The organism is Parabacteroides sp. PH5-46, assembly GCF_029892785.1.
In the GTDB taxonomy this organism is placed as follows: domain Bacteria; phylum Bacteroidota; class Bacteroidia; order Bacteroidales; family Tannerellaceae; genus DFXE01.
In genome coordinates this window covers 1-344764 of the sequence record NZ_JARXXA010000004.1, presented here as the reverse complement: position 1 = coordinate 344764, position 344764 = coordinate 1, and the positions used below count along the sequence as shown (strand labels likewise).

Below are 344764 nucleotides of genomic sequence, written 5' to 3'. Positions count from 1 at the left end.
GCTAGCCCCCGCTGCCCCTCGACTTGCATGTGTTAAGCCTGTCGCTAGCGTTCATCCTGAGCCAGGATCAAACTCTTCGTTGTTAAAATTGTTTTCTATTTTTTTCCTTAGCTCATGAACCGTATTATTGTAGTTACATCTGATATAAAAATTAACGGTATAAGTCAATTAATACACTTGTTACATATTCTATAAAAAACATTAAGAAACTATCACTCTATATATACAATGTATATACACAATAAAAGCATCCTCAATGCTTCCCTTGTACTACTTTAGTCGTTATGTAAATCTTTCAAAGAACTCTTCTTTTCTAACGCTCGTTTTTCTCGAACGCGGGTGCAAAGGTAAAACAACACTTCGCATATTCCAAATATTATTGCAACTTTTTTCTGAAAAAATGCAACCGGAAAAATGTTGCGCGTACATATTATTATCTATAAGGAAAAATGAACTGCACTTCTTACGCAAACAATCAAAACAAACTTTTTTAAAAGCGGCTTACCCTCAAAAAAACATCGAATTTTATTTGTTGCCGATATATATGGGCAATATTGCCGATAACTATCAACAATTCTGCCGACAATTGTCAGCAGGCTTGCCGATATATATCGGCAACCAAAAATAAGCGTACAAAATAAGACGTTATTTGCTTAAAATCAGGCAGTAATCCTACTCTTTTTGTTGTTTCACCAAGTATTTCCAGCAACAATATAACTCTGATAGACAATCATTATAAGTTAAAATAGCTTAACACGCTTGGTTATTTAAAAAAACACCCTACATTTGTCGTGCACTATTAAACTAATACACTGATAAATTAAACTATATGATTCAATTAACGAATGTAAGTTTTGGATACCGCAGGCAGAAACCGGTATTACAGGAGATCAACCTGGAGATTAAACCGGGTAACATCTATGGATTGCTTGGCAAAAACGGAGAAGGGAAAACGACACTTCTTAATATAATGAGTGGTTTACTTTTTCCGGATAAGGGCGAGTGTTTGGTATTCAATGAGATGCCAGAGAAACGCAAGGCGCATTTTCTTCAAAATATATTCTTATTGCCGGAAGAAATCAACCTTCCGGATGTAACAGGACAGGAATATATTAAGATGTTTGCTCCCTTCTACCCCACGTTTAGCAATGAAATATTCGAAGCCTGCAAGGAGTCGTTTGATATAGACTTAACGGCCCCTTTGCGCAAAATGTCGCTCGGACAAAAGAAAAAGGCTGCTATTATGTTGGCGTTATCGGCCAATACCCCTCTCCTACTGATGGACGAGCCGACCAATGGGTTGGACATACCTTCTAAGAGTATCTTCCGCAAGCTTCTGGCAAGTCATATCTCAGAAGAACAGACTGTTATCATCTCAACCCATCAGGTGCGCGACTTGGAAAGCCTGATAGATTCAGTCATTATCCTGGACAGAAAAGAGATACTTTTCAATAAACCGCTGGATGAAATCAGCCGCAAACTAGACTTCCGCAAAGTGGAGACAGAAGAGGCTTCTTTCTACTCCGAGCCTTCGCCTTCAGGAACCGTTGGCGTAGTAGTTAATGACACAGCAGAAAAGAGTATCGTTTCGCTTGAATTGCTGTTCAATGCTGCCACCTCTTCTGCTTCCAGAAGTAAGATCAAGGATATTATCAATCACTAAACACACGAACATCATGGATACTAATTTCAGTTTACATAGAATCTTATTACTACTAAAAGCAGATTGGATTGAACATCGGAAAAACTATCTGTTCAGCATGGGTGCATTATTGCTGGTATGGTTGTTTATCATATTCATTTTAAAGCTAAAAACTACCGATGTAGGGCAGCAGGCCGCAGTTTTTGTGTTCGGAGGGCTTGTTACGTTTCTCTTTTATTGCCGCCACGTGGGAAATAAAGTACATAAATCGATTAGTCGTTACTACACACTGCCGGCCAGCACATTAGAGAAATATCTTACCTTATTGATAGAAGGCTGTATATTCTTTATTACTTACCTGGTGATCTTTTATAGTGGACTATTAGTCTGGAAGTTGATCACACCGGAGGCACCCATTATAACACTGAAAGACATCACTTTCAAGAATGGTAGCGAAAGTGGGATATTTTTTCTTACATCCCTTATCTTCCTGTCGTACATGACATTCAGAAAGCATGCTTTCCTGATCGCCATTGCCGGATTGGCTACCTATATCGCAGTTTTTGCCGGGTTTTATGTCAGGATTTTAAAAGCGATTCACGACAATAATCAAGGCTTTTTCAAATCTTCTTTCCTATTTGATTCATTCGAGTTTGGAGCCACGCTTTATACCCCTTTGATGATCCTATTCTCTGTTATCATGCTATGTATCGGATATTTAAAACTTAAAGAAAAGGAACTGCGATGAACTATAATACAAATCAATCCATTTTTATGCAGATCGCAGACCAGATTTGCGATCGGGTATTGAGCGGAGAATACCAGTCGGACAACCGTATCCCCTCTGTCAGGGAGCTGGCTGTAGAGATGGAAGTGAACCCCAATACCGTGATGCGTTCGTTTGAGAAATTGCAAGACAAAGAAATTATATACAACAAACGGGGCATCGGGTACTTTATCTCGCCTGCTGCAAAAGATAAAATCAGGGAAATGCGTCATAATCACTTTATTGACGAAGTGCTTCCTTCTGTCTTTAAAGAGATGATCCTTCTGGACGTCAGCATGCAGGAACTGACAAATGCCTATAACAACTATTTATCAACTTCTAATCAACTAAAATCATGAAACGTAGTAACCTCATATTCTTCATTTTCATTGGCATACTGTTTATCACACCTCTGGTGATAATGGGTATATTCTACCTTACGCCCAAAGAAACAAAACTGACCGGATTGGGAAGTAAACATCACATCTATATCATTGAAAACAATGAATTAAGTGCTGAAAATGTGAAAATTGAACAATTCGATGATACGACGGAGCCTTTTGAAATTAAAATCGACAATACCTCCATATTCAACAAATATACCTCTATCTATTACAAGGGGACGAAAAACTACCTTCCGAGCATTCGCGAAGAAGGTAAAACCCTGATTATCGGAAAACCGCAGAAGGAAACATCCAACGAAAAACTCACGCTACATATCAAAAGTAATTTAGTAAAAAAGGTGATACTGAACGGAACAGAGATATGGAATAATGGCGAAGAGGAGTCGGCTGACGGATACAGTTTCGTACCGGAACTCACGGAAAAGATAGACGCATTTGTTGAATATTACGCATCTTTACAGAAATAAACATAAAAAAATCACTATTTTCGTTCCCAAATGAATACTAACTCATCTGGGAATGAAAAAACGATTGATTCTCTTTTTGCTCTATACTTCCTTTACCTGCTTCGCGCAGCAGACTGAGCGAATGTATCTGTCTGGTACAGGAAGCGATAACACCGTGTTATGGGATTTCTTTTTACACCCGATAATCCCGTGAAGCGGAATAACGACAATACAATGGGTAAATCTCCGGACGGACAGTTGTCTATCTTGAATGCTATAAGCCCGGTAGGAACTAAATTCAAAGAAACAAAAGAAGTTGGCCCGCAAGGCCAGCCTAATTACTTCTTAAGTTCCGGACATGCCGAGCCGGTGAAAGGGACGTTTTATCTAAAATATATTCCTTAATTATCAAAAATTTATATGGAGTCTACATCGCTGATTGTATGGATTCTTTCTTCTGTTTACGCATTATTGATTATAGGTACGTTTTACGCCATCCTTACGGAAGACACTAATCCCACCAAAACAATGTCCTGGCTACTGGTATTGCTGGCTATACCAGCTTTGGGGCTTATTATCTATTACGCCTTCGGGTATAATCCACGAAAGAGAAGGCATTCGTCGTTCATTTACAACATCTTTCGGGATGAACTTGTGGCAAAAGCGCCCGACAAAATCCGCTTATCAGAGAATCCACACAGAGAAAAGATAGAGCCCTCTTACCGCAGACTGACCGACTTGCTCAGGCAAAGCAACGACTCAAACGTACTGTATGGCAGCAAGGTAGAGATACTAACGACCGGAAAGCAGAAGTTTGAAGCTCTGATAGACGACCTCAACAAAGCTACGCATCATATCCATATCGAGTATTTCTCGTTCAGGAAAGACAAAACCGGGTATATGATCCGCGACCTCTTGATGAAAAAAGCCCGGGAGGGGGTCATTGTACGTTTTATTTATGAGAATATCGCCAATATAGACGTCAGCCCCAGCTTCTTTTACAAGATGAAAGAGGCCGGAGTAGAAGTGCTGCCTTTCAGCAAAAGCTCGCTTCCCTTTATCAGGCGGAAACTGAACAACCGGGATCATCGCAAAATTGTGATTATTGACGGGAAAACAGGCTATACCGGCGGCATGAATATCGGCGACGAATATGCCTACGAATGGCGGGATACCCACCTGCGTATCAAAGGAAAAGGGGTATACGGCCTGCAATATAATTTCCTGCATATCTGGTATGAATCGGGAGGTGGCATCCCGGAGAAGGTAGAAGACTACTTCCCCGACTACGAGGAGTATTCAGCCAACCTGATGCAAGTAGTACCGGAAGCCCCCAACTCGCCCTGGCCTTATTTGCTGCTGGCTTCGAGCCACCTCGTAAGCGGAGCCAGAAAGTACATCTATATCCAAACCCCTTATTACCTGCCACCGGATTCGCTGATGCAAGCACTAAAGGCTGCGGCGCTCAGCGGTGTGGATGTGCGCGTAATGCTGCCCTCCAAAGCCGACCTCTTCTTCATGGACCCAGCCGTTCACTCCTATTACGAAGAATCCTTGCTGGCAGGCATAAAGATATACGAATACCAAGCCGCCTTCCTGCATGCCAAGACGATGGTAGTAGACGATTACCTCTCCGTAATCGGCTCAACCAATATGGACCTGCGCAGCCTGGAGATCAACTTCGAGGTAAACACCTACATGTACGACCCCGACATCGCCCGCCAAAACTACAACATATTCATGGAAGACCTTAAAAAATGCAAAGAAGTAACCCTCGAAGAATGGCTCCAACGCCCCTGGTGGAAAAAGATCGTCCAATCCATCATGCGCCTCTTCTCCCCTATTTTGTAGATTTCTTCTTCCGTAAGCCTTTGAAGAGCAAGGCTATTTTTCGTTTCAGGGGCAAGGGAGTTACTTGTATTTCTTTCTTGATAGCCTCCTGATGCTGATCTAAGTAAGTGGTAGAGGTTTCATAGCCTTTTTGGTAGATATAGGATACGTGTTTGAAATCGAAGATGGAATAGGTGGAGACTTCGTTTGATTCGATCAGGAAATCGCATAGGCTTCGTTCAGCCATTGTATTAGAGCCTACTACGTAATTCATGGTACGTTCGAGCATATACCTCAGGGAGTTATCGTACTTCATGGGGGTAACGGGACTGACATTGACTCCGATTAGCTTTTCGCAGTCCTGACGGATGACGGAAACCGGGAAGTTCATAAACAAGCCTCCGTCTACAAAATAGTGATTATCAATCTCCACGGGTGTAAAAACAATGGGGACGGAGCAGGAAGCGATCACTGCCGGGATCAGCTCTCCTTTGCTGAAAACCTGCTTGACCCCGTATTCGATATCTGATGCTACTACCCGCAAAGGGTATTTCAGCTCTTCAAACGTTCGGGCGTGAAGGTATTTTTCCAGAAAAGATTTGAATTTATTAGTTTTAAAAATGCCTCCTTGAGGAATGGAAGTATCCGCAAATTCCCTGAATTTCACTTTCTCAAAGATCGCATAGATCTCTTTGGGGCTGTAGCCATCGGCATAGAAAGCGCCGGCTAAAGCACCGGCGCTTGTTCCCGATAGGATATCAGGATAAATATTCCTTTCATTCATAGCCTGTAAGGCGGCTATATGTACAAATCCACGGACACCACCACCACTTAAGGTGAGGCCTAAGGTGTATTTCTCATTCGTTGCTTTATCCATTTATTTTTCACTAATCCGGTAAACCGTAAGGGAATAAGCAGGCAATACAGACGTCTGCATTTCCTCTATAGTGCATCCCGACGTTTGCGGTTTAGCGGTCTTATCATCCAGCGCTCCTTGCAAGACTGTTTTAGACACTTTCATGCCCGAAACAGGGATGCCTCCCAGATTGACAGACGGCTGAACAGCTACCGGCAAGCGGTTTACCAACTTGATAATCAGGTCGCCCGATGACATATCCCTGACTACAGAAGCAGCCACTCGCCTTTCTACGGCAGTATCCTTTACTGTCAAATCAATCCAGCTGGGAATATACTCATTTCCTGTATGTACGCCAAATAATTGCTGCACATAATAGCCTACCGTTGGTTTCACTTCCGCATTGGTAAAGTATATCAGATCCGGATTCCATTGAGTACGACCCTCTTTGGCCAGCAAGGGAGCATACGAGGCCATACTTACGATGTCGGCATTGCGCTCTAAAGAAGTCAGGTAAATAGCCTCTGCCAAAGCGGTTTCCATGTTGTTGTGCCTGCCTTCGATGTGGGCGGCATATTCGCCCAGGTACACCTTAGCACCTTGGCGGTTATACGAATCGTAAAAGTCTTGATTATTAATGAACCAGCCCGGCGATTGATAGTAATGTTCATCCATCACCGGAACGCCCAGTTTGTCAGCAATCGCCCAGCCTTCTTCATAGTCCGTTCCCTCGTTGAAAGGGCCTGCCGTACCGATGATCGTAATCTCGGGATGCTTCGCCTTTACGGCATTGTATAAGAGGGTAAAACGCTCTTCAAACACCTCAGAGATCAGGTCTTCGTTGCCGATGCCTACATATTTGAGGTTAAAGGGTTCGGGGTGGCCTGCTTCGACGCGTACCCTCCCCCACTTGCTATTTGCGGGGCCGTTTGCATATTCTATCAGGTCGAGTATCTCCTGCGCGTAATCGTGCATTTCACACATCGGGAGGCCTTTCTGCCCGTTATAGCTGGAGTTCTGGCAACACACGCCGGCAGGTACTACGGGGACAGGTTCTGCCCCTATGTCTTCACAAAACTGGAAGAACTCAAAGTATCCCAAACCAGCCGTTTGATGGTAGCGCCAGATGTTTCCTTGCGGAACGCGGGATTCCAGCGGGCCTACGGTATTCTTCCAGCGGTACATATTCCCCAGCCCATCGCCATGCGCCAGACAGCCGCCCGGGAAACGGACAAAGCGCGGTTTCAGGTCGGCAATGGTTTGTGCCAAGTCGGCTCGCAAGCCGTTCGGACGGTTCTTGAATGTCTTTTGCGGGAAAAGAGAGATCATATCCAATGATACACTCCCTTTTTTATAGATACGAACAGCCAGACGGGCATCGCTAACATCCTGGTTTGAAGTCAATACACCTGTATATTTCTTCCACTCAGCCGTCAGATTATCAATTTGAGCTTCGGCAAAGATTTCTCCGTTTTTACCCAGCAACTGAACGCTTAGCTTCCCTGTTTTCCCCTTGGCAAAGAGAGAGAAATTGTAAGATTCGCCAGCTTTAAGCACGATACCGTCAAAGCCTTCATTTACAAAGGCAATTCCTTTCCCGGCATGCTTTATGTCCAATACGGCATAGTGTGGATTGTTGGGGTGTATCGGCTGTACAGTGTCAATCGTAAACGTAGCTTTGCCTTTCGCTCCGGTCTGTAACTCCCAGCTTGTAAAGGCATTCCAGTTCTTGTTATTTCCGGCTACATCCTCCGGCGAATACTCAAAATCCCGGTTTTGCACCAGCTCGGCATACAAGCCTCCGTCGGCGGCATAGTTCAGGTCTTCATAGAAAATACCCATCAGATTGTCGCTTATTTTCTTGCTTTGTTCAGGGATCAAAGATATCTCAGCCCGAATTGTTTCTTTCAGTTTGCCTGTAAGAACCTCTTCCTTCATCCAATAGTGGCTTTCTCTTTCTTCTTTCCGGCCAACTTCCGCCCGTATATTATCGATAAAATCCAGGGATACATCCAAATAGGTGCCCCGCTCCAGATTGACTAATTTGGTCATCGGAGCAGCCTTTTCCTGATATAGTTCGTAGTATTTGTCGCCTTTGGAGGGGTATGCTTGTCTGGACCAATGTACAAAGTCTCTGGTACTTGCATGTCCTATGGCTTCGTTGCACTCATTGAGCATCCACAGGCAATGGTATAGGCCATCTTCTCCTTTGAAAGTCAAGGGGTTGATCAGCCGCTTTTCGGTGCCCCAGTTGCCATAATCCGAGCGCAGGAAACTAAATTCCGGACCTATCTTGTTCCATTCCTTTCCATCCTCGCTCCAGGAGAGGTGTAAACCGTTCTTATTGTTGTTCTCATCTGTGCTGTAGGCAAACAAACGACCCGGCAGCAAGTTGTATGTAAAGTTCTCAAAACGCACCTCGCCGCTACCTGCTGCCATCAGCCCCAGGCGCAAGGAATAGAAGCCTCCATGATTATTATGATGCAGGCCTGATACGTCTAACTGATCTTTTATTGTTTCCCATTCGGAGCCATCACGACTGATCTGTAACGAACAGACATTGCGACGATTAACGATCTTCAGATAAAAGTGATTCCCCAGCGAATTTGCCACCTTTGACTGCTTGTTCGCATCCTCATAAAGCGTAATACTTTTACCGTCAGACGATATCCCGGCAAAAGCTACTTCATTATAAAACAGCAATAAACCACCTACTGCCCCTCTACCGAGCGTTACCTCTACCTGAGCCTCATAATTCTTGTCCGGAACGATAGCCAATTGCAAGCTCGCATTCTTGGGAGAAGCCCCTTTCCCACGCATAGACAACTTACCATCTTTCCAGGCATATTGCGCATTATATTCCTTCCAGGAACTCCAGTAGAGACTGGGTTTTGCCTTATCTGCAAGGGAAGTATTGGGACGTACAGCCTCCATAATTTTGCGCGAGCGAAACCACCCATCATCCAGCCATTGCATAGGCTCAATCAGCGTTTGCCTACCCAAGGTATGATACCCCTTCTCGTATGCATGATACACCATCCACCAGTTCCCATCTACATCATCAATCAACGTACCATGCCCTTTAGACCACCAACGCTCACCGTCACTATATGTATGAACGATAGGGTTATAAGGAGAGTTCTCCCAAGGCCCCCGGACGCTTTTGGAGCGAGCAGCTACCACCATGTGGCTCGTAGCCGGTCCCGCCGTTCCACCTTCTGCGGAAATCATATAAAAATAGCCGTCTTTGCGGATCAGTTTAGGCGACTCCAGACACATACATTCCGTATCCCAATGTTCGGGATACACCCAGCCATCGTACAGCTTTTCGGGCTTCCCAACGATAGAGAGTCCATCGTCCGAAAGTTGCACCATGATCCCTTCATTCAGATACAAATAGCGCTTACCATCTTCCCCAACGACGTGGCCAGGATCTATTCCTTTTATCTTCAAATCAATGGGTTTGCTCCACTTGCCCCGGATATCGTCTGCCCAGACAACCCAGTTGGTCTCTCCTGCCGGAAAATAGATATAATACCTTCCGTTATGCTTCACCAGGTCGGGGGCAAAGACAGAGCCCACATTCGTAGTTATGGCATAGCCTATTGATTCCCAGTTGGTCAGATCCTGCGAATGCCAGATCTGCAAGCCGGGCAGATAGTAGAACGAAGAGTGCGTCATGTAATAATCCTTCCCATCACGAATGATCGACGGATCGGGGTAATCCCCTTTCATTATAACTTTAGGATATACTGCAGCCGAAAGGTAGCTAGACAAACCTAATAAAAGGATCAGAAATAGTATCTGCTGTTTCTTCATGGATGTATGAGGTTTTTATAAAAGTGAATGAAGTCCCACAATTGTAGAACACGTGTTCTACAGTTGTTGAATTCATGTTCAACAGTTGTAGAACTTATGTTCAACATATGTGGGACGATAATCTATCGTTTTAATGTGATAACTGTATAAGAGTATTTCGGGAATGTGTAGCGGGTACCTTTGCGAGAGATTGTAGCCCGCGAAGGCTTGAATACTACATTGTTCATATTCTCATACGTATTAAATTCCGTCAACTCGCAACCGCCTATGGTTTGCACCTCCGCGCGTGTATTGAAGCGGAAGTTGTCTATATTGAGGATGGCCTCCTGAGGTTGGTCGGACAGGTTGGCAATATAGATCGTCATTTCTGTCTTAGCCTCATTGATCTTGGCAGTTACGTCCAGGATGGTGTCATTGTCCGAAACAGCCTTAACTACATAGGGCTTCCAGGTCTTCATCATCATCTCGTCGATATGTGCCGAGGGCTGGAACCAGATGGTATCTGCCGTGTAGTGGATGCGTCCCTGATCCCACATATAGTGCATATTATGAGGCTGGAAGGTATTGGCTGTCCCTAGCATTTGGAAGCAATCTCCGTAGCGTTGCAAGGTATTCCAGTTGTGGGCATGAGCCAGTCCCCTGTCCCAGTCGCAGCGGCTGCCGTTTTCTTCCATCGGATGCAAATTGAGCTTGAACCCGGGATGATCTTTCGCCAGTTCGGCTTGCAAATTAATACCCATTTCGTTCAGGAAAGCATCCCCCCTATCAGCAAACAGAAGGGCTCCGGAATAATGCGGATCCCAAGCCAGTTTATCGCCTTTTCCTTTGCTGATAAACCAACCGGCCAGTTCGGAAGCCAGTTTGTAATCTTCTCCCAACTGCTGCTTAGCGTCTTCCAACTGCTGCTGCAATCTATCTAATTCCCAAGGGGATATACTTTGTTGTTTCGCTTCGGCAACTTGTTTTTCAAGCTGCTGTATACGTTGCTTTTGATATTCCGAACCTCCTCTTTTATAGCCACTTCCACCAATATTAAGAGAGGTCATGATAGACATATTCGAGTCGACTTCCCAAGCAGCTTCTGCAAACTTTTTCATGCACTCTACATATCCGCGCGTGATGGGGCGTTCGTTGTCCACCTGTATGTATTTCAAGTTGTAAGGCTCCGGATGTCCGTGTTTGGCACGCAAAGCTCCCCATTTAGATGAAGTAGAGCCATTTACATACTCCACGAAATCGCGGATATCTTCGTATGTTTCATCCATGCTCATACCGATAATAGCAATAGCATTGATGGACTCGGCAGCTTGCAGCATCTCTATAAAGCCAAAGCTATGAGTAGCATAGGGGTTGAAACCGCTACGGAAGGTGACTCTCCGTTCGTCAACCGGCCCAATCATCTTTTTCCAACGATAGAGATAGGTATCAGCCCCTACATCCACCATCGACCCATTGTAGCGAAAAGCGGTAATACCTTGTTTCTGAAGGGCATCTGTAAACATTTTCCGAATAGGGAAACCGTTTACCCTACCCCACTCTCCGGGCTGCAGGAAGGCAAATCCCAGGCTTACTTCTCCCGGGTTTTTCAAGGCAATGCCAAAGCTTCCGTTGATCGTATTTTTGTTTGGAATCAACTCAAAGTCAATCTTTTCATAGCTTCCATTCCCTTTCAGTTGATAAGGTTTTTCTGCCAGAACAGCTCCTTTTTCATCCCGCAGAGAAAGGTAGAGTGTAACAGCTTTTTCCGCTTTTACCCGAAGGATACCGTCATAAGGCTTCCCCGCATCAAAACGAATCCCCATCCGGTATAGGCCGTGATTGGTGATCCCTACTTCTCCGCTTCCGCCTGTAAAGCTGATTAGCTGAGACTGACGTCCTATATAGGCCTGTCCATCACGTCTCAGTTCGTATTTGTATTGAGGGCTTCCGCTTGTTAGCTTGCTCCAGTATTTGCTGATCTGCTCGTTTCCGTTGATGCGTTCCAACATCGTTTTCTGAATAGCCGGAGGCAGGGAATCATACACTAAGAAACGCCCTGGGAAGCTCCATCCCGAAATCACCCGGGGCTCGCGGAAAGGACGTGTATTATAGATGTCCTTGGAGTGGAAATCATACTTTTCCGAAAGATTGTTCCAGTTTACGCGCGAATAAATGTCGGTTTGCGTAATAAGGTGTGGTATTCTCCTTTCATCCAGCATAATGTAAATCTTGGAATAGTCGCTCTTATCCAGATTGAGGAAGTCTACATCTACGTTTTCTTCAAAGGCTTCGCCATGGATTAGTTGGCTGAACATTCCTCCGTTTGTCTGGTTGTTGAGGTCTTCGATATTAGTCCCGTTAAAGAGTTTGCTAACGGTTGCGATCTGTTCACCCGCGTCTATGTGTATACGGGTTTGCAATTTGTCCTGCCCGAAAAGACTACTTGTCAGAAGCAGGGAAATGATGATAAATACAGTGTTTCTCATGATAAGTGTAATTAAGCCCCGAAAAGTAATAAATATTATTGACAAAATTACACTTATCGATAAAAATATATGTTTTATCCCCTATTAATGTTTGATTTTCGAAAGACAGGAAAGCCTCTTTCTGCTAAATAGACACCAGCTAATATCAGCGCCGCCCCGACTAATGCTATAGGAGTTATTGTTTCGTCTATCATGATAGCCGATGTAATAAGCGTAACAACAGGTATAAAATAAATGTAAACAGAGGTACGGATAGCTCCTAAATGCTTGACAGCCATATTCCAAAAAATGAAACACAACATAGAGGCCACCACCCCTAGAAAAACCAGGTTACTAATCACAATCGGCTGAAAAAGAATAGCTCTATCTGTCGTAAGAGGCGAAAACCAAAAGACTGGTAACATGGTAAGAAGCCCGTAAAAGAAAACTTTCCGGGTAATAAACAGTATCGGATAACGGCTATCTAATTGCTTGAGAATAATATTATAAAAGGCCCACATAACAGCCGCAATAATAGTTAGGATATCTCCCAAAGGACTGATTTTCAAAATAAAATTACCATTAAACACCACAAAAGCAATCCCCGTCAACGCCAGCAGAGAACCATAAATCAAACGCTTCTTCAAACGCTCTCCCTTAATCAACAAATGAGACAAAAACCCGGTAATCAGAGGAGCCGTACAAATAATAAGAGATACGTTTGAAGCCAATGTAATCCCCAAAGCCGTATTCTCGGCAAGAAAATAAAGGGAACCTCCTGTTATCCCGGAACAGAAAAACAGCAACTCATCCCTTTTCGTATCTGCCCATAGCTTCTTCGGCGAAAAAAGCCATATCAGAAAATACGCCAATAAAAAACGATAGAAAAAAATACCGGCCGGAGTCAGCCCATGATTAATCAAAACCTTAGTAGAAACAAATGTCGTCCCCCAAACAATAGAGGTAAATAACGCCAACAAATGGTAGGATGTGTCGTTTTTCATTTAGTAAGAAGTCCGAACCCTCAACAGGTTCGGACTATCACTTTTAATTAAAGAATTCTTTCAGTTTTCCTTCGTCTATCAACTTGATAATCAATTCACCAAACAGAGTATTTGCCCAGGCAAACCATTTGCGGGTGAAGTTGGTTGGATCGTCTTTGTGGAATGATTCGTGCATAAAGCCTGTTCCGCCATCCGTATCACGAAGTGTCTGGATACAATAGCGTATTTCTTCTTCGCTAGTAGATGTAGTGGCACGCATGATGATGCTCATCGGCCAAATATAGTCGAAACCGATATGCGGGCCTCCGATACCTTCAGCAGCTTTCCCTTTGTAGAAGTATGGATTAGAGCTACTTAATACCAAACGACGGGTATTCTGATACACCGGATCGTTCACGTCTACACAGCCCAGGAAAGGCAGCGCCAGCAAGCTCGGCACATTAGCATCGTCCATGCAAACATAATTGCCAAAACCATCTACTTCAAAGGCATACACTTTTCCGAATCCTTCACGCTCTACAATTCCGTACTTTTTAATGGCAGCTTCTACTTCAGTAGCCAAAGCTTCACAGCGACCTGCTAAATCGGTATTGTTCTTTATCTTACGAAGCATTTCTGCCGCCTGGCGAAGCGAAGTAACAGCAAATAAGTTAGAGGGGATAAGGAAACCGAACAAAGTGGCGTCATCAGACGGACGGAACGAAGATACGATCAGCCCTACCGGATTAACCGGGCTTCCCCAACCGTCATTCAGCAAGGTATCACCCTGGCGATTGGTGGTACGAGAAAATCTATACGGACCTAAGCTATCTTTCCGCTGCTGCTCTTTAAACGTTTTCAGGATTGTTTCTATAGCCAATACCCATCTATTATCGAATACAGATGTATCACCTGTTTCTTTCCAATAATGATAAGCCAGGCGAACCGGATAGCACAGTGAGTCGATTTCCCACTTACGCTCATGCAGTTCTTTCTTCATGGCCGTATGATCGCTTTCCCACTCACTACCAAGAGGACCATCATTAAAGCCATTAGCATAGGGATCAATCAGAATACAATCGGTCTGGCGATTGATAACACCAGCCAACATATTTTGCAATGCTTTCTCCTTTTTTGCCAATACTACATACGGATACACTTGGGCAGAAGAGTCACGTAGCCACATGGCATGAATATCTCCTGTAATGATAAACGAGTCATGTCGTCCATTCTTAAGGGAATATTCACAAGTTGTATCTAAAGTATTCGGATAACAGTTTTCAAACATCCAGGCGAGTTTCGGATCTTTGATGCGTTTTTTGTATGCGGCAATCGTTTCTTCAACTATTTTTGAAGTAAACTTTCGCTCTCCCGGAGCCGGGCGTTTACTTACCAGATTGTTTGCTGCAGCAGCTACGGAGGCATATTCTTTGTTTCCTGATACTGAGTAAACATTTTCACCAACTAATAATCCCGCAAGGGATAGAGTTCCTGTTTTCAGGAAATTACGTCTTGTCGTCATAGTATATAATGGATAGTTTAATAATTTAGCAGCGAATTTAACTAAAATAGCTAACTCCACAAAATAATAAAGGCCCCGAATCATCTGATTGGAGCCTTGATTACCTCGTTTATAGAGATCAACCTAAATACGATTTGAGAAGCTTGCTACGCGTTCCTTGTCTTAATCTTCTGATAGCTTTTTCTTTGATCTGGCGGACACGTTCTCTTGTGAGACCAAATTTGTCGCCAATCTCTTCTAATGTCATTTCTTGACAGCCAATACCGAAAAACATTTTGATTATTTCACATTCTCTTTCGGTTAGTGTAGCAAGTGCTCGATCAATTTCTTTTGCCAATGACTCGTTCATTAACGACCGGTCTGCGATAGGAGCATCATCGTTAACAAGCACGTCCAACAGGTTGTTATCTTCGCCTTCTACGAACGGGGCATCCACTGAGATATGTCTTCCTGATACTTTCAACGTATCTGAAATCTTATCAACAGGGATATCCAATTCTTCTGCGAGCTCTTCCGGAGACGGCCGACGTTCGTTTTCCTGCTCGAACTTAGAGAAGGCTTTGCTGATTTTGTTCAGCGAACCTACCTGGTTCAACGGAAGACGTACAATTCTCGACTGCTCTGCCAAAGCCTGCAAAATAGACTGGCGAATCCACCATACAGCATACGAAATAAACTTAAAACCTCTGGTTTCATCAAATTTCTCAGCAGCTTTAATCAACCCCAGATTACCTTCATTGATTAAGTCGGGCAGACTTAAACCTTGGTTCTGATATTGCTTAGCTACAGATACAACGAAACGCAAATTTGCTCTAGTTAATTTCTCTAATGCTTTACGGTCACCTCTTTTGATTGCCTGTGCCAATTCTACTTCTTCTTCTACTGTAATAAGATCTTCACGACCAATTTCTTGAAGGTACTTATCCAGAGAAGCGCTTTCGCGATTGGTAATGGACTTTGTAATCTTTAATTGTCTCATCCAATGATTTTATATTGAGAATACGGGGTGCAAAGATAACATTTTTTTTATAAGTATTGGCTGCGTTGCACTCCACACGCAGCCAATTAAAAACCTTTAACAATCTTTCGACCTATATATGACTATATTACCTGATCTTATTGTGCAAGATCAATAGCATAGTACCGTGTACGCCCATTGGAGGAAATACCTTTAATAAACAACACTTTATCTTCGGAATTTGATTTAAGAACCTTGTCTACAACCTTCTCAAACTCATCTATTGAAGACATCTTCTGGTCGTTTACGATCATAATGATGTATCCTTTCTGGATACCGGCATCCCTGAATTTACCATTGGTTACGCCTGATACTTGTATACCATAGCTAATACCCAACTGCTGTTTCTGTTTAGCCGTAAGATCACTGAATGCTGCCCCTAATAACTCGGCAGAGTCTCCAACGCCTTTCACTACATCCGTATTTCCCTGCATGTTGCGCAGTTCCATAGTAAACGTTTTAGTTGAGCCGTTCCTGTCTACAGTTACTTTCACCTTATCACCCGGACGATATCTGTTTACTTGCTCTTGCAAAGCACTAACCGATCTCACCTTCACATCGTTAACTGCAGTAATAACATCACCGACTTCTACTCCTGCCTCTTTAGCAGAACTGCGGGTAGCAAAATCGGCTACATAAGCTCCTTCTAAGACTTTTACCTTCTCTTTTTGTTCATCCGTTAAATTTTTCACATCCAAAATGGAAACACCCAGGATTGCTCTCTGCACAGTTCCATATTGCTTTAAATCACTTGCCACTTTCCCTGCTATACTGATAGGTACAGCAAAAGAGTAACCGGCAAAATTACCTGTTTCCGAAAGGATCATCGTATTAATACCAATCAGCTCTCCTTTCGTGTTCACCAAGGCTCCTCCGCTATTACCCGGATTCACCGCTGCATCTGTTTGTATGTAAGATGATATTTTATTTATATCTCCGCTTCCTGCCATTACGCCACGGCCTTTTGCACTCACAATACCGGCTGTAACAGTTGATGTCAGGTTAAACGGGTTACCTACAGCCAATACCCACTCGCCTACTTTCAACTTATCCGAGTCTCCAAACGGAATGGTCGGAAAATCTTTCCCTTCTATTTTCAGCAAGGCAATATCGGTCATAGGGTCACTACCTATTAATTTGGCAGCAAATTTCCTACTGTCATTCAGCGTTACTTCCAATTCATCCGCTCCTTCTATCACATGATTATTGGTAATGATATATCCATCGGTAGAAATAATAACACCCGAACCGAAACCTACGCGAGGAGACGGCTGACGTTGATATCCACGATTACCAAAGCCAAAGAAGTACTCAAACGGATCAATATATTGCCGTCCTTCCTGACTGGCTTTTGTGGTAGATTTAATATGAACTACGGCATGAACAGTACTTTCTGCTGCTACAGTAAAATCTATGTTTTCCGCAGCCACAGTGTTATAATTTGCCAATCTAACCGGTTGTTTGAAGCCATACTCTGATTCTACAGCATAAGAAGCATCTTGCTGATTTTTATTAATCAGATACGTACTAGTTCCTATAGCAGCTCCTGCGCTGATTGCGGCTACAAGTGTAATTCCCAGTACATTTTTCCATACTTTCTTCATAACTTCATTTCTTTAATTAAACACTTAAATTTAACATTTTCTTTACTGGCAAATTAAACTCAAAAAACGTGCTGTTATTCTCTTTGCGTATCATTTTTTATCACTTTTAACGACTAAGTCACTCGCTTAACTGTGCTTAACAGTACTGTGCGTTACAAAGTAGCTATTTTAACATTCCGCATCTGCCAATTGGTCAGATTCCGTATGTATATAACAGTAAAAACGGCGGAAATGTTATCACGTTTTGTCAGTTTTATGCTTCATTTCCTTAAATGTGCTGTTTTATCCATATATTTGCAGTGTTGCAGTCTGCCGGTCTGTCGCTCATTACCTGGTAATGGGAGGAAAGTCCGGGCAACACAGAGCACCATATTTCCTAACGGGAAGCTGTCCGCGAGGGCAGAGTAGCGTAACAGAAAATAACCGTTCCGCCTGGCGGAATAAGGGTGAAAAGGTGAGGTAAGAGCTCACCGGGTCTCGTAGCAATACGGGATGCCGTACGCCTTATGGGTTGTAAGGTCATGTATACCGGCGCATGTAGGATAGCTCGTCCGATGCCGGGGGGTAGACCGCTAGATCGTACCGGTGACGGTAAGGCAAGATAAATGGCAGACACTTTCGCCCTCGGGCGGAAGAACAGAACCCGGCTTACAGGCAGACTGCATTTTATTTTTTTACAATGAAGAAAAAAGAAGACAAAAAATCGATCATTGAGCAAATCAGCTCTTTTATTAAAAAGACGATTTACTTTGTTACTTATGATATCTGGCGCATTACAGCCAATGAAGTAAGCGGACTGAAGAGTGTTTACATCAATGCGATCAAGACCATTATCCTGGCCATCCGTGGGTTTCAGACCGAAAACCTGCAAACAAAAGCTTCTGCCCTCACCTACAGCACTCTGCTGGCTATCATTCCCCTTTTGGCAGTAATCGTGGGAATAGCCAAAGGCTTCGGATTCCAGGGAGTTGTATACCAGGAACTGATGAACTATTTTCCCGGACATGAAGTAGAGATAAACAAGGCTCTCGAATTTGTAGAAAGTTACCTTTCACAGGCACAGGGAGGCGTATTTATTGGGGTGGGACTTATCCTGTTGTTCTATACTGTTATCAACCTGATTTCGTCTATCGAAGACGCTTTCAATGCCATCTGGCAGGTTCCCAAATCCCGTCCGTGGCGACGCAAAATAGTGAGTTATATGGCGCTATTCCTTATGCTGCCTATACTGATGACAGTTTCCGGTGGTTTTTCTATCCTGATCTCTACTTTGCAAAATACGTTTCTGAGCGAGTATGTGTTCTTTACACCTGTTGTAGAGTCTGTTATATCCTTCGTCCCCTTTATTATCGCTACCATCGTATTTACGATTATTTACATATTGCTTCCGAATACGAAAGTACATTTTCTGAATGCATTAGTACCGGGAGCAATCGCCGGATTCGCCTTTCAGATTTTTCAGATGATCTATATTACAGGGATGATATGGGTAAGTAAATACAACGCTATCTACGGGAGCTTTGCAGCCCTACCCTTATTGCTGCTCTGGCTACAATTATCATGGCTGATCTGTCTGTTTGGAGCCGAGTTGTCTTATTCGTCACAAAATGTAAAGAAATTCAGCTTTGAACGGGATAGCCACAACATCAGCCGCAGGTACAAAGACTTCCTTACTTTGCTGATTGCTTCCCTGATCGTTAAACGCTTTATGAAGGGGGAAAAGCCATATACAGCTGACGAACTGTCAGACTCTTACCAGATACCCCTCGGTATCACTTCACAGATTCTATACCTTCTGACAGAACTGGATATCATTATTGAAGTGAACTATGGCGACGATGACAGGATACGCTACTACCAGCCAGCCATCGACATCAATCAGATCAGCGTAGGCTATCTGTTCTCCAAAATGGACGAACATGGCTCCGAAAACTTCAAGATAGACACTGCCAGCCTATTTAACAAAGAATGGGAAGCCCTCTTGAAGACAAGAAAAGACATGCTCAGTACCAATGACAAAGTACTCCTAAAAGATTTATAAGTCAGTATTTATTATAACTGATTACCTGTTCCGTTTCTTTCCGCTTTTTGGGGCGATCCGCTTGTGTAGAATAACCAATAATGACATCAAGTAGAATCCGCTTGCCGGAAGGAATATCCAGTAACTTACGCATCTTATCTTCGTCAAACCAGCCCAGGATACAACTGCCCAGTCCCTCGTCTTCGGCAGCCAGGCAGATATGAGCTGCAGCGATACCTATATCTACCCAGGCGAAGTTCTTATCCTTCACCCATCCGCCAAAGCCGGAGGTAAGGTTTACTTTCTCTTCTACAATGACGATATGTACAGGAGCTTGCTTGGTAAAATGATTCAGCCCCAGCAGACGGGTAGAAGTAGCATCCGCCACCTTGTTTTTCAGTTCCAGTTCGTCTACTACAATAAAGTGCCAGGGCTGGGCATTACAGGCCGAAGGCGACATTCTTGCCGCTTCCAGAATCCGCTCCAGCTTTTCCCTTTCAACAGGCCTCGAAGCATCAAACGCCCGGTCACTCTGCCTCTGCAAAGCTAATGACAAGAAATCATCCATTTTTATTTGTTTAAACGTAGAATATTAACTGTTAATCGTTAAATGTTAACATCTTACTAATATACTTCCCTACAATATCAAACTCCAGATTTACAACTGTTCCTTTCTCTATCTGTCCAAAATTCGTCATGTCGTGTGTAAAAGGAATGATAGCCACCTGGAAGCTGTTGTTCTGCGAGTTAACGACCGTAAGGCTTACTCCGTTTACACAAACAGAGCCCTTTTCAACCGTCATATATCCCTGCTGAGCCATTTTCTTATTAAACTCGTATTCAAAGGTGTAATACCAGCTTCCGTCTGCCTCGTCTACCTTGGTGCAGACAGCCGTTTGGTCTACATGTCCCTGCACGATATGCCCGTCCAGGCGTCCGTTCATCAGCATACTACGCTCCAGGTTCACCCTATCCCCTACTTTCAATAAGCCCAGGTTTGAACGCTCCAGCGTTTCCTTGATAGCCGTCACCGTATACGTATCGCCTTCAATCCGCACAACTGTCAGACACACACCATTATGTGACACACTTTGATCAATCTTCAATTCATTCACAAACGAACAACTCATCATCAGATGAACATTCCCCTTATCCTGCTCTATAGCCACCACCCGGGCAGCTTCCTCTACTATACCTGAAAACATATTCTTGTTGTTTTAATTATTTTTCCGGATGTAAAGATACGGATTATTTGTCGTACTGTCCCGTACTATTGTCGCACTATTGTCGCACTATTATGATATATAAAAAATGTAGAGACAAGGAAATGCCTTGTCTCTACGATACGATAATTACAATATTACGAATGTAATTCTATTCTTTTATTTCTTAGCCTGTTCCAATTGCAACGTCTTGGTGGGTTCGTCGCATACGGAGGATGGGCCGAAATACTGGATGGGGCCTGGGTATACGTAATCGGTTTTTAGTGCCCAGGTGTCGCGGTTGGCAGCGAATTCTTTGAAGGGCGCACCGTTTAGTTTTACCAAAGCTTTTTGTATAACGGGTTTCATGTGTCCGTGACGTTTTTCCATGTTCAACATCATAGTAACAGGGATACCTCCGGCAATCCATTTGTCGGCAGAAGCTGTTGTATTGCGGACAGAAGAAATATAACCGGTTTTGCCGGCAGCAATCAGGCATGAAGCAGTATAACCCAATGAATAGCAATAGTCTGCGTCATAGTTTGACGGAGCTGCGCAACGACCTTCATAACCGAAGAAATGCACCTGGCTTGAGAAAGGTAGTTTCTTCTCGCCTGCTGCATATTTACCTGAAGCAAACCATTCTGTCAAGCGGGTTGTAACCATTTCTGCCAACAGTTTTTCTGTCTCAATCAGTGACACCTGTACGTTTCCGTGAGAGTCTCTGTCTAATGACAGCTGACGGGCGATTCCTTCAGGAAGGCTGGCATACAGATCCGAATTATCTTTCGTCAGCTTGGCAATGATATAGTTACGTTGTTCCGAACGTTTGATCAGTTTGAATTCGGCAGCATTTTTAGCCAGGAAGTCGTTCAGTTCGGCAATCAGACGTTTCATAGCCGGGATAAACTCTACCAAACCTTCTGGAATCAGTACAGTTCCGAAGTTCTGTCCTTGCTCAAAACGCTTGGCTACTACTTCGCAAATCTGGTTCACCACGTCGTCCAGAGTCATATTCATTTCCTCTACTTCTTCCGAAATGATACATACGTTGGGATGTGTCTGTAGAGCACATTCCAGGGCGATGTGAGAAGCCGAACGTCCCATCAGCTTGATAAAGTGCCAATATTTACGGGCAGAGTTACAGTCGCGCTGAATGTTACCAATCACTTCCGAATATACCTTACAAGCTGTGTCAAAGCCAAATGAGGTTTCGATCTGCTCGTTTTTCAAGTCGCCGTCAATGGTTTTCGGACAACCGATTACCTGTACTCCGGCATTTATTTCTTTGTAATATTCAGCTAATACGCAGGCATTTGTGTTTGAATCGTCACCACCAATGATAACTAAAGCTTTAATATCCAGCTGTTTCAATATTTCAAGACCTTTGTCGAACTGTTCCTTTGTTTCCAGTTTATCACGGCCTGATCCGATCATGTCAAAACCGCCTGTATTGCGGTATTCTTCAATGATATCGGCTGTCAGCTCCATATAGTTATGCTTGATCAAGCCTCCGGGACCCAGGATAAATCCGTACAAGCGGGAATCCTTATTTATAGCTTTGATACCGTCAAACAGACCGGCTATCACATTGTGTCCCCCCGGAGCCTGTCCACCAGACAGGATTACGCCCACATTCATAGCTGGTTGGCTTTTCTTTTCAGCCGACTTTTCAAATGTAATTACAGGCATTCCATAGGTATGCGGAAACAATTTTTTAATATCTTCCTGATCGGCCACAGACTGAGTATATTCACCATCAACGGCGTTTACAGAGCCCTTTAATGCAGCAGGTACTTTAGGTTTGTACTTTGCTCTTTCAATTTGTAATGCACTTTTAGTCATTTCAATTCAAATTTATATGATTATTGATCTAAATACCTCATAAAGTTTTTAGGCGGTGCAAATATCGCATTTTTTATTCAAAAATGAAAGACAATAATCAATATATATATGTGGTAAGGGGTATGGGGTTAGTTGTAAGAGGAATTACATTAAATTTGAAATCCCACAGTTGTTGAATATGAGTTCAACAACTGTGGGACGTTTAATATTCTATTTCTTACTAAATTTGTATATAGCAAACGTGTAAGGTTCCAATTCGGTATTGTACACGTTGCCTTCGATTGTTATAGTTGATTCTTGCGGTGCGATAGCCTGCGGATTTTCGAGGGTATTGTCGGCATTAATATCGGCTGCACGGAGTTTGATGCATGTACCACCGGTCAACACCTCTTTTTTATTCATTCCTGCAAAGTTCAGGGTGATAGGCTGAGCCTTGTCGGTTGTATTTACCACCTTTACGATATACGAGCTGTTGCTCGCTTCCCAAACTGCGCTGGCAAACAAACCGTTTTGTCCTTCGGCACCGGTTACGTTTTTCTTATCCATATCCATAGTGAGCGTAAGGGCATTGCTTCCTTTGTTGGTAGCAAAAAGCTGCTGTACAAGGTAGCTCGATGTGCGTACACTGTTTAGATTGTCGAACCAAATCATATCGGGACGCCACTGCCAGCCCTCTACGTGAGCAAACAACGGAGCATACGTAGCCATGTGTACGATATCGGCATTGCGTTCAAGTCCGGTCATAAAGGCCGCTTCAAGCAGCGCTGCGTGGAAATGATTCCATTTCTTACCCTTACCGTGACAAGCATATTCACCGGCAAATACCTTCGGGCCTTTGCGGTCGTAGTTGTCGTAGCGTGCGCCCTGACTCAAGAACCAGCTTTCGGGACGATAGAAATGTTCGTCTACCAAGTCGGCTTTCAGGCGTTTCATCTCCGGCCACAGGTAATCGAACTGATCGCCTTCGGAGTTCGGACCCGAGCTACCGATAATTTTCATATCGGGGTAGGCCTTACGGATAGCTTTGATAAAAGGTTCGAGATGTTCGGGATATTCGGGTCCCCACTGCTCGTTTCCAATACCGATAAACTTCAGGTTGAACGGAGCTGGATGTCCCATTTCGGCACGCACCTTACCCCAGGTGGTCGATGCATCGCCATTGGCAAATTCAATCAGGTCGAGCGCATCTTGCACGTAACTATCCAAGTCGCACAAGGCCACGTGAGCCGAAGCATCTTCGTTTTGGAACTGGCAAGCCAGTCCGCAGCTCAATACCGGCAGCGGTTCGGCACCAATCTCTTCAGAGAGCAAGAAGAACTCATAGAATCCCATGCCATAGCTTTGGAAATAGTCGGGATAGAAGCGATGCGGGAACGTGTAGTGCCAACGATTTTCGTTGAGCGGACGGTTCTCTACCGGTCCTACGGTTTTCTTCCAGTCGTAACGCGTTTCGAGGTCAGTACCCTCTACGATACACCCACCGGGGAATCGGAACACACCGGGTTTGATATCTGCCAAGTCCTGCGCCAAATCCTTACGCAATCCGTTTTCGTGTCCCTTCCAAGTATCTACAGGGAAAAGCGAAACATGTTCCAGGTCTACTGTTGTAGGCGAGTCTAAGAAGATACGCAAGATAGACTTCGGTTCGGTCTTTTCGGCTTTCAGGATCACTTGATATTTCTTCCACTCCTTCGAGTCGATCACCAAGTTTTGTGTAGCAAAAGCGTGCTGTTCGCCCATGCTGTTGGGTTTCACCAGCTCTACGCGTATTTTGGAAGCCGTGCCCCCTTCTGGAAGGCGTGCCCACACGGTAAAGCGATATGCTGCATTGTTTTTGATACCGATGCCAAAGAAGCCTTCGTTTTCGATACCCGTACGTTTGTGTTCGTGACCCGGATCGGCCAGGCGTACGTAGTGTGGATTGCGTTCGAAGGGTCCATCGTTCTGCAAGGATACCTTACCGAATGTTTTCCATCCCATAAGGTTTTGTGGAAATTCAAAGGAGCGGTTTTTAACGAGTTCGGCGTAGAGTCCGCCATCGGCTCCGTAGTTGATGTCTTCGAAGAACAGTCCGTACATGGTGGGCTGGATTTCAGCACCAAGCTTTTTGGTTTGAATAACTAATTCGTTGGTTTGGCCGTGGATCGACAGGGTGGTCGATAGGGCCAGGGCAGCGAATAGGGTTTTGTTGATTCTCATAATATTGATGTTGATATTGATGTTTAATGTGTTATTCTGTAGTGAAAATTATTTTACTCTTTTTCCCCATACGGAACGACCTTTCTTGTCCAGTCCGGTAAAGAGAATGGTTTCTTTCTCGTTTTCCCAATCTTGTCCTGCAAAGATAAGAAGTTCATCTATATCTTCTCCATTTAGAACCATTTTCAGGGTCTGATTTTCGGTCATAAAGGACCAAGATTCGTTTAAATTGGTTTTTCCATCGGCGGTAAGGGTGATACGTGAAGAGCGGTTCCACTCTTCCTCTAACAATTCGCCCTCGCCCCAAAGGATTTGTCCAGCTTCGAGGTTACGCTCATGAGGCGGTTCTAAGACACGGATTACCTCCCACTCGCCCGGCAAATCTTGCTCGCTAAAACGACGTTCGGGCGTACCCGCATAGCGTTCGGGCGATACTATCGGCCAGCCTTCGGAAGTGAAGAACATTTCGCGCAAGTGCAACACCATCATTAGGTTCTGTGGCGAAAGACGTGCCTGATGGAAAATGAAATAACGTCCGTCGTCTGTACGCAGGGCACCATTGTGTGCCGTACCTGCCCATCCGGGATGATTCTCGAACTGATAGGGCGCCGTAAGGATCGGGAAATTGTTTGTAGTATCCTTCAGATCCTGTCCGAAGAAGTCGGTAAACGGACCCTCGGGCGAGTTGGAACGTCCCACACGGATGTTGTAGGTCGTCATCAACGGATCGTAGGAGCCAAACAAGTAGTATTGTTTGAGTTCGGGGTTATAGATAATCTCGGGTGCTTCCAGGTTGTCCTTCTTATAATTGGCTCGGCGCGCTACCAGGTGTCCCTGATCGCCTGCCGTCATAGGCAAGCCTGTTTCGGGGTTGAGTTCCAAGCAGAAAAGTCCACCAAAATACGAACCATAGTGCATCCACCACTTTCCATTATCGGGGTCTACAATAACACTCGGGTCGATAGCGTTCATCACACTCTCGTTATTGGTCTTTACCACCGCTCCTTTCAGCTCCCACGGTCCTTCGGGAGAGGAAGATTCGGCCAGTCCGATATACGAGGTCTTGCGTCCGAAAGCCGATACACAGTAATAAAGGCGGTAGGTGTCTCCGTGATTAATAATATAAGGTGCCCAGATGTTTCCGGCTCCTCGCCCATCGGCATGTTCCTTTACCCACTGCACAGCCTCTTGTGGAATTTCGGGGAAGGCCCAGCCTACAAACTCCCAGTTCACGAGGTCTTTGGAGCGGCGCACTTGAATGTATCCCATAGGTACTCCCTTCTCTTCGGCTGCTTTCTTATTTTCTTTAAAAATGGCATCAGTAGAATACATATAGTAGTACTCGCCAAACTTTTTGCAGGCAGGATCGTGTACATTGTACGTTCCCCACTGTTTATAGTTTTCCATACCGGACAGGGAACTGTAATCGTCCTGCCAAGGGTTTGTTGAGGGTTGGGGGGTAAACGCTGCAGGCGGATTGCATGCGAGTAGCAGGCAAAGGGACAAGGCGGATGCAGCAAGCAATTTTCTATCCATGGTATTATATTTTTTCGCAAAAATACGCCCTAAGCCTGCCACATAGGTGGACGAAAGTGCAATTATGGTGGACAAAACGATTTGGCGAGAAAAAGTACAAGTGGATTTTTTGCGTAATATAAATTATGATATAACTTTGTTTTCATCTTAACCTAATGCGATGAATAGAAGAACCTACGTACTACTCTTTTTGCTGTGCCTCGTTTGGCAAGCCGGATATATCGCTGCGCAAGAATCCTTCTCCGGTCGATACAACATTACGTATGTAACGATGAATAATGGACTTCCACACAACTTTATTGACGATATTTACAAAGACTCCGAAGGTTTTTTATGGGTGTCGACAGCGGGGGGCGGACTGGCACGCTACGATGGGTATGAATTTCTGCTCTATAACACCAACACCACACGCGTGAAACTGAAGAGTAACTTTATTATAGCGGTGTGCGAAGATAATTTCGGAAGGCTCTGGGCCATTTCGGAAGGAGGAATAAACATTATCGACCTCAACACCCTGCAAGAAATTACACTACACGATACAAGTGAGGAGCTTTACTCCTTTATCGACCAATCGGCCTCTGCCATACTGAAAGATAGCCGGGGCGATATCTGGACCTGCTGCGGAAAGACCTTGCGCAAGATTACGTTCGATACCGAGGGAAATATAGACCGGATTTATGTGCTGCCACCTACTGAATCGGACTTTCAGTCGGTTGTACTACACGATATAGATCAAGACGGGAACATCTGGGCAAATATGGGACAAGATGTGTATAAGATTTACACCTCGGACAATAACACCCTACGCGCTACTGCTGCCATACAGGACTTTAAGTTTGAACCCGGCACCATCTGCTACACGTTCTGCATCAAAGAGAATGAGGTGTGGATGGGAACCAACAACGGACTCTTTCGGTATAGCAAGAACGAGAACATCATGAAACTGTACACGTATGATCCAAACAATAAACGGTCGATTTCGCAGAACTACATTACCAACCTGGCGATTACGAGCGACAAGCAATTAATTATCAGCACTCTTAGAGGACTAAATGTGTACAACCCCATATCGGACGATTTTGAACAAATAACCCAAGACGAAAAGATATCGAGCAATGGCAACCAACTGAACTCGAACTTTCTGAACTGCATATTGATAGATGGCGATGTGATTTGGCTGGGTAGCGAAACAGGAGGTATCAATAAGATGACTCCGCGCAGACTGCCTATTCGCAACTATACATATAATAAGGAGAACCCGTATAGTATTTCTAAGAATCCGGTGAATGCCGTTTACGAAGATGCACACGGTACCTTGTGGGTAGGAACGGTGGAGGGAGGACTCAATAGGAAGCTAAAGAATAGCGAACGGTTTACGCATTACATGGCCGACGGACCTACACGCATTAGTCACAATTCGGTAAGTGCGCTCACCTCGGACCACCTAAACCGACTTTGGGTAGGGAGCTGGGGGAGTGGAATTACGTTGCTCGATTTGCAGCATCCCGAACGACCCGCCATTAAATACCTATCTGCCAAAACACATCCGGATTTTACGATCGATTTTATCGGAGCACTCTGCTACGACCCCATAAACAAAGGGATTTGGATTGGTGCAAACCCGGGGTTATTCTTTTACGACTTGCAGACCGACAAGCTACACTCTCCCCTACCGAATGGTATCTCGGAGAAGATCTATGGAGCTATCGGAACACTGATTGACACGAAAGGACGACTCTGGATGGGGTCTATGGATGGGGCATATATTATTGATCTGCACTCGAACAACGACCATGCGTTTACGTATCGCTACCTGAAGTATAAACTCGACAAGCCAGAATCGCCATTGATCGAGAAGATTAGCTGCTTTTACCAATCGGCCGAAGGTACGATATGGGTGGGTAGCAACGGAAATGGTATGTATAAGTATATTGAGGAGGAAGGAAACGAACGGTTTGTGTCCTACACTATGGAGCAAGGGTTGATAAATAACAGTGTGCGGGGCATACTGGAAGATGGACAAGGACGCTTATGGATTAGTACCAACAACGGACTCTCTTGTTTCGACCTTTCGACGCAGCGTTTCATTAATTACACCCAAGAGGATGGTTTATTGAGCAATCAGTTCTACTGGAACGCACATTGCTGCTCGGCAAATGGGTTGCTCTATTTTGGTAGTCTGAATGGGTTGACTGCCGTAGATGCCAACAAGCAGCAATCGTCTACCGTGCAACCCAACGTTCGGCTCACCAAGCTATACGTAATGAACGAAGAGATCTATCCCGACGGGAAATATATTGATGATAACATCTCGTGCGCCAAGGTGCTACACCTACACGAAAAGGACAAATCGTTTTCGCTCGAATTTTCTGCACTGAACTATAGCACACAGGCGGCCATTTATAAATATCGCCTGCTGGGTTTCGACGATCAGTGGGTCGAGACTCCTGCCAATCGGCGCTTTGCCAACTATACCAATCTGAAGCATGGCAACTATGTATTTCAGGTGATGTACGTGGCCGAGGGGGAGACGATGGATACGTTGGTGACGGAGCTATCGGTTATCGTCAGCCCATTTTTTTACAAAAGGGCGTGGTTTGTACTGTTGATGATTACGTTGGTGATATGCAGTGCGTTGTACATTTACCACCGACGAATTCGCACACTGAAAGAGCAGAAGGAATTGTTGCACCGTACGGTGGAGGAACGGACGAAAGAGTTGGCAAGGCAGAATGAGATACTGACCGAGCAGAACGATAAAATAACCAAGCAAAAGGCGCAGCTTATTAAGATGTCGAAAAAGGTGCAGGAGCTAACGGTAGATAAGCTGTCGTTCTTTACCAACATCACCCACGAGTTCCGAACCCCGATTACGCTGATTATCGGCCCGATAGAACGAGCATTGAAGTTGAGCCACAACCCGCAAGTGATTGAACAATTGAACTTTGTGGAGCGAAATTCGAAATACCTCCTCTCGCTGGTGAATCAGTTGATGGACTTCCGCAAGGTGGAGTCGGGCAAATTGGAGATAAATAAGACGAAAAGTAACTTCCTGAAGTTTGTGGATTCGATTGTATCACCGTTTATTGTCTTTGCGCAGGAGCGAAATATCACCATCGAATCGTACCATAGACTAGGCGATCCAGAGATTTTGTTCGACCAAGATGCGATGCAGAAGGTGATTACAAACTTGCTCTCTAATGCGATTAAGTTTACGCCAGACGGTGGTAAAGTGCGGGTGTACATCGCCTCGCTAAGAGATAAAGCGCAGGAGAAGGAGCATTTGTATATCAGTATAAAGGATACGGGAACGGGCATTCCGGAGGAAGACCTGACGAAGATATTCAACCGCTTCTACCAATCGGCCAATGGCACGAAGTTTCCAATATACGGACAAAGTGGTACGGGCATCGGCTTGTACTTATCAAAGCGCATTGTACAGATGCACGGCGGAGCCATTAAAGCACAGAACAACCGTACGGTGGGGGCTTCGTTCTGTATGAGTTTGCCGCTATCGCGCGAAGAGAGCGCTCCACCTGTAAACACAGCCATTTCTCACCCGGTTGTTCTTCCGGAAACGCCAGACTTTGTCCCTTCTCACTTCTCGCCCAACCGGTTGACTATATTGATTGTGGAGGACAATCGAGATATGCGCAGTTATATACGCTCGATTTTGTCAGAACAGTACAACATACTGGAAGCAGAGAATGGTAGCGAAGCACTAAGCATTCTTTCTACTTGCAATGTAGATTTCATCATCAGCGACTTGATGATGCCGGTGATGGATGGTATTGAGCTGTCGCGTAGGGTAAAAGAAAACTTCGCCATTTCGCACATTCCTTTCCTAATGCTTACAGCCAAGACTTCGCAAGAGTCGCGCATGGAGAGTTATCGTACAGGGGTTGACGAGTATCTACTAAAACCATTCAACGAAGAGTTATTGCTTACACGCATATCGAATATCCTGGAGAACCGTAAACGGTATCAACGGCAGTTCGCACTCCAAATGGATGTTAGCGCGTTGAATATCGAAGAGGAATCGAGCGATAAGAAGTTCTTGGACAAAGCCGTTGAAATTATCAAAGCTAATTACAAGAACTCCGCCTACGAATCGGGCGACTTTATCGAAGCTATGGGGGTAAGTAAGAGTCTCCTGAATAAGAAAATGCAGAACCTAACGGGGCAATCCATCGGACAATTCATTCGCAACTACCGCCTGAACATTGCCCGCAAACTGATCGAGAAAAACAAAGTAAACCGCCAAATGAATATTTCGGAAATTGCTTACGAAGTAGGATTCAACGACCCTAAATACTTTACCCGCTGCTTCACCAAACGGTACAACGTTCCGCCAAGCAGCCTTCTTGAAGGGGAGGTAGAAGGAGGTAGAGAGAAGTAGAGGAATACACAAAGAAAAAAACGCCCTTGTACACATTTATCCACTATCAAAATACAATCGTCCACCTGCTATACACATAGTCAGGCTACATTTGCAGGCATAAAGTCATAATAACAAAAACACTTTAGTAATGTCTAATCTATTAAATTAATACCCTTAATATTTTTTAAGATGAGAAAACATTTATTTTTATCTGTAATGCTTAGTCTGTGTACCCTCGGCGGCATGGCGGTGTATCCTACACCTGCAATGGCTACCGTGACACAATCTCCGACTATCAAGGTTCGTGGTCAAGTAGTTGACGACCAAGGTGAACCCCTGCCAGGGGCTACGATCATAGTTAAAAGTGGACAAGGCGGAACCATTACCGACATGGACGGAAACTTCCAATTGGACGTTCCCGGAGACGCTATCCTTTTGATAAGCTATGTGGGATTCAAGGAACGTGAAGTGGCTGTTCGCAATCGTGCCATCATTGAAACCATCCAGTTACAATCAGACAATCTGATGCTTGATCAAGTGGTTGTCGTGGGCTACGGTACACAAAAGAAGTCCGACTTAACCGGTTCTGTTGCCGTAGTAGATGCAGAAGCCTTGAAACTGACATCAAACTCCAACATCTCCACCATGCTCGAAGGTAAGGTTCCCGGAGTGCAAGTAACCTCTGACGGACAGCCCGGTGCCGATCCTACCGTTCGCATCCGTGGTATCGGCTCTTTCGGCAACACCTCTCCTCTGTATGTTATCGACGGTATTCCTATGGGAACTTCTATCCGCGATTTCTCTTCAAACGATATTGAAACCATGCAGGTGTTGAAGGATGCTTCGGCTGCTGCCATCTACGGTTCACGTGCCGCTAATGGTGTGATTATCATCACTACCAAACGCGGACAAAAAGACCAACCGCTAAGAGTGAACTACAATGGATACTTCGGTGTGGATAACATTCCTAATAACGTCTATGATGTAATGAATGCTGACCAATACAGCCAGTACCTGGGTCAGGCGGCCGCAAACTCCAACACTCCGTTACCATCGGGATACGTGCTTGACAGCGGTACCGGAAAATATAAGTTCCAAGATGGCACCAATACGAACTGGTTTGAAGAAGTATTCAAGACGGGTATCCGTCAGAACCACAACGTGAACCTCGCCGGAGGTGGCGCCAATAACACCTATAATATATCATTAGACTATTTCAACCAAAAAGGGACGCTCGAAGGTGCCGGTCCTAACTATGAACGTTACACTGCGCGTGTCAACAACACCATGGATACTAAGTTTATAAAGTTCCAGACCGGCCTCGTTTACTCGCACTCCAACCAAGACAACATGGGCTTGTCGAATGCTTCTGAGTACGTTCAAGGTTTGTATGGCGACGTTACCAACGTGCTGCGCGGCACTTTGCTCATGCAGCCCACCATCAAGGCATATGATTCTGAGACATGGGTGCTTGATAACCTGGTAGGAATCGCCAACAACTATAATTATGACGCTTACGGCTATGGGGTTTACTACGATACCGTACATGGTGACATCTCCGCTTCCAACCCGTTGCTGGTAAATAACCTGCTGCAACGCAATACCCGTGTGGACCGCTTAGTGGCAACCGCATCGGCTGATGTGGATCTCCTCAAGATGATTAGCGTCGATAGCAAAAATCACAAGTTCAACTATAAAGCCAACCTCTCTTACAGCAAAACCCACGCTAAGGACTTCACTTGGATTCCCGCATGGGTGCAAAGTAACCGTGTGTACTTGTCCAAAAGCAACGAACGACTTACCAAAGGGTCACGCGATTATTCGGATGCGTTGATAGAGAACATACTTACTTACGATGGAACAATAGGCAAGCACCACATCAACGTAGTGGCAGGTCAGACTTACGAAGAAGAAAACACCGACCTGCTGACCGGATGGGGCATCAACTTCACTGAGCCTTACTTCCTACAGCTACAGAATGCCGCCGATACCTATTCGGAAAGCTACGAATACAAGCATTCTATCTTGTCTTACATTGGTCGTATCAACTACAATTACGACGACAGATACCTGCTCTCAGCAACTGTGCGCCGCGATGGTAGCTCCCGCCTGTCCAGAAACATCCGTTGGGGCACCTTCCCTTCCATCTCTGCGGGCTGGCGCTTCGACAAAGAGGAATTCTTCCCTTTCGATAGAAATACCGTGAATATGTTCAAACTTCGTGCCAGCTATGGTGAACTCGGTAACGAAAATATCGGTGAGTATATGTATCAGGCTGTTATGTCACGCAACAACATGACTTACAATTTCAATGGTAACGTAGTGAGCGGTTCTGCCGTTTCCACTTTCGTGGACAATAACTTGGCATGGGAGAAAAAGAAGACCTACAATGTGGGTATCGACCTCGCCTTGCTCAGCAACCGCTTAGAGTTTACGGCCGAGTGGTACAAGAATACCAGCGAAGACCTTTTGTATGCTGTTCCTGTTCCGGAACAGGCAGGTGTATCGAACACTACCGTTACGATGAATGCCGCTTCGATGAACAACTCCGGTTTTGAGTTTGCAGCTACCTACCGCAACCGCGACCGCGACTTTAAGTATGAAGTTTCGGCCAACCTCACCACCTTGCGCAACCGTGTGACTTCGTTAGGTTTTGGTACCGACTCTTACATCACCGGAGCTTACATTACCAATGTAGGTCAAGAAATAGGTCAGTTCTACGGCTGGGTTTATGATGGTATTGCCCGCACGCAGGCAGACTTAGACAACCACGCCACTCAAGAGGGTGCCCAGATTGGCGACTGCCTCTATCAGGACGTGAGCGGACCGGACGGTGTACCCGACGGTAAAGTAGACGCCTACGACCAAGTGGTGTTGGGCAGTGGTATGCCTAAGGTTCATTTCGGTCTTAGCGCCCGCTTTGAATACAAGCGTTTTGATTTGAGCATCGCTACTTTCGGCGCATTGAACTACCACGTTAGTGACGACATCTACAACTCGCTTAACTCTTGCTACGGCTGGGGAAACAAAGATGTGGCGATGCTTGATGCCAACCGCTGGAGCGAAGACGGTAGCACTTACCTCTCCAAAGTGCCACGTACTTATGTAACCAACAGCGCTAGCTTGGGTTGGAACGACCTCTTCAGTTCACGCAAGATTCAGAACGCAGCCTACTGGAAGATTGCCAATATAGAATTGGGCTACAATTTCCCTAACGAGTGGTTCGGTAATTATGTATCTGATGTACGTCTCTACGTGTCAGCACAGAATCTTCACACATTCACCGGCTATAAGGGTTATAATGTAGACTATGCGGGAGGAACTTTCACTCCGGGATATAACTTCTGTTCTTATCCTACTGCACGTACTTTCATGTGTGGCGTTCATTTTATATTCTAATCGTTACTATCTGGTACCTAAATATTAAAAACATATCTTATGAAACTATATAAATATTCACTTGCTCTCATTTTGGGACTTAGCACGCTGCTTTCTTGCAGTGACAAGTTGGATCTGTTGAATCCCAACCAGCAAACCTCAAGTACTTTCGGTTTTAATGCCGATGATTTGGAGGAATCCGTGATTGCCGCCTACAACCACATCCGTATGGAGGGTTCTTATGCCCGTGTAGGCTACACCATCGACGTGTGCCGTGGAGATGAAGCCTGGAACTCTTCACAAGTGTGGTATATGCCTTTCGATGACCTTAATGCAGAAGTCACTTCAGACATTACATGGTGGCCTTGGCGGGAATGGTACTACACCATCAACGTATGCAACTTCGCTATTTCCCGTTGTGACGAAGATAACAGCCAGCTTTCTGATAAGATGAAACGCATCAAAGGACAAATGCTTTTCATACGCGCACTGTCGTACTACAACCTGGTAGGTTATTATCAGAATCCACCTCTCATTACGGACTACGACACTTACTCCTCGCTCGAAGGACTTTATGGAAAAAACAGTACCTACGATGAGGTACTCGATCAGATAGAGAAAGATTTCAAGGAATCGATTGAACTACTTCCTTCCCGCGACGAAGGCGGCGAGTGGGCTGGCGGACGTGCCACCTGCGGTGCTGCGGCAGGCTATTATGCCCGCGCCCTCATGATGCGCCAGAAACACAGCGAAGCACTCTCGGTATTGAAAGACATCATCGGTAAGAAGTATGGTTCTTATAGACTGATGAACAACTATGGAGATAATTTCCGTGAAGGTTCGGCCTACGAGAACAACGACGAGAGCCTCTTTGAAGTGCAGTACCTCGACTATGGAGCGCAAGGCACCGACGACGAATGGACTCCGGTGAACACAAGCCCCAATGCCACACAAGGATCGGCCATTGAGAGTAACTTTGCTCCCGGAAACTATGGTGGTTGGGCTGACATCTCAGCTTCACCTTGGCTCTACCATCTTTTTAAAGCAGAACGCACCACGAAAGGAACACTCGACCCTCGTCTTTATTGGACCATCGGAACCTACGAACCCGATTGGTCGGATTTCGAATTTGGTAATGTGGCTTATACGCATACACTTACAGCCACCGACAATATAGTGACCAACAATATTTACGGCGGTCTGCCAATTGCCAAATACACGAATCTCCGTACTGGTCTGTACAGTACTGTCGTTACAGGCTTGCGCAATGGTATCAACCTACGCCTGATGCGTTATTCCGATATACTGCTACGTGCCGCTGAATGCGAAAACGAGGTCAATGGTCCCACGCAGCAGGCTATCGACTGGATCAACGAGGTGCGCAACCGTGCCAATCTGTCCAACTTAAAACTCAGTGATTTCAACAGCGCTGACAAACTCTTCGAACAGATAGCCAATGTGGAACGTCCTAAGGAGTTCGGTTGCGAATTCGGTCGAGGCTTCGACCTTATCCGTTGGGGCTTCTTCTACAGCAAGGACCGCTTGCAGCAACTCAAGGAACACGCCGTGGTACGCCGCTCTACAGAGGGAACAAAGAATCCTGTGAGCTACAGCAATATCTCAACCGATCCTGAACTGAAGAGTTCTTTCGACACCTACTTGCCGGGACACGAATTCCTGCCCATTGTACAGTCGTTGATGAATAACAACCCAAACTTGGAAGGTAATTCAGCTAACTATAGCACGGATAACTCCTCTTATTTCAGCAGCAATGGTTGGAAAGTGCGTCCGGTGGTAGATCTAAGCAAATAAACAAGAATCAATTTTCACTCTTTAAAATTAAAATAATGAGATTATTCAAAAAAATAGCATACGCTTGCTGTACAGTTACCTTCGGGTTGCTGGCATTGACAAGCTGTGAAGGCGGCGAACTTTACGACGTAAACGCTCCCGACTGGATTTCCGATAAGATACAGGAAATTGAAGATTCGAAAAAGGATCCGGAAGAAGAAGTGCTTGAAGGCATGCAGGAAGATATGTACACCTTCGGAAATACGGATTATACCTCTGGCTTTTGGTCTTCCTTCTCCAAGTATTATGTGATACCCGATGGCGAGAAGTGGAATGCTGTGATCAACCTCCACATCAATCCGGGTGACAATACGTATTACAAGAACTTCGCCCTTATCATCACCAACGATGTGGATCGTGGAGATGCAGGATACGCCGAATACGGAGCCATCCGCTTTGACGTGACAGGTAGCCCTGAAACGTACAATTCTCAGTGGGGCGATCATATCGACTTCAAATACATCTCGGGTACGTTGCTTCTCGATCCCGTTGATAATGCAGACCCTAACATACAGAACTTGGGTGGAAAGATCACAATCACCGTTGACCGCAGCAGTGGAAGTGCTTTCCTCGTAAAGATGAGCAACAGCGCAGCCACCAAGACTTACGAGCAACCCTACAAGGAAGTAAATCTGAACGCAAATGCGAGCAACACCAACATCCGCTGCTTCCTGGTTCCCGAAGGTTCTTACATCGACTTCCAGCAGACGAACATTGTTCCTATCGGTGGTCTGACTTCTGCTCAAGACAAAAATCCGGTATCCATGGAACTGCAGAATGTGCCCGATATGGTGAATGTAGGTACTTCGCTCGAAGACGCCATGGCTAATGTCTCTGCCATTGTAACCTTTGATGAGGGAGTGACTAAAACGGTAGAGGCTTCCGAACTCCATTTCTCTGCTATCCCCGATATGGAGCAACTGGGCGTGAAAACGCTTGTCGCCATCTACAACAAGACCTTCAAGGGTGAAAATTGCGAACAACCGATTGTGGCTAATGCTACTTTTGAAGTCGTGGAAAAAATTGTATCCATCGAGGTGACTACCCAGCCCTCGCATACGCAATACTATTATTATACTTCGGTTGCCACCGAGGCTTTGGCAGACCGGACGATGGCCTTCGACCCAACAGGCATGGTGGTTACAGCTACTTACGTAAGCGGAAGCACAAGAGTCGTTGACAACTCGAAACTCAGTTTCTCAGCCGTTCCTGCAAAGAGCGGTAATCAGACCGTTACCATCTCCGCCGGAGATGGAGCCACCGCAACAGTAAAGGTTAGCCTATCCGAGTCAAGATCTTCTAAAGTGACCAACTCAGCCAAGATAGTAGGAGCCGAAGACAACTCATCGGCATTCTGGGGAGCTCACTCAGACGATTTCAAGGTAGCTGTGGGCGAAACTAAATCCATCACCTTCACCAACTACAGCAGTTTGGCCGGAAACTGGAACAACTTCGTAGTGATTCTCCGTAAAGCCGACCTTGCCGAATACGCAGTGGTTCGCGCCGACAACTATGGATGGGGCAATGGATATGCTGCTTGTCTTCCTTACGGAACACAAGGCGACTGGGGAACTTGGCTTGCCGGGATGAATGGAGCCAAAGTAACGGTTTACGTAACCAACTGTGGAAATAGCACTGCCGACATTCACGCAGTGATGGAGGGTACTACAGGTACGACCTCTACCCAGTGCTATTTAGGGATCAATACTGTGGATACCAACGACTTGAACTTCGCGTTGACGGTTGACGGTTCTCATCTCGTTTTCGGTGAATAAGAATATCTAGAATTTCTATATCATCCATGCCGTTTCCTCTGATTTTTAGAAGAAACGGCATGGTTCTTTACATCAAACAAATGAAAAAGCTATTATTCCTCACATTACTCTTGCCGATTCTCTTCGTCTTCGCAGCTTGCTCCGATGGCGGCGACGAGATCGAAAACAACGATGTAACTGTAGAAACTCCGGCAATAACCGCAAGCACAGGCACCTCGCTGACTGTCACTTCGTCGGTCATCGGCAGTAGCAATCAGGTTGTCAAGAAGGGGTTCTGCTACAGTGTCAATACCCAGCATCCAACCATCAAAGACAACAATGTGGATGCCGACCAGAATTTCAGCGCCACGATATCCGGGTTAATGGCCAATACCTCTTACCATATCCGTGCGTATATCTACAATAACAGCCGTTATGCCTACTCGGATGTACTCACGGCAACCACAGAAAGACTAAACCTTGACGAACAGCTCGAAAACTACGTAGCACCCGCCTATGTGGACAACTACGTGGACATAGCCGGCTGGAACCGACGCAATGAATGGAACTTGGCAAACGTACACGATCCCTCGGTAATGAAAGCCGAAGATGGGTATTTCTACATGTATCAAACCGATGCATCGTATGGCAATGCACATACAGCCGGCGGACACTTCCATTGCAGACGTTCCAAAGATCTCGTGAACTGGGAATACTTAGGAGGAGTGATGCCATCACTGCCCACTTGGGTAATTCCGAAGCTGAATGAAATCCGCAGTGGAATGGGATTAAGCCCAGTTTCGCCTAAAAGCGAAGACTTCGGTTACTGGGCACCTTGCGTGCATAAAGTGAGAAACGGGCTTTACCGTATGTACTACTCTATTGTATGCCCCGGCCATTTAGACGGAGCGAACTCTTGGAGCGAACGCGCTTTCATCGGTCTATTGGAGAACTCAAACCCCGCCAACAATGACGGCTGGGAAGATAAGGGTTATGTCATCACCAATGCTTCGGACAAAGGGCTGAACTTCCACATCAAACCCGATAACTGGGCTAACTGTTACTACAAGTGGAACGCCATCGACCCAAGCTACCTGGTAGACAACAATGGGAAACATTACCTGATTTACGGTTCTTGGCACAGCGGTATAGCTGCCTTGGAGGTAAACGCCGAAACAGGGAAACCGCTGAATACACTGCCATCTCCCTGGGGAACCGGCGAAGAGATTGCCGCATATGGTTCATTGATTGCCACCCGAAAAATGGGGGACCGCTGGCAAGGCTCGGAAGGACCGGAGGTTATCTACAATGCCTCCACCGGCTACTATTATCTGTTTGTGGCTTATGACGCATTGGGTGTGCCTTACAACACCCGTGTCTGCCGCTCCAAAAACATCTATGGTCCCTACCTCGGCATAGACGGCACCAACCTGACCGAAACTGGAGGGGAGATGCTACCCGTTGTCACCCACCCCTACAAATTCAACAACAGTTATGGATGGGTAGGAATCTCGCATTGCGCTGTGTTCGACGACGGCAACGGCAACTGGTATTATGCTTCGCAAGGCAGATTCCCCGAAAACGTGGGAGGGAATGCCTATAGCAATGCCCTCATGATGGGACATGTACGTTCCATACGGTGGAACTCCCAAGGCTGGCCGGTTGTAATGCCCGAACGCTACGGAGCAGTTCCTCAAATAGCTATTACGGAAGATGAACTGGTAGGCAACTGGGAACATATCGACCTGTCTTATTCTTATGGAAAACAGAAGGAATCGAGTAATATGACCCTCGCAGCCGACCATACCATTACAGATGGAACCTGGAAAGGGGAAACCTGGAAGTATGATGCAGAAAAGCAAATACTGACAGCCAACGGAGTGGAATTGTGCCTGCAACGTGAAGTAGACTGGGAAGCCAATCCAAGAACACACACCATTGTATATGCCGGATATACTACGGCGAAAACATACTGGGGCAAGAAAAATAAATAAGCCATAACAGAAAACAGAGGCCGTCTTACATGCTGAGATGGCCTCTGTTTTTTTATGATAAGTGATTTCTATATAAGTTGAACGGATATAAAAACAAGCAATTTTCTGACATTTTTAATCGAATTGTCATTTTCTGCTAACAGCAAGTTTACACAAAACGAACAAATTTTATAGTCAATATCGAAACAATATGTTAAATAATTAGTCCATATTAAATATTTTCGTGCATTTTTTACCATAAATGACCGAATTCATTTGGATGTTTTACCACTTTTATTTGGACAATTTGCCGAAATGATCTAAACAAATGACCCTATTCATCCAAATGAAGTTCAAAAACACAAGAAAAAAGCCTCTAAAAAAGCCATTTTCGCCTCAAAATCATCAAAAATTATACTCAAAAACGAATTGACAAAAAGCAGCATTTTTGAATGAAGAATATAGAATAATGAATAAAAAATATACAGAAATCCGTTCTGCGTATTCCGTTCTGCGTGCTGCAAGTTTTCAAAATGTCAAACCCAAACCTCCAAATCCAGCCCATCCTTACAAACAGCCTCCAACACAGACCCGAATAAGCGCTACATTTGATAGCTAAAATATCAGATTGTCATTTACAACCTCTTACTTACAAAATGATATTTACATGCAAAATATTCGTTTATAGACGAAAAAAACGTATATTTACACAAAACATTCGGCTATGGACGAAAAAATTGCATTATTAGGGAAGTATAATTTATGGAACTCCAACCCCCTTGACTGGGGGTATAAACGGAGTGAGTATACCGATAAAATAACAGACTACGTCGGCAATAGGCTTATCAAAGTACTTGTAGGACAAAGGCGTTCCGGCAAAAGCTACATATTGAGACAGGTTGCCAAACAACTCGTAGACAACGGAGTTAAGCCTGAAAACACCTTATTCATTAACAGGGAATTTACCGATCTCGACTTTTTGAAGACCTATAAGGATCTGGATGAACTGATAAAATTGTACAAAAAAGAGCTCACCCCCTCAGGGAAGGTCTACATATTTATAGACGAAATACAGATTATAGAGGGCTGGGAAAAGGTAGTTAACTCCTACTCACAAGACTTTTCTGAGAGCTACGAATTGTTTATTAGCGGATCAAATTCAAAAATGCTCTCCGGAGAACTGGCAACCTTATTATCAGGGCGATATGTTTGTTTTGATGTATTTCCATTCAGCTACTCCGAATATGTAGGAATAACCGAGCAAGCAAAAGGGCGGCAAAGCTATCAGGAATACATGAACAGTGGCGGACTTCCTGAACTATTCATGTTGCAAAAACCAGAACTGAAGCGTAATTATATATCCGCGATTAAGGATACGGTATTGTTACGCGATATCATTCAACGCCATAGCGTACGTGACCCTAAATTGCTCGAAGATGTATTTATCTATCTGGTAAACAATGCCTCAAACCTTATATCTATAACCAACATAGTTAAATACTTCAAAGGACAGGGGCGCAAAACAAGCTACGATGCCATATCAACCTATATAGGATACATCGAAGACACCTTTCTTGTTCATCGTTGCGACAGGTATGACATTAAAGGTAAAGACACATTATCGGGAAATGCTAAATTCTACATAAACGACCTGTCATACAAAAACTATCTTTATCCGGGCTATGGATACGGCTTTGGTTATCTTGTCGAAAACCTGGTCTATCTGGAATTGCGCAGAGCAGAATTTGATGTCTATGTCGGAGCCTTGCGAAATAAGGAAGTAGATTTTGTTGCAAAAAAAGCAGACCGGATTATATATCTGCAAAGTACCTATATGCTTTCCGATGAAACAACTGTTGAAAGAGAGTATTCGTCACTCGAAACAATTGATGATCATTTCGAGAAAGTTGTCGTTTCCTTAGATGAACTCACCATGCCACTACGAAACGGAATCCGTCATATCCAAGCATGGAATTTGAAGGACATTCTTTAGCTTAAGGGTTAAAAAAAATGACACTAAAAAACTCTCATCTATTTGATAAAGAATATGATGATCCCATCCGGAAGCTAACAGAGTTTTAAACCTTATTGTATTTTTCTTTGTTATGTATCTATAGTAAATCTTTTTTTGAACAAACATTGCTTAAAAACAATTAAATCCAATAACTTCGCAGAATAATACAAAAACTAAATACTGACAAATAAAATGAAGAAAAATTTATTATTAGCCCTTTGTGCCATCCTGATTACTGCATGTAGCGAACAAGCAGGATACGTGATTAGTGGTAGTGTAGACAAAGCTGATCTGAACGGAAAAACAGTCTACTTGTACGAAGCTGGCGTACAAGATGCTGAGGCTATCAATAGCGCTGTTGTAGAGAATGGCTCTTTCACCATGAAGGGGGTACAGGATATACCGGCTTTATACACTTTGCGGTTTGACGAAGATGTGGTAGAGTACCAAAGCGCCGGAACGGGTGAAAACGCAGCTTATAGAGCGACTTTTGTGCTTGAAAACGGCAAATTGAAAGTTAATCTTTCCGAAAATCCGTCGGTTACAGGTACTCCTGAAAATGACGCCTTGACGGCTCTTCAGAAAGAACTGATACAACTGAGAACTCCGATGAAAGAGCTTATCGATGGCATGAAGTCTAAAGATCAGGCCATTGCAGAAGCTGCCGAAAAGAAATACGACGAGCTGGACGAAAAAACATCAGCTCTTGTTAAGAAATACATCCAGAAATACCCTAACAACCTGACTGCCGGAAAGTTGCTTAACGATTTCCGTTACAGTTTTGACGAAGATACCCGCCGCGACATCATTAGCAAAGCAGGCGATACATTCAAATCGGTTGCAGGTATAGACAAGATCATCAGCCATCTGGCTGTATTGGAAAAGGTAGCTATTGGCAAGAAATTCACCGATTTTGAGATGCTCGACCCCAAAGGAAAAGCTATCAAACTGTCTGATTATGTAGGAAAAGGAAAAGTAGTATTGATTGACTTCTGGGCATCCTGGTGTCCTCCTTGCCGCAGGGATATGCCTCACCTGGTAGAAGTTTACAAGCAGTATAAAGGTAAAAAATTCGAGATTGTAGGCGTTTCACTAGACCGTACCAACGATGCCTGGGTAAAAGGAATTGAAGAATTAAACATCACCTGGCCTCAGATGTCCGACTTAAAATACTGGCAAAGCGAAGGAGCTGCCCTATACGGCGTAAACAGCATCCCTCACACCGTATTGATAGACGGAGACGGTACCATCCTGGCCAAAAACCTACGCGCAGAAGCCCTGGACAATAAATTGGCAGAAATCATAAAATAAACCGATGACAAAATTACTTTCATATCTACTGATTGCCGTTGCACTTGTTTCGTGCAATGGTCAATCAGGATATGAAATAACCGGAACTGTCGCAAACCTCGACCTCAATGGGAAATATATTTTTATGTATCCTTATGGCATAAAAAATGCCTCACCGATAGACAGTGCACTGGTTGAAAACAGGACATTTACATTTAAAGGAATACAAGACTGTGCCGTATTCCGGGAATTATGCTTCGATATCTACGACGTGCCTTTACAAAGGGTACCGGCTGGCGAAGACTCTCCCTTTACTGTATTGTTTATCCTTGAAAACAGCAAGTTTAAAGCCACACTTGGTGAGTTATCTTTCGTTACCGGAACTCCGGAAAATGATGCCTGGACCGAACTAAGAAAAGAGATAAAAAGAATACGAAAATATAGAAAAACAATTATTGAAAACTCCTATTCAACCGACTCCTTGATAGCTGCTGAAGCAGAAAGACAACACGAGGAAATGGAAGGGCAAATAATCCGGTCTGTTGAAAAATATATTCTCCAAAATCCCAATAAGCTATCTACAGCTAAATTGCTGACAGCCTTCAACCTTAGTTTGTCTGACAGCGTAAAAGGAATTGCATTGACAAAAGGAGATGATCAATTCAGAGCCGTTCCCGGAATAGAGAATATGATCGAACGTCAGATGATATTAGATAAAGTAATGACTGGAAAGCCGTTCGCTGATTTTGAATTAAACGATCCGCAAGGTGTAAAGCACAACTTATCAGAGTATGCAGGAAAAGGCAAGGTTGTACTGATCGACTTCTGGGCTTCCTGGTGCGGGCCATGCCGTGCAGATATGCCACGTTTACAAGAAATCTACAACTCGTATAAAGACAAAGGACTCGAGATTGTAGGTGTTTCACTGGATAGATCGGAAAAGTTATGGATAGAAGGTATTCGGGAACTGAATATCACCTGGCCGCAATTATCAGACCTTCAACATTGGGACAACAAAGCTGCAACTCTCTATGGAGTAGAGGCTATACCCTTCACAGTATTAATAGATAAAGATGGAACAATTATAGCAAAGAATCTGCGAGGTAAAGCACTCGATGCTAAACTGGCAGAGATTCTTAACTAATCAAAAGAAAACAAACATTTAACGGTATGACAAAAGGATTGAAAAAAGCGCTTCTTGCAGTGGGAGCCGTATTAGCACTTATCATTGTTTTGATGGTAGCTATACCATTCTTATTCAAGGATAAAATTAAAACTGCAGTATTAGATGTTGTGAATGAACAACTGAATGCAAAAGTAGAAATTGGTGATTTCGGACTGAACCTATTCTCGAACTTTCCTCATGCAACGGTGTCTCTGTATGATGCTGTTATCTCCGGCACAGGAGCCTTCGAGGCAGATACTCTTCTGCAAGCTAAGTCGGCCAATGTAACGATCGACTTGTTCAGCCTCTTTGGCGACAAGTACGACATATCCAGTATCAATCTGGATAACATCCGCCTGCATGCCAAAGTATTAGCCGACGGACAGGCCAACTGGGATATTATGAAAGAAGACTCGTCTGCCCAAGCCGAAGAACCGGAAACAGAAAGCGCTTTTAACCTAAGCCTTAAAAAGGTAGCAATCAAAAACAGTGATGTTATCTACGAAGACAATACCTCTAAAATGAAGGCCATTCTGAGTAAATGGAACGGTAACATATCCGGAGACTTTTCGGCAGCAGAAACCACTTTGCAAATAGGTAGCAGTATAGACGAAGTAAGCTTTGTGATGGATAATATCCCTTACCTGAACAAAGTTGTGATAAAAGCAGATGCCGGGATAAATGCCGATCTGGAGAACATGAAGTTTACCTTTGCAGAAAGCCATTTGCAGCTGAATGAACTGAAAGCATCTGTCGAAGGTTCGTTTGCTATGCCGGACGATGAAAGCATGGATTTCGACCTGAAACTGAATGCTCCCAACACCCAGTTTAAAGAGATTCTATCTCTGATCCCAGCTATGTACACGGCAGACTTTAAAGACATTAAAACGTCAGGTGTAGCCTCACTCGACGGATATGTAAAAGGCACAATGAAAGGTGAAAGCTATCCGGCTTTCGACATGAAAGTTATCGTTAGCAACGCCATGTTCCAATATCCTTCATTGCCTAAAGCAGTAGACAATATCAACCTCAATATAGCTCTCCAAAGCAAGGGAGGATCCTTGAACAATACGGTTGTAGACATGAGTAAATTCAGCTTTGCATTGGGTGGCAATCCATTCAATGGAAACCTGCGTGTAACGACTCCTATGTCTGATCCGAACATCAAAATGCATGCAAATGGGATAATAGACCTGGGGATGATCAAAGATGTATATCCCCTGGAAACAGGCACAGAACTGAACGGTAAGATAACAGCAGACCTCACATTGGCTACCCGTATGTCGGACATAGAAAAAGAACGCTACGAGGATGTATCGGCCTCGGGCACCCTGAATGTAAACGACATGATTTACAAGTCAACAGAGATGCCGGATGTACTGATACAAAAGGCCGGACTGGAGTTTACCCCCCGCTACGTAAACCTGAACTCATTAGACATAAATATCGGCAAGAATGACCTGTCGGCCAACGGACGCCTGGAAAACTTCATCGCTTACGTGCTGAAAGACCAGACGATAAAAGGAAACCTGAATATCAAATCAAACTACCTGAATGCGAATGACTTTTTAGGTGAAAGTGATACAACGGAAACCGAAACAGCTGCTGCCGACAGTACGGCTACCGCTTCCGATAGTTTTATCATTCCAAAGAATATAGACTTTGCCCTGAATGCCTCTCTGAAAGAGATCAAATACGACAAACTAACGATCTCTAATATGGCAGGAAGTATGTCGGTGAAAGACGGTATCTTAAAACTCAATGATGTAGCAGCTAATACGCTGGGAGGCTCTTGTAAAGTAAGCGGTTCATACGACACGTCTAATCCGGAGAAACCCAAAGTGGATTTCGCTTTGAACCTGTCTAAGGTATCGTTTGCCGAGACCTTCAAGTCGGTTGAATCCATACAGAAGTTTGCTCCGATCTTTGAAAGTCTGCTTGGCTCCTATTCAATGAACCTGAATATCAACACCTCACTTGGAGAATCAATCTTGCAAACCCTAGCCAACCTAACCGGAAACGGGGCCTTGCAGACCAGTGAAGTAAAAGTAGAGAATGTAGCAGCGCTTACGGCTCTGTCGTCGGCTTTGAAGACAGATGCCCTCAACTCTTTCTCCGCGAAAGACCTGAATCTTCCCTTCTCTATTAACGAAGGCAAGATCAACACCAAGCCTTTCAGTCTCAATATAGGGAATGGAGGTGCTTTACTGCTGGAAGGTTCTACGGGGCTGGATCAAAGTATCAATTACAAGGGAACTGTCACCCTACCTAAAGCATTGGCTAACAACTTCATCAAAGATGTTCCCATCACGATAGGCGGTACTTTTACCAGCCCAAAGATAGGACTTGATGCCAAAGCAATAGCCTCGGAAGCCGTATCATCGGTTGCCGGAGAGGCTTTGGGTAAAATAACCGGAAGTGAAGAGCCCGTAGATTTGTCGGAAGAGAAAGCCAAACAGATCGAAAAGCTCAGAGCTGAAGCTGATAATGCCGCCACGAAATTGGTAGAAGAAGCTGAAAAACAAGCGAAAGCATTAGAGGAAAAAGCCGGAAGCAACCCGATAGCTAAAGCTGCTGCCAAAGCCGCCGGAAACAAACTGGTAGAAGAAGCTAAAAAGCAAGGGGAAAAGCTGAGAAACGAAGCCGAAGAGCAAACTAAAAAACTAGAATAATACAACGAAAGAAGAATATATGAGCAAGAAAAAGAAAATCATCATGTCGGTCATTATTGCGCTGATTATTATAGCTGTTGCAGGCAGCATCGCCGGATACTATATACTGCAACCTGACAAGCCCTGGATGGCATTGTACTTAGCCGGTAGTGGAGGCATTATAGCATTCAACTTGCTGGTGATACTCTTTTTTGTCAATAAGAATATGAGAAATTAATGAGCTGTAACGGAGGTAGAGTCCTGTTGCAAGACAGGGCTTGTACTATCCGGAATAGTAAGTAAGGGTTTTCTTCTTCGACGGAATAATTCCGAAAAAGAAGAAAAGTCTTTCTTGTACATAATCCCTATCCCCTGCGTCGTTAGACTCTGTTTGAGATAGCGATACATATCGTTGGCATGATTGTAGGCTTTCAGGCGTATCTCTCCGGTACGGGTCAGCAAGTACTCAATATCAAACTCACCCACAAAAACATTCTTTACGTTCGGGTTATTCTTATACCCGAAGTTTCCATTGATGAGCAGGCGGTTGTCCAGCAACTGGCTGGAAAGTAACATTTCAAACTCCGTCTCGTTAAAGCCTTCCTGGCTGGCACGGATATTTGTTCCGATCTGTACTTTGTCGGTTATACTGTTAAGGATACTCGAAATCTGGGAAGATATGGCAGCCGAGGTTACAGCACTAAACTCATTGTTACGTCCGGTACGATAGATATCTTCTGTATAAAACTTATTTAAAACCAGCAAATAAACGATTTGCCGCGTCATCATATCTTCGGTATTTACATAGCTTTTCACTTTTCGTTCCAGGTCTTCGTTAGAGCCCGGCAGTTCAATATCAAATGATATACCCGGGTTTTGAAGTATACCATCTATTTTAAGCACACAATTGACTGGTACATTGGTACGTGCCGTTTCGGAAAGCAAGCTCTGATCCAGATCACCAATATTAGCCGTCACATTATATACGGCATCGATATTGAGGTTCGCATCATACGGATCGCCCCGGAAGGTAACAGTACTACCCTCCCTTATTTTAAAGTTTTTATAAATAAGCTGTTGCAGGCTGAAGTTATAATTTCCATCCAGGATATTAAATAAGCCATACATTCGCAGGTCGCTCTTGGTTCCGTAATCAATCTGCAGACTACCTGTTCCGAATCCCTTGATTTTATCTCCGGCTGACGGATCCATAATTAACTCAATATTGGCATCAGGAGTAACATCCAGTAGGAAGGTCATTCTGATTTCGGTTCCTTCATCATTCAGGAAAAGCGGCCTGTTGCTCTTTTCTGCCGAATCCGGATTCTCTGCAACAGGCTTACTCTTATCTACAAATGTGATAAAATCATATTCTTCAGCCGAAGAGTTGCTCATAAAATCCAGGGTTACGGATGTTTTGGGCTCACTCCGCATGTTTATATCAAAATTCACAATCTGCTCCGTGCCACTGATACGGGATGTCCCACTTCCGAATACTGTTCCGTATATCAAGGGGTTCTGCTTCTCGCCGGCATCATACACCAGCATATTATTGGCCGAAACATCTGCCAGGAATTCCAACTCCTTAAAATGCTTATGTTTCAATGCCAGATTGACTCTTCCGGTATTGCCAAACTTATCGTAAACCGTAGCATTTTTCACATTGATAGAGCGGGTGTCCATCAGAATAGAATCGGAAAACGTATAATAGGTATTTAGAAAATCAATTCCCAGACCTCCCTCTCTGACATAGGCATCCCCTACTATATTCAACTCTTTGAAAGGCCCGTATAAGTGCACACTACCAAATCCCCTACCCTTAACTCCAGATGCTACATTTTCAAGGAAAGGATGTAGAAAAGCAACATCAATATTTTGGGCATCAAACTGCAACGAAAGCCCTTCCGATTTACCGACAGGAAAGATGTAACCATCCACATCCGTATAGGTAGTATCATCAGCATAGATACGTCCTTCCATCTTGATTCCCTGACGGGTATCATCCCAATAGCTATGTAGGTTCAAGTCGCCCAACTCTACCTGATTAAACGAAAATTGTTGGACATCAAAGTTTTTCGTATGAATAATACGGCTTCCGTACAAATCGCTGACATTAAACAAACCGGTAGCAATACCACCAAACTGAAGTACCGGAATATTCAATACGTCAAAGATATAACTCAGTTCTATTTCACTCAGGTCCAACTGCAATACATCCTCCGGATTCTTCGATATCGCACCATCCAGCATCAGGTGTTGCTCATTGTGTGAAACATAGAAGTTACTGATATTTACTGCTCCGTTCTGAATCGTAATGCCGGCTTCTCCTACATTCCAGATGCTGTCATTAATAATCAGAGAGCTGGCATCAATTCCCAACTCTGTACGAAGGCTCTTTTTCCCATTCTCCGCCACTTCGTCGACAAAGAGGGCGGAAGTAGCAAACATGGCTTCAAAGCGGCGTTCTTTATTATTAGACCAATTAAACAGAGCTGTAATTTTATTCTCCTGAGCATCGGCTTTCAAGTCAAAATGATTGCGTATCCCCTTCTTATTGTAGCTGGTAGCATTCAACAACAGATCGATCTTGTCCTGAGGATTTTCACAGATCAGGGAAGTAGACTCAAACATCATTCCGGCAACAGCGAAATTGGGCAGATCTACCTCAAACTTAAACTTATTCAACAGGTTATCATAATATCCTACAATATTTGTTCGATCTCGTATTGTAAAGGGCAACTTCAGGGTATTAGACAACGTTTCCGTATTTTCAACCGCCAGGGATAGGCGGAAATTATTTTCATGAGTAATCTGTTTCTTTGTAGTAGCGGCAATCAGAGAAGGCAAATAGCCACTGAATGTATTAAACAAACTGGGGATCAAGGTTGAAAAAGAATAAACCCCTGTTACTTCTCCATTCAGCAGATCGGAAGTAATCCGAAGGTTTCTGTCTGACGAATTACCGGAGGCTTCCACCTTTAGTTGTTTCAGGAAAAAGTCAGAGGGAGCGGTATTAATAGTCAGACTGTCAAGCGTTATACTTCCCTCTACGTTATCGATGTTGTCACCAGTAAAGTCAGCTTTCAAAGAGGCAGATATTTCCGGCGCTTCATACTTATCGGTCAGATTCAGGTTGTCGGGACGAAAATGCTGTAAATCTGCCGTAAAATTAAACTTAGAGTTTTTCCCTTCGTGCCGGAATAAGCCCTCTGCATACAAGGTACCGTTCGGGTCATTTATCTGCACAATGCCATCATATCCGTTCCGCTGGAAGTTTCCTGTTAATTGCAAGTTCTCATAGCGATAATTCTGATAGTCAAACTCACTGACCAAGGCATCTACTTTGCCTGTAAAATGGCCTCCGGTAGGCCTTTGCGCATCAATGGAGACATTAAAGCGTACAATACCATACGGATTATCCGGTTCAAAAAGATCGCTAATAAGCAGTTCCGACGAAGAAATAGTTCCTTTCAAATGAGCCGCTATATCCTGCTCTTTGTTGCTACCAAAGAGTATATCTGTTTCTATCGAGCCGATAGCAGTAGACAGCTTTCCATAAGCCACGAGGTTGTCGAAGAAGCCGGATATTTCGCCAGCAAAGTTTATCGTTCCCAGACGGTTGACAGGTTCAGGCAGTATAACAGGATCTTTGCTGAAATTATTCACTAACCCGCTCAGACCTTCATTGGTAATATACATTTTGTTTACTTCCCCAAACAGGTAAGCGTTCTCGGGATGGGTAATTCCTTTTAACGACATTTTCCCGATAAACAACATCTTATCACTATACTTGAGGGTTAGACGTTTCAGGTTAATATCATTTATAAACCCATCTGCCTCAGCGGATATTTCAACATGATCGGTAAAGTTCCTGAAAGCCGGAACAAACATAGAAAGCTCTTTCAGGTATATTTGAGAAGGTATGATATCAAGGGTAAGGGGCGCTTTATTCAGTAGTTCCTCCAGGTTATTTACTTCAGCAATATTAATATTGGCCCGGTTTATCTTCAGGTCGGTTTCCGGTAGTTTTATTTCAAAATTATGGATGTATGCACTATCCTGATTAGCAATTACATTTAAGGATAGTTTATCCAGTTCAAAACCGGAACTCTCTTCAAAGCTCAGTTTCTTGATATTCGCATTCAAGCTGTCCTGGTTAAAGGATTTAAGGGTTATTTTGGCACTGATATTCTTTATATCAACATGTTTGGGATTGAATCTGTCGGGGGTTCGGTTTTCACTTAACACATCATAGCTGAAATTCCCCTTTCGCAAAAGAATCGAATTAAACTGCAAATCAATATTCGGAGATTTTTTAGTCGTATCCCGGCTGGCAAAGGCATCTATCACAAATTGAAGGTTCAGAGTCGATTGCGGCGTCTCCTTTTCCAGATGCACCGTAAAGCCAAATAAGCGGACTGTAGTAAACAGAAGTTTACCCCGGAATAGTGGCAGCAGTTCAAAACCTGCAGTCACGTGATTTGCTTCGAATAGTACCTCTCCTTTCTCGTCTTCCAGATAAAGATCACTTAAAACCAGGCGATTCAACCATTCGATATCTACTTTCCCAACGCGTACAGGTACGTTCAGGCGGTTGGATAATTCTGTTGTTGCAGTATCTGCCACTTTTCGCTGAATGTAAGGAATATTCAGTAAGATGACAGGGATAGCGTAGAATATCCAGAAAAAAGTAAATAAAACAACGACTATGTATTTTAATCCTTTAATCTCTTTACGTTATTTTTATGCACAAAACTACAACAATATCAGCATAGATTTCGTTATTTTGCATTAAAAAAGAAATAAATGAGTATAACGATTTTAGGAATAGAATCATCTTGCGACGATACTTCGGCTGCCGTTATCCGTGATGGGGTCATGCTGTCTAACGTAATTGCCGGGCAGGCTGTGCATGAGGCATATGGTGGAGTAGTGCCGGAACTTGCATCCAGAGCCCACCAGCAAAACATTATTCCGGTAGTGTCCGAAGCCTTGAAAAAGGCAGGTATAGACAAGTCCGAATTAAGCGCTATTGCCTTTACCCGTGGCCCTGGCCTGATGGGATCATTGCTTGTTGGCACTTCTTTTGCCAAGGGTTTATCTGCCTCTTTACATATTCCGATGATAGAAGTCAACCACCTGCAAGCACACGTGCTGGCGCACTTTATCAAACAAACACCGGAGGATGTAGATCAACCCTCATTCCCTTTCCTGTGCTTACTGGTATCAGGAGGCAATTCGCAGATTATCAAAGTAAACAACTATGATGATATGGAGGTAATCGGACAAACCATCGATGATGCTGCCGGCGAAGCCTTCGACAAATGTGCCAAAGTGATGGGATTAGGTTATCCCGGAGGGCCTGTTGTCAACAAACTGGCCAACGAAGGAAACCCTAAGGCTTTTACGTTCAGCAAACCGCATATTCCCGAGTACAACTACAGTTTCAGCGGTTTGAAAACCTCCTTTCTGTACACCTTGCGCGACAAATTGAAAGAAGACCCCGACTTTATAGAGAAGAATAAACAAGACCTATGCGCGTCTTTACAAGCGACGGTTGTAGACATCCTGATGAACAAACTGCTTAAAGCTTCAAAGGATTTGAAGATAAAAGAAGTAGCCGTTGCTGGAGGTGTTTCGGCGAATACCGGACTGCGGGATGCGTTTCACGATTACGCCAAACGCTATGGCTGGAAGATACACATTCCTCCTTTCTCTTTTACAACAGACAATGCCGCAATGGTAGCCATATCAGGCTATTACAAATATATAAACAAAGAGTTCTGCCCGATGGATGCAGTACCATTTTCAAGAGTTACGATCTAACAAACCAAAGGATATGAATGTACAAATAATAACGATTGGCGACGAGTTGCTGATCGGACAAGTAGTGGATACCAACTCGGCCTGGATGGGTCAGGAGCTTAACAAAGAAGGCTTTCAGGTGATCTGGAGAACAGCTGTTGGAGATGTGGAGAAAGACATGCTGGAAGTGATTGATGCCGCCATGAATCGCGTACAGATCGTACTAATAACAGGCGGTATTGGCCCTACGAAAGATGATATCACGAAAAAGACCTTGTGTAAATATTTCGACTCCGGCCTACATTTCTCGGAAGAGGTATATCAGAACATCGAGCAACTATTCAACAAAACAGGGCGGGTTATCAACGAACTGACACGCGATCAGGCATTGGTTCCCGACAAATGTACCGTTATCCAGAATAAGGCGGGAACAGCTCCCTGCAGCTGGTTTGAACGAGACGGAAAGATACTCGTATCCATGCCCGGAGTACCATATGAGATGAAGTGGTTGATGACAAATGAAATCATCCCCCGCTTGAAAAAAAGATTCCATCAAGATGTCTTTATCCGCCACCAAACTACTTGGGTAAGTGGTTATTCGGAATCTGGGCTGGCGATTGAACTTACTCAGTTTGAGGAAGAATTGCCTACCTTCATCAAGTTAGCCTACCTGCCTCAACCAGGCTTGATCCGCCTGCGCCTGTCTGTTTATGCAGAGAGCAAAGAGCAAGCCGAATTGTCCATCAAAGAGCAAAACGAAAAACTTCACAAACTACTAAACGGACATATCCTGGCCGAAGAAGACACCCCCTTAGAAGAACTGATAGGAAAAGCACTTTTAGAGAAACAACTAACCATGGGAACAGCAGAAAGCTGCACCGGCGGACGCATTGCCAGTATGCTGACCTCCATACCCGGTAGCTCACGCTATTTTGTAGGAAGCATCGTTTCATACAGCAACGAAGTAAAACATAATGTGTTAGGAGTATCCAATGAAGACTTGGAGAAATACGGAGCCGTCAGCCAACCGGTAGTAGAACAAATGGCTCTGGGAGCCATCCGGGTATTAGGCTGTGATTGCGCAGTAGCTACTTCCGGAATCGCCGGACCCGACGGAGGAACTCCCGAAAAGCCCGTAGGAACCGTATGGATAGCCGCAGCCTACAAAAACAAAGTGGTATCCGAATGTTACCACTTTACCAATATCCGCGAAATGAACATCGCCCGCACTGCCAACACAGCGCTCCTAAAACTTCTTCTAACGATTAACGGTTAACTATTAACCGTTAATCATTAAAAATTATTCCTCCCCTTCTTTCATGTTGTGGAAGACGTTTTGGACGTCTTCGTCTTCTTCGAGTTTGTCGATCAGTTTTTCTACTGACTCGCGTTGTTCGGGGGTGAGTTCTTTTACGTCGTTGGGGATGCGGAGGAATTCGGCGCTATTGATCTCATAGCCATTTTCTTCCAGGTATTTCTGGATGGCTGAGTTTTGAGCAAATTCGCCGTATAATACGATTTCGTCCTCGTCTTCTTCTACCTCATCTACGCCATAATCAATCAGTTCCAGTTCGAGATCTTCCAACGATACTTCGTCTTTCTTTACGATATGGAATACGCACTTGTGGTCGAACAGGAATTCCAGGCTACCGGAGGTGCCCAGCGAGCCGCCATGCTTGTTGAAGTAGCTACGCACATTGGCTACCGTACGGGTCGTATTATCGGTTGCCGTTTCTACAAAAACAGCTATACCAAAGGGGCCGTAGCCTTCGTAATTCATCTCCTTATAGTCGGTATAGTCTTTTGATGTAGCTTTTTTAATGGCACGTTCTACATTTTCTTTCGGCATATTTTCCTTCTTCGCCTGTTGCATCAACACACGCAGACGGGGATTACTGTCAGGATCAGGCCCTCCGGCCTTGGTAGCGATTGTTATTTCCTTTCCTAACTTTGTAAATACGCGGGCCATATTACCCCAGCGTTTGAATTTCTTTGCTTTGCGGTATTCAAATGCTCTTCCCATCTTATTTGAATTGTTAATTGTAAATTATTAATTGTAAACAACCTCAATAATTAAGCATTAATAATTAATCATTATCGAAGTTGTGCTCCGAGTTTTTGTTCCAGATTGGTTTGCAACTTCTTCATGATAGCTTCAATCTGTTTATCGTTCAAAGTTTTATCTTCATCTTGTAAATAGAAGCTTACGGCGTATGACTTTTTGCCTGCAGGAAGGTTTTTGCCTTCATATACATCGAATAATGTAACGTCTTTCAGCAGTTTCCGTTCGCTTTCATTTGCTATTTTTTCTATCTCTTCAAAGCGGATATTCTTATCCAACAGTAAGGCCAGGTCGCGCTTCACTGCCGGGAATTTAGATATCTCAGAGAAAGAAACTTTACTCTTTCTGATCTCTTTCATCAGCAGTTCCCAGGAAAGTTCGGCATAGTACACTTCCTCGTCTATATCCAGGGCTTTGCATATTTTTTTGCTCACAATTCCCATCGTGCCTAACTGACGGCCTGCTTTGGTAGTGATACTCAAGCCTGCATCGTATATATCATTCGATAACTGACCCAGAATAACCGTATTTTTGCTGATACCCAAACGAGCCAAAATATTCTCTACATAAGCCTTTAGTTCATATATGGAAGATAGTTCATCCGGATGAGCCCAACTGTTCTCTACCCGCTTTCCGCATACCCACAAGGCTAAGCGATAGTCTTCTTTGTAGCTTGCCAGCACATTTTCGTCGCTTTTCTTATCTACATCATAGTCGTAGCAATTGCCAAACTCATAGAAACGGATATTTCCGTTCTTGCGTTTTTCGTTATGCTCAATGCTTTCCAAACCACCAAACAATAAGGTTTGACGCATCACGTTCAGATCTGAACTGATAGGGTTTTCCAGCATTACACAACGGGCTTCGGGATAGGTAGACAGCTCGGTATAATAGGCCGAACGGGTCTGCGAATTATTCATAATCTCGCTGAAACCGGCTCCGCATAACTGCTCGGAGATAAGGTTTTGCAGCTTATAGCTCCGGTCGGTAGGCGTTTGATAGCTCAGATTCGATTTTACGTCCTCCCCTATCTCAATATTATTGTAACCATAGATACGCAGGATATCTTCTATTACGTCTACATCGCGCTGTACATCTATGCGGTACAGGGGCACATGAAGGGTCATACCTTCAGCCGTTTCAGATACTATTTCTATCTCCAGACTCGAAAGAATACTCTTTATTGTATCCTTAGGTATTTCTTTACCTATCAGGGTATTTATCTTCTTATAGGTAATATCTACTGTATAAGGAACTGCCTGAACAGGATACACATCCTGCAACTCTCCACAAATCGTACCTCCGGCTATCTCTTTGATCATCAAAGCGGCACGTTTCAATACGTACATCGTATTATTGGGATCCAATCCGCGCTCAAATCGGAAGGAAGAATCGGTATTCAAACCAAAGCGGCGGGCTGTCTTGCGAACCCATGAAGCATTGAAATTGGCCGATTCGAGGAATACATTGGTAGTTCCCTCCGTTACGCCGGAATCCAACCCTCCGAATACCCCACCGATACACATCCCTTCTTCTGCATTGCAGATCATCAGGTCTTTATCTGTCAGGGTACGTTCTACTTCGTCAAGGGTGACAAACTTTGTTCCGGCAGGCAATGTCTTAACCACTACCTTTCTGCCTTTTATTTTATCTGCATCAAAAGCATGCAGCGGTTGTCCCAGTTCGTGCAATACATAATTGGTAATATCCACCACATTATTGATAGGACGTAAACCGATAATTTTCAGTATATTTTGCAACCATTCCGGACTCTCTTTTACCGTAACGCCTTTAATCGTAACACCTGAATAACGGGGACAGGCCTCCGTATTCTCTACCGATACAGTAATAGCCGGTGCCGGGTCATCTATCTTAAACGCATCTACAGAAGGGCGTTTCAGCTCCGAAGGCTTGCCGTTCTGTTTCAGATAGGCTGCCAAATCGCGAGCCACGCCAAAATGGGAAGTAGCATCTACGCGATTGGGTGTAATATCCACTTCCAATACATAGTCGCTTTTTATATTGTAATAATCTTTTGCCAAGGTTCCTACAACGGCATCAGCAGGAAGAACGATGATGCCATCATGGCTTTTTCCAATGCCTATCTCGTCTTCGGCACAAATCATCCCATTTGATTCTACGCCACGGATCTTCGACCGTTTAATCGTAAAACTTTCGTCTCCGCTATACAGTTTCGTACCATTTACGGCTACCACTACTTTCTGTCCGGCAGCTACGTTCGGAGCGCCACATACGATCTGTAAAGGCTCTTCTCCCCCTACATTAACAGTAGTAATATGCAGGTGGTCGGAGTTTGGGTGTTCAACACACGTCAACACTTCACCAATCACTAAACCTTCCAAACCTCCTTTGATCGTTTGCACCTCTTCTACTCCGCCTGTTTCCAGACCAATAGACGTCAACGCAGCCGATACTTCCTCAGGCTGTAAATCAAAATCAAGATAATTCTTAAGCCAATTGTAAGATATATTCATCGTATTATACGTTTTTTCAATTCCGCAAATTTCGGCACAAAGGTAACGATTTTATCTATAGCTACGATATTTCATTCTTTCTCTTTTTTCCTGTTGATCGTATGTTTTACTTTGAGTAGGGCGAAGTTTAGTTCTATACTTGTTTCTGTATCGGTAGTAGCCATGTCTTCCCCTAGCAGGTCGGCGATAATGTCACCGCTTTTCTGCATCAACGATTTCTGCTTGAACTCTTCCGGAGAAGCCGATAATTGGGCAACCGTACGGGATAGTTCACGTAACTTAGAAAACGTCTCAACAATAGCAATTGTCGTCTGAGTAGCCTGCGGACTTTTAAGAATAGTAGCAAGCATATAAAGGCCTTTTTCGCTGAAAGCTTTGGGTAGTACCCTTGACATATTCAGATTTGCGGTCGAAATTTTCGACCGCAAATTTTCCCACTCGATATTATTTAATGTAATAACATATCCTTCCGGAAACTTGTCTGGATTATTCTTTAATGCTTCATTGATTCGCTTTGTCTCCACCCCATACAGCATAGCTACATCACTGTCGAGGATCACATCCTGATCACGTAAACGGATGATTTTGTTTTTCACTTTATCGAAAGAAACGATTTGATTCATAAGTTATAAGTTTTGTTAATATGCGGCAAAGTTAAGGTTTTTTTCAGAGATTATTGCTGAACTGTTGACAAGCAAAACGGATGCCCTGCCGGATCGAGCATTACAGTAGAAGTATCGTAATATTGAACTTCTGCTTTTTTCGCACCACACAGCAAAGCGTATTCTACTGCCTTCTGCAAATTATCTACTTTAAAATCCATATGCGCCATTTGCTGTTGAGCGCCTTCTTTCCATGGCCATACCGGAGGAACATAATCCTCTACAGTCTGAAAAACCAACAGTATTCCCTGTGGAGTGCGCAACGCCGCAAAATCATCACCGGATATTTCCTTTTCCCAACCTGATAACTTCACGTAAAAATCAGCAAGTTCGTTCGCATTCAGACAATCAAACGCTATTCCTATTATAGATGATATCATTCCGTGTAAGATTTTTACATTGTCCAAAAGTAATTATTTGTTTTTGAAATCCCACAGTTGTTGAACATATGTTCTACAATTGTTGAACATGAGTTCTACATATGTTGAACACGTGTTCTACAGTTGTAGGATTATATCTCGTTTTGTAGAAGAATGTAAAAAAGATAAAATAATCCATAAGAGTTTAGGCATCTTTTGTATATAACGCTCATTTCTTTACTTTTGCCCATCAATATTATTACTGAAAATAGAATTATATGAAAAAACTACTTTGTCTCCTTTACCTCACGGCTCTATTTGCCGTATCTTGTGATGATGAAAAATTAAGTTCAGACAAACAAATTACCTCGTATAAACTGGAAGCCGAGAAAAACGGATTACCCAACGATATTGTCGCTACAATAGACCATTCAGATTATACGATAAACTTAGGTTGTATACCGGTCGGAAGAGAATTTGTTGCCACTTTTGAATCTCAGGGGATTGTATATGTTGGTACGAACCTTCAGTATAGTGGTGCTACGTTCAACTCGTACGACCGTCCCTTGGAATATACGGTTATTACCGAAGATGGCACACAGGCGGTTTATACCCTTGTCTGTAGTTTGGCGCCTCATGTGGAAATGAAATCATTCGAGGTAGAATTCCTGCAAAATGGCAAGAAAACTTCTACAAAGGGAGTCTTTTCCGACGATCTGTCTACAATCTTCATCACTCCGGAGTCGCAAAACTGGATAAGTAATCTGGAGAATGCCGTAGTCTCCTTTGAAGCAGAAGGTACTGTCTATGTAGAAAATAAAGAGCAAACCAGCGGAGAAACTCCAAACAACTTCCTCAAAGACTTGACCTATCAGGTAAGAAATGATTTTGAAGAGAGATCTTACCGGATCATGCTGATATCTACCCAAAATACCTGACTACCTATTGTAAAGATAGATACTGAAAACAAAGCAAAGATTACTGACAAGGAAAATTACGTAGCCTCTATGGTGCAGATCTTTTCACAGGATAATCCGGAGTACGAGGTAGAGGCAAGCGCCGGTGTACGCGGACGGGGAAACACCACCTGGCAATATATCAAAAAGCCATACCGCATCAAGTTTGACAAAAAAACATCCTTGTTCGGACTGGGAGCTGCCAAGAGTTGGGTACTATTGGCCAACTATCTGGATCCTACCTTTATGATGAACACAATAGCCTTTAAACTAGGACATCAGTTCGGCGTTGAATATACCAACCACTCCAACCACGTAGAACTCTTCCTGAACGAAGAATACCTGGGTAATTATGTATTAACAGAACAAGTACAGGTAAACGAACATCGCGTAAACATTGATGAGGAGACGGATTTTCTGGTAGAGTTTGACCGGTATTATGATGAAGATTTCAAGTTCAAATCGGCTCTTATCAACATGCCCGTTAATATCAAATCACCGGATCTGGAAGATGAATCAGGTATGGATTTTGTTAAAAAAGCGATCAATGCGCTAGACGAAGCCTTATATGGCGAAACATCGGGCTTCCCCAATAGTAATTGGCAGGAGTTGATTGATGTACCTACCCTGATCGACTATATCATGATAAATGAGATTGTACGCAACCGAGAATTGGTGATACCGGGAAGCGTTTACCTATACAAGAAAGGCGATGACAAGATAAAAATGGGGCCTCTTTGGGACTTTGACTGGGGCTTTGGCTATACGGAATCGGGGCATATTTATTATGACAATGCCAAGACCTGGCTCTATAAGAAATACGACAAACACTCTTCCGGACCCGGAGGCAGCTTCTTCTATCGCTTTTTCGATGATCCGACCTTCCGGCAAGCCTACAAAGCCCGCTGGAACGAGATGAAAGGCACATTAGAAAACCTGTATTCGTTTATAGACGACTTGCGGTACGAACTATATCAATCATCTGTTCAAAACAACAAAAGATGGAAGAAAAACCATGATATCTTCGACGAAACAGACAAGATGAAAGATTGGCTACAAGAGCGCATCGAGTTTTTAGACGAAAATATCAACTCTAGTTTTTAGATTATAGCTACATTTGTGGCTATTAATGACTAGTTGATCCTTTTCATGCGCATAGACATACTTACCGTACTTCCCGAAATGATAGAGGGGATGATTAATTGCTCGATTGTAAAACGGGCACAGGAGAAAGGCCTGGCCGAGATTTATTTGCATAATCTGCGGGATTATACCAGCAATAAATGGCGGCGGGTAGATGATTATCCCTTTGGTGGAGAGGCAGGTATGGTGATGCAGATTGAGCCGATAGACCGTGCCATCAGCGCTTTGAAGGAGGAGCGTTCGTATGACGAAGTGATTTATACCTCGCCGGACGGAGAAACCTTCAATCAGCCCATGGCAAACAGTATGTCATTGCTGAATAACTTTATCATTCTTTGCGGACATTACAAAGGAATCGATTACCGGATTCGTGAACACCTGATAACAAAAGAAATATCCGTAGGCGACTATGTGCTGACGGGAGGCGAACTGGCTGCTGCTATCATAACCGATGCCGTAGTGCGTTTGCTTCCCGGAGCTATTGGTGATGAGCAAAGCGCCCTCTCCGACTCTTTTCAGGACAATTTGCTGGCTCCTCCCGTTTATACTCGTCCCGCCGAGTATAAAGGCTGGAAAGTACCGGATGTTCTACTGTCCGGACATGAGCGCAAAATAGCCGAATGGAGGTTGGAACAAGCGCAGGAGCGAACCGCCCGCCTGCGCCCCGATTTACTGAAATAAAAGATGTTTATTTATAGCTATACTCCAGGGTATAGGTATATTGGTTGTTTTCGGCTGAAGTTCCGTTGACAGGATAGATTTCTTCAGCTATCGTCATACCGGTAATATATTCACCCGTTGTATTATACGAAAAAGTATATTTGGCATAGGGAGTATTTACATCCGGCAATACATACCAGGTGGCTGTCTCAATCAGGTTGCGGTTCAGATTGCCGAAATAGAAATTAAGCGGACTTACAGATGCCTGACCTGTGGGGCTGAATGTATTCACAATCCGCAACGGGAAGTTCTCAGGATGGAGATCACTTTTATACGTGAAAGCCATCTCTTTTGTGCCGTTTTTGTAATAGGTGAGATTGTTGTCTTCCCAGGTATAATAATTGGTTTCCATATCATTCCGGCTTTCGTATCCGGAACCGTCTGTCTTAGGCCAAACGGCTTTCACCCAGGGGCTACTCATCATATTGTTCTTGCTATACGTATAATTGTACAAATTGCTCAGATACTCTTCGTTATTACGATACGGATTGTTCTGATACTCACTGCAAGATACTATTCCGCCGCCAGACAGTCCGTATTCATACTTCTGATACAAAGAGGCAGAAGCAGTTACCGATGTGAAACGATTTACAACGAGCTGGTTATTGCTAAAGGAAAAGATATCAGTAAACTGATTATCCCAAGCTATATTAGCCACTTCTCCGGCCTGGTTGTAGGTAACAGACAACACAAATTCGGGAGAAGAAGCATTGTTTTTTGTACAAGTAATTTTTGTCAGTTTGTTTAATGGGATAACCTCTGTTTTATCATCATCACCACAAGACGTTAGTCCAAACATTATGGAAAGGAAAATAAAAAGATTCTTTTTCATAACATCTCTCATTTTATGCTTTTTAATAAGACAAAAGTAAAGTATTTACAAGATTATCCGGATTTGTAACGTTATTTAAGCTATTAAATTTGAGTAAAATTGTTAAACGACTTAGCTTTGCAAACTGTAAACAAACTGATTCAAAGTAAAATAAACAGTTAATTACAGTATCTTATATCGTAGCATATACAATAACTTAATTTTAATAATATGAGAATGAAGTATCTGTCGTTTATCTCCACTTGTATTGTCTGCCTTGCCACCGCATGCAGCAGTAAACAATATGAGTATCCTTTCCGAAATCCCAATCTTCCGCTGGAAGAACGAATGGAAGACCTGCTGGGACGTCTTACACTGGAAGAAAAAGTAGGACAAATGATGAATCAAACACCGGCTATCGAGCGCCTGGGTATCCCCGAGTATGACTGGTGGAACGAGGCACTGCATGGCGTAGCACGTGCCGGACAAGCCACTGTTTTTCCGCAATCTATCGCTATGGCAGCTACCTTTGATGATGAAGCGTTGCATAAGACATTCGATATGATAAGTGACGAAGCACGTGCCAAATACCATCAATATCAGAAAGATAAGGAGTACGACAGATACAAAGGATTGACATTCTGGACTCCCAATATCAATATATTCCGCGATCCGCGTTGGGGACGTGGAATGGAGACTTACGGCGAAGATCCTTACCTGACCGGACGCATGGGGGTAGCTGTTGTAAAAGGGCTTCAGGGCAACGATCCTAAATACTTCAAGACCCATGCATGCGCCAAGCATTATGCCGTGCATAGCGGACCGGAATGGAACCGCCATGAATATAATGCGGAAGCAACTCCCCGTGACCTGTGGACCACCTATCTGCCAGCCTTTGAAGAACTGGTAAAGGAGGCCGACGTACAGGAGGTAATGTGCGCATATAACCGTTTTGAGGGAACCCCTTGCTGCAGTAGTGACAAATTGCTGATTGACATTCTGCGCAACACTTGGGGATACGAAGATATCATCTTGTCGGACTGTGGAGCTATTGATGATTTCTGGAGAAAGGATCCCCGCACGCCCCGTCACGAGACACATCCGAGTGCAGAAGCTGCTTCTGCCGATGCCGTAAAAAACGGAACAGATCTGGAATGCGGAGGTAGCTACCAAGCCTTACTGAAAGCGGTTCAGGATGGTTTAATCACTGAAGAAGAGCTAAATGTATCACTTCGCCGTCTGTTCAAAGGCCGTTTTGAACTGGGTATGTTTGATCCGGATGAATTGGTACCTTATGCCAGCATCCCGTATAGTGTAGTTGAAAGCCCCGAACATGTGGCACAATCCCTGGATATGGCTCGCAAAAGTATGGTTTTATTGAAAAACAAAAATAACATATTGCCACTAAGCAAAAGCCTGAAAAAAATAGCTGTAGTAGGTCCTAATGCCAACGATTCCATTATGTTATGGGCTAACTATAACGGATTTCCTTCTAAAACAGTAACCATATTAGAAGGTATTAAGAATAAAGTTCCTGATGCAGAAGTAATTTATGAACTGGGCTGCAACCATACCGACAATTTTGTGATAACAGACTTTGGGAACCATATATTTTCTTCTGCCGGCATAGGATTTGCCTCTGAATTTTACAACAACAGAGACTTTGAGGGCGAACCGGTGCATAAGGGAATCGCTTCCGGATCAAGTATCCATTATACCACAGGGGGAAATACCCAGTTTGCACCAAACGTAAACCTAACCAACTTCTCCGCCCGTTTTACTGGTGAATTTGAATCGCCAATAAGCGGCCCGGTAGAGTTTACCATTTCAGGAAATGACGGATATCGCCTGTTCATTGGTGACGAGAAAGTGATAGACATTTGGGATAGGGAATATACAAGTGGACAACAATATATTCTGCATGCAGAAAAGGGCAAAAAATATCCGGTAAAGATAGAATACATGCAACGTATCGGCAATGCAGACCTTAACTTTCAGATAGGGGTTCGTACTCCGGTCGACTATCAGGCTACAGCTGCCAAAGTAAAAGAAGCAGATATTATTGTATATGTAGGTGGAATATCTCCCCGTCTGGAAGGCGAGGAAATGCCTGTAGATGCGGAAGGTTTCAGAAAAGGAGATCGTACCAATATCGAAGTCCCCAATGTACAGAAAGAAATGATCCGGGCGCTAAAAGCTACTGGTAAACCTGTTGTATATGTGGTTTGTACAGGTAGTGCTCTTGCTCTTAACTGGGAAGAGGCAAACCTGGATGCTATCCTGAATGCCTGGTATGGCGGACAAGAAGCCGGAACAGCTGTTGCCGACATTCTTTTCGGTGATTATAACCCTGCCGGACGTCTGCCTATTACCTTCTACAAGTCTGTAGATCAATTGGCCGACTTCCAGGATTACAACATGAAAGGACGTACCTACCGCTATATGACGGAAACACCCTTATACCCCTTTGGATATGGTTTGAGCTATACGACATTTGAGTATAAAAATGCCAAACTGTCACAAGACAAGATAAGCAAAACCCAGTCTGTAACACTTACACTGGACATCGCTAATACAGGCAAAGCAGACGGTGACGAAGTAGCCCAGGTATACATCAAGAATCCGAATGATCCGGAAGGGCCTATCAAAGCATTAAAAGCATTCAAACGGGTACACGTAAATGCAGGATCAAGTCAGCAGCTAAGTATTGAACTGCAACCCAAAGCATTCTGGTCTTTCAACGACCCAAAACAAATCATGGAAGTACGCTCCGGCAAATACCAAATCCTCTACGGAGGCTCATCTGCCGACAAAGCGCTACAAAGCATCGATCTAACGGTTGAATAAGATAGAAATGCGTAGAGACAGGGCACTGCCTTGTCTCTACATTACCCCTCTTTTTATTTGATGATAATTGGTGAATATTTTGGCACCAGAATTTTCATGACTACCCAGCCAATAAGGTAGGCTACAGCACAGACTGAAAAGATAATGAAATAGCCTGCTTCTTCTCCTTTAAAGTTGAATAAAGACATTTGAGTTTGCCCGGCATAGTCGAACAGCTTTCCGGCACTCTTCTGGATAATAAAGGAACCAATCCCTCCTGCCATTCCACCGATACCTGTGATAGTTGCGATAGCAGTTTTAGGGAACATATCCCCTACTGTTGAGAATATATTAGCCGACCATGCCTGATGAGCCGCTCCCGCTATACCAATAATGATAACCGGAAACCAGTAAGAAAAGCTACCCAAAGGTTGAGCAAAAAGAGCGAGTAAGGGGAAGAATGCAAATATCAACATCGCTTTCATACGCCCCGCATATGGATTCATACTCTTCTTTTCTACAAAATAAGTAGGCAACCAGCCACCAATAATAGACAGTAAAGTAATCAGATACAAGACAAAAATAGCAACCTGACTGCCAGTGTCAGAAGATTTCATACCATAAACAGAACTAAGGTAAGCCGGTGTCCAGAACAGGTAAAACCACCATACGCCATCTGTCATAAATTTACCAAAAGCAAAGGCCCAGGTTTGCCTGAATTTGAAACATTCCACAAAAGATAACTTCCGAGTCTGGGATGATTCTATTTTTTCCTCTACGGCATCTGTAGAGTTTTTATCCTGTTGTATATAGGCTAACTCTGCAGCATTCACCTTCGGATGCACCTCCGGTTTTTTATAGATAAATACCCAGAATCCCATCCACACAAAACCCAAGGCTCCTATCAGGATAAAAGCCATTTCCCAGCCCCAATACTTGGCTATAACCGGGATGGAGATCGGAGCAGCCAAAGCGCCTACCGTAGCTCCGGCATTGAATATACTGGTAGCATAGGCCCTGTCTTTTTTCGGAAAGTATTCAGCCGTAGCCTTGATCGCAGCTGGGAAGTTTCCTGCTTCTCCGATAGCCAGTATCAGACGGGCAAATATAAAGAGAGTAACACTTACCGATACTACCATACCTACGTCACCTACCGTAGCAATAGCATTCCGAGCTCCTTCAAAACCAACCAACCACTCACCGGCAGTGATCCCAGAAGTAGCTATTCCACAAAAAGCATGAATACAAGCTCCGAACGACCAGACACCAATAGCCCACAAGAAACCCTTCTTTGTATCCATCCAGTCTACAAAACGGCCTGCAAAAAGCATGCTGATAGCATAAAACAGAGAAAATAAAGAAGTGATATTCCCATAATCATCATTCGTCCAATGAAACTCCGGAGCGATGAAATCTTTCCATGTGAGCGATAACACCTGACGATCTAAATAATTAATTGTTGTTGCAAAGAAGAGCATTGCACAGATCATCCATCTGTAATTTGTCATCTTTGCAGTTCCGGTTTTTAGTGTATTCATGCGTATTTATTTTTTAAGATTCGGCGATAAAGTTAGTAAGTTTGCGCAAACACGCATGGAAAAGTTAATAAAATAACTATTTTTACGTCAAATTTTAAACCACTATTTATGAAAAATGTAATTCTATTTCTCTGTTATTGGATTTTCTTTTTAGGAGCAGTTACAAATTTACAGGCTCAGCCGTCACAGAAACTAGTCAATGTTATCGTCTCCCCCAATCATACCGATTGGAAGTATCAAACCAAAGAAGAGGCTTCTTTCTCCGTTAAGGTGTATAAGAATGAGAACCTGCTTCAAAACGTGACGATAGACTACGAACTGGGACCGGAGTATTTTCCAACTATTAAAAAGCAGGATGTCGTTTTAAAAGATGGGACTACAACTCTAAAATCCTCCATGAATATCCCGGGATTCTTACGTTGCAAAGTCACTGCCAAAGTAGATGGTAAAAACTACGAAGGCATGGCAACCGTTGCTTATAATGAAGAAAAGATCCAGCCGACAACTAATGATCCGAAAGATTTTGACAGCTTCTGGTCTGACGCTATCAACGAAGCCCGGAAAACACCCCTGGATGCTAAAATGGTATTACTCCCAGAAAAATGCACTGCTACCCAAAATGCCTACCAGGTAAATTTTCAGAACGACAGACCCGACTCACGGATATATGCCATATTGATGGTTCCAAAGAAAACAGGTAAATATCCGGCCATCCTTCAAGTGCCAGGTGCTGGAATCCGTCCGTACAACGGAGCAAACTATGGAGACGATGTCATCTCTCTGGAGATCGGGATTCACGGGATTCCTGTTACACTGAGTCCGGAAGTATACAGTAATCTGGCAGTAGGCGGTTTGCGCGACTACTGGAGTATTAACAGGAACAACAGAGATACCCACTATTACAAACGGGTATATCTGGGCTGCGTACGTGCTATAGACTTTATTTATTCCTTACCTGAGTTTGATGGTAATACCGTAGGGGTAACAGGCGGAAGCCAGGGAGGAGCCTTGTCTATTATCACGGCCGGACTTGATTCACGGATTAAATTTTTAGCAGCATATTACCCTGCCTTATGCGACTTTGCCGGATACCTCAACAAAAGAGCCGGAGGATGGCCACATTACTACAAAGATGCACAACCTGCAGCAAATGAAACAGAAACACTCCCCTACTTTGATGTCGTAAACTTTGCCCGTCGGGTAAAGGTACCAGGATGGTATAGTTGGGGATTTAATGATACGGTTTGCCCTCCTACTTCTATGCATGCTGCATATAATGTAATACCGGGAGCAAAAGAATTAGTTTTATTTCTTGAAACAGGTCACTGGACATACCCAGAACAACGGGCAATAGGTACTGGCTGGATGAAAAAACAATATAGCCGCTAATCTTCTCACAACAGGCCTTAATCCTTTCAGATAAAGGCCTGTCCTTTTTTAATTCAAGGTTAGTCTATACGTTGAATTAACATCTTATACTTAGTTGTCGTAACACATCACGTATTTTTTCAAATGTAGTAATGCGTGTAGGTACTAACGGAAGACGCAGTTTATTCTCAATATAGCCCATAGCATTAAGCATGCTCTTCACCCCTGCCGGATTACCATCTACAAAAAGCAGGTCGAAAAGTTCAGTAAAGCTATGATGAATAGTACGCGCGCTATCGTAATCACCGGCCAATGCCAGTCGTACCATACGGCTAAATTCACGCGGGAAAGCATTTCCGATAACAGAGATCACCCCTATTGCTCCCAAAGTAATTAACGGGAAAGTAATCCCGTCATCTCCCGAGATAACATTGAAATTTGCCGGTTTATTCTTTATAATATCATCCATTTGTGTGATGTTCCCCGAGGCTTCTTTTACAGCAATTACATTCTTGCACTCACGAGCAATGCGAAGGGTGGTAGCGGCTGTCATATTTACGCCTGTACGTCCAGGGACATTGTAAAGGACAATCGGTAAGCGGGTTGATTCCGAAATAGCTTTATAATGCTGATAGAGACCTTCTTGTGAAGGTTTATTATAGTAAGGGGTAACAGACAGGATAGCATCTACACCATCGAAACTGCCTTTTTTAAGTTTTTCGACGATAGATCGCGTACAGTTTCCTCCCACACCTAATACAATAGGAATACGTCCTCGTACTTTTGTTACAACAAGTTGCACGATTTTGTCTTTTTCCTCTTCTGTCAAAGTGGGGGTTTCAGCGGTAGTTCCTAATACGACCAAATAATCAGTACCATTCTGCAACTGGTAGTCAACCAATTTAGCCAACGTATCGTAGTCGACGCTATCATCGTCCTTAAAAGGAGTAATCATTGCTACTCCCATCCCTTTCAAATTTATGTCTATCATGGAAATTTATTCCGTTTTGTTATTTTAGTAATGCAAAAATAAGGAATTTATATCATTTGGAACGGATAGTCAACAAATAAAATAAAATATGTTCAAAGAAGTGATTAATATCGTCATTATCTGTCATTGTAATTGTCAGATCATACATTTCACGCAAAAAAGATTTATGCCCCAACTTAAAGGATGAAGGATGCTGTAACTGAAGGTATTGCATAGTATAATTGTTTGTACGCGTCAGATCTATCAGTATGTCTGCAGGAAGCGCATTAAATTTCTCACTCATTTCTGCCGTAGGCATCCCTTTGGAGTCCAGTTCTTCCTCCTTTATAAGGAGCCATGATTCGGCTATATCTTCTTTGTTTTTCTTAGGAATAAAGGCACAAAGACTGATATTTTCAGTGTGTTCTTCAAGCTTGGCTACACACTTCAGAACGTCTTTTTTGTCTTTAACATCAAAAACCACCAATATATTATTGGCATCATTTAACGAACAAAAACGCGGCGTTCTTGCCGGTGCATCCTTTACCAGGTCTTGCAGTTTCTTTTTTATAAAAAAATTAGAAAGTATCATTCAGCTAACATGTTTAAAAATTCTTCTTCATTGATAATTTTTACGCCAAGTTTCGCAGCTTTCTCTAGTTTAGTTGGCCCCATGTTATCTCCGGCCAGAATATAATGGGTTTTACTGGATACTGATCCGCTGTTTTTGCCTCCGTGTTGTTCTATCATAGTTTTGTATTCATCCCGCGAGTGCTTAGAGAAAGTTCCACTGATAACAATCGTCAGACCTTTTAGTTTTTCTGATCGTTCGGCCAGGACAGTCACATCTACAGCCATTTGCAAACCATATGTCTTTAAACGATCAATCAGATTGAGATTTCTATCATCTGAAAAATAAGATACAACACTTTGAGCGATACGCTCACCTATTTCATCAACCTCTGTTAGCGACTCCAGAGTGGCCTCTTTCAATTGATCTATATGCTGGAAAGCAAAGGCCAGACGTTTTGCAACCGTTTCTCCTACGTATCGGATACCAAGTCCAAACAATACACGCTCGAAGGAGACACTCTTGGATTGCTCCAGACTATCCATCAGGTTATTGGCACTTTTCTCCGCCCATCGCTCAAGCTGAAGCAGATCCGAAACTTTTAAGGTGTACAAATCAGCTGCATTTTTCACATAACCTGCTTCATACAAATCTTCTACCGTTTCGGGTCCCATGTTGATATTCATCGCCCGCCGGGTAACAAAATGTTCGATCTTCCCTTTTATCTGAGGCGGACAACCCGATTCGTTCGGACAATAATGAGCAGCTTCTCCTTCCGGGCGCATCAACAGAGTTCCACATTCCGGGCATGTTTTGATAAAACGTACCTTATCTCCTATCATCATGGAACGGGCATCTTTATCTACCCCTACTATTTTAGGGATGATCTCTCCTCCTTTTTCTACGAAAACCATATCACCGATATGCAGATCCAAGCCTTCGATAATATCCGCATTATGCAAAGAAGCCCGCTTTACTGTCGTGCCAGACAATAAAACAGGTTCCAGATTGGCTACAGGTGTAACAGCTCCAGTACGCCCTACCTGGAAAGAAACAGCATTCAGACGGGTTACAGCCTGTTCTGCCTGGAATTTATATGCAATTGCCCAACGGGGGCTTTTAGCTGTAAAACCTAAGTTTTTCTGCTGAAGCAATGAATTAACCTTCAACACAACGCCATCCGTTGCTACAGGCAGATTCTTTCGTTCTACATCCCAATATGAAAGATACTCGAAAACTTCCTCCAGATTATGGCATTTACGAATAACATCCGGAACTTTAAAGCCCCACGTACGTGCATATTCGAGGTTGGCATAATGGCTCTGAGCCGGCAGATCCTCGCCAAGCAAATAATAAAAATAGGCATCCAGTTTACGAGACGCTACAACAGCCGGATTTTGCTGTTTCAAAGTACCGGAAGCAGCATTGCGAGGATTAGCAAAAAGAGGTTCTTCTTGTTCTTCCCGCTCCTTATTCAAACGATCAAATTCTGCCCAAGGCAGTAGTATTTCACCTCTGATCTCAAATTCATCCGGATGGTTATCTCCTCTTAGTTTCAAAGGGATAGAGCGTATTGTTTTTACGTTTGCCGTTACATCATCACCGCGCGTACCATCGCCACGGGTAACAGCACGAGCCAAACGTCCTTTTTCATATATCAGGGAAATAGAGGTTCCATCATATTTTAGTTCTGCAACAATTTCAAACGGTTCGTTCAGAGAACGCATGGTCCGGTCATAGAAATCACGTACTTCTTCTTCTGAATAGGTATTACTCAATGACAACATCGGGTATTTATGCAAAACCTGTTCAAATTCTTTAGACAAGTCGCTCCCTACTCGCTGAGTAGGTGAATGAGGATCGGCATATTCAGGATGTGCTTCTTCCAGCAATTGTAATTCTTTCAGCTTTACATCAAAATCCCTGTCTGAAATTGTTGGCGAGGAAAGCACATAGTAATTATAATTATGCTGTTCCAGTTCCTCCCGAAGTGCTTTTATTTTCGATTCAATCTCGTTCATCAAAGGTATTATTAATAAACCAGGGCCACGTTATCAATCCAGAAAGTATTACCCGGTGATCCGATATAAGCCCCTCCATGACTGGAAGCGAATTGCAGGATAAGGTGCGTTGCTTGTTCATCCTTATCTGCCCATCCGATTTCTTGGATAGGAACACTCTTTCCTTTACTGTTTACTGTATAACGTTCTTCTACCTGTATTTTCATATAATCTTTGTAATCGGCATGGGATGTTATATCACCATATAAAATGGGATAGCTTGCTTCATTTACCCAGCCATCTGTCGATGAAACATAACGCTGAACCATTGTACCTACACGCTTGGCATACACGTTACCTTCTTTATCTTCCCATCGCTTTTGCAACATCATCACTACTGTAGCTTCATCGCGTCCTTCTACTTTCGATTTTTTGCTAAATCCTGTGCTGCGTATCCTATGATCTTCAGGAGCCAGCTTAATTTTATAATCGAAGCGAAGAGCAGCAGGTTTGCCGGTTATAGCGATACCGCTTTCCAACATACTTTGCGCGTTCTTTGTCCCTTTGATCGGTTCGTGCATCTTACCCAGGAAAATAGAACCGGCAGCAATTACTTCTATATCTACCAAACCCAGCACACGTACACTTTCGTAACGGGTTTCCATACGGGCACAATAGCCATCACCTCGCTTTTCAGGGAAAACAGATGTATTTGTCTTTACAACACCCGCTACTTTTGCCAATACATTTGAATTAGCCCAAGGCGATCCTCCTGTATTTGTATAGGCATCATTGCCAACAATCGTATCAATGGGGCCTAACTCATATAGAAGTTTGGTATTTCCGCCAATAACAGCCGACTCCTTAATCTCCCGCACCACCCATTGATCCATATCTCCATAAGCAAAGGGTTTTACGTTCTGCGTATAAGCTGTAGCAGACAGAGATGCAGCAATTATAGCGAATAAAATGCGAATATACGTAATATCTTTATATAAATATATCATTTCTTAATACCCCCATCCTTTTAAGGCCATATCCCAGTTTTCATTTACAATCTTGAGTGTACGATCATCATACGTATAGTTATTCTTCTTATATCCTTTTTTCTTGGACAAGTAAGCTTCTATATTGGCTTTTGATTCGTTAAACCCCGGCAGATCCAATTTGCTATAGATATCTTCTGTCATGGCAAAAGCATCCGCTTCAAAGTCTTCAAACTTAATCTCTACCAGATTTCCTAAGGGAATCATATGTTTCTCTTCTTCATACTTATAATAAAGCCGCTTGAATATTTCTACCGCATTCTGTTCTATTTCTTCGTTTGTGATATCCTGTAAACGAAGTGGCTGTATAGTATTGGTAAAGAAACTGCGCGTACTTTCAAATACAGTATAAGGGTTACGTTTCAGATAAAGGAATTTTGCATTAGGGAACATCTCTAACAAGGTTTTGATTCGCCCTGTATGCGGAGGGTTTTTACTTAAAAACTGCACGCCATTGGTATTCCAGAGGGCAATCTTTACCAGTTTCAGGAATGTTTCTTTGAAAATCTTACGTTCCGCCTCTGTAATGGTGTTAAATAACAGGAAGCGTTCGCAATACTCCATGGTATGCTTAGGCAAATACCAAAAGTTGTAGTAGGTATAAGGCATCATATTCGTGAGGGCAAACTCTTCTTCCTGAGGCAAATTAACTCCTAACTCCAGATTATCGGTCGGACGGGAAGTAGGCATAGCCATAGACAAACATTTTCTAAAAAAGGGCTGTCCGAAAAGCATTTGGTTTGGAAGTACCGTTTGATAAGTGGTATTATAACCGAAATGCTTATCACAAGCAAAAACATTATGTACAAAAGTCGTTCCGCAACGCCAATGCCCGATTATAAAGAAAGGATCCATCTCCAATGGTTTTCTTTCCAGTTTTCTATATTTTCTCCTTTCAAAAGGAAGATACATGCTAAGTACTCCTGAGCCGGCTCTCGTTAAGTGATACTTTTTTTTGAATCCCTTGTCAATAACTCTTCCCCTTACTATTTCATCAAATGTTTTTGGATCCGCACCAATAAGCGGAGTAACCGGTAATTTCTGAAAATCCATCCTTATCCCCTATTTTATTAGTTTTATCTCTAATCCCTGATGTCTTAATGCCTCTTGAATCTTATCTATTGCATCATAATGTTCTGCTCCTATACCTAACTCCGAAAGATTAATAACAGCCATAGCCTCGTCTTTCAACAGATCCTTTGCATCTACTCTGTTAATGATCATCCCTACAGCAGAAGTATTATTGGTAATCGGATCTATCAATATAAAAGCTCCTGTTTGTTTGATCTTTTTATACGGATCAAAGAACAACTCCTTTCCTGTTGTAAAGACCACATTACCTATTTCGTTCAGTATAAGATGGTCTGCCTGTGAACGTTCCATGGTATTAACATTCACCTTATACCGGATACTGTCGATACGGGCTCTCGTCGTATTAGTCGTTTGCTTTATATAGAATTGCTTGGAAACATCCATGGGTTCCTCATCCATCCACACAAGCATGGCTTTAAAGTTCCGGTCTGTCATTGGTAAATCGTTCGGATGTACCAACATCTCACCCCTTGAAACATCAATTTCGTCTTCCAGGGTAAGGGTTATACTTTGAGGAGGAAAAGCATAATCCAGCTCGCCGTCATAGGTCACAATACTTTTTACTTTAGATGTCTTTCCAGATGGCAAAGCCATAACTGTATCCCCTTTACGAACAATACCGGAAGCTACCTTTCCACTAAATCCCCTGAAGTTCTGATTCGGCCTTAAAACGTATTGAACCGGAAAGCGGAAATGCTCTACATTCCGGTCCAGATCAATCGAAACAGTCTCCAGATGCTCTAATAAAGACGGACCAACATACCAGGGAGTTCGTTTACTCCTTTCCACAACATTATCACCATCTAAGGCTGAAAGCGGAATACAGGTTATTTCAGGGATATCTAAAGGCTCCACAAAATGTTTATAATCGGCTACAATCTTATCAAAAATATCCTGGCTAAAATCCACCAAATCCATCTTGTTGACAGCTAGTACTACATGCTTGATTCCTAATAGGGAAACAAGAAAGGTGTGTCGGCGGGTTTGGGTTATCACTCCTGTTCGAACGTCAACCAATATAATTGCCAGGCTGGCTGTAGAACCACCGGTTACCATATTACGTGTGTACTGTTCATGTCCTGGGGTATCCGCAATAATGAACTTCCGGTTATTTGTACTGAAGTAACGATAAGCCACATCAATGGTAATACCTTGTTCACGTTCTGCTTTTAAGCCATCCAGCAAAAGGGCATAGTCTATATGATCTCCTGCATTCCCCATGCGTTTGCTATCACGTTCAAGGGCATCCAGCTGATCCTCATATATTTTCTTACTGTCAAACAATAGACGGCCAATCAGTGTAGATTTCCCATCATCAACAGAACCTGCGGTAAGAAACCTCAACAGGTCTTTCTTTTGATCCCTATCCAGATACTCCTCTATAGTTGACATATTTTTATCTCTCATTTTCAACTTTCAATTTTCAATTTTCAATTCAAAAGTATCCTTCCCGCTTTTTCTGCTCCATACTCCCTTCCTGGTCAAAGTCTATTACACGGGTCGTACGTTCGCTTTTCGTTGTAGTCATCATCTCTTCAACGATTTGCTCGATGGTTTCGGCATTGCTTTCCACGGCTCCTGTCAAAGGATAACAACCTAAGGTACGAAAGCGGACTTTCATCATCTTGGCCTGTTTGCTGTATTGCTCCGGCATCCGCTCGTCATCTACCATGATCAGGTTTCCATCCATATTCACAATCGGACGTTCCTTGGCAAAATACAGGGGTACAATAGGTATTTTTTCCAGCCGGATATATTGCCACACGTCCAGTTCCGTCCAGTTAGACAGAGGGAATACACGAATGCTTTCTCCTTTGTGGATACGGGCGTTGTATATATCCCACAATTCCGGCCGTTGGTTTTTAGGATCCCATTGGTGGAACTTATCCCGAAAGGAGAATATCCGTTCTTTTGCACGACTTTTTTCTTCATCCCGGCGGGCTCCTCCAAAGGCTGCATCGAATTTATGCTTGTCCAATGCATCCAATAAAGCTTTGGTTTTCATCAGATCCGTATGTACCTTACTGCCATGTGTAAAGGGACCTACTCCCGCATTATAGGCTTCCATATTTGATTCAACAATCAGGTTCCATCCATGCTTTTTTGCATAATCATCCCTGAAAGTGATCATCTCTTTAAATTTCCATTTAGAGTCAATGTGCATCAAAGGGAAAGGTACTTTACCCGGAGCAAAGGCCTTTTCCGCCAGGCGAACCATAACAGAGGAGTCTTTTCCAATGGAGTAAAGCATTACCGGATTCTCAAACTCAGCCGCCACCTCACGGATAATATGGATAGATTCTGCTTCCAACTCCTGAAGGTGGGTCAAGCTCATTGACAAATTATTTGATGTTTTCATTCGTTTTCAAATTTCAATATTCATTGTTTCACCTTTGGCAAAACAACATTCAATAACATGTTGACAGACTCCTCTATAGTAAGGAGTGATGTATCAAGCGTAAGGCTTGCATGAACAGGAGGCTCAAAGGGTGCCGACACTCCGGTAAATTCTTTAATTTCTCCTTTACGGGCTTTTGCATAAAGCCCCTTTACATCACGTCGTTCACACTCTTCTATAGGGGTACTGACATATATTTCTAAAAAGTCTTCTTTGCCTATTATCTCCGATGCCATCTCCCGCAAATCATTATTCGGGCTGATAAATGCCGCTATCGTTATGATACCCGTATCTACAAATAGCTTGCCTACTTCCGCAATACGTCGGATATTTTCTTTTCGGTCTTCGGGCGAAAAACCCAGATTATTGTTTATCCCCGTACGGATGTTGTCTCCATCCAGAATACGGCACAACAAGCCCCGGGATTGCAGTTCCTGCTCAAGCGCTATAGCCAGTGTACTCTTTCCTGAACCGCTTAAACCTGTAAACCAAACCATGACACCCCGTTGTTTCAAAAGTTTTTCTTTATCCTTTCTCGACAACATCATGTCAAATATCGGGGTTATATTCTTTTGTTCATTACTCATCATCATCTCTATTTAAAAAGGCCAGATTAAAGGGGTTAAAAATACGGCAAGCAAAAATACGATAATATTAAGAGGAAGGCCAAATTTTACAAAATCCATAAACGTATACCCCCCTATCCCCTGTACAATCATATTGGTCTGATAACTTACCGGTGATATAAAACTGGTAGAAGCAGCCACACATATCACAACAAAGAATGGCGTAGGGTTTACTCCTAATTGAGTGGCAACCGAAAGGGCAACCGGAAAACCTAATGCCGCCGCTGCATTATTCGTGATAAGCTGTGTGAATATATTCGTGATAAGGAATGTCATAGCCAGTAATACATACGGCCCGGTCGTTTCAGACAGGCTGATGATATAACGGGCTGCCACATCAGCCAGACCCGAATTGCCTATCGCCTTACTGATAGCAAAAGCACAGGCTATCGTGATTAAGATATCCCAGGAAATATATTTGGTGTATTTTTTAGCGGGAAACAGGTTCATCCAGGCCATAATAACAGTTGTAATACAGACAAAGAAGAACATATCCAGTTTCATATCCGGAAAGGCCTCCTGTACGATCGGCAGTTCGCCCAGGGTAGCACCGGTTATCATAAGTAAGAACAGTACCAAGGCAAACCACTTCTTCTTTTTCGATATCGGTTCCGGTTCGTCCTTGCCGTTGGCCAGCATAAGGAACACGCGGGATTCGCCCCAGGTAGGGATAAATGAATCGTCTGCCAGCAATACCAGCGTATCTCCTTCCTTCAGTACAATATCGTCCAGATTGCCCTTTACATATTGCCCTCCGGTTTTTACTTCCTTTACTGTTGCGCCATAGTGGCGATGAAAGTCAAACTCGCCCAATGTCTTATTGATACCCGGAAACCTGGGTCCCAAAACAGCCTCTACTTTGTGTAAGTCTCTGTTTTCTTCCTGAAATTCTTCAGACACATTCCGGGATTCTGGTAATAATTTTCCCGAACAGATCAGCATGTATATTATGCCCACTATCGCGATGGGAACACCTATTTTGCTCAGTTCAAACATGGAAAATCCATCATAGCCGGCTTCCAGCATCATGCCATGCACGACCAAGTTGGTAGAGGTACCGATCAGGGTACAGACTCCTCCTAAACTAGTGGCATAGGTCAATGGCAACAAGAATTTGGTAGAAGGCAATTTCACACTCTCTGCCCATCGTTTAATGATAGGAGCAAAAATTACAACTACCGGTGTATTGTTCAAAAAAGCGGAAATACCCGATATAGTAGGCAGAAGGCGTAATTGGGATTTGGTTATTGTCGTGTTCTCTTTGGGCAGGAACTTCTTAAACAGCTGAGCCAATGTTCCGCTTTGACGGATACCTTCACTAACCAAAAAAAGCATCGCTACAGTAATCATTCCCTTGTTACTGAATCCCTCCAGTACTTCCCTGGGATTTAGTATACCGACACATAAAAACAAGACGCTTACACTAAAGAGGATCATTCCGGGACGCATCCGGTCCTTTATTAATGCAACAACCATCCCGGCCAAAACCACCAACACAAATATGATTTTAAGATTCATGCCTTATGACTTCTTCTGATTTTGTTAGAGTAAAGCCACAAATGTAAGAAAGATTAATTAGTTGCGGAATTTCACATATCCGTTAATTTCAGAATATGTTTGAAACGAACCAAAAAAATCAACATTTGGGAGAAATCGGCTTAACAATAAACCATTGGTTTGTCAAATTCTCTTTGTTGTATCGTAAGGGTGTCTTTTCGTCTGCATGGTATATCTCGCAACCGGCTGCTTTGGCTATGGCATGGCCTGCCGCCGTATCCCACTCCATTGTAGGAGCAAAGCGGGGATAAATGTCGGCTGTTCCTTCCGCTACCAGGCAAATCTTCAGGCTGCTTCCGCTATTGATCGTCGTTACAGGTTGTCCCTGCTTCCGTAAGTTATCGATAAACTCTATTGTCTTCTCGCTTTGGTGTGAACGGGAAGAAACAACCACCAATCCCTGATGACCATAAGATAGCGGTAAGCGTATAGCATCCGTTTTCATCTCCTCAAAGGAAGGCTGATTCGTATAATCGATCCCTGCTAATTTATATGCTCCTATCGATTCTTCCGCAAAATATAATTCCTTCCGAACCGGAACATATATAACGCCCAGTACAGGTACACGATTATGAATAAGGGCTATATTGACGGTAAACTCGCCATTATGCTTGATAAACTCTTTGGTTCCGTCCAGTGGATCTACCATCCAGAATGTTTCCCACTTTTCACGCTCCGCATAGGGTATATTTTTACCCTCTTCGCTTAATATTGGATAGGGAGTAGCCGACAAAACATTCGTAATTAAATGATGGGCTACTTTATCTGCACGTGTCACAGGTGAGTGATCTGCTTTTTGTTCAATGTCTAAAGCTTCTTCCGGGTTCGTGTAAATATCCATGATAGACCGCCCTGCATCAACGGCAGCGCGGATAGCAATATATAAATAACTGATATTCGTCATACTTCATTCTTTAGGCTGATACAAATAACGCTTTATACTCCGCTTGGGAGTCTTTTCAAACTCTTCTTCATAAATCCTGAAACTGCTCAGTTTACTGTACGTAGGCAGTTCGGCATTTAACTCATCCATATTTTGCTGCATTATCCTATCCACTTCCTGCCGGTCATTAAGGCCCTCTTTTGAGAGCAATTCCCAGTCGGGATAAATCAAAGCAATCAGTTTATATCCTTCACTAATAACAAGCGATTCTGCAACAAAAGATTTGTTATTCAACAGGTCTTCTATTTCTTCGGGATAGATATTCTGCCCGTTCGAGCTTAATATCATCGTCTTGCTTCGTCCACGGATATACAGGAAGCCATCGTTATCCAAAAGACCCAGGTCTCCCGTATTCATCCATCCGTCTTCCAACATCACGGCTTTTGTAGCTTCTTCGTTTTTATAATAACCAAGCATATTATTGGCTCCTCTCACGAAGATTTCCCCTACATGGGTTTCCGGGTCGGGAGAATCAATCTTCACTTCCAGGCGGTCTACAATCCGGCCTACCGAACCTTTCTTAAAGGTATCCCATTGCTCATAAGCTACCAGCGGGCCACATTCTGTCAGCCCGTAACCTACCGTATAACGGAATTTAATCAGGCGAAGGAAGTTTTCCACTTCTTTATTCAGAGCGGCGCCACCAACAACAATCTCGCCATAGTTTTCACCAAAAGCAATATCCAGTTTCCGGGCTACTGTATTCAGTATTCTTTTATTTATTCCGGGGATTTTTAATAAAAACTTAATATGCGGCTTTTCCAGTTCCGGGAAAACACGGCTCTTTACTATTTTCTCTATAATCAGGGGCACAGCCAGTATCAGGCTCGGACGCAGCGTAGTAAAAGCATCCGCCACAATTTTAGGGCTGGGTGTACGCGTCAGGAAATGCACATGGCAACCTTTCCCTACAGAGTTCAGTATTTCAAAGGCAAGCCCATACATATGAGCCATGGGCAACATACACACGATATTATCTCCGGCATGTACAAACGGTACGTTTTCATTCGCATATTTGGTATTACTCCATATACTGCGATACGGCAACATCACCCCTTTGGAAAAACTGGTAGTTCCCGATGTATAGTTCAAAACAGCCAGTTCCTCCGGATCTTCCCGGTGGTAGGCTATCATGTCGGGAGAAAAACCGTTGGGGTATTTCTTATTCAAGTATTCATCTATCTGTTCCCGAACAGCAAACACTTCCGGTTCATCCGATTTGATGATAGAAAAGTCGTCCAGCAGCATGAACAGCTTTACATCAGGCATCATATTTTCATCCAGGTTTTCCCAATTATTCCCACCTACCAGTACGGCTTTTGCCTCGGAATGATTGACAATATGATGAATATTATCCGGCTTAAAGTCGTGCAAAATAGGTACAATTACGGCACCATAGGCTAATGTTCCGAAAAAGCTGACAGCCCAATTAGAGGAATTACGCCCTACCAATGCTACCTTATCACCCTTTTTGATACCTGCATGTTCAAACACAATATGCAGCTTTTCTATCCGGAGGGCAACATCCCTATAATAATAGGGTTCACCTTTATAATCCGAAAATGCCGGCAGATCCCAGTATTCTCTTATACTATTCTCTATTATACCTAAAAAACGACTTTCCATATCACTCTATTTTCTTTTAAACCCGGTAGTCCACCAATTGTTGCAAACTTACAAAAAAAGTCCATATTATTAAGTTAAGGATAAACAATTCTAATAAATCTTACTTACCCTTTACATAAGAAAGAATACTTGCGATAAGTCCGCCAAGAAGGAGGAATAGGCAAAGGGGTGTGTTTTTAGAGATACGCTTCTTCTCTAGCGATTGGCTTTCATCTTTGCTTTCTATCGATTGATGCAGCGACCTTTCTTTTTCCACCGTTTCCTCTCCCTGATATGTCTGTTCATCTACGGAGGCTATCTCTGTAATCGCTTGTACATACTGTTTGTTGGATGTATCCGGCGGACTCAGCCATACCTGCCGGATCGCCACCTTTTTATGCTGCAAGCCGCTATAGACATGTTGCCGAATAAAGGAGTCCGACAACATCACCTCTTCCCTCACGTCCCGCTGATAAGCAAGCCTACTCTCCCGCCCCACACTACAAGCAGAGAAAATGAAGAATACAAACCACACTACATTCTTCATTTAAAAAGGACTTTTTCCCGATTATTTTCCGGGCGAATGGATAAATGAAGAAAATTGCGTTTCCGGTATAAGATGGCCTGATCAAAAGGCAGTTTGTGTGCCAATACCAAACCCAGCAATTCGGAAGCATTCCCGCGTATCATACAATCGGCAGCCTGCCCTTTCACATGCTGGCTTGAAGGCACGCCACCCACCAGTTCATTCAGTTCGGCACAGCGATACCCGCTCGTAATCCGTATCGGCCCGCCATACGCCAAACGCAGAGGCTGCAACAGCCGCTTCACCAATTCTTCAATGGCCATCCGTTCTTCCCGTTCCGGCACATTCTTAATCCCATTCACCTTTGCCGTATCACTATACAGCATCTCTTCCCATGTAAAATCCTTTGAAATATTCATAGTTAAAAAATTCAATATTAAAGTTTATTAGATCCATTAAGTTTATTAGGTTTATTAAGTTTATTAGGTTTATTAAGTCCATTAAGCCTATTAAACCGATAAGAATAATCCACCCCAAACAAGGCGCCTGCAAACGTGCTGATCTCACCAAAAGCCACTAACACACTACTATCTATCTCTCCTTCCGGTTTTACCCAAAAGCCGCTGAACAGGAGGACAATCCCGCTCAAAGTGAGCAGGATTGCCGTCAGCAGTTGCAGATTAATCAAGGTGAGTCCTGTTACACTCCTTTTCCTTTTCATAAGGCTTCTCATGTTCAAAATACAGGGTATCCTTGGTTTCACGCAGGCTTTTTCCGGGCGAGAATACGATCTTCGCTTTCTTGATATTGGCAGCTGTAAAATCATCTTCCTTATCCGTACCTTGGGAGCTTATCGACAAGCGGAAATTTCCAAACTCTCCCAGCTGCACAATATTCCCCGCCTGAAGCTCTACATCCATCACCCAGTTCAACGAATCCAGTATCGCTTTCACGAATAGTGAATATATTTTGTGGTATTTAATTTTATATCTATTTTTGAAACATATCTATTAAAAATTTTGGTTATGGCTAAAGATGCAGTTATCTATTTAAGAGTATCAACAGAAGAACAGGATTATAATCGGCAACTTGAAGATTTAAGATCATTTGCTAAAAAAGAAAATTATGCTATCATAAAAACTTTCTCAGATAAAATGTCTGGTCTTAAGGATGAAAGATATAGAGAAGGTCTCTCTGAAATGAAAGAATATCTAATACAAAATGACATTAAAACTGTATTAGTATGGGAAATATCACGTTTAGGGAGGAAACAATCAACACTCAATTTATTAATTGAATTTTTTGAAGAACATAAAATCAATGTCTATTTCTATTCACAAAATATTTGGCTGTTGGATAATGGTAAAATATCTTTTAGTGCAGGTCTAATGTTGAATGTAATAGGGTATTATGCTGGCTATGAGCTAAAACTAATGAAGGATAGAATGATTTCTGCTAAAAAAATAAATGTTTCTTTAGGTAAGGTTGTAAGCGGAACAACCAGATTTGGATATAAAGCTGATGAAAATAAAATGATTGTCCCTGATACAGACATTATACCGGAATTAGGAAAATCTAAGGCGGATATTGTCCTTGAACTTTTTAAAACCTATGAAACAGGTGTTTCCACAAATGAGCTAAGACGTATATGTATGGCTAAAGGTTATCCTAAACATTTACTTGTTAATTCAAATATTGTACGTATTTTGCGTAATGAGGATTATAAGGGAGGAAGACAGGTGAAATTAGGCTTTAGACCTGTTCCTAAACTTGTAGAGCCATGGTTATGGGATAAATGTGCAGAACTACGAAAACAAAATAACACTAAAATAGATAAGAGCTATAAATACGTCAATTTGCTCAAAGATGTTTTAATTTGTAGTGTTTGCGGCTCAAAATGTACCACTTTAATAAGGAAAGGATATATTTGCACTAAAAATATTCATACTCAAAAGCAATGCTACGGAACATCATGTGAATGTCTTGCTTTTTCAGAAAGGGCACTTAATGGAATCATTTGGACATATTCCCAGCCCTTTATAAGCGATTTAAAGAACAAAGAAGCTCAAGAGGCTCAGGAGCAACAAACAAACGCTAAAATCAAAGCGATTGAACTCGAAATCGAACAATATGCTAAAGTCTTCTCCATATTAAATAAGGAGTTAGATAAAACTAAAGTAATGTTCAAAGCAGACACTATTGATAAAGATGAATTCCTAAGGGAAGCCAAAAGAATAAATACAGACAAAGATCAAAATCAAAAGAAAATAGATAAACTAAATTCAGAAATTGCTCTTTTGAAGAGACAAATAAATCAAAAGATTAAAATTAAAGAACTCCTAAGCAGTTATAAGGAAATAATAGACATACATCAAATTAAAACCTTAATCAATGCTGTTATTGAGGAAGTGAAAATATATACTATAACCCGATTTGATAAAATCGTTCGTGTTCAAAGAAAAGATGGTGTAATTGATTATCTCTATTATTATTCCCAACTCAAAAAAGAGTTTTATTTTCATATAAATCAGAGCGTTATATTTTTTGATAAAGAAAAGAAGCAATTGTATTTTAAAAATACTGTATCAACAAAATTATTATACTTACTTTATGGCATCACTATAAAAGACAATATAGTACCTTTGGATTTGATCCGTGATACAGCTAAAACAAACAATTCTCTGGGTATATCCTCTGTTGTAACAGTTGTACCTTATAATAGATTGGATGTTCGGAATATGAACAAAACTACAAACCTCACTAAATTCAAGCATCAATACATACTGAAAACAGAGAATTCCAGCAAATTAGGTGTAGTAGCTTTGTTACCATACAAACTGAAATCTATGATTGAAACTGTTTTTACACAAATAACAAAGCAGTACCCAGATATTCAAGCAAATACACTTTACAATTTCATAGAAAAAACATTTGGAAATGAAAAGCGGTTGACAGAATGTGATCCAGAAGAGCTGGAGGTTATCTTAAAGAAAACGATTATGTTTGCTAAGAAAGAACTGTGTATAACGATCCCAGAACTAGATAATATTTCAGAGGAGGACAAAGAGCCTTCAGAACCTTATGAAGGGGCGTATTATACGCAGTGGATAAGCTGGGCGGAAACATGTAATCAAAAATAATTTTTATATGAATCACTAACCCGTTCTTTCAAAAGCTGTATTGGCCATCTTTAAGGCTTTTTACCGACCTTCTCTCTTTTCGCATCCTCCCTTAGATTGGAATTTAACAGGTTCTTAAGGGCACTTTTAAACATTTTACATTTGAAATACTCTATTTATTAGTATACGGTATTTTTTACCAGAGTAGAATCGATAGCATCGATTTCAATATGCCAACCACCAGAAAAGGTACAAGTACGGTTTACATAAAGGCTTCGCATATTGACAATATAAGTCGGGAAAAGTCTCCAATATGATGATGTTTCCATATTGAATAGAGATACCAGAAGAACCCGCATTTGATATTGAAAGTTTGTAAGACAGATGTTAGTGTAAGTTCTTACAAGGTTATTAGATTCACTACTTTGAAGTCTTAGAATTATATATTCAAAAGACGACTTAGGGGGGTCTTCAAAGTAGCTCACTTATTATCCCAAACTCATATATATGTTTATGTATTTACTATAAACCTATATTTGGGGGAGGGGGGTCTTACACTCTTGCCTTTGGCAAGAACACAACACTTCTGTCCATGTTAGCTTTAGTAGGTAAATGAATAGACTATCACTTTAGATACTTTTCCTCTTCTTTGAGGAAAAATTGAAAATCAGGCATTTATAGATAGCAAATATAATCTATCACTCAGTTGATGTTAGTTCTTTGTATGATAAAGAAATCTTGTTTATTTTCTTTTGTTTACTGGCAGATACATCATCATTTAAATTGATAATAATAATATAATAGGTTTTCCCATTGAAAATAAATCTATTTGGCCATTTCTTATCTTGGGTATTATTTTCAATTTCAATTTCTACATTGTCGAGATTGAAAACAACGAGATAGCCTACGTCCTTATGATAATCATTCGAATACTTCACTATCTGCGCAAATCCACTTATAATCCTATTTTGCCTATAATCTTTGCTGGAATCGAATACTTTAATTTCCATGACCAAAGGGTCTTCCGTATCTATTAAACTAACAACATCTGCTCTCCCTGATGAAGATTGAGGAGTTGAAAACGGGTAGTCAATACCCTGATCAAACAAATAAAGTCTTATATTATCTTCAAAAACTTTTTCATACTGCTTGTTTGTTGGATTACTATATTTTTCTTTTAAATCATTTTTAGTGAACCATTCTGTCCTTAGCTTGTATTTTTCAAGTATATACAATAGAGAATTAACCTTATCAAGAGAATCATGCAAATAATTAACAATAGGAGTTATAATTCTATCAAGAAACTCTCTTACACTGTCTTCTCGTTTGCTATTATAAAATATCATATAATCAGCAGGGCTTTGACGTGATTTAGAAAAATAGAAGAACATGTGAATGAAGTAAGATAATCTATGTCTTTCATCTTGATATTGTACTTGATTATAATGTAGCTGCTCCATCCATTTATCAAGCTCATCATCATTTAATGGATGTTCTTCTATTATGTTATTTAACAATGACTCAAGTAAACTTTCTTTGCCTACCTTTATATAAAAAAAGCAAAGATCGTCTGCAAAATCATTAATATTTGATTTGTACAATTGATTTCTCCATTCCTGAAGGTTACTTCTAAGTTGATGATTATAATACATAAGAGGGCTTATTTGAATAGGTTATTTAGGCTTTTATTTAACTCTTGCAGTGCATTATTTATATCCTTGACCGAAGTATGGACAGACGCATCCTTGTCTTGAAGTTTGATTGTTATTTTACAATTAGGACAATAGACTTTTTTCTCCAATCTTGCATCTATCATTTGTATCTCAAATAGATAATTACATTTTGGACAATTAACATCTATCCATATTTCATCAAGGTCGAACATATCCTATGCTAAGTTACAAAATAAAAGCCGTTATCAAAATATTTAAGGATTATATTTTTCTCCCAGATTTCCTAAATCATCATAGACAAGCAAAGCCCCATTCTTAATAACATAGTATTCATAGCGCCTATCCTTGTCTTTATAATAATATCTGGAAGTTCCATTGATTTTTTTTACAATCAATTCATCTTCACCGCCACTACCGTCAGAGAAAGTTCTCTTTAAGAATAATTTGTTTCCTTTCTTATATATAATTAGCTCAACTCCATGCCCTATTAAATTGCCAGTCCATCTACCAATTTGTGTCGTATTGTCTTTTTCCAGTTCTGTTTTTGGGATTTTACTTCTGGAAACGCCATTGATCTGTGTCTCAAAGGTATTTGGAGCAATACGTGTCATTGCCCATGAGCCAAAACCAACTTCATGGGAAGGCATATAATAAGAGACAAATATATATTCATAGCCTATTGGAGATTTCTTCTTAATATCTTTTGCGATAAGCTCCAAATGCTCTTTTGTCAGTTCTTCAAATATTCTAACACTATATTCAACTTTCTTCACATAATCATCCGTTTTTGTTCTTTTGATGATTTCATACCGAGGAACTTCTGGGGTCTTTTTTCCCGGTTTAGTAGTTGGGGTATTAACTGTGCTTTTTTCTTTTTCAATTCTCAGCATTTCTTCACTTTGAGCTATCCTCTGTTTTCTATCGCGTTCTTCACAATCACTCAATAGCATCTGATATATAACAAAGCAAACAACTAAAACTATAATAACTTTTTTCATTGCAGTAAATTTATTCGATTATCATTGTTCCTGTTTTTGTTCCAAAGTCACCCAAGAATAAAGTTTTTTTCCCAACCCTATCAATAGCTATCATAGCTTCTTCTCTATTTCCTCTTTCACCACCGATACAAATAAGAGAATAATATGTCTCTCCGGCCTTTTTAGAGACTTTTACAGATGTTATTTCTAATTGACGGACATCCAGTCCTGCATAGACATAAAGTTTTCCAGAACTGCTATCGTCAATTCTGGTAAGTACACGGACTTTTGCATTTTCTTGATGAATTACTTGCCCATTGGCCATTAAAACAGATTTTGAACCTGTGAACTTTACATATTCTTGTGCATTGGTCATAAAAGAATAAAAGGATAGCAACAATACAATTGACAAAATCTTTCTCATATACATATAATATCTTCTGCCTCCCTGCTCCCTTCGTTCGGCATTAAAAATAAAAAGCGTGGGAACTGCTACTTTTCTCTGTCTCAAAGGCATCGGCAATGCCCACCATACAAATACTTAGCAACAGCCCACGCCATTTGCCATATATCTTTATCATAAGATTATAAGCAAAGACATGAGCATTAATTGCTATTACTCCAGTATGGTTGAAATTTTGCCGATTTCTGAGACAAGAATAATAGTTACGCTCAAATTAAAATGAATCTATCTCCATAGATTTGGTGTAAAGATAAGGCAAAGTATTAAAATATAACAATCAAGGGAAAGGTAAAAACTTCTTATTCGAGGAAGGATACTACTAAAATATTGCTCCACATTTCTGTATAGCGATTGATTTTCAAATATATACTCATTCTGAAATCAAGTGGTGGTAAGATTAATTGCTGTAATAGAAAGTGAATTATATGTTCTGAATCCCTACTTTAGATAGGGGTGTGCCTCTTTTTTTTATTTTCAATTAATACATACTTACTTAGCCTTTGCTTTATACCATAGATGTCATTAACCTTTCTTTCAATACTCTTTTTCAAATTTATTGCTTTATAGATAAATGTCATTTGCTAAACGTCCGTTTGGTTTATGACATTATTTCTTATCTTTGCATCAAATCAGGAAAGAGAGTAATAAATATGAAAACACAACAAAAATTTGTAGCCTACTATAGAACGAGCAAAAAAGGGCAAGATTTAGGTATTGATGCTCAAAAAAACACTGTAAAGGATTATACAAAAAGAATAGACGGAATTATTATTGATTCGTATGAAGAACAAGAAAGTGGTAAACACAATGAACGGATAGAACTTCATAAAGCATTAGAATCATGTAAGAGAAATAAAGCAACAATCATCATAGCTAAATTAGATCGTTTAAGTAGAAATGTGGAATTTCTGTTTAATGTGAGAAATTCAGGTATAGATATTTGTTGTGTCGATATGCCTCAGCTCAATACACTAACTCTTGGCATTTTTGCATCTTTAGCTCAGTATGAAAGGGAACTTATCAGCGAAAGAACCAAAAAAGCATTGCAAGCAAAAAAACAAAAAGGAGCATTATTGGGGAAACCTAATAATTTACGTGACAACTTAGACCAAGCTATTGAAAATAGTAAAGCTACAAGAAAAAATAAAGCTTATGATAATGAAAACAACAAGCGAGCCTATGCTTTCATCAAGTCATTAAAAGAACAAAATAAGACTTGGGCTGAAATTATGAGAGAGCTTAATAAAGCTGGTTTTTATACAAGCAAAGGGAAAACATTTACAATTAAAGCTATTCAAAGAGTTCATTTGCTTTTTGATTCTAAATGTTAAATAAACAAAACCTAACATCTTGACAAATCAAGATATATGACTGAATACAAGGGATTTAATAAATACCACTATATCTATACAAGTTTCACATCCGCACTCGACATAGCCGACCGAGCCGATATCAGCTTACACAACTTTTGCATATCGCAACGACCGGCTGATTTAGCCCTTGCATACGTTTTCATTTTTCCGGCATCTGCGCCACTCAACACTTTGTACTGTACTTTTCTAAATTTTAAAGACATATAAATAAATGATTAAAAATTATGTGCTCCACTATTGAAACACAGTGCAAAGCTACAGCTAGCGCAAAAGTTAAAACTGCCGCAATAGCGCACGCTTTAGCGCGCAATTATCAATTGAAAAGGGGAAACTAAAAAAGAATGGCACACAAAAGCGTGCGCTATCGCAGCAGTTTCAACAAAACTCAGAAAGCCCATAAACACAAAGAAGTCATATTTTCTTTTATGATTTATTCACTTTCCCCCTATCCAATTACACACTAATTTTGTATATTTGTAATGTACTATAAGATGTAGTTTGTATGACAACTGTAATTATCGACAATAAATCAAGAATAGGGCGAAAGCTATTGAAAGAAATAGAGAAACATCCCCGCGTGGCGCATATTGTAAGCGATGAAAGGGATAAAACCCCTTTACCAGTACCAGAAGAAGATCTTATTTCATTGGATGAATTTAAGAAGAATTTTGAAGATGCGATATTGGAAGATCTAGGTCTTAAAGTTCAATTATAGAATAAGATTATAAAATTATTTATGCCAAAACCAATTCTTTTTCTATGAAATACGTGATTAAATTTACGCCCCAAGCAAATAAAGACATCCGAAATATTACTACTTATATCAAAACCAAATTATATGCTCCTCTTACTGCAAAACGGTTTTTGCGAGGAATATATACTAAAATAACAGAACTGGAAACAACAGCCGATGCCTATGCCATATCCTCTTATAAAGAAGTACTTATTTATGGAAAAAATGCTCGCCACATCAACTATAAAAACTTCACAATCATATACACAATCCACAATCATATCGTTTTAGTCCATCGCATGATCCACGGAACACTAATCAAAAAATAAAAAGTCCGGAAGGACTTTGATTTGTATAAGCCCTTGCAAGCGCAGCGTAGCTCGGGGTGTAGTGGTACGTAGTACCGGAATGTCAATAGGCAGGCGGTGCAAACCCCTGTATTTAATGTGTGTGAAGGGAGGAAAATCAATTAAGGATATGGGCGTAGCCTAGGAGGAGTTTGAGTTCTTCGGGGTAGAAGGAGGTGGTGCGGATTTGGTCGCCTAATACGCTTATGTTGCGTTTGCGCTTGTTTTTTAGGTTGAGGTTGAAGCTTAGTAACAGAGAGAAGGCGAGGTGGTTGTAGGAGACCGGATGGTTTTTGGACTTGCGCTCGACCAGGTTGCACATTTTCTCAAACATGATGGGATTGTCTAATGAATAGCCCAGAACCCCCAAGACGGTTTCCTTGTGGATATAGTTCAGGCAGCTCTGCCAGTCATGTTTGATAAAGTTTCTGAAGAACTCCTGGTAACGCTTGGAACAGGAGCTCCATTTGCTCAGCGCCAAACGATAAATCCGGTGATAGTGTACTTGTTTCTCTTCGGCCGTACAGTTGGCCAATAATGCATTAAAGCGACGTACTGAAGGATGCCTCCCCAGCAGCTTACGTAAATCTTCCATTTTTTTCTTTCGTATTTTAGAGATTAATTACTGAGAAACTGAATAACTGAATCATTGAGTTACTGAGTTATTCAGTCATTCAACTTTCAGTTATCCAGTCATTCAATTATTGAATTATTATTGCGAGCCGTGCTAACATCCCTGTCCACACGACTCTAATTAACCAAAAACATTATTATGTATGAAAAAACATTTAATCTTGTACACAGCGAATAGAATGCCCACTCGAACGACTGACGGCATCTATTTGCAGATCCGACGTTCCGAAGTGTAATCTCGTGGCGTACACCTCATCACCAGGTTCAGACGACCAATAGGAGCCAAGCGTTTTGTTATCCTCGGAATTACCAGTATCACGGCGGCGGCGGCCTGCTGCAGGAATATACAGTATTTCTCCCGGATCCTCACCTTTGATCTTCAGGTAGTTGTCTGTAAAGGACACTGTACTGTTATAGGCATTGCCGTAAGCTGTTTTGATAAGTTCAAACTCATCCTTTGTAGGCACGCGCCAACCTTCCGGACAAGGACCCTGGGCGTTTGCTCCGCGCCAGAGATCGTGGTTCTGCTGGCTTAACCAGTCGAATGGTGCTGTGTTGGCATTTAAAATGAACTTGTCCTTATAGATACCCGTTGTGCCCTGATCATAGGTGACAGGGCCTGGCTGGGTATCGCCTGATGCACCATAGACGAAGCCCTTGTTACGTCCCCACTGGTAGTAGTAGCCGGTATGCTTCAGTTCTGCACTATTACCAATCTCCGTGGCACCCACATTCACAGGAGCCCAGGTAACACCTCCAAAGACGACTGGTTTGAGCCTTGTGTTGGGAAAATAATGGTCGCCAACGATATGGATCGTATCCCGTTGCTCAGGAGTGCTTTCATTCACGATTTCCACCTGTATATTTATATCCCCTTTTTTTACTTTTGGGATTGTGATGGTATGTGTCTGCTCGTAGCCTGCGCTGTAGGTCAGAATAGGTGTTGTACTTTCTACTTTGAAGCCAGGGAGGTCGGATTCGCCACATGCTATGTATGTTACATCCGCACGGGTACCTGACTTGTTGTAGGTCTTTACGGGGATGGTGAGAGTGGCGTTGGCTGTGGCATCGGTAATGTCGTAGGTTTTGCCTGTTACTTTGATACCAGTGTTGGGTGTCAGCTCAAAAGTACCTATTTCCATATCATCTTCTTCGGCTTCAGCTTCGTAGGTGCCGCCGGCATCCTCCCAGTCCGCTCTTGCTATGGTCAAGGAAGGGGTGTTCGGGGCTACTTTCTTCACCCTCAATATATAGCGCTTGTTGGCTTCTATCTCTGTGCCGCTTTTCAGGCTGTAGATGCGGCGTTCGCCCATAAACTCACCCTCAAAGGAAATTACGGTTTGCCCGTCTGCCAATTTGGTGGGGTAGAGGTAGAAGGCACTGGCTACCGGGGTACCGGTGTTGAAGTCTGCCGGGTCGTTGTTCTCGATCATTGGATGTTTTCCGGTGGCAAGGTTTTGGGCGGGAGTGCCTGTGGCATCTCCGAAGGCATAGCCTTGCTGCTTTACGTTCTCTACCAATATGTTGCCGATGGTAAAATTGGTATCGGAAGCGTCGTTTTCCACATCAAAACGAGCCACGCGGCGGTAGAGTTTTACCTTTTTCTCATCCGCTGTAGGGGTTTCAATATCCACAATTTCCTGGCGAGTTGTCATCAGTAGTGGCGACTTGATAAGGTCTGCTTGTATGTCCGTCAGCCGCTCGCGGAAGTCCTCTTCCGTAGTAGCCCCTACATTGATGTTTGCCAAAGACGAAGCATTGTCCTTGCCATTGGCTACGAAGTAAAAGATATGTTTACCCGTACGCCCGGTTACATCTATGGTAGTCTCCAGGTCTGCATTCGTTTGGTTCAGATCCGTACTACCTACGCGAAATACTTTTTGAAGCAAGTTGGGCTGGCTTTCTGCCGAGCGGTCGCTAAACATATAGATCTCCAGCGAGTCTACCACATTCTCTTGCTGCGTAGCTATTGTTGCATAGCTTACCGGTTGTCTTTTTCCCTGAAGACGGAAGGTGATAGAGCCACCCCTCTCCCCCTTAATGGGGGGATTAGAGAATTCTTCCTGATTGCAAGAGGATGCCAACATCAGCACCAGAGCAGCTAATAATATTGTTAGTTTTGTATGTTTTGTTTTCATCTTTTTTTTATGCGTTTATTGTTCCTTATTTCCCCTCTTGAGAGGGGAGATTTTGCAATCATTCGATTGCAAAACCTCTGTCTATTCTTGTACGCAGCGAACAGAACGACCGACCGCACGACCACTGTTACCTATGAGTAGGGTAGATGCACTAAAGTTCAGAATTTTCAAGCTCAGACCAAATGGGTCTGAAGACCAATAGTAGCCGTGCATGCCTTGATTAGTGGAATTACCGGAACCGTGACTTCGATCTCCGACAGCAGGGAAGTACAGTACCTTCTCCAGATTGTCGCCTTTGACCTCAATGCGCTTCTCCTCCGCCTTCCAGATTACCGTGCCACCATTGGCCGTATAGCTCGTTCCGTAGGCCGTTTTAATAAGCTCAAGCTCCGTCTTTGTCGGTACACGCCAGCCCTCCGGACAAGGACCTCGTTGTTTGTCGCCACTCCATAAACTGTCATCCTGAGGAAACAACCAGTCGTTTCCTGAAGCACTATTACTTTTAATAAATAGCCCTTTGGCATCACCTTCCATAGCTACTTCCCAACTTACAGCACCCATTATAGGATACACGTCCGGAGTAGTGCCCTTTTCGCCATTATATACAAAGCCTATATTACGCCCCCACTGAAAAAGCAATCCATGATGCTTTACATCCGTAGTCGTACCTATTTCCGTAGCTCCCACATTCACCGGAGCCCAATAGATACCACCGAAAAGGACGGGTTTCTCTTGTGTTGTATCGTAGTTGGGAACACTCTTAACATAGATGGTATCACGTATTTCCGGGCGGGAGTTGTTGATGATTTCTACCCTTGCGTGCATAGGGGTTTTGCCTGGCTTGGGGATGTTTATTTTGTATTCCTGGAAGTATCCGGCAGCGTAGGTCAGGACGGCTTCGGAATTGTTGAACGTTACTTTCGTATCGCTGTTGCCTGTACCATGTAAATAAGTAACTTCCATGCGGGTGCCGGATTTCGTATAGCTTGTTACCGGGATGGTAACTACTCCGGCGCTTGTAGCATCGGTGATGTCGTAAGTTTTGCCTGTTACCTGGATACCGGTGTTGGGTGTCAGGGAGAGGGCTCCTATTTCCATATCATCCGTTTTGGGTTCTACTTCGTACTCGCCACCGTCATCGCCCCAATCCTCTCTTTCTATGATCAGGGAGGGAGTGTTCGGAGCTATCTTCTTTATTTTTAATATATAGCGTTTGTTGGCTTCTATCTCTGTACCGCCTTTCAGGCTGTAGATGCGGCGTTCGCCCATAAACTCACCTTCAAAGGAGATTACAGTCTGCCCGTCTTCTAATTTGGTTGGGTAGAGGTAGAATGCACTGGCTACCGGGGTACCGATATTGAAGTCTGACGGATCATTGTTTTTGATCATCGGGAGCTTTCCGGTGGCGAAGGTTTGGGCGGGAGTGCCTGTAGCGTCGCCGAAGGCATAGCCTTGCTGTTTTACGTTCTCTACCAATATATTGTCAATGGTAAAGTTGGTATCGGAAGCATCATTTTCTACATCAAAACGAGCTACGCGGCGGTAGAGTTTCACCTTTTTTTCTTCATCCGTGGGGGTTTCGATATCCACGATCTCCTGACGGGTTGTCATCAATAATGGCGACTTGATAAGGTTTGTCTGTATGTCCGTCATCCGTTCGCGGAAGGCCTCTTCCGTAGTAGCCCCTACATTGATGTTTGCCAAAGACGAAGCATTATCCTTGCCATTGGCTACGAAGTAAAAGATATGTTTACCCATACGTCCGGTTACATCTATGGTAGTCTCCAGGTCTGCATTCGTTTGGTTCAGATCCGTACTTCCTAAGCGGAATACCTTCTGCAATAAGTTCGGCTTGCTTTCAGCCGAGCGGTCGCTAAACATATAGATCTCCAGCGAGTCTACTACATTCTCTTGCTGCGTAGCTATTGTTGCATAGCTTACCGGCTGTCTTTTTCCCTGAAGCCGGAAGGTGATAGAGCCACCTCCCTCTCCCTTAATGGGGGGATTAGAGAATTCCTCCTGGCTGCAGGAAGGCACCAACATCAGCACCAGAGCAGCTAATAATATTGTTAGTTTTGTATGTTTTGTTTTCATTATTCTTTTGTTGTTTTAATGTTTTCCATTTCCCCTCTCGAGAGGGGAGATTTTGCAATCATTCGATTGCTCACCTTTGTAGGCAGTGACCCCAGGTCACTGTATTTAGGTATGGTGTAGGCGTTTTGTTGCCGTAGGTAACAAACATTGTTTGTGTATCGTTTGCCATCTACGAAGGCAATATTTGTGTGCCTATCCCGTACCAGCCCAGTAGCCTGAGGCTACTGGCTACAAAGCTGGGCAGCCGCTGGCTGCTCTATTCTTGTACGCAGCGCACGGAGAAGCAGCTTGAACGTCCGCCCGCGCCCACAACAAAGCTTGACGAAGTGAAGCTCAGGTTGGCAGCTTGTTCACTATACACATCCGACGACCAATAGTAGCCGTGCGTACCCCGACGCCCTGATGTACCAGAATTGTAGTGTCGAAGCCCAGCAGCAGGCATATAGAGGATATCTGTACCGTTATCACCTATTACTTCCAGCCGAGCGTTTCTAAATGACAGCCTACTGCTGTTAGCATAGTTCGTTATATATAGATTCGAAATCTCTTTAAATTCATCCTGGGTAGGAATTCGCCAACCTTGAGGACAAAGCTGATCAGTCCAGGATGTTAATTGTCCTGGCATTAACCAATCCTGAGGAGCATTGGGTGCTGCAATAAACTTATTCATGCCATTGCCTGACTTAGCTTCCTCAGCCTCCATCGGACCAGCAACTACGTCAGTTGGATTGATTCCCGATTCGTAGGTAAAGCCGATATAGGTTCTTCCCCACTGATAATAAAGACCATGATCGGTAACTTTAGCATCCGGACCACTTACCCCAACATTCACAGGAGCCCAGTTGATACCGCCTACGGTTACCGGATATAACTTAGTATCTCCATAACGGCTTATATACAGCGTGATAACTTTCTTTTGATCCAAGTTGGCTTGGTTGCGAAGGGTAATCTCCATTTCCAAAGGTTTCTTGGTGTCTGATATTTGGGGAATATCTATTTCGTATTCCTGAACGTAGGAGGCGCTGCTGTAGGTTAAGGCAGGAGTTGGAGTGTTTATCTTCAAATCGCTGTAGGTGTCTTCGCTTCCGTAGTTGTATTTTACTTCTGCTTTCGTGCCTTTTGCGTTGAAAGAAGTTGTTTTGAAGGTCAGTTTGCCTGCGGCGGTTACACCTGTCAGGTCGTAGGTGTCGTCGCCTTTGTCTACGATTCCAGGTACTGCGCTATGGTCTATGACTGAGAAGGTAACCAGGTCGGTTTCGGGATTGGCTGTCTGTTCGCCTCCTTCTTCCCACTCTACTACTGTTATTGCTGCATCGATTTTGTTCAGGTCTATTTTCTTTACTTTTAGGATGTAGCGCTTGTTGGCTATGATCTGTAGGTCGGCGATGTTGAGGTTGTATACCTTTGTTTCACCGTTGAAGATACCTTCCAGGGCGATCCTTGTTTTGTCTGTGCCGATCCCTATGGTCGTGGGGTAGAGGTAGAAGACGCTATCCAGGCGTTCGGGAGTTCCCGGCGTTTTAGTCGAAATCTCGATAGGGTCATAGTTGGCTTCCTCGATGGTCTTTGCAGGGCTAGCTGTAGCACTGCCGAACACATAGCCGCGCAACTTGGCATTGGAAACCAGGATCTTCTTTACATCGAAGTTGGACTCTTTTGGGTCGTTGTCGATATCCAAGCGTACCACACGGCGGAAGAGTTTCACTTCCAACTCCAGGGGTACATTGCCGGGGGTGGCTACTTCCGTGATGGTTGTTTTGCCCGACATCAGCAGCGGAGTAGCCAGAGGATCGGCATGTTTGTCGGTGATTGCCTCGATAAAGTCCGATTCCAGGGTGGCGCCTACGTTGAGGTTTGCCAGCTCATCAGAGCGTCCTTCGCCGTTGCCGACAAAGTAGAAGATTTTTGTACCCGTTTTGCCCGTTACGTTAATCTTGGCCGTTTGGTTTGCCCCCGAACCTTCAAGCGTAATTTCGCTCTTACTCGTACGGAACACCTTCTCCAACTTTTTGGATTCATTGTTAAACATATAAATACTAAGGTCGGAAAGCGCATTTTCGCTATCTTCGGCTATCGTTGCATAGGACACTGCTCCCTTTTGAATAAAGGGGAGTGTAAAGGTCACTATTCCTTCGCCCCCCTGTTCGGAAGGGGAAGAAAACACTGTCTCATCACTGCTACAGCCCGGCATCAAAAAAATCAGGCTAAGCAGCAGAATACGTTGAAAAACGTTCCATTCTCTCATCGGTTTTAATAGTCAATGGTTTATAATTAATATAACATTTATCACAACCGGAGGAGGGCAGAACCCTCTATCCATCCGGTTTTTACAAGCCTTCTCCTCTTCCCTCACTTGGTAAGTGATGGGGGACGGTGAAAGTGGTGTGTATTTTCATCTGTGTGACAGCTATTTGTGTATAAACTAAAAGGATATTCTGTGTATATAGAAACAGCTTTCTTATAAACATACCCATTCTGAATGGATGGCATGTCTGCGTCGAAGACGTATGACGTTGATTAACCCCATGTGCAGGCCATAGGCCGGAACGTGGGGGATAGGATACAGCCCTCCTCCGCTGCCCTCGATGAGGGCGGACTAGGGGGAACTACACTATAGTCCGACCTCTCCGAGGCCGGGATGGGATAGAAATACCTCCTCCTCCCCCACGTTACGGCTTTGCCTGCACATGGGGTTAATCAACGTTGCACGTCTTCGACGCAAAAGACCTTATTGTTAAACAATGGGACGGTTTTGTTAACAACCGTACGGATAGAAAGAACTACGTTTGCAGCAGATTACGGGATTACTTCCCTTGTAACCCCATCACTTACCAAGTGAGGGAGATTATAGATGTATTTGTAGAACGTACGAATAATTGTCAATTAGCGGGTATTTTTTAGCCCGCTTTTTTTATGGCGCGTGATACCTTTTCTACTGCTTTGTCGAGGACTGTTCGTTCGAAGGAGGCGAGATAGGTATAAGTTGTTTTTTCGTTGGAATGCCCCAAGCCCTCGCTGATAACCCAGAGGGGCAGATGTTCGCCTTTGGCTATCGTCGCCCAGGAGTGGCGGCTGCAATGCGTTGTGAGTTTCTTTTGCAGGCCTGACAGGCGGGCAATCCGGCCAAGGCGGCTGTTCTGTAGCCTCAGCGCTGACAGGTACTGCCGCCTCAGAGGCTTATCCGCTTCCCTTATCAGAGGGAAAAGGAAGGGGCTGCCTGCCGTTTCCTCCGTGTAGCGATCTATAATTTCCTGCATGGCAGGAGTGATGCGAATTTCGAGCAACTGACCCGTCTTTCGTCTTAAATAAGAGATAAGCCCTTCGCACACATCGGACTTCTTCAAATAGGCCACATCTACAAAGGACATCCCCCTGGCATGGAAGCAGAACAAGAAGATATCCAAGGCCTGACGGAGCCCACTGCCTCCTGTATCCTTTTCATTAGCAAGCAAATCCAGTTTGTCCAGTATGCGCATCTCTGTCTTGCTCAAGGCTCGCTTTTTCGTTGCCTGCACTCCAGTATAGACCTGCGAGAAAGGACTCGTGCGAGGGGCTTCTATCAGCCCTTCCAGCACCGCCCGGTTATACAGGGCACGCAGGTTTCGCATATAAAAGGAAATAGTATTGAACGTCAAACGGCGTTCTTTCAGCCAGGCCTCATATCCACACAGCCGCAACTCATCCAGACGCCGCAGCGAGAGGTCGCACCCCCCATTATACATCACAAATGAACGCATGGCGGAAAGGTAGGCTTCGGCTGTACGTTCCTGCCCACGCAGCTTCAGCAAAGCAGACTGGACGGCGGCATACCCCTTCAGCATGCAACAGCCGCTGCGATAGCGGAGGACGGCCAACACTTCCTGCACCGTATACTCAACCCCCTCAGCCTCAAGCTGACGGATATGTTCCTTGAGCCGCTCAACATCCAGTCGGAGCATCTCTTCCACCTCCCGAAGATAGCCTCTGCGCGCAGCCGCCACCCCTGGCGGAAACACCACAAAACCTTTCCCAACGTCCCACTCCTCGACAAAAAGCCTATAAGGCATCGTAACAGTTAATACTTTCCGCCTATGAATAACACGGATATACACACTCCCGGGAAACCCTACCCCCTTCGCCGAAGGACGCAGGAAAATAGCAATTGTTGCCATGATCTCAGTCTGTTTTTTTCATAGAAAATAATAATAACAAAAATAATAAATTCCAACCAAAATCCCGCCCCTCTCCGCCATTTAATGGCACAAACCCAATATATACATGCCGTAGGTATGCAACATATCGCCCCGCATGGGGCTATAATATGGGACATGGATATCCCAACCAGGGGCTGGCGCACCCTGCCTAATGACATCTAATCGCTATGCGATTGTTCAAACCAAAATGATACTAAAACGACTCATATTCATACAAATTTTCAAAAATTGAGGATTTCCGCTAACGCAGCTTTGCTCCCCAATCAACAAAAACGGGCGTTTTTGGATCAAAAAACGCAGTTTTACCCCTAAATGAGCACGGTTAGGCATTTTGATTTGTGCGGTTATCGGTTTAAATTACCGCAGATCCTTTCTTAGCCGAGCGTGCTCAAGCAAGACTCAACAGATTTTCACCCACTATTTCGAGTAGATTTACCATCAATATACACCTAAAAAAGGCCTTATTTGATAGATTTTGACCTAAAAAAAGGAAGAAACACCTACTCTTTCAAATATATCAAAAAGACAGAGTTTAAACAATGAATATAGAATAATGAATGAATAATAAAAAAAATGCGTACTGCGTGTTCCGTTCTGCGCGCTGCCGCTTACAAAACAACAATGCCAAACCTTCAAATTAAGACCTTCTTGGTAAGCAAACCCTACTTCGCCTTTAAATATGACCTGTAAACGAGGGGTTCATTATCAAAATGTTATTTTGCTATTTTGATATTCCTTGGTTGCTATTACTGCACGCGGATAACACGGAACACGCGGATTTACACAGAATATTTTTTATAAGAAACAATAACTCCGTGCTAATCTGCGTATTCCGTGTCATCCGTGTGCAGTAAAACAGCGTCAAAAATGGTTTCGTAAGGATTTTTTTTCTATATTTGCATTACGCAAAATGTGTAACGCAAAGCATCTCTAATTATGTTATTAAGCATAAAAGAATCAGGGGGTTCGGGGGTTGTATATTTGATAAAGAATATATCTTTGTGCATCAATTTGAATGTATGGTTATAAAAAGTTATAGACGGCTCTTTCATTGCTTAATGTTCTATAATTAAGCGTTTTTCACCGACCTTCCCTACAGGCGGTTAGATAACTATTTTTATTTTTACCTATTTTTTCATTGTAATATCCATTTTATTATGCATACAACAGCTCAACGTACGCCTAAAAGTGCGTCTAATTTTGCGCCAACGGTCGAAGCAAATGCTTTTGGTATGAACGAGAGAATCAAGCGTTTACGGAAGGAGACTTTCGAGGCTGAGCCGTCTCTTTCTATCGAACGGGCACTGATCGAAACTCAGTTTTATCGTGAAAATGAAGGGAAATACCCTATTCCTATCCTGCGGGCTCTCAACTTCCTGGAAATCTGCAAGCAGAAGACTATTTATATTGGAAAAGACGAACTGATAGTGGGCGAAAGAGGCCCCAAACCCAAAGCCGTACCAACCTTCCCTGAACTTACCTGCCACAGTGTAGAAGACCTACACGTACTAAATACCCGTGAATTACAACGTTATACCATCAGTCAGGAAGATATTGACACCTATGAACGCGAAGTGATCCCCTACTGGAAGGGGCGGACACAGCGCGAACGCATCTTCAACCATGTACCGGAAAGCTGGCGGGCTCCTTATGAAGCCGGCCTGTTCACGGAATTTATGGAACAGCGGGCACCGGGCCATACGGCTCTTGACGGCAAGATCTATCATACGGGCTTATTGGATCTGAAAGAGCGGATTGCCGCCGAACTGGAGAAGCTGGATTTTATGTATGACCCGGAAGCTACCGACAAGCAGGAAGAACTGAAAGCCATGTCTATCTCATGCGATGCAGCCATTGTATTTGCAGAGCGGCATGCCGACCTGTCCGACGAGATGTCGCTTACAGAGAAAGACCCCAAGCGGGCTGCCGAACTAAAGAAAATAGCAGAAGTCTGCCGCTGGGTACCGGCACATGCGCCACGCACCTTCTGGGAAGCCATACAGATGTATTGGTTTGTACACCTGGGAACCATTACGGAACTGAACGGCTGGGACGCCATGAACCCGGGACACTTTGACCAACACCTCTACCCTTTCTATGAAAAAGAAGTAGCTGCCGGAACACTGAGCCGAGACGATGCCAAGGAGTTACTCTCCTGTTTCTGGGTGAAGGTAAACAACCATCCGGCACCTCCCAAAGTGGGTATAACAGCCAAGGAAAGCGGCACGTACAACGACTTCACCAACCTGAACATCGGAGGCGTAAAACCCGATGGTAGCGATGCCGTAAACGAGCTCTCATACGTGATGCTCGAAATCATAGAAGAGCTGCATATTCTGCAACCGGGTAGTTCGATCCACATCAGCTCACGTACTCCGGAACGCTTTCTGCGAGCTGGTTGCAAAGTAATCCGCCAGGGACACGGATACCCCTCAGTATTCAATCCGGATGTGTATATACAGGAGTTGATGCGGCAGGGCAAAACCCTTGAAGATGCCCGCGAAGGCGGCTGTAGCGGCTGTATAGAAGTGGGCGCTTTCGGTAAGGAGGCTTACCTGCTGACCGGTTACCTGAATGTCCCCAAACTGCTGGAAGTAACCCTGAATAATGGCTACGACCCCGTTTCGGGCAAACAAGTAAGCATCCAAACTGGCGATCCAAAGGATTTCAAAAGCTACGAGGAACTATACCAGGCTTTTCTGAAGCAATTACAACATATTGTAGACCAGAAGGTACGGGTAAGTAATTACATCGACCGGATGTTTGCCAAATACGCTCCGGCCACCTTCCTATCTCTCTTTATAGACGATTGCATTGCCAAGGGGAAAGACTATTACAATTGCGGCCCCCGCTACAATACCACCTATATACAATGTACCGGTCTGGGAACTGTAACAGATAGCCTTTCTGTCCTTAAAAAGCATGTGTATGAGGATCATACATTTTCTATGGAAGAGATACTGAAAGCAACAGCTAATAACTTTGAGGGAGCCGAGACGATGCGTCAGATGATCCTGAACCGTACCCCCTTCTTTGGCAATGACGATCCGTATGCCGACAGCATCGCCCTGCAAGTGTATAGCGACCTGTTTGATACCATCGACGGCAAGCCCAACACCAAAGGCGAGACCTTCCACCTGAATATGCTATCTACCACCTGCCATGTTTATTTCGGCAAGGTACTGGGCGCTATGCCAAACGGTCGACTGGCCGGAATGGCTATTTCAGACGGCACCTCCCCTTCGCATGGAGCAGACACGCACGGGCCATCAGCCGTGATCAAGTCGCTAGGCAAACTAGACCAGGTAAAAAGCGGTGGCACATTGCTGAACCTGCGCTTCCTCCCCAGCCTCCTGAAACGGGAAGAAGACGTAGCCAAGTTGGTCTCTCTGATTCGCAGCTATTTCGCCCTGGGCGGGCATCATATCCAGTTCAATATCGTTGATACGGCTACCCTGTACGCAGCACAAGAGTCGCCCGAAGACTATCGCGACCTATTAGTTCGCATGGCCGGATACAGCGATTACTTCAACGATATGAATGCCGACTTACAAACAGACATCATATCCCGTACAGAACAAGAATCCTTTTGATGAGTCTTTTTTTCGACATAAAACGTTATTCCATCAATGATGGACCGGGCATACGGATTACCCTTTTTATGAAAGGGTGTCCTTTGTCGTGCCTCTGGTGTCATAACCCGGAAGGTATCTCTGCGAAGAAGGAAAAGATGTATACCCGAAAGAAGTGTATCAGCTGCCGAACCTGTGTTGAAAAATGCCCTCAGCAAGCGCTTTTCCTGACTCCCGACGGGATCAAGACCCATCCCGGCAAATGTACACTCTGCGGCACCTGTACAAATGTATGTCCCACCAAAGCGATGGAGATATCAGGCACGGAATATACGATTGATTATCTGATGAACGAAATAGAGAAAGAAACCATCTTTATGGATCGTTCCGAGGGAGGCGTTACCTTCTGTGGAGGCGAGCCCCTGATGCACCCTGAAACGCTGCTGGAACTACTGCGCCGTTGCGGAAAAATGGGCATCCACCGGGTAATAGATACCACTTTATTTGCCCGACCCGAAGTAGTCACCCCAATAATGGAAGAAACCGACTTGTTTTTAGTTGACTTAAAACATATGGACTCCGCAAAACACCGTTTCTTTTGCGGAGTCCCCAACGAACTGATACTTTCTAACCTCTGTATGATCACCGATGCCGGAAAAGAAGTAAGCATCCGCATCCCACTGATCGAAGGAGTAAATGCCGATGAAGAAAACATCAGCCGTTCGGCAGAGTTCCTCTCTACCCTTGCCTGGAACCCCAAAACAGTACACCTACTCCCTTATCACGATATCGCCAAAGGAAAACACGAAAAACTGGGAACAACCTACAACCCCGCCAATGTCCCAATGGATCCACCCTCCGAAGAAGTGCAACAACGCTGCATCAACATCTTCCACTCCCACAACATCCAAACCATCATTGGCGGGTAATTCACACACCCCTACCCCTCTCAAGAGGGGAAATAATATCTTGCGGTTATAAGGAACGACAGAAAATTATTGTAAATTTGTCGCGTTACAATAACCAAATTTTACGTACGTAATGAAAAGAGACAAAATCATTTTTGACATTATTGAGAAAGAGAAGCAACGCCAGCTAAAAGGTATTGAATTGATTGCTTCAGAGAACTTCGTGAGCGAACAGGTAATGGAAGCCATGGGTAGTGTCCTCACCAATAAATATGCCGAAGGGTATCCCGGAAAGCGTTATTATGGAGGGTGTGAAGTGGTTGACCAAAGCGAGACAATAGCTATCGACCGCCTGAAGGAGCTGTTTAAAGCCGCATGGGCAAACGTACAGCCCCACTCCGGAGCGCAGGCTAATGCCGCCGTATTCCTGGCTGTCTTGAATCCGGGTGACAAATTCCTGGGATTGAATCTTTCGCACGGAGGGCATCTTTCTCATGGCTCACCTGTCAATAGTTCAGGGATTTTGTATCATGCTACCGAATATAACGTAAAAGAAGCTACCGGACGTGTAGACTATGACCAGATGGAAGAAGTAGCGCTTCGCGAACGTCCGAAACTCATCGTTGGAGGAGGCTCTGCCTATTCACGCGAATGGGATTACAAAAGAATGCGTGAAATAGCCGATAAGATAGGTGCTCTGTTGATGATAGACATGGCTCACCCTGCCGGACTGATCGCTGCCGGACTCTTAAACAATCCGCTGGAATATGCTCATATCGTGACTTCTACAACTCATAAAACACTCAGAGGGCCTCGCGGAGGTATCATTCTGATGGGTAAAGACTTTGAAAACCCCTGGGGAAAAACAACCCCTAAGGGAGAGATCAAAATGATGTCTCAGCTGCTGGATTCTGCTGTATTCCCCGGTATTCAGGGAGGACCGCTGGAGCATGTGATTGCCTCTAAAGCCGTAGCTTTTGGTGAAGCATTAGAGCCGGAGTACAAGACCTATCAGACACAGGTTAAGAAAAATGCTGCCGCTATGGCTCAGGCATTTATAGACAAAGGTTATAAAATCATTTCAGACGGAACGGACAACCACAGCATGCTGATCGACTTACGTACCAAGTTCCCTGACCTGACCGGAAAAGTAGCCGAAAAAGCATTGGTAGAAGCTGATATTACAGTCAACAAAAACATGGTACCTTTCGACAGCCGTTCGGCATTCCAGACATCCGGTATCCGTGTAGGAACTCCGGCTATCTCAACCCGTGGCGCCAAAGAAGCATTTATGGGAGAAGTCGTAGAATTGGTTGACACTGTACTTTCTGCTCCGGACAACGAAAAAACAATCGCTTCCGTCCGCGAAAAAGTAAACAACTTAATGACGCAATACCCGCTTTTCGCATGGTAATTATTTAATGGTTAATGATTAATGGTTAATGATTAATTTCTGTGACAATTTATTAATCGTTAATCATTAATCATTACAAAGACTTTTTATAAATTAATTTGACAAACATGAGAAACTTATTAGCTATGTGTGCTGCTGCGGCAGTTATTTTGTTTGCTTCATGTGGCGAACAAACAACAACTAAAGAGATGCCTTACAATCAGGGTATCAATGTAATTCCCGCTCCGCTTTCTCTCGTGGAGAATGAAGGGACTTTCAAACTAAACAAAAACACGACGATTTACGCCTCTATACCGGAACTAAAAACCGTAGCAGGCTATTTTACTACGAAATTGAGCCGCTCTACCGGTTACAAATTCACAGTAGATGAAAAAGAAGTATCCAATGGTATCTCGTTGGTTATCGATCAGTCACTGGACGTCAATAACGAAGGCTACACGCTGGATGTTACAAACGAATTGGTTAGCATCAAGGCCAAGACTCCGGCAGGTATTTTTTATGGGATGCAGACCTTTATGCAGTTGCTCCCTGCCGAGGTAGAGAGCCCTACTCTTGTAAAAGGGATTACCTGGACAGCTCCGGCTGTTTCCGTGAAAGACGAACCACGCTTCGGGTATCGCGGTATGATGCTGGATCCCTGTCGTCACTTTATGACGGTTGAAGAAGTGAAGAAAAACCTGGATGTAATTGCTTTATTCAAGCTCAACCGGATGCACTGGCACCTCACAGACGACCAGGGCTGGAGAATAGAAATCAAGAAATACCCAGAACTCACTGAAATAGGCGCTAAACGTATTGAAGGCGAAGGACATGAATACGGAGGCTATTATACGCAGGAAGAGATCAAAGAAGTTGTACAATATGCCGCAGAACGCTTTATAACTATTATACCGGAGATAGAACTTCCCGGTCACGGAATGGCGGCGATAGCAGCTTATCCCGAACTATCCTGCAAGGGCGAACAACTAACTCCGCGAATTGTCTGGGGAGTGGAAGATATTGTATTTTGTGCCGGAAAAGAAGAGCCTTTTGAGTTCCTCGAAAATGTGTTCAAAGAAGTGATTGAACTTTTCCCCTCAGAATACATACACATCGGAGGCGACGAGTGTCCGAAGAGAAGCTGGAAACAATGTCCGCTTTGCCAGAAACGCATCAAAGAAGAAGGCCTGAAAGGGGATAAAGAACACTCTGCCGAAGAGCGCCTGCAAAGCTATTTCGTTCAACGCATGGAAAAAGTATTGGCAAAATACGGAAAGAAAATCATCGGCTGGGACGAGATTCTGGAAGGCGGTTTGGCTCCTACGGCTACTGTTATGTCATGGCGTGGAGAACAAGGCGGGATCGCTGCTGCCAAGATGGATCACGACGTAATCATGACGCCTCAGAACGATGGTATGTACCTGGACCGCTACGAGGGAGATTATAAGATCGAACCGGTAAGTATCGGCGGATTTGCCTCTCTTGAAAATGTATACGACTACAACCCCACACCGGCAGAAGTTGTAGCAAACGGCAAAGAAAAACACATCTTAGGCGTACAATGCAACACCTGGTCGGAATACATGTACACCAACGACCTGAGAGAATACCGCATCTATCCCCGTATCCTGGCTCTGGCAGAAACAGCCTGGACAAAGATCGACAGAAAGAACTATAAAGACTTCGAACGTCGTTTGAACAATGCCCAGGTACGCTTAGACGAGCACAATATCAACTACTATATTCCTCAACCGGAGCAACCGAATGGCTCATGTAACTTCGTTGCCTTTACCGACAAGGCTTCTCTTGAATTTACTACCGGACGCCCCGTCAAGATGGTTTACACGACAGACGGTTCAGAACCTACTCCCGAATCAACAGAATACACCGCTCCTATAGAATTTACAGAGTCTGGTGTATTGAAAATACGTTCGGTATTGGTTTCCGGAAAAATGAGTAAGACACGTGTCATTACAGTTGAAAAACAAGAATTTGCTCCGGCTAAAGAAGTAGATAAAACATCTCCAGGACTACAAATGCAAGTAACATACGGTTACTTCCTGAATGTAGACGAACTGGCCAAAGCTACCGAATGGAAGAGCTCTACGATAAAAGACCTGCCGGAAATGCTGGTAGTTGAGCATAGCGACGAAGGTATGCGTGGCATTAAATATTATTCGGCAGTTTCCAACGGCTATATAGACATACCGGAAGATAACGTATATTACTTTGCTACAGACTTTGAAGAAGTTTGGATAGACGGCAAACTGCTTATCAACAATCGCGACGAAGTAAAACGCTTCCCACGCACCGACAGATCAGTAGCACTGGGCAAAGGATTACACGAATTTAAAGTAGTATTCCTCAGCCACATCATTGGCGGCTGGCCTTCTATCTGGAACAACTGGCACAGAGGAACCCTTTCTTATCGCAAGGCTAATGAGGAGAAATTCCAGCGCATCACTCCTGAAATGTTAGTATATTGAAAAACAGGCGTAATATTAGCTTTTTCCAACGAAAAGTCTGTTAGAACAGGCCTAAGAGTTGTTAAAAGGTAAACATGCATCCTATAGATAAACCCTTATGTATCAATAAATACATAAGGGTTTATTCATATATCGTCATCACTTTTTCTTCCATAGGCCTTTTAGGAACTTCAACATTTGATTCGCATTATTTAATACAATAAAGAAAGTCTTAAATTTAACACTTCGTACCTTGCGCCCGTTTAACAAACTAATATGGACAAAAGGCTGATTTTCTTTGTATTTATCTGCATTCAACAGACCGGATACCTTCATGCCCAATGGACAAAGGAAGACTCCGCTTGGCTGGATGATGTAGTATCCGGGAAAAAGGCCATAAAGATCAATCCAGAGTTTCTGAAGGCCATAGAGAACGGGACATTGATCAATACAGATAAGCCCATGATGGAGCCACTGGCCGCTCCTCCGATTCTCCCTATTTCCAAAGATTTTGATATACAACCTACCGATACAACAGAAGGCAAATCCATCGATTATAGCAAGATGCCTCCGGCTGTTTTCGCCTTATATAAAAATGAATTAAACCTTGGCCCCGATACCGGAAAAATATTAAAAGATGGTGCATTCGCCATGCCTGACTTAAGGGATAAAAACAGGCTTCAGGTGCCTAATACACCGGTTTCAGTAGCCGCACAAGCCACAAATATATACAATGAAGAAGTGAAAGACGGGCAAAAAAGAGGAGGCTTCGTATTCAGTACCCGCCTTACATTCTCGCTGAATGATATCCTGATGGGAATTTTCAATAAAACAGAGAGAAACAAGCGAAGAAACAGAAAAAAAGCAAATGCCTGGAAACAGTATAAAGACTACCCCGAACACCTGGAATGGAAACCAAAAGAAAGACAATAATAATCATACTTTGCTGTTTACAAAATACAGCTTTGATATATGCCCAATGGACAAAGGAAGACTCTGTTTGGCTGAATGATGTAGTATCCGGGAAAAAAGCTGTAAAGATCAATCCGGAATTTCAGAAAGCCATAGAAGACGGAACACTGATCAACACAGATATCATGTCTCCAAAAGAGCAAATGAAAAGCAGCCCCACCCAGATACCTATTGACAAAGATTTTACCGAATTCCTTACTCCGGGAAAAGATGGCATATCTATTGAAGACCGGAAAGACATCAATCCTCTGAATATGCCACCTGCTGTCTTTATGCGCTACGGCCTGAACATACCCCTACTGGAAGACAAATACAACAAGGCAGCCTTTATGACACCCCAAAGCATAAAAGACAATGCCGCCAGACCCTCCGGCAGGTCATTCGACGGCATGCTACAAAGTATCTTCAGCCCCTCATTCCGCGCCAGAGAACGCAACCGCCAAAACGCCAACGCCTGGAAACGATACAACAACAGCCTTCGTTACTGACGAATAGCCCGAACAACACTCTGTTCTGTTTTTTCGAACAGTTCGGGGAAGGGCATCTCTTTTACGGGGATGGGGTCGTGGAGCGTTAATTCGATCTTGTTTCCTATGCCTAAGGGGAAGGAGCCCCAGCGGGTCATTTTCCACGAGTTGTTGATCGTTACTGGGAGCATATAGGCAGAGGGGGCGTATTTGCATAGGATTTTTAGTCCGTTTTCTGCAAAGGGCCTTGGTTTGCCTGTTTTGCTTCGCGTTCCTTCGGGGAATATCACGGCTGAGCGCTTGTTGGCTTCTATGTATAGTGCTATTTCCCTTATGGCAGACAATGATTGCTTCGGGTCTTTTCTGTCTATTAGTACCGATCCGCCATGGTTCAGATTGTATGAAATACTGGGGATTCCCTTGCCTAGTTCTATCTTACTGATGAACTTGGGATGTACTTTCCGCAGAAACCAGCAGATGGTCGTAATGTCGTACAGGCTCTGATGGTTTGCTGCAATAATCAGGGGTACGCCTTCCGGTAATTTATCTAGATTGTTGATCTTATATCTCGTACCTAAAACATAGGTATTGACTACCAGGAAGAAAGACAGAACATCTACGCTCTTCTTATGTGCCTGATAGCCAAAGAGGTTGAAACATATCCATTGTATGACATGAAAAACAACCAGAGAAGTTCCAAACAATAGATAATAAATAGCCGAAAGAGGATATGCTATTATCTTTCGCATCTGTAATTTATTCTGAAATCAGCCTTCAAGTTTTGCCTTTAAAAACTCAGCTTTTAGATTGGATATTACTTCTTTAACACTCGATATCTTTTGAGATAAATGGACGTTGATCCCTGTAAAGGCATAGCCTTTTTTCATATTACCTCTGGCTGCCTGGTAAAGAGCCTGAACAATACAATAGGGGCTTTTCGTATAGTCGCACGTCTTGATACAGTGGAAAGGGCAATTTTTGGGTACTTCCCGGCCTTGTTCCACGCTTTGGATAAATTCGCCGTCAATTGCTCTACCCGGCATACCTACAGGGCTTTGGATGATTTTAATATCTTCCTGCCTGGCATTCACAAATACATTTTTAAATGTATCCGAAGCATCACATTCTGTGGTGGTAACGAACATGGTACCCATTTGTACACCCGAAGCTCCCATCTCGATAAAGCGGAGTATGTCCTTCCCTGTAGAGATGCCTCCGGCTGCAATCACCGGAATATCCTTCTCGCTTTTGTACAAACCGGCAATATCTACTACTTCCGGAATAAGGTGTTCCAGAGAGTATTGCGCATCATCAAGCTGATTCACTTTAAAGCCTAAATGGCCGCCAGCCTTAGGACCTTCTACTACGATAGCATCAGGCAAGTAGCCATAATTATTCTTCCATTTGTCGCATATGATCTTAGCGGCACGCGAAGAAGACACAATCGGTACCAGTTTGGTTTTGCTTTCTTTGGTCAGATAAGAGGGCAAATCGAAAGGAAGTCCGGCTCCGGCAAAGATAACATCTGCTTTCTCAGCGATTGATGTCTTTACCATATCTGCATAATTGCTTAGTGCAACCATAATGTTTACACCAATGATACCTTTGCTTTTTTCTCTTGCTTTCTTGATCTCTTCTTTCAGACCCGAGATACATTTGTTCAAATAATCTCCGGGAGATTTATGGTAGATTAAGCCCAGGCCGGCACACGATATAACACCGATACCGCCTTCATTAGCTACTGCCGAAGCCAATCCTGATAAGGAAACCCCGACGCCCATTCCCCCTTGAATGACTGGAAGTTTTACTTCCAGATTACCTATAAAAAATGATTTCATCCTGTTTGTATAATATGTCGCGATAAGTCATAGTATTTAGTCGCAACGAGTGTATAAGGCCGCAAAGATAAAAAATAAATCGAACTGTTTGTTGCATTTTAAGTTAAGAAATTGGTGGTCGACAGCTGTGACCCAGGTGGTTCACAGCCGTCGATCAGCTGGGTCACAACTGTCGACCACGTGGGTCATAGTTGTCGACCAGTTGATCTACAGTTGTAATTCAGCAACTTTTTGTCAAGTTTAACAATACACTTTCGGCTTCGCATAAATGAAAAACCCCTTATCTTTTTTTTGTTTGGTAAGGATATACGATATAAATCATTTACCTTTGTGTCCTTAATAAATAAAACAGTTTATTAAATGAAAACACATGCAATAAAGACTGTCCTTGTCGTCATTTTATTGTCGGCAATAACTGGTTGTCAGAGAGATAAGAAATCCCCTTTTGAAAATAAAATCCAATTTGATTCCATCAGTGTAGACCGGGTATATCACATGCTGGAACAGCCTGAAAACCCCAATTGCAGTCTTCAGATAAAGTTCATTTATCCCGTAAAATTCGGGAATAAAGAAGTATTGGAAGCTATCAGGAAACAATTCGTCAATTCCTACTTTGGAGATATTTATGATGAATTAACACCCGAGAAGGCTACGGATGAATATGTAAACATTTACATAGAAGATTATAAGAGCCTGGAAGATGACTTCAAGGAAGAAAGGGAAAAATCCAAAGGGGCTCCGATAGCCAGCTGGTTCTCTTACTATGAAATGTCGTCAAATGATATTACCTACAACAAGAACAATTTGTTGTGTTATTCTGTTTATTACGAAAGTTATACCGGAGGAGCACACGGGGCTCATTCACAAATGAATTTCGTATTAGACCTGGAAATCGGAGATCTTGTTACGGAAGAAGACATTTTTATTGAAGACTTTCAAGACGAATTAGCGCAGATGTTGGTAGATAATATTGCTATACAAAATGAAGTAGATAATGCAAAAGAGCTGGAAAGTATCGGATTCTTCAGCGTTGAAGAGATCTATCCGAATGGAAACTTTCTTATAGACGATACAGGCATCACGTATTTCTTTAACGAATACGAAATCGCAGCCTATGTGGTAGGGATAACCAATGTACAGTTACCCTTTCAGGAAATCAAGCATTTACTTCGTAAGGATAGCCCGATAGCAAAGTTGATATGACACAAGATAAAAATAGTCAGTTGATAAGATTAAACGAATATTTCCCGGAGCTTACGGATAAACAAAAAGAACAATTTGAAGCGCTGTATCCGTTGTATGCCGATTGGAATGCAAAGATAAATGTGATCTCCAGAAAGGATATAGACAATCTATATCTGCACCATGTACTCCATTCGCTTGGGATCGTTAAAATGATCCGTTTCAAGGAAGATACAAGCGTTATGGATCTGGGTACGGGAGGGGGCTTTCCGGGTATTCCACTGGCCATCTACTTCCCTCAGGTACAGTTTCATCTGGTAGATAGTATCGGAAAGAAAATAAAGGTAGCACAGGCGGTAGCCGAAGCGATCGGACTAGAGAATGTAACCTTCCGCCATTGCAGGGGAGAAGAAGAAAAACAGCTATTCGACTTCGTTGTAAGCCGTGCTGTTATGCCCCTCGTTGATTTGTCTAAAATAGTAACCAAAAACATAAAAAAGAAACAACAACAGAATGCTCTTCCTAACGGACTTATTTGCTTAAAAGGTGGGGAACTTCAGCACGAAATCCTGCCCTTCAAAAATAAGGCGGTAAGTATCACATTGAGTGATTATTTTAAAGAAGAGTATTTCAAAGCTAAAAAAGTTGTCTATACACCATTATGATTACAGTAAAGTCTTTTGAATTTAATTATTTCTCTGTAAACACCTACATCTTACACGATGAAACAGGTGAAGCTGTTTTGATAGATTGCGGCTGCTTCCGTAGAGAAGAAGAATTGGAGTTAAGCAATTACATCATCGCAAACAAACTGACAGTAAAGCATTTGCTTTGCACACACCTTCATCTGGATCACATCTTCGGTAATGAGTTTGTAAACCGTACATACGGACTAAAACCGCTGGCTCACAAGGCAGATGCAGAAATGCTCCCTTCGCCGCAGGAACAGGCCAAGCTATTTGGTTTGCAAGACAGGCTGCAAAGCATACCGGTAGAAAAGTACATCGTAGGAAACGAAATCATCAAATTCGGCAACTCCGAGCTCACAGCCTTGCTCGTACCCGGACACTCGCCCGGTAGCCTGGCCTTCTACAACAAAAAAGACGGATTTGCCATCACCGGCGATGCCATCTTTAGCGGCAGCATCGGAAGAACGGATTTGTGGGGAGGAAATCAGGAAGTACTCATCGCGGCAATAAAAGATAAAATATTATCTTTGCCGGATGAAACGATTTTATATCCCGGGCACGGGCCTAAAACAAACGTCATAGAGGAAAGCCTGAGCAATCCTTTTTTATAAAATTATATAATAGCACATACACTATAATATCATAAAACACTATAATTGTTATGGACACAAATAAATTTATTAACCGCCATGCAGGTATTACAGAAGGGGAAATACCTTCTATGTTGCAAACAATAGGTGTACAAACACTTGAACAGCTTATCGACCAAACTATTCCGGCAAATATCCGCTTGAAAGACTCGCTGAATTTGCCCGACGCTATGACAGAAAGAGAACTGGCAGAACACATTGCCGAACTGGCATCCAAAAACCAGGTTTTCACATCCTATATAGGGATGGGATGGTACGACACGATATGTCCGGCCCCCATCCAGCGCAACGTATTGGAGAATCCCGTTTGGTATACCTCCTATACGCCCTATCAGGCAGAGGTTTCGCAAGGACGCCTGGAGGCTCTATTGAACTTCCAGACAGTGATCTGCGAACTAACCGGATTACCACTCACCAATTGTTCCCTGCTGGACGAAGCTACAGCTGCTGCCGAAGCAGCTACCATGTTCTACGGAACACGCAGCCGTGCACAAATAAAGGCAGAAGCCAACACCTTGTTCGTTGACAATCTGGTGTTTGAATCTACCCTGGCGGTGATCCATACACGCATGTTGCCACAGGGAATTAAAGTGGTAACCGGCGACTATAAGACATTCCAATTTACAGAAGATGTATTCGGAGCGATTGTTCAATATCCAAACGCCAATGGCTCCATTGAAGACTATACCGCCTTTGTAAAACGGGCCAACGAAAACGGCACGCGCATAGCTGTAGCGGCAGACCTGATGAGTCTCGTGATCCTGACTCCTCCCGGAGAATGGGGCGCCGACGTAGTATTCGGTAGCGCCCAACGCTTTGGTACTCCCATGTTCTACGGAGGACCTTCCGCCGGATACATGGCTACAAAAGACGACTACAAACGGGCTATCCCCGGACGTATCATCGGAATTTCCAAAGATGCTTACGGACGTCCGGCATACCGCCTCGCACTGCAAACACGCGAGCAGCACATCAAGCGCGAAAAGGCTACGTCCAACATCTGTACCGCTCAGGCGCTGTTGGCTACCATGTCGGGCTTCTACGCCGTATACCACGGGGCAGACGGCTTGAGAGATATCGCAAACCGCATCCACTCGGCTGCCGGCTTCCTGGCCGGAGAGTTGGAGAAACTAGGATACAAGCAGCTCAACAAGAACTTCTTCGACACCCTAATGATCGAACTGCCAAGCAATGTATCGATCAACGCCCTCCGCGAAATCGCACTGGAGTGCAAGGTTAACCTCCGCTACTTCGACGGAGGACAGATAGGCATCAGCATCGACGAGACAACACAGCCTACCGACATTGGCGTACTGCTCTACATCTTTGCCGGAGCCGCCGGAAAAGACTATATGCTGAACGATTCCGTTCCGGCAAAGACATACTTCGACAAACAGTTTGCCCGTACCTCCGACTTCCTGCAGCAAGACGTCTTCAAGAAGTACCGCACGGAGACAGAGCTCATGCGCTACATCACCCGTCTGGGACGCAAGGATATCTCCCTTGCCCACTCGATGATATCGCTCGGCTCATGCACGATGAAGCTCAATGCTGCTTCCGAACTGTTTGCCCTCAGCCGTCCGGAGTTCCAGAACATCCACCCCTACGCACCGGAAGAGCAAGTAGAGGGCTACAAGGAACTGATCGAGAACCTCTCCGCTTATCTGGCCGAGATTACCGGTTTCAAGGGCGTCAGCCTACAGCCAAACTCGGGCGCTTCCGGAGAGTATGCAGGGCTGCGCGTGATTCGCACATACCTGGAAAGCAAAGGCGAAGGACATCGTAACATCGTACTCCTCCCTGCTTCGGCTCACGGAACCAATCCGGCCAGCGCCGTACAGTGCGGATACGACACCGTAACCGTTAAGACAGACGAAAACGGAAACATAGACCTCCAAGACTTCCGCGAAAAAGCAGAAGCCAACAAAGATAATCTGGCAGCCACCATGATCACCTACCCCTCTACGCACGGTATCTTCGAGCTCGACATCAAGGAGATGTGCGACATCGTACACGCTTGCGGAGGACAGGTCTACATGGACGGCGCCAACATGAACGCGCAGGTGGGCCTCACCAATCCGGGATTCATCGGAGCAGACGTGTGCCACCTCAACCTGCACAAGACTTTCGCTTCTCCTCACGGAGGAGGCGGACCGGGCGTTGGTCCGATTTGCGTCGTAGAGCATCTGGTGCCCTTCCTGCCCTCACATCCCGAGATCTGGGGAAGCGAGCAGAACGCAGTATCCGCTGCTCCTTACGGAAGCGCCGGTATCCTGCCGATTACCTACGCCTATATCCGCCTGTTGGGAGCTGAGGGGCTAACCCGCTCCACCGAGATTGCCATCCTGAATGCCAATTATCTGGCAGCCAAACTGAAGGATACCTACGGAGTTGTCTACACCGGAGCAACCGGACGTGTAGGACACGAGTTGATCCTCGAATGCCGCACCATCAAGGAGCGCTCAGGCATCGACGAAGGAGACATCGCCAAGCGTTTGATGGACTTCGGCTACCATGCTCCTACCCTCTCCTTCCCCGTGCACGGAACCTTGATGATAGAGCCTACCGAAAGCGAAAGCAAGGAAGAGCTCGACCGCTTCCTCGAGGTGCTCGACTGCATCTGGAAGGAAATCAAGGAGGTAGAAGAAGGCACCGTCTCCAAGGAAGACAATGTACTGAAGAATGCACCCCACCCCGAGTATGAAGTAGTTGCGGATGAATGGAAACACGAGTACTCACGCAGCAAAGCAGCCTTCCCACTCGATTGGCTCCGCGAAAACAAGTTCTGGATCAACGTCGCACGTGTGGATAACGCTTACGGCGACCGTAATCTCATCCCAACACTCTGCGGATGTCAGGTATAAAGTTCAGCCAGTCCTTTTGGGTCGCCAACGTCGTCGAGCTCTTTGAGCGGGCGGCGTATTACGGTGTGTTTATCGTCATCACGCTCTACCTCAGCCGTATACTTGGCTTCAACGACATACAGGCGGCAGCTATAGCGGGCACATTCTCTGCCGGGCTTTACCTGCTGCCTACCTTTGCGGGGGCTTTGGCCGACAAGATCGGCTTCCGCAGCTCCATGTTACTGGCCTTCACACTGCTCACGCTGGGCTATGCCGGGCTGGGCATCTTCCCCACCATGCTGGAATCGGCAGGGCTTGTAGAATATAGTATGACCACCAAGTTCACCGGACTGGTAGAGAGCAACGCCCGCTACGGCATTATCCCTATCATGGTGCTGATCGTGGTGGGCGGTTCCTTCATCAAGAGCGTTATCTCGGGCACGGTGGCCAAGGAAACTACCCCCGAGAACCGCGCCAAGGGCTTCTCCATCTTCTACTCGATGGTGAACATCGGCTCCTTCTCGGGCAAGACAATCGTCAAGCCCTTGCGCGAAGCCATGGGGAACGAGGGGCTCATCAACCTCAACTACTTCTCGGCTACCATGACGTTCCTCGCCTTGCTTGCCATCTTCTTCTTTTACAAGAGCACGCAGCACTCCGGCGAGGGGAAAACCTTCCGGCAGATCTGGCAGGCACTCGTCAAGGTATGCGCCAACGGGCGATTAGTTGCCCTGATTATCATCATCACAGGATTCTGGATCGTGCAGCAGCAGTTGTACGCCACCATGCCGAAGTACGTGCTCCGCTTAGCGGGCGAGGGAGCCTCGCCCTCGTGGTACGCCAACGTCAATCCGTTGGTGGTTGTCCTGGCGGTCAACTTTGTCACACAGCTCATGCGGAAGTATACGGCGCTCACGTCTATGACGCTCGGCATGTTTATCATGCCGATCTCCGCCTTGTGCATGGCCTACGGAAATGTGCTCGACGGAAGCCAAACCATCCTCGGCATGCACCCGGTAGCCTTCATGATGGTGGTCGGCATTGTGTTCCAGGGCTTGGCAGAGACCTTTATCTCGCCCCGCTATCTGGAGTACTTCTCGCTTCAGGCGCCGAAGGGTGAAGAGGGCTTGTACCTCGGCTTCAGCCACCTGGATACGTTCCTCTCCTCCATAATCGGCTTCGGACTCTCGGGCTATCTCTTGAACAAGTACTGCCCCGAGCCCACCCTCTTCGCCACGCACGACGAATGGGTAGCCGCCAGCGCCAACGCCCACTACATCTGGTACTACTTCGGTGCTATCGCCCTCATATCCGCATTCGCACTCATCATCTACGGCATAATCACCAAGCGCTTAGACGCTTCGAAGAAACATTAAAGAGAGAATTTTTCCGAATTCTCTCTTTTTTTTATTAAAATTTGCATATATTTGGAATCTATTGGGGTGTTTCATACCTTAATATGACCGGAACCTTCTTTTACAGACCTGTAAAAGCCTTATCAATTAGTAGAAATGAATATCAAATATAGAATCGTTATGAAAAAGGTAAGATTAGACCTTGTAACCTTAGTCGTTACTATTATTATGTTGCTCTCCGCAGTGGCATGTTCTGAAGACCGGGATCCCGGCTTCCAAGAAAAGACCCCTATCACCCTGGGGAAGCTCTCCATTGAGGCTGCCGACACCGACACCCGTGCCACGGTAGACGAATTCTTCCTTGACAGAAACGTCCTTACCCTGCATGCCGTAAACAAGAGCAGCGGCGTAGAGGATTTCACCATCCCCTACATATTCAGCAAGCCCGACGCTACCAAGCCGGGCAAGTGGGAAACCACCGACAAGATCCTCTACCTCGAGAACGTATACAGCAACGGCAGCATCACGCACGACCTCAGCTTCAGCTTCGGCCAGTTTTCCCCAGACCAGCAGACAGACCTCATATTCCACCAGGCAGACACGCTACACGGCGTTGCCACGCTCGACATCAGCACCCTCTCTGCCCCCGTCTTCAATCCCACCACCTTGCAGCGCAAGGGCGTAAAGGTAGTGATGAACATCACCCGGGGCGACGGATGGATCAGCGACGCAGCCTTCCTCGCTGCCATGGGTAACTATCAGGGGGCTTTCTGGGCGAAGACAGGCGGCATACTCGCCAATCAGCCGGTAAGCACTCAGCCAACGTATCAGGTCATCCTCCCGCTGAATGAGCTGCCCGACAATGGAGGATACATCTTCTCCCTGATGCCCATCGGCGGCGGCAGCTCTATCAACTGCCGATACACCCTCGATCAGGGCTCAAGTGTAGCAGAGGGCAAGTCACTCGTCATAACGGCCGCCCTCAACAATACGAACAACGGCACCCTCTCTCCGCCCAGCATCACCGTTGACGCTTGGGACTGGAACGGCAGCAGCATCGACCTCCCCGCCAATCCAAACACCCCCCTGGCGCAATTCCTGCAATGGAGCGAGGACGTAAGAACTGACCAGAGCCTCGACTTCACCCTCAGCAGCGACATAGACCTCACAGGCATCAACTTCAAGCCGCTAAACATCGCCTACACAGGCACCTTCGACGGTGGCGGACATACCATCACCGGACTCACCATACGGGGAGACTATCAGTTTGCCGCCCTTTTTAAAATAAACAATAGTGGCACCATCAAGAACCTCACCCTCCAAGACGCTAATATACACAGTACCCATACCGATGACTATCTTAGCATAGCTGCCCTGGTAGGTGTTAATTCCGGACTGATAGAGAATTGCCACGTACGGAACAGTAGCATCACCCATGCTCATCACAGTACGAATGGCAACGCCGGTACGATTGCCACACACAGTAATGGCACTATAATAGCCTGTACCGCCCAAGCCTGCACCCTGAAAGCCGGAGCTATCACCGGAGGCATAACAGGAAGAAACGACAGCAGCATGATAGCTTGCCACGTAGAAGGAGGCAGTATAGAAAGTGCGTTAGCAACAACCAATAACAATTCCATGACCGGCGGAATAAGCGGCAGCGGAAACAACATTATCGCCTGCTATGCAGCCCCAGACGCTATAACCCCCTATGCAGCGGCTACCAGCCAATACAGAGGCGGCATAACAGGAACAGGCGTCAACCTCACCGCCAACTACTGGAAATCCCCCATACCCGGGGTAATCTTTGGCAGTGGCGGAAGTTATACCAACATCAATGCCGAGCCCATCACCACCCTCACCAACACAGAGGTAGATGCCATGAACGACGCTATCGACGCGTACAATAGCGATCCGGCCAACGTTCCCTGCAACTACCTGTGGACCACCGGCGGAATCACCCGGAAATAATAACAAAATAATACGATACACAATATGAAGAAGAAGAAGAACATACGCGCCACCTTACTGGCCAGCCTCGTCATCATACTGGCCGGATGCCAAACGGAAGACAGCGGCACAGACAATGCCACCGCCCGGGTGCAGGCCGTCATCACCGCCAGTATCTCACCACAAACACGCGCACTCGGCCCCGACGGCTTCGACGGCATCGTTAAAAAAGAATTCGTAAAGGGCGACGCCATCAGCATCGCCTACCTAAACGGTACCACAGGCAAGGACATCCAAGCCACCCTCGGCATGAACGGCAGCTGGGAAACGCCCACCTACTTCTACATCAACGATCCCTATGCCGGCATCCCCCAGGGACACATCATTGCCACCTACGGCAAGGCAGACACCGAAGCAGCCGGAATCAGCACCTATGCCGACAGCCTCCGCGCCTTTGGGGTGGTAAGCCCACCTGCCGTTAGCGGTAATCCACACACCGTCAGCTTCACCTTCGGGCACATGCGGGCACTGCTGCGCGCTACCTTTGCCGACGGCAACGGCCAGTCCATCCCCGCCGCCTCCATCGCCTCTACACTCATATACATAAGCAACGATGGCGACCAGAGCCGCAAGACCATCAAGCCCGACAGCCTTTGCCTGGTTCCCGACGGATACACCATCGTAGGCGCACAAGTTACCCCCGCAGGCGGCAGCCCCATCATCACTTCGCAGCCCGCCACCGACAGCGGTAGCCCCATCGTCACCGAGGCAGGCAAAAGCTACACCCTCAGCTTCATACTGGGAACATCCGCCATCGTCCTCAGCGTACAAGAAGACAACATCCCCAGCTGGAACATCAGCACACACGACCACCTGTCCAACACCGACGCCATGCACTATATCTACGACGAGCAAGGTCTCGCCGACTTCCGCGATGCAGTAAACAACGGCAACAACACCCTCAACGCCCTGCAAATGGCCGACATCGAACTGCCTGCCAACACCGAATGGACACCCATAGGCCTGGATTATAATACCCCCTACAACGGCACCTATAACGGCAACGGCTATACCATCAAGAACCTCCGGATCACCGGAGACTATCAATACCTCGGGCTCTTCGGATACACCAAGAATGCCACCCTGGTAAACATACACCTGGCAGATGCAGCAATAAAACCTGCAACAAGCCCTTCCGAACCTTATATCGGAGTGCTGGCAGCCATCGCCTATAAAAGCACCATCGCCCTCTGCAGCAGCAGCGGAACCGTAGAAATAAACAAGAACGATAACATCACCGGAGGATTGGTAAGCGTATTGGAAAATAGCCATCTGAGCCGCAGCCGCAGCAGTTGCCAGGTATTAGCAAGCGGTGAGAGTTGCTATGCCGGAGGATTGGTAGGCTATAATGCAACGAGCCCCATAGCCGCCTGCATGGCCGAAGGAAATGTATCAGCAAGCGGCAGCAACAGCGCTGCCGGAGGATTAGCCGGATACAACGAAGGCAACATCACCCACTGCTACGCCACCGGCACAGCCACCCAAGCCACCTACATAGGCGGGCTGGTAGGCTCTAATAGAGGAGGTATCTACTACAGCTATACCACCCAGGCTACGATTAAAGGACTTGGCGACGGCACCCCCAGCACCTGCTGGTCCTCATCCATTGGCAGCAACCCCGGCAGCTTCGTACGTGCCAATGTCGACGATCAATATAAACAAGCAGTAAACACCTGGGTAAACGGAGAGATAAAGAAGGTAAACTTCGGCCCCGATAGCTGGACAGATGCCGATTACCCCGTCCTCAAGTATAACAACACAGGCACCATATTATAAAAACAACACAAGATATGAAAACATATAATAATATATCCACCCCCACCCTGTCCCCTACCCCCCAACCCCCTAAGGGGGGGGCTAATATATCCTCTTGTCTTAATCACTCTTATCTTTCTTACCCCCCCTTCAGGGGGCTGGGGGGTAGACGGCTAAGGAGTCTTCTCTCACTTCTCCTCCTCACCCTCTTTCTCGGCTCATGTGGGGAGGGCGATCCGATAGAGAACACACACTATGGCGAGAATGAACCCCGGCCGCTCAGCGGGCTCTCCATCACACGTGCCGGAGAAGACGTTGGACTGGGTACCCTTGCCGACGGTAGCATGCTTACATTATTTGTGAAAGATGCCCTCTACACCGGCGAAAACACCGAAAAAAGAGCCATGTACGATTACAGCAACAACCAGTGGGTAACCAACTCCGGCAGCGACCGGATCCGTTGCAGCGACGGACAATACCCCGCCTATGCCTTCGGAAGCGTGAACCTTACCTATAGCAACACGGCAAAAGACACCATATGCGTACACTGGGTAGGCTCGCTGCAAACCACCCTCAGCAGAGACAGCGCCATCGCCGCCCCCCTGGCCATGCAGATAGCCACCGCGCGCATCAAGGTAAGCCTTACCGGTATCTATGGCGAAGCCCCCGGCACCTTGCCCGACTTCCAGATAAACAGCAACGCGCAAAGAGCAATGGAGTGGAGCATTCCTCCCAACACCGACCCCTTTCAGGTACTGCACACGGCAATACCCGATATCTTCTCACTTACACCCCACACAGCCAGCTGGCTGCTGAGCGACAACAACGGCTACTCACTTGGCGACATCGCTCCGCAAACCATCGCGAAGGGCAGCCACTTCCTCACCCTTATTGCACAGGGCAACGATCCCCTCTACGGAGGCAATGAGTACATCGTTACCGCGCCCAACGACATCTTGCTGGAGGCCGGTAAAGAATACCACTACACGATCACCCTCGGTGGAGGCAAGCAGGCAAGCATCGTAACGCAAGAGATTACCGACTTCATCCCCGCCGACAATGCCACCGTGAAAACCTACCGGGGCATCAGCAGCGAGGCCGAACTCCGCCAGTTCTCTGCCGACTGGAATGCCGACCCCGTCACCGCCCTCAGCAAGTGGGAAGACGCCCCCGGCAGCGGCATCATCCGCCTGGTAAACAACATCACCATCACCGACACAAAGCTCTTCGACCCCATAGGCCTTACCCCCAATTACTTCACCGCCATTTTCGATGGCGGCGGCCATACCATCACCGGCCTCAAGGTAGAGAATAATGATGGTTACCCTATCGGCCTCTTTAGCGTGACCGATGGCGCCATCATACGCGGCGTTCACCTGCGAGAGGCAGAGATAAAAGGCAGACATAGCACAGGCGGCATCGTAGGCTGGAACGGCCAGAACTATAGCACTACCATCAGCGCCTGCTCCTTCGGGGGCACGGTAGAAACGAGTGCAGATAATGCCGGTGGCATTGCAGGAGAGAATGCTGCTAATAGTATCATCAGCGGATGCTACAGCCTGGCCACATCCATAACAGCAGCCTACCCTGCCTATGCCATAGCCGGAATAAATCTCGGCAGCATCAGCGGATGCCACTGGCTGACAGGAAGCCCCAATCAGCCTGCAGAGGCAACGAATAACATAGGCAGCGCCACCTCTTCCGGCTGCCTCTCCTTCGACGATGAAGCGAAGCTACAGACCGATGCCACCTACGTAAACTACATGAACAATGCCCTCTACCGGCTAACGGGCGACAAGGCTTCGCCCTACAGCTGGCTGCAAGTACCCGGCGGCAATCCCCCCTTGATGCAGGTAGCCCCTCAGCTAAAGCTCCGCAAGATCACCACCGAGGCACAGCTCCGCCAGTTCTCTGCCGACTGGAATACCAACTCCACCGCCGCCCTCGCCAAGTGGGAAGACGACTATGATAGCGGCATCATCCGCCTGGGCGCCGACATCCACATGTCGCCCGCCCTCTTCACCCCCATAGGAATCAATTTTAAGTTCTTCACCGCCACCTTCGAGGGCGATGGCTACACCATCACCGGCCTCAAGGTAAACAACAGCAATGATTACGGCGGATTCTTTGGCACAGTATTCTACGGAGTTGTCCGTAACCTCCACCTGCGCGGGGCAGAGATAAAAGGCACATATGCTGCAGGCGGCATAGTAGGACATAATAATGAGGGCACCATTATCGCCTGCTCCTTTGGCGGCACGGTAGAAAGTACCGCCGCCGAGGCCGCAGGGATAGCAGGATTAAATAATACCGTGACCATCGGCTTAGTCACCATCTTCGGCTGCTACAGCATAGCTACAAAGGTACAGAGTGCTACCGGCAAGGCATATGGCATAGTAGGAAATAACCATGCCAACATCGACGGCTGCCAATGGCTGACAGGCAACGGACTGCCTACAGATGTAGCTTATAGTGGCACCGCTACCAACTGCCACTCCTTTACCGGCGTAGATAACTTCTATAACAACCCCGCAGGAAATCTGGTCACCTTCATGAATAACGCAATAGAAGCCAGCGGCCTGAGCACTTACCGCTGGAAAGAAGTAACGGGAGATTACCCGCTGTTATACAAACCATGATAATTACTGCAGAAATATCAGTGATGCAAAATAACGACACCTCGTTTACCACGGTAAAAAGGGTGTTGCAAGCTTGCGGCAGCTCGTTTACCGTGGTAAACGACCAAAAACAGGGTCGCAACAGGCCCTTTATTACGGTAAACGGACAGTTTTTTACTAAAAACAGACCGTTTACCGCAGTAAATTACCCTCTGCAAGGCCAAAATGACCCGATTACCACGGTAAATGATAAGATGGTAAGCTGCGGCTGTCCGTCTACCACGGTAAACGGGGGGTATGGCTATCAAAATGATAAAAACTCTCGCATTTTCTTACATTTTAATATTAATATTATGAAAACTATTCAAACCTTTTCCGTAACACATCTGTTACTCGCCTCGCATTACGAATTTCATCGTACAACCGAAAGACTCATGGCACAGGCCGGCGAAGCCACCTTGCACATCGAAAACCTATTGACCCCATACAGGGCAGCTATCGAACAGGAATTTAAAATCATCAATCAAAACAAGAGGCTGACGAATACGCAGCTACTTAAGGAACTAGACAAAAAACGAGGCGAACTACTCTCTCGTCTTATCCGGCTGATAGAAGCAGCCAAGTACTCGTCCCTCGAAACAGAAAGAGAGGCATACACCGTGCTTATAGACATCATTGCGCCCTATCGCTACGTTTCGCGCAATGAATACACCAAAGAAACGGCCCAGCTGCGCGGACTGATACGCGATATGGGAACCGCCGCTGCCGTACGAAACCTCGACATCCTGAAGATAGCACCCGCCGTGCAACAACTGAGGGAGGCCAACAGCGAATTTGCCAGCGCCATGACAGATCGCGTAAACACCGAGGCCGTGCGTCCGCAAAACCAAATAGACATTTCTACCACAGACCAGCGCAAAATAATAGACGATATGTACCGCGAAATCATCGAACGGATCAATGCCTATTCCATAGCCGTTCCTTCCGAGGATATTGACGATTTTATAAAAGTGATGAACGCGCAGATAGACCAATACAAACGCGTAATAAGTCACCTGCGCCCCGGCGGAAGCGGCAACGAAGAAGTAAATCCGGAAGAAGACACCCCGGAAGAAGAACAAGAACAAGAACAAGAAAATATAGAAGAACATGAAGAGAACAACGACAACTAACTTCAACACACTCATCACCTTGGCAAGCATCGCACTGGCGATGCTCCTGCCCGGGTGCAGTAAAGAAGCAGACCCGCTGGCCCACATACAGCAAAAGGCCATCAGCCTCCTGATACCCGAGGCCCCGCCCCACTTCCAAGGCACCCGCGCCTCATGGAACAACGACAACCCCGGCCGGTGGGAAGACGGCGACAAGATCTACATCGATGTAGACTACTTTCGTCAAGATAACAGCCCGGTAGATAATCATAATTTGATGGCGCTCTACTCCGGCGGAAAGTGGGTGTTCAGCAACACAATCATCCCCCCCGACGAGGCTGCAAAAATAAATGTCACTGCCTGCTATGTACACGAGTACAGCGAGAATGACCCCTCGCTAAACCACTTGCTACTAAGCAGCTACTATAATGAGGCCTTACCCCAAGACACCATAAAGTTAGACAACTTCTTTCATCAATCTTCCTGCTTTACCCTTACCGGCTTGGGAGCCGGCGACCGGGTAAGCTTCAGGCCTTACGACCAAAACAATCACGCGTGGGGCATTCAGAATATAAATATACACGGAACAGGTGAGACAAAGACCATCCCCACCCTCACCGCCGATGCCAACGGCACCCTCACCTTCTACGCCGCTGGCTATGCAGAAGAACACAATCTGAATTTCCGCATCAACGGACAGCCCGGCGGCACCGACAAGTGGCACGCCTTCGATCCCGGCACACCCACCATACCCGGCAGCTATTACAAGGGCCAACACCTCCAAATAGACTGCTCCGGCCTATCAGGCGGCACCATGAACCTGGAGGAAAACGTAAAAGACCCCGAAACCACAGACGAGCGCAAACGCTTCCTTGCCTGGGCTGAACGGAGCAAGAATGTTACCCCCGCAGGAGCGCCCTTTAGCGAACCCTTCACCCTGGCCTGCGATATAGACCTGAGCGGTATTGACTGGACGCCGATAGAATACGATGGTATCTTTGACGGCGGTGGCCACACCATCACCGGCCTCAAGGTAAACAAAAGCTCTGGTTATGCGGGGTTCTTTGGTAAGACTAACTCAGCAATCATCAAGAACCTCACCCTTCAAGGTGCCGAGATAAAAACGATAGACGATTATGCAGGTGCTTTTGTAGGATATGCCGAAAATAGCCACCTGATAGCCTGCCAGGCTATAAACTGTACGGTAGAGGGAGCGAATTACGTAGGCGGCATTGCCGGAGTTCTATACAGTGGCATTGCGGTAGCCTGCTACACCAAAGGCGGTAGCCTGACAGCTACAGGTGCTAACGGCGGCCTCTTCGGTTCTTATGATCCTGCCAATAGTCAGATCTATGGCTGCCTAGATCATCTAGCCGGTAACTACATTATAGCTCAGGCCGAAGTGGATGAGATGAACGATAAGATCAGCGCATACAACACCAACGCCGCTGCTGATAAGAAGTGTGACTACCTATGGACCACCACGGGGCTGGTGAAGCAGCCGTGATGAGCTGCGAAATCCGTGCCCGTAATACAGATAATAATACAAATAAATAAGAAGTAAATGAAGACGAAACACATCGCAACACTCGCACTGGCAGCCCTCGCGCTGACGGCCTGTGAAAAGACCCCCGACAATCCACTGCCGGAGGGAAGGACCGCACTGGCGGTTACCGCCGGTATCAACACCAAGGCCACCAACGACAGCTGGCACAAAGGCGACGCCATCGGTATCTTTGCCCTTGCCGCAGGCACAGCCGACGTGGCCGAGGGAGTGGCAAACTTTAAGTACATCAACGCCTCTGCCGACGGAACCCAGGGCAACTTCAGTCCCGCCGACCAGAGCAACACCGCCTACTACCCCGACAACGGCGACAAGCTAGACGTATTGGCCTACTATCCCCACATGCAAACCTCAGACGGACAGCTGGGCATCAACGTGACCAACCAATCCAGCCTGCCAGCCATCGACCTGATGACAGCCGACAAGGTAACGGGCAAGAGCAAAGACGCTCCCGACGTAGCCCTGAGCTTCACCCACCGCCTGACGAAGGTAAACCTAAACCTCACCGCCGGCAACGGACTGGGCGAGATAGACCTCAGCGGCGCCAAGATCACCATCAAAGGCACACCCGGCAGCGCTGTGTATGATCTGCTAGGGCAGCTATTCGCCTCCTATGGCGAGGCCACCGACATCGTAGCCACAGGCCCCACAGCCATCCTGATACCCACAGCCGCCGGAAGTGACGTAGTCTTCATCATAGAAGTAGACGGAAAGACCTTCGTGATACCCCTGCCACAGGGCATCGCCCTGGTGAGCGGCGAGGAAGTTACCCTCACCATCACCCTCGAGGAAGAGAAAGGCGAGCCGATGGCTAGCATCAGCGCCATGATCAACCCGTGGACCGGAGGCCCCACAGCCGAACTGACCGCCATCCACATAGAAATACCGCCTACCGACATGAACATAGACGGCGCCATCACAAGTTTCAAGCTGTGGAAGGCAAACAACGCCCTCGACAAACGTACCTATACCTTGAACGGAGGCAACTGGACGGCATCGCCCCGCCCCTTCTACAGTACCGACCTGACCTCGGGCACGGACTTCCAGGCATCGGCAGTGCTGGGCGACGGCGACCCGGTGACAGGCATCTATGACCAGTTGGAGGCCAGCGGCACGGTTGCCTCGGACGACAAACTGAGCCTGACCTTCGCCCACATCAACGCCCAGATCGAATTCCTGCTTGCACTGGAAATCGGACACACGGCAGACCTCAGCAACGCCAGTATCAACCTGGACGGCTACGATGGCTTCAAGGCCAACGCTGCTTATATAATAGGCGTAGGAAGCTGGATGAACAAACCCCTGAGCGTTACGCTGAACAATGGCAACGTATACAACGGCATCGCCAGATTCACCACCGAGAAGGGTAAAAAGACAGTAGTTACCATCACGCTCGACCGCAGCACACTACGCCCCGCCGAGATCAACGTAACCGCCGTAGAGGACTGGGGAAGCACCACCCCCGTAGACGAAAATGCCTATGTAGATCTATTGAGCGGCAACCACGACATCCTGAGCACCCTTGCCCCGGGCACCTTCGTACTGACGAGCGGCGCCGAAACAGCTACCTATACGTATGACGGCAGCAACAACCTTATCAGCTTCGCCCCCATGAACTGGAGCAACCTGAGCAGCAGCTCTGCGCACGACTTCACGCTGAAGTACACCTCTGCCGTGGCTCGCCCCGCAGCAGACTCTATCCTATTCAGCGCCACAAATGTAGCCTGGGGACAGCCCATCAGCTTCGGCAGCGGCACGCGCCTGAGCGCAAAATTCATCCTCGAGCTACTCGCCGGAGACGGCTATACGAACGACGACCTGAAGAACCTGCCCATCACCCTGGAAGGCTTCAGCACCAATCCGCATCCGTTCACCTACACCGTAGGCGGCAGCGACAACTATGCCATCGTAGCTCCCAAAGATCCGCTGGACGCCTCGCACAAGATCTCTATCGACCTGGCAGGTGGACATACTCATACAATCGACCTGTCCGGCAAGTTCAGCAAGTTCGAAGCCGGCAAGGCCTACACCCTGAAAGCCACCATGAACAAGACCGGCACCACCACCATCAACATCACCGAAATCAAGGACTGGGACGACACCAACAACAGTGCCACCGGCGATTTCGAATACGAATAAACTCCCAAACTTATAGAACCTCAGACTTCGTAGAGACAAGGCAATGCCTTGTCTCTACTCGTTTATAGGGATTCGGTATAGGCGGTGGGGGACATGCCGAAGTAGGCGGTGAAGCTGCTGCTGAAATAGGAAGGGGAATTGTAGCCGACCTTGTAGGCCACCTCGGAGATGGTGAGTTTGCGGGTGGCGAGGAGCTGGGCGGCGCGCTTCATCTTGACGGCCTTGATGAACTCGATGGGCGTTTGTCCGGTGAGGGCCTTGAGCTTGCGGTGGAGATGCGTACGGCTGAGGCCGAGGTCCTTGCTCATGGTCTCGACGCTGAGGTCGGGATCTTCGATGCGCTCGTGTACGTAGTCGGTGACGTTGCGTATGAGGCGCTCGTCGTTGCTGGTGAGGTTTAGCTCGGCCACGTCCATGTCTACCGTGTGTTCGAAGCGCTCGCGCAGACGGCGGCGGGTTTCGAGCAGGTTGCTGAGGCGGGCGGAGAGGTAGTCGGTGTTGAACGGCTTGGTGATATAGCTGTCGGCACCTGTCTCGAGCCCGACGAGGCGATGTTGCAGGTCGGCCTGAGCCGTGAGGATCACAACGGGGATGTGTGACGTCTCGTCGGAGGTCTTCAGCAGTCGGCAGAACTCGATGCCGTTCATCTCGGGCATCATCACGTCGGTAAGTATGATGTCGGGCATTAGCTCGTGTGCCTTGGCAAGTCCTTCGCGTCCGTTGACGGCCTCTTCTATGCGGTAGTTATTCTCTAATTCCTGGCGGATGTAGTAGCGCATGTCGTAATCGTCTTCCACGAGCAGGAGTAGCGGGTGGGTGGGGTTGGCGGCCTTGGGAGGGGTTTGGAGTTTCATGCCCTGCAGGTCGTTGTGATAACGATATTTGGTGGTTTCCTCTGTGTCGTCAGCCTGGTCGGGGGCGGCGACTTCGGCAGCGATGTCTTCGGGGGCAAAATGCTCCATGCCCGGGAGGATGGTGAGGGTGAAGGTGGTGCCCTCATGCTCTTTGCTGTTGACGGAGAGGGTGCCGTGGTGCATCTCGACGATGCTCTTGGTGAGGTGCAGTCCGATGCCTGTTCCGGTGTTGTACTGCGCGGATTCGCTCTGGTAGAAGCGGTCGAAGATACGGCTGGAGTCTTCGGCGCTTATGCCGATGCCTGTATCGGCAACAGTAAGGCTGATGTGTTCCTTGTCTTGCTTTACCTCTACATGTATTTTACCTCCTTCGGGGGTGAACTTATAGGCGTTGAAGAGTAGATTGTTGAGGCATTTGTCGAGCATATCGGCATCGTACCAGATGTTGATGCGGTCGGGCTGCCACTTGTAGCTGAGGGAGATGTTTTTCTGCCGTGCCAGCTCTGTAAAGGTGCTGATAGACTCGGATACGAAGGATACCAGCTCGATGGGCTGTATGTGGAGGTGGATTTTGCCGTCTTCCAGCTTGTTGAGGTCGAGTATCTGGTTGATTAGGTGCTGTAGCCGGTCGGTGTTGCGCAGGATGAGGCAGGCTGTCTTGCGGCGCTCGTCGGGGTCGCTTTCCGTGATAAGGCGCTCGAGGGGGCCCGTGATGAGGGTGAGCGGCGTGCGGAATTCGTGGCTGATGTTTGTAAAGAATTTGTTTTGTATCTCGTTAAGTTCCTCCTGTTGGCGTAACTGGATGCGCTGTATGCGGAGTTCGTTCTTCTCGTGTATGCGGGCATAGACAGCCCGCAGGGTGAGGAAGGCGATAAGCAGGGCCATGAGGGCGTAGAAGGTGCGTGCCCACCAGGAGTTCCAGGGGGCGGGAAGTACCTCGATGACGAGGTCGGTGGTTTCTTCGCCCCAGATGTCGGGATTGCTACTAGCCTTGATGCGGAATGTGTAGCGTCCGGGGTTCAGGTTGGTGTATGTGACGTTGCGATCGCGGTAGTCTACGTACACCCAGTCTTTGTCGAAGCCTTCCAGCTTGTAGGCGTACACCACGGAGTAGGAATCGAAGACGCCCATGGAGACGTAATCGAGCGTGATGCTCTTCATGCTTTGTTTCAGGCGTATCTTGCGCGTTTCGCTGATGCTTTGGTTGAGGATTGTTTCGCCGTCTACTTTCTCGCGGATCTCTACGGTGTTGTTATTGATCTTCAGGCGTGTGAGGTACACTTTGGAGGTCATGTCGTAGTTGTAGATCTCTTCGGGGTAGAAGAAACTGAGTCCGTCGATGCCTCCGAAGAAGATTTGCCCCGAGGGACTCTTGTAATAGGATCCGGAGATGAATTCGTTGGCGGGTAATCCGCTGTTGTAGTAGTAACGCTTTACTTCGTTGCGCTCGGGCAGGTAGCGGATGATGCCGTGATTGGTGCTCATCCAAAGGTGGTCGTCGTGTGCTACGACGGCGTTGATGGTAGAGCTAAGTTCTTTGGTGGCGGGATAGCTGAGGCTGAAGCGGCGGGTGTTGTCGTCGTACTTGTTGAGGCCGTTGGCTGTGCCCACCCAGATAGTACCTGCGGCGTCTTCGGCAACGGAGAAGACGGAGATGTTGCTGAGCCCCTCGTCCCGTCCGAAGAGGGTGAACTCTTCTGTGTCGAGGTTCATGAAGGAGAGGCCGTAGTAGGTGGTGATCCAAAGTCTGTGGTGTGAATCAATGAAGAGGCGGAAGAGGTAATCGTTCGCCAGCTGTGGATATTCCTTGCGGGTGTAGACCTTGCTGTCGCCCGTGGCGGGATTGAAGCTCAGGAGCCCCCCGCCATAGGTGCCGACCCAGAGACGTCCGCCGGCGTCTTCCTGTATGTCTGTGACGTGATTGGAGGGTAAGCCTCCGGGAGTGACGAAGTAGCGGGTGAAGGTGCCCGTCTGCCTGTTGAGGAGACAGATGCCTCCTGTAAGGGTTCCGGCCCAGATGTTGTTACGACTGTCGCAGAAGACGGAGGTGACAGCATTGTCGGAGATGGAGGTGGGGTCGGACAGGCTGTTGGTATAGTGCGTGAAGCGCTGTGTGAGGGGGTCGTAGCAGTTGAGCCCTCCGCCGTCGGTGGCTATCCATACCTTGTTGTCGTGGTCGGTGGTGATGTCGGTTACCGCCCGGTTGTTCAATGAGTTGCTGTAGTTCTCTACCTTGCGTAGGGACTTGAATCCGCTCTCTTCATGACCCAGGCAGAAGAGCCCCTTGTAGTTGAGGCCGAACCACAGGTAGTTGTGGAAGCCCTCGTAGATGCAGCGAACCTTGGCGTCGCCGATGTGCTCGGAGTCTTCCCTGAATACGGGGTGCGGAAATAGCTTGCGCTGAGCCGGGTCGAAGATGAGGACGCCGCTATTCTCGGTGCCGAGGAGGATGTCTCCTTCGCTGCTCTCTGTTACGCAGAAGATGGAGCGGGTGTCTGTTTTGTCGAAGATATCTACGTAGGAGATGAAGCGGCTGCTCTTACTGTCGTATATGACGACGCCTCCGCGCAGGACGGAGATCAGAATGTTGCCGTTGCTGAGCAGGCACATGTCTGAGATGAAGTTGCCGGTGAGGGGGCTGTTCTGTGCGGAGTAGTTGGCGAAGGTTTTTGCCTGGGGATTATAGATGGAGAGGCCTTTGTCGTTGGAGGCCAACCAGATGTTTCCGTTGGTGTCTTCGAGGATGGACTCGATGTTGCGGCTGCATAGTCCGTCGGCCGGTGTGATGAGTCGGCTGGAGTCGGTATCGGGAGTGTAGCACACTACGCCCAGTCCGGAGGAGACGAACCAGAGGTTGCCCCGGCTGTCTTCCATGATTTCGGCGCAGGAATTGTACTTGAGTACGTGGTCGGGCTGTCCGAGTGAGACGTTGATAAAGCCGTCGATTGTGGAGTTGTAGTAGCTCAGGCCCTCGGTAGTTGCTATCCATACGCGCTCGCGTGAGTCGAGGAAGAGATCTGTTATGTAATTGCTCCGGATGGAGAGGGTGTCGTCGTAATTGTTCTTGTATACTACGAAGTTGAAGCCGTCGTAGCGGTTGAGTCCGTCTTCGGTGCCTATCCAGACGTATCCTTTGAGGTCTTGCGTGATGCAGGTGATCTTGGTGCTCGACAATCCGTCCTCGGCTGTGAAGAGGTACTTCACCTTGCTTTGAATGTCCACCTTGGCGGCATAAGAGAGAGATAGCTGTGCCACAAAACAGGCGTAAAATATAAGTAGGGTTTTTTTCATATCCATTCCACCTTTTATTTTCCAAATGTAAAACATTTCCGGCGAACTATGCGCCTATTTTGTTCAATAAAAACCGGTAAGCATATCAATAAAGTCAGATAAAAGAGAATGATTGAGCAAGATCGGGTATGCAAGTCCGTAAATAGCTCCGTAGAAATGGGCATTGTGGTTGATATTGTCGGACGAATGCCTGGCCATGTATTGACAATACACCAGATACAACAGCCCGAACAATATACCGGGAAGCGGAATGATGGCAAACAAGAAGATCCGCCCCCAGGGATCAAAGATGAAGGACGAAAACAAGACAGCCGACACCGCTCCGGAAGCGCCAATGGACTGGTAGTAGATATTGTCTCGGTACTTGAACAAGTCGTAGCAAGAGGCAAAGATCATCCCTCCGAAGTATAAGCCCAGAAAGGCCCATACGTTGAGCCCGTTCGCTCCGAGCTTGGGCTCCATGTAGACGCCAAAGGACCAGAGCGTAAACATGTTCACAAAAAGATGCGTCATATCGGCGTGTACAAAGCCGTGGGTAATCAGCCGGTACCACTCTCCCCTCTTGAAAGCTGCATAAGGGCAAAACGACAGCTTATTCAATAAATCCCTTCGCTCAAAACAGATAAAAGACACGATAGCCGTGGTCCCAATAATCAAGTATGTTATCATTCTCCTCTTTTTATCGGCCAAAAATAATAAAGATTTTATAAACGGGGGAATTATTTCATATTTGATTATTCTGTTTATATTTGCATCGAGTGTTATACCTTGAAAGACTAAATAGCAAATTATTATAATATATCTAATCACCACTAAGAACATTATGAGAGTAATCATCACTATCCTCCGCATGGCCATTGGATGGCATTTTTTGTATGAAGGCTTAACGAAGTTGTTTGCTGAGAACTGGTCTGCCGAAAGTTTTCTGAGTAATACGTTTGGGTTTACTTCCGGTATTTATCATTGGATGGCGGCCTCACCGGTGAGGATGCAGGTGATTGACTTGTTGAATATCTATGGGTTGATATTTATTGGCTTGGCTTTGTTTATCGGGGTTTTTATCCGTTGGGCTTCGTTGGGGGGGATTGCTTTGTTGGTTCTTTACTATTTTGCTTATCCTCCGTTTGGTATTTCTTTGCTGGGGGCGCATGACGGGAGTGTTTTTATTGTGAATAAGATATTTGTAGAGGCTGTGATGCTTATATTCATCTTCTTCTACAAAGAGAAAGGCTACGGAATTGATGAACTAATCAGGTATTATAAGGAATCGAAGAACAAAAAAGTGGCTGCCGAAGCAGACAAGCAAGCTGTCAATAACAGGCGGGAGGCGATTAAGAATCTGGTCTCACTGCCGGTCTTGGGAGCCCTTGGAGGTGGAGCTTGGTGGAACAATCAGAAATATGAGGTTGACGCCTCTACCGGAGCGACTATTCAGGTCAACCGGGTAGAACTCAGCAAGCTGAAAGGCGAGCTACCAAAAGGAAAGTTGGGCGACTTTGAGCTTAGCCGTTTGATTATGGGAGGCAACCTGATTGGTGGTTGGGCGCATGCCAGGGATCTGATCTATGCCGAAAGCCTCTTCAAAGCATACAATAACGAAAAGAAGATCATCGAAACACTGATGCTTTGCGAACAGGCGGGTGTTAATTGTATCAATATCGGCTATCCTACCATGTCGATGATGGTTAAATACAGACAGTTAACCGGTAGCAAGATGAAGGTTATCGTACAGGTTGGCATTGATGAAAAGAACAAAGATATCTACGACAACGTAACGCAAGCCATTGACAATGGCATGGACATCATACAGTTGCAGGGGAACTGGTGCGACTGGTTGGTAAGAGACAAAAAACTAGACTTGATAGCCGGCATGATGAACCGGATAAGAGGCGAAGGATACATCGCCGGCCTGGCTGCACATACGGTTGATTCCTTCATTGCCTGCGAGGAACAAGGCATCATCCCCGACTATTATATGAAAACCATGCATCACGACAACTACTGGTCAGCTCATCCTCGTGAAAACCGCCAACCTTTTGAAGTAGACGGCAAGCGACACCTGGATCACAATATGTTTCATGATAACTGCTTCTGTCTATTCCCTGACCGGACGGTTGAGTTTGTAAATCGCACCAAGGTTCCGGTGATGGGCTTCAAGGTATTGGCAGCCGGAGCCATTTCGCCGCAGGATGGTTTCAACTGGGCATTTGAAAATGGCGCCGACTTTATTTGTGTAGGCATGTTCGACTTTCAGGTAGTAGACGATGTAAACATCTGCATCGACACCCTACAGAACCTGAAAAACCGCAAGCGCGAATGGTATGCTTAGTCTATTAACTTAGCCCCTCTACCTGTCCGTTTACAATGTCGATATGCTTTGCCTGAGGCTCTTTAGGCAGGCCGGGCATACGCATGATCTCGCCCATAACAGCAACGATCATCTCTGCGCCGTTATTGATAATGACATCGCGTACTTTCAACTCAAAATTCTTTGCTACTCCATACGCTTTAGGATCAGAGGAGAATGAATATTGCGTTTTGGCTATACAAACAGGATAATGAGAGATTCCCAAGGCCTCTATTTGCTTTAGCTTCTTCTCGGAAAGGCTGGTATATACGATTGAAGAAGCGCCATAGATGCTTTCGGCTACTTTGCGGATCTTCTCCCGGATGGAATCCTCGTCTTCATACGTATATTTCAAAGGAGCCGTTGAAGGTGTATTTTCAATGGTATCTACTACCAGCTGAGCTAGTTCCATGCCGCCTTCGCCGCCTTCTGCAAAAACGCTGTTTACGGCAAATCCTACGCCTCTTGCTTTGCAATGCTCTGCTACGAGATTGATCTCTTCATCCGTATCTGTATCAAAGCGGTTGAAGGTTACTATCACCTGCTGTCCGAATCCCTTCATGTTATCAATATGCTTGTCTAAGTTAGCCAAACCGCTGATGAGTCCTTCTTTAGCCGGTTCTTTTATACGGCTTTCCGGTACTCCGCCATGCAGCTTCAGGCTTTGTGAGGTAGCCACGATTACCGTAAGCTTGGGCGTTAAACCGGCTTTCCGGCATTTGATGTTAAAGAACTTCTCTGCTCCCAGGTCGGCACCAAAGCCTGCTTCCGTTATAACATAGTCGGCATAGGTCAATGCCATTTTTGTGGCAACAACCGAATTACATCCGTGAGCAATATTAGCAAAAGGCCCTCCATGTACAAATGCGGCGGTATTCTCTGTAGTCTGCACCAGATTGGGCAGCAAAGCATCCTTCAGCAAGACAGTGATTGCACCTGCTACTCCCAGATCATTCACAGTAAAGGGGCGATCATCGTTTGTGTATCCCAGCAGGATATCTCCTACACGTCGTTTCAGGTCGTCAATATCCGAAGCCAGGCATAAAATAGCCATGATTTCCGATGCCGGCGTGATATCAAAGCTTGTTTCCGTAGGGATTCCATTTGCCGGGCCTCCCAGACCAGAAACGATATTCCGTAAGCTACGATCGTTTACGTCGAGTACGCGTTTCCATTTGATCTCTTTCAAACCGTCACAGGAATGGCGTGTCTGATAGATATAATTATCCAACAAAGCGGTAATCATATTATGCGCCGAGGTAACAGCATGGAAATCACCTGTAAAATGCAGGTTGATATTCTCCATTGGTAGTACCTGGGAGTATCCTCCTCCGGCAGCTCCTCCCTTCATTCCGAAGCAAGGACCAAGTGACGGTTCCCGCAAAGCTACGATCGCTTTTTTGCCTATCTTATTCAGGCCCAGTGTCAATCCTATAGAAACGGTTGTTTTACCAATCCCTGCTTTGGTGGGCGTTATGGCAGTTACCAATATCAGGTTATGTTTCTTGATTGCTTCCTCATCAATTAGTTTCAATGGGATTTTCGCCATGTATTTCCCATAGTTTTGCACGTCGTTTCTCTGAATACCTATTCCTTCGGCGATGTCTTTGATTTTCTTGAGATTAACCTCTCTAGCTATTTCAATATCACTCTTCATAAGACTTTTTTTTGTGTTTTCGGCGTAAACATACATATTAAATACGATACGCTCCAGTTTTTAACAGTAAAAAGGTCTTTCTCTTTCTGTTAAGAGTTTCAGAGTTTCAGCTTTTCATTCTTTGTGAAACTGAAAGTTTCACTCGAGTGATCTTCAAGGATCACTGCGGTAATACTTAAAGATCATTGAGGTGATCTTTGAGGATCTGTCGGGTGAAACTTTGAGTTTCACCCAATAAAAAAAAGTGAAACTCACAACATTCTGTTTATCAGATATGTTTATTTATTAGCTTACCAAGCACAGGCATTTCAAGGTGAGAAAAGTTAAAAATAATTGATAAATCGTGCAATTATGTTTGTATTTTACTGGATAGCTTTATCTTTGCAAATCAAGATTGTAAGTAAACCAATGAATATAATGTTAGGGAATGTTAGGTTTTGCGGCCTTGTTTGTTTGTTGTTTTTTATAAATGCCAGCGTCCACGCCGAAAGCCAACGAAAAATATCTTCGTACGAAAAATACATCAAAGAGTATAGCCATATCGCTGTACAACAACAACAAACGCATAAGATTCCTGCCAGTATCACCTTGGCACAGGGATTGTTGGAGTCTGGTGCCGGGCAGAGTGTGCTTGCCAAAAAATCAAATAACCATTTCGGCATTAAATGTCACGATTGGACAGGGGCGAAAGTGTATCACAATGACGACAAAAAGAATGAATGCTTCCGCAAATATAAGAATGTAGCTGAGTCATACGAAGACCACTCCCAGTTTCTGACCAGCCGCTCGCGCTACTCAGACCTTTTCAAGCTGAACCAAAAAGACTATAAAGGATGGGCCAAAGGGCTTCAAAAGTCAGGCTACGCAACAGACAAGGCATACGCCAACAAACTGATCAAACTGATAGAAGACTACGAACTATACAACTATGACTCGGGCAAGACCAACGTAAAAACAAGTCCGGAAAAGAAACCCTCATCCACTGTTACCGCCCGTACGGTTTACAAGGCCCATGGGCTTAATTATGTATATGCAGAAAGCAATGACGCTCTCAGCCAAATAGCCGAAGCAACAGGTATTCAGGCAAAAGATCTGAGAAAATTCAATGAAATACCCGAAGCCTTCCCACTACAAAAAGGAGACATCGTTTACCTGGTAAAGAAAAAGAAAAAAGCCGACAAACCATACTACGACCACATCGTGCAAATCGGTGAATCCATGCACAGTATCTCCCAGAAGTACGGCATACAGATAAAAAGCCTGTACAAAATGAACAAGAAAAAAGAAGACTACATCCCGACAGAAGGAGATCTTCTGAAACTCCGATAACAAATTAATAAAGGAGCCAAATAATATTATAAAAAGTTCATCTCCCTTATTTTGTAGTTAAAATATTATAAGTATATTTGCGTGTTTCTTAAAAATATTAACACATATTATACGGCTAAATATTATGAAAAAGAATTTCCTCATATTTATACTTTTCTTGATCTCTTTCTTATCGGCAAGTGCAAACAACTACGAAGTTGGCGATGGCAAAATGTATTCCACTTTAGATGATTTGCGCGCTGCAAATATTACATGGGCAGATGGCGATATCATCAGTATTTACAACGACGATCATTCGCTCCTGGAAACCATAAACTTTGGAGACAAAGATGTTACCATTAGCGGGCAAGGAAGCATTAGTCTGCTAGGTTTGTTTAATGTAAATACGGGAGGAGTGCTAACTTTTTCTGTTAATAACAATGAAACAATAACCATTGCCGGCTCTATCTCCGGCGATGGCAGCGTTACGCAAAACAGCGGTACCATCCACTTGGCCGCTAAAGCATCAATCGGTGGCACCTTCACACAAACCGCAGGCACACTGACCTCTGAAAACAATGCAAGCTTAGAAAACGCCAACTTCAAAGGCACCGTAACACCGACCGGAACACTCAAGGTAGCCACGGCCTCCTTCAATGGAGCAACGCTGGATTTGTCCGGCACATTAGGCACGAATAAAATTGTCGCCACCGGTAATGTGACTTTCGAGGCCGGAGCGAATAAAACAACAATCAATCTTGGCGATTTGAGCAACGTCCAGAACAACCTCACTTATGCTCTAATGCAAGGCCAACAGATTTCCAGACTCGACCAAATCGATATCAACGTGACTCTCGGTGACATTCGCGGTGGACTTTATTTAGCCGATGGAGACCAAACCCTCATATTCGGTCTCATCACCGGCAACACGACACTCACTTGGATCGGCATCGGCGCCACTTTGTGGAATACAACCGAGACGAACACCAACTGGGACACCGGCAACTTCAGGACATATTTCAAAAACGGCGACAACGTCGTCTTCAACAACATAGCTGTGAGCAAGGATGTGGAAGTTGCTGCCGAAGGCGTTGCGCCCGCAAACATGACCATTTCCAGTACCGGCTACGAATTCACCGGCGGAGCAATCAGCAGTTCGGGCATATTGAGCGTCAACGAAAATACAACATTCAAAAACCAATTCAATTCCACCGGCGGCGTAACGATTGCAGACGGCAAAACACTGACCCTCAACAACACAGCCGACCAAATGCTTTCGTCTGTTCTTTCCGGCAACGGCGCCATTACGAAAAATGGCACGGGCACGCTTACCCTGTCTGGAAATTCCGAGAACTTCGGCGGCACCTTCATACAAAACGCAGGCACCATCCACTTGGCCACTAAGGCATCACTCGGCGGTACCTTCACACAAAACGTAGGCGCATTGACCTCCGAAAGCGGTGCAGCCTTAAATACCGCCAACTTCAAAGGCACCGTAACGCCGATCGGCACGCTCAACGTAGACACGGCCTCCTTCAACGGCGCAACACTGGATTTGTCCGGTGATTTGAGAACGAATAAAATCTCCGCCACCGGCAAAGTGACTTTCGCCGCCGGAGCGAACGAAACAACAATCAAGCTCGGCGATTTAAGCAGCGCCTCGAGCGACACCTATTATATCCTAATGCAAGGCTCGCAGATTTCCGGACTCGACCAAATCAATATCGACGTGACACTCGGTGGCATTCGCGGCGGACTTTATTTAGCCGATGAGGACAAAACCCTCATATTCGGTCTCATCACCGGCAACACGACACTCACTTGGACCGGCATCGGCGCCACTTTGTGGAATACAACCGAGACGAACACCAACTGGTACACCGACAACTTCAGGACATATTTCAAAAACGGCGACAACGTCGTCTTCAACAACATAGCTGTGAGCAAGGATGTGGAGGTTGCTGCCGAAGGCGTTGAGCCCGCAAACATGACCATCTCCAGTACCGGCTACGAATTCACCGGCGGAGCAATCAGCAGTTCGGACATATTGAGCGTCAACGAAAATACAACATTCAATAACCCGTTCCATTCCACCGGCGGCGTAACGATTGCAAACGGCAAAACGCTGATCGCTTCCGATTTAGACCTTGCGGGCAGCCTTGATATAAAAACCGGTGGCACATGCAGCATCAGCGGAAACGCTACGCTTGCCGACGGTAGCACAATCGCAATCGACCTGACGGGGACAAGCGCAGCAAACCCCGCTTTGACAGTAGGAGGAACATTTGATATAGGTACATTGGGAACGGAAAAATTCAATCTGAATATTATCTTTAGCGGCACACTGCCAACAGGCACCTACACGCTAATTAATGGCGGCACGTTCGATTTTACAGGTAGAGCAACCGCTAATTTACCCGCAGGAGCTTACTTTAAAACGGATATCTTGGGGAAACTTATGTTGGTTGTCCCCCCCAGCTCCGATGCTACTTTGTTAAGCCTAACACTAAGCGAAAGTGGATTAAGTCCGGAGTTCAACGCAACAATTACAGAATATAGCCTAAGCGTAGGCAATGACGTACAGATCATTACCATTCTCGCAACAGCAAACAGCGAAAAAGCCGAGGTAGGCGGTGATACGGGCACCTGGACATTGGACATAGGCGAAAACGTATTTAAAGTTATCGTAACGGCCGAAAATGGGGCAATAGAAACCTATACAATAACCATTATCCGTGCAGATAATACAGTAGGCATTGTAGATGTTGGAGCTGCAGAGGATGTCAGCGTATACCCCAACCCAACCAAAGGCATCGTATATATAAAAACTAAAAACGGTGTGATACCCGAAGTAAGCGTATTTTCAAGCACTGGTAATCAGCTAATGTTTAAGCAAAAATGCACACAAATAGACCTTACCTCCTTTACAAAAGGTTTATACATCCTGCTAATAGACGAAAAACCAGTGAAAGTGATCAGGAAATAACTTTGCGGATAGAAAGTAGCTTCTTTAGTCCGCCAACAGGCTGTTTGCCTATCCGGTAAAGGCAGGCGTCTATCAATATGCTTAATTCCTTATTCAGGTAGGGGCTTCGCCTGATCATGTGATCTTGCAGGGTGTCGGTTACCCGTTTCAGTGGAGCGTATTCTATCTCTACAAAGCGGCCAAGTACCTCGCCAAGCTTCGCATTGTCTATACACCGGGCTTCCGATAGCTCTGCCCATACGTCGCCAAGGTATACGCGAAGCGTCTTATCCTTTTGAAGGAAACAAAGACAGAGGTACATATAGTCCATCTCCCCGGCCTGAGGCATTACCTGGCGATATAGTTCCAGTACGACTATCATGTGTTTGCCTATTGTGTCGGATGCATACTGAATCGTCTCTTTGGCGAGTTTCATCAAATAAGTTTGCCAGTTGTTGGGTGATGAAAGCATGATTTGTTTGATATTACCAAAGAAACTGGCAGCCCAGGGATATCCCAGATAGCTGTAATCAATAAACAGATCGAGGTCTTTCATGGTGTCGGGCTTCAGAAACTCTTTATCAAAGCGGAGCGAAGAAGTCCGCCGAACAACCGGTATGTCTTCTCCGGTCTGGGGATCTTTGTCGATATGCGAGACCATTTCGTATATATACGGTTCGCATACGAAACGGTTTCGCAGATAGGGAATCAATATCGGATCAAGTCCTTCAAGCATTTGCTGTGGGATATCCCGATCGGGACGAATAATAGCGGCAGCCAGCCACCATTCTTTGTGCAGACGTTCGGCAGGCAAGGAGGCTTTTTCATCAAAAAGCCATACCAGCAGCGAACGATATTCGCCGAAAAGTTCTTTTTCGATAACGGGAAGGCATTCTTTACCTTCCTCCAATGGACAGAGCTGGATGGCCTGCTGCAAATCCATCGTATCAGGCTCGGTAGAGGTTTCTATGTAGGCTTTCAGACGTGTTATCAATACCGCTGGGTCGAGCCACGGACGATGCGTGGGAGTAGACAGGATAGGCAAGCTGTCGGCAGTAGTGAGCTTCCGCAGATGGTATAGGGTGAGCCTTCTGAATCCTTCATGTGCCAGATAGGTGTTGCCGGTGGCCTCCGGTTCGTCCCACCAGCGGTCTATGTATATCCATTGGGTGCTGTAAGTGTCTCGCAGCTTCTTCAGCTCTTTCCCTCCTTCAGGAAGGGTTTCGAAAAGGTGCTGACAGTACTTCAGTAAAAGAAAAGCTGTAAGTTTCTGGTGGTAACTACGTTCCGGATTAAAACTGGTAATCAGCTTATAAGCACTTTGGATGGCGGGACCCATCTTTACAACTACCTCTTCATTCATCTCGCTGCGCAAGCGGTGCAAACTGTCGGGTACAAGATAAAAATTAGCCGGATCAAAGCGCGCGAATGCCTCGCTTAGCGCAAAGATCATCTCCTCTATGCTTTCGGCAGGACGGATGCGCCCTTCTTCTGTCAGGCGACGAAGGGGGACAAATGCTTTTTCTTCTTCCTCTACCGTTGGCTGATCTGATTCCTCCGGAAGAGAACCGCCTAAACGGGTCACTAATTTAGCGGCACGGGTTCTTACAGACTCTTCTTTGCTGAGGAAAGCAGGTGCTACAGCCGTACAAATCGCTTCATGTATGTGCTTGTCGTTGGCAGCCAGCTTCTCAAGCACGGCAATGGCAGCTGTGGCAATGGCTTTGGTATCGGAGGCAGTAAGGAATTGCGCCTGGCTGAGAAAGTTGTCTTTCCGGAAATCCGTATCTGCAGCGATACCTTTAAATAGGCTCAACACCATGCCGCTTGCCTTGGTAAGCGGTAGTGAAAGAGCCGTGAAAAGATCATCCTGCAAGAGCAGTAGTTCCTTGTTCGTTGGTTCCATCCCCTCGAAAAGGTCGACAAACCAATTCAGCTGATCTTTTTTATAGGGCCGGGCTAAAGAATTCAGGCATTCGCTCAGGATAGACATCCTGTCCAAGCTCCCGTTTAGTGTTTGTGTTTTCAGGATATACGTCCAGGGACCGGTTTTGCCTACTTTTATCTTGCCCAGTTTATCGGAATAGGAGACTTCGTTCGGATACCGAAACAAGTAGTAAATCTGCTGTTCGAGTATTTCCGGATATTCCGACAAACGATCGGCTATGTATTTCTCCGGATCATCGATTTCTTCTTTCGGCTGGCGTGGGAATATCTCATCCATCCGCATGGCTATATAGGCTTCTATATCTACTAGATACCCTTTGCGAAGCCAGCGCATCGTATTCTCGTACGAAACAGCAGACTCCCCATATAGGTTTTTATTCAGGCACTGATTTATAAGGAAAGCGCCAAACAATCCGGGGAAATGCTCCGGGATTTCTTCCGCCAATAGCGCTTCCATCTCCTCCAGCTTTGGAAGGTCTCGCCACATCATGCGTAAAAAGTCATTATCTTCTTTATGAAAACAAAAAAAGTGGACAAACATCTGCACATCCATATAGGGCGTGTAGCTATTCAGCCTATATACTTTATTCTTTTTGTGTGATTTGATTACTTCACTTCTCAATATTTCCCGCTCTTCAGCCGACAAGGATTTGAGGAAAGGTACGATTGCCGGCAAGTCTCTTTTCTCAGCAATCTCATTATATTTTTCTACTATCTTCATACAGTAGGGTGTTTTTTAGGTATTCAATAGTTTCTTTACTGCTAAAACATGTTTGCAGAGTCCTCGCTCTCCCTGGTACTTGCTATACCAGGCACAGGTGCAACGGGCTTGTTCTCTGTTGATAATTACGGTATGGCTTACGCCCGATCCCTCTACACGAGCTTCCGTCCGGTCTGCTGTTTGGCTTATAATCATCACTTTGCCTTCTGCCAATAATTTCACGGCTCCTTTCAGGCGGGGATTCAGTCCCAGTATCCGTTCCAGCTTATAGGGAAGCTGCCTGTAAAAGAAACGATTATCGTCGAGGTCGAAGCCCAGGAGCCCCATGGCGGCCAAGCGCCCGGTAAGATTGTCTGCCAGCTCTACCTCCAGTTGCTCCCGCATCGCAAACAAGGTAGGGTTAAATTCCTGATTCGCATAGCTGTATTTATCCATAGCCTCCAGCAAACCATCGGGTATATCCTCTATCAGCGATTCTAAAGCGGCTCCTTCGCCCGAGAATCCCCGCCAGGTATCACGAGAGAGGGTATAGCTGAAGCGGATAGCACCAAAGTAAAGCTGCCAGGTAGTAGATTGCATGGTAGGATGCGGAAATACTTTCAGTTTGTCTATGTATGGCAGCAGTGGCTCTACTAATCGTAAGCGATGCAAACCGCCCACACAAATAGCTTCTGCTGATTTTACCGGAGAGAACATCGGACGTCCGCCACGTGTAATCAGGTAATAATCGCTTTTTACCTGTGCGCGTGGTATCCCCTGAAAGAGTTTCAGGGCTTCAATTTTGTTGAAGGTATGTACTTCTTCTGCTTCCGACAGATACAGTTGTACCGAGGTAAGCCCTTTTATCCATTGGGCGGGAAGGGGAACCTTCCGTTCAACAATCTTTCTTCCTTCTTTATGCAATGCAAGCTCTTTAGAACCTACCGAAAGCAAGAGATTGTCGGATTCCCTTACACTCGAAAGGGCAGCGATCATAGGCGGATTAAAATCCACATTCGTTGTTCCGCTTTCAAGAAATTCTCCATCCAAGCCATCAGGCAATACATCTACCCGCGCGTATGCACCGGCACAATGCGAGAATCCTTCAAAGCGAAGCTTTTCGTTACCGGCCGTCACAATGGGATCACGCAAACGCCTGAGTTCTATTACCGACAGGTGAAACGTTGTCTGCACCACATTGGATAAAGTAACCAGACATCGCGCCAGCATATATGGGTTCTTCAGGTTTCCCCAGAAAAAACAAGGGGCTTCCGTTGGCTTTTGTATCTCGCTGTATTTGGAGAGAAACAAATTGCTTTCTTTTTCTTTTCGCGTCAGCTCAGACGCCTCACGGTACAAATAAGTAATCGTATCTGACATCTTGTTATTTGTTTCTGCAATAATACAGAAAAAAACAATGATAATCAATTCATACTTTCCACAGAAAATATGCATACTTGCGTTTGTCCTTCAGTGCTAAACATCTTATCTTTGTAGAATCTTATTATATAAAAGACTATACAATGAAAAACTGCTTTATCTTACTGGGTATATTATGCTTTTCGTGCTCTCTATGGGGGCAAACTTCTTTGCCTTATCTAAAATCACAGGGGACTGCTACACAATTAATTGTTGATGGAAATCCTTATCTTATTCTTGGGGGCGAATTAGGAAATTCCTCCGCATCTTCCTTTGAAGATATTGAACAGATCTTTCCGAAATTGCAGCGGATGGGGCTTAATACAGTACTTGTTCCTGCTTATTGGGATTTGATTGAGCCTGTGGAAAAAAGCTATGACTTTACTTTGATTGATAAAGTGATTCATGAAGCACGGGAACACCAGCTAAAAGTAGTATTTCTCTGGTTCGGAGCCTGGAAAAACTCAATGAGTTGCTATGCCCCGCTATGGTTCAAGCAAGATTATAAAAAGTATCCACGCGCCTACACAAAAGAGGGAAAACCCTTAGAGATAGCCAGTTCATTCTCCGAAAATGTACAAACAGCCGACAATCGCGCCTTTTCAGAGTTGATGAAGCATATTGCATCTGTTGACAAAGAAGAAGGTACTGTTATTATGGTACAGATTGAGAATGAGATCGGTATGCTGGAAAGCGCCCGCGATCATTCTAAAGAAGCCAATGCCTTATTTCAGGCAGAGGTGCCACGTAAATTAACTTCTTACCTGGAAAAAAACAAAAAAACACTGCATCCGTGGATGCTCGAAAAATGGAAAAAACAAGGATATAAAACCAAAGGAAACTGGCAAGAAGTTTTTGGTGACGATATCTATACCGATGAACTATTCATGGCCTGGTCATATGCACAATATGTTGAAAATCTGGCTCAATCGGCACGTTCTATCCACAACATTCCTCTGTTTGTAAACGCAGCAATGAACAGCCGGGGACGGGTGCCGGGAGAGTATCCTTCAGCAGGCCCCCTGGCACACCTGATTGACATCTGGCATTGCGGAGCGCCTACTATTGATTTGCTGGCTCCTGATATCTATGACGATGGCTTTCGGGATTGGGTGGCTCAATACGCCTTGCATAACAATCCGCTGTTTATACCCGAAGCCCGCTTAGGCAGCAACAATGGCGTACAGGCGTTCTATGTATTCGGCGAGCATGATGCCATCTGTATCAGTCCTTTTTCTATCGAAAACGGCTCTGATTTGCCGGATGCCCCGCTTGGAAAAAGTTATTCCAAACTAAAAGAACTGACACCATTACTGACTAAATATCAAGGGAAAGGCTTGATGAACGGCTTATTGTTCGACGAAAAGAACAAGGAACGGATCTTACTGTATGATGACTTGGAAATCACTTGTCGTCACTACTTTACGCTCCCTTGGGACTCTCGGGCAACAGACGGAAGTACCTGGCCGGAAGGTGGCGGACTTATCATAAAACTAAACAAAAATGAATACATCCTGGCCGGAAGCGGAATTGTTGCTGAATTTAAAAAGACAAATGAAAGCAAAGCAAAGAATACCGCTAAACTGGGAGAGGATGGTTTTGTTTCCTCAGGCGGAAACCAGCAGCAACAAGCCGGTTGGGATGGTGGTTTCCGGGCAGGTATCGGAACGGTTGACGAGATAAAAATAAACAAAGACGGAACCTTTTCATACGTAAAACGGCTGAATGGTGACCAAACGCACCAAGGACGCCATGTCCGCATCCCTGTCGACGATTTTAGCATTCTCCATGTAAAACTATATGAGTATAAATAACTGACAATTATCGATGGAACAAACCCGGGATTGGGAAATTTGTTCACAAAAATTGGGAAAAATCGGTTCGTAGGTGTTACCTTTGCACTCCAAAAGGATATGCAATGAGCGACCAACGTTACAACCAGCGGGGTGTATCTGCTTCTAAAGAAGACGTACACAGCGCGATCAAGAACATCGATAAAGGGATATTTCCCAAAGCATTCTGTAAAATCATACCAGACATACTGGGGGGTGATCCGGAGTACTGTAATATTATGCATGCAGACGGAGCCGGAACCAAATCGTCATTAGCCTATATGTATTGGAAGGAAACAGGCGACCTGTCCGTATGGAAAGGGATTGCCCAGGATGCTCTTATCATGAACATTGACGACCTGCTGTGTGTAGGCGCTGTAGATAACATCTTGGTTTCTTCTACCATCGGACGCAACAAGCTGCTTATTCCGGGAGAGGTTATATCAGCCATTATTAATGGTACCGACGAACTACTGGCCGAACTACGCCGGATGGGTATCGGCTGCTATGCTACCGGAGGAGAAACGGCCGACGTAGGCGACCTGGTACGCACCATCATTGTAGACAGTACCGTAACATGCCGTATGAAACGGGCCGATGTGATAGACAACAGCCGCATACAGGGAGGCGACGTAATCGTAGGGCTGGCCTCGTACGGACAAGCTACTTATGAAACAGCTTACAATGGCGGTATGGGTAGCAATGGGCTTACTTCTGCCCGCCACGACGTATTTGCCAAATACCTGGCTGCCTTATATCCGGAAAGTTATGATGCAGCAGTACCTGAAAGCTTAGTGTATTCGGGGAATTTAAAGCTCACCGATGCCGTAGAAGGACTGGACATAGATGCCGGAAAACTGGTACTTTCCCCCACCCGCACCTATGCACCGGTAGTAAAAGTATTACTAGACGAGTTACGGACTGAAATCCACGGAATGGTGCATTGTTCGGGTGGCGCGCAAACCAAGGTAATGCACTTTGTTGAAAACAAAAAGATAGTAAAAAACAACCTCTTCCCCATCCCACCCCTTTTCCGTATCATTCAAGAGCAAAGCGCTACTGACTGGAAGGAAATGTACAAAGTATTCAATATGGGCCACCGGATGGAAATATATCTGGCACCGGAGCATGCCGAAGCTGTGATTAATATAAGTAAAGGTTTGGGAATTGACGCGCAAATCGTTGGTTATGTAGAAGAGGCAAACGAGAACGAATTGGTTATTGAAAGCGAAAAAGGTCGCTTTGTTTATTAACTGGAATGGCAGAAAGCAACTTATTATACAGACTTGACGGACTGGTCAGCCGCTTTGAAGAGGTAGGTACATTAATTACCGACCCTTCTGTTATTGCGGATATGAAACGGTTTGTGAAACTGAACAAAGAATATCGCGATCTGGAAAAAATAGTCTCTACACGTGCTGAATACATCAAGGTACTCGACGGGATACAGGAAGCTAAGGAACTGCTTGACACAGAACAAGACCAGGAAATGCGCGAAATGGCCCGTGAAGAACTGGATAGTTGTACCACACGTATTCCTAAGCTGGAAGAAGAAATCAAGCTATTACTGGTACCTGCCGATCCGCAAGACGGAAAGAATGCGATAGTTGAAATACGCGGAGGAACAGGAGGTGACGAAGCTGCAATCTTTGCCGGAGACCTGTACCGCATGTATGCCAAATACTGCGAAAACAAAGGCTGGAAAGTAGAGGTGACGAGTTATACGGAAGGAACTTCCGGTGGTTTTAAGGAAATCATTTTTACCGTAAGCGGAGAAGGCGTTTACGGGATCTTAAAATACGAATCGGGCGTACATCGTGTGCAACGCATCCCACAGACGGAAACACAGGGACGCGTCCATACTTCAGCAGCTACAGTGGCAGTTCTTCCCGAGGCAGAAGAATTTGATGTAGAGATCAAAGAATCTGATATTCGCACAGATACTTTTTGTGCTTCCGGACATGGCGGACAGTCGGTTAATACGACTTACTCTGCTATTCGCCTGGTACATATTCCGACAGGGATAACCGTACAGTGTCAGGACGAGAAATCGCAGCTTAAAAACAAAGCCAAAGCCATGATAGAACTGAGAAGCCGTATATATAATATGGAATACCAGAAATACCTGGACGAGATTGCTTCCAAACGGAAAACGATGGTATCATCGGGCGACCGTTCGGCCAAAATACGCACCTATAATTATCCGCAGGGCCGTATAACCGACCATCGGATCAATTATACAATTTACAATCTTTCCGCATTTATGGACGGAGAGATTCAAGACTGCATCGACCAGCTGATTGTAGCCGAAAATGCCGAACGTTTAAAGGAATCTGAACTATAAATAAACAACCAAAATGAACAAACAAGAACTCGTTGACAATATTAAACGGAAACAATCCTTTTTATGCATCGGATTGGATACTGATATAAAAAAAATACCTCAGCATTTACTGCAGGAAGAAGATCCTCTATTTGCTTTTAACAAAGCTATTATTGATGCTACACACGAATACTGCGTAGCGTACAAACCTAATCTGGCATTTTATGAAAGCCTGGGAGTAAGCGGTTTGCTGGCATTTGAGAAAACAGTGAATTACCTGAAAACGAATTATCCCGACCAGTTTATCATTGCAGATGCCAAACGCGGGGATATCGGCAATACATCCGAGATGTACGCCCGTTCGTTCTTCGACCACCTGAAGGTAGATGCCGTAACCGTAGCCCCCTATATGGGAGAAGACAGTGTGAAACCTTTCCTCCTGTATCCCGAAAGCTGGGTTATCCTACTGGCGCTTACCTCTAATAAAGGCTCGCAAGACTTCCAGATGCAAGAGATGCGTTCAGGGGAACGTCTCTTTGAAACAGTTCTGAAGAAGTCGCAGGAATGGGCTACTGATGAGCAAATGATGTATGTAGTAGGTGCTACCCAGGGAGAATTATTCCTTGAGATAAGAAAACATGCACCTCATCATTTCCTGCTGGTACCCGGTGTTGGCGCTCAGGGAGGAAGCCTGAAAGAAGTTGTACAATATGGGATGAATAAAGAGTGTGGCCTATTGGTTAACTCCTCCCGTGCTATTATTTATGCAGACAATAGTGAAAACTTTGCATTAACAGCACGCAAAGAAGCGTATGTTATACAGCAGGAAATGGCTACTTATTTACAAGATAACGGAATTATTCACGTTTTGTCATAGGGAAAACCAATATTTTTTTTCAAATTTGCAAGCTGTTCTATGTTGCATAAATATATATATGATAAATTTTAATTAAACTGAACAACTAAATGGAGTTTACAGCTCAACAAATTGCAACCTTTTTGAATGGAAGCGTGGAAGGTGACCAGAATACAAAAGTTAATAATTTCTCAAAAATAGAGGAAGGTAAACCAGGATCATTATCTTTTTTAGCTAATCCAAAATACGAGCATCATATTTACAATACAGAAGCAAGTATTGTTTTGGTTAATAATGATTTTACCCCCACAGCCCCCATCAAGTCCACTTTGGTTCGAGTAGCAAATGCTTATGCGGCATTAGCCATTTTGTTGGATATTGTAGAGCAGTCCAAAAAGAAAAAAACAGGTATCGATCCTACAGCTTTTATCGACGCTACGGCTACGATTGGCAATGATTGCTATATAGGTAATTTTGCCTATATAGGCGAACAGACAAAAATAGGAAATAACTGTAAAATATATCCTCACGCCTATGTCGGTGACCATGTATCCCTTGGAGATAATGCCATTGTTTATCCCCATGTTACGATATACGAAGGATGCATTATCGGAAAGAATTGTATATTGCATGCCGGTTCGGTAATAGGCTCAGACGGTTTTGGCTTTGCCCCCGAGGGAGAAAATTACAAGAAGATACCCCAACTGGGAAATGTCATATTGGAAGACGATGTGGAAGTAGGTGCGAATACCACTATCGACCGTGCCGTAATGGACTCTACTATTATCCGTAAAGGCGTAAAGCTGGACAACCTAGTGCAGATAGCCCACAATGTGGAAGTGGGCGAACATACTGTCATGGCTTCACAGGTAGGCATCTCCGGATCGGTAAAGATAGGGAAACACTGTCAGTTTGGCGGACAAGCCGGATTGGCGGGGCATATCCGTATCGATGACAATGTATCGATAGGCGCACAAGCAGGCGTGATAGGGAATATAGAAGAGGGTCACAAAGTTCTGGGAGCACCGGCTATTGATGCAAGACTATATATGCGCTCAAGCGCAGTCTTCCATCGCTTGCCGGATATATACAGAATAATCGGACAGCTACAGAAAGAAGTAGAACTCCTTAAAAACGAAATTAACAAACAAGATAAATAAACGCATGTTGAAACAAAATACATTAGCCAATAGCTTTTCTTTGCAAGGAAAAGGGTTGCACACCGGTTTGGAGCTTATCAATATAACATTCAATCCGGCTCCCGAAAATCATGGTTATAAGATAAAACGTATCGATCTGGAAGATCAACCTATTATCGATGCATTGGCCGAAAATGTTATCGCCACTCAAAGAGGAACAGTAATAGCTAAAAATGATGTTCAGGTAAGTACTATAGAACATGCCATGGCTGCTTTATATGCTGCAGGAATAGATAATTGCCTGATCGAAATTGATGCTCCGGAATTCCCGATATTGGATGGTAGTTCCCGTTTTTATGTGGAAGCAATACAAAAGGTAGGGATAGTGGAACAACAAGCACCCAAAGATTTTTATATCGTAAAAAATAAAATTGAAGTAACAGACGAGAAAACAGGTTCGTCACTCATGATATTACCAGATGATAAGTTCAGTCTGAATGTACTGATATCCTTTGATTCGCCTGTTCTTTACAATCAGTTTGCTACGCTTAATGATATAAATGAATTCGCCACAGAAGTGGCATCCTCGCGAACATTCGTATTTGTCCGCGAAATAGAAGCCTTACTGAACAATAATCTGATAAAAGGCGGCAGTCTGGACAATGCCATTGTAATATATGACAAGATAATGCCTGAAGATTCATTGAAGAAGTTGGCAGAAGAAATGAACATCCCCTATAAAGATATCACCTCTTTGGGATATATCAACAATGAGCCTTTGGTATTTGATAATGAACCGGCCCGTCATAAGTTAATAGACGTAATAGGCGATATTGCACTAATCGGCAAACCCATCCGTGGAAGAATTATCGCTACCCGCCCGGGACATAAAATAAACAACCAACTGGCGCGTTTAATCCGTAAAGACATCAAGCTGAACGAGATACAGGCACCGGTATATGATCCGAACACCCTGCCGGTTATGGATGTTAATCGCATCAAAGAATTGTTGCCACATCGTTATCCATTCCTGTTGGTTGACAAAATTATAGAGATTGGAGGCAACCACATTGTAGGGATTAAAAATATAACAGTAAACGAACCTTTTTTTCAGGGACATTTCCCGCAAGAGCCGGTTATGCCTGGGGTTTTACTGGTAGAAGCAATGGCTCAAACCGGTGGTTTGCTGGTGTTGAATTCTGTAGATGAACCCGAGCGTTATTCTACTTATTTCATGAAGATAGACCAGGTAAAATTCAGGCAAAAAGTGACTCCCGGTGATACAATCATCCTTCGTCTTGAATTGCTTGCTCCTATCCGGAGAGGGATTTCTACCATGAAAGGGTATGTTTTCGTAGGAGAAAAACTGGTTGCCGAAGCAGAGTTTATGGCACAAATTGTAAAAAATAAATAATAGTACAGAACATGAGTCATTCGCCTTTAGCCGTTATTCATCCCGAAGCAAAAATAGGGAAGAATGTGATTATTGATCCTTTTGTTGTTATTGAGAAAGATGTTGAAATTGGCGATCATTCTCATATACTGTCACATGCTGTTATCTTAGACGGAGCACGTATTGGCAAAAATTGCAAGATATTTCCGGGAGCAGTGATCGGCGGGATTCCTCAGGATCTAAAATTTGCCGGAGAAAGAACTACGGCTGAGATTGGTGACAATACAACGATCCGGGAATGTGCGACCGTAAACCGAGGAACAGCATCTAAAGGTAAGACAGTTGTTGGTAATAATTGTTTGATCATGGCCTACAGCCATATCGCACATGACTGTGTTTTGAAAGATAACATAATATTGGGGAACGCGTCTCAATTGGCAGGCGAAGTAGAAATTGATGATTATGCCATTATCAGCGGAGGAAGCCTGGTTCATCAATTCGCCCGTATATCCAAGCATGTTATGATACAGGGAGGTTCCCGTGTTGGAAAAGACATCCCTCCTTATACATTGATAGGTAGAGAACCTATCGTTTACTGCGGGATTAATATCGTAGGATTACGTCGGCGTGGATTTACCAACGATCAGGTATTCCTTATTCAAGATATTTATCGTACACTCTATACCAGAGGATTGAACAATACGGAAGCCTTACGGGCAATCGAAACCGAATATGTTCCCAGTGTGGAAAGAGATTTAATATTGAACTTTATCAAATCGTCAAGCAGAGGTATCGTAAGAGGTTCTATTGATGAACTATAAATCAAGTGACAGTTGATAATTATTTTTGAACCATATAAATACTATAAACTATGATATTCCGATTTTTAATAGTGTCAGACGAAGTAGACGAATTTATCCGGGAAATAAAAATAGACTCGGAAGCTACCTTTCTGGACCTTCACAATGCAATTGTCGACTCTGTAAAATACGACAAAAACCAAATGGCTTCATTCTTTATCTGTGATGACGACTGGAGCAAAAAAACGGAAATTACACTGATAGACATGGGCGCCTCTTCGGAAGAGGATAGCTACATTATGGAAGATACACGTTTAGAAGAGTTACTGGAAGATGAAGAACAAAAAATGCTGTATGTATTTGATTATCTTACAGAACGTGCTTTCTTTATTGAACTTCGCGAGGTAGTTCCTGGCCAAACGCTTGACAAAGCTATTTGCAGCCGCTCAGAAGGAACACCTCCCTCTCAAACGATCGATTTCAAAGAAGCCGAAACAAAGAGCCCTATTACAGATTTGCTGGGAGAAGATTTCTACGGCGACTCCGAATATGACATAGATGAGCTGGATAGTAGCGGATTTGAAGGACTTGACAATGCGGGTGATATTTCTTTTGAAGAAGATCGTTATTGAACCAAACACTTGTTATATTACTGGGACCTACCGGAGTTGGAAAAACTGAATTAAGTTTACGGATTGCAGAACATTTCAACTCCCCCATTATCTCATCCGATTCACGCCAACTGTATAAAGATTTGCCTATCGGTACGGCAGCCCCTACTCTTGAGCAGCAAAAAAGGGTTCAGCATTTCATGGTTGGAACTCTGGTCTTGACCGATTATTATAGTGCCAGCAACTTTGAAACGGACGTTCTCTCACTATTAGACCGGCTATTTGAGACAATCCCAATTGTTGTTATGTCAGGCGGCTCCATGATGTATATAGATGCTATCTGCAAAGGCATTGATGATATCCCGACAATCACTCCAGAAATACGTACTGCCATATACAGACAGTTTGAAGAAGAAGGGCTTGCTCCTATCCTGGAAGAACTGAAAGCCAGTGATCCTATACATTACGAAGAAGTAGACCGAAAGAATCATAAGCGGGTAATCCATGCTGTTGAAGTATGCCGGATGACCGGTAAGCCTTATTCTTCTTTCCGGACGAACAGTCGGAAAGAGCGGCCTTTCAGGATCATAAAGATCGGCCTCACACGCGAACGTGAAGAGTTGTGCGAACGAATCAATCAGCGGGTAGATCTGATGATGGCTGACGGGCTATTGGAGGAAGCTCGCAAAGCGTATCCTTACAAGCATCTGAACTCTCTGAATACTGTAGGTTACAAAGAATTGTTTCAGTATCTGGATGGAAACTGGACATTGGATTTTGCCGTTGAAAAGATTAAGCGTAACTCCCGTGTATATGCCCGTAAACAGATGACCTGGTTTAAGCGTGACACGGATATCAGCTGGTTTCATCCCGATCAGGAAGCCGAGATTATCAAACATATTCAACTCAATACTTGAGGTATATCAAAAATTATACTTTCTTAAACTTGGGCCAACACTATTTAATACTTTGCCTATTGGCAACTATTGAAAAAGCCGTATATTTGCATTGTGGTTTTTTCATAATAGTATTAGATTTAAGGTTAACAAAGTAGATTATAGGATGTCGGGAGATATCCTTTAATTGTTTTATAGGGGTGGGTAATTTAATGTTTGATAAATTGTAGAAAATACGCATATTTGTACTATCTTTCAACTGTAAATTTATTATTCAACTCTATTTGTATGAAAAAAATCTTACTTACAACATGCATTATTGCGGCTTTCGCTTGTAATAAAGTTGAGAAAGCTGAGACCTATTCCAACTATCCTATTGAAGCGGTAAATCTTAATCATGTACAATTAAGCGATAACTTTTGGTTGCCAAGAATTGAGAGCATACAAAACAAAGTGATCAGATATGCCTTTGACAAATGTGAAGCAGAAGGACGCTTGGAAAACTTCGTGATTGCCGGACAGGTAATCAAAGGGGGAGAAGGCTGCGCACGTGGAAAAATGCCTTTCGACGACACAGATGTATATAAAACATTAGAGGGGCTTGCCTATTCATTAATAAACAGTCCCAATCCTACTCTGGAAGCATACGCCGATTCTGTAATCACAATTATCGCCCAGGGACAGGAACCCGACGGTTATTTGACTACCTGGCGTACGATAAACCCAATGAAACCTACATCAGACTGGGTAACACCCGGTCCACGCTGGAGCCATCTGGACATCAGTCACGAACTATATAATAGCGGACATTTGTTTGAAGCAGCTGCTGCCTATTATTGGGCAACCGGAAAACGGAACATGTTGGATATCGCCCTGAAGAATGCCGACCTGCTGCTGAGCGTCTTTGGCGACAATACATACAACGCAGTACCCGGCCATCAGATTGTGGAAACCGGACTAATCAAATTATATCAGATTACAGGCAAAGAAGAATACCTGCATTTATCTAAGAAGTTCCTTGATTTGCGAGGCGACTCGTCTGTCCGTGAAATCTGGGGAGCTGAAAATATACAGGATCACCTTCCAGTACTTGAACAAGAGGAAGCTGTTGGGCATGCCGTTCGGGCAGTCTATATGTATGCTGGCATGACTGATATTGCGGCCATTTACCAAGATGCAGAGTACCTGGCGGCAGTTCATAAGCTATGGGAAAATATGGTTAATAAAAAGATGTATATCACGGGAGGAATCGGTTCACGCCATCACCTGGAAATGTTTGGTGACAACTACGAACTACCCAACCTGACAGCTTATAGCGAGACATGCGCTTCCATAGGTAGTGTTTACTGGAACGAACGCTTATTCCGTCTCACGGGAGATGCCAAATACTATGATATCATTGAACGTACAATGTATAATGCACTTATTGCAGGTATATCGTTGGAAGGAACAGAATTTTTCTACCCCAATCCTCTGGAATCAGATGGAGAATATGCTTTTAACAAAGGAGCTTGTACGCGTGAGGCTTGGTTTGACTGCTCCTGCTGTCCAACTAATCTGATACGCTTTATTCCCTATGTGCCTAATTTGATCTATGCAACACACGATAACGATATCTATATCAATCTTTTTATGTCGAACAAAGCTTCCATACCCGGAAAGGCTGTTACAATTAAGCAGGAAACAAATTACCCCTGGGATGGAAAAATTAAAATACATGTCTCTGCTAACGAGAGACAAGCTTTCGCATTAAAAATCCGTATCCCCGAATGGGTAGTGAACAAACCTGTTCCCAGCTCTCTATATCAATATGCCGACACCTCTGATGATACTTATAAAGTATGGCTGGATGGCAAGGAAATCAAAGGTGAACTTACTAATGGATATTTTGAAATAAAACAAGACTGGCCGGAGAATAGCCTGGTAGAGCTCGACCTCCCGATGCAGGTACGTCATGTGGTAGCCAATGAGCAGGTCACAGACTTAAAAGGCCTCATGTCTATCGAATACGGCCCCTTGGTTTATTGCGCAGAGGAGATAGATAATAAAGGACATTTTGAGCAGATACGTTTCTCTACGAAAGATCATTTTTCCGTAGAAAGCGCTCCTGAACTTCTTGGCGGAATAAACTCCATCAAGAAAAAAGAAGACAGTAAGGAGCAGTCTTTCATCCCTTATTACACCTGGTCGAACCGGGGAATCGGAAAGATGAAAGTTTGGTTTGCACAGGAATAACTCTGCTCACTCCTCTGCGAGATAGACGGTAGCATCTTTGGCTTTGGAGAGGATATAGGATGCAGGGGTTGGGTTATCTTTGGAGTAAGCATTTTTCAGATGCTTAATAACCTCTGTTTTTCCCTGTCCCAGTATCGGTACCAAAAGTGGAGTGTTGTTCAGAATCAACAATCCTGTCATGGTGACGCGACATTGCCCGGTTTGCGGATGTTGGGAGACGGCGTATGGACGTTCGTCTTCCAGTAACCGCATGGTATTGGGGAAGATAGAGGCAGTGTGCGCATCATTACCTACTCCGAGGATGATGCAATCAAAACGAGGCAGACCATTATATATTAGCAGTTTACCAGACACTCTGTCGGAATATCGTTTAGCCTCTGCCTGTGGATAGTTCTCTCCTTTAATCCGGTGAATATGCCTTTTAGGGATATGCATCGGTTCAAAGAATAGTTTATTCGCCTGTCCGTAATTGCTTTGTTCGTCTGTTTTCGGGACACAACGTTCATCTACCCAGTAAAAGCGAACCGTATTCCAGTTTATAGTTGTCTGGTATTCCTGTGCCCATAAAACGAACATTTGCTTAGCCGTTTCACCACCGGATAAAGCCAGATTAAAAACATCTCCTTTTGCTTGTTCTATTAACATAGCCAAACGATTCGTTAACGCTCTCAAAGCTTCTTGGGAGTCTTTGTAAGTTTCTGTTTTCATAGCCGTTAATTTGACTGGCAGCGACACAGTTTGCGCAAGGGCCTCAACAGGTATTTCTCTGTCGGTCCATTTTGTCCCGCCGGGTAAGTATATAAATTGTTATCTCCTGCTTTTTTCCAGTAGTTCAGTATCGGATCAATAAACTTCCAACTAGCTTCCAGCGCATCACTACGGGTGTACAAGGTAGAATCACCAATCATGGCATCCAGAAGCAAACGTTCATAGGCATCCGGAAGCTTCACATTGGACAATGAACTGTAGTTGAAATCCATACTTACTTGTTTTACTTCAAAACCCGCACCCGGTACTTTCAGTCCGAAACGCAGGGATATACCTTCATTGGGCTGCACACGAATGGTCAGTTTATTACAGGAGGTACCCGAACACTGTCCCACAAAAAGCTGGTGGGGTGTAGACTTGAAGTTGATCGTGATTTCTGAGTGTTTTTCTGCCTGTTTCTTGCCGGTATAGAAATAAAAGGGTACACCACTCCATCGCCAGTTGTCGATAAAAAACTTCATTCCTACCCAAGTTTCAGTCGTTGATTCCGGTGCTACGGCATTCTCAGCTCTGTATCCTTCATATTGTGCCCGGATCACCTGTTTGTCAATCTCTGATTCCGGTATCGAACGAATGGCGCGAAACACTTTTACGATCTCGTCACGTATAGGCTCGGGCTCAAAAACAGCCGGCGACTCCATAGCTGTAAAAGCCATTAGCTGCATCAGATGATTCTGTATCATATCACGCATAGCACCTGCCCCGTCGTAATACTTGCCACGATTTTCAACTCCTAATGTTTCTGAGGCACTTATCTCTACCGAATCAATGTAGTTACGGTTCCATAAGGGTTCAAAAATACCATTAGAAAAACGCAGTACCAAGATATTCTGCACTGTTTCCTTTCCCAGATAATGGTCGATGCGGTATACTTCTTTTTCGTCAAAAATATGCCGCAGATGTTCGCTAAGATGTTGCGCAGAAGCTAAACTGGTGCCAAAAGGTTTTTCTACAATCAGGCGATGCCAGCCTTTAGGATCCGGAGTCTCGTTCATTCCGTTCTCCAACAGGTATTGAGGAATCAGTTCATACATAAGAGGAGGCGTTGCCAGGTAATAGATAATCTTATCCGGCAGTTGTATTTTCTGCTGCAATTCACTGATGCGAACTTTTAATTTACCATACTCTGACGAAGTAGTAGAGTCGAAAGCCAGATAATAAAGCTTATCCAGAAATAGATCCAACTGTTTTGCATCTATCCCCTCTCCTTCTGCATCTATGATATGTTTGCGATTCAACACCCGAAACTCCTCATCGGTATATTCCGTTCGGGCTGCTCCTAAAATGGCAAACTTTTCAGGAAGCATATTGCGTAGTTGTAACTCAAAAAGTGAAGGCAGGAGCTTACGCGAGGTTAGATCTCCCGAAGCTCCGAATATTACTAATAATTGATCTTCTGCTCGTTTCATAATTTATTACCTGTTATAGGTTCCTGATGTTGTATTACCACCTGCTCCTGTCCAGTCTGTATGGAAAAAAATACCCGGTTCGCGGTCTGTCCGCTCATAAGTATGGGCGCCGAAGTAATCCCGCTGTGCCTGTATGAGATTGGCCGGAGACTGCAACGTACGCAAACCGTCAAAATAAGCAAGAGCCGAACTCATAGCCGGCAAAGCCAAACCGGTAAGCGCCCCCTCGGAAACAACTTTCCGCCACGCTGTTGATGATGCTTTTATCTTTTTCGTGAAGAATTCATCAAACAACAGGTTTTCCAAGCCCGGATTTTTCAGATAAGCATCTGTGATCTTTTGCAGGAATACAGAGCGAATGATACAGCCTTTGCGCCATATCTTGGCTATGGTAGCCAGGTCTAAATCCCAGTTGTAGTGGGTAGAAGCCCGGCGTAGCAATGAGAAGCCCTGGGCATAAGACACCAGTTTTGAAGCATAAAGTGCCTGCTCTACATCAGATGTTTCAAGCAAACTAGCCAAAGAAGCAAAAGGCGGGAATATACCATGTGCCTTCGCACGTTCTTCACCCAAAGCGGATAGTAAACGAGCATAAACAGCTTCTGTAATCAGGGTAAGGGGATCATTCTCATCCATTGCAGCAACAGAAGCCCATTTACCGGTACCTTTCTGCCCTGCTACATCGCGAATCTTATCCAGCAAATACTTGTCATCCTCGTCCTTGAAACGGAGTATTTGTGATGTAATGTCAATCAAGTAACTGTCCAGTTCTCCGTCATTCCAGCTGCGGAATACGTCAGACATTTCCTGGTTATTCATTTGCTTCCGATGTTTTAATAAAGCGTAAGCCTCTGTAATCAACTGCATATCGCCATATTCAATACCGTTATGCACTGTTTTTACAAAGTGTCCTGCCCCACCCTTACCAATCCATTGGCAGCAAGGTGTACCATCTTCCAGTTTGGCAGCAATAGCTTGTAGGATATCGCGTACCAAAGGCCAGGCAGCCGCAGATCCGCCGGGCATGATAGACGGGCCGTTCAATGCACCTTGCTCGCCGCCGGATATACCTGTTCCTATAAAGTAGAAACCGTTACTTTCCACTTCCTTTACACGTCGTTCCGTATCGTGAAAATCCGAATTCCCTCCATCTATTATTACGTCACCCTCAGATAAATAGGGTAATAATTGCTGGATCATTTCATCTACCGGATTACCGGCTCTGATCATCATCATTATTTTACACGGACGCTCAATAGAGTTCACAAATTCTTCTACCGAATGAGTCCCTATAAACTTTTTACCTTTCCCACGGCCGTTAACAAAACGGTCTACTACTCCCTCTTCACCAGGGAAATTTCTGTTGTACACCGAAACCGTAAAACCTTTGTTCTCCATGTTTAGAGCCAGGTTTTCACCCATTACGGCAAGTCCGATTAGTCCTATGTCTGATTTGTTCATATTATCATTATTATATATTAAAGAACAGTTTTCTTACTGAATTTGTTGCCGAAATTCTGTTGCACTTTGCCCTGTTGCATTTCTAAAAAAACGGCTAAAGGATGCATGATCCTCAAAACCAAGTATTCCGGCTATTTCTTTTGAGCTTTTAGATGTATAATGAAGCAAACGTTCAGCTTCAGCTACCACCCTGTTATGTATGATTCTTATAGCCGAAGGTTGGTGATAAGTCGACAAAATATTGGCCAGGGTTTTAGGCGATTTATTCAACATATCAGCATATTCCTGCACCTGTTTTTTTTCTTTAAAATGCGCATCTACCAAGGTATAAAATTTACGCATTACCTCAAAACGAGCATCACGCTGCGGTATCACTCCATGTTTAAAATGAGCCATTCTGCAGCAGATAATAATCAGTCGTTTTAACAAAATACGCAACATCTCTCCTTGCAGTCTATCCTCCATAGTACACTCTTCAATCATAGTATCTGCTATGCGTGACAGTTTATACATATCATCCTTGGAAGCATCAAATTTCACAATATGAGGAGATCCGTTAAACAATAGGCCGTTACACAATACTTCATGATCGTTATTCACTATGTGGTAAAAATTATCGTTAAAAAGAATAGACTGATAAGTTCCATCTATTTTGCCCAATTCCACATTATGCAGATACGATAATGTAATAACCTCACCTGCCTTAAATATATGTCGTTGATGATTCACTATCAGTTCTATTTTTCCCGAGACAATCCATATTATTTTATAGAGCGTCTTATCCTTCAAAAAAATAGGGTCGGTATGCAGTGTATCCGATAAAATCAGAAGACTCTTCAACTTGGATTTTTCGTAAACAAATTCCATGATCTTTTTAAATTTACATTAATTTTGCACCCATTATCAATTAAACATTTTCACTCGTATATTGGTTTATAAAAGAGAGTTTTTTATTCTTCATTTTTCATAAAAATGCTTACTCAAATATGGTAACAACACTGCTCATTCTGGCTTTATCCATGATTTTCTTTATCAACGGAAAACTACGTTCCGATGTGGTAGCATTATGTGCCCTGGCACTCTTAATGGTATTCGATATACTAACGCCTGCCGAAGCACTTTCCGGTTTTTCTAATTCGGTAGTCATCATGATGATCGGGCTGTTTGTTGTGGGAGGAGCCATATTTAAAACAGGGTTGGCCAAGATGATCGGAAGTAAGATTATCCAGTCGGCAGGTCAAAGTGAGTTAAAACTCTTTGTTCTCATTGTACTGGTAACGGCTTTTATCGGCGCCTTTGTCAGCAATACGGGGACGGTAGCCTTGATGCTACCAATCGTTGTTAGTGTAGCAGCAAGTGCCAATATCAGCCCGAGCCGTTTCCTGATGCCTCTGGCTTTTGCCAGCAGCATGGGTGGTATGATGACGCTAATCGGTACACCTCCTAATCTGGTTGTTCAGGAAACACTGTCAAAAGCCGGGTTCAACGATATTTCCTTTTTTACATTTACCCCGATAGGGATTGTTTGTATTATCGTGGGGTTGTTAGTCTTAATACCTTTAAGCAAAAAGTTCCTGGTTAAAAAAGAAGATAAGAAAAAGAGTCAGGATACCTCAACCCGCTCTCCCAAAGAACTGGCAAAGAAATACCAACTGGCAGAAAACCTGTTCCGTATTCACGTGGATGAGAACTCCATGATCCGCTACAGACGGTTAAACGAACTCAACATCACCCAGAAATACAATATTTCCATCCTTGAAGTCAGACGTAAATCTTCTACCCAGGGACGTTTCCTGAAAACCGTAGACCAAAAGCTGGCTGGCCCGGAAACAGAGATTAAGGTAGATGACATCTTGTACGTATTTGGCTCGTTTGAAAATGTAAGCCGTTTTGTAGAAGAGAATAAACTATCTCTGTCTGAGGCTACGACTACTGAACTTGCCGGAGAGTCTGCCAATGAGAAGCTGAGTGTCCGCGAGATCGGTATTGCCGAGATGGTTTTGATGCCCGACTCCAAAATGATTAATAAAGCAATCAAAGACTCCGGATTCCGCGACAAATATGGTGTTAACGTGCTTGGTGTAGAAAGAAACGGAGAGTATATCTTGTCCAATATCAAAGATGTAAAAATGCAAGCGGGCGACCTGTTACTGATTCAGGGGAACTGGGAGAACATCGCTTACATGAGCCAGAAGCAATCGCAATGGGTGGTATTGGGCCAACCGCTGGAAGAAGCCGCCAAAGTAACACTCGACTATAAAGCGCCTGTTGCAGCTGCTATTATGATATTGATGATCGTTAGCATGGTGTTTGACTTTATACCTGTCGCTCCGGTTACTTCCGTAGTAATAGCCGCTCTTTTAATGGTACTGACCGGTTGTTTCAAGAATGTGGAAGAGGCCTATAAGACGATCAACTGGGAAAGCGTAGTACTGATCGGGGCTATGCTCCCTATGTCGCTAGCTCTTGAGAAGACAGGTACCTCTGGCCTTATATCAAATGCCCTCGTGTCTAATCTGGGCAGTATGGGGCCTATGGTACTGATGACTGGTATTTATTTCACTACCTCCCTGATGACCATGTTTATCAGCAATACGGCAACAGCTGTACTGATTGCACCTATAGCCCTTCAATCGGCATTGGCTATCAATGTAAGTCCCTATCCTTTCCTGATGGCAGTTACAGTTGCCGCCAGTATGTGCTTCTCCTCTCCTTTCTCTACTCCGCCGAATGCGCTGGTAATGTCTGCCGGAAAGTACACATTTATGGACTATATCAAGGTTGGTTTGCCTTTACAGATCATTATGGGTATCGTGATGATTTTAGTATTACCTTTTCTTTTTCCGTTTTAAAAGTATAGAACAAATTTATGGAAAATTTAATTCCTTTCAAAGCTATAGAACTGAGTGACAAAGATACAATCACGTCATTCACACTGCAAAGTTCATATATGAACTGCGACTTTTCTTTCGCCAATATGTGTAGCTGGCGCTTTTTATATAAAAGTGAATATGCCGTTGTAGACGGTTTCCTCCTCATTCGCTTCTGGCTGGAAGACAAACGTCCGGTGTATATGTGTCCGGTAGGTAAAGGAGATATTACGGCATCAGTCAATTTGCTGGAACAAGATTCGCTGTCATTCAAACATCCTCTCTGGCTTCTGGGTGTTACACCCAGCGGCAAAGAAGAACTGGAACAAGCCTTTCCCGATGGTTTCAAATATATGCCGGAGCGTAACTTTTTCGATTACATTTACCTGCGGGAAGACCTGGCCAACCTGACCGGCAAAAAGTATCAGCCCAAACGGAATCATATCAATAAATTCATCAAGCAATACCGCTACAAGTATATGCCCATTACCCCCGAACTGGTGCCGGAATGCCTGGAGCTGGAACGGAAGTGGTATAAAGCCAATCACACGGAGGAAGATGCCGAAGAACTGAGCTTCGAGCGTCGTTCCATGACCTATGCCTTGGAACATGCCGAAGAACTGGGACTTATCGGGGGTGCTATCTGCGCAGAACATCAGATAGTGGCATTCTCTTTCGGAGCCCCTATCAATAAAGACACTTTCGGAGTGCATGTAGAAAAAGCAGACATTAACTACGACGGAGCCTACAGCCTGATTAACCGTGAGTTTTCCTCTCACATTCCCGAACAATATACCTACGTAAACCGGGAAGAAGACCTCGGAATCCTAGGCCTGAGACAAGCCAAACTTTCCTACCACCCCACCATATTGCTTGAAAAGTTCACTGCTATCAAAAAAATCTGATTTTGCTTATCGAAAAGCCTCCCGGGCACAGGAGTAGCCTTCGTTGTAGAGGGCTGTTAGCTTTGCAGTGTCTTTTTCTGTCCGGTCTACTTCTAAGGGGTTCCGGGGGCGGATTACGGTGATTTTCCCTTCGGATTCTAGTTGTTCTATGTAGTCCAGCACTTCATTATACCTGCGATAGCGGAGGCGTAATTGTTCGCGGATAGCGGGATATTTGCGGTATATGAAAGCGGGTAGCTTGAAGTCTTTGTCTTTTTTCCGGTAGCCTTTATTACGCGTGAGGACAACAACGTTCTGTTCGTATCCGTCAATCATGGCTCTTTGTAACGGAATGGCATCGCAAACACCACCGTCTACCATTGGTACACCGTCTACATAGGTTATCGGGCAAAGAACAGGCATGGAACAGGAAGCACGGGTGATGGCCAGCAGGCGGTCGGGGTCTTTTTTCTCTTCAAAATATTCCGCTTCGCCTGTCAGGCAATTACTTGCTACAATCACAAAGCGGGAGGGTGAACGGAAAAACGTATCATAGTCAAAAGGATAATATTTGTCGGGATAAATATTAAACAGATACTCCATATCAATAATGCCCTTTCCCCTCAGAAAATGCTTCCACCCGATATAGTTATATGTATTCAGCAAGTCGATATTGCTGAAACGGGAACGCCCCCGCTGCCAGGAACCATAAGACAGTCCATTACTGGCACCGGCAGAAACCCCTATCGTATAAGGGAAACGAATCTCATTGTCCATAAAATAATCCAACACACCGGCGGTAAAGACACCTCTCATTCCTCCACCTTCCAACACTAAACCAGTTTGATTACTCACCTTCATCTTTCAACTATTTCCTCCAAAAATAAGTATAGAATTCAAACTATGCAATTTTTTTCGTCTCGCATATAATGAAAAAGGATCACCATATACCATAATTCCAAATTTCATTTTGCTGTTAAAAAAACCTATATTCTTACATATTTCATCAAAATACAAACTACAGCTAACGCTTCTTTTATTCAAAAGCGACAAAAAAATAAAAAATAAAAGATTTTTTAATACATTGGAGCCTGTATTTAACATATATTTAGTAAACATGCCGGCTTTTATCCATTTTATTTGGACGATTTACTAAAATCATCCAAATAAATTCCCCTATTGATCCAAATAATTTCGGAAATTCATCCAAATGATTTTTTAACTATTCCGGCCAACCCACAAATAAACCGACCGAAATATATAAAATAAAGTGTTTTTTAACATAAAAACCACCTCAAAAAGACACTCTTTTTAAAACGACAAAAAGACAGCTTAAGAATGAAGAATGTAGAATAAAGAATGAAGAACACCAGAAAAAGGCACTGTGTGTTTCGCTCTGCACGCTACGAGCTCACAAAGCGATAAAGCTAAACTATCAAATAAAAGCCTTTTTTGCAAGCCATACTGATTTTACGAAATACGGCCTGTAAACAGGGGGTAAATTAACATTTTGACATTTTTACTGCATCCCTCCTCTGTTATAATATTGTTCCCTGAGCTGTCCGGGGGGGACTCCGAATTCTTTCTTGCAATAATCATTCATCTGGGAAGCAGAGGTGAAACCACAATCCTCACTAATCTCTTTCAGAGACTTCATGCTGTGGGTGATCTCGTGCAACAAACGGGCACTGCGCCTCTCCTTCATCCATCGATAAGGGGGCATACCGAATACCTGGCGGAATTCCTTGTCGAAACTAGACAGACTCAGGTGTGCCTTCTCCGCCAACTCCTTCACAGTCTTGACTGTAAGATAATTACGCAACACAAAATAAGTAAAACGAACGTCAGGGCTTAAGACCGGGGCAAAGAGGGAAGTTACTTCACGCCGGGTATAATACAACCTTAAAAGGAGGAAGAATTCTTCCATCTTAAGGTCGAAAACTTCCGGGTAATCCATACCCTTATCCAGGTAAACAACAAGGCTGCGGGCGTATTCCTGCAAAGGGAGTTTCATTTTTAAAGGGGCAAGATTGGTGGGCATATTCACATTCACACCTCCTTTATCCATATCTTCATACAACTCATGTAGCGGCAAGTGTCCACCACCGGACAATTCACGCCCGACATGGAACAACAGCAAACTGCTATCTCGCGTAAATTCCATACGATAATAACTGCCGGGGGGAAGGAATACAAAACTTCCTTCTTCCAATGACAAGGAAGGGTACAGCTCACTGGATAAGACAACAGCGCCGGATAATAACATCACGACCTCACCGTCTTCCGGCGAACTTTCAATATTCTTTCCCTCAACATATTTTATATATTCGATTAAAGGGGCTTCATTCTTTCCATTACCAGGCCGATGACCTCCAAAAAACAGCATAATACACAGATAATTAAGTTGTTTATAAACAGTTTCAAGTTTTCACACTTTTAAGGCTTATCCCTTCAGAGTCCCAAACGGGTTCTTCTATTACTGCAAATATAAGCATTTAGATTTTCATAAAACAAATACATTGTTACTCAATTAGTAATAAGATGTAAAAAATCTCTCATTTTTTTGGAAACCCATGTCTATTTCCTTAGTTCTTTTCGGGGAGGAATTTCCAGTAGCGGCGGGGCATGTGTTGGCGTTGCAGGCGGGGATTGAAACGTTCTTTGATGGTGAGTGCCTGGAAATAGCTTTTCCACATTTTCTGAAAAAGTTTTTCGTCTTTAGCCATAAGTTCTTCATCGAGCTTGCCGGATAGTAGGTGCGTATCGTCGTCAAGGCTTACCTCTTGTGCCGTTTTCAAGTCGTAATAGAAGCCGTATCGCCGCCGGATATCGTAGATCAGCCACTTCTGGTCGGCAAAGCGGTCGGTAAAATAATTCATGGTGAGTGGAAGGGAGTTGAATATAGGCGAAACCGGAGCAAAGAACATATCGTCGGCAGCCTTCTGGAAACGAACGAATTGTATCAGATTCAGCCTTTCTTTGCTTACTTTCTTGGCTATTTTATGTACTTCCAGCACATCATCATCTGTAAAATTGGTACTCACATTGTGAGGCGAATCGATTACTTTCCGGATGTAGCGAAACAAAAGGTCGTCGCTTTCCGGCAGTTCAGACAGCCAGACGTGCATCAGCATGCTGCAAGCCTCTTTGGGGAGTTTCTTCTCCAGGGCTTTCCATACGCGGGACGATTTAGTGGTTTCGGTTATCACCCCATGCTCTTCTTCTGTAAATAAGGGGGAGGGCTCTCCTTCGCCTACCAGTTTCTGAGGGAATACTTTCCGGCTATAGGCATCGAAGATACATGTCAACAAGCCTTCAAACGTTTTATCATACCTGAAAACGATCATCTTGTCAGTCTGGAAAATGGATGGTTAGTTGCCGCTCGTCGAAGCCTTTTTTTGCCGGTTTCTTCACTGCTGTCAGTACCTTGCGTACATATTCCGGACTCGCTTCATTTACGGTAAAAGTAGCCAATTCATGGCAGGTGATAAAGTATTGCGCTTTTTTCATTACCACCCCAATCTTTTTCAGGGCAGAAGAAGTAATCCTGCCATGTCGCCGGGAAGCCACGATTAGTTTGGCCGACTTCACACCTATGCCCGGCACCCTCAATATCATAGAATAGTCTGCCTTATTTACATCTACCGGGAAGGCCTCGGGATGACGCAACGCCCAAGCCAGTTTAGGATCTATTTCCAAATCGAGGTTGGGGAATGCATCGTCTACTATTTCGCTGGCTTTAAATTCATAAAAGCGCATCAGCCAGTCGGCCTGATACAGACGGTTCTCTCTTACCAAAGGGGCTTGTTTCAAGGCCGGAAGACGCGGATCATAAGTATTGACAGGAATATAGCCGGAATAATACACCCTCTTCATGCTGGGGCGCTGATACAAAGCAGTGGATAGCTGAAGAATATCCTTATCGGTTTCATCCGTTGCTCCTACGATCATCTGGGTACTCTGTCCGGCCGGAGCAAAACGCGGAGCATGGCGAAAGCGCATCCGCTCTTCCTTATTCTGCAATACACCCTGCTGAATATAAAACATGGGCTTGTACACGCTCTGGTGATCCTTTTCGGGAGCCAACATCTTAAGGTTGGTCTCCTTGGGAATCTCTACATTCACACTCAGACGGTCGGCATACAATCCGGCTTCATGTACCAGTTCGCTGCTGGCACCGGGAATGCTTTTCATGTGTATATAGCCGTTATAACGATGAACAGTCCGCAAGTCTTTAACCACCCGTACCATCCGCTCCATAGTGTAATCCGGGCTGTTTATTACGCCCGAGCTGAGAAAAAGCCCCTCTATATAGTTCCGGCGATAAAATTCGATGGTAAGATCCACCAATTCATTAACAGTAAGTGTAGCTCGCTTAATGTCGTTACTCCGACGGTTGATGCAGTAAGCACAATCATAGATACAGTAGTTGGTAAGCATAATTTTCAGGAGAGAAACACAGCGTCCGTCCTCTGTAAAACTATGACAAATCCCCCAGCCTTCCGCACTTCCTATCGTACCCGGTTTATTCTTTCGGGTGGTTCCGCTGGAAGCGCATGAAATATCGTACTTAGCTGATTCAGCCAGCACTTTCAGTTTTTCATGTACCTGCTCATTCATCTTTACAAAGAAAGAGAATTCGGATGAGAAAGCAGCAAAAAGATCCTTAAAAAACGGAGTCATAACAAAAGGAGTTTTCAACAGGAGTATATTGTTTTGGTCTAAAGAAAATTAACTTTAGCCTAAGAATAATATTCAAAATATCCATATCTTTAGCGCTCATTTTGTGACAATAATCGTATCTTTGCCCCGTTTTACTGATAAATGTGGCAAACATGTTTAATTAAAAAATGAGAATTATGAAAAAGAACTTTCTATTGTATCTTCTTATGATGGTATTTTCCATCACATTCTTTAGTGCTTGTGGGGATGATGATGATGATCCAAAGGAGCCGGAAACACCTACCAACCCAACCGAAACAACTTGGAAAGATGGACTTGGTACATTTAAAGGAGGAGATAAGGATAATGCGTATGTCCTTAAAATTAACGATGGCGAGCCTGCTCAAACGAAATCCGTTGCCTTGGCTGCCGGAACGGGAGAAAATGCAAAAATAACATTGACAAATGTACTTCCTGATGGCGCAGCTATTGAAATTGATAATGTAGAAATGAAAAAGTCTGACAATACATATTCTTTTGAAACTACAAAAACAGTTGGTACAACGGAAATTAGCGTAAGCGGTAAATTGGAAGGAATCCCTGCTACCAAAGCGAACGCAGCTAAGGAAGCACAAAAAACACTTGCTATTAATGTTAGCCGTAAAATCGTATCTCCGCTGGCCGGAACCTGGAAACTCAACTTTGATCCAACAGGAGGTGACGTTCAGTTCAACGTAAGTACCGGTGATCCTGCTACCGACATGATGATTGGCGCTATGGGTCCTATGTTGGGAGGTATGATGGCTCAAAAGGTAACAGACGTAACAGTTTACTTTAATGAAGACGGTCTGTTCGATGTAAACTGGGTAAAAACAGGCGAAGAAGAAGCTACAGGTATGCCTGATGCTATCAAGGGAATGGTTACCATTAACTACCTTGCATCTGAAAACCAGGTATTCATGGCACTTGACAAGAGCCTTGTATCTCTGTTAGGGATGTTAGACCTGAGCAGCTATGGTCTTGAACTTGAAGACCTGTTGGCGTTATTAGTTGAACAAGGCGATTTCTACCTGTTGCCTATCAACATGGCTATTGAAGAGGATGGTGTATCATTCTATGCTTCAAAAGAACTTCTTGGTGCTGTAGCGCCTATGTTATTACCTATGTTAGGTGGCATCGAACTTCCTGAAGGCATGGAAAATATTGCTACACTTCTTGAAAACTTACCTACCATTATTGAAAATTCCGAAACATTTAATGTGCATTTAGGATTTACAAAGCAATAATGTATCTAAGGATATGAAACTAAAAAGCAGGGAAAAAGTCCCTGCTTTTTTTGTTTTCTTTTGTACCTTTGTGTTTCGCTTTTGGCGGATGTTGAATAGGGTAAAAAGCAAATGATAAAAGATAAAAATGCATTGGAGGGTGGCCTCATCTCGGTATTGGGGGCACGGGTACATAATCTAAAAAATATAGATATTGATATACCGCGTAACAGTCTTACGGTTCTTACGGGAATGAGTGGAAGCGGTAAGTCGTCACTGGCATTTGATACCATCTTTGCCGAAGGGCAACGACGCTATGTAGAGACATTCTCGGCCTATGCGCGACATTTTCTCGGGAACATGGATCGCCCGGATGTAGACAAGATCACAGGACTAAGCCCCGTTATTTCCATTGAGCAGAAAACTACCAACCGGAATCCCCGCTCTACGGTAGGGACTACCACCGAAGTATACGATTTCTTCCGTCTTTTATATGCACGGGCTGGTGAAGCTTACTCCTATCTGACAGGAGAAAAGATGGTAAAATACACCGAAGAACAGGTGTTAAACCTGATTATCGATAAGTATCAGGGCAAGAAGACATACATTCTAGCTCCTTTGGTGCGAAACCGTAAAGGACATTACAAAGAATTATTCGAGCAGGTACGAAAAAAGGGATATCTGAGCGTTCGTGTAGACGGCGAACTACGTGAGATACTGCATGGTATGAAGCTGGATCGCTACAAGAACCACAGTATAGAAGTGGTGATAGACAAATTGGTTATTTCCAAATCGGACGAACGCCGCCTGAAAGAAAGCCTGAAAGTTGCCATGAAGCAAGGAGACGGTCTGATCATGGTATTTGATGCCGACACAAACGAAATCCGCCACTATAGCCGCCGGCTGATGGATCCGAAGACCGGACTGTCGTATAGCGAACCGGCTCCTCATAATTTCTCGTTCAACTCGCCACAGGGAGCCTGTCACAAATGCAAAGGTTTGGGACAAGTAAACCTGCTGGATATAGAGAAAATCGTTCCGAATCCATCATTAAGCATTTATAATGGTGGAATTGTAGCTCTGGGAAAATATAAGAATTCGCTTATTTTCTGGCAGATTGAAGCCATCTGTGAAAAATATGGTGTAACCATCAAAACCCCTATCAAAGATCTGCCCGAAGAAGCCATAGATGACATCATGAACGGTACAGACGAGCGTTTGCAGATAAAGAACGCCTCTCTGGGTAATTCCAATTACTTCCTCTCGTATGAAGGAGTGGCAAAGTACATCATGATGCAACAGGAAAGCGAAGCCTCTGCCTCGGCTCAGAAATGGGCCGGACAGTTTATCAAGATGTCGGCCTGCCCGGAATGTAATGGCCAACGCCTGAATAAAGAAGCCTTGCATTATAAGATTGCTGATAAAAATATCGCTGAGATATCAACCCTGGATATTTCCGAATTATACGAGTGGCTGGAAGGTATAGAGGAACGCTTGGATGAGAAACAACGCCAGATTGCAGTAGAAATACTGAAAGAAATCCGTTCGCGCCTGAAATTTCTGCTGGATGTAGGACTGGAATACCTTTCCATGGGGCGTGCTTCCGCATCATTGTCCGGAGGTGAGAGCCAACGTATCCGACTGGCCACACAAATCGGCAGTCAGCTGGTAAATGTACTCTACATCCTGGATGAACCCAGTATCGGACTGCACCAGCGGGACAATGTACGCCTGATCAACTCACTGAAACAACTACGAGATACAGGTAATTCCGTTATCGTGGTTGAGCATGACAAAGAAATGATGCTGAGTGCCGATTACGTAGTAGACCTGGGTCCCAGAGCCGGACGGCTGGGTGGAGAAATTGTCTTTGCCGGCACACCCGAAGAAATGCTGAAAGCGGACACACTTACCTCGGCCTATCTGAATGGGAAAATGAAAATAGAAATCCCTCCCAAACGCAGGAAAGGAAACGGTAAATATATCACCATCAAAGGAGCCCGGGGAAATAACCTTAAAAAGGTAGACGTTTCTTTCCCTCTCGGACTTTTCTTATGTGTAACAGGAGTATCGGGTAGCGGAAAATCTACCTTGATAAACCAAACGCTTCAACCCATACTAAGCCAGCATTTCTATCGCTCATTGGAAGATCCCCTGCCCTACGACTCGGTAGAGGGAATCAACAATATAGACAAAGTAGTAAATGTAGACCAGTCGCCTATCGGACGTTCTCCCAGAAGTAATCCGGCGACCTATACCGGAGTATTTTCTGATATCAGAAGTTTGTTTGTTGAACTGCCGGAGTCTAAAATACGAGGTTACAAACCCGGACGTTTTTCGTTTAACGTTTCCGGCGGAAGGTGTGAAACCTGCAAAGGAAACGGATATAAGGCTATAGAAATGAACTTCCTGCCGGATGTACTGGTGCCTTGTGAAGAATGTCATGGAAAACGTTATAACAGGGAAACACTGGAAGTCCGTTTCCGTGGAAAATCCATCGCTGAAGTACTGGATATGACAATCAATATGGCTGTTGAGTTCTTCGAGAATGTCCCCACTATTCTGCATAAAATAAAAGTACTGCAAGATGTAGGTTTGGGGTATATCAAACTGGGACAGCCTTCCACTACCCTCTCCGGCGGTGAGAGTCAGCGGGTAAAACTGGCTACCGAACTAGCCAAAAGGGATACCGGCAAAACATTATACATATTGGACGAACCGACCACCGGACTTCACTTTGAGGATATACGGGTATTACTGGGAGTACTGAACAAGCTGGTAGACAAGGGTAATACCGTGATTGTTATAGAACACAACATGGATATCATCAAATCGGCCGATTATCTGATAGATATCGGACCCGTAGGAGGCCGGAAAGGTGGAAATATCCTTTTCACCGGCCCCCCCGAAAAAATGCTTAAAAACACAACAAGCCTCACTTCTCAATTCTTAGCAGAAGAACTGAGAAGTTAATTGAAAAACGAAGTTTTTTTATGAAGAATCCGATAGTAATGATCAAACAATGCATCGAGAAGGAAGAACCTTATTTTGTTCTGAGAGGACAGGATATTTGTGCCCTTCCGGCCATCGAAGCATATTATAACGCAATCAAAGAACAAGTAAAAGACCCTTATTTCATTGAAGAAATAGAGGAGATAATGAAAGACTTCCGAGCCTATCGCGAAGAACAACAAACCCATATACCCGATTAGCAAATGGCCGACGACAGTTACAAGACCATCAAACAAATAGCCGAAGGATATTATACAGAAAAGCGAAGCCGCTTTATCTCGTATGCGATCCCTGTGCAGACAGTGGATGAAGTAAAGGAACTGCTGGAGGCATACCGAAAAAAATACTATGACGCCAGACATATATGCTGGGCTTACATGCTGGGAAGCGAACGAGCCGTTTTTCGTGCCAATGATGACGGCGAACCATCCTCTACTGCCGGAAAGCCCATTCTGGGACAGATCAACTCCAATGAGCTGACAGACATCCTAATACTGGTTGTACGCTATTTCGGAGGTATAGAGCTGGGTACAAGCGGGCTGATTGTTGCATACCGTTCAGCCGCTGCTGATGCCATTGCCAATGCCGAAATAATCGAATGCACGGTAGACGAGGATATAACTGTTATCTTTGAATACCCGCATCTGAACAGCATTATGCGAATCATAAAAGAAGACAATCCTACTATTTTGTCACAACAGTTCGATATGGATTGTAAAATGACTTTACGCATACGAAAAGGAGAAGCTGAGCGACTTAAAACAAGACTTTTAAAAGTAGAAACAGCCTATCTAGAAGAAGAATAAAGCATCGGAAACTGCTTTTATCCTTTTGAAATTCCAGTTTTTTACTTATTTTTGCAAACTATAACCTAGCACGGTTGAAAAAAACACAAGTTAACAGCATGAGTCCGATAAAAGTTATACTTAAACCTATACAACGCCTGGCCACCATGAAGCCTAATGCCAGCTTACTACTGTTTCTGGCAACAATATTAGCCATGGTTCTGGCCAATTCCCCTTGGGCGGGCATATATAATACAATCTTGTCACATCCTATTGATTTCCAGATAGGCAGTCATAGTTTCTTTTCGCATCACGGGGTTCCGATGACTTTGCTTGAATTTGTGAATGATGCCCTGATGGCTCTTTTCTTCTTTGTTATCGGACTGGAAATAAAACAGGAAATATTAATCGGTGAACTATCCTCCATACGAAAAGCCATGTTGCCGATCATTGCTGCCATAGGCGGAATGATCGTTCCGGTACTCGTTTACGTATCTGTCTGTGGCAATGCCCCGGAAGTACGCGGAGCCGCTATCCCTATGGCAACAGATATCGCCTTTGCATTAGCCGTTCTGGGAGCTTTGGGTAAACGAATTCCTTTATCCCTAAGGATATTCCTCACGGCTCTGGCAGTTGTCGACGATATTGGCGGTATCATTGTTATCGGTATTTTCTATAGTTCGGGTATCTCTTTTGAGCCTTTATTACTTTCCATTATCTTCCTGGTATTGTCGTATATAGGCGGAAAGATGCGTATCATAAGTGAAGGCTTTTATTATATTCTGGGGTTTGTGGTCTGGATGCTATTTGTGGAATCAGGTATCCATCCTACCATATCCGGTGTATTGGTAGCCTTTACCATACCGGCTCGTCCGGTGATCAAGCTGGATGAGTTCTCCGAAGAGATGGTAGAATACCTCCAGATGCTAGACTATACAGAGGTAAGACAATCCAACAAAGCCTCTGTTCTCACCTCATCCCAGATACATATCCTGAATAATGTGCATACACTGGCGGACAAGACGATCAGTATGCTTCAAAAGATTATACATAAACTACATCCATTGGTTTATTATGTGATCCTGCCACTCTTTGCCTTTGTCAATGCCGGGGTAACATTCAGCGACATATCACTCACTTCACTGGCGGGTATACCATTGGCTATATTCTTAGGTTTGTTTGTAGGAAAATCAGTGGGTATCTTTACATTCTCCTGGCTGGCCATCCGCCTGCGGTTGGTGGTTGTACCTCCGGGTATTAACAAGAAAAACCTCTTCGGGGTAGCCATGTTGGGAGGAATTGGCTTTACTGTGTCTTTGTTTATCGCCAATCTCTCATTTACCAATCTGCCGGAAATAGGTGCCGACCTGCTGAATCAGGCTAAATTGGGTGTATTTGTCGGATCCTTTGTCTCCGGAATTATCGGGTACCTAATATTGAATATCGTTCAACCCAAGCCGCCCAAAGGACAATCAATCCCGGATATTGATTAAACGGCAGATCGTTTCAAGATATTTTGCATCCGTCTCATCAAAGTTATTGAGCGAGTCGCTGTCTATGTCCAGTACAGCTACCACTTCTTTATCCCTGAACAAGGGAACTACGATCTCTGAGCGGGAGGCCGAATTACAGGCTATATGTCCGGGAAACTGCTCTACATCCGGTACAACAATCGTTTGAGCCTCTTTCCAGGCAGTACCACATACGCCCTTTCCGAATTTAATTCTCGTACAGGCAACAGGTCCCTGAAAAGGAGCCAATACAAGCACTCCGTTTTTCACAACATAAAAGCCCACCCAAAAAAAGTCGAAGGTCCGCTTCAATGCAGCAGCTACATTCGCCATATTAGCCACTACATCCTCCTCTCCGGAGACCAATCCTTCTATCTGCGGAAGCAGAGCCTCATACATCTCCACCTTACTTCCCTGCCCTATCAATAAATTTTCGGCCATAATTCCAAATGTTCAATATAGTCCGCAAAGATAATATTTATGGAATAATTCGTACCTTTGCAGCTGCTTTTAAAAGCCTGCCTAAGGAACAGTACGTTTTTTATATGTCTGATAATAACTCACCTCTTATTTTAGGAACCGAACGTATCAGGAAGTTGCTCATACAATATTCACTTCCTGCTATTATTGCCATGACGGCCTCTTCGCTTTACAATATGGCCGACAGTATCTTTATTGGCCACGGGGTTGGCGCTTTGGGGATTGCCGGATTGGCCTTAACCTTCCCTTTGATGAACCTGGCTGCGGCTTTCGGCTCATTGGTCGGGGTAGGTGCTTCTACATTAGTTTCCGTCAAACTGGGTCAAAAAGATTATGACGGGGCCAACCGTATACTGGGAAATGTATTGGTACTGAATATAGTCATCGGTATTCTTTTTACGCTTATTTGCCTCCCTTTGCTGGACAAGATTCTTTATTTCTTCGGAGCCAGTGAAAATACATTGCCTTATGCACGCGACTATATGCAAATTATCCTGATCGGCAATCTCATCACCCACATGTATCTGGGGCTGAACAGTGTACTTCGTGCTTCTGGTTACCCCAAACTATCGATGTATGCCACGCTAGCATCGGTGGTAATCAACTGTATATTAAACCCGATCTTCATTTTTGGTTTTGGATGGGGAATCAAGGGTTCGGCATGGGCAACGGTTATATCCCAGGTCATATCACTTGTTTGGCAAATAAATCATTTCGTAAATCCGAAACAGATTCTTCATTTCAAAAAAGGCATTTATAAACTGAAAAAAGAGCTGACGTTAAGCATCTTCGCCATCGGATTATCTCCTTTCCTCATGAACTTATGTTCTTCACTTGTTATTATTCTTATCAACAGGGGATTGAAGGAGTATGGAGGCGATATAGCGATTGGAGCCTATGGTATTGTGAACCGGATCATCTTCCTGTTTACAATGGTTATCATGGGTTTGAATCAAGGTATGCAACCCATTGCTGGTTACAATTTTGGAGCCCGCCGCTTTGATCGTGTAACCGAAGTATTGAAGCAAACCATCGGATATGCCGTGGGGGTCGCTTCTTTCGGTTTTCTGATCGCTCACCTGATCCCATCTGTCATCGTCCGTTTGTTTACTACAGACCAGGAGTTGATAGATGCCTCGGTTTATGGCTTGCACATCGTATTTGCACTATTTCCACTGGTAGGTTTTCAGATGGTTACAGTCAACTTCTTCCAGTCTATCGGCATGGCCAGAAAGGCTATATTCCTCTCCCTCACCCGTCAGCTGATATTCCTGATCCCTTTCCTGATCATACTTCCACGCTTTTGGGGAGCTTTTGGCGTATGGGTCAGTTTACCTGCTGCGGATATTGTGTCTGTTACTGTTTCTGCCATTATTTTGTATAAACAATTTAAGAAGTTTAACAGTCTACAATCCATATAAATCGTATTTTAGCATCATTAGATAAAAACAGAACAATATGAACAACATGATATTAAGCATAGGAAGACAGTTTGGTAGCGGCGGACGTATAATAGGAAAAAAACTGGCAGAAGCTTTCGGCATCCCTTATTACGATAAAGAGTTGATTACCCTTGCTGCAAAAGAAAGCGGCTTGTGTCCGGAAGTATTTGAAAAAGCCGACGAAAAAGCATCCGACGGCTTATCTCATGCCTTCTCCCTGGGCCTTTCATACGTAGGAATGTATATGCCATATACAGATATCCTATCCAACGAAGGACTGTTTAAAATACAAAGTGACGCTATCCGCAAATTGGCAGAAACAGAATCCTGTGTTATTGTAGGACGATGCGCCGATTATATCCTTCGCGACCACCCACGCTGCATTAGTTTCTTCATTCATGACAAGCTGGAGAACCGCCTGCAACGCGTAGTAAGCAGACAAGAGATAACCGTAGAACAGGCAAAGGAACTAATCACTAAAACGGACAAGTCTCGTGCTGCCTATTATGATTATTTTACGAACAGAACATGGGGGATGTCTTCTACATACAACCTATCTGTCGATGCCTCCGTATTAGGCATAGATAAAACCGTTGAGTTTATGAAAGACTTTGTAGAACGTAAATTCTCTACCCTCTGAAGTTCGTTATACTCCCAGCGCATTTATATATTCCCGCTGTTTCTGGAAAAACTGAATTCGCTGCATCTCTCCGCTTATTGAGATGAGTGTAGAGTACTTTTTCAACGAATTTACCCACTCTTTCTGATGCTTGAACACCTCCTGGTCGGTGGTAGAAATCCGGTTAATCGAATACAGCCTGATGTGGCTATACTTATAATTATCCGTTTCAATATAGCCATAGGAAGAATCAAAATGAACATTCGAGATATAAATCCGCGCCATATTCCCATTCTTGTAGTGTCCTTTAGTAGCCAATTCTTCCATATAGCTGATCATGGATAACATTTCCTTTTTCAAGACCAGCATCTCCTCTTTCGTCAGCATATTTATATTCATAAAATGCTCAATTTCACGAAGTAAGAAAAGAATCACCGCATCATCTAAAATAAAGGTAGAATGAGCAATATCCTTGCACGTATCCAGGTATCTTTTCAAAATATCCTTCAACTTCTCATTGAAAACCAATCGTGAAAAAGAAAACATACTATTTATCTTTTCATGTTGGTACATCCATTTATACAACAGGAATCTGGAAAGATTGCTATATCCGGCACAAAACACATGAGGAATCACATTAGAGGCTATATACCATCTCGCGTCGGGGTCGTCTTTAACCACCTTAACAATCCTTATAAAATCCTCCATATTAGCACAATATGTATTGATAGGATTGGAATAGTCCATCATATTCAATCCAAACAAAACATTATTCCTCGAACTATTCCCGGAAATTACATCCAGTGATACGCCAAAAGAGTTGGAAATAATAGAAGCCTCCACAAAAGTAAACGGAACTTCCCCCCTAAGTCTCCGATACACAGCCTCTTTACCGATATACAAGGTATTCATCAAGACATGCGCCAGATTAACACCTTTGGGGATTTTAGCCTTCATGGCCTTAATTAGAACATCGTTCAATGTGTCATTTTTCATAGCAAAAACATTTAGATCTATACTATAGTAACCAGATAAAGGTTCATTTTGTTCTGAATATTGCAAATAAAAAACCTTAAATTTCGCAAAACCTCATCACAAGCCTGCGAAATGCTTATTTTTCATTTGCTGAAAAGGATTCCTCCTTTGAATCGAAACAAAATCAGAACTTGCGGAAGGTGTAGCGTCTTCCTTCGCTGTCTAAGATTAGTTGGCTGTTGGATATTTTTTCGATGGTGAAGGTGCGTTGGGTGGTCGTCCAGTCGGTATGGGGAAGAAGGGATGCGTCTTCCATTTCCAGTAATAGTTCTTTGTTGTCATTTAATGTTTTATAGCCATAAACTACATTGTAGCTATTGGATGTGGGGCTGTATATCTGGTATTGGAACAGGGAGGTAAGGAAGTTGTAATAGATGGTATCTACCTTTTGATAAGTGCCGTTCGACTCTATCTCCTGCATTTGCCATTTGCCTGCCAGCTTATCTTCGTTCTCATCGCTGCATGCTGCGCCAAACAAGATTAATGCTACACATACAAATGCCAGTCTTAATATAGTATCTCTTTTCATATAATTGCTTTTTACACCTCAAAGGAAACAATTTATCAGCAATATTCAAAGGCTTTTCCTGATGGAAGAAGTTTTTTAAATCCCACAACTGTTGAACTTGAGTTCTACATATGTTGAACATATGTTCTACAGTTGTTGAATATGAGTTCAACAACTGTGGGACTTCAATAAACTGTAAAAAACAATCGGGTATTATGAGTGAGAGATGAAAAATTATACCTATTTTTACTCATCAATAATGGTTTTCTTAAATCTATTTAGACCCGAATGAGAACACAGCTATTATTATATATCTTTACATTATCCCTTATATTTCAATCGGTTCATGCACTTGATGCAGACATGTACAAGTTTACAAAGATTGATGCCGAAAAAGGTTTGTCCGACAGCGAGATAAAATGTATCTACAAAGACAAAACGGGATTCATATGGTTTGGAACACCTTCCGGATTAAATCGCTACGATGGCTACGAAATAATCACCTATAAACAGGATCTGAATGATGAGACTTCTACATTCAACAATGATATAGAACGGATACAGGAAGATGCCGACGGCAAACTATGGATCAAAACCCGTTCGGGCTATTCCATCTTTGATACCTCTCTGGAGCGTTTTGCCAAGGATGGAAACCTGCTTCTTGAGAAATATTCCGGCACAAATGATCTATGGAATTCTTCTGAAAGCCTCTTGTACATTGACCTGGGGAAGAATTTCTGGTTTGTTACCTGGGAAGATATCCGCATGTACGATATCAAGGAGAACAAACGTACGATATTCACCCAAGGTGGGTCGGACGCTTTAAGCCGGGGCTTGATACGGGATATCAGACAAGGGCAAAACCGTTACTGGTTTCTGTACGAAAACGGAGTATTGGAATGCATGGAAGCCCAGTCGCACAAAGTAATCAGCAAAGACTCCACCATCCATAAGGCTGCCAAACTGAAAAATAACAGAGACATCAAGCTATTTGTAGATTCAACCGGTGATGTATGGATATATGGCATTGGCGAGCATTACGGGCTGGCACACTATGATGTGGCAAAAGACAGTTGGACTAGGTATTCTTCTACATCCCCTACTCCTTTCAGGATTTCCAACAATGTAGTCACATCCATAGAAGAAGACGAGAAAGGGATTATCTGGGTCGGCAATGATCATGGCGGGGTAAACCTGATAGACAAAAAAAACGAAAGCATAACTACCCTGTGGCACAAGGAGGGAGACAATAACAGCCTGGCGCAAAACACCGTTAAAGCCCTCTTTCATGACGATATGAATATCATGTGGCTGGGAACCTATAAACAGGGGGTTTGCTATTATCATGAAAGTATTTATAAGTTCAACATTATCACCGAAAAGAACAGGATGCCATTCCATGATATCAACTGTTTCCATGAAGATGAAAACAAGAATTTATGGATCGGGACAAACGGAGGAGGATTGATCTATTTCGACCGGAAAAATGATAAATATGCAACTTATAAACATTCTCCCGGCAACCCAAACACTCCTGCCGGAGACGTCATTGTAAGTATGACAAGTGACTTGCAGGGTCGTTTGTGGATTGGATATTATCTGGCCGGATTGGATTGCTTCGACGGCAAGACATTTACACACTACACCGTAAATCCGGAGGACAGCGAAGAGGGCATCCCCGATAATAACATCTGGAGGCTACGTTGCGATATGGCCAGCAACTTATGGGTAGGAACACTTAACGGAGGTGCGGCTGTACTGGATGTAGTTACCGGCAAACGGCTGAAAACACTAAACCCCCAGGGTTCCGTATATAGTATTATAGAAACCAAATCCGGCAATATGATGGTAGGCTCGCAGGGCGGCTTATTTATTTACAGTGTTATCACAGACCAACTGGAACTATTTGAAAAAGAGATATTCAGCAACATACAATTAAGTAGATACGACATCAATAACTTGTTTGAAGACAGCCGTGGCCTCTTATGGATCGGAACCAAAAACGGCCTGTTTGTATACAACCCCTACACCAAGGAAGTGCGCCTCTTTATGAAGGAAAACGGGCTATCGGCAGACTTGGTGCAAAGTATCCTGGAAGACCATGAACATAATATGTGGATTGCAACCAATAGCGGACTGACCTGTATCCATGTTTCTACAGCTCACGACCAGCCGGGCTACTTCTATCACCTATTGAGCTATGACAGCTCTGAAGGGCTTCAGGGAGAATGGTTTAACCATAATGCCGCCTACTTCACCTCTGACGGAGAACTATTGTTTGGCGGGGCGTCCGGGTTTAATATCATCAGACCCTCTGCTTCAAGTAGCAATACTTCTCCGCCCCGTATTGTTATTACAGACTTTCAGCTTTACAACAAAAGTATCCGTCCGGGAGAGTCCTACAATGGGCGTATCATCCTTAAAAACAGCATTGCACAAACCAAAGAGATTAACCTGGATTATTTTGACAATTATTTCAGCTTATCATTCTCGTCGCTTAATTATTACATGCCGGCCAAGTCGCGCTACTTCTATAAACTGGAAGGCTTTAACGACCAATGGCTGGAAACAGACCGGAACAATCGCAAGGTAACTTATACCAACCTGAATCCCGGTAAATACACGCTCTATCTGAAAGCTGTCAACAATGAAGGAGTCGAGAGTGCGGAACCGGTTGTTCTCTGTATAAATGTCCGTCCGCCTTTCTGGAAAACCACCTGGGCTCGGCTTACTTATTTCTTTTTACTTGTAGGGGGAGGCATCTGGTTTTTCCGCAGGATGACCAGAAGGTCGGAGAAAAAGCTGGCGTATGCCCAGGAAAACATGCGTGTTACCCAACAGTTGGAGATGGATGAAATGAAGCTCCGCTTCTTTACCAACATCAGCCATGAGTTCCGGACACCGCTTACACTGATACTTTCGCCGCTTGAAGATTTGCTGAAAAAGGCAAAAGACCCCGAAGAGAAAGAGTCGCTCCGGATCATGAGACGAAATGCCAAACACCTGCTGACACTGGTCAACCAGTTGCTGGATTTCAGAAAGTTAGACATGAATGCCCATACCCTGCAAAAGTCGCTGGGTGATATCGTAACATTCGTAAGGCAGCAGTCTGAAGTCTTTAATGAAGTAATGGCTCGTAAAGATATAAACTTCAGCTATACAAGCAGTTTGAAACATTTTTACATGTATTTTGATGCCGACAAGCTGGGTAAAGTATTGATAAACCTGCTCTCCAACGCCTATAAATTCACCCCCGAAAAAGGAACGATCAATGTCCATTTGTTGCAAACCGAAGATAACAAGGTGCAAATCAGCATCACAGATAATGGAGAAGGAGTACCTGAAGATGAGCTAGATAAGATATTCGACCGCTTCTATCAGACGAAGACTGAGAACTCTATAAACTACCAGGGAAGCGGAATCGGGCTGCATATTTCCAAAGAATTCGTGCTACTGCACGAAGGAACAATCCGGGCGGAAAATGTACCGGAAGGCGGCATTCGGTTTATCATTCTCCTTCCGTGTCCGAAAGAAGAACTCTCTACCGAAGCAAATGACACGACACTTCCGGTTATCAATGATGTGGAAATAAGCGATGAAGATAGCATACTTGAAGAGGTTCTGAAGTCCGACGGCTTACCCAAAATACTGATCATAGAAGACAATAAAGACCTTCGCACCTTGATTGCTTCACGCCTGAAAGAACATTATCACATTTTGCAGGCCGAAAACGGGACAGAAGGGCTGGCCATAGCCTACAAGGAAATCCCGGACATCATCCTCTCTGACATTATGATGCCCGGAATGGATGGTATAGAGCTGAGTAAAGCCGTAAAAGGCGACATACGGACCTCTCATATTCCCTTGATCCTGCTAACGGCTAAAGCCGGGGAAGAAAGTAAGCTGGAAGGGCTGAAAGCTGGTGCCGACGACTACATCACCAAGCCCTTTAATCAGGAAATTCTGGAAGTAAAAATACACAACCTGATAGAGGCGCGTAAACGAAACCAGACAGTTATCGAAGAACAAATAAAGATAGAACCGTCCAAAATAACAGTCAATTCACTGGATGACAAACTAATACAAAAAGCCATTGAATATACGGAAGTCAACATCGCCAACCCTGACTTCTCGGTAGAAGAACTAAGCCGCGAACTGGGAATGAGCCGTGTCCACCTGTATAAGAAGCTGTTATCGCTTACCGGCAAAAGCCCCATTGAGTTTATACGTATCATACGCCTGAAACGGGCTGCACAATTACTGCAGGAAAGCCAGTTGACGGTTTCTGAAATAGCATACGAAGTAGGCTTCAATAACCCCAAGTATTTCCGTAAATATTTCAAGGAAGAATTTGGAATTTTGCCTTCACAATACGGATCAAAAGAAGAATAATTTACATTTTATGCTCTAATATGTAACAAAGCAAACCCTGCCTACTAACAAATAGGCCTTTTAGATTTAACATCTTGCCTTTTCGCTTCGTTTCTCTTATCGTAAATTTGTATCCGATGAAATAACCATCGGATGAAAAAACGAATAAGTTTTAATTGAGAACTAAGTGATGAATAGACTGTTGGGCGGCATAATAATTGCATCTATTTTTGCATGTATATTTGCAGCATGTACGGATACCTGGGAAAAGACTGAAAACGGAGTGATTGTTCACTTGGAGAAAGGCAGTCTGAAAACGCCTCGGCACATTCGCCTGTCTGTTATCAATGAAAATATCATCCGCGTTTCGGCCACTCCCGACAAGTTCTCGAAAGAGAAAAGCCTGGTAGTAGAAACACCGCCGCTTACCGCTCCCTGGGAAGCCTTTGAAGCCGACGGCAACCTGATACTACAAACCTCCTCATTAAAAGCCCATACCAACCTGAAGACAGGCGAAGTGAAATTCACAGACCTGGATAACAATATTATATTGCAAGAGAACAAAGGAGGAGGAAAAGCATTCGTACCGATGGAAGTAGACGGAACACCCGGATATACTCTCCATCAGGTATTCGAATCGCCCGATGATGAGGCTTTTTACGGGCTGGGGCAACATCAGGCCGACGAATTCAACTATAAAGGAAAAAACGAAACGCTGTTCCAATACAATACCAAGGTATCCATCCCCTTCCTTGTTTCCAACAAGAATTATGGCATCTTATGGGACAACTACTCCCTCAGCAAATTCGGGGATATCCGCGACTATGCCCAGCTTTCACAATTCAAGCTATACTCCATAGACGGAGCAGAAGGAGGGCTAACGGCTACTTATTATACAAACTCAGACCCAAACAATATATATATCACCCGTACGGAAAATACCATTGATTACGAAAACCTGGAAAGCATAAAAGATTTTCCGAAAGGCTTTCCGTTTCATAATTCAAGCATCGTATGGGAAGGCGACCTGCAGGCAAAGGAGTCCGGTATCCACCGTTTTCTCCTTTACTATGCCGGGTATACCAAGATATGGATAGATGGCAAATTAATGGCCGACCGATGGCGCACGGCATGGAACCCCTCTGTTGCCAAGTTTAATGTATATATGGAGGCCGGAAAGCATCATCATATCCGCCTGGAGTGGCAGCCCGACGGAGGTGTGTCATACATCGGACTGAAAGCACTTTCTCCCGTAGCGGCAGAAGAGCAGAACAAGCTATCCCTTTACTCCGAAATGGGCGATCAGATCGACTATTACTTCATCAAAGGTACCTCCATGGATGATGTGATCAAAGGGTACCGTAGCATCAGCGGAAAGGCTCAGGTGATGCCTAAATGGGCCATGGGCTTCTGGCAAAGCAGGGAACGATACAAAACCCAGGACGAACTACTGAATGCCCTGAAAGAGTTTCGCAAACGCAGAATACCTATCGACAATATTGTACTGGACTGGAGCTACTGGGAAGAAGACCAGTGGGGAAGCCATCAGTTTGATGCCAAAAGATTTCCCAATCCTCGCAGTATGGTAAAGCAGGTGCATGATCTGAATGCAAAAATCATGATCTCCGTATGGCCTAAATTCTACGAAAACACCATCCACTACAAGGAGTTTGACGAAAAAGGCTGGATGTACCAACGCGCCGTAAAAGACAGCATAAGAGACTGGATAGGCAAAGGATACATCGGATCATTCTATGATGCTTACAGCGAAGGAGCGCGTGATTTGTTCTGGAAACAGATGAAGGATTGTTTATACCCATTAGGGTTTGATGCCTGGTGGATGGATGCTTCCGAACCGGATATCCTTTCCAATGCCAGCATAGAGTACCGGAAAGAGTTGATGAACCCAACAGCGCTCGGGCCATCTACCAAATACTTCAACACCTATGCCCTGATGAATGCTATGGCTATCTATAACGGGCAACGGGCGGTAGATAATGATAAGCGTGTATTCCTACTGACTCGTTCCGGCTTCTGCGGACTTCAAAAGTATGGAGCCGTTACCTGGAGTGGCGATATCGGTACCTGCTGGGAAGACTATAAAGCCCAGATATCAGCCGGACTTAATCACTCCATGTCGGGCAACCCTTACTGGACAATGGATATCGGCGGATTCTGCGTTCAAAAGCGTTTTGAACAGGCACAGGAGGGCTCGGAAGACATGAATGAATGGCGCGAACTAAATGCCCGCTGGACACAGTTCGGAGCCTTTGTCCCCCTATTCCGCACACATGGCCAATACCCGTTCCGCGAAGTGTATAACATCGCCCCGGAGGAGCATCCGGCTTACCAAACGATTGTCTATTACGACAAATTAAGGTATCGCCTGATGCCTTATATCTATTCCATGACAGGCTGGGTATATCTGAACGATTATACCATTATGCGCCCGATGGTGATGGATTTCGGACAGGACGCGAAGGTGAACAATATAGGCAACCAGTACATGTTCGGGCCATCCTTATTGGTATGCCCCGTATACGAGTACAAAGCGCGTAACAGAGAAGTTTATTTCCCCAAGAATACAGGTTGGTATGATTTCTATAATGGTACATATACAGAAGGCGGACAGTGCATTTCGGTGGATGCCCCTTACGAACGTATGCCTTTGTTCGTAAAAGCAGGCTCCATCATACCGGTAGGCGAAGAGATACAATATAGCTCGGAAAAACCGGATGCAGATGTCACGCTTTATGTATATGCCGGAGCAGATGCATCTTTTGATTTGTACGAAGATGAAGGTACCAACTACAACTACGAAAAAGGTAAATATGCAACAATCTCAATTCAATACAACGATCATACAAAGGAGGTTACAATTGGCGAGCGCAAGGGTGATTTTTCCGGTATGGTTGGCCAACGTAAATTTCATGTAGTGCTCGTGAATAAAGATAAGGCGAAAGGGTTTGATACGCGTCCTATTCCTGACGCAACGGTTATCTATAGTGGTAATTCTGAAACAATAAAATTGTAATTAAACATTCCCTTTTTAGTCCACTAATGAATAGTTTGATGTCTGGAATGCAGGTCATGTGATATGACCTGCATTTCTATTTTTATTTATTTCAAACCTCTGTTCTTCAATAAAGGTCCGGTACCCGGTTCCTTGCCACGGAAATTCTTATACATATCCATTGCATCGTCAATACCGCCGGGAGTTAATACATATTTGCGGAATTTATCAGCCATTTCCTGGTTGAAGATATCGCCTGTTTCCGTAAAGGCCTCAAAGGCATCCGAATCCAGCACTTCCGACCAGATATAGCTATAATAACCGGCTGTGTATCCACCACCCATCGTATGGCTGAAGTAGGTAGAACGGTAACGGGGAGGGATCTGACTCAGCAAACCTCTTTTACCCAGCGTTTCAGCTTCAAAGTTCAATACATCAAAGTTCATTACTTCTTTATTAGCCGGAAGGTCTCTCAAGATGTGATAGTCCATATCCAGGTAAGAGGCAGCCAGGTATTCTGTCGTAGCAAAGCCTTGTCCGTATTTTCCGCTCTTATCCAGCTTTTCAATCAGGTCGCCAGGGATTACTTCACCGGTCTGATAATGTTTGGCATATACCTTCAGCACTTCCGGTTCAAACACCCAATGTTCCATAACCTGGGAAGGAAGCTCTACGAAATCGCGTGGAACACCTGAGATACCAAAGTAATGTACATCTTTGAACAGGCTATGCAAGGCATGTCCGAATTCGTGGAATAACGTATTGGCTTCATCAGCGCTCAACAAAGCAGGTTCGCCGGCTGCAGGAGGAGTAAAGTTGCACACAACCGTAACAACCGGAGATACTCTCTTTCCATCGGCATACGTCTGGCTGCGATAGCCTCCACACCAGGCACCGCCATTCTTGCTGGCACGTGGGAAGAAGTCCATATACAGAAGCCCTAAATGGCTACCGTCTTTGTCTTTACATTCAAAAGCAATGGCTTCGGGGTGAGGCAGCGGAATATCTTTAAGTTGTGTAAACGTAATGCCATACAGCTTGTTGGCTACATAAAAAGCTCCTTCGTATACATTTTCCAGTTTCAGATAAGGACGGATTTGAGCCTCATCCAGGTCGAACTTAGCCTTTTTGGCCTTTTCAAAATAATAGCGCCAGTCCCAGCCTTCTGCTGTAAAGCTATTACCTTCTTTCTTTATTTCAGCCTGAATATCAGCTAATTCTTCTTTAGCTTTCTTCAGGGCAGGATTCCAAAGTTCATCCAGCAAGTTATAAACATTCTTTTCATTCTTCGCCATGCGCTCTTCCAACACGAAAGAAGCATAATCATCATAACCCATCAGTTTAGCCTTTTCCAGACGAAGAGTAATCAATTGTTTTACAACATCCTTATTGTCATTTTCGTTATTGTTGTTTCCACGCATGGTATATCCTTTGAATATACGTTCGCGCAATTCGCGTTTGTCAGAATTCTGCAGGAAAGGCATAATGCTCGGGTTGTGCAATGTAAAGAGCCATTTACCTTCATGGCCTGCTTGCTTGGCAGCTTGTGCAGCAGCAGCTATTTGTGCATCCGTCAATCCCAACAGGTCTCCTTCATTATCTATTACCAACTGAAAAGCATTTGTTTCCTTCAGCATGTTCTGCCCGAAATTAAGCTGCAGCATTGATATTTTGCTGTTCAACTCACGCAAAGTCTGTTGCTTTTCGGCACTCAGGTTTGCTCCTCCGCGAACAAAGCCTTTATAGGTTTCTTCCAGCAACTTCGCCTGTTCTTTGTTCAGATTTAGGTTGTCCTTATTATCATACACAGCTTTCACACGGGCAAATAAGGCCGGATTCAGATTAATATCGTCTGAATGCTTGGAAAACAAAGGAGACATTTCACGGCTCAGGGCCTGCATTTCATCATTAGTATTGGCACTGTTTTGTCCGTAAAATACAGTTCGTACTTTCCGTAGCAATTCGCCGCATTGGTCTAATGCCACAATCGTATTTTCAAAAGTAGGAGATTCCGTTTGATTAATAATGGCATCTACTTCCTTCACCTGCTCTTCCATTCCTTGCAGGAAAGCTGGCTTGTAATGTTCCATTTTAATCTGATCAAAGGGCGGAACCCCATAAGGGGTGGTGTACTCAGACAGGAAGGGGTTTCCTGTATCATTCTGGCTCGATTTCTTCTCAGATGAGCCACATGCGCTAAGCGCGACTACCAAACCGGCAGCAAGTACCATCTTCTTCATTTTTTGTGTTTTAGAATATTTTACAAAGTAGTAATGGGACAAAGATAATGACAACTAACGAAAATTCCTCCATTCAAACCGAAATTACTTCCTGTAAAATACGACCTTTTATGCCAGGATTTTTATTGGCCGATAGCTGTCGGTCAATTGGCTGACAATTATCAGTTAGTTGGCTGACGGCCGTCGGCCAACTGACCGATAATTATAGGCCAACGATTTTCTGCAATTCAAAAACTGAAAAACAAGAGTGAAAAACGGCTATTATCCAGTATATTGGGTAATTTTGTATTACTATAACATAAAAATTTATTAGCTATGAACAGAATTTGTCAGTTATTTAATATCAAATATCCTATTATACAGGGAGGTATGGTATGGTGTAGCGGGTGGCGATTAGCTTCTGCAGTTAGCAATGCCGGAGGATTAGGTTTATTAGGAGCAGGTTCTATGCATCCGGAAGTACTTCGCGAACATATTATTAAATGTAAACAGGCAACCGATAAGCCTTTCGGTGTGAATGTTCCGCTCATGTATCCCGAAATAGAAACAATCATGCATATTATAGCCGAGGAGGGTGTGAAAATTGTTTTCACTTCTGCCGGTAACCCGAAAACCTGGACAAATTACCTGAAAGAACAAGGCATAACAGTGGCCCATGTGGTGAGTAGTTCCAAATTTGCCGCCAAGTGTGAAGAGGCTGGCGTAGACGCCATTGTAGCCGAGGGTTTTGAAGCCGGAGGGCACAATGGAAGGGAAGAAACAACCACTTTATGCCTGATACCTGCCGTACGCCGGGCAACCACCCTCCCACTCATAGCAGCCGGAGGAATCGGTACCGGCGAAGCCATTGCCGCCGTACAAGCCTTAGGAGCCGAAGGTGTGCAAATAGGCAGCCGTTTTGCCCTAACAAAAGAAAGCTCCGCCCACGACAACTTCAAGCAACTATGCCTAAGTCTGGATGAAGGGGATACCAAACTATTGCTAAAGAAACTGTCCCCTACCCGCCTGGCCAAAGGCGACTTCAAACAAGCCGTAGAAGAAGCCGAAGCCCGTGGTGCCTCCGTTGAAGAAATGAGAGAACTACTAGGGCGAGGACGCGCCAAAAAAGGCATCTTTGAAGGCAACCTACAAGAAGGAGAACTCGAAATAGGCCAGATAGCCTCCCTCTTCCACGAATCCCAATCAGTAGAAGAAGTCATGCAAGACCTCGTCAGCAGCTACCAGTCTGCCCTTAAAAACATCTCCTCCGGCTGGGGAGAGTGATACCTAAAAAAACAGAAGTGAAGTATACTCCTAAGTCTTTAGGAGTTACTTCACCTCTTTTATTGTTATATTATGATATTTTAGAAACTACCTGCCGGAAGCGTATAAATATCTACTCCGATTTTAGCTCCGGACGACATGCCTTCACTCGTATAGAAGACATTATCCCAATCGCTTTCTTCAAAGGTTATGATTCCTTCAGCATATCTTCCATTTGTACATTCTAACCATGAATTAGTGCCTTCACCAAAAAGATCATCACCAAGATCCTGAGCTTCTATGACAGCTGTTCCTTTTGCAGGATCTACCTTTATTTCAATTGGGTTTGTAAAGAAACCAATCATTTTATAATTATTTGGTAACTGATCGCATCTTTCAAACTCTACTTCAGTGGGGTCTGGATCATCAAATAATGTCGAAGAGTAAACCCCTTTCCCTACATTTGTATAGGTAAGAGTAGCGACAGGAACGGCTGTAAGTGTAAACTTATTAACTCCCGGTATTTCAGTAGCAGCGCTTGATCCCTCCAATGTAAATTCGATGGTACGCTCTTCTAAGAAAGAGAAGGCAGAATAATACAATTTAACATCAAAAGAAACGATGTTTTCGCCTGCCGGAATTGTCAGTTTATCCGATAATGAAACATCAAAATGCTTTCCTTGTTCTGCAGTTCCTCCGCTTACAGTAACTTTTACGTCTATCGGATTTTTCAAAGGAGCAGAAACCAATTGTACCCTGACAGTTTCAGTTGTATCTGTCAAAGGAATAGTAACTCTACCTGTTGTTTTTTCAAATTTAACTCGTGCTGGCCCATCGTATATTTGATCATCTTCACAAGCTGTAAACAAGGCCGGCAGAATAAATAAAAACAATAAATATTTTAGATTTTTCATATTTCTATTTTATTAATTGATAAAATTATTTGTCATAACCTTCGTTTTGAACCATCAGGTTATTTGCATTTAATTCTGCATCAGAAATAGGAGCAGCAAAACGTGCGTTAGGATATACTAATCCATAATTCTGATTGCCCGGATTTTCAGGATCAGCCCCTCTTACAACACTCATGTTAAGACGCTTGAGGTCGCTTAAACGGAAACCTTCAAAACATAATTCTTTTCTTCTTTCGTTCATTATTTCATTCAATAAAGAACTTCCTGATTGATTGAAATCTGCCAAGCCTCTGTTCTTCCGTAGTTCGTTCAAATATTTTCTGGCTTCAGCATCTCCTCCGTTACCACGAACAGAAGCTTCTGCAGCTATCAGATACATTTCTGATAAACGTATCACGTTCAAATTACAAAGCTCAGCTTCCCCAGCGGGTCCAAAGAATTTACGACTTCCTATTTTTCCGTCAGGAGCTTCATAGAAGAATGAATTACGCACATCATCCGGATTTTCAGCGATCAAATCTTTAAGGTTTTTAGAAGGTAATAAATCTCCATATCCTCTGTTCTTATCTAAATATATTTTAGAAATATGGTTTGTACCATTCGATTCGGTATTGCTGTAAGGTATAGTGAAAATTGATTCTACCGCATAACCTTCTCCAGGGAACCACATGCTTGAAGCAAAGGCCCAGTCTTTTGGTAAAGCCAAAGGATTGGTTGTCGTAATCTCATATTCAGAAGCTTTAGCCAATCTATACTTATCTGAGGCTATTACTTCTTTAGCATATCCCGCAGCCTTATCGAAAGAAGCTTTGTCATTTTTGCCTGCTTTGTAAAGGTAAACGCGAGCAAGAATAGCTTTAGCTGCTAACTTTCCAACTGAAAAAGTATTACTTTTTTTATCCTCGTTCATATGACTGACAGCTGTTTCAAGATCTTCAACTATCCATGTGAAGCATTCATCAATTGTATTTCGTGCCACATTCGTTTCGATGCTCGGTTCCTTCATATAAGGAATACCCATCCGGCCATTTCCTTGATAATCGAAATCGTGAGCAAACGTTTTCACTAATTCAAAATGAACCAATGCACGGATAAAATAAGCCTCTCCAAGCAATTGAGACTTTAGAGTCTCGTCGGCAGGATTTGCTACTACAACGTCAGGCAAACGTTTGATAACTTCATTTGCAGCATGTATTGCTCTATATCCCTGAAGCCATGTGGGGGTATAAAACTGGTCACCCGGTTGAATAGTCCACATGTAAGTAGATGTAAAACGATTGGAATTATCTGTTCTTAACACCACGTCATCCGTACCGGAATCAGTAGAGGCCCAGAGTTCCCGTCCATAGAAACTAGCACTTCTTAAACGATAATAAACACCATTCATTGCAAATTGAGCATCATCTATCGACTGGATAGCCTCATCGTCAGCTAGATCGGTATGAGGAAATTGCTCCAACCAATCTTCGCAAGAAGTCAGTGTAAACAACAGACTTATTGCAGTTACTATATATATTATCTTTTTCATTATAATCTGTCTTTATTAAAATTTCACATCAACGCCAAATGTCCAGGTTTTGGAAGTAGGGAAAGCATAAAATGCCTCTCCATCCCAAGGTGCATCCGGATCCACTCCAGGGTATTTAGTAATCGTAAACAGGTTTTGTCCCTGAACAAAGAAACGAAGGTTTGACACATGAAACTTATTCGTGATGTTCTGAGGAACTGTATAGCCCAACTTAGCATTTCTCAAACGGATGTATGAACCATCGTACAAATAACGGGTAGATACTTGTGTAGTAGTAGTTATACTACGTTTAGGATTTTTAGAAACATCACCCGGTTTTTGCCAACGATCCAACATATCTGTAATTTCATTATTAGTAGATTTGCTTCCATCGTTCTGGTATTGGTAAGCTACGTTGTCGAATATCTTATTTCCATATTGGAAGAAGAAGAAAAAGCTTAGATCAAATCCTTTATAAGAAAGCGTGTTAGTAATCCCTCCCTGTCCTTTTGGAGCAGCAGATCCTACACCGGTTTTTGCATGGTTGGCATAGCTACGGGTAAACACCAATTCACCGTCACGGTCGTACCACATCTGGGCTCCGTCCGCAGGATTGACCCCGGCATATTCTACCAACTTGAATTGCATCATATCTTCACCTTCTCTGATTAATTTTCGGTCACTAGCACCCCAATCAATTTCTTCATCCGGACGGCTTAGTTTCAATACTTTATTTTTATTCTTTGCCCAGTTAGCATCTAAGCGCCAAAGGAAATCTGCATTACTGATAAGATCCAAATTAACAGAGATTTCTACTCCTCGGTTTCTCATATCACCAATATTTCTCCACTGTGTCTCAAATCCGGTGGTACGGGATAGAGGAACTTCCAGTAGCATGTCGGATGTCTTTTTATTATAAAATTCGATTGTACCACCAAAGCGGTTCATTACCCTGAAGTCCAAGCCGACATTAAAAGAAGAAACAGTTTCCCATGTCAATTCAGGATTGGCCATCTGAGATGGATAACTTGCATTTGCATTGTTATAACTGTTGAAGCTATACAAGCCATACGAATTATAATATCCTATATCAGAGTTACCTGTAGTTCCGTAGCTTGAACGTATTCTGAACTGATTCAGCCACTCTGTGTCTTTCATAAATGCTTCCCTGGAAATATCCCAAGTAGCTCCTATTGACCAGAAAGGTGCAAATAGATGGTTTTTTCCGAACTTAGAAGAACCGTCATAGCGAAAACTGGCACTAAGGAAATATCTGAAATCATAATTATAAGAAGCTTGTCCAAAGAAAGAAACCATTCTGGAATTTTGTTCGTAACCATCATATCCACTTGGAGTAGCTCCGGCTGAAGGTTGTCTTAGCTTATAAGAAGCAAAACCTTCTACAGCCGTTGTTAAACGGTATGTATTTTGCGCCTGTGCTTCCTGTCCTGCTAATAGATTCAGATTGTGCACTCCCAAGAATGTTTTGTCAAAATTCAATGTATTTGTCCAGTTCCAAACCTGTACACTACGATTTGTGCGGGTGGCACGCCCCTTTCCAAAAGCTGTATTACCCGGAGAACGTGGATCATCATATTGATCATCATCCAGAATCATCAAGTCATATCCGTACAATGTCTTGAAAAATAAATTATCGGTAAAATTAATCTGCCCATAACCAGAAGCAATCAAACGGTGTGTTTTTGTAGTACTTGTATTTTGATCATTTACCTGTACAAAATTTATCCCGTTATTACCTATCGGAGAGTCATAATAAGTTCCATCCAGATTACGCACTGGATTCAGAGGAACCAGGTTGATAGATCCTGCCACAGGATTGCTGTAATAAGCAGCAGTGGTTAATGGAGTATCTTGGTCACTCAATGAATAAGCCATATTACCTCCGAACGACAACCATTTGTATGCCCGGTGGTTTAAGTTTAAACGAACAGAAGTACGATCCATGCTTCCCCATTTAGTAATAGACTCTTGAGAGTAGCGTGAAATGGAAACATAAAAGTCAGTTTTCTCATTACCTCCACTAGCTGATAAATCATAGCTCTGAGTTAATGCATTTGAACGATAAGCTTCTTTTCTCCAATCTGTATCATAATAATTTCCATTAGCATCTTTCGGGAATTTAGCAAATTCCTCTGCAATTCTTTCTTCTGAATAACCTGAATTCCGGTAAGATTCTGTCATTAAGTCTATATATTGACTGCTATTCAACATCTTGAATCCAGTATTAGCCAAGCTTGACAAACCTGCTTGAGCTGTAAAATTAAATTGGGTTTTACCTTGCCGTCCTTGTTTGGTTTTTATCACAATCACACCATTAGCCGCACGTGCTCCGTAAATAGCAGTGGCAGTCGCATCCTTTAGTACAGAGAGCGACTCAATATCGTTCGGGTTGATGTTTGCCATAGCCCCCATAACAGAGCCATTATAGCTATCATCCGCATTATCAGCTACAGTAGTCCAGTTTCCGGTAGTAATAGGAACACCATCTACAATGTACAAGGGGTTTGTACCTGCATTGATAGAACCAACTCCACGGATAATGATTTTTGTATCAGCTCCTGGTTGACCAGTACCTGTATTTGCAGTCAACCCAGGCACATTTCCTTTCAGAGCCTCATCCAATGACGCCACCGGTAAAGCTTGTATTTTTTCTGTGCCAACTGTTGACAAAGCTCCGGTAAAAGAAGATCTTCTTTGCACACCATACCCTACAACCACAAGTTCGTCAAGAACATGCGAAGTCGATGCAAGAACGACCTTTACCGTTGGTTGAACAGCTACTTCCTGTTGTTCCATTCCCACATAAGAAACTACTAGAGTTCTTGCGGAACTTGGTACATTCAACTCAAATTTTCCATCAAAATCTGTAACAGTACCTACAGTAGTACCTTTTGCCATTACAGACGCTCCAATAATTGGCTCACCATCATCAGCGGAAATAACAGTCCCTGTCACCCGCGTAGTCTGAGCAGTTACCAAACCTATGCCCAACACAAGGCAAAATAAAAGATAGGTAATCTTTTTCATAGACACACTTTTTTTGTTTAACATACGAATACTAATTTGCACCAATATTTTGTTCACTAAATAAATGAAACAAATGCAAATAAAAGACAAAAAAATGATAAATCCAAATAAGAAACTAAGTTATTTAAGGTTATATTTCTAAAAAAAAATATCAAGCTCTATGGTATTTTCATATTATTCAATAAATATTTGTTCAAAAAGACTTAAAATACAGTAATATATCTAATATTAATCAAATTGATTAAAATAGAAAACAAATTGAATCAATTTGACATATTTGGGAAATAATTGTTTCTTCACGTAATACATTCCGAAATATAAATTATACTCATTTATGAAAAAAGTTATTTACAAACTGGTCTTTAATCAAAAAAAACTACTCAACGAGGATGGAAAAGCTCTGATACAAGTGGAATTGGAGCAGAAAGACCTCGAAATGATATTCAATGGTGAATGTTACAATCTCGATGATCTGCAGATAATCAACAATGTATCTCAATTATTATTCACCGATTTTATGAAGAAAGAGATAGATGAAAGCCATTTGAAAAATTCGACAAAGAAAAATCATTATTCAACATTATCTATAATACGTTTATTTCAAAACAATCTAATCCTCAGTGAATTAAGCTATAATTTTCTATGTGATTTTGAAAATTTTCTCATTCATCGAAAATACCATAGAAACACAATAGCAAAACACATGAGACACCTAAAGCGCTACATAAATCTGGCAATTAAGAAAGACTTGTTTGATATGAATAGAAACCCATTCAGGAAATATCAAATACGAAGTGTTGAAAGTCCAAAGATTCATCTCAGCCCCGAAGAACTATATAGACTGGAACAGATAGATTTGAGTGCTAAGAAAGGCTTGAGAAGGTGCTTGGATATGTTCTTATTCTGCTGTTATACAGGCTTGCGCTTCTCTGATGCATCTAGGATCAGAACCCAGAATTTCCGATATATTGACGGCAAATTATGGTTGTTTTTTTCTTCGACAAAAACCGATACAGATACTCGTTTGCCTATTTACTTGTTGTTTAACGGAAAAGCTGTTGCTATTTATAATAAATACATGGATGAACCAAACTTCTTTAATATAAATAGCAATGCTAACTCTAATATTAATAAACAATTACAAGAGATTGCCCGTTTGTCCGGTATAAAAAAAATCACCTTTCACACAGCCAGACACACAAATGCCACTTTACTTTTATATAAAGGAGCCCACATCACTACCGTACAAAAACTATTAGGTCATAAAAGCGTCAAAACCACAGAAATATATGGAAAAATCATGGATATGACAATCATCCGTGACCTCGAAAAAATGTACCAAGTTCCGCAAGAACTCTAGTAGTTTCGTATGTGGGAATGGAGTCGCAGGAAGTAGCGGTTCGGGCAAATGTTCAGGTAACATTAAGCACAAGTGCCCAGGCACTTGACGAAGTGATGGTAGTAGCTTACGGTACTGTCAAGAAAGCTTCGTTTACAGGTTCGGCTTCTAATTTAAGTGCTGCTGATGTTTCCACTCAAAAAGAATCATTGGTAAAATCATTACAGGGTAAGGTAGCCGGTGTACACATCGGAGGTTCTACAGGTAACCCGGGATCAAACCAACGTATTCTTATTAGAGGTATTAGTTCGTATAGTGCATCCGATCAACCTTTATATGTTATTGATGGAGTTGCTATTACTGATGATGTTGCTAACCTTTCTTCAGGTTTGAAATCGCAATCAATGCTTTCTTCTTTGAACCCGGAAGATATTGAAAGTATGACTATTCTTAAAGATGCTGCCGCTGCTTCTCTTTATGGTTCGCGTGCTGCAAACGGTGTAATTATCATTACTACTAAACAGGGAAAATCAGGAAAAACCAAGGTTTCTTATAATATGGAAACCGGATGGACCAATATAGCAGTTGGTAGCCAATACCACCCAATGAGTGCTAAAGATATGAAAGAGTATTATTGGCATGGTATCAAGAACTATTATGCTTATCGGGGACAGTCGGAAACTGATGCAGCTGCTCTTGCTGATCGGGATACTCCTGACTTTTTCTGGAATTATGACAGCAACAACAATACGAACTGGAGAGATGAAATCTACGGGAATGGTATGACTACTGATCACCAGATATCTATAAGCGGCGGTAGCGACAAAACAAAATTCTATACAGGTTTGGGTTACAACAAAAATAAAGGTGTTGTAAAAGGCAGTGAATTTGAGCGTTTTAGCGGACGTATCAATTTGGATCATTATGCAAAAGACTGGTTGCGTTTTGGTGTGCGTCAGATGCTTTCGTTTACTAACACTGAAGGTTTTCGTGACCAAAATGACCAATCTCAAGGATTTGGCACCTCGGCTCCATTGTCTATGATATTCTCATTGGATCCCACAGCTGTTAATAAATTGGAAGATGGTTCTTATAACTCTAATGTAAGTTTAAACCCCAATGTATCAAACCCTAACTTAATGTTGGGACAGAAAAGTGGTCCGAAAGCAGAAACCGTTAGCTCTGATATGTTGCGTAGCTTGACTAACCTGGAAGCAGAAGTCACTTTGCCATATGGCTTTTCAGCTAAAACAATCTTTGGATATGATTACGTTGATAACAAAGAACGTGAATTTTGGGCTCCTGAAAGTGTGAATGGAGCAGCATTAGGAGGTTTAGGATATCGTACAAATTTCGCAAATAAAACGATTACTTCGTCTTCAACTCTTAATTATACAGAAAGTTTCGACAAACATAATGTACGCGCATTAGTAGGTTATGAAGTTGAAGCACGTGATCTTTTGTATACCTCTATGTCTGCAGATAAGTATTCAACAGATAAACTTCCTGAGTTGGTAAATGGCCAACCAAGAGGAGTTTCCAGTTCAACTTATGCGGCTAACATTATGTCGTATCTAGCAAATGCAAACTATGACTATGACAATAAATACTATCTATCAGGTAGTTTCCGTAGAGATGGTTCTTCCCGTCTGGGAGCCGACAATCGTTGGGCAAACTTCTGGTCGGTAGCTGGTGCATGGCGCGTTAGTGCAGAAAGTTTTCTGTCAGACAACCCGTTATTTACAGATTTGAAACTTCGCCTTTCTTATGGTACAAATGGTAACCTGCCAACAGGTTTCTACTCTAACCTTGCCACTTATTCTTTTAGTGGTGGATATGGAGACGAAAGTGCTATTTACTGGGGAAATGCCGGAAACACAAAACTGGGCTGGGAAAAGTCTAAGAGTTTCAATGTTGGTTTCGACTGGACACTATACGACCGGGTAACCTTGTCTGTAGAATACTACAACAAGCAAACAACCGACCTGTTATTCTCTGTTCCTACCTCTATCGTAACCGGATTTGCTTCCAATATCCAGAATATGGGTGAGTTGAAGAACAACGGTGTGGAAATAACCATAAATTCTACAAACATCCATACAAAAGATTTCACATGGTCTACGAACTTCAACCTGAGTTTTATGAACAGTGAAATTACTAAATTACCTGGTGGAAACGATGTTATGTATGGTGATGGAAATATGTATCTGTTACGTGAAGGAGAATCAATGCATACTTTTAACTTGCCACAATGGCTAGGAGTAAACTCGGAAACAGGTTTAGGCGAGTTCTATATTGATCCTACTTTAAACAGCCGTGATGCCGTTATTGAAGGGCAAACTGTAAAAGATGGTAATGTTACAAACGCTTACTCTAAAGCAAAACCTACTGTTGTAGGCAAAGCATTACCCGATGTAATGGGAGGTATGACTAATATGTTTAAATATAAGAACTTCGACCTTTCTTTTATGTTCTCTTTCCAAACCGGAGCTAGTATGTTTGACTATACCGGTTATTTCCTAACATATAGTGATGGGGTACGAATTGGTAGTTTCAATATGAATAAAGAAGTTGCCGGAAATTATTGGACGAAACCAGGTGATGTAGTTGATCATCCGAAACCTATTTATGGTAATCCTTATCGTTCCGACCGTTTCTCATCTCGTACCATTCTTTCTACCGATAATATTCGTATGAGAGATATTACTTTTGGATATACACTGCCTATATCTAAGCGTTATGTAAATAATTTGCGCGTTTATTTCAAGGCAAACAACCCGTTCCTAATCTATTGTGCAACAGACAATGTAGATCCTGATGTAGACATCAATGGATATCGTCAGACAGATACACCATTGACTAAATCATTCGTATTTGGTTTGAATTTCGAGTTTTAATTATAAGCAGATAATTTTATGAAAAAAGTATATATTATATATAGTATTATAGCTGGTATAATGCTTACTGCCTGTAGTGATTTCTTGGAGGAATCGCCATCTACAGGACTTCCATCTGAGGATGCTATTACAACTGTTACAGATTTGAGAAATGCTGTTAATGGTGTTGCCTATTTCCTGTCTACCAATAACAGTAGCAAGACAGTCCGTATGACTTATGCATCTGATTACGGTATCTATGCAGATCTGAAAGGTAGCGATTTTGAAGCCTTGAGTAGCAACAATCATGCGGGCCCACTTTCACGATATACTGTTACTAAATATGATGGTATCCCATATGATGCTTACTTCTTCCATTACAAAGCATTGGCTAATGTAAATAAAGCGTTGGAAGCAGCAGAAAACCTAACAGTTTCCAATGACGAAAAAACAGAATATGACAACTATGTAGGAGAATTGTATGCATGGCGTGCCTTGATACATTTTGAATTGGCTAGAATATTCTGTCATGCACCTACTTCTGCTGCTGATATAAACGCTGCAAATTCGGGAATTGTACTTTCCACAGAAGTTTATGCGACCGATTATATCGGAGCCAGAACAACTCTGAAGGAAACCTATGATCAAATTTTGAAAGATTTTGAAACAGCGCTTCCTCTTTTAAGTAAAGGTCTTACTAACGGACGTATCAACTATTGGGCAGCTACTGCTTTACGTTCTAGGGTTCATTTGTATAATGGAAACAACGCTGCAGCTCTTGCCGATGCAAAAGCAGTTATTGCTCATACGGATTACAAGTTGTACAGCATTGACGAATATACTAAAGTATGGTCTCAAACCTACACCAGCGAATCCTTGTTTGAACTGACAGTGACTAGTCTTTATAACCCTCAACGTAACTCTTTAGGCTATTACTGTAGCTCGGATGGTTATGGAGAATGTGCTTTTGTAGAGGGTGGTGAACTACTTACTTACCTTCAGGATCATCCTGAAGACGTACGCTCTCAGTTAGCAGAAACTCAGGAGGGGGCTAATCCGGGAGTATATCCTGCAAAATATCCGGGACGTGAAGGTAGCATTTATGCCAACAGTCCGAAGGTTATTCGTCTTGCTGATGTATACCTGATTGCAGCAGAGGCAGCCTTGAAAAATGGCAGTACAGCAGAGGCAGCATCTTACGTTAACACACTACGTAAAAACCGTATCACCGGATATACAGATGTAAGCAGTATTACATTGGATGAAATTCTGTTCGAACGCAGAGTTGAATTGTTTGCAGAAAACAGCATGGCATTCGATTATTGGAGAAATAAGAAATCAGTGGTTAATCCTAATGCCGGAGAAATAAAATACGACGACTATCGTACGATTTTGCCAATCCCGCAAGATGAGATAGACCTTGCTCCTAGTATTTTAATACAAAATCCGAATTATTGATAGGAAAGATCTAATTTCTTTTCAAGAGAAATTAATAGCTAAATAAATAGAAAGAGGCTGTCTTGCGATAGCCTCTTTTTATTTGCTTTTTAGTTAATACTACAACTAATACCGCCAGTCAACCAGAAGCCGGGTTGGGGGATGTTTCCCAGGTCGAAATAGGTGGTATTGTAGAGGTTGTTTAGGTTGAGGTGGAAGGTGATTGCCTTGTATTGGTAGGCCAGTTTAAGGTCTAAGGTGGAAAAGGCGGGGAATGGGTGATCGCCTGTTTTCTCTGAATGCTCAAACTTCTCGTAAGTGCCCATGCGTTGTTGGAAACGGAAATACCAGCTGGCAGACAGGCCTTTATATATATCATGACTCAGACGGGTGGTGAATTTGTCCCGCAAATAGTTGAGTGCATATTTGGATATCAGACCCTTGGTATCACACGTTTGATGCATGCGAGCGTAATCCAGGGCTAAGGACGAAGTCTTACCCAAAGCGGGCAACCACTCTGCCAGGCGGAAACATACGCCGGCCTCTATCCCTTGTGTATTTATTTTTGTAAAATTCCAGGAAGCCCATTTGGGATCGCTGGGATCTTCTTTTACCCAGTCTATCATGTCTCTGCCCCACAGAAAAAAGCCTGTCAGGTAAGCCTGTACAAGGGGCTGTTCCCACTTCAGGCCAAGGTCTAAGGCTTCTGATCGTTCCGGTTTCAGACCTTCATTTCCGTTATGCGTTTCGGTGGTATAATAAAGGTCTGTAAAGGTTGGCATACGGGTTGATTTGCTCCATGACGCCGTGATTTTTAGTTCGTCTACCGGACGATAGGCTGCATTTACAGAGGGATAAAATTTATATTTTCCTTTCAGCAAGGTGTTATGATTCATCAGAAGGCCGGCAGAGAGCACCAAACGTTTCAGGGAGTAGGTATGCTCCAGAGCCACACTTGTATTCGTGCGATCATCATACATTTTATATTTGCGATGTGGTTCCACCATCGGCTTGCCCAATACACTACTCATGATATCTTCTTTACGTAATTCGCCTCCCAGACTGGTATTGCCCAGTTTCGAGGAATAGATAAAGATTAGGTTGCCCCCATAGGTGTCATTCCGATGATAGTTGCGGCCTGTATCGCTTCCTTTTATCAGGTCGAACTGATCGTGATGCCTGTTCCAATAGAGGATGGGTACGATTTTGAAGCTTGAGCCGAACTCTCCTTTTACGGAACCTACATACGAGCTGGTCTGATCATACTGATTGGGGTATTTAGCAGAGTAAAAGGTATTTGCACCATATTTTTTATCATTATACCCCAGTTGTATGTTCAGTTTGGAGGCTTGCGGTAAGTTCATCCGGGTTTGCCATAACACATTGTACAGGTCATAGTCACTGTTGGCTATATAACCTTCTGAAGCACTATGACCTACGGAAAGACTATGAGAAGCTATGCCTGTCTGCGCAGTGCCCCTTGCTTCTATACCCCGGAGCTTGTGCATACCTGCTTCTACATTGGCATACAAGCGGGTATCGGTATTCTTTTTGGTAACGATATTGATTCCCCCGGAGAAGGCGCTAGCACCATACACCAAGGCTGAAGGGCCATGGATAATCTCTATACGTTCTATGTCGGAAAGATTGATGGGGATATCGAAACTGTAATGTCCGGTGTGAGGGTTGGAAAGGTTAACTCCATTCAGTAGTATTGCGTTTTGGTCGGATGATCCTCCTCGGATCGAGATGTCGGCTTGTACACCATGCCCTCCTCGCTGGATGACATCTATATTAGCCACATACACTAATAAATCCTGGATACTCTGGACGGGCGCTTGCTCTACCTGCTCTTTGGTAATGACAGTAACCAGCTTGGCTGTCTGGCTAAGAGGCATTTCCAGGCGTGAGGCCGTTACCATCACCTCATCCAGTTCCTCTTCCCATACTTTCTGTAGTTGTTCTCCGGCAACTGCCTGTGCTTTGGTAGTTTGTACGGGCGTTGCCGCAAGCACACATCCGGTTACTACTCCAATGTTTACCACCTTGTGCATACTACAGAAGGCGGCATACCCTTTTCGCATAAATCTTTTAAAGCGAAAAGCGAATGATCGATTCAATACTCTTTGTTTCATATTACATTTTATTTATAAAAAACGATGGCGAAAATACGCAATAAACTCCACTTTATTATCATTTAGTTGAAAAGTTTAGACTCTGTAGTTCTTTTAAACACTAAAAGGTGAGTAATATATCACAAAAAAACTATACCTTAGCCCCGATTTTCAATTAACCGTATCGAATAAATTTTAAATTAGTATATAGAATAATGAAAGCAAAATTGAGTTTTACAAGCAAATTGATCATCGGAATTATATCACTTTTCGCGATATCAGCCACTTTCACAGGATGTGGCACAAGCTATGACGATGATATAGATGATTTACAAAATCAAATTGAAGCGCTTAAATCAGACGTAGATGCTATCAAAACAAAAGTAGGTAGCGGAACATTAGTAACGAATGTTAGCTCTAACGGAAGTACACTAACAGTTAATTTCGCTGATGGAAGCAGCAATAATATCTCCGGAATCAAAGGAGATCCCGGAACAAACGGAACGAACGGAACGAACGGAGCACCCGGAAGAGACGGAATTCTTTACGTAATCAAAGACAGTGTATGGCATACAGTACAAGGAACTGATACTTTACCTGTTACCATCAATAACGAACCTGCCGTAGCTATTCCTTCAGGTGGTAGTAATGTTGATGGAAAAAGCCCGGAATTTATTAACAACAAATGGGTATTCTACACTTGGAAGAATGGAGCATTTAAAGCTGATTCTGTTTCCTTCACCGGAAATGATCTTATTTCTTATGCTGTTGATATGGGTTCTTATTATAACTTATATGTAAAGATGGGACAAGGAGCAACTACTTTAACTGCGATACCACTCCCTAAATCCGGAACAGCTTCCAGCTCATTTGAACTGCTTGGCTTTGCGCAGTTGGCCAGTTTAGACAGCAACAGCAAAGTAAGTTGGGCAGATTTAGCAAATAATGATCTGATTATTCAACGTAGAACCATCACAGAAATTAAAGCGGACTACACAGGCAGAGATACAACTTGGACTCAGGGAAGCAAAGCTGTTTCTGTCGGAACTACAGTCACGTCTACAGGAGGATATGTCATGATCCGATTCGACGGAGGAGATCCCAGTGGCATTGCATTCACACTTGAAGACTCACAAGGAGGTTCATATTTTGGATTGGGAGAAACTCAATCGTATAGTGGTTTACTGACTAAATCTACCGGTGACCTATATGCCATCCCTATTGTAAATATAAACGGATCGCCTAAAGCAAATGCAGTTTACAGACTGGTATCTTCATCGGGTAACTCTAATTACAGCAAAACAAGTATCAGATTTGTCAGCAACACTGACCCAGTAGCTGAAGTTATGGTTGCACAGATAGGTGGTAGTGCAGTATCTGCCGGCAAAGCATCAATTGCAGAAGGCAAAGAATATTATATTTCGTTTGATTATTCTACAGCAACCCCGGGTGATGTATATGACTACTATATAGAATGTGATGATCTTGATAATTTCTATTATAATCAAGAAACAGGTTCCTTCTCATATGGAAAAGTAAACTCAAGTGTAAAAATTCATGTTTACAAATTGCATATTGACGGTGTAATCTATAAAGAAACAATAGAGCTAAATGTTTTATAAGCAATAGTTAATTCATAAAAAAGGGAGGGAAACCAGCTGGGTTTTCCTCCCTTTTTTTGTGCCTAAGTATAGCATAAGATTCTTCATTATTACAAAGGAGTTAAAATCCCACAGTTGTTGAACATGTATTCAACAGTAGTTGAACATGAGTTCTACAGTTGTAGATTATAAAACCTGTAACTTGATACCGAATGAAAGACTTAGATAATCTTTAGGCTTAAGTATATTATTATTGATTGCCGAAATCAGATATAAATCGCAGGTGCTGAATTCGTAGAAGAAGGTTACTGATTTGAAAGGCCATTTCTCCGGGTTTAGTTGCAAGGTAAGACGTTCACCCAGAAAGGCATGAAAACGCACTTTGGTTGAGAAGGTATAGTATTTGTTGGGATACTTATCCGGGTTATTCACCCAGAAATCTCCATCTAAAAGCGTATTTGTATATAGACCGCAAGTGAGGGGTTCAAAGGATACTTTCTCGCGCAAAAATAGTCGCCAGGGGATGTAATTTTGCTTCAATGTTAAGGTTACCATGGCATGGCGGTCGGCATTCCGTGGTACAATACCCAGTAGCAAATCCGTTTCCCAATGCTCTTTGCCGTAATTCCAGCCTATCCCACCCGACAGCAACCCGATGGAACCGGCAAACTGCAACTTCGTGTACTTGGGAGTAAGCGCCTGCCAGAACTTCATCTGCTTCTCTACCCTTCTTTGGTATATGTCTTTCTTTTCATTCGTCGTTTCCTGTGCCTTTGCAGTAGAAACAGAAAAGAAAAGCAGCACGAAAAAGAGCTTAAAAATGGATGAGTTCATAGCTATAATCTTCTTTTGTTAACGTAAATGACAAATAGCTTCGCTTGCCTATATTTTCACAGCCATAGTAAATAATGCCGTCATCAAAAATATCTGTTGCTGTAAACTGGTGATTATGTGCATGAATACAGAACATCAAAGAGGGAAAATACTTGATATAAATCTGAAATACATCCATCACATTATTATCAAATTGCTCACATCCCGGAGGAGCATGCATCACAACAATCGTACGTTTATGGGCAGGAAGGGTATCCGTCAGTTCGTTTTTAATGAACGTAAAATCGGGAATAGGATGTGAGTAGTCGTACTCTATCGCATTGGTATTCAGGCAAACAAACTTTACATCTCCGGCCATAAAGGAGAAGTTCTCTGCACCATATAGTTTCTTATAGACCTGGTCGCCATTTCCTAAAACGTCATGATTGCCTATCAGGGCTACATAAGGTTGCTTCAGTTTAGAGAATATATCATAGGCCCATTCGTACTCTTTCTTTAGTCCGAAATCGGTGATATCGCCTCCATGTATCACGAAGTCGATGGAGTCATTACGGTTCATAAGCTTCACGAAATCATCGGTTTCGTCCAGCGATCGCTGGGTATCTCCCATGAATGCGAATCGAATCGTATCCTTCGTTTCACACAAGGTTGTTATGCGTTCGATATTTTTTTTGTTAAGGCCTGTTTCTATATCCGAGTCTAAGCGCCCATCATACGGATGGTAGTCTATCAGGTCACAGGCAAACAGGTTGATACACAAAAATAAGAATAAGACTTTCTTCAACATAAACAAAACATTTATATTGCAAAGTTATAAAGCAAGCCTGAAAGAGGAAAGGTCTAATCCTCGCCTAAAATGGTTTATTTGAATTATTGTAGTTGGAAAAGCTCCTTTAGTTCTTGAAAATCCGCGATAATGGCATCGGCTGTTTCCTGGCCTGTATATTCAGACCAGCCAAGGCCTTTCAACCAGACTGTCTGGCAACCGACTTTAGCTGCCGGCTCCATATCCTTATCATACGAATCACCAATCACTACAATTTCTTCAGGAAGAAGACCTAACTGCTCTACTCCCAAAGTAAAGATAGCCGGATCCGGCTTACGCACTCCTACTACCGAGGATTCAACTACCGATTGAAAGAAACCCGACAGATGAAAGTCTTTCAATACAGCCTCGATATTCCCATAGAAATTAGAGACTAATACCATCGGATATTTCTCGGCCAACTTCTTCAAGACAGGTATGGCGGCGCTAATGGCAGTCTGGCTATAGGCATAGCACCAGTCGGCAATACCGGTTGTATACTTCGTAAAATCCGTATCAGCAGGCAAGTGCCCATTGTCTATCAGCCATTGTATTTGTGTTTCGGCTTTCAGGCGTAATACGTGCCAGAAGTTATGGTTGGGTAATACGATGCGGTTCTTCGCCAAGGTGCGTTCGCCATGCACGTATGCTTCCCGGAACACTTCTTTTGTAACCGGTATTTGTATCGCTTCGTACGACATCCAGATCACCTCTGCCCAGTGCATACCGTTACTGTCGATCGTCCCTCCGTAGTCGAAAATAATTCCTTTTATCTTTTCCAGATTAAGCATATTGTCTAGATTAAGAGTCTTCTAATTGCTTGGTAAATAACGCACAAATGCGTTCATGTTTTACAAGCATATAAATGAGTAATATATTTAATACAGTTATTTCAAAGGCGAAATAAAGCCAGGGCAAGTTAATAAATAAACTGATGAACAAGGCAATAACCCGCGTATTAAACGACAGGATATTTGTGTACTTCATCAGCGGGAGGCTCTTTTCACGGAAGGCTTTCCGGAACCATTCCGGGGCTTCATCCCGATATTTCTCACGTATTACTTTCAGCATTTGCTGTAGTTTGGGAGATTGTTTCTCCTGCCCTTTCGTATAATTAATGTAGAATGTATCAAACAGTTTATAGATGAAGTCATGTTTCCAGCTCATCTTCCTGTAGTTTTCTTTCAAGGTAGCCGAATTAGACAGTTCACTTCCCGCTTTTCCCTTCAGGAACAGCAGGTGTACATTCCGGTAATAATCGGCCATTGCTGCCTGCTTGCTATGGAAAAAGCCGGTAACAGCTGCAAATATCCAGATCCAGATACCCCACTCCGGTGTAAGCCGCAAGCTGATCGCTGCATAAATCGAAATAAACCAAAGGTCGCCACAAAAACCATCCAGTATCCTTCCTAAAGGAGAAGACTGCCCTGTCATCCGAGCCAATTGTCCGTCTGCGCTATCATAGGAATTAGCCCATATCAACAACAACATACCGATGACATTGATCATCATATCCTGAAAATAGAAGCAGATACCGGCCGCTATCCCGATAAAGATAGCTGCAATAGTAATAGCATTGGGTGATACACCTAATTTATGGAAGAATATCGCCCAACGATACCCTATCGGACGATAAAAATAAATATCAATAGGCTCCTCAGTGTCTAGTGATTTGAGAGTGGATTCCAAGTCAGGCTTTCTTGTCTGTTCTTGCATGATTCAGTCATTAGTGTATAAATCCGTTTAGCGATATGAGGAGCTGCCTCTTCCCGGCAGGGGGCAAAACTGGGCCAATCATTAAAATCAATGATACGAGCTACGCCATCTTCCGACACAATACAATCCCCTCCGTAGACATGAATATTCAATACATCGGCGGCTTGGTTGCACAAGTCCCTAAGGTGTTCTGCATCAAAGGGGATCCCTTTGGCATTGCCGTTGATCTGCTCCAAGCCAAACTTGCTATGATTCTGAGACGATGGGTAAAACCAGTAGAAAAAGTCTGTTCCGGCTACACCGTAGAACTTAACCAGGTCTCCTACCAGATGTTCGTTGATAACGGCACTTTCGATCCCCCGGATGGCATACTCTTCAAGAATGCTTTGCGCTTCCTCCCTATTACGTACATAGGTTACATCTTCACGATGTATGGCATGGAAATCGCCTCGCTTGATCCAGCAAGTATGAAATTCCACTTCTTCGAAGGCCGGTAAGGGATCGGCGTTTGTCTGTACAATCAAACTTTGGGGGTGAGGTATATTGTTTTCAAGCAGCAGGCGTGTCATCTTCTCGCGGGTACAGTTCTCTATACCGTAGGCAGAGTTTACAACTATCCGGCCTTCGCTTTCATATTTTTGCAGTTTGCGTATGGAAGTCCAGTCGCGAACCATTCCGAAAATAAATGATTCTTCTATATCTCTTTCCGACAGAACGGCTTCGCTGTATTCGTTTACAGTGCATCCGTAAGCACGAAGTGCTTTTGCCGTAAGCTGGAATATGGCAGCATCATTCCCCACATGATTCGGGGAATATTTGTTACCTCTCCTGATTCCTGCTATTATCAGTTCATTCATACAATGAATAAGTTAGTTATACGTTCAAAAACTGTTCTGCCTTCGCAATATCTTCCGCATGGTCTACATCAACGATCTTGCTGAAAGGATAAGCTTTCAGTTTCAGTCCTTCTTCTATCAGGCTGCGTTGATAATTCCGCATACGCGAAACACCTTGTTCTACCGCACGTTCCAATACCGTTAGTGCCGAACGCTTTAAACAATAAATTCCTCCCGAAACATAGCGACTATCTACTTCCGCTTTGTCCGAAAAGCTTACAACGGAAAGGTCTTGATCTACATTAACATATAATGGCTTCTCATCATCAATGTAATCCGTAACGGCCATTAAGCCATCTGATTCTTTTTCCGTTTCAAAGGTACGGATATATTCCTTAAATTCTTCTTCCCTGAAAATCGTATCAACGGTTGTCAGGCAAAAACGCTCACCCGTTAGATATCTGCTAAGTTCGTAAAAACTATGCATCGAACTGGGTGTCGATTTAATGATCAGATGAAACGGAACAGAAAGTTTTTTGCTTTGCATATGCTCCTGCACCTCTTTCATCTCTTCATTTATAATGACGTTGATCGATGTAGCTCCGTTATCCAGAAATACATCGATCAAACGATCTATAAGCGTAATTCCATTCAAGCGTACCAGCGGTTTGGGGCACTTAATCCCTTCTTGAACCAAACGCGAGCCTTCGCCGGCAGCTATGATTGCGTAATCCATCAATCCAGATAATCCAGCGTTGGTTCGCCAATAATCTTACGCAGAGTATTCTTCAGGATGGTATGCTGTATGAACAAGTCATGTTCAGGCACACGATCAGGCTTGTGCATCGGACTCTTGAAGTAGAATGAAAGCCAATCCTGAATACCATAGAAACCGCAACGCTGTGCCAAGTCGGCGAACAATACCAAGTCAAGGCACAAAGGCGCAGCCAGGATAGAGTCGCGACACAGGAAGTCTACCTTCAACTGCATCGGATAGTTCATCCAGCCTATGATGTCGATATTATCCCATCCTTCTTTGTTGTCCTTGCGCGGCGGATAATAGTTTATACGTACTTTATGATAAACATTGCCGTACAGATCAGGATATACATCAGGTTGGAGGATTGTGTCTATAACAGACAACTTGCTGACTTCTTTCGTTTTGAACGATCCCGGATCATCCAATACTTCACCGTCTCTGTTGCCCAGGATATTGGTAGAGAACCATCCTTCCAGTCCCAGCATACGGGTCTTAAGCATGGGTGCTAAGACTGTTTTCAGCATCGTCTGGCCTGTTTTGTAGTCTTTTCCGCAAATAGCTACTTTGTGCTTATCTGCCAGTTCCCACATGGCGGGGATATCTATACACAGGTTAGGCGCTCCCATGATAAAGGGGCATCCTTCGGCGATAGAGGCATATGCATAACACATACTGGGAGAAATCACTTCTTTATTGTCGGCTTTCAATGCTTGCTCAAAAGCAGCCAGGCTTTCGTGTTCTTTGCTTTGCGGAATGTACACTTCCGTACTGGCAGCCCACATCACCACAACCCGCTCGCACTGATTGTCGGCTTTGAACTTACGGATATCTTCACGTAGTTGTTCAGTCAGATCCCAACGGGTAGCGCCTGTTTTAACATGCGTACCGTGTAATCTTTTCACAAAATCCTGATCAAAAACAGCAGGCATCGGCTTAATAGCGGCCAGTTCATCTTTTACCACCTCGATGTCGTCTTTGCTCAACACTTCTGCATGTTTAGTCGCTTCATAGATATCTTCCTTAAAGATATCCCAGCCGCCAAAAACGAGATCGTTCAGGTCAGACAAAGGCACTACATCTTTTATTTTAGGGAAGCGATTTTCATTACGTTTTCCCAAACGTATAGTAGCCAATTGTGTTAACGACCCGATAGGTTTACTTATTCCCTTACGTACAGATAATGTACCTGTAATAAATGTTGAGGATACGGCACCTCCGATTCCCACAATAAGAACGCCAAGTTTGCCTTTGGCATCTTTTACATCAACTTTCTCCATGTCTTTTTAAGTTCAAAGATAATCGTGCAAAGATACATCTTTCCCTCAAATAAAGTTGGTCACAACCTAAATTTATTGGTCTAAATTAATAATACCTTCAAGTATTCTTTTCTTAATAAATCACTTTCACATAATCGTAGTTATTGTCGCTATTTTTAAGTTTATGCAATATTGCAAATGAACGGTATAACTATTTACATCTCAATTCATTAAAACAGCGTCAAAAAAGCATGTATGCTTTCCGTAAATCGCATGCATGCTTTTTTCAAATCACATGCATGCGATTTGAAAAAAGCTGCCGTCCTTTTTTTCGTCTCCGCGCCTTCGTGTAAAAAATAAGTCATAATTGGCTATATAGACTTTATATAATAAAGAGAAATCATTATCTTTATCCCCTTTATTAAAAATAGACTTAATCATTGAAGATACAATAGCTGTTAGATGAACACACAAGCGCTGATTTCAAAAGAGAAAATTCGCTATGCCGCTCTCACTTTTTTCCTGGCACAGGGACTATGTTTTTCAAGCTGGGCAAGCCGTATTCCTGATATCAAAGATATTTTTGAAGTTAATTATGCTTTTTACTGGGGGCTGGTATTATTTCTTATCCCCGTTGGTAAATTTGTAGCCATACCCCTGGCAGGTTATTTGATTTCCAAGCTGGGAAGCCGCATTATGGTACAGATTAGCATACTTGGCTACGGTTTATCTTTGTTTGCTATCGGAGCCGCTTCACACATCGTTTTGCTGGGTATTTTCCTCTTTTGTTTTGGCGTGTTTTGGAATTTGTGCGACATTTCGCTCAATACTCAGGCAATAGGCATCGAACGAATGTATGGACGAACGATCATGGCTACATTTCATGGAGGTTGGAGTCTGGCAGCTTGCTTGGGGGCACTCATCGGCTTTGTTATGATTGTAACAAATGTTTCGCCCTTCTACCATTTTTCAGTGATTGCTCTGATTATAGCATCGATTGTTTTCATAAGTCGCCCCTATCTGCAGGAAGATACTCCGGCACCCAAAGAAGAAATCAAAGAAGCCGAACCCAAGCGAACGTTCAGAATGCCGGAAAAACTGCTGCTTCAATTAGGGCTTGTCGGTTTATTTGCCCTGATAATAGAAAGCGCCATGTTCGACTGGAGCGGTATTTATTTTGAATCGGTTATTCAGGCGCCCAAATCGCTACAGATAGGCTTTCTTGTCTTTATGGTAATGATGACCGTTGGGCGTTTCCTTACCAATTATGCCTACCGTATTTTTGGCAAAAAACGTGTATTACTGATCGCCGGTTCCTTCATTTTTATAGGCTTCCTCACCTCTTCACTGATAGGTGAAGTGTTCCATTCCATGCTTGCAAAAGTAATTGTCAATTCTTTAGGATTTATGATGGTAGGGTTGGGTATCTCATGTATGGTACCTACCATTTACAGTTTTGTAGGAGCCAAATCCAAGACACCTGTAGGTATCGCATTAACCATTCTTTCAAGCATCAGTTTCATTGGCTCGTTAGTAGCTCCTTTGTTAATCGGGGCTATTACACAGGCATTCAGTATACGATATGCCTACCTGGTGGTAGGATTGCTGGGCCTTTGTATCGTATGCATGGTTTCATTTACGAATGCTTTTAATACAGAAAACGAAAAATAACTCTAAATATGCAGTACAAAGTAAGAATTCAATTAGAGGGGATAATCAAGCCTATCATTTGGCGACGCCTACTCGTTCCCGCCGAATTTACATTTCACAGATTTCATTTGCTAATACAGGCCGCATTTGGTTGGGAGAATTATCATCTCTACATGTTTCCAATTAAAGACGAGTATGCACCGTTCAATATTATGCTCCCTTCCGATGAAGATTGGGGAACGGTTGCAAATTCCCAAAAAATGAAGTTGAAAGACCTGATGAAAGAAGTTGGAGAAATCTATACTTATGTCTATGATTTTGGAGACAATTGGCATCATAAAATTACCATAGAAGATATAGTAGATACCAAAGCCATCAGAGCCACTTGTTTAGAAGGAAAAGGAGCTACTCCTCCCGAAGATAGCGGAGGTGTCTGGGGATATGAAACAATGAAGTTTATCCTTGCCAGACCCGAACACTCCCAATATAAAAGCACCCGGGAGTGGTTTGGCCTTATCGGTGATGAAAAGCCTAAATTCGGTTATTTCAGCCTGGCGGAGACTAACAAAAGGGTAAGAATCGTATAACATTTGCGGGATTTGAAGATATTTATACGTGAGAAGCGTAGAGCTTAGTGCGTATTTGGACTTCTTTTGTCATACTGATTAAACTTTATAAGCCATGAAATTAGGTATAGACTTAGGAGGGACAAATATCCGCATCGGGAAACTACATGATGGGAAGATCATAGAAAAGATCTCGGCGCCGAGTCCTTCAAAAATGCAGTTGGAGGAATCTATCACATATCTTAAATCGGTTATTTCTCCCATGATATCTTCCGAAGTTACAGGTATTGGTATCGGAGTACCTTCCGTTGTAGACGTAAGCAAAGGGATTGTTTACAACGTAACAAATATCCCCGCGTGGGAAGAGGTACATCTGAGACAAATTCTGGAAGATGAGTTCCATATCCCCATCTTCATTAATAATGATGCCAATTGCTTTGCCATCGGTGAAAACCGTTATGGGGAAGGAAAAGGGTACCCTAACATGATTGGTGTTACTCTGGGCACGGGCGTAGGAGCTGGTGTTGTTATAGATAATGTATTGTATAACGGGAGCAATGTCGGAGCAGGCGAGATAGGCTGCATGCGGTATCTGGATCATGTATATGAGCATTACTGCGGCAGCGAATTCTTCACCACCTATCACAATACAAGCGGAAAAGAAGCAGCCGAACGCGCACGCAACAATGATCCTGAAGCCTTGAAAATATGGGAAGAATACGGGAAACACCTGGGAGAATTGGTACAGGTTATTCTTTATGCTTACGACCCGGACGCGATTGTCTTCGGCGGAGGAATAGCCGATGCTTTCCCTCTTTTTTCAGAAAGCCTGAAAGCATCGCTTCAAACATTCCTTTTCCCTAAATCATTAGAAAAGCTACAAATTAAAATTTCAAAAAACCCTGATATAGCGCTATTAGGAGCGCTTGCTTTAGTACAATAATCACAACTACACAATTTTAATACGACTCGATTATGAAACGATTCATTACCCATCTTGTCTTTGTGACAATGGTATGCGCATCCCTGATGTCGTGTACAAAGAACGAAAAGCTAATACTGACGAATGAAGTTTTATTATCAGACAATTGGTTACTTCAATCATCTGCCCAGACTAGTCAGGCCGGAGCAACCCTGTCTACCTCATCGGCAGACCTTAACGCCTGGTATCCGGCTACTGTACCTTCTACAGTGATGGGAGTACTTACGGCCAATGGTTTATATAAGGATTTACTGTTCGGTATGAACTACAAAAATGCCGACCGGACACCCTTTGATACCTCCTGGTGGTACCGGACTACATTTAAAAGTCCTGCAAAAGGAGAAGGCGAATACACAAAACTGTTGTTCGACGGATTAACCTATCGTGCGAACATCTGGCTAAACGGAAAGCAGATCGCTTCAAAAGAGGATACCTATGGTACATTCTGCCGTTTCTCATTCGACATTACAGACTATCTACAAGAGGATAACGTACTGGCCGTAGAAGTATTCCGTGCCAGAGATGGAGAACCCAACATGGGCTTTGTAGACTGGAATCCACGTCCGCTGGATGAGAACATGGGGATCTTCCGCGAGGTAAGGCTAATCACTACAGGTAGCGTAGAAATGAAGAATACCTGGGTACAAACCGACATCAATAAGGAAACACTGAACGAAGCCTGGCTTACTGTAGAAACACAGCTAACCAACCTGTCTGACCAGGAAACAACCGGTAGGATTGAAGGAAAAATAGAGAATCTGACATTCCAGATACCGGTTACTCTAAAGGCTGGTGAGAACAAAACAGTAAAAATTACTCCCGACGACGTAAAGGGTTTACACATGAAGAATCCCCGCCTGTGGTGGTGTAACGATATGGGTAAACCGGAACTGTACCAACTGAATCTTCAATTCGTGGCTGACAATAAAGTATCTGCCCAAGAAAACATAAGCTTTGGTGTCCGTAGCATTGAAACCTATATGACAGAGAAAGGGCACAGAGGCTTTATCCTGAACGGAAAGAAAGTACTGGTTAAAAGTGCTGGTTGGACAGACGATATCTTCCTGAGAGACAATTTTGAAAGTAACGAAATGCAGGTACAGTATGTAAAAGATATGAACCTGAATTCTATCCGCTTTGAGAATATTTGGGGAACCAGTCAGAACATCTACGACCTTTGCGACCAATACGGCATGCTTGCCTTGGTTGGCTGGAGTTGTCAATGGGAATGGGAAGGCTACTTCGGAGGTCCGGAAAGCCGCTTTGGTTGCATTCAAACCGATCACGACAAGGATTTACTATACCGTTACTTCAACGATCAGGTGCTTTGGCTAAGAAACCATCCTTCCATTATTGCCTGGTTGGGCGGAAGTGATATGTTACTCCATCCTACGCTGGAACAACGCTACATGGAGCTATTGGCTGTGATAGACAACCGCCCGTATGTAGGTTGTGCCGCCAACAGAACAAGCGAAGTAACTGGTCCGACAGGTATGAAAATGGTAGGGCCTTATGAATATGTAGGACCTAATTACTGGTTTGAAGACAAACTAGGCGGAAACTATGGTTTCAATACCGAAACAAGCCCCGGTTCCAGTATTCCCACCTACGAGTCTTTGCTGAAAATGATGCCCGAAGACAAGCTCTGGCCTCTAAACGAGTATTGGGATTATCATTGTACAACGTCTACTACGGCTCTGAATAATATGAAACCTACTACCGAAGCGATAGAAGGGATGTATGGCAAGCCCAACAATCTGCATAGCTATCTGAATAGCGCCTACCTGATGAATATGCAATCTACCAAGAGTATGTTTGAGGCATTCCGCATCAATCCGCAGGAAGCAACCGGTGTTGTACAATGGATGCTTAATTCGGCCTGGCCTTCTATGTATTGGCAGTTGTATGATCATTTCGGCATTCCGGTGGCTGCTTATTATGGAGTGAAGAAAGCCAACATGCCTGTACAACTGATCTATAACTATAAGGACAATGGCATTTATGCTGTAAACGAAACCTGTTCTGCTACCAAAGATGTAACAGTTGTAATCCGTGGGCATGCTACAGACTCAAAAGCATTATTCAATGAGCAAATGACCCTGACACTGGAAGCAAACAGTGTACAAAATATTTATACAGTAAACAATAACGCAAAGAATACATTCCTCTCCCTTACGGTTACAGATAAAGACAATAATCTGCTGGCTGACAACTTTTACTGCCTCTCTTCCAAAGCTGATGTTCATGACTGGGATAAAACAAGCTGGGTAGGTACTCCTATGCTTGAATATGGCGACTTCAAAGACTTGTCCAAGCTGCCGGAAACAGAACTTCAGGTGAAAGTATCGCCTTTGGCAAACGGCAAAAATGGCATCTCTGTAGAGTTGGAAAACAACTCCGGAACCATCGCTTTTCTCAGCCAATTAGCGCTTACTGATGCTAATAAAGAAATTGTATATCCGGTATTCTGGTCAGACAATTACTTCAGCATCTTACCCGGCGAAAAGAAAGTGATAGAATGTACGTACAGCAACAATCGCCTGAGCTCCTCTCCCACTACTCTGAAACTAAGTGGATGGAATCTCAAGGAAAATAAGCTGAGTTTATTTTAATTAAAAATGGAAAGTTGAAAATTGAAAATGATTTGCTATATTTCGTTTTCAATTTTCAATTTTTAATTTTCAATTAAAAACAATGGCTCGTGTTATCTTACTTACTGATTTCTCTGAGGAATACGCCAAGTTGCTTCTCAAGGGTATTGTAAACTACTCAAAGGAGCATGAGCCATGGGTATTGTGTAAGATGCCTCATTCATACCGGGAGAAGCATGGACTGAATGGCGTGTTGGAGTGGGCTTTAAAATGGAAAGCCGATGCTATTATCGCCCAGTTTTTCCCCACAGATGAGGTAAGTATTTTCAAAAAGAACGGGATTATAGCAATCGCGCAAGACTTTAAGAACCGTTTTACTGAGATTCCCAATATCACAGGCGCCCACTATCTTGCAGGAAAAATGGGCGCCAACTATTTCATTCAAAAAGGCTTTAAGAACTTCGCCTTTTACGGATTCAAGAATATTGTCTGGTCGGAAGAACGTTGCGAGGGGTTTAGGGATGAACTCTCCAAACAGCTTCCGGAGAGTAGTTTCTATGAGTATCAGAATGCCAACCAGACAGACCTATGGTATTACGAATCCGACATGCTGATCAAATGGCTGCAAGTCCTCCCTAAGCCGGTAGGCATCATGGCATGCGACGATAACCAGGGACATCACATCACAGAAATATGCAAGCAGTACGGAATACAGGTGCCGGAAAAGGTAGCGGTATTAGGAGTAGATAATGACGAAGCCATTTGCACACTGTCGGGGCCTCCTCTCTCATCTATCAACCAAGCTGTTGAAAAGGGTGGGTATGAAACAGCCGAACTGATAGACAAAATGCTTCAGAATCGTACTTGGATCCCGGAAGATATCGTTGTTATGCCTACGCATATCATTACCCGTCAGTCGACTGACATCTACGCTACGGAAGATAAAAGTATAGCTATCGTACTGAAGCACATTCACCAACATTCAGACCGAAAACTAAGTGTAGACGAACTCGTACGTCTTGTTCCCCTCTCTCGCCGCTTACTGGAAACACGCTTTAAAGAAGTAACCGGAATGCCAATCTACACCTATATCCTAAACCTGCGTATCGACAAATTTGCCCAGAAACTGATCGAGTCAAATGCTCCGATTGTAGAAATAGCCTCCCAAATAGGATTTGCTGATTACAAAAACATCGCCCGGTTGTTCAAACGGGTGAAAGGATGCTCACCCTCTGAATACCGAGCGATGTTTTCTTAACTAATTAAGCCGTAGCTTATTTTAATTCTTTGATGCGTATGTTGCGGAACTTAACTTCCGATCCGTGTCCAAGGAAGCCTATATGGCCTTTTTTATTGAACAGGCCAGGATGGTTTTGTCCGTCGCGGGTTCCATTTTTGGCTGCTTCGCGGATATTTCCGTCGAGGATCACTTCGCCGTTCAGAGTGATTTTGATGTTATCGCCATTCGCTACTACTTCCTGGTAGTTCCATTCACCAAGTGGCTTCAGGTAGCCACGCTTGGCAGGGATAACCCCGTATACCGAACCATGATATTGATGCTCTTTCAGGTCTTTGTATACCGGGTGTTCGTTATCCAGAATCTGCAATTCCATCCCTACATAAGCGGCATCACCTTCCATTGGTGTACGAATACCTAAGCCGTTATTGGCTGCTGGAGTCAACATAAACTCAAAACGGAAAACGAAATTACCATATTCCTTCTTGGTATATAAGTTTCCGCCTGATCCCTGATTGGGCATTAGCGTAATACTACCATCTTCTGCCAAGGTATAATCAGTGATATTGCCCGTCCACTCAAACATATTTGTGCCATCGAACAATACTTTGTAACCCTCTTTTACTTCTTCGGTTGAAAGTTTAAAAGGCTCGGGGCGCTCTAGTTCTTTCACATAAATATTCCGGTAATATACCTTGCTTCCGTGAGCCTGAAGTTCAAGTTGCTCAACCGGGAAAATAGGTTGTTTACGATCCCAGAAGTTCTCAAGGATTACCTTGTCGGTTACTAATTCACCATTCAAATAGACAGTTACACGATCTCCAATCATCTTGATATACATCGTATTCCATTCGCCCAGTTTATTGTCTGCCACTTTCAAGGGCTTGCTTTCATGAACCTGGTTGTTATACAGTCCACCAGAGCCTACCTGTGCTCCTACTCTTACACGAGCGGTATCCCACATTTGCACCTGAGGTGTTCCACGAAGATAGATACCGGCATCTGCTTCCGGTCCGGCCGGATCGAGCATCCAGTCTACATACATCTCAAAATCACCATATTGCTTAACTGTACAAAGGTTATCGTAGCTTGGACCATCAAACACCAGCAAGCCATCCTCTACTTTCCAGTCTCTACGCATTATTTCGTCAGCCTTCTCCTGAGCCTTTGCCAGCTGAGCTGGTTTCATCTTGGCACGAACGATTGGGTTCTCTACCAAGCCTTTCCAACCACTCAGGTCTTTGCCGTTGAAGAGGGAAACAAAGCCTTCGCCTGCCGGCATCTCATTTAAGTGTTTCTTTATGGCCTCCCGCTGATATCCGGCATCCGGATTATCCAATACCTTAGAGGCCTTATTCAATAGTTCGCGCACATTGGTTCCTGCATATTCAGGATGTGCTAAAGCAATCGTCATTACAGCATTGGCTGCTGCCTGTTGTACCGGTTTGCTATCAAGGAATTCGCCGGCATATAATAAGCCCAGAAAGGTTCCCGTTCTACCTGTATGACGCAGAATCGTATTTTTCTGATCGTCTGTTTTGGCTACTTCCATCGCTTTACGTAGACGGATCAAACGATTCTCTCCACTTAAGGTAGAAGCTGATGCCAATTTGACATATCCGGCAAAAGCTTTATCATAGTATGCAGATGCAGATTTATCTTTGCATATTGCGTAGAGCTCGTCCGCAACTTCAACACCTTTCCATCCTAAAATCGCTTCAAAAGCGGCATCTTTAGCAGATCCACTGCCCTGTTTAAAACCAGCCACAATGGTATTCAATGCCTGACTGTCATTTGTGGCAGCCAATGCGGTATAATAAAGGTGTTTTTTACTTTCTCCAGCTTGTAACATACGTCTGGAAATCGTAGAAACCTGCTCTTGTTTAGGCTGTGAAGCTATAGCCGAAATGACGGCTTGTTGCAACGGAGCGATTGTTGAAGCATCTGCGGTTTCCAGCATTCCGCACAGCAGAGTAAAGTCTTTTTCTGCCACTACATCTTTTAATGCTGTATAGGCAGCAGCTTTAACTTCCGGTGATCCCGACTTGGTCAACTCAAGTACAGTATTAATATTTGCCGATGCTTTGCGAGCAGCCAGTAGTTCGGCTCCTGCGATCTTTCCGGCATCCGGTGCTTGCGGGATAACTTTAGCTACAGCGGGAGCAATGTCTCCTTTGAAGGAGGCAAGAGCTGCCTTGGCTAATTGTACGCTTTGCACATCAGAGCTGGTTAATAAAGCTGTCAGGTTCGGAATAACCGAAGGGTCTCCTATCTTAACCAACATCCAGACTGCAGCTTCTTTTACGGCATAGTCATTGCTGTTTAATTGATTTAAGAATAGCTGTTTAGCCGGAAGATCAAAGCGTATATCCAGATTCTTAAGGATCGTATTCTTTTCCGGATTTTTACTCTCACGGCCTATCCAGTTTAAAAGATCAACCTTCACTTCCGGTTTAGCTTTATCCATAGTCTTCACTAAATCTACATACATATCCTTATTGGCATAACAGGAAATGTAATCCAGGGCTGCATTCCGGTACTCTTTGGAATTGTCCTTCAGGGCCGTTTGAACAAGTTTCAATCCTTTCTCTTTCTGGATAGAAAGAAGGATTTGCAGAGCTGCACTTCTGGTGTGCACCTGGTTTGCTTTGGTTGCCTTCTTCAACAAGTCATTGGCTGCTTTTTCGGCTTCTTTGGTGTCTCCCTGCTCTACCATACGCTTCAATAGCATGATATATGCTTCGTTTGCTCCTGTTTTTTCCATAGTAAAACCGGCCTTTTCCGCAGCAGTTGCCAAGTCGTTCAATGAAGCCTTGCTTCCGATGCGGCTTAAGGTATAAAGTGCATCTTTCCGGAAGTTTTCATCTTCAGCATTTATATAACCTTTTATCAAGTCTTCTGCAACCGGCAATTTAGCTTCACCAATTGCCAGAATAGCATCCCGCTGCGTTTTCGAAGTTCCCATTCTGCGTAACAAAGAGGCTTGCAAGGCTTGGGTAGCTTTTTCTGTTCCGATGGAAGCCAACGCCCGGGATGCGGGGCCGCTATAGTCTTCCATATTCAGATAACGCGCCAATGCATCTACGCTTTCATCCTTGCCTACAATCTGTAACTGGCGAATGATAAAAGCCTTGGTTTCGCGTTCATTCACCTGTTCCAGGGCTTTGATATAAGCCTTAGCAGTTGTAAGCCGGGCGCTTTCTTTTCCACTCTCCATTACATAATGAGAAAGTCCGCTCAATGCATAGTCTACCTGCGCATTGCTACCTTGCCCGGGAGCATGGATCATATTTACCAGAATCAGAATACCTTCTTCACCCGTAGAAACCAAATCTCCAAGCTGTTTATTGTAGTCTTGCTGATTATTAACCGGCATTTGTGCCAAAACATCGGCAACTACCGTCTGAACGGTGCGATTAGCCGACGACTGCCCCATTATTGCTGATAAGCATATCAGCCAGGAAAGGGCTATTAAATATATTTTTTTCATCATTTTCTCTTTTTCTGTTTTCGACATTCGATTGTATTATATATTCCAGGGTGAACGCATGGGTTGATCCAGCAAACGATTGGCTGCTTCATCATTGATAAACTCAAGTTTTACAGGATCAAAATGCAAGGTGCGGTTCAGGCGTAATGCGATAGCCCCCATGTTTACGATTGTAGCAGAGCGGAAGCCGTTCCGTTCATTCAGGGCAAAAGGCTGACGTGTCTTAACACTCTCGATAAAGTCGGTAACCTGAGGTTCGGGCTCCGGAAAATCAGCCAGTTTCTTTTCCCAGTTAGGAATATCACAAACGAAGTTTTTATACACATTTCCGTTCGGGCCGGAAATATAAGGGGTATTCGGATCTCCATAATCCCCTCCCCATAATACGATCTGGCAACCATCTTCGTATGTATAGGTAATAGACTGCCAGGTACCTACGGCATCGGGATGCTGTTGAGGGGCGTCTACCTCTACCTTGATCGGACTTGTATGGTCTTTATCCAGGAAGTATTGAACCGGGTCTATATAATGTTGTCCCATATCGCCCAGGCCGCCACCATCGTAGTCCCAATAACCACGGAAGGTCTGATGCACACGGTGCGAGTTGTAGGGTTTATAAGGGGCCGGACCCAACCAAAGGTCATAGTCCAGTTCAGCCGGAATACGTTCGGGTTCCAGGTATTCTTTTCCTACCCAGAAAAATTTCCAGTCGAAGCCTGTATGTTTACTGATTGTTACTTTCAAAGGCCATCCCAGCAATCCACTCTGTACCAGTTTTTTCAAAGGCTTAACCGGTGTACCCAAGCCATAGAATTGATCTTCAAAACGGAACCAGGTATTCAGGCGGAACATCCGTTGGTATTGCTTAACAGCCTCCATCACACGCTTTCCTTCGCCTATTGTACGGGTCATTGGTTTTTCACACCAGATATCCTTCCCTGCTTTTGCAGCTTCGACAGACATGATACCATGCCAGTGCGGAGGGGTAGCTATATGTACGATGTCTACATTGGGATCCAATATCAGGTCGCGGAAATCATGATAAGCCGCGATATTGCCCTGAACCAGTTTTTTTCCTAATTCCAGGTGGTTTTTATCCACATCGCATACGGCTACCAGGCGGGTTCCGGCATAATTCACATGCCCACGTCCCATACCTCCTGTTCCGATAATACCTTTTGTTAGTTGATCACTTGGGGCAATAAATCCATTCCCCAGTACATGTCGCGGCACAATTGTAAGGGCAGCGACTCCTCCAAGAGCTTTCAAAAACCCTCTTCTGTTTGTCTTCATGATAGAATATTTAAACTGTATATTTTGGCTCTAAATTTCAACGCCTACAAAGATATATAAAACTGCCGGATCGAACGATTTAAAAGCCCCTCAAATTGTATCTCTGCTTTAAATCTCCTGATATATTTACACTATTTGAGTAAATATCACCCTTGAAAATATTAAATATACAAAATATATAATTATATTGCACATATATGCAACATCTTAAGCTATGAAAAAATATAAATTTGTCATTCTTCTATTTTTATCACTTATGACTCTTTTTTCATGTGTGATATACGAAAAAGAAGTTGAAATTGAAACCTTTACACGCACCATTGTCGTGTATTTAGGCAGGGATAATGATCTTTTCAGACAGAGAGAAGAAAAAATTAAATATATGCTGGATGGCTGGAGCGGAAAGAACGGACATCTTATTATTTATCAGGATATTGCCGGAGAGAACGCCCGTTTAATGGAAGCCTATAAACAAGACAGTATCGGCGATGTAAGGATCATAGAAGAATACAAAAATGATAATTCTGCCAATCCTCAAACCTTAAGCCGGGTAATACATGACGCTATGTCCCTTTATCCGGCTGATTCGTATGGGCTTATTGTATTTTCTCATGCTACAGGCTGGTTGCCGGAAAACACATTTGTTTCCCCACGTTCTCTTATCCCTGATCAGAATGACAAGATGGAACTCGCCGGATTTGCCTCTGCCATACCGAATGGAACCTTCGATTTCATTATTTTCGAAGCTTGCTACATGGCTGGCATTGAGGTAGCCTATGAACTCAAAGATAAAACCCGCTATATTCTTGCTTCGTCTACAGAGGTACTCTCTCCCGGATTTGCAGAAGTATATGCTTCGTCTATGGATTATTTATTTGAGGTAGAGCCCAATCTGAAAGGTTTCACGCAGAATCTTTACAGCCTATTCAATACAGAAGAGTACTACAATTCCTGCACATTCAGCCTGATTAAAACAGCAGAATTACCCGCTTTAAAATCTTTTCTGCAAGCCTCTATAGATAAAGAAAAGATGAAAGACATCAATATTCCTGAAATACAGCGCTTTGATACATATTCCAAAGGATTGTTTTTTGACTTTGAAGATTATTTCTCGCGAATACTAAAAGATGATGTATCATCGAACCAATTATCCTTATTAACAAGCAATTGTATTATGTATAAAGCTGCTACACCATCCTTTAAACTGTCAGGTGGATTCACAATAAACCGCCATTCAGGATTTACTACCTATATCGAACAGGAAAGATTCCCTTACCTGAACGAATCTTACAAGGAACTATCCTGGCGCAGAGAGCTTTTTTAGTCTTTTTGAAAGTGTTTTACTAAAAAGGAGGTATTCAGCCGGAGATAGGCGCCTATTGAAAAGCTGGTGGAACTTTTCTTGCTGAATGAGCCTTCAGGCGTTTGCGAAGTGGTAGACAAGTGTTGGTATACGTCCAGATCGATTCCAAAAGAACAGTATTTAGCGAATGTCCGGGAATATTCCACTCCGAATGTAAGCATCTGTGGGTTTTTAAAAGTCAGATGATCTTCACTGGTGGAAACGGCTCCGTAAAAGGGATTTCCCAGCATAGAGATAAAGTTGTCACACCGCCAGTAGGAGGTCTTAACCCTAAAGTCTGAGATATCAGCCGATGCCCGGGCATAGAGTCCGTACCCGTCGTCTAAGGGCCACAACTCGCCTGCTTGTTGGTAATAGCCTGTAGCATCCAGTTCCAGGTTGATATTCTTTATGATCCGGTGGTTGATGTTCCAAACGGCACCAAAACCGATAGCGCCATTCATCAAGGTATGAACCGAATTTGTTTTTATGGTATCTATCTCCCCTCCCCTATGCTGAGCCAGCACTTGTATGGGCGAGTAAAAATGAAGCGGAGCCTCTTCTTTATTATACTTGATGCGTGAAGAAAGCCCAGCTGTAAAGGCTTCCTGATGGGTATCCATATTGAAAATAAAACTTTCCCAATTGATCCACACATCGATATCAAGCGGTTTGGAATGATATAGCATTTGCAAACCGGCTTCCGGATCGGCCATCAGGTTGAGCTCCGGATTATAAAGAGGCTCTATCAGTCTGTGACTTGCTCCTCCGTACAGGTCGCCAAACACAATATCAAAGCGGTCCGACAGCTTTAGTTGGGCACGTAAAAACGGGAGGGCGTGAAAGCCTTTCTGGTATTGGTTTCCTTTCCAATTTGCTATATCCTGATAGGCATAATTAGGGTATTTATTGGCTCCCCAATAACGAAGTAAATGAACGCCTGCCTCCAGTTTTATATTTTCAAGTGGTTGGTATGTCAGTTTAAACTGCGCCCAGAAGCCCGGCAACGAGTAGCCTTTCAGGAAATCGCTGTCAAATTCGTTGTTCTTAAAGAAGTTGGTATTATCAAACTCAATACGTAACTCGCCTGTCTTTTCCGGATCAATCCGGTAGTCGGTCATAAACACACGTTCATTTATTTGCGCTTGTACAGGAACGGACAAACATAAGCAAGCCAGCAAGATAAGAATACTATATCGTTTATTATACATCATTTTTGTGTGCAAACGTAAGAAAAATGGAGCATAAATAAAAACGGGAAACCAGTTGTTTTCCTGATTTCCCGTTTGTTTAGGTGTAAAAGTTAAACTATCTTTAACTTAACGTCTTGGAGTAGCTTCTTTTACAACCATCTGACGGCCTTCATATTCGGCGCCGTTTAATTCTTCTATCGCAGTTCTAGCTTCTGCTTCGTTTGGAAACTCAGCAAATGCAAAACCTTTTGATCTGTTTGTGTCACGATCGATGATTAACTTTACGGACTCTACTGTGCCATACTCTTCCAGAATCTGTTGCAATTCTGGTTCTCTAACCCGGTAATTCAGGTTACCAATGTAAATATTCATATAAAAATTAAATAAAATAAATAATAAATTATTAAACAAGAAGGTCTTTGAGATAGTCAATTTCTAAATGAACATATTATCATTGCTGAGAATAAATACAATAGAGAAAAGAACGAAATAAAATACCAGTTGTTTGAATAACAGCACAAAGAAAGACATAATTATTGAATATCCAAGAAAAAATGGATTTATTTTTTTATTTTTGCCCCATCCTAATTGAATAAAACATGAAAACACGCGAACTCTGCTGCATTGGACATATCACTTTAGATAAAGTAGTTACCCCTCAGAAAACAGTTAATATGCCCGGAGGTACAGCCTATTACTTCTCTCAGGCCATCAGGTATTTCGATGATATTGACTTTGCTTTGATAACAGCTATAGGAGCCTCTGAATCAGGAGTGGTAGACGATTTACGGGCTGCCTCCATCGATGTATCCGTTATGCCAAGCAGGCATTCGGTGTGTTTTGAAAATATTTATGGCGAAAACCAAGACAATCGAACCCAGCGCGTTTCAGCCAAAGCTGATCCGTTTACCCTTGATTATCTGGCAGATGTAAATGCCTCCATCATTCATTTAGGCAGCTTATTGGCCGACGATTTCTCTTTGGATGTATTAAAGCATTTGTCGCAAAACGGACTGATTTCCATTGATGTACAAGGGTATCTGCGCGAAGTAAGGGATGAAAATGTATATGCCATCGATTGGGCAGACAAAGCAGAGGCGCTCCAATATATCCACTTCCTGAAAGCCAACGAGCATGAGATGGAGGTACTTACCGGTTATTCGGATATAAAAAGCGCTGCCCGCCAATTATACGACTGGGGAGTTAAAGAAGTGCTGATCACATTAGGCAGCATGGGTTCTGTTATCTACGACGGAAAAACATACTATCAGATACCGGCTTACCAACCCAAAGAAACTGTGGATGCAACAGGTTGCGGCGACACATACGTTACCGGCTACCTATACAAACGAGCCAAAGGTGCCGATATAAACGAAGCCGGGCATTTCGCAGCTGCCATGTCTACCTTAAAACTCGAAAGATCAGGCCCGTTCAAAGGCACAAAAGAAGATGTAATTCATTGCATGGAAACAGCCGAAAAAAGGCTGCCTGTCATATAACCTACCCTCTTACAATAAATAAACCTCGAAGGCTGTAGGAACTTCGAGGTTTATTAGGATATCTCACAAATCATTGAGAGACATTAGGTCCATAACATAAAAGTATTTCAAATAGTTAAATTAAGGATTAGTGCAGAATACTATCTTAATGCAAAGGTATACTAAAGGTACTATACAACTATTATCAAAAAGAACCAATTAGTTTACATAATCGCCTTTTCTCGCCAATAATATAAAAATAATCGAAAAACCTCCTCATTTGCACTATCCATGCGGCTTGTCAATATTCCGAATAAAGAGATTTTCTTCAATTTAAGAATCATATTTAATTATATATATTCAATATCTTTTATTATTAGATTATTTTAATATCGACTCTAATATTATATATATTCATAATTACATCACACTAAATATATTATTTTCATATTATATATTAGAATATAGAGATATTTATAAGATTAACAAATTAACACATACATCTTACTATTTATCACGCATTTATAATTAAATCTATATTATTAATATATTCTTTCATTTTATACAACTATCATATTAGATATTTAAATTATATCACTATTTATATTCATTTATAATTAATATATACAAAATTCATTGCAGAATATATTTTGAAAAATTACTGGATGATTCTTGAACAAAGACTGTCAGAAAATCGAACACAAGCCAGTAAAAATAATTTAGAGGTACGTCTAAATAAATTTACAGGTAGGTCTAATTGAATTTAGAAGTACGTCTAAATCAGTTTAGAGGTACGTCTAAATTATTTTTAAGGCAGGTTTATCTGCAAAATGTTCTTTATTGAAGCAAACTGCGCCCTCCTTACCTCCTACTATTCATCCAAATACATTACATTTGCATCCATATTAAATGCTGAATATTAAAGCTGTATGCTGATACAATTAGCCATCGTACTGATAGCCATTATTATTGGGGCTCGCTTGGGGGGCATAGGATTGGGAGTATTAGGAGGTTTGGGACTTGCTATCCTTACTTTTTGCTTCGGACTTGAGCCTACTTCGCCTCCTATCGACGTAATGCTGATGATTGTGGCTGTTATCGCGGCCGCAAGCTGTATGCAAGCCGCCGGAGGTTTGGATTTGATGGTAAAAATGGCAGAAAGGTTGCTACGTAAGAACCCGCAGAAAATCACCTTATTAAGTCCATTGGTAACTTATTTCTTTACCCTTATAGCCAGTACGGGGCATGTGGCTTATTCAGTGCTGCCGGTGATTTCGGAAGTTGCTACAGAAACTAAAATACGCCCGGAACGCCCTTTGGGGATCTCCGTTATAGCCTCTCAACAGGCCATTACCGCCAGTCCAATTTCCGCAGCTACTGTAGCCTTGCTTAGTATGCTGGGTGACAGCGGGTTCAATATCGCATTGATGGACATATTACTCATCACGATTCCCTGCACGCTGGCAGGTGTATTTGTAGCTGCGCTTTATTCCATGCACGTGGGGAAAGAACTAGTAGATGACCCTGAATTTCAGCGGCGTATGGCTTCGGGCGAGTTTGACAATACCCATCATCAGATAGCCGATGTAAAGAACAAACGGGCCGCCACGCTCTCCATCATTATATTTCTGGCAGCAACTGCCGGAATCATTCTGTTCGGCTCATTGGAAACACTTCGCCCCACCTTTACCGTAAATGGGGAAACGACTCCTCTAAATATGTCATATATCATTGAGATTCTGATGCTTTCGGCGGCAGCATTGATCTTACTGGCCACCAAAACAGACGGAATAAAGGCAACGCAGGGATCGGTGTTTACAGCCGGTATGCAAGCTGTTGTGGCTATTTTCGGGATTGCCTGGATGGGCGACACCTTCATTGCCGGAAACATGGCTGAATTAAAGGGATCTATCGAGAGTTTGGTTACGGAAATGCCCTGGCTATTCGGGCTGGCCTTGTTCTTTATGTCTATTCTGCTATTCAGCCAAGCAGCTACCATCCGGGCGCTTCTTCCGCTGGGTATTGCCTTGGGTATCTCACCTTATATGCTGATAGCCCTCTTCCCGGCAGTAAACGGTTACTTTTTTATTCCCAATTACCCTACGATTATTGCAGCCATCAACTTCGACCGGACGGGCACCACTCATATCGGCAAATACATTCTGAATCATTCCTTTATGATCCCGGGACTGATTGCCACCGCTACCTCCGTAGGATTGGGCTTACTGCTTATTCATCTTATCTGGTAGATAAATATACTGTTATACAAATGATTAAACAACTACTACCCCTATTTTTATTGAGCTGTTCCATCTATACGGTAAGTGCTCAGAATCGTTTCTACGAAAGGCTTGCAGACTCAACCCTGACACTAACAAAACAATACGTTCGTTACGATCCGGCTTACGTTGTACTGGATTATCCTAACGGCGATGTTCCTGCAAATAAAGGGGTTTGCACCGATGTAGTAATACGGGCATACCGCAAAATGGGTATAGATCTGCAAAAAGAGGTACATGAAGATATGAAAGCGAATTTCAGTAAGTATCCGAAAAACTGGGGATTAACTCGTCCCGATAAAAACATAGACCATCGGCGCGTACCGAATCTGATGACGTTTTTCAATCGCCACGGAACCACAAAAAAGATAAGTTCAAACCCTTCAGATTATGTGCCCGGCGATATCGTAACCTGGGTATTAGACGGAGGATTGACACATATCGGAATGGTTGTTAATAAAAAATCAGCCGACGGAAAAAGGTACCTGATCGTACATAACATAGGTGCAGGACAGGTACTTGAAGATTGTCTGTTCAGTTTTAATATTACCGGGCACTACCAATACAAAAAGTGATTATTCGAAAGCAAAAGGGGTGGTTTTTAAAAAAAGTTGTTACTTTGTGCGGATTTTTAATGACCAATTATAACAAACTTATTGATTAGGCTATGATTTGGAACGAGACAATCGAATGCATGAACCGCGAGGAAATGCAGAAGTTGCAGAGTATACGATTGAAGCGGGTGGTGGAGCACACGTATCATAATACTCCCTTTTACCGTAAAAAAATGCAGGAAATGGGGCTTACCCCTGATGATATCAACTCTATAGAGGATATTGCCAAACTTCCGTTTACCGTTAAGCAAGACTTGCGCGACAACTACCCTTTCGGGCTGATGGCTGTTCCCATGTCGGAAATCGTACGCTTGCACGCTTCTTCGGGCACAACAGGCAAGCCTATCGTAGTTGGCTACACCCGTAAAGACCTCTCTATCTGGAGCGAAACCGTATCCCGTTGCCTCTATGCCGCCGGTGTAACAAAAAATGATACCGTGCAGGTGTCTTACGGTTACGGGCTGTTTACCGGAGGTTTAGGCCTGCACAACGGGGTAGAGAACATCGGCGGAACCGTCATCCCCATGAGTAGCGGCAATACACAAAAGCAGATCCAACTGATGCACGATTTCGGTGCTGTAGCCCTGGCTTGTACACCTTCGTATGCCTTATTTTTAGGAGAAACAATCAAAGAATCCAGTATCCCGCGTGAGGAATTTAAGCTAAAAATTGGTATATTTGGAGCTGAACCCTGGACAGAGAATATGCGTAAGGAGATAGAAGAGTCGCTAGGCATTAAAGCATACGACATTTACGGACTTACGGAAATCATTGGCCCGGGGGTAGGGTGCGAATGTGAGTGTCAGAACGGTACGCACCTGTGGGAGGACCACTTCTTCCCGGAGATTATCAACCCCGAAACCTTACAGCCTGTAAAGCCGGGCGAACAAGGCGAACTGGTATTTACAACCCTGACCAAAGAAGGGATGCCGATGATTCGCTACCGTACGCGCGACCTGACAAGCTTACACTACGACACATGCTGTTGCGGACGTACAGCGGTACGCATGGATCGCATTCTGGGACGTAGTGACGATATGCTCATCATTCGTGGAGTAAACGTATTTCCTTCGCAGGTGGAATCTGTATTGCTCGAAATGCCTGAATTTGAGCCTCATTACCTGATTGTGGTGGACCGGGTAAACAATACGGATACCTTCCAGATACAAGTAGAAGTGCGTGCGGAATACTACACCGACGAAATGAATAAAATACTGACACTGAAGAAGAAAATAGCATCCCGGATGCAAAATGTAATCGGCATTCAGCCGGATATAAAGATCGTGGAACCCCGCAGCATCGAACGCAGCATGGGTAAAGCGAAACATGTGATAGACAATCGCAAATTAGTTTAACTTTTTAAAGACAAAACGATGCTGATCAAACAATTATCCATCTTTCTTGAAAATAAGAGAGGGCGTTTTACAGAAGTAGCAAAAATATTAGGTGAAGCCAACATCAACATGTCGGCTTTCACCGTTTCAGAAAATTCGGACTTCGGCATCCTGCGCCTCATCGTGTCTGATACCGACAAGGCCATCCAGGTACTGCGCGACAAGCTATATGCCGTAAGTGTAACCGATGTGGTATGCCTGTATTGTCCCAACCAGCCCGGTTCCCTGGGAAAAGCCATGGATATCATCACCAATGCCGGCATTTTCGTAGAATACATGTACGCTTTCTCTCAGGGAGACTCGGCCCATGTAATCATACGTCCGGACAATGTAGAGAAGACTGTAGAGGTATTGCACGACAATAAATTGACCCTGATTGCCGCCAGCGATCTCTATAAGTTATAATTATTAACGTTTTATGCTTTATTTATTGACAAGGATGCATTAACTTTGCCGGCTAAATGCATGTACATGAAAAAGGTTGTATTTTTATTGATGATGACAATCTTATTTGCCTCTTGTGGAGAGTATAATAAGATATTGAAAAGTACAGATTACGAACTGAAATATTCCTACGCCAAGAAATATTTCAATGCTAAACAATACACCAAATCTGCTACTTTACTTGAGGAATTGGTTACGATCTTTAAAGGAACTGCTAATGCCGAAGAGTCGCTATATCTGCTGGCTCAGAGTTATTACGGGCAAAAAGATTATCAAACGGCTTCCCAGTATTTCAAAACATATTATGATACATATCCCAAAGGGGAGTATGTAGAGTTGGCACGTTTCTATTCCGGCTACGGATTGTACCTGGATTCGCCCGATGCCCGCTTAGACCAGACACAAACGTATGACGCCATCAACCAATTACAGTTGTATCTGGAGTATTATCCCCAGTCGGAACGTTCGTCTGAAGCACAGAACATTATGTTCGAATTACAGGAAAAGCTGGCATATAAAGAACTATTGGCCACTCGCCTGTATTTCAATTTGGGAACCTATATGGGGAACAATTATTTATCATGCGTAATTACAGCACAAAACGCATTGAAAAATTACCCATTCTCCAAATACAGGGAAGAATTGATTTACCTGATGCTTCAATCTAAATACGAACTGGCACAGGTAAGTGTGGAAGAAAAATTACAAGGACGCTACCGCGACGTAGTGGATGAGTATTACAATTACATAAATGAATACCCGGAAGGAAAGTATATCAAACAGGCCCAACGGTATTACGAATACGCAAGTAAACGAATTACAGATACTTATTAATAAAAAGTTTCATCAATTTAAAATAAAATATGGATTATAGAAAATCGAATGCTCCGTCGAATACAGTAACACGCGACATGATGAAGTTGTCTGTCGACACAGGTAATGTTTACGAAACAACCATGATTATAGCAAGAAGATCGAATCAGATTGCCGTGGAAATGAAACAGGATCTGGAAAAGAAACTTCAGGAGTTTGCATCTTACAATGATAATCTGGAGGAAGTATTTGAAAACAGAGAACAAATAGAGATTTCTCGTTATTACGAAAAACTCCCCAAAGCTACACTGATTGCCGCTCAGGAATACGAAGAAGGCAAAGTGTATTACAAAAACCCAGCTAAAGACAAAAACGTATTTTAAATTCAGGTAAGAGGTGAGAAACGAAAGGTGAAAAGTATAGAATTTTTCACCTTTCGTTTCTCACTTTTCACCTCTCACTTATTATAACTATGTTGCAAAGAATACAAACAGTTTATCTACTTATCATTACAGTATTAACAGTTATCATGTTATTTATGCCGCTGGCTGTTTTACAGACCGGCGAGAAGTTTTATTCCTTTGATGTTTTCGGAGTTAATCTGATGGGAACTGAGAGCGAATTGGTTTACCCTACCTGGGGATTGTTTGTATTAACTGCTCTGATAGCCGTTCTGGCGCTTCTTACCATTTTCCTTTACAAGAAAAGAATGCTTCAGATACGGGTTTGCATTTTCAATGCCATCTTAATGCTGGGATTCTACGGATTTTTTGCCTATCTGATCTTTATTATGAAACAGCAATTGGGTGATTTGTCTGTAAATGTAAAAATAGCCCTGGCATTCCCCATTATCAACCTGATTCTTAATTATCTGGCCATACGCAACATCGGAGCAGACGAAATGCTGGTACGCTCCCTCGACAGGCTAAGATAACTAAGATAATGTTGAATCTTAAACTTATTTTATAGGAATCAGATAGGTTAATTTACCAAGCATTACCTGAGTGGAAGACTTGGAAAAATGATCGGACTTGCGGCTATTGAAGATGTCACCCAGTCCGTAATAATAACGCCCTTCGAGCATAAAACTACCGATTCCTGTCCGGAATTCCAATCCGGGGCCTCCGCAAATCCCCCAGCTGAACTTCTTTTCAACAGAGATAGAACGCTGAGCTGTAGTGTATGTACTTGAGTTGGGACCCGGTAAAAAGTCCAAACCACTTACATTTTCCGTCGTACTTTCGCTGACGGCATAACCCACTTGAGGACCTACATTAAAAACAAAGCGTACGCGCTTGCTCCCAAAATAAATGTGAGTAAGGAAAGGGATATTGATGTAGTTTATCCTTCTTGAGTATTCATAGGCCGGATCATCAAACTTTTCATCCCAACCTTCCTGAGAGTAATTTAGCTCGAGGATCAACCCCAGATGATTCTCCGTAATCCAGCGTCCGGTAATACCGAAATGACTTCCCAGCATCTGATTGGTTTGCACCTTGGGAGAGAACGTAACGGAGGAAACTCCCATACCAAAAGAAGGACCGATAGATAATTCCCTCTTAAACGCGTTTTGCCCATGTACCAGGATACAGGCCGGGAGTATGAGTAATATAATGAAGAATCGCTTGATCATTTCTTTATTTCATGACGTACTATTGAGTAGTCTTTTTTGTTATAATGAACAATAAACAGGTTGGTATTGATAAAGCCCCCCCAGTTATTAACCCGTTCAAAATCAAACTGGGTCTGAATCCCTTTGTATTTGATCTTATTCAGGTTCTTCTCAAAATCCAGTCCGTATTTATTGATCGCTTCAAAGAAGTACATCCCCGTATCAAAACCTAAAATACCATATTTGGGGAATGAGTTGATCAATTCTTTGCTAAACCATGACTTGTATTTTGAATTAAAACGAGAGACATTATTAGCCATGTTATCAGCATAGAAGTTTGTATAAATATAGGTGTCCAACACAAAGAAATCGTCCAGGCAATCACGCACATAGGTCTGCCAGGTAGGATAACCAAACAAATTCAGCATATACTGAGGATTTGCCTCAACCACCATGCGAAGCGGAGTACGAATCTTATTCAAGGCATCCACAGAGCTTGAGATAGGAATCACCACATTTCGCTTATCTGTAACCAACAAAGAATGAATATCGTTTGTGAAACTTTCCGCCCGGAAAACAAGATCTTTAAAAGGGATATTTTTCTGTGTCAGTTCCAGCTTAAATTGCTTCACAAACTCGGCCTTATCGTCTGTGTCATAGGTATCGACAAAAACGATATTATAGTCATAGAACATACCATAAGCAGCCTGCGAAGCCTTGGCATACAAATAAGAATGCGGGGTATTAACCTGATACACATAATAATTATTCAGTACATCATCATTCTTGGAGGTAAACGGAATAATATGCTTGATTTTATTCTTTTCGGCAAATTCGGCAATCAGGGATATCTGGTCGCTTTCCAGCGCTCCGATGATCAGGTGCACGTTTTTGAGTTTTTCTTCCTGCAATACCTGTTTCAGTTTTTGGGTTCCTTTGCCTGTATCCCGGACAACCAACTCAAAGGATATTCCTGCATTTTTCAAGCTATCAACCGCCAGCAACAAGCCCTCATAATATTCTATAAAGCGCATTGTATTTGAAGAGTGCACATATTCATCCGTCATAAACGGCAATAAGAGTGCCACCTTTACTTTATCTACTTTCTTCGCTTTCGAAGAGGTAGTCAATAAGGCATTCACATCTTTCTCTTTGGGTACCTGTATCTTTTCGGTAACAGATTCTTCTGTCCGTACGGGGATTTTGATAATCATACCGGCTTTTACCCCTTTGGCCAATTGGGGATTTTTCTCTATCAACTCCTCAGCCGTAATGTTAAATTTACGGGTAAGGCGGTACATCGTTTCTTTCTTTTCGACCTTATACTCTATATCCTTTACAACTGTCTGGATCTCCGTTTTCGGCAAATCTTCCACTTCAACGGATGGTATACGGATATTTTTCCCTATCTGAAAAGTTGCCACTGAGAGCCCGGGGTTCGCCTGTATTATTTTCTCGGCCGGTATCTCATAGCGAATAGACAAGGAATAAAGTGTTTCTTTGGGCTGGATGGTATGGTATACATAATCGCGGTCTTCCTGAGCAGCCGTTACAGTAGTAGCAGCATCTATCTGGGGGATCCTCAGCTTATCGCCGGCTTTGATTACTTCGCGGGTTTCCGGATTCAGGCGGTAGATATCTTCCACTCCTACCCCATACATAATGGCTATTGAATAAACGGTTTGCCCTCGCTCTATTATATGATAAAATATATTACTATCCTGAGCGTTAGTAGTTATAGTCAATAAGATAGTCAGTATACAAGTCAGTATTTTGTTCATCTGTTGATCTGATTATTTGCGGCAAAGATAGTGTATGTCGACATAAAATACTAATTTTGAAAGCTAATTAAGGTAATAATATGATGCAAAAAAGGGTTCTGAAAAGGATGATTAACGTATGTGTTCTGTTGCTTTTTGTATGGCTTGCCCATGCACAATACACTGTAACAGGAGGTAGCGGTACACCCTTACTTGCCCAGGATGATACCTCCAATCACCTAAAGGTATATCTGGTATATGGAATGAACAATCTTGAAATCCGATACACTTCTGCTTCCTCTTCTCACCAGTGGTACCGGTATAAAAACCGGGCGCTAGACAAAGAACCCGTCCCCTCCACACAGGAAGGAACAACATCTTTCATCCGTGATATAGAGGAAGGTTATGGCTATTTTGTACAGGAAAAAGAAGCTGTCGGCAGCAATAACTTTGTCTGGATCATCGATTATAGCCGCTATGCTTTTGATGTTCAGAATCTGCAGATAGTACCGGATGACGATCCATGCTTTGAAATACGCTTGCAGGGAACAGCTACCATGCCGAAACTGACTTACCGGATACCAGGCGGAACAGAGCTGGAACTGGAACGTACGTTTGAGATCATATATAATACCTTGAAATGGGATGAGGAAAATAAGTCTTTCCGTACGGAAACCATCACCCAATCCGTAAAAAAAACACCCTTCTACCGCTCGCTTGAACCTCCTTTATGTGATACGGATATACAACTGAAAGGGGATCTTTTTTCCCGGCACTTTAATGTCGAAAAAACGATATATACCGATCCATACCAGGCGCAGGCGATAGAAGTTCATCTTGACTCTATGGTTTACTCCGTCGACGGGCAAAACAGGGTATCTGGAAGTGACGAGGGACTCTCAGCACCTGTAGAAATCCAGTTTAATATACACGCAAACACCCCTACAGCCTCCAGATACCGGCTCATGATTTACAACCAAGAGTCGCCCACGAATGTTCTGATAGATATGAACTCGGATCTGGTAACATATACCTTCCGCGAAGCGGGAAAATACACCGTATATTGCGAAGTGAACAACCAATTGGGAGGCTGTATAAAAACAGATTCCCTGACGATTGATGTAGGCGACTCATTTCTGGAAATACCCAATGTATTCTCGCCGGGCACATCGCCGGGGGTAAACGATGAATTCAGGGTAGCTTATAAATCCATCGTCAGTTTTAAAGCCTGGATATTCAACCGCTGGGGAGTTGAACTGTTCTACTGGACAGATCCTAACAAAGGCTGGGACGGTAAAAAAGGTGGGAAATATGTGGCACCCGGCGTTTATTTTTATGTTATAGAAGCCAAAGGTTCAGACGGAAAGTCATATAAGAGAAAAGGAAGTATTAATATATTAAGAGCAAAAAATGTACAAGACCAAATTATTGAATAAAAAGATATTTAGTCTGGCAATCGCCGGAGCGATCTGCCTGACAGCCTGTATTGCTATCAGTTCGAATGATGCTGAAAAAGTAAAAGAAGAACGCCCTCTGGTTTCATCTATAACTACCTCGCCGGAAGTGCCTTCATCGGTGCGGCTTTTCGGTAAGGATGTAGACATCACGCGCTATGATATGCATGAAGGTTTTGATCGCGAAATAAGTAGTTTCACCTATTTTCATTCGACTACAATGTTGATGATTAAACGAGCTAACTATGTGTTCCCTATTATAGAACCGATTCTGAAAGCGAATGGTATACCTGACGACTTCAAGTATCTGGCAGTAATAGAAAGCCACCTGGATCCACGTGTTTCTTCTCCCGCACGGGCAGTAGGTACCTGGCAATTCCTGGAAAGTACAGGTAAAGAGCATGGTTTAACCGTAACTCCAACCGTAGACGAACGCTGCGACGTAGCCAAGTCTACTGTCGCCGCCTGCAAATACCTGAAAGCCGCATATGCCAAGTATGGCGACTGGTTTAATGTAGCCGCCTCTTACAATGCCGGAATGGGACGCATTACCGGAGAATTGACTAAACAGCAGGCTGAAAGCACTTTTGACTTGTATCTTGTTCAGGAAACCACCCGCTACCCTTACCGGATCATGGCCATTAAGCAGGTATTTGAAAATCCATACAAATATGGTTTCGTATTACATGCTAAAGACCTGTACAAACCTATCAGAACAAGAGAAGTTGCGGTATCCAAAGACATTATAGACCTGGCAGCATTTGCCAAAGAACAAGGTGTGAGCTATGCCGATATCAAACGCTTCAACCCTTGGTTAAGAGATAGAAAACTAAACACTTTGGGCAAGACATACAAAATACAGATACCGCTGGAAAGCGATATGTATTATAAACAGCCCAATACACACGTACACGACCCACGCTGGGTTGTTAAATAGTTGATATAAATGGAGCTAAAGAGGATAGCTGTCTTCTGCGGATCAAGTTCCGGCAATCGCGAAATCTATACCGAACAAGCCTATTTGCTGGGTAAAACATTGGCTCAGCTAGAAATCGGTCTCGTATATGGCGGAGCAAAGGTAGGCTTAATGAAATCAGTAGCCGACGGCGCCCTCGAACAGGGTGGCGAAGTAATCGGCATTATTCCGGACTTTCTGAAAGAGAAAGAAATACCCACCCCAACCTGACAAAGCTGGTAGTCGTTAAAACCATGCACGAACGGAAATACCGGATGAACGAATGGTGCGACGGCGTAATTGTCCTCCCCGGAGGCTATGGCACGATGGATGAGTTTTTTGAAATGATCACCTGGGGCCAACTAGGCTTGCACAAGAAACCCATTGTCCTGTTCAATATCAACGGATTCTACGACCCTGTGATTCAACAAACCCAGATCATGACAGCAGAAGGCTTCCTGCAAGAAGCCTATCGCGACATACTAATCGTAGGTGACACCATCCCGAACATGCTCGAACAAATGCGAAACTACCAGCCCCCAAGCGTTGGTAAATGGATCCTTAAATCAGATCACCCCCTTAGTAGAAGGTAATTCATATTTGTAGATATCCCTCTTTATAGCCATTTTGAGGCTGCGGGCGAAGGCTTTGAAGATGCCTTCTATTTTGTGGTGTTCATTATCTCCTTCGGCTTTGATATTCAGATTCATTCTGGCGGCATCGCTCAGGCTTTTGAAGAAGTGCAGGAACATTTCGGTAGGCATATCTCCTACTTTCTCACGTTTGAAGTCTGCATCCCACACTAACCAGGAGCGGCCTCCGAAGTCCAGGGCTACGCTACATAGGCAGTCGTCCATCGGCAGGGTATAGCCATAACGTTCGATCCCCCGCTTGTTACCGAGCGACTGCAATAGAGCCTCTCCTAAGGCTATTCCGGTGTCTTCTATGGTATGGTGTTCATCCACCTCCAGATCGCCTTTTACACGGATTATAAGGTCTATTCCGGAGTGTTTTCCGATCTGGTCGAGCATATGGTCGAAAAAGCCCAGGCCTGTGGAAATATCCGTCTGTCCGCTTCCATCCAAATTTACGTTTACGTATATATCTGTCTCTTTGGTGGTTCGCTGGATAGTGGCAGATCGCTCTCCGGCAAAGAGGTATTCGGTTATCTTGTCCCAATCGCCTGATATAAAGGAAGGAGACAGCTCTACAGGGTATGTAGGCAGCTCTTCTGTATTGGCCGGATTATGTAGCCAGATACTTTTGCAGCCCAGGTTTTTAGCCAGTTCTATATCTGTAAGCCTGTCGCCAATAACATAGCTGGCAGACAGATCATAGTCTCCGCTCATATATTGAGTAAGCATGCCGGTACGCGGTTTGCGATTGGGGGAATTGTCTTCCGGGAAGGAACGGTCTATCAAGATATCGTCAAAGGTGATACCCTCTCCCTCAAAGGCTTTCAGCATTTTGTTGTGAGCCGGCCAAAAGGTATCTTCCGGGAAAGAAGTGGTTCCTAATCCGTCCTGGTTCGTAACCATTACAAACTCAAAATCCAGTTGCTTACGGATAAAGTATAAGCTGCGGAATACCTTTGGGTAGAATTCCAGTTTCTCAAGACTATCCAATTGATAGTCAACGGGTGGCTCTAGCACCAGTGTACCATCCCGGTCTATAAAAAGCGCTCTTTTCATTTCTTCATTTCATTAAGGGCATTCAACAAGGCATTGTTTTGAGCCGAAGTACCTACCGTTATTCGTAAGCAGCCTTCGCACAGAGCTACCGAATGACGATTTCGTACAATGATACCTTTCTCCACCAAGTAGTTATAAGTCGCATTCGGATTGTCTACCTTTACCAGAATAAAGTTTGCATCCGAGGGATAGATTTTCTGCACAAAAGAGAGCTCATGCAAAGCCGTTTCCAGCAAGGTTCGCTCGTTCAGGATTTCCAGTAACTCGCCCTTCATCTCTTCTTCACGGTTCAACACCTGCAAGGCACGCTCCTGAGTCAGTTGGTTTATGTTGTAAGGATACTTTACCTTATTCAGAATAGAGACAATCTCGGAAGAAGCAAAAGCCATTCCCAGGCGGATTCCGGCAGCTCCCCAGGCTTTTGACAACGTCTGCAAGACTACCAAATTGGGGAAATCCTTCAGCTCCCGGAGGAAAGAGGGCGAAGAGGAAAAATCAATATACGCCTCATCCAGCACAACAATCCCGGAAAAACCAAGCAGTACCTTATATAACTCTTCACGGCTCAACACATTACCCGTAGGATTATTCGGCGAACAAAGGAAAACGATCTTCACATCTGCCTCTATATATGCCAGTAACAAAGCAGCATCCAGCCTAAAATTCTCCTGCAGTTTCACCTTTCTGCAAGCTACATTGTTGATATCCGCTGCCACCTGATACATGCCGTAAGTGGGCTCTATTGTTAAGATAGAGTCGGCTCCCGGTTCGCAAAAGGTACGGATCAGGAGGTCAATCGGCTCATCGCTTCCATTACCCAGGAAAACAGACGTACGGTCTACTCCTTTTAGGGAAGCGATCTTCTCCTTCAACTGCCATTGCATCGGGTCGGGATACCTGTTGTAGGGCTCGTTATAGGGACTTTCGTTTGCGTCTAAAAACACAGACGCATTCCCGTGAAACTCATCTCTTGCCGACGAGTAAGGTTTTAAATTCCAGATATTCGGTCTTACCAGTTCTTTCAGGTTTTTCATATCGTTTCTAATCTGACTGTTACTGCATTACGATGGGCATCCAGCTGCTCATTGGCTGCCATGATGCGGATTACTTCTCCTAACTCTCTGATTCCTTCGGGAGTAATCTCCTGAAAGGTTATTTTCTTTATAAAACTATCCAGATTCACCCCACTATAGGCCTTGGCATAGCCGTTGGTAGGCAAAGTATGGTTGGTTCCGGAAGCATAATCACCGGCACTTTCCGGGGTGTAAGCCCCTAAAAACACACTGCCTGCATTCTCTATTTTTTCCGCCAACGAATAATAGTTTGCAGTTTGTATAATTAAATGTTCAGGCGCATACAGGTTTGTAAAGTCAATTACCTCCTGCTCATCCTTGAGTACGATAATCCGGCTGTTATCAAGGGCTTTCGAGGTTATTTCCATCCTTGGAAGCAGGGCTAATTGCTCGTCTATCGCCTGCATAACGTCTATTACGATAGACTCGGCTGTAGTGAGCAATATTGCCTGGCTATCTACCCCATGTTCCGCCTGCGAAAGGAAGTCGGTAGCTATAAATACAGGGTTTGCCGCCTCATCGGCAATCACCTCTACTTCCGAAGGCCCGGCAGGCATATCAATTGCTACATCCTTCAGGCTGACCAATTGCTTCGCAGCCGTTACATACTGGTTGCCCGGACCAAAAATCTTATACACCTTGGGGACAGATTCCGTTCCGTAAGCCATAGCAGCAATCGCCTGTATCCCTCCGGCTTTGAATATTTTGCTAACTCCCGCTGTTTGAGCAGCAAATAAGATAGCCGGATGCACCTTCCCCGAGCTATCGGGCGGAGTACACAATACAATTTCCTTACACCCTGCTATACGTGCCGGAACAGCCAGCATCAACACAGTAGAGAACAATGGAGCTGTTCCACCCGGGATATATAAGCCCACCTTCTCGATGGCTACTGCTTTCTGCCAGCAGGTTACCCCCGGTGTTGTCTCTATTTTCTTAGTTGTAAAACGCTGAGAGGCATGAAACTTTTCGATATTATTTTTAGCCGTCAGGATGGCTTGTTTCAGCTCTTCCGAAAGCAGGCTACCGGCCTCTTCTATTTCTTTATCAGATACCTGTAGGGATGTAAGGGCTACCTTGTCAAACTTTTCGCCATACCGCTTCACTGCCGCATCACCTTCTGCCCGGACATCGTTCAATACAGCTTGTACGGTATCAAACAAATCCGACACATCCAGCGAAGGGCGCTTCATCAATTCGTCCCATTCCGAGCGCTCAGGATACTTAATAACTTTCATCGTATTCCCGTTTTAGTAAACTATATCTAACGATATCTGTGTAACCGGATACCAGGTATTCCCCATCCCTTTCAATTCCTTCTTCCAGAAAGCCCAAACGAGCAGGTATCCTGCGGCTCTTCAGGTTACCGACAGCCACCTGAATAAGTATTCTGTTCAGTTTCAACTCCTCAAATGCATACCCAATCAGTTTGGTACAGCTACGCGTAATCAGGCCTTTTCCTTCGAAAGCCGGAACCAGCCAGTAGCCAATTTCGGTTTTCCGGTTTGCCTCATCAATCGTCTTCAAACCAATCAAACCGGCAAAAGTACCTTCATAATGAATAACATACGTTAATTCACCGGTTTGCTTTGTACTCTCCAAAAAGGCTTGGGTATCTTCCTGCCTTTGAGTAGCATCTACAAAAGGCAACCAAACACGCAGTGAATCCCTGTTGTCATCAATCGCGTGGAAAATATCGGCTGCATCTTCCAATGTAGCACGCTTTAACACAATCTGATCCGTTACTTGTATCATATCTAAAACATTAAACTATCATTTTTTCAATCGGAATAATCAAGATACCCTGTGCTCCCAAAGATTTCAGTTTCCCGATAATTTCCCAAAAATGCTTTTCGGCAATGACAGACTGTACCGATACCCAGCCCTCATCTGCCAAGGGAGTAACCGTAGGACTCTTCACACCCGGCAATATCTTTACAATATCCTGCAACCGTTCTTTCGGAGCATTTAAAAGTACATATTTTTTACCTTCGGCGGCCTGTATAGCCTCAAAACGAAAGAGTAATTCATCCAATATGGCCTGTTTTTCTTCCGTCAGCTCATTATTAGCAATCAGCAAAGCCTCGCTTTGCATAACAACCTCTACCTCTTTCAGGCGGTTACTCACCAATGTACTGCCTGAGCTAACCAAGTCGCAAATCGCATCAGCCAAGCCTATTCCGGGGGCAATCTCTACCGAGCCACTAATCACGTGCAGGTCTGCTTTCACCTTGTATTGCCCCAGGTAGTTGATCAATATTTCCGGATACGAAGTAGCGATTGTTTTCCCTTCAAACCATTCAACACCAGGGTACTCTTCATCCTTGGGAATGGCAAGCGAAAGACGGCATTTGCTGAAACCCAGCCTTTTCACCAGCTTGGCCTCCCTACCCTTCTCCACATACTCATTCTCACCCACGATTCCCACATCTGCCACCCCATTGGCTACCGATTGTGGAATATCATCATCCCGTAGGAAAAGTACTTCTACCGGGAAACCCTTTGCCGACAAAAGCAATATGCGTTTCCCCCTGTTCAGTTTTATACCGGCCTCTTCAAGCAACAACATCGTTTCATCATATAAACGACCTTTTGATTGTACTGCAATTCGTAACATGTATTCTAACGATTAACGTTTAACGATTAATAAACAAAAAAGACTCACCGTATAACGGCAAGCCTTCCAATTTTTATATTCTGAGTATTCTCTACACAATCTTCAGCCCACCGAACTATTGTCCGCTGTTATGATGATGATAATGTAGCATACTTGATTTCATTTGTTCATTTATTTTCGACACAAAGTTACAATAATTATTCAAATAGCAAATATTTCTAACAAAAAATAAGCAATTCTTTCCCAACGCTATCTAAATCAAAACAACAACCGATCATCACCAAAGAATCGCGCCACATATGTCACGCGATCAGAACACATATGTAGAACGATCGAAACACAAATGTGAATCGATCACGCCACATATGTGGCGCGATTCTTTTTTCACAAAAAGGGACTGCCATCCCGGCAGTCCCTTCGCTTTTCGTACAGGTTAGGTATGTCTATAAGTTGTACAAATTAGTTTAAAAACTCCTGCACGTTTTATCCTACCTATCTATCTCTATCAATCACCGCTCCACCCTGTATAGCGGTAGCCTTCAGCCTTAAAGCTTTGGCCCGGGAAGCGGGAGTTGGTAAAAGTAAAAGATATAGCATCACTCTTTGCTCCGGAAGGAGTGGTTTTGCCATTCAGCACTACCTTACCGTCCGTTACTGTAAATGTTTCTGTAGAAGAAGCCACATTGCCTGCCAGATTCATAATATCGGCTCCGGAAAACGTTAATGCATCAACATTACAGCTAATTTTTCCATTAATAGCCCATGCATTGGAAGAAGCCAAATTATAGGCTCCAATGCGGATCCAGCACTTATCTGTTGCATAGTCGGAGGTGTTACCTATATAGCAATAGTTTGTATATACTTCCTCTCCTGCAGCATTATATACATGAATTCTATATTGCCCGCCAAGAGGGTGTATCGGAGTATATTCAACATCATAATCCCCATACGTTTCACACGACGTGACTGTCAGCAACGATATAAATAACAGGAATATATATTTCAAATATTTCATAATGTCTATATAATTAATTGTTTATATTTTTACTGTTCATTGTTTGTGCCACCACATTGGTTCTGTAAGACCCTTTGTTTCAGGCGCATTCGGATTGTAAGCAGAAGAGCCTTGAGGAACCAGCATACGACGAGGGAATGCCCCCGGTTGCAGTTCTGTACTTCCCGGATCAACCAATGTACCCAATTCATAACCAGGCATTAGCCCCTCGGTAATATTACTAACACGTACCTTTTCAACTTTACTGATTTCCGGATATCCCGTACGGTTACGATCAAAGAATGCATCCCAGGAATTCGCCTTAGCCGAAGCTACCCATTTTTGCGTCAATATACATTTCACCATTTCGTTTGTTGAAGCGTCTTTAAAGGCATAAACACCACCACTTGCAATAAAAGAAGAGGCATCATATCCCCAACGAGCAAATGCTTTTGTTACTCCATTATCATATGCAGCTTTTGCTTTTGCTTTATCTCCCATACGAGCATAAGCTTCAGCTTTCATAAATGCAACTTCTGCATTATTCATCAAATAAGCCGGATCATCATATGCCTGCAAATAGCGAGACGATTTGATCAGAGGAACAGCATCTTCATCACCCTCTGTGGTAGACGGTTTTGTTCCGCATGGCAAACCTCCATACATCTCCCTGAGAGTTACTGCTTCTCCCGCAGCTATTTGTTGTTTGGCATAGTTGGTCAGTTCATAATATTGCTCTATACGAGGGTCGTTCGCCTCAATTAGGAATTCCGTAAATGTATGACATGCACGTACATTTTCTACTGTATTCAGCTGTCGTATATTGTACTCATAGAACGGATTCCCTTTATTTGTGGCATCTTCAAAAGCAGTCATAGCGCAATCGTCTTCCAACAAACCGCCAGCTTCAACAATAGACGATATCTGACTTTTGTTTGCTTCAAAATCACGCATTAAAACTTTTAATTTCAAACTTTTTGCAAATGCAACCCATTTACTGATATCTCCACGAAAATAGTAGTCTTCGTTACCCATAGGTGGATTTGAATTTGCTTTGGCCTGAGATTCTTTTGCAATTGCTTCATCCAGCATAGCAATGATACCCGGATATACAACCGTCTTACTATCATCATATTTAGGATAAGGAAACTCTGATGCCTGCAGTGCTTCCGTAAAAGGAATATCGCCATACAAATCTGTCAGGAAGTGATAATTGTATGCTTCCAGCACTTTAGCTATCAGCCAGTAATTCCAGGCATTTTCTTCTTCCGCTATCGTCAATAATATCTTGATATCCTGAAGAGTATTGGCATACGCATTTGACCAGAACGCATTATATGAGCTTACTGTTATATTATAGTTTGCAAGCGAATTATACTGGTTGGTACTATTGCCCTGTGTAGCGTGTTGCATCCACAAGGTTCCAATCAATGCACCATTCAGGCCTATTTGGGCTATAGTTGTTGCTCCTACAGAAGGCAACAAAGTTTGCAATGTTGCATCAGTAGGATAATTGGGATTCTCATTTACATCTAAATAATCTTCACAAGAAATAAAAGATGCAGATATAAAACCCATTATTAATGTTGTTGCTATTATCTTTTTCAGTTTCATAAACTTTCTCTTTTGAAATTATTAAAATGTAACATTTATACCTACACCAAAATTACGGGTAGAACTTGTACCTGTAGTTTCTCCAAGCATTGAACCTATTTCATTTCCCAGATTCGTAGCTTCAGGGTCGATATAATTATTCAATTTTGGAGTAAATAAAAAGAGGTTACGACCTATCAAGCTTAAAGAAGCTGCTGCTATCGGTGTCTTGCTCAAAAAAGAGGTTGGTACTCTATATGATAATACAAGCTCCCTTATTTTAAAATAATCTTTAGGGATTACCATATGTTCACGCACTTCCGGGTTATAGGAATAGTTCCCCTGCGCATAAGGCATATTCTGTACAAGTACCGGTATATTATTCTCAACGTATTCGCCATTTACCATTTTTACGGAATTAGGAATAATATATGAATTACGTTCGTTAAATACTGTCTGAGTTGAATTACCGTTAAAGTGAGAAATATAAGCCGTTGAAGAATACATATAGCCGCCTTTGCGCCAATCACCCACAATCCGTAATGAGAAATCTTTATATTTTAGAGTTGTATTAAATCCCATTGTAAAGTCAGGATTTGCATTCCCTAAAATCTTTTTTTCCGTATTACTAGTAGTAATAAAACCATTATTATTTACGATTGTATATCCATAATAAGGACTGCTCTTATCTTCTACTGTGGCGGCAGCCGGTACTCTGTAAACACCTACAGGTTCTCCTACTATAGCCATAAATTCTACTCCGCGATAGTTTGTCCAGTATCCTAATGGGTATTCTTCTGTTCCTTCCCATAATTCCTTTACTTTACTCCAGTTCTTGGCAAATGTCCATCCTACGGTCCATTCCCAGTCTTTCGTACGGACAGGAGTTACATCTATCAACATTTCCACTCCTTTATTTTCAATTTTACCAATATTCTTGGTTTCTGTCGTATAGCCTGTTTCTGGAGGTAGATTAGCACTAATAATCTGATTCTTTGTTTGTTTATTGTAATACGCCACATCAATGGCTATCCGGTTTTTAAAGAAATTACCCGTCAATCCCAGTTCGTACTCTGTAGATATTTCCGGCTTCAGATCCAAGCTGGGCAAACGATTATATTCTGTTAATCCGGACACTCCGCCAATAGGTAGGCGGGTGTAATGTGCGTATACTGGAGTAAAATAACCGCTTGTAAGATAAACGCCAGCGTCATTACCTGTTTGCCCTACAGCTGCACGAATTTTCAGAAAATCGATTTGCGATGCTTTCAGTTCCGGCATTAATTCAGTCAGCAGGAACGATATATTGGCACCTCCATAAAAGAAACTGTTCTTACCTTTCGGCAATGTAGACGACCAGTCATTTCTGGCTGAAAAGTTTAAGAAAAGATAATCTCTGAATCCTACTTCCGCTGTTCCCAGAACACCAACTAATCTTCTGTTACTCTTATATGTATTAGAAACGGCCGCAGAAGTTGTATTTTGGAGATTATACCATCCGGGTATATCCAGTCCATCCACTACTCCTCCGGTATAGCTTCTGCTTCTTACATTCAGGTTCCAGCCCAAAGTACCACCAAGAGAGAAATCTCCAACCTTGTAGTCTGCGCTTAAAAAGGCAAGAGCGTCAATCTGAGAGCGACTTTGGCTGTATTCCGCATAATATCCTTTTTCCGGGTTTTTTCCTCCCAGGTCACTATAGGATCCTTCTGCATAGCTAATTTTTGCTTGTCTGTCTTCCGTTCTTTCAGTCACAAAATCACCACCTAAACGTCCTGTAGCCTTTAATCCAGGTATGATTTCATACCCTAATTCAACCCTACCTCTTATATTATCATCCTGATATAAATATCTGAAATTATCAATCATCCAATAGGGGTTATTAGCATAGAAGGTATAATAGTTATCAGTATCGTATCGTACATCATTATAATCTTTCATCTCCGAGAAATCCACATCCACAGCATGTTGTAATAACTCCATATCCATGGCTTGTGCACGATTAATATCCTTCCTGTTGTATTCCATAGATGCATCCAAAGTAAACTTATCAACATTAGCATATCCACGGAGGAAGAAGTTATTTCTTGAATATTTGTCGCCATCATTAGGTAAAATACCATCAGATGAAAGATTATTAAATGAGGCAACAACACCCACTTTAGCTGTACCATAACGGACTGTTATGCCATTGTTCATTTCAAGGCCTGTTTGATAAAAGTTTCTCATATTATCTTTTACATAAGAGAATGGCTTTGTCATAGGCGTTTCCAATTTATCGGAGCCCCATTCTCTCATAGAACCATCCAGACGCGGTCCCCATGAACCATTTTCATCACGCGACCATGCACCCCATCCTTGTCCGAAAATATCTTGTGTTTGCATGACGCGTAATACATTTGAAGCAGTAAAAGAACCATTATATGAAACGGTTAATTTTTCTTTGTCTGCCTTCTTGGTGGTGATCATGATTACACCATTTGCTGCACGTGAACCGTATAATGCAGTTGCTGAAGCCCCTTTCAAGATAGTAACCGATTCTACATTTTCCGGATTAATATCATTGGCAGAGTTTCCAAAGTCTGCAGAAGTATTTGTTGTAGCTGTACTACCGCCACTTCGCTCGTTGGTAATTGGAACACCATCTATAATATAAAGAGGCTGGTTACTTCCTGTTAAAGAAGAGAGACCACGTATAAGTACATTCTGGGAAACCCCGGTAGACCCGGCACCAGAAATGTTAACCCCTGCGACCTTACCTGCCAAACTACCCATTACGGAACCGGATTGGGCAGCCGTAATATCATCAGCCTTCACTGTAGATGCAGCATAGCCTAAAGCTTTTTCGCTCTTTTTAATACCTAATGCAGTTACCACAACCTCATCAAGCGCCAGAGAGCTTGTTTTCAAAATGATATTCATATTGGGTCTGATAGCTAATTCTGATGGCTCCATCCCCACATATGAGGCAACTAATGTCTTGGCGTTTGAAGGTACGTCTAGTGTAAATGCACCATCATAATCTGTTACTGTTCCTATAGTTGTACCTTTAACAACTATGGATGCTCCGATAACGGGCTCATTATCTTCTGAGGAAATAACCTTACCGGTTATTCTTGTAGTTTGAGCCGTTATCATTCCTATGCTTGCAATTAAGCATAATAAAAGATAAGTCAACCTTTTTTTCATAAACACACTTTTAAATTAAATTTAAACCACACACTTGTATATACACTAAATCTAAGCAAAACAAAAAATATCACAGAAAAAGTTAGCATTTACTAACAAACAAAAAAAAGCAATTATAATTTAGTTATTTTTTTCATTCAATCGCAAACACAGGCATACCTCATTTAAAGATTTAAAGTAAATATATTTGCAATATTAAATATTTTTTCCATATTAAAAAACAAATTCGTCACTTTTTTTCGATATATTAATTAAAATCGTCATTTTTCAAACACTCAAAGAAATCTGAACCACTGAATAATATTAGTTAAATTTTAGACCAAAAATTAACTAAATAATTTTAATCCATACGAATTAGACGTACAAACTTCTATAGCTTCACTCCAGCTAAGTTGAAAAAGTTACTATATTTGTGATTATTCTGCATCTAAAAACTCAAGATATGAAGCAACTTTCTATATATCTATCGATAACACTCCTCCTGTTGAACTGTTTACCGATTCAGGCTGATGAGTATACCTGGAAATCTCTTTTTGGCAATAGCCTCTCGGAAGCAAATTATGATCCTGAAGTATGGAGTGAAACAAATGGTGTTTTGACAGCTACCAAGGATGAAGCAATCTGGACAAATGCCGAGTTTGAAAACTTCGAGCTGGATATTGACTTTAAAACAGATGAAGGTACTAACAGTGGGATTGTGATATACTGCACAGACATAAAGGATTGGATCCCTAACTCAGTAGAAATACAAATTGCCGATGACTATTACGAAAAGTGGGCCGACGCTAAGCCATATGAAAAATGTGGAGCTATTTATGGACATTTAGGGCCTCGTCAGGAGAAAGTAGTAAAGAAACCGGGGGAGTGGAATCATATACGCATAAGGTGTGTCGAGCAACGTATAAGTGTCATTCTGAACGGTAGAAAAGTTACGGAAATGAATATGAGTGAATGGACCTCCGGCACAGTTAATCCTGATGGGTCGGAGATTCCAAACTGGCTACCTAAGCCTTATGCTGAATTACCAACAAAAGGGTATATCGGACTTCAAGGTAAACATGGAGATGCTGGAATTTGGTTCAGAAACATCAAAATCCGGAATATAAAAGTAAAATCAACGCTCGACTAACGTTCCTTTCCCTTTATTTATTTCGGAGGCCTGGGTTATAATTACTCGTGCAACTCCTGCGTCAAGAGCTTCAAAAGCATTTTCCAGTTTAGGGATCATCCCCCCTTGAATAATATTTTTATCAACGTAATCCTTGAATATAAAGCGATCTAATTTAGGGATAACGCTTTCATCATCATTCGCGTCTCTCAATACGCCTTTCTTTTCAAAACAAAAAATAAGCGTAACATCAAAGTGTGCAGCTAAGGCTTTTGCTGTTTCTCCGGCAATTGTATCGGCATTTGTATTCAGGATAAGCCCTTGTTTATCATGTGTCAAGGGGGCTAGAACAGGAACGATGCCTTGCCGGATCAACGATTCTAAGAAAATAGCATTAACTTCTTTTACATCACCAACATATCCATAATCTACATCTTTCACAGGCCGCTTATCCGAACGAATCAGGTTCATATCAGCCCCTGTTAAACCCAGGGCGTTTACGCCCAAAGCTTGTAAACCGGCAACTATTTTTTTATTAACGAGGCCTCCATAAACCATGGTAACAACATCCAGCATATCTTCGTCTGTAATCCTGCGACCATTAACCATCTTACTTTCAATGCCCAGACGAGAAGCCAAACTGGTAGCAGACCGTCCGCCCCCATGAACTAATAATTTATATCCTTCTATATTACTAAAGTCTTGCAGTAAACGGGCCAACGAATCTTTTTCCTCTACAATCTGCCCTCCTACCTTAATTAAAGTAAGTTTATCTTTTGCCATTCTTTGTTTTTGGGGTCAAAGTTAAGAAAAAGAAAGATTTAATGATACAAAAAATCCTCCAGTTCTTTCCGAAGTCCCTGACGGGCAAAGAATATACGACTTTTAATCGTTCCCATCGGGACATCCAGTTTTTCAGCTATTTCGTTGTATTTATATCCGGATAAATACATAGAAAAGGGAATTTTGAGTTCTTCATCCAGATTGTTTATAGCATTTGTTATTTCTTGTATTTGATTAAAAATATCAGGAGAGGAGATACCGGAATCATGTTCCATATCCAAGTTGTATAAATCTACTGTATAGTCGATTACAGTCTGTGCACGAAGAACTTTATAGTAGTTGTTTACAAAAATATTTCGCATAACAGTCAATACCCATCCCTTGAAATTAACATTGTCTACAAATTTGTCTTGGTTATCCAGAACTTTCAAAGTAGTTTCTTGTAGTAAATCCTGAGCATCATCTTTATTTGCGGTAAGCAGCAAGGCAAAATTCATCATATTATCTTGCATACTCAATAATTTTTGCTGAAATTGCAGCGAATTTTTCATATAAATTTTATTTATCGGGTTACAATACTTAATTTGAAAACAGTTCTCTCTAAGGTCTTGTCAAAGATAAGAATTAGGATTTATATAGAACTTCCCTTTGAATAATATTAATATAAAAAAATCCTACTTTTAGTTTTTCACAATAACTTTTATCGAGTTTGATCACATTTTACAAGTTAAATACATACTGATTATCAAAATTCACAACATTTTGTACAGTATTTACAACAAAACATAAGCCATTAGATATATTATCTTAACAAATAAAGATTATGAACAGATATACAAAATACGGTATCCTCGGAATGTTACTCATCTTGTTTTCAGCTTATCTGAAAGCCGAAAAACAAGTTGTTGTATATAAAATCGACATAAAAAAAGAAATAGATAATACATCTCGCCTGTATTTAAGTAATGGCTTGAACAAGGCTAAAGAGTTAGATGCCGATGCTATAATCATCCACCTGAACACCTATGGAGGGTTGGTAGATGTAGCTGATTCTATGCGTACTGCTATTTTATACAGTCCGATTCCGGTTTTTGTTTTTATCGACAATAACGCTGCTTCAGCCGGAGCATTGATATCTATCGCGGCAAAAAAAATATACATGCGAAAAGGAGCGAATATAGGAGCAGCAACAGTTGTCAATCAGACCGGAGAAGCTATGCCCGACAAGTATCAGTCATATATGCGTTCCATGATTCGTTCTACAGCTGAGGCGCATGGAAAAGATACAATCATACAAGGAAGAGATACCACAATCAAATGGCTGCGCGACCCTGCTATAGCCGAGGCCATGGTAGACGATCGCGTAGTAATCCCCAACCTTATTGATTCTGGGAAAGTATTGACATTTACAGCCGAAGAAGCCGTCAAATGGGGCTATTGCGATGGGATTGTAGAATCAACAGATGAAATTATTACACAGTATCTGGGTTATACAGACTATCAGGTGATAACCTACACCCCTTCCTGGCTTGATGATACAAAGGGTTTCCTGATGAGCCCTATCCTGCAATCATTGCTAATCCTGATTATCATAGGTGGAATCTATTTTGAATTACAAACGCCGGGGATTGGTTTTCCTTCTGCTGCTGCCATTGTTGCTGCTATCCTTTATTTTGCTCCTCTTTATATTGACGGATTAGCCGAAAACTGGGAAATATTAATCTTTATCGTTGGTATTTTATTAATTGCAGCTGAAATATTCGTTATTCCCGGCTTTGGAATAGCAGGTATTGGAGGGATTATTCTTGCCATTTGTGGCCTTGTTATAAGCCTGTTGAACAATACTGGATTCGATTTTAAGGATGTTACTATCCCTGAATTCGGACAGGCTACCCTTACTGTTTTAATGGGCCTGGGTCTTAGCTTTGCATTGATGATTTGGTTGTCAAACAAGATAGGAAGCCAGGGTATATTTAGGAAAGTAGCTCTCACTACAGTTCTTGACGAATCGACATCCTCACCGGTACTCACCAACCTGATAGGAAAAGAAGGCACTGCTGCTACTGTACTAAGGCCTTCCGGCAAGGTATGGATAGAGGGAGAGTTGTATGACGGGGTATCCGATTCCGGCTTTATTGAAAAGGGAAGTCCGGTAAAGGTAATTCGTTTTGAGAATGCCCAGGTGTATGTTCAGGCTATACGGCAATAAACAATTCGTTTGTCCACAACACTATAACGTAATGTACCCATCGCCATCAGGTCACTGATAATATTTCTTGCTATGTAATAGTTTATATGGGCTATACGACAAAATTGATGTATATTGATATAAGTATGCGTATCCAGATAGTTTAAAAGTTTCTCTACAGGTTTGCTTATTTTTAGCAAGATACCTTCTTGTTTATGCTTCTTTTTCCAATAAAGCAACAAGATTTCATTCGCCAGAATGTTTTCGTCTAACACACGGATATAAGCCTTGTATTTATCATCTTTATCAGGTGCGGTGTATGGTTTATCCGGACTGGGAGCTACGTATATTTCCAAAACTGATTTTCCCTGGACTTCCCAACGGGTAGCCGTAAAAGGAACTTCCGGGCGTGTATACATTTTAGATGCTGCCTCAATCATATAGTATTCTTCTTCGCTACGAACACCGGCAATATTCCCGTTATCCTTCACTCCTATCAGCAAACGCCCGCCATCGGTATTGGCAAAAGCACTCAGGGTACGCGCAATCTTCTTACTGTCACTCACTTCGAACTTAAAATCCAGTTGCTGATGTTCTCCTTGCTCTATCAACTCTTCTATGGGATGTCTCTTTTTCACGCTGTCAAAGATTTGATGGACAAAATTAAAATAATTAATGAACTTTGGCAAGAAATGTGTAGCTTAGCAGTCTGTTATCAATTTGATGTGTATAAATCTAGGAATGTATGTTATTAAAATTTATAGGGATTATTCCGACACGCTATGCCTCTACGCGTTCCTCTGGAAAACCTTTAGCAGATTTAGATGGCAAACCGGTGATACAGCATGTATATGAACAAGCTAAGAAATGTTTGGGTATGGTTTGGGTAGCTACAGACGATACTCGCATTGAAAAGGTTGTAAAAGACTTTGGAGGAAATGTTGTATTAACATCTAAAAAAAACAGAAGCCGAACCGAACGTTGCTACGAAGCATACACTAAAGTAGGAAAAGGCTATAATGTAGTGATCAACCTTCAGGACGACGAACCCTTTATCCTGCCTTCACAGATCGAGAAAATGAAAACTTGCTTTATAGATTATGGAGTGCATATTGCCACATTAGTAAAGCCTTTCAACTCGAATGAGAACTTTGCCATGGATTTATACAATAAAAATGCTCCCAAGGTTGTCATCAATAAAAATAACGAAGCGATGTTCTTCAGCCGGGCTGTGATTCCTTTTTACAGAAGTAAGAGCCATACTGAATGGTTGGCAAGCCATACGTATTATAAACATATCGAACAATACGCTTACCGGGCAGAGGTATTACAGGAAATCACCCATCTTCCTCCGTCTCCTTTGGAAAAAGCAGAAAGCCTGGAGCAACTTCGTTGGCTGGAAAACGGATACAAAATAAAAGTCGTCATTGCAGAAGAAGAAATGACAGCCTCACAAAAAGTTAGGAATTATCAGGAAAATCATTCATAGACTACCTTTATCCATTTCTATTATTTATCTGTAAATCATTTGTTTTCTTTCTTTGGAAAGCAGTTTACTTTCCACTTCAGATATATTCATTTTTACCGGCTCAGTGATAAACTCCGGCACATTAAATGAGTACAAGGATGCTTCATAGTATAAGGGCGTTTCCTGAGGCAGCAAAAAGGGTTTGGTGATACTTCCGTCTTCTCTTACAGATGCGATATAGGGATGTGTATATAAACCATCTATGCGCCTACTTCCAAAGACAAACCAGCGGCTGTTACTGCTCCAGCAGTGATAGCTATCGGCATCTTTACTGTTTACCTCAGATAGTTCACGTGTTTCACCAGTTGCCAAGTCCAATAGCCAAAGGTCTGCTTCCTTGTGCCAGACAAGAAAGTTTCCATAATCCGCCAAAGTGTACATCAGGTACTTTCCATCATAAGATGGACGCGGGTGTGAAACACTTTTACCTGATTTAGCAGCAGAAACCAAGGTATCTACCTGATTGCCAAATGTACCCGTTTCAGGATTAAAAGCAATACTACACAAACTATATCTCAACTGCTGATATTCTTCAGGCAAAGGTTTTACATCTGCAGTACAAAAGTACATCGTACGCCCGTCCGGAGAAAAAGAGGGATACGTTTCAAACGCATTTTCCGATTTCAGAAGAGGAGTGGAAAACAGCTGATTTGTTTCTATATGGTAGACTACGATGTCTGATTTCAGGTCAAGTACCTCTACCCTCTCATCTTTTACCTCATGAAAAACCTGTTTGGTATCATTCACTGAATAAGCGATATACTTTCCGGATGGATGCCAATAAGGATATACACAGGATGAAATTGTTTGATCTGTCTTTGTATTCAAAAGGCTTGCCTCACCGTCATTCAGCAATAAAGTTGCCCCATACTCACCCCGGATATGCAAACTCATCTTCTCAGGGTTTGCCATACAAAACGAATGGCAGTTCATGCAGTTACCCGGTATTAAGGTATTCTCCAGCAGTGCTGTCTGAGTAAAATCAGACAAGTTTCGTTGATAAATTCCCATCTTGCTATACACCTCATAACCGGGTGCTATCAAGCGGTATGTCAAACCATAATCAATAGGATAGGTACTAATATAGATATTGAACGGATCATATTGTACCCAACCGTCGACATGCTTCACTGATACTGTAACTTTCAGGCTTCCTCCTATATTATCTGCCAGTAATTGCTTCCAGGCTTTGGGCTTTATTGCTATAAAATCATCGCCTTGCACATGGAGTGAGCCAGAGGTATTACCTTCTATTACAGCATCTATTTTAGTATATATACCTTCTACCTTAAAATTCAGGGGAGCGATGGAAGGCGGAATCGTTACTTCCGTATAATCAGGAAATATGGCAGGTAGCTCATGTTTTACTTGCGGAGATGATACTTCTTCTTTACAACTAAATTGCACAAATAAGAAGGAAACAATACATATATATAAGCAATAATCTTTCAACAGTTTCATAAGCTTATTTTCTGAAATGTAAATAGAACCAATAAGTATCCGAAAACTGCGTTCCAAGCATAGGTTCGGATTTCTGGTAAGTGGCATAAATCTTTCCATACTCCTGTACTCGCTGCATAACCTCCGGATGTATCAGATAAGGAATGGCAGACAGATCTTTGTTTGTCAATCCCCAAAGATAAATCAAGGCTTCCTGATAGCTTTTGGGTATCTGCCGGTATTGAATCTCTTTTCCTAAAGGATAATAATTAAAAAAGCTTGACAAATCCTTAGTCAGCAAGCAGTAAGCCATCAGGTATTCATAGGCAATCCGGTTGGTATAATCCTGCTGGAGCAATATACCCAACATCTGGTCTTTTTCCTCTTCGCTAAACAGGAAATCTGTCTTTGTGCGATATCTGCGCAGCTCTGCCCATTCGGGTATCAACTCTATTTCGTTTTCATCTTGAATGACAGCCAAAGCCTGTGTAGCCCATCGCTTATAATATACAGTTTGCTGAAGCATACGGAGGTATTTGACAGCTACCGTATATTCTCCGTTGATTATATTGGTTTCTGCCAGTCGTTTAACAGCTCTCCCACTCTTTTGGAAATCGGGTATACCTTCCATAGCCTCAAAGGCAAAGCGCTGTGCCGTATTCACAAAGCCTGTATGATAGTATATTTCTCCGGCCATCATAGGCATGGCAAAGTCACGGATAAAAGTGGGCAATAAGCCTTCTGAACCGTTCTGGTAGTAATGAAACATCTTGTCAGCCATTAAACCTTGTTTGCACAAGGCCAGATTCAAGAAGGCTACGGAAAGAGGGGTTGAAGGTGCCTTTTTATCTGCCATCTCCACAACCTCAGCCCATCGCTGTTTGCGTATTAGGTAGTCGTAAGCCATAACTTCTTCTTTCTGCCAGTCTGCCCTAAGAGATATACCGTATCCACTAAGCAACACCAGCAATACGATTTGTATGCCTATCCAGATAAAAGAGTGTTTCGTCTTTTGCACATCCGGTAACAAACGGAAAAAAAGCGGAATACAAACAATCAATATCCAAAGAAACCATATCGTACTTGGAAATAATTGCTGAAGACGATAATAATCCACACCAACCCAAAGTTTAGACAAAGGGTATTGCGGCAGTATGGCTTTAGCTACTAAAGGAGCACACAGCATCAACAAAATACATCCTACTACAAAAAACAGTATTTTTCTTGTATCTATCTCTTTCTTTAAGATCTCCAACAATACACATAACAGGGCAAACACAATACAAGTTCCGCCTGCCAGAAGATACAATAAGGGGATCATCAGCAAAACATAGACGATCCGCAAAACTGCCGGACGGATTGTGTTATACATCTGCACAGCAGCTAAGACCAAGACTAAAGCAACAATTCCGGCCACCATGTAATGCTCGTCACACAACAGAAACCAATAGAAAAGGGAGGGAATGAATGTGAGAGGGATATAAGCCGGTTTATCTGCAACCTTCAATGAGATAGAAAGTACCTGCCGCTGCATAATGCTTAACAAAAGGGTAATGATAAGCCCTCCCAACCAGGGTGTATAGAAATACTGAACCAGGAAACGGCTGATATATTCGGCAAAGCCTCCGGGTTTATGAGTGGTCTGCGCCAAATAATCGAAAGAAAACATAAACAGCTGAAACTGTTCCTGATATACCAAATGGTAACAATAATATCCGGCAAAGAAGACAAAGGCTCCCAAAGCAAAAAGCAAAGAAAGACTCCAACTGGCATATCGCATTTGTTTATTCTTCATGCTGTAGAACAATTAATGTGTCATGAGTCTCATTGTATCAGCTTCTGTATGCCAATACATTCGTTCGATATCCAGGGCATCAAAGGGCAGTTTTCCTTTGGACAGTTCGGGGATATTAAACGACTTCAGAGTATAATCATAAAAAGCCGGATCGCGTTGCGGCAAGACAAAAGGCTTGTGTGCCACCCCTTGCTCATCAATATAACTAAAGTAGGGTTTGCCATATAGTCCGTCGTCTCGTTTGCTGGCAAATACAAACCAGCGGCTGTCAGACGACCAGCTATGGTATGTGTCCGAACATGTAGCATTAACAGCCTGTAGTTCATTGATTTCTCCGGTATTGAGGTCTATCATTTGTAAGTCTGTTTCCCTGTGCCAGATGGGGAAGGTCCCATAATCAGCAATGGTATACATGATATACTTTCCGTCGGGCGAGGTTTTAAGATGGCAGATGGATTTGCCTTCCTCAGAAGCTGAGAACAAGGTATCGACCCTACTCCCAAATGTACAGCTTGCCGCATCAAAGTCTATCCTGTGCAAACTATACATCAGTTGATGAATGCTATCTGGTAAAGACACGCGGGGTGCCTCACAATAATAAACAGATGTACCATTGGCCGAGAATACCGGGAAGGTGCGGAATGGCTTTTCGGGTATCGTATCCTCCGGTAACGGGATGATCCGGTTTTTGTCAAAGTCAAGTACATACAGCTCAGACTCCGTATCATACACCTCCAGACGTTCACTCTTATACGTATGGAAAGCCGGCAGAATAATATTGGAAGAAAAGACACCATAGCGTCCGGATGGATGGAAGTTGCCATAGACAAGCGAAGCTAACAGTTCATTTGCTTTTGTAGTCAGTTTCCGTAGCTGTCCGTTTCGGTTAAGGATGGTTCCGCCTGTTGCCCCTCTCAGATGAAAAAAAGAGAGGTTCGGATCCTGGTTGCCATACGTATGGCAGTTCATACAAGAATTGTCTGTCAGGTTGTTATCAGCTATCACCCGTTCGTTGAAATTCTCCAAATTCCGTTCCCTTAGCTGAATTTTATTCCATACTTCATAGCCCGGTTCTATCAGGCGGTAACTCAGGTAAGGATCAATAGCTTCCGATACTACATGCCAATGGAAAGGAGCATATTGAATCCACTCCCCGCCAACCTTAGCCGTAATCTGCACCTTAATAGTATTGCCTTTCTCGGCTTCCATCAAGGATTTCCAGGTATCCTGGGCAAACTGTACTTTATAGCTGTCACGTATCAGCAGCTCTTTTGTTTTACCTTTCAGTTTTATCTCTACAACTCCCGGCTTGTTACGCAGCAGGAAGTTAAGAGGAGCTATATTATAGGGGATGCTTACATTCGTATAGTCGGGATATACAGGCGGTAGTTCTTCACTTACCGTAACATTTCCCGAATGTCCGCACCCTGCCAGGAGTATACAACTAACAAGCAAAAACAGATATGTATTTATCTTTCCCATTCTTCATTTATCATTCTTCATTCCCCACTCCTACCTTTCATCCGCGCAAAGTGGAAATAAAACCAGTATGTCTTACCAAAGCGTTCGCGTAACGGCTCCAAATTACCACCCGAACCTTCATAAGTAGCGGTATATTCTGCAAAAGCATTCGCTACCTCATCCGATATGCCATATTCCTTTCTTTCTTTCTGAGTTGCTTTTGTCATAGCCAGTTTAATCAATAAGGCTTCACTATAGGCCTTGGGCAGGTGTATTTCTTTCCCCTTGCACCATTTGTCATACGCCTGACTAAAGGATTGAATATCTTTATTTAATAGATAAAAGCACAATAGATAGTCCAAAGCTCTCCTGTTGTCTGGATTACTTTCCAGTAACAGGTTCAGGATCGTTGGATAATCAGACGACATACGGATTATATCCCTGTTCGGGATTTGTGAGCGCTTCGCCTGTAGCCAGGGGTAGTCTTCTATATTGCCGCTCAGCATTTTTTCATGTTCCAAAGCCCATTTCCGATGGAACCAGGTGGCTTCCAACAGACGTAAATACTTACGGGTGGCTGTTGTATCGCTATTCACCAGATTAATCTCTGACAGCCGTTTTACCATACGCGAGCTTCTGTTATGGGGCGAAAAGATCATGCCAAGCATAGCCGAATGCTGTGCCATATTCATGTCTCCTACATGGAAAAAGACATCACTACTGAAAAAGATATCCATCCAGTTTGAAGTTGGTCCGACTTGCAAGAATAAGCCTTGGGAGAAAGGTTGATAATAGTCCAGCAATTTATCGGCTAATTTTCCCTCTCTGGATAAGGCGATATTGGTATAATACGTAGCTACGGCATTAGAAGGAAGTTGCTCTGCATCTATTAATTCGTTTACTCCTTTCCAATTCTCAAAATAAGATTCTGAAGCTAAAGCCAGGATTTTTTCTCTTTTAAGATTCAGACCGTTTATTTTCAAACTACTGAGTGGATATTGATAGGCTTGTTTGGTTGTTAACAGATAAAGCGGTTTCATAATGAAAGGAAAGAATACCATAATCAGAATTAACAGTAACCAATAGAACAAACGTATTTTTCTTTCACTGATTTCATAGATTATTACCAAGGGGGAAAACAGAAAAAAAGGAATGCCAGCTATTATATAAAGCAAAGGTAAGCTTATGACACCAAACACCAATGCCCCCCATGTATGCTTAATTCTTGTGTAGAGTAAGAAAGTAGACAAAACCAGTATAAAGGCTACCGACACAGAAAGTGAATAATGCAATTCACAATGCAGCAAACACTCTATAAACACCGGGATTAAGGCCAGGAAAGGGATTCCCTTTTTCAGGCGAAATTGTCTTAACACCTGCATAAACAACCACCACTCAATCAGCAATACAAGAGTCAGTACCGCAGCACCCCCACCCCTCAGATAATAGAACTGGGTAAGAAAATCACCCATATAACAAGCCAGCCAGGCCGGTTTACTAAAATAGGATATGAAATACTCTGTAGTTAAGAGAAATAGTTGTGTTTGTTCCTTAAAAAACAAATGGTATGGGAGAAGGAACTGAAAAAAAGAAAAACAGCCGATAATAAATATAACAGCTACTAATATCTGTGTCCATATTTCATCTCTTGTCTGCATTATCCTTATGTTCCAGCTCTTGAATTTGTTCCGGCGTTAATAATATTTTCATTTGCTTATAAACAAACTGCCCTACAGGGTTCTTGATATTTTTCTTCACAAAAGTATAATTATAATCCGAAATTTTGTCTTTCTGTTTCACCAATTGTCTTTCTAATTCTGCCTTATCCGCCCCTTTGGCTTTACGGATTTGCTGCCGCAAGGTATATTCTTCCTTATCCAGCAAGAATTTATATTCTTTCCACTCCTGAAGAATATCATTCAGGGGTGTACCTTTGGCATAACTGGCAGAATCAAGCCTTACCTCTAATACTCCCGGTTCGGTAACAACCAACAAGGGTTGAAGAAAGTAAGATTGTGCAAAATTCTTTGCCCTAATGATACACACATCTGTAGAATCAACCTTTCTATAGAAAGTAAACCGTCCATCTTTTACAATAGCCGAATCCCTATTCTCAGGCGTAGCTCCACTCATCGGCATCAGGTATAGTATTTCTCCGTCAAAGCTACGATCTGTGCGCAACGTACCGTCAATTGTCAAATGCTCCTCCTTTTCATGGCAAGCCATGATACAAGAACAAAAAACAAATAGTATAATCAGTCTTTTCATCTCGTTCTAAAAATACAGTAAGTAAAGATCAGTGTTTTATAGTCTGTAAATTTAATCTTTTATTTCCACACAATCGAGTATCAAAGAAAATAAAATAGCCTTTTGATACACCTATACCTTATTGTATTTTTCTCCATTTTCAGAGATCAACAACAAAATATTTACATTTTATTAAATATCAATCAATTAAACAAACTAAAAAATCGCACCCATCCTTTTCACAAATTACACCCATGCGATTTTGAATTTGCATGCATGCGTTTGGTCAAACGTATGGGTGCGATTTTTACAACCTCCTGCTTATTGTCACATACGATATATAAACAGGCTTTAATATGAATTAAAAAAAGCCAGGCCATTTCTGACCTGACTTTTTAAACACACATTTTCAGTTATTCTTTAGGAGTAAAGATCCAATACCAACCTTCGTTGCCGCTTGGATTATTAAAGCCTAATACCATCTTACTATCGGTAAGTTCTATAATACCATATTGGTATACTGGCATTCTTCCGTCTTCGTAACCTTGATCCTGATTATTTCCGGCTACACCGCAAAGAACAGTTACATCTTTGGTTTTAAGTGTTCCAACACCCCATTTTTCAGAAAGAGGAGAGCCGATACTAAAGGTACCTTCTATTGATTCACCTGTATTTTTATGCTTAACCATCTTTCCGTCATTACTAAATACCATAGATGCACCTTCACCTTCACCTGGTGCCTGCCCGTCAATATCGGGTGTCTTTACTATCCACCATCCGGGACCATTAGCATCAACACCATTGTTACCCCAACCATCGCTACCAGTCCATGTCCAAGTTCTCTCTGAACCTCCAGTTAAAGTAGCCATTTGCTCCGTTACATCAAAAGCAGTATAGCCTTCTGGACGGAACATCCAGATATTTACTTCGTGGCTCCATGGTGTAACATCTTCAAGTATTTCATTACCGGTAACAGTAGACAATACCAATTGGTCGTCTTCCAATACTAAGATATAGAATTCGGTAGCATCACCTCCGCCGCCATTCATAGATTGCGGATGCGGAATCGTTGCACCTTTTAAGGTAAGGATACCTTGTGACCAATCTTCAATTTTCTTATTCATATTGAATGAGAAAGTACCTTTCTGTTTTGTACCGTCTCCCAAAGTTTTCGTGAAGACTGCTCCGCCGTCTAAGGCAAAGGTCATAGTGGCATCACTTTCGTCAAATGAACCATGCAACAAGCCCCACCAAGCCGGAGATTTATCAGCCACTGAGCCGCCAATACCATACGGGTAAACGCCCGGACCTCCAAAGTCACGCTCGTTCGTCCATTCGTCCCATACCCAGGTCTTAGAACCATCACCAATGAATTTATCCATTCCTACTACTTCAAACACAATGGCTTCTACATTAATAGGAAGTTCTTTGGTAATAGTTGTTCCATCACCGTTACGTCCGGTGAAAGTAACCACCATATCACCTACGGCAGACACCAATACTTCATCGTATGCTTTGGAAGTAGCTCCCATCCCGTAATCCCAATGGGACAACACAGGGCTATGATTCTCTAAAATAATTTTATTAGACCTTACGCCATCTACCACAAGAGGTGTAGCAGTTACATTCAGTTGTTCTGCAGTAATAGCTCCTGTCATTTCATCTCTACTTTCAACAGGGTCGCAGGCTACAAAAAGCACCAATCCTATCAAAAGAGAATATATAATTGATTTATTCATACTTGTTCAATTTTTAAAAGATTATACTTCTGTATTACCATCCTGGATATTCTGCATTTGAAATTCCCCAACCTGCATTTTGCTCCAATACACCTTCCGATAGGTCTAGTTCCGATTTGGCTAACGGGAAGAAACCTTTTGTTTCCTCATATCGTTTGGCATAACCGCCACCAAAAGCCCTCATTACATCATCTACGCCTCTGTTCTTGATAGATACACCTTGCTGTTTAGCCAGTGCTGCAGGAGCATCTCCCCAACGACGGATATCCGCCCAACGACGTCCTTCAAAGGCCAATTCAAAGCGTCTTTCGTTCTTCAGAGCATCCAAAGAATAGGCTTTTGCCGGCAGACCTGCACGCGCACGCACTTTATTCAGACCTTCAGCATCTCCTTTCAACTCGGATTGCATCAGTAACACATCGGCAAAACGAATGACAGGGTGATCTTGGGCATGTCCTAACTGATAGTCATCGGAAGGTATATTCCACTGCAAAGAAGCAAATGTATTCATCAATGTACCATCACTGTCGTAAGCCCGGATAGGAGTAAACTTCTTTGTCCAGTATCCGGCATCTTCCACCTGGCTGTCACTACCCCATTTATATTCAGGATAATCTGTTGTTACATTTACAATAGAAGCTTCGCGGCGCATATCGTTCGGTTCGGCTTTCACCCAGTCTTCCCATAAGTTCGGGGTTACCGGTCCGCCTCCCCAACCCACTCCGAAGGGGAAAGTCTTTTCAGTACCGTTTTCGCCACGCATACCGGAGAATAACACATATAGGTTGGCATAACCGGAGATAGTACCCCAATCGGCCATTTTAGAACATTTTATTACAAATACATGTTCCTGATTACCTGTACCATCAACAACCCAGGTATTTCCAGCATCTGCTAAATCCTTTACATAATCATAATCCGGAGCTGTATACTGGTTAGAATAAGCCCAGATTCTTCTGAAATCATTGATTAGTCCATGTCCGCTGTTTGCCACACAGTCATCAATCCAGCTAATTACTTCTTGTTTGGTAATTGAACCTGCATTAGCTTCTCCTGTTCCATCGCCCAAAGGCATATCTGCTTTACCATAGAAACCTGTATAGAACAAGAATACACGAGCCATCAAGGCTTCTGCAGCCCATTTGGTAGCATGTCCTGATTCAACGGTATTATACTTAGTAGCTGGCAACAATGTAATGGCCTGTTTCAAATCATAGGCTATCTGTCCGTAAATCAAATCGATATTTGTTCTCGGTATATTCATCGCCACAGTAGTTAACAGCAAAGGTACTTCGCCAAACATTTCTGCTAATTCATGATAAAAGAAAGCTCTCAGATAATGAGATTCGCCTTTATACTTGTTTAATGTAGCCGCATCTACCTCGCAATTATCCAAGGTTTCCAATGACATATTCGCCCGGTTGATACCTTTATAACGTGCAGACCAAAAAGAGTTATACATATCCGGTTCAGAATTCATCAGCTTATCACTTGCCTGCATGGATTTATCGTTTTCTCCACCTCCTCCGAAGCGATCATCTGATGCTAATTCGGAAACGAAGTAATAATTCCTGTCCGTATTAGATATAGCTGTATTTAAGGTAGAATAGATACCGGAGATCATTTGTTCGGCATCGGTTGCCGACTTAGGAAAGTTTGTGGTATCCTTCTTTGTTAGGTTTTCTGTATCCAGAAAATCCTCGCAGCTCACACAAAGCAATGCAGCTGCCAATAAAAATAATATTTTTTTCATATTCATCGCTTTCTGTTAAAATTTAAGATTTACTCCAATTAAATATGTGCGAGGACTTGGATAGAAACCTAAGTCTACACCTGATCCCCATTTATAATCGTCGTTAGCACTGGCTCCTACTTCCGGATCCATACCCGAATAACCTGTAATCGTAAATAAGTTCTGAGCAGTTACATATATACGGGCTTGTCCTAAAGGCATATTGGGGAATAATTTCTTAAAGTCATATCCCAATGTGATATTCTGCATACGTACAAAGTCAGCATCTTCAATATAAATATCGGAGATATACTGCCAGTTTGTATGGCTACCAGATGTTAAGCGAGGCAATTTATTAGATGTACCTTCACCATGCCAACGTCCAAAGATATCTGTTGTATATTGATTCAACGGGCTATCTGCAAATGAACGATACGATTTGGCAATCTGATGTCCGAACATACCTACGGCTGTCATACCAAAGTCAAATCCTTTATAGCCCAAAGTCAAAGTAAGACCACCTGTCCAATCCGGACGAGGATCACCAATCATTACTTTGTCGGCATCTGTAATAACTCCATTATCGTCTGTATCAACAAAGATCAGGTCACCCGGCTGAGCCGTATCCAAGATACCTTTACCGGATGCACGATACGCATCAACTTCTGCCTGATTCTGGAAAACACCTGCTGTTTTATATCCCCAGAAATAACCGATAGGCTTACCTACTTCTACACGATACATTTCTGTTGTTCCCTGACTCAAGATATTACCCGGTCCGTGAATAATCTCTTCAGAGTTGGCAATACGGGTTACTTCATTTTTATTATATGCTACATTGAAGTTCACTCCATAATAGAAATCACTGCCAATACGGTCGTTCCAATTAAGGGCTAATTCAACCCCCTGGTTACGGATATCGCCACCATTAATAAAAGGAGCACCTGTACCATACGAAGACAACATAGGCGCTTTTACCAACCAGTCTTTTGTATTTCTCTGATACCAGTCGAAGTTAACCCCTAAACGTGAGTTTAGGAACATAGCATCAAAACCAACGTCTATTGTTTCAGACGTTTCCCATGTTACATCAGGATTCGGTAAGATATCAGCATAAGCACCTTGTGTAGGCGTTTCTTTAGACTCACCAAAATAGTAGGCATTCTTTCCATCCATTGCAACAGTAGACAGATACTGGAAGGCATCAATACGGTTGTTACCGTTTTGTCCCCAACTGGCACGAAGCTTGAAGAAATCAAGTCCGCCGTCGCGTAGTGATTCCATAAAGTTTTCATTGGTAATTACCCAACCTGCAGAAACAGATGGAAAATATCCCCAACGATTTCCTCTGGCAAACTGTGAAGAACCATCGGCACGGAAGGTAACAGTAGCCATGTATGTTTCTTTGAAGTTATAGCTGGCACGACCAAAGAAGGAAACAGCTCTTCCCATTGCCCAGGGAGCACCCTTCACTTCTTTGTAATCATCAAAAGTAGTAGGAGTTGTATTTGTCAGATAAGCATGCTTAAAGGATCCGGGGAAACGAGAACGTCTTACCGTAGCATTATTACCTTCTCCCATACCTGATTTCAGCATTTCATGTCCCAATAATACATCAAATGAATGTTGCTGATCTATTGTAAAGATATAGTTTAATGTATTAGTCCAGGAGATATCATATCCTGCCCAACCACTTTGTCCGATTTCATCCATCGTTACATTAGTTGTTGACGATATATGACGCGCACCATTATACGAACGATAGCTTCCTGAATTTCTGTTGTAACCAAACAAAGATCTGAAACGCAAATTCTTGATCGGCTGTATATCGATAAAGGCACTGGAACGTAACTGGAAGTTTCTTGAGTAATTGTATCTGCGCGAGCTCAATGCGTAATCAGCAAGAGGATTACCGATAGATCCTTGAAGCAACCATCCTTCATCAACTTTATCAGATTGCATATAATAATCGCCCTCGCTGTTATATACAGGCAATAAGGGATTACCAACAAGCATGTTGTGAAGGTCATTCCAATACATATCACCAATTCCCTGGCCTGTTTTGGTATGGTGGCTGAATAATAAATTTTCACCGATTGTTACAATATCATAACCTTTGCCTTTCAACAATACATGTTCAGAGTTCAAGCGGGCTGTATAACGATCAAAGTGAGGAGCTTGCGGCTTACCAAATATACCTTCCTGTGAAGAATAAGATAATCCCATTGAGAACTTAGAAACATCACTACCACCTGTTAAAGCAATGGCATGATTCTGAGTTACAGCATTTTTATTACGGAATTCATCTACCCAGTTAGTACCTTCCCAACCAGCTTCGACTTTATCTAATATATACTTCGGAATAATGCTTGACCAATCATAGGTACCGTTTCCTTCATTGTAACGGGTTTCGTCCTGAATAGCCATGTATTCTTTTGCAGTCAGCAGATCCGGCATTCTATACACGTTCTGCACACCCCAAAAACCGTCATAGCTCAACTGAACTTTTCCGGCTTTTCCTTTCTTTGTAGTGATAAGGATAACCCCATTAGCACCACGTGATCCGTAGATAGCAGCTGAAGCCGCATCTTTCAACACATCGATAGACTCAATATCAGAAGGGTTGATCAAATTAATATCACCTCCGGAAACACCGTCTACTACATATAAAGGAGAAGAGTCACCAATGGTACCGATACCACGAATGTTTACTTTAAAACCTTCACCCGGCTGTCCGGAACTCTGAGTAATGTTTACCCCGGGAGTCTGGCTTTGCAACGCGCCCAGAACCGAAGTTGTACTCAGCTTCTTGATGTCGTCACCACCCACTTGTACAGTAGCTCCGGTAACGAGTTTCTTTTTCTGAACACCATACCCTACTACCACTACTTCGTCTAGTGATTGAGAGTCTTCCTTTAATACCACATTGTATTGGTTACGACCTGCAGATACAGTAATCTGCTGGTTAATATAACCAATGTAAGAAAAGTCAAGTTGAGAATTAACAGGAACTGTTAATTCAAACTTACCATCAAAATCGGTAACTGTACCGTTGGTAGTACCACGTTGTACCACGTTCACCCCAATAAGAGGCATTCCGTCGGCATCCGAAGTTACCACACCTGATACCCTAACGCCTGTCTGCGCCATTGCCGGGAGGCAATTCACGAGCAGGAAGGCCGATACAATTACCACTTGCATTAGCTTTAAGGGTAATTTTCGCAAAGAAAATGTACGACTTCTTTCGTCCATAAAGAGTTGATTTAAGTTGATAAATAGTTTGCAATAATATTAGGCTAACACCTGTTTTTCATTTTTTGGGTTATTAACAAAATATAGTCCAAAAATAAATATTCGTTAAATGAAGGTGGGATAGAGAATGTAAAGGAAAGGGGTCTGTTTTGTTTCTAAACCCAAAAAAAGTATTTTTAACTTTCAAAATTGTATCATATGTTAAAGAAAAGAAGGCAACATTTTATACCCTTTTAGAGAAAAGTAAGTCATAATTCATTTATAACTAACAAAATAAAAAGAGGCATACCATTTTCGGGCATGCCTCTTTGTTAAATCTTTATTACAGCTTTTTTATTTCTTTTTCCGTTGCTGCTGTTGTTGCTTTTTCAAGACTTCCTGTTGTTGCTTTTGAGCCTCTTCCAAGCGTTTCATAAAGCCTGATTTCTTCTTAGGTTTCTTTTTATTTTCTTCCAGCTTGGCCAGTAGCTTTTCTTCGTTGATAAGAAAGCGGAAAGAAAGAGTTTGACCAATCGTTATCAAGGTAGATACCAGGAAGTAATAGCTCAAAGCTGCCGGACTCTGGTTAAAGAACACTAGGAACATCAGAGGCATCATATACATCATCATCTTCATACCCGGCATCTGCTGTTGTCCGGTATTGGTCATTTCCATGTTGAACTTGGTATATACTACGTTTACAAGTGTCATCAACAAACAGAATAGACTGATATGGTTGCCAAAATAAGTTGAAATAATCGGGATATAGGTATTCCAACTGAATACAGCATCATACGTAGATAAGTCCTTTGCCCATAGGAAGCTCTCCTGTCTGAGTTCGATAGCCGACGGGAAGAAGTTATACAAGGCTACCAGAATCGGGAACTGAAGCAGCATAGGCAAACACCCGCTCATCGGGCTGGCTCCGGCTTTGCTGTACAGGTCCATCGTTGCTTTCTGACGCTCCATTGCCTTTTCCTGTCCGGGATACTTCGCATTGATTGCTTCCACCTGCGGACGCAATACACGCATCTTGGCTGATGACATATAAGACTTATAGGTAAGCGGGAATAGTACCAGTTTCACGATCAATGTCAGCAAGAAAATAAGTAAACCGTAATTTGAGAAGAACTTGCCTAAGAAGTCAAAGATTGGGATGATAAAATACTTATTTAAAAAGCGGAATACGCTACCACCCATCGGCACCAGTCTTTCCAGATCCAGCTCTTCTCCGGAAGCTACTCCCTTGTCATACGATTTCAACATGGCATAATGCGTAGGGCCCAGGTAATAAGTAAGCTCTGTAGGCTCTTTTCCTTGCAAATCAAAGGGTATAGCCGTAAGGGTTTTGAAATGTTTCAGATAGTTGGTGGTGGTTGTAAACAGTTTGGAGTCAAGTGTTGTAGCCTCAAAACCATCTTTGGATATCAATACCGAAGCAAAGAACTTGTCTTTGTAGGCCACCCATTTCAGGCGGTTCGATACCTTCTCGCTCTGATCCTTTACTTCACTCAGCTTCTCTACATCATTCGTCATAAATCTGTAGTATAAAGCCGTATGCTGGTCTTCGTATTTACGTCCTTTTTCCTGTTGGCGGATATCCTGTTCCCAAAGCATATCAAGTGTATTGGTACTGGGCGACAGGAGGCCATTTAAGCCATGTCCCTGAATGGTATAATCGAGCATGTAATCATCCGGACGCAAGGTGTAGATAAAGTCCAGATAAGCGCCTCCTTCTACATTCAGGCGCATCGTAACGCTATTCGGCGTATTGCCCTTTATGGGGGTAAAATACAGTTCTGACGTATTGATAACCCGGTTAGTAGCTGTTACCAGAGTAAAATCAAGCCTGGATTCTTTTCCCTGAAATAAAACAAGAGGTAAGGAATCGTGGGTAACATACTCTTTCAGTCTGGCATATTCCAGGCGTCCACCTTTGGAAGACAGGCGGATTTCCAATTTCTCATTTTCCAGTTGGATGGATTCTTCTGTCCCGTTTATAGCAGCGGCAAAGGCACCGAATGTATTTTGAAGCTGAACCTCCTTCAGTGAGTCCGGCAGCGTTTCCAATGACTGTTCTTCCTGCATTTTCCGGCTTTCCAGCACTTGTTGTTCCATTCTTTGCGCACTCTCAATCAGGGCTATTGAGTCCCGATAACGTTGTTGTGCTTCCAGCTGCTCGGGCGAGGGCCGGTTCAGCCAGGTAAACAGAAACAACACTACTCCTATCAACACGAATCCGATTACTGTATTCTTATCCATCTATTCAAAGTTATTTATTATCAATCGCAGCTTTTACAAAGCTAACAAAAAGCGGGTTAGGATTTAAAACGGTACTATTGTATTCCGGATGGTATTGTACGCCTACAAACCACTTCAGGTCCGGCAATTCCATTACTTCCACTAAATCTGTTTCCGGGTTTATTCCCGTAGCTTTCATACCGGCTTTATCAAACTGGTCCCGGTATTCATTGTTAAATTCAAAGCGATGGCGATGACGTTCTTGTATATGTTCTTTCTTATAAGCCTGATACGCCTTTGAGCCTTTTTTCAATACACATTCGTAGGCACCAAGACGCATGGTTCCACCCATATTGGTAATATTCTTCTGTTCTTCCATCAGGTCAATTACCTTATAAGGTGTACTGCGCGACATTTCGGTAGAGTTTGCATCTTCCAGTCCCAGCACATTGCGGGCAAATTCAATCACCATACACTGCATACCTAAGCAGATACCCAGGCAAGGCTTATTATTTTCGCGCGCATATTTGATAGCAGCAAACTTACCTTCAATCCCCCGGTTACCAAATCCCGGAGCAATCAAAAGGCCATCCATGTCAGCCAACTGCTCTGCTGCGTTGCTATCGTTTATCTTTTCAGAATGGAATAGATGCAAATCCAGGATACGGTCGTTGTATATCGCAGCCTGCAGCAAGGATTCGTCTATTGACTTATAGGCATCCTGCAACTCTACATATTTACCTACCAAACCGATCTTAACCGTCTCCTTGGCATCAGTTTTCCGCTTCAAAAAGTCTTTCCAGTCTTTCAGTTCCGGTTTAGGACCTACTTCCAGACCTACCTTTTTCAGCACAATTTCGTCCATATTCTGTTGTTGCAGAACCAGCGGAACCTCATAAATCGTAGGTACGTCTACCGACTGCATAACGGCATCTTCCGCCACATTACAGAAAAGGGCTACCTTGCGGATAATATCATGGCTCAGCAGCTTTTCAGTACGCAATACCAGGATATCCGGCTGCACACCTTGCTCTTGCAACTGCTTCACCGAGTGCTGGGTAGGCTTTGTTTTATATTCCTTAGCCGCAGCGATATAAGGTACATAGGTAAGATGCACACACAGGCAGTTTTTACCCAGTTCCCACTTCAGCTGGCGCACGCTCTCTATATAAGGCAGAGACTCAATATCGCCTACCGTACCGCCTATTTCAGTTATTACAAAATCGAACTTGTTTTTAGTGCCTAGCAACTTCACATTCCGCTTGATTTCGTCGGTAATGTGGGGTATCACCTGTACCGTTTTCCCTAAATAATCACCCTTCCGCTCTTTATCAATTACGTTTTGATAAATACGTCCGGTAGTAATATTGTTGGCGCGTGTAGTTGGCACATTCAGAAAACGTTCATAGTGCCCCAGGTCAAGGTCGGCTTCATGTCCATCCACTGTTACATAGCACTCTCCATGTTCATATGGATTCAATGTACCGGGATCGACATTAATATAAGGATCAAATTTCTGGATAGTTACTTTATAGCCTCTGGCTTGAAGAAGTTTGCCTAACGAAGCCGAAGCAATACCCTTTCCCAAGGAAGAAACAACACCTCCTGTAACGAAAATATACTTTGTATCTGCCACTGTTGTAAGTATTTAATAGCCGGTAATATACCGCTTGATTTTTACGAAAATGCAAAGTTAGTTATTTTAAATGAAGAATAAAGAATGTAGAATGAAGAATATTTCGCATATAGTATTCTTCATTTGGAATTCATTCTCCTTCTTAGAACAAAGAAGACACCTACCACTAAAAGGATGGCGAACGGATAATAGCTGTTCCTCTTCTTCTTTGCCTTTTCAGAAAGCCTGGTGGTTGCTTGTCGCAACACCTCTTTCTCTGCCCCGGTACGAATGGCTACCTGTTCCATTTCTTCCGCCTTTTCCTCTATAACAATGTGACTGACCGATTGCACAAACTGTCGCTCCGAACTGTCGGGAGGCATAAATTCCACATGTTCAATCTTCACCTGCTTATTTTTCAGTTGCTTGATCAGCCGCTGCATATGCACACTGTCTTTCCGTACCCATTCTCCCATCTCTACAGCCTGATAATGCCTCTGGCTTTGCCGCCCAACATCACACCCCAGCAAGAGAATGAAGAACAAGAAAATGATGAATGTAGAATAAAGTATGAGGGATACGCCTCTTCTTTTCCTATTATCTTTCATTATAATCAAATTATTCTTCATTCTACATTCATCATTATTTATTAAAAAAGCATCATTCTTCATTTAAATAAGATTTGATACCGATTATTATACGGATGCAATGAGAGGTGCAAAAAGTTCTGCTTTTTATAGAGGATAGCCTGGTCAAAAGGTAGTTTGTGTACCAACAGCACACCAAGCAATACGGAAGCACTTCCTTTTATCACACAATCGGCCGCCTGTCCTTTCACATGCTGGCTCGACGGCACGCCCCCTACCCGTTTATTCAGTTGCGCACAACGATAACCACTTGTTATCCGAATAGGCTTACCATACGCCAAGCGCAATGGCTGTAGTAGCCGCTTTACCAATTCTTCAATAGCTATCCGTTCTTCTTTTCCGGGTTGATTTATAATGTTATGCATTCCTGCCGTATGACTATACAGCATCTCTTCCCATGTAAAATCCTTTGTTATGTTCATATATTTGATTTTTTAATTTTATAAGAATAATCCACTCCAAACAAAGCGCCTGCAAAGGTGCTGATCTCGCCGAAGGCAACTAATACACTGCTATCTATCACTCCTTCCGGTTCTACCCAAAAGCTGCTGAACAGGAGGACAATCCCGCTCAAAGTGAGCAGGATTGCCGTCAGTAGCTGTACGTTAATCAAGGTGCGTTCTGTTACACTCCTTTTCTTTTTCATAAGGCTTCTCTTGTTCATAGTCCATTGTATCTCTGGTTTGGCGAAGGCTTGCTCCCGGAAAGAATACAATTTTGGCTTTCCTGATATTGGAAGCAGTAAATGCCTCTTCCTTATCTGTCCCTTCGGAACTAAGCGACAAGCGGAAATTTCCAAACTCTCCCAATTGCACAATGTTTCCCGATTGAAGTTCCACATCCATCACCCAGTTCAACGAATCCAGTATAGCCTTCACATCAGCACTCGACATAGCCGACCGGGCCGATATCAGTTTACACAACTTTTTCAAATCGCAATAACCATTTGCTTTGGCACTTGCATACGTTTTCGTTTTTCCGGCGTCTACGCCACTCAGCACTTTGCGCTGCACTTTTCTAAATTTTAAAGACATAATAAATAAGTTTAAATTATGTGCCTCACTATTGAAACACAGTGCAAAAGTACCCCGCCCCAAAAACGCAAAATCCGCCAAATATGTAGGAAGAATTAACGATTATTGGTTAATGATTAACAATTAATCGTTTGATAATCAAACACTAGCCATTAAGCATTAAACGTTACTTTTAAAAGTAGATCTTTACATATTCGGCGAACTCAAAAAATGTTTCGGGGGTAAACTGATAATTTCGGATATAGCTTTCCAGAGAGCTGATTTTCAGATTACTATTAAAGGTAAGTTTGGCAAAAAAAGAAATTAGCTCAAATGAAAAATTAACATTTTCCTTATCTGCTGTCAGCATATGGAAGAGCTGCACTACTGGTTTAAACCTCTTTACTTCACATTGCAAATTCGGAAAACCCGACGTTTTCATCAGGTAATCACTAAAGCGTTGCAAGTCATGTTTCATTAAATTTTTCAGAAAGATTTGGTACCACACTGTCATCTTATCAAACCTATTCAGGAACAGAAAACAAGCATATTGGTAATACTTCTCCCTGGTTTCAGGCGGTAAAGGTTCCAGTAATTCACTAAATAATTTAACAGAAGGGCGCCGTTTTTCAAACAGCGCCAAAAACGATTCTTCAGTTATAGGCATGGAAATATTAAAAAAATGACTAAATAAAAATAAATGCGTTCTTAAGTTTTGGCAAAGAAAAGAAAAATAAATAGCTAATTATGTAATAATAGGTAACAACTATGTAACAATGTGGTACTCAAGTTATACCCAAAGCAAAAACAAGTATTGATATAACTGGAGAATGGAGCTGATGTGGTAGAAAATCCAGGAACAAAAGCCAACCGGAACGGTTGAGCCGCAATTTTTGAGTTAGTTGCTTTTATCTAAGCACATTTTTATTACGTTCTTTGTGCTTCCATTGATCTTTTTCAGTTTACTAGTATCTTGTGTATAATTAGTACCGATCGATGTGGAATTAGAGTAAAATATAAGATTTTCTTCCTTTTTGTTTTTATGAATAACAGAGATTTCTACTATTTGAGAGCAGTTTGATAGATAATAATTTTGCTTATCTCTAACAAACTGAATGTTAGTTTCCATTTTGTTGATTTTATATTTAAATCCTCTTGAATGTTTATAGTTGTTTTCAATATCTCTATAGTTTGCATCAAAATGTAAAGACACAAAACTTGTGTCATCCTTATTTATGTATAATTTATAGTTTACACTTTCTTTTATTTTATCATCTTTTGGTATAGCTGATAGCATAATTAAATTATCAGGGGATTCAGCTTCTATAACTTTAAAGTTATTCTTTATATAATAATCATCAAGTCTAGTTAAATGATAACCCAAGTCAAATATATTATTCCTTAATACAACAGATGTATTTTCCTCAGAAAGCTTATGAATAACCTCTATATCAATCAATTTCAGCACATAGGGTATATTCTTCCTTTTAGGATCATTCTTATCCAAATAGCTTATATATTTTATGAAGAACTCCTGTTCTTCTTGAGAATGTGTTTCAATTTGTTTTATATGTAATAAATACTCAATATTGGTTTTGGTTAATAACTTTACTTTTATATTATATATTGCTTGCGACAAGATTTTATTCGCATTAACAGGAGTTATTTCAACCGGACTTAACTCAATAGGTGCTGATTCCAGTATAATAATATTATTTTTCTGAATATTAGAAACAAGTATTGATTTACTTTTATATCCCATGCTCGTTACCTGTATTATACTCTTATGCTTAGAGGGAATGACAAATCTTCCTTCTTCGTCAGAAGTTGTGAACTCATGATATAGATCTCCATATTGAACAACCACACCATCAATCGGTTTTTGATCCTGATCTAAAACAATTCCAGTTATAGAAGCCTGAGATAGAATATTTAAGGAGACTAATAACAATGCAATTATATAGGATAATTTCATATTATTTTCTATTTTGGGCTAAAGATATTACTTATAACACTTGGTATATGTATTTGAGTTAGTTTTTATATCGATAATTAGCTACTCCTCCCATTGAAAAATGGAGTTGCTAACTAATAAAAACGACTGGGTACTAGGGTTAATATGCTGAAGGCTTCAGGAACAAAAAACCAACCGGAACGGTTGAAATCTCGGTAGCCCGTTGCTTTAGCTTCGGGATATGAATCAGCCACCCCTCCCATTATGCGTGCCGAAGGTACACTATCCGTTGCACTTTCATATCATATCACAAAAACCTGAAAAATGGGAGTGTATTTAAAATACAGTAGCCATTTGCGGAAATGCAATAGGGGAGATAGCGTACCTTTGTACTAATTATTCATAAATTATCTTTACCATCCAGAATAATGACTATTCTGTTATAGCCATCATCATTGGATGTTATGGGGTTAAAAACCTTATCTTCAAACTCTACGCGGATGCATTTAGCATATCCTACACCATCATGTATCTTTGGAATTTCCCAATAAGTAACAAATTCATGTTTCTCATAATCATCAAACACATAAGGGCATCTCAATTTGTAAGTAATCACTTTTTCATCGGAGCAATCCTCTATGTCAAAACCAAAACCATTTTCTAAAAAACTATATCCATCAAATCTATCCATACTTAATGAATGATTTTGGGGACGTTTGTCCTTCGATAAAATCACATCTCGACATGCTTTAGAAGCAACAATGTCCAGAATGTACAAATCACGTTTTACATAACCCGATTGAGTATATTCATCTGGAATATCTGTAGGATCACCCCATTCTTCCAATCCAATTCCTTTCACCAGATCATTACCGGAAGCATCCTGAAAACTCAAAGCTAAATAATAGGAAACAGCATCTGATTCTCGTTCTTGGTGGCCGAAAATGAAGTCACAAGAAGAAAAACCACTCATCATTAATAAGACCAATATAGCTAAAGATACAAACGTTTTCATGGTTTAGTAATATAAATTATCAGAGTTTACATCATGGTTAAATAACCAGCTATTATTTGTTCTACCTCTCCCCAATTCATAAGTAATTATTTTTTTATACAAATAACGAAAATAATCGGATTAACTATTATAATAGTCGGTAACAAGTTTGTAACAACACATTAACATAACACCATCCAACTAATCTTCCCTGGCAACGAATTGATATATTGGAGGTTCCAGGAACAAAAAAACCAACCGGAACGGTTGAAATCTCGGTAGCCCGTTGCTTTAGCTTCGGGGTACGAATCAGCCGCCCCTCCATTATGCGTGCCGAAGGTACGCCATCTATTTAATTGTCATATCACAGAAAACCACTACTTTTGCCAAAAACACAAAACACTTTAACTATGGCAGGTACATACTCTCAGTTACATGTACAACTTGTTTTTGCTGTCAAAGCTCAGCAGTCTTCTTTGATCAGAAGAGAATGGAAAGATGAAGTAGAGAAATATATATGCGGAATAGTCTCTAATCATAACTGCAAAGCGCTAGCTATTTATTGTAATCCTGATCATACACATATATTGATTGGAATACGTCCAACAACACAAATCTGTAATTTAGTCAGGGAAATAAAAAGTGCATCATCCAGATTTATTCATGAACGCTTCGACAAAAACAAACAATTCCAATGGCAAGGCGGATATGGAGTATTTAGCTACTCGTACTCACAGATTGATCAAGTCTGCCGTTATATACTAAACCAGAAAGAACATCATCGTAAAAGAACATTTAGAGAAGAATATCTGGATATGCTAAATAAAATGAGAGTAGCTTTCGAGCTACAGTATCTATTTGATGAAATGCAATAGATGAGATAGCGTACCTTCGGCACGCACAATAGGGAATTGGCGGTTCCATACCCCGAAGCTAAAGCAACGGGCTAACAAGATCAGCAACCGTTCCGGTTGAATCTCAAAATTTTTCGAGATTATATTTAACTACCGCCTCGTAATCGGCATTGGTAAAGGTATATGTCCATCGATCTCCATAACATTCGGAGCAACCCTCCGGTGATTTCACCTCTTCGATTTCATAATTCTTATTGTATGCCAGATTATAGCCTGCCTCATAATCCACAGGATATGGGATAATGTGCCCGTCGTATTGTACAGTAAATTCAACACCAGAATTTTCATCAAACATAACAGACACTTTTTCCGCACAGAATCCAGAAGATCCCCCCATTCCAACAACCATAATTTCATGGCTTTCGCCGGGTATTAACTCCGTTTCAAATCCATCTTCATGAGAGTATCCCGGACAGTATATTACCGATAATTTGACTTTGAAATCGCTGCTGTTTACCCAAGTAACATAAGTATATGCGTTATAATCAACAATGACATTCATATTATTGTTGTTACACCCAATCAAACAAGATCCGATGAATAAATACAGTAAAAAAATAGTTGTTCTCATATCCGTTCTGCTTTAATTAATAGAAAACCAATGATCCTCTTTTAGTTTGCATAAAGAAAGGTAAAATAATAAGATTAAATGTAACAAGCAGTAACAACAATGTAACAAGATAGAAACAAACACTCTTAAATCCTTACATGTAGCTAATTAAAGTTCATGGATTAATTTGTCAAAATCATTGGCGCTTCCTTCTTTTCCGGATATTTTCTCGTATAATCGTCTTCGCATTAATGAAATTCCTTGACTACTTTTATATAGTAGATGTGCAATTTGCTTTACGGATATATCCACTTTAATTAAATAACATAGTTTGATTTCTTCTTCTTTGATAGTGGGCCGTAGAATTTTTAGCTGAGAATTAAATTTCGGTAGTATGGTATCAATTTCAGATTTGAAATTATTCCAGTCTGTGTCACTTATTTTCACCTCTTCACTTGTAAACTTTTGGTAAAGCGGACTTGTCATAAACACTTTAAGTAAATCATCTTTTTGCAAAGATTCTTCTTCTTTTCCATTTCTTCTTACTTCCTCTATTCGTATTCTTTTTTCTTTCCGTTCATTTTCTTTTCTTTTGCTTTTTAAGTAATAAAGAAAGAAAAGAATAAACAATACAAAGCAACAGATTGATATAAAGGCTAATTGGTAGATATGGATAATTCTTTTGTCCGCTTTCTGCTGGTAATGTATCTTTTCTTTTTCTATCTGCCGGTAGTTGTACAGGCTTTGAATGCGTTGTAGGTTTTCACTTTGCTCCAAATATCTGATTGAGTCGGTTACTTGTTGGTATCGTTCTCGATACATAAGGCTAGTTGAGTAATTCCCCTGATCTTTTTCTAAATAGCTTAAACAGAGATGGCTGTTTGCTTTTGTGTGGAGATTCCGGGATTGCAGGGCTAGTGATGAATAATAAAAAGCCGAATCCTTTTGTCCGGTTTTCCTATAAAAATCACCCAAATTCTGGTAGATTGAAAAAGTATCATTATCTTTAGTAAGCGATGAAAGAGCTGATTGTATATATTCTAATGCCTTAGAGTATTCTTTTGAACGTTTGTAAATTCCGCCTAATTCATTATAGATGGAAGAAGTATTTTCTTCTGAAAGAAAGCGTATTGCTTGTGAATAATAATGTATTGCACTGTCTGGTTGATTTTGTTTTGCATAGATTCGACCTATGTTTCGTAAAGAAAGTCCAATATTGACGGTATCGTTTAAAATGGAAAAATGCTCTATAGCTTTTTTTTGAAATTCTATAGCAGAATCGAATATGTGTTGATAAATATATAACAAACCCAAATTACTGTATATGCGCCCCAATATAGCATGATCACCTGACTCTTTGCCTGCTTCCAGAGCTTTCAGGTAGCAATCTTGTGCCCGGGGTGAGTCGCCCAGTTCGTGATATACTGCTGCATTGTAGTACCAGGCCTTCATGAGCTGCTCTTTATCTTTTGTCTTTTCGTAGTAGCTGACGGCGATGCGGATCAGTGAATCTGTGGTATGGGGGATGTAGTTTTTATCCTGTGCCTGGGTGAATAACAAGCACCATAGGGCATATTGCCCGGCAGACTGTTTTTCGGGAAAGGGTATCTGCTGTAAAATACTCAGAGAACTATCCGGCGCTTGTTCCATCAGCCTTTCGGCAGCTTGTAATTGTGCAGACACGGTTTTGTCTTCTCCACAGGACGAAAGGGTGACAATAAGAAATAATATTGATATGCAGCTAAATATCTTCATCACAAAAAGTATGCTCTTTAAGTTATAGCAAACTTAAGTAAAAGCAAGCACTGTACCTAACAAAAAGTAGGACATTAAGTGACATATTTTAAATCCCACAATTGTTGAACATGAGTTCTACAGTTGTTGAACACGTATTCAACAGTTGTTGAACATAAGTTCTACAATTGTGGGATTTAAATGATGTAGAAGAAACATCTTGCGTAATCCGGAGAATTGTTCTACTTTTGATTCTTCATTTTTTCGAAAAAGAATGTACTTCAAAGATATTATAGGACAACAGGATATCAAACGCAGGCTCATTGAGTCGGCGCAGAAGAAGGTTGTACCTCATGCTCAACTATTTTGCGAACAGGGAGGCGCCGGAGCCTATCCGCTGGCATTGGCATACGGGCGTTACCTGAATTGCTCTCATCCTTCAGATACAGATGCTTGCGGAGAGTGTCCATCGTGTATAAAATTCGACGCATTGGCGCATCCCGACCTGCATTTCGTATTCCCCATTATAAGCCGGAAGGAAAAAAAGAAAGAGGTATGCGACGACTACCTGCCCGAATGGAGGGATTTTCTGAAAGGACGTCCCTATTTCAGCCTCGACAACTGGCTGGAGGTAATGGATGCCGGAAATTCGCAGGCTACCATCTATGCCAAAGAAAGTGAGGAGATTATACGAAAGTTGAATCTCAAAATATACGAGGCGGCCTATCGCATACTGCTGGTTTGGCTACCCGAAAAGATGCATCCCAGCTGTGCCAATAAGTTATTGAAAATCATAGAAGAACCACCTACCAACACCATTATACTGATGGTGTCGGAAGAGCCGGATATGGTACTGGGAACCATCCTCTCGCGCGCCCAACGGGTGAATGTACGGGGTATTTCGCGGGAAGAGATGACGGAGGCGCTCGTAAACCGGGAGATGCTGGAGCCAGAACAGGCCAAAGAAGTGGCCCATCTTTCGGAAGGAAGCTACCTGAAAGCCCTTGAACTGATCAATGTAAACGAAGAAAATGCGTATTACCTTGAGCGGTTCAAAGATATGATGCGAAATTCCTGGGCCCGCAATGTAAAAGGCATGAAGGTATTGGCGGATACTCTGGCAGGTATCGGACGCGAACGACAGAAGAGCTTCCTAAGCTACTGCCAGCACCTGATACGTGAGAACTTCATGTACCGCTTCCAGACAAACGATCTGAATTATATGAACCGCCAGGAGGCCGATTTTGCCGTCAAATTCTCCCCCTTTGTCAACGAACGCAACGTATTCGACCTGATGGACGAACTGGCTAAGGCAGAGCGGCACATTGCCCAGAATGTAAATGCAAAAATGGTATTTTTCGACCTCTCCCTGCGCATCACAGTATTTATAAGACGATAATTTATGGAAAGAAGAAAGTTTATTTTCAAAGCAGGAGCCGCTGCAGCTGTTGCTACTACGGCAGGGATCAGTACGGCTTGCTCGCCCTCGACAGGCTTAAAAGCCGGAGAGGTGCTGCACACTGTTATATTCGACTTGAAACACCCGATAGGTTCTGCCGAGGCTAAGAAGTTCCTGACAGACGGGTACAACATCCTGACGAAAGTTCCGGGAGTATTGGATTTTCAGGTATTTCGCCAATGCAGCCCTAAAAATGATTATCAATACGGATTCTATATGCGGTTCAGAAACCAGGCAGACTTTGATGCATATACCGCTCATCCTGAACATACAAAGTTCGTTCAGGAACGTTGGGATACGGAAGTAAGCCGCTTTCAGGAATCAGATTTTCAGACAATCCTTTAAGTATAGCTACAATATAAGCATTAAAAAGCCGTTACTTTATATATTTATAAGGTACTGATCTATGCGCTCTATAATTTATCTCTTTATCGCTCTACTTTTTTCCTGCACAAGTTGTAAAAGCCAGGGAAACAACTCCTTTCAAGAGGCTGAACCGATTCATATCGAACGTTTCGACCAGGCGTTATTCCAGCTGATTGAATCAGATGATCCCAGCCTGCAAGCCCGCTTGCTGCGCGACTATCCGGATATGCTGGAAGTGATAGGGAAAGGGATACTGAACATGCAATCTACAGACATGCCGGGCTTCTTCGACCGGCTGGTAAACTACTATTCGGAGCCTACACTGAAAGATCTATACCACGATGCCATCTCCTTATACGACTCTATCGAAGACATCGAGCAACAACTGGGAAGCGGCTTTGCCTACCTAAAAGCCTCCTTTCCATCCATGCAGACCCCAAAGATATATATGCACGTATCCGGACTGAACCAGAACGTATTAGTGGCTGAAAACCTCTTGTCTATATCCATTGATAAGTATATGGGGAAAACCTATCCGCTTTACCTGGATTTCTTTTATAACTATCAGTTGGAAACCATGCAACGTAGCCACATCGCCCCCGACTACCTGTCCGGCTGGCTATTATCGGAGTATCCTTTTACAGGCAAAGAAAATGTACTGCTAGAACGAATGATATACGAAGGAAAAATTAAATACCTGGTCTCACAAGCCCTGCCGGAAATGGAGCATGCCGACCTGATGGGCTATACCGAAGCAGACATGGAGTGGTGCCGGGAGAACGAAAAAACAATCTGGAAAGCCATTATTGAACGGAAACACCTGTACACCCCCGACCATCTCACCACCGGGAAGTACTTTGAAAGGACACCCAGCCTCTTTCTCTCACCCGACGCCCCGGGCAATCTGGGAGTATGGATCGGTTGGCAAATCATCCAAAAATACGTAAAAGAAACAGCTGTCACCCCCGAAGAACTCATGCGTCAAACCGACGCCCAAAGCATCCTGACAGCCTCTAAATACAAACCCTTTTAAAAACGAAAACCGTCCTATTCTCACGAACAAGACGGATAACCTAATCTAACTTAATTCTAATACCATGAAAAACACTATATCATAATAACAGAGTTAAATTAAAAAGGTTCAATTATTTCCGCACCGTTTCTTTTTTAGGTGCTTTTTTCTTGTTTTTATATTTATCCAGTTCTTTTTCCAGCTCTTCTATTCTGGTATTCTGGTTATTTATCGTTGTAAGCAAAGCATTTAACTCTTCATCATCAATAGAACTTGGATATTGAGCTTCTACTCTGAAAATAAAGTCGGCCAAAACATTCATGTAATTATTGAAGGCTTCATACGGGTTATCGTAAGGACTAAAGCCTTTTTCCCCTGGATGTTTGGTGTTCATATAGTAAAAATGGTCACTGCTCTGCAGATAAAGCCAATCCTGCTGTATGCGGCGCTCTTCAATCAAATGTACCCGATTGCTTATTGCTTTTATCTTCTCAAAAGCCTCTTTCTGAAGGATATTACCCAACCAGGAGCTGCAGTCTTTCTCTTCGTCTACCCATGACATGGGGTAAGGAACAGATATCGAATCAATGGGTTTGAATATGCGGAATACTTCCGAGGGCAAAGAAAAGCTAATCCCCTTCTCAGCAGCAAAACGAGGTAAGGCCCTAAAGAAGTCAAAGATACCTGATTCTGCCGGATGGAAAGACCCCAGCACATCATAATTCATAAAGAGGTTGATGATCTGTTCTTCTTCCGGAGTAGAAGCAATCCACGACATGTATTTATCAGCCGTAAGCGGATATTCATTCCAACTATAATTATTGAAACGTACGGAGAGGTCTTCACTAAAACGGTCGTTTTTCAGCAACAGTTTCAGATCGGGGTTTATACTAGATGCGTATACGTAATTCGGACTTTTCCAGCCCAGTACATGCTTCGCTCCTTCCGTAAGCATCCCTTCAAAACCCATTTCGGATACCAGTTCGGAGATATCGTCTGAATAAATTAATTCCGTATTACGGAAAACCTTCGGTTTTACACCTAATAGCGAATATATTTTTTCCTGATGCTTCTGAACCTGGATCTTAAACTCATCTTCATTGCCCAGGGAAGCCAGCGAATGTGCGTAGGTTTCCGTAAGAAATTCCACATTCCCGGTTGCCGCCAATTCTTTCAGGCCGTCAAGCACCTCAGGCGTATAATACTCCATTTGTTCAAGAGCCGTACCGGAAATAGAGAAAGCCGCCTTGAATTTACCTCCGCTAGACTTTATCATTTCCAGCAGAAGACGGTTGGCCGGAATATAGCAGCGATCAGCGATCTGACGTATAATCGCCTCATTCTGGAAGTCATCATAATAATAGTGATCATTCCCTATATCGAAGAAACGATACCTTTTCAGGCGAAAAGGCTGGTGTATCTGAAAATAAAAGCAAATTGTTTTCATATTATATTGTTTTATTATTATCTATTTATCAGCAGGTCATAAATCCGGCGAACCTTTTGTCCGGCATACTCCCACTTGATATTATCAACTTCTTTGATTCCCTCTTCCTTTAAAAACTGGTGCATAGCCGGATATGTAATAATAGAATACATAGCATCAGCCATTGCTTCAATATCCCAGTAATCTACCTTAACGGCATAATCCAGAATCTCGGCACAGCCCGACTGCTTGGAGATAATGGAGGGGACTCCGCATTGCATTGCCTCAAGCGGTGATATTCCAAACGGCTCCGAGACAGAAGGCATAACATATACATCGCTGGCTTTGAATACTTCATACACCTGCTTTCCCTTCATGAAACCGGTAAAATGGAAACGGTCTGAAATTCCGCGCATAGCGGCCAGGCGGATCATTTCATCCATCTTGTCGCCACTTCCTGCCATCACAAAACGGGCATGAGGAGCTTTGGCTAATACCATTGCCGCAGCTTCTACAAAATACTCCGGCCCTTTCTGCATGGTTATACGTCCCAGAAAGGTAATAACCTTATCCTTCACTCCTTTTTTATCCGGTATAGCCAATATTTCCGGGCTTAACGGCTCTACGGCATTATGAACGGTAGTTACCTTAGCCGGGTCCTGATGATACTTCTCTATTACGGTTTGGCGGGTCAGGTTGCTAACTGTTATGATATGGTCGGCATTATCCATCCCGTTTTTCTCTATATTATATACATCCGGATTAACGTTTCCCCTGCTCCGGTCATAATCGGTGGCATGCACATGTATAACCAAGGGTTTTCCGCTCACCTGCTTGGTATGAATACCTGCCGGATAGGTCAGCCAATCATGGGCATGTATAATATCAAACTGCTCTGTACGAGCCACTACACCGGCTACAATAGAATAATTGTTTATCTCTTCCAACAGATTGTCAGGATAACGGCCTGAAAACTCTATACACCCCAGATCATTCACATGCCGATAAGTAAAATCAGCATAAATCCGGTCGCGATAATCATAGTATTTTTGCGGATCCATATATTTGCCGATACGGCTCTTTACATAGTCCCAATCTACATCACGCCACACAATCGGCACATTACATGCACCTACGATCTTCAGAAAACTCTGATCTTCATCACCCCAGGGTTTGGGAATAACAAATGTTATATCCATATCCGGTTGCATAGCCATTCCACGAGTCAATCCATAACTGGCAGTTCCCAACCCACCTAAAATATGCGGTGGGAACTCCCATCCATACATCAATGCTTTCATACGCAACGTCGTTTTATTCAGCTTTATACTTTTCCAACATCTTATCTACCCAAAGAATAGAAGCTACATTCATGGCAAAAGAAATAGCCCCTCTTCCTGTAAATGGAGGGTTACCGTCAAATAATTCAGGAATAGTCCCTATACAGTGCAGTCTCACCTCCTCTTCCATACTAACCATCATTCTATCTACAAACGAAACTCCGCTCTTTCCGAATATACGAAGATATGCTTCCAGATAAGCACCCAACAACCAGGGCCAGGCGGTACCTTGATGATAGGAGTAATCACGCTCCGTCTGAGGTCCGGCATAACTGGGGCGATACCCCTCACTTTTAGGACTTAAAGACCGAAGCCCTTTCGGTGTAAGCAACTCTTTGGTTACCATATCCAGGATAGGTCGTTGGTCTATTTTCTCAAATGGAGAATAAGGCAAAGAGATCGCAAAGATCATATTGGGGCGTACACTCCAATCTACCATCGAACCACTCACAGAATCAAACAGATACCCATATCCGTTTTTAAACACAGACGGGAATGACTTCTTTACCGTTTGAATGAGATTAGTTATCTTCTCTACAGGTTCTTTATTCAAATCATTATTTAAAAAACAGAGTGCATTATACCATAATGCATTAAACTCAACTATATAACCGGAACGAGGCACAACTGGTTTACCATTAACCGTAGAATTCATCCATGTAATGGCTTTTTCTTTTCCGTGCGCATACAACAATCCGTCTTCCAGGACTTTCATATCCGGGTGCTTCTGGTCGAGGATATAATGAATCATTTCCGACACCAGATCGGCATACAACTCCTGGCAACGCTCCATACTATAATTCAGTCCATACATCTGTATGGCTTTTATACACCAAAGCAATACATCCGGCTGATCTATTTCTTTTATAACCGGATCTTTCACCCCTTTTTCCATGAAATTCCGTAAGGCCGGTATAGCCGTTGTCATGATCTTTTCAAAACGGACAGGATCGTCAAAAGTCAGTGTACATCCGGGAAGTGAAACAAATAAATCTCTGGCGCGTACTTTAAACCAAGGATAGCCAGCCAATAAATACGCATCATTTTCCGTTGGGCGGAAATAGAACTGTTGAGCTGAATTTTTCAGGCAATTAAAGAAGCTCGTCCGGGTGGTACGATTCTTTATTTCGTCTTCATACAACAACTCAAGTTCCGAGGTATTTACTTCCGTATCTCCTGCACTAAAGTAAACAGACTCACCTTTCTCTATCGGGATTTCAAAATATCCCGGTACGTATAAGTCTTCCTGGTAAGGGAAGCCACGCTCTTGCTCCTTAGGATATTCAACCCCCTTATACCAATAAGGTTGAAAGACAAACTTAGCCTCTTTGCTGAATTGCATATACAATTCGGGATATCCCTGATAAAGGCACATCTTTATACCGTTAGTTATTTCGGTATACGACTCATTTAGCGTATTGTTCTCATAGGTAAGTTCTTTTACACTTCTGAAAGCCAGGAAAGGCCTGAAACGAAGCGTAGTAGGCGAATGGGCATCCTCCAGCTTATACCTGATCATGATACGATTCTCATACAGAGAAAAGGCTTTCTCCTTTGAAAAGATAACTCCTCCCACCCTATAAACCGTACGAGGCACCGTGTCACAACTATATTCGCGGATGTATTTATGCCCTTTCGGACTGAAATTATCATCTTTATATTTATGTAAGCCCAGGTTAAACTCAGCTCCATGCTGAATAACCGTTTCATCAAAAGACGACAAAAGGACGTGGTTTTCATCATCCAGCCCGGGAACAGGCATAACAAGCAAACCATGATATTTCCGGGTATTACAATCAACAACAGTCGAACAATGATAAGCTCCCTTTCTGTTCGTACGGAGTACTTCACGCTGTAAAGACTCTTGTAGGTTTATCATGATCGTTTTATCAAACTTAAGATAGCTCATAATATCATCATGTTTAGGTTAAGATGTATTCTACTTTAAAGATTTTTAATAATAATCAAATACCAAATATATCATTTTAAATACCAATAACAAAATTGTATGAAATATTTCTGACAAAAAAAGAGCGACCTGACGATCGCTCTTTCCTTTAATTTTCTAACATTTTTTTAAGAATAATCACTCTACCTTCTTATTCAGGAAAATATGGGCAAGATAGCCTACTACTATCAGTGCAAGACCGGCTATTAACATTGCATTACTCAAAGCTCCTGTAATTGTTGGCACTGCTAATACTGCAACACCAATAAGCAGAATGAATACTCCCAGGTATTTTAATAAACTGTTCATGGTTATAGATGTTTATAATTATTTCCTTTTCTACCGCAAATAAAGTAATAATAACCCGATTCCAAAAATATTTTGGAATAAAAATATTGAATCGATTCATTTTAGCTTCTATATTTGTAGAAATAAATAGAATTAAGATGCTGCGAATACTTTATGTGATATACACATGGATAGTTTTTGTACCTATCTTCTTGGTACTCACAATCATTACAGCTTTAGTGACGATCTTTGGATGTTTATTGGGCGGAGAACGTATTTTTTCCTATTACCCCGGTATGATCTGGTCGCGATTAACCTGTTATCTGGCTCTTTGTCCCGTGAAGGTTCGGGGTCGGGAGCATATTAAGCGAAAGCAATCGTATGTGTTTGCCGCTAATCATCAGGGCGCTTTCGACATTTTCCTTATCTACGGATTCTTAAGTGTACCTATTAAATGGATGATGAAGGCCAGCTTGGGAAAGATTCCGTTTGTAGGAGCTGCCTGTCGTGCAGCCGGATTCATATTTGTAGACAATTCTACTCCGAAAGCTGCCGCCCGAAGTGTTGCCGAGGCCAAAAAATCACTGAAAAGAGGCGCATCGGTAGCCATATTCCCGGAAGGATCAAGAACACATACCGGAAAAATTGCCAAATTTAAGAAAGGAGCTTTCCAGATGGCTTTAGATCAACAGTTGTCTATCATACCTATCACACTGAACGGACCTTTTAATGTTTTACCTATAGGCTCTTTAAACCTGAAAAGACACCGGATGGAAATGGTTATCCATCCCCCTATCCCGACAGACGAAACAGAGCCCTCTCACAAAGGCCTGCAGCAGCTAGCTGAGCAGACACACTCCATCATCGCCTCTGCGTTATGGGACGAATACAAATAAAAATACCCTTATGCTACAAGTAACTCTAAAAACAGTCGCAGTACGCTGCATCTTTTGTTGTGTTTTTCTTTTCTCCGGTTTGTTGCTGTTTACAGCACAGGCGGTAAATGATCCGCTTTACCCCTACCATCCGGGTGTAAGCCTACCGTTCACCTCCTCCAACCTTCCGATCGTCTGTATTAACCTGGATCAACGCATGGCTGATAAATCTGCCGATAAACGGGTCTCGGCTTCCATGAGAATCATCTGGAATAAAGACGGAAGCGATAACCATGTTTCAGACACCGGAAACGATGATTATAACGGAAAAATAGGAATCAAGTACAGAGGGAACTCCTCTTTCTGGAATTCAGATAAAAAACCTTTTGGCATCCGGATACAAGACAGTAACGGCAAGAAGCAGAAAGCCTCAATCCTGGGCATGCCGGAAGATGAGGACTGGGCTCTGCTGGCTCCTTTCAGCGATAAGAGTCTCATCAGGGATGTATTGTTATTCGATCTGATGAGGGGCGCCATGGATTATGTCCCGACAGGGCGTTACTGCGAAGTGGTGCTCAACGGAGTTTATCAGGGAGTTTACATCATGACAGCCCGGGTAAGACAAGGAAGCAACCGGGTCAACATCAAAGCCCCGACTGCCGATGACGGAGACGGCGTAACAGGCGGCTATCACCTGGAGATAGACCGGAGCGACGAACCCGGCTTCTGGGGAGTTGTTAACACAAGAGGAATACGAAATAACGTAGAAGCTTCCAAAACATACTATCAATACAAATATCCGGACGAAGAAGATCTGAGCACTGCCCAGAAAAACTATATCCAAAGCCTGGTAAAAGAAATGGAGCGGGCAATAGAAAGTGACAACTTCAAGAACGCGGAAACCGGATACAGGGCTTATCTGGATACGCTTTCTTTGGTAAACTTCTTCCTTGCGCAGGAAATATCCAAGAACATGGATGGGTACCGCCTCAGCACGCCTTTGTATAAATATCCGAACAGTATCGACAAACGTTTCAAGTTCTCCATCTGGGATTTCAACATCTCTATGGGAAACATTAATTACATCTGGGGATGGAGCCCCGAAGGCTGGTCTTTTAACGGTAATGTATTCTCGGAAGACAATCGTATCCCCTGGATGTTCAAACGAATCCTGCAAGATGAGCAGTTCTATGACAACCTCAAAAATAAGTGGGCAGAATACCGCAAAAACAGGTTCTCGGACGAACAGATTACAACTAAAATAGATTCGCTGACCAACCTGTTGCAGGAAAGTCAGGTTCGAAACTTTACAATCTGGAATCGCTTTAACCGGGAGGTTTGGCCTAATTATTATATATCCTCTTCCTGGAATGACGAACTCAGCTATCTAAAGAAATGGCTTTTGAACCGGGTAGGCTGGATGGATTCCCAATGGATACAGGAAGAGATTAATCTGGTAGCCAACGGCAATATGGAAGCGGCTTCCACTCGCGGTTACAAAAACGATACCTGGCTTTCCGAATGGTCTTCTACCGGCACTGCTTATCTTACTACCACCAATGTAAACAATGGTTCGTACGCCCTATCGCTACAGAGCTATTCGCGGGCTTACCAGGTGGTAACAGAATTAACTCCCGGTAAATATACTCTAAGAGTATGGGCAAAAACATCCTCCGAACTGAATACGTCGGTCTACTACGCATATAACAAGGATAAAAGCAACCACACAGCAATTAAAACAAATATAGAAGGAAACAATAATTATCACCTGATAGAAATTAAAGACATAGACGTAAGCAACAACTTCGTGGAAATAGGCGTTGAAACCCAGAGCAGTAAAGACGCAAGTGCAAGACTCTGGATAGATGATGTAGAGTTTGTTAAGCAGAAAGAAGCTGTAGGCAATATACCGCTAGTAAAGGAAACAGGCTCTTTCCGGATCGTTGCCGACAAACAACAGATGGAACTCCGGATCAGTTCATCAAACAATGAGGTAACAGGCCAGCATATTGAAATCTACGAGATATCCGGCGGCAAAGTCTATCATTCCAGATTGACCTCCGGGCAGCAAATCATACGTGGTATATTTGCACCCCATAAGGTGTATATTGTTCGCGTAGGTGATACAAGCAAAAAAGTGATATTCTGAAGCTATTTAAACTTCACAAGCATCTATGCAAAAAAACGCAGGTATGCGTTTTATAAATCGCATGGGTGCTTTTTGCAAAACGCATGGGTGCAATTTTTCAAACGCACGCATGCGTTTTTTAGGTTTCAGTAATCACCTGATACTTAGCACCCCCCGTTTGGCGATACTCAGACCAAAACCAAAGCTCTTACCGTACATAGATCCTTTGTCGGCAGCCAATGAACCGATAAATAGCCAGCCGTGCAGGCGCGGATGGTGATAAGATACTTCCAGCAAGCCGGAGGTGGCATTTTTCTTGTTTAGGAAGGGTCGCTCGTGCGTGCCCCAGCTGTTCATGTCGGTTAGCAAAATACGATAATCAAGCAAGGGACTCAAAGCTCCCTCCAGTCCAAAGTGCCAGGCGCGCACACGGTTATTTCTAAAGCCCAGTATGCCGTTGGTATTATATTCCGGAGAAGGCAGTATCGGAGAGCCTATACCTCTGTTGAAATAGGAGACTCCTGTAGTATACTCCCCGTTGTTATAATAATCGTCTTTGCCGCCGCCTCGTCCGGGATGTTCATCATGATCAAAGCTTATGAAATGAAACGGGCCTGATTGGTCACGCGTTTCCAGATACTCAACAACAAATGTACGTATCCAAGGGAAGGTATTCAAATCCAGTTGCAAGCCCCACAAGCCATCCATTCCGTTTTGCAGCCTCATGCCCGATTTATCGTCAAGATACCGTTGATGATACGCATGCACCGCCCAGCGATCCTGCGTAAATCCCAGTTTTAAATCATACGAACCGGAATGGCTACCGAGCGCATTAGCTACATCTATTTCGGAGGCTCCTTCGCCACCTTCTTTTCCCATTACGATTTTAATAAGATCCTTGAAAGATTGGGGTTGCTTGCCGATCTTCGGATCCGTGGACGTACCTCCCCATTGCGCCCAATGCTGAAGGCCAAACACGAAAGAAAGCGGGAATCGGTTTCTTGTATCTTTAATCTGAAGATATCCCGACTTATGATGCCAGAGTGTCTTTTCATTGTATTGTTGATCCTCATTGGCAAAATCTTCCAGATAGGCTGTATCAAAAGAGCGGCCTACCGCAAAATCAAATTTCATCTGAAGCCAGCCTTTAGTATACGGAATAATTGTAAAGTCCGGAAAGCTCAGGTTTATTTCCGGTATCGGACGGGCATTGGGTGATAACACCATGTCGCCGGAACTTAAGCGTTTATTCCACAAAGACGTATAACGTTCTTTGCTTCCTACGCTCAAAAGAAAAGCCTGAAAGCCTATTTCGGCGTATAGTTGCTGAATATATACATTCCGGTAACGAGGGGCAGATGCAACAAGATCGGTTCCTGCGCTCCAATAGAATTTGTTGCCCAACAAGCCGTCATAAAAAGCGCCGGCTTTGAGGTATCCATTCCCGGCTTCTAAGGGAACCACCCCGTAACGGTTGCTAACCTGCCAGAAAGGTGTATTATCTCCGGAAGCAGCCGACCCAAAGGCCTCTACCCTGTATGAAAAAGTATGGGGAACATCCGTTTGAGACATTCCGTATAACGTGCTAAATAATAATGCAAGGCTAAAAAAGGGTAAGCGTACTCTTTTCATATCAGAATTTATCGTTTGAGAAGCAAACTTAGCTAAAAAAATGATAATATTGCACACCATAAATCAAATACAAAATGGAAACACAGAAAAAAAAGGATGTACGCTTGATGTCATTAGATGCTCTCAGAGGATTTGACATGTTGTTTATCATGGGTTTTGCCGGCTGGATTGTAGCCTTGTGCAACTTCTTCCCCGACTCTGCTCTCATGCAGTGGTTGTCCGGCCAGATGAAACATGTTGAATGGAACGGGCTGACCCACCATGATACCATCTTCCCTCTTTTTCTTTTTGTGGCAGGTATATCGTTTCCCTTCTCATTGACTAAACAACGCGCACATGGCAAAACCGAACAAAGCATTTACTACAAGATAATCAAGCGGGGGATTGTCTTAGTCTTGCTAGGATTTGTCTACAACGGCATTTTTAAGCTTGATTTTGAGAACATGCGTTATGCAAGTGTTCTGGCTCGTATTGGTTTGGCCTGGATGTTTGCCGCATTACTATTTGTGAGTTTTAAGACGAAGATCAATATCGTTATCTCTCTTGTCATTTTGGTGGGCTACTGGTTGCTATTATGGCTGATACCGGATGGAGCCGATCCTTACTCTCTGGAAAATAATCTGGTGGGGGCTGTAGACCGTGTGTTATTACCCGGCCGTTTGAATCAAGGCATATTCGATCCCGAAGGGCTCTTAAGCACAGTACCGGCCATTGTTACAGCTATGCTGGGGATGTTTACCGGACAATTGGTGCAGCTGTCCGACGAGAAATGCTCCGGCAATAAAAAGGTAGTCTACATGCTTATCGCTGCCGCAGTCTTCTTGCTTATCGGATGGCTATGGAACTATGTATTCCCCATTAACAAGAAACTATGGAGCAGTTCCTTCGTGTGTGTGCTGGCAGCTTACTCACTGATTCTATTTGCCCTCTTCTATTATATTATCGACGTAAAAGGTTACTCCGGCTGGTCGTTTTTCTTCCGGATCATAGGGCTCAATTCCATCACGATTTACCTGGCACAGCGAATCATTAATTTCAGCCAGATTTCGGATTTCTTCCTAGGAGGCCTTGCCGCCAAATGTCCTGAAACACTGGGGAATTTAATAAATATAAGTGGCTACGTAGCTGTCTGCTGGTTATTCTTATACTTCCTGTACAAACAAAGGATTTTCCTGAAAGTCTAATTGAATAAAGAATAGGACGTGAGCTTTTATAAACGGCTCACGTCTTATTTTTTCTTGTTCGTTTCCTATTTTTATTGGGAGGTGAGTTATTTTTCTACGGCAATAAGGGAATGATATCCCACAGGCTATCTACGGTGTGAAATTGGGTATGCGAGGGCGACTCGTCTACCAATTCGTGTTCCCAGGTAATGTGGAAAGGGACATGGATAGCATGACAGCCTAAAGCAAGTGGCGGAAGGATATCGGAACGTACGGAGTTGCCGATCATCAGAAACTCCTCGGGGCGAACGTCTATATGATTCAACAGTTGTTTGTACTCTTTCTCTGTTTTATCACTCATTATTTCTACATGATGGAAAAGGTGTTCCAAGCCGGAACGGCGTAGCTTTTGTTCCTGGTCCAGCAAGTCGCCTTTTGTAACAAGTATCAGGCGGTAGCGCCCCACAAGGGCATTCAAGGTTTCCTCTACCCCGTCCAGCAATTCTACCGGACGCATCAATTGCTCCTTCCCTATCTGTATAAGCTGTTCTATAACCTCCGGAGAAATCTTTTTCGACGAAATACGGATGGCAGTCTCAAGGACAGAAAGGATAAACGCCTTAACGCCATAGCCGTATAAAGGCATATTCTGCATCTCGGTACGGAACAATTCAGCCGAAGCGGCCTCTCCGTCCATATAAGGAGACAATAATTCGCGAAACCGCATCTCCGTATCCTTGAAATACGGCTCGTTTACCCAAAGTGTATCATCTGCGTCAAAACCAATCACTTTAATATTCCGCATCATAGGCTTGCGTTTGCTTGTTGCAGGATATCTATCATGATCGGACGAAGACCGCTTACAAAACACTCTACAGCTATTACCATCAATATTAATCCCATTAAGCGCATCATCACATTATTTCCTGTTTCGCCCAGAATCTTCAATAAACGGGTAGAGGCTCTCAGTATGACGAATGTAAGCGAATAAACTAACGCTATGGTGCCAATAAGGATTCCTTTCTTCAGAAGTGTATCGGCATCCTCCATCAACATAATACCATTGGCTATCGCCCCGGGCCCGCAAAGCATCGGGATCGCCAAGGGGGTGATCGAAATATCGTTCACATACTTCTTTATTTCATCGTCTTTCAGCTTTGCTTTGGCTATACGTGCCTGAAGCATATCATATCCTATGGTGAAAATAATGATACCTCCGGCGATACGAAAACCATTTGTGGAAATGCCAAAAAACTTAAAGAGAAATTGTCCTGAAAAGGTAAAGATCAACAGTGTGACGAAAGATGCAATCGTTGCCCGCTTAACAATATTCTTACGTTCGTTGTGCGACATGCCGTCGGTCATCGTCAGAAAGACAGGCATTGTACCCAATGGATTCGTCAATGTAAAAAAAGACGTAAAACATAGTAATGCGTAAGGTAATAATGTGTCCATACTTGCCGTTTTTAAGTGAATGGATTATTTAAAGTTTTGTGAGTTCTTTTGTCAACTGCTTTTGCCCGCTTTGTTTGTCACTATACGTACAAGGTCCCGTCACACAGCCACCTTCGCAAGCCATAACCTCGATAAACTGAGCCGGAGCTTTTCCTGTCTTGGCATACGCCCTTAGCAATGCCACATTCTTCTTCGTTAGATTGGCTACCTGTACGGCATTAACGCTCTCATCATTCAGATATACTTTCACGGCATTAATCACCCCTCCGCTTTGTGCAAACCCATGTGCTTCACGCACGGATGTATATAATACAGAGAAGGGTTTGGTTGTTTCCAGTTTAATATCCAATCCGTTGAATATAGAACCGATTTCTTCAAACGTTAATGTATAATCAACAAGATTATCCATCTTTACCTCTTTACGCTTGGCTACGCAAGGGCCTATAAACACAATATGGGCATCGGGGTATTTTTCCTTCGCTATCTGGGCTGTATAATACATAGGGGAAGCGGTGGTTGAAATATACTTCTTCAAGTCGGGGATATGCTTCTCTGCCAACTGGGTATAGGAAGGACAGCAACTGGTAGTCATGAAAGCTTGTCCTTCATGCATCTTTTCTTTCAGTTCTTCAGCTTCCCGGCGGGTTGTCTCCATAGCCCCTTGAGCTACCTCTATAACCTCTACAAATCCCATCTCTTTAATAGCTCCGTACACCTGCTCTACAGGAGCGCTGAACTGAGCCAATATGGCCGGAGCCACAATAGCTACCGTTGGCTCCTTATCCCTCAGGCGCTGCAAGACATCAAATACTTGTGAGATTTCAAAGATAGCACCGAACGGGCAGGCATTAATACATTTGCCACAATATATACATTTCGACTCATCGATATGCTCTATTCCGTATTCATCTTTAGTAATAGCTTTTACCGGGCAAACTTCCTCACAGGGAATCGGTATATATACAATCGCATGGTAAGGACAACTAACCTGGCACTTTCCGCAACTGATACACGTATCATGGTCTATCTCTGCCTGCCCGTTCTTATTGAAACGGATAGACTCTTTCGGACAATTCATGTAACAGCTACGAGCCACACATCCCCGGCAAAGATTGGTTATAACATAATTAGCCTGCACGCAGGACGAGCAAGCCTCATCAATGACACATAACAGATTCTCCTTCTTGTTTTCCGAACGGAACAAGGCACGCTTTGCATACTCTGATAGCGGCGTCAGCTCGTCTTCTTCGTCTTGCATATCAAAGCCTAACAAAGGGAGTGTCTTATATTTCCAGACGGCACGTTCCTTATGAACACAGCAGCGTCCGATCACTTTTGATTTTCTGGGGGATAACTCTATAGGTAAACGGTCTATTTCTGCCAACAGGCGATTCTCTTTCCACAGTTTAACCAATCGCGCCAACAAAGAATGGCGAACGATCATTACATTATTGGTAAATGCCATTATGAATCTTCATTTGTGTTTAAAAAGCTGCAAAGATAGAGAAAGTTGGGCACAAATTAAGAGAAAACTTCCCTAAGAATAACAGATGCGCTGTAAACTTCTCCTCCCAGAGGTGGGTTTAGTTTGGAAAGAGATACTTCAATAGCTGTTATCTGGGGGAAATGCTCCTTTAAAGAATGGAGTATACGTCCTGCCGCATGCTCCAGCAGCTTGGAAGGAATAAGCATTTCTTTTTTTACAAGCTCATACACCGCAGCATAATTAATCGTATCTTCCAGATCGTCGGTCTGCACAGCATTGCCTAAAGGAGCTTCCAAGAGAAGACTGACTGTGAAATAATTGCCTACGCGTGTTTCCTGAGGTAAAACCCCATGGTACGCATAAAATTTCATATCCCTCAATTCTATCTTGAAAACCATATTTTATGTATTTAATTGCTAAAAGTCAGAAAAGAATCCCAGACTGCAAAAATATAATTTTATATTTGCACTTTGTCGCAAATTATACAACAATATATTCTTATGAGAATTAAATTTAAAGATGATGCTCCTTCAAATGCATTGCATAACATATTGGGTGTTGGAACAACTGTAAAAGGAGATATTATTACCGATGGAGATTTCCGGTTAAATGGTAGAGTAGAAGGTAACATTAATTGTGCTGCAAAGATAGTGATCGGTCCGAAAGGACATATCGACGGAGATATCGTTTCTGTCAATGCAGAAATTCTAGGTACAGTGGTAGGTAGTATTCGTACCAGCGGTGCTTTGGTACTTAAGGCATCGTCTATTGTAACAGGTGACATCTACGCCCAGACATTGGAAATAGAACCGAATGCCAAGTTCAGCGGAGTATGTAACATGCTACCTTCTGAAGACAAGAATGCATAAGCAGTAGATTGATTGAAGGCCACACCGAAAAACGGAGCAATAGTTCTGAATCTATTTTCTTCCGCTTTTCTCTATTAAGGAAACCACCTTTTCTCTCAAACCATCGGCCTTCATTAAATCTTCTATTGTGATATGCATACGATAGCACCAATAGTGATGTGGGTTAGCAGGTATATTTATACGCTCGGCCTCATAATCTTTTCGCTTAAGGGTATCATCTGTGGCAAACCAATCTTGCAAGGGAAGAATCACAAGCATTGACGGAGCATTCAAATGATTTTCTATAATTTGTCGGGCTATATCCGACGTACATTCCGTCGGTGCTTCTCCCGGGCGGTGTAGTACATCATTATAATAGCGTTGTATCTTATCCTTGTCTTCTTTCCACCAGCTTCTCAGAGGTGACATATCGTGTGTAGATGTTGTACAAACAGACAGATAAGGCAGATGCTGCAAATCCGCAAATTCGCGGTTAGAAGTTTTAGGCATCCGCTCAATCTCCAGGCTTAATATCTGCAACTTGTTCATCACATCCGGTACCGATTCGGGAATCATCCCCAAGTCTTCGCCGCAAACCAACATTTGCGTGGAAGCTATCAAAGGAGTCAGCCGCTTAAATGCCTGAAGTTTCCAGAAGTTATTATGCCGGTGATAGAAAAAGTCCCAATACAAATGATCGAATGCGTATCTGTCATTCGCACTCAACTCACGATACAGGTATGACTTGTTAGCCAGAATACGAGGATGGAAACAATCGGTCTTATACGGGTCACGCAAAAACAGTACCTCATTAGCGATGGTATACAGGCCGTTTTTAATACGCATGAACTTCTCGTCATTATCCTTGCCCAGTAGCTTTTCTATTTTACTTTGTGTATCGCAAAAAGGTTTTAACACATAATGCTGTGAAGACGACTGAGCCAGATAGTAGTTCTCTACCTCATCAGCCAGATCGCCAAACAATTCAGAAAGATACTCTTTGTTAATATGAGGAGTTGTAAAACGAGCTTCATTAAACAAGACACCATATTGCTTAATTTCATCCTTTGACAAAGGAAGAGCCGGGCTGAAATGTCCACATAAGCCCTGTATATATTCACAAGGGATCTCCCATATACGGAAAAAGCCTAAAATATGATCGATACGAAAGCTATCAAAATAATCACCCAACTTTGAGAAACGTTTTCTCCACCAGGTATAATCATCACTCTCCATCCGTCCCCAATTATACGTAGGGAATTTCCAGTTCTGTCCAATGTCAGAAAAATCATCCGGTGGAGCACCCGATTGTCCTGACATGTTGAAATATTGAGGTTCCGTCCAAACTTCAACACTATCCCGATTCACTCCGATGGGCAAATCTCCTTTTAATACTACTCCATTTTCCCGGGCGTAATCAGAAACAGCCTTGAACTGGGTATGCAAAACATATTGCAGGAAGAATATGAATGAGATTTCATCCCAGGCGTCGGTACCTTCCTTACATAAGCGGTCTATACGTGCTTTGTTGTAAATGGCATCATCGCCCCAAAGCGTAAAATCTGTTGTGTTGTATTTATCCCTAAAATAGCAGTAAACCGCGTAAGGAGCGAGCCAGTGGGAATTCTCGGCAAAAAACGTTTTATATTCTTTCGTTTGCAACAAAAGCTTGCCTTCCTGCTCAAAGAAAAGCCGGCAGTACTCTTGCTTATATTTAAGGACTGCTTCGTAATCCACAGTCTCTTTCGCATTAAGTTCTTTTTGTTTTTTCCTGAAAAAAGTAGCTTTTTTCTTATCGTTTATGCTCCCCATCCACGACAAATCCACATACATAGGATGTAATGCGTATATGGTGATGGCGCTGTAGGGATACGAGTCTTTCCAGGTATGTGTAACCGTTGTGTCATTAACAGGCAAGACTTGTATAATCCGTTGGTTGGTCTTTTTTATCCAGTCGATAAACAACTTGAGATCACCCAAGTCTCCAACCCCAAAGCTCTTTTCCGAGCGCAAGGAGAAAACGGGTATCACAGTACCTGCCGTTTTCCATGGAGGAAGTTCTTCCCTCAAATAGAGTCCGGAATAACAGACTGTTTCTCTTTTCTCTTGAAAAGACACATCCAATACACGATTATCACCTGCTTCCCAATAACAGAGATCGCGCGTTTCCGTATCCAATACCAGAAACTTATATTCCAAGGGGAAAGTGATCTCCTCTGCATCTATAACGATCTGCCACTCGGGAAAATGCTCACAACTCATGATAAGCGCTTGCTCCGGATACCAATTCCCCAGACAGGCTTGATTTCCGGCAACAGCAAGACTTTGACCTTTCTCGACACGTGGCGCCGATACTTTGATCATCAGCTTTCTACCCTTCTTCACCTCTTTCACGCATGGAACACACGGATGAGCTAATAAACTCTTTGTGAAAGCAGAAGAATAGAAAGCAATGTTTGCCGGACGGGTTAGCCAACAATCATAAAACGTATACAACTCAGAATTTTCATTTAATATTGCCTGATGATTTCTTTCCCATTCTTCGAAAATTTGCTGATCATCCACCCGTAAGAAATACTTGTATTCTATGGATTTGGTCTTATCCGGCAAGTCTAACTGTAATTGCCAATTTCCATCTCCCGTATAATTCATCTCTTTGGCAAATGCAGTTTCCCAGGCGCCAAGCTCAGGTATAGAACCTACGATGTACAGCTTCTGCCCCCAGACAGTATAGTAATTAATATTAAATGAAACCTTCATTGTTTTTGTATTGGTCGTAATATAGATGCGAATGTATAAAAAATGCGGAGACTATTCCCCGCATTTCTATACAAAAAGTATATTTTATTTTATCCGCATTTTGATGCTCCGCAATTCGTACAAATCAAACAGCCTTCCTGGTAGATTAATGATTCCTGTCCGCAGTTAGAACATTTAGCACCTTTCACATTCTCTCCGGATTGAATATACTTCTTCAAAGCACGTTCAACACCGTTCTTCCAGGTATTAATCGATTCATTATTTAATTCGAGCCCTTGTACCAACTTAATGACCTGATCGATTGGCATAGCGTAACGCAACACACCGGAGATCAGCTTGGCATAATTCCAGAACTCGGGATTAAATTTGCTGTCCAGCCCTTCAATCGTCATTTTATAGCCCCGTTTATTCTTGAACTGGAAATCATAATGTTTCGTATCATTGTCATCGTAGCTCTTGATAATCGTTCCTTTTGAAACATTTTTAGGAAGCATAAGACCTTCATCATCATCAGCTATCCCGGTAAAGATTTCATAAGGACGACCATTTAACAAGCCAATAAAGGCAATCCATTTTTCTTTATTATTCTGGAATTTTACAATATCAGCTTCCAGTTCTCGTGGACGTTTGGCTACAATAACAGGTGCCTCCATGCATTCGCAATCGTCTTTCTTCTTCTTGCCATTATCTGTAGCGATCAGCACACCGGAACGTGAACCATCACGATACACTGTGCAACCTTTACATCCGCTCTTCCATGCCTCGATATAAAGATCATTAACCAAATCTTCCGTCGCATCGAACGGCAAATTAATAGTCACACTGATTGAATGGTCTACCCACTTCTGAATACGACCTTGCATTTTGATTTTCTGTAGCCAGTCTACATCATTAGATGTTGCCTTATTATAAGGTGAACTTGCCACTAAAGCATCGATTTCTTCCTGGGTATAGCGCTTCGATGCCGAATGTCCGTTAGCCAACATCCAGGTTACAAATTTATGATGGAATACGATATATTCTTCCCAGGCATCCCCTGTTTCATCCACAAAGTCTACACGTACCGAAGCATCATTCGGGTTAACTTTACGACGTCGTTTGTAAACCGGAAGAAATACAGGTTCGATACCCGATGTCGTTTGAGTCATCAAACTGGTGGTACCTGTAGGAGCAATAGTCAAACAAGCGATATTCCTACGGCCATATTTAACCATATCTTTATAAAGATCCGAGTCTGCCTCACGCAAGCGGTTAATGAAAGGATTCTTCTTTTCTCTCTCCGAATCATATATCTCAAATGCGCCGCGTTCTTTTGCCATCATAACAGAGGAGCGATAAGCCGCTAAAGCCAACGTTTTCTGTATGTTTTCGGCACAGTCTGTAGCCTCTTCCGTTCCATAACGAAGGTTCAGGGCTGCCAGCATATCTCCTTCAGCAGTAATACCTACACCGGTACGACGTCCTTGTAATGTTTTCTTTTGAATCTTTTCCCACAAATGACGTTCGGTTTGCTTTACTTCGATTAGTTCAGGGTCAGCATCTATCTTTTCCAGTATTTTTTCTATCTTTTCTGACTCCAGATCAATGATGTCATCCATAATCCGCTGAGCCAAGCCAACATGCTTTTTGAACAACTCATAGTCAAAATAAGCATCTTTGGTAAAAGGATTTACCACGTATGAATACAAGTTGATAGCCAACAGACGGCAACTATCATAAGGACACAAAGGTATTTCTCCACATGGATTCGTGGATACTGTACGGAAGCCCAGATCGGCATAACTATCCGGAACTGATTCACGAATGATCGTATCCCAAAAGAGAACGCCCGGCTCTGCCGACTTCCAAGCATTGTGGATAATTTTTCTCCACAAATTCGAAGCGTCTATCTCTTTTTCCGTTGTAGGATTTGGCGAATAAACCGGATACTGTTGCTTATACGTTACATTATTTACAACAGCATTCATAAACTCATCATCAATTTTCACAGACACATTTGCACCTGTAACTTTTCCCTCCGTCATCTTAGCGTCAATAAACGACTCAGAATCCGGATGTTTTATGGAAACACTAAGCATCAAAGCCCCCCTGCGTCCGTCTTGTGCTACTTCGCGGGTAGAGTTTGAATAACGTTCCATAAAAGGAACCAGACCAGTTGAAGTAAGAGCCGAGTTTTTCACAGGCGAACCTTTCGGGCGGATATGAGATAAGTCGTGGCCTACCCCTCCCCTACGTTTCATCAGCTGTACCTGTTCTTCATCAATCCGGATAATCGCACCATACGAGTCTGCTTCTCCATCAATACCTATTACAAAACAGTTGGAAAGTGATGCAATCTGAAAATCATTACCAATTCCGGTCATGGGACTTCCCTGTGGAATAATATAACGGAAATGGTCAAAGAGGTCAAAAAGTTCCCTTTCAGACAGTGGGTTAGGATACTTCTTTTCAATACGAGCAATTTCTTTTGCCAAACGGTGATGCATATCTATGGGAGATTTTTCATAAATATTCCCAAAAGCATCTTTCAGTGCATATTTGTTAACCCAAACCTTGGCGGCTAACTCATCACCTGTGAAATACTCCAAAGAAGCGTTAAATGCTTCGTCAAATGTGTACGTTTTTTGGTTCACTGTGTCAAACTATTATTTTTTGTGCAATTTTAAGAATACTTTATCTATTAGCCAAATTATATCATTGCAAAAACACCTTCTGTTGAAAAGTTTTCCAAAACAAAATACAACAAACTGTTTTTCAATAAAATAATTTTATAATCAAGATAAAAAGTTTTCCAAAAAGAAAACCAGCTCCAATTATAAATAAACAAAAAAAGGAATGCTTTGTTTAAAAAACATTCCTTTTTTTACTATAATATTGGTGTTAATTTTTCAACTGAACTTCAATCTCTTCTACAGCAGAACGAAAAGACTTACTGATTTCGATTTGATCTTTGATTGTTTTGCAGGCATGCAATACAGTTGCATGGTCTTTCTTTCCTACAATCTTACCTATGTGAGAAAATGAATAGTCGGTATATTTCTTTGAAAGATACATCGTTATTTGTCGAGCTTGGACAATCTCACGTTTTCGGGACTGAGTCTGAATAACAGACTGCTCTAAATTAAAATACTTACAAACAATCTCCTGTATCAATTGTACAGTTATCTGTTTCTTTTCTAGTCGGATAGCCTGACCGATAACCCGCTTAGCCAAAGACATGTCTATCTCATGATTATTAATCACGGAATTAGCCATCAGAGAAACAAGTACACCTTCCAGGTCTCTGATATTGTCGGTTACATGATTTGCTATAAAATCAAGAACATCTTCCGGGATAACAATGCCGTCCTGGCTGGCCTTGTTCTTCAATATTTTCTTTCTTAGTTCAATGTCCGGGCGAAGCAATTCAGCCGTTAGACCCCACTTCAGGCGAGTAACCAGGCGTTCTTCCATGCCTTGCAGGTCTACAGGTGCTTTATCAGATGTTAATACCAATTGCTTACCTAACTGATGAAGATGATTAAATATATGGAAGAATTGCTGCTGCGTTTTATCCATCCCCAACAACTCCTGTATATCATCCATGATAAGGACATCCAGATTCTGGTAGAAATAAAGGAAATCATTAACCGTATTCTTTCGCGTGGCATCCGTATACTGAACACGGAAAAGATGGGAGGATACATATAATACTTTCTTTTCCGGATGCAGTTCTTTAATCCTCGTACCAATGGCATGGCACAAGTGGGTTTTCCCAACACCTGAAGGACCATAAACAAACAATGGATTAAAGGTAGTTCTCCCCGGATTCTGTGCCACAGACTCGCCCGAAACACGTACCAGGCGATTGCTCATACCTTCAAAAAAGTTGTCAAAGTTATATTTAGGGTTTAGTTGCGAATCAAAATCTTGCAGAGGAGCCTGAGTAAATGGGCTGGGAGCTTTGTTCGCATCTTTCGGAATAATCTTTTTAACAGCAATTGAGCTATTTTCAGTAGGATAGTCAATCGTACCACCGGTTGTTTTATCTATTACCACACGATAATTCAATATCGTTCCCTTACCTATCACTCTATGAATAGTAACCTTGAGGACATTGATATACTTTTCCTCTAAGTATTCATAAAAAAACTGGCTGGGTACTTGTATTGTAAATTTATTATCCTCGTAAGACAAAGGCGTAATAGGTACAAACCAAGTGTTAAAAACAACCTCAGGGACGATGTCCTTGATAACGGCTAAACATTGAGCCCATAATTTCTGATAGTCACTCTGCATTTTACTAAATTTCCTAAACTATAACTTCTACTCTTATGCACTACAAAGTTTAGAAATATATTCAATAAAAAAAAACATCTTTTTTTTTGGAGTTTCTTTCAAAATAGTATCATTCTTACTTTCAACTACTTAATAGGTGCCGCCGGAAAGCCGGGATACGTCTTAGGACAAATAAATTCCAACCCCTTTATTCTAAAGGATTTCATAAATTAATTATCGTTTTTAGAAAATAAAAAAACAAAAAATGAAACAAAGCATATTTCATTTACACTAAAGACCTTGGGGGGAAAAAAGGGCTTTAACATTTGTTTTTTCAACTTGGAATAATTCTAAATAAGAGCAAAAAAATATCCTCAAAATATTATGTAAAATATTTGCTAGAACAAAGAAAAATGAACATAACGTTTGGGGTTTTCTTTCAAGTCGAACAGTAGAGTGGAAGCATTTTCCATCGTTGCATTCAGGTTATTGTACAGCGCCTTGTCATTCAGCAGCAAGCCCAGACTGCTGTCTGTTGAATTTAACTTATTGGTTGTTAGCTGAAGATTGGCCAATGTCTGATTTACACTGCTAACCGTTGCATTCAGATCCAAGCCTTTCAGCTCTTCACTTATCTCAGTGAAGTTTCCGGTGATCTTCTTCAGGTCGGAAACAATTACCGGCACATCATTATTTAATAAGCGGTTTAGCTGAAGGGTCGACACCTCCAGGTTATTTGTCGTTCTTTCGATATGTTCCAAGGATTGCCCCAAAGCCGGATGGTTGACGATATGTTGAAGCCCGGCCAGTATAGAATCTATTTTGGGTAACAGCTGTGTCACCTCCGGTAGTATTTTCTCTTGTACATCGGTCATCATATCACTACCCAGACGTCCCTCTATGGTCTCGCCCGACTTCAGATACTCATTCACATACTTATTTAACTTAATATGCAGGGCGGCTCCGCTCAGAAGAGTATTTTCAATAACGATATAGCTGCCTCTGTTTATACGCATATCATCTTCCAGGCTTACCTCTACCGTTATCTTGTCGGTCGTTGTATAATCATAGCGGATCGCTCTGACTAAACCAACCTTAAAGCCTTCTATATATACAGGGCTGGAAATCGTCAGATCTTTCACATTATTAAATGAAACAAAGTAATGATTCACCGGTTTAAATAGGTTTACCCCTTTCAGATAATTAATACCAAAATATAATAATCCTATACTTATAATTGTTATAATCCCTATTTTAGCTTCTTTAGTCAATACATTCTTTTTCATCTTCCTTTTTTTTGTAGTCTGAAAGCCTGTTTTTTACAATTTCTTCCCGTCCTTATTAAACCTAACAACAAAGGCGTCTTTGAAATCTTTCGTTATACTATTCTTCAAATCATTGATTTTTTTAAAGTCGGTTGATTCTCCATAGGTATATTTATATACAGCGCCTTCTTTGTAAAAACTAACGTCTTTATAGCCTTTAAAGTGTTTTGAATTAGCCGGCAGCTTTTCTGTAGAGGTCAATATCTGAACTTTATAAATGGTATCCCCCGTTGTAGTGGTTGTAGCAGTTGAGGCAGTCTTAGCATTTTCCTCATTTTTCGATGGTTTCGGTTGCTCTGGTGATGTGGCAACCGTTCTCTTGTCATATTCTTTCTTGTAATTTGCAAATGCTGAATAGAGGGCGGCAGCAAGTTTATTCTGGCCTGCCGTAGATTTCATAAACTTCTCTTCTTCCTTATTTGTAATAAAGCCCAGCTCTACCAACACAGCAGGCATACTTGTTTTACGAAGCACCAATAATCCTCCCTGCTTAACACCCCGGTCTACTCGTTTAGCATCAGTAAATGCCTTTTGTATATCGGCCGCAAAAGTGATACTCTGACTCATGTGTCTGTTTTGCAGATACTCAAACATAATGTATGATTCGGATGAATTAGGGTCAAAACCTTCATACTTTTGCAAATAATCATCTTCCAGAAGGATTACGGAGTTCTCACGTTTCACTACATCCAGGTTTTCATCACTTTTAGACAACCCCATCGTAAATGTCTCTGTCCCTGTTACGTGACTACCTTTTTTTACAGCATTAGCATGTATGGAAATAAATAAATCGGCTTTGTTCCGGTTGGCGATATTGGCTCGTTCATCCAATTCAATAAACTTATCCGTTTTACGGGTGTATACAATCTTTACATCATCATGCTTGCTGGCAATCAGGTTGCCAAGCTTCAAAGCGACAGCCAGGTTAATAACCTTTTCGTTTATAACGGATCCCTTTGCCCCAACATCCTTCCCCCCGTGACCAGCATCTATCACAACAGTAAACACTTTGTCTTTTGCCTGTATAGAGGGAATGAAAAAGTACAGGGCAATCATGACAGATACAATCTGAAAAATAAATCTTTTCATTCAATATAATTCGTACGATTATCGTGGCAAATGTAAGATTTTTTGCTGACTAAAAAAAGGCAATCCTTTTTAGAATTGCCTTTTCACATTATATTGTCAGTAAATAACTTATTATTCGGAAACAACTTCAAAAGGTATTTCTACCGAAACTTCCTTATGTAGCTTAAGAATTGCTTTGTAATTGCCAACTTCTTTTACGCTTTCTTTAATATAAATTATCTTACGTTCTACTTCAAATCCCTGCTTAGCCAATGCATCAGCTACCTGTATGTTCGTAACCGAACCGAAGATAGTACCTGTTGAACTGGTTTTTGCACCGATTGTTAATGATACGCCTTCCAATTTAGCGGCCAATGCTTGAGCATCTTCTTTGATTTTCGCTAATTTATGAGCGCGTTGTCTCAGGTTTTCAGCCAATACTTTTTTTGCTGATTCTGAAGCAATAACTGCTTTTCCTTGTGGGATTAGAAAGTTACGTCCGTAACCGTCTTTCACTGTTACGATATCGTCTTTGTAGCCTAAGTTTACTACATCTTCTTTCAAAATAACTTGCATATTCTGTCTCCTCTTACTTTATTTATTTCATTAAATCGGTTACATATGGAAGCAACGCCAAGTGTCTGGCTCTTTTAACAGCCTGCGCAATACGACGTTGGAATTTCAGAGAAGTTCCTGTAATACGACGTGGAAGGATCTTTCCTTGTTCGTTCAAAAACTTCTTCAGGAATTCTGGATCTTTGTAATCGATGTATTTGATTCCGTTCTTTTTGAAACGGCAATATTTTTTCTTTTTAACATCAACCGATGGAGGGGTCAAATATCTTATTTCTGATTGAGTTGCCATAAATTAATTCTCCTTTACTGTTTCTTTAGACGATTTCAAATTTCTTCTCTTAGCAGCATATTCTGCAGCAAATTTATCCTGGCGGAATGTCAGGAAACGGATCACACGTTCGTCACGACGGAAGTTGATTTCCAGCGTAGCAATCGTTTGTGGCTCAGCCTTAAACTCGATCAGTTGATAGAAGCCTGTTGTCTTCTTGTCAATAGGATACGCCAACTTGCGCAGGCCCCAATTCTCTTCATTCACAATCTCTGCACCTTCTGCTTTAAGAAGGTTTGTGAATTTTTCTACCGCTTCCTTCATCTGTGCATCAGACAAAACGGGAGTTAAAATGAAAACGGTTTCGTAATTATTCATAAAACGTTCTTTAATTAGTAATTTATAAAATTTCGAGCCGCAAAGGTAAGAATATTTCCCGGCTTACAAAACTTTTATCCCTCTTTTTTAAGATACAAACTGATTTAAAATGTGCCTGCTAAGCTTCATCTACGACCTTTCCAAAAAACTGTATTTTAATTTCATGCGTATCGTCCCACATATGTTGAACATATGTTCTACAATTGTTGAACTCATGTTCTACAGTTGTTGAACACGAGTTCAACAACTGTGGGATTTCAAAGTAAAGGGTACAAAAAAAGCCGTCCACTGCGGACGGCTTACAATATAATTTACATTAAAGTTAATCAACTATGGTAGAAATCCTTCAATTGCTTCTGAAGTTCCTGGCGAGCGAAGAAGATACGGCTCTTTACTGTTCCCAATGGGATGTCTAGCTTGTCTGCTATCTCATTGTATTTATAACCACTTAAATACATTGAGAAAGGTACTTTCATTTCTTCATTCAGGGTATTGATTGCCTGAGAGATTTCCTGTATCTGATAAGAGCCGTCCGGTGAATCAAAACCTGAATCATTCAACACATCTACATTATATACATCTATATTCTGGTCGATAACTGTTTGAGCCCGTACTGCCTTATGATAATCATTTATAAATATATTACGCATAACTGTTAACACCCACCCTTTAAAGTTTACATTATCTACAAACTTATCCTGATTGCCCAGCACTTTTAGGGTTGTGTCTTGTAAGAGATCTTGAGCATCTTCTCTGTTAGAGGTAAGCATCAAGGCAAAATTCATCATATTGTCTTGTATACTTAATAGCTTCTTTTGAAATTGCAACGCATTCATAAAATTATTGTTATTATAGGTTATTATCGTCTATTACTGCATCCTTAACTCAGGAGCACAGAACAAAGATACGGGTAGAAAACTTACCTTAATTAATAATTGAACAACATTAATATGAAAAACACTTTCTTTAAGTTTTACCCCTAAATTTAGGGGTCGTTGAACAGGATTTACAAGTTCTACAACTTGATGAAAAATAAAATCTACAACCTTCCGAACGGAATTTACAACTACTGCCCCTCCTGTATCTGGAAATTAATAAGTACTTTTGCCCGATGCTATAAAATTGCGATCGTACGTCATGCTAAGCAAAGAAAAATTAAAGGGGCATGTCCTGATTTTTTCAGCGAATGTATTATTCGGTATTAACATGCCTGTTTCAAAATACTTACTTCCCGGACATGTTGTCCCCGAGGCTTTAACTATCATGCGAATGTTATTTGCTTGTGTGATGTTCTGGCTTGTTTCTCTTTTTATGAAACAGGAAAAAGTACCCTTAAAAGACATTGGTTTGCTTTTCCTATGCGGGATGTGTGGCATTGCCTTCAATCAAAGCCTGTTTATTTCCGGTTTGAGCCAAACCTCTCCGGTAGACGCATCTATTATTGCTACCGCCGGGCCTATCTTTGTGATGTTACTAGCTGCTCTTATCCTGAAAGAACCGATCACTAAGCTGAAAACACTGGGCGTTATGATCGGAGCGACAGGGGGTATCCTGCTCATTCTGTCTTCCACTCAGGCAAGCAACCAGGCAAGCAGTTTGCAGGGCGACCTAAAAATTGTATTCAGCGGATTTATTTACTCCATTTATGTTGTTATATCCAAACCTCTGAGCCAGCGTTACTCTTCCGTAACGATTATGAAATGGATGTTCCTGTTCTCGACCCTTGTACTGCTACCGTTTATGTATCGGCAAATGCTTGATACGGATGCTTTTCACCGATCTGAAATAGACTGGAAAGAAGCAAGTGCCATCTTCTATGTATTAATGGGAGCAACCTTCATACCTTATCTTATGATACCCATGGCTTTAAAGCGTATCCGCCCTACTACCTTAAGTATGTATAATTATGTACAACCTATCGTAGCTTCATTAATTGCCGTTATGGTAGGGCAAGACTCCTTCACACTGAGCAAGATACTATCCTCTGCCCTGGTTTTTGTAGGCGTCTATATGGTAACCCAGAGCAAGAGTCGCGAAGACGTAGAGAAAGAATTAAAAATTGATAGCTAAAAAACAACATTAGCTGATACAAAGAAATAATTTTCAATTTTCCACTTTCAATTTTCAATTATTTTTGGCTATTAAGCAAAAAATATGTAATATTGCATCGTCATTAAATAGAAGAAAAGAAAAGGCTATATGATAAATGCAAGTTTTGCATACTACACATGGGCATTGACAATGACCCCTTGGGGGGTTAAAATCAACAAATAAACAATAGCAGAGGCCACGCCCTGCGTTGTAGCAATTTCCAATATTGCAGCCCGGGATTCCCGGTTCGTTTATCACAAAATACATCACTTTTAAAACAAATACGATGAAAGTATTAAAATTCGGCGGAACATCCGTAGGTTCCGTGAATAGTATCTTAAATGTAAAGAAAATTGTAGAGGCAATTGACGAGCCTGTAGTAGTAATAGTCTCCGCATTAGGCGGGATAACCGACAAACTCCTTAACACATCAGTAATGGCATCCAAAGGCGATGTTGGCTACGAAAGAGAATTATCCGAAATCATAGCCCGCCATCTGGATGTAATCGAAGGGGTTATCCCTGATGATACATTGCGGATTGACGTTCAAAAGCAAGCGATGACCTTGCTTGACGAACTATCCAATATATATAAAGGTGTATACCTTATCAATGATTTATCGCCCAAAACTTCCGATACGATCGTAAGCTATGGCGAACGGATCTCTTCTCTGATCATATCTCACGTTATCAAGGATGCCAAATTGTTTGATTCGCGAAAGTTTATCAAAACCGTTAAGCAATTCAACAAGCACATGGTAGACTTTGAATTGACGAATGAACTGATTAAAAAGACATTTACTCCTCTGCCTAAAGTCTCTTTGGTTCCGGGTTTTATCTCTTCAAGCATAGAAAATGGAGAAGTAACCAATCTGGGACGTGGAGGATCAGACTATACGGCAGCCATTCTAGCAACAGCCTTAGATGCCTCTATATTAGAGATATGGACAGATGTAGACGGCTTTATGACAGCCGACCCGCGTGTGATCAGTTCGGCTTATGTAATCGACAGGCTCAGCTTTACCGAAGCTATGGAGTTGTGTAACTTCGGAGCGAAAGTAATCTATCCTCCAACGATTTACCCTGTTTACCATAAAAATATACCGATCCGGATCCGGAATACATTCAACCCCGAAGCTCCCGGTACCTATATCTCCAAAGAGCGCAGCAATGGCTCTGCCAAATCCATGATTAAAGGGATTTCTTCTATCAACGATACCTGTCTGATTACAGTACAAGGCTTGGGTATGGTAGGCATTATCGGTATTAACTATCGCATATTCAAGACACTGGCAAAGAATGGCATCAGTGTATTTATGGTATCACAGGCCAGCTCTGAAAACAATACCACATTTGCTGTCCGGAATGCCGATGCAGAGCTGTCTGTAGACGTATTAAACGAAGAATTTGCCATCGAACGGGCACAAGGCGAAATCAGCGAAATTACAGCTGAAAAGGACTTGGCAACAGTTGCAATTGTGGGTGAAAACATGAAGCGCACTCCCGGTATTGCCGGCCGTTTGTTCGGTACTCTGGGAAGAGCAGGTATCAGTGTAATAGCCTGTGCACAAGGAGCCTCTGAAACAAATATATCATTCGTTATCAAGCATAAATACTTACGGAAAGCCTTGAACTCCATTCACGACTCGTTCTTCCTTTCGGAATACAAAGTCTTGAATCTCTTCCTGGTAGGCATCGGTACGGTAGGTAAAAAGCTGTTGGAACAGATCCGCTGTCAGCAGGCTACGCTGATGGAACAGAACAGCCTCAAGTTAAGGGTTGTAGGAATAGCCAACTCGAAAAAGTTACTCCTTGATCGCCAGGGACTAAACCTGGAGACCTGTATTAAGGAGTTAAAAGAAAACGGCGAAGACAGTTCTCCTCAGCATTTATGTGATGAGATACTGAAAATGAATATCTTCAACTCTGTTTTCATCGACTGTACCGCCAGTGCAGAAATTGCAGAAATCTATTCAGAACTATTGAAAAATAACATATCGGTAGTAGCAGCCAATAAGGTAGCCGCTTCGTCTTCCTATATCAACTATTCAAACCTGAAAGATACGGCACGTCAAAGAGATGTCAAGTTTCTGTTTGAGACAAACGTTGGAGCCGGACTTCCTATCATCAATACAATGAACGACCTTAGGAATAGTGGCGACCATATATTGAAACTGGAAGCTGTTCTATCAGGCACTCTCAACTTCATATTCAACACATTAAGTGCAGATATCCCATTCAGCAAAGCGATACAAATGGCTAAGGAAGCGAATTATGCCGAACCAGACCCCCGTGTCGACCTGAGTGGAAAAGACGTAATCCGTAAACTGGTGATCCTGACCCGTGAAGCCGGCTATAAAGTGGAACAAAAAGACGTAAAAGTCAACCTGTTTATCCCGGAAAAGTACTTTGAAGGAACACAGGAAGATTTCTGGAAAAACATCAAAGAACTGGATACCGAATTCGAGGCCATGCGTAAACGGGTAGAAGCTGAGAAGAAACACATCCGCTTAGTGGCCAAAATGGAGAAAGGAGTATGTGAAATAGGCCTACAGGAAGTAGACCGCCACCACCCCTTCTATGAGCTGGAAGGAAGCAACAACATCATCATGATATCCACCGAAAGATACTACGATTACCCCATGATAATCAAAGGGTACGGAGCCGGTGAAGACGTTACCGCCGCAGGAGTGTTCTCCGACATCATCTCAATAGCCAATATCCGATGAAAGCTCTCGTAATTTTGGGCGATGGGATGGCCGATGAACCTATAGATATGTTCGGGGGAAAGACGCCTTTGCAATATGCACATACGCCTTATATGGACAAATTGGCTGAGTTGGGGGTTACCGGGCGTATGAAGACTGTGCCCGACGGATTTCATCCGGGAAGTGAAGTAGCAAATCTGTCTGTTTTAGGATACGATTTGCAAAAGGTATATGAAGGACGAGGCGTTCTGGAAGCAGCCAGTATAGGTGTTACCTTGCAAGCTGGTGAGATTGCGATGCGTTGCAACCTGATCTGTATAGAAGACGATAAAATAAAGAATCACTCAGCGGGGCATATCAGCACCGAAGAGGCTGATATACTGATCAAATACCTGGAAGAGAAGCTCGGTTCGGAACAGGTAAAGTTTCATACCGGAGTCTCCTACCGCCACCTGTTGGTGATTAAAGGAGGAGATAAGCGTTTGGATTGTACGCCTCCGCACGATGTACCTCTTCAACCCTTCCGCCCATTAATGATCAAGCCGGAAGTCCCCGAGGCATCTGATACAACCAAGCTTCTCAATAAGCTGATCCTGAAATCGCAGGAATTGTTAAAAGAGCATCCCATAAACCTGAAGCGAATCGCTGCCGGTAAAGATCCGGCGAATAGTATATGGCCTTGGTCGCCGGGCTATCGTCCGGCCATGCAAACTATGCAGGAAATGCATGGTTTCCGGAAAGGAGCCGTTATCTCTGCTGTAGATTTAATCCGGGGAATCGGTGTATATGCCGGATTAGATGTAATAAACGTAGAAGGTGCTACCGGCTTGTATAATACAAACTATGAAGGCAAAGTGCAAGCAGCACTGGAAGCCCTGAGAACAAACGATTTTGTCTACCTGCATATCGAAGCCAGCGATGAAGCCGGGCACGAAGGAGACGTAGCCTTGAAGGTAAAAACAATCGAAAATCTGGATCATCGGGTCGTACATCCCATATATGAAGCATTGACAACATGGAATGAATCGGTTGCCATCGGTATCCTGCCCGACCACCCCACCCCATGCGCTATACGTACGCATACCAATACGCCTGTTCCTTTCATTATTTATAAACCGGGAGAAAAACCAGATTCCGTAACAAAATATGATGAGTTCTCAATAGAAAAGGGTAAATTTGGCATTTTGGAGAAAGACCAGTTTATTAAAGTATTATTAGGATGAAGTATTACAGTACAAACAAACAGGCTCCCTTTGCATCATTAAAAAGGGCTGTTATTAAAGGCCTTGCCGGAGATAAAGGATTGTATATGCCTGAAAACATCGATCTGCTGAAGGATTTCGTAATCGGCGAGATGAAAGACATGACTTTTCAGGAAATAGCATGTGTGGTAGCTAAAGCTTTATTCGGAGATGATGTAAACGGAGGTACATTGGAAAAGATCGTAAATGACACGCTCTCTTTCGATACCCCGGCTGTCCCTGTACACGATAATATCTATAGCCTGGAACTATTTCATGGTCCTACCCTGGCTTTTAAGGATGTAGGTGCCCGCTTCATGGCTCGTTTATTGGAATACTTCATCACCAAAGAAGGAGTGAAAGATGTAAATGTACTGGTAGCAACCTCCGGTGATACCGGTAGTGCTGTGGCTAATGGCTTCCTGGGAGTAGAAGGTATCAACGTCTACGTATTATATCCCAAAGGAAAAGTAAGTGCCATTCAGGAATGCCAGTTCACTACATTGGGACAGAACATTACAGCTCTGGAGATAGATGGTACATTCGATGATTGCCAGGCACTAGTGAAGTCTGCCTTTATGGATACGGAAATCAACGAACATAAGAAGCTGACATCTGCCAACTCTATAAATGTAGCTCGTTTCCTCCCACAGTCTTTCTATTACTTCTATGCGTATGCGCAACTGGATAAGATTGGTAAAGCCGACAAACTGGTAATAAGCGTTCCAAGCGGCAATTTCGGTAATATCACTGCTGGCCTGTTTGCCTATTGGATGGGGCTGCCCATCAAACGCTTCATTGCTGCCAATAACCGGAACGATGTATTTCTCGACTATCTGAATACCGGTGTTTACACTCCACGCCCTTCTGTTGCTACAATTGCAAACGCTATGGATGTTGGCGACCCAAGCAACTTTGCCCGTATCATGGACTTATTCGGCATCTATCCCGATCCCTATAAAACAATCAAAAAGAAGATTGCCGGATATGCCTATACCAACGAAGATATTGCCGACACCATGCGGCAAGTCTACAAACAATACGGATACGTGTTAGACCCCCACGGCGCTTGCGGATATCAGGGACTTATCGACAACAAACTGGCGGCTAATGAAACCGGTCTGTTCCTCGAAACGGCCCACCCTGCCAAATTCAAAAGCACAGTCGATGAAATCCTGGGCATAGACCTGGAAATCCCTCAAAAGCTCCAAGCCTTTATGAATGGTCAAAAACAAAGCATCGAGCTAGGCAAAGACTTTGATAGCTTCAAAAAATATTTGATGAATCAGTAATACTTTGTAGATTATTATAGACCCGTTTCTGTTTTATTGCTGTTTGCTGTAATTATTTTTTGTATTAAACCTTTTTGGGGGTAATGCTGTTTAGTAGATAAGAGCATAAAAATAAACAAAAAGAATTTAATTATGAGTACAACAATGAAAACAAAAGAAATGGGATCTACAAATGTATCAAAGAAAGAGTTAGGAACTTTTATCGGAGAATTATTCTCTTTTAACAGCAGTTTGAAATTGTATCACTGGCATGTAAGCGGTGAAGGTAGTTACGCTCAGCATATGGCTCTGGACCAGGCTCTGGAAGACCTGCTGGATACTATCGACAGAGTTGCGGAAACAACCTATGCTTTGGTGGGCGATATTGATATCGTTATTCCGGAAACAAAAACTCCTCAGAACATCGTGAAACATACATCCGACTTTTACAGCTATGTAGGCAAACACAGGGATCTATTCCCCGAAAACTTCTCTGAAGCAATCATCGACGATTACCAGGAAGCCCTTCAGCAGTTGATTTACAGACTGGCACGATTGAAATGATCGTTTTAAATAATAAAAGGCACGGAAATCCGTGCTTTTTTTATATCTATTAGTCTACCGCCCAGTCTTTCATTTCGTACATATCTTTGTATTCTTCCCAATCGGGATCTAGTTCGGTATAGATGGAGATGGGGAGTAGCTCGAATGGGGCAAGTACTTCATTCAGGCGTTCGCCAAAAACGCGAACGGTACGGGTATAAAATACCCAGATTTTCTCGCCTCCGCCTGTATAGATGGCTGTCAGAATGGATAGTTTATCTTTCTTCTCCATCGCTTTTTGCAGGGTTTCCTGTACGGCTTCCATCCGTTCGGCATCCGGTTCGGAGGGCATTCCTTTCTCGTCTGGTTCGTATTTCCAGGTTATTTCTACCCGCTCTTTGTATTTGCCGGACTGGATAAATTCGGCAAGTGAATCACGTCCTATAACAGTAACCAAGTCGCCCGACTCATTACCTGACAATGCTGTAAACCACTCGTTCGTTAACTTCATACTGATTTATTTTTTCTTCTTCTCAGCCATAACTGATAAGAATTGATGATGTTTTGCCATAATACGTAAGCGGCAGGAGCTACAGAGGAGATAGGATTCAGATAGGTTTGAGCCATCCAGATAGCCAGGATGGTGTTCTTCTGCCCCAGCCCTTGTCCACATGATACGGGATCTCCGTAGTGTCGTCCGATACGTCTTCCCAACAAAAACTGTCCAACACAGATAATCAAGGCTACAACAGCCAGACTGATCTCCACCTTATAATCCGGGTTTTCCTGCTCTACCAGGAATTTCACGGTATTTCCGGTCACTATTGTAAGTGCTACAGCCCATAAATAAAAGGATAGGTTGTTGAAAGCAAGTAATTTCTTATTCAGTTTTGGAAAGAAATACTGGATAAACCAGGCTAATACCAACGGGAAAAGCAAGATAGGTGCCACCTGCTTACAGATGTAGATAAATGACTCAAAGAAAGACATCTCCGCATGCGGTCCGATCAACGGAAACAAAATCGGCGCAGCAACTGCAACCCCAATATTACAAACCAACAGATAGGTAGTAAGGAAAGCTACATTCCCACCCAGCATACCGGTTACAACAGCCGCAGAAATAGCCGTCGGTACCAACACACAAACAAAGGCTCCCTGCGCCACGACAGGATGATAAAAGCGAACAACACCATATACTATAACGCAGCCTACAAGCTGGATCAAGAGTAACCATAAATGCGGCTTCCGGAAGTGTATATCCTTAGGAGTCAGCTTACAGAACGTAAGCAGCAGCATAATAAAAATAAGATATGGAATGATAAACGAAATATAACCTATCAGCGGATAAGTAACGATCCCCACAATCATGGCAATTGGGAGTGTCCAATTCTTTAGTATCTGCAGCACTTTTCCCTTGTTTTCCTGCAAAGTTAGTGAATTTTCAGATAGTTTACGGAAAGCTCATACGAAATACTGCCCCCTCTCCTGGGGATGAGCTCACAGTAAGTTCTCCTCCATGAAGTTGCATGATGCGCCGGGAAAGCGGAAGGCCTATCCCACTCCCCTCTTTCTTAGTAGAATAAAAGGGAATGAACACGTCTTCCAGACGCTCGGGCGGAATACCTTCTCCATTATCGCAAACTTGTATAAACAAGGGGGCTTTCTCTCCTCTTCCCGCCTCAACGATGATTTGTGGCTCCGGATGGTTTGCGGTAGCTTGCTGGGCATTGTGGATAAGATTGATCAATGCCAATGTCACCAGGTTTTGGTCAAGCAGTATCTCCACAGGTTCCGGTAAACTATACCGGATATTCTTGCTGCCCTCTTCGGAACTCAATAGGCGGTTGAGTTTATCAAACAAGGTGTGGATATCAACCTTTGTCTTAACCGGGTCAGGCAGATGAGTCAAGCGGTGATAGGCATTCAGGAAGGTATTCAACTGCTGAACCTGTTGGTTGATGGTTTGCAGTCCGTCAACAATTCCTTCTTTTCCGTATTCATCGGTATAGTTTATCAGGTCGGCAGACAAAGAGGATATCGGCGTAATGGAGTTCCTGATCTCATGCGTCAGTACCCGGATGATACTTTCGTAATAAAGCCGTCGTTCCTCCAGTTGGGCCTGATTCTCTTCAAATTGCATCATAATCCGGTTCATCTCCCGAAACAATCCATTCAGGAATTTATCATCTTCTTTTTCTGTGAAATGAACATTGAAATCATTATTGTTGATCGAACGAAAGAATGTTTCCAACTGGCGGTTTGTTTTTTCCATCTTCCTCACCAGCATAATGGCCAGGGTTATAACGATACAGGCAAAAGCAAAAGCTAAGAAAAGAGACGTCCCGCTGACCAAGAACCAGGCTCCCGCTACCGAACATAATACAATTCCGGTTATCCCTGCTACGATAAAGCGGTGTAATCGGTTATAAATCATATTTCTTCAACTTATTATATAAGGTTTGCCGGGTGATATTGAGTTGCTGTGCCGCGAGTGTCAAATTACCTTTCTTCTCTGCCAGTACCGTTTGAATAAACTGTTTTTCTATATCATCCAATGTGAGAGAAGTTGAAGCAGCCAACTCTGTTCTGTCAAAGATAAAGTCATCGGCCGTTAATTGCACAGTATTATTCAATAGCATGGCACGCTCAATACTTTGCTCCACAATTGGGATATTCCCGGTGAGTAGCTGGTTTGTCAATTTATCCCGTGCTTCACGATTTAATGAGGGGAACGGCTTACCATAGGCTACGGCATATTTCTTCAGGAAGAAGTCGATTAATTGGCTGATTATATTTGTTTCATCCGGCGAAGCAGGGTTGAATATCCGCTCCCTTCTTTTCTCCCAGGCTGCTATAATTGTATTAACCAGCTTTTCATTCTCCCAAGGTTTGATGATAAAATCGGCTGCTCCCTTCTTTAATGAGGCTACAGCCAGTTCTATATCGCCAAAAGCCGTGATGAGGACTACCTCCGGCGGATTGCTTCGTTCGCGTATCTTGTCGAGCCAGAAAAGTCCTTCGCCCCCAGTTTGTTTGCCGGTTCCAAAATTCATATCCAGCAGTACTACATCTACGTCGTCTTCCCGCAATAGGGCGGGAAGCAAAGTGGGGAACTGTACTGTCAGCACCGTCTTAAACTCACGCGAAAGAATCACACGAAGCGTCTTCAATACCGTTTCATTATCGTCTACTATGATGATTTTAGCTGTACGCATGGTAGTGCAAAGTTATATTTTTATACAAGAATGTTGTTTTACTCGTATGAATTTCATGTTTTTATGCCATTTTTTTTAACAGCTCACAAAGGTGGACACCTCGGCTCACCTATGTGACCAGAGTGGCTCACCCTTGTGAACTGCATGGCTCACCAAGGTGAGCCACTAAAAAAGAACCGATAAAAGTAATAAATCTACGTATGTCTAAAATTTAGACAATTTCTATTCGATGATAACAAAGAAGTGTTATTTTTATTGTTAAGCCGATAAAAGCAATATAGTTTTGAGAAAACAAAAGTATCATGAAGAACATATCCCTCAAACTTATCTTTCGTAGCTGGTGGCGGAATAAGGCGTTTGCTGTTATTTCTGTCCTTAGCTTGGCGGTGGGTATTGCTTGTACTAATTTGCTGGCGGCTTTTGTTATTCATGAGTATAATGTGGAGGCTGGTAATCCGAACAGAGACCGGATTGTAGTAGCTAAACATACAGAGGTTGAAAGCGGAAGAAGTTTCGCACACCGGTATGAAGATGTGACTGAATCATTAGTCAGTCACGTTCCCGAGTTAGAGAAGGGGTTTGTAGCAAGAAAGTTTTCTAATATTTCTTATTGCAAAATAGGTGAAAACTTTTATAATGAAGAATTTATGACATTTGTATCGGACAGTCTGTTTCTTCAGTTTTTCCCACAAAAAGTATTGATGGGTAGTTTAGAAGATGCCTTGAGCGGGCCAGATAAAATAGTACTAACAGAATCGTTCTCTAAGCAATTGTTCGGACAGAAAAACCCAATCGGTCAGACAATTCAGCTACAATATCTGCCTGTCAATTTCCGTGAAAAAAAATGGGAGGGCTTAATACCACTTACAGTTTCTGCAATTATCAAAGACAACAAGCAGGGTGCCCTTATTTTTGACGCCATTATCTTTGACAAGCCAATCGCCGGAACACACTTCTTTCTGCTGAAAGACAATATCTCTATTGCCAATTTACAAGCAAAAACGAACAATTTAGTTCTTGAAAATTCCAAAGGATTGAGCGTGAGATATTCCTTTCTGGGGATTCAAGAAACCAGTCTTAGCTCGGAAGATTATTACTCGGATATAAAGCGGCCTGATAAGAATCTATTATTTATAGCCTTTTTTTCTGCCATATTGATATTAGCTATTGCCTGTTTCAATTATGTAAACCTAAGCTTTTCGCGTGTATTCAAACAGCTATATTCCATTCATATACAGAAACTAATGGGAGCAGGAAGCGGCCAGCTTGCTATGCAATTGTTTGCTGATACGTTTATGACTGTAGGTTTAGGCTTTCTTATTGCACAATTAATACAATACGACCTGTTGTTGGTAACAAACAGGATTATGTTGGTTCAGATTCCGGCTTCTTTCCTATATAGCAATCAGGTACTACCCGTTACGCTTTTGTTTATTCTTATTCTAGCGCTTGTTCCGGCATTTTATATGAGTAGGCGTTTGCCCAATATGTCTATTTCTGTTTACAATAACTTCTACCGGGGGAAGGCTAAGCAGCGAATTATCGGTTCGCTTGCAATCTTGCAGTTTGTCATATCACTGGTGTTACTGATTGGTAGTTTTTCCGTACGTCAGCAACTCACGCTTTTGTATGAAAAAACAGAGGATTATAAAAACATATATACTTTTGCCGCATCTGACTTCAAGACCTCTATGTTACCACTTAAAGAACGTGTTGCTCATTTCCCCGGTATACAAGCCATAGCCTCAGGCAATAGTTCACTATCCGGAGGAAGTACTACTGGTTATACTAAAAACGGAGAGGAAATCTACGTTACACTGGATGAAGGAGACGAAGGGATGATGAAATCCATGAGATATAAAATAATACAAGGATTAAGTTGGGAAGAAGCGATAGAAGAATATCCTAATCCAACCTATTTGAACCGCACCTGGGCCCGAAGGTTATTCCCGAATGGAGAAGTCCCTATTGGCTATCTTATAAAGGATTACGAACCTGCTTTAGAAGAACACGCCCTCTTAAATAATAAAACAATAGCCGGAGTTGTAGAGGACTACTTTAGGGGTTATCTTGAAAGACCCGTTCATGAAGCAATCATTAGCTACAACCGGAATGGAGGTGTTTTCCTGGTAGTTCGGACTGAGCCGAAACAAACAGACAAAGTGATCAAACACATCCATGAGGAGTGGAATAAGCTCTATCCGGGACAATATCTTGAGCACTATAGCGAGTACAACACCATATTAAGCATAAATAAAAAACTCTTTGGTATGTTCGATCTGCTGATGATGTATTCCATTATCAGTATCTTACTCACCTGTTTCGGGCTGTTTGGAATGGCGCTGTATGCGATAGAGCAACGGACTAAAGAGATTGGTATACGGAAAGTGAATGGCTCTACCACCTGGCAGATTATGATGATGCTTAATCAGCAGTTTATCGGTTGGATTGGGATTGCTTATGTAATTGGCGTCCCCGTTGCTTACTGGTTAAGTAGCCGGTGGACGCAAAACTTCGCCTATCGTACCAGCTTTAGTATTTGGACGTACATATTGCCGCTTCTTATTGTTGTTGGCATAACCTTACTCACCGTAAGTTGGCACAGTTACAGGGCGGCAACAGGTAATCCGGTGAATGCATTGAGGGATGAGTAAATATTTAATGAAGAATATAGAATAAAGAATGAAGAGTATATCTTTTAAACTTATTTTTCGGAGCTGGTGGCGGAATAAGGCGTTTGCTGTTATTTCTGTCCTTAGCCTGGCAGTTGGCATTGCCTGTACTAATTTGCTGGCGGCTTTTGTGATACATGAGTATAATGTGGAAGCTGGTAATCCTAATCGGGAGCGGATTTATTGCATTGTGCAGGATTCTCCTTTTCAGGAAGTGGGTAAAGTGTTTTACTCCTCTAAAGGTATTACTACTACCATAAAAGATCGTTATCCGGAAGTGGAAGATTACCTCACCCTCAACACGGTAGGAGCATATCAGATTATTGTTGGTGAAACAATATACGACCCGATTACGATTATGTCTGCGGAAGCATCTTTGCCCCGATTTTTCCCTTACCGGACGCTTGTGGGGAATCCGGAAGAGGCATTGACAGAGCCGAACAAAATAGCGCTGACAGAAGTCACGGCCAGCCGCTTCTTCGGTAAGGATGATCCGATCGGGCAATCTATTACTATCTACCATTCGCCACAAGGGGGTACGACGTATCAGGTGGTGGCTATAATCCAAGGGCACGATCAGTCCTACCTTTCATTCGATGCTATTACTTCTTTGAAAGGGGATCATTACGGCGGACCTTCTTTCCTTATGATGAACCGCTCCATTGATCCGGAGGCTTTTGCCCTCCGCCTTAAAGAAGATGCCGTTCCTACCTTTATGGTGGATAAAGGACGTTATTACCTGAACACATTACAGGAAAACTTTTTCAGCGATGATTATAAGGTACAGGGGCTTTCACACATCCGGAAACAAAACAAACTGACACTGGACATCGGCCTGCTCTCAGCACTGCTGATCTTGCTGATTGCCTGCTTTAATTATATCAACCTCAACTTCTCGCGCCTGCTGCAACAGGTGAAGATGATACATGTACAGAAGCTGATGGGCGCTTCGCGTCTTGACATTAACAAACAATTGTTTTTCGACATCTTCTTTACTGTATTGATCGGATTTATGATCTCGCTACTGGTTATGTATGATCTTATTCCGGTATTCAATTCCATCTTATCCGCCCGCATGAATGGTTCCTTTATTTTCAGCGGACAGGTACTGCCTTTCCTGGTCGGGCTGATCCTTGTTCTGTCCGTGATACCGGCTATTTATGTAAGTCGCAAGATCACGTCATTGTCTCGCCGACATATCGTTGAGCTGTCGGGAGGGAAAAAGAAGCAAAGTATCATATCTGTGCTGTCCGTTATTCAGTTGACGATCTCTATTGCTTTGATCATTGCCACTTTAACAGTCAACAGCCAGGTCGGGTTGATCCGTCGGGGCGGAGACGGGTATCGAGACATACTCGAGGTTGGGGTCTGGAACGGAGACGGAAAGAATCTGAATACCTTCGTCACAGAGCTACGTTCGCATCCTGAACTGGGAGAAATAAGTACATCGGAATTCTCTATGTTTCACTACGGCATACGACAAAGAAGTATTATCAACCCTGACGGAAGCGAGCGTAAATTCCAGATAGTGGAGTTGGGAGGCAATAGCGGCTACCTGTCCGGTTTCCGTATCAAGGTAAAACAAGGTTTGCAGCCCGAAGAAGCACTCGAGCATTTCGCCCGTCCCGTTTATATCAATCAACGCTTTGCAGATGTGTTTGTAGGAGACGGAGAAAACCCTGTCGGGAAATCATTAAAGAGTTATGATGAGGAGTTTGACTACCAGAAAAAAGAAGACGGATCAAAAGAAAACCCCATCACCACCATTGCCGGGGTGGTGGATAATTTCTTTCTCGCCTCACTGGAAGAAGAGGTCTCTCCTACCATTGTGCATATTAGAAAAGAGGCTGATATGGATCATACGTCCGGCAACGTCTATTTCCGCTTGGATAAAAAGCATCCGGAACGGCTGGCTACCGTCAAACAAATATGGGAAAAGCATCATTCTGGAATACTATTCACGTACCGAAATGTGTATGAAGACTTTCTGGCTCTCAACCGGAAAGCATTCGGCCTGGCAGATCTGCTACTGATGTATTCCCTGATCAGCATCTTCCTTACCTGTTTCGGATTATTTGGAATGGCGCTTTACTCCACAGAACAGCGCACCAAAGAGATCGGTATCCGAAAGGTAAACGGAGCTACGATATGGCAGATTGTCAAGTTACTCAACAGACGGTTTATTCTATGGATTACAATAGCCTTTTTGATTGCCGTACCTGTTACCTGGATACTTTTAAAACGTTGGCTTCAAAGCTTTGTCTATCGTGCGGATATCACCATAGGGGTATTCATCGTAGCATTACTTACCGTAACAGTTATTGCGCTACTCACCGTAAGTTGGCATAGCTACAGGGCGGCAACAGGCAATCCGGTAGATGCATTGAGGGATGAGTAAAGAAATCATTCCGTCTTGATGCTTTCTACCGGGTTGGCGTTGGCGGCGCGCCAGTTTTGAAAGGTTACGGTAAAGATTGTGATGATGGCTATCAGCAGGAAGGCGATAGCGAATACCCACCAATAAACCGGGGTTTTGTAGGCAAAGTTTTCGAGCCATTTGATGATGGCATAATAAGCGATCGGCGCAGCCAGTACGAAACAAATACATAAAATACGGATATAAATACGGTTAAACATGGCTAGTATTTCATTCGTAGATGATCCAAGTACTTTCCGCAAGCCGATCTCTTTTTTTCTATATTCGCTCTCAAAAACAACCAATCCGAAGACCCCTACGATAGAAATAAATACAGCTATCAGACTAAATAAGGTAATGAGTGAACTGGTCTTTTGCTCCTTTTCGTAGAGTTTATGTAATACTTCATTGAAGAAGCGGACATTGAAGGGGTATTTGGCATCAAACATTTCCAAAGAAGTACGTACGTGCTTCATGGCGGCTCGTAAGTCGGAGCCTGCCTTTACTTTGATGTAGGCGTGGTTTGGACGAGAGCCCCAGTTTTCTGTTCCCCAGACATAGAAAGCCATAGGCGTTACTTCCGTGCGGAAAGAGGCAAACTTTACATCGGGAATGAATCCTACGATTTCGCCGTCGTCTATCTTCTCTCCTGTTTCCAGGCCATACATGTCGCGTGCTTTCTCGTTAAAGATATATACACCGCTTGTTGTGTTTTTATCTTCTTCCCTGAAATCACGTCCTTGTACAACGTTGATATTCATTACTTTCAAGAAAGAATAGTCCACCGGCAGGCATTGGAATTGGATGTCTTTGTCGCGGTACTTACGTCCCCAGCCCATATATTGGTCGGAGCTTGACAGAAGCGGTTCGGCAAAGGTTACGTTTTCTATTCCGGCAAAGGTCTTCAACTGATTGGTGAAGGCATCCTGACTTTTATTCAAAGTGTTGGTTACATTGGTAATAATCAGTTCGTCTTTATCGTAGCCTAAAGGTGTATTCTGCATATAATAGTTTTGCAAATACATGAACATTGCACCAATAATGAGGGCAAATGATGATATGAACTGAATACTGATCAATACATTCCGAAGCTGCCGTCCCTTAGGAGACAATCCAAAACCACCCTTCAATACCAAGGCGGGAGAGAAGGATGTAGTATAATAAGAGGGATACAATCCGGCAAGTAAACCTGTAAGTATAGCAAGCACACCTACTCCCAATATCAAGGATGGATAAGCCAGTAAAGATACCTCAGCATTAATCAGGGATGCCATAGGCGTCAGAGAAAACAGGAATACAAGCAGCAGCCCCAGCAGGTAAGAAACAATGCTGATAGAGACAGCCTCCATCAGAAGCGACAGACGTAAAGCGCTCTCATCCGCCCCCAGTATCTTTTGCGTATTGATTCCCTTTATCCGGACCGGAGTAAGGGCTGTACTGAAATTAGTGAAGTTTATCCCAGCAATAGCTACGATAATAAAAGCAATGCCAAACAGCACCAGCAAGGTCTGCTTACTAGCTTTAGGCGCACTATCGTATACGGTGTCTGTCACAAAGTGTATTTCTGGCAGCGGAGTGAGGCGCAGATTAATCCCGGCAACCCATGCATAATCACTTCCCAAAGCCGAAGTATCAAAATTCTTTTTGAAATTCTCTACCAAGTGTTCGCTGTTCTTCGGATTATCGACTCTGACATACAGTACATAATTATTATTGCCCCAATTCTGAAGATTTTCATCTTTGGGAAATGGCGCATAAATACAGTTCGAAACAACCGTATTCTGAGGGAAGTCTTTGTAAACTCCTCCTATCGTATAGCTGAAGTTTTCTCCTTTTAATTGCTGATCCATAGCAGATGCGTTGCCATACAATCGCTTGGCCATGCTCTGTGGAATCAATACTTTATTGGGCTCCTGCAATGCGGCAGTTACTCCTTCAAGCATTTCAAATTCAAATACGTCTGTAAACTCCGGATATACTTTTACCGAAGGCTCCAGGAAGTTGAGTTGTTCTCCATCGCGGTCAACCGAAAAATACAGATTACCTCCCCAGGGATTTACAATACTCCCTGCCTGGATATGTGGCGACGAAGCGATAAAACGATCAGAAAGAGGGCGGCTGATTACCACCTGCCCCGTACCATCGTAATTGATCTCTACCCTATAAATCCGGTCTGAATTAGTATGACATTTATCAAAGTTCCAGTCATAGTCGAGCTGCATAAAAATGATAATAAAAGCGGCAAAAGCAATAGATAAACCCAGGATATTTAACACTGTTGCCATCTTAAAGCGACGCAAAGCGCTCAGGAAGTTTTTGATAATTGTTTTCATAATTACTATTTCTACATTCTTCTTCTATTAAGACGAATACAAGACTGATTTCGTTGCACATTTTATTGTGTTTTTTATCCTCCTATATAACCCCCGAAAATCGCATGCATGCGATCTCAAAAAAGCATGCATGCGATTTACAAAAAGCACACATGCTTTTTTAAAAAAGAAGCCGTGCGATTTTTCCATTGCATATCTTCTTGTAAAAAAATCACTCCGTCTTTAAACTATCTACCGGATTGGCATTGGCTACTCTCCAGCTTTGGAAGGTAACAGTTGCCAAGGTGATAAGCAAGATTATACAGAAAGAGAAGGCATATATCCACCAATGAATAGGCGTTTTATAAGCAAAGTTCTCCAACCATTTACTGATGGTATACCAGGCAAGCGGAGCTGCTATAACAAAGCATACCATTATAATATAAACATACTGCCGGTTCAGCAATTCCAATATCTGCGTAATCGTAGAACCATGTACCTTTCGTATCGCAATTTCTTTCCGGCGATACTGGGTATCGAATACCACCAGGCCAAACACACCTACTAATGAAAGGATAATTGCCAAAAGGCTGAACAAGGTAATAAGGCTTCGCAGATTCGTTTCTTTATGATACAATTGATTGAATACTGCATCATAGAATTCTACTTCGACCGGGAAAGAGGGATCTATAGCGGCCAATGTACTTCGTATATGGCGAATGGCTCCTTCTATATCCGTTCCTTTTTTAATACGGATATAGGAATTACTCATGGGGTAAGGATGTTCCCATACAACAAAGCCTACATTGTCGGAACTATTGCGTAAGGAAGTAAATTTCACATCACCAGTGAATCCTACAATATGCGACCGCCCGGATTGATCTAGCGCATCTCCTACCTCCAGATTGGCTTGAAGTTTTGCTGCCCAGTTATAAATAAATGCTCTTCCGTCTGTTTGCTTTTGATCGGCAGGAGTGAAATCACGTCCTTCTTCTACCGGAATACCCATTACATCAAGAAAATTAGAAGAGCATATAATCATATAAAACTGTAAGGTCTGCTCCTTGATCCTTATGGTATTCGTATTATAGCTATCTTGTGAAGCTACCCGCTCCATTGCAAAGGCTACATCTTCAATACCCGGGTATTCTTTTAGTTGATTAACAAACGTTTCATGATGTTTCTGGTATATATCCGTAGTCAGGTCTACAAGCATAATCTGGTCTTTGTCAAAGCCTAAAGAGAAATCACGCATATAGTCATTTTGCAGCTTCACTAAACTGGCACTCACTATTAGCACAATTGATACAATAAACTGGATACCAATAAGTGCCGTCCTTAGTTTTCGCCCGGATGGAGATAATCCGAAACTACCTTTCAATACTAATGCAGGAGGAAATGAAACCATGTATCTCGCAGGATAAAGACCTGCCACAAATCCGGCTAATATGGCTATAGCGCCCGTCAACAACAAGATAGGCAGATTAACTACAAAACCCAAATTAGCTTCTACAAAAGGCAAGACACTTGTCTTATTCAACATCCAAACAATAAGCAAACTCAAAAACCAGGCAACCAGAGCTACAATAACCGATTCGGCAACCAAAGCTCTCCTCAACTGGGTATCCGTACTCCCCAATACCTTTTGTGTATTAATACTTTTAATACGCATCGGAGTAAGCGAAGTGCTGAAGTTTACATAATTGATAATAGCTATTATAATAATCAATACAGCAATCAGGAAAAGAAGTTTGGATATTTCGGGATTTCCCGTGCGAGTTAGTCGGGCATCCGAATGGCCTCCTGCATAATAAATATCTGTAAGCGGCACGAGATGAATATAATCCTCCCGTCCTATTTGCTTAAAATCAAATGTTTCATTAAAATTATCAGCTACAGCTTGTGCCGATGAAGGACTATCCAATAACAGATAACACATAAAATTGCTGGCTCCGAAATTACCTTTGAAGGCATCGTCACCTATCGTTGTATAAACAGCGTTTGATAACTGCGTATTACCCGGGAAGTCACGATACACAGCCCCAATCGTAAACGTCTTCTCGTCTTTTGTCTGAACATTTTCTTCTGCATGCAGCAATTGACCTACAGCCGACGAAGTACCAAATAATGCACGGGCAAGGCTTTCCGGTATAATTACTTTATCGGGATCATTTAAACAATCCGGATTGCCTTCTACCATTTGAAAATCAAACACTTTTGTAATATCGGCATGCGTAATCATAGTCGTTTCACGAAAACCATGTTTTTCTCCGTCAATCATTACCGAATAATGGATTTTTCCATTATAGGGATAGATTAATGTTCCCGCTTCAATATGCGGAGAAGATGTTATCACCCGCTCTACAAAGGCACGGGGTAGAATAATCGAAAATACTCCCGGATCCTGCAACTCTACCCGGAAAACTCGTTCTGCCGTAGGATGACATGTATCAAAACTCCGTTCATAATGAACCTGTATCAAAATCACCGAGAAAGCGGCGAAAGCAACTGCCAAACCTAAGATGTTCAATACAGTTGCCATCTTAAACCGCCTCAACACACTTAGAAAATTACGTAATATCGTTTTCATATTATTCTGTTTTAATCGAATCTACCGGGTTGGCATTGGCTACGCGCCAGTTCTGGAAGGTAACTGTACTTGTGGTAACTAAGGATACCATCAGAAAGGCGACAAGATATACCCACCAGAACATAGGGGTTTTGTAAGCAAAGTTCTCCAGCCATTTACTGATCGCAAACCAAGCGATGGGAACTGAAAAGACAAAGCAGATACAAAGTATGCGGATATAGGTTTTGTTGAACAGCAGAATGATCTCCTGAACAGTAGAGCCTAATACTTTTCGTATACCGATCTCTTTCCGACGGTATTCGCTATCAAACACCACCAGTCCGAAAACGCCTACAATGGAGATAAATACAGCAATCAAACCAAACAATATGATAAGAGAGCTAAAGTGGCGCTCGCTTGTATATAATCCATTCAGCACTTCGTCATAGAAACGGATATTAAACTGATAATCCGGCTCCATACTTCCAAAGACTGTTTTCACATGCGAGATAGCGGCATGCATATCGGATTCTTTTTTTACTTTGATATAGACATAATTGTCAAGGAAGCCTTCCGGTATAAAGCGGTTGCTACCCCATACATAAAAGGCCATTGGAACAACTTCCGTGCGGAAAGAGGCAAACTTGATATCAGGCATAAAGCCTACGATTTCCATCTGATCTATTTTCTCTCCTAAAGTCAGGTCGTATGCTTCTTTTGCTTTTTGGTTGAAAATCAGTGTTCCGTAGTCTGTTCGTTCATCATCTTCCCTGAAGTTACGCCCTTCCTCTACATCTATTCCTAAAACGGATAAGAAGGATGGAGAAACCAGCAAGCACTGAAAGCTAATTTGCTTCCCGTGATGCTCCCGCCCCCAGTCCATATACTGGTCGGAACTGGATATCAGCATTTCCGAAAAGGTCACATCTTCAATATCTGCAAAAGATTTCAGTTGGTTCACATACGTATTCTTGTTTTTCAGCATAGAACCGGGGATGTCGGAAACGATTAGCTGTTCTTTGTCATAGCCCAAAGAAGTATATTTCATAAAGTTATTTTGCAGATATATAAATATCGCGCAAATGATTAAGGCAAACGAGGCGCAAAACTGAACGCTTATCAAAGTATTCCTCAACGACCTTCCTTTTGGAGATAAACCGAGACTTCCTTTCAGCACTAAGGCAGGAGAAAAAGAGGTAGTATAATAGGATGGGTATATGCCCGCTAAAACACCTGTCAAAATAGCTATCACCAAGGTCGATAGGAATATAAACAAATGAGATTCTAAAGATATAGTGGCACTTACCAACGAGGCAAAGGACGAAATAGAAAAACAATACACCAATGCCAACGACAATACATAAGACAGCAGACTTATCATCAATGCTTCGGCTAATAAGGCCATACGCAGCAATTTATCACCTGCTCCTAATACCTTCTGCGTATTGATACTTTTTATACGCATCGGTGCCAAAGCCGTGCTGAAATTGGTAAAATTAATACCCGCGATAAGTAGAATGATAAACGCTATGCTTAAAAGCACAAAGAGCGTTTGACGGCTTGTTTTGGGCGTAAAATCAAATTGTACATCCGCCACATAATGAAGCTCTTCAAGTGGGGTAAGCCTCAGGCTAATCTTGTCTAACCATTCGTATTCACCGAAAGAAGAGAGTTTTACGTTGTTATTGAAGTCTTCTACAATATATCGGCTATTTTGTGGAGCATCGAGGCGGATATAGGTGTTAAAAACGCTATTTGCCCAATCATCCTTGTATTCATCGGCCGGAAGAGGATAATAAATAACATTGTCTATCAGGGTATTTGTGGGGAAATCCTTGTACACACCACCAATTGTATATGTTTTTTCATCTGTTATCAGTTGTTTTCCTATCGCAGACTCCTCGCCGAATAGTTTTTTAGATATACTATAGGGAATAAGCATCTTATCGGGTTCATCCAAAGCATTGGCTACACCTTCCATCATGGTAAACTCAAATACGTCGCCATGGTTGGGGCTGACTTTTAAGGAGGGCTCTCTGTATCGAACCTTTTCTCCATTCTTATGGATAGAGAAAAACATATCGCGTTTAGAAGTAAGAGTAAGGATGCTCCCTGCCACAATATGAGGAGAAGAGCTTATAAACAATTCCGATATCGGACGGGAAAGCACAGTCATAGCGCCTTGCTCATTCACCTGTTCCAGACGGTATATGCGGTCGGAGTCCGGATAGCATTTGGCAAAGTTCCAGTCATAATCCAATTGTATCATTATCACAATAAAAGCGGCAAAAGCAACAGCCAGACCCGCAACATTCAATGCTGTTGCCATCTTAAACCGCCTTATAACACTTAGTAAATTACGAAGTATCGTTTTCATCTTATTCTGTTTTAATCGAGTCTACTGGGTTGGCATTGGCTACTTGCCAGCTTTGGAAGGTTACCGTTGCGGTTGTTATCATGGTTACTATTAAGAAAGAGAGGGCAAATACCCACCAGTACATCGGCGTTTTGTAGGCAAAGCTCTGGAGCCAGGTGTGTACGGCATACCAGGCAATCGGGGCGGCAACGATAAAACATACCGTCAGTATTCTGACATAGCGTTTGTTAAACATCGCCAGAATCTCTGCCGTAGTAGAGCCTAACACCTTGCGCACACCTACTTCTTTGCGTTTATATTCACTCTCAAACACGACCAAGCCGAATACGCCTACGATAGAGATTAATACCGCTATCAGGCTGAACCAGGTAATCAGAGACGTAAGGCTTCTTTCTTTTATGTACAAATCATTGATTACATCATTAAAGAATTTCACCTTAAACGGATAGTCGGGCGATACGTCTTGCAGTGTTGCTTTCACATGATCCATAGCGGCATACATATCCGATCCGGCTTTTACCTTTATATAAGCCCAGTTGCGCCGCGGCCATCTATTCTCTTTGATAAGGCTGAAGGCCATCGGCAGTATCTCGTTTCGCAAGGAAGCTACATTGATATCCGGGATAAATCCGACTACGATATCGTTTGCCGTATCTTCTCCGTACGCCTTATCTTTCAACTTGTCTCCTACCGCCAACTCAAATTCTTCTTTCGCGCGGCGATTGAATATAAAGTGATCCTCATAGATTGTATCGTTTTGATCCGAGCGGGTGAAATCGCGCCCGTCAAAGACTTCAATGTTCATCATCTTCAGGAAATCCAGGTCTACGGCTATTTGCTGGAACATGAAACTATGGCCTTTCAGCTCTCTGACCTGAGTGGTATAATCGTCGCCACTTGAGATCAGTATGTCGGTAAAACCAACATCTGTTATACCTGCCTGTAACTTCAGTTCATTTACGAAAGCTACTCTTTTTTCACTCAGTTGTTTGCTCATGTCCGTTACGATAATCTGATCTTTTTCATAGCCTACCGGACTTGTACGCATATAATTATTTTGCAGGTACATGAACAAGGCAGCCACAATTAGGATGAAAGAGGCTACAAACTGTACACCCATCAGCGAATTACGCAAGCTGCGCCCTTGTGGAGACAAGCCGAATGTCCCTTTCAACACCATTGCCGGAGCAAAAGAAGTGATATACCACGAAGGATAAAGCCCGGCAAAAAGACCTAATAATAAAGATATGGCAGCAATTGCCCCAAGGAGCGGAATATGCCCGGATAGCGCCATATCCGCATCCAAAAGCGAAGAAACAGAAGTTAGGGAGAGCAGATAAACCAAGCCTACCGATATCAGCCACGAAAGGAAACAAATACCGACAGCCTCAAGCAGCAACGTTCTCCGCAGCGTCGCCTGAGAAGCTCCCAATACCTTTTGCGTATTGATACTCTTGATGCGGAGTGGCGTAAGCGCCATATTGTAATTCGTGAAATTAATACCGGCGATAATCAGTATCACAAGTCCGATGGCTATCAGTATCCAAACGGTTTGTTTGCTTGTTTTCTCGATCGTATCAAACTCCACAGCCATATCATAGTGAATGTCTTTAAGGGCTGTAAGATGATAGTTGATTTCTCCCTCGAAAGCATTGTTCAGGAGGGTCAAATCCAGAAGCGGTATAATGTCCTCTACCAAACCCTTTACCGATTCCGGCCTGTCGAGTTTAAGGTAGGAGGCAAAAGTCATGGTTACGGCATAATAGGTATTGTTCTTTTTATTCAGTTGCTGTATGATATAATTGTGTACAGAACTGTTTTTAGGGAAATCTTTATATACACCTCCTACTGTAAAAGACTTATCGTCTCTGATTAACTGCTTGTCGAGCGCCGGTTCATTGCCGAATATTCTTCGCGCCATACTTTCGGGCAGTAATACTTTATTGGGGTCTTCCAATGCTTTGGCTGTTCCTTCTACCATTTGAAAATGAAAGAAGTCGGGATAATCCGGCAATGCGTAAAACATCTTTTCGGAATAGCTTTGTTTTGTGCCCTGTTTATCTACTTTGAATATAAAGTCGCTAGTAAACATCGTATTCGCCATGGTAGAAGACAGGATATGTGGAGAGGCACTTGCAAAATCCTCATGAAATGGCCAGCTAACTAATGCTACTCTACGTCCATCCATTACCATTTCAAGTCGATAAATAGTGTCGGCGTCTTTAATAGATTTATCAAACCCCAGGTCGTAAGTAACCTGTATCATTATCACTGTGAAAGCGGCAAAGGCAACCGAAAGGCCTAAGACATTCAATACGGTTGCCATCTTAAACCGCCTCAACACACTAAGAAAATTACGTAAAATTGTTTTCATATTATTCTGTCTTTAAACTATCTACCGGATTGGCGTTGGCTACTTGCCAGCTTTGGAAAGTTACGGTAGCTATTGTTATTGTTGTTACTATCAAGAAAGAAAGGGCAAATACCCACCAGTACATCGGTGTTTTGTAGGCAAAGTTCTCCAGCCAGTTCTCTATGGCATACCAGGCGATTGGGCTGGCTGCCAGAAAGCAAAGGGCCAGTATCTTGATATAATGTGTATTGAACATGGCCAAAATCTCGCCCGTAGTAGAACCTAATACCTTGCGCACACCTACTTCCTTCCGCTTATACTCACTTTCAAATACGATGAGTCCGAATACCCCTACAATGGAGATCAATACAGCTATCAGGCTGAAGATCGTGATCAGCAAGGTAAGGCTGCTTTCCTTGTCGTACAAATCCTTTAGTATATTGTCGTACAAACGTACATTGAAGCTATAATTGGGCGACAGTATATGCAATGCCGACTTTATTTTATCCATCGCATTGTATATATCCGTACCGGGCTTTACGCGGATATAGGCTAATTGCAGCTCGTAAAAATTGTGGGTATTATGTAAAGCAAAAGCCATTGGCTCTATTTCTTTCCGCAAAGACGTTACATTAATATCCGGAATAAAGCCGATAATCTCGCCATCATCCCCCAGCTTATCGCCTACCGAAAAGCCAAACTCTTTTCTGGCTCTTTCGTTGAAGATATAGCGATTGGAGTGGGTAATCGAGCGTTCGTCGGTAGCCAGGAAATCGCGTCCTTCCGTCAGTGGTATCCCGATTGTTTTCAGATAATCCGTACTTACGGCAGCCACCTGAAACATAATGGTTTCGTCTTTCCATCCACGTCCCCATTTGCTGAAATAATCGGTTCCCGATAGTAAGTCATTAGCAAAAGCTACACTTTCCACTTCCGATAGGTTTAGTAATTCATTCTTAAATGTATCGGAAGATTTACGGATATCCTCATTTATATCTGTTACAATCAGTTGTTCTTTATCATAGCCGATAGACGAGCTTTGTACAAAACGCGTTTGTATATACATAAACATAGCGGCGATAATCAGTATAAAGGAAGCTACAAACTGAATACTAACCAATGAATTACGCAACTGCCTACCTTTAGGAGACAATCCGAAGCTACCCTTCAACACCAAAGCCGGAGCAAACGACGTAATGTAATAGGCCGGATAAATACCGGCAAACAGGCCTACCAAGAGCGCAAGCCCTCCCACAGCTACCAACAAAGTAATATGGTTTAGTAAATAAATATCTGTATCCAGCAAAGTAGTTACCGAAGTTAATGACAGCAGATAGGTGAAACCAATAGACAACAGCCAAGCCAAGAGACAAATCATCACAGCTTCTATAATCAATGAGCCTCTCAGGCGTTCTTCCGTAGCCCCCAACACCTTTTGTGTATTGATACTTTTAATACGCAAAGGAGTAAGCGCGATGCTGTAATTGGTAAAGTTAATTGTAGCAATCAGCAGGATAACAAGCGCTATGGCGATCAATACAAGGATCATACTCATGCTGGCCTTTGGCGTAGAATCAAATTCGGTATTCATGCTAAAATGAAGACTCTCTAAAGGCATCAGTTTGAAAGTAACCATTTTCATCAAGGTCTGTATGTCTTCATTCGAAGCATCAAGGCTTTCCATGTAAGCCTCTATCAAGCCATCGGCCATAGCAGGGCTGCTCAGTTTTACATAGGCTTCAAAATTCAGGTTGCCATATTCCGTTCCGCTATCCCTCTCGGGGGATACTTCTTTGTAAATCACATTGCCTACAGAGGTGTTCTTCTGAAAGTCTTTATATACGCCGCCGATTGTCCAGGTAAAACCATCGCCCTTCATTTGCTTTTGTATAGCCGATTCGTTGCCAAACATTTTGTGTGCCATACTTTCCGGTATCAATACCGTGTTGGGTTCTTTTATGGCGTCAGACTGACCTTCCGTCATTTCAAAAGAAAATACATCTACAAAACCGGCCGATATATCCAATGCCGTTTCGTTAAACCATACTTTTGCTCCCTGCCGCTCTACCGAAAAAAACGAATCACTTATATCACCATGCCCTAACATATAAGGGTCGGAGATGGAACTTGCCACTATTGCCGGTGATTTGCGGGTAAGGTCTTCCAGCAAAAAGCGGGAGTTGATACCGTAATGATGCCCGTTCATGATGGTTTCTACCCTGAAGATACGATCCGAATCTTTTACCGATTTATTAAACCCCAGGTCGTAACCCACCTGCATCATAATCACTATAAAAGCCGTAAAGGCAATAGCAAGACCCACTATATTAAGTAATGTTGCCATCTTGAAACGGCGAAATACACTTAAGAAGTTTCGTAGTATCGTTTTCATTTTTTTTCGTTTATTAAATACTAATCAAAGCCTGTGCCAAACACCTATCTTGCTATTTTACAATAAATTACAAAACAACCAATCGATGTATAGTGTCTAATTTTTTGACAAATATGTCTAATTCTTTGACAATTTTCGGGGCTTTTCCCTACACCAGGAGTCTCTGAGAGATTCGGTTTTACAGGGGAAATTATATAAAACACATCGGCCTGAAAGAGAAATTTCCTTCAGGCCGATGACAAATGGTCTTTAGTATATTATATAAACTCGCTTACGGAGGATACGACGCTACCGTCGAACAGGTTGATTACCCGGTGTGCGAAGGAGGCATCATGCTTGGAGTGCGTTACCATGATGATGGTAGTGCCTTCTTTGTTCAGTTCGGTGAGCAGTTCCATTACTTCAAGGCCGTTTTTACTGTCGAGGTTACCGGTAGGTTCGTCGGCAAGGATCAACTTGGGATTGGAAACTACAGCACGGGCGATGGCTACACGCTGTTGCTGACCTCCGGAAAGCTGCTGTGGGAAGTGTCCGGCGCGATGGCTGATATTCATCCGCTTCAGGATATCGGTTACCATCTGTTTGCGCTCTGATGATTTTATTTTCAGATAAGTAAGCGGGAGTTCTACATTTTCAAATACATTGAGTTCGTCTATCAAGTTAAAACTCTGGAATACGAAACCGATGTTTCCTTTGCGTACCTGTGTGCGTTCTTTCTCTTTCAGGTGCCCTACTTCCGTTTCGCCCAGGTAGTAATTACCTTCGGTAGGATTGTCGAGCAGCCCCAGAATATTAAGCAAAGTAGATTTACCACAACCCGAAGGTCCCATAATAGCTACAAATTCTCCGTCTTTCACATCCAGTGATACCTTATTAAGAGCAATTGTCTCTACTTCCTCTGTACGGAAAAGCTTACTTAAATTTTCAATTTTAATCATGGTTCTATATTTTTAAATTGTTATCGTTCTTCTTTATATATATTCAAATTATGTGCCAAAGATATTATTCTTTAAATATCAAACACTTATAAATCTATTTATTTTTTCCAACTGTCTATTTTTTTGACAATGCTGTATAAATATTAGACATTTATTCCGTTTTTACATTATTCACTGGATTGCTATTGGCTGCTTGGTAGCTTTGGTAGAATACGGTGATAAAAGCTACAATCAGGCAGAACAAACCTGCTGTAATAAATATCCAGGGATATAGTGATATGCGGTATGGATAGTCGGCTATCCACTTATTCATAACATACCAGGCTACTGGCGTTGCAATGATAAAGGCAATGCCTACATAGCTCATAAATGTAGAAATCAGACGGATCAACACCTGCGAATTGGAAGAACCAAATACCTTGCGGACAGCTACTTCGCGCGAACGCTGTTGGATAAAGTAGGTAGACATGGCGAGCAATCCCAGGAGCGAGATAACAATGGCGATGATGGCAAAAATGATTACGAGCTTAGCCATGCGTTGCTGATCGGTATAGGATTCTTCTACCTGCTGCTCAGTATATTGGCCGGTAAATTCAAGCTGTGAAATGCGTTCGTATACTTCCTTTACCTGATCACGGGCTATGAATGGATCGCCTTGTGTTTCTATCAGTACATTCCAGGGGTGGATGTCTTCTTCTTTTTCAATGACAACCAGGATGGGCTTTATACCGTAAGAAATATTGAGAAGCTGGAAATCACGTACCACACCGGCAATAAAGGTGGTTTCATTTTCCCATAGCTTAACTTCTGTAGCGTCTATCGGCAGATTAAGCTCTCTCATGGCCTGTTCGCTAAAGTACATCTGATTGCCATCTACATTATTTTTATGGATTATTTCGAGACCTAGCATATTGAAAAAAGTGGTATCTGCTCTTAATACCTGAAAGGAAATGTTGCGTTCTTCATAGACTAATGTCCAGTTATTTCCCCGGTTGAAAGGGACACCTTGCGAATAGGCAACGCGATTTACGGAAGCCAGCTGGCGTGTTTCGTTTACAAAGGTATTGACCTTTTCGCGGCTTTCAAACTGATAGGTAGGCACATACAGCATATTGGTGGTATTATACCCTAAGGGAGCTTTTATCATGTGGTTGATTTGCAAGATCATGGTAAGCGAAGCCGCCAGCAGCATAATGGTTATTACATTCTGAAAGGTAATGAATATTTTGCTGAATACCATTTTGGTCTTGGTGCGGAAGCCGCCTCTTACGATATCAATCGGTTTGGAGTTGGAAATGATAATAGCCGGAAGCAATCCGGAGATAAGTCCTACCAAAAGAATTACACCTATTACAATCAGGCTGTTACTCAGGTTAAAGAAGCCTTTCAGATCAATCGTTACCTGCAGTAGATCGTTGGCAAAAGGCAAGACGGCAAAAGCCAGCAAAAGCCCGATAAAAAAGGATACCGTACATACAATAGTAGACTCTATAATCAGGCGAAAGAATAACTCGCTACGTGAAGAGCCCAGCAAACGGCGTGTAGCCATTTCCTTGGCACGTGAGCCGGTTTGCGCCACCGTAAGATTAATATAATTAATAACGGCAAAGATCAGGATCAGAATGCCTATAAACATAAAGATTACAACAAAGGTCCAGGAATTTTGGTTCATATAAGTAGTAGCTTGTAGTTTGGAAAAATAGATTTCCGTCAATGGTACAAAGATTACTTTCTGAAAGATATTCCGCTCATATACCCAGAAAAAGGTTTTCAGGTACTCGGCTATTTCTTCTTGTTTGGCCTGGATATTGCTTCCCGGTACGGTTTGAAAGAAAGCCTGAACACCCATGGCATTATACCCATGTTCGGAATCAAGGCTTTCGTTAAAAAAGTGAACATTATCTATCTTGAAAACGATATCGGAATAAGGGATGGTAGAGTTTTTAATATCTTTCATGATACCGTTTACCATTACACTTACCGAGTCGTTTACCTTAATATACTGCCCCATCGGGTCGCGGTCGCTGAATATCCGCTTGGCAAATGATTCGGATATCACGGCATGATTCTTAGCTTCCAACACTGTGTTGGGATCTCCCTGCACCAACGGAAAAGTAAACATGGTAAAAAAGGTAGTATCCACCATCAGTAAATCTGCCTTGTATTTCTTATCGCCAATAAAGATGCCGTATTCGGAATAATTTACAAGCGGACACATCTTCTCAAACTCCGGATAATCCTTAGCCAAACGCTCAGCAATACGCCAAGCAGAGCCTATGTTATTTTCATTAGCAATGGCATAAATGGTATCGGCATTCTTCTGGAAGCGGTCTGTTGATAATCCCTGGTTTACATACACCAGAATCAGGATTACAAACATCAGTGACACAGATAAACCAAATACATTAATAGACGTAAAGGTTTTATTCCTGCTGAGGAATTTGAAGAAGGATTTAAAGTTCAAGAGATTATTCATTGTTATTTAGTCATTAATGTTTAGTGACGAATAATTAATTGCCATAGATAAATCAAATACTATGCCAAAACCAATAAAACGCTGAAAAGTAACATTGTAGATATAAGATAAAAAAATAAGCATTGTCTAATAATTAGACAATGCTGTATAATTATTTGACAACCTTATAACGATATCAATTATAAAGGTCTTCTTTCTTTACTTTTATTACGTTTCCGAATTCTACGAGTTTATCCATATCAATCTTCCGGGAGTTACCTACAATCATATAGACAACCGGACGTCCGTTGATGTTCTCTTCGTAGAAACGTACAATGTCCTGCATTGTCATTTGAGACAGGCTTTCGATCAGTGTTTCGTTCGGATCTGCAGTATATCCTTCGTTCATCAGCGAAGCGATCTTTCCTGGGATTCTGCGGAAGGTAGGATAATTAGTTCCAAACTGATTGATCAATGATTGTTTAACAGCCGGTAAACGATCCGGTTTCACAGGCATTTCGTTGATCAGTTGGTCTAAAATGGTCAACGCATCAATTGTTTTATCATTTTGTGTAGAAAGCATAGCCGAGAACTCTCCGGGTTTGTTTTTCAGATTCAACGGAAGAACAGCATAAGAGCCACTGGTACGATAGGCAAAAGAGCGGAACTCACGTATCTCCTGAAACATTAACGACGACATATCTCCTCCGAAGTATCCGGAAAAAAGCCGGGCGGCATTGCGCGACGATTCATCCGTCAAGGGCTCTCCTAATACATAGGCATAGATAATACTCTGAGAGGCGTCCGGCACATCACAGAAATAAACCTGTGATTCGCTATATTCTTTCTTTGTCCGATAAACCGGAGCATTGGATTTTACAGTAATATCCTCTAGTCTTATTTGTTCTTTTATGTGATTAGCCACTTCTTCAACAGACAGTGTTCCACAGTAATAAAGGTCGCATTCTACCTTTTGTATGTCTTTGAAAATAGCAATCAGGTCTTCTCCCTTCATTTTCTTTATATCGGATAAAGACAGTTTATTCAGGTAGATGGATCTTTTTCCGGTTCTTACTTTTTCGGCCAATGCATGAGCAATATTGTCGGTTGATTTATAGAAGGCCTTTTTCAACAGCTTTTCTTCGTCAAGCAACTGATTGTATTTCTTTTTTTCGGCTTTTGGCGCTTGTATAAAGGATGATACAAGAGCGAGTGTTTCATTAAAATTAGCATCGAATCCGCTGATCTTAATGGAAAACTGATTATCTACAACTTCAAAAGACAACGTGCTTCCGAGGGTTTGAAGTTGTCCTCTGAATTCATCGAAAGACAGTTTTTCTGTACCCAGTAACGGCAGATAAGCAGCCAGTTGTGTCAGTGCCGGTTGTTCCGTTTTCCCGATTCTGAATGCTATCTCCAAAGTAAAGATGTCATTGACGGGATTGGCTGATACGTATAGCTTGGCCAATGGAGAAAGAGGGTATTTTTGTACGTCTTTCTCAAAGTCAAGAAAACGAGGTGTGATTTCCTTAACAGGCAGTTTTTCCAGTTCCCGGGCATAAGCAGAAGATGCTTCGGCATGGCGGGGAATGATGGGCTGCAGGTTCGGCTTGGGCAGATTATCTTTGGGATACTTTCCGGTTTTCTTTGTCACAAACAGATAATCTTCAACAAAATATTTATTGGCAATCGCTACCACATCGTCTTTGGTTAAAGAATCAATGTGCTCTATTTCCTTTAAGTATTCCGTCCATGATTTACCTTGCGAGAATAGGGTCATCATCACTTCGGAACGAGAGTTGATCTCTTCCAGCAAGGATACATATTTTCTTTTCTGTTCCAGTTTCAGACTGCTGAATATTTCTTCGCTGAAATCCCCGGTTTTAATCCGGTTAATCTCATTCCATATCATCTCCTTAGCGCTGCCCATTGTCTGGAATACCAGTTTAGGTACGGCAATCACGCCTAATACTCCGGCATCATTGAAACTCTCATTGAGGGTCATGGCTGCCATTAACTTACGGTCTACCATCAGTTTATCCAGATATCCCGTACCGTTTGAGTTATTAAGCAAACCTATGGCAATATTTAAAGCTACCTGGTCCGGATGATTGGCTGGAACACCCCGGAAGGCAAAGCCGGCTATCTTCACCAGTGGCATAGGAAAACGGATCGTATACTTTTCTTCTCCTTCAAAAGAGGGTATTTCAACCTTTTCCCTTTTGGGCGCTTCTCCTTTCTTTATGCGGGAAAAAGCGGCTTCCAGGATCGGTAGTGTTGTTTCCGTATCAAAATCTCCGCTCAGTATCAATCCCATATTGGATGCTACATAATACTTGTCGAAGAATTGCTTCATCTCCGAAAGCTGCGGATTCTTCAGATGCTCGGTACTACCTATAATCGGATAGGCATACGGATGGGGCTGGAAGAAACGCTCCATGAACTTCTCCATTGCATCCCGCCCGATGGCGTCACGATACATATTCTTTTCTTCGTATACCGTTTCCAGCTCGCTCTGGAACATACGGAAAACGGGGTTAATCAATCGTTCGCTGTTCAGCTCTGCCCATTGGGCGATATATTGGGGAGAAAATGTATTCAGATATACCGTGTAATCGTAAGAGGTTCCGGCATTCAGACGCGTCCCTCCATATCTGGAAATAAGTCGGTTAAACTCATTCGGGATAACATATTCCGCTGCTTGTATGCTGAATTCGTTTATTTCCTGCTGAATTCGGGTTCGTTCTTTGGGATCGGTAGTTAATGCTAATTCATCATAACGGGTAGCTATTGAATCAAGTAATACTTTTTCCGACTGATAGTCTATCGTTCCAATTTTATCTGTCCCTTTGAACATGATATGTTCAAAATAGTGCGCAATGCCTGTATTGGGGGTGTCTTTAGCTCCGGCCTTAACTACAACTGCTCCGAATATCTTGGGCTGACTATGATCTTCATTCAGCCAAACAGTCATACCGTTACTTAATGTATATTCTCTCACCTGCAATGATTCGGACAACTGTGCTGAAATAAAACTTGTACTAAATGAAAGTAGCGCCACGTTAATTAGATGTTTCATGAAATATTATTAATTTCGCTACAAATATATTTATTTATTTTAGTCTGAACACTATGCAGGAAATACAAAAATGGGTATATGATATACTTATTAACATCGGATTAGCTGAAAAAACAGCTGGTATATTAGATAATTATATAATTCTGGCATTCATCATCGGATTAGCAACCATAGTAAACTATACGTTGCGGGCCTTTGTATTGGGAGCTTTCAAAAAGATAGCCGCCAGAACAAAAAACAAATGGGATGATCTGATTGTAGAACGGAAAATACTCAATAAATTTATCAATATTATTCCGGCTATCTTATTATATATCTTATTGCCTTTAGCTTTTTCCAGGGAAGAATTTACCGATTTATTGGATTTTATTCAGCGATTATGCCTTATATATATTATAGCTATTATTCTACGGTTTATATATGCAGCACTTGGAGTTGTTTATGAAGTTTTTGAACGAAAACAAACGCTAAAGAATAAACCGCTGAGGGGTTTTATACAAATTATTCAGGTTATTTTGATTTTTGTCGGGGGAATTATTATTATCGCGATTCTGATTAATAAATCCCCCACCACTTTATTTGCCGGTTTGGGAGCTTCTGCCGCTATTCTTACCCTAGTATTTAAAGATACACTGATGGGGTTTGTGGCCGGTATTCAGCTTTCAGCCAATGATATGCTTCGCCCCGGCGACTGGATTACCATGCCTAAATACGGAGCAGACGGAGATGTGATAGAAGTATCCCTCAATACCGTAAAGGTTCGGAACTTTGACAAAACAATCACTACCATACCTCCTTCCGCCTTGATTAATGATTCCTTTCAGAACTGGCGGGGAATGACGGAAGCGGGAGGCCGCCGGGTAAAACGCTCCGTGTTCATCGATATGAACAGCGTACACTTCTGCTCACAAGAGATGCTCGATAAATTCAGGCATATCGCCTTACTAACCGAATATATCGACCGGAAAGAAGAAGAACTCAATAAATTCAATGAGTCACAACAGATTGACAATACCGTATTGGTGAACGGCCGCAGACAAACCAACCTTGGCGTGTTCCGCGCCTATCTGGAACGATATCTGAAAAGCCATCCGGGCATCAATGAAACGATGACATGCATGGTTCGGCACCTGCAACCAACAGACAAGGGCATCCCCATCGAGCTCTACTTCTTCACCTCCACCACTACCTGGACCCTCTACGAAGGCATCCAGGCCGACGTATTCGACCATATACTGGCCATCATCCCCGAATTCGGCTTAAGCGTCTTCCAAAACGTCTCCGGAAGCGACCTCCGAAAGGCTTAAACAAGAAATTTGCGGATAGACCCTTCATGTATAGTTGGGGTAAAATTGACATTTTACTCATACGAATTTCATGCTTTTATACCGATTTTTTTAGCGGTTCACCTGGGTGAACGAAGTGGATCACCTATATGAGCCACGCGGCTCACAAGGGTGAACTGATCGGCTCACCTCTGTGAGCCACTAAAAAAAAGCAATACATGCAATAAATGTTCAATACCTAAACACGAAAATTTCTATTTAAAAACATGAAGGATGAAAGTCGTTTTTTTATAATTAGTCACCCCTTAAAAAGCGGCTTTAAGTTTTTCACTTAATAAAATTGTCTGTATCCGTAAAATGATATAGGCAATTTTTTGTTTGTATTTATT

Annotated in this window: 252 protein-coding genes, 1 rRNA gene and 1 other RNA gene; 113 read left to right on the top strand and 141 right to left on the bottom strand. The window is 43.0% G+C overall.

The genetic code is table 11. The annotated features are described in order from the left end of the window. Positions 1 to 83 (bottom strand): 16S ribosomal RNA (locus M2470_RS06295); the annotation flags it as partial. 746 nt (positions 84 to 829) lie between these two features. Here M2470_RS06295 and M2470_RS06290 point away from each other — a divergent pair. The 6 genes from M2470_RS06290 to cls all read left to right on the top strand — a co-directional run bounded on the left by M2470_RS06290 (position 830) and on the right by cls (position 5109). Beyond that, on the top strand, positions 830 to 1663 hold the full coding sequence (locus M2470_RS06290; protein ID WP_280744189.1) for an ABC transporter ATP-binding protein: 834 nt from the start codon (positions 830 to 832) through the stop codon (positions 1661 to 1663). 13 nt (positions 1664 to 1676) lie between these two features. Continuing rightward, positions 1677 to 2390, top strand: a complete 714-nt coding sequence (locus M2470_RS06285) for a hypothetical protein (RefSeq protein ID WP_280744188.1) — start codon at positions 1677 to 1679, stop codon at positions 2388 to 2390. Beyond that, on the top strand, positions 2387 to 2767 hold the full coding sequence (locus M2470_RS06280; protein ID WP_280744187.1) for a GntR family transcriptional regulator: 381 nt from the start codon (positions 2387 to 2389) through the stop codon (positions 2765 to 2767). Before M2470_RS06285 ends, M2470_RS06280 begins: the two co-directional genes overlap by 4 nt. Further along, positions 2764 to 3279, top strand: coding sequence for a hypothetical protein (locus tag M2470_RS06275; protein WP_280744186.1), 516 nt, complete (start codon positions 2764 to 2766; stop codon positions 3277 to 3279). Before M2470_RS06280 ends, M2470_RS06275 begins: the two co-directional genes overlap by 4 nt. Before the next feature lie 159 nt (positions 3280 to 3438). Next, positions 3439 to 3663 (top strand): hypothetical protein, encoded by a 225-nt coding sequence (locus M2470_RS06270; RefSeq protein WP_280744185.1) that lies wholly within the window; start codon positions 3439 to 3441, stop codon positions 3661 to 3663. A 15-nt stretch (positions 3664 to 3678) separates the two neighbouring features. Then, positions 3679 to 5109, top strand: a complete 1431-nt coding sequence (gene cls, locus M2470_RS06265; protein WP_280744184.1) for a cardiolipin synthase — start codon at positions 3679 to 3681, stop codon at positions 5107 to 5109. On the opposite strand, the gene M2470_RS06260 is transcribed toward cls, so the two are convergent. The 7 genes from M2470_RS06260 to M2470_RS06230 all read right to left on the bottom strand — a co-directional run bounded on the left by M2470_RS06260 (position 5099) and on the right by M2470_RS06230 (position 17334). After that, positions 5099 to 5965, bottom strand: a complete 867-nt coding sequence (locus M2470_RS06260) for a patatin-like phospholipase family protein (protein ID WP_280744183.1) — start codon at positions 5963 to 5965, stop codon at positions 5099 to 5101. The two genes, cls and M2470_RS06260, sit on opposite strands and share 11 nt — an antisense overlap. After that, positions 5966 to 9763, bottom strand: a complete 3798-nt coding sequence (locus M2470_RS06255) for a family 43 glycosylhydrolase (protein WP_280744182.1) — start codon at positions 9761 to 9763, stop codon at positions 5966 to 5968. It lies immediately after the preceding gene. A gap of 122 nt (positions 9764 to 9885) precedes the next feature. Next, positions 9886 to 12228, bottom strand: a complete 2343-nt coding sequence (locus tag M2470_RS06250) for an alpha-L-arabinofuranosidase C-terminal domain-containing protein (protein WP_280744181.1) — start codon at positions 12226 to 12228, stop codon at positions 9886 to 9888. A 74-nt stretch (positions 12229 to 12302) separates the two neighbouring features. After that, a complete protein-coding gene (locus tag M2470_RS06245) occupies positions 12303 to 13211 on the bottom strand; it encodes a DMT family transporter (protein WP_280744180.1) in 909 nt (302 codons plus the stop codon). A 43-nt stretch (positions 13212 to 13254) separates the two neighbouring features. Next, positions 13255 to 14712, bottom strand: a complete 1458-nt coding sequence (locus M2470_RS06240) for a glycoside hydrolase family 125 protein (RefSeq protein ID WP_280744179.1) — start codon at positions 14710 to 14712, stop codon at positions 13255 to 13257. Positions 14713 to 14830: 118 nt separating this feature from the next. After that, entirely contained in the window at positions 14831 to 15691 is an 861-nt protein-coding gene (locus M2470_RS06235; RefSeq protein ID WP_280744178.1) for an RNA polymerase sigma factor RpoD/SigA, read from the bottom strand. A gap of 137 nt (positions 15692 to 15828) precedes the next feature. Beyond that, positions 15829 to 17334, bottom strand: a complete 1506-nt coding sequence (locus M2470_RS06230; RefSeq protein WP_280744177.1) for a Do family serine endopeptidase — start codon at positions 17332 to 17334, stop codon at positions 15829 to 15831. A gap of 304 nt (positions 17335 to 17638) precedes the next feature. On the opposite strand from M2470_RS06230, the gene rnpB reads away from it, so the two are divergent. Together rnpB and M2470_RS06220 are read left to right on the top strand one after the other, a co-directional pair. Continuing rightward, positions 17639 to 18001: RNase P RNA component class A (gene rnpB / locus M2470_RS06225), an RNA gene on the top strand. A gap of 12 nt (positions 18002 to 18013) precedes the next feature. Then, positions 18014 to 19375 carry a YihY/virulence factor BrkB family protein gene (locus M2470_RS06220; RefSeq protein WP_280744176.1) on the top strand — a complete coding sequence of 454 codons (1362 nt, stop codon included), beginning with the start codon at positions 18014 to 18016 and terminating at the stop codon, positions 19373 to 19375. A gap of 1 nt (position 19376) precedes the next feature. On the opposite strand, the gene M2470_RS06215 is transcribed toward M2470_RS06220, so the two are convergent. From M2470_RS06215 to M2470_RS06195, 5 genes are all read right to left on the bottom strand, one after another. Continuing rightward, positions 19377 to 19922 carry a nitroreductase family protein gene (locus M2470_RS06215; RefSeq protein ID WP_280744175.1) on the bottom strand — a complete coding sequence of 182 codons (546 nt, stop codon included), beginning with the start codon at positions 19920 to 19922 and terminating at the stop codon, positions 19377 to 19379. Between the two features lie 31 nt (positions 19923 to 19953). Continuing rightward, on the bottom strand, positions 19954 to 20559 hold the full coding sequence (locus M2470_RS06210) for a riboflavin synthase (protein WP_280744174.1): 606 nt from the start codon (positions 20557 to 20559) through the stop codon (positions 19954 to 19956). A 177-nt stretch (positions 20560 to 20736) separates the two neighbouring features. Then, a complete protein-coding gene (locus tag M2470_RS06205; protein WP_280744173.1) occupies positions 20737 to 22401 on the bottom strand; it encodes a diphosphate--fructose-6-phosphate 1-phosphotransferase in 1665 nt (554 codons plus the stop codon). Positions 22402 to 22611: 210 nt separating this feature from the next. Next, positions 22612 to 24600, bottom strand: coding sequence for an alpha-L-arabinofuranosidase C-terminal domain-containing protein (locus tag M2470_RS06200; protein ID WP_280744172.1), 1989 nt, complete (start codon positions 24598 to 24600; stop codon positions 22612 to 22614). Between the two features lie 48 nt (positions 24601 to 24648). After that, entirely contained in the window at positions 24649 to 26136 is a 1488-nt protein-coding gene (locus M2470_RS06195) for an arabinan endo-1,5-alpha-L-arabinosidase (RefSeq protein ID WP_280744171.1), read from the bottom strand. A 160-nt stretch (positions 26137 to 26296) separates the two neighbouring features. On the opposite strand from M2470_RS06195, the gene M2470_RS06190 reads away from it, so the two are divergent. The 10 genes from M2470_RS06190 (at position 26297) to M2470_RS06145 (ending at position 46831) form a co-directional block, all read left to right on the top strand. Next, a complete protein-coding gene (locus M2470_RS06190; protein ID WP_280744170.1) occupies positions 26297 to 30535 on the top strand; it encodes a two-component regulator propeller domain-containing protein in 4239 nt (1412 codons plus the stop codon). A 171-nt stretch (positions 30536 to 30706) separates the two neighbouring features. After that, positions 30707 to 33916 (top strand): TonB-dependent receptor, encoded by a 3210-nt coding sequence (locus tag M2470_RS06185; RefSeq protein WP_280744169.1) that lies wholly within the window; start codon positions 30707 to 30709, stop codon positions 33914 to 33916. A gap of 39 nt (positions 33917 to 33955) precedes the next feature. After that, positions 33956 to 35707: a RagB/SusD family nutrient uptake outer membrane protein gene (locus M2470_RS06180; RefSeq protein ID WP_280744168.1), complete on the top strand. Its 1752-nt coding sequence runs from the start codon at positions 33956 to 33958 to the stop codon at positions 35705 to 35707. Positions 35708 to 35742: 35 nt separating this feature from the next. Beyond that, positions 35743 to 37521, top strand: a complete 1779-nt coding sequence (locus M2470_RS06175) for a bacterial Ig-like domain-containing protein (RefSeq protein ID WP_280744167.1) — start codon at positions 35743 to 35745, stop codon at positions 37519 to 37521. 80 nt (positions 37522 to 37601) lie between these two features. Continuing rightward, complete coding sequence (locus M2470_RS06170; RefSeq protein WP_280744166.1) at positions 37602 to 39494, top strand: arabinan endo-1,5-alpha-L-arabinosidase; 1893 nt, start codon at positions 37602 to 37604, stop codon at positions 39492 to 39494. A 703-nt stretch (positions 39495 to 40197) separates the two neighbouring features. Next, a complete protein-coding gene (locus M2470_RS06165; protein ID WP_280744165.1) occupies positions 40198 to 41466 on the top strand; it encodes an ATP-binding protein in 1269 nt (422 codons plus the stop codon). A gap of 213 nt (positions 41467 to 41679) precedes the next feature. After that, positions 41680 to 42798: a TlpA disulfide reductase family protein gene (locus tag M2470_RS06160; RefSeq protein WP_280744164.1), complete on the top strand. Its 1119-nt coding sequence runs from the start codon at positions 41680 to 41682 to the stop codon at positions 42796 to 42798. A 4-nt stretch (positions 42799 to 42802) separates the two neighbouring features. Beyond that, a complete protein-coding gene (locus M2470_RS06155; protein ID WP_280744163.1) occupies positions 42803 to 43921 on the top strand; it encodes an AhpC/TSA family protein in 1119 nt (372 codons plus the stop codon). 26 nt (positions 43922 to 43947) lie between these two features. Then, entirely contained in the window at positions 43948 to 46614 is a 2667-nt protein-coding gene (locus M2470_RS06150; protein ID WP_280744162.1) for an AsmA family protein, read from the top strand. 19 nt (positions 46615 to 46633) lie between these two features. After that, positions 46634 to 46831 (top strand): hypothetical protein, encoded by a 198-nt coding sequence (locus tag M2470_RS06145; protein WP_280744161.1) that lies wholly within the window; start codon positions 46634 to 46636, stop codon positions 46829 to 46831. Here the strand turns inward: M2470_RS06145 and M2470_RS06140 are convergent. After that, positions 46828 to 51219: a translocation/assembly module TamB domain-containing protein gene (locus tag M2470_RS06140; RefSeq protein ID WP_280744160.1), complete on the bottom strand. Its 4392-nt coding sequence runs from the start codon at positions 51217 to 51219 to the stop codon at positions 46828 to 46830. The two genes, M2470_RS06145 and M2470_RS06140, sit on opposite strands and share 4 nt — an antisense overlap. Before the next feature lie 180 nt (positions 51220 to 51399). Between M2470_RS06140 and tsaD the strand changes: the two genes are divergently transcribed. Then, positions 51400 to 52419, top strand: coding sequence for a tRNA (adenosine(37)-N6)-threonylcarbamoyltransferase complex transferase subunit TsaD (tsaD, locus tag M2470_RS06135; protein WP_280744159.1), 1020 nt, complete (start codon positions 51400 to 51402; stop codon positions 52417 to 52419). Between the two features lie 13 nt (positions 52420 to 52432). After that, complete coding sequence (locus M2470_RS06130; protein ID WP_280744158.1) at positions 52433 to 53674, top strand: competence/damage-inducible protein A; 1242 nt, start codon at positions 52433 to 52435, stop codon at positions 53672 to 53674. 24 nt (positions 53675 to 53698) lie between these two features. Here M2470_RS06130 and M2470_RS06125 read toward each other — a convergent pair whose 3' ends face one another. The 4 genes from M2470_RS06125 to M2470_RS06110 form a co-directional block, all read right to left on the bottom strand. Next, positions 53699 to 54421 (bottom strand): YebC/PmpR family DNA-binding transcriptional regulator, encoded by a 723-nt coding sequence (locus M2470_RS06125; RefSeq protein WP_280744157.1) that lies wholly within the window; start codon positions 54419 to 54421, stop codon positions 53699 to 53701. Between the two features lie 71 nt (positions 54422 to 54492). Next, on the bottom strand, positions 54493 to 56955 hold the full coding sequence (pheT, locus tag M2470_RS06120; protein WP_280744156.1) for a phenylalanine--tRNA ligase subunit beta: 2463 nt from the start codon (positions 56953 to 56955) through the stop codon (positions 54493 to 54495). Positions 56956 to 57026: 71 nt separating this feature from the next. After that, positions 57027 to 57578 carry an ORF6N domain-containing protein gene (locus M2470_RS06115; protein WP_280744155.1) on the bottom strand — a complete coding sequence of 184 codons (552 nt, stop codon included), beginning with the start codon at positions 57576 to 57578 and terminating at the stop codon, positions 57027 to 57029. A 50-nt stretch (positions 57579 to 57628) separates the two neighbouring features. Next, positions 57629 to 57997: a VOC family protein gene (locus tag M2470_RS06110; RefSeq protein WP_280744154.1), complete on the bottom strand. Its 369-nt coding sequence runs from the start codon at positions 57995 to 57997 to the stop codon at positions 57629 to 57631. A gap of 257 nt (positions 57998 to 58254) precedes the next feature. Here M2470_RS06110 and M2470_RS06105 point away from each other — a divergent pair, with 257 nt between their 5' ends. The 3 genes from M2470_RS06105 (at position 58255) to trmD (ending at position 60756) form a co-directional block, all read left to right on the top strand. Beyond that, positions 58255 to 58914 (top strand): hypothetical protein, encoded by a 660-nt coding sequence (locus M2470_RS06105; protein ID WP_280744153.1) that lies wholly within the window; start codon positions 58255 to 58257, stop codon positions 58912 to 58914. 69 nt (positions 58915 to 58983) lie between these two features. After that, positions 58984 to 60036 (top strand): CotH kinase family protein, encoded by a 1053-nt coding sequence (locus M2470_RS06100; protein WP_280744152.1) that lies wholly within the window; start codon positions 58984 to 58986, stop codon positions 60034 to 60036. A 45-nt stretch (positions 60037 to 60081) separates the two neighbouring features. After that, positions 60082 to 60756, top strand: a complete 675-nt coding sequence (trmD, locus tag M2470_RS06095; RefSeq protein WP_280744151.1) for a tRNA (guanosine(37)-N1)-methyltransferase TrmD — start codon at positions 60082 to 60084, stop codon at positions 60754 to 60756. 7 nt (positions 60757 to 60763) lie between these two features. Here the strand turns inward: trmD and M2470_RS06090 are convergent, their stop codons facing one another. Continuing rightward, complete coding sequence (locus tag M2470_RS06090; protein ID WP_280744150.1) at positions 60764 to 61627, bottom strand: DUF5032 domain-containing protein; 864 nt, start codon at positions 61625 to 61627, stop codon at positions 60764 to 60766. A gap of 210 nt (positions 61628 to 61837) precedes the next feature. Between M2470_RS06090 and xyl3A the strand changes: the two genes are divergently transcribed. Beyond that, positions 61838 to 64453: a xylan 1,4-beta-xylosidase gene (gene xyl3A, locus M2470_RS06085; protein ID WP_280744149.1), complete on the top strand. Its 2616-nt coding sequence runs from the start codon at positions 61838 to 61840 to the stop codon at positions 64451 to 64453. A 53-nt stretch (positions 64454 to 64506) separates the two neighbouring features. Here the strand turns inward: xyl3A and M2470_RS06080 are convergent, their stop codons facing one another. Next, complete coding sequence (locus M2470_RS06080) at positions 64507 to 65970, bottom strand: MFS transporter (RefSeq protein ID WP_280744148.1); 1464 nt, start codon at positions 65968 to 65970, stop codon at positions 64507 to 64509. A gap of 108 nt (positions 65971 to 66078) precedes the next feature. Between M2470_RS06080 and M2470_RS06075 the strand changes: the two genes are divergently transcribed. Further along, a complete protein-coding gene (locus M2470_RS06075; protein WP_280744147.1) occupies positions 66079 to 67359 on the top strand; it encodes an acetylxylan esterase in 1281 nt (426 codons plus the stop codon). A 76-nt stretch (positions 67360 to 67435) separates the two neighbouring features. Here the strand turns inward: M2470_RS06075 and dapA are convergent, their stop codons facing one another. The 15 genes from dapA to M2470_RS06000 form a co-directional block, all read right to left on the bottom strand. Continuing rightward, on the bottom strand, positions 67436 to 68329 hold the full coding sequence (gene dapA, locus M2470_RS06070; RefSeq protein WP_280744146.1) for a 4-hydroxy-tetrahydrodipicolinate synthase: 894 nt from the start codon (positions 68327 to 68329) through the stop codon (positions 67436 to 67438). 52 nt (positions 68330 to 68381) lie between these two features. Then, complete coding sequence (locus M2470_RS06065) at positions 68382 to 68900, bottom strand: hypothetical protein (RefSeq protein WP_280744145.1); 519 nt, start codon at positions 68898 to 68900, stop codon at positions 68382 to 68384. After that, the gene (gene ligA, locus M2470_RS06060) at positions 68897 to 70900 is read right to left on the bottom strand and encodes an NAD-dependent DNA ligase LigA (protein WP_280744144.1); all 2004 of its coding nucleotides are present in this window, start codon (positions 70898 to 70900) and stop codon (positions 68897 to 68899) included. The genes M2470_RS06065 and ligA overlap by 4 nt, the downstream gene beginning before the upstream one ends. 11 nt (positions 70901 to 70911) lie before the next feature. Further along, a complete protein-coding gene (locus M2470_RS06055; protein ID WP_280744143.1) occupies positions 70912 to 71886 on the bottom strand; it encodes a PCMD domain-containing protein in 975 nt (324 codons plus the stop codon). 3 nt (positions 71887 to 71889) lie between these two features. Continuing rightward, on the bottom strand, positions 71890 to 72978 hold the full coding sequence (locus M2470_RS06050) for a sulfotransferase (protein WP_280744142.1): 1089 nt from the start codon (positions 72976 to 72978) through the stop codon (positions 71890 to 71892). A 9-nt stretch (positions 72979 to 72987) separates the two neighbouring features. After that, positions 72988 to 74409: a sulfate adenylyltransferase subunit CysN gene (cysN, locus tag M2470_RS06045; protein WP_280744141.1), complete on the bottom strand. Its 1422-nt coding sequence runs from the start codon at positions 74407 to 74409 to the stop codon at positions 72988 to 72990. Positions 74410 to 74452: 43 nt separating this feature from the next. Then, entirely contained in the window at positions 74453 to 75352 is a 900-nt protein-coding gene (gene cysD, locus M2470_RS06040; RefSeq protein ID WP_280744198.1) for a sulfate adenylyltransferase subunit CysD, read from the bottom strand. Between the two features lie 44 nt (positions 75353 to 75396). Continuing rightward, the gene (gene cysC / locus M2470_RS06035; protein WP_280744197.1) at positions 75397 to 76002 is read right to left on the bottom strand and encodes an adenylyl-sulfate kinase; all 606 of its coding nucleotides are present in this window, start codon (positions 76000 to 76002) and stop codon (positions 75397 to 75399) included. 12 nt (positions 76003 to 76014) lie between these two features. Next, positions 76015 to 77559, bottom strand: a complete 1545-nt coding sequence (locus tag M2470_RS06030) for an SLC13 family permease (protein ID WP_280744140.1) — start codon at positions 77557 to 77559, stop codon at positions 76015 to 76017. A gap of 118 nt (positions 77560 to 77677) precedes the next feature. Beyond that, a complete protein-coding gene (gene cysQ / locus M2470_RS06025) occupies positions 77678 to 78502 on the bottom strand; it encodes a 3'(2'),5'-bisphosphate nucleotidase CysQ (protein WP_280744139.1) in 825 nt (274 codons plus the stop codon). Positions 78503 to 78505: 3 nt separating this feature from the next. After that, positions 78506 to 80167 carry an AMP-binding protein gene (locus M2470_RS06020; protein WP_280744138.1) on the bottom strand — a complete coding sequence of 554 codons (1662 nt, stop codon included), beginning with the start codon at positions 80165 to 80167 and terminating at the stop codon, positions 78506 to 78508. A 100-nt stretch (positions 80168 to 80267) separates the two neighbouring features. Beyond that, positions 80268 to 80693: a hypothetical protein gene (locus M2470_RS06015; protein WP_280744137.1), complete on the bottom strand. Its 426-nt coding sequence runs from the start codon at positions 80691 to 80693 to the stop codon at positions 80268 to 80270. Further along, positions 80690 to 81091 (bottom strand): D-Ala-D-Ala carboxypeptidase family metallohydrolase, encoded by a 402-nt coding sequence (locus M2470_RS06010; protein WP_280744136.1) that lies wholly within the window; start codon positions 81089 to 81091, stop codon positions 80690 to 80692. Before M2470_RS06010 ends, M2470_RS06015 begins: the two co-directional genes overlap by 4 nt. A 17-nt stretch (positions 81092 to 81108) precedes the next feature. Next, positions 81109 to 81393 carry a hypothetical protein gene (locus M2470_RS06005; RefSeq protein WP_280744135.1) on the bottom strand — a complete coding sequence of 95 codons (285 nt, stop codon included), beginning with the start codon at positions 81391 to 81393 and terminating at the stop codon, positions 81109 to 81111. After that, positions 81353 to 81625 carry a hypothetical protein gene (locus tag M2470_RS06000; RefSeq protein WP_280744134.1) on the bottom strand — a complete coding sequence of 91 codons (273 nt, stop codon included), beginning with the start codon at positions 81623 to 81625 and terminating at the stop codon, positions 81353 to 81355. The genes M2470_RS06005 and M2470_RS06000 overlap by 41 nt, the downstream gene beginning before the upstream one ends. A gap of 72 nt (positions 81626 to 81697) precedes the next feature. Between M2470_RS06000 and M2470_RS05995 the strand changes: the two genes are divergently transcribed. Further along, complete coding sequence (locus M2470_RS05995) at positions 81698 to 83812, top strand: recombinase family protein (RefSeq protein WP_280744133.1); 2115 nt, start codon at positions 81698 to 81700, stop codon at positions 83810 to 83812. 677 nt (positions 83813 to 84489) lie between these two features. Here the strand turns inward: M2470_RS05995 and M2470_RS05990 are convergent. From M2470_RS05990 to M2470_RS05980, 3 genes are all read right to left on the bottom strand, one after another. After that, entirely contained in the window at positions 84490 to 85443 is a 954-nt protein-coding gene (locus M2470_RS05990) for a hypothetical protein (RefSeq protein WP_280744132.1), read from the bottom strand. Positions 85444 to 85718: 275 nt separating this feature from the next. Then, positions 85719 to 86462: a hypothetical protein gene (locus M2470_RS05985; protein WP_280744131.1), complete on the bottom strand. Its 744-nt coding sequence runs from the start codon at positions 86460 to 86462 to the stop codon at positions 85719 to 85721. A 10-nt stretch (positions 86463 to 86472) separates the two neighbouring features. Next, entirely contained in the window at positions 86473 to 86865 is a 393-nt protein-coding gene (locus M2470_RS05980; protein ID WP_280744130.1) for a hypothetical protein, read from the bottom strand. 689 nt (positions 86866 to 87554) lie between these two features. Here M2470_RS05980 and M2470_RS05975 point away from each other — a divergent pair. Then, positions 87555 to 88235 carry a recombinase family protein gene (locus tag M2470_RS05975; protein ID WP_280744129.1) on the top strand — a complete coding sequence of 227 codons (681 nt, stop codon included), beginning with the start codon at positions 87555 to 87557 and terminating at the stop codon, positions 88233 to 88235. Positions 88236 to 88309: 74 nt separating this feature from the next. Here M2470_RS05975 and M2470_RS05970 read toward each other — a convergent pair whose 3' ends face one another. Then, complete coding sequence (locus M2470_RS05970) at positions 88310 to 88480, bottom strand: hypothetical protein (RefSeq protein WP_280744128.1); 171 nt, start codon at positions 88478 to 88480, stop codon at positions 88310 to 88312. A gap of 299 nt (positions 88481 to 88779) precedes the next feature. Between M2470_RS05970 and M2470_RS05965 the strand changes: the two genes are divergently transcribed. Continuing rightward, positions 88780 to 88992 (top strand): hypothetical protein, encoded by a 213-nt coding sequence (locus M2470_RS05965; RefSeq protein WP_280744127.1) that lies wholly within the window; start codon positions 88780 to 88782, stop codon positions 88990 to 88992. Between the two features lie 44 nt (positions 88993 to 89036). After that, a complete protein-coding gene (locus M2470_RS05960; RefSeq protein WP_280744126.1) occupies positions 89037 to 89339 on the top strand; it encodes a type II toxin-antitoxin system RelE/ParE family toxin in 303 nt (100 codons plus the stop codon). Positions 89340 to 89475: 136 nt separating this feature from the next. Here M2470_RS05960 and M2470_RS05955 read toward each other — a convergent pair whose 3' ends face one another. The 5 genes from M2470_RS05955 to M2470_RS05935 all read right to left on the bottom strand — a co-directional run bounded on the left by M2470_RS05955 (position 89476) and on the right by M2470_RS05935 (position 98373). Then, the gene (locus tag M2470_RS05955) at positions 89476 to 89952 is read right to left on the bottom strand and encodes a hypothetical protein (protein ID WP_280744125.1); all 477 of its coding nucleotides are present in this window, start codon (positions 89950 to 89952) and stop codon (positions 89476 to 89478) included. Positions 89953 to 90145: 193 nt separating this feature from the next. Beyond that, the gene (locus tag M2470_RS05950) at positions 90146 to 92128 is read right to left on the bottom strand and encodes an FISUMP domain-containing protein (RefSeq protein WP_280744124.1); all 1983 of its coding nucleotides are present in this window, start codon (positions 92126 to 92128) and stop codon (positions 90146 to 90148) included. Between the two features lie 81 nt (positions 92129 to 92209). Continuing rightward, entirely contained in the window at positions 92210 to 94222 is a 2013-nt protein-coding gene (locus M2470_RS05945; protein WP_280744123.1) for an FISUMP domain-containing protein, read from the bottom strand. Between the two features lie 256 nt (positions 94223 to 94478). Then, positions 94479 to 96467: an FISUMP domain-containing protein gene (locus tag M2470_RS05940; protein WP_280744122.1), complete on the bottom strand. Its 1989-nt coding sequence runs from the start codon at positions 96465 to 96467 to the stop codon at positions 94479 to 94481. Between the two features lie 652 nt (positions 96468 to 97119). After that, positions 97120 to 98373, bottom strand: coding sequence for a site-specific integrase (locus tag M2470_RS05935; protein WP_280744121.1), 1254 nt, complete (start codon positions 98371 to 98373; stop codon positions 97120 to 97122). A 1274-nt stretch (positions 98374 to 99647) separates the two neighbouring features. Here M2470_RS05935 and hypD point away from each other — a divergent pair. From hypD to M2470_RS05905, 6 genes are all read left to right on the top strand, one after another. Next, on the top strand, positions 99648 to 102008 hold the full coding sequence (gene hypD, locus M2470_RS05930) for a trans-4-hydroxy-L-proline dehydratase (protein WP_280744120.1): 2361 nt from the start codon (positions 99648 to 99650) through the stop codon (positions 102006 to 102008). Then, complete coding sequence (locus M2470_RS05925) at positions 102008 to 102916, top strand: glycyl-radical enzyme activating protein (RefSeq protein WP_280744119.1); 909 nt, start codon at positions 102008 to 102010, stop codon at positions 102914 to 102916. The genes hypD and M2470_RS05925 overlap by 1 nt, the downstream gene beginning before the upstream one ends. Positions 102917 to 103028: 112 nt before the next feature. Next, positions 103029 to 104309 carry a serine hydroxymethyltransferase gene (glyA, locus tag M2470_RS05920; RefSeq protein WP_280744118.1) on the top strand — a complete coding sequence of 427 codons (1281 nt, stop codon included), beginning with the start codon at positions 103029 to 103031 and terminating at the stop codon, positions 104307 to 104309. Positions 104310 to 104416: 107 nt separating this feature from the next. Next, entirely contained in the window at positions 104417 to 106774 is a 2358-nt protein-coding gene (locus tag M2470_RS05915) for a family 20 glycosylhydrolase (protein ID WP_280744117.1), read from the top strand. Positions 106775 to 107029: 255 nt separating this feature from the next. Continuing rightward, on the top strand, positions 107030 to 107686 hold the full coding sequence (locus tag M2470_RS05910) for a hypothetical protein (protein WP_280744116.1): 657 nt from the start codon (positions 107030 to 107032) through the stop codon (positions 107684 to 107686). After that, complete coding sequence (locus M2470_RS05905; protein WP_280744115.1) at positions 107662 to 108213, top strand: DUF4858 domain-containing protein; 552 nt, start codon at positions 107662 to 107664, stop codon at positions 108211 to 108213. The genes M2470_RS05910 and M2470_RS05905 overlap by 25 nt, the downstream gene beginning before the upstream one ends. On the opposite strand, the gene M2470_RS05900 is transcribed toward M2470_RS05905, so the two are convergent. Both M2470_RS05900 and M2470_RS05895 read right to left on the bottom strand, forming a co-directional pair. Next, positions 108207 to 108941 (bottom strand): lysophospholipid acyltransferase family protein, encoded by a 735-nt coding sequence (locus tag M2470_RS05900; protein ID WP_280744114.1) that lies wholly within the window; start codon positions 108939 to 108941, stop codon positions 108207 to 108209. The genes M2470_RS05905 and M2470_RS05900 overlap by 7 nt on opposite strands. A gap of 18 nt (positions 108942 to 108959) precedes the next feature. After that, on the bottom strand, positions 108960 to 110030 hold the full coding sequence (locus tag M2470_RS05895) for a nitronate monooxygenase family protein (protein WP_280744113.1): 1071 nt from the start codon (positions 110028 to 110030) through the stop codon (positions 108960 to 108962). Positions 110031 to 110390: 360 nt separating this feature from the next. On the opposite strand from M2470_RS05895, the gene M2470_RS05890 reads away from it, so the two are divergent. From M2470_RS05890 to M2470_RS05840, 11 genes are all read left to right on the top strand, one after another. Beyond that, on the top strand, positions 110391 to 111233 hold the full coding sequence (locus tag M2470_RS05890; RefSeq protein WP_280744112.1) for a DUF3298 and DUF4163 domain-containing protein: 843 nt from the start codon (positions 110391 to 110393) through the stop codon (positions 111231 to 111233). Then, positions 111230 to 111877, top strand: a complete 648-nt coding sequence (gene rsmG / locus M2470_RS05885) for a 16S rRNA (guanine(527)-N(7))-methyltransferase RsmG (protein WP_280744111.1) — start codon at positions 111230 to 111232, stop codon at positions 111875 to 111877. The genes M2470_RS05890 and rsmG overlap by 4 nt, the downstream gene beginning before the upstream one ends. Next, a complete protein-coding gene (locus M2470_RS05880; RefSeq protein ID WP_280744110.1) occupies positions 111874 to 112512 on the top strand; it encodes an MBL fold metallo-hydrolase in 639 nt (212 codons plus the stop codon). The genes rsmG and M2470_RS05880 overlap by 4 nt, the downstream gene beginning before the upstream one ends. 50 nt (positions 112513 to 112562) lie before the next feature. Next, positions 112563 to 115415: an aminomethyl-transferring glycine dehydrogenase gene (gene gcvP, locus M2470_RS05875; RefSeq protein WP_280744109.1), complete on the top strand. Its 2853-nt coding sequence runs from the start codon at positions 112563 to 112565 to the stop codon at positions 115413 to 115415. Beyond that, positions 115403 to 116770: an MFS transporter gene (locus M2470_RS05870; RefSeq protein WP_280744108.1), complete on the top strand. Its 1368-nt coding sequence runs from the start codon at positions 115403 to 115405 to the stop codon at positions 116768 to 116770. Before gcvP ends, M2470_RS05870 begins: the two co-directional genes overlap by 13 nt. A gap of 159 nt (positions 116771 to 116929) precedes the next feature. Beyond that, a complete protein-coding gene (locus M2470_RS05865; protein WP_280744107.1) occupies positions 116930 to 118723 on the top strand; it encodes a hypothetical protein in 1794 nt (597 codons plus the stop codon). A 129-nt stretch (positions 118724 to 118852) separates the two neighbouring features. Next, the gene (locus tag M2470_RS05860; RefSeq protein ID WP_280744106.1) at positions 118853 to 120538 is read left to right on the top strand and encodes a GLUG motif-containing protein; all 1686 of its coding nucleotides are present in this window, start codon (positions 118853 to 118855) and stop codon (positions 120536 to 120538) included. A gap of 14 nt (positions 120539 to 120552) precedes the next feature. Beyond that, entirely contained in the window at positions 120553 to 123156 is a 2604-nt protein-coding gene (locus tag M2470_RS05855) for a fimbrillin family protein (RefSeq protein ID WP_280744105.1), read from the top strand. After that, positions 123153 to 124307, top strand: a complete 1155-nt coding sequence (locus tag M2470_RS05850; RefSeq protein ID WP_280744104.1) for a DUF6261 family protein — start codon at positions 123153 to 123155, stop codon at positions 124305 to 124307. The genes M2470_RS05855 and M2470_RS05850 overlap by 4 nt, the downstream gene beginning before the upstream one ends. Continuing rightward, positions 124285 to 125793 carry a hypothetical protein gene (locus tag M2470_RS05845; protein WP_280744103.1) on the top strand — a complete coding sequence of 503 codons (1509 nt, stop codon included), beginning with the start codon at positions 124285 to 124287 and terminating at the stop codon, positions 125791 to 125793. Before M2470_RS05850 ends, M2470_RS05845 begins: the two co-directional genes overlap by 23 nt. 57 nt (positions 125794 to 125850) lie before the next feature. Next, entirely contained in the window at positions 125851 to 127989 is a 2139-nt protein-coding gene (locus M2470_RS05840) for a fimbrillin family protein (RefSeq protein ID WP_280744102.1), read from the top strand. A 62-nt stretch (positions 127990 to 128051) separates the two neighbouring features. On the opposite strand, the gene M2470_RS05835 is transcribed toward M2470_RS05840, so the two are convergent. Both M2470_RS05835 and M2470_RS05830 read right to left on the bottom strand, forming a co-directional pair. Beyond that, positions 128052 to 132140, bottom strand: coding sequence for a hybrid sensor histidine kinase/response regulator transcription factor (locus M2470_RS05835; protein WP_280744101.1), 4089 nt, complete (start codon positions 132138 to 132140; stop codon positions 128052 to 128054). Between the two features lie 57 nt (positions 132141 to 132197). Next, on the bottom strand, positions 132198 to 132803 hold the full coding sequence (locus M2470_RS05830; protein WP_280744100.1) for a rhomboid family intramembrane serine protease: 606 nt from the start codon (positions 132801 to 132803) through the stop codon (positions 132198 to 132200). A 154-nt stretch (positions 132804 to 132957) separates the two neighbouring features. Between M2470_RS05830 and M2470_RS05825 the strand changes: the two genes are divergently transcribed. Then, the gene (locus M2470_RS05825) at positions 132958 to 134463 is read left to right on the top strand and encodes a DoxX family protein (RefSeq protein ID WP_280744099.1); all 1506 of its coding nucleotides are present in this window, start codon (positions 132958 to 132960) and stop codon (positions 134461 to 134463) included. A 4-nt stretch (positions 134464 to 134467) separates the two neighbouring features. On the opposite strand, the gene M2470_RS05820 is transcribed toward M2470_RS05825, so the two are convergent. Continuing rightward, positions 134468 to 136138, bottom strand: a complete 1671-nt coding sequence (locus tag M2470_RS05820) for a formate--tetrahydrofolate ligase (protein WP_280744098.1) — start codon at positions 136136 to 136138, stop codon at positions 134468 to 134470. Between the two features lie 417 nt (positions 136139 to 136555). Between M2470_RS05820 and M2470_RS05815 the strand changes: the two genes are divergently transcribed. Further along, complete coding sequence (locus tag M2470_RS05815) at positions 136556 to 137467, top strand: glucosaminidase domain-containing protein (RefSeq protein WP_280744196.1); 912 nt, start codon at positions 136556 to 136558, stop codon at positions 137465 to 137467. A 291-nt stretch (positions 137468 to 137758) separates the two neighbouring features. Here M2470_RS05815 and M2470_RS05810 read toward each other — a convergent pair whose 3' ends face one another. Beyond that, on the bottom strand, positions 137759 to 138232 hold the full coding sequence (locus M2470_RS05810) for a hypothetical protein (protein WP_280764305.1): 474 nt from the start codon (positions 138230 to 138232) through the stop codon (positions 137759 to 137761). Positions 138233 to 138503: 271 nt separating this feature from the next. Between M2470_RS05810 and M2470_RS05805 the strand changes: the two genes are divergently transcribed. Continuing rightward, complete coding sequence (locus M2470_RS05805) at positions 138504 to 140432, top strand: cadherin-like beta sandwich domain-containing protein (RefSeq protein ID WP_280746463.1); 1929 nt, start codon at positions 138504 to 138506, stop codon at positions 140430 to 140432. On the opposite strand, the gene M2470_RS05800 is transcribed toward M2470_RS05805, so the two are convergent. Then, entirely contained in the window at positions 140422 to 143079 is a 2658-nt protein-coding gene (locus M2470_RS05800) for a DUF6493 family protein (protein WP_280744096.1), read from the bottom strand. The two genes, M2470_RS05805 and M2470_RS05800, sit on opposite strands and share 11 nt — an antisense overlap. A gap of 15 nt (positions 143080 to 143094) precedes the next feature. Continuing rightward, a complete protein-coding gene (locus M2470_RS05795) occupies positions 143095 to 144438 on the bottom strand; it encodes an SWIM zinc finger family protein (protein WP_280744095.1) in 1344 nt (447 codons plus the stop codon). A gap of 143 nt (positions 144439 to 144581) precedes the next feature. On the opposite strand from M2470_RS05795, the gene M2470_RS05790 reads away from it, so the two are divergent. The 10 genes from M2470_RS05790 to M2470_RS05745 all read left to right on the top strand — a co-directional run bounded on the left by M2470_RS05790 (position 144582) and on the right by M2470_RS05745 (position 156562). Then, positions 144582 to 146291, top strand: a complete 1710-nt coding sequence (locus M2470_RS05790; protein ID WP_280744094.1) for a DUF5597 domain-containing protein — start codon at positions 144582 to 144584, stop codon at positions 146289 to 146291. Positions 146292 to 146395: 104 nt separating this feature from the next. Continuing rightward, complete coding sequence (locus M2470_RS05785) at positions 146396 to 147562, top strand: AIR synthase related protein (RefSeq protein WP_280744093.1); 1167 nt, start codon at positions 146396 to 146398, stop codon at positions 147560 to 147562. 5 nt (positions 147563 to 147567) lie between these two features. Then, on the top strand, positions 147568 to 148653 hold the full coding sequence (gene prfA / locus M2470_RS05780) for a peptide chain release factor 1 (RefSeq protein ID WP_280744092.1): 1086 nt from the start codon (positions 147568 to 147570) through the stop codon (positions 148651 to 148653). 13 nt (positions 148654 to 148666) lie between these two features. Next, positions 148667 to 149509, top strand: a complete 843-nt coding sequence (pyrF, locus tag M2470_RS05775) for an orotidine-5'-phosphate decarboxylase (RefSeq protein WP_280744091.1) — start codon at positions 148667 to 148669, stop codon at positions 149507 to 149509. 89 nt (positions 149510 to 149598) lie between these two features. Next, positions 149599 to 150648 carry a UDP-3-O-(3-hydroxymyristoyl)glucosamine N-acyltransferase gene (gene lpxD, locus M2470_RS05770; RefSeq protein ID WP_280744090.1) on the top strand — a complete coding sequence of 350 codons (1050 nt, stop codon included), beginning with the start codon at positions 149599 to 149601 and terminating at the stop codon, positions 150646 to 150648. Between the two features lie 4 nt (positions 150649 to 150652). Then, complete coding sequence (locus tag M2470_RS05765) at positions 150653 to 152041, top strand: bifunctional UDP-3-O-[3-hydroxymyristoyl] N-acetylglucosamine deacetylase/3-hydroxyacyl-ACP dehydratase (protein ID WP_280744089.1); 1389 nt, start codon at positions 150653 to 150655, stop codon at positions 152039 to 152041. Positions 152042 to 152052: 11 nt separating this feature from the next. Further along, positions 152053 to 152841, top strand: coding sequence for an acyl-ACP--UDP-N-acetylglucosamine O-acyltransferase (lpxA, locus tag M2470_RS05760; protein ID WP_280744088.1), 789 nt, complete (start codon positions 152053 to 152055; stop codon positions 152839 to 152841). A 50-nt stretch (positions 152842 to 152891) separates the two neighbouring features. Beyond that, positions 152892 to 153452 (top strand): hypothetical protein, encoded by a 561-nt coding sequence (locus tag M2470_RS05755; protein WP_280744087.1) that lies wholly within the window; start codon positions 152892 to 152894, stop codon positions 153450 to 153452. After that, the gene (gene miaA / locus M2470_RS05750; RefSeq protein WP_280744086.1) at positions 153449 to 154348 is read left to right on the top strand and encodes a tRNA (adenosine(37)-N6)-dimethylallyltransferase MiaA; all 900 of its coding nucleotides are present in this window, start codon (positions 153449 to 153451) and stop codon (positions 154346 to 154348) included. The genes M2470_RS05755 and miaA overlap by 4 nt, the downstream gene beginning before the upstream one ends. Positions 154349 to 154615: 267 nt before the next feature. Next, positions 154616 to 156562 carry a beta-L-arabinofuranosidase domain-containing protein gene (locus M2470_RS05745; protein WP_280744085.1) on the top strand — a complete coding sequence of 649 codons (1947 nt, stop codon included), beginning with the start codon at positions 154616 to 154618 and terminating at the stop codon, positions 156560 to 156562. Positions 156563 to 156568: 6 nt separating this feature from the next. Here M2470_RS05745 and pgl read toward each other — a convergent pair whose 3' ends face one another. From pgl to M2470_RS05725, 4 genes are read right to left on the bottom strand one after another with little or no spacing between them, the layout of a single operon-like run. Next, positions 156569 to 157270 (bottom strand): 6-phosphogluconolactonase, encoded by a 702-nt coding sequence (gene pgl / locus M2470_RS05740; RefSeq protein ID WP_280744084.1) that lies wholly within the window; start codon positions 157268 to 157270, stop codon positions 156569 to 156571. A 5-nt stretch (positions 157271 to 157275) separates the two neighbouring features. Next, the gene (gene zwf / locus M2470_RS05735; protein WP_280744083.1) at positions 157276 to 158739 is read right to left on the bottom strand and encodes a glucose-6-phosphate dehydrogenase; all 1464 of its coding nucleotides are present in this window, start codon (positions 158737 to 158739) and stop codon (positions 157276 to 157278) included. A gap of 6 nt (positions 158740 to 158745) precedes the next feature. Then, complete coding sequence (gene gnd, locus M2470_RS05730) at positions 158746 to 160200, bottom strand: decarboxylating NADP(+)-dependent phosphogluconate dehydrogenase (RefSeq protein ID WP_280744082.1); 1455 nt, start codon at positions 160198 to 160200, stop codon at positions 158746 to 158748. Positions 160201 to 160233: 33 nt separating this feature from the next. Continuing rightward, a complete protein-coding gene (locus M2470_RS05725) occupies positions 160234 to 161067 on the bottom strand; it encodes a helix-turn-helix domain-containing protein (protein WP_280744081.1) in 834 nt (277 codons plus the stop codon). A 119-nt stretch (positions 161068 to 161186) separates the two neighbouring features. On the opposite strand from M2470_RS05725, the gene M2470_RS05720 reads away from it, so the two are divergent. Further along, positions 161187 to 163052, top strand: a complete 1866-nt coding sequence (locus M2470_RS05720) for an SLC13 family permease (protein ID WP_280744080.1) — start codon at positions 161187 to 161189, stop codon at positions 163050 to 163052. Positions 163053 to 163069: 17 nt separating this feature from the next. Next, positions 163070 to 163975 carry a phosphatidylglycerol lysyltransferase domain-containing protein gene (locus M2470_RS05715; protein ID WP_280744079.1) on the top strand — a complete coding sequence of 302 codons (906 nt, stop codon included), beginning with the start codon at positions 163070 to 163072 and terminating at the stop codon, positions 163973 to 163975. Between the two features lie 6 nt (positions 163976 to 163981). On the opposite strand, the gene M2470_RS05710 is transcribed toward M2470_RS05715, so the two are convergent. The 4 genes from M2470_RS05710 to M2470_RS05695 all read right to left on the bottom strand — a co-directional run bounded on the left by M2470_RS05710 (position 163982) and on the right by M2470_RS05695 (position 168574). Continuing rightward, positions 163982 to 164815 (bottom strand): patatin family protein, encoded by an 834-nt coding sequence (locus tag M2470_RS05710; protein WP_280744078.1) that lies wholly within the window; start codon positions 164813 to 164815, stop codon positions 163982 to 163984. A gap of 658 nt (positions 164816 to 165473) precedes the next feature. Then, positions 165474 to 166340, bottom strand: a complete 867-nt coding sequence (locus tag M2470_RS05705) for an AraC family transcriptional regulator (RefSeq protein ID WP_280744077.1) — start codon at positions 166338 to 166340, stop codon at positions 165474 to 165476. A 199-nt stretch (positions 166341 to 166539) separates the two neighbouring features. Beyond that, positions 166540 to 167301: a TIGR03915 family putative DNA repair protein gene (locus tag M2470_RS05700; RefSeq protein ID WP_280744076.1), complete on the bottom strand. Its 762-nt coding sequence runs from the start codon at positions 167299 to 167301 to the stop codon at positions 166540 to 166542. 4 nt (positions 167302 to 167305) lie between these two features. After that, positions 167306 to 168574 carry a putative DNA modification/repair radical SAM protein gene (locus M2470_RS05695; protein WP_280744195.1) on the bottom strand — a complete coding sequence of 423 codons (1269 nt, stop codon included), beginning with the start codon at positions 168572 to 168574 and terminating at the stop codon, positions 167306 to 167308. Between the two features lie 239 nt (positions 168575 to 168813). Between M2470_RS05695 and M2470_RS05690 the strand changes: the two genes are divergently transcribed. From M2470_RS05690 to nhaA, 5 genes are all read left to right on the top strand, one after another. Continuing rightward, a complete protein-coding gene (locus tag M2470_RS05690; protein ID WP_280744075.1) occupies positions 168814 to 169902 on the top strand; it encodes a hypothetical protein in 1089 nt (362 codons plus the stop codon). Between the two features lie 111 nt (positions 169903 to 170013). Beyond that, positions 170014 to 172854 carry an excinuclease ABC subunit UvrA gene (gene uvrA / locus M2470_RS05685; RefSeq protein ID WP_280744074.1) on the top strand — a complete coding sequence of 947 codons (2841 nt, stop codon included), beginning with the start codon at positions 170014 to 170016 and terminating at the stop codon, positions 172852 to 172854. Positions 172855 to 172874: 20 nt separating this feature from the next. Continuing rightward, positions 172875 to 173093, top strand: coding sequence for a hypothetical protein (locus M2470_RS05680; protein ID WP_280744073.1), 219 nt, complete (start codon positions 172875 to 172877; stop codon positions 173091 to 173093). A 3-nt stretch (positions 173094 to 173096) separates the two neighbouring features. Next, on the top strand, positions 173097 to 173699 hold the full coding sequence (locus M2470_RS05675; protein WP_280744072.1) for a YigZ family protein: 603 nt from the start codon (positions 173097 to 173099) through the stop codon (positions 173697 to 173699). Between the two features lie 98 nt (positions 173700 to 173797). After that, entirely contained in the window at positions 173798 to 175171 is a 1374-nt protein-coding gene (gene nhaA / locus M2470_RS05670; protein WP_280744071.1) for a Na+/H+ antiporter NhaA, read from the top strand. Here nhaA and M2470_RS05665 read toward each other — a convergent pair. Then, a complete protein-coding gene (locus tag M2470_RS05665; RefSeq protein WP_280744070.1) occupies positions 175151 to 175630 on the bottom strand; it encodes a GAF domain-containing protein in 480 nt (159 codons plus the stop codon). The genes nhaA and M2470_RS05665 overlap by 21 nt on opposite strands. Before the next feature lie 104 nt (positions 175631 to 175734). On the opposite strand from M2470_RS05665, the gene M2470_RS05660 reads away from it, so the two are divergent. Both M2470_RS05660 and M2470_RS05655 read left to right on the top strand, forming a co-directional pair. After that, complete coding sequence (locus tag M2470_RS05660) at positions 175735 to 177090, top strand: MATE family efflux transporter (protein ID WP_280744194.1); 1356 nt, start codon at positions 175735 to 175737, stop codon at positions 177088 to 177090. A 37-nt stretch (positions 177091 to 177127) separates the two neighbouring features. Then, on the top strand, positions 177128 to 177751 hold the full coding sequence (locus M2470_RS05655; protein WP_280744069.1) for a cytidylate kinase-like family protein: 624 nt from the start codon (positions 177128 to 177130) through the stop codon (positions 177749 to 177751). Between the two features lie 6 nt (positions 177752 to 177757). Here M2470_RS05655 and M2470_RS05650 read toward each other — a convergent pair whose 3' ends face one another. Next, the gene (locus tag M2470_RS05650; protein ID WP_280744068.1) at positions 177758 to 178726 is read right to left on the bottom strand and encodes a hypothetical protein; all 969 of its coding nucleotides are present in this window, start codon (positions 178724 to 178726) and stop codon (positions 177758 to 177760) included. Positions 178727 to 178889: 163 nt separating this feature from the next. Beyond that, positions 178890 to 179294 carry a lipocalin-like domain-containing protein gene (locus M2470_RS05645; RefSeq protein WP_280744067.1) on the bottom strand — a complete coding sequence of 135 codons (405 nt, stop codon included), beginning with the start codon at positions 179292 to 179294 and terminating at the stop codon, positions 178890 to 178892. Positions 179295 to 179561: 267 nt separating this feature from the next. Between M2470_RS05645 and M2470_RS05640 the strand changes: the two genes are divergently transcribed. Together M2470_RS05640 and M2470_RS05635 are read left to right on the top strand one after the other, a co-directional pair. Beyond that, a complete protein-coding gene (locus tag M2470_RS05640) occupies positions 179562 to 183665 on the top strand; it encodes a two-component regulator propeller domain-containing protein (RefSeq protein ID WP_280744066.1) in 4104 nt (1367 codons plus the stop codon). Positions 183666 to 183834: 169 nt separating this feature from the next. Continuing rightward, positions 183835 to 186678 carry a TIM-barrel domain-containing protein gene (locus M2470_RS05635; RefSeq protein WP_280744065.1) on the top strand — a complete coding sequence of 948 codons (2844 nt, stop codon included), beginning with the start codon at positions 183835 to 183837 and terminating at the stop codon, positions 186676 to 186678. An 86-nt stretch (positions 186679 to 186764) separates the two neighbouring features. Here the strand turns inward: M2470_RS05635 and M2470_RS05630 are convergent, their stop codons facing one another. Beyond that, positions 186765 to 188897 carry a M3 family metallopeptidase gene (locus tag M2470_RS05630; protein WP_280744064.1) on the bottom strand — a complete coding sequence of 711 codons (2133 nt, stop codon included), beginning with the start codon at positions 188895 to 188897 and terminating at the stop codon, positions 186765 to 186767. A gap of 315 nt (positions 188898 to 189212) precedes the next feature. Here M2470_RS05630 and M2470_RS05625 point away from each other — a divergent pair, with 315 nt between their 5' ends. Then, the gene (locus M2470_RS05625; RefSeq protein ID WP_280744063.1) at positions 189213 to 190160 is read left to right on the top strand and encodes a nitronate monooxygenase; all 948 of its coding nucleotides are present in this window, start codon (positions 189213 to 189215) and stop codon (positions 190158 to 190160) included. 80 nt (positions 190161 to 190240) lie between these two features. Here M2470_RS05625 and M2470_RS05620 read toward each other — a convergent pair whose 3' ends face one another. From M2470_RS05620 to M2470_RS05610, 3 genes are read right to left on the bottom strand one after another with little or no spacing between them, the layout of a single operon-like run. Then, positions 190241 to 191053: a hypothetical protein gene (locus tag M2470_RS05620; RefSeq protein ID WP_280744062.1), complete on the bottom strand. Its 813-nt coding sequence runs from the start codon at positions 191051 to 191053 to the stop codon at positions 190241 to 190243. Positions 191054 to 191078: 25 nt separating this feature from the next. Beyond that, positions 191079 to 192581 (bottom strand): RagB/SusD family nutrient uptake outer membrane protein, encoded by a 1503-nt coding sequence (locus M2470_RS05615; protein ID WP_280744061.1) that lies wholly within the window; start codon positions 192579 to 192581, stop codon positions 191079 to 191081. Positions 192582 to 192596: 15 nt separating this feature from the next. After that, entirely contained in the window at positions 192597 to 195608 is a 3012-nt protein-coding gene (locus M2470_RS05610) for a TonB-dependent receptor (protein ID WP_280764395.1), read from the bottom strand. Between the two features lie 334 nt (positions 195609 to 195942). Here M2470_RS05610 and M2470_RS05605 point away from each other — a divergent pair, with 334 nt between their 5' ends. Genes M2470_RS05605 through M2470_RS05595 form a run of 3 tightly spaced genes read left to right on the top strand, consistent with a single transcriptional unit; the run spans position 195943 to position 201281 of the window. Further along, positions 195943 to 196968: a site-specific integrase gene (locus M2470_RS05605; RefSeq protein WP_280744059.1), complete on the top strand. Its 1026-nt coding sequence runs from the start codon at positions 195943 to 195945 to the stop codon at positions 196966 to 196968. 17 nt (positions 196969 to 196985) lie between these two features. Beyond that, entirely contained in the window at positions 196986 to 199844 is a 2859-nt protein-coding gene (locus tag M2470_RS05600) for a SusC/RagA family TonB-linked outer membrane protein (protein ID WP_280764396.1), read from the top strand. 18 nt (positions 199845 to 199862) lie between these two features. Further along, entirely contained in the window at positions 199863 to 201281 is a 1419-nt protein-coding gene (locus M2470_RS05595; protein ID WP_280744057.1) for a RagB/SusD family nutrient uptake outer membrane protein, read from the top strand. A gap of 89 nt (positions 201282 to 201370) precedes the next feature. On the opposite strand, the gene M2470_RS05590 is transcribed toward M2470_RS05595, so the two are convergent. Then, the gene (locus M2470_RS05590; RefSeq protein ID WP_280744056.1) at positions 201371 to 203395 is read right to left on the bottom strand and encodes a TonB-dependent receptor; all 2025 of its coding nucleotides are present in this window, start codon (positions 203393 to 203395) and stop codon (positions 201371 to 201373) included. A gap of 194 nt (positions 203396 to 203589) precedes the next feature. On the opposite strand from M2470_RS05590, the gene M2470_RS05585 reads away from it, so the two are divergent. After that, a complete protein-coding gene (locus M2470_RS05585) occupies positions 203590 to 204996 on the top strand; it encodes a hypothetical protein (RefSeq protein ID WP_280744055.1) in 1407 nt (468 codons plus the stop codon). A 165-nt stretch (positions 204997 to 205161) separates the two neighbouring features. Here M2470_RS05585 and M2470_RS05580 read toward each other — a convergent pair whose 3' ends face one another. From M2470_RS05580 to M2470_RS05550, 7 genes are all read right to left on the bottom strand, one after another. Next, positions 205162 to 205809 (bottom strand): hypothetical protein, encoded by a 648-nt coding sequence (locus M2470_RS05580; RefSeq protein ID WP_280744054.1) that lies wholly within the window; start codon positions 205807 to 205809, stop codon positions 205162 to 205164. Then, positions 205790 to 206596: a metallophosphoesterase gene (locus M2470_RS05575; RefSeq protein WP_280744053.1), complete on the bottom strand. Its 807-nt coding sequence runs from the start codon at positions 206594 to 206596 to the stop codon at positions 205790 to 205792. The genes M2470_RS05580 and M2470_RS05575 overlap by 20 nt, the downstream gene beginning before the upstream one ends. A gap of 83 nt (positions 206597 to 206679) precedes the next feature. Then, positions 206680 to 207405: an HAD family hydrolase gene (locus tag M2470_RS05570; protein WP_280744052.1), complete on the bottom strand. Its 726-nt coding sequence runs from the start codon at positions 207403 to 207405 to the stop codon at positions 206680 to 206682. Positions 207406 to 207415: 10 nt separating this feature from the next. Further along, the gene (locus tag M2470_RS05565) at positions 207416 to 208330 is read right to left on the bottom strand and encodes a CDP-alcohol phosphatidyltransferase family protein (protein WP_280744051.1); all 915 of its coding nucleotides are present in this window, start codon (positions 208328 to 208330) and stop codon (positions 207416 to 207418) included. Beyond that, positions 208279 to 209187, bottom strand: coding sequence for a hypothetical protein (locus M2470_RS05560; RefSeq protein ID WP_280744050.1), 909 nt, complete (start codon positions 209185 to 209187; stop codon positions 208279 to 208281). Before M2470_RS05560 ends, M2470_RS05565 begins: the two co-directional genes overlap by 52 nt. A 16-nt stretch (positions 209188 to 209203) precedes the next feature. Then, complete coding sequence (locus M2470_RS05555; RefSeq protein ID WP_280744049.1) at positions 209204 to 209902, bottom strand: NDP-sugar synthase; 699 nt, start codon at positions 209900 to 209902, stop codon at positions 209204 to 209206. After that, complete coding sequence (locus M2470_RS05550; protein WP_280744048.1) at positions 209902 to 211203, bottom strand: inositol-3-phosphate synthase; 1302 nt, start codon at positions 211201 to 211203, stop codon at positions 209902 to 209904. Before M2470_RS05550 ends, M2470_RS05555 begins: the two co-directional genes overlap by 1 nt. A 441-nt stretch (positions 211204 to 211644) precedes the next feature. On the opposite strand from M2470_RS05550, the gene M2470_RS05545 reads away from it, so the two are divergent. From M2470_RS05545 to M2470_RS05525, 5 genes are all read left to right on the top strand, one after another. After that, positions 211645 to 212853, top strand: coding sequence for an MFS transporter (locus M2470_RS05545; protein WP_280744047.1), 1209 nt, complete (start codon positions 211645 to 211647; stop codon positions 212851 to 212853). A gap of 8 nt (positions 212854 to 212861) precedes the next feature. Beyond that, complete coding sequence (locus tag M2470_RS05540; protein ID WP_280744046.1) at positions 212862 to 213419, top strand: plasmid pRiA4b ORF-3 family protein; 558 nt, start codon at positions 212862 to 212864, stop codon at positions 213417 to 213419. A gap of 94 nt (positions 213420 to 213513) precedes the next feature. Continuing rightward, the gene (locus M2470_RS05535) at positions 213514 to 214341 is read left to right on the top strand and encodes an ROK family protein (protein ID WP_280744045.1); all 828 of its coding nucleotides are present in this window, start codon (positions 213514 to 213516) and stop codon (positions 214339 to 214341) included. Between the two features lie 32 nt (positions 214342 to 214373). Beyond that, positions 214374 to 216992: a sugar-binding domain-containing protein gene (locus M2470_RS05530; protein ID WP_280744044.1), complete on the top strand. Its 2619-nt coding sequence runs from the start codon at positions 214374 to 214376 to the stop codon at positions 216990 to 216992. A gap of 82 nt (positions 216993 to 217074) precedes the next feature. Next, positions 217075 to 218229 carry a DNA-binding transcriptional regulator gene (locus tag M2470_RS05525; protein WP_280744043.1) on the top strand — a complete coding sequence of 385 codons (1155 nt, stop codon included), beginning with the start codon at positions 217075 to 217077 and terminating at the stop codon, positions 218227 to 218229. A gap of 16 nt (positions 218230 to 218245) precedes the next feature. Here M2470_RS05525 and M2470_RS05520 read toward each other — a convergent pair whose 3' ends face one another. Then, positions 218246 to 221698 carry a family 16 glycoside hydrolase gene (locus M2470_RS05520; protein WP_280744193.1) on the bottom strand — a complete coding sequence of 1151 codons (3453 nt, stop codon included), beginning with the start codon at positions 221696 to 221698 and terminating at the stop codon, positions 218246 to 218248. A 36-nt stretch (positions 221699 to 221734) separates the two neighbouring features. After that, on the bottom strand, positions 221735 to 222991 hold the full coding sequence (locus M2470_RS05515) for a Gfo/Idh/MocA family oxidoreductase (RefSeq protein WP_280744042.1): 1257 nt from the start codon (positions 222989 to 222991) through the stop codon (positions 221735 to 221737). Between the two features lie 214 nt (positions 222992 to 223205). Here M2470_RS05515 and M2470_RS05510 point away from each other — a divergent pair, with 214 nt between their 5' ends. Further along, positions 223206 to 224315, top strand: coding sequence for a clostripain-related cysteine peptidase (locus tag M2470_RS05510; protein ID WP_280744041.1), 1110 nt, complete (start codon positions 223206 to 223208; stop codon positions 224313 to 224315). Here the strand turns inward: M2470_RS05510 and M2470_RS05505 are convergent. Both M2470_RS05505 and M2470_RS05500 read right to left on the bottom strand, forming a co-directional pair. Then, positions 224312 to 225544: a hypothetical protein gene (locus tag M2470_RS05505; protein WP_280744192.1), complete on the bottom strand. Its 1233-nt coding sequence runs from the start codon at positions 225542 to 225544 to the stop codon at positions 224312 to 224314. The genes M2470_RS05510 and M2470_RS05505 overlap by 4 nt on opposite strands. Before the next feature lie 108 nt (positions 225545 to 225652). Next, on the bottom strand, positions 225653 to 225898 hold the full coding sequence (locus M2470_RS05500; RefSeq protein ID WP_280744040.1) for an RNA-binding protein: 246 nt from the start codon (positions 225896 to 225898) through the stop codon (positions 225653 to 225655). A gap of 227 nt (positions 225899 to 226125) precedes the next feature. Here M2470_RS05500 and M2470_RS05495 point away from each other — a divergent pair, with 227 nt between their 5' ends. The 8 genes from M2470_RS05495 to M2470_RS05460 all read left to right on the top strand — a co-directional run bounded on the left by M2470_RS05495 (position 226126) and on the right by M2470_RS05460 (position 233482). Continuing rightward, entirely contained in the window at positions 226126 to 227025 is a 900-nt protein-coding gene (locus tag M2470_RS05495; protein WP_280744039.1) for a PfkB family carbohydrate kinase, read from the top strand. A 908-nt stretch (positions 227026 to 227933) separates the two neighbouring features. Further along, positions 227934 to 229253, top strand: coding sequence for an anaerobic C4-dicarboxylate transporter (locus tag M2470_RS05490; protein ID WP_280744038.1), 1320 nt, complete (start codon positions 227934 to 227936; stop codon positions 229251 to 229253). Positions 229254 to 229273: 20 nt separating this feature from the next. Then, the gene (locus tag M2470_RS05485; RefSeq protein ID WP_280744037.1) at positions 229274 to 229858 is read left to right on the top strand and encodes a DUF1287 domain-containing protein; all 585 of its coding nucleotides are present in this window, start codon (positions 229274 to 229276) and stop codon (positions 229856 to 229858) included. Positions 229859 to 229950: 92 nt separating this feature from the next. Next, positions 229951 to 231252, top strand: a complete 1302-nt coding sequence (locus M2470_RS05480) for a phenylacetate--CoA ligase (RefSeq protein ID WP_280744036.1) — start codon at positions 229951 to 229953, stop codon at positions 231250 to 231252. Positions 231253 to 231270: 18 nt separating this feature from the next. Next, positions 231271 to 231696 carry an amino acid-binding protein gene (locus M2470_RS05475; protein WP_280744035.1) on the top strand — a complete coding sequence of 142 codons (426 nt, stop codon included), beginning with the start codon at positions 231271 to 231273 and terminating at the stop codon, positions 231694 to 231696. Positions 231697 to 231762: 66 nt separating this feature from the next. Then, complete coding sequence (gene bamD, locus M2470_RS05470) at positions 231763 to 232569, top strand: outer membrane protein assembly factor BamD (RefSeq protein WP_280744034.1); 807 nt, start codon at positions 231763 to 231765, stop codon at positions 232567 to 232569. A gap of 29 nt (positions 232570 to 232598) precedes the next feature. Then, a complete protein-coding gene (locus M2470_RS05465; protein WP_280744033.1) occupies positions 232599 to 232931 on the top strand; it encodes a DNA-directed RNA polymerase subunit omega in 333 nt (110 codons plus the stop codon). Between the two features lie 89 nt (positions 232932 to 233020). Further along, positions 233021 to 233482 carry a DUF4293 domain-containing protein gene (locus M2470_RS05460; protein WP_280744032.1) on the top strand — a complete coding sequence of 154 codons (462 nt, stop codon included), beginning with the start codon at positions 233021 to 233023 and terminating at the stop codon, positions 233480 to 233482. Positions 233483 to 233506: 24 nt separating this feature from the next. Here the strand turns inward: M2470_RS05460 and M2470_RS05455 are convergent, their stop codons facing one another. Then, positions 233507 to 234181, bottom strand: a complete 675-nt coding sequence (locus M2470_RS05455) for a porin family protein (RefSeq protein WP_280744031.1) — start codon at positions 234179 to 234181, stop codon at positions 233507 to 233509. Beyond that, positions 234178 to 235941 carry a LysM peptidoglycan-binding domain-containing protein gene (locus M2470_RS05450; protein WP_280744030.1) on the bottom strand — a complete coding sequence of 588 codons (1764 nt, stop codon included), beginning with the start codon at positions 235939 to 235941 and terminating at the stop codon, positions 234178 to 234180. Before M2470_RS05450 ends, M2470_RS05455 begins: the two co-directional genes overlap by 4 nt. A gap of 107 nt (positions 235942 to 236048) precedes the next feature. Between M2470_RS05450 and M2470_RS05445 the strand changes: the two genes are divergently transcribed. The 4 genes from M2470_RS05445 to M2470_RS05430 are packed head-to-tail and all read left to right on the top strand — an operon-like array spanning position 236049 to position 238922. Continuing rightward, on the top strand, positions 236049 to 237356 hold the full coding sequence (locus M2470_RS05445) for a gliding motility-associated C-terminal domain-containing protein (RefSeq protein WP_280746464.1): 1308 nt from the start codon (positions 236049 to 236051) through the stop codon (positions 237354 to 237356). After that, positions 237331 to 238311: a lytic transglycosylase domain-containing protein gene (locus M2470_RS05440; protein WP_280744028.1), complete on the top strand. Its 981-nt coding sequence runs from the start codon at positions 237331 to 237333 to the stop codon at positions 238309 to 238311. Before M2470_RS05445 ends, M2470_RS05440 begins: the two co-directional genes overlap by 26 nt. A 9-nt stretch (positions 238312 to 238320) precedes the next feature. Further along, positions 238321 to 238560 (top strand): hypothetical protein, encoded by a 240-nt coding sequence (locus M2470_RS05435; RefSeq protein WP_280744027.1) that lies wholly within the window; start codon positions 238321 to 238323, stop codon positions 238558 to 238560. A gap of 23 nt (positions 238561 to 238583) precedes the next feature. Then, complete coding sequence (locus M2470_RS05430) at positions 238584 to 238922, top strand: TIGR00730 family Rossman fold protein (RefSeq protein ID WP_280744026.1); 339 nt, start codon at positions 238584 to 238586, stop codon at positions 238920 to 238922. Here M2470_RS05430 and hisB read toward each other — a convergent pair. From hisB to M2470_RS05390, 8 genes are all read right to left on the bottom strand, one after another. Beyond that, positions 238896 to 240020, bottom strand: a complete 1125-nt coding sequence (gene hisB, locus M2470_RS05425) for a bifunctional histidinol-phosphatase/imidazoleglycerol-phosphate dehydratase HisB (RefSeq protein WP_280744025.1) — start codon at positions 240018 to 240020, stop codon at positions 238896 to 238898. The genes M2470_RS05430 and hisB overlap by 27 nt on opposite strands. Next, positions 240017 to 241054, bottom strand: a complete 1038-nt coding sequence (hisC, locus tag M2470_RS05420) for a histidinol-phosphate transaminase (protein WP_280744024.1) — start codon at positions 241052 to 241054, stop codon at positions 240017 to 240019. The genes hisB and hisC overlap by 4 nt, the downstream gene beginning before the upstream one ends. Next, complete coding sequence (gene hisD, locus M2470_RS05415; protein WP_280744023.1) at positions 241051 to 242331, bottom strand: histidinol dehydrogenase; 1281 nt, start codon at positions 242329 to 242331, stop codon at positions 241051 to 241053. Before hisD ends, hisC begins: the two co-directional genes overlap by 4 nt. Continuing rightward, the gene (locus M2470_RS05410; RefSeq protein ID WP_280744022.1) at positions 242318 to 242848 is read right to left on the bottom strand and encodes a GNAT family protein; all 531 of its coding nucleotides are present in this window, start codon (positions 242846 to 242848) and stop codon (positions 242318 to 242320) included. Before M2470_RS05410 ends, hisD begins: the two co-directional genes overlap by 14 nt. 10 nt (positions 242849 to 242858) lie before the next feature. After that, positions 242859 to 243710, bottom strand: coding sequence for an ATP phosphoribosyltransferase (gene hisG, locus M2470_RS05405; RefSeq protein WP_280744021.1), 852 nt, complete (start codon positions 243708 to 243710; stop codon positions 242859 to 242861). Positions 243711 to 244215: 505 nt separating this feature from the next. Next, positions 244216 to 244725: a lipid-binding protein gene (locus M2470_RS05400; protein ID WP_280744020.1), complete on the bottom strand. Its 510-nt coding sequence runs from the start codon at positions 244723 to 244725 to the stop codon at positions 244216 to 244218. 36 nt (positions 244726 to 244761) lie between these two features. Continuing rightward, positions 244762 to 246318, bottom strand: a complete 1557-nt coding sequence (locus M2470_RS05395) for a SusD/RagB family nutrient-binding outer membrane lipoprotein (RefSeq protein ID WP_280744019.1) — start codon at positions 246316 to 246318, stop codon at positions 244762 to 244764. A 21-nt stretch (positions 246319 to 246339) separates the two neighbouring features. Continuing rightward, entirely contained in the window at positions 246340 to 249486 is a 3147-nt protein-coding gene (locus M2470_RS05390) for a SusC/RagA family TonB-linked outer membrane protein (RefSeq protein ID WP_280744018.1), read from the bottom strand. Between the two features lie 442 nt (positions 249487 to 249928). Here M2470_RS05390 and M2470_RS05385 point away from each other — a divergent pair, with 442 nt between their 5' ends. Then, positions 249929 to 250615, top strand: coding sequence for a DUF1080 domain-containing protein (locus tag M2470_RS05385; RefSeq protein ID WP_280744017.1), 687 nt, complete (start codon positions 249929 to 249931; stop codon positions 250613 to 250615). Here M2470_RS05385 and argB read toward each other — a convergent pair. Together argB and M2470_RS05375 are read right to left on the bottom strand one after the other, a co-directional pair. Further along, positions 250601 to 251377: an acetylglutamate kinase gene (gene argB, locus M2470_RS05380; RefSeq protein ID WP_280744016.1), complete on the bottom strand. Its 777-nt coding sequence runs from the start codon at positions 251375 to 251377 to the stop codon at positions 250601 to 250603. The two genes, M2470_RS05385 and argB, sit on opposite strands and share 15 nt — an antisense overlap. Positions 251378 to 251415: 38 nt before the next feature. Further along, positions 251416 to 251928, bottom strand: a complete 513-nt coding sequence (locus M2470_RS05375; protein WP_280744015.1) for an RNA polymerase sigma factor — start codon at positions 251926 to 251928, stop codon at positions 251416 to 251418. A 305-nt stretch (positions 251929 to 252233) separates the two neighbouring features. Here M2470_RS05375 and M2470_RS05370 point away from each other — a divergent pair, with 305 nt between their 5' ends. Beyond that, positions 252234 to 253586 carry an NfeD family protein gene (locus M2470_RS05370; RefSeq protein WP_348524212.1) on the top strand — a complete coding sequence of 451 codons (1353 nt, stop codon included), beginning with the start codon at positions 252234 to 252236 and terminating at the stop codon, positions 253584 to 253586. On the opposite strand, the gene M2470_RS05365 is transcribed toward M2470_RS05370, so the two are convergent. Continuing rightward, positions 253568 to 254203: an ATP-binding protein gene (locus M2470_RS05365; RefSeq protein WP_280744013.1), complete on the bottom strand. Its 636-nt coding sequence runs from the start codon at positions 254201 to 254203 to the stop codon at positions 253568 to 253570. The two genes, M2470_RS05370 and M2470_RS05365, sit on opposite strands and share 19 nt — an antisense overlap. Before the next feature lie 107 nt (positions 254204 to 254310). Between M2470_RS05365 and kdsB the strand changes: the two genes are divergently transcribed. After that, a complete protein-coding gene (kdsB, locus tag M2470_RS05360) occupies positions 254311 to 255054 on the top strand; it encodes a 3-deoxy-manno-octulosonate cytidylyltransferase (protein WP_280744012.1) in 744 nt (247 codons plus the stop codon). 24 nt (positions 255055 to 255078) lie between these two features. On the opposite strand, the gene M2470_RS05355 is transcribed toward kdsB, so the two are convergent. The 17 genes from M2470_RS05355 to M2470_RS05275 all read right to left on the bottom strand — a co-directional run bounded on the left by M2470_RS05355 (position 255079) and on the right by M2470_RS05275 (position 277223). After that, positions 255079 to 256554, bottom strand: a complete 1476-nt coding sequence (locus M2470_RS05355; protein WP_280744011.1) for a hypothetical protein — start codon at positions 256552 to 256554, stop codon at positions 255079 to 255081. A 4-nt stretch (positions 256555 to 256558) separates the two neighbouring features. Next, the gene (locus tag M2470_RS05350; RefSeq protein WP_280744010.1) at positions 256559 to 258328 is read right to left on the bottom strand and encodes a DUF6057 family protein; all 1770 of its coding nucleotides are present in this window, start codon (positions 258326 to 258328) and stop codon (positions 256559 to 256561) included. 12 nt (positions 258329 to 258340) lie between these two features. Further along, the gene (locus M2470_RS05345) at positions 258341 to 259810 is read right to left on the bottom strand and encodes a hypothetical protein (protein ID WP_280744009.1); all 1470 of its coding nucleotides are present in this window, start codon (positions 259808 to 259810) and stop codon (positions 258341 to 258343) included. Positions 259811 to 259827: 17 nt separating this feature from the next. Then, entirely contained in the window at positions 259828 to 261447 is a 1620-nt protein-coding gene (locus M2470_RS05340) for a DUF6057 family protein (protein WP_280744008.1), read from the bottom strand. Continuing rightward, positions 261431 to 262057: a DUF4369 domain-containing protein gene (locus tag M2470_RS05335; RefSeq protein ID WP_280744007.1), complete on the bottom strand. Its 627-nt coding sequence runs from the start codon at positions 262055 to 262057 to the stop codon at positions 261431 to 261433. Before M2470_RS05335 ends, M2470_RS05340 begins: the two co-directional genes overlap by 17 nt. A gap of 392 nt (positions 262058 to 262449) precedes the next feature. Beyond that, the gene (locus M2470_RS05330) at positions 262450 to 263775 is read right to left on the bottom strand and encodes a hypothetical protein (RefSeq protein ID WP_280744006.1); all 1326 of its coding nucleotides are present in this window, start codon (positions 263773 to 263775) and stop codon (positions 262450 to 262452) included. 34 nt (positions 263776 to 263809) lie between these two features. After that, on the bottom strand, positions 263810 to 265528 hold the full coding sequence (locus M2470_RS05325) for a RagB/SusD family nutrient uptake outer membrane protein (RefSeq protein WP_280744005.1): 1719 nt from the start codon (positions 265526 to 265528) through the stop codon (positions 263810 to 263812). 15 nt (positions 265529 to 265543) lie between these two features. Next, a complete protein-coding gene (locus tag M2470_RS05320) occupies positions 265544 to 268759 on the bottom strand; it encodes a TonB-dependent receptor (RefSeq protein ID WP_280744004.1) in 3216 nt (1071 codons plus the stop codon). Positions 268760 to 269092: 333 nt separating this feature from the next. Then, positions 269093 to 271000, bottom strand: coding sequence for a membrane protein insertase YidC (yidC, locus tag M2470_RS05315; protein ID WP_280744003.1), 1908 nt, complete (start codon positions 270998 to 271000; stop codon positions 269093 to 269095). A 10-nt stretch (positions 271001 to 271010) separates the two neighbouring features. Beyond that, the gene (locus M2470_RS05310) at positions 271011 to 272615 is read right to left on the bottom strand and encodes a CTP synthase (RefSeq protein WP_280744002.1); all 1605 of its coding nucleotides are present in this window, start codon (positions 272613 to 272615) and stop codon (positions 271011 to 271013) included. 119 nt (positions 272616 to 272734) lie between these two features. Continuing rightward, entirely contained in the window at positions 272735 to 273202 is a 468-nt protein-coding gene (locus tag M2470_RS05305) for a hypothetical protein (protein ID WP_280746465.1), read from the bottom strand. A gap of 59 nt (positions 273203 to 273261) precedes the next feature. Further along, positions 273262 to 273663 carry a D-Ala-D-Ala carboxypeptidase family metallohydrolase gene (locus M2470_RS05300; protein WP_280744000.1) on the bottom strand — a complete coding sequence of 134 codons (402 nt, stop codon included), beginning with the start codon at positions 273661 to 273663 and terminating at the stop codon, positions 273262 to 273264. After that, positions 273660 to 273887 (bottom strand): hypothetical protein, encoded by a 228-nt coding sequence (locus tag M2470_RS05295; protein WP_280743999.1) that lies wholly within the window; start codon positions 273885 to 273887, stop codon positions 273660 to 273662. The genes M2470_RS05300 and M2470_RS05295 overlap by 4 nt, the downstream gene beginning before the upstream one ends. Then, positions 273847 to 274275 (bottom strand): HU family DNA-binding protein, encoded by a 429-nt coding sequence (locus M2470_RS05290; RefSeq protein ID WP_280743998.1) that lies wholly within the window; start codon positions 274273 to 274275, stop codon positions 273847 to 273849. The genes M2470_RS05295 and M2470_RS05290 overlap by 41 nt, the downstream gene beginning before the upstream one ends. Before the next feature lie 172 nt (positions 274276 to 274447). Then, on the bottom strand, positions 274448 to 274732 hold the full coding sequence (locus tag M2470_RS05285) for a hypothetical protein (RefSeq protein ID WP_280743997.1): 285 nt from the start codon (positions 274730 to 274732) through the stop codon (positions 274448 to 274450). A 420-nt stretch (positions 274733 to 275152) separates the two neighbouring features. Beyond that, positions 275153 to 276229, bottom strand: a complete 1077-nt coding sequence (locus M2470_RS05280; RefSeq protein WP_280743996.1) for a carboxypeptidase-like regulatory domain-containing protein — start codon at positions 276227 to 276229, stop codon at positions 275153 to 275155. Positions 276230 to 276608: 379 nt separating this feature from the next. Then, entirely contained in the window at positions 276609 to 277223 is a 615-nt protein-coding gene (locus M2470_RS05275) for a hypothetical protein (protein ID WP_280743995.1), read from the bottom strand. 209 nt (positions 277224 to 277432) lie between these two features. Here M2470_RS05275 and M2470_RS05270 point away from each other — a divergent pair, with 209 nt between their 5' ends. Both M2470_RS05270 and tnpA read left to right on the top strand, forming a co-directional pair. Further along, on the top strand, positions 277433 to 277558 hold the full coding sequence (locus M2470_RS05270) for a hypothetical protein (protein ID WP_280743994.1): 126 nt from the start codon (positions 277433 to 277435) through the stop codon (positions 277556 to 277558). Positions 277559 to 277612: 54 nt separating this feature from the next. Then, on the top strand, positions 277613 to 278077 hold the full coding sequence (gene tnpA, locus M2470_RS05265) for an IS200/IS605 family transposase (RefSeq protein WP_280743993.1): 465 nt from the start codon (positions 277613 to 277615) through the stop codon (positions 278075 to 278077). 103 nt (positions 278078 to 278180) lie between these two features. Here tnpA and M2470_RS05260 read toward each other — a convergent pair whose 3' ends face one another. After that, positions 278181 to 278618, bottom strand: coding sequence for a hypothetical protein (locus M2470_RS05260; RefSeq protein WP_280743992.1), 438 nt, complete (start codon positions 278616 to 278618; stop codon positions 278181 to 278183). A gap of 216 nt (positions 278619 to 278834) precedes the next feature. Continuing rightward, positions 278835 to 280421 carry a tetratricopeptide repeat protein gene (locus tag M2470_RS05255; protein ID WP_280744191.1) on the bottom strand — a complete coding sequence of 529 codons (1587 nt, stop codon included), beginning with the start codon at positions 280419 to 280421 and terminating at the stop codon, positions 278835 to 278837. Between the two features lie 253 nt (positions 280422 to 280674). On the opposite strand from M2470_RS05255, the gene M2470_RS05250 reads away from it, so the two are divergent. The 3 genes from M2470_RS05250 to M2470_RS05240 all read left to right on the top strand — a co-directional run bounded on the left by M2470_RS05250 (position 280675) and on the right by M2470_RS05240 (position 283258). After that, positions 280675 to 281799, top strand: a complete 1125-nt coding sequence (locus tag M2470_RS05250; protein ID WP_280743991.1) for a DNA polymerase III subunit delta — start codon at positions 280675 to 280677, stop codon at positions 281797 to 281799. A 3-nt stretch (positions 281800 to 281802) separates the two neighbouring features. After that, entirely contained in the window at positions 281803 to 282204 is a 402-nt protein-coding gene (locus M2470_RS05245) for a Dabb family protein (RefSeq protein WP_280743990.1), read from the top strand. 61 nt (positions 282205 to 282265) lie between these two features. Further along, the gene (locus tag M2470_RS05240) at positions 282266 to 283258 is read left to right on the top strand and encodes a DUF2268 domain-containing putative Zn-dependent protease (RefSeq protein ID WP_280743989.1); all 993 of its coding nucleotides are present in this window, start codon (positions 282266 to 282268) and stop codon (positions 283256 to 283258) included. A gap of 112 nt (positions 283259 to 283370) precedes the next feature. On the opposite strand, the gene M2470_RS05235 is transcribed toward M2470_RS05240, so the two are convergent. The 4 genes from M2470_RS05235 to M2470_RS05220 all read right to left on the bottom strand — a co-directional run bounded on the left by M2470_RS05235 (position 283371) and on the right by M2470_RS05220 (position 288260). Further along, a complete protein-coding gene (locus M2470_RS05235) occupies positions 283371 to 284684 on the bottom strand; it encodes a glycoside hydrolase family 57 protein (protein ID WP_280743988.1) in 1314 nt (437 codons plus the stop codon). 17 nt (positions 284685 to 284701) lie between these two features. After that, positions 284702 to 285964, bottom strand: a complete 1263-nt coding sequence (locus tag M2470_RS05230; RefSeq protein WP_280743987.1) for a glycosyltransferase — start codon at positions 285962 to 285964, stop codon at positions 284702 to 284704. A 13-nt stretch (positions 285965 to 285977) separates the two neighbouring features. After that, entirely contained in the window at positions 285978 to 287912 is a 1935-nt protein-coding gene (locus tag M2470_RS05225) for a glycogen debranching enzyme N-terminal domain-containing protein (protein ID WP_280743986.1), read from the bottom strand. 177 nt (positions 287913 to 288089) lie between these two features. Further along, complete coding sequence (locus M2470_RS05220; protein WP_280743985.1) at positions 288090 to 288260, bottom strand: hypothetical protein; 171 nt, start codon at positions 288258 to 288260, stop codon at positions 288090 to 288092. Between the two features lie 137 nt (positions 288261 to 288397). Between M2470_RS05220 and M2470_RS05215 the strand changes: the two genes are divergently transcribed. Beyond that, a complete protein-coding gene (locus M2470_RS05215) occupies positions 288398 to 289135 on the top strand; it encodes a lysophospholipid acyltransferase family protein (protein ID WP_280743984.1) in 738 nt (245 codons plus the stop codon). Positions 289136 to 289145: 10 nt separating this feature from the next. After that, positions 289146 to 291263, top strand: a complete 2118-nt coding sequence (locus M2470_RS05210; RefSeq protein WP_280743983.1) for a CotH kinase family protein — start codon at positions 289146 to 289148, stop codon at positions 291261 to 291263. A 132-nt stretch (positions 291264 to 291395) separates the two neighbouring features. Here M2470_RS05210 and M2470_RS05205 read toward each other — a convergent pair whose 3' ends face one another. Then, complete coding sequence (locus tag M2470_RS05205) at positions 291396 to 292814, bottom strand: capsule assembly Wzi family protein (RefSeq protein WP_280746466.1); 1419 nt, start codon at positions 292812 to 292814, stop codon at positions 291396 to 291398. A 134-nt stretch (positions 292815 to 292948) separates the two neighbouring features. On the opposite strand from M2470_RS05205, the gene M2470_RS05200 reads away from it, so the two are divergent. Further along, a complete protein-coding gene (locus M2470_RS05200) occupies positions 292949 to 294058 on the top strand; it encodes a DUF5009 domain-containing protein (protein ID WP_280743981.1) in 1110 nt (369 codons plus the stop codon). A gap of 94 nt (positions 294059 to 294152) precedes the next feature. Here the strand turns inward: M2470_RS05200 and M2470_RS05195 are convergent, their stop codons facing one another. From M2470_RS05195 to folB, 4 genes are read right to left on the bottom strand one after another with little or no spacing between them, the layout of a single operon-like run. After that, complete coding sequence (locus tag M2470_RS05195) at positions 294153 to 294842, bottom strand: HAD family hydrolase (RefSeq protein ID WP_280744190.1); 690 nt, start codon at positions 294840 to 294842, stop codon at positions 294153 to 294155. Beyond that, positions 294842 to 295492, bottom strand: a complete 651-nt coding sequence (locus M2470_RS05190; RefSeq protein ID WP_280743980.1) for a MarC family protein — start codon at positions 295490 to 295492, stop codon at positions 294842 to 294844. The genes M2470_RS05195 and M2470_RS05190 overlap by 1 nt, the downstream gene beginning before the upstream one ends. A gap of 28 nt (positions 295493 to 295520) precedes the next feature. Then, a complete protein-coding gene (locus tag M2470_RS05185) occupies positions 295521 to 296957 on the bottom strand; it encodes a monomeric [FeFe] hydrogenase (RefSeq protein WP_280743979.1) in 1437 nt (478 codons plus the stop codon). Positions 296958 to 297013: 56 nt separating this feature from the next. Next, positions 297014 to 297376, bottom strand: coding sequence for a dihydroneopterin aldolase (gene folB, locus M2470_RS05180; RefSeq protein ID WP_280743978.1), 363 nt, complete (start codon positions 297374 to 297376; stop codon positions 297014 to 297016). Positions 297377 to 297478: 102 nt separating this feature from the next. Between folB and M2470_RS05175 the strand changes: the two genes are divergently transcribed. Next, positions 297479 to 297847, top strand: coding sequence for a polymer-forming cytoskeletal protein (locus M2470_RS05175; protein ID WP_280743977.1), 369 nt, complete (start codon positions 297479 to 297481; stop codon positions 297845 to 297847). Between the two features lie 51 nt (positions 297848 to 297898). Here M2470_RS05175 and M2470_RS05170 read toward each other — a convergent pair whose 3' ends face one another. From M2470_RS05170 to M2470_RS05130, 9 genes are all read right to left on the bottom strand, one after another. Further along, positions 297899 to 300586, bottom strand: a complete 2688-nt coding sequence (locus M2470_RS05170) for a 4-alpha-glucanotransferase (protein WP_280743976.1) — start codon at positions 300584 to 300586, stop codon at positions 297899 to 297901. A gap of 89 nt (positions 300587 to 300675) precedes the next feature. After that, on the bottom strand, positions 300676 to 303219 hold the full coding sequence (locus tag M2470_RS05165) for an adenosylcobalamin-dependent ribonucleoside-diphosphate reductase (RefSeq protein ID WP_280743975.1): 2544 nt from the start codon (positions 303217 to 303219) through the stop codon (positions 300676 to 300678). A gap of 247 nt (positions 303220 to 303466) precedes the next feature. Continuing rightward, positions 303467 to 304864 carry a chromosomal replication initiator protein DnaA gene (dnaA, locus tag M2470_RS05160; protein ID WP_280743974.1) on the bottom strand — a complete coding sequence of 466 codons (1398 nt, stop codon included), beginning with the start codon at positions 304862 to 304864 and terminating at the stop codon, positions 303467 to 303469. Between the two features lie 377 nt (positions 304865 to 305241). Further along, positions 305242 to 306129 (bottom strand): MlaD family protein, encoded by an 888-nt coding sequence (locus M2470_RS05155; protein WP_280743973.1) that lies wholly within the window; start codon positions 306127 to 306129, stop codon positions 305242 to 305244. Positions 306130 to 306162: 33 nt separating this feature from the next. After that, a complete protein-coding gene (locus M2470_RS05150) occupies positions 306163 to 307257 on the bottom strand; it encodes an N-acetylmuramoyl-L-alanine amidase (protein WP_280743972.1) in 1095 nt (364 codons plus the stop codon). A 111-nt stretch (positions 307258 to 307368) separates the two neighbouring features. Next, a complete protein-coding gene (gene rplI / locus M2470_RS05145; RefSeq protein ID WP_280743971.1) occupies positions 307369 to 307812 on the bottom strand; it encodes a 50S ribosomal protein L9 in 444 nt (147 codons plus the stop codon). A 22-nt stretch (positions 307813 to 307834) separates the two neighbouring features. Next, complete coding sequence (gene rpsR, locus M2470_RS05140) at positions 307835 to 308101, bottom strand: 30S ribosomal protein S18 (protein ID WP_280743970.1); 267 nt, start codon at positions 308099 to 308101, stop codon at positions 307835 to 307837. 3 nt (positions 308102 to 308104) lie between these two features. Beyond that, positions 308105 to 308458 (bottom strand): 30S ribosomal protein S6, encoded by a 354-nt coding sequence (rpsF, locus tag M2470_RS05135; protein ID WP_280743969.1) that lies wholly within the window; start codon positions 308456 to 308458, stop codon positions 308105 to 308107. A 326-nt stretch (positions 308459 to 308784) separates the two neighbouring features. Beyond that, positions 308785 to 309294 carry an RNA polymerase sigma factor gene (locus M2470_RS05130; RefSeq protein WP_280743968.1) on the bottom strand — a complete coding sequence of 170 codons (510 nt, stop codon included), beginning with the start codon at positions 309292 to 309294 and terminating at the stop codon, positions 308785 to 308787. A gap of 301 nt (positions 309295 to 309595) precedes the next feature. Here M2470_RS05130 and M2470_RS05125 point away from each other — a divergent pair, with 301 nt between their 5' ends. The 5 genes from M2470_RS05125 (at position 309596) to M2470_RS05105 (ending at position 316332) form a co-directional block, all read left to right on the top strand. Next, on the top strand, positions 309596 to 310528 hold the full coding sequence (locus M2470_RS05125; protein ID WP_280743967.1) for a DMT family transporter: 933 nt from the start codon (positions 309596 to 309598) through the stop codon (positions 310526 to 310528). A 307-nt stretch (positions 310529 to 310835) separates the two neighbouring features. Beyond that, complete coding sequence (gene thrA / locus M2470_RS05120; protein WP_280743966.1) at positions 310836 to 313277, top strand: bifunctional aspartate kinase/homoserine dehydrogenase I; 2442 nt, start codon at positions 310836 to 310838, stop codon at positions 313275 to 313277. Next, entirely contained in the window at positions 313274 to 314479 is a 1206-nt protein-coding gene (locus tag M2470_RS05115) for a cofactor-independent phosphoglycerate mutase (RefSeq protein ID WP_280743965.1), read from the top strand. Before thrA ends, M2470_RS05115 begins: the two co-directional genes overlap by 4 nt. Further along, the gene (gene thrC, locus M2470_RS05110; RefSeq protein WP_280743964.1) at positions 314476 to 315789 is read left to right on the top strand and encodes a threonine synthase; all 1314 of its coding nucleotides are present in this window, start codon (positions 314476 to 314478) and stop codon (positions 315787 to 315789) included. Before M2470_RS05115 ends, thrC begins: the two co-directional genes overlap by 4 nt. Before the next feature lie 132 nt (positions 315790 to 315921). After that, a complete protein-coding gene (locus tag M2470_RS05105) occupies positions 315922 to 316332 on the top strand; it encodes a DUF5856 family protein (protein ID WP_280743963.1) in 411 nt (136 codons plus the stop codon). A 49-nt stretch (positions 316333 to 316381) separates the two neighbouring features. Here the strand turns inward: M2470_RS05105 and M2470_RS05100 are convergent, their stop codons facing one another. From M2470_RS05100 to M2470_RS05085, 4 genes are read right to left on the bottom strand one after another with little or no spacing between them, the layout of a single operon-like run. Next, entirely contained in the window at positions 316382 to 316822 is a 441-nt protein-coding gene (locus M2470_RS05100; protein ID WP_280743962.1) for a DUF695 domain-containing protein, read from the bottom strand. Beyond that, complete coding sequence (locus tag M2470_RS05095) at positions 316819 to 317718, bottom strand: transporter (RefSeq protein WP_280743961.1); 900 nt, start codon at positions 317716 to 317718, stop codon at positions 316819 to 316821. Before M2470_RS05095 ends, M2470_RS05100 begins: the two co-directional genes overlap by 4 nt. Before the next feature lie 43 nt (positions 317719 to 317761). Beyond that, the gene (locus M2470_RS05090) at positions 317762 to 318745 is read right to left on the bottom strand and encodes a HAMP domain-containing sensor histidine kinase (RefSeq protein ID WP_280743960.1); all 984 of its coding nucleotides are present in this window, start codon (positions 318743 to 318745) and stop codon (positions 317762 to 317764) included. Further along, positions 318735 to 319526: a response regulator gene (locus M2470_RS05085; protein ID WP_280743959.1), complete on the bottom strand. Its 792-nt coding sequence runs from the start codon at positions 319524 to 319526 to the stop codon at positions 318735 to 318737. Before M2470_RS05085 ends, M2470_RS05090 begins: the two co-directional genes overlap by 11 nt. Positions 319527 to 319828: 302 nt before the next feature. On the opposite strand from M2470_RS05085, the gene M2470_RS05080 reads away from it, so the two are divergent. Then, positions 319829 to 322180: an FtsX-like permease family protein gene (locus M2470_RS05080; RefSeq protein ID WP_280743958.1), complete on the top strand. Its 2352-nt coding sequence runs from the start codon at positions 319829 to 319831 to the stop codon at positions 322178 to 322180. Between the two features lie 28 nt (positions 322181 to 322208). Next, positions 322209 to 324596: an FtsX-like permease family protein gene (locus tag M2470_RS05075; RefSeq protein ID WP_280743957.1), complete on the top strand. Its 2388-nt coding sequence runs from the start codon at positions 322209 to 322211 to the stop codon at positions 324594 to 324596. 5 nt (positions 324597 to 324601) lie between these two features. Here M2470_RS05075 and M2470_RS05070 read toward each other — a convergent pair whose 3' ends face one another. The 8 genes from M2470_RS05070 to M2470_RS05035 form a co-directional block, all read right to left on the bottom strand. After that, positions 324602 to 326947 (bottom strand): ABC transporter permease, encoded by a 2346-nt coding sequence (locus M2470_RS05070; RefSeq protein WP_280743956.1) that lies wholly within the window; start codon positions 326945 to 326947, stop codon positions 324602 to 324604. A 211-nt stretch (positions 326948 to 327158) separates the two neighbouring features. After that, the gene (locus M2470_RS05065; RefSeq protein ID WP_280743955.1) at positions 327159 to 329516 is read right to left on the bottom strand and encodes an ABC transporter permease; all 2358 of its coding nucleotides are present in this window, start codon (positions 329514 to 329516) and stop codon (positions 327159 to 327161) included. Position 329517: 1 nt separating this feature from the next. After that, a complete protein-coding gene (locus tag M2470_RS05060; protein ID WP_280743954.1) occupies positions 329518 to 331872 on the bottom strand; it encodes an ABC transporter permease in 2355 nt (784 codons plus the stop codon). Position 331873: 1 nt separating this feature from the next. After that, positions 331874 to 334246, bottom strand: a complete 2373-nt coding sequence (locus M2470_RS05055; RefSeq protein ID WP_280743953.1) for an ABC transporter permease — start codon at positions 334244 to 334246, stop codon at positions 331874 to 331876. A gap of 1 nt (position 334247) precedes the next feature. After that, on the bottom strand, positions 334248 to 336617 hold the full coding sequence (locus M2470_RS05050) for an ABC transporter permease (RefSeq protein ID WP_280743952.1): 2370 nt from the start codon (positions 336615 to 336617) through the stop codon (positions 334248 to 334250). Positions 336618 to 336874: 257 nt separating this feature from the next. Further along, the gene (locus M2470_RS05045) at positions 336875 to 337555 is read right to left on the bottom strand and encodes an ABC transporter ATP-binding protein (RefSeq protein WP_280743951.1); all 681 of its coding nucleotides are present in this window, start codon (positions 337553 to 337555) and stop codon (positions 336875 to 336877) included. A gap of 151 nt (positions 337556 to 337706) precedes the next feature. Further along, positions 337707 to 340031: an ABC transporter permease gene (locus M2470_RS05040; protein ID WP_280743950.1), complete on the bottom strand. Its 2325-nt coding sequence runs from the start codon at positions 340029 to 340031 to the stop codon at positions 337707 to 337709. A 175-nt stretch (positions 340032 to 340206) separates the two neighbouring features. After that, entirely contained in the window at positions 340207 to 343089 is a 2883-nt protein-coding gene (locus M2470_RS05035; protein ID WP_280743949.1) for a M16 family metallopeptidase, read from the bottom strand. Positions 343090 to 343142: 53 nt separating this feature from the next. Between M2470_RS05035 and M2470_RS05030 the strand changes: the two genes are divergently transcribed. Next, positions 343143 to 344396: a mechanosensitive ion channel domain-containing protein gene (locus M2470_RS05030; protein WP_280743948.1), complete on the top strand. Its 1254-nt coding sequence runs from the start codon at positions 343143 to 343145 to the stop codon at positions 344394 to 344396. Positions 344397 to 344764: the final 368 nt, after the last annotated feature.

Bases quoted from the DNA above. Each gene is read 5' to 3' on its own strand.
- M2470_RS05060 (WP_280743954.1), bottom strand. From the start codon at position 331,872: ATGAAAACGATACTTCGTAATTTACTAAGTGTTATAAGGCGGTTTAAG.
- lpxD (WP_280744090.1), top strand. From the start codon at position 149,599: ATGGAGTTTACAGCTCAACAAATTGCAACCTTTTTGAATGGAAGCGTG.
- M2470_RS05945 (WP_280744123.1), bottom strand. From the start codon at position 94,222: ATGAAAACAAAACATACAAAACTAACAATATTATTAGCTGCTCTGGTG.
- M2470_RS05375 (WP_280744015.1), bottom strand. From the start codon at position 251,928: ATGAAAAATTCGCTGCAATTTCAGCAAAAATTATTGAGTATGCAAGAT.
- M2470_RS05905 (WP_280744115.1), top strand. From the start codon at position 107,662: ATGGAAACCAAAAGAAAGACAATAATAATCATACTTTGCTGTTTACAA.
- M2470_RS06075 (WP_280744147.1), top strand. From the start codon at position 66,079: ATGAAAAATGTAATTCTATTTCTCTGTTATTGGATTTTCTTTTTAGGA.
- M2470_RS06290 (WP_280744189.1), top strand. From the start codon at position 830: ATGATTCAATTAACGAATGTAAGTTTTGGATACCGCAGGCAGAAACCG.
- M2470_RS05590 (WP_280744056.1), bottom strand. From the start codon at position 203,395: ATGAAACAAAGAGTATTGAATCGATCATTCGCTTTTCGCTTTAAAAGA.
- M2470_RS06260 (WP_280744183.1), bottom strand. From the start codon at position 5,965: ATGGATAAAGCAACGAATGAGAAATACACCTTAGGCCTCACCTTAAGT.
- rpsF (WP_280743969.1), bottom strand. From the start codon at position 308,458: ATGAATAATTACGAAACCGTTTTCATTTTAACTCCCGTTTTGTCTGAT.
- M2470_RS05530 (WP_280744044.1), top strand. From the start codon at position 214,374: ATGAAACGATTCATTACCCATCTTGTCTTTGTGACAATGGTATGCGCA.
- M2470_RS05975 (WP_280744129.1), top strand. From the start codon at position 87,555: ATGAAAACACAACAAAAATTTGTAGCCTACTATAGAACGAGCAAAAAA.
- rplI (WP_280743971.1), bottom strand. From the start codon at position 307,812: ATGCAAGTTATTTTGAAAGAAGATGTAGTAAACTTAGGCTACAAAGAC.
- M2470_RS06030 (WP_280744140.1), bottom strand. From the start codon at position 77,559: ATGAATCTTAAAATCATATTTGTGTTGGTGGTTTTGGCCGGGATGGTT.
- M2470_RS05125 (WP_280743967.1), top strand. From the start codon at position 309,596: ATGCTAAGCAAAGAAAAATTAAAGGGGCATGTCCTGATTTTTTCAGCG.
- M2470_RS05330 (WP_280744006.1), bottom strand. From the start codon at position 263,775: ATGAATAAATCAATTATATATTCTCTTTTGATAGGATTGGTGCTTTTT.
- M2470_RS06215 (WP_280744175.1), bottom strand. From the start codon at position 19,922: ATGGATGATTTCTTGTCATTAGCTTTGCAGAGGCAGAGTGACCGGGCG.
- M2470_RS06230 (WP_280744177.1), bottom strand. From the start codon at position 17,334: ATGAAGAAAGTATGGAAAAATGTACTGGGAATTACACTTGTAGCCGCA.
- thrA (WP_280743966.1), top strand. From the start codon at position 310,836: ATGAAAGTATTAAAATTCGGCGGAACATCCGTAGGTTCCGTGAATAGT.
- M2470_RS05540 (WP_280744046.1), top strand. From the start codon at position 212,862: ATGCAGTACAAAGTAAGAATTCAATTAGAGGGGATAATCAAGCCTATC.
- M2470_RS05410 (WP_280744022.1), bottom strand. From the start codon at position 242,848: ATGATACAAGTAACGGATCAGATTGTGTTAAAGCGTGCTACATTGGAA.
- M2470_RS05580 (WP_280744054.1), bottom strand. From the start codon at position 205,809: ATGAACTCATCCATTTTTAAGCTCTTTTTCGTGCTGCTTTTCTTTTCT.
- M2470_RS05800 (WP_280744096.1), bottom strand. From the start codon at position 143,079: ATGAAGATAGTAGAAAAATATAATGAGATTGCTGAGAAAAGAGACTTG.
- kdsB (WP_280744012.1), top strand. From the start codon at position 254,311: ATGTTATTAAAATTTATAGGGATTATTCCGACACGCTATGCCTCTACG.
- M2470_RS05815 (WP_280744196.1), top strand. From the start codon at position 136,556: ATGTTAGGGAATGTTAGGTTTTGCGGCCTTGTTTGTTTGTTGTTTTTT.
- M2470_RS05150 (WP_280743972.1), bottom strand. From the start codon at position 307,257: ATGAAAAGATTTATTTTTCAGATTGTATCTGTCATGATTGCCCTGTAC.
- M2470_RS06110 (WP_280744154.1), bottom strand. From the start codon at position 57,997: ATGATATCATCTATAATAGGAATAGCGTTTGATTGTCTGAATGCGAAC.
- M2470_RS06160 (WP_280744164.1), top strand. From the start codon at position 41,680: ATGAAGAAAAATTTATTATTAGCCCTTTGTGCCATCCTGATTACTGCA.
- M2470_RS06020 (WP_280744138.1), bottom strand. From the start codon at position 80,167: ATGGAAAGTCGTTTTTTAGGTATAATAGAGAATAGTATAAGAGAATAC.
- M2470_RS05880 (WP_280744110.1), top strand. From the start codon at position 111,874: ATGATTACAGTAAAGTCTTTTGAATTTAATTATTTCTCTGTAAACACC.
- M2470_RS05345 (WP_280744009.1), bottom strand. From the start codon at position 259,810: ATGGGAAAGATAAATACATATCTGTTTTTGCTTGTTAGTTGTATACTC.
- M2470_RS05755 (WP_280744087.1), top strand. From the start codon at position 152,892: ATGATATTCCGATTTTTAATAGTGTCAGACGAAGTAGACGAATTTATC.
- M2470_RS06255 (WP_280744182.1), bottom strand. From the start codon at position 9,763: ATGAAGAAACAGCAGATACTATTTCTGATCCTTTTATTAGGTTTGTCT.
- rpsR (WP_280743970.1), bottom strand. From the start codon at position 308,101: ATGGCAACTCAATCAGAAATAAGATATTTGACCCCTCCATCGGTTGAT.
- M2470_RS06005 (WP_280744135.1), bottom strand. From the start codon at position 81,393: ATGAAAAGGAAAAGGAGTGTAACAGGACTCACCTTGATTAATCTGCAA.
- pgl (WP_280744084.1), bottom strand. From the start codon at position 157,270: ATGAAAACAGAAACTTACAAAGACTCCCAAGAAGCTTTGAGAGCGTTA.
- M2470_RS05680 (WP_280744073.1), top strand. From the start codon at position 172,875: ATGAAGAATCCGATAGTAATGATCAAACAATGCATCGAGAAGGAAGAA.
- M2470_RS05170 (WP_280743976.1), bottom strand. From the start codon at position 300,586: ATGAAGGTTTCATTTAATATTAATTACTATACTGTCTGGGGGCAGAAG.
- M2470_RS05235 (WP_280743988.1), bottom strand. From the start codon at position 284,684: ATGAAAACAATTTGCTTTTATTTTCAGATACACCAGCCTTTTCGCCTG.
- M2470_RS06280 (WP_280744187.1), top strand. From the start codon at position 2,387: ATGAACTATAATACAAATCAATCCATTTTTATGCAGATCGCAGACCAG.
- M2470_RS06235 (WP_280744178.1), bottom strand. From the start codon at position 15,691: ATGAGACAATTAAAGATTACAAAGTCCATTACCAATCGCGAAAGCGCT.
- M2470_RS05960 (WP_280744126.1), top strand. From the start codon at position 89,037: ATGAAATACGTGATTAAATTTACGCCCCAAGCAAATAAAGACATCCGA.
- M2470_RS05295 (WP_280743999.1), bottom strand. From the start codon at position 273,887: ATGAAAAAGAAAAGGAGTGTAACAGAACGCACCTTGATTAACGTACAG.
- M2470_RS05850 (WP_280744104.1), top strand. From the start codon at position 123,153: ATGATAATTACTGCAGAAATATCAGTGATGCAAAATAACGACACCTCG.
- M2470_RS06050 (WP_280744142.1), bottom strand. From the start codon at position 72,978: ATGGATTTTCAGAAATTACCGGTTACTCCGCTTATTGGTGCGGATCCA.
- M2470_RS05100 (WP_280743962.1), bottom strand. From the start codon at position 316,822: ATGAAGTTAACGAACGAGTGGTTTACAGCATTGTCAGGTAATGAGTCG.
- M2470_RS05395 (WP_280744019.1), bottom strand. From the start codon at position 246,318: ATGAAACTGAAAAAGATAATAGCAACAACATTAATAATGGGTTTTATA.
- M2470_RS05845 (WP_280744103.1), top strand. From the start codon at position 124,285: ATGAAGAGAACAACGACAACTAACTTCAACACACTCATCACCTTGGCA.
- M2470_RS06165 (WP_280744165.1), top strand. From the start codon at position 40,198: ATGGACGAAAAAATTGCATTATTAGGGAAGTATAATTTATGGAACTCC.
- M2470_RS05080 (WP_280743958.1), top strand. From the start codon at position 319,829: ATGAAGAACATATCCCTCAAACTTATCTTTCGTAGCTGGTGGCGGAAT.
- M2470_RS06170 (WP_280744166.1), top strand. From the start codon at position 37,602: ATGAAAAAGCTATTATTCCTCACATTACTCTTGCCGATTCTCTTCGTC.
- M2470_RS05225 (WP_280743986.1), bottom strand. From the start codon at position 287,912: ATGAGCTATCTTAAGTTTGATAAAACGATCATGATAAACCTACAAGAG.
- M2470_RS06105 (WP_280744153.1), top strand. From the start codon at position 58,255: ATGAAAAAACTACTTTGTCTCCTTTACCTCACGGCTCTATTTGCCGTA.
- M2470_RS05230 (WP_280743987.1), bottom strand. From the start codon at position 285,964: ATGAAAGCATTGATGTATGGATGGGAGTTCCCACCGCATATTTTAGGT.
- M2470_RS05045 (WP_280743951.1), bottom strand. From the start codon at position 337,555: ATGATTAAAATTGAAAATTTAAGTAAGCTTTTCCGTACAGAGGAAGTA.
- M2470_RS05240 (WP_280743989.1), top strand. From the start codon at position 282,266: ATGCGCTCTATAATTTATCTCTTTATCGCTCTACTTTTTTCCTGCACA.
- M2470_RS05575 (WP_280744053.1), bottom strand. From the start codon at position 206,596: ATGTTGAAGAAAGTCTTATTCTTATTTTTGTGTATCAACCTGTTTGCC.
- M2470_RS05715 (WP_280744079.1), top strand. From the start codon at position 163,070: ATGGAAAATTTAATTCCTTTCAAAGCTATAGAACTGAGTGACAAAGAT.
- argB (WP_280744016.1), bottom strand. From the start codon at position 251,377: ATGGCAAAAGATAAACTTACTTTAATTAAGGTAGGAGGGCAGATTGTA.
- lpxA (WP_280744088.1), top strand. From the start codon at position 152,053: ATGAGTCATTCGCCTTTAGCCGTTATTCATCCCGAAGCAAAAATAGGG.
- M2470_RS05245 (WP_280743990.1), top strand. From the start codon at position 281,803: ATGGAAAGAAGAAAGTTTATTTTCAAAGCAGGAGCCGCTGCAGCTGTT.
- cysN (WP_280744141.1), bottom strand. From the start codon at position 74,409: ATGTCAACTATAGAGGAGTATCTGGATAGGGATCAAAAGAAAGACCTG.
- M2470_RS05040 (WP_280743950.1), bottom strand. From the start codon at position 340,031: ATGAATAATCTCTTGAACTTTAAATCCTTCTTCAAATTCCTCAGCAGG.
- M2470_RS05215 (WP_280743984.1), top strand. From the start codon at position 288,398: ATGCTGCGAATACTTTATGTGATATACACATGGATAGTTTTTGTACCT.
- M2470_RS05600 (WP_280764396.1), top strand. From the start codon at position 196,986: ATGGAGTCGCAGGAAGTAGCGGTTCGGGCAAATGTTCAGGTAACATTA.
- M2470_RS05655 (WP_280744069.1), top strand. From the start codon at position 177,128: ATGAACAACATGATATTAAGCATAGGAAGACAGTTTGGTAGCGGCGGA.
- M2470_RS06210 (WP_280744174.1), bottom strand. From the start codon at position 20,559: ATGTTTTCAGGTATAGTAGAGGAAGCTGCCCGGGTGGTGGCTATAGAG.
- M2470_RS05370 (WP_348524212.1), top strand. From the start codon at position 252,234: ATGTTACTCATCTTGTTTTCAGCTTATCTGAAAGCCGAAAAACAAGTT.
- M2470_RS05055 (WP_280743953.1), bottom strand. From the start codon at position 334,246: ATGAAAACAATTTTACGTAATTTTCTTAGTGTGTTGAGGCGGTTTAAG.
- M2470_RS05615 (WP_280744061.1), bottom strand. From the start codon at position 192,581: ATGAAAAAGATAATATATATAGTAACTGCAATAAGTCTGTTGTTTACA.
- M2470_RS05630 (WP_280744064.1), bottom strand. From the start codon at position 188,897: ATGAAGAAGATGGTACTTGCTGCCGGTTTGGTAGTCGCGCTTAGCGCA.
- M2470_RS05460 (WP_280744032.1), top strand. From the start codon at position 233,021: ATGTTGCAAAGAATACAAACAGTTTATCTACTTATCATTACAGTATTA.
- M2470_RS05985 (WP_280744131.1), bottom strand. From the start codon at position 86,462: ATGAAAAAAGTTATTATAGTTTTAGTTGTTTGCTTTGTTATATATCAG.
- M2470_RS05500 (WP_280744040.1), bottom strand. From the start codon at position 225,898: ATGAATATTTACATTGGTAACCTGAATTACCGGGTTAGAGAACCAGAA.
- M2470_RS05075 (WP_280743957.1), top strand. From the start codon at position 322,209: ATGAAGAGTATATCTTTTAAACTTATTTTTCGGAGCTGGTGGCGGAAT.
- ligA (WP_280744144.1), bottom strand. From the start codon at position 70,900: ATGAACGAGATTGAATCGAAAATAAAAGCACTTCGGGAGGAACTGGAA.
- M2470_RS05560 (WP_280744050.1), bottom strand. From the start codon at position 209,187: ATGAATGAACTGATAATAGCAGGAATCAGGAGAGGTAACAAATATTCC.
- M2470_RS05605 (WP_280744059.1), top strand. From the start codon at position 195,943: ATGAAAAAAGTTATTTACAAACTGGTCTTTAATCAAAAAAAACTACTC.
- gnd (WP_280744082.1), bottom strand. From the start codon at position 160,200: ATGAACAAATCAGACATAGGACTAATCGGACTTGCCGTAATGGGTGAA.
- M2470_RS05650 (WP_280744068.1), bottom strand. From the start codon at position 178,726: ATGAAAAATGACACATTGAACGATGTTCTAATTAAGGCCATGAAGGCT.
- M2470_RS05070 (WP_280743956.1), bottom strand. From the start codon at position 326,947: ATGAAAACAATTATCAAAAACTTCCTGAGCGCTTTGCGTCGCTTTAAG.
- M2470_RS05205 (WP_280746466.1), bottom strand. From the start codon at position 292,814: ATGTCTCAAACGGATGTTCCCCATACTTTTTCATACAGGGTAGAGGCC.
- M2470_RS05900 (WP_280744114.1), bottom strand. From the start codon at position 108,941: ATGCGAAAGATAATAGCATATCCTCTTTCGGCTATTTATTATCTATTG.
- M2470_RS05565 (WP_280744051.1), bottom strand. From the start codon at position 208,330: ATGCAAGAACAGACAAGAAAGCCTGACTTGGAATCCACTCTCAAATCA.
- M2470_RS05725 (WP_280744081.1), bottom strand. From the start codon at position 161,067: ATGGAATTTGTTTACGAAAAATCCAAGTTGAAGAGTCTTCTGATTTTA.
- M2470_RS05870 (WP_280744108.1), top strand. From the start codon at position 115,403: ATGTCAGGTATAAAGTTCAGCCAGTCCTTTTGGGTCGCCAACGTCGTC.
- M2470_RS05690 (WP_280744075.1), top strand. From the start codon at position 168,814: ATGAAAAAGAACTTTCTATTGTATCTTCTTATGATGGTATTTTCCATC.
- thrC (WP_280743964.1), top strand. From the start codon at position 314,476: ATGAAGTATTACAGTACAAACAAACAGGCTCCCTTTGCATCATTAAAA.
- M2470_RS05450 (WP_280744030.1), bottom strand. From the start codon at position 235,941: ATGAACAAAATACTGACTTGTATACTGACTATCTTATTGACTATAACT.
- M2470_RS05940 (WP_280744122.1), bottom strand. From the start codon at position 96,467: ATGAGAGAATGGAACGTTTTTCAACGTATTCTGCTGCTTAGCCTGATT.
- zwf (WP_280744083.1), bottom strand. From the start codon at position 158,739: ATGAAACGAGCAGAAGATCAATTATTAGTAATATTCGGAGCTTCGGGA.
- M2470_RS05085 (WP_280743959.1), bottom strand. From the start codon at position 319,526: ATGCGTACAGCTAAAATCATCATAGTAGACGATAATGAAACGGTATTG.
- M2470_RS05695 (WP_280744195.1), bottom strand. From the start codon at position 168,574: ATGAATGAGCAGGTACATGAAAAACTGAAAGTGCTGGCTGAATCAGCT.
- bamD (WP_280744034.1), top strand. From the start codon at position 231,763: ATGAAAAAGGTTGTATTTTTATTGATGATGACAATCTTATTTGCCTCT.
- M2470_RS05390 (WP_280744018.1), bottom strand. From the start codon at position 249,486: ATGAAAAAAAGGTTGACTTATCTTTTATTATGCTTAATTGCAAGCATA.
- M2470_RS05555 (WP_280744049.1), bottom strand. From the start codon at position 209,902: ATGGATTACGCAATCATAGCTGCCGGCGAAGGCTCGCGTTTGGTTCAA.
- M2470_RS05190 (WP_280743980.1), bottom strand. From the start codon at position 295,492: ATGGACACATTATTACCTTACGCATTACTATGTTTTACGTCTTTTTTT.
- folB (WP_280743978.1), bottom strand. From the start codon at position 297,376: ATGGTTTTCAAGATAGAATTGAGGGATATGAAATTTTATGCGTACCAT.
- M2470_RS05610 (WP_280764395.1), bottom strand. From the start codon at position 195,608: ATGAAAAAGATTACCTATCTTTTATTTTGCCTTGTGTTGGGCATAGGT.
- M2470_RS06090 (WP_280744150.1), bottom strand. From the start codon at position 61,627: ATGAAAAAGAATCTTTTTATTTTCCTTTCCATAATGTTTGGACTAACG.
- M2470_RS06205 (WP_280744173.1), bottom strand. From the start codon at position 22,401: ATGACTAAAAGTGCATTACAAATTGAAAGAGCAAAGTACAAACCTAAA.
- M2470_RS05545 (WP_280744047.1), top strand. From the start codon at position 211,645: ATGAACACACAAGCGCTGATTTCAAAAGAGAAAATTCGCTATGCCGCT.
- M2470_RS05510 (WP_280744041.1), top strand. From the start codon at position 223,206: ATGAAAAAATATAAATTTGTCATTCTTCTATTTTTATCACTTATGACT.
- pyrF (WP_280744091.1), top strand. From the start codon at position 148,667: ATGAACAAACAAGAACTCGTTGACAATATTAAACGGAAACAATCCTTT.
- nhaA (WP_280744071.1), top strand. From the start codon at position 173,798: ATGAGTCCGATAAAAGTTATACTTAAACCTATACAACGCCTGGCCACC.
- uvrA (WP_280744074.1), top strand. From the start codon at position 170,014: ATGATAAAAGATAAAAATGCATTGGAGGGTGGCCTCATCTCGGTATTG.
- M2470_RS05620 (WP_280744062.1), bottom strand. From the start codon at position 191,053: ATGAAAAATCTAAAATATTTATTGTTTTTATTTATTCTGCCGGCCTTG.
- M2470_RS05570 (WP_280744052.1), bottom strand. From the start codon at position 207,405: ATGCTTAATCTGGAAAAGATAAAAGGAATTATTTTCGACTACGGAGGG.
- M2470_RS05820 (WP_280744098.1), bottom strand. From the start codon at position 136,138: ATGAAGAGTGATATTGAAATAGCTAGAGAGGTTAATCTCAAGAAAATC.
- M2470_RS05720 (WP_280744080.1), top strand. From the start codon at position 161,187: ATGGTAACAACACTGCTCATTCTGGCTTTATCCATGATTTTCTTTATC.
- M2470_RS05625 (WP_280744063.1), top strand. From the start codon at position 189,213: ATGAACAGAATTTGTCAGTTATTTAATATCAAATATCCTATTATACAG.
- M2470_RS05490 (WP_280744038.1), top strand. From the start codon at position 227,934: ATGCTGATACAATTAGCCATCGTACTGATAGCCATTATTATTGGGGCT.
- hypD (WP_280744120.1), top strand. From the start codon at position 99,648: ATGAACGAGAGAATCAAGCGTTTACGGAAGGAGACTTTCGAGGCTGAG.
- M2470_RS05260 (WP_280743992.1), bottom strand. From the start codon at position 278,618: ATGAATGTCATTGTTGATTATAACGCATATACTTATGTTACTTGGGTA.
- xyl3A (WP_280744149.1), top strand. From the start codon at position 61,838: ATGAGAATGAAGTATCTGTCGTTTATCTCCACTTGTATTGTCTGCCTT.
- prfA (WP_280744092.1), top strand. From the start codon at position 147,568: ATGGCAGAAAGCAACTTATTATACAGACTTGACGGACTGGTCAGCCGC.
- M2470_RS06055 (WP_280744143.1), bottom strand. From the start codon at position 71,886: ATGATATATTTATATAAAGATATTACGTATATTCGCATTTTATTCGCT.
- cysD (WP_280744198.1), bottom strand. From the start codon at position 75,352: ATGAGCTTGACCCACCTTCAGGAGTTGGAAGCAGAATCTATCCATATT.
- M2470_RS05400 (WP_280744020.1), bottom strand. From the start codon at position 244,725: ATGAAATATTTGAAATATATATTCCTGTTATTTATATCGTTGCTGACA.
- M2470_RS05175 (WP_280743977.1), top strand. From the start codon at position 297,479: ATGAGAATTAAATTTAAAGATGATGCTCCTTCAAATGCATTGCATAAC.
- M2470_RS06195 (WP_280744171.1), bottom strand. From the start codon at position 26,136: ATGGATAGAAAATTGCTTGCTGCATCCGCCTTGTCCCTTTGCCTGCTA.
- M2470_RS05910 (WP_280744116.1), top strand. From the start codon at position 107,030: ATGGACAAAAGGCTGATTTTCTTTGTATTTATCTGCATTCAACAGACC.
- M2470_RS05980 (WP_280744130.1), bottom strand. From the start codon at position 86,865: ATGAGAAAGATTTTGTCAATTGTATTGTTGCTATCCTTTTATTCTTTT.
- M2470_RS05535 (WP_280744045.1), top strand. From the start codon at position 213,514: ATGAAATTAGGTATAGACTTAGGAGGGACAAATATCCGCATCGGGAAA.
- M2470_RS05195 (WP_280744190.1), bottom strand. From the start codon at position 294,842: ATGCGGAATATTAAAGTGATTGGTTTTGACGCAGATGATACACTTTGG.
- M2470_RS06200 (WP_280744172.1), bottom strand. From the start codon at position 24,600: ATGAGAATCAACAAAACCCTATTCGCTGCCCTGGCCCTATCGACCACC.
- M2470_RS05645 (WP_280744067.1), bottom strand. From the start codon at position 179,294: ATGAAAAGAGATACTATATTAAGACTGGCATTTGTATGTGTAGCATTA.
- M2470_RS05355 (WP_280744011.1), bottom strand. From the start codon at position 256,554: ATGAAACTGTTGAAAGATTATTGCTTATATATATGTATTGTTTCCTTC.
- M2470_RS06185 (WP_280744169.1), top strand. From the start codon at position 30,707: ATGAGAAAACATTTATTTTTATCTGTAATGCTTAGTCTGTGTACCCTC.
- M2470_RS05595 (WP_280744057.1), top strand. From the start codon at position 199,863: ATGAAAAAAGTATATATTATATATAGTATTATAGCTGGTATAATGCTT.
- M2470_RS06275 (WP_280744186.1), top strand. From the start codon at position 2,764: ATGAAACGTAGTAACCTCATATTCTTCATTTTCATTGGCATACTGTTT.
- M2470_RS05970 (WP_280744128.1), bottom strand. From the start codon at position 88,480: ATGTCTTTAAAATTTAGAAAAGTACAGTACAAAGTGTTGAGTGGCGCA.
- M2470_RS05665 (WP_280744070.1), bottom strand. From the start codon at position 175,630: ATGGCCGAAAATTTATTGATAGGGCAGGGAAGTAAGGTGGAGATGTAT.
- M2470_RS06220 (WP_280744176.1), top strand. From the start codon at position 18,014: ATGAAGAAAAAAGAAGACAAAAAATCGATCATTGAGCAAATCAGCTCT.
- M2470_RS05290 (WP_280743998.1), bottom strand. From the start codon at position 274,275: ATGTCTTTAAAATTTAGAAAAGTGCAGCGCAAAGTGCTGAGTGGCGTA.
- M2470_RS05550 (WP_280744048.1), bottom strand. From the start codon at position 211,203: ATGGAGAAAGTTGATGTAAAAGATGCCAAAGGCAAACTTGGCGTTCTT.
- M2470_RS05200 (WP_280743981.1), top strand. From the start codon at position 292,949: ATGGAAACACAGAAAAAAAAGGATGTACGCTTGATGTCATTAGATGCT.
- M2470_RS05865 (WP_280744107.1), top strand. From the start codon at position 116,930: ATGAAAAAGGTAAGATTAGACCTTGTAACCTTAGTCGTTACTATTATT.
- M2470_RS05635 (WP_280744065.1), top strand. From the start codon at position 183,835: ATGAATAGACTGTTGGGCGGCATAATAATTGCATCTATTTTTGCATGT.
- M2470_RS06100 (WP_280744152.1), top strand. From the start codon at position 58,984: ATGGTGCAGATCTTTTCACAGGATAATCCGGAGTACGAGGTAGAGGCA.
- dnaA (WP_280743974.1), bottom strand. From the start codon at position 304,864: ATGCAGAGTGACTATCAGAAATTATGGGCTCAATGTTTAGCCGTTATC.
- M2470_RS05255 (WP_280744191.1), bottom strand. From the start codon at position 280,421: ATGAAGATATTTAGCTGCATATCAATATTATTTCTTATTGTCACCCTT.
- M2470_RS05935 (WP_280744121.1), bottom strand. From the start codon at position 98,373: ATGGCAACAATTGCTATTTTCCTGCGTCCTTCGGCGAAGGGGGTAGGG.
- M2470_RS05520 (WP_280744193.1), bottom strand. From the start codon at position 221,698: ATGAAAAAAATATATTTAATAGCCCTTTCCTGGCTGATATGCTTATCA.
- dapA (WP_280744146.1), bottom strand. From the start codon at position 68,329: ATGATAGACATAAATTTGAAAGGGATGGGAGTAGCAATGATTACTCCT.
- M2470_RS05445 (WP_280746464.1), top strand. From the start codon at position 236,049: ATGATTAACGTATGTGTTCTGTTGCTTTTTGTATGGCTTGCCCATGCA.
- M2470_RS05105 (WP_280743963.1), top strand. From the start codon at position 315,922: ATGAGTACAACAATGAAAACAAAAGAAATGGGATCTACAAATGTATCA.
- M2470_RS05700 (WP_280744076.1), bottom strand. From the start codon at position 167,301: ATGATCGTTTTCAGGTATGATAAAACGTTTGAAGGCTTGTTGACATGT.
- tsaD (WP_280744159.1), top strand. From the start codon at position 51,400: ATGAGTATAACGATTTTAGGAATAGAATCATCTTGCGACGATACTTCG.
- M2470_RS06190 (WP_280744170.1), top strand. From the start codon at position 26,297: ATGAATAGAAGAACCTACGTACTACTCTTTTTGCTGTGCCTCGTTTGG.
- tnpA (WP_280743993.1), top strand. From the start codon at position 277,613: ATGGCAGGTACATACTCTCAGTTACATGTACAACTTGTTTTTGCTGTC.
- M2470_RS05965 (WP_280744127.1), top strand. From the start codon at position 88,780: ATGACAACTGTAATTATCGACAATAAATCAAGAATAGGGCGAAAGCTA.
- M2470_RS05915 (WP_280744117.1), top strand. From the start codon at position 104,417: ATGAGAAACTTATTAGCTATGTGTGCTGCTGCGGCAGTTATTTTGTTT.
- M2470_RS05515 (WP_280744042.1), bottom strand. From the start codon at position 222,991: ATGAAGACAAACAGAAGAGGGTTTTTGAAAGCTCTTGGAGGAGTCGCT.
- M2470_RS05050 (WP_280743952.1), bottom strand. From the start codon at position 336,617: ATGAAAACGATACTACGAAACTTCTTAAGTGTATTTCGCCGTTTCAAG.
- M2470_RS05710 (WP_280744078.1), bottom strand. From the start codon at position 164,815: ATGAAGGTGAGTAATCAAACTGGTTTAGTGTTGGAAGGTGGAGGAATG.
- M2470_RS05275 (WP_280743995.1), bottom strand. From the start codon at position 277,223: ATGAAAACGTTTGTATCTTTAGCTATATTGGTCTTATTAATGATGAGT.
- M2470_RS05475 (WP_280744035.1), top strand. From the start codon at position 231,271: ATGCTGATCAAACAATTATCCATCTTTCTTGAAAATAAGAGAGGGCGT.
- M2470_RS05440 (WP_280744028.1), top strand. From the start codon at position 237,331: ATGTACAAGACCAAATTATTGAATAAAAAGATATTTAGTCTGGCAATC.
- M2470_RS05130 (WP_280743968.1), bottom strand. From the start codon at position 309,294: ATGAATGCGTTGCAATTTCAAAAGAAGCTATTAAGTATACAAGACAAT.
- glyA (WP_280744118.1), top strand. From the start codon at position 103,029: ATGAAAAGAGACAAAATCATTTTTGACATTATTGAGAAAGAGAAGCAA.
- M2470_RS05320 (WP_280744004.1), bottom strand. From the start codon at position 268,759: ATGGACGAAAGAAGTCGTACATTTTCTTTGCGAAAATTACCCTTAAAG.
- M2470_RS06130 (WP_280744158.1), top strand. From the start codon at position 52,433: ATGAATGTACAAATAATAACGATTGGCGACGAGTTGCTGATCGGACAA.
- M2470_RS06150 (WP_280744162.1), top strand. From the start codon at position 43,948: ATGACAAAAGGATTGAAAAAAGCGCTTCTTGCAGTGGGAGCCGTATTA.
- M2470_RS05385 (WP_280744017.1), top strand. From the start codon at position 249,929: ATGAAGCAACTTTCTATATATCTATCGATAACACTCCTCCTGTTGAAC.
- gcvP (WP_280744109.1), top strand. From the start codon at position 112,563: ATGGACACAAATAAATTTATTAACCGCCATGCAGGTATTACAGAAGGG.
- rsmG (WP_280744111.1), top strand. From the start codon at position 111,230: ATGACACAAGATAAAAATAGTCAGTTGATAAGATTAAACGAATATTTC.
- M2470_RS05305 (WP_280746465.1), bottom strand. From the start codon at position 273,202: ATGAAAGATAATAGGAAAAGAAGAGGCGTATCCCTCATACTTTATTCT.
- M2470_RS05485 (WP_280744037.1), top strand. From the start codon at position 229,274: ATGATTAAACAACTACTACCCCTATTTTTATTGAGCTGTTCCATCTAT.
- M2470_RS05855 (WP_280744105.1), top strand. From the start codon at position 120,553: ATGAAAACATATAATAATATATCCACCCCCACCCTGTCCCCTACCCCC.
- hisB (WP_280744025.1), bottom strand. From the start codon at position 240,020: ATGAAAAGAGCGCTTTTTATAGACCGGGATGGTACACTGGTGCTAGAG.
- M2470_RS06155 (WP_280744163.1), top strand. From the start codon at position 42,803: ATGACAAAATTACTTTCATATCTACTGATTGCCGTTGCACTTGTTTCG.
- hisG (WP_280744021.1), bottom strand. From the start codon at position 243,710: ATGTTACGAATTGCAGTACAATCAAAAGGTCGTTTATATGATGAAACG.
- M2470_RS06180 (WP_280744168.1), top strand. From the start codon at position 33,956: ATGAAACTATATAAATATTCACTTGCTCTCATTTTGGGACTTAGCACG.
- M2470_RS05340 (WP_280744008.1), bottom strand. From the start codon at position 261,447: ATGCAGACAAGAGATGAAATATGGACACAGATATTAGTAGCTGTTATA.
- hisC (WP_280744024.1), bottom strand. From the start codon at position 241,054: ATGAAAAACCTGAAAGAACTGGTAAGACCGAATATCTGGAATTTAAAA.
- M2470_RS06145 (WP_280744161.1), top strand. From the start codon at position 46,634: ATGAGCAAGAAAAAGAAAATCATCATGTCGGTCATTATTGCGCTGATT.
- M2470_RS06015 (WP_280744137.1), bottom strand. From the start codon at position 80,693: ATGAAGAATGTAGTGTGGTTTGTATTCTTCATTTTCTCTGCTTGTAGT.
- M2470_RS05950 (WP_280744124.1), bottom strand. From the start codon at position 92,128: ATGAAAACAAAACATACAAAACTAACAATATTATTAGCTGCTCTGGTG.
- M2470_RS05455 (WP_280744031.1), bottom strand. From the start codon at position 234,181: ATGATCAAGCGATTCTTCATTATATTACTCATACTCCCGGCCTGTATC.
- M2470_RS05495 (WP_280744039.1), top strand. From the start codon at position 226,126: ATGAAAACACGCGAACTCTGCTGCATTGGACATATCACTTTAGATAAA.
- M2470_RS06175 (WP_280744167.1), top strand. From the start codon at position 35,743: ATGAGATTATTCAAAAAAATAGCATACGCTTGCTGTACAGTTACCTTC.
- M2470_RS05435 (WP_280744027.1), top strand. From the start codon at position 238,321: ATGGAGCTAAAGAGGATAGCTGTCTTCTGCGGATCAAGTTCCGGCAAT.
- M2470_RS05925 (WP_280744119.1), top strand. From the start codon at position 102,008: ATGAGTCTTTTTTTCGACATAAAACGTTATTCCATCAATGATGGACCG.
- M2470_RS06125 (WP_280744157.1), bottom strand. From the start codon at position 54,421: ATGGGAAGAGCATTTGAATACCGCAAAGCAAAGAAATTCAAACGCTGG.
- M2470_RS06080 (WP_280744148.1), bottom strand. From the start codon at position 65,970: ATGAATACACTAAAAACCGGAACTGCAAAGATGACAAATTACAGATGG.
- M2470_RS05585 (WP_280744055.1), top strand. From the start codon at position 203,590: ATGAAAGCAAAATTGAGTTTTACAAGCAAATTGATCATCGGAATTATA.
- M2470_RS05825 (WP_280744099.1), top strand. From the start codon at position 132,958: ATGAGAGTAATCATCACTATCCTCCGCATGGCCATTGGATGGCATTTT.
- cysC (WP_280744197.1), bottom strand. From the start codon at position 76,002: ATGAGTAATGAACAAAAGAATATAACCCCGATATTTGACATGATGTTG.
- cysQ (WP_280744139.1), bottom strand. From the start codon at position 78,502: ATGACGAATATCAGTTATTTATATATTGCTATCCGCGCTGCCGTTGAT.
- M2470_RS05505 (WP_280744192.1), bottom strand. From the start codon at position 225,544: ATGTATAATAAACGATATAGTATTCTTATCTTGCTGGCTTGCTTATGT.
- M2470_RS05185 (WP_280743979.1), bottom strand. From the start codon at position 296,957: ATGGCATTTACCAATAATGTAATGATCGTTCGCCATTCTTTGTTGGCG.
- M2470_RS06240 (WP_280744179.1), bottom strand. From the start codon at position 14,712: ATGACGACAAGACGTAATTTCCTGAAAACAGGAACTCTATCCCTTGCG.
- M2470_RS05210 (WP_280743983.1), top strand. From the start codon at position 289,146: ATGCTACAAGTAACTCTAAAAACAGTCGCAGTACGCTGCATCTTTTGT.
- M2470_RS05640 (WP_280744066.1), top strand. From the start codon at position 179,562: ATGAGAACACAGCTATTATTATATATCTTTACATTATCCCTTATATTT.
- M2470_RS05525 (WP_280744043.1), top strand. From the start codon at position 217,075: ATGGCTCGTGTTATCTTACTTACTGATTTCTCTGAGGAATACGCCAAG.
- M2470_RS05325 (WP_280744005.1), bottom strand. From the start codon at position 265,528: ATGAAAAAAATATTATTTTTATTGGCAGCTGCATTGCTTTGTGTGAGC.
- M2470_RS05285 (WP_280743997.1), bottom strand. From the start codon at position 274,732: ATGAAACATGACTTGCAACGCTTTAGTGATTACCTGATGAAAACGTCG.
- trmD (WP_280744151.1), top strand. From the start codon at position 60,082: ATGCGCATAGACATACTTACCGTACTTCCCGAAATGATAGAGGGGATG.
- M2470_RS05065 (WP_280743955.1), bottom strand. From the start codon at position 329,516: ATGAAAACGATATTACGTAATTTTCTAAGTGTGTTGAGGCGGTTTAAG.
- M2470_RS05830 (WP_280744100.1), bottom strand. From the start codon at position 132,803: ATGATAACATACTTGATTATTGGGACCACGGCTATCGTGTCTTTTATC.
- M2470_RS05155 (WP_280743973.1), bottom strand. From the start codon at position 306,129: ATGAAAAAGAATGTATTGACTAAAGAAGCTAAAATAGGGATTATAACA.
- M2470_RS05705 (WP_280744077.1), bottom strand. From the start codon at position 166,340: ATGCTGTTTTTTGGAGGTCATCGGCCTGGTAATGGAAAGAATGAAGCC.
- M2470_RS06010 (WP_280744136.1), bottom strand. From the start codon at position 81,091: ATGAATATTTCAAAGGATTTTACATGGGAAGAGATGCTGTATAGTGAT.
- M2470_RS06245 (WP_280744180.1), bottom strand. From the start codon at position 13,211: ATGAAAAACGACACATCCTACCATTTGTTGGCGTTATTTACCTCTATT.
- M2470_RS05675 (WP_280744072.1), top strand. From the start codon at position 173,097: ATGGCCGACGACAGTTACAAGACCATCAAACAAATAGCCGAAGGATAT.
- M2470_RS05895 (WP_280744113.1), bottom strand. From the start codon at position 110,030: ATGAAATCATTTTTTATAGGTAATCTGGAAGTAAAACTTCCAGTCATT.
- M2470_RS05280 (WP_280743996.1), bottom strand. From the start codon at position 276,229: ATGAAATTATCCTATATAATTGCATTGTTATTAGTCTCCTTAAATATT.
- M2470_RS06065 (WP_280744145.1), bottom strand. From the start codon at position 68,900: ATGATACTTTCTAATTTTTTTATAAAAAAGAAACTGCAAGACCTGGTA.
- M2470_RS05990 (WP_280744132.1), bottom strand. From the start codon at position 85,443: ATGTATTATAATCATCAACTTAGAAGTAACCTTCAGGAATGGAGAAAT.
- M2470_RS05835 (WP_280744101.1), bottom strand. From the start codon at position 132,140: ATGGATATGAAAAAAACCCTACTTATATTTTACGCCTGTTTTGTGGCA.
- M2470_RS05795 (WP_280744095.1), bottom strand. From the start codon at position 144,438: ATGTCAGATACGATTACTTATTTGTACCGTGAGGCGTCTGAGCTGACG.
- M2470_RS05430 (WP_280744026.1), top strand. From the start codon at position 238,584: ATGCACGAACGGAAATACCGGATGAACGAATGGTGCGACGGCGTAATT.
- yidC (WP_280744003.1), bottom strand. From the start codon at position 271,000: ATGGATAAGAATACAGTAATCGGATTCGTGTTGATAGGAGTAGTGTTG.
- M2470_RS06285 (WP_280744188.1), top strand. From the start codon at position 1,677: ATGGATACTAATTTCAGTTTACATAGAATCTTATTACTACTAAAAGCA.
- M2470_RS05765 (WP_280744089.1), top strand. From the start codon at position 150,653: ATGTTGAAACAAAATACATTAGCCAATAGCTTTTCTTTGCAAGGAAAA.
- M2470_RS05995 (WP_280744133.1), top strand. From the start codon at position 81,698: ATGGCTAAAGATGCAGTTATCTATTTAAGAGTATCAACAGAAGAACAG.
- M2470_RS05030 (WP_280743948.1), top strand. From the start codon at position 343,143: ATGCAGGAAATACAAAAATGGGTATATGATATACTTATTAACATCGGA.
- M2470_RS05785 (WP_280744093.1), top strand. From the start codon at position 146,396: ATGAGCGACCAACGTTACAACCAGCGGGGTGTATCTGCTTCTAAAGAA.
- M2470_RS05840 (WP_280744102.1), top strand. From the start codon at position 125,851: ATGAAGACGAAACACATCGCAACACTCGCACTGGCAGCCCTCGCGCTG.
- M2470_RS05480 (WP_280744036.1), top strand. From the start codon at position 229,951: ATGATTTGGAACGAGACAATCGAATGCATGAACCGCGAGGAAATGCAG.
- M2470_RS05790 (WP_280744094.1), top strand. From the start codon at position 144,582: ATGAAAAACTGCTTTATCTTACTGGGTATATTATGCTTTTCGTGCTCT.
- M2470_RS05250 (WP_280743991.1), top strand. From the start codon at position 280,675: ATGTACTTCAAAGATATTATAGGACAACAGGATATCAAACGCAGGCTC.
- M2470_RS05300 (WP_280744000.1), bottom strand. From the start codon at position 273,663: ATGAACATAACAAAGGATTTTACATGGGAAGAGATGCTGTATAGTCAT.
- M2470_RS06270 (WP_280744185.1), top strand. From the start codon at position 3,439: ATGGGATTTCTTTTTACACCCGATAATCCCGTGAAGCGGAATAACGAC.
- M2470_RS05035 (WP_280743949.1), bottom strand. From the start codon at position 343,089: ATGAAACATCTAATTAACGTGGCGCTACTTTCATTTAGTACAAGTTTT.
- M2470_RS05115 (WP_280743965.1), top strand. From the start codon at position 313,274: ATGAAAGCTCTCGTAATTTTGGGCGATGGGATGGCCGATGAACCTATA.
- M2470_RS05955 (WP_280744125.1), bottom strand. From the start codon at position 89,952: ATGGAAGATTTACGTAAGCTGCTGGGGAGGCATCCTTCAGTACGTCGC.
- cls (WP_280744184.1), top strand. From the start codon at position 3,679: ATGGAGTCTACATCGCTGATTGTATGGATTCTTTCTTCTGTTTACGCA.
- M2470_RS05335 (WP_280744007.1), bottom strand. From the start codon at position 262,057: ATGAAAAGACTGATTATACTATTTGTTTTTTGTTCTTGTATCATGGCT.
- M2470_RS06115 (WP_280744155.1), bottom strand. From the start codon at position 57,578: ATGAATCAAATCGTTTCTTTCGATAAAGTGAAAAACAAAATCATCCGT.
- M2470_RS05350 (WP_280744010.1), bottom strand. From the start codon at position 258,328: ATGAAGAATAAACAAATGCGATATGCCAGTTGGAGTCTTTCTTTGCTT.
- M2470_RS05465 (WP_280744033.1), top strand. From the start codon at position 232,599: ATGGATTATAGAAAATCGAATGCTCCGTCGAATACAGTAACACGCGAC.
- pheT (WP_280744156.1), bottom strand. From the start codon at position 56,955: ATGAATATATCTTACAATTGGCTTAAGAATTATCTTGATTTTGATTTA.
- M2470_RS05220 (WP_280743985.1), bottom strand. From the start codon at position 288,260: ATGAACAGTTTATTAAAATACCTGGGAGTATTCATTCTGCTTATTGGT.
- hisD (WP_280744023.1), bottom strand. From the start codon at position 242,331: ATGAAAGTTATTAAGTATCCTGAGCGCTCGGAATGGGACGAATTGATG.
- M2470_RS05660 (WP_280744194.1), top strand. From the start codon at position 175,735: ATGTCTGATAATAACTCACCTCTTATTTTAGGAACCGAACGTATCAGG.
- M2470_RS06250 (WP_280744181.1), bottom strand. From the start codon at position 12,228: ATGAGAAACACTGTATTTATCATCATTTCCCTGCTTCTGACAAGTAGT.
- M2470_RS05745 (WP_280744085.1), top strand. From the start codon at position 154,616: ATGAAAAAAATCTTACTTACAACATGCATTATTGCGGCTTTCGCTTGT.
- M2470_RS05890 (WP_280744112.1), top strand. From the start codon at position 110,391: ATGAAAACACATGCAATAAAGACTGTCCTTGTCGTCATTTTATTGTCG.
- M2470_RS05090 (WP_280743960.1), bottom strand. From the start codon at position 318,745: ATGATTTATAACCGATTACACCGCTTTATCGTAGCAGGGATAACCGGA.